At 53.5% G+C, this 461,373-nt stretch carries 441 protein-coding genes, 5 tRNA genes, 1 other RNA gene, 2 pseudogenes, 2 riboswitches and 1 other annotated feature (2 of these 452 only partly in view); of the genes and pseudogenes, 212 read left to right on the top strand and 237 right to left on the bottom strand.

The features are described from left to right. The 8 genes from rsxB to gstA form a co-directional block, all read left to right on the top strand. Positions 1-257: the final stretch of an electron transport complex subunit RsxB gene (rsxB, locus tag SOM82_RS09195; protein ID WP_154125271.1), read on the top strand. It extends 322 nt beyond the left edge of the window; the window shows 257 of its 579 coding nt (coding positions 323-579); its start codon lies off the left edge, out of view; it ends in the stop codon at positions 255-257. After that, positions 250-2,619, top strand: a complete 2,370-nt coding sequence (gene rsxC, locus SOM82_RS09190; RefSeq protein ID WP_320459355.1) for an electron transport complex subunit RsxC — start codon at positions 250-252, stop codon at positions 2,617-2,619. The genes rsxB and rsxC overlap by 8 nt, the downstream gene beginning before the upstream one ends. Beyond that, on the top strand, positions 2,620-3,672 hold the full coding sequence (rsxD, locus tag SOM82_RS09185; RefSeq protein ID WP_320459354.1) for an electron transport complex subunit RsxD: 1,053 nt from the start codon (positions 2,620-2,622) through the stop codon (positions 3,670-3,672). A gap of 10 nt (positions 3,673-3,682) precedes the next feature. Next, positions 3,683-4,303, top strand: coding sequence for an electron transport complex subunit RsxG (rsxG, locus tag SOM82_RS09180; RefSeq protein WP_320459353.1), 621 nt, complete (start codon positions 3,683-3,685; stop codon positions 4,301-4,303). Between the two features lie 2 nt (positions 4,304-4,305). Next, on the top strand, positions 4,306-4,992 hold the full coding sequence (locus tag SOM82_RS09175) for an electron transport complex subunit E (RefSeq protein ID WP_154125267.1): 687 nt from the start codon (positions 4,306-4,308) through the stop codon (positions 4,990-4,992). After that, a complete protein-coding gene (gene nth / locus SOM82_RS09170; RefSeq protein ID WP_320459352.1) occupies positions 4,989-5,624 on the top strand; it encodes an endonuclease III in 636 nt (211 codons plus the stop codon). Before SOM82_RS09175 ends, nth begins: the two co-directional genes overlap by 4 nt. A 613-nt stretch (positions 5,625-6,237) precedes the next feature. Next, positions 6,238-7,746, top strand: a complete 1,509-nt coding sequence (gene dtpA / locus SOM82_RS09165) for a dipeptide/tripeptide permease DtpA (protein ID WP_320459351.1) — start codon at positions 6,238-6,240, stop codon at positions 7,744-7,746. Between the two features lie 109 nt (positions 7,747-7,855). Continuing rightward, the gene (gene gstA, locus SOM82_RS09160; protein ID WP_154125265.1) at positions 7,856-8,461 is read left to right on the top strand and encodes a glutathione transferase GstA; all 606 of its coding nucleotides are present in this window, start codon (positions 7,856-7,858) and stop codon (positions 8,459-8,461) included. Positions 8,462-8,513: 52 nt separating this feature from the next. Here the strand turns inward: gstA and pdxY are convergent, their stop codons facing one another. From pdxY to anmK, 5 genes are all read right to left on the bottom strand, one after another. Next, positions 8,514-9,374, bottom strand: a complete 861-nt coding sequence (gene pdxY, locus SOM82_RS09155) for a pyridoxal kinase PdxY (RefSeq protein ID WP_320459350.1) — start codon at positions 9,372-9,374, stop codon at positions 8,514-8,516. A 64-nt stretch (positions 9,375-9,438) separates the two neighbouring features. Next, on the bottom strand, positions 9,439-10,713 hold the full coding sequence (gene tyrS, locus SOM82_RS09150; protein ID WP_154125263.1) for a tyrosine--tRNA ligase: 1,275 nt from the start codon (positions 10,711-10,713) through the stop codon (positions 9,439-9,441). Between the two features lie 125 nt (positions 10,714-10,838). After that, positions 10,839-11,495 carry a pyridoxamine 5'-phosphate oxidase gene (gene pdxH / locus SOM82_RS09145; RefSeq protein ID WP_154125262.1) on the bottom strand — a complete coding sequence of 219 codons (657 nt, stop codon included), beginning with the start codon at positions 11,493-11,495 and terminating at the stop codon, positions 10,839-10,841. A 57-nt stretch (positions 11,496-11,552) separates the two neighbouring features. Beyond that, on the bottom strand, positions 11,553-11,876 hold the full coding sequence (gene mliC, locus SOM82_RS09140) for a C-type lysozyme inhibitor (RefSeq protein WP_154125261.1): 324 nt from the start codon (positions 11,874-11,876) through the stop codon (positions 11,553-11,555). Between the two features lie 96 nt (positions 11,877-11,972). Then, complete coding sequence (gene anmK, locus SOM82_RS09135; RefSeq protein ID WP_320459349.1) at positions 11,973-13,097, bottom strand: anhydro-N-acetylmuramic acid kinase; 1,125 nt, start codon at positions 13,095-13,097, stop codon at positions 11,973-11,975. A gap of 254 nt (positions 13,098-13,351) precedes the next feature. Between anmK and slyB the strand changes: the two genes are divergently transcribed. Next, a complete protein-coding gene (gene slyB, locus SOM82_RS09130; protein ID WP_154125259.1) occupies positions 13,352-13,819 on the top strand; it encodes an outer membrane lipoprotein SlyB in 468 nt (155 codons plus the stop codon). A 319-nt stretch (positions 13,820-14,138) separates the two neighbouring features. Here slyB and slyA read toward each other — a convergent pair whose 3' ends face one another. Continuing rightward, complete coding sequence (slyA, locus tag SOM82_RS09125) at positions 14,139-14,579, bottom strand: transcriptional regulator SlyA (RefSeq protein ID WP_154125257.1); 441 nt, start codon at positions 14,577-14,579, stop codon at positions 14,139-14,141. Between the two features lie 186 nt (positions 14,580-14,765). Between slyA and SOM82_RS09120 the strand changes: the two genes are divergently transcribed. The 3 genes from SOM82_RS09120 to SOM82_RS09110 are packed head-to-tail and all read left to right on the top strand — an operon-like array spanning position 14,766 to position 17,895. Further along, positions 14,766-15,002 carry a DUF1656 domain-containing protein gene (locus SOM82_RS09120; RefSeq protein WP_320459348.1) on the top strand — a complete coding sequence of 79 codons (237 nt, stop codon included), beginning with the start codon at positions 14,766-14,768 and terminating at the stop codon, positions 15,000-15,002. A gap of 35 nt (positions 15,003-15,037) precedes the next feature. Next, entirely contained in the window at positions 15,038-15,862 is an 825-nt protein-coding gene (locus SOM82_RS09115; protein WP_320459607.1) for an efflux RND transporter periplasmic adaptor subunit, read from the top strand. After that, positions 15,862-17,895 (top strand): FUSC family protein, encoded by a 2,034-nt coding sequence (locus SOM82_RS09110; protein ID WP_320459347.1) that lies wholly within the window; start codon positions 15,862-15,864, stop codon positions 17,893-17,895. The genes SOM82_RS09115 and SOM82_RS09110 overlap by 1 nt, the downstream gene beginning before the upstream one ends. Here SOM82_RS09110 and sodC read toward each other — a convergent pair. The 3 genes from sodC to SOM82_RS09095 all read right to left on the bottom strand — a co-directional run bounded on the left by sodC (position 17,874) and on the right by SOM82_RS09095 (position 19,658). Next, positions 17,874-18,392: a superoxide dismutase [Cu-Zn] SodC gene (gene sodC / locus SOM82_RS09105; RefSeq protein WP_320459346.1), complete on the bottom strand. Its 519-nt coding sequence runs from the start codon at positions 18,390-18,392 to the stop codon at positions 17,874-17,876. The two genes, SOM82_RS09110 and sodC, sit on opposite strands and share 22 nt — an antisense overlap. A gap of 81 nt (positions 18,393-18,473) precedes the next feature. Continuing rightward, complete coding sequence (locus SOM82_RS09100) at positions 18,474-19,370, bottom strand: aldo/keto reductase (protein WP_501083560.1); 897 nt, start codon at positions 19,368-19,370, stop codon at positions 18,474-18,476. Between the two features lie 48 nt (positions 19,371-19,418). Further along, positions 19,419-19,658, bottom strand: a complete 240-nt coding sequence (locus SOM82_RS09095; RefSeq protein WP_320459344.1) for a DUF1289 domain-containing protein — start codon at positions 19,656-19,658, stop codon at positions 19,419-19,421. A 146-nt stretch (positions 19,659-19,804) separates the two neighbouring features. Between SOM82_RS09095 and eptA the strand changes: the two genes are divergently transcribed. The 5 genes from eptA (at position 19,805) to rnt (ending at position 24,476) form a co-directional block, all read left to right on the top strand. After that, on the top strand, positions 19,805-21,433 hold the full coding sequence (gene eptA, locus SOM82_RS09090) for a phosphoethanolamine transferase EptA (protein ID WP_320459606.1): 1,629 nt from the start codon (positions 19,805-19,807) through the stop codon (positions 21,431-21,433). 38 nt (positions 21,434-21,471) lie between these two features. Further along, positions 21,472-22,071 (top strand): TetR/AcrR family transcriptional regulator, encoded by a 600-nt coding sequence (locus tag SOM82_RS09085; protein WP_320459343.1) that lies wholly within the window; start codon positions 21,472-21,474, stop codon positions 22,069-22,071. 53 nt (positions 22,072-22,124) lie between these two features. Next, positions 22,125-23,222 (top strand): alkene reductase, encoded by a 1,098-nt coding sequence (locus tag SOM82_RS09080; protein WP_320459342.1) that lies wholly within the window; start codon positions 22,125-22,127, stop codon positions 23,220-23,222. Between the two features lie 99 nt (positions 23,223-23,321). Beyond that, positions 23,322-23,729 (top strand): lactoylglutathione lyase, encoded by a 408-nt coding sequence (gene gloA, locus SOM82_RS09075; protein ID WP_320459341.1) that lies wholly within the window; start codon positions 23,322-23,324, stop codon positions 23,727-23,729. Between the two features lie 96 nt (positions 23,730-23,825). After that, a complete protein-coding gene (rnt, locus tag SOM82_RS09070; protein WP_154125248.1) occupies positions 23,826-24,476 on the top strand; it encodes a ribonuclease T in 651 nt (216 codons plus the stop codon). Positions 24,477-24,521: 45 nt separating this feature from the next. Here rnt and grxD read toward each other — a convergent pair whose 3' ends face one another. Next, positions 24,522-24,869, bottom strand: coding sequence for a monothiol glutaredoxin 4 (grxD, locus tag SOM82_RS09065; RefSeq protein WP_154125247.1), 348 nt, complete (start codon positions 24,867-24,869; stop codon positions 24,522-24,524). 338 nt (positions 24,870-25,207) lie between these two features. On the opposite strand from grxD, the gene SOM82_RS09060 reads away from it, so the two are divergent. Together SOM82_RS09060 and sodB are read left to right on the top strand one after the other, a co-directional pair. After that, a complete protein-coding gene (locus SOM82_RS09060) occupies positions 25,208-25,969 on the top strand; it encodes a C40 family peptidase (RefSeq protein WP_320459340.1) in 762 nt (253 codons plus the stop codon). A 121-nt stretch (positions 25,970-26,090) separates the two neighbouring features. Next, positions 26,091-26,672: a superoxide dismutase [Fe] gene (gene sodB, locus SOM82_RS09055; protein WP_320459339.1), complete on the top strand. Its 582-nt coding sequence runs from the start codon at positions 26,091-26,093 to the stop codon at positions 26,670-26,672. Between the two features lie 35 nt (positions 26,673-26,707). Here the strand turns inward: sodB and SOM82_RS09050 are convergent, their stop codons facing one another. Then, the gene (locus SOM82_RS09050; RefSeq protein ID WP_320459338.1) at positions 26,708-27,877 is read right to left on the bottom strand and encodes an MFS transporter; all 1,170 of its coding nucleotides are present in this window, start codon (positions 27,875-27,877) and stop codon (positions 26,708-26,710) included. A 162-nt stretch (positions 27,878-28,039) separates the two neighbouring features. Then, on the bottom strand, positions 28,040-28,129 hold the full coding sequence (gene cydH, locus SOM82_RS09045) for a cytochrome bd-I oxidase subunit CydH (protein ID WP_100780411.1): 90 nt from the start codon (positions 28,127-28,129) through the stop codon (positions 28,040-28,042). Between the two features lie 296 nt (positions 28,130-28,425). Here cydH and purR point away from each other — a divergent pair, with 296 nt between their 5' ends. Beyond that, positions 28,426-29,451: an HTH-type transcriptional repressor PurR gene (gene purR / locus SOM82_RS09040; RefSeq protein WP_095281798.1), complete on the top strand. Its 1,026-nt coding sequence runs from the start codon at positions 28,426-28,428 to the stop codon at positions 29,449-29,451. A gap of 15 nt (positions 29,452-29,466) precedes the next feature. Here purR and punR read toward each other — a convergent pair whose 3' ends face one another. Then, the gene (gene punR, locus SOM82_RS09035; protein WP_154125243.1) at positions 29,467-30,378 is read right to left on the bottom strand and encodes a DNA-binding transcriptional activator PunR; all 912 of its coding nucleotides are present in this window, start codon (positions 30,376-30,378) and stop codon (positions 29,467-29,469) included. A 114-nt stretch (positions 30,379-30,492) separates the two neighbouring features. On the opposite strand from punR, the gene punC reads away from it, so the two are divergent. Together punC and cfa are read left to right on the top strand one after the other, a co-directional pair. After that, positions 30,493-31,692, top strand: a complete 1,200-nt coding sequence (gene punC / locus SOM82_RS09030) for a purine nucleoside transporter PunC (RefSeq protein ID WP_320459337.1) — start codon at positions 30,493-30,495, stop codon at positions 31,690-31,692. A gap of 297 nt (positions 31,693-31,989) precedes the next feature. Further along, a complete protein-coding gene (cfa, locus tag SOM82_RS09025; protein WP_320459336.1) occupies positions 31,990-33,138 on the top strand; it encodes a cyclopropane fatty acyl phospholipid synthase in 1,149 nt (382 codons plus the stop codon). A 28-nt stretch (positions 33,139-33,166) separates the two neighbouring features. Here cfa and SOM82_RS09020 read toward each other — a convergent pair whose 3' ends face one another. Continuing rightward, the gene (locus SOM82_RS09020; RefSeq protein WP_320459335.1) at positions 33,167-33,808 is read right to left on the bottom strand and encodes a riboflavin synthase subunit alpha; all 642 of its coding nucleotides are present in this window, start codon (positions 33,806-33,808) and stop codon (positions 33,167-33,169) included. A 229-nt stretch (positions 33,809-34,037) separates the two neighbouring features. Between SOM82_RS09020 and mdtK the strand changes: the two genes are divergently transcribed. The 3 genes from mdtK to SOM82_RS09005 all read left to right on the top strand — a co-directional run bounded on the left by mdtK (position 34,038) and on the right by SOM82_RS09005 (position 35,737). Continuing rightward, positions 34,038-35,411 carry an MdtK family multidrug efflux MATE transporter gene (mdtK, locus tag SOM82_RS09015; protein ID WP_320459334.1) on the top strand — a complete coding sequence of 458 codons (1,374 nt, stop codon included), beginning with the start codon at positions 34,038-34,040 and terminating at the stop codon, positions 35,409-35,411. Positions 35,412-35,564: 153 nt separating this feature from the next. Beyond that, a tRNA-Val gene (locus tag SOM82_RS09010) sits at positions 35,565-35,641 on the top strand. Between the two features lie 19 nt (positions 35,642-35,660). Next, positions 35,661-35,737: transfer RNA gene (locus SOM82_RS09005), tRNA-Val, on the top strand. A gap of 89 nt (positions 35,738-35,826) precedes the next feature. Here SOM82_RS09005 and SOM82_RS09000 read toward each other — a convergent pair. Then, positions 35,827-37,173 (bottom strand): VasL domain-containing protein, encoded by a 1,347-nt coding sequence (locus tag SOM82_RS09000; RefSeq protein ID WP_320459333.1) that lies wholly within the window; start codon positions 37,171-37,173, stop codon positions 35,827-35,829. A 538-nt stretch (positions 37,174-37,711) separates the two neighbouring features. On the opposite strand from SOM82_RS09000, the gene SOM82_RS08995 reads away from it, so the two are divergent. Further along, positions 37,712-39,322, top strand: a complete 1,611-nt coding sequence (locus SOM82_RS08995) for an FAD-NAD(P)-binding protein (RefSeq protein ID WP_320459332.1) — start codon at positions 37,712-37,714, stop codon at positions 39,320-39,322. A 45-nt stretch (positions 39,323-39,367) separates the two neighbouring features. Here the strand turns inward: SOM82_RS08995 and SOM82_RS08990 are convergent, their stop codons facing one another. Next, positions 39,368-40,003: a carbonic anhydrase gene (locus tag SOM82_RS08990; protein ID WP_320459331.1), complete on the bottom strand. Its 636-nt coding sequence runs from the start codon at positions 40,001-40,003 to the stop codon at positions 39,368-39,370. 72 nt (positions 40,004-40,075) lie between these two features. Continuing rightward, positions 40,076-40,867, bottom strand: a complete 792-nt coding sequence (locus tag SOM82_RS08985; protein WP_320459330.1) for an MBL fold metallo-hydrolase — start codon at positions 40,865-40,867, stop codon at positions 40,076-40,078. Positions 40,868-40,993: 126 nt separating this feature from the next. Here SOM82_RS08985 and SOM82_RS08980 point away from each other — a divergent pair, with 126 nt between their 5' ends. Beyond that, positions 40,994-41,134 carry a hypothetical protein gene (locus SOM82_RS08980; protein ID WP_154125894.1) on the top strand — a complete coding sequence of 47 codons (141 nt, stop codon included), beginning with the start codon at positions 40,994-40,996 and terminating at the stop codon, positions 41,132-41,134. A gap of 54 nt (positions 41,135-41,188) precedes the next feature. Here SOM82_RS08980 and SOM82_RS08975 read toward each other — a convergent pair whose 3' ends face one another. The 4 genes from SOM82_RS08975 to SOM82_RS08960 all read right to left on the bottom strand — a co-directional run bounded on the left by SOM82_RS08975 (position 41,189) and on the right by SOM82_RS08960 (position 43,982). After that, positions 41,189-41,668 (bottom strand): GlcG/HbpS family heme-binding protein, encoded by a 480-nt coding sequence (locus tag SOM82_RS08975; protein WP_320459329.1) that lies wholly within the window; start codon positions 41,666-41,668, stop codon positions 41,189-41,191. A gap of 87 nt (positions 41,669-41,755) precedes the next feature. Beyond that, positions 41,756-42,367, bottom strand: a complete 612-nt coding sequence (locus tag SOM82_RS08970; RefSeq protein WP_320459328.1) for a response regulator transcription factor — start codon at positions 42,365-42,367, stop codon at positions 41,756-41,758. Further along, on the bottom strand, positions 42,360-43,688 hold the full coding sequence (locus tag SOM82_RS08965) for a sensor histidine kinase (protein ID WP_320459327.1): 1,329 nt from the start codon (positions 43,686-43,688) through the stop codon (positions 42,360-42,362). Before SOM82_RS08965 ends, SOM82_RS08970 begins: the two co-directional genes overlap by 8 nt. A 129-nt stretch (positions 43,689-43,817) precedes the next feature. Next, the gene (locus SOM82_RS08960) at positions 43,818-43,982 is read right to left on the bottom strand and encodes a hypothetical protein (protein WP_320459326.1); all 165 of its coding nucleotides are present in this window, start codon (positions 43,980-43,982) and stop codon (positions 43,818-43,820) included. Between the two features lie 245 nt (positions 43,983-44,227). Here SOM82_RS08960 and SOM82_RS08955 point away from each other — a divergent pair, with 245 nt between their 5' ends. Genes SOM82_RS08955 through SOM82_RS08940 form a run of 4 tightly spaced genes read left to right on the top strand, consistent with a single transcriptional unit; the run spans position 44,228 to position 47,334 of the window. Further along, the gene (locus SOM82_RS08955) at positions 44,228-45,058 is read left to right on the top strand and encodes an ABC transporter substrate-binding protein (RefSeq protein WP_320459325.1); all 831 of its coding nucleotides are present in this window, start codon (positions 44,228-44,230) and stop codon (positions 45,056-45,058) included. Between the two features lies 1 nt (position 45,059). Then, positions 45,060-45,875, top strand: coding sequence for an amino acid ABC transporter ATP-binding protein (locus SOM82_RS08950; RefSeq protein ID WP_320459324.1), 816 nt, complete (start codon positions 45,060-45,062; stop codon positions 45,873-45,875). Beyond that, positions 45,875-46,651 carry an amino acid ABC transporter permease gene (locus SOM82_RS08945; RefSeq protein WP_320459323.1) on the top strand — a complete coding sequence of 259 codons (777 nt, stop codon included), beginning with the start codon at positions 45,875-45,877 and terminating at the stop codon, positions 46,649-46,651. Before SOM82_RS08950 ends, SOM82_RS08945 begins: the two co-directional genes overlap by 1 nt. Next, positions 46,648-47,334: an amino acid ABC transporter permease gene (locus SOM82_RS08940; RefSeq protein ID WP_320459322.1), complete on the top strand. Its 687-nt coding sequence runs from the start codon at positions 46,648-46,650 to the stop codon at positions 47,332-47,334. The genes SOM82_RS08945 and SOM82_RS08940 overlap by 4 nt, the downstream gene beginning before the upstream one ends. Here SOM82_RS08940 and fumD read toward each other — a convergent pair. The 4 genes from fumD to SOM82_RS08920 form a co-directional block, all read right to left on the bottom strand. Next, positions 47,315-47,524 carry a fumarate hydratase FumD gene (gene fumD / locus SOM82_RS08935; protein WP_008500615.1) on the bottom strand — a complete coding sequence of 70 codons (210 nt, stop codon included), beginning with the start codon at positions 47,522-47,524 and terminating at the stop codon, positions 47,315-47,317. The genes SOM82_RS08940 and fumD overlap by 20 nt on opposite strands. Positions 47,525-47,630: 106 nt before the next feature. Continuing rightward, positions 47,631-48,443 (bottom strand): MetQ/NlpA family ABC transporter substrate-binding protein, encoded by an 813-nt coding sequence (locus tag SOM82_RS08930; protein WP_154125227.1) that lies wholly within the window; start codon positions 48,441-48,443, stop codon positions 47,631-47,633. A gap of 20 nt (positions 48,444-48,463) precedes the next feature. Further along, entirely contained in the window at positions 48,464-49,132 is a 669-nt protein-coding gene (locus SOM82_RS08925; protein WP_320459321.1) for a methionine ABC transporter permease, read from the bottom strand. Beyond that, positions 49,125-50,147, bottom strand: a complete 1,023-nt coding sequence (locus SOM82_RS08920; RefSeq protein WP_320459320.1) for a methionine ABC transporter ATP-binding protein — start codon at positions 50,145-50,147, stop codon at positions 49,125-49,127. The genes SOM82_RS08925 and SOM82_RS08920 overlap by 8 nt, the downstream gene beginning before the upstream one ends. Before the next feature lie 400 nt (positions 50,148-50,547). Here SOM82_RS08920 and SOM82_RS08915 point away from each other — a divergent pair, with 400 nt between their 5' ends. The 5 genes from SOM82_RS08915 to lpp all read left to right on the top strand — a co-directional run bounded on the left by SOM82_RS08915 (position 50,548) and on the right by lpp (position 55,420). Beyond that, on the top strand, positions 50,548-51,918 hold the full coding sequence (locus SOM82_RS08915) for a pyridoxal-phosphate dependent enzyme (RefSeq protein ID WP_320459319.1): 1,371 nt from the start codon (positions 50,548-50,550) through the stop codon (positions 51,916-51,918). Positions 51,919-51,928: 10 nt separating this feature from the next. Continuing rightward, a complete protein-coding gene (locus SOM82_RS08910; RefSeq protein ID WP_154125893.1) occupies positions 51,929-53,074 on the top strand; it encodes a trans-sulfuration enzyme family protein in 1,146 nt (381 codons plus the stop codon). A gap of 176 nt (positions 53,075-53,250) precedes the next feature. Further along, entirely contained in the window at positions 53,251-53,457 is a 207-nt protein-coding gene (ynhH, locus tag SOM82_RS08905; RefSeq protein ID WP_422655526.1) for a protein YnhH, read from the top strand. After that, positions 53,454-54,875, top strand: a complete 1,422-nt coding sequence (pykF, locus tag SOM82_RS08900) for a pyruvate kinase PykF (RefSeq protein WP_320459318.1) — start codon at positions 53,454-53,456, stop codon at positions 54,873-54,875. The genes ynhH and pykF overlap by 4 nt, the downstream gene beginning before the upstream one ends. Before the next feature lie 308 nt (positions 54,876-55,183). Beyond that, a complete protein-coding gene (gene lpp / locus SOM82_RS08895) occupies positions 55,184-55,420 on the top strand; it encodes a murein lipoprotein Lpp (protein WP_010430241.1) in 237 nt (78 codons plus the stop codon). 69 nt (positions 55,421-55,489) lie between these two features. Here the strand turns inward: lpp and ldtE are convergent, their stop codons facing one another. The 7 genes from ldtE to sufA all read right to left on the bottom strand — a co-directional run bounded on the left by ldtE (position 55,490) and on the right by sufA (position 62,120). Beyond that, a complete protein-coding gene (gene ldtE / locus SOM82_RS08890) occupies positions 55,490-56,509 on the bottom strand; it encodes a L,D-transpeptidase LdtE (protein WP_320459317.1) in 1,020 nt (339 codons plus the stop codon). Positions 56,510-56,605: 96 nt separating this feature from the next. Beyond that, positions 56,606-57,022, bottom strand: coding sequence for a cysteine desulfuration protein SufE (gene sufE, locus SOM82_RS08885; RefSeq protein WP_154125221.1), 417 nt, complete (start codon positions 57,020-57,022; stop codon positions 56,606-56,608). A 14-nt stretch (positions 57,023-57,036) separates the two neighbouring features. Beyond that, a complete protein-coding gene (sufS, locus tag SOM82_RS08880) occupies positions 57,037-58,257 on the bottom strand; it encodes a cysteine desulfurase SufS (RefSeq protein WP_320459316.1) in 1,221 nt (406 codons plus the stop codon). Next, positions 58,254-59,525 carry a Fe-S cluster assembly protein SufD gene (gene sufD, locus SOM82_RS08875; protein WP_320459315.1) on the bottom strand — a complete coding sequence of 424 codons (1,272 nt, stop codon included), beginning with the start codon at positions 59,523-59,525 and terminating at the stop codon, positions 58,254-58,256. The genes sufS and sufD overlap by 4 nt, the downstream gene beginning before the upstream one ends. Continuing rightward, positions 59,500-60,246, bottom strand: coding sequence for a Fe-S cluster assembly ATPase SufC (sufC, locus tag SOM82_RS08870; RefSeq protein WP_320459314.1), 747 nt, complete (start codon positions 60,244-60,246; stop codon positions 59,500-59,502). Before sufC ends, sufD begins: the two co-directional genes overlap by 26 nt. Before the next feature lie 9 nt (positions 60,247-60,255). Further along, positions 60,256-61,743: a Fe-S cluster assembly protein SufB gene (gene sufB / locus SOM82_RS08865; protein ID WP_154125217.1), complete on the bottom strand. Its 1,488-nt coding sequence runs from the start codon at positions 61,741-61,743 to the stop codon at positions 60,256-60,258. Between the two features lie 8 nt (positions 61,744-61,751). Further along, positions 61,752-62,120, bottom strand: a complete 369-nt coding sequence (gene sufA, locus SOM82_RS08860; RefSeq protein WP_154125216.1) for a Fe-S cluster assembly scaffold SufA — start codon at positions 62,118-62,120, stop codon at positions 61,752-61,754. A 429-nt stretch (positions 62,121-62,549) separates the two neighbouring features. Here sufA and SOM82_RS08855 point away from each other — a divergent pair, with 429 nt between their 5' ends. After that, the gene (locus tag SOM82_RS08855; protein WP_154125215.1) at positions 62,550-62,822 is read left to right on the top strand and encodes an ElaB/YgaM/YqjD family protein; all 273 of its coding nucleotides are present in this window, start codon (positions 62,550-62,552) and stop codon (positions 62,820-62,822) included. 46 nt (positions 62,823-62,868) lie between these two features. Here SOM82_RS08855 and SOM82_RS08850 read toward each other — a convergent pair whose 3' ends face one another. Together SOM82_RS08850 and SOM82_RS08845 are read right to left on the bottom strand one after the other, a co-directional pair. Continuing rightward, positions 62,869-63,600 (bottom strand): MerR family transcriptional regulator, encoded by a 732-nt coding sequence (locus SOM82_RS08850; protein ID WP_320459313.1) that lies wholly within the window; start codon positions 63,598-63,600, stop codon positions 62,869-62,871. A 189-nt stretch (positions 63,601-63,789) separates the two neighbouring features. Next, positions 63,790-65,010, bottom strand: coding sequence for a diguanylate phosphodiesterase (locus tag SOM82_RS08845; RefSeq protein WP_320459312.1), 1,221 nt, complete (start codon positions 65,008-65,010; stop codon positions 63,790-63,792). Positions 65,011-65,357: 347 nt separating this feature from the next. Here SOM82_RS08845 and ycgZ point away from each other — a divergent pair, with 347 nt between their 5' ends. The 4 genes from ycgZ (at position 65,358) to fdhF (ending at position 68,825) form a co-directional block, all read left to right on the top strand. Further along, a complete protein-coding gene (gene ycgZ / locus SOM82_RS08840) occupies positions 65,358-65,597 on the top strand; it encodes a regulatory protein YcgZ (protein ID WP_320459311.1) in 240 nt (79 codons plus the stop codon). A gap of 170 nt (positions 65,598-65,767) precedes the next feature. Continuing rightward, the gene (locus SOM82_RS08835) at positions 65,768-66,085 is read left to right on the top strand and encodes a hypothetical protein (protein ID WP_320459310.1); all 318 of its coding nucleotides are present in this window, start codon (positions 65,768-65,770) and stop codon (positions 66,083-66,085) included. Positions 66,086-66,133: 48 nt separating this feature from the next. Further along, a complete protein-coding gene (locus SOM82_RS08830; protein ID WP_320459605.1) occupies positions 66,134-66,400 on the top strand; it encodes a biofilm development regulator YmgB/AriR family protein in 267 nt (88 codons plus the stop codon). A gap of 274 nt (positions 66,401-66,674) precedes the next feature. Then, positions 66,675-68,825: a formate dehydrogenase subunit alpha gene (gene fdhF / locus SOM82_RS08825; protein WP_320459309.1), complete on the top strand. Its 2,151-nt coding sequence runs from the start codon at positions 66,675-66,677 to the stop codon at positions 68,823-68,825. Positions 68,826-68,875: 50 nt separating this feature from the next. Here the strand turns inward: fdhF and SOM82_RS08820 are convergent, their stop codons facing one another. The 3 genes from SOM82_RS08820 to ydiJ form a co-directional block, all read right to left on the bottom strand. Next, complete coding sequence (locus SOM82_RS08820; protein WP_320459308.1) at positions 68,876-69,070, bottom strand: YdiH family protein; 195 nt, start codon at positions 69,068-69,070, stop codon at positions 68,876-68,878. Positions 69,071-69,165: 95 nt separating this feature from the next. Further along, on the bottom strand, positions 69,166-69,576 hold the full coding sequence (menI, locus tag SOM82_RS08815) for a 1,4-dihydroxy-2-naphthoyl-CoA hydrolase (RefSeq protein WP_320459307.1): 411 nt from the start codon (positions 69,574-69,576) through the stop codon (positions 69,166-69,168). Beyond that, complete coding sequence (gene ydiJ, locus SOM82_RS08810) at positions 69,573-72,629, bottom strand: D-2-hydroxyglutarate dehydrogenase YdiJ (RefSeq protein WP_320459306.1); 3,057 nt, start codon at positions 72,627-72,629, stop codon at positions 69,573-69,575. Before ydiJ ends, menI begins: the two co-directional genes overlap by 4 nt. A gap of 267 nt (positions 72,630-72,896) precedes the next feature. On the opposite strand from ydiJ, the gene ydiK reads away from it, so the two are divergent. Beyond that, positions 72,897-74,012, top strand: a complete 1,116-nt coding sequence (gene ydiK / locus SOM82_RS08805; protein WP_320459305.1) for an AI-2E family transporter YdiK — start codon at positions 72,897-72,899, stop codon at positions 74,010-74,012. Positions 74,013-74,197: 185 nt separating this feature from the next. Further along, positions 74,198-74,305: antisense sRNA RprA (rprA, locus tag SOM82_RS08800), an RNA gene on the top strand. A gap of 207 nt (positions 74,306-74,512) precedes the next feature. On the opposite strand, the gene ppsA is transcribed toward rprA, so the two are convergent. Next, positions 74,513-76,891 (bottom strand): phosphoenolpyruvate synthase, encoded by a 2,379-nt coding sequence (gene ppsA, locus SOM82_RS08795; RefSeq protein WP_320459304.1) that lies wholly within the window; start codon positions 76,889-76,891, stop codon positions 74,513-74,515. 335 nt (positions 76,892-77,226) lie between these two features. On the opposite strand from ppsA, the gene ppsR reads away from it, so the two are divergent. The 8 genes from ppsR to SOM82_RS08755 all read left to right on the top strand — a co-directional run bounded on the left by ppsR (position 77,227) and on the right by SOM82_RS08755 (position 85,339). Further along, positions 77,227-78,060, top strand: a complete 834-nt coding sequence (gene ppsR / locus SOM82_RS08790; RefSeq protein WP_154125202.1) for a posphoenolpyruvate synthetase regulatory kinase/phosphorylase PpsR — start codon at positions 77,227-77,229, stop codon at positions 78,058-78,060. Positions 78,061-78,210: 150 nt separating this feature from the next. Further along, positions 78,211-79,257 carry a 3-deoxy-7-phosphoheptulonate synthase AroH gene (aroH, locus tag SOM82_RS08785; protein WP_320459303.1) on the top strand — a complete coding sequence of 349 codons (1,047 nt, stop codon included), beginning with the start codon at positions 78,211-78,213 and terminating at the stop codon, positions 79,255-79,257. Between the two features lie 170 nt (positions 79,258-79,427). Continuing rightward, positions 79,428-79,616, top strand: coding sequence for a hemin uptake protein HemP (hemP, locus tag SOM82_RS08780; RefSeq protein WP_154125200.1), 189 nt, complete (start codon positions 79,428-79,430; stop codon positions 79,614-79,616). Positions 79,617-79,695: 79 nt separating this feature from the next. Then, positions 79,696-81,681: a TonB-dependent hemoglobin/transferrin/lactoferrin family receptor gene (locus tag SOM82_RS08775; protein WP_154125199.1), complete on the top strand. Its 1,986-nt coding sequence runs from the start codon at positions 79,696-79,698 to the stop codon at positions 81,679-81,681. 47 nt (positions 81,682-81,728) lie between these two features. Beyond that, complete coding sequence (gene chuS, locus SOM82_RS08770) at positions 81,729-82,757, top strand: hematinate-forming heme oxygenase ChuS (protein ID WP_320459302.1); 1,029 nt, start codon at positions 81,729-81,731, stop codon at positions 82,755-82,757. Continuing rightward, the gene (locus SOM82_RS08765; RefSeq protein WP_320459301.1) at positions 82,754-83,575 is read left to right on the top strand and encodes a heme/hemin ABC transporter substrate-binding protein; all 822 of its coding nucleotides are present in this window, start codon (positions 82,754-82,756) and stop codon (positions 83,573-83,575) included. The genes chuS and SOM82_RS08765 overlap by 4 nt, the downstream gene beginning before the upstream one ends. Beyond that, complete coding sequence (locus SOM82_RS08760; RefSeq protein ID WP_320459300.1) at positions 83,575-84,567, top strand: FecCD family ABC transporter permease; 993 nt, start codon at positions 83,575-83,577, stop codon at positions 84,565-84,567. The genes SOM82_RS08765 and SOM82_RS08760 overlap by 1 nt, the downstream gene beginning before the upstream one ends. Beyond that, positions 84,560-85,339 carry a heme ABC transporter ATP-binding protein gene (locus SOM82_RS08755; protein WP_320459299.1) on the top strand — a complete coding sequence of 260 codons (780 nt, stop codon included), beginning with the start codon at positions 84,560-84,562 and terminating at the stop codon, positions 85,337-85,339. The genes SOM82_RS08760 and SOM82_RS08755 overlap by 8 nt, the downstream gene beginning before the upstream one ends. Here the strand turns inward: SOM82_RS08755 and selO are convergent. The 14 genes from selO to thrS form a co-directional block, all read right to left on the bottom strand. Next, the gene (gene selO / locus SOM82_RS08750) at positions 85,336-86,778 is read right to left on the bottom strand and encodes a protein adenylyltransferase SelO (protein WP_320459298.1); all 1,443 of its coding nucleotides are present in this window, start codon (positions 86,776-86,778) and stop codon (positions 85,336-85,338) included. The two genes, SOM82_RS08755 and selO, sit on opposite strands and share 4 nt — an antisense overlap. A 61-nt stretch (positions 86,779-86,839) precedes the next feature. After that, complete coding sequence (locus SOM82_RS08745) at positions 86,840-87,553, bottom strand: EAL domain-containing protein (protein WP_320459604.1); 714 nt, start codon at positions 87,551-87,553, stop codon at positions 86,840-86,842. Between the two features lie 288 nt (positions 87,554-87,841). Continuing rightward, positions 87,842-88,306, bottom strand: a complete 465-nt coding sequence (locus SOM82_RS08740) for a C40 family peptidase (RefSeq protein WP_154125193.1) — start codon at positions 88,304-88,306, stop codon at positions 87,842-87,844. A gap of 73 nt (positions 88,307-88,379) precedes the next feature. Further along, complete coding sequence (btuD, locus tag SOM82_RS08735; protein WP_320459297.1) at positions 88,380-89,135, bottom strand: vitamin B12 ABC transporter ATP-binding protein BtuD; 756 nt, start codon at positions 89,133-89,135, stop codon at positions 88,380-88,382. Continuing rightward, positions 89,135-89,686, bottom strand: a complete 552-nt coding sequence (locus SOM82_RS08730; RefSeq protein WP_154125191.1) for a glutathione peroxidase — start codon at positions 89,684-89,686, stop codon at positions 89,135-89,137. The genes btuD and SOM82_RS08730 overlap by 1 nt, the downstream gene beginning before the upstream one ends. Positions 89,687-89,722: 36 nt before the next feature. Further along, the gene (gene btuC / locus SOM82_RS08725) at positions 89,723-90,703 is read right to left on the bottom strand and encodes a vitamin B12 ABC transporter permease BtuC (RefSeq protein ID WP_320459296.1); all 981 of its coding nucleotides are present in this window, start codon (positions 90,701-90,703) and stop codon (positions 89,723-89,725) included. 100 nt (positions 90,704-90,803) lie between these two features. Then, a complete protein-coding gene (gene ihfA / locus SOM82_RS08720) occupies positions 90,804-91,103 on the bottom strand; it encodes an integration host factor subunit alpha (RefSeq protein ID WP_154125189.1) in 300 nt (99 codons plus the stop codon). A 4-nt stretch (positions 91,104-91,107) separates the two neighbouring features. Next, positions 91,108-93,495, bottom strand: a complete 2,388-nt coding sequence (pheT, locus tag SOM82_RS08715) for a phenylalanine--tRNA ligase subunit beta (RefSeq protein ID WP_320459295.1) — start codon at positions 93,493-93,495, stop codon at positions 91,108-91,110. A gap of 15 nt (positions 93,496-93,510) precedes the next feature. Continuing rightward, the gene (gene pheS, locus SOM82_RS08710; RefSeq protein ID WP_320459294.1) at positions 93,511-94,494 is read right to left on the bottom strand and encodes a phenylalanine--tRNA ligase subunit alpha; all 984 of its coding nucleotides are present in this window, start codon (positions 94,492-94,494) and stop codon (positions 93,511-93,513) included. Between the two features lie 40 nt (positions 94,495-94,534). Then, positions 94,535-94,658: a sequence feature (Phe leader region), on the bottom strand. Then, positions 94,609-94,653, bottom strand: a complete 45-nt coding sequence (gene pheM, locus SOM82_RS08705) for a pheST operon leader peptide PheM (protein WP_001386830.1) — start codon at positions 94,651-94,653, stop codon at positions 94,609-94,611. It overlaps the preceding feature by 45 nt. Positions 94,659-94,860: 202 nt before the next feature. Next, complete coding sequence (gene rplT / locus SOM82_RS08700; protein ID WP_012017122.1) at positions 94,861-95,217, bottom strand: 50S ribosomal protein L20; 357 nt, start codon at positions 95,215-95,217, stop codon at positions 94,861-94,863. A gap of 54 nt (positions 95,218-95,271) precedes the next feature. Continuing rightward, positions 95,272-95,469 (bottom strand): 50S ribosomal protein L35, encoded by a 198-nt coding sequence (gene rpmI / locus SOM82_RS08695; protein ID WP_001124225.1) that lies wholly within the window; start codon positions 95,467-95,469, stop codon positions 95,272-95,274. Between the two features lie 96 nt (positions 95,470-95,565). Further along, on the bottom strand, positions 95,566-96,108 hold the full coding sequence (gene infC / locus SOM82_RS08690; protein ID WP_320459603.1) for a translation initiation factor IF-3: 543 nt from the start codon (positions 96,106-96,108) through the stop codon (positions 95,566-95,568). A gap of 3 nt (positions 96,109-96,111) precedes the next feature. Continuing rightward, positions 96,112-98,040: a threonine--tRNA ligase gene (thrS, locus tag SOM82_RS08685; protein WP_320459293.1), complete on the bottom strand. Its 1,929-nt coding sequence runs from the start codon at positions 98,038-98,040 to the stop codon at positions 96,112-96,114. A gap of 322 nt (positions 98,041-98,362) precedes the next feature. Between thrS and yncL the strand changes: the two genes are divergently transcribed. Together yncL and yniD are read left to right on the top strand one after the other, a co-directional pair. Continuing rightward, positions 98,363-98,455 carry a stress response membrane protein YncL gene (gene yncL / locus SOM82_RS08680; RefSeq protein ID WP_154125185.1) on the top strand — a complete coding sequence of 31 codons (93 nt, stop codon included), beginning with the start codon at positions 98,363-98,365 and terminating at the stop codon, positions 98,453-98,455. A gap of 69 nt (positions 98,456-98,524) precedes the next feature. Next, a complete protein-coding gene (gene yniD / locus SOM82_RS08675) occupies positions 98,525-98,632 on the top strand; it encodes a small membrane protein YniD (RefSeq protein ID WP_154125184.1) in 108 nt (35 codons plus the stop codon). A gap of 209 nt (positions 98,633-98,841) precedes the next feature. On the opposite strand, the gene SOM82_RS08670 is transcribed toward yniD, so the two are convergent. Together SOM82_RS08670 and SOM82_RS08665 are read right to left on the bottom strand one after the other, a co-directional pair. Further along, on the bottom strand, positions 98,842-99,072 hold the full coding sequence (locus tag SOM82_RS08670; RefSeq protein ID WP_320459292.1) for a hypothetical protein: 231 nt from the start codon (positions 99,070-99,072) through the stop codon (positions 98,842-98,844). 264 nt (positions 99,073-99,336) lie between these two features. Continuing rightward, on the bottom strand, positions 99,337-100,095 hold the full coding sequence (locus SOM82_RS08665; protein WP_154125182.1) for a DUF481 domain-containing protein: 759 nt from the start codon (positions 100,093-100,095) through the stop codon (positions 99,337-99,339). A gap of 293 nt (positions 100,096-100,388) precedes the next feature. On the opposite strand from SOM82_RS08665, the gene pfkB reads away from it, so the two are divergent. The 3 genes from pfkB to SOM82_RS08650 all read left to right on the top strand — a co-directional run bounded on the left by pfkB (position 100,389) and on the right by SOM82_RS08650 (position 102,675). Further along, positions 100,389-101,321, top strand: a complete 933-nt coding sequence (gene pfkB / locus SOM82_RS08660; protein WP_320459291.1) for a 6-phosphofructokinase II — start codon at positions 100,389-100,391, stop codon at positions 101,319-101,321. A 98-nt stretch (positions 101,322-101,419) separates the two neighbouring features. Next, positions 101,420-101,710, top strand: a complete 291-nt coding sequence (gene ghoS / locus SOM82_RS08655; RefSeq protein ID WP_154125180.1) for a type V toxin-antitoxin system endoribonuclease antitoxin GhoS — start codon at positions 101,420-101,422, stop codon at positions 101,708-101,710. 104 nt (positions 101,711-101,814) lie between these two features. Beyond that, on the top strand, positions 101,815-102,675 hold the full coding sequence (locus SOM82_RS08650) for a fructosamine kinase family protein (protein ID WP_320459290.1): 861 nt from the start codon (positions 101,815-101,817) through the stop codon (positions 102,673-102,675). A gap of 49 nt (positions 102,676-102,724) precedes the next feature. Here SOM82_RS08650 and SOM82_RS08645 read toward each other — a convergent pair whose 3' ends face one another. Next, positions 102,725-103,261, bottom strand: coding sequence for a YniB family protein (locus SOM82_RS08645; protein WP_154125178.1), 537 nt, complete (start codon positions 103,259-103,261; stop codon positions 102,725-102,727). 146 nt (positions 103,262-103,407) lie between these two features. Here SOM82_RS08645 and hxpB point away from each other — a divergent pair, with 146 nt between their 5' ends. The 4 genes from hxpB (at position 103,408) to SOM82_RS08625 (ending at position 107,191) form a co-directional block, all read left to right on the top strand. Then, a complete protein-coding gene (gene hxpB, locus SOM82_RS08640) occupies positions 103,408-104,079 on the top strand; it encodes a hexitol phosphatase HxpB (RefSeq protein WP_320459289.1) in 672 nt (223 codons plus the stop codon). A 146-nt stretch (positions 104,080-104,225) separates the two neighbouring features. Then, positions 104,226-104,987, top strand: coding sequence for a 2-dehydro-3-deoxy-D-gluconate 5-dehydrogenase KduD (gene kduD, locus SOM82_RS08635; RefSeq protein WP_154125176.1), 762 nt, complete (start codon positions 104,226-104,228; stop codon positions 104,985-104,987). Positions 104,988-105,081: 94 nt separating this feature from the next. Then, the gene (locus SOM82_RS08630) at positions 105,082-105,672 is read left to right on the top strand and encodes a metal-dependent hydrolase (protein ID WP_154125175.1); all 591 of its coding nucleotides are present in this window, start codon (positions 105,082-105,084) and stop codon (positions 105,670-105,672) included. Positions 105,673-105,799: 127 nt separating this feature from the next. Further along, complete coding sequence (locus tag SOM82_RS08625; RefSeq protein ID WP_154125174.1) at positions 105,800-107,191, top strand: L-cystine transporter; 1,392 nt, start codon at positions 105,800-105,802, stop codon at positions 107,189-107,191. 57 nt (positions 107,192-107,248) lie between these two features. Here SOM82_RS08625 and SOM82_RS08620 read toward each other — a convergent pair whose 3' ends face one another. From SOM82_RS08620 to cedA, 6 genes are all read right to left on the bottom strand, one after another. Beyond that, a complete protein-coding gene (locus SOM82_RS08620) occupies positions 107,249-108,232 on the bottom strand; it encodes a fimbrial protein (RefSeq protein WP_320459288.1) in 984 nt (327 codons plus the stop codon). 1 nt (position 108,233) lies between these two features. Then, entirely contained in the window at positions 108,234-110,678 is a 2,445-nt protein-coding gene (locus SOM82_RS08615) for a fimbria/pilus outer membrane usher protein (protein WP_320459602.1), read from the bottom strand. Between the two features lie 76 nt (positions 110,679-110,754). Continuing rightward, complete coding sequence (locus tag SOM82_RS08610) at positions 110,755-111,474, bottom strand: fimbrial biogenesis chaperone (RefSeq protein ID WP_320459287.1); 720 nt, start codon at positions 111,472-111,474, stop codon at positions 110,755-110,757. Between the two features lie 62 nt (positions 111,475-111,536). Then, positions 111,537-112,106 carry a fimbrial protein gene (locus tag SOM82_RS08605; RefSeq protein ID WP_320459286.1) on the bottom strand — a complete coding sequence of 190 codons (570 nt, stop codon included), beginning with the start codon at positions 112,104-112,106 and terminating at the stop codon, positions 111,537-111,539. 39 nt (positions 112,107-112,145) lie between these two features. Next, a complete protein-coding gene (locus SOM82_RS08600; protein ID WP_320459285.1) occupies positions 112,146-112,700 on the bottom strand; it encodes a fimbrial protein in 555 nt (184 codons plus the stop codon). Positions 112,701-113,522: 822 nt separating this feature from the next. Beyond that, positions 113,523-113,762: a cell division activator CedA gene (cedA, locus tag SOM82_RS08595; protein ID WP_501083559.1), complete on the bottom strand. Its 240-nt coding sequence runs from the start codon at positions 113,760-113,762 to the stop codon at positions 113,523-113,525. Between the two features lie 219 nt (positions 113,763-113,981). On the opposite strand from cedA, the gene katE reads away from it, so the two are divergent. Then, positions 113,982-116,243, top strand: coding sequence for a catalase HPII (katE, locus tag SOM82_RS08590; protein WP_320459283.1), 2,262 nt, complete (start codon positions 113,982-113,984; stop codon positions 116,241-116,243). 38 nt (positions 116,244-116,281) lie between these two features. Here katE and chbG read toward each other — a convergent pair whose 3' ends face one another. The 7 genes from chbG to osmE form a co-directional block, all read right to left on the bottom strand. Continuing rightward, positions 116,282-117,040: a chitin disaccharide deacetylase gene (gene chbG / locus SOM82_RS08585; protein WP_320459282.1), complete on the bottom strand. Its 759-nt coding sequence runs from the start codon at positions 117,038-117,040 to the stop codon at positions 116,282-116,284. Positions 117,041-117,051: 11 nt separating this feature from the next. Then, the gene (locus SOM82_RS08580) at positions 117,052-118,407 is read right to left on the bottom strand and encodes a 6-phospho-beta-glucosidase (RefSeq protein ID WP_154125167.1); all 1,356 of its coding nucleotides are present in this window, start codon (positions 118,405-118,407) and stop codon (positions 117,052-117,054) included. A gap of 115 nt (positions 118,408-118,522) precedes the next feature. Beyond that, positions 118,523-119,344: a transcriptional regulator ChbR gene (gene chbR, locus SOM82_RS08575; protein ID WP_320459281.1), complete on the bottom strand. Its 822-nt coding sequence runs from the start codon at positions 119,342-119,344 to the stop codon at positions 118,523-118,525. Between the two features lie 24 nt (positions 119,345-119,368). Next, positions 119,369-119,716, bottom strand: coding sequence for a PTS N,N'-diacetylchitobiose transporter subunit IIA (gene chbA / locus SOM82_RS08570; protein ID WP_154125165.1), 348 nt, complete (start codon positions 119,714-119,716; stop codon positions 119,369-119,371). 46 nt (positions 119,717-119,762) lie between these two features. Beyond that, positions 119,763-121,121 (bottom strand): PTS N,N'-diacetylchitobiose transporter subunit IIC, encoded by a 1,359-nt coding sequence (chbC, locus tag SOM82_RS08565; RefSeq protein WP_154125164.1) that lies wholly within the window; start codon positions 121,119-121,121, stop codon positions 119,763-119,765. Positions 121,122-121,202: 81 nt separating this feature from the next. Beyond that, positions 121,203-121,523 (bottom strand): PTS N,N'-diacetylchitobiose transporter subunit IIB, encoded by a 321-nt coding sequence (gene chbB / locus SOM82_RS08560; RefSeq protein ID WP_154125163.1) that lies wholly within the window; start codon positions 121,521-121,523, stop codon positions 121,203-121,205. 260 nt (positions 121,524-121,783) lie between these two features. Continuing rightward, positions 121,784-122,128 (bottom strand): osmotically-inducible lipoprotein OsmE, encoded by a 345-nt coding sequence (gene osmE, locus SOM82_RS08555; RefSeq protein ID WP_154125162.1) that lies wholly within the window; start codon positions 122,126-122,128, stop codon positions 121,784-121,786. 231 nt (positions 122,129-122,359) lie between these two features. Here osmE and nadE point away from each other — a divergent pair, with 231 nt between their 5' ends. Both nadE and cho read left to right on the top strand, forming a co-directional pair. Next, complete coding sequence (gene nadE, locus SOM82_RS08550) at positions 122,360-123,187, top strand: NAD(+) synthase (protein WP_320459280.1); 828 nt, start codon at positions 122,360-122,362, stop codon at positions 123,185-123,187. Between the two features lie 84 nt (positions 123,188-123,271). Continuing rightward, complete coding sequence (gene cho / locus SOM82_RS08545; protein WP_320459279.1) at positions 123,272-124,150, top strand: excinuclease Cho; 879 nt, start codon at positions 123,272-123,274, stop codon at positions 124,148-124,150. Here the strand turns inward: cho and ves are convergent. The 3 genes from ves to SOM82_RS08530 all read right to left on the bottom strand — a co-directional run bounded on the left by ves (position 124,128) and on the right by SOM82_RS08530 (position 126,965). After that, positions 124,128-124,685, bottom strand: a complete 558-nt coding sequence (ves, locus tag SOM82_RS08540; RefSeq protein WP_154125159.1) for an environmental stress-induced protein Ves — start codon at positions 124,683-124,685, stop codon at positions 124,128-124,130. The genes cho and ves overlap by 23 nt on opposite strands. Positions 124,686-124,984: 299 nt before the next feature. After that, positions 124,985-125,476 carry an ATP-independent periplasmic protein-refolding chaperone Spy gene (gene spy, locus SOM82_RS08535; RefSeq protein WP_154125158.1) on the bottom strand — a complete coding sequence of 164 codons (492 nt, stop codon included), beginning with the start codon at positions 125,474-125,476 and terminating at the stop codon, positions 124,985-124,987. 553 nt (positions 125,477-126,029) lie between these two features. Beyond that, entirely contained in the window at positions 126,030-126,965 is a 936-nt protein-coding gene (locus SOM82_RS08530) for a LysR family transcriptional regulator (protein ID WP_320459278.1), read from the bottom strand. 490 nt (positions 126,966-127,455) lie between these two features. Between SOM82_RS08530 and SOM82_RS08525 the strand changes: the two genes are divergently transcribed. Beyond that, entirely contained in the window at positions 127,456-127,830 is a 375-nt protein-coding gene (locus tag SOM82_RS08525; protein WP_154125156.1) for a putative holin, read from the top strand. Between the two features lie 186 nt (positions 127,831-128,016). After that, the gene (locus SOM82_RS08520) at positions 128,017-129,573 is read left to right on the top strand and encodes a fibronectin type III domain-containing protein (protein WP_320459277.1); all 1,557 of its coding nucleotides are present in this window, start codon (positions 128,017-128,019) and stop codon (positions 129,571-129,573) included. Between the two features lie 102 nt (positions 129,574-129,675). Here SOM82_RS08520 and astE read toward each other — a convergent pair whose 3' ends face one another. From astE to astC, 5 genes are read right to left on the bottom strand one after another with little or no spacing between them, the layout of a single operon-like run. Beyond that, positions 129,676-130,644 (bottom strand): succinylglutamate desuccinylase, encoded by a 969-nt coding sequence (gene astE / locus SOM82_RS08515; RefSeq protein WP_320459276.1) that lies wholly within the window; start codon positions 130,642-130,644, stop codon positions 129,676-129,678. A 9-nt stretch (positions 130,645-130,653) separates the two neighbouring features. Beyond that, positions 130,654-131,979: an N-succinylarginine dihydrolase gene (astB, locus tag SOM82_RS08510; RefSeq protein WP_320459275.1), complete on the bottom strand. Its 1,326-nt coding sequence runs from the start codon at positions 131,977-131,979 to the stop codon at positions 130,654-130,656. Next, positions 131,966-133,453 (bottom strand): succinylglutamate-semialdehyde dehydrogenase, encoded by a 1,488-nt coding sequence (gene astD / locus SOM82_RS08505; protein WP_320459274.1) that lies wholly within the window; start codon positions 133,451-133,453, stop codon positions 131,966-131,968. Before astD ends, astB begins: the two co-directional genes overlap by 14 nt. Then, a complete protein-coding gene (gene astA, locus SOM82_RS08500; RefSeq protein ID WP_154125151.1) occupies positions 133,450-134,484 on the bottom strand; it encodes an arginine N-succinyltransferase in 1,035 nt (344 codons plus the stop codon). Before astA ends, astD begins: the two co-directional genes overlap by 4 nt. Further along, positions 134,481-135,701, bottom strand: a complete 1,221-nt coding sequence (gene astC / locus SOM82_RS08495; RefSeq protein WP_320459273.1) for a succinylornithine/acetylornithine transaminase — start codon at positions 135,699-135,701, stop codon at positions 134,481-134,483. The genes astA and astC overlap by 4 nt, the downstream gene beginning before the upstream one ends. Before the next feature lie 433 nt (positions 135,702-136,134). On the opposite strand from astC, the gene xthA reads away from it, so the two are divergent. The 6 genes from xthA (at position 136,135) to SOM82_RS08465 (ending at position 142,325) form a co-directional block, all read left to right on the top strand. Next, entirely contained in the window at positions 136,135-136,941 is an 807-nt protein-coding gene (gene xthA / locus SOM82_RS08490; RefSeq protein WP_320459601.1) for an exodeoxyribonuclease III, read from the top strand. A gap of 5 nt (positions 136,942-136,946) precedes the next feature. Further along, positions 136,947-137,627: a TVP38/TMEM64 family protein gene (locus SOM82_RS08485; RefSeq protein WP_320459272.1), complete on the top strand. Its 681-nt coding sequence runs from the start codon at positions 136,947-136,949 to the stop codon at positions 137,625-137,627. A gap of 21 nt (positions 137,628-137,648) precedes the next feature. Next, positions 137,649-138,812, top strand: coding sequence for an ABC transporter substrate-binding protein (locus tag SOM82_RS08480; protein WP_414672104.1), 1,164 nt, complete (start codon positions 137,649-137,651; stop codon positions 138,810-138,812). Beyond that, a complete protein-coding gene (locus tag SOM82_RS08475) occupies positions 138,785-140,320 on the top strand; it encodes an ABC transporter permease family protein (RefSeq protein ID WP_320459271.1) in 1,536 nt (511 codons plus the stop codon). The genes SOM82_RS08480 and SOM82_RS08475 overlap by 28 nt, the downstream gene beginning before the upstream one ends. Continuing rightward, a complete protein-coding gene (locus SOM82_RS08470) occupies positions 140,320-140,940 on the top strand; it encodes an ATP-binding cassette domain-containing protein (protein WP_320459270.1) in 621 nt (206 codons plus the stop codon). The genes SOM82_RS08475 and SOM82_RS08470 overlap by 1 nt, the downstream gene beginning before the upstream one ends. Before the next feature lie 77 nt (positions 140,941-141,017). Continuing rightward, a complete protein-coding gene (locus SOM82_RS08465; protein ID WP_320459269.1) occupies positions 141,018-142,325 on the top strand; it encodes a sulfurtransferase in 1,308 nt (435 codons plus the stop codon). Here the strand turns inward: SOM82_RS08465 and SOM82_RS08460 are convergent. Further along, positions 142,322-142,939, bottom strand: a complete 618-nt coding sequence (locus SOM82_RS08460; protein ID WP_320459268.1) for a CDP-alcohol phosphatidyltransferase family protein — start codon at positions 142,937-142,939, stop codon at positions 142,322-142,324. The two genes, SOM82_RS08465 and SOM82_RS08460, sit on opposite strands and share 4 nt — an antisense overlap. Further along, positions 142,932-143,501: a carboxymuconolactone decarboxylase family protein gene (locus SOM82_RS08455; RefSeq protein WP_320459267.1), complete on the bottom strand. Its 570-nt coding sequence runs from the start codon at positions 143,499-143,501 to the stop codon at positions 142,932-142,934. Before SOM82_RS08455 ends, SOM82_RS08460 begins: the two co-directional genes overlap by 8 nt. A gap of 75 nt (positions 143,502-143,576) precedes the next feature. On the opposite strand from SOM82_RS08455, the gene SOM82_RS08450 reads away from it, so the two are divergent. Continuing rightward, entirely contained in the window at positions 143,577-143,987 is a 411-nt protein-coding gene (locus SOM82_RS08450; RefSeq protein ID WP_320459266.1) for a pyrimidine (deoxy)nucleoside triphosphate diphosphatase, read from the top strand. On the opposite strand, the gene SOM82_RS08445 is transcribed toward SOM82_RS08450, so the two are convergent. Then, complete coding sequence (locus tag SOM82_RS08445; RefSeq protein WP_154125142.1) at positions 143,953-144,225, bottom strand: YnjH family protein; 273 nt, start codon at positions 144,223-144,225, stop codon at positions 143,953-143,955. The genes SOM82_RS08450 and SOM82_RS08445 overlap by 35 nt on opposite strands. 279 nt (positions 144,226-144,504) lie before the next feature. Between SOM82_RS08445 and gdhA the strand changes: the two genes are divergently transcribed. Beyond that, positions 144,505-145,848, top strand: a complete 1,344-nt coding sequence (gdhA, locus tag SOM82_RS08440) for an NADP-specific glutamate dehydrogenase (RefSeq protein ID WP_154125141.1) — start codon at positions 144,505-144,507, stop codon at positions 145,846-145,848. A 681-nt stretch (positions 145,849-146,529) separates the two neighbouring features. Further along, positions 146,530-146,724: a hypothetical protein gene (locus SOM82_RS08435; RefSeq protein ID WP_320459265.1), complete on the top strand. Its 195-nt coding sequence runs from the start codon at positions 146,530-146,532 to the stop codon at positions 146,722-146,724. A gap of 269 nt (positions 146,725-146,993) precedes the next feature. Here the strand turns inward: SOM82_RS08435 and SOM82_RS08430 are convergent, their stop codons facing one another. The 6 genes from SOM82_RS08430 to SOM82_RS08405 form a co-directional block, all read right to left on the bottom strand. Beyond that, on the bottom strand, positions 146,994-147,767 hold the full coding sequence (locus SOM82_RS08430; protein WP_320459264.1) for a hypothetical protein: 774 nt from the start codon (positions 147,765-147,767) through the stop codon (positions 146,994-146,996). Next, entirely contained in the window at positions 147,751-148,032 is a 282-nt protein-coding gene (locus SOM82_RS08425; protein ID WP_320459263.1) for a hypothetical protein, read from the bottom strand. Before SOM82_RS08425 ends, SOM82_RS08430 begins: the two co-directional genes overlap by 17 nt. Next, entirely contained in the window at positions 147,963-149,819 is a 1,857-nt protein-coding gene (locus SOM82_RS08420) for a lipase family protein (protein WP_320459262.1), read from the bottom strand. The genes SOM82_RS08425 and SOM82_RS08420 overlap by 70 nt, the downstream gene beginning before the upstream one ends. Before the next feature lie 522 nt (positions 149,820-150,341). Continuing rightward, positions 150,342-152,249 (bottom strand): DNA topoisomerase III, encoded by a 1,908-nt coding sequence (locus SOM82_RS08415; protein WP_320459261.1) that lies wholly within the window; start codon positions 152,247-152,249, stop codon positions 150,342-150,344. Between the two features lie 4 nt (positions 152,250-152,253). Continuing rightward, entirely contained in the window at positions 152,254-153,297 is a 1,044-nt protein-coding gene (selD, locus tag SOM82_RS08410) for a selenide, water dikinase SelD (protein WP_154125136.1), read from the bottom strand. 117 nt (positions 153,298-153,414) lie between these two features. After that, positions 153,415-153,966: an NAD(P)H nitroreductase gene (locus SOM82_RS08405; RefSeq protein ID WP_154125135.1), complete on the bottom strand. Its 552-nt coding sequence runs from the start codon at positions 153,964-153,966 to the stop codon at positions 153,415-153,417. A gap of 167 nt (positions 153,967-154,133) precedes the next feature. Between SOM82_RS08405 and sppA the strand changes: the two genes are divergently transcribed. The 5 genes from sppA (at position 154,134) to chiD (ending at position 159,551) form a co-directional block, all read left to right on the top strand. Further along, a complete protein-coding gene (gene sppA / locus SOM82_RS08400) occupies positions 154,134-155,987 on the top strand; it encodes a signal peptide peptidase SppA (protein ID WP_154125134.1) in 1,854 nt (617 codons plus the stop codon). Positions 155,988-156,047: 60 nt separating this feature from the next. After that, positions 156,048-157,064: an asparaginase gene (gene ansA, locus SOM82_RS08395; RefSeq protein WP_154125133.1), complete on the top strand. Its 1,017-nt coding sequence runs from the start codon at positions 156,048-156,050 to the stop codon at positions 157,062-157,064. Positions 157,065-157,074: 10 nt separating this feature from the next. Further along, complete coding sequence (gene pncA, locus SOM82_RS08390) at positions 157,075-157,716, top strand: bifunctional nicotinamidase/pyrazinamidase (protein WP_320459260.1); 642 nt, start codon at positions 157,075-157,077, stop codon at positions 157,714-157,716. Positions 157,717-157,780: 64 nt separating this feature from the next. Beyond that, positions 157,781-158,125, top strand: coding sequence for an HNH nuclease YajD (gene yajD, locus SOM82_RS08385; RefSeq protein ID WP_154125131.1), 345 nt, complete (start codon positions 157,781-157,783; stop codon positions 158,123-158,125). A 169-nt stretch (positions 158,126-158,294) separates the two neighbouring features. Continuing rightward, positions 158,295-159,551, top strand: coding sequence for a chitinase ChiD (chiD, locus tag SOM82_RS08380; RefSeq protein ID WP_154125130.1), 1,257 nt, complete (start codon positions 158,295-158,297; stop codon positions 159,549-159,551). Positions 159,552-159,681: 130 nt separating this feature from the next. On the opposite strand, the gene SOM82_RS08375 is transcribed toward chiD, so the two are convergent. Both SOM82_RS08375 and msrB read right to left on the bottom strand, forming a co-directional pair. Then, entirely contained in the window at positions 159,682-159,960 is a 279-nt protein-coding gene (locus tag SOM82_RS08375) for a YeaC family protein (RefSeq protein WP_154125129.1), read from the bottom strand. Between the two features lie 41 nt (positions 159,961-160,001). After that, positions 160,002-160,415, bottom strand: a complete 414-nt coding sequence (msrB, locus tag SOM82_RS08370; RefSeq protein WP_154125128.1) for a peptide-methionine (R)-S-oxide reductase MsrB — start codon at positions 160,413-160,415, stop codon at positions 160,002-160,004. Between the two features lie 340 nt (positions 160,416-160,755). Between msrB and gapA the strand changes: the two genes are divergently transcribed. Both gapA and SOM82_RS08360 read left to right on the top strand, forming a co-directional pair. Further along, a complete protein-coding gene (gene gapA / locus SOM82_RS08365) occupies positions 160,756-161,751 on the top strand; it encodes a glyceraldehyde-3-phosphate dehydrogenase (RefSeq protein ID WP_154125127.1) in 996 nt (331 codons plus the stop codon). 194 nt (positions 161,752-161,945) lie between these two features. Next, the gene (locus SOM82_RS08360; protein WP_154125126.1) at positions 161,946-162,830 is read left to right on the top strand and encodes a D-hexose-6-phosphate mutarotase; all 885 of its coding nucleotides are present in this window, start codon (positions 161,946-161,948) and stop codon (positions 162,828-162,830) included. 42 nt (positions 162,831-162,872) lie between these two features. Here SOM82_RS08360 and SOM82_RS08355 read toward each other — a convergent pair whose 3' ends face one another. Together SOM82_RS08355 and SOM82_RS08350 are read right to left on the bottom strand one after the other, a co-directional pair. Then, entirely contained in the window at positions 162,873-163,727 is an 855-nt protein-coding gene (locus tag SOM82_RS08355; protein ID WP_320459259.1) for an aldo/keto reductase, read from the bottom strand. Positions 163,728-163,817: 90 nt separating this feature from the next. Further along, positions 163,818-164,564, bottom strand: a complete 747-nt coding sequence (locus tag SOM82_RS08350; protein WP_320459258.1) for a MipA/OmpV family protein — start codon at positions 164,562-164,564, stop codon at positions 163,818-163,820. A gap of 433 nt (positions 164,565-164,997) precedes the next feature. Between SOM82_RS08350 and yeaG the strand changes: the two genes are divergently transcribed. The 3 genes from yeaG (at position 164,998) to SOM82_RS08335 (ending at position 168,931) form a co-directional block, all read left to right on the top strand. Further along, a complete protein-coding gene (gene yeaG, locus SOM82_RS08345; RefSeq protein ID WP_154125124.1) occupies positions 164,998-166,932 on the top strand; it encodes a protein kinase YeaG in 1,935 nt (644 codons plus the stop codon). Positions 166,933-167,003: 71 nt separating this feature from the next. Beyond that, positions 167,004-168,284 (top strand): YeaH/YhbH family protein, encoded by a 1,281-nt coding sequence (locus tag SOM82_RS08340; protein ID WP_154125123.1) that lies wholly within the window; start codon positions 167,004-167,006, stop codon positions 168,282-168,284. A gap of 146 nt (positions 168,285-168,430) precedes the next feature. Continuing rightward, a complete protein-coding gene (locus tag SOM82_RS08335) occupies positions 168,431-168,931 on the top strand; it encodes a YbaK/prolyl-tRNA synthetase associated domain-containing protein (RefSeq protein WP_320459257.1) in 501 nt (166 codons plus the stop codon). A gap of 21 nt (positions 168,932-168,952) precedes the next feature. Here the strand turns inward: SOM82_RS08335 and yoaI are convergent, their stop codons facing one another. Continuing rightward, positions 168,953-169,057 (bottom strand): small membrane protein YoaI, encoded by a 105-nt coding sequence (gene yoaI, locus SOM82_RS08330; protein WP_320459256.1) that lies wholly within the window; start codon positions 169,055-169,057, stop codon positions 168,953-168,955. Between the two features lie 291 nt (positions 169,058-169,348). On the opposite strand from yoaI, the gene SOM82_RS08325 reads away from it, so the two are divergent. The 3 genes from SOM82_RS08325 to SOM82_RS08315 all read left to right on the top strand — a co-directional run bounded on the left by SOM82_RS08325 (position 169,349) and on the right by SOM82_RS08315 (position 173,288). Further along, positions 169,349-170,683 carry a glycoside-pentoside-hexuronide (GPH):cation symporter gene (locus SOM82_RS08325; RefSeq protein WP_154125121.1) on the top strand — a complete coding sequence of 445 codons (1,335 nt, stop codon included), beginning with the start codon at positions 169,349-169,351 and terminating at the stop codon, positions 170,681-170,683. A gap of 15 nt (positions 170,684-170,698) precedes the next feature. After that, positions 170,699-172,735, top strand: a complete 2,037-nt coding sequence (locus SOM82_RS08320; protein ID WP_320459255.1) for a glycoside hydrolase family 31 protein — start codon at positions 170,699-170,701, stop codon at positions 172,733-172,735. 106 nt (positions 172,736-172,841) lie between these two features. Further along, positions 172,842-173,288 (top strand): DUF441 domain-containing protein, encoded by a 447-nt coding sequence (locus SOM82_RS08315; RefSeq protein ID WP_014169633.1) that lies wholly within the window; start codon positions 172,842-172,844, stop codon positions 173,286-173,288. Here SOM82_RS08315 and SOM82_RS08310 read toward each other — a convergent pair. After that, entirely contained in the window at positions 173,272-174,063 is a 792-nt protein-coding gene (locus tag SOM82_RS08310; protein ID WP_320459254.1) for an AraC family transcriptional regulator, read from the bottom strand. The two genes, SOM82_RS08315 and SOM82_RS08310, sit on opposite strands and share 17 nt — an antisense overlap. A gap of 99 nt (positions 174,064-174,162) precedes the next feature. Here SOM82_RS08310 and SOM82_RS08305 point away from each other — a divergent pair, with 99 nt between their 5' ends. Then, positions 174,163-175,350 (top strand): CynX/NimT family MFS transporter, encoded by a 1,188-nt coding sequence (locus tag SOM82_RS08305; protein WP_320459253.1) that lies wholly within the window; start codon positions 174,163-174,165, stop codon positions 175,348-175,350. A gap of 30 nt (positions 175,351-175,380) precedes the next feature. On the opposite strand, the gene SOM82_RS08300 is transcribed toward SOM82_RS08305, so the two are convergent. Beyond that, positions 175,381-176,088: a CTP synthase C-terminal region-related (seleno)protein gene (locus SOM82_RS08300; RefSeq protein ID WP_154125117.1), complete on the bottom strand. Its 708-nt coding sequence runs from the start codon at positions 176,086-176,088 to the stop codon at positions 175,381-175,383. 156 nt (positions 176,089-176,244) lie between these two features. Between SOM82_RS08300 and SOM82_RS08295 the strand changes: the two genes are divergently transcribed. Continuing rightward, positions 176,245-176,736: a 2-thiouracil desulfurase family protein gene (locus SOM82_RS08295; protein WP_154125116.1), complete on the top strand. Its 492-nt coding sequence runs from the start codon at positions 176,245-176,247 to the stop codon at positions 176,734-176,736. Then, on the top strand, positions 176,733-177,086 hold the full coding sequence (locus tag SOM82_RS08290; RefSeq protein ID WP_320459252.1) for a DUF488 domain-containing protein: 354 nt from the start codon (positions 176,733-176,735) through the stop codon (positions 177,084-177,086). Before SOM82_RS08295 ends, SOM82_RS08290 begins: the two co-directional genes overlap by 4 nt. Here the strand turns inward: SOM82_RS08290 and SOM82_RS08285 are convergent. Together SOM82_RS08285 and SOM82_RS08280 are read right to left on the bottom strand one after the other, a co-directional pair. Beyond that, on the bottom strand, positions 177,072-177,377 hold the full coding sequence (locus SOM82_RS08285) for a hypothetical protein (RefSeq protein WP_320459251.1): 306 nt from the start codon (positions 177,375-177,377) through the stop codon (positions 177,072-177,074). The two genes, SOM82_RS08290 and SOM82_RS08285, sit on opposite strands and share 15 nt — an antisense overlap. Before the next feature lie 78 nt (positions 177,378-177,455). Then, positions 177,456-177,704, bottom strand: a complete 249-nt coding sequence (locus SOM82_RS08280; RefSeq protein ID WP_320459250.1) for a putative hemolysin — start codon at positions 177,702-177,704, stop codon at positions 177,456-177,458. A 296-nt stretch (positions 177,705-178,000) separates the two neighbouring features. Here SOM82_RS08280 and SOM82_RS08275 point away from each other — a divergent pair, with 296 nt between their 5' ends. Both SOM82_RS08275 and SOM82_RS08270 read left to right on the top strand, forming a co-directional pair. Continuing rightward, complete coding sequence (locus SOM82_RS08275) at positions 178,001-179,029, top strand: sensor domain-containing diguanylate cyclase (RefSeq protein ID WP_320459599.1); 1,029 nt, start codon at positions 178,001-178,003, stop codon at positions 179,027-179,029. Positions 179,030-179,071: 42 nt separating this feature from the next. Continuing rightward, positions 179,072-179,170, top strand: a complete 99-nt coding sequence (locus tag SOM82_RS08270) for a YoaK family small membrane protein (protein ID WP_041689378.1) — start codon at positions 179,072-179,074, stop codon at positions 179,168-179,170. 128 nt (positions 179,171-179,298) lie between these two features. Here the strand turns inward: SOM82_RS08270 and SOM82_RS08265 are convergent, their stop codons facing one another. Beyond that, a complete protein-coding gene (locus SOM82_RS08265; protein WP_154125112.1) occupies positions 179,299-179,547 on the bottom strand; it encodes a GlsB/YeaQ/YmgE family stress response membrane protein in 249 nt (82 codons plus the stop codon). Between the two features lie 512 nt (positions 179,548-180,059). Between SOM82_RS08265 and SOM82_RS08260 the strand changes: the two genes are divergently transcribed. Next, a complete protein-coding gene (locus SOM82_RS08260) occupies positions 180,060-181,628 on the top strand; it encodes a methyl-accepting chemotaxis protein (RefSeq protein WP_320459249.1) in 1,569 nt (522 codons plus the stop codon). A gap of 502 nt (positions 181,629-182,130) precedes the next feature. Here SOM82_RS08260 and icd read toward each other — a convergent pair. Continuing rightward, entirely contained in the window at positions 182,131-183,381 is a 1,251-nt protein-coding gene (gene icd, locus SOM82_RS08255) for an NADP-dependent isocitrate dehydrogenase (protein ID WP_154125110.1), read from the bottom strand. Positions 183,382-183,498: 117 nt separating this feature from the next. On the opposite strand from icd, the gene rluE reads away from it, so the two are divergent. From rluE to SOM82_RS08215, 8 genes are all read left to right on the top strand, one after another. Beyond that, the gene (rluE, locus tag SOM82_RS08250; RefSeq protein ID WP_154125109.1) at positions 183,499-184,152 is read left to right on the top strand and encodes a 23S rRNA pseudouridine(2457) synthase RluE; all 654 of its coding nucleotides are present in this window, start codon (positions 183,499-183,501) and stop codon (positions 184,150-184,152) included. Positions 184,153-184,162: 10 nt separating this feature from the next. Then, entirely contained in the window at positions 184,163-184,636 is a 474-nt protein-coding gene (locus SOM82_RS08245; RefSeq protein WP_320459247.1) for an NUDIX domain-containing protein, read from the top strand. 40 nt (positions 184,637-184,676) lie between these two features. Beyond that, entirely contained in the window at positions 184,677-185,789 is a 1,113-nt protein-coding gene (gene mnmA / locus SOM82_RS08240) for a tRNA 2-thiouridine(34) synthase MnmA (RefSeq protein ID WP_154125107.1), read from the top strand. Between the two features lie 27 nt (positions 185,790-185,816). Beyond that, positions 185,817-186,446 (top strand): high frequency lysogenization protein HflD, encoded by a 630-nt coding sequence (gene hflD, locus SOM82_RS08235; protein WP_320459246.1) that lies wholly within the window; start codon positions 185,817-185,819, stop codon positions 186,444-186,446. A gap of 19 nt (positions 186,447-186,465) precedes the next feature. Next, positions 186,466-187,836, top strand: a complete 1,371-nt coding sequence (gene purB / locus SOM82_RS08230; RefSeq protein WP_320459245.1) for an adenylosuccinate lyase — start codon at positions 186,466-186,468, stop codon at positions 187,834-187,836. 125 nt (positions 187,837-187,961) lie between these two features. After that, positions 187,962-188,633 carry a two-component system response regulator PhoP gene (phoP, locus tag SOM82_RS08225; protein WP_154125883.1) on the top strand — a complete coding sequence of 224 codons (672 nt, stop codon included), beginning with the start codon at positions 187,962-187,964 and terminating at the stop codon, positions 188,631-188,633. Next, positions 188,634-190,097 (top strand): two-component system sensor histidine kinase PhoQ, encoded by a 1,464-nt coding sequence (gene phoQ / locus SOM82_RS08220; RefSeq protein ID WP_320459244.1) that lies wholly within the window; start codon positions 188,634-188,636, stop codon positions 190,095-190,097. A 90-nt stretch (positions 190,098-190,187) separates the two neighbouring features. Continuing rightward, on the top strand, positions 190,188-191,309 hold the full coding sequence (locus tag SOM82_RS08215) for a ribosomal protein uL16 3-hydroxylase (protein ID WP_320459243.1): 1,122 nt from the start codon (positions 190,188-190,190) through the stop codon (positions 191,307-191,309). A 100-nt stretch (positions 191,310-191,409) separates the two neighbouring features. On the opposite strand, the gene SOM82_RS08210 is transcribed toward SOM82_RS08215, so the two are convergent. Together SOM82_RS08210 and pepT are read right to left on the bottom strand one after the other, a co-directional pair. Further along, positions 191,410-192,615: an ISL3 family transposase gene (locus SOM82_RS08210; protein ID WP_320461766.1), complete on the bottom strand. Its 1,206-nt coding sequence runs from the start codon at positions 192,613-192,615 to the stop codon at positions 191,410-191,412. 105 nt (positions 192,616-192,720) lie between these two features. Then, on the bottom strand, positions 192,721-193,944 hold the full coding sequence (gene pepT / locus SOM82_RS08205; RefSeq protein ID WP_320461210.1) for a peptidase T: 1,224 nt from the start codon (positions 193,942-193,944) through the stop codon (positions 192,721-192,723). Between the two features lie 268 nt (positions 193,945-194,212). Here pepT and potA point away from each other — a divergent pair, with 268 nt between their 5' ends. From potA to potD, 4 genes are read left to right on the top strand one after another with little or no spacing between them, the layout of a single operon-like run. Next, positions 194,213-195,331: a spermidine/putrescine ABC transporter ATP-binding protein PotA gene (potA, locus tag SOM82_RS08200; protein WP_320461209.1), complete on the top strand. Its 1,119-nt coding sequence runs from the start codon at positions 194,213-194,215 to the stop codon at positions 195,329-195,331. Next, positions 195,315-196,172 (top strand): spermidine/putrescine ABC transporter permease PotB, encoded by an 858-nt coding sequence (potB, locus tag SOM82_RS08195; RefSeq protein WP_154125101.1) that lies wholly within the window; start codon positions 195,315-195,317, stop codon positions 196,170-196,172. Before potA ends, potB begins: the two co-directional genes overlap by 17 nt. Continuing rightward, on the top strand, positions 196,169-196,948 hold the full coding sequence (gene potC / locus SOM82_RS08190; RefSeq protein ID WP_320461208.1) for a spermidine/putrescine ABC transporter permease PotC: 780 nt from the start codon (positions 196,169-196,171) through the stop codon (positions 196,946-196,948). The genes potB and potC overlap by 4 nt, the downstream gene beginning before the upstream one ends. Positions 196,949-196,972: 24 nt before the next feature. After that, a complete protein-coding gene (gene potD, locus SOM82_RS08185; RefSeq protein ID WP_320461207.1) occupies positions 196,973-198,019 on the top strand; it encodes a spermidine/putrescine ABC transporter substrate-binding protein PotD in 1,047 nt (348 codons plus the stop codon). A gap of 528 nt (positions 198,020-198,547) precedes the next feature. On the opposite strand, the gene cobB is transcribed toward potD, so the two are convergent. Genes cobB through lolC form a run of 5 tightly spaced genes read right to left on the bottom strand, consistent with a single transcriptional unit; the run spans position 198,548 to position 203,486 of the window. Further along, positions 198,548-199,369: a Sir2 family NAD+-dependent deacetylase gene (gene cobB / locus SOM82_RS08180; RefSeq protein ID WP_320461206.1), complete on the bottom strand. Its 822-nt coding sequence runs from the start codon at positions 199,367-199,369 to the stop codon at positions 198,548-198,550. A gap of 15 nt (positions 199,370-199,384) precedes the next feature. Continuing rightward, positions 199,385-200,296, bottom strand: coding sequence for an N-acetylglucosamine kinase (gene nagK / locus SOM82_RS08175; protein WP_320461205.1), 912 nt, complete (start codon positions 200,294-200,296; stop codon positions 199,385-199,387). 52 nt (positions 200,297-200,348) lie between these two features. Next, positions 200,349-201,593 carry a lipoprotein-releasing ABC transporter permease subunit LolE gene (lolE, locus tag SOM82_RS08170; protein ID WP_320461204.1) on the bottom strand — a complete coding sequence of 415 codons (1,245 nt, stop codon included), beginning with the start codon at positions 201,591-201,593 and terminating at the stop codon, positions 200,349-200,351. After that, the gene (gene lolD / locus SOM82_RS08165) at positions 201,593-202,294 is read right to left on the bottom strand and encodes a lipoprotein-releasing ABC transporter ATP-binding protein LolD (RefSeq protein ID WP_154125095.1); all 702 of its coding nucleotides are present in this window, start codon (positions 202,292-202,294) and stop codon (positions 201,593-201,595) included. Before lolD ends, lolE begins: the two co-directional genes overlap by 1 nt. Then, positions 202,287-203,486: a lipoprotein-releasing ABC transporter permease subunit LolC gene (lolC, locus tag SOM82_RS08160; RefSeq protein ID WP_154125094.1), complete on the bottom strand. Its 1,200-nt coding sequence runs from the start codon at positions 203,484-203,486 to the stop codon at positions 202,287-202,289. The genes lolD and lolC overlap by 8 nt, the downstream gene beginning before the upstream one ends. A gap of 269 nt (positions 203,487-203,755) precedes the next feature. Between lolC and SOM82_RS08155 the strand changes: the two genes are divergently transcribed. From SOM82_RS08155 to ldtC, 3 genes are all read left to right on the top strand, one after another. Beyond that, positions 203,756-204,829 carry an acyltransferase family protein gene (locus tag SOM82_RS08155; protein ID WP_320461203.1) on the top strand — a complete coding sequence of 358 codons (1,074 nt, stop codon included), beginning with the start codon at positions 203,756-203,758 and terminating at the stop codon, positions 204,827-204,829. 155 nt (positions 204,830-204,984) lie between these two features. After that, positions 204,985-208,431: a transcription-repair coupling factor gene (mfd, locus tag SOM82_RS08150; RefSeq protein WP_320461202.1), complete on the top strand. Its 3,447-nt coding sequence runs from the start codon at positions 204,985-204,987 to the stop codon at positions 208,429-208,431. 153 nt (positions 208,432-208,584) lie between these two features. After that, positions 208,585-209,544, top strand: a complete 960-nt coding sequence (gene ldtC, locus SOM82_RS08145; protein ID WP_154125091.1) for a L,D-transpeptidase LdtC — start codon at positions 208,585-208,587, stop codon at positions 209,542-209,544. 79 nt (positions 209,545-209,623) lie between these two features. Here ldtC and bhsA read toward each other — a convergent pair whose 3' ends face one another. Next, positions 209,624-209,881: a multiple stress resistance protein BhsA gene (gene bhsA, locus SOM82_RS08140; protein WP_154125090.1), complete on the bottom strand. Its 258-nt coding sequence runs from the start codon at positions 209,879-209,881 to the stop codon at positions 209,624-209,626. A gap of 244 nt (positions 209,882-210,125) precedes the next feature. On the opposite strand from bhsA, the gene comR reads away from it, so the two are divergent. Both comR and SOM82_RS08130 read left to right on the top strand, forming a co-directional pair. After that, positions 210,126-210,761, top strand: a complete 636-nt coding sequence (gene comR, locus SOM82_RS08135) for a TetR family copper-responsive transcriptional repressor ComR (RefSeq protein WP_320461201.1) — start codon at positions 210,126-210,128, stop codon at positions 210,759-210,761. Between the two features lie 77 nt (positions 210,762-210,838). Next, positions 210,839-210,913 (top strand): annotated as a pseudogene (locus SOM82_RS08130) (hypothetical protein); the annotation flags it as partial. A gap of 521 nt (positions 210,914-211,434) precedes the next feature. Here the strand turns inward: SOM82_RS08130 and SOM82_RS08125 are convergent. The 8 genes from SOM82_RS08125 to hinT all read right to left on the bottom strand — a co-directional run bounded on the left by SOM82_RS08125 (position 211,435) and on the right by hinT (position 217,508). Beyond that, positions 211,435-211,974, bottom strand: coding sequence for a glycine zipper 2TM domain-containing protein (locus tag SOM82_RS08125; RefSeq protein ID WP_320461199.1), 540 nt, complete (start codon positions 211,972-211,974; stop codon positions 211,435-211,437). 177 nt (positions 211,975-212,151) lie between these two features. Next, positions 212,152-213,456 (bottom strand): NAD(P)/FAD-dependent oxidoreductase, encoded by a 1,305-nt coding sequence (locus tag SOM82_RS08120; protein ID WP_154125088.1) that lies wholly within the window; start codon positions 213,454-213,456, stop codon positions 212,152-212,154. A 236-nt stretch (positions 213,457-213,692) separates the two neighbouring features. Then, positions 213,693-214,235: an alpha/beta hydrolase YcfP gene (ycfP, locus tag SOM82_RS08115; protein ID WP_320461198.1), complete on the bottom strand. Its 543-nt coding sequence runs from the start codon at positions 214,233-214,235 to the stop codon at positions 213,693-213,695. 34 nt (positions 214,236-214,269) lie between these two features. After that, positions 214,270-215,295: a beta-N-acetylhexosaminidase gene (nagZ, locus tag SOM82_RS08110; protein ID WP_320461197.1), complete on the bottom strand. Its 1,026-nt coding sequence runs from the start codon at positions 215,293-215,295 to the stop codon at positions 214,270-214,272. 11 nt (positions 215,296-215,306) lie between these two features. After that, a complete protein-coding gene (gene thiK, locus SOM82_RS08105) occupies positions 215,307-216,131 on the bottom strand; it encodes a thiamine kinase (protein ID WP_320461215.1) in 825 nt (274 codons plus the stop codon). After that, a complete protein-coding gene (gene lpoB / locus SOM82_RS08100) occupies positions 216,112-216,759 on the bottom strand; it encodes a penicillin-binding protein activator LpoB (RefSeq protein WP_320461214.1) in 648 nt (215 codons plus the stop codon). The genes thiK and lpoB overlap by 20 nt, the downstream gene beginning before the upstream one ends. Before the next feature lie 13 nt (positions 216,760-216,772). Further along, positions 216,773-217,147 (bottom strand): YcfL family putative periplasmic lipoprotein, encoded by a 375-nt coding sequence (locus SOM82_RS08095; protein WP_154125084.1) that lies wholly within the window; start codon positions 217,145-217,147, stop codon positions 216,773-216,775. A gap of 1 nt (position 217,148) precedes the next feature. Continuing rightward, the gene (gene hinT, locus SOM82_RS08090) at positions 217,149-217,508 is read right to left on the bottom strand and encodes a purine nucleoside phosphoramidase (protein WP_006809243.1); all 360 of its coding nucleotides are present in this window, start codon (positions 217,506-217,508) and stop codon (positions 217,149-217,151) included. A 356-nt stretch (positions 217,509-217,864) separates the two neighbouring features. Between hinT and fhuE the strand changes: the two genes are divergently transcribed. Then, a complete protein-coding gene (gene fhuE / locus SOM82_RS08085; protein WP_320461196.1) occupies positions 217,865-220,078 on the top strand; it encodes a ferric-rhodotorulic acid/ferric-coprogen receptor FhuE in 2,214 nt (737 codons plus the stop codon). 149 nt (positions 220,079-220,227) lie between these two features. Here the strand turns inward: fhuE and ptsG are convergent, their stop codons facing one another. The 14 genes from ptsG to yceD form a co-directional block, all read right to left on the bottom strand. Further along, positions 220,228-221,661, bottom strand: a complete 1,434-nt coding sequence (ptsG, locus tag SOM82_RS08080) for a PTS glucose transporter subunit IIBC (protein ID WP_154125082.1) — start codon at positions 221,659-221,661, stop codon at positions 220,228-220,230. A gap of 297 nt (positions 221,662-221,958) precedes the next feature. After that, positions 221,959-222,753 carry a metal-dependent hydrolase gene (locus SOM82_RS08075; protein ID WP_154125081.1) on the bottom strand — a complete coding sequence of 265 codons (795 nt, stop codon included), beginning with the start codon at positions 222,751-222,753 and terminating at the stop codon, positions 221,959-221,961. Between the two features lie 10 nt (positions 222,754-222,763). After that, positions 222,764-223,768 (bottom strand): DNA polymerase III subunit delta', encoded by a 1,005-nt coding sequence (gene holB, locus SOM82_RS08070; protein ID WP_320461195.1) that lies wholly within the window; start codon positions 223,766-223,768, stop codon positions 222,764-222,766. After that, positions 223,765-224,406 carry a dTMP kinase gene (gene tmk, locus SOM82_RS08065; RefSeq protein WP_320461194.1) on the bottom strand — a complete coding sequence of 214 codons (642 nt, stop codon included), beginning with the start codon at positions 224,404-224,406 and terminating at the stop codon, positions 223,765-223,767. The genes holB and tmk overlap by 4 nt, the downstream gene beginning before the upstream one ends. After that, positions 224,396-225,418 (bottom strand): cell division protein YceG, encoded by a 1,023-nt coding sequence (yceG, locus tag SOM82_RS08060; RefSeq protein ID WP_320461193.1) that lies wholly within the window; start codon positions 225,416-225,418, stop codon positions 224,396-224,398. The genes tmk and yceG overlap by 11 nt, the downstream gene beginning before the upstream one ends. A 2-nt stretch (positions 225,419-225,420) precedes the next feature. Beyond that, entirely contained in the window at positions 225,421-226,230 is an 810-nt protein-coding gene (gene pabC, locus SOM82_RS08055) for an aminodeoxychorismate lyase (protein WP_320461192.1), read from the bottom strand. A 123-nt stretch (positions 226,231-226,353) separates the two neighbouring features. Further along, positions 226,354-227,595 (bottom strand): beta-ketoacyl-ACP synthase II, encoded by a 1,242-nt coding sequence (fabF, locus tag SOM82_RS08050; RefSeq protein WP_320461191.1) that lies wholly within the window; start codon positions 227,593-227,595, stop codon positions 226,354-226,356. A gap of 92 nt (positions 227,596-227,687) precedes the next feature. Then, positions 227,688-227,924: an acyl carrier protein gene (gene acpP / locus SOM82_RS08045; RefSeq protein ID WP_003857954.1), complete on the bottom strand. Its 237-nt coding sequence runs from the start codon at positions 227,922-227,924 to the stop codon at positions 227,688-227,690. A gap of 154 nt (positions 227,925-228,078) precedes the next feature. Next, positions 228,079-228,813, bottom strand: a complete 735-nt coding sequence (fabG, locus tag SOM82_RS08040) for a 3-oxoacyl-ACP reductase FabG (RefSeq protein ID WP_154125076.1) — start codon at positions 228,811-228,813, stop codon at positions 228,079-228,081. 12 nt (positions 228,814-228,825) lie between these two features. Next, entirely contained in the window at positions 228,826-229,755 is a 930-nt protein-coding gene (fabD, locus tag SOM82_RS08035; protein WP_320461190.1) for an ACP S-malonyltransferase, read from the bottom strand. A 13-nt stretch (positions 229,756-229,768) separates the two neighbouring features. Next, positions 229,769-230,722 (bottom strand): beta-ketoacyl-ACP synthase III, encoded by a 954-nt coding sequence (locus SOM82_RS08030; RefSeq protein WP_154125074.1) that lies wholly within the window; start codon positions 230,720-230,722, stop codon positions 229,769-229,771. 6 nt (positions 230,723-230,728) lie between these two features. Beyond that, a complete protein-coding gene (gene plsX / locus SOM82_RS08025; RefSeq protein WP_154125073.1) occupies positions 230,729-231,763 on the bottom strand; it encodes a phosphate acyltransferase PlsX in 1,035 nt (344 codons plus the stop codon). Between the two features lie 132 nt (positions 231,764-231,895). Continuing rightward, complete coding sequence (gene rpmF / locus SOM82_RS08020; protein ID WP_071844907.1) at positions 231,896-232,069, bottom strand: 50S ribosomal protein L32; 174 nt, start codon at positions 232,067-232,069, stop codon at positions 231,896-231,898. A gap of 16 nt (positions 232,070-232,085) precedes the next feature. Then, positions 232,086-232,607: a 23S rRNA accumulation protein YceD gene (gene yceD, locus SOM82_RS08015; RefSeq protein ID WP_154125072.1), complete on the bottom strand. Its 522-nt coding sequence runs from the start codon at positions 232,605-232,607 to the stop codon at positions 232,086-232,088. Positions 232,608-232,747: 140 nt separating this feature from the next. Here yceD and SOM82_RS08010 point away from each other — a divergent pair, with 140 nt between their 5' ends. Continuing rightward, positions 232,748-233,332, top strand: coding sequence for a Maf family protein (locus SOM82_RS08010; RefSeq protein ID WP_154125071.1), 585 nt, complete (start codon positions 232,748-232,750; stop codon positions 233,330-233,332). A 31-nt stretch (positions 233,333-233,363) separates the two neighbouring features. Here SOM82_RS08010 and rluC read toward each other — a convergent pair whose 3' ends face one another. Beyond that, on the bottom strand, positions 233,364-234,317 hold the full coding sequence (gene rluC, locus SOM82_RS08005) for a 23S rRNA pseudouridine(955/2504/2580) synthase RluC (protein WP_320461189.1): 954 nt from the start codon (positions 234,315-234,317) through the stop codon (positions 233,364-233,366). 570 nt (positions 234,318-234,887) lie between these two features. Between rluC and rne the strand changes: the two genes are divergently transcribed. After that, positions 234,888-238,019 carry a ribonuclease E gene (rne, locus tag SOM82_RS08000; protein ID WP_320461188.1) on the top strand — a complete coding sequence of 1,044 codons (3,132 nt, stop codon included), beginning with the start codon at positions 234,888-234,890 and terminating at the stop codon, positions 238,017-238,019. Positions 238,020-238,074: 55 nt separating this feature from the next. Here rne and SOM82_RS07995 read toward each other — a convergent pair whose 3' ends face one another. Then, positions 238,075-239,007: a LysR family transcriptional regulator gene (locus SOM82_RS07995; protein ID WP_154125068.1), complete on the bottom strand. Its 933-nt coding sequence runs from the start codon at positions 239,005-239,007 to the stop codon at positions 238,075-238,077. A gap of 109 nt (positions 239,008-239,116) precedes the next feature. On the opposite strand from SOM82_RS07995, the gene SOM82_RS07990 reads away from it, so the two are divergent. After that, positions 239,117-240,331, top strand: a complete 1,215-nt coding sequence (locus tag SOM82_RS07990) for an MFS transporter (RefSeq protein WP_320461187.1) — start codon at positions 239,117-239,119, stop codon at positions 240,329-240,331. Positions 240,332-240,410: 79 nt separating this feature from the next. On the opposite strand, the gene flgL is transcribed toward SOM82_RS07990, so the two are convergent. The 11 genes from flgL to flgB form a co-directional block, all read right to left on the bottom strand. Next, entirely contained in the window at positions 240,411-241,364 is a 954-nt protein-coding gene (flgL, locus tag SOM82_RS07985; protein ID WP_320461186.1) for a flagellar hook-associated protein FlgL, read from the bottom strand. A 14-nt stretch (positions 241,365-241,378) separates the two neighbouring features. Continuing rightward, complete coding sequence (flgK, locus tag SOM82_RS07980; protein ID WP_154125065.1) at positions 241,379-243,022, bottom strand: flagellar hook-associated protein FlgK; 1,644 nt, start codon at positions 243,020-243,022, stop codon at positions 241,379-241,381. A gap of 73 nt (positions 243,023-243,095) precedes the next feature. Beyond that, positions 243,096-244,049, bottom strand: a complete 954-nt coding sequence (gene flgJ / locus SOM82_RS07975; RefSeq protein WP_154125064.1) for a flagellar assembly peptidoglycan hydrolase FlgJ — start codon at positions 244,047-244,049, stop codon at positions 243,096-243,098. Continuing rightward, on the bottom strand, positions 244,049-245,146 hold the full coding sequence (locus tag SOM82_RS07970) for a flagellar basal body P-ring protein FlgI (RefSeq protein WP_320461185.1): 1,098 nt from the start codon (positions 245,144-245,146) through the stop codon (positions 244,049-244,051). Before SOM82_RS07970 ends, flgJ begins: the two co-directional genes overlap by 1 nt. Positions 245,147-245,158: 12 nt before the next feature. Further along, complete coding sequence (gene flgH, locus SOM82_RS07965) at positions 245,159-245,857, bottom strand: flagellar basal body L-ring protein FlgH (RefSeq protein WP_154125062.1); 699 nt, start codon at positions 245,855-245,857, stop codon at positions 245,159-245,161. A gap of 57 nt (positions 245,858-245,914) precedes the next feature. Beyond that, positions 245,915-246,697: a flagellar basal-body rod protein FlgG gene (flgG, locus tag SOM82_RS07960; RefSeq protein ID WP_064325681.1), complete on the bottom strand. Its 783-nt coding sequence runs from the start codon at positions 246,695-246,697 to the stop codon at positions 245,915-245,917. 11 nt (positions 246,698-246,708) lie between these two features. Further along, on the bottom strand, positions 246,709-247,464 hold the full coding sequence (locus SOM82_RS07955) for a flagellar basal body rod protein FlgF (RefSeq protein ID WP_154125061.1): 756 nt from the start codon (positions 247,462-247,464) through the stop codon (positions 246,709-246,711). Positions 247,465-247,484: 20 nt separating this feature from the next. Then, on the bottom strand, positions 247,485-248,693 hold the full coding sequence (gene flgE / locus SOM82_RS07950) for a flagellar hook protein FlgE (protein ID WP_154125060.1): 1,209 nt from the start codon (positions 248,691-248,693) through the stop codon (positions 247,485-247,487). 26 nt (positions 248,694-248,719) lie between these two features. After that, entirely contained in the window at positions 248,720-249,430 is a 711-nt protein-coding gene (gene flgD / locus SOM82_RS07945) for a flagellar hook assembly protein FlgD (protein ID WP_154125059.1), read from the bottom strand. An 11-nt stretch (positions 249,431-249,441) separates the two neighbouring features. Next, positions 249,442-249,846 carry a flagellar basal body rod protein FlgC gene (gene flgC, locus SOM82_RS07940; protein ID WP_042319667.1) on the bottom strand — a complete coding sequence of 135 codons (405 nt, stop codon included), beginning with the start codon at positions 249,844-249,846 and terminating at the stop codon, positions 249,442-249,444. Positions 249,847-249,849: 3 nt separating this feature from the next. After that, complete coding sequence (gene flgB / locus SOM82_RS07935; protein WP_154125058.1) at positions 249,850-250,266, bottom strand: flagellar basal body rod protein FlgB; 417 nt, start codon at positions 250,264-250,266, stop codon at positions 249,850-249,852. A gap of 158 nt (positions 250,267-250,424) precedes the next feature. Between flgB and flgA the strand changes: the two genes are divergently transcribed. From flgA to flgN, 3 genes are all read left to right on the top strand, one after another. Then, positions 250,425-251,084, top strand: a complete 660-nt coding sequence (gene flgA, locus SOM82_RS07930; RefSeq protein WP_320461184.1) for a flagellar basal body P-ring formation chaperone FlgA — start codon at positions 250,425-250,427, stop codon at positions 251,082-251,084. A gap of 92 nt (positions 251,085-251,176) precedes the next feature. After that, positions 251,177-251,470 carry a flagellar biosynthesis anti-sigma factor FlgM gene (gene flgM, locus SOM82_RS07925; protein ID WP_154125056.1) on the top strand — a complete coding sequence of 98 codons (294 nt, stop codon included), beginning with the start codon at positions 251,177-251,179 and terminating at the stop codon, positions 251,468-251,470. Between the two features lie 4 nt (positions 251,471-251,474). Continuing rightward, complete coding sequence (flgN, locus tag SOM82_RS07920) at positions 251,475-251,897, top strand: flagella biosynthesis chaperone FlgN (RefSeq protein ID WP_154125055.1); 423 nt, start codon at positions 251,475-251,477, stop codon at positions 251,895-251,897. Between the two features lie 59 nt (positions 251,898-251,956). Here flgN and murJ read toward each other — a convergent pair whose 3' ends face one another. From murJ to rimJ, 4 genes are all read right to left on the bottom strand, one after another. Beyond that, on the bottom strand, positions 251,957-253,492 hold the full coding sequence (murJ, locus tag SOM82_RS07915; RefSeq protein ID WP_320461183.1) for a murein biosynthesis integral membrane protein MurJ: 1,536 nt from the start codon (positions 253,490-253,492) through the stop codon (positions 251,957-251,959). A gap of 120 nt (positions 253,493-253,612) precedes the next feature. Beyond that, complete coding sequence (locus SOM82_RS07910; RefSeq protein WP_320461182.1) at positions 253,613-254,536, bottom strand: Gfo/Idh/MocA family protein; 924 nt, start codon at positions 254,534-254,536, stop codon at positions 253,613-253,615. Between the two features lie 2 nt (positions 254,537-254,538). Beyond that, positions 254,539-255,189, bottom strand: coding sequence for a YceH family protein (locus SOM82_RS07905; protein ID WP_320461181.1), 651 nt, complete (start codon positions 255,187-255,189; stop codon positions 254,539-254,541). 9 nt (positions 255,190-255,198) lie between these two features. Next, positions 255,199-255,783, bottom strand: coding sequence for a ribosomal protein S5-alanine N-acetyltransferase (gene rimJ / locus SOM82_RS07900; RefSeq protein ID WP_154125052.1), 585 nt, complete (start codon positions 255,781-255,783; stop codon positions 255,199-255,201). A 359-nt stretch (positions 255,784-256,142) separates the two neighbouring features. Between rimJ and mdtH the strand changes: the two genes are divergently transcribed. The 10 genes from mdtH to SOM82_RS07850 all read left to right on the top strand — a co-directional run bounded on the left by mdtH (position 256,143) and on the right by SOM82_RS07850 (position 263,595). Beyond that, positions 256,143-257,351 carry a multidrug efflux MFS transporter MdtH gene (mdtH, locus tag SOM82_RS07895; RefSeq protein ID WP_154125051.1) on the top strand — a complete coding sequence of 403 codons (1,209 nt, stop codon included), beginning with the start codon at positions 256,143-256,145 and terminating at the stop codon, positions 257,349-257,351. 62 nt (positions 257,352-257,413) lie between these two features. Continuing rightward, complete coding sequence (gene grxB / locus SOM82_RS07890) at positions 257,414-258,061, top strand: glutaredoxin 2 (RefSeq protein WP_320461180.1); 648 nt, start codon at positions 257,414-257,416, stop codon at positions 258,059-258,061. Positions 258,062-258,185: 124 nt separating this feature from the next. Then, positions 258,186-258,746: a lipoprotein gene (locus SOM82_RS07885; protein WP_320461179.1), complete on the top strand. Its 561-nt coding sequence runs from the start codon at positions 258,186-258,188 to the stop codon at positions 258,744-258,746. 142 nt (positions 258,747-258,888) lie between these two features. Further along, entirely contained in the window at positions 258,889-259,935 is a 1,047-nt protein-coding gene (gene pyrC, locus SOM82_RS07880; protein ID WP_320461178.1) for a dihydroorotase, read from the top strand. Between the two features lie 73 nt (positions 259,936-260,008). Further along, a complete protein-coding gene (gene dinI / locus SOM82_RS07875; RefSeq protein WP_154125047.1) occupies positions 260,009-260,254 on the top strand; it encodes a DNA damage-inducible protein I in 246 nt (81 codons plus the stop codon). 270 nt (positions 260,255-260,524) lie between these two features. Further along, on the top strand, positions 260,525-260,779 hold the full coding sequence (gene bssS, locus SOM82_RS07870; RefSeq protein ID WP_095281565.1) for a biofilm formation regulator BssS: 255 nt from the start codon (positions 260,525-260,527) through the stop codon (positions 260,777-260,779). A gap of 117 nt (positions 260,780-260,896) precedes the next feature. Continuing rightward, positions 260,897-262,015 carry an N-methyl-L-tryptophan oxidase gene (gene solA, locus SOM82_RS07865; RefSeq protein WP_320461177.1) on the top strand — a complete coding sequence of 373 codons (1,119 nt, stop codon included), beginning with the start codon at positions 260,897-260,899 and terminating at the stop codon, positions 262,013-262,015. Positions 262,016-262,072: 57 nt separating this feature from the next. After that, positions 262,073-262,186, top strand: coding sequence for a YceO family protein (locus SOM82_RS07860; protein WP_320461176.1), 114 nt, complete (start codon positions 262,073-262,075; stop codon positions 262,184-262,186). A gap of 262 nt (positions 262,187-262,448) precedes the next feature. Next, positions 262,449-263,015 (top strand): cytochrome b, encoded by a 567-nt coding sequence (locus tag SOM82_RS07855; RefSeq protein ID WP_320461175.1) that lies wholly within the window; start codon positions 262,449-262,451, stop codon positions 263,013-263,015. A 1-nt stretch (position 263,016) separates the two neighbouring features. Continuing rightward, positions 263,017-263,595 carry a YceI family protein gene (locus tag SOM82_RS07850; RefSeq protein WP_320461174.1) on the top strand — a complete coding sequence of 193 codons (579 nt, stop codon included), beginning with the start codon at positions 263,017-263,019 and terminating at the stop codon, positions 263,593-263,595. A gap of 42 nt (positions 263,596-263,637) precedes the next feature. Here SOM82_RS07850 and trhO read toward each other — a convergent pair whose 3' ends face one another. Then, positions 263,638-264,687, bottom strand: a complete 1,050-nt coding sequence (gene trhO / locus SOM82_RS07845; protein ID WP_320461173.1) for an oxygen-dependent tRNA uridine(34) hydroxylase TrhO — start codon at positions 264,685-264,687, stop codon at positions 263,638-263,640. A gap of 219 nt (positions 264,688-264,906) precedes the next feature. On the opposite strand from trhO, the gene SOM82_RS07840 reads away from it, so the two are divergent. From SOM82_RS07840 to SOM82_RS07820, 5 genes are all read left to right on the top strand, one after another. After that, positions 264,907-265,833: a Kdo(2)-lipid IV(A) acyltransferase gene (locus tag SOM82_RS07840; protein WP_154125041.1), complete on the top strand. Its 927-nt coding sequence runs from the start codon at positions 264,907-264,909 to the stop codon at positions 265,831-265,833. A gap of 128 nt (positions 265,834-265,961) precedes the next feature. After that, positions 265,962-267,212: a multidrug efflux MFS transporter MdtG gene (mdtG, locus tag SOM82_RS07835; protein ID WP_320461172.1), complete on the top strand. Its 1,251-nt coding sequence runs from the start codon at positions 265,962-265,964 to the stop codon at positions 267,210-267,212. Between the two features lie 99 nt (positions 267,213-267,311). Then, positions 267,312-267,686 carry a MysB family protein gene (locus SOM82_RS07830; RefSeq protein ID WP_154125039.1) on the top strand — a complete coding sequence of 125 codons (375 nt, stop codon included), beginning with the start codon at positions 267,312-267,314 and terminating at the stop codon, positions 267,684-267,686. A gap of 396 nt (positions 267,687-268,082) precedes the next feature. Further along, positions 268,083-268,634: a fimbrial protein gene (locus SOM82_RS07825; RefSeq protein WP_320461171.1), complete on the top strand. Its 552-nt coding sequence runs from the start codon at positions 268,083-268,085 to the stop codon at positions 268,632-268,634. Positions 268,635-268,703: 69 nt separating this feature from the next. Further along, on the top strand, positions 268,704-269,252 hold the full coding sequence (locus SOM82_RS07820; protein WP_320461170.1) for a fimbrial protein: 549 nt from the start codon (positions 268,704-268,706) through the stop codon (positions 269,250-269,252). A gap of 91 nt (positions 269,253-269,343) precedes the next feature. On the opposite strand, the gene SOM82_RS07815 is transcribed toward SOM82_RS07820, so the two are convergent. From SOM82_RS07815 to mdoG, 3 genes are all read right to left on the bottom strand, one after another. Beyond that, complete coding sequence (locus SOM82_RS07815; RefSeq protein ID WP_320461213.1) at positions 269,344-269,562, bottom strand: YceK/YidQ family lipoprotein; 219 nt, start codon at positions 269,560-269,562, stop codon at positions 269,344-269,346. Positions 269,563-269,662: 100 nt separating this feature from the next. After that, positions 269,663-272,191 (bottom strand): glucans biosynthesis glucosyltransferase MdoH, encoded by a 2,529-nt coding sequence (mdoH, locus tag SOM82_RS07810; protein WP_154125033.1) that lies wholly within the window; start codon positions 272,189-272,191, stop codon positions 269,663-269,665. Then, complete coding sequence (mdoG, locus tag SOM82_RS07805) at positions 272,184-273,719, bottom strand: glucans biosynthesis protein MdoG (protein WP_154125032.1); 1,536 nt, start codon at positions 273,717-273,719, stop codon at positions 272,184-272,186. Before mdoG ends, mdoH begins: the two co-directional genes overlap by 8 nt. A 273-nt stretch (positions 273,720-273,992) precedes the next feature. Here mdoG and mdoC point away from each other — a divergent pair, with 273 nt between their 5' ends. Further along, a complete protein-coding gene (mdoC, locus tag SOM82_RS07800; protein ID WP_320461169.1) occupies positions 273,993-275,147 on the top strand; it encodes a glucans biosynthesis protein MdoC in 1,155 nt (384 codons plus the stop codon). 29 nt (positions 275,148-275,176) lie between these two features. Here the strand turns inward: mdoC and SOM82_RS07795 are convergent, their stop codons facing one another. From SOM82_RS07795 to csgB, 6 genes are all read right to left on the bottom strand, one after another. Then, positions 275,177-276,661 (bottom strand): phospholipase D family protein, encoded by a 1,485-nt coding sequence (locus tag SOM82_RS07795; RefSeq protein WP_320461212.1) that lies wholly within the window; start codon positions 276,659-276,661, stop codon positions 275,177-275,179. Continuing rightward, complete coding sequence (gene ymdB / locus SOM82_RS07790; protein ID WP_154125029.1) at positions 276,597-277,139, bottom strand: O-acetyl-ADP-ribose deacetylase; 543 nt, start codon at positions 277,137-277,139, stop codon at positions 276,597-276,599. The genes SOM82_RS07795 and ymdB overlap by 65 nt, the downstream gene beginning before the upstream one ends. 107 nt (positions 277,140-277,246) lie before the next feature. Further along, positions 277,247-277,567, bottom strand: coding sequence for a YmdA family protein (locus SOM82_RS07785; RefSeq protein WP_320461168.1), 321 nt, complete (start codon positions 277,565-277,567; stop codon positions 277,247-277,249). Between the two features lie 116 nt (positions 277,568-277,683). Further along, positions 277,684-278,007 (bottom strand): curli assembly chaperone CsgC, encoded by a 324-nt coding sequence (gene csgC / locus SOM82_RS07780; protein ID WP_320461167.1) that lies wholly within the window; start codon positions 278,005-278,007, stop codon positions 277,684-277,686. Between the two features lie 61 nt (positions 278,008-278,068). Further along, complete coding sequence (gene csgA, locus SOM82_RS07775) at positions 278,069-278,527, bottom strand: curli major subunit CsgA (RefSeq protein WP_320461166.1); 459 nt, start codon at positions 278,525-278,527, stop codon at positions 278,069-278,071. 40 nt (positions 278,528-278,567) lie between these two features. After that, positions 278,568-279,023, bottom strand: a complete 456-nt coding sequence (gene csgB / locus SOM82_RS07770) for a curli minor subunit CsgB (RefSeq protein ID WP_154125025.1) — start codon at positions 279,021-279,023, stop codon at positions 278,568-278,570. A 746-nt stretch (positions 279,024-279,769) separates the two neighbouring features. Between csgB and csgD the strand changes: the two genes are divergently transcribed. From csgD to csgG, 4 genes are read left to right on the top strand one after another with little or no spacing between them, the layout of a single operon-like run. Then, complete coding sequence (csgD, locus tag SOM82_RS07765; RefSeq protein WP_154129099.1) at positions 279,770-280,420, top strand: biofilm master transcriptional regulator CsgD; 651 nt, start codon at positions 279,770-279,772, stop codon at positions 280,418-280,420. A 4-nt stretch (positions 280,421-280,424) separates the two neighbouring features. After that, positions 280,425-280,814 (top strand): curli production assembly/transport protein CsgE, encoded by a 390-nt coding sequence (gene csgE / locus SOM82_RS07760; RefSeq protein WP_154129098.1) that lies wholly within the window; start codon positions 280,425-280,427, stop codon positions 280,812-280,814. A gap of 25 nt (positions 280,815-280,839) precedes the next feature. Next, a complete protein-coding gene (gene csgF, locus SOM82_RS07755) occupies positions 280,840-281,256 on the top strand; it encodes a curli production assembly/transport protein CsgF (protein ID WP_154129097.1) in 417 nt (138 codons plus the stop codon). Between the two features lie 26 nt (positions 281,257-281,282). Continuing rightward, positions 281,283-282,116: a curli production assembly/transport protein CsgG gene (csgG, locus tag SOM82_RS07750; RefSeq protein WP_154129096.1), complete on the top strand. Its 834-nt coding sequence runs from the start codon at positions 281,283-281,285 to the stop codon at positions 282,114-282,116. A gap of 43 nt (positions 282,117-282,159) precedes the next feature. On the opposite strand, the gene SOM82_RS07745 is transcribed toward csgG, so the two are convergent. The 4 genes from SOM82_RS07745 to ghrA all read right to left on the bottom strand — a co-directional run bounded on the left by SOM82_RS07745 (position 282,160) and on the right by ghrA (position 285,083). Beyond that, the gene (locus SOM82_RS07745) at positions 282,160-282,642 is read right to left on the bottom strand and encodes a DUF1097 domain-containing protein (protein WP_320461165.1); all 483 of its coding nucleotides are present in this window, start codon (positions 282,640-282,642) and stop codon (positions 282,160-282,162) included. Positions 282,643-282,738: 96 nt separating this feature from the next. Then, complete coding sequence (locus SOM82_RS07740; RefSeq protein WP_154129095.1) at positions 282,739-283,293, bottom strand: TorD/DmsD family molecular chaperone; 555 nt, start codon at positions 283,291-283,293, stop codon at positions 282,739-282,741. 20 nt (positions 283,294-283,313) lie between these two features. Next, positions 283,314-284,051 carry a phosphatase gene (locus SOM82_RS07735; RefSeq protein WP_320461164.1) on the bottom strand — a complete coding sequence of 246 codons (738 nt, stop codon included), beginning with the start codon at positions 284,049-284,051 and terminating at the stop codon, positions 283,314-283,316. 93 nt (positions 284,052-284,144) lie between these two features. Then, the gene (ghrA, locus tag SOM82_RS07730; protein WP_154129093.1) at positions 284,145-285,083 is read right to left on the bottom strand and encodes a glyoxylate/hydroxypyruvate reductase GhrA; all 939 of its coding nucleotides are present in this window, start codon (positions 285,081-285,083) and stop codon (positions 284,145-284,147) included. A 232-nt stretch (positions 285,084-285,315) separates the two neighbouring features. On the opposite strand from ghrA, the gene SOM82_RS07725 reads away from it, so the two are divergent. From SOM82_RS07725 to SOM82_RS07715, 3 genes are all read left to right on the top strand, one after another. Then, positions 285,316-285,403 (top strand) — tRNA-Ser (locus SOM82_RS07725). A gap of 19 nt (positions 285,404-285,422) precedes the next feature. Further along, positions 285,423-285,623, top strand: a complete 201-nt coding sequence (locus SOM82_RS07720; protein WP_320461163.1) for a hypothetical protein — start codon at positions 285,423-285,425, stop codon at positions 285,621-285,623. Between the two features lie 101 nt (positions 285,624-285,724). After that, a tRNA-Ser gene (locus SOM82_RS07715) sits at positions 285,725-285,812 on the top strand. A 104-nt stretch (positions 285,813-285,916) separates the two neighbouring features. On the opposite strand, the gene phoH is transcribed toward SOM82_RS07715, so the two are convergent. The 4 genes from phoH to efeU all read right to left on the bottom strand — a co-directional run bounded on the left by phoH (position 285,917) and on the right by efeU (position 290,499). Further along, on the bottom strand, positions 285,917-286,705 hold the full coding sequence (gene phoH / locus SOM82_RS07710) for a phosphate starvation-inducible protein PhoH (protein ID WP_320461162.1): 789 nt from the start codon (positions 286,703-286,705) through the stop codon (positions 285,917-285,919). Positions 286,706-287,204: 499 nt separating this feature from the next. Continuing rightward, entirely contained in the window at positions 287,205-288,488 is a 1,284-nt protein-coding gene (gene efeB / locus SOM82_RS07705) for an iron uptake transporter deferrochelatase/peroxidase subunit (RefSeq protein WP_320461161.1), read from the bottom strand. Between the two features lie 5 nt (positions 288,489-288,493). After that, positions 288,494-289,621: an iron uptake system protein EfeO gene (gene efeO, locus SOM82_RS07700; RefSeq protein ID WP_320461160.1), complete on the bottom strand. Its 1,128-nt coding sequence runs from the start codon at positions 289,619-289,621 to the stop codon at positions 288,494-288,496. A 44-nt stretch (positions 289,622-289,665) separates the two neighbouring features. Beyond that, the gene (gene efeU / locus SOM82_RS07695) at positions 289,666-290,499 is read right to left on the bottom strand and encodes an iron uptake transporter permease EfeU (RefSeq protein WP_320461159.1); all 834 of its coding nucleotides are present in this window, start codon (positions 290,497-290,499) and stop codon (positions 289,666-289,668) included. 251 nt (positions 290,500-290,750) lie between these two features. On the opposite strand from efeU, the gene SOM82_RS07690 reads away from it, so the two are divergent. Together SOM82_RS07690 and SOM82_RS07685 are read left to right on the top strand one after the other, a co-directional pair. Then, positions 290,751-291,935 (top strand): NupC/NupG family nucleoside CNT transporter, encoded by a 1,185-nt coding sequence (locus tag SOM82_RS07690; protein WP_154129088.1) that lies wholly within the window; start codon positions 290,751-290,753, stop codon positions 291,933-291,935. Between the two features lie 91 nt (positions 291,936-292,026). Then, positions 292,027-292,446, top strand: a complete 420-nt coding sequence (locus SOM82_RS07685; RefSeq protein ID WP_320461158.1) for a DUF3574 domain-containing protein — start codon at positions 292,027-292,029, stop codon at positions 292,444-292,446. A gap of 57 nt (positions 292,447-292,503) precedes the next feature. Here SOM82_RS07685 and putP read toward each other — a convergent pair whose 3' ends face one another. Further along, positions 292,504-294,012 (bottom strand): sodium/proline symporter PutP, encoded by a 1,509-nt coding sequence (putP, locus tag SOM82_RS07680; RefSeq protein ID WP_154129086.1) that lies wholly within the window; start codon positions 294,010-294,012, stop codon positions 292,504-292,506. A 487-nt stretch (positions 294,013-294,499) separates the two neighbouring features. On the opposite strand from putP, the gene putA reads away from it, so the two are divergent. Both putA and SOM82_RS07670 read left to right on the top strand, forming a co-directional pair. Further along, complete coding sequence (putA, locus tag SOM82_RS07675) at positions 294,500-298,462, top strand: trifunctional transcriptional regulator/proline dehydrogenase/L-glutamate gamma-semialdehyde dehydrogenase (RefSeq protein WP_320461157.1); 3,963 nt, start codon at positions 294,500-294,502, stop codon at positions 298,460-298,462. Positions 298,463-298,513: 51 nt separating this feature from the next. Further along, positions 298,514-298,909, top strand: a complete 396-nt coding sequence (locus SOM82_RS07670; RefSeq protein ID WP_154129084.1) for a lysozyme inhibitor LprI family protein — start codon at positions 298,514-298,516, stop codon at positions 298,907-298,909. On the opposite strand, the gene rutR is transcribed toward SOM82_RS07670, so the two are convergent. After that, the gene (gene rutR / locus SOM82_RS07665) at positions 298,906-299,544 is read right to left on the bottom strand and encodes an HTH-type transcriptional regulator RutR (RefSeq protein ID WP_154129083.1); all 639 of its coding nucleotides are present in this window, start codon (positions 299,542-299,544) and stop codon (positions 298,906-298,908) included. The two genes, SOM82_RS07670 and rutR, sit on opposite strands and share 4 nt — an antisense overlap. 290 nt (positions 299,545-299,834) lie before the next feature. On the opposite strand from rutR, the gene rutA reads away from it, so the two are divergent. Genes rutA through rutG form a run of 7 tightly spaced genes read left to right on the top strand, consistent with a single transcriptional unit; the run spans position 299,835 to position 305,277 of the window. Further along, complete coding sequence (gene rutA / locus SOM82_RS07660; RefSeq protein WP_320461156.1) at positions 299,835-300,926, top strand: pyrimidine utilization protein A; 1,092 nt, start codon at positions 299,835-299,837, stop codon at positions 300,924-300,926. After that, on the top strand, positions 300,926-301,618 hold the full coding sequence (gene rutB / locus SOM82_RS07655) for a pyrimidine utilization protein B (protein ID WP_320461155.1): 693 nt from the start codon (positions 300,926-300,928) through the stop codon (positions 301,616-301,618). The genes rutA and rutB overlap by 1 nt, the downstream gene beginning before the upstream one ends. A 10-nt stretch (positions 301,619-301,628) precedes the next feature. After that, positions 301,629-302,015, top strand: coding sequence for a pyrimidine utilization protein C (gene rutC, locus SOM82_RS07650; protein WP_154129080.1), 387 nt, complete (start codon positions 301,629-301,631; stop codon positions 302,013-302,015). Between the two features lie 7 nt (positions 302,016-302,022). Further along, positions 302,023-302,823 (top strand): pyrimidine utilization protein D, encoded by an 801-nt coding sequence (gene rutD / locus SOM82_RS07645; protein WP_320461154.1) that lies wholly within the window; start codon positions 302,023-302,025, stop codon positions 302,821-302,823. 9 nt (positions 302,824-302,832) lie between these two features. Next, positions 302,833-303,423: a malonic semialdehyde reductase gene (locus SOM82_RS07640; protein ID WP_320461153.1), complete on the top strand. Its 591-nt coding sequence runs from the start codon at positions 302,833-302,835 to the stop codon at positions 303,421-303,423. A 9-nt stretch (positions 303,424-303,432) separates the two neighbouring features. Continuing rightward, the gene (rutF, locus tag SOM82_RS07635) at positions 303,433-303,927 is read left to right on the top strand and encodes an NADH-dependent FMN reductase RutF (protein ID WP_320461211.1); all 495 of its coding nucleotides are present in this window, start codon (positions 303,433-303,435) and stop codon (positions 303,925-303,927) included. Positions 303,928-303,948: 21 nt separating this feature from the next. Then, positions 303,949-305,277 carry a pyrimidine utilization transport protein G gene (gene rutG / locus SOM82_RS07630; RefSeq protein WP_320461152.1) on the top strand — a complete coding sequence of 443 codons (1,329 nt, stop codon included), beginning with the start codon at positions 303,949-303,951 and terminating at the stop codon, positions 305,275-305,277. A gap of 93 nt (positions 305,278-305,370) precedes the next feature. Here rutG and SOM82_RS07625 read toward each other — a convergent pair whose 3' ends face one another. Beyond that, complete coding sequence (locus SOM82_RS07625; RefSeq protein ID WP_320461151.1) at positions 305,371-306,276, bottom strand: DMT family transporter; 906 nt, start codon at positions 306,274-306,276, stop codon at positions 305,371-305,373. A 144-nt stretch (positions 306,277-306,420) separates the two neighbouring features. Further along, entirely contained in the window at positions 306,421-306,594 is a 174-nt protein-coding gene (locus tag SOM82_RS07620) for a con-10 family general stress protein (RefSeq protein ID WP_154129074.1), read from the bottom strand. A gap of 392 nt (positions 306,595-306,986) precedes the next feature. On the opposite strand from SOM82_RS07620, the gene wrbA reads away from it, so the two are divergent. Together wrbA and SOM82_RS07610 are read left to right on the top strand one after the other, a co-directional pair. Further along, on the top strand, positions 306,987-307,583 hold the full coding sequence (wrbA, locus tag SOM82_RS07615; protein ID WP_320461150.1) for an NAD(P)H:quinone oxidoreductase: 597 nt from the start codon (positions 306,987-306,989) through the stop codon (positions 307,581-307,583). A 19-nt stretch (positions 307,584-307,602) separates the two neighbouring features. Further along, the gene (locus tag SOM82_RS07610) at positions 307,603-307,830 is read left to right on the top strand and encodes a YccJ family protein (protein WP_320461149.1); all 228 of its coding nucleotides are present in this window, start codon (positions 307,603-307,605) and stop codon (positions 307,828-307,830) included. Between the two features lie 33 nt (positions 307,831-307,863). Here the strand turns inward: SOM82_RS07610 and agp are convergent, their stop codons facing one another. Further along, complete coding sequence (agp, locus tag SOM82_RS07605; protein WP_320461148.1) at positions 307,864-309,105, bottom strand: bifunctional glucose-1-phosphatase/inositol phosphatase; 1,242 nt, start codon at positions 309,103-309,105, stop codon at positions 307,864-307,866. Between the two features lie 152 nt (positions 309,106-309,257). Here agp and SOM82_RS07600 point away from each other — a divergent pair, with 152 nt between their 5' ends. Then, the gene (locus tag SOM82_RS07600) at positions 309,258-309,698 is read left to right on the top strand and encodes a winged helix-turn-helix transcriptional regulator (RefSeq protein ID WP_320461147.1); all 441 of its coding nucleotides are present in this window, start codon (positions 309,258-309,260) and stop codon (positions 309,696-309,698) included. Between the two features lie 160 nt (positions 309,699-309,858). Then, positions 309,859-310,653, top strand: a complete 795-nt coding sequence (locus tag SOM82_RS07595; RefSeq protein WP_320461146.1) for an SDR family NAD(P)-dependent oxidoreductase — start codon at positions 309,859-309,861, stop codon at positions 310,651-310,653. Between the two features lie 29 nt (positions 310,654-310,682). Here SOM82_RS07595 and SOM82_RS07590 read toward each other — a convergent pair whose 3' ends face one another. Continuing rightward, positions 310,683-311,186, bottom strand: coding sequence for a DedA family protein (locus SOM82_RS07590; protein ID WP_320461145.1), 504 nt, complete (start codon positions 311,184-311,186; stop codon positions 310,683-310,685). Between the two features lie 158 nt (positions 311,187-311,344). Next, a riboswitch (M-box (ykoK) riboswitch) is annotated at positions 311,345-311,514 on the top strand. 60 nt (positions 311,515-311,574) lie between these two features. Here SOM82_RS07590 and SOM82_RS07585 point away from each other — a divergent pair. The 4 genes from SOM82_RS07585 to SOM82_RS07570 all read left to right on the top strand — a co-directional run bounded on the left by SOM82_RS07585 (position 311,575) and on the right by SOM82_RS07570 (position 317,643). Further along, a complete protein-coding gene (locus SOM82_RS07585; protein ID WP_320461144.1) occupies positions 311,575-312,576 on the top strand; it encodes a magnesium transporter in 1,002 nt (333 codons plus the stop codon). Positions 312,577-313,796: 1,220 nt separating this feature from the next. After that, on the top strand, positions 313,797-315,107 hold the full coding sequence (locus SOM82_RS07580; protein ID WP_320461143.1) for a condensation domain-containing protein: 1,311 nt from the start codon (positions 313,797-313,799) through the stop codon (positions 315,105-315,107). Positions 315,108-315,174: 67 nt separating this feature from the next. Next, on the top strand, positions 315,175-315,915 hold the full coding sequence (locus tag SOM82_RS07575) for an SDR family oxidoreductase (RefSeq protein WP_154127898.1): 741 nt from the start codon (positions 315,175-315,177) through the stop codon (positions 315,913-315,915). A 36-nt stretch (positions 315,916-315,951) separates the two neighbouring features. Continuing rightward, positions 315,952-317,643, top strand: coding sequence for a thiamine pyrophosphate-binding protein (locus SOM82_RS07570; protein WP_320461142.1), 1,692 nt, complete (start codon positions 315,952-315,954; stop codon positions 317,641-317,643). Positions 317,644-317,931: 288 nt separating this feature from the next. On the opposite strand, the gene atzF is transcribed toward SOM82_RS07570, so the two are convergent. The 7 genes from atzF to SOM82_RS07535 all read right to left on the bottom strand — a co-directional run bounded on the left by atzF (position 317,932) and on the right by SOM82_RS07535 (position 327,510). Beyond that, positions 317,932-319,731 (bottom strand): allophanate hydrolase, encoded by a 1,800-nt coding sequence (gene atzF, locus SOM82_RS07565; RefSeq protein ID WP_320461141.1) that lies wholly within the window; start codon positions 319,729-319,731, stop codon positions 317,932-317,934. Then, positions 319,728-323,330, bottom strand: coding sequence for an urea carboxylase (uca, locus tag SOM82_RS07560; RefSeq protein ID WP_320461140.1), 3,603 nt, complete (start codon positions 323,328-323,330; stop codon positions 319,728-319,730). Before uca ends, atzF begins: the two co-directional genes overlap by 4 nt. 151 nt (positions 323,331-323,481) lie before the next feature. Beyond that, positions 323,482-324,114: an urea amidolyase associated protein UAAP2 gene (locus tag SOM82_RS07555; RefSeq protein WP_320461139.1), complete on the bottom strand. Its 633-nt coding sequence runs from the start codon at positions 324,112-324,114 to the stop codon at positions 323,482-323,484. A 10-nt stretch (positions 324,115-324,124) separates the two neighbouring features. Beyond that, the gene (locus SOM82_RS07550; protein WP_320461138.1) at positions 324,125-324,841 is read right to left on the bottom strand and encodes an urea amidolyase associated protein UAAP1; all 717 of its coding nucleotides are present in this window, start codon (positions 324,839-324,841) and stop codon (positions 324,125-324,127) included. Between the two features lie 4 nt (positions 324,842-324,845). Further along, positions 324,846-325,622 carry an ABC transporter ATP-binding protein gene (locus SOM82_RS07545; protein WP_320461137.1) on the bottom strand — a complete coding sequence of 259 codons (777 nt, stop codon included), beginning with the start codon at positions 325,620-325,622 and terminating at the stop codon, positions 324,846-324,848. Further along, positions 325,619-326,434, bottom strand: coding sequence for an ABC transporter permease (locus tag SOM82_RS07540; protein ID WP_320461136.1), 816 nt, complete (start codon positions 326,432-326,434; stop codon positions 325,619-325,621). Before SOM82_RS07540 ends, SOM82_RS07545 begins: the two co-directional genes overlap by 4 nt. A 17-nt stretch (positions 326,435-326,451) precedes the next feature. Further along, positions 326,452-327,510, bottom strand: a complete 1,059-nt coding sequence (locus tag SOM82_RS07535; RefSeq protein WP_320461135.1) for a putative urea ABC transporter substrate-binding protein — start codon at positions 327,508-327,510, stop codon at positions 326,452-326,454. 57 nt (positions 327,511-327,567) lie between these two features. Next, positions 327,568-327,666, bottom strand: a riboswitch (guanidine-I (ykkC/yxkD leader). Positions 327,667-327,845: 179 nt separating this feature from the next. On the opposite strand from SOM82_RS07535, the pseudogene SOM82_RS07530 reads away from it, so the two are divergent. Then, positions 327,846-328,100 (top strand): annotated as a pseudogene (locus SOM82_RS07530) (integrase core domain-containing protein); the annotation flags it as partial. Between the two features lie 175 nt (positions 328,101-328,275). On the opposite strand, the gene SOM82_RS07525 reads toward SOM82_RS07530, so the two are convergent. Continuing rightward, positions 328,276-328,363: transfer RNA gene (locus SOM82_RS07525), tRNA-Ser, on the bottom strand. A gap of 145 nt (positions 328,364-328,508) precedes the next feature. Next, positions 328,509-330,137 carry an ABC transporter substrate-binding protein gene (locus tag SOM82_RS07520; RefSeq protein WP_320461134.1) on the bottom strand — a complete coding sequence of 543 codons (1,629 nt, stop codon included), beginning with the start codon at positions 330,135-330,137 and terminating at the stop codon, positions 328,509-328,511. A gap of 268 nt (positions 330,138-330,405) precedes the next feature. On the opposite strand from SOM82_RS07520, the gene yccA reads away from it, so the two are divergent. Both yccA and tusE read left to right on the top strand, forming a co-directional pair. After that, positions 330,406-331,065: an FtsH protease modulator YccA gene (yccA, locus tag SOM82_RS07515; protein WP_154127877.1), complete on the top strand. Its 660-nt coding sequence runs from the start codon at positions 330,406-330,408 to the stop codon at positions 331,063-331,065. Positions 331,066-331,153: 88 nt separating this feature from the next. Continuing rightward, positions 331,154-331,483 (top strand): sulfurtransferase TusE, encoded by a 330-nt coding sequence (gene tusE / locus SOM82_RS07510; RefSeq protein WP_154127876.1) that lies wholly within the window; start codon positions 331,154-331,156, stop codon positions 331,481-331,483. Here the strand turns inward: tusE and yccX are convergent. Beyond that, positions 331,480-331,761 (bottom strand): acylphosphatase, encoded by a 282-nt coding sequence (gene yccX, locus SOM82_RS07505; RefSeq protein WP_154127875.1) that lies wholly within the window; start codon positions 331,759-331,761, stop codon positions 331,480-331,482. The two genes, tusE and yccX, sit on opposite strands and share 4 nt — an antisense overlap. A 389-nt stretch (positions 331,762-332,150) precedes the next feature. Here yccX and SOM82_RS07500 point away from each other — a divergent pair, with 389 nt between their 5' ends. The 4 genes from SOM82_RS07500 (at position 332,151) to SOM82_RS07485 (ending at position 334,504) form a co-directional block, all read left to right on the top strand. Then, a complete protein-coding gene (locus SOM82_RS07500) occupies positions 332,151-332,912 on the top strand; it encodes a lysozyme inhibitor LprI family protein (protein ID WP_320461133.1) in 762 nt (253 codons plus the stop codon). Further along, entirely contained in the window at positions 332,902-333,270 is a 369-nt protein-coding gene (locus SOM82_RS07495) for a hypothetical protein (RefSeq protein ID WP_320461132.1), read from the top strand. Before SOM82_RS07500 ends, SOM82_RS07495 begins: the two co-directional genes overlap by 11 nt. Further along, positions 333,254-333,838 carry a hypothetical protein gene (locus SOM82_RS07490; RefSeq protein ID WP_320461131.1) on the top strand — a complete coding sequence of 195 codons (585 nt, stop codon included), beginning with the start codon at positions 333,254-333,256 and terminating at the stop codon, positions 333,836-333,838. Before SOM82_RS07495 ends, SOM82_RS07490 begins: the two co-directional genes overlap by 17 nt. A 351-nt stretch (positions 333,839-334,189) precedes the next feature. Next, on the top strand, positions 334,190-334,504 hold the full coding sequence (locus SOM82_RS07485; RefSeq protein WP_320461130.1) for a hypothetical protein: 315 nt from the start codon (positions 334,190-334,192) through the stop codon (positions 334,502-334,504). Here the strand turns inward: SOM82_RS07485 and SOM82_RS07480 are convergent. The 3 genes from SOM82_RS07480 to SOM82_RS07470 all read right to left on the bottom strand — a co-directional run bounded on the left by SOM82_RS07480 (position 334,501) and on the right by SOM82_RS07470 (position 338,340). After that, on the bottom strand, positions 334,501-335,295 hold the full coding sequence (locus SOM82_RS07480; RefSeq protein WP_320461129.1) for a DUF4225 domain-containing protein: 795 nt from the start codon (positions 335,293-335,295) through the stop codon (positions 334,501-334,503). The two genes, SOM82_RS07485 and SOM82_RS07480, sit on opposite strands and share 4 nt — an antisense overlap. A 254-nt stretch (positions 335,296-335,549) precedes the next feature. Continuing rightward, positions 335,550-336,661, bottom strand: a protein-coding gene (locus tag SOM82_RS07475) for an IS3 family transposase (RefSeq protein WP_320460062.1) whose coding sequence is annotated in 2 segments (ribosomal slippage) — positions 335,550-336,400 and positions 336,400-336,661 — 1,113 coding nt in all. Because the reading frame shifts where the segments join, the coding sequence is not laid out codon by codon here. Positions 336,662-336,735: 74 nt separating this feature from the next. Then, the gene (locus SOM82_RS07470; protein WP_320460061.1) at positions 336,736-338,340 is read right to left on the bottom strand and encodes a recombinase family protein; all 1,605 of its coding nucleotides are present in this window, start codon (positions 338,338-338,340) and stop codon (positions 336,736-336,738) included. 11 nt (positions 338,341-338,351) lie between these two features. Between SOM82_RS07470 and rlmI the strand changes: the two genes are divergently transcribed. Then, positions 338,352-339,581, top strand: coding sequence for a 23S rRNA (cytosine(1962)-C(5))-methyltransferase RlmI (gene rlmI / locus SOM82_RS07465; protein WP_320460060.1), 1,230 nt, complete (start codon positions 338,352-338,354; stop codon positions 339,579-339,581). 60 nt (positions 339,582-339,641) lie between these two features. Next, positions 339,642-339,959 (top strand): heat shock protein HspQ, encoded by a 318-nt coding sequence (gene hspQ, locus SOM82_RS07460; protein WP_154127873.1) that lies wholly within the window; start codon positions 339,642-339,644, stop codon positions 339,957-339,959. Positions 339,960-339,990: 31 nt separating this feature from the next. Here hspQ and SOM82_RS07455 read toward each other — a convergent pair whose 3' ends face one another. Beyond that, positions 339,991-340,404 carry a CoA-binding protein gene (locus SOM82_RS07455; protein ID WP_320460059.1) on the bottom strand — a complete coding sequence of 138 codons (414 nt, stop codon included), beginning with the start codon at positions 340,402-340,404 and terminating at the stop codon, positions 339,991-339,993. A gap of 173 nt (positions 340,405-340,577) precedes the next feature. Here SOM82_RS07455 and csgI point away from each other — a divergent pair, with 173 nt between their 5' ends. Together csgI and mgsA are read left to right on the top strand one after the other, a co-directional pair. Continuing rightward, entirely contained in the window at positions 340,578-341,240 is a 663-nt protein-coding gene (gene csgI, locus SOM82_RS07450) for a curli synthesis inhibitor (RefSeq protein ID WP_154127871.1), read from the top strand. An 80-nt stretch (positions 341,241-341,320) separates the two neighbouring features. After that, entirely contained in the window at positions 341,321-341,779 is a 459-nt protein-coding gene (gene mgsA, locus SOM82_RS07445) for a methylglyoxal synthase (protein ID WP_320460076.1), read from the top strand. 35 nt (positions 341,780-341,814) lie between these two features. Here mgsA and helD read toward each other — a convergent pair whose 3' ends face one another. Then, positions 341,815-343,869: a DNA helicase IV gene (gene helD, locus SOM82_RS07440; RefSeq protein WP_320460058.1), complete on the bottom strand. Its 2,055-nt coding sequence runs from the start codon at positions 343,867-343,869 to the stop codon at positions 341,815-341,817. A gap of 123 nt (positions 343,870-343,992) precedes the next feature. On the opposite strand from helD, the gene SOM82_RS07435 reads away from it, so the two are divergent. Beyond that, the gene (locus tag SOM82_RS07435) at positions 343,993-344,439 is read left to right on the top strand and encodes a YccF domain-containing protein (protein ID WP_320460057.1); all 447 of its coding nucleotides are present in this window, start codon (positions 343,993-343,995) and stop codon (positions 344,437-344,439) included. Positions 344,440-344,458: 19 nt separating this feature from the next. After that, positions 344,459-346,621 carry a YccS family putative transporter gene (yccS, locus tag SOM82_RS07430; protein ID WP_320460056.1) on the top strand — a complete coding sequence of 721 codons (2,163 nt, stop codon included), beginning with the start codon at positions 344,459-344,461 and terminating at the stop codon, positions 346,619-346,621. Here yccS and SOM82_RS07425 read toward each other — a convergent pair. Beyond that, the gene (locus SOM82_RS07425) at positions 346,575-347,204 is read right to left on the bottom strand and encodes a TfoX/Sxy family DNA transformation protein (protein ID WP_320460075.1); all 630 of its coding nucleotides are present in this window, start codon (positions 347,202-347,204) and stop codon (positions 346,575-346,577) included. The genes yccS and SOM82_RS07425 overlap by 47 nt on opposite strands. Positions 347,205-347,422: 218 nt before the next feature. On the opposite strand from SOM82_RS07425, the gene sulA reads away from it, so the two are divergent. Both sulA and ompA read left to right on the top strand, forming a co-directional pair. Continuing rightward, a complete protein-coding gene (sulA, locus tag SOM82_RS07420; RefSeq protein ID WP_320460055.1) occupies positions 347,423-347,932 on the top strand; it encodes an SOS-induced cell division inhibitor SulA in 510 nt (169 codons plus the stop codon). A gap of 357 nt (positions 347,933-348,289) precedes the next feature. Continuing rightward, positions 348,290-349,345, top strand: coding sequence for a porin OmpA (gene ompA / locus SOM82_RS07415; RefSeq protein WP_154127864.1), 1,056 nt, complete (start codon positions 348,290-348,292; stop codon positions 349,343-349,345). 62 nt (positions 349,346-349,407) lie between these two features. On the opposite strand, the gene matP is transcribed toward ompA, so the two are convergent. Then, a complete protein-coding gene (gene matP, locus SOM82_RS07410) occupies positions 349,408-349,860 on the bottom strand; it encodes a macrodomain Ter protein MatP (RefSeq protein ID WP_154127863.1) in 453 nt (150 codons plus the stop codon). 186 nt (positions 349,861-350,046) lie between these two features. On the opposite strand from matP, the gene SOM82_RS07405 reads away from it, so the two are divergent. Together SOM82_RS07405 and fabA are read left to right on the top strand one after the other, a co-directional pair. Then, a complete protein-coding gene (locus SOM82_RS07405) occupies positions 350,047-351,807 on the top strand; it encodes an AAA family ATPase (protein ID WP_320460054.1) in 1,761 nt (586 codons plus the stop codon). Between the two features lie 68 nt (positions 351,808-351,875). Next, a complete protein-coding gene (gene fabA, locus SOM82_RS07400; RefSeq protein WP_095281476.1) occupies positions 351,876-352,394 on the top strand; it encodes a bifunctional 3-hydroxydecanoyl-ACP dehydratase/trans-2-decenoyl-ACP isomerase in 519 nt (172 codons plus the stop codon). 70 nt (positions 352,395-352,464) lie between these two features. On the opposite strand, the gene rmf is transcribed toward fabA, so the two are convergent. The 6 genes from rmf to rlmKL form a co-directional block, all read right to left on the bottom strand. Beyond that, complete coding sequence (gene rmf, locus SOM82_RS07395; protein WP_100780687.1) at positions 352,465-352,632, bottom strand: ribosome modulation factor; 168 nt, start codon at positions 352,630-352,632, stop codon at positions 352,465-352,467. Between the two features lie 254 nt (positions 352,633-352,886). Continuing rightward, positions 352,887-353,453: a membrane integrity-associated transporter subunit PqiC gene (gene pqiC, locus SOM82_RS07390; protein WP_320460053.1), complete on the bottom strand. Its 567-nt coding sequence runs from the start codon at positions 353,451-353,453 to the stop codon at positions 352,887-352,889. After that, entirely contained in the window at positions 353,453-355,090 is a 1,638-nt protein-coding gene (gene pqiB, locus SOM82_RS07385; RefSeq protein ID WP_320460052.1) for an intermembrane transport protein PqiB, read from the bottom strand. The genes pqiC and pqiB overlap by 1 nt, the downstream gene beginning before the upstream one ends. A 4-nt stretch (positions 355,091-355,094) precedes the next feature. Continuing rightward, the gene (gene pqiA / locus SOM82_RS07380; protein ID WP_320460051.1) at positions 355,095-356,348 is read right to left on the bottom strand and encodes a membrane integrity-associated transporter subunit PqiA; all 1,254 of its coding nucleotides are present in this window, start codon (positions 356,346-356,348) and stop codon (positions 355,095-355,097) included. Between the two features lie 13 nt (positions 356,349-356,361). Beyond that, positions 356,362-358,269, bottom strand: coding sequence for an ABC transporter ATP-binding protein (locus SOM82_RS07375; RefSeq protein ID WP_320460050.1), 1,908 nt, complete (start codon positions 358,267-358,269; stop codon positions 356,362-356,364). A 12-nt stretch (positions 358,270-358,281) separates the two neighbouring features. Continuing rightward, positions 358,282-360,390 (bottom strand): bifunctional 23S rRNA (guanine(2069)-N(7))-methyltransferase RlmK/23S rRNA (guanine(2445)-N(2))-methyltransferase RlmL, encoded by a 2,109-nt coding sequence (gene rlmKL, locus SOM82_RS07370; protein ID WP_154127857.1) that lies wholly within the window; start codon positions 360,388-360,390, stop codon positions 358,282-358,284. 252 nt (positions 360,391-360,642) lie between these two features. Between rlmKL and SOM82_RS07365 the strand changes: the two genes are divergently transcribed. Continuing rightward, positions 360,643-361,752 carry a YcbX family protein gene (locus SOM82_RS07365; RefSeq protein WP_320460049.1) on the top strand — a complete coding sequence of 370 codons (1,110 nt, stop codon included), beginning with the start codon at positions 360,643-360,645 and terminating at the stop codon, positions 361,750-361,752. Here SOM82_RS07365 and zapC read toward each other — a convergent pair. Both zapC and pyrD read right to left on the bottom strand, forming a co-directional pair. After that, positions 361,749-362,291 (bottom strand): cell division protein ZapC, encoded by a 543-nt coding sequence (gene zapC / locus SOM82_RS07360; protein WP_154127856.1) that lies wholly within the window; start codon positions 362,289-362,291, stop codon positions 361,749-361,751. The two genes, SOM82_RS07365 and zapC, sit on opposite strands and share 4 nt — an antisense overlap. 165 nt (positions 362,292-362,456) lie before the next feature. Continuing rightward, positions 362,457-363,467: a quinone-dependent dihydroorotate dehydrogenase gene (gene pyrD / locus SOM82_RS07355; RefSeq protein WP_320460048.1), complete on the bottom strand. Its 1,011-nt coding sequence runs from the start codon at positions 363,465-363,467 to the stop codon at positions 362,457-362,459. 247 nt (positions 363,468-363,714) lie between these two features. On the opposite strand from pyrD, the gene ssuE reads away from it, so the two are divergent. The 5 genes from ssuE to ssuB are packed head-to-tail and all read left to right on the top strand — an operon-like array spanning position 363,715 to position 367,941. Further along, positions 363,715-364,290, top strand: a complete 576-nt coding sequence (gene ssuE / locus SOM82_RS07350) for an NADPH-dependent FMN reductase (protein ID WP_154127854.1) — start codon at positions 363,715-363,717, stop codon at positions 364,288-364,290. Next, a complete protein-coding gene (locus SOM82_RS07345; RefSeq protein ID WP_414672111.1) occupies positions 364,283-365,233 on the top strand; it encodes a sulfonate ABC transporter substrate-binding protein in 951 nt (316 codons plus the stop codon). Before ssuE ends, SOM82_RS07345 begins: the two co-directional genes overlap by 8 nt. Further along, positions 365,230-366,375 carry an FMNH2-dependent alkanesulfonate monooxygenase gene (gene ssuD / locus SOM82_RS07340; RefSeq protein ID WP_320460047.1) on the top strand — a complete coding sequence of 382 codons (1,146 nt, stop codon included), beginning with the start codon at positions 365,230-365,232 and terminating at the stop codon, positions 366,373-366,375. Before SOM82_RS07345 ends, ssuD begins: the two co-directional genes overlap by 4 nt. Positions 366,376-366,385: 10 nt before the next feature. Continuing rightward, the gene (ssuC, locus tag SOM82_RS07335; protein ID WP_320460046.1) at positions 366,386-367,177 is read left to right on the top strand and encodes an aliphatic sulfonate ABC transporter permease SsuC; all 792 of its coding nucleotides are present in this window, start codon (positions 366,386-366,388) and stop codon (positions 367,175-367,177) included. Beyond that, positions 367,174-367,941, top strand: a complete 768-nt coding sequence (gene ssuB / locus SOM82_RS07330; RefSeq protein WP_320460045.1) for an aliphatic sulfonates ABC transporter ATP-binding protein — start codon at positions 367,174-367,176, stop codon at positions 367,939-367,941. Before ssuC ends, ssuB begins: the two co-directional genes overlap by 4 nt. A 105-nt stretch (positions 367,942-368,046) precedes the next feature. Here the strand turns inward: ssuB and pepN are convergent, their stop codons facing one another. Continuing rightward, positions 368,047-370,659, bottom strand: coding sequence for an aminopeptidase N (gene pepN / locus SOM82_RS07325; RefSeq protein WP_320460044.1), 2,613 nt, complete (start codon positions 370,657-370,659; stop codon positions 368,047-368,049). A gap of 265 nt (positions 370,660-370,924) precedes the next feature. Here pepN and pncB point away from each other — a divergent pair, with 265 nt between their 5' ends. From pncB to aspC, 4 genes are all read left to right on the top strand, one after another. Continuing rightward, positions 370,925-372,127 carry a nicotinate phosphoribosyltransferase gene (pncB, locus tag SOM82_RS07320; RefSeq protein WP_154127848.1) on the top strand — a complete coding sequence of 401 codons (1,203 nt, stop codon included), beginning with the start codon at positions 370,925-370,927 and terminating at the stop codon, positions 372,125-372,127. Positions 372,128-372,293: 166 nt separating this feature from the next. Further along, positions 372,294-373,694 carry an asparagine--tRNA ligase gene (gene asnS / locus SOM82_RS07315; protein ID WP_154127847.1) on the top strand — a complete coding sequence of 467 codons (1,401 nt, stop codon included), beginning with the start codon at positions 372,294-372,296 and terminating at the stop codon, positions 373,692-373,694. Positions 373,695-374,299: 605 nt separating this feature from the next. Continuing rightward, entirely contained in the window at positions 374,300-375,379 is a 1,080-nt protein-coding gene (locus SOM82_RS07310) for a porin (RefSeq protein ID WP_320460043.1), read from the top strand. A gap of 189 nt (positions 375,380-375,568) precedes the next feature. After that, positions 375,569-376,759: an aspartate transaminase gene (aspC, locus tag SOM82_RS07305; protein WP_320460042.1), complete on the top strand. Its 1,191-nt coding sequence runs from the start codon at positions 375,569-375,571 to the stop codon at positions 376,757-376,759. Between the two features lie 59 nt (positions 376,760-376,818). On the opposite strand, the gene SOM82_RS07300 is transcribed toward aspC, so the two are convergent. From SOM82_RS07300 to cmoM, 7 genes are all read right to left on the bottom strand, one after another. Next, the gene (locus tag SOM82_RS07300) at positions 376,819-377,466 is read right to left on the bottom strand and encodes an MBL fold metallo-hydrolase (protein WP_320460041.1); all 648 of its coding nucleotides are present in this window, start codon (positions 377,464-377,466) and stop codon (positions 376,819-376,821) included. Between the two features lie 15 nt (positions 377,467-377,481). Next, positions 377,482-378,033 carry a peptidoglycan L,D-endopeptidase MepK gene (mepK, locus tag SOM82_RS07295; protein ID WP_320460040.1) on the bottom strand — a complete coding sequence of 184 codons (552 nt, stop codon included), beginning with the start codon at positions 378,031-378,033 and terminating at the stop codon, positions 377,482-377,484. 175 nt (positions 378,034-378,208) lie between these two features. Next, a complete protein-coding gene (gene ldtD, locus SOM82_RS07290) occupies positions 378,209-380,032 on the bottom strand; it encodes a L,D-transpeptidase (protein WP_320460039.1) in 1,824 nt (607 codons plus the stop codon). A 181-nt stretch (positions 380,033-380,213) separates the two neighbouring features. Beyond that, the gene (gene mukB, locus SOM82_RS07285) at positions 380,214-384,662 is read right to left on the bottom strand and encodes a chromosome partition protein MukB (protein WP_320460038.1); all 4,449 of its coding nucleotides are present in this window, start codon (positions 384,660-384,662) and stop codon (positions 380,214-380,216) included. Next, positions 384,662-385,366 (bottom strand): chromosome partition protein MukE, encoded by a 705-nt coding sequence (mukE, locus tag SOM82_RS07280; RefSeq protein WP_154127840.1) that lies wholly within the window; start codon positions 385,364-385,366, stop codon positions 384,662-384,664. Before mukE ends, mukB begins: the two co-directional genes overlap by 1 nt. Next, positions 385,347-386,669 carry a chromosome partition protein MukF gene (gene mukF, locus SOM82_RS07275; RefSeq protein WP_154127839.1) on the bottom strand — a complete coding sequence of 441 codons (1,323 nt, stop codon included), beginning with the start codon at positions 386,667-386,669 and terminating at the stop codon, positions 385,347-385,349. Before mukF ends, mukE begins: the two co-directional genes overlap by 20 nt. 3 nt (positions 386,670-386,672) lie before the next feature. Then, a complete protein-coding gene (gene cmoM / locus SOM82_RS07270; RefSeq protein ID WP_154127838.1) occupies positions 386,673-387,452 on the bottom strand; it encodes a tRNA uridine 5-oxyacetic acid(34) methyltransferase CmoM in 780 nt (259 codons plus the stop codon). 124 nt (positions 387,453-387,576) lie between these two features. On the opposite strand from cmoM, the gene elyC reads away from it, so the two are divergent. Then, positions 387,577-388,356 (top strand): envelope biogenesis factor ElyC, encoded by a 780-nt coding sequence (elyC, locus tag SOM82_RS07265; RefSeq protein WP_320460037.1) that lies wholly within the window; start codon positions 387,577-387,579, stop codon positions 388,354-388,356. Here elyC and SOM82_RS07260 read toward each other — a convergent pair. The 13 genes from SOM82_RS07260 to SOM82_RS07200 form a co-directional block, all read right to left on the bottom strand. Further along, positions 388,333-389,226 (bottom strand): YcbJ family phosphotransferase, encoded by an 894-nt coding sequence (locus SOM82_RS07260; protein ID WP_154127836.1) that lies wholly within the window; start codon positions 389,224-389,226, stop codon positions 388,333-388,335. The two genes, elyC and SOM82_RS07260, sit on opposite strands and share 24 nt — an antisense overlap. 144 nt (positions 389,227-389,370) lie before the next feature. Further along, on the bottom strand, positions 389,371-390,117 hold the full coding sequence (gene kdsB / locus SOM82_RS07255) for a 3-deoxy-manno-octulosonate cytidylyltransferase (protein ID WP_320460036.1): 747 nt from the start codon (positions 390,115-390,117) through the stop codon (positions 389,371-389,373). Beyond that, a complete protein-coding gene (gene ycaR, locus SOM82_RS07250) occupies positions 390,114-390,296 on the bottom strand; it encodes a protein YcaR (protein WP_154127834.1) in 183 nt (60 codons plus the stop codon). The genes kdsB and ycaR overlap by 4 nt, the downstream gene beginning before the upstream one ends. Before the next feature lie 45 nt (positions 390,297-390,341). Beyond that, a complete protein-coding gene (locus tag SOM82_RS07245; RefSeq protein WP_320460035.1) occupies positions 390,342-391,571 on the bottom strand; it encodes a winged helix-turn-helix domain-containing protein in 1,230 nt (409 codons plus the stop codon). Between the two features lie 43 nt (positions 391,572-391,614). Next, positions 391,615-392,592 (bottom strand): tetraacyldisaccharide 4'-kinase, encoded by a 978-nt coding sequence (gene lpxK / locus SOM82_RS07240; protein WP_320460034.1) that lies wholly within the window; start codon positions 392,590-392,592, stop codon positions 391,615-391,617. Next, complete coding sequence (gene msbA / locus SOM82_RS07235) at positions 392,589-394,337, bottom strand: lipid A ABC transporter ATP-binding protein/permease MsbA (RefSeq protein WP_154127831.1); 1,749 nt, start codon at positions 394,335-394,337, stop codon at positions 392,589-392,591. Before msbA ends, lpxK begins: the two co-directional genes overlap by 4 nt. 36 nt (positions 394,338-394,373) lie before the next feature. Further along, entirely contained in the window at positions 394,374-396,506 is a 2,133-nt protein-coding gene (locus SOM82_RS07230) for a ComEC family protein (RefSeq protein WP_501083558.1), read from the bottom strand. A gap of 346 nt (positions 396,507-396,852) precedes the next feature. Continuing rightward, positions 396,853-397,140 (bottom strand): integration host factor subunit beta, encoded by a 288-nt coding sequence (gene ihfB / locus SOM82_RS07225; RefSeq protein WP_012016828.1) that lies wholly within the window; start codon positions 397,138-397,140, stop codon positions 396,853-396,855. 237 nt (positions 397,141-397,377) lie between these two features. Next, the gene (rpsA, locus tag SOM82_RS07220) at positions 397,378-399,051 is read right to left on the bottom strand and encodes a 30S ribosomal protein S1 (RefSeq protein WP_100776997.1); all 1,674 of its coding nucleotides are present in this window, start codon (positions 399,049-399,051) and stop codon (positions 397,378-397,380) included. A 108-nt stretch (positions 399,052-399,159) separates the two neighbouring features. Beyond that, positions 399,160-399,843, bottom strand: coding sequence for a (d)CMP kinase (gene cmk / locus SOM82_RS07215; protein WP_154127829.1), 684 nt, complete (start codon positions 399,841-399,843; stop codon positions 399,160-399,162). A 184-nt stretch (positions 399,844-400,027) separates the two neighbouring features. Beyond that, a complete protein-coding gene (aroA, locus tag SOM82_RS07210) occupies positions 400,028-401,311 on the bottom strand; it encodes a 3-phosphoshikimate 1-carboxyvinyltransferase (RefSeq protein ID WP_320460033.1) in 1,284 nt (427 codons plus the stop codon). Between the two features lie 69 nt (positions 401,312-401,380). Next, positions 401,381-402,469, bottom strand: coding sequence for a 3-phosphoserine/phosphohydroxythreonine transaminase (gene serC, locus SOM82_RS07205; RefSeq protein ID WP_320460032.1), 1,089 nt, complete (start codon positions 402,467-402,469; stop codon positions 401,381-401,383). Positions 402,470-402,631: 162 nt separating this feature from the next. Further along, positions 402,632-403,324: a DUF421 domain-containing protein gene (locus tag SOM82_RS07200; RefSeq protein ID WP_154127826.1), complete on the bottom strand. Its 693-nt coding sequence runs from the start codon at positions 403,322-403,324 to the stop codon at positions 402,632-402,634. A 138-nt stretch (positions 403,325-403,462) separates the two neighbouring features. Here SOM82_RS07200 and ycaO point away from each other — a divergent pair, with 138 nt between their 5' ends. The 4 genes from ycaO to pflA all read left to right on the top strand — a co-directional run bounded on the left by ycaO (position 403,463) and on the right by pflA (position 409,763). Continuing rightward, a complete protein-coding gene (gene ycaO / locus SOM82_RS07195; protein WP_320460031.1) occupies positions 403,463-405,223 on the top strand; it encodes a 30S ribosomal protein S12 methylthiotransferase accessory factor YcaO in 1,761 nt (586 codons plus the stop codon). A gap of 406 nt (positions 405,224-405,629) precedes the next feature. Continuing rightward, on the top strand, positions 405,630-406,487 hold the full coding sequence (gene focA / locus SOM82_RS07190) for a formate transporter FocA (protein ID WP_320460030.1): 858 nt from the start codon (positions 405,630-405,632) through the stop codon (positions 406,485-406,487). Positions 406,488-406,537: 50 nt separating this feature from the next. Further along, entirely contained in the window at positions 406,538-408,820 is a 2,283-nt protein-coding gene (gene pflB, locus SOM82_RS07185) for a formate C-acetyltransferase (RefSeq protein WP_320460029.1), read from the top strand. 202 nt (positions 408,821-409,022) lie between these two features. Further along, a complete protein-coding gene (pflA, locus tag SOM82_RS07180) occupies positions 409,023-409,763 on the top strand; it encodes a pyruvate formate lyase 1-activating protein (RefSeq protein WP_154127822.1) in 741 nt (246 codons plus the stop codon). Positions 409,764-409,804: 41 nt separating this feature from the next. On the opposite strand, the gene SOM82_RS07175 is transcribed toward pflA, so the two are convergent. From SOM82_RS07175 to lrp, 9 genes are all read right to left on the bottom strand, one after another. After that, the gene (locus SOM82_RS07175; protein WP_320460028.1) at positions 409,805-410,953 is read right to left on the bottom strand and encodes an MFS transporter; all 1,149 of its coding nucleotides are present in this window, start codon (positions 410,951-410,953) and stop codon (positions 409,805-409,807) included. A gap of 274 nt (positions 410,954-411,227) precedes the next feature. Next, positions 411,228-412,091, bottom strand: coding sequence for a dimethyl sulfoxide reductase anchor subunit family protein (locus tag SOM82_RS07170; RefSeq protein ID WP_320460027.1), 864 nt, complete (start codon positions 412,089-412,091; stop codon positions 411,228-411,230). 1 nt (position 412,092) lies between these two features. Next, positions 412,093-412,710 carry a DMSO/selenate family reductase complex B subunit gene (locus SOM82_RS07165; RefSeq protein ID WP_154127819.1) on the bottom strand — a complete coding sequence of 206 codons (618 nt, stop codon included), beginning with the start codon at positions 412,708-412,710 and terminating at the stop codon, positions 412,093-412,095. A 10-nt stretch (positions 412,711-412,720) separates the two neighbouring features. After that, entirely contained in the window at positions 412,721-415,165 is a 2,445-nt protein-coding gene (dmsA, locus tag SOM82_RS07160) for a dimethylsulfoxide reductase subunit A (RefSeq protein ID WP_154127818.1), read from the bottom strand. A 206-nt stretch (positions 415,166-415,371) separates the two neighbouring features. Next, positions 415,372-416,664, bottom strand: a complete 1,293-nt coding sequence (gene serS / locus SOM82_RS07155; protein WP_320460026.1) for a serine--tRNA ligase — start codon at positions 416,662-416,664, stop codon at positions 415,372-415,374. 90 nt (positions 416,665-416,754) lie between these two features. After that, positions 416,755-418,098 carry a replication-associated recombination protein A gene (locus SOM82_RS07150; RefSeq protein WP_320460025.1) on the bottom strand — a complete coding sequence of 448 codons (1,344 nt, stop codon included), beginning with the start codon at positions 418,096-418,098 and terminating at the stop codon, positions 416,755-416,757. Positions 418,099-418,107: 9 nt separating this feature from the next. Further along, positions 418,108-418,722, bottom strand: a complete 615-nt coding sequence (gene lolA / locus SOM82_RS07145) for an outer membrane lipoprotein periplasmic chaperone LolA (RefSeq protein ID WP_154127815.1) — start codon at positions 418,720-418,722, stop codon at positions 418,108-418,110. Between the two features lie 129 nt (positions 418,723-418,851). Continuing rightward, the gene (gene ftsK / locus SOM82_RS07140; protein WP_320460024.1) at positions 418,852-422,658 is read right to left on the bottom strand and encodes a DNA translocase FtsK; all 3,807 of its coding nucleotides are present in this window, start codon (positions 422,656-422,658) and stop codon (positions 418,852-418,854) included. 134 nt (positions 422,659-422,792) lie between these two features. Beyond that, positions 422,793-423,287, bottom strand: a complete 495-nt coding sequence (gene lrp / locus SOM82_RS07135) for a leucine-responsive transcriptional regulator Lrp (RefSeq protein WP_000228473.1) — start codon at positions 423,285-423,287, stop codon at positions 422,793-422,795. Positions 423,288-423,837: 550 nt separating this feature from the next. Here lrp and trxB point away from each other — a divergent pair. The 5 genes from trxB (at position 423,838) to infA (ending at position 429,665) form a co-directional block, all read left to right on the top strand. Then, positions 423,838-424,806, top strand: coding sequence for a thioredoxin-disulfide reductase (gene trxB, locus SOM82_RS07130; protein WP_320460023.1), 969 nt, complete (start codon positions 423,838-423,840; stop codon positions 424,804-424,806). Positions 424,807-424,919: 113 nt separating this feature from the next. Continuing rightward, positions 424,920-426,686 (top strand): heme ABC transporter permease/ATP-binding protein CydD, encoded by a 1,767-nt coding sequence (gene cydD / locus SOM82_RS07125; RefSeq protein WP_320460022.1) that lies wholly within the window; start codon positions 424,920-424,922, stop codon positions 426,684-426,686. After that, positions 426,686-428,407 (top strand): heme ABC transporter ATP-binding protein/permease CydC, encoded by a 1,722-nt coding sequence (gene cydC / locus SOM82_RS07120; RefSeq protein ID WP_320460021.1) that lies wholly within the window; start codon positions 426,686-426,688, stop codon positions 428,405-428,407. Before cydD ends, cydC begins: the two co-directional genes overlap by 1 nt. A gap of 46 nt (positions 428,408-428,453) precedes the next feature. Continuing rightward, positions 428,454-429,158, top strand: coding sequence for a leucyl/phenylalanyl-tRNA--protein transferase (gene aat, locus SOM82_RS07115; RefSeq protein ID WP_320460020.1), 705 nt, complete (start codon positions 428,454-428,456; stop codon positions 429,156-429,158). Positions 429,159-429,446: 288 nt separating this feature from the next. Then, positions 429,447-429,665, top strand: coding sequence for a translation initiation factor IF-1 (infA, locus tag SOM82_RS07110; RefSeq protein ID WP_002211347.1), 219 nt, complete (start codon positions 429,447-429,449; stop codon positions 429,663-429,665). A 74-nt stretch (positions 429,666-429,739) separates the two neighbouring features. Here the strand turns inward: infA and SOM82_RS07105 are convergent, their stop codons facing one another. The 3 genes from SOM82_RS07105 to clpS all read right to left on the bottom strand — a co-directional run bounded on the left by SOM82_RS07105 (position 429,740) and on the right by clpS (position 433,019). Then, the gene (locus SOM82_RS07105) at positions 429,740-430,192 is read right to left on the bottom strand and encodes a hypothetical protein (RefSeq protein WP_320460019.1); all 453 of its coding nucleotides are present in this window, start codon (positions 430,190-430,192) and stop codon (positions 429,740-429,742) included. Between the two features lie 199 nt (positions 430,193-430,391). Next, on the bottom strand, positions 430,392-432,671 hold the full coding sequence (clpA, locus tag SOM82_RS07100) for an ATP-dependent Clp protease ATP-binding subunit ClpA (RefSeq protein ID WP_154127808.1): 2,280 nt from the start codon (positions 432,669-432,671) through the stop codon (positions 430,392-430,394). A gap of 27 nt (positions 432,672-432,698) precedes the next feature. Then, positions 432,699-433,019, bottom strand: coding sequence for an ATP-dependent Clp protease adapter ClpS (gene clpS / locus SOM82_RS07095; RefSeq protein WP_154127807.1), 321 nt, complete (start codon positions 433,017-433,019; stop codon positions 432,699-432,701). Between the two features lie 316 nt (positions 433,020-433,335). On the opposite strand from clpS, the gene cspD reads away from it, so the two are divergent. Continuing rightward, the gene (gene cspD, locus SOM82_RS07090; protein WP_100777020.1) at positions 433,336-433,557 is read left to right on the top strand and encodes a cold shock-like protein CspD; all 222 of its coding nucleotides are present in this window, start codon (positions 433,336-433,338) and stop codon (positions 433,555-433,557) included. A gap of 68 nt (positions 433,558-433,625) precedes the next feature. On the opposite strand, the gene macB is transcribed toward cspD, so the two are convergent. Next, entirely contained in the window at positions 433,626-435,566 is a 1,941-nt protein-coding gene (macB, locus tag SOM82_RS07085) for a macrolide ABC transporter ATP-binding protein/permease MacB (RefSeq protein ID WP_320460018.1), read from the bottom strand. Further along, positions 435,563-436,678: a macrolide transporter subunit MacA gene (gene macA / locus SOM82_RS07080; RefSeq protein WP_320460017.1), complete on the bottom strand. Its 1,116-nt coding sequence runs from the start codon at positions 436,676-436,678 to the stop codon at positions 435,563-435,565. Before macA ends, macB begins: the two co-directional genes overlap by 4 nt. Before the next feature lie 159 nt (positions 436,679-436,837). Between macA and SOM82_RS07075 the strand changes: the two genes are divergently transcribed. After that, entirely contained in the window at positions 436,838-437,794 is a 957-nt protein-coding gene (locus SOM82_RS07075) for a VirK/YbjX family protein (protein WP_320460016.1), read from the top strand. On the opposite strand, the gene SOM82_RS07070 is transcribed toward SOM82_RS07075, so the two are convergent. Beyond that, positions 437,791-439,449 (bottom strand): ATP-dependent endonuclease, encoded by a 1,659-nt coding sequence (locus SOM82_RS07070; protein WP_320460015.1) that lies wholly within the window; start codon positions 439,447-439,449, stop codon positions 437,791-437,793. The two genes, SOM82_RS07075 and SOM82_RS07070, sit on opposite strands and share 4 nt — an antisense overlap. A gap of 372 nt (positions 439,450-439,821) precedes the next feature. Between SOM82_RS07070 and aqpZ the strand changes: the two genes are divergently transcribed. The 4 genes from aqpZ to hcr all read left to right on the top strand — a co-directional run bounded on the left by aqpZ (position 439,822) and on the right by hcr (position 444,364). Continuing rightward, entirely contained in the window at positions 439,822-440,517 is a 696-nt protein-coding gene (gene aqpZ / locus SOM82_RS07065; RefSeq protein ID WP_501083557.1) for an aquaporin Z, read from the top strand. A 172-nt stretch (positions 440,518-440,689) separates the two neighbouring features. Continuing rightward, positions 440,690-441,589 (top strand): LysO family transporter, encoded by a 900-nt coding sequence (locus SOM82_RS07060; RefSeq protein WP_320460013.1) that lies wholly within the window; start codon positions 440,690-440,692, stop codon positions 441,587-441,589. Between the two features lie 143 nt (positions 441,590-441,732). Next, the gene (gene hcp, locus SOM82_RS07055; RefSeq protein WP_320460012.1) at positions 441,733-443,385 is read left to right on the top strand and encodes a hydroxylamine reductase; all 1,653 of its coding nucleotides are present in this window, start codon (positions 441,733-441,735) and stop codon (positions 443,383-443,385) included. Between the two features lie 10 nt (positions 443,386-443,395). Beyond that, entirely contained in the window at positions 443,396-444,364 is a 969-nt protein-coding gene (hcr, locus tag SOM82_RS07050) for an NADH oxidoreductase (RefSeq protein ID WP_320460011.1), read from the top strand. 34 nt (positions 444,365-444,398) lie between these two features. Here hcr and SOM82_RS07045 read toward each other — a convergent pair whose 3' ends face one another. After that, positions 444,399-444,833 carry a DoxX family protein gene (locus SOM82_RS07045; RefSeq protein WP_154127798.1) on the bottom strand — a complete coding sequence of 145 codons (435 nt, stop codon included), beginning with the start codon at positions 444,831-444,833 and terminating at the stop codon, positions 444,399-444,401. A gap of 152 nt (positions 444,834-444,985) precedes the next feature. Here SOM82_RS07045 and poxB point away from each other — a divergent pair, with 152 nt between their 5' ends. From poxB to SOM82_RS07025, 4 genes are all read left to right on the top strand, one after another. Further along, positions 444,986-446,704 (top strand): ubiquinone-dependent pyruvate dehydrogenase, encoded by a 1,719-nt coding sequence (poxB, locus tag SOM82_RS07040; protein WP_320460010.1) that lies wholly within the window; start codon positions 444,986-444,988, stop codon positions 446,702-446,704. A 38-nt stretch (positions 446,705-446,742) separates the two neighbouring features. Continuing rightward, on the top strand, positions 446,743-447,744 hold the full coding sequence (gene ltaE / locus SOM82_RS07035; RefSeq protein WP_320460009.1) for a low-specificity L-threonine aldolase: 1,002 nt from the start codon (positions 446,743-446,745) through the stop codon (positions 447,742-447,744). Between the two features lie 10 nt (positions 447,745-447,754). After that, positions 447,755-449,203 (top strand): SDR family oxidoreductase, encoded by a 1,449-nt coding sequence (locus tag SOM82_RS07030; RefSeq protein ID WP_320460008.1) that lies wholly within the window; start codon positions 447,755-447,757, stop codon positions 449,201-449,203. Positions 449,204-449,283: 80 nt separating this feature from the next. Further along, on the top strand, positions 449,284-450,297 hold the full coding sequence (locus SOM82_RS07025; RefSeq protein ID WP_154127795.1) for a 3-beta-hydroxysteroid dehydrogenase: 1,014 nt from the start codon (positions 449,284-449,286) through the stop codon (positions 450,295-450,297). Between the two features lie 20 nt (positions 450,298-450,317). On the opposite strand, the gene SOM82_RS07020 is transcribed toward SOM82_RS07025, so the two are convergent. Both SOM82_RS07020 and SOM82_RS07015 read right to left on the bottom strand, forming a co-directional pair. Continuing rightward, on the bottom strand, positions 450,318-451,148 hold the full coding sequence (locus SOM82_RS07020) for an N-acetylmuramoyl-L-alanine amidase (RefSeq protein ID WP_320460007.1): 831 nt from the start codon (positions 451,146-451,148) through the stop codon (positions 450,318-450,320). Further along, on the bottom strand, positions 451,145-451,468 hold the full coding sequence (locus SOM82_RS07015) for a heavy metal-binding domain-containing protein (RefSeq protein WP_012016782.1): 324 nt from the start codon (positions 451,466-451,468) through the stop codon (positions 451,145-451,147). The genes SOM82_RS07020 and SOM82_RS07015 overlap by 4 nt, the downstream gene beginning before the upstream one ends. A 96-nt stretch (positions 451,469-451,564) precedes the next feature. Between SOM82_RS07015 and SOM82_RS07010 the strand changes: the two genes are divergently transcribed. The 6 genes from SOM82_RS07010 to artJ all read left to right on the top strand — a co-directional run bounded on the left by SOM82_RS07010 (position 451,565) and on the right by artJ (position 456,084). Continuing rightward, positions 451,565-452,083, top strand: a complete 519-nt coding sequence (locus SOM82_RS07010; protein ID WP_320460006.1) for a lipoprotein — start codon at positions 451,565-451,567, stop codon at positions 452,081-452,083. 217 nt (positions 452,084-452,300) lie between these two features. Beyond that, complete coding sequence (artP, locus tag SOM82_RS07005) at positions 452,301-453,029, top strand: arginine ABC transporter ATP-binding protein ArtP (RefSeq protein WP_320460005.1); 729 nt, start codon at positions 452,301-452,303, stop codon at positions 453,027-453,029. 19 nt (positions 453,030-453,048) lie between these two features. Further along, the gene (artI, locus tag SOM82_RS07000; RefSeq protein ID WP_154127791.1) at positions 453,049-453,780 is read left to right on the top strand and encodes an arginine ABC transporter substrate-binding protein ArtI; all 732 of its coding nucleotides are present in this window, start codon (positions 453,049-453,051) and stop codon (positions 453,778-453,780) included. A gap of 6 nt (positions 453,781-453,786) precedes the next feature. After that, entirely contained in the window at positions 453,787-454,503 is a 717-nt protein-coding gene (artQ, locus tag SOM82_RS06995) for an arginine ABC transporter permease ArtQ (protein ID WP_154127790.1), read from the top strand. Further along, positions 454,503-455,171, top strand: coding sequence for an arginine ABC transporter permease ArtM (artM, locus tag SOM82_RS06990; protein WP_320460004.1), 669 nt, complete (start codon positions 454,503-454,505; stop codon positions 455,169-455,171). The genes artQ and artM overlap by 1 nt, the downstream gene beginning before the upstream one ends. Before the next feature lie 181 nt (positions 455,172-455,352). After that, complete coding sequence (gene artJ, locus SOM82_RS06985) at positions 455,353-456,084, top strand: arginine ABC transporter substrate-binding protein ArtJ (protein ID WP_320460003.1); 732 nt, start codon at positions 455,353-455,355, stop codon at positions 456,082-456,084. 100 nt (positions 456,085-456,184) lie between these two features. On the opposite strand, the gene SOM82_RS06980 is transcribed toward artJ, so the two are convergent. The 6 genes from SOM82_RS06980 to potH all read right to left on the bottom strand — a co-directional run. Then, entirely contained in the window at positions 456,185-457,657 is a 1,473-nt protein-coding gene (locus SOM82_RS06980; RefSeq protein ID WP_154127787.1) for a sensor histidine kinase, read from the bottom strand. Beyond that, the gene (locus SOM82_RS06975; protein WP_320460002.1) at positions 457,641-458,348 is read right to left on the bottom strand and encodes a response regulator transcription factor; all 708 of its coding nucleotides are present in this window, start codon (positions 458,346-458,348) and stop codon (positions 457,641-457,643) included. The genes SOM82_RS06980 and SOM82_RS06975 overlap by 17 nt, the downstream gene beginning before the upstream one ends. Before the next feature lie 104 nt (positions 458,349-458,452). Next, the gene (rlmC, locus tag SOM82_RS06970; RefSeq protein WP_320460001.1) at positions 458,453-459,580 is read right to left on the bottom strand and encodes a 23S rRNA (uracil(747)-C(5))-methyltransferase RlmC; all 1,128 of its coding nucleotides are present in this window, start codon (positions 459,578-459,580) and stop codon (positions 458,453-458,455) included. Between the two features lie 107 nt (positions 459,581-459,687). Beyond that, positions 459,688-460,161, bottom strand: coding sequence for a YbjO family protein (locus tag SOM82_RS06965; RefSeq protein ID WP_154127784.1), 474 nt, complete (start codon positions 460,159-460,161; stop codon positions 459,688-459,690). A 65-nt stretch (positions 460,162-460,226) separates the two neighbouring features. Then, a complete protein-coding gene (potI, locus tag SOM82_RS06960; protein ID WP_154127783.1) occupies positions 460,227-461,072 on the bottom strand; it encodes a putrescine ABC transporter permease PotI in 846 nt (281 codons plus the stop codon). Next, a protein-coding gene (potH, locus tag SOM82_RS06955) for a putrescine ABC transporter permease PotH (protein WP_320460000.1) crosses the window boundary here: on the bottom strand, positions 461,069-461,373 show its final stretch. Its footprint extends 649 nt past the window's final position; only the last 305 of its 954 coding nucleotides appear in the window; the start codon falls outside the window, past its right edge; it ends in the stop codon at positions 461,069-461,071. Before potH ends, potI begins: the two co-directional genes overlap by 4 nt.

The raw sequence follows: 461,373 nt of genomic DNA, 5'->3' as shown, positions 1-461,373 counted from the left end.
TCCTGGCGGTGATTGATGAGGCAAACTGTATCGGCTGCACAAAATGCATTCAGGCGTGTCCGGTTGACGCCATCGTCGGCGCGACCCGAGCGATGCATACCGTCATGGCGGATTTGTGTACGGGCTGCAATCTCTGTGTGGCCCCCTGCCCGACGCAATGTATCGAACTGCGTCCGGTTGAAACGACTCCCGATAGCTGGAAGTGGGATCTTCAAACCATTCCAGTTCGCATAATTCCTGTGGAACACCATGCTTAAGTTATTTTCTGCTTTCAGAAAAGAGAAGATTTGGGATTTCGATGGCGGTATTCATCCGCCAGAGATGAAAACCCAGTCCAGCGGTACGCCGCTGCGCCAGATCCCGCTGGCAAATCGTTTTGTCATTCCGCTGAAACAGCACATTGGCGCTGAGGGCGAGCTGTGCGTGAAAGAGGGTGACTCTGTTCTGCGTGGTCAGCCGCTGACCTTCGGGCGCGGGCGTATGCTGCCGGTGCATGCCCCCACCTCCGGAAAAGTCGTGGCGATTGCTCCTCATACGGTTGCCCACCCTTCTGCACTGGCCGAACTGAGCGTGATTATCGAACCTGACGGCGAAGACCGCTGGTGCGATCGTGAAGGCTGGAGTGATTATCGTGCCCAGAGCCACGAAGCACTTATTGAGCGCATCCATCAGTTTGGCGTCGCGGGCCTCGGTGGCGCGGGTTTTCCGACCGGGACGAAACTGCGCGGCGGCGGCGATAAGATCCAGACGCTGATCATCAATGCCGCGGAATGTGAACCCTATATCACCGCCGATGACCGCCTGATGCAGGATTGCGCCGCACAAGTTGTGGAAGGCATCCGCATTCTTGCGCATATTTTACAGCCGCGCGAAGTGCTGATCGGGATCGAAGATAATAAACCTCAGGCTATTTCAATGCTGCGCGCAGTACTGGCAGGCAGCCACGACATTAGCCTGCGCGTGATCCCCACGAAATATCCGTCTGGCGGTGCGAAACAGCTCACCCAGATTTTGACCGGCAAGCAGGTTCCCCACGGTGGCCGCTCCTCTGACATCGGCGTGCTGATGCAAAACGTCGGTACGGCGTATGCGGTGAAGCGTGCGATTATCGACGGCGAACCCCTGACCGAGCGCGTGGTGACGCTGACCGGGGAATCGGTCTCTCAGCCTGGCAACGTGTGGGCGCGTCTCGGAACGCCTGTACGCCACCTGCTGGAACACGCCGGATTTTGTCCGGGCAGCGAGCAAATGGTGATTATGGGCGGCCCGCTGATGGGCTTTACCTTGCCATGGCTTGATGTACCGGTCGTTAAAATCACCAACTGCCTGCTGGCACCGTCGGCCAGTGAAATGGGTGAAGAGCAGGAAGAAAAAGGCTGCATCCGCTGCAGCGCCTGCGCCGATGCCTGTCCGGCCGATCTGTTGCCTCAACAACTTTACTGGTTCAGCAAAGGTCAGCTCCACGATAAAGCGACAGCCCATAATCTGGCAGACTGTATTGAGTGCGGTGCCTGCGCCTGGGTTTGCCCAAGCAGCATTCCGCTGGTGCAATACTTCCGTCAGGAAAAGGCCGAAATTTACGCCATTTCTCTTGAGGATAAACGCGCGGCGGAGGCCAAAGCCCGCTTTGAAGCGCGTCAGGCTCGTCTCGAGCGTGAGAAAATGGCGCGCCAGGAGCGTCACAAACAAGCCGCGGTGCAACCTGCTGAGAAAGATCAGGATGCCATTAACGCTGCCCTGGCTCGGGTTCGTGAGAAAAAAGCATCTGCGGCACAGCCGGTGGTGATTCCTGCCGGTGAGACGCCTGACAACAGCGAAGCGATTGCCGCGCGCGAAGCGCGTAAAGCGCAGGCGCGCGCACGTCAGGCTGAAAAAGCGCAAAACGCAGCGTCGGGTGAATCACCGGCATCTGATGCCCCTGTCGATCCGCGCAAAGCAGCGGTCGAAGCCGCCATTGCCCGCGCCAAAGCGCGCAAGGCCGGACAGCAGGAAGAGCCTTCTGCCCCGCAAACGCCTGTCGATCCGCGCAAAGCAGCGGTCGAAGCTGCCATTGCCCGCGCCAAAGCGCGCAAAGCCGGACAGCAGGAAGAGCCTTCTGCTCCGCAAACACCTGTCGATCCGCGCAAAGCAGCGGTCGAAGCCGCCATTGCCCGTGCCAAGGCGCGCAAAGCTGAACAACAGGAAGAGCCTTCTGCTCCGCAAGCGCGTAAGGCCGGACAGCAGGAAGAGCCTTCTGCCCCGCAAACGCCTGTCGATCCGCGTAAAGCAGCAGTTGAAGCCGCCATTGCCCGCGCTAAAGCGCGCAAGGCCGGACAGCAGGAAGAGCCTTCTGCTCCGCAAGCGCCTGTCGATCCGCGCAAAGCGGCGGTTGAAGCCGCCATTGCTCGCGCTAAAGCGCGTAAGGCCGGACAGCAGGAAGAGCCTTCTGCCCCGCAAACACCTGTCGATCCGCGTAAAGCAGCGGTTGAAGCCGCCATTGCCCGCGCCAAAGCGCGTAAGGCTGAACAACAGGAAGCCGAGCCCGCGGCAAACGATGACCCACGCAAAGCCGCAGTCGCCGCCGCGATTGCGCGCGTTCAGGCTAAGAAATCCGCACAGCAGGTAGTAAACGAGGAATAAATGGTTTTCAGAATCGCAAGCTCTCCCTACACCCATAACCAGCGCCAGACATCGCGCATTATGATGCTGGTTTGTCTGGCGGCTCTGCCCGGTATTGCCGTGCAGTTCTGGTTTTTTGGCTGGGGAACACTCTTTCAGATAATCCTCGGCTGTGCGAGCGCTCTGGGTGCCGAAGCGCTGGTGCTGAAGCTGCGCAAGATGCCCGTCTCACGCATTCTTGCTGATAACTCCGCCCTGCTGACGGGGCTGCTGCTGGCGATCAGTATTCCGCCCTTTGCCCCGTGGTGGATGGTCGTGCTGGGTACGGTTTTCGCCGTGATTATTGCCAAGCAACTGTACGGTGGCCTTGGGCATAATCCGTTCAACCCGGCGATGATTGGCTACGTGGTTTTACTGATCTCCTTCCCGGTGCAGATGACCAGCTGGCTCCCACCGCAGGAGATTGCGGCAACCGTACCGGGCTTTATGGATGCGTTGCAGGTGATTTTCACCGGCCATACGACCACGGGTGGCGATATGACGACCCTGCGTATGGGCATCGACGGCATCAGCCAGGCAACGCCGCTCGATACGTTTAAAACGTCTCTGCATGCAGGCCATAGCGTGGAACAGATCATGAAGTCACCGATTTATAGCGGTGTGCTTGCCGGGGCGGGCTGGCAGTGGGTGAATCTTGCCTATCTGGCTGGCGGCGTATTCCTGCTGTGGAAGAAAGCCATTCGCTGGCATATTCCGGTCAGCTTCCTGGTCACGCTGGCGCTGTGTTCCGCGCTGGGTTGGGTATTTTCATCGCAACCGCTGCCGAGCCCGCAGCTACATTTACTCTCCGGTGCAACCATGCTGGGCGCATTCTTTATTCTGACCGACCCGGTCACCGCCTCGACTACCAACCGTGGACGGCTGATTTTCGGCGCACTGGCGGGCCTGCTGGTGTGGCTGATTCGCAGTTTTGGCGGCTATCCGGACGGCGTGGCATTTGCTGTTCTGCTGGCAAACATCACGGTACCACTCATTGACTACTACACGCGCCCTCGCGTGTACGGCCATCGCTAAGGGACACACCATGCTGAAAACCATGCAAAAACACGGTGTGACGCTGGCGATTTTCGCCGCAGCGCTGACAGGGCTGACCGCACTGGTTAACGAACTGACCAAAACGACCATTGATGAACAAGCCGTAAAACAGCAGAAGGCATTGTTCGACCAGGTGATCCCTTCTGATTTTTACGATAACAATTTACAGAACAGCTGCTTTATTGTTCAGGCTCCACAGTTAGGCAAAGGCAGTCACCGCATTTTTATTGCCCATAAAGGCGATAATGCAGTGGGTGCGGTGATGGAAGCGACCGCACCTGATGGCTACTCTGGCGCGATCCAACTGCTGGTGGGAACAGATTTTTCAGGTACGGTGCTAGGCACGCGAGTCACTGAACATCACGAAACGCCAGGACTGGGAGATAAAATCGAAGTTCGCTTAAGCGACTGGATCCTCCATTTTGCCGGAAAAGTGATTCACGGCGAAAATGATACCGCCTTTGCGGTGAAGAAGGATGGCGGTGAATTCGACCAGTTTACCGGCGCCACCATTACTCCCCGCGCGATCGTTAATGCGGTAAAACGCGCCGGGCTCTATGCTGAAACGCTACCCGCCCAGCTTAACAATCTTCCCGCGTGTGAGGAGTAATCATGAGTCAGGTTAAAGAGGTTATCGTTCAGGGACTGTGGAAAAACAACTCCGCGCTGGTGCAGCTGCTGGGGATGTGTCCGCTGCTGGCGGTCACATCGACCGCGACTAATGCCCTGGGCCTTGGGCTGGCGACCACGCTGGTGCTGACCCTCACCAACTTATCCATTTCTGCTCTGCGTCGCTGGACGCCTTCAGAAATCCGCATCCCGATTTACGTGATGATTATCGCTTCTGTGGTCAGTATCGTGCAGATGTTGATCAACGCCTATGCCTTTGGCCTGTATCAGTCTCTGGGGATCTTTATCCCGCTGATCGTGACCAACTGTATTGTGGTGGGCCGCGCTGAAGCCTTTGCGGTGAAAAACGATCCGCTGATCTCAGCGCTGGATGGTTTTTCAATAGGTATGGGTGCAACTTGCGCCATGTTTGTACTGGGATCGATGCGTGAAATCCTGGGTAACGGCACGCTGTTTGATGGCGCTGATGCCCTGCTGGGCGGTTGGGCAAAGGCGCTACGCATCGAGGTGTTCCATACCGATACGCCATTCCTGCTGGCGATGCTGCCACCGGGTGCTTTTATTGGCCTGGGCATGATGCTGGCGGTTAAATATCTGATTGATGAGAAACGTAAACGCCGTGCCGCCGAGCGCAGCGTTCAGGAAGGGATCCCCGAGAAGAGTGTATGAACAAAGAGAAACGCCTCGCGATTTTGACCCGCCTGCGTGATAACAATCCTCACCCAACGACGGAGCTGAACTTCAGCACCCCTTTTGAGCTGCTGATCGCGGTGCTGCTCTCAGCTCAGGCGACGGACGTCAGCGTTAACAAAGCGACAGCAAAACTCTACCCCGTCGCTAATACGCCGCAATCAATGCTGGAGCTCGGCGTTGATGGCGTGAAGAGCTATATCAAGACTATTGGTCTGTTCAACAGCAAAGCCGAGAATGTCATTAAGACCTGCCGCATCCTGCTCGACCAGCACGGCGGCGAAGTGCCGGAAGACAGAGCCGCGCTGGAGGCTCTGCCTGGCGTGGGGCGTAAAACGGCGAACGTAGTGCTCAATACGGCGTTTGGTTGGCCGACCATTGCGGTCGACACGCATATTTTTCGCGTTTGCAACCGCACGAATTTTGCGCCGGGCAAAAATGTCGAACAGGTAGAAGAAAAACTGCTCAAGGTCGTTCCAGCCGAGTTCAAAGTAGACTGCCATCATTGGCTCATTTTGCACGGGCGCTATACCTGCATCGCGCGCAAACCGCGCTGCGGCTCCTGCCTTATTGAAGATTTGTGCGAATTTAAAGAAAAAGTGTATCCCTGAAGTCTTTCTGCATAACACCCGCACAAATCAATCCCTTACAAAGAAAGGTGATACTGCCATCACTTTCTTTGTCCATTTATTATCCGCTTTTCACACTTATCAGCGTGGTGAATGTTCGGTTCATTAACACTTCAACAGGTTAATTGTTTTTTCGTCAGCGAAATTTTCTATATATCTGTGATCGAGATCACTCTGATAACGTGATGTTGTTTTTTTGTTGATAAAAACCAGATAAGCCTTTGCGCAGACACGCCATCACCCTCTCATATCGACAGATTAAACCAGTCATTTTTCAGATTATGGACCATATGACTGCAATGTTGACAATTTAGCAGAACATATCGCCATAAGCGCCCATTTGCCGCCCTTATGCAGTCAAAAAAACCACTATTTCACAGGCTGAAAGATTTAACGCTAAATAACATTTATATGATCCGAGTATTATACCACCTCGGTTATATGTAACAGAGTATTACAAACGTATTGCCAGATGGGTCAGGATAGTGAACATTACCCGCCGTTTCCCCTCCCAATATAACTATAAGGCGAATGGACTTCGGTCATTACGCTATGAACACCCCCGTTAATATGGGATGTAAAAAAAGAGGTATATGTGTCTACTGCAAACAAAAAACCAACAGATGAAAGCGTGAGTTTAAACGCCTTCAAACAGCCAAAAGCGTTTTATCTCATTTTCTCCATCGAGTTGTGGGAACGTTTTGGTTATTACGGCCTGCAAGGGATTATGGCTGTATACCTGGTGAAACAACTGGGTATGTCGGAAGCGGATTCCATCACGCTGTTCTCTTCTTTTAGTGCCCTGGTCTACGGTCTGGTTGCTGTCGGTGGCTGGCTGGGTGATAAGGTACTGGGTACCAAACGCGTTATCATGCTGGGTGCCATCGTTCTGGCCATTGGTTACGGTCTGGTGGCATGGTCCGGCCACGATGCTGCGGTTGTCTATATGGGTATGGCGACCATTGCGGTAGGTAACGGTCTGTTCAAGGCAAACCCCTCCTCTCTGCTTTCTACCTGTTATAACAAAGACGATCCGCGTCTGGACGGTGCATTTACCATGTACTATATGTCCATCAACATCGGTTCGTTCTTCTCTATGCTGGCAACGCCGTGGCTTGCCGCGAAATTCGGCTGGAGCGTGGCGTTTGCACTGAGCTTCGTCGGGATGCTGATCACCGTTGTGAACTTCCTGTTCTGCCGCAGCTGGGTGAAAGACTACGGTTCTAAACCTGACTTTGCGCCGGTTCACATGGGTAAACTGCTGGCCACTATCGCAGGCGTTATCGTTCTTGTTGCCGTGGCGACATGGCTGCTGCACAACCAGGGCATTGCCCGTATGACGCTGGGCGTGGTTGCTCTGGGGATCGTGTTTATCTTCGGTAAAGAAGCGTTCGCGATGCAGGGCGCAGCCCGTCGTAAGATGATCGTGGCTTTCATCCTGATGGTCGAAGCGATTGTGTTCTTCGTCCTGTACAGCCAGATGCCGACCTCGCTGAACTTCTTCGCGATTCGTAACGTTGAGCACTCTATTCTGGGTATCGCGTTCGAGCCGGAACAGTATCAGGCCCTGAACCCGTTCTGGATCATGATTGGTAGCCCGATTCTCGCCGCTATCTATAACAAGATGGGCGACCGTCTGCCGATGCCGCATAAGTTCGCTATCGGGATGGTGCTGTGTTCAGGTGCGTTCCTCGTGCTGCCGCTGGGGACCAAATTTGCCACTGATGCCGGTATCGTTTCTGTAAACTGGCTGATCCTGAGCTACGCGCTGCAGTCTATCGGTGAACTGATGATCTCCGGTCTGGGCCTGGCGATGGTGGCACAGCTGGTGCCGCAGCGTCTGATGGGCTTCATCATGGGTAGCTGGTTCCTGACAACCGCTGGCGCAGCGCTGATTGCAGGTAAGATTGCTAACCTGATGGCGGTCCCGGAAAACGTGACTGATCCTCTGGTTTCACTGGAAGTTTACGGTCGCGTCTTTATGCAAATCGGTATTGCCACTGCGGTTATCGCCGTGCTGATGCTGCTGACTGCACCAAAACTGAACCGTATGACTCAGGACGACGACAAAACGGCTAAGGAAGCGGACACCGCTACCGCCTGAATGTCATCGGGAAACGACTGAAGAGAAGCCGCTAACTGTGCGTTAGCGGCTTTTTTTTTATCCTCGCTGGCACTAACATAATCACAACCTCAGCAAAAAGGAGTTACCGATGAAACTGTTCTATAAACCAGGCGCCTGCTCTCTTGCCTCCCACATTATCCTGCGTGAGAGCGGCAAAGACTTTACGCTGGACAGCGTAGACCTGATGAAAAAGCGTCTGGAGAATGGCGAAGACTTTCTCGCAATCAATCCAAAAGGACAGGTTCCGGCTCTGCTATTAGACGATGGCACATTGCTCACCGAAGGGGTGGCGATTATGCAGTTCCTGGCGGATACCGTGCCCGATCGCCAGCTGCTGGCACCCACCGGGGGAATAGCTCGTTATAAGACGCTGGAATGGCTGAACTACATCGGCACCGAGTTGCACAAAGGGTTTACGCCGCTGTTTCGCCCGGATACTCCTGAAGAGTACAAACCCACCGTTCGCGCTCTACTGGAGAAAAAACTGCAGTACATTAATGAGTCGCTGAAAGACGGCCAATGGATTAGCGGCCAACGCTTTACCATTGCTGATGCCTATCTGTTTACGGTCTTACGCTGGGCGCGCGCCGTGAAGCTGAACCTGGAAGGGTTAAACCACATTGATGCTTATATGGATCGCGTGGCTGCACGCCCGGCCGTTGCGGCAGCGCTGAAAGCTGAAGGGTTGAATTGATTTAAACGAAGTGTGCCGGGTAGTGGCTATCCCCTGCCCGGCTTTAACGACTCTACAACTGCGTGGCGCTAAAGTAGTGCTCGGGTTGTGCAATACGATCCTGCGCGGCGACCACCTGCAATTCGTACTCGTACAGCTTTTTAGTCGCGATCATTATCTCATATACCGCCGCAGTGACATGCTCCAGCGCGTCGCGCAGAGTGGCCCCCTGCAGGAGTTTCACCAGCAGCAGCCCGCTGGTCACATCCCCAACGCCCACCGGCTGACGCATACCAAAGTCCACCAGCGGACGGCTGATATGCCACGCCTCGTCCTGAGTGACCAGTAGCATCTCAAAACGGTCCTGACTCAATCCTGCGCGCGCCAGATGTTTAACCAATACAATCTCTGGCCCTTGTGCGATCAGCTCGCGTGAAGCGCTTACCGCCTCCGCAACGCTGTTTACCGGATGCTGGCAGAGAATTTCCAGTTCGATCAAATTAGGGGCGATGATATCGCTGGCAGGCATCGCATGGCGCACGTGAAACTCCGCCACGCCCGGCGCCACAATGCATCCTTTTTCGGGGTGTCCCATCACGGGATCGCAAAAATATTTCGCCGACGGATTGGCTGCTTTAACCTGTCGAACGATGCCGAGTATGTGTTCACCCTGTTCAGCCGAACCCAAATAACCGCTCAACACGGCATCACAGCGCTTCAACTGATCTATCTCCGCAATCCCCTGTACAATCTCCGTTAAATGGGCTGGCGGCATCACACAGCCGGTCCATTTACCGTATTGCGTATGGTTAGAGAACTGGACGGTATTAAGTGGCCAGACGTTGGCCCCGAGACGGCGCATCGGGAACTCCGCAGCGCTATTGCCAGCATGTCCAAAAACAACGTGGGACTGAATGGCGAGGATGTTATTCATGTTCTTACCACAACCCTGAAAAAGTAAAAGGGCGTGGTTTCCCACGCCCCTTATATGCTGATGATTACTTCCAGCAAACCAGACAGTAGTTCTTTTTACCGCGACGCAGCAGCGTGTATCGGCCAAACAGGCGATCGCTGTCTACGAAGGTATATTCCGGATCGGCCTGCTTTTCACCGTTAATGGTGATCGCGTTGGAGGCGATGGTCTTACGCGCCTGACCGCGTGACGGCTGCAGCTCAGAATCCACCAGCGCTTGCATCAGATCGGCACCCTTTTCCATCTCAACCATCGGGACGCCATCCTGTGCCAGCTGTTCGAAATCTGCTTCGCTCAGATCGCTCAGGGTTCCGTTGAACAGACTCGCGGTGATACGTTTTGCCGCCGCCAGCCCCTCTTCACCATGCACCAGGCTGGTAACCTGATCGGCCAGCACATACTGGGCACGTGGCGCTTTACCGCTGTTCTTATCTTCTTCTTCCAGAGCGTTGATCTCTGCAATATCCATAAAGGTGAAGAATTTCAGGAAGCGATAAACGTCAGCATCCGCGGTATTGATCCAGAACTGGTAGAATTTGTACGGACTGGTTTTCTTCGGATCCAACCAGACTGCACCGCCTTCGGTTTTACCAAACTTCGTCCCGTCAGCTTTGGTGATCAGTGGAACGGTTAGACCGAACACCTGATTCTGATGCAGACGACGGGTCAGGTCGATACCAGAGGTAATGTTGCCCCACTGGTCGGAACCGCCAATCTGCAGCGCAACACCGTGCAGCTTGTTCAGGCAGGCAAAGTCATAGCCCTGCAGCAGGTTGTAGGAGAATTCGGTAAAGGAGATGCCCTGATCGTCACGGTTCAGACGCTGCTTCACCGCTTCTTTGTTGATCATCTGATTTACGGAGAAGTGCTTGCCGATATCACGCAGGAAGGTCAGCACGTTCATGCCACCAAACCAGTCGTAGTTATTCGCAGCAATGGCAGAATTTTCGCCACAGTCGAAGTCGAGGAACGGCGCAACCTGGTTGCGAATTTTGTCCACCCACTCCTGCACGGTATCTTCCGTATTCAGCTTACGCTCGGCGGCTTTAAAGCTCGGGTCACCAATCAGACCGGTAGCACCACCCACCAGCGCAACGGGCTTATGCCCCATCTGCTGGAAGCGTTTCAGGCATAACAAAGGAACAAGATGCCCCAAATGCAAGCTGTCAGCGGTGGGATCGAAGCCGCAATAGAGCGCGATCGGGCCTTGCGCCAGTCGCTCTGCTAACGCTTCTTCGTCCGTCACCTGGGCCACCAGGCCCCGCTCTTGCAATTGTTTAATCAAGTTACTGCTTGCCATCAAATTCTCCATGTATAAACGACTGCACCTCTGTCGGTACACGACTATCCGCCTAACGCGAAAGGTACATAGAATAAAGCGCTAGCCCATCCAGCGCTAGCGCTTAACACAACAAATTTCGGGGATTAAGGAGCCAGCCTGTCGATTTTCCATGCGTCCTGTTCGCGCTGGTATAAAAACCGGTCATGCAGGCGATGTTCACCGCCCTGCCAGAACTCCATCGACTCGATGTTAATGCGGTAGCCGCCCCAGAAACTGGGCAGTGGCACCTCGCCCTGCTGGAATTTTTGCTTCAGCTCGAGGAATTTACTCTCCAGAACGCCGCGCGCAGAGATACGGCTTGACTGTTTGGACACCCAGGCACCAATTTGACTGTCGCGCGGACGGCTGTGGAAATATTTGACGACTTCCAGCGTTGAAAGACGTTCTGCTTTCCCGGTCACCATCACCTGACGCTCCAGCATATGCCAGGGAAACAGCAGGCTGATACGAGGGTTATTCTCGAGGTGATGCGCTTTACGGCTGCCGAGATTGGTATAAAACACCAGCCCTTTTTCGTCGTAGTGTTTCAGCAACACAATACGCTGATAGGGTTGGCCGTTTTCATCGACGGTCGCCACGACCATTGCCGTGGGGTCGGCAAGTTTGGCTTCGCAGGCTTGCTTTAACCAGCGCTCAAACAGCGCCAGAGGTTCAGCAGGAAGATCCTGGCGACGAAGGCCGCCTTTGGTGTACTCACGGCGCAGATGCGCAATTTGCTGCAATTCATCGTTATCTGACATGGCGTTAGCTGAGATTAAGAGTGGGTGGCGCTATTGTGCGCCGCCCCTGGGAAAATCTCAACGCTTCGGATTTTGCAGCTCGCAGTTATTCAGCACCACGCGGTCGCGCTTGTAGACGGTCGCGCTATCGCCTTTTGACCAAAAGACATAAATACCATCCGTATAACGCGCACCCGACGCAGACAACCCTTGCTTAAGGGTTTGTAACTGATTGTCATAGACAAAGCTGGCTTCCTGACGCGGGTTGTTAATGTTGACGGTTAACGGTTTTTCGTCGCAGCGATATTCCAGCGTATCCGTGTGCATACGTTCAACAAACTGGTTGTAATAGCTACAACCCGCCAGTAAGAGAGGGGCAAAAGCAAGAAGACATTTTTTCATAAGCCTGTTCCGAAGACGATCCTGGTCATGGAGGGTAAAATTACCCTCCTGTATTGCTTTGGATTCTAACGGCTACGGGCGTTGCTGAGAATTCAGTTAACTCTGATTATGACGTGGGTTGGCGGGAAAAATGGCCCCTAATACGCTGGCTTCACGCGCGCCGGTGACCGACGGCAGATTACCCGGTAATCCCGCAACCGTACGCCAGGCAAGCCAGGCGAAAGCCAGCGCTTCCATATCATCGCCGCTGATCCCCGCCGCATCCGTGGTTGTCACCTCAGTTCCCGGCAGCAGTCCGGCGAGACGCGCCATCACCAGCGGGTTTCGGCTTCCGCCACCGCACACCAGCAGTCGCTCACAGCCGCCACTCAACAGCACCTGTTCAGAGACAGAGATCGCCGTTAATTCCACCAGCGTCGCCTGCACATCCTGAGGAGCCAGTCCCGGGAAATGTGCCAGATGCCGTTCAAGCCAGCCATAGTTGAAATATTCCCTGCCGGTGCTTTTGGGGGCCGGTGCGGCAAAATAGGGGTCGCTTAACAGCGCTTGCAGTAACGGAAGAATGACTTTCCCTTCGCAAGCCCATTGCGCATCTTTATCGTAAGCTTTGCCGCGTTGACGCCAGATCCAGGCATCCATTAGCATATTACCTGGCCCGGTATCGTAACCCCGCACAGGTTTGCCCGGGATCAACAACGACAGATTCGCGATCCCTCCGATGTTCAACACCATCCGGCGCTCTACCGGGTGCGCGAGCAGAGCCTCATGAAAAGCCGGAACCAGCGGTGCGCCCTGCCCACCGAGCGCCATATCGCGACGGCGGAAATCGCCAACGACGGTGACGCCCGTTTTTGCCACTATCTGATTATTGTCGCCGATTTGCATGGTATGCGGCGCATCACCTACGGGTTCGTGCCAGACGGTTTGTCCGTGACAGCCAATGGCGACAATATCCTGCGGATGCAGATTCTCCTGATGCATAAGCGCCAGCACCGCATCGGCAAACAGCGAACCCAGCCTGACATCCAGTTGACCAAGCTGCGACAGCGTCAGCTGTTGTCCCTGGCAGATGCTCAAAATCGCTTCCTTGAGTTCAACCGGAATCGGCCAGCTCAGGCTTGCCTGCTGCGCCACCATGTTTTCATCAATGGCGGCAAGAACAACATCCACTCCGTCAAGACTGGTGCCAGACATCACACCGATATAGCGACCCGATTTCATGCGCTTTCCTTAGGTTGCGAGGGCTTAGGGCCACACTCCACCATAAACGCGGGGGCATTGCTATGACGGGGTAATAATTTTTACCAATGTCAGACCTGAAACAAAGTGTCTCCCTTTGTTTATGTCTCGTTAAGTCAAATTCAAGTACAATTTTCCTATTGTTAGTGCAAACATATGATCTATGGCTCCCGATGCCATATAATTTAGGCATACGGATGCTCAGACCGAGCGTTAAGTGTGAACAGGAGATTCAAATGATTTTACGTGTACTGGGCGTTTCGCTGATTGGTTTCACTTTGGCAGGCTGCGTGAATAACGACTCCCTTTCTGGCGACGTTTACACCGCTTCCGAAGCTAAACAAGTTCAAAACGTGACTTACGGTACTGTTGTTAACGTACGCCCGGTTCAGATTCAGGGTGGCGATGACAACAACGTGATTGGCGCAATCGGCGGTGCTGTGCTGGGCGGATTCCTCGGGAATACCGTAGGCGGTGGTACCGGTCGTTCTCTGGCAACAGCGGCAGGTGCGGTTGCCGGTGGCGTCGCAGGCCAGGGCGTTCAGGGTTCAATGAACAAAACCCAGGGTGTTGAACTGGAGATCCGTAAAGACGACGGCAACACCATCATGGTCGTTCAGAAACAAGGCAAAACTCAGTTTGCCAGTGGTCAACGCGTTGTGCTGGCAAGCAACGGTAGCCAGGTCACTGTTTCACCGCGTTAATGTTTCATGACGTGGCTCGCACGAGCCACGTTTTTTTGATGCCAGGACGCAGCAATTCATTAATTTTTTTTGTGCGATCTCTTCAGTTTGTATTGCCAGTCAGACGTTTACTATCCCCCGTCTTTTCAAAATGTTATTCGGTCTACACCTCGCCTTCGCAAAATCTTTTACGGTTGTCATCAGTGATTTGGTTTGCTATATGCGCATCAATTAAAGCGATGTATCAGGCGAAAGAGACGGGACGAAACCGGGTGGTGGTCTATCTGTAGAGCGAAGGGGATCGGAAAATAAAGCCTTGCGATGCAAGGCTTTTTCGTGGTTAGTCGCGGGATTGCAACTCATGGATGTTTTGCTCAAGGCGAGCGATCAAATCAATGAGCTGTTCCAGCTCCGCTGGTGAAATACCCGAAAGGATCTCACCTCGCGTTTTACTGATCACGGTTTCCATCTCAGTGATGATAGGCGCCGCTTTTTCAGTGAGTTTAATACGTTTGGCACGGCGATCGCTGGCGCAGGTTTGCCGGGATATCAGCCCCTTGTCCTCCAGTTGATCGAGTGTGCGCACCAGAGACGGCTGCTCAATGCCGATCGCTTTGGCCAGTTGAATTTGCGACTGCTCGGGCGGTAGCTGATGAATGTTATGCAGCGTAACCCAATGCGTCTGTGTCAATTCCAGAGGTTTCAGGCGATGGTCAATCAGAGCACGCCAGATGCGTACCAACCTGGCCAGATCAGAACCTAATGGCGATTCCAATTTCATCTCCTTATAATTAGCTTGCTAAGTTATTATACTGATTTTAGAATAGTGTGCAGCATTTATATTGCCAAAACAAATGCAATACTTCATTCATCCGTTTTAGACATTTGTTTTACACTTACTCAAAGCACGCGTTCGTGCTAACCCAGGCCGCTGAGGCTCATTCTCCACTGCAAAGGATCTCTGCTCGTGAAGTTCTCATTTAGCTCCGCGGGGTTACCCCTTCAGGACCTGATCGTCGGTGCGTCTGTCTATTTTCCTCCGTTGTTCAAAGCGGTGATGCTGGGTTTTTTGATCTGGCTTATCGCGCATCGACTGCTTCGTGACTGGATGTATTCCGGCGAAATCTGGCATCCCATGCTGATGGATCTTTCGCTGTTTGCCCTCTCTGTTTGTCTTGGCCTTACTTTGCTGATTGCGTGGTGAATACGTTGAAAACGCTTAAATACTTTTCCACTCTGATGGTGTTGGCCCTGGCGCTGATTGCCGGATGGTGGCTGTGGAATTTTTATATGCAATCGCCGTGGACCCGGGATGGCAAGGTCCGCGCCGAGCAGGTCAGCATTACCCCGCAGGTCTCAGGCAGTATCACTACCCTGTTAATTAAGGATAATCAGTTTGTTAAAGAGGGAGAGGTTTTATTCCGCATTGATGAGACGCCGTTTCATATCGCGATGCTAAACGCGCAGGCTCAGCTGGCAAAAGCGCAGTCCGATCTGGCTAAAGCTAACAACGAAGCCAATCGCCGCCGCCATCTGTCGCAAAACTACATCTCCGCAGAGGATCTGGACACCGCCAATATCAACGTTAAAGCGATGCAGGCCAGCGTCGACGTGGCTGAAGCCACGCTTAAACAGGCTCAGTGGCAGCTGACGCAAACCGTCGTCAAAGCACCGGTTGACGGGTGGGTGACCAATCTTTCAACCCGGGTGGGCGACTACGCCACGCAGGGGCAACCGGTTTTTGCGCTGGTGGATAGCCACTCATTCTATGTCGTCGGTTATTTTGAAGAGACCAAACTTCGCCATATCCAGCAGGGCGCACCGGCGCAAATCACATTGTACAGTGGCTCGAAAACGTTACAGGGTCACGTAGCCAGTATTGGTCGGGCGATCTACGATCAAAGTGTGGAGACCGATTCAGGGCTGGTTCCCGATATCAAACCCAATGTGCCGTGGGTGCGTCTGGCTCAGCGCGTTCCGGTTCGCGTGGAGTTCGACAACGTGCCTGAAGGGATCACCCTGGTCTCCGGGACAACCTGTACCGTGTCCATCGGAACACATTGATGGACCTCTCTTCTTATTCATGGCGAAAGATGCCGTGGTTCAAAGCCACTGCGCCTCAGTGGCGTTACGCTTTGCGCAACGGTATCGCCATGTGCCTGGCCCTCACCGTCGCCTATTATCTGAATCTGGATGAACCCTACTGGGCGATGACCTCTGCGGCGGTGGTGAGTTTTCCCACCGTTGGCGGGGTGATCAGTAAAAGTCTCGGGCGCGTCGCCGGCAGTCTGCTGGGAGCAACGGCGGCGCTGATCATTGCCGGGCATACGCTCAACGATCCGTGGCTCTTTTTATTCAGCATGGCGGCATGGCTGGGCTTTTGTACCTGGGCCTGCGCCCATTTTACCAACAACGTGGCCTACGCCTTCCAGCTGGCGGGATACACCGCCGCGATCATTGCGTTTCCGGTGGTGAATGTTCTCGATACCACGGAACTGTGGGATATCGCTCAGGCCCGCGTGTGTGAAGTGATCATCGGTATTCTCTGCGGCGGGGTCATGATGATGATCCTGCCAAGCACTTCCGACGGGACAACGCTGATTTCGGCATTAAAAACCATGCATACGCGTCTGCTGGAACATGCCAGTTTACTCTGGCAACCTGACACCAACGATGCGATGCGTCTTGCCCATGAAAAGGTGATTGGCCAGATCCTGACCATGAACCTGCTGCGCATCCAGGCTTTCTGGAGCCATTACCGCTTTCGTCGGCAAAATACGCTGCTGAATTATCTGCTTCATCAGCAGCTCAGAATGACCAGCGCGATCTCCAGCCTGCGCAGAATGCTGCTCAACTGGCCTGATCCGCCGGCAAATACCCGTGAAATTATTGAAAAGATGCTGGCCGCGCTGGCTCACCCGCAGGCTGATTTCTATCAGATAGCACGGATCATTGCCCCGCTCGCCCCCACCGACGACAACGATTATCGCCACCGCGCCTTCTGGCAACGATTGCAGTATTTCTGTCGCTTATATCTGCGCAGCAGCCGCTGGATTCAGGCGATCGAAAACGCTACGCCGATCACTGAGTTCGCCGTTCCGGGCAGCCCCGCGCTGGCAAGGCACACCGACAATATGGAAGCGGCATGGAGCGGTTTTCGTACCTTTTGCGCCCTGACGCTGGTGGGTGCCTGGAGTATTACCACCCAGTGGGAATCGGGCAGCGCCGCGTTGACGCTGGCGGCAATCAGCTGCGTGCTCTATTCCGTTGTCGCCTCGCCGTTTAACTCGCTCACGCTGCTGCTGCGCACGCTGGTGCTGTTGTCGCTGTTCAGTTTTGCGGTGAAATTTGGTCTGATGGTGCAGATAACCGATCTGTGGCAATTCCTGCTGTTCCTGTTCCCTTTGCTCACCACGATGCAACTTCTCAAATTGCAAATGCCAAAGCTCGCCGGGCTCTGGGGGCAACTGATTGTTTTTATGGGTTCGTTTATCTCGGTCACCAATCCGCCGGTTTATGATTACGCCGATTTTCTGAATGATAATCTGGCGAAAATTTTAGGTGTGGGGCTGGCATGGCTGGCGTTTGCGGTACTCAGACCCGGCTCAGATGCCCGCAAAAGCCGTCGCCACATTCGCGAGTTACGTCGCGGATTTGTCGATCAGCTTAGCCGCAGGCCTCAGCTTCGGGAAAGTGAATACGAGTCGCTGGTTTACCATCACGTCAGCCAGTTGAATAACAGTCAGGATGAGTTGTCGCGCCGATGGTTGTTGCGCTGGGGCGTAGTGCTACTTAACTGCTCGCATGTGGTGTGGCAACTGCGCGGCTGGGAAACTCGCTCCGACCCGCTTTCTCAGGTGCGTGATGTCTGTATTTCCCTGCTGCGGGATGTGATGAGCGACCGCGGGGTTCAACAACGCTCGCTTGCGTTAACTCTTGTGGAGTTACAGCGGATTTGCGATACCCTCGCGCACCACCATCTTCCGGCAGCGCGCGATTTGGCCTCTCTGATCTGGCGCTTGCACTGCTCACTTTCTCAGCTTGAACAAGCGCCACCGCCCGGCACGATCAGCGATCAAATCACCCCGCAGGCGTAACGTGCCCCGCCGCCACCCAGCGGTTTAGGCTGATCGGACATGTTATCGCCACCCACATGGACCATCAGCGCTTTACCCTTAATCTCATCCAGTTTTTTCAGCCCCGGAGCGATAACCGACTCCGTGGCTTTGCCGTCATTGTTCACGACCAGAACCGGGAGATCGCCTGTATGCCCCATCCCGTCGGGCCCTTCATGTTTCCCGGTCTGATGAGGATCAAAATGGCCTCCAGCCGCCTCTGCAGCGGAGGCTTTGCCTTCTTTCATCGCGGGTTGGCAACTGCCTTTAGCATGAACATGGAAGCCATGTTCACCAGGCGGGAGAGCTTTGAGGCTGGGGGAAAACTCCAGGCCCTTGTCAGTTTCAGTAATTTTTACTGTCCCAATCGACTGGCCGATCCCCTGAGGGGTGACAAGGTTCATTTCAACTTCATCGCTGGCTGCCTGCGCACCTGCGCAAACCGCCAGCGCGATCATTGCCAGAGCAAAACGCTTCATATGACCTCCACGGGTTATCATTTGCCCCTTAAGCTTATACCAGGGGCCATGATTTAACCGGAAAGTCGTCTGAATACGCGATTATGGCACGTCGTAACCCAGCGCAGCTTTACGAATACGGAACCATTGCTGGCGCGTCATTTGTAACTCTTCGGCGGCAATCGCCGAACGCACGCGCTCAATTTTACCGGAGCCGATAATCGGCAGCGGTTGCGACGGTAAACGCAGGATCCAGGCGTAAACCACCTGTTCAATGCTCTCTGCATTCAGTTCGCGAGCGACAGTCTCAAGCTCGTTGCGCAGCGGCTGGAAAGCCTCATCGTTGAACAGACGTCCGCCGCCCAGGCAAGACCAGGCCATCGGACGGATACGCAGCTGCTGCAGTTGGTCGAGCGTCCCGTCCAGCAACAGCGGCTGATGCACCGGAGAGATTTCAACCTGATTGGTTGCCAGCGTGAACGGCAGGCGAGACTGCAGAAGCGCAAACTGGGCCGGGGTAAAGTTTGATACCCCAAAGTGGCGCACCTTACCGCTCTGATGCAGATTCAGAAACGCTTCTGCAACGTCGTCTGCATTCATCAGGGGATCGGGACGATGGATCAGCAGCAAATCCAGGCGATCAGTGGCCAGATTGACCAGCGACTGCTCGGCGCTTTTAATAATATGATCGCTGTCGGTAATGTAGTGACCCAGGACATTTTCTTCGCGCGCGGTGGTGGCGATACCGCATTTGGTGACAATCTCCAGGCGATCGCGCAGCGCTGGCGCGAGTTTCATCGCCTCGCCAAAGGCGGCTTCGCACAGGTAACCGCCGTAGATATCGGCATGGTCAACGGTGGTGATACCGAGATCAAGGTGTTCTTCAATGAAACTGACCAACTGGCGGGGGAACATATTCCAGTCCATCAGACGCCAGTAACCCATCACAAAACGCGAAAACTCAGGGCCCTGTGGTGCAAGGGCAATACGCTGAACCATAACAATTTCCTCAAGGAAGTAATGTCATGAGTATACGCAGTTACGCCGCTAAAAAAGTGAAGGTTGCTGGGGTTCTTCGTTTTCAGAGGGTTTGTTTGCGCGTAATTTGCGCAATAAACGCTGCCGGCACAGGCGTATAACGTCCTGCTTTTGCACATCACTCATTTTTTGCCAGTTAAAACGCTCATCGCGACTGCGCATACAGCCCCGGCAAAACCCGCGTTCATCTGACTGACAAATTCCCCGGCACGGGCTCTGGATGGGGAAAAACTCCAGTTGCTCTGCCACACGCACCTCCTGAAACCGATTATCACCTACAGTGAAGACGCTAAACGTGCCGTCTGCAAGGGCTTTCAAGCAGAAATATCGCATTAAGGTTTCACTAATCTTCCCTCCCTATACTCGCCTCATTACAAAACGAATGGTTTTTTATGATGTGGCCTGTGAAAAAGTTACAATGTAACGATATTAAATTTACTCTTGGATGCGCGTTGTTCTTCACCGCCCTCAACGCGCTTTTTATCCGTCGTAGCTGGGAGATTATCTCCCCAGAACATCTGCACGACTTGCTGTTCGCCGCCTCCATTCCGCTGGTGCTGTTTTGTGGCTGGGTGATTGTTTTCAGCCTGCTCAATATTCCTTTAATTCGTAAACCCCTGCTGATCCTGTTAACGCTGGGATGTGCCGCGGCAACCTACTTTATGTTTACCTACGGCGCTGTCATCGACCAGAACATGATGGAGAATGTCTTTGAGACTAACTCTCAGGAAGCCACCGCGCTGGTCACGCCGCAGATGCTGCTGTGGATCGGGATTGCTGGCCTGATCCCGTCTATTGTTCTGCTGTTTATTCATGTGCGTTCAGGAAAATGGTGGTACACCCTGCTGATGCGCGTAGCGGCCATTCTTGGTGCGCTGGTGGTGATTATTCTGGTGGCGTCCCTGTTCTATAAAGATTATGCCTCGCTGTTTCGCAACAATAAAACCATCGTCAAAATGGTCACGCCCGCCAACTACATCAGTGCCGTAGTGAAATACAGCAAGAATCGCTGGTTTGCCGGCGATCAAACGCTGGTACGTCTTGGTGAGGATGCGCATAAAGGCCCGGTGATCCTCGCTCAGCAGAAAAAGACCGTGCTGGTTCTGGTGATTGGCGAAGCATCCCGGGCGCAGAATTATTCCCTGAATGGATACGGGCGCGACACCAATCCGCAACTGAAAAAAGAAGACATGATTAACTTCCCGCAGGCTTCTTCCTGCGGCACCGAAACGGCTGTTTCCGTACCGTGCATGTTCTCCGGTATGCCGCGCAAAAAATACGATGCCGATTTAGCCCGTCACCAGGAGGGTCTGCTCGATGTGCTGGCGCATGCGGGTGTTAATCTGCTGTGGCGCGAAAACGACGGCGGCTGTAAAGGGGCGTGCAATCGCATACCTCATACCGATATGACGCAGTGGAAACTGGATCAGTTCTGCAAGGATAAATCCTGTATAGACGATGTGAATCTTAACCGCCTGGATAACGTACTGGACGGCCTGAAGCAGGATTCCGTGCTGGTGATTCATCTGATGGGGAGCCACGGTCCGGCCTACTACCAACGCTACCCGCAGGCCTTCCGGAAATTTACACCAACCTGCGATACCAATCAGATCCAGGACTGCGACCATCAGGCCTTGATGAACACGTATGACAACACCATCCTCTATACGGACAGCGTGGTCAGTCGGACTATTGATGCCCTGAAAACCCGTCAGGCGACGATGAACACCGCGCTGATTTACCTTTCCGATCACGGGGAGTCCCTGGGGGAAAACGGGCTGTATCTTCATGGGACCCCGTATCTGCTGGCGCCTGAACAGCAGACCCATATTCCGTTTATGTTCTGGTTATCGCCCGATTACGTTAAAAACTACCGCATCAATGAGCCTTGTTTGCGTAAGCAAGCATCCGACACGGCGGTTTCGCAGGACAATTTATTCTCCACGGTGCTGGGCATGATGAACGTCAAATCATCGGTTTATCAGCCGCAGATGGACATTTTGACCTCCTGTCGCACAACCTGACGCTTGCACTAGACCGAATGGTCTAGTACAGTGCGCGGATGAACAGAAATACTGAACACGATACCCGCGAACATTTACTGGCAACCGGCGAGCGTCTTTGTATGCATCGCGGTTTCACCGGCATGGGCCTCAGCGAGTTGCTTAAAACCGCTGAGGTTCCCAAAGGTTCGTTTTATCACTACTTTCGCTCCAAAGAAGCGTTTGGCGTTGCGATGCTGGAAAGGCACTATGCCAGTTATCACGAGCGGCTTGCCATTCACTTCGCCAGTGGCGAAGGAAGCTATCGGGACCGTGTTCTTAACTACTATCAGCAAACGCTGACGCAGTTTTGCCAGCAGGGCATTATCAGCGGTTGCCTGACGGTAAAATTGTCTGCCGAAGTGTGCGATCTCTCTGAAGATATGCGCACGGCAATGGATAAAGGTGCCAGTGGTGTGATTGCGTTACTGGCCCAGGCGCTGGAAAAGGGTCGCGAGGAAAAATCGCTGAACTTTGCCGGGCATCCATTGACCCAGGCTCAGGTACTTTACGCGCTGTGGTTAGGCGCCAACCTGCAGGCCAAGATCTCCCGCAGTGCCGTCCCGCTTGAAAGCGCTCTGGCCCATGTGGAAAACAGCATCACAACGCCTGGCGTTTAACAGGCGTTTTTATTTATCTAAACACTAGACGACCGGTCTACTCAGGAGCCACTATGTCAGCAGAAAAATTATTTACCCCTTTGAAAGTGGGTGCGGTCACTGCGCCAAATCGCGTGTTGATGGCCCCCCTCACCCGCCTGCGCAGCATTGAGCCGGGTGATATCCCTACACCTCTGATGGGTGAATATTACCGCCAGCGTGCAAGCTCCGGTCTGATCATTTCTGAAGCCACCCAGATTTCTGCCCAGGCCAAAGGCTATGCCGGCGCACCCGGCTTGCACAGCCCGGAGCAGATCGCCGCATGGAAAAAGATCACCGCAGGCGTTCACGCTGAAGATGGCCGCATTGCGGTGCAACTGTGGCACACCGGCCGTATCTCCCACAACAGCATTCAGCCTGGTGGTCAGGCACCGGTTTCTGCTTCTGCGCTGAGTGCCGGAACCCGTACCTCTCTTCGTGATGAGAACGGCCATCCTGTCCGCGTGGATACTTCCATGCCACGCGCGCTGGAACTCAGTGAAATCCCCGGGATCGTCAATGATTTCCGCCAGGCGGTAGCCAATGCCCGTGAAGCTGGCTTCGATCTGGTTGAACTGCACTCCGCACACGGTTATCTGTTGCACCAGTTCCTCTCCCCGTCTTCCAACCATCGTACCGATCAGTACGGCGGCAGCGTTGAGAATCGCGCGCGTCTGGTGCTGGAAGTGGTTGACGCCGTTTGCCAGGAGTGGAGCCCGGATCGTATCGGTATCCGTGTCTCTCCGGTGGGAACATTCCAGAACGTAGACAACGGGCCAAACGAAGAAGCCGATGCGCTGTATCTGATTGAAGAGCTGGCGAAACGCGGTATCGCGTATCTGCACATGTCCGAGCCGGACTGGGCGGGCGGCGAGCCGTATTCCGATGCCTTCCGTGAAAAAGTTCGTGCGCGTTTCCATGGCGTCATCATTGGTGCTGGCGCGTATACGCCAGAAAAAGCGGAAGATCTGATTAACAAAGGTCTGATCGACGCAGTTGCATTTGGTCGTGACTACATTGCAAACCCGGATCTGGTGGCTCGTCTTGAACGTAAAGCAGAGCTGAACCCGCAGCGTCCAGAGAGCTTCTACGGCGGCGGCGCTGAAGGCTACACCGACTACCCTTCTCTGTAATCCCTCTATTGTCCATTGATAGCGGCGACAATTCGCCGCTATACTAAAACATCGTTTCTGTTCAAAAAGATAAGCCATTGAGTTGGTTAAGAGGAAATTATGCGCCTACTTCACACCATGCTGCGCGTTGGCGACCTGCAACGTTCTATCGCGTTCTACACTAACGTCCTGGGCATGCAACTGCTGCGCACCAGTGAAAACCCTGAGTACAAATATTCACTGGCATTCGTGGGCTATGGTCCGGAAAGTGATGAAGCGGTCATTGAATTGACCTACAACTGGGATGTCGATAGCTATGAGCTGGGCACCGCGTACGGTCATATCGCGCTGGAAGTGGATAACGCAGCCGAAGCATGCGAGCGTATTCGTCGCAATGGCGGTAACGTGACGCGCGAAGCGGGTCCGGTTAAAGGTGGTAGCACGGTCATTGCCTTTGTTGAAGATCCAGACGGCTACAAAATCGAACTGATTGAAGCCAAAGACGCCGGTCGCGGTCTGGGTAACTGATCCCTCCGGGCGCATTATGCGCCCGTTGTTTTACTGCATCCCCTCACAAAATTTGCCATAATACGCACTGCTTTTTTCCCCTTGTAAGAGACCCTGATGTCCGATAATGCTCAACTTACCGGTCTGTGCGACCGTTTTCGTGGTTTTTATCCTGTTGTCATTGACGTTGAAACAGCCGGATTTAACGCTAAAACCGATGCGCTGCTTGAGATTGCAGCCATCACGCTGAAAATGGATGAACAGGGCTGGCTTACACCGGACACCACGCTGCATTTCCATGTTGAACCCTTTGAAGGCGCAAACCTTCAGCCCGAAGCGTTGGCCTTTAATGGCATCGACCCGACCAACCCGCTGCGCGGTGCGGTCAGTGAATATGATGCCTTGCACGCCATTTTCAAAATGGTGCGCAAAGGGATGAAAGACAGCAACTGCAATCGCGCCATTATGGTGGCCCACAATGCCACCTTCGATCACAGCTTTATGATGGCCGCAGCAGAGCGTGGATCGCTCAAACGCAACCCGTTCCACCCGTTTGTGACTTTCGATACCGCAGCGCTGAGCGGACTGGCGCTGGGTCAAACCGTGTTGTCTAAAGCCTGCATCACTGCGGGGATTGATTTCGACGGCACGCAGGCGCACTCGGCGCTGTACGACACCGAACGCACTGCTGAATTATTCTGCGAGATCGTAAACCGCTGGAAACGACTGGGCGGCTGGCCGCTGCCCACGGGCGACAGCGAGGAATAAAAAAAGCGACCGGTTGGTCGCTTTTTTATGGCCGGTCGCAGCGAATTACTCTGCGTCTGGCTCTTCAGTTTTATACTTAGCAGCCGTCTCTTTAATCAGCTGCTGCAGTTCGCCACGCTGGTACATTTCGATCAGAATGTCGCAACCGCCAACCAGTTCGCCATCCACCCACAGCTGCGGGAAAGTCGGCCAGTTAGCGTATTTCGGCAGTTCCGCACGGATGTCTGCGTTTTGCAGAATATCAACGTAAGCAAAACGCTCACCACAGGCAGAAAGGGCCTGAACAGCCTGCGCAGAGAAACCACAGCTTGGCAGCTTCGGCGAACCTTTCATGTACAGCAGAATCGGGTTTTCAGCAATCTGGTGCTGAATTTTTTCAATAGTCGTGCTCATGTTTTGCTTCCTTTAACTTCTGTTACGGCAATCGCCTGTCATTGTAGCGGGTCTGACTGATATCGGAAAATAACATTTTCGTCACGTATATATATCTTAACGGTTGTCTGCTGAAGTTGCATCTGGAATGTCGTTTAACCACTCTCGTCTGTGGTCTTGCTCAGAGTGTGAACAAAAGCATTTCAGGATGATGAAAATATTTGCACTCGTTAACGAAACACAATTTTAGATTCAAAAAGTCTATTAACTTTTTATGTTTTTTTAGATTAGAATCGACAGGCTTTGTAAATCATACGCGGGTATTATTGATGGCCTGCACAATTTCAGGGGACTGCTCAGTGGCGCGGATAACAAAAATTTCGATCACGCTCTGTGCTTTACTGTTTACAACACTTGCTTTTATGCCAGCGGCTAACGCCTCCGAGCAGGCGCGGCACTCTGCTGTGCAAAAATCGCATCTGGCAAAAACCACAGAACGTAAGAAAAAAACCACCAGTAAAAACGAAAAGAAAAAAACAACGACTCACAAGAAACAACTCACCGCCAGCAAAACCACTCCGAAATCATCCCGCAAAGTCAGCCGCACTGCCTCCACTCTGGTGACTCAAAAATGCACTGCGCGTAAAGGATATAAAAAGAGCTGCGTGAATGTGAGCAAAACCGCGAAGCTGTCTGAGGTGCATAAAGTTCGCGTTCAGAAAGCGCAGAAAACCGCGATGAATAAATTGATGGGCCAGATTGGCAAACCCTATCACTGGGGCGGCACTTCGCCACGCACCGGTTTCGATTGCAGCGGTCTGGTCTATTACGCCTATAAAGACCTGGTGAAATTCCGCATTCCTCGTACCGCAAATGAAATGTACCACCTGCGCGATGCAGCTTCTGTTGAACGCGGAGCGCTGGAAAGCGGCGATCTGGTCTTCTTCCGTACGCAAGGTCGTGGAACCGCCGATCACGTGGGCGTTTATGTGGGTAACGGGAAGTTTATTCAGTCCCCACGTAGCGGCCAGGATATCCAGATCACCTCCCTCAGCGAAGACTATTGGGTTCGCCACTACGTCGGCGCTCGCCGCGTTATGACGCCGAAAACCATCCGTTAATCCCTGCCCTGTCAGATAACTGGCAGGGTAAGCGCCTCTTTTGTCTACCCTTTCGATCTGCTACTCTATCCCTGCATTTAATATGGTTATTAATGCGTAAAATATAATAAGGAGAGAAGCAATGTCGTTCGAATTACCTGCACTACCGTATGCAAAAGACGCCCTGGCGCCGCACATTTCTGCGGAAACCCTGGAATACCATTACGGCAAACATCACCAGACCTACGTCACCAACCTGAACAATCTGGTGAAAGGCACCGCTTTCGAAGGCCAATCCCTCGAAGAGATCGTGCGTAGCTCTGAGGGTGGCGTTTTCAACAATGCCGCTCAGGTATGGAACCACACGTTTTACTGGCACTGCCTGGCACCAAATGCAGGCGGAGAACCAAAGGGTGAGCTGGCATCAGCAATCACTGCCGCTTTCGGTAGCTTTGCAGATTTTAAAGCGAAGTTTACTGACGCCGCGATCAAGAACTTTGGTTCTGGCTGGACCTGGCTGGTGAAAGAGGCCGACGGCAAACTGGCTATCGTCTCTACCTCAAACGCGGGCACACCACTGACCACCAGCGCCACGCCGCTGATGACCGTCGATGTGTGGGAACATGCCTACTACATTGATTACCGTAACGCGCGCCCGAACTACCTTGAGCATTTCTGGGCGCTGGTTAACTGGCAATTTGTTGCGAAGAACTTCGCATCATAAGAGACACGCAGAAGGGGCTCCCCTTCTGCGTTTTTTCATGACTCTGTCGCGCTTACCGGTTCCGGCTGTTTACGGCCCGACACCAGCACCAGTAGCAGACCCAGCGCCGCAATGATCGCCCCCATCACCGGAACAAAGCTGTATCCCAGGCCGCCGGAGATCACCGCACCGCCCGCTGCCGCCCCCAGCGCATTACCCAGATTAAACGCCCCGATATTGACGGATGACGAAAGCCCCGGTGCTTCGTGGGCAACGCGCATCACACGCATCTGCAGCGGCGGAACAACCGCAAAAGTTGCCGCGCCCCACACCACCATAGCAATAGCCGCCCCAAACTCGTTGCGCGCCAACCAGGGAATCGCCACCATGATAACGATCAGCAGCGTTAAAAAGCCTTTCAGCGTACCGCTGACCGAACGATCCGCCAGCTTGCCGCCCAGATAGTTGCCAATGGAGAAACCTACGCCAATCAGCACCAGCATGGCCGTCACAAAGATCGGAGTGGCGTGCGTAATATCATGCAGAACCGGGGAAATATAGGTATAGAGCGTGAACATTGCGCCTGCGCCTAATACCGTCGTGAGCAGAGCCGACAGCACCTGCGGACGAACCAGCACCGACAACTCTTTACGGACATCAGGCCGCTCGCCCGCTTCTCCTTTTGGCAGCGAGAAGAACAATGCCACCATCGCAACGACACCTAACAGCGCCGTAGCGAGGAACGACATCCGCCAGCCAATGACCTCGCCCAGCCAGGTCGCCGCCGGAACACCGCCAATATTGGCAATGGTCAGCCCCATAAACATGGTGGCAACCGCGCTGGCCTGTTTGTGTTTTGGCACCACGCTTGCAGCCACCACCGAGCCGAGGCCAAAGAACGCGCCGTGGTTCAGGCTGGTCAGAATGCGTGACAGCAGCAGCGTGGTGTAATCAGGAGCCATCGCCGAGAGCACGTTGCCCAGCGTAAAAATCGCCATCAGGAAAATAAGGGCATTGCGGCGTGCGCGATGAGACAGCAGCAGCGTCATCAGAGGCGCACCAATCATCACGCCAATGGCGTAGGCGCTGATCAGCATACCCGCCGCCGGAATAGAGACGTCTACCCCTCTGGCAATAACCGGCAACAGCCCCATTGGGGAAAACTCGGTGGTGCCAATCCCAAAAGCGCCAATCGCCAGGGCCAGCAGAGGAAAATTGATTTTCATTGTTCAACTCCGGATGCCGTGTCATTACGCGACACAGAACTAAGAAGTCAAAAGCATGACATCAATCACAAAAAATGAGAAGTTAACAAATCAGCAAAAGATTTTTGCAATAAGGGTAACAATCAGAGAGGAGAACGAGGGAGAGTCTCTCCCCCGTTTAAATCAGTGCAGTGCAGCGGTCAGACCCGCAGCGACAATCAGAGCCAGAACAATAATAGTTGTCGTCAGCGAAAACTTAAGATCGGTACTCATCAATTTTTCTCCTTTTAATCTCCCCACGAATAGTGAGCTTGCTCATTTTTACACAGTTTACCCCAAAAATCTTCCTGGATTTAGGCTGATAACCGTTTTTGCTCTTCCCCTTTTCATCAAGATGAGACAAAATTCCACGCTAAATTTATAAGCGTACCGGCCACTGACCCCCTCCTGACGTTCTGAGTCGTTTTCCCGGCGTATCGCAATTTACATTGCGAGATAAGGGTGAGAGAAGGCAAACGTTTACCTTTAAGTATTTCAGGAGTTTAAGATATGGTCTGGAGTGACATGTAATGGCAACAATCAAAGATGTGGCGAAACGCGCAAACGTTTCCACTACAACCGTATCACATGTAATTAACAAAACCCGTTTCGTTGCGGAAGAAACGCGCAACGCGGTGTGGGCGGCGATCAAGGAACTGCACTACTCCCCCAGTGCCGTTGCGCGTAGCCTGAAAGTCAACCACACCAAATCTATCGGCCTGCTGGCCACCAGTAGCGAAGCGGCCTATTTTGCCGAGATCATCGAAGCGGTCGAGAAAAACTGTTTCCAGAAAGGCTATACCCTGATTCTGGGCAATGCCTGGAACAGCCAGGAAAAACAACGCGCGTATCTGTCGATGATGGCGCAGAAACGCGTCGACGGCCTGCTGGTGATGTGTTCTGAATACCCGGAGTCAGTACTTTCCATGCTGGAGGAGTACCGCCACATTCCGATGGTGGTGATGGACTGGGGTGATACCCGCGCTGATTTTACTGATTCCGTCAACGACAACGCCTTTGAAGGCGGCTACATGGCGGGCCGCTATCTGATTGAGCGCGGTCATCGTGAAATCGGCGTGATCCCGGGTCCGCTTGAGCGCAATACCGGCGCTGGGCGTCTTGCTGGTTTTATGAAAGCGATGGAAGAAGCGCTGATCACCGTGCCAGAAAACTGGATTGTACAGGGCGACTTCGAGCCGGAATCCGGCTATCGCGCGATGCAGCAGATCGTCTCCCAGTCGCACCGTCCAACCGCGGTCTTTATCGGTGGTGATATTATGGCGATGGGGGCTCTTTGCGCAGCCGATGAGCTCGGTTTGCGCGTGCCGCAGGACATTTCCGTGATCGGGTACGATAACGTGCGCAACGCCCGCTACTTCACCCCGGCGCTGACAACCATTCACCAGCCGAAAGACTCGCTGGGTGAAACAGCCTTTAATATGCTGATGGACCGCATCGTCAGCAAACGTGAAGAATCACAGTCGATTGAAGTACACCCGCGTCTGATCGAACGCCGTTCAGTTGCAGATGGTCCGTTCCGCGACTATCGCCGTTAATCTGAGGGGAGCCGGTTACTCCGGCTCCTTCAGCCACTCTTTGTTCAGCGTTTCACTGTCCCCCAGATAATCCAGCAGCCACGCCAGCGCAGGCGACATATCGTTTTGTTGCCAGGTCAGACAGCATGCCGCATCCGGGAAGGGATTTTCCAGCGTCAACGCCACCCACTCGCCGCGATCGATGCGAGGGCGAGCGAAGTGAACCGGCACCATCCCCACGCACAGCCCGGCGGAGAGACAAGTTGCCGAGGACTCCCAGTCTGGCGCAACCACGCGTCGCTGGTTATCCAGTAGCCAGGTAATGCGTTTAGGCAGCGAGCGGGAGGTATCCTCCAGCACCAGTGAAGGCCAGTTGCGCAACGTATCATCGCTCAGCGGGCCGTCCATTGCCGCCAGCGGATGATGGCGGGCGACAACGCAGGTCCAGCTCAATGAGCCCATATCCCGAAACGCATAGCGCCCACCCACCGGGATCGCCTGCGTCGCCCCGATCGCCATCTCTACCCTGCCATCCGACAGCGCATCCCACACGCCATTAAATACCTCCTGCGAGACGCGAAGTTCTACGTCCGAGAAATGGCGATAGAAGTCGACGATCATCTGCCGGGTGCGTTCGGGTTTAACGATATTATCAACCGCAATAGACAGATGCCCGCGCCAGCCATTGGCAATCTGCTGGCACTGTTCTCGCGTGATCATCATTTTTTTGATAACAGAGCGCCCTTCTTTCAAAAACCACGCGCCTGCTGGCGTTAGAACCACGTCGCGGTGACGACGCTCAAACAGCGGAACCGCCAGCCACTCTTCCAGCTGACGCACCGTATAGCTGATAGCAGAAGGAACGCGATGCAGCTCTTGCGCCGCACCGCTAAAGCTGCCATTGCGAGCGACCGCATCTACCACTTCCAGGGAATATTCAGACCACATTTTTTGCCTGCAAAATTTTTGAATGCAACCGCCAAATATTAGCGTTTCACAAGGCAGATTGCACTCCCTACACTTTGCGCCAGTGTGTACCTGCCTTCTTAGGAAAATATAACAATGCAACCCAACAAAGGATTTTTGGTCTGGCTCGGCGGCTTAAGCGTGCTGGGCTTTTTGGCCACCGATATGTATCTGCCCGCGTTCGCCGCGATGCAGGCCGATCTCCAGACGCCTGCTGCAGCCATCAGCGCCAGCCTGAGCGTGTTTCTGGCCGGCTTTGCCTTCGCCCAGCTGCTCTGGGGACCACTTTCTGACCGCTATGGCCGCAAGCCTGTGTTACTGATCGGCCTGGCTATTTTCGCGGCCGGTTGCCTCGGGATGCTGTGGGTGCGCGATGCCACCTGGCTGCTGGTCCTGCGTTTTGTTCAGGCCTTTGGCGTGTGTGCCGCCGCCGTCACCTGGCAGGCGCTGGTCACGGATTATTATCCGGCCTCACGGGTAAACCGTATTTTTGCCACCATTATGCCGCTGGTGGGTCTTTCTCCGGCGCTGGCACCGCTGCTCGGCAGCTGGATCCTGGTGCATTTTGACTGGCAGGCCATCTTTGCTACGTTGTTCATCATTACGCTGGCCTTAATGTTGCCGGCCTTGACGCTGAAACCTGCGCCGGCCAAAACCGCTGAGAATAATGAAAGCCGGGTAACCTTCCTGTCGCTTCTGCGTTCGCGCGCTTATCGCGGCAATGTGCTGATTTACGCCGCCTGTTCTGCCAGTTTTTTTGCCTGGCTCACCGGGTCGCCATTCATTCTGCATGAGATGGGTTACAGCCCGGCAGTGATTGGTCTGAGCTACGTCCCACAGACGATTGCTTTCCTGGTGGGCGGGTATGGTTGCCGCGCGGCGCTGCAAAAATGGCAGGGTCACCAGATGCTCCCCTGGCTTCTGGTTCTGTATGCCGCCAGCGTGATCGGCACATGGGCTGTCGGGTTTATACCCGGCGCGTCGTTGGTCGAAATCCTGATCCCGTTCTGTGTGATGGCCGTGGCTAACGGTGCTATCTACCCTATCGTGGTGGCCCAGGCTCTGCGCCCGTTCCCACAGGCAACCGGCCGCGCCGCAGCACTGCAAAACACTCTGCAATTGGGTCTGTGCTTCCTGGCGAGCCTGATTGTCTCTGCGCTGATTGCCACACCGCTGATGACCACCACCAGCGTGATGCTGGTTACCGTGGCGCTTGCCCTGCTGGGGTATCGCATGCAGGCGTCAGCGAAAGCGCTGACGGACGACAGCTCAAAGGCTGAATCGAGCCGGGCATAGTCGCGCATTGAATTATATTAAATTCATGTGATTAGGTTGCTAACAATTTTCTGTTGAATCACCTAATTATGCCGCCTATACTGAAACTGGCTTAGATAATTACGATAATTATTATGTGTTAACGGGAGCCGGAGTGCTCCCGTTTTACCATGGAAGGCTTTTCGGCAAGGGTTATCTCCCTTCCTCTGTTCTACGTCGGATATTAGCCTCACGGACACTCCGTGAGATTTCTCACAAACCCAAAAAAACAGCTACGCTGTTTGAAGGTTCTGATCACATACAGGTGATGGAGAAGCTATGAGTTCATCGTGTATAGAAGAAGTCACCGTACGGGACGATGACTGGTTCCGGATCGTTAATGAATTATTGAGCCGGGCAGGTATCACTATTAACGGACCTGCCTCCTCTGATATTCAGGTCAAACATCCCGATTTTTTTAAACGCGTTTTACAGGAAGGGTCCCTGGGGCTGGGCGAAAGCTTTATGGATGGCTGGTGGGAATGCGAGCGACTGGACCTTTTTTTCAACAGCGTTCTCCGCGCCGGACTGGAAAATCAGCTCCCCCGCCACCTGAAAGATACGCTTCGCATCGCCTCTGCTCGCCTGTTTAATCTGCAAAGTAAAAAACGGGCATGGATCGTCGGCAAAGAGCACTACGACCTGGGCAACGATCTGTTTAGCCGTATGCTCGATCCGCTGATGCAATATTCTTGCGCCTACTGGAAAGAGGCGACGACGCTCGAAGAGGCCCAGCAGGCAAAACTGCGATTGATCTGCGATAAGCTGCAGCTGCAGCCCGGAATGCGCGTGCTGGATATTGGCTGTGGCTGGGGCGGTCTTGCCTGGTTCATGGCAAAAAACTACGGCGTGAGCGTGGTGGGCGTGACGATTTCTGCCGAGCAACAAAAAATGGCGCAGGAACGCTGCGAAGGGTTAGATGTCACTATTTTGCTCCAGGACTATCGCGATTTAAACGATCAGTTCGACCGGATCGTGTCTGTCGGCATGTTCGAGCATGTGGGGCCTAAAAACTACGATACCTATTTCAGCGTGGCTGACCGCAACCTGAAACCAGACGGTATTTTCCTGCTACACACCATTGGTTCCAAAAAAACAGATCATTGTGTGGATCCCTGGATAAACAAATACATCTTTCCGAATGGCTGTTTACCCTCCGTTCGCCAGATTGCGACGGCCAGCGAGCCGCATTTTATTGTGGAAGACTGGCATAATTTTGGCGCGGATTACGATACCACCCTCATGGCGTGGCACTCCCGCTTCCTGGCCAGCTGGCCGGAAATCGCTGACAACTATTCTGAACGATTCAAACGAATGTTTAGCTATTATCTAAACGCCTGCGCAGGGGCTTTTCGCGCGCGTGATATTCAACTGTGGCAGGTCGTTTTCAGCCGCGGAGTGGAACACGGGCTGCGCGTCGCTCGCTAAAAAAATCCCCGGCTTGCCGGGGTATTTTTTATTCTTCTTCAGAGGCGAATTTCGCCGCCGATTCTTTTGCCGCCAGCACGCGCTCGACGGTATCCACAACTGCCTGGGTTTGCGGGTCGATTTCAATATTAATGCGATGCCCCAGTTTTTTACTGCCCAGCGTCGTGCGCTGTAAGGTTTCCGGAATTAAATGCACGCAGAAACGGGTTGGGGTCACTTCACCCACCGTCAGGCTAATTCCATCCACGCCGATAAATCCTTTATAAAGGATGTATTTCATTAATGTCGGATCCTGCACCTTAAACCAGATTTGACGGTTATTTTCTGAGGTCAGGATTTTAGAAATTTCCGCGGTTGTCATGATGTGGCCTGACATTAAATGCCCGCCAATTTCATCGCTGAACTTTGCCGCCCGCTCAACGTTAACCGTATCACCGACGACCAGTTCGCCCAGATTGGTAATACGCAGGGTCTCTTTCATCAGGTCGAAGCTAATACGGTTACCGTTAATTTCGGTTACCGTCAGACAGCAGCCGTTATGCGCAACCGATGCACCGGTTTCCAGCCCATCGAGCATATATTCCGGCAGCTCCACAACATGGGTTCGGAAGTTAGGTTTTTCATCAATGGACACCAGCTTGGCCGTGCCCTGCACAATACCCGTAAACATACTTACCACTCCTGTTTTATCCGAACGGCGATAACACCGTTTTAATCGCATCACAATAACAGCTGGAAAAAGAGGTTGCCAGTGAAGCGCCCGTTCTGGCGATTTTTTCACTAGATTAATAGGTAAAGCCCGCTACAATAGCTGGCATTCCCCCTGCATTTTCTTCTTACTGCCAGTGATGGCGGGTTTATTATTCTCTCAAATAACAACAAAACAAAAAGGTGTTCACGTGCAGAAGTACATGAATGAAGCGCGTCAGTTATTAGCCCTGGCTATACCGGTGATCATCGCGCAGGTCGCCCAAACCTCGATGGGCTTCGTCGATACGGTCATGGCCGGTGGCTATAGCGCGACGGACATGGCAGCCGTCGCCATCGGCACATCGATCTGGCTGCCGGCCATACTTTTCGGCCACGGCCTGCTGCTGGCGTTAACTCCCGTTATTGCGCAACTGAATGGCTCAGGCCGACGCGAACGTATCGCTCATCAGGTTCGCCAGGGATTCTGGCTGGCGGGATTTGTCTCCATATTCATCATGATTGTGCTGTGGAATGCCGGCCACATTATTCGTTCTATGCACAATATCGATCCCGCTCTGGCGGATAAAGCCGTCGGTTATCTGCGCGCCTTACTCTGGGGCGCGCCCGGCTATCTTTTCTTCCAGGTGGCGCGTAACCAATGTGAGGGGCTGGCAAAAACCAAGCCCGGGATGGTGATTGGCTTTATCGGTCTCCTGATCAATATCCCGATCAACTACATCTTTATCTATGGTCACTTTGGCATGCCGGAGCTTGGCGGCGTAGGCTGTGGGGTCGCAACGGCTTCCGTGTATTGGGTGATGTTTGCCAGCATGGTGTCTTATATCAAACGCGCGCGCTCTATGCGGGACATCCGCAATGACAGCCGTTTTGCTGCACCCGATATGACGGTTATGAAACGTCTGGTACAGCTGGGACTGCCCATTGCGCTGGCCCTGTTTTTCGAAGTCACTCTTTTTGCAGTCGTCGCTCTGCTGGTGTCGCCGCTGGGGATCGTTGACGTTGCGGGTCACCAGATTGCCCTGAACTTTAGCTCGCTGATGTTCGTTCTGCCGATGTCGCTGGCGGCAGCGGTGACCATTCGCGTTGGTTTTCGTCTGGGACAAGGCTCAACGCTGGATGCCCAAACCGCTGCCCGCACAGGATTGGGCGTGGGCGTCTGTATGGCCGCCTGTACGGCGATTTTCACCGTCGCCTTACGCGAGCAGATCGCGCTGCTCTATAACGACAACCCAGAAGTCATCACTCTGGCATCGCAGCTGATGTTGCTGGCCGCAATTTACCAGATTTCCGATTCGATTCAGGTCATCGGCAGCGGGATCCTGCGAGGCTATAAAGATACCCGCTCGATCTTCTTTATCACCTTTACCGCCTACTGGGTGCTGGGTTTGCCGACGGGTTATGTTCTGGCACTGACGGATCTGGTGGTCGATCGCATGGGCCCGGCAGGATTCTGGATGGGCTTTATTATCGGTTTGACCTCTGCCGCCATTCTGATGATGCTGCGTATGCGTTTTCTGCAACGTCAGCCATCCTCGGTTATTTTGCAACGCGCTGCGCGTTAATTATCCGCTAGCCGTCTCCGGGCGGCTACTTTCTCCGCACTTTGCACGCGAATGAAGCAATCGCGTGAAATACGGAAGAAAATTGCATTTTCCCTCTTGCCTCATCCCGTCACTGTCGCTAATATTCGACCCCGTTGTCACAGACAACATGATGCGTCCGTAGCTCAGTTGGTTAGAGCACCACCTTGACATGGTGGGGGTCGGTGGTTCGAGTCCACTCGGACGCACCATCAAAAAAATCTGCACAGTGCGTCCGTAGCTCAGTTGGTTAGAGCACCACCTTGACATGGTGGGGGTCGGTGGTTCGAGTCCACTCGGACGCACCATTTCAGTGTTTCACCTCTTTTTCTCCCTGATTTATTATTCTCGCTTAGCCCCCCCTCTTTGTTCGTTACACCTGCATCGTTATGACTTATCAGTTGTTCTCTTTGTGACTCTCCTGTTTCAGCAGGGCATATCGACAGAGCAGCGCATTGAGCGATATCTCCAGCTGACGTTGCTGCGCGCTGTTCAGCGGCTTGTCCTGGACAGACTCCACCAGCTGGCGCAACTGCTCTTCTGCCGGCACCGCGCTGTTAAATGAACGCGCGATCGTAAAGACCATCGTTTTGAGCTCGCTGCCGGTCATATAACTGCCGCGTCGTTCATCCAGCGCGTTGAGCCTGTCGGTGAGCTGCTGGAGCTGCGCCATGCCCTGATGCCAGCCATTCAGGCTCTCTGGCGGGAGCGCTGCCGAGTGCAGTTGATTGAGCCACTGCTGCGAAAGCGGGGCCGCCTGCTGAGGCCACAGCGCCTGCGCCTGTTGCACCAGCTGATTGCCATAGTCTAACGTCCAGTCCGGCGGCAAATTGCCGAGCCGTGACAGCTGTTCCTGGATCCGCCGTAGCCCTTCTTCCGGCTGAAGCGAAGTGGCTTTTGCCGCCTGTATCTGCGCCGCAGAGAGCGGCTCCGGCAATGTCAGGGAATCGTCCAGCTTCTGCGCCAAAAGCTCGGGCTGGTGCCAGTGCTGCCAGCCCCACAGCGACGCAGCGCCGACGGCCAACATCGTCACCATTCCGGCAACAAACGGCTTCCAGGGTTTTACCGTCTTCACCGCAGCAAGCTCGCTCTGCGGCTCGGACCGGGGAACATAGACCCATTGCTGGCTCTGCGCCGCCGCGCTGATTGCGATCTCGCTTTCACCGACGGACAGCGGCCTGGCGGTTGGTGCCATCACGGGCCCCTCTCCGCTCTCTCCTGCGCTGTTTTCCAGCCGTACGGCGTTGCTGTGTAACTGTTTACGCAGCGTATCAAGCTGACTCAGGTGTTTCAGTTCCAGACGTTGTAACACCTCACCCAACCCGCTGAGATGTTTTTCAGCCTGATAAAGCTGACCGAGATCGGCATAGCGAAACGTCAGGGTGCGCAATACCTGCTGCAAGCGATGGCTGAGCGTGCTGAGAATGTCCATTCGGGCATGCACGGGTTGGGGCCAGAGGTTTCCCCACTGATGCGTAATGAGCGCCTCCAGCACGGCCAACCCTTCATTCAGACCCTGCAATCCCGCGAGGCGTACCCGTGTCAGGGTGTACCAGGCCGCAGTCTGCAACTCCACGCCGTTTTGTTCGAACAGTGACTGACACAGCTTTTCTGCATATTCCCAGCGCACATCCGGGCGGGCCGGGTGGGTCAGTTTTGCCAGTTCATCACGAAGACTGGCGTAATCCGCCAGCGTACGCGGGTCTCCGCCCGTCTTAAGATGGTGTGTAAGAGTGTCGTTCATTTTTTGTATCCTTACATGAACCTACACGGCGACCCGTGGATTGAGGTCGTGCTGTTGATATTAAAGGGGCAATGGCAGCCGGCATGGAGGTATACATCCCGGACCAAATCTTTTAAGCGAGTGAAAACAATCTGTTATTTCACACATGCTACGCCCCTCATCAGGCTGAACAATAAGGCAGGCTCAACAGGATGTTAGAATTTATTTCCAGAAAAGCGGGGTTATCCCTCTTCACCTGATGACTCGTTAACGCCTCTTTACTCGCAGGCCGCGTGACTGTGGCGATTGCCAATGAAATATCGTCATCAGGAGAAAGCCCCTCTGGCGCAAAACATTTCCGCGCAGTAACAATTTTCAACGCGGTCTGATGCAATCCGCCGCTGAAACTACTTTTCTTTTTTCATCAATAAGTTATCCCGCGAATATGAACGCCATAAATATCATTGATATTGTTTGCTCATTACCTGTTTTCGACCACAATTATTCTTGCATGGCCCCTTTTCCATGGAGTCGGTAAAACAACAACGGGTGAACACGAATGAAAAAAATTGCAATTGTGGGTGCCGGGCCAACGGGTATTTACACCCTTTTTTCTCTTCTGAAGAAGAAAACTCCCCATTCGGTGACAGTCTACGAGCAAGCCAATGAAGCCGGGGTCGGGATGCCTTACAGCGATGAAGAAAACTCGCGCATGATGCTGGCAAATATTGCCAGTATCGAAATTCCGCCGCTGTTTTTGACCTACATCGACTGGCTGCGTAACCAAAGCACCGCGCATCTGGCCCGCTACGGCGTGCAAAAGAGCGAACTGCACGTCCGCCAGTTTCTGCCGCGTATCCTGCTGGGGGAGTACTTTCGCGATCAGTTTCTGACGTTAGTCCGCCAGGCCAGAGACTGCGGTTTTGAGGTGAATGTCCGCGAGTCATGTCAGGTGACCGATCTTGAGGCAACATCGGCCGGTATCCAGGTATGGGCAGAAAAGAGCCCTGGCCCGGAGCAGTATGATTTCGCGGTGATCGCCACCGGACACGTCTGGCCAGACGATGAAGACGCCACGCGATCTTTCTTTCCCAGCCCCTGGTCGGGTCTGATGGAAGCCAAAATTCCTGCCTGCCGGGTGGGCATTATGGGAACCTCGCTCAGCGGTCTCGACGCCGCCATGGCGGTGGTCATTCAGCACGGGGAATTCGTGGAGGCAGAAAATGATCGGATCGCGTTCAGACTCGATGAGGCAAGCGAAGCGCTTAAAATAGTGCTGATGTCTCGTTCGGGCATTCTGCCGGAGGCGGATTTTTACTGCCCTATTCCCTATGAGCCGTTAACCACGGTGACGGAAAAGGCGGTTAACGCCGAAATCGACGCCGGCTCAGACGGGCTGCTCGATCGCATTTTCAGATTAATGGTGCAGGAGCTGACGCAGGCCGACCCGCAGTGGAGCCACACCATCGGGCTTGCGTCATTAAATGTCGACAGTTTCCACGATGCTTATTTTGCCGCGCGTCACCAGCACGACCCGTTTAGCTGGGCCGAATCTAACCTTGATGAAGTGGAACGTAATAAACGCGATAAACGAACGGTCCCGTGGCGCTATACCATCCTGCGGATGCATGAAGTCGTGGAGGAGATCGTGCCATTCCTGCACGAACAGGACAGAGCGCGATTCAACGCCGGTCTCGCCCGCGTGTTTATTGATAATTACGCGGCGATCCCGTCGCAGTCTGTTCGTCGTCTTCTGGCGCTGCGTCAGGCCGGAATAATCAGCATTCTGGCGTTAGGCGCCGAGTATGAAATGGACGTACAGGATAATCTCACCGTGATCTCTGCGCAGGATCACCGCAACGAGTTTGACGTGTTTATTGATGCCCGAGGGCAAAAGCCGCTGAAGATAAAAGATCTGCCGTTTCCGACGTTGCGCCATCAGCTGGAGACGACCGGGGATGAGATCCCGGACGTCGGCGACGATTACACCTTGCTTGAGCCTGAGTGCGTACGCGGAAGGATCGCCTTCGGTGCGCTGCCCTGGCTGATGCACGATCAGCCTTTTGTTCAGGGGCTGACCGTTTGCGCAGATATCGCAGAGGCCATCGCCAGCGCCATCGAACAACCGGCGTCACGTTCCCGCCGTAAGCTGCCGTTTATTGAGCTTTGAATCAGGCCGTCCAGGGCGGATAAAATCCGCCCTGGAGCGGGAATGTTACTCGAAGTAAACCTGGGGATTCTCGGAGAGCGAGACGAAGTGGTGAGTGTCTTTATCCAGCGCACGGATCACGCCGCTTTCGATATCGTAAACCCAGCCGTGCAGGCGAATCGAATTATTACGCAGACCCACCGCCACCGACGGATGGGTTTTAATATTGTTTAACTGAGCAATCACGTTCTCCTCCACCATCGCGTTCACCTTGTCCGTTTCATTGTCCCAGGTTTTCTTTTCCACCACCGCTTTTGCGGCATCGGAATAGCGCAACCAGTGAGAAACAGCCGGCATCGGTTCCAGGTTCTGGTTAGCGGCAATCGCTTTCATTGCCCCACAGTTGGAGTGACCGCAAATCACAATATCCGTAACACCCAGCGCCACAACGGCGTATTCGATCGTCGCGGAGACGCCACCCGGCTCGGGGCCGAAGGACGGGACGATATTACCCGCATTACGAATGACAAAAAGCTGTCCAGGTTCCTGTTGGGTCACCAGTTCGGGGACCAGACGGCTGTCTGAGCAGGAAATGAAAAGCGCTTTGGGATTCTGGCTGGACGCTAAACTGCGGAAGAGTTCTTTACGTTGCGGGAAAATCTCTTTTTGAAAGCTGAGAAAACCTTCAATGATATGTTGCATAGCAATGTCTCTTTTATCTGTTTTAGTTTAGGCATGATCGCGATCACACTCTTAAAGTTTATCTGCCACTCTTCACTTCAGACAAGCAATATATTTTTGCCCTGATTGAATCACGATCTCATGGGCATTGGTCGTGATATCTTGCCCTTCGAATGCGCCGTACAGCCGGGTGAAAGCCACGTTATTCAGACGCTCGGTGATCGCCTGCACCACCTTTCCCGCCAGAGGCAGCATATTCGGGTAACTCCACATAAAAGAGACGCGGTCGGCGCCGGGAGTCACCTGCAAAATATCGCCAGCGAGCAACGCGCCGTCGCCGTTATCCCAGTGCAACACCGTACCGCCAGCAAAGTGACCTCCCAGGCGTAGCAATCGAACGCCGGGCAGAATATCCAGCGCGTCCCCTTCCCAGAAATGGAGAGCCGGGCTCTCGCGCATGACCCACTCGCGGTCGCTGGCATGAAGATAGACAGGCGCGTCGAATGCTGCCGCCCAGTCCTGCATGGTGGTGTAATAATGCGGATGCGAAATCGCAATGGCCTGAATGCCCCCAAGTGCGTTGATCAGCGCCCGGGTCGCCTGATCCAGATTGGCAATGCAATCCCATAACACATTGCCCTGCGGGGTGGTCAGCAGGAACGCGCGTTGGTTGATGGCAAATTTGGGCACCGTTTTGATACTGAAAAGACCCGGTTCATGCTGCTGCCACTTGTTGCTGTGGTGGTTCACCACGCTGGTGAGCGCCACCCACTGCTGCCCCTCGATGGGAACATACTGGCGCTCATCTTCGCAAATCGCGCACCGCTCAACGGCGCTTGATGCGGTGTCATACGATGTGCCGCAGGTTTTACAGAGTGTAATCATTCGCCCTCCCGTGCTGTTATCAGCAATGAGTATGGCAGGGATTGGCGTTACGTGCGGTGGTGTACTTCCGCCGACATTTTTGTCCTATAATCTGCCCACAGCAAAACTGAACTAAGCAGGTATATGATGGAAATCGATCTCGACAATCTGGTGTTTAACGGGCTGGAAGAAGCCGAAGAGCGCAATGCTGAACGTCTGGAAGACGCAGATAAAAAAGCTCAGGCGGTGGTTGCCGATGATGACTGCGGCGACGCCTGCAAGATTTGATCGCTCAAAAACGTTAAAAAAAGCACCGGATTTTCGGTGCTTTTTTTATGGGGTTTATTTGTTCACGCTGTCCAGCGCCTGCTGAGCACAGGCTTCATCAAGATGGCCGCCGGGCGCGCCGCCGATGCCAATCGCGCCAATCACCTCATCGCCCTCTTTTACCGGCAGTCCACCCGCCAGCAGCAGGAAACCGGGCACATCGCGCATATTCTGTGCGCCTGCGTTGCTTTGCGCGGCTTCCATTACTTTACCGGAGGCATTTTTGGTGCTGAGCGCCGTGTAGGCTTTCATTTCGCTGGCTTTCACCGTATGCGGGCCTGCGTTATCGGTTCGCTGCACCGCCTTCACCACGCCTGCGCGATCCACTACCGTTACGCTCACCTGATAATTTTTAGCGCTGCAGGCCTGAATGGCCGCGTTTGCCAGCGCATTGGCCTGTGCCAGGGAGATATTTTTCTGCGTCAGGGTTTCTGCCTGTGCGGATGCGCCGATCATTCCTGCCACCAGCGCGGCTACCGTCATTAACGTTTTCATCGCAATTCCTTGAATAGGGGGACAATGCGATCCTAACGGGACGGAGGAGGAAACGTAATTCGGTTGAATACGCAACCGACCTGGTAGTTATACGGATTGTAATTTGTCGTATTCGCGGATGGCCTGCACCAGGCTGCTCACGCCAAGTTTGGCGAACACCGCGGCGCGGTGCGCTTCCACCGTTCGCGGAGAGAGGTTCATTCGCGCCGCCACTTCTTTATTGCTGCGCCCTTCCATCAGCTCGGTCAGCACCTCATGCTCGCGGGCGGTGAGCTGTTCAAACAGCGCTTTAACCCGCGCGGTCTCCTGCCAGCAGAACGCCCGGCGCTGACTCTCTTCAAAGGCCCGGGCCAGTGTTTCAATAAGCTTATCGGCATCCAGCGGTTTGGTGAAAAACTCAAAAACACCGTTATGAAATGCCCGTCGACAGGCATCGACCGTCCCGTGGCCGGTCATAATCATCACCGGCAGCAACGGCCACGGCCACGCGCCCTCTTCCAGCCACGTCAACCCACCTTTGCCCGGCATGCGCATATCCAGCAGCAGGCAGCCTGCAAGCGCTGGCGAGTTGTTATAGCGGGCGGTAAAAGCCGCAATACTGGCAAATGCATTGACCTCCCAGTTCATCCCCGACAGGAGAAACGCCATTGATTCTCTGATGGAGGCATCGTCATCAATTAAATACACCACGTTAGCCATCTGTCGTTTCCTTGTCGTTTGCCAGCTGCAAAACGATTTGCGCCCCGCCCTGCGGCCTGTTGCCGAGCGTAATGCTGCCATTCATGCGAATCATCAGCGATTCCGTTAACGTCATTCCGAGACCAATCCCCTCTTTCCTGCCGCTGTAAAACGGCATAAACGCATTTTGTAATGCCTCAGGGCTGAATCCGGGCCCGCCATCAGCGACGGTGATGGCCGTCATATCGCCCTTGCGCTCACTGGAGATGTGCACCCAGCCGCGGGGATGGTCCTGCTGCGCCTGAATCGCATTGCTGAGAAGATTATGCAACACCTGCTCAAGCCACAGTCGGTCTGCCAACACCTTCGAAGCATCCGGGGCAAAGGCATGGCTCAGAGTTATGTGTTCCGCTCTGCGCTCATGTTCCAGCAACTCACCCACCTGTTGCCAGCACTGCGCCAAATCGGTTGCCCTTAGCGTCACCTTTTCCTGAATCACATGCTCACGAAAGCGCGTTAATAGCTCACTAATGCGCTGAGTCTGGATCAAGGCGGCATCGAGTGCCCGCGAGGCGGTCTGCGCATTATCCTGCGCCAGCTGCCGTTGCGCGCCCTGGATCCAGGTTTGTACCGCCGTCAGCGGCTGATTGATCTCATGCACAATACCCGCGGTGATTTCGCCCAGCGTGTTGAGGCGGGCGTGCTGATAGTATCGGGCACGCCGATCGGCATTTTGCCGCTGCAGACGCTGCCAGACCAAACCGCTCCCCGTCCCGATGACTACTGCCCATCCGAGGAACAGCAGCGGGAACGGGATCCAGGAGACCTGCAGCCAGTGCGGTTCCGCCTCTGCGGATAGCGTGAAGGGCTGCGTGGGTTGCGAAAAGGTGCGCTGCCAGTGCCAGAACGCCGCCGGTGAAGGCTCCGGGCCTATAGCCGACAGGCTCATTTGCAGATGGGAAAAGGAGTGGGCCGTTTTTAGCACCGGGCCGGCATCAACAAGCACCCGAATTTGCCGCCAGGGGTTGTACAGCCAGTAGCGACTGGCGTTGACGGGTTCAACGCGGGCAGCGTCAAGCGCACGGCCGTCGGTTTTTTCCAGGGCGAGGATTTGCGGGAATTTTTTACGCAGTGCGGGAAGATCTTCATCGCCGTTCAGCAGAGGCAAAACGGACTCATTCTGGGTCAGTAAGGCGCTCAGTGTGGAAAACAGCGCGCTGAACTCTCTGTCTCGCTCCCAGAACTGACGACGAATTTGTTCAGCGTACAGCAGAACGCTACTGAGCAGGCAGAGGATTATCCACAGTACCAGCGTGCGCCGGATCAATTTTTGGCTGTTCATTCGGTCTTCGGGCGGAGTGATCTTTGCCTTTGACCTTAGCAGGTTGCCCGTTTAAGAACAAAAAATGCCGATACGTTCAGGTATCGGCAGCACAGTTCGTTCCAGTATGTGAGGCGCGTACGGCGCAGTTCAGCGTGATGTTTTGTCATTGAACCACTCCGGATCGATGTTCGCCACATCTACGCCATACAGACTGGCAATAGGCAGGACCGATTCGATAACACGTTGCGCACTGTTCTCCGTCTCTGTTTTGGCGACAAAAAACCGCCGTAACGTATTCACCCAGTTTTGCATGGCTCCGACTCCTCGCTGTTGCGTCTGACCTAAGTTAAACACGCAAATTCGAGGCGATGGAAATATCAATATCGGCAGACGATGTGCAGAAACTGCAAATGTGTGGCTTTCCATCACTTATCTGTAACACCCTGTTCACTAATGCCTTTTTGCATATAGCAAAGAACGATTTCTTATTTGGCGATACAGAATGCTTATGGGAGCGTATCAGGACAAAACAAAAACAATGGATATCTGAGGGAACTATGGCTACACACAAAACGCGTTATCATCAACTCGCAATGGCAGTCGGTTTATTGACCGCAGGCGGCCTTCTGTCCGCTCAGGCTCAGGCTGACCAACTGGCCGACATTAAAGCCGCTGGCGTGGTAAAGGTCGCCACCTTCGATGCTAACCCGCCGTTTGGCTCTGTCGATGCCAAAACGCACGACATCGTCGGTTATGACGTTGATTTCGCCAAAGCGCTGGCAAAAACTCTGGGCGTTAAGCTGGAGCTGGTGGCCACCAACCCGGCCAACCGCATTCCGCTTCTGCAATCCGGTAAAGCCGATCTGATCGTCGCGGATATCACCATCACACCGGAACGTGCGCAGGTTATCGACTTCTCTACCCCCTATTTCGTCACCGGTCAGCAGTTCCTGGTCCCGGCGAGATCGGCGGATAAGCTGGATGATTACAGCAAAGCGCGTATCGGCGCGGTAAAAGGCACCACCGGCGAGCAGGCACTGCATCAGCGCTTCCCGCAATCCCGCGTCCTCTCCTATGACGATATCCCGCTGGCGTTAACCGCGCTTCGCAACGGTAACGTTCAGGCCATTACCCAGGACAGCACGATTCTGGCGGGTTTACTGGCTCAGGCTCCGGATAAAGCCAACTTCAAAATTTTGCCGGATCTGCTGAGTAAAGAAGAGATCGGCGTTGGGGTGAAAAAAGGGGAAACCGCGTTGCTCAAAGTGGTCAACGATGAGCTGGTGAACCTTGAGAAAAACGGACAAGCCGCCAAAATCTATGATGTCTGGTTCGGCCCGCAAACCGCGTCCCCTCAGCCTCGCGCCTTTAAAATAGAAGCCCAGTAACATGCTCTCAGGTCTATTTTCACGCTCCGCGGCCAGTGCCGCGGATTTTTCACATCTGGAACAGGCCAGCGTCGAATTTCGCGATGTGGTCAAACAGTACGGCGATCAGCCGGTTCTCGACGGGATCAACCTCAGCATCGCCGCGGGCGAAGTGGTGGCGATTCTGGGGCCGTCCGGTTCCGGTAAATCCACCTTAATTCGGCTGATCAATCAGCTGGAATCGCTGAACGGCGGCGAGATCCTGATTGATAATAAACCCACCCGTTTATTGACCGGCACAGCGCTTCGCCAGCTCCGCAGCCGCGTGGGCTTCGTGTTCCAGCAATTTAATCTGTACGCTCATCTCACTGCCAGCCAGAACATTAGCCTGGCGCTGGAGCATGTCCACGGCTGGACGCCGCCGCAGGCGCAGGAGCGCGCCCTGACGCTACTGGAAAAAGTCGGCATGGTGGAGAAAGCCAGCCACTATCCGGCCGAGCTTTCCGGTGGACAGCAGCAGCGCGTAGCGATTGCCCGTGCGCTGGCGTCGTCGCCACAAATTATCCTCTTTGATGAGCCAACCTCGGCCCTTGATCCCGAGATGATTGGCGAGGTGCTCCAGGTGATGAAAGCCCTCGCCCACAGCGGCATCACCATGATTGTGGTGACGCATGAAATGCAGTTTGCCCGCGAGATTGCCGACAGAGTGGTGTTTATTGACGGAGGACAGATTCTGGAAACCGCGCCACCGGAACAGTTTTTCCGCCATCCTGAACATCCGCGCGCCCGGCGTTTCCTGCAAAAGGTTCTGGATCCCCTTCATCAGGAGTCGGTGTAATGCCCGCGCTCGACTGGCAAGGCGTGCTGACCGGACAGCCCTTGCAGTGGATCTTATCCGGCTTTCTCACCACCCTGTGGGTGACCATCGCCGGGATGATCATCGCCAGCGCCTTCGCCCTGCTGTTTTTACTGTTGCGCCTGGCCGGAGGAAAAACTGGCCGCAGGATCGTCTCCGTCTGGGTCTCTCTGTTTCGCAACACACCGTTGCTGGTGCAGCTTTTGTTCTGGTACTTCGCCGCCTGGAACTGGCTTCCGCTCGTGGTGCGCGATGCGATCAACGCCGATCACAGCTGGTCCATCCTGCCGGGAAATGTCTGGTGGTTTACCCCTGAATTCTTATGCTCCGCCTGGGGTCTTGGCGTGTTTACCTCTGCGTTTCTGATTGAAGAGATTGAGTCCGGTTTGCAGGCTGTCTCCGGCGGACAACGGCAGGCCGTACTGGCGCAGGGGTTTTCCTCGTGGACGCTGTTTCGTCACATTTTGCTGCCTCAGGGACTGGCTAACGCCTGGCAGCCCGTCGTCGGCCAGTATCTGAATCTGATGAAACTCTCCTCACTTGCCAGCGGCATCGGTTTTGCCGAACTGACGTATCAGGTGCGACAAATCGAGAGCTACAACGCGCATGCGCTCGAAGCCTTTACCGTCGGTACGGTGCTCTATCTGCTGACCGGCGTGCTGCTGGGTTTGGTGCTGGTTAAACTTGGGCCATCCACAACCCGGCGTTCTCAACGCTCGGCTCAGATGCCCGTCGCGTCAGGGAGTGAAAACGCATGATCGCCGGATTCACCATTATTACCGATAATCTTGATTATCTGCTCTGGGGCCGTCTGTCCGCCGGACAGCCCGGCGGGGTGTTGCTGACGCTGCTGATGGCGCTGGGTGCGGCCGCTCTGGCGTTACCGGCGGGGATTGTGCTGGCCGGTCTGGCATGGCGTTTCCCTGGGATCGTGCGCAGGATGTTGTTTTTATGGGCCGAGGTGATTCGCGGGATCCCGCTTATCTTTGTGATTTTCTGGATGTGGTATCTGTTGCCGCTGATCACCGGTGGCGATCTGCCTGGCGCGCTGACCGTAACGCTGGCGCTGGCCTGGTTCACCGCTGCCGCCGTGATGCACTCTGTGCTGGCTGGTTTGCGGGCCTTGCCCCATGGTCAGTACGAAGCAGCGCTGACGCAGGGTTTTGGTACGCAGCAGACGCTGTGGCTGATTCTGCTGCCGCAGGTACTGCGTACGATTTTGCCGTCTCTGCTGGGCATCTTTATTAGTCTGCTGAAAGACACCTCGCTGGCCTTTATTGTCAACGTCCCGGAGCTGACCACCGTGGCCGGGCAAGTGAATAACCGGGTGCAAATCTACCCGGCGGCGATCTTTATCTTTACGGGCGTTGTCTACTACCTTCTTTGCTGTTCCCTTGAGCAAATAGCCAAACGCTGGCGGATTAACCAGCCAGCGCTTTAACCACCGTCTCCATGGCTTCTGTTGTCAGTTCGCTGCGTTTCACGCGCTGGTTCGCCAGTGCGGTGCGCAGCACTCCTGCAATCACAATATGCTTTGGCTCCTGCCCTAAATCACGCATTTCAAGCACCACTTTCCCCACCACCCGGCACATCTCCTGGTAAAGCGCTTCGTCTTTGGTCACATTGCCCATTGCCATCACTCCATTGCCTTAAAGGAGCAGCTTAAATGATTAACAGAACGTATACAAAAAAAGCCCGGCGAGTCACTCGCCGGGCTTTCACTACGCCGTCAAATAATTAGTTGTTTACCGGAATAACCGCGCCTTTATATTTGGTGCGGATCCAGTCCTGAATCTCTTTTGAATGCAGGACACTCACCAGCGCTACGATATCTTTTTTCTTCTCGTCACCACGATGCACGGTGATGATGTTGGCATACGGGTTGTTCTCACCGCTTTCAACGGCAATCGGATCGTGAACCGGGTCCAGACCCGCGTCGATAGCGTAGTTGGCGTTAATCACGACCGCTGCGCCTTCGTCATTGTTATACATCTGCGGCAGCAGAGAGGCTTCTACGTTTGGCGTAAACTGCAGTTTTTTCGGGTTTTCAACGATGTCGCTGATGCGCGCCGTCACTTTGTCGATGCCTGGCTTCAGTTTAATCACGCCCTCTTTTTCGAAGATAGAGAGAATACGCCCCTCTTCGGAAACCGCATCACGCATGATGATTTTGCCGCCTTCCGGCAGATCTTTCAGCGACTTGTATTTTTTAGAGTAAATACCAATTGGCTCGATGTGGATCGCGCCGGCACTGACAAAATCGTAATCTTTGTCGCCAGCATGATCTTTCAGCACGCTGTTCAGATACGGAATGTGCTGGAAGTAGTTGGCATCAATGTCACGGCCAGCCAGCGCGGTGTTTGGCAGGATATAATCCTGGAACGGTTTGATCTCCAGATCGATACCCTGTTTCGCCAGGATGGGCTTCGCCTGCTCCAGAATTTCGGCGTGCGGGGTGTTAGATGCGCCCACGGTCAGCGTATCCGCCCACGAGGCAAAGCTCAGGGCGCTCAGGGTTGCGGCGGCAATCAGTGTCAGTGTTTTTTTCATGATGTGTTTTCCTGTGTGTTTTATCGTTTATCTAACAGTGAAGTAATGACGTCGCCGCAGAACTGGATAATGAAAACGATGATCAAAATCGTCACCGTTGCCACCAGCGTGACATCACCGTGGTTGCGCTGGAATCCTTCCAGATAAGCCAGATTTCCCAAACCTCCTGCGCCAATCACCCCCGCCATTGCGCTGTAGCTGACCAGTGCAATGAGCGTCACCGTAATACCTGATACCAGTGCGGGTGATGATTCCGGCAGTAATACCCGAAAAATTAACGTGCTCAGCCGAGCGCCCATTGAGCGCGTCGCTTCAATGACCCCTTTGTCCACCTCACGCAGGGCAATTTCCACCAGGCGAGCGTAGAACGGTGCGGCGCCGACAATCAGCGCAGGCAGCGCCGCATTGGCGCCCAAAATGGTGCCCACGATGGTTTTGGTGAACGGGATCAGCAAAACAATCAGAATGATGAATGGAATCGAGCGGAAAACGTTCACCACAATCGAGATTGCGCTGTAGACGGTGCGGTTATGGAACAGTCCGCCTCTGGCCGTTAAAAACAGCGCCAGACCCAGCACGATCCCCAGGGCGAAGGTTGCCACGCCGGAAATCGCCGTCATATAGAGCGTTTCCAGGGTTGCGGCCCACAGTTGATCCCATTTCAGATGCGGAAAAAGATTCTCAGCCATGTTTAATTACCTCGCCTTCAATATCGCTTTGCTTCAGGTCGGCGAGGATATTGTTCAGTTGTTCTTCCGAGGCCACGACGTGCAGCCATAATTGTCCAAATACACCGTGCGCGGTCTGGGTCATCTTGCCGTGCAAAATGTTAAACGGCAGGCCGTAGCGCAGGGTGAGCTCGCCCACGATCGGTTTGTGGGTGCTGTGGCCGGTAAAGGTCAGCTTGATGACCGTGCCCTCAAGGCCATTTGCCAGCTCCGGATTAAAGGCCTCCTCCTCCGTATACTGACTGACCTGACGCACAAACTGCTGCGTAATAGGCTGCTGCGGATGGGTAAAGACGCTCAGGACGTCGCCCTCCTCCACGACTTTGCCGTTTTCCATCACCGCCACGCGGTCACAGATTTTGCGCACCACGTGCATTTCGTGGGTAATCAGCACGATGGTCAGCCGGAAACGACGGTTGATGTCGAGCAGCAGATCGAGGATCTGATCGGTGGTCTGCGGGTCGAGCGCGGAGGTCGCTTCATCGCACAGCAAAACGTCCGGGTTGTTGGCCAGCGCACGGGCAATGCCCACACGCTGTTTTTGTCCGCCACTCAGTTGTGACGGATACGCATTTTCACGGCCGGTCAGCCCTACCAGCTCCACCAGCTCAGCGACCCGGGCTTTGATTGTGTTCTTTGGAACGCCCGCAATCTGCATCGAGAAGGCGATGTTTTCATTAACCGTGCGCGACCACAGCAGGTTAAAGTGCTGAAAAACCATGCTGATTTTCAAACGCGCCTGGCGAAGGTCTTCACCCTTTGCCGCGGAGATATCCTGACCGCTAATGGTCACGCTGCCCGCGGTGGGTTTCTCCAGCCCGTTAAGCAGGCGAATGAGCGTACTTTTTCCGGCGCCGCTGTAGCCGATAATGCCGTAAATCTGCCCCTGCTCAACCGTCAAATTGACGTTATCAACGGCGGTCAACTTCACTTTTCCGTTGTCAAAAACCTTCGAAATATTCCTGAGAACAATCATTCTTTTTCTTTATCCGTTACGCATATAGCGGTTTAGCAGTATGGATGTCCAAACGATAGTAAACAGACGTTATCATGTTTTAAACGAACAAAATAGAATTTCTTATAACCCGCAGAAATATATCGCGCCGCAACAGGCCTCAGGACGATTAGCTTATTTTCGGCAATGATTATCTGTCGGCTGCATATATGACGACGTCATAGCGTTAAAAATGGTCATTTTTACAGCATTTTGTCCTTATATAGCCATCCTCACATCCAGAGCACTTTACGGCTTGCAGTCCTTACCGCTGAATCAGGCAGATATATTACTTTCCGTTCTAAAAGGCAGTTAAACGTTCTTTATTGAGAAATTTTCATGGTCCTATCATCCAGCCATGTCCCTTTTGCAGGAAAAAACCATGACTATTTATCATTCGGTAACAGAGCTGATTGGCCGCACGCCGCTGATTCAGCTGCACAAGCTCGATACCGGCCCGTGCTCACTGTTTTTAAAACTCGAAAACCAAAATCCGGGCGGCTCCATTAAAGACCGCGTGGCGCTGTCGATGATTAACGAAGCCGAACGCAAAGGACTGCTCGCCCCGGGCGGAACCATCATTGAAGCCACTGCGGGCAATACCGGGCTGGGGCTGGCACTCATTGCAGCCCAAAAGGGTTACACCCTGGTGCTGGTCGTGCCGGATAAAATGAGCCGCGAGAAGATTTTCCATCTACGTGCGCTGGGCGCGCAGGTGGTGCTCACCCGCTCCGACGTGAATAAAGGTCATCCGGCCTATTACCAGGATTATGCTCAGCGGCTGGCTCAGGAGATTGAAGGCAGCTTTTATATTGACCAGTTCAATAACGAAGCGAACCCGCTGGCCCACAGCACCTCTACCGCCCCCGAACTGTTTGAACAGCTGGACGGGAAAATTGACGCCATTGTCGTCGGTGTGGGTTCAGGCGGCACGCTGGGCGGCCTGCAGGCGTGGTTTGCGCAACATTCGCCTCATACCGAGTTTGTTCTGGCTGACCCGGCTGGCTCGGTACTGGCCGATCAGGTGGAATCCGGTCGTCATCATGATGCGGGATCGTGGCTGGTTGAAGGGATTGGCGAAGATTTCATCCCCCCGCTGGCCCATATTGAAGGCGTACAGCAGGCGTACCGGATCACCGACCGCGAAGCCTTTACCACCGCACGCGATTTACTGAAAACCGAAGGCATTCTGGCAGGCTCATCAAGCGGTACGCTGCTGGCGGCGGCGCTGCGCTATTGTCAGGCGCAGACCACGCCGAAACGGGTGGTGACCTTTGCCTGCGACAGCGGAAACAAATACCTGTCGAAAATGTTCAACGATGACTGGATGCGCCAGCAGGGTCTGATTGCCCGTCCGCAGACCGGTGACCTCTCTGATTATATCGCGCTTCGCCACGACGAAGGCGCCACCGTTACCGCCGCCCCGGATGACACGCTGGCAACCGTGCTGGCGCGTATGCGTCTGTATGACATCTCACAGTTACCGGTGCTGGAGAACGGCCAGGTGGTGGGCATCGTCGATGAGTGGGATTTGGTCAGCCATATCGCCGGGGACGGTGAACGCTTCGCCCTGCCAGTGACGCACGCCATGACCCGTAACGTCGAAGTGCTCGACAAACACGCCTGCGAGAGTGCGCTGAAACCGATTTTTGATCGCGGTCGGGTGGCGGTTATAAATGACAACGACCGCTTTCTTGGCCTGATTACGCGCAGCGATGTCCTCACCGCCTGGCGCAACCGTCTACAACAATAAGGAGAAGGTGATGAAAACTCTCGCCACATTAAGCGTTCACAGCGGTGAATTTCACGATCAGCACGGCGCGGTGATGCCGCCCATTTACGCCACCTCGACGTTTGCGCAACCATCGCCCGGCGAACATACCGGCTACGAATATTCACGCAGCGGCAATCCTACCCGGCACGCGCTGGAAACGGCAATTGCCGAACTGGAGAGCGGCACGCGCGGGTATGCGTTCGCCTCCGGTCTGGCGGCGATCTCTACCGTACTGGAGCTGCTGGATAAAGACAGCCATATCGTCGCCATCGACGATGTGTACGGCGGCACGTATCGCCTGATTGAAAACGTGCGCAAACGTAGCACGGGGTTGCAGGTGAGCTGGGTGAAGCCGGGCGATCTGGCCGCGCTGGAAGGGGCTATTCGTCCGGACACACGGATGATCTGGGTTGAGACCCCCACCAATCCCCTGCTGAAACTGGCCGATCTCGCCGCCATTGCCGACATTGCGCGCCGACACAACGTGATTAGCGTGGCGGACAATACTTTCGCTTCGCCAGTCATCCACCGCCCGCTGGAGTTTGGCTTCGATATAGTGGTGCATTCTGCGACCAAATATCTCAACGGCCATTCCGATGTGGTTGCCGGGCTGGCGGTGGTGGGCAGCAACAGCGAGCTCGCGGATAAGCTGGGTTATCTGCAAAATGCCGTGGGCGGCGTGCTGGATCCGTTTAGCAGTTTTTTGACCTTACGCGGTATTCGCACCCTCGCCCTGCGCGTTGAAAAGCATAGCGCGAATGCGCTGGCGATTGCGCAATGGCTGGAAAATCATTCGCAAGTGGAGAAAGTCTGGTTCCCGTGGCTGGAGTCTCATCCACATTATCAGCTGGCGCGTTCACAGATGGCCCTTCCCGGCGGCATGATCTCGGTGGTGGTCAAAGGCGATGCGCAACGGGCGACAGCGATTATCCGTCAGCTGAAGCTTTTTACGCTGGCCGAAAGCCTGGGCGGCGTCGAGAGTCTGGTCAGCCAGCCTTACAGCATGACCCACGCCTCAATTCCGCTGGAACAGCGATTGGCCAACGGCATTGTCCCGCAGCTGATCCGCCTGTCGGTCGGGATAGAGGACGCCGATGACCTGATTGCGGATCTTGAGCAAGCGCTGAAAATTTAAGCGATTTGCGGCAGGCGAGGTGTCTGCCGCAACAAGATGCCATTTCACCTTAACGCCTTGATAACAATCTTATGTGAATCTGCACAGAATGTTTTTGAAACGCCGTTTCCATTTTCCTTTTATCTGAAAATCAGCGTATAATACGCGCCTAATCCCTGGGTGAATGGTTTCAGCGCTTGGAATACAAAAAACAACGTACAACTTCTTCTCTCCTTCGTTGGGCTGATCCTCAGGCACACTTTCTTCTGCACGCTCATTTGATGTCACCTATCCTTAGTGCGTGTCATTTAAAATTTCGCAACACAGGTTTGACTCCGCGGCAGTGCGCCCCCGGAGCGAGATTCCCATATCCTTCCCAACTTAAAAGACTAAGACTGTCATGAAAAAGACGAAAATTGTTTGCACCATCGGCCCGAAAACCGAATCTGAAGAGATGCTGAGCAAAATGTTAGACGCCGGCATGAACGTTATGCGTCTGAACTTCTCCCACGGTGACTATGCTGAACACGGCCAGCGCATCCAGAACTTGCGCAACGTGATGAGCAAAACCGGTAAAAAAGCCGCTATCCTGCTGGATACCAAAGGCCCTGAAATCCGTACTATCAAACTGGAAGGCGGCAACGACGTCTCCCTGAAAGCGGGTCAGACCTTTACCTTCACCACTGATAAGACTGTTGTCGGTAACAGCGACATCGTTGCTGTGACTTACGAAGGTTTCACCGCCGACCTGTCCGTTGGCAACACCGTTCTGGTGGATGACGGCCTGATCGGCATGGAAGTGACGGCAATTGAAGGCAAAAACGTTGTTTGTAAAGTGCTGAACAACGGCGACCTAGGTGAAAACAAAGGCGTTAACCTGCCAGGCGTTTCCATCGCTCTGCCAGCACTGGCTGAAAAAGACAAACAGGACCTGATCTTCGGTTGCGAACAAGGCGTTGATTTTGTTGCTGCTTCCTTTATCCGTAAGCGTTCTGACGTGACTGAAATCCGTGAGCACCTGAAAGCGCACGGCGGCGAGAAGATCCAGATCATCTCCAAAATCGAAAACCAGGAAGGCCTGAACAACTTCGACGAAATCCTCGAAGCGTCTGACGGCATCATGGTTGCCCGTGGCGATCTGGGCGTTGAAATCCCGGTTGAAGAAGTGATCTTCGCGCAGAAGATGATGATCGAGAAATGTGTGCGTGCGCGTAAAGTGGTTATCACCGCAACGCAGATGCTCGACTCCATGATCAAAAACCCACGCCCTACCCGCGCTGAAGCCGGTGACGTAGCGAACGCCATCCTGGATGGTACAGATGCCGTTATGCTGTCTGGCGAATCCGCAAAAGGGAAATACCCGCTAGAAGCCGTAACCATCATGGCGACCATCTGCGAACGTACCGACCGCGTGATGACCAGCCGTCTGGATAACAGCAACGACAGCCGTAAACTGCGTATCACCGAAGCCGTGTGCCGTGGTGCGGTAGAAACCGCTGAGAAACTGGATGCTCCACTGATCGTTGTCGCGACTCAAGGTGGTAAATCCGCTAAAGCCGTACGTAAATACTTCCCGAACGCGACCATTCTGGCGCTGACCACCAACGAAACCACTGCTCGTCAGCTGGTTCTGAGCAAAGGTGTGATTCCACACCTGGTGAAAGAGATCGCCTCTACGGATGATTTCTACCGTCTGGGTAAAGAAGTGGCGCTGCAGCTGGTTGATTGCGGTCTGGCACGTAAAGGCGACGTTGTGGTCATGGTTTCTGGTGCGCTGGTACCAAGCGGAACGACCAATACGGCATCTGTTCACGTGCTGTAATCATTCTCAAACGAATTAATTTCGTAAAAAAGCGCCCTCGCGGCGCTTTTTTTATTTATGGCATTGACCCTATTTATTCAAAATGCAAATCGAGTTTTTCTATTTAAGCGTGATTTATGTAAGAGGAATCCGATGAAAAATGTCTTTTTTAACATAGCTTTTTTAAAAAGCGGTCAAATTCGATGCTTCTTTGAGCGAACGATCAAAAATAGGCGCATTCCCATCAAAAAAATATTCTCAACCTAAAAAACTTTGTGTAATACTTGTAACGCTACATGGAGATTAACTCAATCTAGAGGGTATTAATAATGAATCGTACTAAACTGGTACTGGGCGCGGTAATCCTGGGTTCTACTCTGCTGGCAGGTTGCTCCAGCAACGCTAAAATCGATCAGCTGTCTTCTGACGTTCAGACTCTGAACGCTAAAGTTGACCAGCTGAGCAACGACGTGAACGCAATCCGTTCCGACGTTCAGGCTGCTAAAGACGACGCAGCTCGCGCTAACCAGCGTCTGGACAACCAGGCTACTAAATACCGTAAGTAATAGTACCTGTTAATAAAATGGCGCACATTGTGCGCCATTTTTTTTGCCTGTTTTTCCTTCCCGCCGCGCTCACTGCGTCAGTACCGCTTTCTCACCTTCAGAAACCGCTGTCACAGCAGAACTATTCTGCACCGACAATACCGGGTGAGTTTCCGATACCGACATCCCCTTTCCCGCAGAGACCGCAACCGGAATGCCCGCACGGCGCGACAACGCCTTTTCAATCAGCACTTTGTCATTCCCGTCCAGCGAAACAAACGAGGCAAATCCCGCATTATGCATAATGGGGGTGATTTGCGGATCCTCGCCTTCAACCTGTGCCAGCGGTCGATGAACCTCGACATAGCGCTTGCCGTCCGGCTCAACGGAGAACTTCACCGGCTCATTAATGATTTGTACCCGCGTTCCCACGCGCGCCTGCTCGAATAACGCTTTGATATCGGGCGCATTCATCCGCATGCAGCCGGAACTGACGCGTAAGCCGACGCTATCCGGCGCGCTGGTGCCATGAATAAGGTATTCGCCATTCCCTATCCCCAGACGCAGCGCAAAGCGCCCCAGCGGGTTATTAGGCCCTGCCGGGACCACAGGCGGCAATTTGATACCTTGTGCCAGAGAACGCGCCCTGATGCCCGGTGTCGGCGTCCAGGTTGGATTGGGGATTTTCTGGCTGACGCGCGTGGTGCTGACCGGCGTTTCCAGCCCCAGTTGACCAATACCGAGTGGATAAACCTGGACGATATTTTCACCCGGCGGGAAATAATAGAGCCGCAGCTCAGCCAGATTCACCACAATGCCTTCGCGAGGGGTATCCGGAAGCAACATTTGCGACGGAATAGTAATCACCGTGCCCGGCGCAGGATAAACCGGCGCAATCGTATTATTGGTTTCGAGGATCAGCTGCGCCGCCGTATTAAATCGGCGGGCAATGGCCTGCAAATTTTTGTCCCCTTCCTGGATAGCGTAAGTTTGATTTTGACCGATAAGGCGACTGCCTTCTGGCGGCAATGGGTAATCCATCGCGTGGGCAGAATGAAGGCCACCGATCCAACTGATGAGTAAGAGTGTAATGACAGACGCGCGCTTCATGCTGAGATTCCTTATTCACTGACAGGACGTCAGAAAGCTGAAAAACAGCGAGGCGGGAACCACCTCGCGAAACAGGATGAATGCTGTCTTGATAGTTTAGCTAATGTTGGACGCTTTGGTGCGGATTGCGCGGATCATCGCTTCCAGCCCCTGGGAGCGTGAAGGGGTTAAGTGTTGAGCGAGCGACATCTGTTCAAACCACGGGCGCACGTCAAGGGCGACGATATCCTGGGCAGACATCTGGTGATAAAGAATGAACACCACGGCGACAAGCCCTTTGACGATCGCCGCATCGCTGTCGCCCTGCAGCTCAATCATTCCCTCCTCATTCTGACGCATCACAATCCACACCTGGCTCTGGCAGCCCTGAATGGTGTTTTCCGGGCTGTGCGCCTCTTCGCTGAGATCGGGCAGACGCTGCCCCAGCTCAATGATGTACAGGTATTTCTCTTCCCAGTTGGCGCACCGGTTAAAGTTACGCAACAGTTTATCTCTGTCCGGCAATGCGGCCATCTCTTGTCTCTCTCTTAGCCCAGCAGGTGGTGGATCCGTTTCAGTCCGGTCACCAGCCTGTCAATCTCTTCCGTTGTGTTATACATCACCAGCGACGCGCGGCACATGGCCGGGACCTGGTAAAACGCCATCAGCGGCATCGCGCAATGGTGTCCGGTACGCACGGCGACGCCGTAGTTATCGAGAAAACTGCCCACGTCATAGGCGTGATGTTTTCCCAGATTAAAGGCGATAACCCCTTTGCGATCCTCTGGCCCGTACAGCGTAAGATCCGGAACGCTGGCGAGCTCTGCCAGCGCATAGCGCATCAGCATCCCTTCATACTCAGCGATCGCATCCAGCCCGACAGACGTCACGTATTCCACTGCCGCACCCAGCCCAATAATCCCGCCGGTATTCGGCGTGCCGGCTTCAAAGCGCCACGGCGCTTTGGCATAGGTCGTGCCTTGCGTCAGGCTGACGGTGGCGATCATCGAGCCGCCCCCTTCCCACGGCGGCATCGCCTGCAAAATATCCTCTTTAACATACAGCACGCCAATCCCGGTCGGCCCGTAGAGTTTATGCCCCGAGAAGACGTAAAAATCACAGTCCAGCGCCTGCACGTCAATGGTGTGATGCATCACGGCCTGTGCGCCATCCACCAGCACTTTCGCACCGGACCGATGGGCTTTAGAAATGATCTCTTCCAGCGGATTTTCGCTGCCGAGCACGTTGGAAATCTGGGTAATAGCCACCAGCCGCGTGCGTTCGTCGAGCAGCGAGTCCAGCGTCTCCAGCTGCAACGTCCCCGTCTCATTCAGGGGAATCACGCGCAGCTGTGCGCCCACGCGCTCGCAAAGCATTTGCCACGGCACAATATTGGCGTGATGCTCCATCTGAGTGATGACGATGTTATCGCCCGCGTGAACCTGCGCATTCCCCCAGCTGTTTGCCACCAGGTTAATACCCTCGGTCGTGCCGCGCACAAACACCAGCTCTTCGGGAGAGCGGGCATTCAGGAACGCGGCAATCCGGGTGCGTACGTTTTCCATACGCTCCGTCGCCTCTGCGCTGAGCGTATGAATCCCACGGTGCACGGCAGCATAACCATGGCGATAGAACTCCGCCTCGGCGTCAATCACCTGATTGGGCTTCTGCGCGCTGGCCGCGCTGTCGAGATAGGCAAGCGGCAGACCATTCACTTCACGGGTCAGGATCGGAAAATCCGCCCGCACGTTCTCCACCGGAAAACTCATGCTTCGCCTCCAGGCAAACGCTGACCAATGCGTGCCAGCACCTGCTGTTTCAATGTGTCATCGCTGATGGCTTCCGTCAGTTCGGCCGCAAAAGCGTAGATAATCATTTTTTGCGCGGCCTGCTTATCAATGCCGCGCGAGCGCAGATAGAACATCTGTTCATCGTCAATACGACCGACCGTCGCCCCGTGACTGCACTTCACATCATCGGCATAAATTTCGAGCTGCGGTTTGGTATCGACCTCAGCCAGACGCCCCAGCAGCAGATTATTGTTGGTCATCTGCCCGTCGGTTTTAATCGCGTGTTGCGCAACGTTAATCAGCCCGTTAAATACGGCGCGGCCTTTATCGTTGGCGATCACTTTGTGCATTTGACGGCTGTTGCAATACCCTTTGTTGTGCGCAAGCCAGGTCCGCGTATCGCATACTTCTGACTTCACCGGCATCGCCAGGCTGTTGATACGCAGCGTGGTATTTTCTCCGTTCAGCTCAGTGCTGGTGTTATGGCGCAGCACCGCAGATCCGAGCAGGAAACTGTGGCTGTAGGCCGCGGCATCGGCCGCCAGCACAATATCGTTATGCGCAAAGTGATGGCTGGCCGGGTTTTCAAACGCCAGCTTGATGTGATGCAGTTGCGCATTCGCCGCCACGTTCATTGTCAGGCGCGCACCGGTAAAATGTTTCGCCTCATTGAGACTGACATAATGTTCGATGATCGTCACCTCTGCGCCTTCTTCCAGCTCAAGATGGTGACGATAGTGCGCGGTGTTGACCTCTTCGCCATCCAGCCCCTGGGTAATATGCAACAGCAACAACGGTCTTGCGGGACGCTGGTTACGCTTCACGCGAATGTGCGTCACGCCCGACGCCAGGCTTTCGGTCAGATGCAGGAACACTTCCGGCTGCGCAGGGGCTGGCAGTGACTGGCGTTGGTCATTGATTGCAATCTCAAACCCGCTCTGTTCACTGCTTTCACTGAGTTCTGGCCGATATTGCCCGTCCACGAAAACCAGCCGCACCGCGTCAACGTTGAGCGCTAACGCATCGCGCTGCGTCGGCGTAACTTCCGCCCTGTGCGTGACAAACTGGCTATTGAGCAAACCGTCCAGCGGAGTGTACTTCCAGTTCTCGTGTTTGCGCGTCGGCAAGCCCAGGCGCAGCATCTGTTGCAGATGGTGTTGCGCCTGTTCAGAGCGGGTTTCACCCTGCGCCTCAAACAGACGATGCCATTGTTGCAGCGCGTTACTGCTGTTCGGTAAGCCAGCCATAGCCCTGCTCCTCCAGTTGTTTGACCAGAGTAAAATCACCGGACTTCACAATGCGCCCCTGATACAGCACATGCACGTAATCCGGTTTGATATAGTCGAGAATGCGCTGGTAGTGGGTCACGATAATGAACGAACGCTGACCGTCGCGCAGCGAGTTAACCCCTTCAGCGACAATCTTCAGCGCATCAATATCCAGACCGGAGTCGGTTTCATCAAGAATACACAGCTCTGGCTCCAGCACCGCCATTTGCAGGATATCGTTACGTTTCTTCTCGCCGCCGGAGAAACCCACGTTAACCGAACGGGTCAGCAAATCTTCGGGCATTTTGAGCAGCTTGATTTTCTCTTCCATCAGATCCTGAAAATCAAAACGATCCAGCTCCTCTTCACCGCGGTATTTACGCACCGCATTGAGCGAGGTTTGCAAAAAGAACTGGTTACTGACGCCAGGGATTTCTACCGGATACTGGAAGGCCATAAAAATGCCTTCGCCCGCGCGGTCTTCCGGCGACAGTTCCAGCAGGTCTTTCCCTTTAAACTCCACCGTTCCGCCGGTCACTTCATAATCTTCACGGCCTGCGAGGGTCGCCGAAAGCGTGCTTTTCCCGGAACCGTTCGGCCCCATGATGGCGTGCACTTCACCCGGACGGACGTCAATATTCAGCCCGCGCAGGATCGCTTTATCTTCCACACTGACCTGTAAATCTTTAATGCTTAACATGTTTTTTCCTTAACCGACGCTGTGCTCAAGGCTAATCGCCAACAGTTTTTGTGCTTCTACGGCAAATTCCAGCGGCAGTTCAGAGAACACGTCCTTGCAGAAGCCGTTCACAATCATTGAAATCGCATCTTCTTCGCTGATACCCCGTTGCAGGCAGTAGAACAGCTGGTCTTCGCCAATCCGCGAAGTGGTGGCTTCGTGTTCAAGCTGAGCGCTGTTATTACGGCATTCCACGTACGGGAAGGTGTGCGCGCCGCAGTCGGTGCCGATCAGCATCGAATCACACTGGGTGAAGTTACGGGCGTTGGTCGCGGTTGGCATGATTTTCACCAGACCACGATAGCTGTTCTGGCTGTGCCCGGCGGAGATCCCTTTCGAGATAATCGTGGATTTGGTGTTTTTGCCGATATGGATCATTTTGGTGCCGGTATCGGCCTGCTGATGGCCGCTGGTCAGCGCCACGGAGTAGAACTCACCGATGGAGTTATCGCCGCGCAAAATGCAGCTTGGGTATTTCCAGGTGATGGCCGATCCCGTCTCCGACTGGGTCCAGGACATTTTGCTGTTTTCACCTTCGCACAGCGCGCGCTTGGTCACGAAGTTCAGAATGCCGCCGGTATTGCCGTCGCCCGGGAACCAGTTCTGCACCGTCGAGTATTTCACTTCGGCGTCTTTGTGGATAATAACTTCCACTACCGCCGCGTGCAGCTGATAGCTATCACGGACAGGCGCGGAGCAGCCTTCGATGTAGCTCACGTAGCTGCCTTCATCGGCCACCAGAATCGTGCGTTCGAACTGACCGGTTTTTTCCGCGTTGATGCGGAAATAGGTGGACAATTCCATCGGACAACGCACGCCTTTTGGCACGTAGATAAAGGTCCCGTCCGAGGCCACCGCCGCGTTCAGCGCCGCAAAAAAGTTGTCATTACTCGGTACGACGGTGCCGATGTATTTCTTTACCAGCTCCGGATGGTCGTGAATGGCTTCACCAAACGAACAGAAGATGATCCCCTGCTCGGCCAGTTTTCCACGATAGGTGGTTGCCACGGAAACGGAGTCAAAAATCGCATCGACGGCCACTTCACGCCCCTCGCGCACGGGCACACCCAGCTGCTCGAAGGCCTCTTCAACCTCTTTGCTCAGGAAAGCGTTTTCTCCTGTCTGCTGTACTGCGCCAGGCTGCGAGGCGCAGGTATCATCACAGCTGCCGCAGGAGGGTGCGGAATAGTAGCTGTAATCCTGATAGTTCAGCTTTTCGTAATGCGCCTTCAGCCAGTGCGGCTCTTCCATCTCCAGCCACGCGCGGAACGCATTCAGACGAAATTCCAGCATCCACTCCGGTTCGTTACGTTTTGCGGAGATCGCCCGGACGACATCTTCATTGATGCCTTTCGCCAGTTCGTCAGTGCTTAACTGGGTGAAGAACCCCTCTTTATAATTGAGGTGTCCACCGCCCCAGGTTTTTACATCGTCAGTTGCTTCAGTATTACGAGACATAGTACCGCCTATACCCCAAAGCTTTCGCCGCAGCCACATTCGTTCTGAGCTTTCGGGTTATTAAATTTGAATAACTGGTTTAAACCTTCGCGCACGTAGTCGACTTCCGTCCCGTCGATAAACGGCATCGCCTGCAGCGCGACGTACAGCTTCGCTCCGTCGGTTTCAAACACCAGATCATCGTTTTCGGGTGCAGTGACCGTATCCAGCACATAGCCAAAACCGGCGCAACCCGTCTGTTTAACGCCTAAACGCAAGCCCACAATTTCCGGTTTTTTTGCCACCAGTTCATGGATATGAGCCGCCGCCGCAGGCGTCAGCGTCAAACCACGCCAGCTAAAATCTGCCGGATTAAAGGTTTCTGAATGCAATTCCATAGGTCCACCTCATCAATTGAGCCACCAGGGGCATTACACCATGTTAGTGATAACGATTATCACTTCAACCCCCTGACAGCAGGGGCTTTCACCTAAACCGCCCTTTTTGGCTACTTTTATTAAGCATAGACCCTGCCACGCAGGTTATTAGGCTAAGTAGAAATAGTTTAATACATTGATGCATAACGTATTTCGTCGCACAAACAGGCGCTAATGGCTAAAAGGGAAAATATGCATCGGATATACCTATTTATTTAATCGGTTTTAGATAATCTACGGAATCAATCAATTACCCTGATAACAGTGGCTTATGATTTTTTGCGCAGACGACTGTCCAGGATAAGACTGAAACAGGCCGCTAAACGTGCATTGATGCGAGCAAGGTGGCGATCAGGGACTAAACTTGGAGGGACACTAAAGGAGAAAACTATGTCATCACACGATCCAGAAAATGAAGCCGATCGCCTGGCGAAAAAAGTCTTTAACAAAGCGGATGAGTTCGCGGGCGAAGCGCAATCCCAGTTTGGCGATGCGGTCGATTCACCTAAACATCAGATTAAAGGTGCGGCAAGAAAATACGCAGCTCAGGCTTCGGACGTCGCTTCTGAGGTATCAGACAGAGTCCGCGATAACCCGCTGACCGGGTTGATGGCGGCAGGTGCGATTGGGCTTATCATCGGTTTGCTGGTAGGCAGAAAATAGAAAATAAGAGAGGCCCGAAAGGGCCTTCATTTCATCGGCAGTTCAGTCAGCCTTCAATGAAAGAGAGTGAAAATCCTTGTTCGCGCCAGTGATCAAGCTGTTCCTGTTGACGTCTTGAGGGCACATGCCCCGTCCAGACAAACACTTTTTGACCGGGGAACAGTTCTGGCTTAGGCGAGTCAATCGGCTCCGCCAGCACATCAATATGCCATCCATGTTGCGCCAGTCGCCCGGCTTCCAGCCATAAACGGGTGCGATCGTCCGTATCCCAGCCAATCAGTAACGCTTCTTTGCCCGGTTTCTTACGCGCGTCCGCCAGAATCAAAACCGAAAAATCAATGAGAACACCGTCCAGTAAGCTGGACATATGGCGGGCCGTGTTGTGATCCAGGCTTAAACGCTGGCGAACGGGAATAAAAATATGGTCGATAATGGCTTCGATGACGTGGTCGCGGCGGAATTCAGCGATTTTAAGCCGGAGCTTAGCGGGGCTGGCGAAACGCAACACCGTCATCATCTCTTCCTGGAGAGAGACCCAGTTGCTGTCAACCACCCGGTTGCCGACTTCCAGCAACGCTTTCACCTTTCCAACCGAAATACCGGTTTTCATCAGGCGTTTTATCTCTTCGATGCGCTGGATATCTTCTTCGTCGAACTGACGATGCCCCCCTTCACTGCGCTGCGGCTTTAACAATCCATAGCGCCGCTGCCAGGCGCGCAGTGTGACGGGGTTGATTCCACATCGTTCGGCAACTTCGCCGATACTATATAAGGCCATTAACTCCCTCATGCTCAAACGCAATACTTCCATACTAAACCCGACCAACCTTACCAGATTGTACAAACTTATTGTATAACTAAGAAAGCATTCGGGTACAAGCCGATTTTGTACAAGATTTTTTCAGCCCGGCTTATCTTGTACAATACGGTTGAGCATTTTCGCGGTGTATGGAAGCGTCAGGCTGGCTTAAATTCCCGCTTTTTTCTCCGGCCAGGCGATGGCAGGTATGCCACTAAAACAAGGCGCTGCAAACAGCTGCCCCTGGAACTGAGAAATACCGGCTGATTCCAGCCACATCCACTCTTCTGCTTTCTCGACACCCACGGCACACACCTGGATTTCCAGCGAAGAACAGCATTTTATGATGGCATGAACGATCGCCTGGCGAGGCCCGCTGCGGTGGATATCCGCAATGAGGTCGCGGTTAATCTTGATTCTGTCCGGCTGAAACTGCGCCAACAGCTGCAGGCCAGCAAAACCCGCACCAAAGTGATCGATTGCCACACTGATCCCGGCGCTTTTCAGCTGCCTGACGGCGTCTTTAAACTCATCAAAGCGCGAGATCACTTCGCTCTCGGTGAACTCAACAATAATTTGTTCCGGTATCAGTCCGTTTGCCGCGATCTCCGTTAAGAGGAAACTCACCGCACCGGGAACATTGACCAGCGTCATGGGCCATAGATTGATGGATAACGTGTGTTCCTCAAGCCCTAGCGCACCCGCCATCGCAAAGGCGACTTTCTTGCTTCTGAGATCGGCCTCGTAGAGGTCATTGCCCGAAAACCCGCTAAACCAGGCATTTGGAGAGTCTCCTTTTACGGTGCGAATCAGGGCCTCACAGGAGACCACTTCCTGAGCAAGCGGGTCGACAATCGGCTGAAACGCAAAGCCACAGTCCGCCGTTTCGTCCAGCGCAATGACCCGGCTTTGTGTCGCATTATCATCCGCAATAAAGTCCCAGCTATCCCCCGGCGGGATTTCGTAGTAATTCTCTTTTTCCGTGGCCTCAACAAACGTGCGGAAGAACTGCAGCGCACGATCGTTATAGGTCAGCTGATATTTGGTGGTGCCTTTATCCAGAACCTGCTGGAGCACTTCGCTGCGTTCAAACGTTCTTAAATCAAACAGCTCCATCCCTGCCTTGCCAAACCGTCTTGCCGGCGCGTAATCCCACAGCAGTTCAACCAGATTGTAATGGCGTTTATCTGCACAAATGTCGGCGTAAATTCGCGTCACGCTCTCCAGAGGGCCTTCAAGAAGCTGAAAAAAATGCGTCCCATTAAACAGCAGGATCCCGGTGACGTCGGATTCTCTGTTTTTGATATTGGCTGTCGCTACCATCTCTTCCAGTGCTTTCACTGGAACGTTTTCGCACAGATGACTTCGGTAAATGATGGTCGTGAGCATAGTGTTTCCGGTAGTCGAAACAGAGTGGCCACCCTTGCAGAGCAAGGTGGGAAGGTCATTGTTATAGCACACTAAGTGATTAACAAATAATTTACATCACAAGGCGTTAGCTGAATGTTAGCCGACTGAATCTCCCGGCGCTGGAAACAGAGCGATAAAAACATGTTGTACAATATATCGGGATTCCCTGCCCTTCCGTAAGCTCCGCAAGACACTGAAAGTAAACAAATAGCATTTAATGTTAAAAAATAATCTCAAATATTGTACATTTGAAATGTACAGCTTTTTAAAAAACGTATAACTTAAATCATAACTTAGCTGACTACTTAAATTTACAGGAGTGAAACATGCGTCAGAACAGCTACCTTCCGGATAGCGCCAATGCAATTGTCCAGTACTTCGACAAAGCCGCGCTTCCAACCCAGCAAGAAACGCTTGGACAAATTGTGGTGGAGATCCTGAGTGACGGACGCACGTTAAATCGCAAAACCCTGTGCACCAAACTTCTGAGCCGTCTTGATACCGCATCCGGTCCGGAAGAAGAGAGTCACTACCACACCCTGATTGGTTTGCTATTTGATCGCTGAGATCCAATAGCAAACCCATTTAACCGATACCTGGGTTTTAAGTCCATTCTGACGAAGGAACGTTTCAGGCTACAGCAAGACCTGGCAATCTTCAGCAGATCCCCTTGCGAGGGGTTCTGACTTAATGCCGCATTTCGTTGCGTAACAAAGCGGCAATCAGAGATGCAGTTATGAGAAGTGAAAACGAGCAATTAGCAGATGAGTTAATCGGAGAGGCCGTTTTATCTCTCCTGAAAGAACATGGCCCGCTCAGTAAGCAATCCCTGTTGCGCAGATTGCGGGACATGGAGGCGAGTGAAAAGGATGACCGGCGTCGCGCGGTGATTGCAGAGATCATTGCCGAAGTCAGTGCAAGGAGCACGCCTTTTGCGCAACGTAAGAAAGCGCGTCAGCAGAGGGATTTGGACGGATTAAAAAGTGAGCAGAACGATAACGTTTTCCCGCTGTTTGGTCGTGGCAAACCCGGCGGGAATAAGAACATACATTAACAGCAATCGATCTTTAACCTCTTACGGTGAGAATAAATGAGACAAAATATTCACGTTCAACCCGATGTGTATGCCGGTTTTCACGATACTGCGCTGTCCGAATATTTCCGTAATGCAGGCGATAAACTGGCGGAAGAGTCTGCCATTTTTGCTGCTGCGGTCAGCTGTATCATGGCCTCTGAAGGGCATCTGACGAACAAAGCGATTATTTTATGGCTGATTAATGCGCTCGAAACCACCGATGATGTCGTGACAAGTGACATTATCCGCAAGACGCTGGAAATCGTGGTTGGCTACACCATGGACGATATTTAAAAAAGACGTTTACCGCGATAAGGCCGTCAGGATCAGGAGCCTTTCCTGATGACTTCCCTCACGGCCTTCTCTTTTGTCGACACTTTTGTCGAATGTCATGTCGAGCCAGGCGCTCAAAAATCACTAAACCCTGTTAAATCAAAGAAATGAAATTCTGGCACAGAATCTGCTTTAACGCTGTGTCAGATGACGCTCATTCAACATCTTGAATCGTATGATGGCGTTCCGGCATGGCCGAATGGCATCAGTTCATTTCTTAACAGGTCTGTTATTGATGAAAAAAATCGCAAGCGTCTGCCCGTACTGTGGAGCAGGCTGTAAATTAAATCTCGTGGTTGAGAATAATCGTATCATCCGCGCCGAAGCCGCCGAAGGTGTCACCAACCAGGGCACGCTATGCCTGAAAGGCTTCTACGGCTGGGACTTCCTTAACGATACCCGTCTGCTTACCCCTCGCCTCACCCAACCGATGATCCGCTACAACAAAGGAGACGCCTTCACGCCCGTCACCTGGGAAGAGGCTATCCGCTACACCGCCAGCAAGCTAAAAGCCATTAAAGATCAACACGGGCCGCGTTCCATCATGACGACCGGATCGTCACGCGGAACGGGTAATGAAACCAACTACGTGATGCAAAAATTTGCCCGGGCGGTGCTTCACACCAACAACGTGGATTGCTGCGCCCGCGTCTGCCACGGCCCTTCTGTCGCCGGGCTGCAGGAGACGCTGGGTAACGGGGCGATGAGTAACGCCATTAACGATATCGAGAACTCAAAATGCCTGCTGGTATTTGGTTATAACTGCGCCGATTCGCATCCGATTGTGGCAAGACGGGTGCTAAAAGCCCGGCAGAACGGCGCGAAGATCATCGTGTGCGATCCGCGCCGCATCGAAACCGCCCGCATTGCCGATCAACATTTACAGCTGAATAACGGCAGCAATATGGCGCTGGTCAATGCGTTCGGTTACGTGCTGCTGGAAGAGGAGTTGTACGATAAAAACTACGTGGCGCGCTTCACCAATGGGCTCGAAACCTATCGTCAGATCGTCAAAGATTACGCACCCGAGAAGGTCGAACATCTGACCGGTATCCCGGCACGCGACGTTCGCCAGGCGATGCGTACTTTCGCCGCCGCCCCCTCTGCCACCGTGATGTGGGGTATGGGTGTCACCCAGTTTGGACAGGCGGTAGACGTGGTGAAAGGCCTGTCGAGCCTGGCATTACTTACCGGGAATCTGGGGCGTCCTGCCGTCGGCGTCGGCCCGGTACGCGGACAAAATAACGTACAGGGCGCGTGCGATATGGGCGTGCTGCCGAACATGTTCCCTGGCTATCAGGACGTGACCGACCCACAGGTCCGTCAGAAATTCGCCAGTGCCTGGGGAATTGACGTCAGCACCATGGACGACCAGGTTGGCACACGCATCACCGAAGTGCCGCACCTGGCGCTGGAAGGTAAGATCAAAGCGTATTACATCATGGGCGAAGATCCCCTCCAGACCGAAGCCGATCTCGGCCTCGTACGCAGAGGTTTTGATGCCCTCGACTTCGTGGTGGTACAGGATATCTTCATGACCAAAACCGCCGAAGTGGCCGACGTTCTGCTGCCCGCCACCTCCTGGGGCGAACACGGCGGGGTCTTTACCTGTGCCGATCGCGGATTCCAGCGCTTCGGCAAAGCTATCGAAGCCAGCGGCAACGTGAAGCGCGACTGGGAGATTATCAGCCTGCTCTCGAGTGCGATGGGTTATCCGATGCACTATGATTCCAACCAGCAAATCTGGGATGAGATGCGCGAACTGTGCCCGCTCTTTTATGGCGTAACCTACGAAAAAATGGGCGAGATGGGCCATATTCAGTGGCCATGCCCGACGCTGGATCACCCCGGTACGCCTTACCTGTACAAAGATAATCAGTTCGACACGCCAGACGGTAAAGGCCAGCTGTTTGCCGCGCCGTGGCGGGCCCCCGCCGAAGTGCCGGATGCTGACTATCCTCTGGTTCTCTGTACGGTGCGCGAGGTCGGGCATTACTCCTGCCGTTCGATGACCGGCAACTGCGCTGCGCTGCAAAGCCTGGCCGATGAACCGGGTCGTGTGCAGATCAATCCGGCGGATGCGCAGGCATCAGGCATCAGCGATGGGCAGCTGGTGTGGGTACGTTCTCGTCGCGGAAAAGTGATCACTCGCGCCAGTATCAGCGAACGCATTAACATCGGCGCGGTGTATATGACCTATCAGTGGTGGATTGGCGCCTGCAACGAACTGACACAGGATAACCTCGACCCGACGTCCAAAACGCCGGAAACCAAATATTGTGCGGTTCAACTGGAGGCCATTACCGATCAGCGCTGGGCAGAAGATTATGCCGCTTCAGCCTATCAGTCGATGAAAACCCGGTTAATCAATGCGGTGAACGTGTAACAGTTAAAAAGGCCGCACAGGCGGCCTTTTATCGTCTTCAGAAAAGAAAATCAGTGGATGTGAACGCCTAAGCGCCAGGCAAAATAGATCTCTTCTTTGAGCTCCATTGAAGAGAGCGCGAGCAGATCGGTAAACTCCAGTTCAAGCTGTTTAAGCTTCTTGAGGTACTGCGCCGGAGACAGGTTGCTCTTATCGCGACGTAAAAATTCTATTGCCAGTTGGGCGGGGTTCAACTCGGTATCCATAATATCCTCTCTTGTGTACAAAACCTGACCAGTATAACACTTTTTGCTGGTCAGGTTTTGACCAAAAACAATTCCTGCAGGATGTTTACTCTGATTTAAACCACAGCGGTAGTCAGTCGCGAAGAGCAGCAAAGCCGATCCTGTTGGTCATAAAGGTCGATTTGCCACACCTGATGGCGCACACCGGCGTGGAGCGCACGACAAACGCCGCGCACGCGCCCGCTGCGCACCGAGCGGATGTGGTTGGCATTGACCTCCAGCCCCACCACCTTCTGTTCGCCTTCGGTACAGAGATATCCCGCCACGGAGCCCAGCGTTTCGGCAAGCACCACCGATGCCCCACCGTGCAATAAACCAAACGGTTGATGAGTGCGGCTGTCGACTGGCATGGTGGCTTCCAGGTCGTTTTCGCCAATGCGCGTAAACTGAATATCCAGCAAGCCCACCATGTTGCCTTCGCCCATGGCATTCAACGCCTGTAGCGTCACGGTACGTTTCCAGATCATCCCATTATCTCCAGCAGAGCCTGCAATGGATGGCGAACGCCGTTGCCTTCAACGCGTTTAACCTGACTGCGGCAGGAGTATCCTGTCGCGAGGCAACGGTTACGCGGCAGTCGCTGCATCGCCTGATGCCACGACAATTCGTAAATGCCAAGGGAATTAGCATGATTTTTCACCTCATGCCCGTAGGTCCCCGCCATACCGCAGCACCCGACGCTGACGTTCTCAAGCCTGGCGCCGAAGCGGGCAAAAATAGACGCCCATTGCGCGGGCGCACCCGGCAGCGCGGTGACTTCCGTACAGTGCCCAAACAGATACCACGATTCACCGCTAACGTCTTTCACCGCCGCGCTTTCCAGCGCCGCCGGAAGCCATTCGTGCACCAGCAGCACACTGAAATCACCCCGTTTGTCGCCCAGCGTTTGCTTATATTCATCGCGATAACACAGCACCAGGGCCGGATCGACACCCACCATCGGCATACCGAGCTGCGCCACACGGTTCAAAAAATCAGACGTTTTCTGCGCGGTTTTTGCAAAGCGGCTCAGGAAGCCTTTAATATGCTGCGCCTTGCCGTTCGGCGAGAACGGCAGCACGACGGGCTGATAGCCCACTTTTTCCACCAGACGCACGAAATCAGCGACCACCTGCGCATCGTAATAACTGGTGAACGGATCCTGAACCACCAGCACCGTTTTAGCTTTTTGCCCGGCGCTCAGAGCTTCCAGCTGTTCAAGCGTCATATTTGCCGAACGGTGGCCAACCAGCTGGCGCTGCAGAGAAGGCGTGGAAAGCAGCGGCAGATCGACCATGCCGATATGTTTTTCGGAAAGTTTGCGCACCAGCGGCTGATTGATGAAAAAGTTGAACGTTTTCGGCGCGCGCGCCATCAGCGGCGCGTAGCTTTCCACGGTAGCCACCAGGTGATCGCGCACGGGCCGCAGATACCGGGAATGATAGAGTTGCAAAAAGCGCGAACGAAATTCCGGCACGTCGATTTTAATCGGGCACTGGGTCGAGCAGGCTTTACAGGCCAGACAGCCGGACATCGCCTCTTTCACCTCATGTGAAAAATCGTACTCGCCTTTGCGGGCGTGCCAGCTGTTGCGAGAGCGCTCAATGAGCGTGCGCAGGCTGGCGCGTTTTTCCGGGAGATGGTTTTCAAGCGCAATCGGATCGACGCCGCGATCGGCCAGCAGACGCAGCCACTCACGCACCAGCGTCGCTCGCCCTTTTGGCGAATGAATGCGGTTGCTGGTGATTTTCATCGACGGGCACATCGGGCTTTTCACATCAAAGTTAAAGCACAGACCGTTGCCGTTACACTCCATCGCCCCGCGCCACGACGAACGCACCGCAATCGGGATTTGTCGATCGAACGTGCCGCGCTTGACGGCGTCCACCTGCATCATCGGCTCATCCACACCGGCCGGCGGGCAAATTTTCCCCGGATTGAGACGGTTGTGCGGATCAAATGCCGCCTTCACTTTGCGCAGTTCGCCGTACAGTTGCTCACCAAAAAACGCCGGGCTGTATTCCGCGCGGAAGCCTTTCCCGTGCTCGCCCCACAGCAGGCCGCCGTATTTCGCCGTCAGCGCTACCACCTCATCGGAGATCTGTTTCATCAGGATCTCCTGCTGCGGATCGCACATATCCAGCGCCGGGCGCACATGCAGCACCCCGGCATCCACATGGCCAAACATGCCGTAGCTCAGACCGTGGCTATCCAGCAGTGCGCGGAACTCGACGATGTAATCGGCCAGATGCTCCGGCGGCACGCAGGTATCTTCGGCAAACGGAATCGGTTTGGCCGCGCCTTTGGCATTCCCGAGCAACCCCACCGCTTTTTTACGCATCGCGTAGATACGTTCAATGCCTGAAAGATCGTTGCACAACTGCCAGCCAATGACGCCGCCTTCGCCCTGCGCGATCAGCTCATCCAGGCGCTGACACAGGTTTTGCACCTGCCCCTCGATCAGCTCCGCATCGTCACCGGCAAATTCGACAATATTTAAGCCCAACATCTCTTTATCAGGCACATCGGTAATCAGCTCGCTGACTGAATGCCAGACGATATCTTCGCGCGCGAGGTTGAGCACTTTCGAGTCAACGGTTTCCACCGACAGCGCGCGCGCCTCCACCATAAATGGCGCATTGCGCAGCGCGGAATCAAAGGAGTGGTATTTGACGTTGACCAGCCGACGCACTTTGGGCAGCCGGGTGATATCCAGGCGGGCTTCGGTGATAAATGCCAGCGTGCCTTCCGAACCGGTCAGAATGCGGGTTAAATCAAATTCGCTGAGATCGTCATTAAAGACATGTCGCAGATCGTAGCCGGTCAGGAAGCGATTGAGCTTCGGGAATTTATCCACGATCAGCTGGCGATTATCGCGGCAGCTGTCGAGCACGCTGCGATAGATTCTCCCGACTGCCGTGCTGTCTTTGCCCAGCGTTTCCGCAAGGGCTACCGGCATCGCCTGCGTATCCAGAATATCGCCGCCTAACAGCACAGCGCGAACGCCGAGCACGTGGTCGGAGGTTTTGCCGTAGACCAGAGATCCCTGCCCGGAGGCATCGGTATTAATCATACCGCCAATGGTGGCACGGTTGCTGGTGGATAATTCCGGCGCAAAGAAATAGCCGTAAGGTTTCAGGAACTGATTAAGCTGATCTTTGATCACGCCGGCCTCTACCCGCACCCAACCCTCTTCAGGATTGATCTCAATGATGCGGTTCATATAGCGCGACATATCAATGATGATGCCCTGATTCAGCGCCTGACCGTTGGTTCCGGTCCCGCCACCGCGCGGGGTGAAAACCAGAGAAGCAAAACGCTCCTGCGCCGCCAGACGAGAAATAAGCGCCACATCAGCGGTAGAACGAGGAAAAACAACGGCATCGGGAAGTAACTGATAGATACTGTTATCGGTCGCCATGGTCAGCCTGTCGGCATAATGAGTGGCGGTATCACCTGTAAAACCCTGTTGCTCCAGTGCTTGCAAATAATTGAGCACCAGCTGAACGACGCCAGGTGCCTGAGAAATCAATGGGATCATTACGGAAGACCCTAAATAGTGTTGTTGCCCTCTCAATCATTTGGCTTGCAGGAAGGCTCGCAGCCCACGCACCTGCAGCGTAAATTATGACGAGGGATATCGTTTGCGTTGTGTTTGAATTGTTGTATCACATTTTTTTCTTATGCGCCCGGCAGATTTACGGGCAGAATTTAGCTGTCAAAAATGGCAGAAATCACTAATGATTAAGTTACGCAATTTTCTGTTCCTGCCAGCGCGGCTGGTATTCAATTAAGGTGAATTTCATTTATGGTCAATCTTCGTCAGCCCAGGGACGTTGCGCAAATTTTGCTGTCGGTGCTGTTCTTAGCCATCATGATCATCGCGTGTTTATGGATTGTGCGCCCATTCGTTCTCGGATTTGCGTGGGCAGGTACGGTCGTTGTCGCCACCTGGCCTCTGTTATTACGTCTGCAAAAGCTGCTGTTCGGCCGGCGTTCTCTGGCCGTTCTGGTCATGACCCTGTTTCTTTTCCTGGTCTTTATCATTCCCATTGCGCTGCTGGTTAACAGCCTGGTGGACACCAGTGGACCGGTTATTCGCTCAATCACCAGCGGAGAGATGACGGCCCCCGATCTTGCCTGGCTGAACAGCATTCCGATCGTGGGCGCAAAGCTCTATAGCGGCTGGCACAGTCTGCTGGAGATGGGGGGCAGCGCGATTATGACCAAAGTGCGACCGTATGTCGGGACAACCACAACCTGGTTTATCGGGCAGGCGGCACACCTCGGGCGCTTTATGATGCACTGTACTTTGATGCTGCTCTTCAGCGCCCTGCTGTACTGGCGCGGCGAACAGGTGGCATTGGGCGTTCGTCATTTTGCGACCCGTCTTGCCGGATCGCGCGGCGACGCGGCGGTCCTGCTGGCTGCGCAAGCCGTTCGCGCGGTTGCGCTGGGCGTGGTCGTGACCGCGCTGGTGCAGGCGGTGCTGGGCGGGATTGGGCTGGCGATCTCCGGCGTGCCGTATGCCACTATTTTAACCGTCATCATGATCCTCACCTGCCTGGTGCAGCTTGGGCCGTTGCTGGTGCTGGTCCCTAGTATTATCTGGCTTTACTGGAGCGGTGATACGACCTGGGGCACGGTGCTGCTGGTGTGGAGCTGCGTCGTCGGCACGATGGATAACGTCATTCGTCCGGTGCTGATTCGCATGGGCGCCGACCTGCCGTTGATTTTAATTCTGTCCGGCGTTATCGGCGGTTTGATTGCCTTTGGGATGATCGGTCTCTTTATCGGGCCGGTGCTGCTGGCCGTCACCTGGCGCCTGTTCTCCGCCTGGGTTCATGAGATCCCACCACCGGGAACGGACCCCGAGGTGATCCTCCACGACCTTGAGGAACTGGAAGGTAAAAACAAGCCGTAATGCATCTGCAGGCGGGGTCACCCGCCTGATACTTAAGTCCGACTAATCATTTTTATCATCTCTTACTGGTCCGACCCGCTATTCCGCACTCTGGCACTTCATCCAACGCGCAAAATCTTCATAGTTTTTAAACTATTGAGACGAATCTGATCGACGCTAAATCTTCACATGCCTACTATTAGGACACGGTTATAAATCAACACCTTGATTTATAAGCATGGAAATCCCCTGAGTGAAACAACGAATTGCTGTGTGTAGTCTTTGCCCATCTCCCACGATGGGCTTTTTTTTAGGTTTTTTTCGGCGAACTGTGGGGGGTAAGCAGCGCAGATAATCCGTGGTTTTCCAGGACGGGTTTGAGGAACATAAAGAATTTAGGGGGGAAACCGTAAACGTTTTTACCTGCACATCCCTCTCTGCGGGAGAGTCATGCCTGTCACGTTACTCATATACGTGATAAATAATACGCCCGGCAAGCGTCGCGCCGCCGGGCAAATTATTTACTTTTTCAGCTCAGCCAGGCTCAGCCAGGTTTGCACGACGGTATCCGGGTTCAGAGACAAACTATCGATCCCCTCTTCCATCAGCCACGCGGCAAAGTCTTCATGGTCGGATGGACCCTGACCACAAATCCCGACATATTTGCCCTGTTTCTTCGCGGCGCGGATAGACATCGACAGCAGCGCTTTCACCGCTTCGTTGCGTTCATCAAACAGCTCAGAGACCACGCCGGAGTCACGGTCCAGACCCAGCGCCAGCTGCGTCATGTCGTTAGAACCGATAGAGAAGCCATCAAAGTGTTCCAGGAACTGTTCCGCCAGCAGCGCGTTGGACGGAATCTCACACATCATAATGATCTTCAGCCCGTTTTCACCGCGCTTCAGCCCCTGACGCGCCAGCTCATCTACCACCGCTTTCGCTTGATCGACGGTTCGAACAAACGGGACCATAATTTCCACGTTCGTCAGGCCCATCTCGTTGCGCACGCGTTTAACCGCATCGCATTCGAGCGCAAAGCAGTCGCGGAAGCTGTCAGACACATAACGACCGGCCCCGCGGAAGCCCAGCATCGGGTTCTCTTCTTCGGGTTCGTAACGCTCGCCGCCCACCAGGTTGGCGTATTCGTTGGACTTGAAGTCCGACAGACGCACGATCACGCGTTTCGGATAAAACGCCGCACCCAGGGTGGCAATCCCTTCGGTCAGACGCCCGACATAGAACTCTTTTGGTGAGTCGTAGCCTTTCATCATCTCGCGGATCTCGTTTTGCAGCGCAGGCTCCTGGTCGTCAAACTCCAGCAGCGCGCGCGGATGCACACCGATCATGCGGTTGATGATAAATTCCAGACGCGCCAGACCCACACCCTCATTAGGCAGACAGGCAAAGTCAAAGGCGCGGTCCGGGTTGCCAACGTTCATCATGATCTTCAGCGGCAGATCCGGCATGGTATCCACGCTGGAACTCTTCACGCTGAAGTCGAGAATATCGGCGTAAACATAACCGGTATCCCCTTCGGCGCAGGAGACCGTCACTTTTTCGTCGTCTTTCATGCGTTCGGTCGCATGACCACAGCCGACCACCGCCGGAATGCCCAGCTCGCGGGCGATGATCGCCGCGTGGCAAGTGCGGCCACCGCGGTTAGTGACAATCGCCGCCGCTTTTTTCATGATCGGTTCCCAGTCCGGGTCGGTCATGTCGGTCACCAGTACATCGCCTGGCTGAATGCGGTTCATCTCGCTAATATCGTGGATCACTTTAACCGGACCCGCGCCAATGCGATGGCCGATGGCACGCCCTTCCGCAACAATTTTACCCTGCGCATGCAGCGTGTAGCGCTCCATGACCTGACCGCGGGAGCGAACGGTCTCCGGACGCGCCTGCACGATAAACAGTTTGCCGGTGTTGCCATCTTTCGCCCATTCGATATCCATCGGGTGACCGTAATGTTTTTCAATCTGTACGGCCTGTTTTGCCAGCTCCTGCACGTCCTCATCCGTGAGCGAGAAACGATCGCGCTGCTCCTGCGGGACGTCTTCAATCTCAACCTGCTTGCCATGCTCCTGATTGGGAGCGTAGATCATGCGGATTTTTTTTGAACCCATCGTGCGACGCACGATAGAAGGACGGTTGGCTGCCAGCGTCGGTTTGTGAACGTAGAATTCGTCAGGGTTAACGGCCCCCTGCACCACCATTTCACCCAGACCCCAGGCGGAAGTGATAAACACAACCTGATCGAAACCGGATTCCGTATCAATGGAGAACATCACGCCGGACGCGCCGATATCAGAGCGCACCATCCGCTGCACGCCCGCGGAGAGCGCGACGCCGCGGTGGTCGTAGCCCTGATGCACGCGATAAGAGATGGCCCGGTCGTTGAACAGCGAAGCAAAGACGTGTTTCACCGCCACCAGCACCGCGTCATACCCTTGCACGTTGAGGAAGGTTTCCTGCTGACCGGCAAAAGAGGCATCCGGCATATCTTCTGCCGTGGCAGACGAGCGCACGGCGAATGACGCCTGAGCATCGTCAGCGGAGAGCTGGTTATAAGCTTCATGAATGGCTTTTTCCAGCTCCGGCTGAAAAGGTGTGTCGATAATCCACTGGCGGATCTGCTTACCGGCTTTCGCAAGCTCAGTCACATCATCAATATCCGTTTTGTCCAGCAGGTCGTAAATGCGCTGGTTTACACCGCTCTGGTCTAAAAACAGGTTAAACGCGTCGGCGGTTGTGGCAAACCCGTTCGGGACGGAAACACCCATACCCGACAGATTTGTAATCATTTCACCCAGGGAGGCATTTTTGCCTCCAACTCTGTCTACATCATTCATGCCGAGTTGGTTATACCAAAGCACCAGCGGTGACGAGCCATTGTTGGACATCGAAACAATCCTTTTATGATATTTGAACGGAGTAAGTAACACCTGACTTCGTATTTATACTGGCATATTTATTCCCCGCAAAAAAACGGTGAATCGTGTAAGCACTTTTATTTTTCAACTTTTCGGATACTTTCCCACCACCGCCTAAGCCGATGATTCCTAAAGATTCATGCTAAAACCATGTGAATAAAGCGTCTATTTGAAAAATGAAATCCACTTTTCAGTAAAATTAAAAACACCATTTCATTTTTAATTCAGACAAGTTCTTTGCTGTGTAATTTACTTTTTTAATTTATGCTTTCAGACAATTACGTACGATATTCAGGGTGGATAAAATGGATAATGCTGTCGATCGCCACGTTTTTTATATTTCTGATGGTACGGCGATCACCGCCGAAGTGTTGGGCCATGCGGTGATGTCGCAATTTCCGGTGGCGATTAACAGCATCACGCTGCCGTTTGTCGAAAACGAAAGCCGCGCCAAGGCGGTAAAAGAGCAAATTGACGCGATTTATCAGCAAACCGGCATTCGTCCTCTTGTCTTCTATTCCATCGTAATCCCCGAAATTCGCACCATTATTCTGCAAAGTGAAGGCTTTTGTCAGGATATTGTCCAGGCGCTGGTCGCTCCGTTGCAGAGCGAGTTAAAGCTCGAACCCACTCCCGTTGCTCACCGTACTCATGGCCTGAATCCTGGCAATCTGGTGAAGTATGACGCGCGTATCGCCGCCATTGATTACACGCTCGCCCATGACGATGGCATCTCGATGCGTAATCTCGACCAGGCGCAGGTCATTTTGTTGGGCGTCTCGCGCTGCGGCAAAACACCGACCAGTCTCTATCTCGCGCTTCAGTTTGGTATTCGCGCGGCAAACTACCCTTTCATTGCCGATGATATGGATAACCTGGTGCTGCCTGCGGCGCTGAAACCGCTGCAACATAAACTGTTTGGATTGACCATCAACCCTGAACGGCTTGCCGCTATTCGCGAAGAGCGTCGCGAGAACAGCCGCTATGCCTCAATGCGCCAGTGCCGAATGGAAGTGTCCGAAGTGGAAGCGCTGTACCGGAAAAACCAAATTCCATGGCTCAACAGCACCAACTATTCGGTTGAAGAGATTGCCACTAAAATTCTCGACATCATGGGACTGAATCGCCGTATGTACTAATATGCTAGTACGGTATTCGTATTTCAGTTATCATTGCTTCACTTTCGGGGCGGCGTTGCCCCGAACTTGAAATCAGCAAGAATTGGTTTAAGGTGATGCCCATCACTTCCCGGTAGTCTGCCGATGAAGCAAAAAATTCTGAGACATTCCATGAATAAAACCGACGAACTCCGCACTGCGCGTATCGAAAGTCTGGTGACGCCCGCAGAGCTGGCCCAGCGGCACCCCGTTTCCGCCACCGTGGCAGAACATGTGACCGCCTCGCGCCGACGTATTGAAAAGATCCTCAACGGTGAAGATCGCCGTTTACTGGTTATTATTGGCCCGTGCTCCATTCACGATCTGGATGCTGCGATGGACTATGCGCAGCGGCTTACCGTCCTGCGCGAAAAGCACCAGCATCGGCTTGAAATCGTGATGCGCACCTATTTTGAAAAACCGCGCACCGTTGTGGGATGGAAAGGACTCATTTCCGACCCCGATCTGAACGGCAGCTATCGTGTGAATCACGGTATAGAGCTGGCGCGCAAACTGCTTTTGCAGGTCAATGAGCTGGGCGTGCCGACTGCCACCGAATTCCTCGATATGGTGACCGGCCAGTTTATCGCCGACCTGATCAGCTGGGGGGCCATTGGCGCACGCACCACGGAAAGCCAGATCCACCGTGAAATGGCCTCGGCGCTCTCCTGCCCGGTGGGCTTTAAAAACGGCACGGACGGTAATACGCGTATTGCGGTCGATGCTATCCGCGCATCGCGCGCCAGCCATATGTTCCTCTCGCCAGATAAAAATGGCCAGATGACCATTTACCAGACCAGCGGTAATCCGTACGGCCATATCATTATGCGTGGTGGTAAAAAACCGAACTACCACGCTGAAGATCTCGCTGCGGCGTGCGATACGTTGCAGGAGTTTGATCTGCCGGAGCATCTGGTGGTGGACTTCAGCCATGGCAACTGCCAGAAGCAGCATCGCCGTCAGCTGGAAGTGTGTGATGATATCTGCCAGCAAATTCGCAGCGGCTCAACCGCTGTCGCCGGGATAATGGCCGAAAGCTTCCTGAAAGAAGGTACGCAAAAAGTCGTCTCCGGACAGCAAATGACCTACGGCCAGTCTATTACCGACCCTTGCCTGGGCTGGGAAGACACCGAACTGTTGCTCGAAAAGCTCGCCTCTGCGGTGGATACCCGTTTCTGATCCTTCCCCCCGCCGCTCTGGCGGGGGTCTTGTTTTATCAGCCGCTACTTTTACCCGCCCTGGTACAAAAATTGATTCCGTCACAACTTTTTCACAAAAATGCTTGCTGTGAAATTTCACTTTGTTGATAATGATTATCATTGTTACATTGATTGTTATTTTTAAACACTATGTCACGTACCGATAACACAGCGGCAACGCTCGTAAAAGAACACACACAGCCAACCCCTCCCTCTGCGGAACGCCGGATCGACAGCAAAAGCCTGCTGGGCGACGAAGGCCGGGTGATTATCGAGCATGATGGCCAGCACTATCTTCTGCGCCAGACCCATGCCGGAAAACTGATTCTGACGAAATAAACAATACCGATACTATTCGCCAGCCACCCAGGTGACCCCCAGGCAGCCAGCGCTTTCGATTTTCTAATGGAGAGTTGCTATGCCATACCTGCATTCCGCGTCTTTGCGCCCGTCGCTGCTGGCGCTGTCAGTTGTCAGTGCCCTGTCGGGCAGCGCGTTTGCTGCCACAGAAGAGATGACGGTCACCGCCACGGGTAACGCCCGTAGCGCCTTTGAAGCCCCAATGATGGTCAGCGTGATCGACGCGACGTCCCCTGAAAAACAGACGGCCAGCTCCGCGGCCGATCTGCTGCGTGCGGTACCGGGGATCACGCTGGACGGCACCGGCCGTACCAACGGTCAGGACGTTAATTTACGCGGTTACGATCGCCGCGGCGTGCTGGTGCTCGTGGACGGCGTGCGTCAGGGGACGGACACCGGTCACCTGAACAGCACTTTCCTCGATCCCGCGCTGATTAAACGTATCGAAGTGGTGCGTGGCCCGTCTGCCCTGCTGTACGGCAGCGGGGCAATGGGTGGTGTGATTTCCTATGACACCGTCGACGCCAAAGATCTGCTTGATACGGGTAAAAATAGCGGCTTTCGCGTGTTCGGGACGGGAGCCACCGGCGATCACAGCATTGGCATGGGCGCCAGCGCCTTCGGTCGTACCGATACGCTGGATGGCCTGGTAGCCTGGTCCAGCCGCGATCGCGGTGATTTACGTCAAAGCAACGGCACCACTGCGCCAAACGATGAATCCATCAATAATATGCTGGCGAAAGGCAGCTGGAAAATCGACAGCGCGCAAACGCTGGGCGGCTCACTGCGCTATTACAACAATGCCGCGCAGGAGCCCAAAAACCCGCAATCCACCGATGCGGATGACAGCAGCAACCCCATGACCGACCGCTCTACCATTCAGCGTGACGCTCAGCTGACTTATCACATTGCTCCCGCGGGCAACGACTGGCTGAATGCCAGTACAAAACTCTACTGGTCCGAGGCGCGAATCAATGCGCAAAACGTGGACAGCACCGCCGAGTTCCGCAAGCAAACCACCAAAGGCGGAAAAGTTGAGAACCGTACCCGTCTGTTCAGCGACTCCTTCGCCTCTCATCTGCTGACCTACGGCGGTGAGTATTATCGTCAGGAGCAAAAGCCGGGAGGCTCCACCACCGGCTTCCCGGAAGCGAAGATCGATTTCAGCTCCGGCTGGCTGCAGGATGAGATCACCCTGCGCGATCTGCCGGTGACCCTGTTAGGGGGAACCCGCTATGACAACTATCGTGGCAGCAGCGATGGCTACGACGATGTGGATGCGGATAAGTGGTCTTCCCGCGCGGGATTGACCGTTAACCCAACCGACTGGTTGATGCTGTTCGGCTCTTACGCCCAGGCGTTCCGTGCGCCGACGATGGGCGAGATGTACAACGATTCGAAGCACTTCTCCATCAGCAATTTCTACACTAACTATTGGACACCGAATCCGAATCTGCGTCCGGAAACCAATGAGACGCAGGAATATGGCTTTGGCCTGCGCTTTGACGATATGTGGCTTGCCAACGATGAGCTGGAGTTTAAAGCCAGCTACTTTGACACCAAAGCGAAGGACTACATCTCCACGACCGTCGACTTTGCGGCTGCCACTACCATGTCCTATAACGTACCCAACGCCAAAATCTGGGGCTGGGACGTGATGGCGAAATACTCGGCGGACCTTTTCAGCCTGGATATGGCGTACAACCGCACCCGCGGCAAAGATACCGATACCGGCGAATACATCTCCAGCATTAACCCGGACACCGTCACCAGTAAACTGAATGTGCCGGTGGCGCAAAGCGGCTTCTCCGTGGGCTGGATCGGCACCTTTGTCGATCGCTCAACCCATATCAGCAGCGAATACAGCAAGCAGCCGGGCTACGCGGTCAATGATTTCTACGTCAGCTATCAGGGCCAGGAACAGCTGAAAGGCGTCACCACCACGCTGGTGCTGGGCAACGCCTTTGACAAAGAGTACTGGTCACCGCAGGGCATCCCGCAGGATGGACGCAACGGCAAGATTTTCGTCAGTTATCAGTGGTAATCACCTTGCCCCGGTTCGCCGGGGCGCTTATCTGGAAGGAACAGTCAATGAATCACTACACACGCTGGATTGAGCTAAAAGAACAGAACCCTGGCAGCTATGCGCGTGACATCGCGGGTTTGATGGGCATCCGTGAAGCCGAACTGACCTTTGCCCGCGTGGGGCATGAGGCGTGGCGATTGCACGGTGAGATCCGCGAAATCCTCGGCGCGCTCGAAGCGGTAGGCGAAACCAAATGCATTTGCCGCAACGAATACGCGGTCCATGAGCAGGTCGGCAGCTTTACCAATCAGCATCTTAACGGGCACGCCGGGCTGGTGCTGAATCCGCGCGCGCTCGACCTGCGCCTGTTCCTCAACCAGTGGGCCAGCGCGTTCCACATCAGCGAAGCCACCGCCCGCGGCGAGCGTCAGAGCATTCAGTTCTTTGATCATCAGGGAGATGCACTGCTGAAGGTCTACACCACCGACAATACCGATCTTTCAGCGTGGGGGGATGTTTTGACCCGCTTTATCTTTGCCGATAACCCGCCGCTGGAACTGAAAGCCGCGGAAGCTGTGGTGAACGCCGCGGAGGTTGATGCCCGGACGGTAGATAAAGAGTGGCGCTCGATGACCGACGTCCATCAGTTCTTTAGCCTGCTGAAGCGCCACAATCTGAGCCGTCAACAGGCCTTCCGTCTGGTGGGTGACGATCTGGCCTGCAAAGTGGACAACCGCGCGCTGACGCAACTGCTGGAGACAGCATGTCAGGACGGCAACGAAATCATGATATTTGTGGGCAACCGCGGCTGCGTGCAAATCTTTACCGGCGTGGTGGAGAAACAGGTGCCGATGAAAGGCTGGCTGAACATCTTTAACCCGACCTTTACTCTGCATCTGCTGGAAGAGACCATCGCGGAGACCTGGGTCACGCGTAAACCGACCGCGGACGGGCACGTCACCAGCCTGGAGCTGTTTGCCGCTGACGGCACGCAAATCGCCCAGCTTTACGGCCAGCGTAGCGAAGGCCAGCCGGAACAAACCCAGTGGCGCGCACAGATCGACGCCCTGACGCCAAAAGGGCTGGCCGCATGAAAAAACTGCTGGTCCTGATGGCCGCGCTGCCGCTGACCGCATTCGCGGCCGTACAGGAGAAAATTGTCGCCCTGGGCGGTGATGTCACCGAGATTGTCTACGCCCTGGGCGCTGACGCTTCGCTTGTCGCGCGTGACAGCACCAGCCAGTGGCCACTGCACGCCACCACGCTGCCGGACGTGGGCTATCTGCGACAGCTGAACGCCGAAGGGATTCTGGCGATGCGTCCAACGCTGGTGCTGGCCAGCGCGCAGGCACAGCCGTCGCTGGCGCTTAAACAGGTCGAGCAGAGCCACGTTCGAGTTGTCACCGTGCCGGGCAGTAACGATCTCAGCGTCATTGACGAAAAGGTGCGGGTGATTGCTGAAGCGACACATCGCGTTGCGCAAGGCGAAGCGCTGCGCAAAAACTTGCGTCAGGCGCTGGCGGCTCTGCCGTCGACACCGCTCAACAAACGGGTGCTGTTTATTCTCAACCACGGCGGGATGACCGCTATGGCTGCCGGACAGCAAACCGCGGCCGATGCGGCGATCCGCGCTGCCGGGTTACAAAACGCGATGCAGGGATTTACCCGCTATCAGCCGCTTTCGCAGGAGGGCGTGATGGCCAGCCAGCCGGATCTGGTGGTGATCTCGCAAGAGGGTGTCAAAGCGATGGGCGGCCCAGAAAATCTGTGGCAGTTGCCAGGTCTGGCGCAAACCCCGGCGGGCAAAAATAAGCAGGCGTTGCTGATTGACGATATGGCGCTGCTTGGTTTTAGCGTGCGCACGCCGCAGGCGATTCAGGAATTACGCCATAAAGCGGAGCAACTGCCCTGATGCCCCGGCGTATCGCGGTGTCGCTGTGGATGCTGGCGTTACTGCTGGCGCTGATGACCTTTATAGCCACCGGTTTTGGCGCGTTGCGCCTGCCGGTAAATCTGCTGTGGAATGATTCCGACAACGCGCTGCGGCAAATCTGGCTCACTATCCGCCTGCCGCGGGTTCTGCTGGCGCTGGTGATTGGCGGCTCGCTGGCGCTGGCCGGTTGCGTGATGCAAGGGCTGTTTCGCAATCCGCTCGCCGACCCCGGTTTACTGGGGATCAGCAGCGGCGCGGCCTGTGCCGTGGCGCTGTGGGTGGTTTTGCCGTTCTCCCTGCCTGCGCTTCTTATGCTCTACGCGCCGATGCTGGCAGCATTTGTGGGTGCACTGGCCGCCACGCTGGTGATTTTTCTGCTTAGTCAGCAGCGCGACAGCTCTTTGTCACGTCTGCTGCTGGTGGGAATTGCTATCAACGCCCTGTGCGGCTCGGCGGTGGGCGTGATGTCGTGGATCAGCAATGATGCGCAGTTACGCCAGCTGTCGCTGTGGGGGATGGGCAGTCTGGGGGCCGCTCAGTGGTCAACGCTGCTGGCGGTGAGCTCGCTGATGCTGCCCACGGTGTTGATCATCTGGCGTCTGGCTGGCGCACTGAATCTGCTGCAGCTGGGCGATGAAGAGGCGCACTATCTCGGGGTGGATGTCCGCGTGGTCCAGCGTATCTTGCTGCTGTGCAGCGCGTTGCTGGTGGCCTCTGCGGTGGCCGTCAGCGGCGTGATTGGTTTTATTGGCCTGGTAGTTCCGCATCTGATTCGCATGTGGCTTGGCCCGGACCATCGGGCGGTGATCCCGGGCTCAGTGCTGGTGGGAGCATTGCTGCTGCTGATGGCCGATACCCTCGCCCGGACCGCCGTTGCGCCAGCGGAAATGCCGGTGGGCCTGCTGACCAGTCTTCTGGGTGCGCCGTGGTTTCTGTGGCTGATTTTCCATCGTGGAGGAGACCATGGCTGAACAATACCGGGCGGACGCACTGACGTTTCGCAACGCAAATAAAACCGTGATACGCGATGTGTCGCTCACACTGGAACCGGGCGAGCTGGTGGCGCTGATCGGCCCTAACGGCGCGGGGAAATCGACGCTGTTGCGTCTGCTGACCGGTTTTTTGCAACCGGCTGCGGGGCAGTGTCATCTCGGGGGAATACCGCTGGATGACTGGAGCACTCAGGCGCTCTCCCGCCGTCGTGCGGTGATGCGCCAGCAGACGCAGCTTGGTTTTGACTGGCCGGTTGAATCGGTTATCGGGATGGGTCGCGCCCCCTGGACGTCGCACCCGGAAGCCCAGGTCATTCATCAGGTGATGCAGGTGACGGGGTGTCTGCCGCTGGCGGGAAGGCACTATGCTGCGCTCTCTGGCGGGGAACAGCAGCGAGTCCAGTTGGCCCGCGCGCTGGCGCAGCTATGGTGCGATGGCGCTCCTCGCGGCTGGCTGTTTCTTGACGAGCCGACATCGGCGCTGGATCTCTATCATCAGCAGCATCTCCTGCGGCTGATGAAAAGCTTAACGCTGCAGGGAAATCTGCACGTCTGCGTCGTATTGCACGACCTTAACCTGGCGGCCCTGTGGGCGGATCGGATCGTATTGCTGCACGAAGGCGAAATCGTCTCGCAAGGTTCGCCTGAAGCCGTTCTACAGGCTGACGACCTGGCGCGCTGGTATGGCGCCCAGGTCCACGTTGGCCTGCATCCGGAAAACGCCACTCCGCAGGTATTTCTGGCGCCTTAGCTTGAGCAGCTCACCTCAAGCTTTTTACCCCACTCCGGCGGGCGGCTGACATAGTCATCATCCCTGTCCGCAAACGGTGTACTCAACGCATCATGCAGGCGATGCAGTTCGCTGTAATCTCCGGTGTCGGCGGCGCTGATTGCGCGCTGCGCCAGCCAGTTGCGCAACACCATTGCCGGGTTAACGGCTTTCATCTGCGCCTGACGGATATCGTCTTCTGTCCCTTCGCGTTGCAGACGCGCCCGGTAAAGCGCATACCAGCTGTCAAACGCCTGACGATCAATAAACTCATCGCGCAGCGCCGAAGCAGAGCTGTGCTGTTCCGTCTGGCTCAGCATGCGGAACGTCCGGGTGTAGTCGCTGCCTTCACGGGCCATCAGCGCGAACAGGGCGTTCAGAATATCGTTGTCGCCCTTCTCTTGCGTCATCAGTCCCAGCTTGCGACGCATCAGCTTTCCGTAATGCTGCAACAGGATTTCCTGATAGCTATCCAGCGCGTCATTGAGGGCATCTACGGCAATAAAGGGCGATAATGCCTGCGCCAGACGCTGTAAATTCCACAGACCCACCGCAGGCTGATTTTCGAAACGGTAGCGCCCCTGATAATCCGAATGATTGCAGATGAACTCTGGCTGGTAGTCATCGAGAAAACCGTACGGACCGTAATCCATCGTCAGGCCCAGAATCGACATGTTATCGGTATTCATGACCCCATGCGCGAATCCCACCGTTTGCCAGCAGGCCATCAGCGACGCGGTGCGGCTCACCACATCCCGGAACCACAAAATGTACTTGTCAGCCTCGTCTTCCCACTGCGGCCAGTGATGGTGAATAACAAAATCCGCCAGTTGACGCACTTTTTCCGGCTCTCGCCGATAGTAGAAATGTTCAAAGTGGCCAAACCGAACGTGGCTTTGCGCGATACGCATCAGCATCGCCCCCTGCTCTACCGTTTCACGGGCGACCGGGGTGTCGCTGGTCACTATGGATAGCGCTCGTGTGGTCGGGATCCCCAGCGCGTGCATCGCCTCTGAGGCAAGACTTTCGCGCAGCGTGGAGCGCAGAACGGCACGTCCGTCGCCCATGCGCGAATACGGCGTTAGCCCTGCACCTTTCAGATGCCAGTCCATCGTCTGACCGTTGGCGAGTTGTTGTTCGCCAAGCAGGATGCCGCGACCATCGCCAAGCTGACCGGCCCAGACGCCAAACTGATGGCCACTGTAGACCTGCGCCAGGGGCTGCATGCCGGGCAGCAGCGTTTCGCCGCCCCAGACGCCTGCCCCGCTGGTAGGCTGGAATAGCGACGGCGGAACGCCTAAGTCGTTTGCCAGGCTCTCGTTATGCCAAATCAGGCGAGCGTTGTTCAGCGGTGTCGGTTTCAGTGCGGTATAAAAACCTGGCAGTTCATCGTGCCAGTGAGCAGTAAAAGACAGGGTCATAAGTCCTCCTGCTCTTAGTGTAGAGGGTTTACCGGCGGTTAAACACGGGTGAAGAGAAGGGTTATCGCTGAACGAGCGAAGTGACCTGTTCGGCCGCAACGGCCGCCCACAGATTGCCGGACATAGCGCCAAAACGGAAAGGCAGAACGCGACGCAACACCTCTTCGTCATCCACTCCCGCCACCATCACCGACTGAGTGTAAGGTGAGATCTGCGCGAGAATGGCGCGCATAAAGGGCTCAAAAGAGAACTCGACTACGCGCTGCTGGATAAACCCTTTATCCAGGATAACCCGGGTAAACAGGCCGTCAAAAACGGCTTTATTGGATGCCGCACCTGCCCCATAGTCGGCCAGAACCATCGGGAAATGGATCGCCATTCTCGCCAGCAGGGGATCGTCTTTTCCATTGTTAATACCGGGAAATGTCTCATTAACAGTGAACTCAAGAAAGGGATAACGTTCCAGTATTGAAAAAGCATGACTGTCTGTTAAAAGGAAATCAACAATGGCAGGCGTAATATTTATCCATGCAATGAGATGATGCTGAACAAAAAAAAGTTTGCAGGTATCCAGCAATTCCAGTTTTTCTTTAAACAGGATTAACTCTTCTTCTGCGCTAAGGTGTGGCGTGACAAGTTCCGTGGGGATACGAACGTGGGTTCCCACTTCAACAAAGTTAGCGAGAATGTCTAAACCGATTAACTCCCCGGCGTCGTTTCTGGCAGGCAGTAATAACAGTTCAGATTGATACGGATTATTAAGGGTGACAATCATCACGCCGGCCCCGCTTTTAAGATGATAAGTTGCATCCTGGAGCATTGGCTAAAACAATTCAACTTTATTGATTTTAATAAGATTAATTCCATTGGTCCCTTTTTTATTTTAAAGATTTATCCGTCAATCTAAAATAATCTTATCCTGGATAACCCACAATATCCAGTTTTTAGCTAAAACAGGTACTTAGCGAAATAATTAATGAGATGTTGATTAAACACTATCGGCTAACTTGAACGTCGCGCGGTTTTCTGAGGACCGCGCGATAAGGGGAACAGACAAGGAAATCTAAATACGTCTGGCCTGCCAGAAGTTTTTGCGCCAGTAAACATTATCCAGAGAAGAGCGCATCACCCCGCGACTGGTCGAGGCGTGAATAAACTGGTTGTCCGTGTCGTAAATGCCCACGTGAAGACCGCTTTCACCCGAGCCCGTTTTAAAGAATACCAGGTCTCCCGGCAGTAAATCGTCTTTATCTATTTCAGTGCCAATTTTCGCCTGCGTGCGGGTATCACGCGGGAGTTGCAGATCAAACTTATCGCGAAATGTCATCAGTACAAAACCAGAGCAATCGACACCTGTGCGGCTCATCCCACCATAGCGATAAGGTGTTCCGCGCCAGTTTCGTAACTGCTCGTTAAGATTGGCAATAACGGTTATTGAATCCGATAACCGCGGATTGGGTGGTGGCGCACGATGACTGCTGCATCCTGCAAGTAATAACATGCCCACAATCAGAAACCAGAATCGCATTTCCAGACGAATCCTCTGTTTTTTAGTTCTTTCCGTAATTTAGCCTGTGATTACGCCACCTTGCAAGAAACGCTTATTCCTGCGCGGTAGAAATCAGCATCCTGTGGCCTTCGATATCCAGCCGCCGGAATGGCATACCGTAAACGCTGGCCAGATTAGGCGGCGTCAGCACGCTGTCACGCGTACCGCTGGCCACCAGTTTCCCTTTTGAAAGGAGCCATACGCGATGCGCGTGTCGCAGCGTGTGATTTAAATCATGGCTGCTCATCACCACCGCAATACCTTTCGCACTGAGCTGGCTTAAGAGTTTGTCCACCGCAGCCTGCTGGGCGACATCAAGACTGCTCATCGGTTCGTCCAGCAATAACAGACTCCCGTGAGGGTTTGTCGCAGGATGTATTTGCAGGATTGCTGCGGCAAGTCGCACCCTTTGCCACTCACCGCCGGAGAGCCGGCTGGCCTGGCGGGAGAGCTTATCCACCAGACCCAGCGCCCCGGCCACCTCTTCCAGCAGCGTAGACTGCGTTTTATCATGCTGATGCAGCATCAGATAGTGCCAGACGGGCATGGCAAACGGCGGCACTTGCTGCTGCACAAGATAGCTGCGCCGGTGCGCGAGCGAAACGGGTGACCACGAGCGAAGAGAGTGCCCCTGCAGCGCGATCTCCCCTTCCCCCAACGTCAACCCCGCCATACGGGACAGCAGCGTGCTTTTGCCGGCCCCGTTTGGCCCGACGAGATGCACGATCTCGCCGCCGTTAATCGCTGCGGTTATCGGTTCCAGCCTGCCCTTTTCGGCAACCCCCGAAAGCTGCATCAGTTGATTCATTACTTCGCCAGCGCCAGCTTAATAGATTCCATGACGATAGGGTCTTCTGGTGTCATGTCCGGCGAAAAACGCTGCACAACCTGTCCGTCACGCCCAATCAGGAATTTTTCAAAGTTCCACAAAATATCGTCAGGATAAAGCGGTGCGCGCCCTTTGCTTGCCATACGCTCAAAGAATCCGCTGCCTTCCGGTGCGACGGCCGTCGGCGCAGCGGTGACCAGTTTTTCATACAGCGGATGACGATTTTCGCCATTAACATCTATTTTGCTGAACAGCGGGAACGTTACGCCATAGGTTGTACTGCAAAAGGTTTTGATCTCATCTTCACTGCCGGGTTCCTGCCCGAGGAACTGATTGCACGGGAATCCGAGTACCACCAGCCCGTCTTTTTCCCAGGCCTTCTGGATATTCTCCAGCTGTTCATACTGCGGCGTCAGGCCACATTTCGATGCCACGTTAACAATCAACAAGACCTTGCCTTTATAGCCTTCCAGCGTGGTGTTTTCGCCATCAATGGTGGTGACGTTGGTATTCAGAATATCGTTCGGCATAGCTTCCCCTTAGATTGTCTTACGGATGAGCGGATCTTAACGTCCGGCCTTTAATAGTAGCCAGATAAACACAGGTGCGCCCAGCGTTGCCGTTACGACCCCGATGGGTAATTCAGCAGCACTCAGCGCCAGGCGGGCAATAATATCGGCGATCAGTAGCGTCATGGCGCCAGCGATGGCCGAGGCGGGCAGTAACGTTCGGTGGTCAGTGATACCGGCCAGGCGCAGCATATGAGGAATAACCAGACCGATAAAACCTATCGCTCCCGCTAATGCGACGCTGACGCCCACCATCCATCCGACGGCCAGTACCAGCAGATTGCGCCAAAAGCCAATCGGCAATCCCAGCTGTCGGGCAGAGGTTTCCCCTAGTGCCAGCATATTCAGGGGATTCGATTGACATGAGGCCCACAGAATGACCGGAATCAGCAGTACCATCAGCCAGCCCTGGCGCCAGTCTACACCGCCAAAACCCCCCATCATCCAGTACATCAGCTGACGGAGATCGAACGACGTGGAGAAATAGACCGCCCAGGTCATCAGAGCGCTGCAGATAATGCCAAGCGCCACCCCGGCCAGCAGCAAACGGCTGGTGGATAAGTGACGCCTTGCAAAGCGCAGCAGGATCAGGGTGATCACCAACGCTCCTGCGATAGCGCTGAGACTAATCCCCAGCCCAGAGAGCGAGCCTCCGCCGAACATGACTGCAGCGATAAGCCCCACGCCTGCACCATTCGATACGCCAAGCAAACCCGGCTCCGCCAGGGGGTTTTCAAACAGTGCCTGCATGATCGTGCCACACAGCGCCAGCGATGCGCCCACCAGTACGACCGCCACGGTACGCGGCAGGCGAATTTGCCAGACGAAGAGCTGACCTTGCTCGCTCAACCAGTTATCCGGACTAATCCACCGATCTCCCGCGCATAAACTCACCGCCACAGCAGCAGAGAGCAACATCAAGAGCACCAGTAACCAGCGCAGATCGGAGCGGTGTTGACGACGGGCAAAATCAAGCATGGGTTCTGTTTTCGAATGAGTGAGGTGATTGATTTTACGGTGGGTATGCATGAGAGCAAAGAAAAAAGGCCGCGAATGCGGCCTTTTTAGTTAGTTCATATTACTCTGCTTTGGGCGTTGCGTTTTCGACACGGCTTTTTAACTTCTGGCCGGGTCTGAAGGTCACCACGCGGCGGGCTGTAATGGGAATATCTTCCCCCGTCTTCGGGTTACGGCCCGGACGTTGGTTTTTGTCTCGCAAATCAAAATTGCCAAAACCGGAGAGTTTTACCTGCTCACCGTTTTCCAGAGCACGACGAATCTCTTCGAAAAACAGCTCTACCAGTTCTTTGGCATCCCGTTTGCTAAGCCCAAGCTTCTCAAACAGATATTCTGACATTTCAGCTTTTGTAAGCGCCATAGGTTCAATCCCTCAATGAGGCCTGGAATCGCTCTTTTAATGCCTCTACACATCTGGCAACGGTAGCGGCAATCTCCTCTTCTTCGAGTGTACGGCTGGTATCCTGAAGGATAAGGCTAATAGCAAGACTCTTAGAACCTTCTGCTACGCCCTTGCCGCGGTACACGTCAAATAAGTTTACGCCAACTACCTGATTTACGCCAACTTTCTTACATTCGGCCAAAATATCTGCTGCGGGGACATTTTCAGCGACCACAACGGCGATATCGCGGCGGTTCGCCGGGAAGCGCGAAACGTCCTGAGCCTGAGGAACCACGCGGTCTGCGACCTTGTTCCACTCCAGCTCAAACACCATGGTACGGCCATTCAAGTCCAGTTTGCGTTCCAGCTCAGGATGAACAACACCAACGAAACCAACGCGTTCACCGTGTAAATAAATGGCCGCACACTGGCCCGGATGCAGGGCTGGAATGGCTTCTGCGCGGAATTCAATTTCAGATAATTTACCGCTCAGATCGAGAACAGACTCCAGATCGCCCTTCACATCGTAGAAATCAACGCTGTTTTTCGTCAGATCCCAGTGCTCTTCGTAGCGGTTGCCACAAATCGCGCCAGCCAACATCACATCCTGACGAATGCCCAGATTTGCCTGGGTATCCGGCACAAAGCGCAGACCGGTTTCAAAGATGCGCACGCGGCTCTGCTGACGGTTCTGATTATAGACGACAGTCCCGAGCAGGCCCGTCAACAGGGACAAGCGCATCGCGGACATTTCGCTGGAGATCGGGCTTGGCAGGATTAACGCTTCCTGACCCGGATGGATCAACTGCTGCAGTTTCGGATCAACGAAGCTGTAGGTGATCACTTCCTGGTAGCCTTTATCATTGAGCATGGTTTTCACACGCTTCAAGGACAAATCGGCTTCGCGATGGGAGCCCATCACCAGGCCAGCCTGTACCGGCTCGTCAGGAATATTGTTGTAGCCGTAGACACGAGCAACTTCTTCCACCAGGTCTTCTTCGATTTCCATATCGAAACGCCAGCCTGGCGCAACGGCCTGCCACTGGTCCTGACCTTCCGTCACTTCGCAGCCCAGACGACGCAGAATGTCGCTCACCTGCGCATCGGCAATGTGATGGCCAATCAGGCGATCCAGTTTACTGCGACGCAGGGTGATAGTGGCGCGTTTTGGCAGCGTCGCTTCGTTGGTGATATCAATAACCGGACCCGCTTCGCCACCGCAGATGTCGATCAGCAAACGCGTAGCGCGCTCCATCGCTTTGTACTGCAGGGCGGGATCAACACCACGTTCATAGCGGTGCGATGCATCCGTGTGCAGACCATGACGACGCGCACGACCGGTGATAGACAGCGGGCTGAAGAAGGCACATTCCAGCAGTACGTTTTGCGTTTCGTCGTTGACGCCAGAGTGCTCACCACCAAAGATGCCGGCCATGGCCAGCGCTTTCGTATGATCGGCAATCACCAGCGTATCGGTGCTCAGTTTTGCTTCGCTACCGTCCAGCAGCACCAGGGTTTCGCCCTCTTTCGCCATACGAACAACGATGCCGCCTTCGATACGATCTTTATCAAATGCATGCATCGGTTGACCCAGTTCCAGCAGAACGTAGTTGGTCACATCCACAACAGCATCAATAGAGCGAATACCGCAACGACGCAGTTTCTCTTTCATCCACAGCGGCGTAGGCGCTTTTACGTTGATGCCTTTGACCACACGACCAAGGTAGCGCGGGCAGGCATCAGCAGCGTCAACCTGAATCGGCAGCGTGTCGGCGATCGTTGCCGCAACGGCTGCGATTTCCGGCTCGTTCAGTTCGGTCTGGTTCAGCACCGCAACGTCGCGCGCCACGCCGATAATACCTAAGCAATCGGCGCGGTTTGGCGTCACGCTGATTTCGATGGTGTTGTCATCCAGATTCAGATACTGGCGGATATCGGTGCCGACAGGAGCATCAGCAGGCAGTTCGATAATGCCGTCATGATCGTCGGAAATACCCAGCTCGGAGAAAGAGCAGAGCATGCCTTCTGATGGTTCGCCGCGCAGTTTTGCTGCTTTGATTTTGAAATCACCCGGTAATACCGCACCCACCGTCGCCACTGCGACACGAAGGCCCTGACGGCAGTTTGGCGCACCGCAGACGATATCCAGCAGACGCTCGCCGCCAACGTTCACTTTTGTCACGCGCAGTTTGTCTGCATTAGGGTGCTGGCCGCACTCGACCACTTCACCAACAACAACACCGTTAAAGCGGCCTGCAACAGGCTCTACGCCGTCAACTTCCAGACCCGCCATTGTGATTTGGTTAGAGAGCGCTTCGCTGTCGAGAGACGTATTCACCCACTCGCGTAACCACAGTTCACTGAATTTCATTGTTCTGTCCTGCCCTTATTTAAACTGTTTGAGGAAACGCAGATCGTTTTCGAAGAACGCGCGCAAATCGGTAACGCCATAACGCAGCATCGTCAGACGCTCCATGCCCATTCCGAAGGCGAAGCCGGAGTAGACTTCCGGATCGATGCCAACGTTACGCAGAACATTCGGATGCACCATGCCGCAGCCAAGCACTTCCAGCCACTTGCCGTTTTTACCCATAACATCGACTTCCGCTGAAGGCTCAGTGAACGGGAAATAGGACGGACGGAAACGAATCTGCAGATCTTCTTCAAAGAAGTTACGCAGGAAGTCGTGCAGAGTCCCCTTCAGGTTTGTGAAGCTGACGTTCTTATCGACAATCAGGCCTTCCATCTGATGGAACATCGGGGTGTGAGTCTGATCGTAGTCGTTACGATATACACGGCCCGGCGCAATGATGCGGATTGGCGGCTCTTGCTCTTTCATGGTACGGATCTGCACACCAGAAGTCTGAGTACGCAGCAGACGGGTAGCATCGAACCAGAAAGTGTCGTGGTCAGCGCGCGCCGGATGATGGCCAGGAATGTTCAGGGCGTCGAAGTTATGGTAATCATCTTCGATTTCCGGGCCAGTCGCCACGGTAAAGCCGAGCTCACCGAAGAAACTTTCAATGCGGTCAATCGTGCGCGTCACTGGGTGTAATCCACCGTTCTCAATGCGGCGACCCGGCAGGGAAACATCAATCGTCTCTTCCGCCAGGCGGGCGTTCAGCGCAGCGCTTTCCAGATCGGATTTACGCGCGTTCAGAGCTTGCTGAACCTGCTCTTTGGCCTCATTGATGACTGCACCCGCTGCCGGACGCTCTTCTGGCGGCAGTTCACGCAAGGTGGTCATTTGGAGGGTCAAATGCCCTTTCTTGCCCAGATATTCGACGCGGACATTGTCTAACGCGGCAACATCTGACGCCTGGTTAATGGCAGCCGTTGCACTGGCAACCAGCTCTGCGAGATGTGACATGATTTTCCTCATTATGTGGCGATATTCATAAGCGGTAGAAACAAAAAAAGCCTCCATCAGGAGGCTTCTAGGCGCTGTTTTTCGTTTCGTCTTTCACGCGCTAGCCTCCCGGAATCAGGTGCTAAAGTAAAAGAAGAAGCGGAAAATAGCAGCATTCATGCTTGCGTTACCTTGTGTGGTCGATACCGTCAGACCTTATTGAAAAGGCTCACAGCGAAAAAGTCAATGTTTTGACTGAGTTATGCCCTAATCATTTGATCTTCAGGAAAGCGCTGAGAGCGTGAAGTAACACAGCCAAACCCGATGCAACCTGAATGATGAAGGGTATAAAGGAAAGAGGGAGCAAAGCTCCCTCTCTCAACTGGCTTATGCCAGTGCTGCTTTCGCTTTTTCGACCAGAGCGGTGAACGCTAATTTGTCGAATACTGCGATGTCAGCCAGGATCTTACGGTCGATTTCAACAGAGGCTTTTTTCAGGCCGTTGATGAATTTGCTGTAAGAAATACCGTTCTGACGTGCTGCTGCGTTGATACGCGCAATCCACAGTTGACGGAACTGACGCTTACGTTGACGACGGTCACGGTAAGCATACTGACCAGCTTTGATAACAGCCTGGAAGGCAACGCGGTATACGCGTGAACGCGCACCGTAGTAGCCTTTAGCTTGTTTCAAAATTTTCTTGTGACGTGCACGGGCAACTACACCACGTTTTACGCGAGCCATATGTGCTCTCCTGTATCTATTCTAATTAAAAAAAGTTAAAAAAACGTTAACGACTTATGCGTACGGCAGGCACGCGATGACCAGACCCAGATCGCCTTTGGAAACCATGGCTTTCGGACGCAGGTGACGTTTACGCTTGGTAGCTTTTTTAGTCAGAATGTGACGCAGGTTAGCGTGCTTGTGCTTAAAACCACCTTTACCGGTTTTTTTGAAGCGCTTAGCAGCACCGCGTACGGTCTTAATTTTTGGCATTTTAATAACTTCCACTTCGCATTGTTAATAAACGAAACGTAGGCGAACAAAACCTGCGAAGCCCTGAGGCTCCACAGGAATTGCTACTTGAAGGCCTTACTGTTTCTTCTTAGGAGCGAGCACCATGATCATCTGGCGGCCTTCGATCTTCGATGGGAAGGATTCGACCACTGCCAGTTCACTCAGATCGTCACGGACGCGATTAAGCACTTCCATACCGATCTGCTGGTGAGCCATCTCACGACCGCGGAAACGCAGTGTGATCTTAGCTTTATCACCCTCTTCCAGAAAGCGTACCAGGCTGCGGAGTTTTACCTGGTAATCGCCATCGTCGGTGCCAGGTCGGAATTTAATTTCCTTAACCTGAATAACTTTTTGCTTTTTCTTCTGTTCCTTAGAAGACTTGCTTTTTTCATAGAGGAACTTGCCGTAATCCATGATACGACAAACTGGCGGCTCGGCGTTAGGGCTGATTTCGACCAAGTCTACTCCGGATTCTTCAGCTTTTTCCAGAGCTTCTCTCAGACTCACAATACCAAGCTGCTCGCCTTCCAGACCTGTTAAGCGAACTTCTTGCGCGCGAATTTCGCCATTAATACGATTCGGGCGCGCCGTTTGAACTCGTTTTCCGCCTTTAATACCTTATTCCTCCAGTTGTTGAAGACTGCGGCTGCGAATCTCTTGTCGCAGCTTCTCAATCACTTCACTTACGTCCAGGCTCCCCAGGTCTTTACCACGGCGGGTGCGAACGGCAACTTTGCCTGCTTCCACCTCTTTATCACCACAGACCAACATATACGGGACACGACGTAAAGTGTGCTCGCGGATTTTAAAGCCAATCTTCTCATTTCTCAAGTCCGCTTTTACGCGAATGCCCGCATTTTGTAGTTTCTGCGTCAATTCTTTAACGTAATCAGCCTGAGAATCGGTAATGTTCATCACCACTACCTGCACCGGCGCAAGCCAGGTTGGGAAGAAGCCTGCAAATTCTTCGGTCAGAATGCCGATAAAGCGTTCGATTGACCCAAGAATTGCACGGTGAATCATCACCGGTACCTGACGCTCGTTGTCTTCGCCCACATAAGAGGCGCTTAAACGTTGCGGCAGAGAGAAGTCCAGCTGTACTGTTCCGCACTGCCATGCGCGATCGAGGCAGTCATACAGAGTAAATTCAATCTTCGGACCGTAGAATGCGCCTTCACCCAGCTGATACTCAAACGGGATGTTGTTTTCTTCCAGCGCAACTGCCAGATCCGCCTCAGCACGATCCCAGGTCTCGTCACTGCCGATACGTTTTTCCGGACGAGTTGAGAGTTTGACGACGATCTTCTCGAAGCCAAAGGTGCTATACATATCGTAGACCATACGAATACAGGCGTTCACTTCATCACGCACCTGATCTTCTGTACAGAAAATGTGTGCGTCATCCTGAGTGAAGCCACGAACGCGCATCAGGCCGTGCAGTGCGCCTGACGGTTCATTACGATGGCAGCTACCAAACTCAGCCATACGCAGCGGCAGGTCACGGTAAGATTTCAGACCCTGGTTAAAGATCTGTACGTGTCCTGGGCAGTTCATCGGCTTGATGCAATATTCACGGTTCTCAGAAGAGGTGGTGAACATCGCGTCTTTGTAGTTGTCCCAGTGGCCTGTTTTTTCCCACAGGACACGGTCCATCATGAACGGGCCCTTCACTTCCTGATACTGGTATTCTTTCAGCTTGGAGCGCACGAAAGTTTCCAGTTCACGGAAGATGGTCCAACCGTCGTTATGCCAGAATACCATACCTGGCGCTTCTTCCTGCATGTGGTACAGGTCGAGTTGCTTACCGATTTTACGGTGGTCGCGTTTCGCGGCCTCTTCCAGACGCTGCAGGTAAGCACCCAGGGCTTTTTTATCGGCCCATGCGGTACCATAAATACGCTGCAACATTTTGTTGTTGCTGTCGCCGCGCCAGTAGGCGCCTGCGATCTTCATCAGTTTAAAGTGATGACAGAAACGCATATTCGGCACGTGCGGTCCACGGCACATGTCGACGTATTCTTCGTGATGATACAAGCCGGGCTTGTCATCATGCGCGATGTTTTCATCAAGGATAGAGACTTTGTAGCTCTCGCCACGCTTCACGAAGGTTTCACGCGCTTCGTGCCAGCTGACTTTTTTCTTGATGACATCGTAGTTAGTCTCGGCGAGCTCGTGCATACGTTTTTCGAGCGCGTCGATATCTTCCTGGGTCAGGGTGTGGTCAAGGTCAACGTCGTAATAGAAGCCGTTGTCGATAACCGGGCCGATCGCCATTTTGGTATTAGGCCACAGCTGTTTGATGGCATGGCCTAACAGGTGCGCACAAGAGTGACGAATGATCTCAAGACCTTCTTCATTCTTCGCGGTGATGATGGACAGCTGTGCGTCGTTTTCAATCAGATCAGAAGCATCAACCAGTTCACCATTTACACGGCCAGCGATGGTGGCTTTTGCAAGGCCAGGACCAATGTCCAGAGCCACATCCATCGGGCTTACGGCGCGGTCATAATGGCGTTGGCTGCCATCAGGAAGAGTAATTACAGGCATTTTATATCCTTATTTGCAGTGATGCCCCACACATAAGAGCATATACAAAGAAAATAATCGTGTTTTGACAATAGATTGCAACACCATCTGACCAACAATCGTCAAATTGGCATGCCATCTGGTACTCAACCGAATCAGACAAATGCTGATTTACGATCGGTCCTGTGATGGTAACACTAACAAAAGGGTGAATGCACCCTCTGCGACCAGATAGATGTATCTACTACTTTTGCATGAACTTGATAGCGTTTCACATGTGTGCTCGCAATCCCGTTTTGGTGAGCTACGCTTGAAAGGGTCCTTATAGCCGAAGGGGCGTACTATGAATGTTTCCAGCAGAACCGTCGTGATCCTGAATCTTGTTTCAGCAGCTGCGTTGGTGATGATTCTTGCCGAAAAGTTTCACTGGTTCTAATACCGTTAGGGTTACACCGGATAACTGCTTTTGGTAGACTCATTCTATCAACATGCGAGGGAACGGTTTATGCCATCAAAACGCTTTACACAAAAACACTGGAAGATGGTGGTGGTGTTATTAGCCATCTGTGGCGCAATGCTTTTATTACGCTGGGCAGCCATGATATGGGGCTAAGCGTTTGTTAAATTTTAACGCGCTAATATCTAATGTGTTTGTAAACTCTGGACTCAAATCTATTTTTTTATTCCGATCTACAGAAATACGCGAATCCTGAAATAACTTTACAGCATTATATAAATGCAAAAAACCGGCACTTCAGAATCCGGTTTTTTTACACACGACGCGTGTCGTCGCTATTGACATCAGACTAGTCTGCAGTGCGATCAGGACCATTCACCTGCAACCAATTTATGCACATCAAAAGCGTCATTCATGGACTGCCCGGTAGACTGTGAGCCTGGGGCAATATTAGAACCCGCTTCAACATCAGAAGCGTGGGTAATACCGATTTGCGTGGTATCACTGGCAGGTTGATTAACTTGATCGGCAGCAAATGCACCAAATGAAAGTGCAGAAAGCACCAATGCTGCTGCAGTAGTTTTGATTTTATTCATAATCTTTCTTCTCTATCTGAATTAATGCAGAACAACTTAAGGCAAATATCTGCCTGTACTGATAGTGTAGATCTGGATCACACTTTTGCATAGTCAATTTATTTATCAAAAAGTGTCAAATAAATTGATTATTAATAACTGAAGGGAATTATGAAGAAATTATGGAGAAATCGGCTACATGATTAAATTAAAACGCTGTTCGATATTTAATAGCACTGTTTGCTAAAAATAAAAACGGGCCGATAATATTTCGGCCCGAGGATATTACATTTTGTAGCCTAAAGAAACCGTGGTTCTGCGGTCGGTATGTTCCGGAGCGGATGCCGGTGGTTCCGAGTTCCAGGTCACGTTATAAGCGACTTTCAGACCAAAGTGTTCATTGATGGCCACGTTCAACGCCGTCTCGGAGTTCAGTGTCGTATCATCAGCACCAAATACGGAGACGCCCTGAGTGAATTTTGCGTTGTCGGTGAATTGCCAGGCGTAAGTGCCGGACGCATAACCTAACGGTTGAGTTTTGGTCTCATCATTAGTGTACTCGTCATAACGCACACCAGGACCGAATTCAAAACGTAAGCTGTGGACTGGCCCGTTCAGGAACTGACGACCATAACCTGCTGTAAACACGTCACGCTGACGATAGCCGTTGTAGCGGTCAGTTAACCAGCTTGCCTGGCCAAAGATGTAATCAAAATCCGTCATGTTGTAACGGCTACGTCCACCCACTGCATACTTCTCAGAAGATCGCTCGTCGTTAGATGACGTGTTGCTGGCATTACCCCACAGCGACCAGGCAGTGGTATTACCGTACCAGGTCATGGTGGTATCAGCAGTCAGAGAGGAACTTTTGGTATTACCTGATTGCGCCAGATAGCCCGCGTTAAGGTTACCTTCAAAGGGTTTCTGCGCAGTGGAAGGGTCATCCATGACAGTAAAAACGGTATCGTCAGCGGCTGCATACATCGAGGCAAACACGCCACCCGCCAGCATCATTGCAGCGGGTACTGTCTTCAAGAGCTTCATTTATAAAGGAGTCCGTACAACAAAAAAAGAGACCATCACGGTCTCGGAAACTTTCTTGAGGATCAATGACAAGGCATCCATAGAAAGGTAACAAATTATAAAAAGCCTCATATAACATAGCAATGATTTCTTATTTCAATTTTTGAATAAGAACGATCTTAATTCATTATTTCATGCATAATAAAAAAATACGCACCACATAAACAATTATATTTAAAATCATACTGTTATTTACTTTCCCTTCTGGTCTTTTGTGCCATGCTTAGCAGAGTCCATACTAAAAGGAGGTCATAATGGTACAGATTTATACGTTAACGCTCTCCCCTTCCCTCGACAGCGCCACGCTTACCCCTCAGATCTATCCCGAAGGTAAACTGCGTTGCAGCGCTCCGGTTTTTGAACCCGGCGGCGGTGGCATTAACGTCGCGCGCGCCATTACCCATCTTGGCGGTAAAGCCACCGCGATATTCCCGGCGGGAGGCGCGACGGGTGAACATTTAATCGCCCTGCTGGCTGATGAACGCGTGGCGGTTGATACGGTGAAGGCGAAAGACTGGACGCGCCAGAATCTGCACGTCCATGTCGAGTCCAGTGGTGAGCAGTACCGCTTCGTGATGCCTGGCGCCATGCTGGATGATGATGAGTTTCGCCAGCTGGAAGAAAAAGTCTTATCGGTTGAAAGCGGCTCACTGCTGGTCATTAGCGGTAGCCTGCCCCCGGGCGTGAAAACCGAAAAGCTCACGCAATTAATCCGTGCCGCTCAGGATAAGGGCCTGCGTTGTATTGTGGACAGCTCTGGTGAGGCGCTGACAGCGGCCCTTTCCTCCGGCGATCTGGAGCTCATCAAGCCGAACCAAAAAGAGTTAAGTGCGCTGGTCAATCGCCCCCTGACACAACCGGATGATGTTCGTACTGCGGCGCAAGAGTTGGTCCACAGCGGGAAAACACGTCGCGTTGTCGTTTCGCTTGGTCCGCAAGGTGCGCTGGCCGTTGATGAATCCGGTTTCGTTCAGGTGGTTCCTCCGCCAATGAAAAGCCAAAGCACCGTGGGCGCGGGTGACAGTATGGTCGGAGCGATGACCTTAAAACTGGCGCAAGGCGCCTCGCTTTTAGAAATGACGCAACATGGTGTTGCCGCCGGTAGCGCTGCCACCATCAATCAGGGCACGCGGTTGTGCTCGCTCGAAGATACGCAGAAAATCGTCAATTATCTCACCCAGCGCTAATTTGCCCCTTCCCCTGTCGGGGGAAGGACTTTCAAAGTCGCCAAACTGGCGCAATCGACTATGCTAAAAAAACTTTTATGATAACAACGAGGTGAAATATGAGCAGTGGTGACATCACTCGCTACGTGACAACCATCAAGATCCACGAAGATTCGCTGACCGAACTCAACGAGATCACTAATCATCTCACTCGCGGCGGATTCTTACTGACGCTTACCGACGATGAAGGCAACGTTCACGATCTGGGTACTAACACTTTTGGCTTGATCAGCGCCCTTAGCGTTGAGGAGGTCAAAGCGCTCGCCAGCGGCCTGGTTGAAAGCGCGACGGGCAAAAAAGCAGAGATAAATGTGAGTACCTGGGAAGAGTGGCAAAAAAGAGAACAATAAGTGCCCTGTATGAATCCAGACGACTCAGTTGTGCGGTAGCGCGTTTTTTTAACGACGGTAATGCGCTAACGTTATGATCTGGCGGACAACATGGGAGAGTCATCATGTGGCAGGCTATCAGTCATCTTTTGAACGAGCAACTGGGCGACGGTGAAATAGAACTGCGTAATGAGCTGCCGGGCGGAGAGATCCACGCCGCATGGCATGTGCGCTTCGCAGGACGTGATTTTTTCGTGAAATGTGATGAGCGAGAGCTGCTCCCTATTTTCACCGCCGAAGCCGATCAGCTGGAATTATTATCGCGCAGCAAAACCGTCTCGGTGCCGCAGGTATGGGCGCTAGGCAGCGATCGTGACTACAGCTTCCTGGTGATGGATTACCTCCCTGCCCGCCCGCTGGACGCGCACAACGCCTTTTTATTAGGCCAGCAAATTGCGCGTCTGCATCAGTGGAGCGATCAACCTCAGTTTGGTCTTGATTTTGATAACGATCTCTCCACTACGCCTCAACCTAACGCCTGGCAGCGACGCTGGTCAACCTTCTTTGCGGAGCAGCGCATCGGCTGGCAGCTGGAGCTTGCCGCGGAGAAAGGGCTGGCGTTTGGTAATATCGACGCCATCGTAGAGCACGTCCAGCAGCGCCTGTCCTCTCACCAGCCGCAGCCATCCTTGCTGCATGGCGATTTGTGGTCAGATAACTGTGCGTTGGGCCCGAACGGTCCTTACATTTTTGATCCCGCCTGCTACTGGGGTGACAGAGAGTGTGACCTGGCCATGCTCCCGCTGCATCCTGAACAACCGCCGCAAATCTATGACGGATATCAGTCCGTTTCGCCCCTGCCATCAGACTTCCTTGAACGGCAACCTGTTTACCAGCTTTATACATTGTTGAACCGGGCAATTTTGTTCGGAGGCGAGCATCTGGTTAATGCGCAACGGGCACTGGAGCGGTTATTAGCCGTATAGTCGTGGCAACAGATAGAACAGACGGGTGGCCTGAGCCACCCGTTTTGCATTACAGGAAGCCGAGTAATGAGAAGAAGAAGTACCCACACACAATCACAATGACCGGCAGGACATACAGCGGGAAAATTTGCAGGAAAATGGTGTGATGAGGCACGACAATGCGTGATTCAATCTGTTCGCGGGTGAGCCCTTCCGCCCCCTTCGCTTTCTCCAGAATAAGCTGGTCTTCAACTCCTTCTCGCAGGAAGCGGGTTTGACGGCTCATGCGCGCACCCGAAGCCTGCAGGGCTAACGCGATAAAGATCAGCGCAAAGATAATCCAGAACGCGATGTTCAGGCTTTGGTGAAAATCGGGCGTTGGCGAGTTGTACCAGAAGAAGTTCAGGAATGGCGTATTAAAGCGCATCATCTCGATCATGACATGAGCAAAATCCAGCATCACGGCGTTGATACCGGCCTGTTTTTCGCTGCGCTCATACATGAACTTCAGTACAGAAATCAGAGTAGAAATGATCGCAGGAATAAAAATTACCCATCCGGCAATACGTTTTAGCACTGCTATGCGTCCAGCTTGTTGATACGTCATCAGTTCCCCTTCCAAAAGACGCGTTCTTTGATTCTGAGTTTACCTTCTGGGCGTGAATTTCGCCCGATCTTTAAAGGTGATATGGTAAATTGCACCTTACACTTAGCCTCACCTTCTGCTGTATCACTGTAAAAGGAGATGTCGTCATGTCGACCCCGCGCCAAATTGTTGCTGCTATTTTCGATATGGATGGATTACTGATCGATTCCGAACCGCTCTGGGATCGTGCTGAACTGGATGTCATGGCAAGCCTGGGGGTGGATATCAGCCGTCGTGACGAACTTCCCGATACGCTTGGGTTGCGCATTGATATGGTTGTCGAACTGTGGTTCGCCCACCAGCCGTGGAACGGCCCGAGCCGTGAAGAAGTGACTGACCGGATTATCAGCCGGGCCATTAGCCTCGTTGAAGAGACACGTCCACTGCTGCCGGGTGCGCGCGAGGCGATTGCGTTGTGCAAAGCTCAGGGTCTCAAAGTAGGTCTGGCATCCGCTTCGCCGCTACACATGCTGGAGAAAGTGCTGGAGATGTTTGAACTGCGCGACAGCTTCGACGCTCTTGCTTCTGCAGAAAAACTGCCGTACAGCAAGCCACATCCGCAGGTTTATATGGATTGTGCTGCCCGTCTTGGCGTTGACCCACTGGCCTGTGTCGCGCTGGAAGATTCGGTCAATGGCATGATCGCATCGAAAGCTGCCCGCATGCGCTCAATCGTCGTCCCAGCCGAAGAAGGTCAACACGATCCGCGCTTTGCGCTGGCCAACGCCAAACTCGCGTCGCTTACAGAGCTGACCCCATCCTATCTGTTTGGCGAATAGTGTCGCACTTCGGGCAACGTTCTGTTGCCCGAAAACATGACCGTTGTAATATTTTTAAAACATCATTTCATTTTTATTTGTATTTCCCTCAGACCCCTTCTATCCTTACCTTCAGAACGACAATAACCCTACACTCTGAGGTATATATGATACTGGACGCCTTCAAACTTTCGGGAAAAGTGGCCATCGTGACCGGCTGTGATACGGGTCTGGGCCAGGGGATGACGCTGGGACTGGCACAGGCGGGATGCGATATCGTAGGCGTTAACCGAAAAATCCCGGAAGAGACGGCTGCCAGGGTCAACGCACTGGGCAGACGTTTTATCGCTATTCAGGCCGATCTCAGCAAACAAGACGCCATTGAGAGCATTGTGACAAAAGCCGTCACGGAAATGGGACGCGTGGATATTCTGGTGAATAACGCCGGGACGATCCGTCGGGAAGATGCTCTGTCATTCAGTGAGAAAAACTGGGATGACGTAATGAATCTGAACCTGAAGTCGGTCTTTTTCCTCTCTCAGGCCGTGGCGCGTCAGTTTGTCGCGCAAGGAAGCGGCGGCAAAATTATCAATATTGCCTCCATGCTCTCTTTCCAGGGCGGGATCCGCGTACCGTCATATACCGCGTCTAAAAGCGGAGTGCTGGGGATCACTCGCCTGCTGGCAAATGAGTGGGCCACTCATGGAATTAACGTCAACGCGATTGCACCCGGGTATATGGCAACAGACAATACGCAGGAGCTTCGCGATGACGAGCAGCGCAGCAAAGAGATCCTCGATCGTATCCCTGCGGCGCGCTGGGGTCGGCCAGAGGATCTGCAGGGTCCGGTCGTTTTCCTGGCCTCATCCGCGTCTGATTACATCAATGGTTATACGCTGGCCGTCGATGGGGGCTGGCTGGCGCGTTAACGCCAGTTTGTGACAAAGAGTTACACCGTAACCTCTTCCGCCTACTGTATAAAAACCCTATACTGTATGAATTGACAGTTTGACGGGTTTTATCATGACGGCGGAAGGCCATCTCCTTTTTTCTATTGCCTGCGCAGTGTTTGCCAAAAACGCTGAGTTAACCCCTGTACTGGCGCAGGGTGACTGGTGGCATATTATTCCTTCGGCTGTCCTTACCTGTCTGTTACCGGATATCGACCATCCCAGGTCGTTTCTTGGTCAACGCCTGAAGTGGATCGCCAAACCCATCGCCCGTGCCTTTGGTCACCGCGGATTTACCCACAGCTTTCTCGCCGTTTTTATTCTGCTCACCTTCTTTTATCTTAAGATCCCGGAGAGCTGGATTGTGCCCGCAGATGCCATTCAGGGGATGGTGCTGGGTTATTTAAGCCACATTCTGGCGGATATGCTGACACCCGCAGGCGTTCCATTGCTGTGGCCCTGTCGCTGGCGATTCCGTTTCCCGATTCTGGCCCCCCAAAAAGGCAACCAGCTGGAGCGCGTGCTATGCATGGCCCTCTTCGCTTATGCCGTCTGGATGCCACAAACGTTGCCCGAAAATGGTGCAGTTCGCTGGTCATCACAGATGATCAATTCGCTGCAATTTCAGTTCAATCGGTTTATTCATCACCAGATTGAACAATAAACAAACGGAATAATGACATTTGTCATAATCCATTCCATTTGGATATAAGCGCGACATCACACTTCTGCTAACCTTGCGCCAACAGGATCGGAATATACCGGTCAGATAATAAATCAGGAGAACGGGGATGAATTTTCCACTAATTGCGAACATCGTGGTGTTCGTTGTTTTGCTATTGCTGCTGGCGCAGACGCGTCATAAGCAGTGGAGTCTGGCGAAGAAGGTTCTCGTCGGCTTAGGTATGGGTGTGGTATTTGGTCTGGCGCTGCAGGCTATTTACGGCTCTGATAACCCGGTGTTAAAAGAATCCATTCAGTGGTTTAACGTGGTCGGTAACGGCTACGTGCAACTGCTGCAAATGATTGTAATGCCGCTGGTCTTCGCTTCCATTCTGAGCGCAGTGGCACGTCTGCACAACGCTTCCCAGTTGGGTAAAATCAGCTTCCTGACCATCGGCACTTTGCTGTTTACCACGCTGATTTCCGCGCTGGTCGGTGTGCTGGTCACTAATCTGTTTGGCCTGACCGCCGAAGGTCTGGTACAAGGGACTGCCGAAACGGCACGCCTGACCGCGATTGAGACCAACTACGCAGGTAAAGTGGCCGATTTAAGCGTGCCTCAGCTACTGCTCTCCTTCGTTCCCAAGAACCCGTTCGCTGACCTGACGGGCGCGAGCCCTACCTCCATCATCAGCGTGGTTATCTTTGCCGCTTTCCTGGGTGTTGCTGCCCTGAAACTGCTGAAAGACGATGCGCCAAAAGGCCAGCGCGTATTGACCGCTATCGACACGCTGCAAAGCTGGGTGATGAAGCTGGTGCGTCTGGTTATGCAGCTGACGCCTTACGGCGTTCTGGCTCTGATGACCAAAGTGGTGGCAGGCTCTAATCTGCAGGACATCATCAAGCTCGGAAGCTTTGTTATCGCTTCCTACCTGGGCCTCGGCATCATGTTTGTCGTTCACGGCATTCTGTTGGGTGTGAACGGCATCAGCCCGCTGAAATACTTCCGTAAAGTCTGGCCGGTACTGACGTTCGCGTTCACCAGCCGTTCCAGCGCCGCGTCTATTCCGCTGAATGTGGAAGCGCAAACTCGCCGTCTGGGCGTACCGGAATCCATCGCCAGTTTCTCAGCCTCTTTCGGCGCGACCATCGGTCAGAACGGTTGTGCGGGTCTGTACCCGGCGATGCTGGCAGTGATGGTTGCACCTACGGTCGGTATTAACCCGCTGGACCCGGTCTGGATTGCCACCCTGGTCGGTATCGTCACCGTGAGCTCCGCAGGCGTTGCGGGTGTGGGCGGCGGCGCAACCTTCGCGGCGCTGATTGTTCTGCCGGCGATGGGACTGCCCGTCACGCTGGTGGCCCTGCTTATCTCGGTTGAACCGTTGATCGACATGGGTCGTACTGCGCTGAATGTAAGTGGTTCCATGACGGCGGGTACATTGACCAGCCAGTGGTTGAAGCAGACTGACAAAGAAATTCTTGATAGCGAAGAGAACGCCGAACTCGCGCATCGTTAATCAAGCGAAAATAAAAAAGCCCTCAGAGTCATTCTGAGGGCTTTTGCTTATCCGGGGTTACAGAAAATTCAGTTTGATCGTCGCCAGAGTATCCACTTTACCGGATGTCACCTGCGGCGCTGTCGGAAAATAACGCGCCGACAGTGGGATCTCTCCCTGATTATTAATCAGCGGGAGTCCATCGAGTGAAATCGGCGAGCCGAATACAACAGGGTTATTTTGATAAAGCAGTTGAACGCCCACGCCGGTCGCCTGATCCACACCGTCTTTATTGCGCAGTACTCCATTCCCCGCTTTATCCATCGCACCATACAGCGTCATTTCGATGTGCGTCGCCGAACCCATGCAAGCAAAGGTGATGGGCATTGGTGTCGCTGGCATCTGAGATGCCGATTTCACTGCACTGCTACTGACCGTCGCCAGGGTAAATGCCGCATTCGTTGTGGTGAAATGGCAATACCCCGCGGGAGGTGTGACAGCGAGCGTATAATCAACATTCACTACCTGCTGAGTGATGGAGTGGGTGAATGAGAATAACGAAGGGTTTTGATAGCTGATGCGACCCGACGTAGAGATCGCCCCTGTTTTGACCAGCTCAGTTTTGATAAATACGTTATCACTCGTCAGTTCTGATATTTCTTTTAAGCCGTATTGCTGGGTAAATGGCAACGACATCAGCGAGGTATGATTGCCTTTTTTACCTATCACGACAGAAAGGCGGATCCCGATTCCCGGAACCGTGGTGGGATAGACATGATCGCCCGTCATACTGCCCGTCATATTGCCTTTAATAACAAGCTGATCCTGCGACTGCACTGGCGTACAGACAATATCTTGTTTCCGGTGCGCCAGTTTTGTCAGCGAGGAGCGTTTGACATAAAGGGTGTCACCGACATTGGCTTGCAGAGGATCTTTCTGCAACGAGCCGTCCAGCGAGATGGATAGCGTTGACTGATTTTGCAAATCACATGCTGAGACCCACGACGGAATCGCTACGCAAGCAGTTGCAAAGAAAAGCGTTACCGTAGAAAAAATACGCATCTTATTCATCCCCACATGATAATGTCATCATGGTAATAGGCAACTTACCTTCAATTTTTGGTAATTTATAACGAGCCTTACATTGATGACTGTCACTGATATCCACCAGTATTTCACCTTCATCAGCGGCCCCGGAAATAAATAGCTCACCGCGATCGCCGATAAAGAACATCCTGTCGCTACCGACTAAGTATGCCTGAGTACCAAACGGAATGACGTCGCCCTTATAATTAAGAGTGAACAGTACTTTTCGTCCAATATTGACAGGGAATTTAGCTAATACAACAGCATCTTTGGTTGGAATAACCTCCGCCGAAATATTCTCGAATGACATATTCGGCCCCACACTGTCAGGGTCAATCTGAACGGTATTGGTGTTGTAAGGCGTTACATCCGGAACGATCGTATATCCACGCCAGTCGGTATAAACACCAAGGTTATTACTGATCCCAACATGACTCGCACCCGGTGCGCTGACTAATGCGATAGCACCGTCGGAATATTGCCCCGCCGTTAAACCATGCCGATGGAGAATTAATTGTCCGGTCATTCCATAAGTGAATTGTTTTTGCTGATCGTCCTGGTTATAGCCCAACTGTGCTTCACCGTACTGTCCTTTATATGTCGCCCCCGCACTCGCATTTTTGGTGTCATCTTCATGCTTTTGAACATTGTAACCCATTTGCGTGTTGTACGTGAACGCGGGCGAATGCATGATATTCCCGCTAAAGCCCACGGTCTGGTTACTATTACCTTTTAAATCATTGGTGATCATCATTGTCGCATTTGTGGTCGAGGTATGATCAAATACCGACAGCGGCAGGGAGAAATTGAAGAGCAACTGCTTATCACGCGTCACCTTACCTTCTTCATCCTGGTTCTGATTCAAACCGAAAGTAACGGAGGCATTCAACATCCATAGCGGACTGTTTATTCCCACCTGATACATTTTCGAACTGGCACTGTTTTGATAGTCCGTTTTATTCAGCGACACGAAAATGCTTTGCGTATCCGTAATGGCCTGATTCAGCGATAATGATAACTGCTGTTTTTTAACCTGCTGATTATCGTCTGCCTTAGCGTAGTTATCCGCGAAGGAAGTATAGTTTTTGCTGTATTTATCAAGACTAATATTAATGTCACTATTGGTCTTATCCAGATGGTTTTGATATTTAAGATGAGTGACGGTCCCTTCACGCTTTTCTGCGTTCATCGCAAGCGTTGACTTTTCTTTTGCCATATCCAGCGACATTGCGCCCAGGAAGCCTAAATCCAGACCCAGCCCCAGATCGTAGCTTTGGTAAGCATTGCTCTTCTGCAATCCGCTGAGTAGCGTCAGGTTGTAGGGCAGACCGTAAGCGATAACCGCCTGTAGCACTTCAGGCTCACTGTCATCCAGGTCTGCTTCAGAGTATTTCCCGACTGAGAGAGCGTATTTTAACGCCCCCTTACGCTGCAGTATCGGCATCGAGGCAAAAGACTGGCTGAAGTGCGTCTCGCTGCCATCCGCCTCTTTCACCGTGATATCTAATATCCCGCCGTTTGAAACGGGGGCTAAATCGTTAATGGCAAATGGACCAGGCGCCACGTTGGTTTGATAAATAATATTGTTATTTTGGCGGATGATTACCGTAGCATTACTCTTTGCAATCCCGCGAACTACAGGGGCGAACCCGTTAATACTGCCAGGGATCATATCGGTATCAGAGCTAATCTGAACCCCTCGCAGACGAATACTGTCGAACAGATCCCCGGTGGTATAGGCATCCCCCATCACCAGTTCACCTTTAATCGCCGGAATAGCGCGTTCAACATAGGTGCTGGTGTTGTCCCACTCAGTGCCGGTATCGCTACTTTGCGTGAATGTGGACAAATTACGTAAACGCCACGCGCCGAGATTTATGCCATTTTTCAAATTCACATAGTTATCAGAACTACCAGAACTCTCATCCTGACTCTGCAGGGTCTGAGATCCTGACGCCTGATAACCAACCAGCAGCGCAGGGATGCCGTCATCCCAAAGTGCTACGGGTATTTCATCTTTTAAAAGGGCATGCAACGTCGTTTGCGGGAAAGAAAGGGATAATTTCTTGGTTAAGAAATCAAAAGAAGACTGCGCAACAGGCACTGCTTCAGTCAACAGTACGCAACTGCGCTCGTCTTTTTCCGGATTAATATGGACATCAGCAGCTGAAGGATCGATACCAATTTTGGCATACATCGCCATTGGCAGGCACGGTACCAGCGCGTCATCCTTCAAACTAAATTGAATATCCTCTGTACTAAATTTTTTGCCGTTCACATCAACATAGACGTGATATGTCCCCTCTTTTTTCTCATTCGCTATAACGGATTTGAGATCGCCAATTTCAGGCGCGCCGTCCACGGGCTGCAAGAGCCCGGGGTCAAAGTACGCTTCCCCGTAAGCCGACGAAATAGAAAGCATCACACACAGTGAAATTGCACTACGTACAAAGCGCGGGGAATTCCTTTTCCGAGAGTGGGCAATTGGCATAAACGAATTACAACGTAACGGTCTTCTCAGCTGACGTCACTGAGAATTCATTAACGCCACTCCAGCTCACTTTGACACCAGATTTTGCGGATTTAACAGGATAGGTTTTGCTGCCATGAGGCGCGACAACGGTGTTATTATCCTCAACGGATACTTTTACTTGCTCATCATTAATTTTTATTTTGTTCAGCACAACGTAGTAAGCCGAATCATTTTTGACAGTAACCGTATTATTAGCATCTTTCTGCCATTTTAATTCCGCAATCGCATCCGTGGCATTGCCAGGGAGATTTTCAGGGCGATAGAAAAGTTTAATACGTGTCAGTACCGCAACCATCACTTTGGTTTTGATTTTCTTCTCACCGTCGGTCATTGCCGGAATAGCTTTAACGTCCAGCCATACCAGGCTTTCGCGATCGGTTGGCAAACCCTGTCCGGCATACATCACTTGCACGACAGCTTCGCTCTTATTGGCCATATGGAAAAGCGGCGGCGAAACGATAAAAGGCAGTTTTGCGGTATGCTCTAATTCAGGATTACCCACCGCATCCACCCACGACTGGACAAGATATTCTCTGTCTTCACTATTTTTAACAGTAATATTAACGTCCTGATTTTTGGCACTGTAATACAGGCGGTTGGCAGAAAGCTGTACTGTCGCCTGGGAGGCAAAGCTCATCGCAACCATTGAAAAAATAGTAGCGGAAATGAATCGATTTAATTTCATTGATCTATCTCGAAGAAAAAATGGCTGGCTTTATAGCCAGCCATTTTGTATTTAAACAATAATTACAGGAAGTTCACTTTAATGCTGGTAGAAGTCGTGATCGCACCCGCCACAATTGGGGTGGCATCGCTAATTTTTACTGGACCGATAGTTAATGGAATGCGTACGGAACCATCACTATCTACGTCATGTGACATTGAAGCATGGCCACTGCCGTTCGGGGCAAGCACGAATTTCTCATCAGTAAGAAGAACGACGTCCCAAATCGCAACACCCACACCCTGCGCGCTGCCTGCGCCTGCATCAATGGCCAGCAGCTGGTCGTTGCCTGCTGCTGGTGTTCCCAGCACGGTCAGAGAGACGGTCTGGTCCGCAGGACATTCGGTTAATTTAACATCATAGATCGTAACAGCATTATTTTTGAGCGTATATTGGTTCTCGAGAGTACCAATTTCACGCATTTCGACGTTATCGAAGCTGACTGATGAAGGTGCATCCACCACACAAGAGAGCTCGTTCACAACCTGAGCGGTAATGGTCACATCTTGAGGTGCTGGTTGCTCGGCATAGCTCATGCCGACAACACCGGAGAATGCCATAGCCATAGACATAGCCAGAATTTTCTTATTCATATTTAATCCCTTAATTTTTAATCTGAGCGAAAGCGGTTGTTAGAGGAAAGTCACTTTGATCTGTGCGGTGGTGCTGACATTGCCTGGTGTCACAGCGGCTGCGGAATCCGCTTTCGCTAATCCGAAGTCTAATTTAGCCATCGAACCTGAGAATTTCACGGCATCGCCGTTCACCGCAACCTGCGCGCCGTCATCGTTGTTCCACACTGCCACACCCACGTTGCCAGCCGGGCTTTCCGATGCGGTGTTAGCGAGAATAGTGGAATCGCCCGCGGCGCCCACGCCCAATACATTAACTTCAGCGTTTGGAACCGTGCATTCACCACTACCATCACTAGCAATGACAATCTGCAAAGTACGAACACCGGTTGACCACGGAGCCTGATCGGACGTTTTGATATCGGAAACCAGAAGTGTGCCCAGATCCAATGTGTTTCTATTTAACATAACCTGGCATGCATCAGCGGTAATATTGCCGCTAATGGTCAGTGGCTTCAGATTGGGGTTATCATCAGCGTTAGCCATAGAAGAAGCCATTGCACTTGCTGCCACTAAAGATGCAAGCGCCATTTTTTTAAAAAACATTTTGCTCATTTTATATCCCTTTTTGTTAGAATAAATCTCAAACCCTATCAACACCATGTTAATAGAATTTGAGATTTATATGTCCTTGGTGATAACTGCATATGCTAAGTATGCTACTTTAAGCAAGGGAATGAATGAGACCTCCCTTTTCTTATTAGTAGAATATCGCGGTTGACAACCTTACACAGCATCGCGATCGTCTCATTTTAGACCGCATGTCGGGAGCACAATAAATTCACGCTCTGTCATGTATTAAAAAGTAGAATATCAATCCAAAACAATTGGTTAAAAAAATGTTTTCCAATAAAAAACATCTTCGAGAAACATTCACCCTCCAAATAAAACACAATAAATTAACGCTTACGAAAACGTAAATGATTGCAATTCATATTATTTATTTTAACAGAGGTATTTTAGCGACTACAGGCACAGGTATCATCAGCAGCAATGACACAGAGGGGTAATAAACATAAATTACTGGCGTTTAAATATACGCGTTTTATTTTACAGATTAATAATAGCAAACGTTATCCCTGTATTTTTGGAAAACGGTGATCATGTAAATGATAAGAAGAGTAAATGATTCACGACCACAATATCCGCTCACGCAAATTTGAAAAGGCATAATCGTTGTGCGCAGAGAAACCCACTGCAATCACCTCTCTACGGTGTAAAACAGCAACTGCATCGGGTAGTGTTAATAGATGCAGCATAAATGGCCATCATCACATCACCTTAGTGAATGCGTTACGCAAACAGGCACAGAAATAATGCTAATGACGCCATTCGCGCCTTACGGCCTGACCTCTCCCCGTGCCTGTCTTGATTGCATTAATCCTGAATATCTTCATCCTGTCGGATTTGCGCCGCCCAGCGCTGAGCGGATTCCGGAACACTAAAAACCGGAGAGCGGCGGAAATGTTCTCCTATCAAAACAAACGCCACGTATTTTCCACGTAACTGCCAGACATCGCGAAAGCCGTCCACTTTCAGGGCGTGGTCGGGCGGCGCGGGTTCCACGCGAGGCACGTAGCTAATGACAGGACGGTTTTGTTGACGAAATGGTTTCATAAGCGACTGGTTCACTAAGGCAAATTCTGGAAACAGGAAATTCCTATGATAGCCGATCCCTGCCCCACGCGTCGCGCTCAGGATGCGATAAACCCCGGCCCTTTCGTCGACAGACCGAAAACTCTCAGTTTTCAGCCACAAAATGACAATGTTCTATAGTTAATGGGGCTTTTAACCCTAACCATCCTGTTCTGGCAATGAAAACTGGAGACGCGTGCAATGTCGCATCAAAAAGATAAACCCGACAACCACCATCAGTCGCCGATTCATGGCGACGAAGAATCAAAACCTGGTATGGATTCACTGGCCCCCGAAGACGGCTCTCATCGTCCTGCGGCTGCCCCGTCGGCCCCCGGCGAGCAACCGACCGCGCCTGGCAGTCTTAAATCGCCCGATACCGGAAATGAAAAGCTGAAGTCGCTGGACGCTTTTCGCAAGGGCAGCGAAGATTTTGCGCTCACCACTAATCAAGGGGTGCGCATCGCCGATGACCAGAATTCGCTTCGCGCAGGTAACCGCGGCCCGACGCTGCTGGAAGATTTCATTCTGCGAGAAAAGATCACCCACTTTGATCACGAGCGTATCCCTGAGCGCATCGTTCACGCCCGAGGCTCAGCAGCCCATGGCTATTTTCAGCCGTACAAAAGTTTAAGCGACATCACGAAGGCTGATTTTCTTTCCGATCCCGATAAGATCACGCCAGTATTTGTGCGCTTCTCTACCGTTCAGGGTGGCGCGGGTTCGGCCGACACGGTGCGCGATATTCGTGGTTTTGCGACCAAATTTTACACCGAGGAAGGCATTTTTGATCTCGTCGGCAATAACACGCCGGTGTTCTTTATTCAGGACGCGCATAAGTTTCCTGACTTTGTCCATGCGGTCAAACCGGAACCGCACTGGGCTATTCCGCAGGGGCAAAGCGCCCACGATACCTTCTGGGACTATGTCTCGCTGCAGCCCGAAACGCTGCATAACGTGATATGGGCCATGTCCGACCGCGGAATACCGCGCAGTCTGCGCACGATGGAGGGGTTCGGCATTCATACCTTCCGCCTGATCAACGCCGACGGAAAAGCGACATTTGTGCGCTTCCACTGGAAGCCGGTCGCAGGGAAAGCGTCAATGGTATGGGATGAAGCGCAAAAACTGACTGGTCGCGACCCCGACTTCCACCGTCGCGAACTGTGGGAATCCATTGAGGCGGGTGATTTCCCGGAATATGAGCTGGGGCTACAGCTGATCCCGGAAGAGGACGAATTCAAATTTGACTTCGACCTGCTGGACCCGACCAAACTCATCCCTGAAGAGCTGGTTCCGGTGCAACTGGTTGGCAAAATGGTGCTCAACCGTAATCCGGATAACTTCTTTGCCGAAAATGAACAGGTGGCGTTCCATCCCGGCCATATCGTACCCGGGCTGGATTTCACCAATGATCCGCTGCTGCAGGGACGGCTGTTCTCTTATACCGATACGCAAATCAGTCGCCTCGGCGGTCCCAACTTCCACGAAATTCCGATTAATCGCCCGACCTGCCCGTACCATAATTTCCAGCGCGACGGGATGCATCGCCAGGATATCGACACCAATCCGGCCAATTATGAGCCGAATTCGATCAACGATAACTGGCCGCGCGAAACCCCGCCAGGGCCAAAGCGTGGCGGATTTGAGTCTTATCAGGAGCGTGTGGAAGGGACCAAAATCCGCGAGCGCAGCCCATCATTTGGTGAATATTATGCGCATCCACGTCTGTTCTGGCTGAGCCAAACGCCAGTCGAGCAGCAGCATATTATTGGCGCTTTCAGCTTTGAGTTGAGCAAAGTCGTGAGAACCTATATTCGTGAACGGGTTGTCGATCAGCTGGCACATATTGATATCCAGCTGGCCCAAAGCGTTGCGGATAATTTGGGTATCACCCTGACTGACGAGCAGCGCAATATCGCACCGCCGAAAGAGGTCAATGGACTGAAAAAAGACGCTTCACTCAGCCTGTATGCCGTGCCCGGCGGGTCGATTAAAGGGCGTGTGGTGGCGGTGCTTCTGAACGATAACACCCGCTCCAGCGATGTGCTGGCGATCCTGAAAGCGCTGAAAGCGAAAGGGGTTCACGCAAAACTGCTTTACTCCCGGATGGGGGAAGTCACGACGGATGACGGCTCCACGCTGCCGGTTGCGGGGACGTTTGCCGGGGCTCCGTCTCTGACCGTAGACGCGGTGATTGTGCCCTGCGGTGACATCAAGAGTCTGCTGGGGAATGGCGATGCCGCCTATTACCTGCTTGAGGCCTACAAGCATCTGAAACCTGTCGCATTAGCAGGAGACGCCCGCCAGTTCAAATCGCTGCTGAAAGTGGCCGATAAAGGCGAAGAAGGGATTGTGGAAGGCGATGCGGCTAACAGTAAGTTTATGAATCAGCTGTTCGATCTGCTTGCTGCCCACCGGGTGTGGTCAAGAAGCAGTAAAATCGCCAGTATTCCGGCGTAAAACGATCGCCGGGAAATCCTTCCCGGCGATCTTTCACATCACAAATCGTTGAACCTTCCCAACCGATAACCGCGCTCGGCAATCGCATATTTGAGCGAGGGAGACGTCAGTACATCCAGCTCTGCCAGCCGCGGCCAACAATACGCGCTTTTACGTACCGTGTTGTCGACGAATGCCGGGTGAGCCATCACTTCCAGCGAACGCTCTCCGCGCTGCGCCGACTCATCGAGCACCTGTAAAAACAGCGCTTCGCTGATCTCGTCTCCATAGAATTCACTACTGAATCCCTGCGTTGTCGGGGCAGAACTCAGGGTCAGTTCGTGTGCGGCTTGCACCTGTCGGTCCACGCGCATCCCTGCCCCTTTACGTGCCGCAAACTCGGCCACCAGCAGGAAAATCGCCGGGATCATATGGACGTGATGATGGCTGTCAAGGTGCGTCGGTTCGCGTCCAAAAATGTCGACAAAACGGTTAAACTGACAGTCCAGCTCGCGCGCAATCTCTTCAAGCGGCAGCGCATCCTGCTCCGCCATCTGCCAGATCCACTTACCCAGTTGCCCGTCTCGCGTCAGCCCTGGCATAGGAGAGAGCGGCATTCCGAGGGTTAACACAAAGTGCATTCCCACGCCGAGCTCTGGCAGGTCGCGGCTTAAAGCGGCGGCATGCTCCACCGCATCCCCATTAACCAGCGCGGTTGTCGATGTCACCACGCCACGACGGCAGGCTTCCACAATGCCGTAATTTTGCCCTTTCGACAGGCCAAAATCATCGGCATTCACGATCAGCAGTTTTTCCATTTCTGTCCCTCTCAGCGATGCTCGCGTTTGAGTTTCTCAGCCGTCGCCGCAAAATGAGGCAACCATTTTTCATGAGCCAGGATCATCTCTTTCGCCAGCACTTCGGCGTCGCGATCGGAATGCACCAGCGGGCTAAGGTTGAGTGCCAACAGCACGTCGTTCAACTCACCGCTCAGCGCCGCCTGGCTTGCCGCCACTTCAAATCCTTTAATGGTATGGATAAGCCCCATCACTTTCTCATCGAAATGAGTGATACGCGGGTGGGGTTGCGCACCGTCACGCCCGAGAATACAGGTCATTTCAACCGCCCAGTCTGCCGGGATGTTATCGATGTGACCATGATGCGGCACATTCACATAATGCTCAGCTTGTTTGTCATTGTAGATAGCGTTGATCACCTCACATGCAGCATCGGAATAGTATGCCCCGCCGCGCTGCTCAAGCTCTTTCGGCTTAACGTTAAGGTTCGGATCTTTATACAAATCAAAGAGCTGTTTTTCAACTTTTTGCACTACTTGCGCACGGGCGCCGCCTTTGTAGTACTCACCCATTTCAATAGCCAGCATCTCTTTCTGCTTGAAGTAGTAAAGCAAATAAGAACATGGCAGAAGATTCAGGGAACGAATCAGCCCTTCGCTGAACGGCAGATCGAAGATGTTTTTCACCGATGCGGCGGTCAGACGACCGGAGGCCACGCCATCCAGCAGTTCCGCAAAACGTGATTCGCCATTGACCAGCACATCTTTGATAAAGACCATGTGGTTCAGGCCAAACAGGTCGATAGAGAGATCGTCGCTGTCGGACAATGCCAGCACATCGCGGATAAACATTTTCATGCCAATTGGAATATTACAAACCCCAATAAAGCGCTTGAATCCGGTATGACGATAAACGGCCTCTGTCACCATGCCGGCCGGGTTGGTGAAGTTAATCACCCAGGCCTGCGGGCAGATCTCCTCAACATCTTTGATGATGTCAAAAATCACCGGAATGGTACGCAACCCCTTGAACAATCCGCCAGCGCCATTGGTCTCCTGACCCAGATAGCCGTGGCTTAGCGGGATGCGCTCATCCAGTTCACGCGCTTTAAGTTGCCCGACGCGCAGCTGAGTAGTGACAAAATCGGCATCTTTCAGCGCCTGACGGCGATCCAGCGTTTTATGTACGGTTAACGGCACACCCGCTTTTTTCACCATCCGCTGACACAGCTCGAAAATAATATCGAGTTTCTCCTGCCCTTCTTCCACATCCACCAGCCATAATTCGCTGACCGGCAGTTCATGATAACGTTTCAGAAAACCTTCGAGCAATTCCGGGGTATAGCTGCTGCCGCCGCCAATCGTTACGACTTTTAATTTCTTTTGCATAATATCTCCCTTAGCGTATCAGGTTAACCGCCTGCAAAGTATAGCGTGGCATTCCCGCTATTATGGGCAAGCGTTTAAGTCAATATTTCTGGCGAGTTAACTCGCCGCGAATCAATTAATTATTCATTACCGTCAAATTCTTACGGTAGCTATTTGGCGTAAATGAAGTGAATTTTTTAAATGTTTTAATAAACAGGCTTGGACTACTGTATCCCGACTCGTAGGCAATATCGGTGACCGAATAGTTAGTGATTTCCAGCTGTTTTTTAGCGAAATTAATGCGGATACCGTTAATGATTTGCACCGGTGTTTTTTGATAATAACGCTGAGTGGCTCGGGTAAGATATTCCTGCGATTTCCCCGACAGCGCGATCATATTTTCCAGCGCATTATCGCCAAACTGATGTTTATCATGCATTAATTCCACGGTCGTACGCAGCCATTGCGGAATATCATCCATCACCTGCTGCTCATCGCGATGATGGCGCAGGCGGTTCATCACATAAAAGGTGACCGTTTCAATAAACTCATCAAACTCGCTGTCGCGAAAATTGAGTGAGGCAATAACCGTTTCGATCCAGGTCAGGAACTCATTCTTGATGCGATACACCTGCGACGCCACAAAGCAAAAGGGCACCAGCGGTAAGTAGTGCTTTTCGAAGAAACGCCTGCTCACGCCGACGTTGAGAATGCGCGTGGCACCAAATTCATAAAAGCTCTGGTGGTACGATCCCATGGGCAGAAAGACAAAGTCGCCGCGTTCCAGCAACACTCTTTTCCCGTTGATCTCCTGATAGTAGCGACCGGTCAGAACAATCGTGAACTCGTAGTAATCATGCTGGTGCAAGCCGCTCACGCTTTCCGTTTTGTTGTAGATAACCACGTGAAAATTCTTGCCGTTAAACAGTTGCTGCTCAAGTGCGGTTTTAATTTCCATCGTGTTTACCTCCTGCGGCCTGACTTAGTGCATTTTCTCGTGAAGCTCGATAAGCTCTGCGACCAACTCGCGCGCCAGCATCGACGTCATCAAATGATCCTGGGCGTGGACCAATACCAGGCTGACTTTCATCTTACCTTCACCCTGGTCGCCTTCGATAAGCTTAGTTTGTACCAGGTGTGCCTCATTCAGCGCCGTGCGCGATTGATCCATCATGCGTTTTGCAGCAGCAAAATCGCCCTGCTTGGCCTGTTTAAGAGCGGCGTACGCCAGACTACGCGCTTGTCCGGAGTTAATGATAAGCCCCATCACCACTTCTTCCAGATCGTTTTCGAGCGCTTCTTCTGCCACGATGGTATCCAAATCAAACATCTTACGTCTCCTTTTACAGGCGCGGGTTTCCCCGCGCCAGCTTATCTTAGAATTTCAGTGCAAGGGCGATCTCTTCTTCGCTCTCTTCTTCATCAATGGTGGTCTGTGCCTTGTTCGCGATAGCCACGAACGGCATATACAGCAGGGTTGCAATACCTAAGTTGAATATCGCCAGCAGGAAGGCTGCCACGCTACCGTTGGTGTTGAAGAAGGCTCCCAGACCGGCCGGCATCGTCCACGGCGCGATATTAGTGATCGGCGGGATAATCCCTAAGTAATACGCCGTCAGGGTAATCGCGGCCAGCAGCGGCTGAATCACAATGAACGGGATAAACAGTACCGGGTTCATGATGATCGGCAGACCAAACAGAATCGGCTCGTTAATCTGGAAAATACCTGACGGCAGCGCCAGCTTGGCAACCTGACGATGGTCAGCACGGCGAGAGGTAATAAAGATGGCAATGATCAGACCCAGCGTCGCCCCGGTACCGCCCAGGAAGATGTACGAGTCGAGCATCGGCTTCGCCCACACGTGGAAGGTTTTACCTGCCGCCAGCGCCGCATCAACCGAACCATACTGCTGATACAGCTGGACGTTTTCCAGCGCCCATGGCGTCATAATACCGCTGTCCAGCGCGGCCAGCGCCAGCGAACCGTGAACACCGAAGAACCACAGCAGCGAGGTGAAAATCACATACGCCCAACCTACCACGCCACCCATCGACGCCAGCGGCGTAGAAATAGTGTCCATAATGATCTGATGGAAGTTAGTGCCCCAGTGTGACAGTGCCCAGGCGATAATCCCCATAATGGAAAGGATAATAAATCCAGGGATTAACGCAGAAAACGAACGCGACACCGACTCCGGCACGCTATCCGGTAAACGGATAACCCAGTTACGACGAACAATAAAGGTGAACAATTCCGCAACGACCAGTCCGATAACAATACCGGAAATAATATTTGCGCCACCCAGCCAGTTCGCTCCTACTGCGTAAGCTTCGCCCACGCTATAAGGTGTCACCGTCATAAAAGCGGCAACCGATAATAGACCGGCGGCCAGGGGATCAACTTTTCGCTCTTCAGCCAGTGCCATTCCGATAAAGAAAGGCGCCATCAGCGACATAATACCCAACGTACCGTTGTATACGTTGCCGCCGATGGCTTTAAAGCCATTGAGGGTTTCAATGGTAGAAGCGTCTAAGCGAATACCCAATGAATAGAAAAATGAACCATCACCGAAACTCAGAAAAACGTTGTTGATTAAAACGAACATTGCCCCAGCCAGTGTCAACGGCATTAATTTAATAAAACCGTTTTTAATGGCATTAACATGCGGCTGTTTTCCTATTTTAACAGCAAAAGGAAGGAGTACCTTTTCAAGTGAATTGATGACTCTACTCATAGGAAATGACCCTTAAATGCCGCAACGAAATATTGCGGCGTAAGTGTGTGAAATAACTCTTTGACGGGAAAAATAAATATTTTAATTAGCGGCAGCTTTTTTAATTGAAGCGACTGCTGCTTTAAGGACACCCAAACCATCAATTTTGCCGTACAGCGCAGAATCGATCACTTCTACAGGTTTATTCGGCAGTAAACGCTGAATCTCTGGCAGCATGTACGCGATTTGTGGACCCAGTAACACGACATCCGCAGCCGGGCCTTTCTCGCCTGCCAGCGTTTCAGGAAACGCTTCAATAACCACAGGGACTTCGTACTTTTCAGCCTGCGCACGCATTTTGGAAACCAGTAACGACGTTGACATGCCCGCAGAGCAGAACAGATAGATATGTTTCTTTTCCATAGCAACTTCCCTCATGTATGACCACCCGCTATCGCCCTTCAGTCTGTTAGTGGGTGTGGCTATTGTTTGTCATTGAATGGAGTATACGGCATGGCTCCGGGAGGGGATAATTCGCGAGGTATCACAATTGTCTCTCCTTGACCTGTCGTTTTGACTGCCTTCACATTTTAGGCAAATAATTCGCGCAAATAAATAAGATAATCACAGGCACAAAAAAACCGGCGCATTGGCCGGTTTGGTCACTTGCTCAGGCGAGCAGCTTATTTTGCTTTCGGTGCCTGTGGGTCGGTATCGTACTCAGCACAGGTCTGGTAACCGGAATTAATCACGTGTCCGGTATCGTCAAGAGCGACAAAGTAGGTTTCTGCTTTACCATCCCGTTGACCCAGAATGTAGGTCTGACAGGTCCCACGCGCATGAATCATGGTCACCTCAGAAGAAGGTTTCCCTGCTACCTGCGCAACTTGCGCACGGCTCATGCCTTTTTTCACATCTTTAACGACCGGCTGTGTAAATTGATCTGTTGTACGATCGTAAGCTGTACATCCCGCCAGCATAGTCAGTACCGCCGCTGCGCTTAGAATTCCCGCTACATTCTTGTTCATATTCCGTCCTCTTGTTTATCAGCGTGTTATCTAAGCATGGAATAAAAAGTCATATTCTTCAACTTTGGATACGAAGCGGGATGTTTTTAGGAAAATTCCAATAAAACAACGATAACCTACTAAATTGCAGCAAATTGCCTCACTCGAAACTGTGATCCTTGTCGTTTTACGCCCAAAGAGTTAGTTTTAACAGATAACTCAATCAGCTTCCTTTTGCTAATGGAGGGCGTAATGGCTCTGCAACAAGAGATTATTCAGGCACTCGGCGTGGCGCCTGCAGTCGATGCCCACAAAGAGATTCGCCGCAGCGTCGATTTTTTAAAATCCTATCTACACACTCACCCGTTTCTGAAGTCTTTGGTGTTAGGCATCAGCGGGGGCCAGGACTCCACGCTGGCCGGTAAATTGTGCCAGCAAGCCATCGCTGAACTGCGCCAGGAAACCGGTGACGAGACGCTGCAATTTATCGCGGTTCGCCTTCCTTATGGCGTACAGGCGGATGAACAGGATTGTCAGGATGCTATCGCCTTTATTCAGCCGGATCGCGTGCTGACGGTGAACATCAAAGGCGCCGTATTGGCCAGCGAGCAGGCGTTGCGCGAGGCAGGCATTGAGTTGAGCGATTTCGTGCGCGGGAATGAAAAAGCGCGCGAGCGGATGAAAGCCCAGTACAGTATCGCCGGAATGACCAAAGGCGTGGTGGTCGGTACCGACCACGCGGCAGAAGCCGTCACCGGGTTCTTCACCAAATATGGCGATGGCGGCACGGATATCAATCCGCTTTTCCGTCTGAATAAGCGCCAGGGTAAACAGCTGCTTGCGGCGCTAGGCTGTCCGGAGCATCTGTATAAGAAAGCGCCAACAGCCGATCTGGAAGACGATCGCCCTTCACTGCCGGATGAAGCCGCTCTGGGCGTCACTTACGAGAATATTGATGATTACCTTGAAGGGAAAACGCTGGATGACAGCATCTCGCGCATCATTGAAGGCTGGTATCTGAAAACAGAACATAAACGTCGCCCGCCGATCACCGTGTTCGACGACTTCTGGAAACGTTAATCTGTACGAGGCGGCAAGGCCGCCTCTTTTTTAACCATAATCAACCTGCTACACTGTATAGCTGAACAGTATACGGAGTCTTTTGTGAGCAGGCGTCAATCTGCCCCGCGTCTTGAATTTGAAGCGGCGGCCATCTACGAATATCCCGAACATCTTCGCCCGTGGCTTGAAGCCTTACCTAAGCAGCCAGGCGTCTATTTCTTTCATGGCGAGAGCGAAGCGATGCCGCTCTACATTGGCAAAAGCGTCAATATTCGCAGCCGGGTGTTATCCCATTTGCGCACGCCGGATGAAGCCGCCATGCTGCGCCAGTCGCGCCGTATCACCTGGACGCAAACCGCCGGGGAGCTGGGCGCGCTGCTGCTGGAAGCCCGGCTGATAAAAGAGCAGCAGCCCCTTTTCAATAAGCGTTTGCGACGTAATCGTCAGCTGTGCTCGCTGCAACTTACCGCAGGCAAGCCACAGGTGGTTTACGCCCGCGAGGTCGATTTCTCGCATACGCCGAATTTATACGGCTTGTTTGCTCATCGCCGCGCGGCGTTACAGACTCTGCAGACCATCGCCGATGAACAGCGGCTTTGTTATGGTGTGTTAGGACTGGAGCCTGTCAGCCGCGGGCGCGCCTGTTTCCGCTCCGCGCTAAAGCGCTGTGCCGGAGCCTGCTGCGGTAAAGAGAGTCTGGAAGATCATGAGGTAAGATTAAAGCAGGCGCTGGCCGCATTGAGTGTTACCTGCTGGCCCTGGGAAGGTGCCGTGGCGTTGAAAGAGACCAGCACTGAACTGACGCATTATCACATCATTAATAACTGGCTGTGGCTCGGCGCCGTTGAAAGCTTAACCGATGCGGCAGCGCTGCTGCGAACGCCCGCCGGTTTCGATCAAGACGGCTACAAAATCCTGTGCAAACTGCTGTTGAGTGGCGATTACGAAATCATCGCGCTTAATGGCCAGGCAACCACATGATCTCGCTGAACAACAGCGCGCCTTCCGCTTCCAGCAAACGCAGGGTGTGCGTCCCATCCTGCCAGCTTGCGCCCTGATCGGCGGTCAGCAATTTGTCGCCAAACTGCCAGGCGCCGCTTAAGACAAACGCCACCCCACCGCGTGATGCAAAGGTCGTAAAGGTACGATCGGCGACACGTACTTTGGCCTGACAATATTCGCGCTTTGTCATGATATTAAAATCCATCGACATCTGCCCTTCGTTGAGCCTGGCTTTTACAGGGTGCTCGCCTGCAAAACTGAATGGCTGATGGCGCATCAGGGTATGGCAAAACATTTGGCCGGCATCCAGCGTCACTTCACTGCCTTCCAGCAGTGTAATCACCCGATCCACGCCCGGGAAAAGCGAGAATTCGCCGTTACCGGCAATAGAAGCAATACTTGCACGCCAGTGAAAATCGCGCGTCGCAGAAGGAAAACAGCAAATCTCGCGCGTCTCGCCAGCGCCATTTCGCCAGAGATTGACCGGCATTTTGCGGATATCAAAGAACTCCATCACCACTCCTGAAAGGCACAACAAGCGCCTGGCGACCCGTTGAGGATTGTCGCTGTCTTGATTGTTATCGTTGGGTAATCACAGACGTATTATCGGCAGCAATGCGAGGGGGCCTTAGTATGGCGATGAAAAAAACAGTAACGCCCTGACTCTTTTGAACATTCGCAGAACCGACTACAGGAGAATACCGTGCCCGGAGCGGGAGACAAGAGGGTATGAAAGAAAAAACCGCCGGACCTGTCCACAGCGATTGCGCTTATGTGAACAGGCTTCCGGCGGTCTTATATCAGGTATGCTAATTATTCAGCAGAGGGGGCCATTTTACCTTCTGGCGCCGGACGTTCTGTCAGACGCTTCTCAAAATTAGCATTAAACTGTTTTTTCTGTTCCGGAGTCAGAATGTTGTAGATCTTATTCTGAGTCTCCATGCGTGCCAGCATACCCGCTTTGTGCTGCTCGGCCATTTTGTCGATCTGTGCTTCGGCTTTCGCCTTATCGAAACTGTCGCTGGCGATAATGTCATGCATCGCGCGGCGTTCTTCTACCGGCGGACGTTTCATCTGGTCGCGCTGGCTTTTCATGATCTCGCGAACCTGCTGTTTCTGCGCATCGGTCAGATTCAGATCTTTAAACATCATGTCATGATGCGGACCCGGCTTACCTTTATGATGCATCATCATTTTGCCATCAGCAGGCGCGGCAGTCGTGGTCGCGGTATCGGCGGCGAACGCCATGCTGGTAGCGCCCAGAGCCAGGGTAGAAGCAACAAACAGTGCAGTTAATTTACGCATAATATTTTGTCCTTACTTTCAGTTATTCTTCGGCGCTATGCCGTGTTGACGAGATTAACTTTACGGGGTTTAACGTCAATTAGTCAGAGCAACAGTAAAACAATGAAAGTGTAAAAAACAATTTATCGCCAAATGTGGAGAAATTAAGGATAAAGCATGGAGAGTTGAAACTAAAATATACAACGACATGATTTAAAGAGGATTTTTAAGAAGTATAACAAAGTGCAGACTAATAATAAAGCAGTTAGCCAGGAATAGTCTGTAAAAAACACGTATCATCATACCTCTCCCAATCCCCGTTCGAAGATACCCTGAGCTTTCATTACCTCCCGGGTCTTTTTTATGTGCTGAATTACCCCTTCTCAAAGCAGATACCATTTTTGGCTCTCTTCTATAGAGGACGTATGGACCTGCACCTGAACCTGGCGATGGAAACTAAAAGGCGTTGGCGTGTCGTGACCAGCAGATCCATAAACGATTTTATCCGCTGCGTCTTAGACCAGAGAAAAGGCGCGGTGGTTATTCATCACAAGCGCAGCCACGTCAGTGAACTTCATATAAACTCCCCCAGCAGTTCCTTAAAACGCTTTATCGAACTCAAAAGCCTGGCATCTGCATTATGATAAATAAAACAGCGGATATAAGATGTCTCAACTTGCTCAATATCTATTCCTTCAAGACGGAATAGCCTTGCCATTTTCTCTGAGGAAATACAGACACCTTTTCCCGCACGAATAAACGATAACAACGTGAACAGATTATGGTTATGCTCAATAAATTCAGGCTCGCCCTCCCTGGGACCCAGGATATTTTTAATTCTTGTTTTATAGCGTTGCGTATGCTGATCTTTCCAGACAAAAAATTTGTTATTCTTGCTGCTATGTTCGGCAGTACTGCTACGAAGGATAACGTGATGGCAACCATGCCAGGAATCACACTGGAATGACAATTCAGGATCCATGGATCTGAATGCCAGCACGATGCTGTTACTCTGGTATTTTAGTGCATAAAACTCTTCGTTTGTAAGGTGCGTTCTTTTTATGCCGAACTTGAGATTTTCAGACTGAAAAACACTTTGCAGGTGCTGAGCAAGTAATGGCGGTACTGAAATATCAACATAAATGTTCATTTGAGTATCATGGGTGTTTTTTCTCAAACTCTCCTCAAATGCCAAAAGATTTTGATAGGCCGGCAAGCAGCTATTGTAACAGTCCCATGCAAGCTGGGTGGGTTCCAGGTCATTATGCCTTCTGCTAAATAACTTTCCGCCTAGCGACATCTCCAGCTCGGTTAACGCCTTACTGAGGGGTGACCTCGTGATACACAACTCCTCCGCAGCCTTGCCAAAATTCTTGTTTCTCATGATAACCATGAAGTAACGCATCTTCTTCGACAAAAATATCCCCATAGCAAACCTCGTGAAAAGCTTGTTAATTTTATACGCAACGATTTTGTTGCCGCCGACAGTAATAACTACAGCACCACTCAATAAAAATGTTTATCAATAAGGGAAATAATTCTTTCAAATCAGGAAAGACACAAGCTTTTCGATAACAAGTTTATACATTTACAATCAAACCCTGATGACGTTATTTTCACTGTCTTCTGATTCATATTAGTTATGGTAACTTAATTTCACAGGCATGCAATCGGCCACCAGAAAGAAACGCCCTCCCTCTGCTTATTATTAAATAATAGTAATGAATATGAAAATAATTTCCTTGAAAATTATTTATTCAACCCCTTGATTAAACTCATTTTTGAATAAAAGAAACACAACTAGTTTAATGCTGGCAAACAGCATGAGAAATCCATTGTTACACACTTGCAACAATAACCACATAATTTATACAGATTAAATATTATTTTAAGGCACTCACTAAACCGCATAGCCGAAAAAGAATGGTTTCATGCTTGTTTTGATGAGTCGCCACCATCAATAGATTGTTTATTGATGATGACTGAACAGGAGAGTTGATATGGAGACTTCACAAATGAAAATAATGATGCGATGTGTGTCATTATTGACAACATCACCGTTAAACCCATGGGTATTCATTGCAGCATTCGCCGGAAGCATCATTTTTAGCGTTACCGATAAGAAGCATTCCCACTGGAGTGCTGTCGCGCTTTTTGTGTCATCAATGATTATTGGCATTACCTCTTCAGACTTTGCGGCAGCCGTTTTATCTCACTTCATCTCACAGTATACCGGCCTTAAAATAACCGTCCCGCAACCCGTTGGGGCGACGGTATCAGCGGTTATCTCAGTACGTCTTTTGACGTATTTAAACCGTCGACACCGTAAAGAAAAATCATTTCTGGCACGCTTAACTAAAAATCTGAAGAAGTAATGATTTCTTCATCGCCAGACTCACCCGATTGTTTTGAGCCAAAAAGAGAAACAAATTTTTCTTGAAATAATAAAACCGGATAAAAAACACCCGTAATCTGAATACACCCCAGCGAGAAATGATTAACTCAGCGGGGAGAAGCCACAGCTAAATAACAACCGTCCGATAATAAATAAGGAACCTACTATGAAAGATACCACCCAAAGTGTGATTGCCTATGCTAAATGGGAATCAGGTACCACCCCGGAACCCTATTATGATAACTGTATTATTACACTTTATAATATGACGACTGAAGATATTGTCGACCCTGAGATTACGTTTATCCTGGCAGAGGGTCAAACGCCCAGCGAGAATATGAATTTTGAATTTCACGTCACCGGTAACACGGTTACGGGTAAATTGACCGACACTAAAACTATCCCGGCTAACCAGGGCTCGGTCAGCTTTGCGATCGGAATTAATGGTGGCAGCGTGATAGGCCCATTGCCGTCCGGATTTAGTGTCAACGGCACATCAGCCGATGCACCAGCAGACTCTGAAGCGCCGTCCGTCCCTCAGGATGTGGTGGTCAGCGCTGCAGGGGCAAAAACCGCATCGCTTAACTGGCAACCATCGACCGACAATCTTATTGTTGTCAGCTATTGCGTTGAATACTCTGATGGCGCTTCTGTTTATCAGCTCTCCGTGGATACTAATAGCGCAAATATTACCGGATTAAATGAAAAGACACCTTATACGGTAACGATCAGCGCAGTGGATATCGCCGGAAATACATCCGCCAAAAGCGCCCCGGTCTCCTTCGAGACGAAAACGCCCGTTCCCGATCCCGGTGAATATAATTTCTCTGTTGCCCCCTATATCGATTACATGGCATATCCTCAGCTGACTGCCGGTATCTGTTATGAGGCCTCTGGCATCAAGAATTATACCCTGGCATTTATTGTCACTGGCACGAACAGTCTGGATGGTTCGCTGATGCCGTCATGGGGTGGCCAGAGCGATGTAGCCTATGATGCTCGTACCGGCAGCCTGGCTAAAGATGATATTGCGGCGTTGCGGGACGCCGGAGGGGATATCGCCATCTCGTTTGGCGGTTCAGCCGGTATGCCACTCGAAGAAGCGGTGAAAGACACGAATACGCTGATCGACTGGTATCAGCAGATTATTAATAACTATGCGCTGAAATATATTGATTTCGACTTTGAAGGCGAAGTACTGGCGAAAAAAGATGTGATGACTCGTCACGCGATAGTTATTGAAGCTGTGATGCGCGCCAACCCAACTCTCCAGGTCTCCTACACGCTGCCGGTTGATGGTCAAAATAATCCAGCCAGTCAGGGGCTGAGTTCCTACGGTGTCGATTTCATTACGATGCTGGCTAATGCCGCTATTCGGCCTTCCATGATTAATGGCATGACGATGGACTTTGGCTATGATTCACCCGCAGATATGTTTACGTGTGTGAAATATGCGCTTGATGCTCTGAATAATCAGATCGTTACCGCCTGGCCAGAATTCACGCCTGAGCAGGCATGGCGCCGTATGGGGGCGACGCCTATGTTCGGTGATAATGATGTTCAGGGTCAGACCTTCACCACGCAAAACCAGTCACAACTTCTGGATTACGCGAAGCAGGTCAATCTGGGGATGTTGTCAGGCTGGAGTGAAAACCGCGACTACACGATGTTCGACTGGGCTTATAGTGTCATTATTGCGGAGTATCAGCACAGTCATTCATAACGCTTTACTGTGATCTGCCCATTTAGGGTGATACATGGCCGCAACAGGCAAATTGCGGCCATTTTTGTCCTTATCAGCACGTCTGAAACAAGACGGTCCTTTTTAGCTGGTTATTTTCTCAAGCATCAGTCCGGCCCGCAGTCCCAATGCGACGGACGGATTCGGAAATAACACATACTCGGTTTTTTTCTGCACCTCATAGCGTTCTTCACCATCTTCCGCCAACAACACGCCCTGGCGAAAAGGGGTAAAGTTAAGCGTATGCCCCGCCATATGCAGTAAGAATGCGTCGCTGCGACGGGTGATTTGTTGCACAACGCGATAGCGCTCAACGGGCTCAGAACGGTGTACGGGGGGCGTTGCGGCCAGCAATGCCCGCAGCGCTTTCTGCGTTGTGGCAAAACGAGTCAGGTCGTTTTGGCCAAACGGCAGGGCTTTGCCCAGCTCCAGAGTGCAGGCCAGCGCACCAAAATGCTCGCAGGTAAAATGCGTAAACGTGCCGCCCGGCGACTGATGAAACACCAGCGCCTCCAGTCCGGCATCGCCGAGCCACGACAGAAAGCGCTCATCCCAGGGCTCGCTACGCTGCGGCATAACGCCAAAGCGAACGTGGTACGACGCCCGAATAGCGGTGTGTAGATCCAGATGCCAGCGCTCCTCTCCCGCCGCGGCAAAAAACGCGCTCACCACCTTTTCCAGCTCCTGCGCACGTTTGGTCTCTGCGCTCGGTGGAAACTGAGACCTGCGCCCGCCAAACATCCGGTTAATATCACTCACCAGATAACGTTTGTTTTCCGCCAGCGCCGCGGGATTGCCCAGCACCACCAGTAGACGACAGCGCAGCGGGATATCTTCGCGAAACAACGCGCCAAGCAGCTGATCCACCATCTCCACCGGCGCAGTTTCGTTGCCGTGCAGGCCTGCGGAGAGCAGCAGTGAACGCTCGACCTTGTCGAAGGGGGTGAGCGCAAGCAGCCCCCGCCCCAGCCACTCCCAGTGAAACGTTTTTCCCGCGCCTTCTCTTTTCGCAGGCATTTCATCCGCCAGCGTGAGCGCCAGTAAATTCTCCATCCCCTCTCCTTAGCGCTGGAACGGATAAACCGAACCCAGCTGCAGGATTGTCGTCAGTGCATCCAGCGCCTCGCGCCCTTCGCGCAGCAGCTGCGGGTCAACCAGATCGGCCTGGGTCAGACGGTCGCGATAGTAGCGCTCAACCCAGTCATTCAGGGTCGTAAAGAGCGTATCATTCATCATCACCGCCGGGTTCACCGCCTGCATCTCTTGCGGGGTGAGTACCACCCGCAGGCGCAAACACGCCGGTCCGCCACCGTTCGCCATGCTTTCGCGCAGATCAAACACGCGCAGTTCACTGATGGGATTATCGCCCGCCACCAGCTCGTTCAGATAACGCCATACGCCCGGGTGATTACGCGACTCCTGCGGCAGAACCAGCAGCATGCTGCCATCGTCACGACTAAGTAACTGGCTGTTAAACAGATAGGTTTCGACCGCATCCTGCACGCTGACGGCGTCGGTCGGCACCTGCACCGGCGTAAACCCCGGTACACGTTCATGAAGCGTGGCGAGCAGCGCGTCCTGTCTGGCAAAAGCCTGCTCATGGCAGAACAGCACCTGGCGATTCGATACCGCAATCACGTCGTTATGAAACACACCCTGATCGATGACGTGCGGATTTTGCTGGGCAAAGATCGCCTGCCCCGGATTAACCTGATTCAGACGGGCCACCGCCTGGCTGGCCGCCAGCGTTTGACGCGCCGGATAGCGCGCCGGGGCGGCATGGCCACCTTCATCGCGGCCATAAATAAAGAGTTGCGTGGCGGGGTCTCCGTAATCGCCCCCCAGACGGTTATGGTTGGCTGCGCCTTCATCGCCAAACATCGCGACCTGCGGCAGCGCCTCATGCACGCTAAACCGTTCTGCATCACTAAAAATGGCGCGCAGGACGCGCTCGGTAGTCACCGCCTCCGTCGCGCGATGAAATTTATTATTCAGATTCGCCACGGTCAGGTGGACTTTGCCGTCCAGCGTATCGGCCGATGGCGCAACGGTGGCCGCATTGGCGACCCACATCGAAGAGGCAGAACTTGCCGCCGAGAGCAAATGCGGGACCTGAGTCCCGGCCTTTTCCACCACCTGCTCATCGCTGCCGCTAAAACCCAGCTGGCGCAATACCGCCACGTTTGGACGCTCCTGCGGCGGGATAACCGCCTGCGGAAAACCGGCATCCGCCAGCGCCTTCATCTTTTTCAGCCCCTGCTGCGCCGCAAGCTTAGGATTTGACACCTGGAAACGGTGCTTAGTCGACGCCTCATTGCCAAACGACAGCCCGGCATAGTGGTGAGTCAGCCCCACCAGCCCGTCAAAGTTCACTTCACGCGCTTTCATGGCGACTCCCCTGCGTAAAATCCAGGCCTGGATTCAGCGTTTCCGGCAGCGTCAGCGCGGGTGTTTCCAGACTTGCCATTGGCCATGCGCAGTAATCCGCCGCGTACCACGCGCTGGCGCGGTGGTTGCCGGAGGCGCCCACACCGCCAAACGGCGCGGTACTTGCCGCTCCGGTCAGGGGTTTATTCCAGTTAACAATACCGGCACGCGCTTCAATCAATAACTGTTCGAACTTTTCGCGATCCGCAGAGATCAGCCCGCTCGACAGCCCGTATCGGGTGTTGTTCGCCATGGTAATCGCGCTGTCAAAATCATCGTAACGCCAGACACACAGCAGCGGCCCGAAGGTCTCTTCATCCGGCGTGTCGCTGGCCCCGCTCATGTCGATAATTCCCGGCGACAGCAGTGACGTCCCCGGCTGCAGCAGTTTCGGCTCCAGCAGCGTGGTTGCACCGCGCGCAAGATGCTCGCGCCAGGCGTTAATCACGTTTTGAGCGGCCTGTTCCGAGATCAAGCCGCCGATAAACGGCTGCGGGTCCGCGTCCCACGCCCCGGGAACCAGACGCGCGCTGACTTCAATCAGCCGGGCCAAAAAGGCATCGCCCTGCGCGCCGCGTTTAACCAGCAGACGACGCGCGCAGGTGCAGCGTTGCCCGGCGGTCACGAACGCCGACTGAATCGCCAGATGCACTGCCGCGTCGATATCATCAGGATCTTCCACAATCAGCGGGTTATTACCGCCCATCTCAAGGGCAAGAATTTTTTCCGGATGACCGGCCAGCTGACGATGCAGCTGATAGCCCGTGCCCGCGCTGCCGGTAAACAGCAGACCGTCGAGATCGCTTAAGGCGCTCAGAGCCTGACCGGTTTCCCGACCGCCCTGCACCATATTCAGCACGCCAGGCGGTAAACCGGCCTGCTCCCACAGCTTAACCACCGCTTCACCGCTCCACGGCGTCAGCTCGCTGGGTTTGAAAATCACGGTATTGCCCGCCAGCAGCGCCGGTACAATGTGGCCGTTCGGCAAATGGCCGGGGAAGTTGTACGGACCAAATACCGCCAGCACGCCGTGTGGACGATGGCGCAGGGTCGCCGAGCCATCCGCCATGTCGGTATGCTGTTCGCCCGTGCGGGTGTGATACGCTTTCACCGAAATCGCGACTTTGTTGATCATCGCCGTAATTTCTGTCGTTGCCTCCCAGCGCGGCTTGCCGGTTTCGCGGGCAATTATCGTGGTCAACTCCGTTTTGTTGGCTTCAAGTAATGCCGCAAATTTTTCGACTATCGCCTGACGCACCGTAAAAGGCTGCTTCGCCCAGGCCGGAAAGGCGTTTCGCGCGGCTTTGCCTGCCTGCTCAACCTGCAGCGAGCTGGCATCATGCCCCTGCCACAGCGCCTCTTTTCCTACCGGATTGGTCTTCACGCGTCGTTCGCCTTCGCCCGTTACCCAGTCGCCATTGATCCATAAAGTCATGCTGTTTTCTCCTCGGGGCAGAGTCGCACCAGACGCACCGTGTCGCCTGCATTACATTTCAGGGCATCCAGTTGTGCTGCCGTCAGCACCAGACGCTCACATTTCGGGTTCGCGCGAATCAGCGTGGCGCGAAAGTGGTCATATTGTTCGTTGGCGACCAGACAGGCCGGCCATTCACCTGGCGCTGGTTGGCCTTCAACCACCGTCACCAGACGGCTTTTACGGATCGCCCGCACGCGATCGACATCGCACTCCAGCGTCGGGCCGCCGTCAAAAATATCGACATAGTTACGGTAGCGGAATCCCTCTTTTTCCAGCACCGCGCGGGCCGGTGCGGTCTGCGGGTGAACTTCACCTATCACCGCCTGCGCTTCAGGGCTGAGAAAATGGGTATAAATGGGGTGTTTTGGCATTAGCTCGGCGATAAAGGCTTTCTGCCCTGTACCGCACAAATAGTCTGCGCGGCTAAACTCCATTGAGAAAAAGCGCTCGCCGAGGCTTTCCCAGAACGGGGAGTAGCCCGTCTCATCAATGACGCCGCGCATTTCCGCCACCACTTTTTCATTAAAGCGATCGCGGAACGCGGCCATAAACAGGAAACGTGATTTGGAAAGCAGATACCCGTTGCCCTCTTTACGCCAGTCAGGATCGAGGAACAGCGTGCAAAGCTCGCTGCTGCCGGTGTGATCGTTACTGAGCGAGAGCGTCGGCAGCGCGTTATAGATGTTCAGCTCTTTCGAGGCGTGAACCAGCGTCCCCACGCGATAGTTGTACCAGGGTTCATTGAGGCCGACGGCGACTTCGATAGCGCAGATCCCGGCGACGGTTCCTGTGTCAGTCTCTTCCAGAACAAAGACATATCCCTGTTCGCTTTCCGGCACCGTCCCTTGCCAGGTTTGCAGGGCACGCTCAATACGCGCCGACAGCGTTTTTTCATCGGCGGGAAGCGAGGTCAGCCCGCCTCCCGTCTTACCGGCAAGCTGCATGAGCCCGGCGAGATCGCCGCGCTCAACGGGACGGATGACCATCATGATGACACCCCTGACTTCACGCGTTCACAGGCTAACGCGAAGCGGTCTAAGCCGGTGGTGATCTCCTCTTCGCTGACGATCAGCGCCGGGGCAAATCGCACCACATTGGCACCGGCAATCAGCACCATCACGCCCGCTTTGGCCGCTTCCTGTGAAATAAGTTTAGCTTTTCCGGCAAATTCAGCCGTGAGTTCGCAGCCAATTAACAGCCCCAGACCGCGAATTTCTTTGAACATGCCCACTTTGCTGTTAATCGCACTCAGGCGCTCAACAAACCAGTCGTGACGCTGCTTCACACCGTTCAGCACGTCCGGTGTATTAATGATGTCCAGCACCTGCCCGGCCACGGCCGATGCCAGCGGGTTGCCGCCGTAGGTGGTGCCGTGCGTCCCCACGACCATCACGCTGGCGCATTCATTTGTGGTGAGGATCGCCCCCACCGGGAACCCGCCGCCCAACGCTTTTGCCGTCGACAACACATCTGGCGTCACGCCGTAGTGCATATAGGCGTAAAGCTCGCCGGTGCGGCCCACTCCGGTCTGCACTTCATCAAAAATCAGCAGCGCATGGTGTTGATCGCACAGCTCACGTAATCCTTGCAGGAAAGCTTTATCTGCCGGCACGACACCGCCCTCGCCCTGCATCGGTTCCACAATCACCGCGCAGGTGGTGTCATTGATCAGTTCGCGCGCCGAATCGAGGTCGTTATAGACCGCATGACGAATCTCCGGCGGTAACGGCGCAAAATCTTGTGAATAGGCCGGTTGGCCGCCAGCACTGACGGTAAACAGCGTGCGGCCATGAAATGCATTTTTAAACGCCACGATCCCGCTCTTTTGCGCGCCGAAACGATCGTGGGCATATTTACGCGCCAGCTTCAGCGCCGCTTCGTTGGCCTCGGCCCCCGAGTTACAGAAGAAGACTTTCTCGGCAAAGGTCGCATCAATCAGCTTTTTAGCCAGTCGCAGCGCGGGCTCGTTGGTATAGCCGTTGCCGGTATGCCAGAACTTCGCCGCCTGATCGTTCAGTGCCTGACGCAGCGCCGGATGGGCATGCCCCAGCGCATTCACCGCGATACCGCCGGCAAAATCAACGTACTCTTTTCCCTGCTGATCCCACAGGCGCGAACCTTCTCCCCGTACCGGAATAAAAGCCGCCGGCGCGTAAACCGGCATCATCCATTCATCAAAATTTTCACGCGTAATTGACAGAGACATAGCGACCTCATCCGGTAAATAAAAAGTTGTTTATATGTTAAATAATTGAGTGTTTGCACTGTGAATGTAGATTGCAGAGTTCGTGCCAGCCAGCGATAAAAATGCATAAACGGGATGAGGTGACAGAATATCAACAAGTTACAATATGGAGATATTCACTGTTAGTGCATAAAAAGTGAATATTTTTACGATAAGCGGCGGTTTGCGGGACGAAACTAAGAAATATTATTCACAAGCAAAATATAATTCTGGAATTGTGATCGCTCGCGAAATTTACCGGCCGTTTACGCGCTGTAAGAGGGCAGAGCGCGTCAAAATGGTGCAAATATTGCACCGTCAGAAATATCTGTCGCAGTTATTGGTCGATCCCGCTAACAGGCGGCGCAAATTCTGCTACCATCCATGCATTATTCACCTGGCACTGGCAGCGACTATGAAATTTGTCTCTTTTAATATCAACGGCCTGCGCGCCCGACCTCATCAGCTGGAAGCGATTGTTGAGCAACACCAGCCAGACGTGATCGGCCTGCAGGAGACAAAAGTCCACGATGATATGTTCCCCCTCGAAGAGGTGGCTAAACTGGGCTATAACGTCTTTTATCACGGGCAAAAAGGCCATTACGGCGTTGCGCTGCTGACCAAAGAGACTCCCGTTTCCGTTCGCCGCGGCTTCCCGGGCGATGACGGCGAAGCACAGCGCCGCATTATCATGGCGGAAATCCCCTCCCCGCTTGGCAATATCACCGTTATTAACGGTTACTTCCCCCAGGGCGAAAGCCGCGACCACCCGACAAAATTCCCGGCGAAAGCGAAATTCTACCAGGATTTGCAGGATTATCTGGCCACAGAGTTGAACAAAGAAAATCCGGTGCTCATCATGGGCGATGTGAATATCAGCCCGACTGACCTGGATATCGGCATCGGGGAAGATAACCGCAAGCGCTGGCTGCGCACCGGCAAATGCTCCTTCCTGCCGGAAGAGCGTGAGTGGATGGATCGTCTGATGAGCTGGGGGTTGGTCGACACCTTCCGCGCTGCGAACCCGGAGACTCAGGATCGCTTCTCGTGGTTTGATTACCGTTCAAAAGGCTTTGATGATAATCGCGGCCTGCGTATTGACCTGCTGCTGGCCAGTGCGCCACTGGCAGAGCGCTGTGTGGAAACCGGGATCGACTACGATATCCGCAGCATGGAGAAGCCGTCCGACCACGCGCCAGTCTGGGCGAAGTTCAAACTGTAATTTCGGTGAAATATCCAAAAATTCTTTTCCTGTGCGCCCTGACGGGCGCATTTTTGCTGATTTTTGCGCTGCTTCCACCTGATTCTCTGTCACTCGAAACGCTCAAATCACAACATCTGCTGCTGAAAACCCAGGTCGGACACGCCCCTGTGCAAAGCGCGGCGCTCTATTTCGCGCTCTACGTGGTCGTTTCTGCGTTCTCCCTTCCCGGCGCGGCGCTGTTAACACTTCTTGGCGGCGCGTTGTTCAGTTTTACAGAAGGGATTTTACTGGTCTCTTTTGCCTCGACCCTGGGTGCGACGCTGGCGATGCTTGCCAGCCGATATCTGTTGCGCGACTGGGTGCAACGCCGCTTCAGCGCGCAAATGAAAACCGTCAATGAAGGGGTACAACGTGATGGCGCATTCTATCTTTTCGCCTTACGTTTGATGCCGTTGTTCCCGTTCTTTTTAGTCAATTTGCTGGCCGGTCTGACCTCCCTTGGCGTACGCCAGTACTGGTGGGTCAGCCAGATAGCGATGCTGCCTGCAACGGTGATTTTCCTCAACGCCGGGCGAGAAATGGGCAAACTGACCTCCCTGCGCGATATTCTGTCGCCGGGAATGCTGTTCGCCTTTACACTGTTAGGGTTATTGCCGCTGATCGCCCGCTGGCTGTTATCTCGTTATCACCCTTCTTCTCATTAACAGGGAGGCATTATGCGCCGTGTGCGTTTTTGCATGTTGCTGACCGGGCTGCTGCTGGCAATCCCCGCGTTCGCCGATTCCGACTGGAAAACCATTCAACACGAAGCGAAAGATCAAACGGTCTGGTTTAACGCCTGGGGAGGCGATCAGGCCGTCAACCGCTATCTCGACTGGGTGAGCGGCGAGATGAAAACTCATTACGCCATTACCCTGAAAATTGTTCACCTGGCGGATGCCGCCGATGCGGTTAAACGTATTCAGACCGAATACCGCGCCGGACGAAGATCCGGCGGGTCGGTCGATCTTCTGTGGGTGAACGGCGAGAATTTCCGCACCCTGAAAGAGGCCGGCCTGTTGCAAACCGGCTGGGCACAAACGCTCCCTGACTGGCGCTATGTGGACAAGGCGAAACCCGTGACAGAGGATTTTGCGATCGCCACCGAGGGCGCCGAATCACCGTGGGGCGCGGCTCAACTCACCTTTATTGGCCGCCAGGCGAATTTTGCTGCGCCGTTGCGCGATCCCGAAGCCTTGCTGGCGTATGCGCAGCAGCACCCGGGTAAAATCAGCTATCCGCGCCCGCCGGATTTTACCGGCACCGCGTTTCTGGAACAGCTGTTACTGACCCTGACGACGACACCCGATGCGCTGAAAACCGCGCCTGATCCGCATACATTTAACGCTGTAACTGCCCCCCTGTGGCGCTATCTCGACCAGCTTCATCCCCTGCTGTGGCGCGAAGGGAAAGATTTTCCGCCGAGCCCCGCCCGGATGGATGCCCTGCTTGCCAGCGGGAATCTGGATCTGTCGCTGACCTTTAATCCGGCTCACGCGCGCCAGAAAGTGAACAGCGGCGAACTGCCCGCAGACAGCCTCAGTTTTGGCTTTAGCGACGGCATGATCGGCAACGTTCACTTCGTCGCCATTCCCGTCAATGCCAGTGCCAGTGCCGGAGCCAGGGTCGTGGCGAATTTCCTGCTGTCGCCGCAGGCGCAGATCCGCAAAGCAGATCCCACCGTATGGGGCGATCCCAGCGTTCTCGATGTGCAAAAACTGCCGCCCACGGAAGCAGCGGCGCTGCGTAAGTTCATCCCGGCAGATTTGCCAAAAATGTTGCCTGAGCCGCACGCTGCCTGGGTTAATGCGCTGGAGCAGGAATGGTTGCGTCGCTACGGCACCCGCTAGGCTGGCTGCTCTGGATGGTGATAGCCGCCCTCTATTTACCGCTGTTTCCGGCGGCGGCCATGCTGATCGCCCCGGCCTTTTCGGCTGACGGCTGGCGTGACCTGTTTGGCGATACGCAGCTTCTGCAGGCGACGATTGCCACGCTGGTCTCGACGGTTATCGCCACCGTGGGTTCGCTGCTCATTGCGCTGACGATTGTTGCGGCACTGTGGCCCGGCAAACGCTGGCAGCGGATGAGCTCACGCCTGCCGTGGATGCTGGCCGTGCCGCACGTCGCTTTCGCCACCAGCGTATTGCTGCTGTTTGCTGAAGGGGGAGCGTTCTATCAGTTTTGCAGCGCCTGTTCTCCCTTGATCGATCGCTACGGTATCGGGCTGGGTTTGACGCTTGCCGTGAAAGAGAGCGCTTTTGTCCTGTGGGCCATTTATGCCGCGCTACCGGACGGGAGGCTGGCGCAAAAAATGAGGGTGCTGCAAACGCTCGGCTATTCGCGCCTTCAGGGGGTGTACTGGTTAGTGCTGCCCGCCATCGCTCCGGCACTCGGCGCGGTGATGCTCGCCGTGATTGCCTGGTCGCTGTCGGTGGTCGACGTGGCGATGATCATCGGGCCGGGTAATCCGCCCACTCTGGCTGTGCTGGCATGGGAGTGGCTGAGCCAGGGCGATGCCCGGCAACAGACCAAAGGCCTGCTGCTGTGTCTGATTCTGCTGATGCTGCTGGCCCTTTTTGCCACCGCAGGGATAGCCCTGTGGCGTGGCTTGCGACGTTCAATGCCTTCCACCGACGGCGTGCGATACCCTGAACGCTCCCCCGTCGTCGGGGTGGCGCTTGGCTGGATCCTCCCGCTTGCGGGCGTGCTGTGCGCTGCGGTGCTGATGCTGTTGGCCCAGAAGCGCAGCGTGGATTGGGCGGCTTTCACCACCAGCCTGTCGCTGGCCCTGTTCTCTGGCCTGCTGGCGCTGGCGATCATTTTACCGTGGCTGGAGTGGGGGCCGCCGCGTGGTGCGCTGTGGATGTGGCTCCCGCTGGCTCTTCCGGCCCTGCCGCTGGTCGCCGGGCAATACCGGCTGGCACTGCAGCTGGGATTTGACGGTGGCTATTTTGCGGTTCTGTGGGGGCATATGCTGTGGGTTCTGCCCTGGATGCTGCTGGTGCTGCAACCCGCGTGGCGCAGGCTGGATCCCCGCCAGATCCTTATCGCACAAACGCTGGGCATGCAGCGCTCTACCCTGTTCTGGCGGATAAAGTGTCCCCTTTTAATCCGTCCGATCCTCATCGCCTTTGCGACCGGTTTTTCAGTTAGCATGGCGCAATATATGCCGACGCTGTGGCTCGGTGCAGGCCGATTCTCCACGCTGACGACCGAGGCCGTGGCGCTCAGTAGCGGCGGTAGCACCGCCATACTGGCTGGCCATGCGCTAGGGTTACTGGCGTTAACTGCCGCAGCGTTTGGCCTCGCGGCAGGTTTATCCCATCTCGCAGGCCGTTACCGACAAGGGTTACGCTGATGCTGACAGTCAAAAATCTCACCATTGAACCGCTGCTGCAAAAGGTCAATTTCAGCGTGCAGCCAGGCGAAATCGTCACCCTGATGGGTCCCTCCGGCAGCGGCAAATCGACCCTGTTCGCATGGATGGTGGGCGCTCTCTCCGACGATTTTCGCGCGCACGGCGAGCTGTGGCTTAACGATCGACAATGCGAAAAACTGCCGGTCGCCAGACGGGGAATCGGGATCCTCTTTCAGGATGCCCTGCTGTTTGAGCACTTCAGCGTGGGGCAAAATCTGCTGTTGGCGCTGCCTGCGCACATCAAAGGTTCAGCGCGTGCCGAAGCCGTTCATCGCGCACTGGACAGCGCCGGGCTGGGCGGATTCTTTCGCAGCGACCCCGCCACGCTCTCGGGCGGTGAACGCGCGCGGGTCAGCCTGCTGCGCGCATTATTGGCTCAACCCCAGGCGCTGCTGCTGGATGAGCCCTTCAGTCGCCTCGATAAAGCGCTGCGCATCTCGTTCAGGGCGTGGGTGTTCGCGCAGGTGCGCGCGCTGAAGATCCCGGTGGTGCTGGTCACGCATGATGAAGACGATATTCCGCCTGCCGGGCGGGTGATTCAGCTGTCCGACTGGCAATAATTCATGTGCTAACGCAAGGAATTCTGCTTAGGGGGAGACGAAAATGATGCACCTTTTACAGCACTACAGGCTTTTCGATGAAACGTGTTTCTCAACTGTCCGCACTCGCCATGATCCTGGGTCTCGCCAGTTTTTCCTCCTTTGCCGCTGATATGGCACAACCACTGACTTTGGCGCAGCTGCAACAGCAGCACGGCACGGTGATTGATACCCGTGCCAGCGCTTTTTATAACGGCTGGCCGCAAACCCTGTCCGGCCCTTCCGGGCATGAACCCGCCGCGCTGAATCTTTCTGCGGGCTGGCTGAATGTGATGAGCGATGACCAGCTCAGCGGTTGGGCAAAACAACATAATCTGACTGCGGACGCTGTAATTGCCCTGTATGGCAGTGACGCGGATAACCAGGCCGTCAAAGCGCGACTCAGTCAGGCTGGCTATCGGCAGATTACGCTGCTGGGCGATGCGCTGCAAAAGGCCGACCGCCTGCAACGTCTCCCCCACTTCGAGCAGCTGGTCTATCCTCAGTGGCTTCACCAGCTGATGCAAGGCAAACCGGTCGCGGCGGCCCCGACAGGCGACTATAAAATTATCGAAGCGGCCTGGGGCGCACCGAAATTCTATCTGTTGAACCATATTCCTGGCGCGGGATACATTGATACCAACGAAGTCGAAAGCGAGCCGCTGTGGAATAAAGTCTCCGACGACAAACTGAAAGCACTGCTGGCCAAACAGGGTATTCGCCACGACACCACCGTGATTCTGTATGGCCGCGATGTGTACGCCGCCGCACGCGTGGCGCAAATTATGCTGTATGCAGGCGTGAAAGATGTCCGACTGCTGGACGGTGGATGGAAGACGTGGTCCGACGCCGGGCTGCCGGTTGAGCGTGGAATGCCGGCGAACGTCGCGCCAGCCAATGATTTTGGCGCGACCATCCCTGGCCAGCCGCAGCTGATGGTCGATATGGAACAGGCGCGCAGCATGCTTCACCGTCGGGATGCGTCATTAGTGAGCATTCGTTCCTGGCCGGAGTTTATCGGTGAAACCAGCGGCTATAGCTATATCAAGCCAAAAGGTGAAATCGCCGGGGCTCGCTGGGGTCATGCGGGCAGTGATGCGACTCATATGGAAGACTTCCATAACCCGGACGGAACCATGCGCAGCGCCGATGATATCGCCGCGATGTGGAAACAGTGGAATATCCTGCCGGATCAGCGCGTCGCATTCTATTGCGGCACCGGCTGGCGCGCGTCAGAAACCTTTATGTACGCCCGCGCGATGGGCTGGAATAACGTCGCCGTTTACGACGGGGGCTGGTACGAATGGAGCAGCCATCCGCAAAACCCGGTGACCACCGGTCCCATCACGCCAGACAGCACCCTCTAACGCGTCAGCGATTTCAGGGTCTGGTATCCGCTCCAGATGCGCGTTGTGGTGGTGAGCCAGCACAGCGCGCCAAAAATCCATGCGAACAGCGTAAAGTGCATCGGGAACAGGCAGCACAGCACAAATAACGCTATCGTTTCGGCCCCTTCCGTCAGCCCACCGATATAGTAAAAAGACTTGTGCGCATAGCCGGGATTATCGATCTCATGTCTGGCGGCAAGCGCCGCAAACGCCAGAAAACTGCTCCCCGTGCCGATAAACGCAAACAGCAGCCAGGCGGCCGCCAGCGCATTTTCTGCCGGTGCAGCCAATGCAAAACCAAACGGCACCAGGGCATAAAACAGGAAATCGAGGGCGATATCGAGAAATCCCCCCGCATCGGTTAATCCTCTGCGGCGCGCCAGTGCGCCATCCAGCCCGTCTGCGACCCGGTTTAGCACAATCACCGCCAACGCGGCGAAATACCAGCCAAGCGCCAGAAAAGGCAGCGCCAACACACCCACAGCAAACCCCGCCAGCGTTAAGCCGTCGGGTGTAATGCCCGGTTTATCGAGCGCAGCAGCCAGACGGTTCAGCGCCGGTTTCACGCGCGGATGAAGATGACGATCAAACATGGGGCTTCCCTTTGAAGGTGTCACAGAGTCCCTGCGAGGGAATATCCAGGGCGGCGTTAAACCGGGCAGAGAGATTCTGGAAGGCAATGAGCGCCGTCATTTCGGTGATGGCCGCATCGTTGAAGTGGCGCTTCAGCTCGATTTTGATCGCCTCATCAACCCGTGGCGGCGTGGCAGTGGTGGCTTCTGCATAGGCTAAAGCGGCCCGTTCGTCATCGCTGAACAGCGGCGATGGCTGCCACTCACTGACGGCCTGGACCTTATCGAGTGCGCCACTGCGCTCGGCGAGACGCAGGCTGTTGGCGTCGATACAAAATGCGCAGTGGCACATCTGTGAAACGCGGGTCATCAGCAGCGCGCGCAGCACCGGGTTTAGCCGCGCATGACGGCGTTCAAGAAAACCCACGAACAGCGCCACCAGCCAGAACAGCCGCGGCATTCGCCCCCACCAGCGAGTGGGATTGAGCACCACGCCAAAATGCTTTTTCTGCATGGCGGCAATGGGTTTTAGGCTGACGGGCAAGGATGTGAGGGGTTTTACCCAGGCGGTTTTTTTAGTCACCTGACGCTCCTGATGGCTGGACTCTTTGAAAGGCGACGATAATATGTCGTTTTTCCCTATCAATTATTGACGACCATGCTGAAAACCATTGATGTTGTTGCTGCCATTGTTGAACAGGATGGCAAAATTTTGCTGGCACAACGCCCTGACCATGCCGATCAGCCCGGGAAGTGGGAATTTGCCGGCGGCAAAGTCGAAGCCGGTGAAACTCAGCCTGAGGCATTGATTCGCGAACTGCGCGAAGAGCTGGGAATTGAAACACAGCCTGGCCGCTACGTGGCCAGCCATCAGCGTGAAGTGTCGCAGCGGCTGATTCATCTGCACGCCTGGCACGTTCCCGCCTTTCGCGGAGAGCTGACCGCGCACTACCATCGGGCGCTAGTGTGGTGTACGCCGCAGCAGGCGCTGGCCTATGATTTAGCGCCTGCGGATATCCCGCTGCTTGAAGCCTTTATCCTTTCACGCGACGCCAGACCAGCGGATTAGTGCTGATGGTGCGTTCATCGCGCTGGCACTGCAACAGTACGCCATCGGCTTTGACCACCGCCCCTTCCGAATAGTTTTGATCCTGATAGATGCAGCACTGATTGCACGGCTGGGCGCGTTGGCCGCCGGAGCTAAAGACCTCCGCTGGCACGTTGACGTCCACGTCCGGGCGAAAACGATCGGCCTGAGCCCCTGCGGATAACAGAGCAAACAGTGCGGTGAACAGGTAGCGGTTCATAAAGATTCCTTTTATAGACTGATGATGACTATACACAAAAAATTCACGTTGCATCAGGACGGCAAGGCTGAGGTATATATAACGGTTGTTCGCCGCAGAACCTTTAATTTCGCTCGTCATCGTTTTTAGTTATGACACAAACCCGCTGATTAATTTCGCTTTCATCGCAAATTTTCGCTTGCCTCGCAAAGCGGTGCGGGTGGTATAGTCGAAAACGACCAGAAATCCCCCACACAACACACAAAATATAAAAAATCAGCATAAGAGGTTCTTATATCTATGGATCAGGCACGCTCTCTGGAATCGTTTCTTACCCACGTTCAACAGCGCGACCCGCATCAGAGCGAGTTTGCTCAGGCGGTTCGCGAAGTCATGACCACGCTGTGGCCATTCCTTGAAGAAAACCCTCGCTATCGTCAGATGTCGCTGCTTGAGCGCCTGGTTGAGCCTGAGCGTGTGATTCAGTTCCGCGTTGTCTGGGTTGATGACAAAAATCAGGTGCAGGTGAATCGCGCGTGGCGCGTGCAGTTCAGCTCCGCCATCGGCCCGTTTAAAGGCGGAATGCGTTTCCACCCGTCGGTCAACTTATCCATTCTGAAATTCCTCGGCTTCGAGCAAACCTTCAAAAACGCGCTGACCACCCTGCCGATGGGCGGGGGTAAAGGCGGCAGCGACTTTGATCCGAAAGGCAAAAGCGAAGGCGAAGTGATGCGTTTCTGCCAGGCGCTGATGACCGAACTGTATCGTCATCTGGGGCCGGACACCGACGTACCTGCGGGTGACATCGGCGTAGGCGGGCGCGAAGTGGGCTTTATGGCCGGGATGATGAAAAAACTCTCCAACAACAGCGCCTGTGTCTTTACCGGTAAAGGACTCTCTTTTGGCGGCAGTTTGATTCGCCCGGAAGCCACCGGTTATGGACTGATCTACTTTACCGAAGCGATGCTGAAGCGCCACGGTCTCGGTTTTGAAGGGACGCGCGTGGCGGTGTCGGGTTCCGGTAACGTGGCGCAATACGCGATTGAAAAAGCGATGCAGTTGGGCGCGCGCGTCGTCACGGCCTCTGATTCCAGCGGGACGGTCGTGGACGAAGCGGGCTTTACGCCTGAAAAACTGGCGCGCCTGTGCGAAATCAAATCCAGCCGCGATGGTCGCGTAGCCGATTACGCACGCGAGTTTGGCCTGACTTATCTGGAAGGCAAACAGCCGTGGTCAGTGCCGGTGGATATCGCTCTGCCCTGTGCGACGCAAAACGAACTGGATGTGGAAGGCGCCCGTCTGCTTATCGCCAATGGCGTGAAAGCGGTCGCGGAAGGAGCCAATATGCCGACGACTATTGAAGCGACCGATCTGTTCCTGGAAGCTGGCGTGCTGTTTGCGCCGGGTAAAGCGGCAAACGCAGGTGGCGTGGCCACCTCCGGGCTGGAGATGGCGCAGAACGCCGCGCGTCTGGGCTGGAAAGCAGAGAAAGTCGATGCGCGTTTGCATCACATCATGCTGGATATTCACCACGCCTGCGTGGAATACGGCGGTGAAGGCAAACAAACCCACTACGTGCGCGGCGCGAATATCGCAGGCTTTGTGAAAGTGGCCGATGCAATGATTGGGCAAGGTGTGATCTAGCGGGTTAATCCGTGCGGTCGAGAGGCCCTCTCCCACGGGGGGCCAACCTGGCGGAAAAAACACATCCAGCGCTATACGCCAGGTGTGGTGCCAAACGTGGCCCATCGTTTCTTCACTCATATTATGGGGGCCTGTGGTAGTTGTTACCTGGAACGTCGTGAAGGGCAATTTATTATCGGTGAACCAGGCAATCAATTCTTCAACATTTACGTACGTGAATGCACCGCATTCCTTATCGATAATCTTTCTTCCGAAGTACCGCAGGGATATGCACTACATGGGATGGTTCGCGCATGAAAAATACCGGGTATGCAAGAGTCAGAAACCACAGCCCCTCCAGAAGTAGCGGAAATCAGCATTATCAGCCGATAACCGCTCAGCCTGGCGAACAGCCTCAAGATAATCCGCCATAAAAAAACAACCACCTGTTATCACGTCAGAACAGGCGAAACCATCAGGCCGCCTGGAGCGGGGTTAGTCCGGCAGACCGGGCAAAGGGGCAAAGATACGCCGCGCCCTGTTGGAAATGAGTGCCCCCACGCTGAAGGCCATTCTGGCAGGCATTGAGAAAGGTGTCCCGGCCTGTCTGAAACTGTGGGCCGAATGCTGCAAAGTTGACTGAAGTAGATGAACTGCGCCGCGAGGTGGACGCCTTGCAATGGCTGGTGGAGGACCTGCACCATGACGCTACGTAAAACACTCAAAGAATTGCGCGGTAAACGGGAAGAAATATGCGACGACGCACAGGACGACCTGACAGAAATTGTGGTGAACATTGTCGATGCGTCAGCAACGGATGATTACCGAACGCCGGTGATTTTGCAGAAGACGGCCTGCACCGGGTGCCAGTGGAGCATCAGTAAAATAAGAACATGATTTAGCTCCAGATTTGCGGGTTGTTACGGGTGGATGATTCTGACACCGGATCATAGCGAGATAGCTAACGTGCACGTAAAATCAGCATAAGACTGAACACGGAGACTGTTAATCCCCGCACCATAAACTGGCCTGAGGATTTGCTCGATTCAAGTGAATAGCCTTCATTCAAATTACCCTGTAAGGCGGTTTTTCGTTCACAAGGTAAAAGCTCTCGTGCAGGTAAAAAGGATCTTCTTGAGATCCTTTTTAGATCGTCGAATAAATCATCATTTCATTGAAAGCAGCTTTTCATAATCAGGGGAAATATGCAGAGCTTTACCACTACTACCATCCGGATAAGTAACGATTAAAGATCCTGGCTTTGTAGCTGGAGGTGTAATCGTAACAACTTTATCAAAATGGATTATTGGTTGTATGGCTATATTTTGGGTTCCTTGAAGCCGATACCGGCGGCTCCATTTCTCATAGCTGCTATCTCCCCCAAAAAGCTTAATGCTGGCAGTCTTATCTATATGGTTACTGACCATAGGGAAAAAATCCACCTTTAAGTCCAGGTCGCCACTACCCTCTTTTGCCCTGCCTGTCCCGTAGCCGTCACTGAGGCCATAGCTCCCAAAATCAAATATATAGCTAGTATCTATAATCTTTTTTCCTTTCGCTAAAGGATTATCAGCAGACAATCTGAAGCTAACCCGAAGTGAACGAAGAGACCACTGGCATGCCCCCCCTCCCTCGATGGCAACCCGACTTTGCCATATATCGCTGCCCCTCTGCTGCTGATACTTCTGCTCAAAATCGTTATAGCCCGGTATCTCATGCGACTCATTGCTGGAGTTATAACGAACGGCCTTGCACTTTTCAGAGCGGTACAGCACCCCCAAAGGCAACAGCGTCACACCGTCAGGAACCCTGAAACTCACATCCACCCACTTAGCATCCGGGGGCGGACTCAGCGTGCGATCGGTGGTGTCACCGCATCCATAAAGCAGTGCCAGCACTGGAAGAGTGACGATAAGTTTTGCTTTATTTAGAGAATTCAACGTCTTCCTCCGTACTTGCAGCAAAGCGGGAAAGTGCATTTTTTCCGGTTTCTTCGGCCTGCGTCCGTTGCAGGGCAACCGGCAGCATGTCCTGAAGGGCCAGAAATTCACGATTTCGCTTAACCTCATCCTGATTCGCATGACCTGAAGCCTTATCCAGCTCTTCTTTGAACTTTTCCCGCATCTCCTTCCGGGTCATGGAAAGTTCCGGGTTTGCCAGTTCAAGCACCTGATTATGGATATAAGGCAGATAGCGATGGGCCATAGAATGGCTGCGGGGATCAGTGGCAAGACCATCCAAGGCGGGATTGGTATTCTTTGGAAAGGCTTTTCAAGGCTGGCTCGATTCAGACACTGAATAAAAGCAGCCTGATGCTCTCCGGTGGATTTCAGGCATTCATCATTCAGGGATGGCACCAGAAAGAGCTTCACTGCTACATAATGCGGGGCATATATCTGACCATCGGTCAGGCTTTTCTGATTTGGCCCTGTAAGCTTCATCGAGCACTGCTGTGCCTGGAAGAAAACAACCGTATTGCCATGGTGCCAGTACGGATCTTTTTTCAGCTGAATCCCCAGCTGTAGTTCCATATCTTTCTGCCAGAGGGAGGCCGGTAAACCGGCAACCGATACCGCCAGCCAGTTAAAACCCAGTTTGGACCCCAGCGGCCCCAGTTTCTGATAGAAAAGATTATCCATATCAGCGTCTATTGGCACCTGTGGCACGGTATCATTGTCATTGACATGACGGTAGTGGGAAATGTTATCCAGCGATGGCATCGCTGCGCGGGTGAACGTGCGCGGCATTCCGTAAGTGTACAGAATGGGCATATAAGCTTTCATTTCGGCAGCATAAAGTAGAGCCAGCGAGCCCCCCAGACTATGGCCGCAGATAAACAATTTTTTTCCTTGTCCTAAAGCAGTCTCAACATCGTCAAGATTATCTCTAAACTTTTGCTTCGCCAGCTCATAGGCTTCAAGAAAACCGCCATGAATATTCCCCGCTCCGGCCAGTTCTGGTAGGCAACGTTTTGGTCCAAAGGAGGCATCAGTCAGGGCATTCAGCAAACTGGCTGTTCCACACCAGGCAACCAGGACGTGAGTCCCGCATTCCACCATAAACATGCGGGTATCCCCTTCCGGGTTATCACCCTGCCCGGTGTTCAGGTAAACGGGAGGCCGGTAACGTTCACTGAACGGCACATCCACCGCCAGCGTATGGAAGTAAGACGGAAACTCCGCAAATTGGGGGATACAGGATAAATCCTGGCATTGCTGCCGGAAGAAATAATCAATGGTGCCGTTCTCAGCTTCTGCGCAATAGACCAAATCGGCCATAATGCCGAGGTTATAACCATTGGCGAGGTCATAGTCTTTCGTTTCATTCAGCGCCAGCACCCACGCCCGGAACGGGCAAATTTCGATAACGTGCCGCTTATCCAGAGTCTCCCGCGAAACTTCCGTTCCTTTCAGGGAACGACCGGGGGGGAAATGAAACTTTGGCGGCTCTTTATCCGTCCAGCCCTCAATTTCCGGCATCCTGTCGCACAGTTCGCCGATGGTGACATAGTGATGCACATGCCCGGCGGCCTCGGTCTTTTCCTGCACATCGGTCTGCCATGTAGGATCGCGTGTTTCCGGTTTAAAGTAGTTATTGCTCACCGGCTGGGAATTCGGGTTCCGCCGCAATCCCAACGGCCGCAGCGCCATCTCGTCAGCCAGCTGCTGTCCGTCAACTTTCACGTCAACCGTAACCCAGTACAGATTCTCAAACCGGACAATCCCCTGACTGTCGGTCACACCGGCGGGCGGATTGGACGGCGGCGTGGGGTTGTAGTCGTAGCCGCGACTGTGCGCAATCGCCACTTCCTCCGCAGAGGCCAGAGGGTGGTACTCCAGCCGCACATTCAACCCGGAGACAGCGTTATTATTTTCATCGACAAATTGCAGTTCCAGCCAGTATTTGTGCGGTTCGCCGCGACAGTAAACGACTTTCCCTTTGGGCCTTAAACAGGTGACGGTCGTATTGTCACCGATGATTTCCATAGGCATGCCATTATCCTTGCACTTTAAGCGGTTAAACAACGCCCATCATACACCGGTCGGAACTTAACCAAAATTTCTGCGCAAGTATATTATGGTACTGAAAACAACATGTTTTGTTACTTGCCATTTTCAATGGAAAATTCTTATATAGCTCGACAGCCCTGACTGACGAGGATTGAACTTCTATTATGCTAATGACCAAAGCCGCCCATTCCCGGCACACAGGTGTAAGTCGTCAGACCGTCTACGACCGGATTAAAAAAGGTGAGCTGGTGCTGGTGGGCCGTAAAATCGATGTGAGGACCAGCAGCCAGAATGTAAACAAGCGTTACACATTCAGAGGGATAAATTACGCATTCGGGGGCTATTGTGGGTCTAAAAATAACGACAAAAAACCCTACAAATCAATGTTGATATAGCTTTTGGATTATTCCCCACGGGGGAAGAGAACACTAAAAAGGCAACCTTGCGGTTGCCTTTTGCATTTAACTTCACAGGTCCGGTAAGCGCAGTGCCACCGGGCATTTTTCAGGCCGCACTTTTCTTCTTAAACTTTCTCTTCTTATCACCCGCGCCTGGCGCAACCATGCCTCTGAATTGCTTCACCGGGGTGTTCCGTGCCTGATTTATTAAATCAAATAACGTGCCCACCAGCGGCTGCATAAAGTCCTGGTAGCGGCACTGTTTCTCGCTGATTTGCGTGAGCACCGATTCCCAGTGCGCGGTCATATCCGGTCGCGCGGCCATCTCCGGCAGGGAGTGAATCAGCGCCTTTCCCGGATCCGTCGAGTGGATATAGCGCCCCTGTTTGATCAGGAATCCGCGCTTGAACAGCAGTTCGATGATCCCCGCGCGCGTGGCCTCTGTGCCCAGACCATCCGTAGCGCGAAGGATCTTCTTCAGATCTTTATCCTGCACAAAACGAGCGATACCGGTCATGGCCGAGAGCAGCGTCGCATCCGTGAAGTGGCGCGGCGGTTGAGTTTGCCGCTCGATCACTTCGCCTTTCTCGCACAGCAGTTCGTCATCTTTCGCCACCACCGGCAGCGGCGTGCCGTCGTTTTCTTCGTCGCGCTCTTTGTTGCCCAGCAGCGTACGCCAGCCCGCTTCGGCCAGAAAACGCGCTTTGGCGACAAATTTGCCTTTGGCGATCTCAAGCTCAATGACACACTTGCGGAAGACGGCATCCGGGCAGAACTGCATCAAATACTGGCGAGCGACAAGCTGATAAACCTTAGACTCATTTTCGCTCAGATTGACGCTGCTGGCGCGCGCCGTGGGGATGATGGCGTGGTGCGCGTCCACCTTTTTGTCGTCCCAGCAGCGGTTGCGGGTTTCCGGGTTGACGGCAGACTGCGGCAGCAGATCCGGCGCGTGAACGCCAATCGCATTCAGCACCGCATGACGGCCCGCGAAATGTTCTTCCGGCAGGTAACGGCTATCCGAACGCGGATAGGTGATAAGCTTGTGGGTTTCGTACAGTTTCTGGCAGATATCCAGCACATTTTGCGCGCTCATACCAAAGCGTTTTGCAGCTTCGATCTGCAGGGCCGACAGGGAGAAGGGCAGCGGCGCGGGTTCTGATTCCCGTTTATCGTTATAGCTGGTGACCATCGCCGGCTGACCGCTGATACGGTTGACCACATGATCCGCCAGCGGGCGATGTAACAGTCGCCCCTCTTCATCCTGATACGACTCACAGGCGTCGCTTGGCTGCCAGGTGGCCGTAAAACGTTCTTCCTTCGGGGTGACGATATGCGCCTTCACTTCGAAGAAATCTTTCGCCACGAAGTTCTCGATCTCTTCGTCACGACGCACCACCAGACCGAGCACCGGCGTTTGCACACGTCCAACGGAGAGCACGCCCTGATAACCGGCGTTGCGTCCGAGAATGGTGTAGGCACGGGTCATATTGATCCCGTACAGCCAGTCGGCACGCGCTCGCGCCAGCGCAGAGACGCACAGCGGGATGAACTCGCTGTTGGCGCGCAGACGGGAAATCGCGCGTTCGACGGCCTGCGGGTTCAGATCGTTTATCAGACAGCGCTGCACCTGCTGCCGTTTTTCCGCTGCCAGCTCAAGGTAGTCGAGCACCTCATCCACCAGCAGTTGCCCTTCCCTGTCCGGGTCACCGGCGTGAACCACTTCTTCGGCGTCATGCAGAAAACGTTTGATAACGTTGAGCTGTTTGGTGACCGAAGGACGTGGCTGCAATTTCCACTTTTCCGGCACGATCGGCAGATCGTTGAGATTCCAGCGGGCGTAGCGGCTGTCGTAAACATCCGGCTGCGCCTGTTCAAGCAGGTGACCGATACACCAGGTGACCACCTGCCCGTTGCCGCATTCGATAAAACCGTCGCCCTTGCGATGCGGCTTGGGCAACACATCGGCAATCGCACGCGCCAGGCTTGGCTTTTCCGCAATAAACAACCGCATCGAATTAACGGATCTCAATCATCGGGCGACCACCGCGGGCGGTCACCAGCTCGCCAATGGCGGTCAGGGTGATACCGTATTCAGCCGCGGTGGCTTTCACTTCGGCTTCGGATTCAGGCGTCACCGCCAGCAGCAGGCCGCCGGAGGTTTGCGGATCGCACAGCAGATCGCGCCACTCCGCTGGCATGTCGCCCATCAGATGACCGTAGCTGGCAAAGTTACGCTGCGTGCCGCCCGGCACCGCGCCCTGCGCGATATACGCTTCCACGCCCGGCAGTTTTGGAATGTCCTGATACCAGACCTGCGCCTGCACGCCCGCCCCCTGACACACTTCGCTCAGGTGGCCGAGCAGACCAAAGCCGGTGACGTCGGTCATGGCTTTTACGCCGTCGATATTCGCGAACGCCGCGCCCGCCAGGTTCATCTGGCACATCACTTCTGTCGCCAGACCAACATGCTCTGGTTTGAGCAGCGATTTTTTCTCGGCGGTGGTCAGCACGCCAATACCCAGTGGTTTGGTGAGGAACAGTTTGCACCCCGGCTGGGCTGTGCTGTTGCGCTTCACGCGATCGGTAGGCACCACGCCGGTCACAGCCAGGCCGAAGATCGGCTCAGGCGCATCAATGGAGTGCCCCCCGGCCAGTGCAATACCCGCCTGCTGGCAGGCAAAACGGCCACCTTCGATCACGTCGCGGGCGATTTCAGGAGGAATGGTGTTAACTGGCCAGCCCAGAATGGCGATCGCCATGATCGGTTTACCGCCCATCGCGAAGATATCGCTGATGGCGTTCGTCGCCGCAATGCGGCCAAAATCAAACGGGTTATCGACAATCGGCATAAAGAAGTCGGTAGTGCTGATAATGCTGGTGCCGTTTCCTAAATCATAAACCGCTGCATCGTCACGCGTTTCGTTACCGACAAGCAGGTTCGGGTCGACAAACTTCGCCTGTTCACTGTGGAGGATGGTTTCCAGCACTTTTGGCGAAATTTTACAACCGCAACCCGCTCCGTGGCTGTATTGCGTTAAACGAATGGTTTGCTCGCTCATGGGGACATCTCCTGTCATTGCTCTCGCGCTATGGTAGCGCTCATTCCGTGATGAGGTAAGTCTGACTGTCTGAATTATGCGATGCTTGCTCATAATCCAGACAGTTTAGTGTGATTATCAGAAACGTGTAACGAAAGGCGCGGTATCCGGCACAGAGACGGTGGTAGACGCTTTGAGCTGCGGCGTGCCGAGATAGAGGAAACCGACGATTTTATCGTGCTCGCCACAGGATAATCCGGTGCGAACCGCCGGGCTGTCGGTGAGCGGGCCGGTGCGCCAGATGCCGTTAAAGCCCTGGGCGACGGCCGCCATTTGCATTGCCATCACCGCGCAACCGGCTGACATCTCTTGCTCCCAGACCGGCACTTTATGCTCTGGCTGGCATTTTGCCACCACGGCAATGATCAGTGGCGCGCGGAAAGGCGCATTGCGCGCTTTATCAATGCCCTTTTCATCTTGTCCGGCCTCTTTCGCCCCCTTTTCCAGCACGGCGCTAAAACGATCGCGTCCTTCCCCTTCAATAATAAAGAAATGCCACGGCTGAAGCGTGCCGTGATCCGGGGCGCGCATTCCGGCATGCAGAATGCTTTCCAGTTGCTCACCGGCAGGGGCGGGTTCGGCCAGGCGTGAAGCGCTACGGCGGTTAACAAGCAGTTCAAGTGCGTCCATTGATTAACTCCTGTCTTCAAATTTGCTCACAAAATTAACACGGGAGCAGATTTTGTTACAGCGCGGTGGGCGATTCCTGCTGACAAGAGGCGGTTGGGTCATTACGATAACCCCCACATTGCCGTCACGTCGCGACGGAACAGTACTTATCTGGTTTGGGAGAACACATGCGAACCCTTTGGCGAATTTTTGCCGGTTTCTTTAAATGGACGTGGCGCTTACTCAATTTCGTCCGCGAACTGGTGATGAATCTGTTTTTCATCTTCCTGCTGCTGGTTTGCGTGGGCATCTGGATGCACATCAGCACCAGTCAGACCCAGCATAGCGAGCGCGGGGCGCTGCTGCTGGATATCACCGGCGTGATTGTCGATAAACCTTCCACCAGCAATCGGCTGGGGGTGATTGGCCGCCAGCTGCTTGGCTCCACCTCCGATCGCATGCAGGAAAACTCGCTGTTTGATATCGTCGAAGCGATTCGCCAGGCGAAAGAGGATCGCAACATTACCGGGATTGTTCTCGATCTGAAGAACTTTGCCGGTGGCGATCAGCCGTCTATGCAGTATATCGGCAAAGCGTTGCGCGAATTCCGTGACAGCGGTAAACCGGTTATTGCCGTTGGCGATAGCTATACCCAGGGTCAGTATTACCTGGCCAGTTTTGCCAATAAGATTTGGCTCTCCCCGCAGGGAACGGTCGATCTGCACGGCTTTGCCACCAACGGCCTGTACTACAAATCGCTGCTGGATAAGCTGAAAGTCACGACCCACGTCTTCCGTGTTGGTACTTATAAATCGGCCGTTGAGCCGTTTATTCGCGATGATATGTCGCCTGCTGCCCGTGAGGCAGACAGCCGCTGGATTGGTGAACTGTGGCAAAACTATCTGGGTACGGTTGCCGCTAACCGTCAGATCACCGCGGATCAGGTTTTCCCTGGCGCGCAGGCGATGCTGGACGAGCTGCAAAAACGGGGTGGCGACACGGCAAAATATGCGCTCGACAACAAACTCGTCGATACGCTGGGTACCAGCGCGGATATCGAAAAAGCGCTGACCAAACAGTTTGGCTGGAGCAAAGAAGACAAGAATTACAGCGCGATCAGTCTTTACGATTATACGCCGAAGAAACCGAGCGAAACGGGTGACAGCGTGGCCGTAGTCTTCGCCAATGGGGCGATCATGGACGGTGAAGAAACACCGGGCAATGTGGGCGGCGATACCACGGCGTCGCAGATACGCGATGCGCGTCTGGATCCGAAAGTGAAAGCCATTGTTCTGCGGGTTAACAGCCCGGGCGGCAGCGTCAGCGCTTCTGAAGTGATCCGCGCGGAACTGGCTGCAGCGCGCGCCGCTGGCAAACCGGTGGTGGTGTCGATGGGCGGAATGGCGGCATCCGGTGGCTACTGGATCTCGACGCCAGCCAACTACATCGTCGCCAACCCGAGCACGCTGACCGGCTCTATCGGCATCTTCGGGGTGATTAACACTGTCGAAAACAGCCTGGATTATCTGGGTGTTCATACCGATGGCGTGGCCACCTCGCCGCTGGCGGATGTGGCGGTCACTAAATCGCTGCCGCCGGAAGTCTCTCAGATGATGCAGTTGAGCATTGAGAACGGCTATAAACGCTTTATTACGCTGGTCGCTGAATCACGTAAATCCACGCCTGAGCAGGTTGATAAAATTGCGCAGGGCCACGTCTGGACTGGCCAGGATGCGAAAAACAACGGTCTGGTCGATAGCCTGGGTGATTTCGACGACGCGGTGGCAAAAGCGGCTGAACTGGCAAAACTAAAGCAGTGGCATGTCGAATATTACCAGGATGAACCGACGTTCATTGATATGGTCATGGACAGCATGTCGGGTTCGGTACGCGCCATGCTGCCAGCCGCCATTCAGGCCTGGCTGCCTGCGCCAGTGGCCTCCGCTGCCAGCGTGGTGAAAGCGGAAAGCGATAAACTCGCCGCCTTTAACGATCCGCAAAACCGTTACGCGTTCTGCCTCACCTGCGGCTCCGTACGCTAAAAACTGTCCCCTCTTCCCGCTAAGAGGGGATTTTTCTTTGAAGCACAAGAACAGATCATCATGCAGAAGAAATCGATTTATGTAGCGTATACCGGCGGGACTATCGGTATGCAGCGCTCTGAAAATGGCTATATCCCGGTGTCTGGTCACCTGCAGCGTCAGCTCGCGCTGATGCCTGAGTTTCATCGCCAGGAGATGCCCGACTTCACTATCCACGAATATGACCCGCTGATGGACTCATCGGATATGACGCCAGAAGACTGGCAACATATCGCCGACGATATCAAAGCCCATTACGATGAGTACGATGGTTTTGTGATCCTCCACGGCACCGATACCATGGCGTTTACCGCCTCTGCGCTCTCCTTCATGCTGGAGAACCTCGGCAAGCCGGTGATCGTGACCGGGTCGCAGATCCCGCTGGCGGAACTGCGCTCCGACGGGCAGATCAATCTGCTGAATTCGCTGTATGTGGCGGCCAATTACCCGATCAACGAAGTGTCGCTGTTCTTCAATAATCGACTTTATCGCGGGAATCGCACCACCAAAGCGCACGCCGACGGCTTTGATGCTTTTGCCTCGCCCAATCTGCAGCCGCTGCTGGAGGCAGGTATTCATATTCGCCGCCTGGGAACGCCGCCTGCGCCGCATACGTCTGGCGAGTTGATTGTTCACCCGATCACCCCGCAGCCGATTGGCGTGGTGACAATTTATCCGGGCATTTCCGCCGATGTGGTGCGTAATTTCCTGCGCCAGCCGGTCAAAGCACTGATCCTGCGCTCTTATGGCGTCGGCAATGCGCCGCAAAACGGCGAGTTCTTAAAAGAGCTCCAGGAAGCCAGCGCGCGCGGCATTGTGGTGATAAACCTGACCCAGTGCATGTCCGGGAAAGTGAACATGGGCGGTTACGCCACCGGCAACGCGCTGGCGCATGCGGGTGTGATCAGCGGTTTTGATATGACGGTGGAAGCCACCCTGACTAAACTTCATTACTTACTGAGCCAGGATCTCGACGTACAGTCTATTCGCAATGCGATGATGCAAAACCTGCGCGGCGAGCTGACGCCAGACGAATAAGGAGTGTGATATGACACAACGAGCCCTGCTACTGGTCGATCTGCAAAATGATTTTTGCGCGGGCGGTGCGCTGGCTGTTGCCGGTGGCGATGCCACCGTTGATACGGCCAATACGCTTATTGCGTGGTGTAAAACCCGCGGTGAAGCCGTTGTTGCAAGCCAGGACTGGCACCCGGCGAATCACGGCAGTTTTGCCAGCCAGCATCAGGTGGAACCCTTCACCCAGGGTGAACTCGACGGTCTGGCGCAAACCTTTTGGCCCGATCACTGTATTCAGCAAAGCGAAGGCGCAGAGTTGCATCCGCTTCTGAATCAAAAGGCGATCGATGCGGTGTTCCATAAAGGGGAAAACCCGCGTATCGACAGCTACAGCGCGTTTTTCGATAACGGTCATCGTCAGAAAACCGCCCTGGACGCGTGGCTCCGCCATCACGAAATCAGCGAACTGATCGTGATGGGACTGGCCACTGATTATTGCGTGAAGTACACCGTTCTCGATGCCCTGAAACTGGGCTATCGCGTTAGCGTGATCACTGATGGCTGTCGGGGTGTTAATATTACGCCCCAGGACAGCGCCCTGGCCTTTATGGAGATGTCCACCGCCGGTGCGACACTGTATACGCTGGCAGACTGGGAAGAGACGCAGGCGTGAATATTCATTCAGCGATATCAGAGGCTGATATCGCTGGTTTTCTTATGCAAGAGGCGTAAATCTGATGGCTTTTATCCCCAAAAATTACGCGCGGCTTGAGGTCGGTTACCGGGAAAAGGCGCTTAAACTTTTTCCCTGGGTGTGCGGACGTTGTAGTCGCGAGTTTGTCTATTCCAATCTTCGCGAGTTGACCGTGCATCACATCGACCACGATCATTCGAATAACCCGGAAGATGGCAGTAACTGGGAGATGTTGTGCCTGTTCTGTCACGATCATGAGCACTCCAAATACACCGAAGCCGACCAGTATGGCTCGACGGTAGTCGCTGGAGAAGATGCGCAGAAGAGCGTCGGGGAAGCGACCTACAATCCGTTTGCGAATCTCAAATCAATGATTAATAAAAAGTAACCTCAGACTGTTGGCCGGGTAAAGCCACAACGCTACCCGGCAACCCCCCCGTTTTCACATAAAGTGAACTCCCTCGCAACACCAACGAAGCGGCACTGCTATTCTCATTTGGCTGTTTTTTGTCACACCCCTGGTGCGACGTACTTTTTTGAGTCAAAGAGGATCCGTTATGAAACTATTGCCTGTTCTGGCAGCCTTACCCCTGCTCTGCGCGCCGTACATTTTTGCCGCTGACATGATGTCCGTGGGCTATTTCAATGGCGGCGGTGACGTCACTGCCGGCCCCGGTGGCGATATCGACAAACTGGACGTTCGTCAGATTACCCACCTCAATTACTCGTTTGGTCTTATCTATAACAACGAGGCGGGGGAAACCAATGCTGCGCTGAAGGACGCCAGCAAATTACATCAAATCTGGCTGTCACCAAAAGTGATCGCCGATCTGCGCAAAATACCTGAGCTGCGTAAGCAGAACCCGCATCTGAAAGTCCTGCTTTCAGTCGGGGGCTGGGGAGCCAGAGGGTTTTCCGGTGCTGCGGATAATAAAGAGAGCCGCGCCGTGTTTATCCGCTCTGTGCAAGAGATCGTCAAAACCTATGGTCTGGATGGCATTGATCTCGACTGGGAATATCCGGTAAACGGCGCATGGGGGCTGGTCGATAAACAGCCGGCCGATAAAGATAATTTCACCGCCCTGCTGAAAGAGATCCGTGAAGCGTTACCAAAAGAGAAATTAGTGACCGTTGCCCTGGGCGCGAATGCGGAAAGTCCGAAAAGCTGGGTGGACGTGAAAGCCATCGCGCCGTATCTGAACTACATCAATCTGATGACTTACGATATGGCCTATGGCACGCAGTATTTTAACTCGAATCTGTATGACTCAACGCAATGGCCGACGGTGGCGGCAGCCGATAAATACAGCGCTGATTTTGTGGTCAATAACTATCTTGCCGCCGGATTAAAACCCGAGCAGATGAATCTGGGGATCGGTTTTTATGGCCGGGTACCGAAACGAAGCGTTGAGCCAGGCATCGACTGGACAAAAGCGGACGCCGAAAAAAATCCGGTGACGCAGCCGTACTTTGGCGCGCAGGAGATCGGGATGTTCAAGGCGCTGGGCTATGATCTCACTAAAGACACCTACGTGAAGTACAACGATATTGTCAGCAAGCTGATTAACGATCCGCAGAAACGTTTTACTGAGCACTGGGACGATCAGGCGAAGGTGCCGTGGCTGTCGATAACATCGGCGCAGGGAAAGGAGTTGTTTGCTCTGTCGTATGAAAACCCGCGTTCCGTTGACCTGAAAGCGCAGTACATCAAAGAGAAAGGTCTGGGCGGTGCAATGTTCTGGGAGTATGGCGCGGACGACCAGAACCAGCTGGCGAAGCAGTTGGCGACATCTCTGGGCATTAAACAAAGGTAAACGCAAAACGGCAACATCGGGTTGCCGTTTCGGTATTTGCGCCCTCTTCTACGGGGAGAGGGTGTGACGGAGAAGTTCAGGCCGCTCTGGCGTTTCCGCCGGGCGGCGATAGCGCCTGCCCGGCCTGGCGTTACTGCATCTTCAGCGTCGCAATCGGTTTGGGCGTAATACCAAAATCTTCCTTCAGTTCTCGCTTACTTTTCATCACCATCTGCCCTTTCGTGTCGATAGTCATGTGCTGCGCGTCGGTGTTGTTACGCGCCTGCCAGAGCATGACCAGCTGCAGACTGTTCTCTTTTTGCTCGGCGGTCAGCGCCACCCCATCAGGCCATTTACCCAGCTCCACTGCCGTGACCAGACGCTGATACACTTCCGGCGTCATACCGTTAATCATGTCATCAATATTCATGGAAAACCCGCTCTGAAGGAATAATTTGCTGAATCGTTTCTTCAACCTTTCGTCTGCTCGCCGTTTTCATCGTCTGAGAAGCTCATTGAGGCGGAATTGACGCAGAAACGCTCGCCCGTTGGCTGAGGGCCATCCGGGAAGACGTGACCAAGGTGGGCATCGCAGTTACCGCAACGAATTTCGGTACGCTGCATACCGTGCGTGGAGTCCTGCAGGTAACGTATTGCGTCATCGCTCACCGGCTCATAGAAGCTCGGCCAGCCGCAGCCGGAATCGTATTTTGTTTGCGAATTAAACAGAGGGGCGTCGCAGACCAGGCAGTGGTAAACACCCTCACGCTTATTGTGCAGCAAACGCCCGGTAAATGGGGGCTCTGTGCCATGGTTCTGCGTCACATAGAACTGCATTTCTGTCAGATTTTTTTTCAGTTCGTCAGGATTACGTTGATTCGACATATGCTCACATCTCGCTGTATAAACAGACACCTTTATCCGCGAATTCTAACAAAACATTAACACTGAAGTGTGAACTTTTGTTCTAAACTTATGCGTTGCGGTATAGCAGACGGGCAATTGTGATCTTGTTCACATTTTTATCCTGTTGGCCCTTTAAAATTCCGGGCGCAGCCCCCATGTGGTTGCTAGCTCAAAGGGAAAGTGAGGCGGTCAGTCGCACAAAGGTTATGCGCAGGATTGATTTGTCGCAATGATTGACACGATTCCGCTTGACGCTGCGTAAGGTTTTTGTAATTTTACAGGCAACCTTTTATTCACTAACAAATAGCTGGTGGAATATATGACTATCAAAGTAGGTATCAACGGTTTTGGCCGTATCGGCCGTATTGTTTTCCGTGCTGCTCAGGAACGTTCTGACATCGAAATCGTTGGTATCAACGATCTGTTGGACGCTGAATACATGGCGTACATGCTGAAGTACGACTCAACTCACGGTCGTTTCAACGGCACCGTTGAAGTGAAAGACGGCCACCTGGTTGTTAACGGCAAAACCATCCGTGTTACTGCTGAAAAAGACCCAGCTAACCTGAAATGGAACGAAATCGGTGTTGACGTTGTTGCTGAAGCTACCGGTATCTTCCTGACCGACGAAACTGCTCGTAAGCACATCACCGCTGGCGCGAAGAAAGTTGTTCTGACTGGTCCTTCCAAAGACAACACTCCGATGTTCGTTAAAGGTGCTAACTTCGAAAAATATGCTGGCCAGGACATCGTTTCTAACGCTTCCTGCACCACCAACTGCCTGGCACCACTGGCTAAAGTTATCAACGACAACTTCGGTATCGTTGAAGGCCTGATGACCACTGTTCACGCAACTACCGCTACTCAGAAAACTGTTGATGGCCCGTCTCACAAAGACTGGCGCGGCGGCCGTGGCGCAGCTCAGAACATCATCCCTTCTTCTACCGGCGCTGCTAAAGCGGTAGGCGTTGTGCTGCCAGAGCTGAACGGTAAACTGACTGGTATGGCGTTCCGCGTTCCTACTCCGAACGTATCCGTTGTTGACCTGACTGTTCGTCTGGAAAAAGCTGCTTCTTATGAAGAAATTAAGAAAGCAATCAAAGCTGCTTCCGAAGGCCCAATGAAAGGCGTTCTGGGTTACACCGAAGACGACGTTGTCTCTACCGATTTCAACGGCGAAGTGTGCACTTCCGTGTTCGATGCTAAAGCGGGTATCGCACTGAACGACAACTTCGTGAAACTGGTTTCCTGGTACGACAACGAAACCGGCTACTCTAACAAAGTACTGGACCTGATCGCTCACATCTCCAAATAAGTTGAGATGAGACACTGATCCAAAAAGGCGACCTCGGTCGCCTTTTTTATATACATATCATCCTGAAAGCTGCCTCTGCGTTGGCTTCACCATCGGAATTCGGTCACATAGTTATCTATGCCCCGACACTCCTCAGGCTTGCCGCCTTGATGCAACGTCCATGATTTAGTGTATTACTCACGAAGGATTGCGTAATGATTGATAAAATTTTTGCACTTCCGGTAGTCGAACAACTTACCCCTGTACTCTCCCGCCGCCAGATTGACGAAGCCGACATTATTGTCGTCGATCATCCGCGTGTTAAAGCCTCGGTTGCACTCAACGGCGCACACCTGCTCTCCTGGAAACCAGAAGGCGAAGAGGAAGGTTTGTGGCTGAGCGCCGCCACATCATTCAAAAAAGGTGCGGCGATTCGTGGTGGTGTTCCGATCTGCTGGCCGTGGTTTGGCCCGGCTGCGCAGCAGGGCTTGCCTGCCCACGGCTTTGCCCGTAACCAACAGTGGACGCTGAAAACCCATCAGGAAGATGATAACGGCGTAAAACTGACTTTTGAGCTGCAAAGCAATGATGAAACCCGCCAGCTCTGGCCGCACGACTTCACGCTGTATGCCCACTTTACACTGGGTAAAACCTGCGATATCGAGCTGGAAGCCCACGGCGAGTTCGAAACCTACTCCGCGCTCCACACCTATTTCAACGTTGGCGATATTGCCGAGGTCAACGTCAGTGGGCTGGGTGAGCGCTTTATCGACAAAGTGGATAACGCCAAAGAAGGCAAACTGAGCGATGGCGTGCAGACCTTCCCGGATCGTACCGATCGCGTTTATCTGAATCCGGAAAACAGCAGTGTTATCCATGACGCAGCGCTTCAGCGTGACATTGAAGTGGGCCATCACCATCACAGCAACGTGGTGGGCTGGAACCCGGGTCCGGCGCTCTCCGTGAGCATGGCGGACGTGCCGGATGACGGCTACAAGACGTTTGTTTGCGTCGAGACCGCTTGCGTGACCGCTGCGCAGAAAACGACCGCGAACACGCCATCCCGTCTGGGACAAACCATCAGGATCGTTAAACGCTGATGCCATCCCCACCCTCTCCTTCGCAGGAGAGGGTGCAAAATCTTACACCACATCCAGCCGTGTTTTACCGCCCGGCGCCGGGAAAGCAGAATCCAGCGCGGCTAAGGCTTCGCCGCTCAGCGTTATCTCCAGTGCGTCCGCATTTTCTTTTACATGTTCGACTGAAGACGCTTTCGGGATCGCGATGACGCCCTGATGGCTTATCACCCACGCGAGCAGGATTTGCGCCGCGCTGGCGCGATGCTGACGCGCAATCTCATTCACTACTGGGTGATTCATCAAGCCAGAACGTAACCGTCCGGCCTGCGCCAGCGGACAGTACGCCATAACCGGGATCCGTTGTTTCTGACACCACGGCAGCAGATCGTATTCAATACCGCGTGAGGCCAGATGATAGAGCACCTGATTGGTGGCACAGGCGGAACCCCCATCGACTCCCCATAACGCCTGCATATCCTCATGATCCAGATTCGAGACGCCCCAGCGGCCAATTTTGCCCTGCTGCTGTAACTTTTCCATCAGAGCGACTGTCTCTTCGAGAGGGATGTTCCCACGCCAGTGCAAGAGGTAAAGATCGATATGATCGGTTCCCAGGCGACGCAGACTGGCGTCACAGGCCGCAATACCCTTTTCCCCACCGGCATTCCACGGATAGACTTTGGACACCAGAAAAACTTTTTCGCGCAGCCCTTTTATCGCTTCGCCAACCACCTCTTCTGCGCCGCCTTCCGCGTACATCTCAGCGGTATCAATCAGCGTAAGGCCACGTTCGATGCCCGCTCGCAGTGCAGCCACTTCGGTTTGCCGCTGACCGGCGTTCTCTCCCATGTACCAGGTTCCCTGCCCAATCGCAGGCACGGTGATATGTTCAGCAAAGGTTACGGTTTTTTCGCTCATTCGTCTCTCCTGTTGAGTCGCACCACACTAAAGCAAACGGGGCGCAAGCGCCCCGTTGCGATGCACAGAATGCACTATGAAAGTGCACAATCAGAAACTGTACGTTACACCTGTGGAGAAGAGACCGGCCCAGGACTTATCGACCATAGGACTGTCTTTCACTTCATCGCTCAGGCGCGAGTAGCGGGTGGTGGCATACACGTTCCAGTCGCTGGCAAACTTGTAGCTTGCTGTCAGCTCCAGGTACGGGCTCCAGTCGTCATCAGCATCATAGCTGTTCAGACCGCTTCGCTTTGACTCTTTATGGGACACGCCATAATAGTAGTCGTTGTAGTTTTCACTGCTGTACTCCACCCCGATACCCGGCGTCAGCGTCAGGCCACCGTTGGTATAACGATAAAGCCAGGCCAGATCCCAGATAAAGCCGTTGCTGTTATCGAGGGTATCTCCGGCAAGCGTAGTGCGCAGGAAACCATACTGGGTGTTGTGAACGTAGGAAAGACCCGCCATCAGGGTACTTTTACGTTTGTCGAGTTGACGCAGCGCGCGGCTGTCGCTGTCGCCTGGTTTGAAGTGCATCGGCGAGTAATACGCCATGACAGAGAGTTTATCCGCCTCGTCATTCCACAGATAGTAACCGCCACCCAGACCGCGGAACCAGAAATTATCCCCTTCATAGGTGATAACCGGAACCGGATAGACGTCACGGTCATACTGTTTATACGGGCTGTTAAGCACGCCGACGCCCGCGCCAACGGACCACTGGTCGGCAGCCTGTGCCGTGCTAACAGACGTGGCGACAAGTACGCCCAATGCCAGAAGTTTGAGTTTGGTCACAATCCATTCTTTCCTGTAGTCAAATAATCAGCGTCTGAAGTGTAACCGCCATTCCGTAACATCCCAAAATTTTTTGCCTGCTATTGAGTTTAATTAACCGATTATTTTCATCATTTAAGATGACTGAACGCTTTCATTTATGTGACGACCGCGTGAAAGCCGGGCTTTTATCCGGATTCGACCCACGGTTTTTTTGGATGAGTTATTGATATGTCATTGAAATTACATTTTGGTGGCATGCAAGTTTTGCAAATGCCATCTACGCTTAATTTTAAGAAGATGAATTCCTGCAAACCCTGCGATTTCGAGCCTAAAACCTGGCACACGGGTTGCTGCTCTGGTAGTGAGGTGTGACGGTTTCTCTTCCAGGAGCCTCCATTATTCATACGAACGGCTCTTTTCCTGTGCTAAAAAAACGAAAGGACGGCATGCCATGAATATATTCGATCACTATCGCCAGCGCTATGAAGCTGCCAAGGACGAAGAGTTCACACTGCAGGAGTTTCTTACCATCTGTCGGCAAGATCGCAGTGCCTATGCCAATGCGGCAGAACGGCTATTAATGGCTATTGGTGAGCCTAACATGGTCGATACTGCCCTCGAACCACGGCTCTCCCGTCTCTTTTCGAATCGTGTGGTTGCACGATACCCTGCTTTTGAAGAATTTTACGGCATGGAAGATGCCATCGAGCAGATTGTCTCTTACCTGAAACATGCTGCTCAGGGCCTGGAAGAGAAGAAACAGATCCTCTACTTACTGGGACCGGTGGGCGGCGGTAAATCTTCTTTAGCCGAGCGTTTAAAAGCGCTGATGCAGCGCGTGCCGATCTACGTTCTCAGCGCCAACGGTGAACGCAGTCCGGTTAACGATCATCCGCTGTGCCTGTTTAATCCGCAGGAAGATGCGCAAATTCTGGATAAAGAATTTGGTATCCCGCATCGCTATCTCGGCACCATTATGTCGCCGTGGGCGGCAAAACGTCTGCACGAATTTGGCGGCGACATCACTAAATTCCGCGTGGTGAAAGTCTGGCCTTCCATTCTGGAACAGATTGCGATTGCCAAAACGGAGCCAGGTGATGAAAACAACCAGGACATTTCAGCCCTGGTCGGGAAAGTCGATATCCGTAAACTGGAACATCACGCGCAAAACGATCCCGATGCTTACGGTTACTCCGGCGCACTGTGCCGGGCAAACCAGGGTGTGATGGAGTTCGTTGAGATGTTTAAAGCGCCTATTAAGGTGCTGCATCCGCTGCTGACCGCCACTCAGGAGGGGAACTATAACGGGACGGAAGGTATCTCCGCCCTGCCGTTCAACGGGATTATACTGGCCCACTCAAACGAATCCGAATGGGTGACGTTCCGTAACAACAAGAATAACGAAGCGTTCCTTGACCGTGTTTACATCGTCAAAGTGCCTTACTGCCTGCGGATCTCCGAAGAGATCAAGATTTACGAAAAACTGCTTAACCACAGTGAGCTGGTGCATGCGCCTTGCGCCCCTGGCACTCTGGAAACGCTGTCGCGCTTCTCAATTCTGTCGCGTCTGAAAGAGCCAGAAAACTCCAGCATCTACTCGAAAATGCGCGTCTATGACGGTGAAAGCCTGAAAGATACCGATCCGAAAGCGAAGTCGTACCAGGAGTATCGCGATTACGCCGGTGTCGACGAGGGGATGAACGGCTTGTCCACGCGTTTCGCGTTTAAAATCCTCTCCCGCGTGTTCAACTTCGATCACGCCGAAGTGGCGGCCAACCCGGTGCATCTGTTCTACGTGCTGGAGCAGCAGATCGAACGCGAGCAGTTCCCGCAAGAGCAGGCGGAACGCTATCTTGAGTTCCTCAAAGGCTACCTGATCCCGAAATATGCCGAGTTCATTGGCAAAGAGATCCAGACCGCCTATCTGGAATCCTATTCCGAATACGGGCAGAACATTTTCGACCGTTATGTCACGTATGCGGACTTCTGGATCCAGGATCAGGAGTATCGCGACCCGGATACCGGCCAGTTGTTTGACCGTGAATCCCTGAACGCCGAACTCGAAAAAATTGAGAAGCCTGCCGGGATCAGTAATCCGAAAGACTTCCGTAACGAGATCGTTAACTTCGTACTGCGCGCCAGAGCGCATAACAGTGGACGTAATCCTAACTGGACCAGTTACGAAAAACTGCGCACGGTTATTGAGAAAAAAATGTTCTCCAATACCGAAGAGCTGTTACCGGTCATTTCGTTCAATGCCAAAACCTCAACCGATGAGCAGAAAAAGCACGATGATTTTGTCGATCGCATGATGGAGAAAGGCTATACCCGCAAACAGGTTCGTCTGCTGTGCGAATGGTATTTGCGCGTGCGTAAATCGTCATAAAACAAACGGCCCGGTAGCCTGTCGCTACCGGGCTTACAGAGTCTGCGAATAGTTGGCAGTACGGGGGGCATATGACCTGGTTTATTGACCGGCGTCTTAACGGCAAAAACAAGAGCACGGTGAATCGCCAGCGCTTCTTGCGTCGTTATAAAGCGCAAATTAAACAGTCGATCTCCGAGGCCATCAACAAACGTTCGGTGACCGATGTTGATAGCGGTGAGTCCGTCTCCATTCCGACGGATGATATTAGCGAACCGATGTTCCATCAGGGTCGTGGTGGCTTACGCCATCGCGTACACCCGGGTAATGACCATTTCGTCCAGAACGATCGCATTGAACGCCCACAGGGCGGTGGCGGGGGTTCCGGTAGTGGTCAGGGACAAGCGAGTCAGGACGGCGAAGGCCAGGATGAGTTCGTCTTCCAGATATCCAAAGATGAATATCTCGATCTGTTGTTTGAAGATTTGGCGCTGCCGAATCTGAAAAAGAATCAGCACCGTCAGTTAAATGAGTACAAAACCCACCGCGCCGGATATACCGCCAATGGTGTTCCGGCGAACATCAGCGTGGTGCGGTCGTTGCAAAACTCCCTTGCCCGTCGCACAGCGATGACGGCGGGTAAACGCCGCGAACTGCGCGAGCTGGAAGTCAGCCTGAAAACGGTGGAAAACAGCGAGCCCGCGCAGCTGCTGGAGGAGGAGCGCCTGCGCAAAGAGATTGCGGAACTACGGGCGAAGATCGAACGCGTACCGTTTATTGACACCTTTGACCTGCGTTATAAGAACTACGAGAAACGCCCGGAGCCTTCCAGCCAGGCGGTCATGTTCTGTCTGATGGATGTCTCCGGCTCAATGGATCAGGCCACCAAAGATATGGCGAAGCGTTTTTATATTCTGCTCTATTTGTTCCTGAGCCGAACCTATAAGAACGTGGATGTGGTTTATATCCGCCACCACACGCAGGCAAAAGAAGTCGACGAGCATGAGTTCTTTTACTCGCAGGAAACGGGGGGAACTATCGTCTCCAGCGCCCTCAAGCTGATGGATGAAGTGGTGAAAGAGCGCTATGACCCGGCACAGTGGAACATCTACGCTGCGCAGGCCTCCGATGGTGATAACTGGGCGGACGATTCTCCGCTCTGTCACGAACTGCTGGCGAAGAAAATTTTGCCGGTGGTGCGTTACTACAGCTACATCGAAATCACCCGCCGCGCACATCAAACGCTGTGGCGTGAATACGAACACCTGCAGGCGATGTTCGATAACTTTGCCATGCAGCATATCCGCGATCAGGATGATATCTATCCGGTCTTCAGGGAGCTTTTCCATACCCAATCGACCAGCAACGCCTGACCCAACAGCCAGCTTCTCCGCTGGCTGTTTTTCTTTCTCCAGTCGCCAGAATCCCCTCTTCGCTGTACCTCTAAGCACGCCGCCACCCGGAATGAAGATGTGATAATGTAGAGCCTGCGTTTCAACAGATTACAGGGAAATATGCTATGTCAGAGGCAGTAAAAGGCAGCGCCACCCACCAGCAGCTCATTGCATTATTAACGCAACAGGGGGCGCGCTATCGTGTCATGGAGCATGAGGCTGTGGGCAAATGCGAAGCGGTCAGTGAGATCCGGGGAACCGAACTCGGTCAGGGTGCGAAAGCGCTGGTGTGCAAAGTGAAGGGAAATGGAGTGAAAAAACACGTCCTGGCCATTCTCGCCGCCGATCAGCAGGCCGATTTGGGCCAACTGGCCAGCCATTTTGGTGGCAGTAAAGCCTCCCTGGCAAGCCCTGCCGAGGTGGACACATTAACCGCCTGCGTGTTTGGTGCAATCCCTCCGTTTAGCTTTCATCCCGATCTGACGCTGGTCGCCGATCCGCTCCTGTTTGAGCGTTTTGATGAGATTGCCTTTAACGCCGGATTGCTGGAGAAATCGGTCATTATGAGCACCGCTGATTACCTGCGCATCGCCCGACCGGAGCTGGTGGCGTTTCGCCGCTCGTGAACATCACGGTTGGCAGCGATGTCAGCCGTGTTTTTCCAGCAATAGCACCGATATCACCAGAATCATCGCCACAGTCAAAAACGAAGACGAGATAATCAGTGTTTCAACAAACATATGATCGTTCATGTTGATTCCCCCTTTTACTGCGTTTCCTCTTTTTTACCCCCTGCTGATGACAGATTCATGACATTTTCACGGCATCTCCGTGAATAAACACATCGCTGAAACGATTCTTGTCAAAAAATAAACCGACATGAATAAACACAACCTGCATCACAATAAATTGTTACCGGTATCACGAAAAAGAGTTTCCATAAGTCCGATGCCAGATCTCGTAATTGTTAATACCCACCTGCTGATTAAATATGCTTATCAGAACATCCTCAAAATAAACCTTACACTGGCAAGGTGAATATCATGACCGATAAGATTACCCGTAAAGAAAAAATCAGTTATGGGTTAGGTGATATGGCCAGCCATATTGGGCTGGATAACGTCATTATCTTTCTGACCTTTTATTATACCGATGTCGTGGGTTTACCCGCGGCCTTTGTTGGCACCATGTTTCTGCTGGCAAGAACCGCGGACGCTATTATCGATCCGGCAATGGGCTATCTTGCCGACCGCACGCGGACTCGCTGGGGCAAATTCCGCCCGTGGATGCTGTGGCTTGCCCTGCCATTCGGCGCCAGCTGTCTGCTGACTTACGCCGTACCGGAGTCACTGGATCTGCACGGCAAAATGATCTTCGCCACAATCAGCTATACCGTCATGATGCTGATGTATACCGCGATTAATATTCCCTATTGTTCAATGGGCGCGGTCATTACACCGGATAACGAAGCGCGTATTTCCCTGCAATCGTATCGCTTTTTCCTCGCTACGCTTGGCGGTGCATTATCGACATTCTTTATGATGCCGTTGGCAGAATTTTTAGGCGGTGACGATAAATTGCTGGGCTATCGCTGGGCGATGGCAATAATGGCGACTATCGCCGTTATTATGTTCTGGATCTGTTTCGCCAATACCCGTGAGCGAATTAACGCTCCCGCAACGCATAATAATTACCTGGCGGAATTACGTGATTTATTACGCAACGATCAGTGGCGCGTCGTAGCCGTTCTGGTATTAACCAACATTGGCTTTGGGGTTATTCGCCTCGGCGCCATGATGTATTTCGTCACTTATTATCTGGGGAGCGCCAGCTATTTTATGTGGATGCTCGGCGCTCATATTCTGGGTAAAGCCGCGGGCAGCGCACTGGCAAAACGCCTGACGCGCAACTACAGCAAAGTACAAATGTTTGGCTATTGCGCGGTGCTCGCTGGGGTACTGAGTATCGCCCTGTTCTTTGCGCCAAAACTCGTTGTGGTGCTGGTGCCGCTCACCTTCATTATCTCCACCCTCTATCAGTCCACCACCACGTTAATGTGGGTGATGATGGCGGACGTCGCCGATTACGGCGAATGGAAACAGGGTAAACGCATGGACGGCGTGATTTTCTCCACCTTCCTCGCGGTACTTAAATTAGGGATGGCGATCAGCGGTGCGATTGTCGGCTGGACGCTGGGCTTCAGCGGCTATGTCGCTAACGCCCCGGAGCAAACCTCCACCGCCATGTACTGCATCATCGCCCTCTTCACCGTGGTGCCGGGCATTCTGTCACTGTGCGCCTTTGCCACCCTGCGCTGGTACAAACTCGACGACAGCACCATGAAATCCATCAATCTGGCCAAACACAGTCTTTCGTAAAAGGACGCATTAACCATGAGTGAACTTATTCAACATCCCGCCAGCATCGAGTGGCGTTTTGAACGCCAGATCCTGCGCATCGAACCCTGGGGCAAAAACAGTCTCCGCGTCAGAGCGACGTGTCTGCCGGAATTCAGCGATGATTTGCAGGCACTGCTGCCAGCGGCTTCCTGCACCCCGGAGATCGCCGCGCAGGCAGAGAGCCTGACGCTGCGTAATGGCAACATCACGGCCACCCTCAATCTCAAAGGCCAGCTGGCCTTTTACAACCAGCGCGGCGAGCTGCTGCTGGAGGAGATGTGGCGCCAGCGCTCAACGGTCGGTATTGGAGCCAGCGAAAAGAGTCAGGATAAATACGTGAGCGCCCTGAAGCTTGACGGACGTGAATTCAAACCGCTGGCGGGAGGCAAATATCAGCTCACCGTGCGATTTGAATCGCGCCCGGACGAGCGGATCTACGGGATGGGCCAGTACCAACAGCCGTGGCTGGATCTCAAAGGCTGCACGCTCGAACTGGCGCAGCGTAACTCTCAGGCCAGCGTGCCCTTTATGCAGTCGAGTCTGGGCTATGGCGTACTGTGGAATAACCCCGCCATCGGGGAAGTGAGCTTTGCCAAAAATCAGACCGAATGGCGCGCCCGCGTGACGGGCGAGATGGACTACTGGATCACCGCGGCCGACAGCATTCCAGAGATCACCCGCCAGTATGTGAATGCCACCGGCACGCCACCGCGCGCACCGGCGTTTATCAGCGGATTGTGGCAGTGCAAATTGCGCTATCGCACCCAGCAGGAGGTGCTGGACGTGGCGCGTGAGTATCGCCGTCGTCATCTTCCCCTCTCGGTGATGGTGATTGATTTTTTCCACTGGCCAAATCAGGGCACCTGGTGTTTCGACCCGGTTGACTGGCCCGATCCGCGGGCCATGGTCGAAGAGCTGAAGTCACTGGGAATCGAACTGATGGTCTCCGTCTGGCCGACGGTCGAAGCCCGTAGCCCGCTTTTCCCACAGATGAAGGCCAAAGGCTGGCTGGTGAGCAGCGAGCGCGGCGTCCAGGTGAATCTCGATTTTATGGGCAACACGACCTTCTTTGACGCCACCCATCCGCAGGCGCGTGAGTTTGTCTGGGAGACGGTGAAGAAAAACTACTATGATCTGGGGATCAAACTGTTCTGGCTGGATGAAGCAGAGCCAGAGTATCGCGCCTATGACTTTGATAACTATCGCTATCATGCAGGTCCGGTGCTGGAAGTGGGCAACCGCTATCCGCGCGATTTTGCGCAAGGCTTTTACGATGGCCTGCAGGCCAATGGCGAGAGCGATATCGTCAATCTGGTGCGCTGCTCCTGGGCCGGAAGCCAGCGCTACGGTGTGCTGGCGTGGTCCGGGGATGTGCATTCGTCCTTCCACGCGTTCCGCAATCAGCTGGCTGCCGGTCTGAATATGGGGCTGGCAGGGATCCCGTGGTGGACAACCGACATCGGTGGTTTCCAGGGCGGCAACGTGAACGATCCCGCCTTCCACGAATTACTGATCCGCTGGTTCCAGTGGGCGGTGTTCTGCCCGGTGCTGCGTATGCATGGCTATCGTGAGCCGCAAATTCAGCCGCCGGAACGCTATCGTGATGGGATCCCACAGTGTAACAGCGGCTCGCCTAACGAACTGTGGAGCTACGGCGAGACGAACTTTGCCATCATGCAGCACTGGCTGACGGTGCGCGAAAAATTGCGCCCTTATATTGATGAGCTGTATGAGCATGCCCATCAGCACGGCGATCCGCTGATGCGCCCGCTGTTCTGGCACTACCCTCAGGAGAAACAGAGCTGGGAAATCGAGGATCAGTATCTGTTCGGAGATGACCTGCTGATTGCACCGGTGATGCATGCCGGACAGCGCGAGCGTGAAGTGTGGTTGCCCGCAGGCGATAACTGGGTCGCACTCAACGGTGAGCGCTATCGCGGCGGCGAGCGCATCACGGTTGAGGCCGCGCTGGAAAGTATTCCGGTCTTTATCCGCGACGGCAGTGCGTTGGTTGAGGTGTTAGTGAGCTAGCCTCGGGCAGCTGCCCAAAAATGGGAGATTTGTCGATAAAAGCCTGTTTACACACGCCTTTACGGGTAAAGTAAGCAGGCTTACTTTTTCTGGCAAGGATACCCTCATGTTTGACCCTACCCTGCTCATTCTGCTCGCGCTGGCTGCGCTGGGCTTTGTCAGCCACAACACCACGGTGGCGATCTCGATTCTGGTGCTCATCATCGTGCGCGTGACGCCGCTTAACACCTTCTTTCCGTGGATAGAAAAACAGGGCCTGACGATCGGGATTATTATTCTGACCATCGGTGTGATGGCCCCTATCGCCAGCGGTACGTTGCCCGCATCCACGCTGCTTCACTCTTTTGTCAACTGGAAATCGCTAATTGCCATTGCCGTTGGGGTGTTTGTTTCATGGCTCGGCGGACGCGGTGTGACGCTGATGAGTTCCCAGCCGTCGCTGGTCGCGGGACTGTTGGTCGGCACCGTGCTGGGCGTAGCCCTGTTCCGCGGCGTGCCGGTCGGCCCTTTGATTGCCGCCGGACTGGTATCACTCTTTATCGGGAAGTCGTAGACAGGCTCGCCACATAGCGCGCGGGCGTTTGACCCAGCCCCTTTTTGAACATAGTGATAAACGCCGTCGTGGAGTCATATCCCAGCGCCTGCGCCGCCTGTTGTACCGACTTGCCGCCAATCATCAGCTGCAGGGCAACAATCAGCTGCAGCTGGTGACGCCAGCGACGAAAACTCAAGCCCGTCTCTTTCACCACCAGCCGCGCCAGATTGCGCTCGCTCATCGCAAAATGGCTGGCCCACTGGGCCAGCGTCTGCCATTCGGCGGGTTCGGTCGCCATTGTCTCGCTCATCATCCTTATTTTGGGATGTGAAGAGACGGGTAACTGCAGCTGTTCCTGCGGCTGTTGCGGCACTTCATCAAACAGCACATCCACCAGCCTTGACGTGGCGGCAAGCTGAAGCTGCGCGGGCGTTTTAGTCGCCAGCGTCAGGATCAACTCTCGCACCAGCGGAGAGATTTTTAGCGTACAGCAGCGATCGGGCATCAGCACCGCACCCGGCTCAATAAACAGAAAGCAGAGCTGCGCCCCGGGCGTCGCTTTATTGCTGTGCGGGATTTGTCCGGGGATCCACACCGCATAGTGCGGCGGTACCATCCACATCGCATTTTCCACTTCACAGGTGATCGCTCCACGCAGCGCGAGGATCAATTGCCCTTTGCGATGCTGATGCGACGGAATATGTTGCTCGTCCTCCACCACCCGAACGCGAAACGCCACTGCCGCATCATGCTGGCTATCCGGATCGTAGCCGTCGAGTCCCAGACCAATCATAAAGTTGTCCGATATTAGCGATAAACTGTCATTTTAGCTTGATTCAAACACCGCTGAAAACGGGTATTGTGTGCCCTCGTTAAGATGTAAGAGAAAATAATGACCACTGCCACCTCCTCCTCCGGCAAAGATCGCCTGCTGCTAATCGCCGGTATTCTGATGATTGCCACTACGCTGCGCGTCACCTTCACGGGCGCGGCCCCGCTGTTGGATACCATTCGCCACGACTACGGGCTGACGACCGCGCAAACCGGTCTGTTGACCACGCTGCCCCTGCTGGCATTCGCCCTGATTTCACCGCTGGCCGCCGGGGTCGCCCGTCGCATCGGCATGGAGCGCAGTCTGTTTATTGCCCTGCTGCTGATCTGCGCCGGCATTGGCATTCGTTCGCTGCCCTCGTCCACGCTGTTGTTCGCGGGTACTGCGGTGATCGGCTGCGGAATTGCGCTCGGTAACGTGCTTTTACCGGGGCTTATCAAACGCGATTTTCCCGGCCAGGTGGCAAAGCTGACCGGCGCCTATTCCCTGACGATGGGTGCGGCGGCGGCGCTCGGCTCGGCCATGGTGGTACCTCTGGCGCTCAGCGGCGCGGGCTGGCATGGCTCACTGCTGATGCTGATGGTCTTTCCGCTTCTGGCCCTGCTGCTGTGGCTGCCACAGTGGCGACAGAAACAGACTGGCTCATTAAGCGGCGCGCAGGCACTGCACAACCGCGGGATCTTGCGCTCGCCGCTGGCCTGGCAGGTGACGTTATTCTTAGGGATTAACTCGCTGATTTACTATGTGGTTATCGGCTGGCTTCCGGCCATTTTACTCAGCCACGGTTACAGTGAAACGCAGGCCGGTTCAATGCATGGCCTGCTACAGCTGGCGACAGCGGCCCCGGGCCTTGCCGTACCGCTGCTTTTACACCGGCTTAAAGATCAGCGCGGTATCGCCGGATGCGTGGCTCTGATGTGTGCCGTCAGTGCAGCAGGATTCTGGTTTGTTCCGGATCAGGCGGTGCTGTGGACGCTCATTTTCGGATTCGGCTCCGGCGCGACGATGATCCTGGGGCTAACCTTTATCGGTCTGCGCGCCAGCTCCGCACACCAGGCCGCGGCCCTTTCCGGTATGGCGCAGTCGGTGGGGTATCTTCTGGCTGCCTGTGGGCCGCCGCTGATGGGCAAAATTCACGATACGACCGGAGACTGGCGGATCCCGCTTTTCGCCTGCGCTCTGGCGGCAGTGGTAATGGCGGTTTGCGGAGTGCTGGCCGGGCGCGACCGTGAGATCACGCCCAACTGAACACGACGGCAGGCCGAGAGGTCTGCCGGTTTATCCGCGTGCGACGCGAAGCAGCGCCTGCACTAACGGAACCGGACGTCCGGCCAGCGCGCCGCGTTCATGCTGGAACAGGGTTCCGACAAAGAAAGGATGGGTGACCAGTTCCACCGCGCGGATTTCACCCTGTTCATCCCAGCCCGTTACGCGCAGGTCGCCGCTTTCCAGTTCTTGCGCGAATGCAGGCGAAACACCATAGTTGCAGTGATAGCCTTCCTCGATCTCTTCTCTGCCATAAGCCTTGGCAATCAGCGTGTTGGCGCGAAGCTCAATCGTGTCGGTTGTTTCGACCAGCGAGCAGGTCAATGGCGCGATCACCATTCGGCCCTCGGTATCCGTTTCCGCATGTGCCGCATCGCTCCAGCCCAGTACGTTACGCGCATACTCAATTAACGCATGCTGGAATCCACCGCAGGTTCCCAGAAAAGGAATACTGTTTTCCCGTGCAAAACGCGTTGCGATAAAGGCGCCTTCCACATTTTTATAAGGACTTGCCGGAACCAGCCAAATCGCATCGTAGCCCACCAGATCTTCAGGGCTGGTCAGTTCAGGAGTGGCGATCCAGTCGTAATCTGCCGTCAATTCCAGCACGGCAGCGGCATCGTCAATGGCTAACGGGATAGCCTGGTGAGCAATAACGTCAGGGTTGTAGTCGCCAACAAGCGCAATGCGGAGCGTTTCTTTTACCGGGGAGAGTTCCATGAGAGGTTCCATATGCCAGAGAATTATCAGATAACATAAGGAACCTCAGCCTACCGATCTTTTGCAAGTATCACAATCCCTTAAATTAGAGGGGCAAGGATCCGTTACTATAGTGTGTTAGCGTATTTTCCCTTTCATCCGGACCGGTTAAACATCATGAAAACGAAAATTCTGGTCAGCGCCTGTCTGATGGGCCACAAGGTTCGTTACAACGGCAGCGAAAAAACGCCTGTTTCTGACATCTTAACGCGCTGGCAGCAGGAAGAGCGGCTGGTGATCCACTGTCCGGAGCTGGCGGCAGGGCTGGCCATCCCTCGTTTACCCGCGGAGATTGTGGGTGACGGTGGTCAAGCGGTGATGGCGGAGCGCGCCCGTATTCTGGAAAGCGACGGCACTGACGTGACAGCGCATTATCAGCTCGCGGCATGGCTGGCGTTACGCACCGCACAAGAGACGAATTGCAGTGCCGCCCTACTGACCGACGGCAGCCCGACCTGCGGGAGCGCGTTCATCTACGATGGCAGCTTTAGCGGACACAAAAAAACGGGTATGGGCGTTGCCGCCGCGTTATTACGCGAGCATGGCATTCAGGTATTTTCTGATAACCAGATCGCGGAGCTTATCGCCTGGATTGAGGAGAGAGAATGATTCGCTGTAAACGCCTCTATGACGCGGCAAGTCCCGAGGACGGCTATCGGATACTGGTAGACAGACTCTGGCCACGCGGGGTGAAGAAAACCGATTTGGCATATGACGAATGGTGCAAAACACTGACGCCCTCAAACGCCTTACGCAAAGCCTTCCACAGCGAAACGATCGATTTCGCCGCCTTTAGCGAAGCGTATCGCGAGGAGCTTGAACCGCATCAGGATGAAGGCAAACGTATCGCCGCACTCGGCAAACAACAGACGGTGACGCTGCTCTACGGCGCGAAAAACAACCATCAGAATCACGCGATGGTGCTGGCCGACTGGCTACGCCAGCTAGCTGAAGGTTAACTCATCGACTGCAAGCGGTGTTTCGTCAGGGGTCAAAGGCATCAGATGTTCCGGGCGAACAAACACGAAACCTGGCTGGTTGTCGAATGCGTGGACATCTCCTGTCACCAGCCACAGCGCGCGGTCCGCGCCAGCTGGCAGTTCCGTCATCACGCCATTGACCGGATTCAAAAAACGCAGACCGGGCTGGCAAAGTGCAAAAAGCTCAACAGACTTGCCGATATTGCGACGCCCGGCAGGGGTGCGGGCGTCAATGATCATGGCCAGGCTGCCCGGTTTTAGCTGAAACATACTTCTCTCGCGGTGTAATAAGCCATCACGGCTAAGATAATTCCTAAAGAGAAGTGTATCGCACTCTTTCCCCGGCTGTCACCTGGCGGGTGTAGGGTGATCCCGACGGTAGAGATCCCACTCATCAATGACTTCACCACCCGGCAGCTTACACTCTGTGCGCACGCCCTGGGGGCTTTGTACCGGAACCCTTTCCCCACCCTTTTTCACGCAGTAAACCGCCGCGGGATTTGCCATACCAATCTGTGGCGGTTTTGGCGCATCCGGTGGGGTTGATGTTGAACAGGCAGTTAGTGGCAGAGCCATCGCCAGCAGCAGATATCGCATGATCTTACCCTTTTGAATTTTCGACGGTTAAGAGTACCGGGTCATGTCCGTTTTCTCCATGATTTCTCCATTAAACCTGCACTTTTCAGACCTATAGTGAACCTGTTCTCACTGACCAGAGAATAAAGATCTCTTTCCCCGGGCTCGCTCCGGGGCTTTTTCCCCCTACCAGCGTTGGCAGGTGTCTCAACAATATATAAAATTTTATACATTCATGTTCTACTATGCTCCACAGCCGAAAATTTCAGCACAACATGCAGATACTGGCGTCTTCTGCATGGGAGTCTACCCACGTCATGTCGGATATTATTCTTGCCCGTGTTTCAGAAACCCTCGCGACCGAACAATCCCTTGAAAGCCTGGTGCGTCAGCTACTGGAGATGCTTGAGATTGTCACCGATATGGAATCGACCTATCTGACGAAAGTCGATATCAATGCCCGTTTGCAGCATATCCTGTATGCCCGTAACAGCAAACAGATGCAGATCCCCGAAGGGCTGAGCGTGCCCTGGGGCGATACCCTGTGTAAACGCGCCATCGACAGCAGCTGTTTTTTCAGTAGCGAGGTCGCAGAACTGTGGGCCGATTGTGATGCGGCAAAAGCACTGGGGATTACCACTTACATGAGTATTCCCATTCATCTGGCTGATGGTTCGCTGTACGGAACACTCTGCGCCACCAGCACCAGTAAAAAGACACTGAGCGAGCGCGGCGAGCAAGTGCTGCAACTCTTTGCCGGGCTGATTGCGCAGTACATCCAGAAAGAGTCGCTGCTTAACCAGCTTCGTGAAGCAAATTCCGCACTGATTGCGCACTCCTATACCGATGCCCTGACCGGTTTACCGAATCGTCGCGCCATTTTTGAAAATCTCACGACCCTCTTCTCGCTGGCTCGCCATCTCAAGCGCCATGCCCTTATCGCCTTTATCGATCTGGATGATTTCAAGCTGATTAACGATCGCTTTGGTCATGAGACCGGCGATCAATTTTTAGTGGAAGTGGGCAAACGGCTGACCGATGCGCACACCGAGGACGATATTGTTGGCCGACTGGGTGGCGATGAATTTTTGGTGGCTTGCCTGTGTAAAGAGGATAGCGCGGGGGACAACACGCAGGTGACGGTCCTCAAAAAACAGATTAGCGCCTCTATCGCCGGGGAGTACTGGCTTGGCAACGTTCATCTTGTCTATCCTGGCGCCAGCTTAGGCGTGGTGGCGGTCGATCCCGCCACTACCGATGCCGACAGTGCCTTACGTGCCGCCGACACCGCAATGTATCAGGATAAAAAACGTAAAAGCAAAACACGCTTTCTCACGATGGATTAACCCCGTAAACTCTGCAGGTAAGGTAACGCATAAGGTGATGTTATGAGGATCGGTATTGTATTCCCGGTCGTTATTTTTATAACGGCAGTGGTTTTTTTAACATGGTTTTTCGTTGGCGGTTACGCCGCTCCGGGGGCATAAGTGCGCAAAACGACCATCATTATGTTAATTGTGGCGATTGTCGCCGTGGCAGGCGTCCAGCTTGGCTGGTGGTGATCCCTGCACACTAAAAAGGCTGCCACTGGCAGCCTTTTTGGATGCTTTCGTTCTTAGCTTTTGATTTTTCTGTAGATAAACAGAACGACCAGCGCACCAATGACCGCAACGGCAAAACTGCCGAAGTTAAAGCCATCGACTTTACCAAAGCCGAACAGGGTGCTGATCCAGCCGCCGACCACAGCGCCCACGACACCCAGTATGACTGTAACGAAGAACCCACCGCCATCTTTGCCTGGCATGATCCACTTCGCCAGAATCCCCGCAATAAGCCCAAAGATAATCCAGGATAAAATTCCCATAGCTTTCCTCTCTGTATGGTTTTTTGTCATTAAATCAACGACACAGAAAAGCATAGCACAGGATTTCCAAAATGAAATTTGTGACAGGCATCACAAAGCCCGACTGTGTATTTTCCATACAGAAAAAAATAACGAGCCACACAAAAGATGGGGTTGCATCTTTTGTTGAGAAAGATTATCTTTCTCAACACTGAATAGTTGAGCAAAACACTCGGGTATTCAGTACGACATTGCTCACATTGCTTCCAGTATTTCTTGCCCACCTTCGAGTGGGCTTTTTTTTGCTCGTATTGTCAGAGTGGGACCGTCACGCTGCGCTCTCCCCCGTTCGCCTGCATACGCATCAGGATCATCAAGTTTAAATCTCGCGAAATAAGCCAATAAAAATATATCGCGTTATTTTTTCACTTTTGGTTCTTTTAAACGTTTTAGCGAATCAAGCCCCTCTTCCCCCTGCCGATAACCCTGTCAAGAATGATGTTATACAGACACAGGTTATTGAGGGCGTTATCTTGAAAAATATTAAAATTAGCATCGGACTACTGATCGTTCTGGCATCTTTTACTCTCATGCTTATTATCTCCAGCGGGCTTGGTCTGAATTTTCTTTATCGCAGTAATAGCGATATTCGGACCCTGAGCTATAACGCCGGGGAGCAAAAGGCACTGAACTCCGTCCGGGATGCCATAATAAATGCGCGTATTATTATTGACACAGCTACCCAGGCAAAAATTCACGGTGACGATATTGATGAGCCCGCTGTGCAGGAAAGCGTTCGTAAAGAGATGTCGATTGCGGATGAGCACTATCAGCAGTTTATGAAAATCCCCGGACTGTCCACTATCGAACCCGATGTAGGGGCAAGAATGAAAGAGCGATACGATCAGCAAATCGCCGTAATTAATCGTAATGCCAGCCAGGTGACCACCATCGACGATGTGCAGGAACTGAAGGCGGAGTATGAGAACAGTCACCCTTCAACGTTGCAGGCCCGTCAGGCGTGGGACAATGAGTATCAATCTTATATGGCCTCAACCCAGCGTAATCTTAATAAGGTGATTCAATTCAGCAATCAGTCCTATCATTTCGCGCTGATTGTGATGCTGAGTGTACTGATTCTGTCCGCCATTTTATTTTTGATCGTCAACATCTGGATGCGAAATATATTAGTCCGCCCACTCAAGAATGTGACTCAGCATTTTGAGTCCATCGGAAAAGGCGATCTCACGGGTGAAATTCATGTTGCGAACAATAATGAAATTGGCCAGCTGTTTGCTTCTCTCCAGATAATGCAAGCAGAATTGAATTCGACGGTGGTATCTATCCGTCAGGGTGTCGAATCTATCAATATTGGCACCCAGGAAATAGCCGCCGGGAATAGCGATCTTTCTCGCCGGACTGAAGAACAGGCAGCCGCAGTCGTGGAGACCGCCGCCAGCATGGAGCAAATCTCCTCAACGGTGAAAATGAACACCGATAACGCGCTACAGGCTTCGCAGATGGTGCAGAATGCGGCCGGTATTGCTACCGAAGGCGAGCAACAGATGCGGCATATGATGGAAAAAATGGATGCCATCAGCCAGAGTGCGCAAAAGATGTTCGAGATCATCAGCGTCATCGACAGCATTGCCTTCCAGACCAATATTCTGGCGCTGAATGCGGCAGTAGAAGCTGCGCGGGCGGGTCAGTCTGGCCGTGGATTCGCCGTCGTTGCAGAGGAAGTCAGAAATCTGGCTCGTCGCTGCACCGACTCAGCCAAAGAGATCACCACGCTGATTAACCAATCGACGCTTTATATCCAGGAAGGCGCCGAGCTGGCGACGAAAACCAGCCAGACCATTCTTGATATCAGCACTGCCGTGAGTAAGGTCAATGTGGTGATGGAGAATATTGCGATGGCCTCGGAAGAGCAAAGCCGTGGCGTGGAGCAAATCCGCGTGGCGATCACTCAAATGGACCATGTGACGCAGCAAAATGCGGCGCTGGTTGAAGAAGTTGCCACCACCGCATCCGGCGTGAACGACCAGGCCCATCTTCTGTCGCAGTCCGTATCCCTTTTCAAAGTCAAGCAGACGCTCTAATCGCTCAGGAATCATGGGGCCGATAAAATGAATTCGGGAGCCATTGGACTCCCGAATTTAACACGGTGCTGTCAGTATGGATGAAAACCGCCCGAGGGCGGCAAGCAGAAGGATTGACGTCAATGCTGGTGATTCTCGCCAGCACTGTGTCTAGGACCTATTCGTCCCGCTTCTATCAGGATTTCCTCTATCAACTCTTCCAGGCACTCCCGTCCGTGATGATCGCAGACCAGGTGTACCTGTCGGGAAATCTCATCAGTTTTCATCCCATCGCATAATGCCGATTTAAGCATTACCGATGCCCACCGTTTGGCTTCAGAATGAGTCAACATAACCCCTCCCGATATAGGTTACCTTTCTAAGCGTAGCTGTCTGGATATGAATCACCAGGATTTTACGCCAGCAAAGTGCAACACCTTTTTACAAAGCCAACCGCGAACCCATCGCGCCAAAAAAAACGGGAACCTGACGGCTCCCGTTCTGATATAACTCAATGAAGGAATTACATATTTGCGATAATCGCGTCGCCAAACTCTGAACATTTCAGCAGTTTAGCGCCTTCCATCAGACGTTCGAAATCGTAAGTCACGGTTTTGGCGTTAATCGCGCCTTCCATGCCCTTAACAATCAGGTCTGCGGCTTCGAACCATTCCATATGACGCAACATCATCTCAGCGGAGAGGATGATTGAACCCGGGTTCACTTTGTCCTGGCCTGCGTACTTCGGTGCAGTACCGTGGGTCGCTTCGAACAGCGCGCATTCGTCACCGATGTTTGCGCCAGGAGCGATACCGATACCCCCCACCTGTGCAGCCAGTGCGTCAGAGATATAGTCACCGTTCAGGTTCATACAGGCGATCACGTCGTATTCAGCCGGACGCAGCAGGATTTGCTGTAAGAACGCATCGGCGATCACATCTTTAATGATGATCTCTTTGCCGGTGTTCGGGTTCTTAATTTTCTGCCACGGACCGCCGTCAATCAGCTCGCCGCCGAACTCTTCAGTCGCCAACTGGTAGCCCCAGTCTTTGAATGCGCCTTCGGTGAACTTCATGATGTTGCCTTTGTGAACCAGCGTCACAGAGTCACGATCGTTGGTGATAGCGTATTCGATGGCTGCGCGCACCAGACGTTTAGTACCGTCTTCAGAGCATGGCTTGATACCGATGCCGCAATGTTCAGGGAAGCGAATTTTCTTCACGCCCATCTCTTCGCGCAGGAATTTAATCACTTTTTCTGCGTCTGCAGAGTCCGCTTTCCACTCAATGCCAGCGTAGATGTCTTCAGAGTTTTCACGGAAGATCACCATATCGGTCAGTTCAGGGTGTTTTACCGGGCTTGGTGTACCCTGGTAGTAACGCACCGGACGCAGACACACGTACAGATCGAGTTCCTGACGCAGAGCAACGTTCAGGGAACGAATACCGCCACCCACTGGTGTGGTCAGTGGGCCTTTAATGGCAACACGGTAGTCGCGAATCAGGTCCAGCGTTTCTGCCGGCAGCCAAACGTCCTGGCCGTAAACTTGGGTCGATTTTTCACCGGTGTAAATTTCCATCCAGGAAATTTTACGCTCGCCTTTGTAGGCTTTCTCAACAGCGGCATCAACCACTTTCAGCATTGCAGGAGTAACGTCTACACCGATTCCATCACCTTCGATGAACGGAATAACCGGATTGTGTGGAACGTTAATTTTGCCGTTTTGCAGGGTGATCTTTTTACCTTCCGCCGGAACAACTACTTTGCTTTCCATTAACCTCTCCTTCGAGCGCTTCTGGTTGTTACTGATCTTATGTTAATAATTTGTAATGAGCCTTTCGATAGTACCTGAATGTCTGCCGCCATGAAAGGCATTCGTTATTAGGCTATAATGCGGCAATTGACAGGGTCTGAAAATACCATGAAGAAAACTTCTTTTAGAAATCACCGGGTTGAGCGATTCAGCTCACGACAAGCCACCAGAAGAACGCAAGACAGCCAGCCAAAACGGGTCATTTTGTTCAATAAACCCTACGATGTTTTGCCGCAGTTCACCGACGAAGCGGGACGCAGCACCTTAAAAGATTTTATTCCTGTGCAAGGGGTTTACGCTGCGGGGCGTCTGGATCGTGACAGTGAAGGCCTGCTGGTCCTGACCAACGACGGGGCGCTCCAGGCAAGCCTCACCCAGCCGGGCAAGCGCACCGGAAAAATCTATTACGTCCAGGTCGAAGGTGAGCCAACGGAAGCGGCTCTTGCTGCGCTGCGCGATGGCGTGACGCTAAACGACGGCCCGACGCTGCCTGCGGGAGTCGAGCTCGTCGGCGAACCCGAATGGCTGTGGCCGCGCCAGCCGCCTATTCGTGAGCGAAAATCGATCCCCACGGCCTGGCTCAAAATAACCCTTTATGAGGGCCGTAACCGTCAGGTTCGTCGGATGACGGCCCACGTCGGCCTCCCGACGCTGCGACTGATCCGCTATGCCATGGGCAATTACACGCTGGACTCGCTGGCAAATGGTGCGTGGCGGGACGCTACAGAATAAGGAAAATATCATGTTTAAACCTCATGTTACGGTCGCCACGCTGGTTCACGCACAGGATAAATTTCTGGTCGTCGAAGAGACGATTAACGGCAAAGCGTTGTGGAATCAGCCCGCCGGACATCTCGAAGCCGACGAGACGCTGGTTCAGGCCGCAAAACGCGAGCTGTGGGAAGAGACCGGGATCCATGCCGGGCCCCAGCACTTTATTCGCCTGCATCAGTGGATAGCCCCCGATCGCACCCCTTTTCTGCGCTTTTTATTCGTGGTCGAACTTAACGAAATGTGCGCCACTGAACCGCACGACGACGACATCGATCGCTGCCTGTGGGTCACTGCTGAGGAGATCCTTAACGCGCCAAACCTGCGCTCGCCGCTGGTTGCCGAAAGTATTCGCTGCTATCAGTCTGGCGGTCGCTTGCCGCTTGAGATCGTGAGTGAATTTAACTGGCCGTTTACAGAGGATGCCAATGGTGGGGTCGCGTGATAGAATACGCCGCCTTTAAGTTCAATGTCGTGAGTATTCCATGTCAGATAACAGCCAGAAAAAAGTAATCGTCGGCATGTCCGGCGGTGTCGACTCTTCCGTCTCCGCGTGGCTCTTGCAACAGCAAGGTTACAAGGTCGAGGGCCTGTTCATGAAGAACTGGGAGGAAGATGATGGCGAGGAATACTGTACGGCTGCTGCGGATCTCGCCGATGCGCAGGCCGTCTGCGATAAACTCGGCATTGAGCTGCACACCGTTAACTTTGCGGCAGAGTACTGGGACAATGTATTCGAGCTATTCCTGGCCGAATACAAAGCGGGCCGTACCCCGAACCCGGACATCCTCTGTAATAAAGAGATCAAATTTAAAGCCTTCCTTGAATTTGCAGCCGAAGATCTGGGCGCTGATTATATCGCGACCGGCCACTACGTGCGTCGCGCAGATGTCGATGGCAAAAGCCAGCTGCTGCGCGGTCTCGACGGCAATAAAGATCAGAGTTATTTCCTCTATACGCTGGGCCATGAGCAGATTGCGCAAAGCCTGTTCCCGGTCGGTGAACTGGAAAAACCTGAAGTGCGTAAAATCGCCGAAGAGCTCGATCTCATCACCGCGAAGAAAAAAGATTCCACCGGTATCTGTTTTATCGGCGAGCGTAAATTCCGCGAGTTTTTGGGCCGCTATTTGCCGGCACAGCCGGGCAAAATCATCACCGTTGACGGCGATGACGTCGGTGAGCATCAGGGCCTGATGTATCACACCCTCGGACAGCGTAAAGGTCTGGGTATCGGCGGCACCAAAGAAGGCAGCGAAGAGCCGTGGTACGTCGTCGATAAAGATGTCGAAAACAATATTCTGATTGTTGCGCAGGGGCACGAACATCCGCGTCTGATGTCTGTGGGTCTTATCGCGCAGCAATTACACTGGGTCGATCGCGAGCCGTTCGCAGGTCCTCTGCGCTGCACGGTCAAAACCCGTTATCGCCAGACCGATATTCCCTGCACCGTCACCGCGCTGGATAATGACCGCATTGAGGTTCGCTTCGATGAACCGGTTTCCGCCGTCACCCCGGGTCAGTCTGCCGTGTTTTATCAGGGCGAAATCTGTCTGGGCGGCGGGATTATTGAACAGCGTCTTCCGCTGGCAGCGGTTTAAACTGATTACACACCAAAAGGAGCACGTGTGGCGAAGAATTACTATGACATCACCCTGGCGCTGGCAGGCATTTGCCAGTCTGCCCGTCTGGTGCAACAGCTGGCACATCAGGGTCATTGCGACGCTGATGCGCTGCACGTTTCGCTTAACAGCGTCATCGATCTTAACCCAGGCTCAACGCTTGGCGTGTTCGGTGGTAGCGAAACCAATCTTCGCCTCGGTCTCGAAACCCTGCTCGGCGTGTTGAACGCCAGCAGCCGTCAGGGTTTAAACGCAGAACTCACCCGTTACACCCTCAGCCTGATGGTGCTGGAGCGTAAACTGAACAACGCGAAAGGTGCGATGGATACGCTGGGCAACCGCATTGCCGGGCTTCAGCGCCAGCTTGATCACTTTGACCTCCAGTCTGAAACGCTGTTGAGCGCAATGGCCGCCATTTACGTTGATGTCATCAGCCCGCTTGGGCCGCGCATTCAGGTCACCGGCTCCCCTGCCGTGCTGCAAAGCCCGCAGGTGCAGGCGAAAGTTCGCGCCTCACTGCTGGCCGGCATTCGTGCTGCCGTGCTGTGGCATCAGGTTGGCGGCGGCCGACTGCAGTTAATGTTTTCTCGTCATCGCCTGACGACTCAGGCAAAACAAATTCTTGCTCATTGTTAACCTCCCGGAGTTGCGAATTATGGAATTATCCTCACTGACCGCCGTTTCCCCCGTCGATGGACGTTACGGCGATAAAGTCAGCGCGCTGCGCGAGATCTTCAGCGAATATGGTCTGCTGAAGTTCCGCGTGCAGGTTGAAGTGCGTTGGCTGCAAAAGTTAGCTGCCCAGGCAGCAATCAAGGAAGTTCCTGCTTTTGACGCCCAGGCAAACGATTACCTTGATAAAATCGTGGCTGACTTCAACGAAGAAGACGCCGCGCGCATTAAAACCATCGAACGCACAACCAATCACGACGTGAAAGCCGTTGAGTATTTCCTGAAAGAAAAAGTGGAGAGCGTCCCTGCGTTGCACGCGGTGTCTGAGTTCATCCACTTCGCCTGTACTTCAGAAGATATCAACAACCTGTCTCACGCGCTGATGCTGTCGACTGCCCGCCAGGAAGTGGTTTTACCTTACTGGCGCAAAATTATCGACGCGGTAAAAGACCTGGCGCTGCAATACCGTGACATTCCTTTGCTCTCCCGCACCCACGGCCAGCCGGCGACCCCATCGACAATGGGTAAAGAGATGGCGAACGTGGCGTACCGCATGGAGCGCCAGTATCGTCAGCTGGAACAGGTTGAGATCCTCGGTAAAATCAACGGCGCGGTGGGTAACTACAACGCCCACATCGCCGCGTACCCGGAAGTAGACTGGCATCAGTTCAGTGAAGAGTTCGTCACCTCGCTGGGCATCCAGTGGAACCCGTACACCACCCAGATCGAGCCGCATGACTACATCGCCGAGCTGTTTGACTGCATCGCCCGTTTCAACACCATTCTGATCGATTTCGATCGTGACGTATGGGGTTACGTGGCGCTGAACCACTTCAAGCAGAAAACCATTGCCGGTGAAATAGGCTCTTCCACCATGCCGCACAAAGTGAACCCTATTGACTTCGAAAACTCCGAAGGCAACCTGGGTCTGGCGAACGCTCTGCTGCAGCACATGGCCAGCAAACTGCCGGTTTCCCGCTGGCAGCGCGACCTGACGGACTCCACCGTTCTGCGTAACCTGGGCGTGGGAATTGGTTACTCGCTGATTGCTTATCAGTCGACGCTGAAAGGCGTGAGCAAACTGGAAGTGAACCGCGATCGTCTGCTGGACGAGCTGGATCATAACTGGGAAGTGCTGGCGGAGCCGATTCAGACGGTGATGCGTCGTTACGGGATTGAAAAACCATACGAAAAACTGAAAGAGCTGACCCGCGGCAAACGCGTCGATGCAGAAGGGATGAAGCAGTTTATCGACGGACTGGCGCTGCCGGAAGAAGAGAAAACGCGCCTCAAGGCGATGACGCCGGCAAATTATATTGGTCGTGCCATTACCATGGTAGATGAACTGAAATAATGCCCCTCCCCCTCTTTCCCGCCGGAAAGAGGGTTCCTTCCTCTGCGGTTTACTCAATGTTTATCCCCATAACAACATAATCAGCGTTAAACTATTCATACCATTAATTTTAGGGAGAAGAGATGATGCGCGTATTGGTTGTTGAGGATAATGCATTGCTACGTCATCACCTGAAAGTTCAGCTTCAGGATCTGGGGCACCAGGTGGATGACGCAGAAGACGCTAAAGAAGCGGATTACTATCTCAATGAGCATGTACCGGATATAGCCATCGTCGATTTGGGGTTGCCCGATGAAGACGGTCTGTCGCTGATCCGCCGCTGGCGAAGCCATGACGTCTCCCTTCCGGTACTGGTTTTAACCGCCCGCGAAGGCTGGCAGGATAAGGTCGAAGTGCTCAGCGCTGGCGCAGATGACTACGTGACCAAGCCCTTCCATATTGAAGAAGTTGCTGCGCGCATGCAGGCGCTGATGCGCCGTAACAGCGGGCTGGCTTCTCAGGTTATTTCTCTTCCTCCGTTCCAGGTCGATCTCTCTCGCCGCGAGTTTTCCATCAATGACGAGGTTATTAAGCTGACAGCCTTTGAATACACCATTATGGAAACGCTTATTCGCAACAGCGGTAAAGTGGTGAGCAAAGATTCGTTAATGCTCCAGCTTTATCCTGATGCCGAACTGCGTGAAAGCCATACCATTGATGTGTTGATGGGCCGCTTGCGTAAAAAAATTCAGGCACAGTACCCGCAGGACGTCATCACGACGGTGAGGGGCCAGGGGTATCTGTTTGAACTACGCTAAATGAAAAAGATCCTTCGCCATCTCTTGCCGCTTTCGCTGCGGGTTCGCTTCTTACTGGCAACCGCAGCGGTGGTGCTGATCTTGTCACTCTCCTACGGGATGGTGGCGCTGGTGGGATACAGCGTCAGCTTTGATAAAACCACCTTCCGCCTGCTGCGCGGAGAGAGCAATCTCTTTTACACGCTGGCGAAATGGGAAAATAACCGCATCAGCGTGGAAATGCCGGAAAATCTGGACCGGCAAAGTCCGACGATGGCGCTGATTTATGACGAAAAAGGCCAGCTTCTGTGGGCGCAACGGCATGTTCCGTGGCTGGAAAAAAGCATTCGCCCGGAATGGCTCAGAACCAACGGGTTCCACGAACTGGAAACCGATCTCAATGCCACCAGCGCGCTGCTGGGCAACGATACCTCAATGCAGCGTGAGCTTGCCGAAATCCGGGAAGATGACGATGACACCGAGATGACCCACTCGGTCGCGATTAATCTTTATCCTGCAACCGTTGATATGCCGCAGCTGACTATTGTGGTCATTGATACCATTCCGGTTGAGCTTAAACGTTCATACAGGGTCTGGAGCTGGTTCATCTATGTTCTGGCAGCTAACTTTTTGCTGGTGATCCCGCTGCTGTGGGTGGCAGCATGGTGGAGCCTTCGCCCCATTGAATCGCTGGCAAAAGAGGTGCGTGAGCTGGAAGAGCACCACCGCGAGAAACTTAACCCACAAACGACACGCGAACTGACAAGCCTGGTGCGCAATCTTAATCGCCTGCTCAAAAGCGAACGCGAACGTTACGACAAATACCGTACCACCCTCACCGATCTCACGCACAGCCTGAAAACCCCTCTCGCCGTCATGCAAAGTACCCTGCGGTCAATGCGCAGTTCTAAACTGAGCGTGGATGATGCAGAGCCGGTGATGCTGGAGCAAATCAGCCGTATCTCTCAGCAAATTGGCTACTATCTGCACCGCGCCAGTATGCGCTCCGGTAGCGCACTGTTAAGCCGGGAGCTGCATCCGGTCGCACCGCTGCTGGATAGCCTGACCTCCGCGCTCAATAAAGTCTATCAGCGCAAAGGGGTGAATATCAGCCTCGATATTTCGCCAGAAATCAGCTTTGTCGGCGAAAAAAATGACTTTATGGAAGTGATGGGAAACCTGCTGGATAACGCCTGCAAATATTGTCTGGAATTTGTTGAGGTCTCCGCTCTGCAGACGGAAGAAGAGCTGCATATCATCGTTGAAGATGATGGTCCGGGTATCCCGCAAAACAAACGCGATGTGGTCTTTGATCGCGGGCAACGCGCTGACACGCTGCGTCCTGGTCAGGGCGTCGGTTTATCGGTTGCTCAGGAGATCGTGGATCAATACAACGGGCGTATCGAAACCAGCGACAGTCTGCTGGGCGGCGCGCGAATGGTCGCCGTTTTTGGCCGTCAGCATCCCTCCTCTGACGATAGTTAGGCCGGAATGTGAAAAAAGCGAGATTCTCACGCGCAGGGTGATGAGCTTCCGTTATAATCCGACTCAGTAAGAGCCTGCGGAAATATAAATATGGATTATCAATTAACACTTAACTGGCCCGACTTTATCGAACGCTACTGGCAAAAACGCCCGGTCGTTTTGAAACGCGGTATCAGCAATTTTGTCGATCCCATCTCGCCGGATGAGCTGGCGGGACTGGCGATGGAAAACGAAGTCGACAGCCGACTGGTGAGTCATCAGGACGGTAAATGGCAGGTGAGCCACGGTCCGTTCGAGAGCTATGATCATCTGGGTGAGAACAACTGGTCGCTGCTGGTCCAGGCCGTTAACCACTGGCATGAACCGACCGCAGCCCTGATGCACCCGTTCCGTGCCCTGCCCGACTGGCGCATGGACGATCTTATGATCTCCTTCTCCGTTCCCGGCGGTGGCGTTGGCCCGCACCTCGATCAGTACGATGTGTTTATCATTCAGGGAACTGGCCGTCGTCGCTGGCGTGTCGGTGAAAAAGTACCGATGAAACAGCACTGCCCGCATCCGGATCTGCTTCAGGTGGATCCCTTTGAAGGCATCATCGACGAAGAGCTGGAGCCAGGCGATATTCTCTATATTCCGCCGGGCTTCCCGCACGAAGGCTACTCCCTTGAGAACTCACTGAACTATTCCGTGGGCTTCCGGGCGCCAAGCGGGCGCGAGATGATCAGTGGATTTGCGGATTATGTGCTGCAACGCGAGCTGGGCAGCCACCGGTATAGCGATCCGGACGTTCCGGCGCGCGAACATCCAGCCGATATTCTGCCGCAAGAGTTAGATAAACTGCGCGAGATGATGATGGGCCTGATCAATCAGCCGGAACATTTCAGACAGTGGTTTGGTGAGTTTATCAGCCAGTCTCGTCATGAACTGGACGTCGCGCCTGCCGAACCGCCTTACCAGCCGGATGAGATTTATGATGCGCTGCAACAGGGTGATTCGCTGGTTCGTTTAGGGGGATTACGCGTGCTGCGCATTGGCGATGAGATTTTCGTTAACGGCGAAAAGCTCGACTCCCCGCACCGCCCGGCCCTGGAAGCACTGGCCAGCCATATGGTGCTGAACGCCGAAACGTTCGGTGACGCGCTGGAAGATCCTTCATTCCTGGCGATGCTCGCCGCACTGGTGAACAGCGGATACTGGTTCTTCGAGGACTAAGCTGTTTGTATCGCCGGGTGATGGCGCTGCGCCTGACCCGGCATATATAACAATGCATAAATCAGCCCGGCAGCCACTGCGCCCCGGGCTTTTTTTAGGTTCATCGCGCCTTACCGGGGAACGCTGCTTTTATCTTCATAAAAAAGTAGTCGTTATCCCGGTATCCGTATGCCATTCGTTTTATCACTTTGATCTTGTTGTTCATTCCCTCAAGTACGCTGGTATTCAGACGATGCGTGGCACTCGCGATTATGCCGCTCACGTAACCCTTCAGCTTATCAGCGAACTGCTGCAACGCCCTGATGCCACTTTCCTGTGCCTGCCTGTACCACTCATTCCAGCGACGCTTCGCAACGTCTTTATCCGGGGCATACCACAGCTCTTTCAGGGCTGTTTTCATCACATACACCGTATTTAACGGCTGGTTCGCCGCCAGCAACTCTGCCAGTTTCACCTCATGCCCGGCCGGCAGGTTCTCTGGATTACGCAACAGCAACCAGCGGCTGCGTTTGATAACCTTCCGCGCCTTGCTGTTGTCACGCAACTGATTCGCCTGATCGACCCTCACTCTGTCGATGACTTCCCGGCCGAACTTCGCCACAACATGGAACAGGTCATACACCACTTCCGCCTGCGGGCACTGCGCTCTCACTTCCAGGTCCAGCGCCGTATTCATATCCATCGCGACAGATTCGATGGCGGCACATCCTTCCGGGCCCAGCCAGGTGAAGAACGGACGGAAGGCTACCCGGCTGCGCCCTTCACCGACCCACAGCACCCGTTGTGTATCTGCATCCACCACAACCGTGGCATAGCGATGCCCTTTGAACAGCGCGAACTCATCCATTATCAGGCGGCGCAGCGTGTGCCGTTCAGGCTCCCGGAGTTCCCGCCGCAGGCGTCGGCAGTCGATATTTTTAATGGTGTGCCAGTGCAGACCGGTCAACTGTGCCACATGCTTAACCGGCAATAACCGGGTAAGAGATTCCACCCAGGTCGCTAACGAGGACGTGTAACGTTGCCGTTCAGGCACCCATGAGATGCGCTCGGTGACAATCCCGCAGCGGGAACAGCGCAGACGGCGAACGGGAAGCTGAAGTGTGACGCGCCAGTGAAGTAAATCGCGCTCACGAACCCGTCGCACAGAGACATCATGGACAGCACAGTCTCTACAGCCACATCGACGGCAGGACGGCGCAAAACCGGGGTCAGGCCGGAGCGTAATAAGCAGAGCATCCGGTGCAGGATGAGTGAAGGAATCAACAGTGAAACCTTCCCAGAAGAGGGAAGAAAGATTAGCATTCATGGCAGACGGCGGTTGAGTGGCTGGTTAGTGTTTTGGCGAATACAAAACTAACCACTTTTACCGCCGTTTTCTATTGGTTCACGCTTAACCGCGATGAACCTTTTTTTATGGCTTCGCCGTCAGCTCCGCGATCCGTACAATCACCCGCACCGCTTTCTCCATCCCTTCCAGCGTCACAAACTCATGTTTGCCGTGGTAGTTATACCCGCCAGTGAACAGGTTTGGACATGGCAGCCCCATAAAAGAGAGCTGCGAGCCGTCGGTTCCTCCGCGAATCGGTTTAAGCTGCGGTTCGATATCGCAGTCGCGCATCGCCTGCTGGGCGATATCCAGAATATGCGGATGCTCCATGACTTTCTCGCGCATATTGTAATAACTGTCCTCAATGATCAGCTCAATGTAGCAATCCGGGTGCAGCCCTTTGCCCACTTTTTTGGCGATCTCCATCATCTTGCGCTTACGCGCTTCAAAGGCTTTGCGGTCGAAATCGCGAACGATGTAATGCATCTGCGCGCTGTCTACCGTGCCCTTGATACTGGTGAGGTGGTAAAAACCCTCATAGCCGTCGGTGTGTTCCGGGCTCTCTTCCGCCGGCACTTCAGCGTGAATACGCGAGGCTAAAGAGAGGGCGTTAACCATCACGCCTTTGGCTGAGCCAGGATGGACATTATTACCGACAATTTTGATCGTGATGGACGCCGCGTTAAAGTTTTCGAACTCTAACTCACCCACTCCGCCGCCATCGACGGTGTAGGCCCACTGCGCGTTGAAGGCTTCCACGTCAAAATGCTTCGCCCCTTTGCCCACCTCTTCGTCCGGCGTGAAGGCCACACGGATATCGCCGTGGGGGATATTGTTGCCTTTCAGCACCGCCAGCGCGGTCATGATCTCCGCCACACCCGCTTTGTCATCCGCACCCAACAACGTTTTACCGTCGGTGGTGATAAGCGTCTGACCGAGCAGTTGATGCAGCACCGGGAACATCACCGGGGAGAGAACTTCATCGCCGATACCCAGCGCGATATCGCCGCCACGATAGTTTTCGACAATCTGCGGATTGACGTTTTTACCGCTGAAATCAGGTGACGTATCAACATGGGATATAAATCCAATGGCCGGGATCGTACCTTTGACATTGGCCGGCAGCGTCCCCATCACAGTGCCCTTCTCGCTTAAGGTCACATTGACCAGGCCAAGCTCTTCAAGTTGCTCTTTTAGCAGATTTAACAGCTTCCATTGGCCTTCGGTGCTCGGCACCTGTCGGACACCCGGTTTAGATTGGGTATCCAGCGAAACGTACTGTAAAAAACGCTCAAGTAATTTATCCATGCAGTCACCCTCACTTTTCGTGACAACATTATCAATAAGCATCCAAACCTAAATATTGCGTCAGGTCACTTTTATCCCGTAAACGAGAATATTTTCGTTTATGTTGTTATTCGTTAATAAATGTAGCTTATCAATCAGTGACAAGGATTGGTGATTTCAGTCGTTTGCCGTAGAATGGCCGCCCTCATTAAGAGTCACCAAGGTGGTTACACACAAACCCCGCTGTCGGTAAGTCCACCGACGCGTTTATAAGGGACCGCGCCGAAAATTGAATACACAACCTGGAACACTGTCACCGCTGGTTCTTCTGTCGGGGATCAGCAAAAGTTTCGATGGTAAAACCGTCATTGACGATCTTAACCTGACTATCAATAACGGTGAATTTCTCACGCTGCTTGGCCCCTCTGGCTGCGGCAAAACAACCGTTCTGCGCCTGATTGCCGGACTGGAAAACGTCGACAACGGCCACATTCATCTTGAAAATCAGGACATCACCGATGTTCCCGCCGAACATCGTCACGTTAACACCGTCTTTCAGAGCTACGCGCTTTTCCCGCATATGACCGTGTTTGAAAACGTGGCATTTGGCCTGCGGATGCAAAAAACGCCTGACGATGAAATAGCGCCTCGCGTCAACGACGCGCTGCGGATGGTTCAGCTCGATGAGTTTGCTCAGCGAAAGCCACATCAGCTCTCCGGTGGCCAGCAACAGCGTGTGGCTATTGCCCGCGCCGTGGTCAACAAACCCCGTCTTTTGCTCCTGGATGAGTCGCTCTCCGCGCTGGATTACAAGCTGCGCAAACAGATGCAAAACGAGCTAAAAGCGCTGCAGCGTAAGCTCGGCATTACCTTTGTGTTCGTTACTCACGATCAGGAAGAAGCGCTGACCATGTCCGACCGCATCGTGGTGATGCGTGATGGCAAAATTGAGCAGGACGGCACGCCGCGCGAAATCTACGAAGAGCCGAAAAACCTGTTTGTAGCCAGCTTCATTGGCGAGATCAATATTTTTGACGCCACGGTTATTGAACGCCTGGACGAACAGCGCGTGCGCGCAAGCGTTGAAGGACGTGAGTGCAATATCACCGTCAATTTTGCGGTCGAGAAAGGTCAAAAACTCAACGTCATGCTGCGCCCGGAAGATCTTCGCGTCGATGAGATCCACGACAGTGCCGACGTCGAAGGACTTATCGGCTACATCCGCGAGCGAAACTATAAAGGCATGACCCTGGAGTCCGTCGTCGAGCTGGAAAACGGCAAAATGGTGCTGGTGAGTGAGTTCTTCAACGAGGACGATCCGGACTTTGACCATCCGCTCGATCAGAAAATGGTGGTTAACTGGGTAGAGAGCTGGGAGGTTGTGCTGGCCGATGAAGAACACAAGTAAATTCCAGAATGTGGTGATTGCCACGATCGTGGGTTGGCTGGTGTTGTTTGTTTTTCTGCCCAACCTGATGATCATTGCTACCAGCTTTTTGACCCGCGACGACGCTAATTTCGTCAAGCTGGTCTTTACGCTGGATAATTACGCGCGCCTGCTGGACCCGCTCTACTTTGACGTGTTGCTCCACTCGCTCAATATGGCGGTGATAGCCACGCTCGCCTGCCTGATTCTGGGCTATCCCTTTGCCTGGTTCCTGGCGCGTCTGCCGCAAAAAATCCGACCGTTGCTGCTGTTTTTGCTGATTGTGCCTTTCTGGACCAACTCGCTCATTCGCATCTACGGTCTGAAAATTTTTCTCAGCACTAAAGGGTATCTGAATGAGTTTCTGCTGTGGCTGGGGGTGATTGATACGCCGATTCGGATCATGTTTACCCCGGGCGCGGTGATTATCGGTCTGGTCTACATTCTGCTGCCATTCATGGTGATGCCACTCTATTCCAGCATCGAGAAACTGGATAAACCGTTGCTTGAAGCGGCGCGCGATTTGGGCGCGAGTAAACTGCAAACTTTTCTGCGTATCATTATTCCGTTGACCATGCCGGGCATTATCGCCGGCTGTCTGCTGGTGATGTTACCGGCGATGGGACTGTTTTACGTCTCCGATCTGATGGGCGGCGCCAAAAATCTGCTGATCGGTAACGTCATTAAGAGCCAGTTCCTGAACATTCGCGACTGGCCGTTCGGCTCTGCCACCAGCATTACGCTGACGGTGGTGATGGGCCTGATGCTGCTGGTTTACTGGCGTGCCTCTCGCCTGCTGAATAAAAAGGTGGAACTCGAATGATCGGTCGACTGCTTCGCGGCGGTTTTATGACCGCCATTTACGCATACCTTTACATCCCGATTATCATTCTGATCGTGAACTCGTTTAACAGCTCGCGCTTCGGGATCAACTGGCAAGGCTTTACCACCCACTGGTATAGCCTGCTGATGAATAACGACAGCCTGTTGCAGGCGGCGCAGCACTCACTGACGATGGCAATCGTCTCCGCGACGTTTGCGACGCTTATCGGATCACTGACTGCCGTGGCGCTGTATCGTTACCGTTTCCGCGGCAAGCCGTTCGTCAGCGGGATGCTGTTTGTGGTGATGATGTCGCCCGACATCGTGATGGCGATTTCGCTGCTGGTGCTCTTTATGCTGCTGGGCGTTCAGCTTGGTTTCTGGTCGCTGCTCTTTTCTCACATCACATTCTGTTTGCCCTTCGTGGTGGTGACGGTCTATTCCCGTCTGAAAGGATTTGATGTGCGGATGCTGGAAGCCGCAAAAGATCTCGGTGCGAGCGAGCTCACTATCCTGCGTAAAATTATTCTGCCGCTGGCCATGCCTGCGGTGGCGGCAGGATGGCTGTTAAGCTTTACCCTGTCGATGGACGACGTGGTGGTCTCCTCCTTCGTCACCGGCCCGGGTTACGAAATTCTGCCATTGAAGATCTATTCGATGGTGAAAGTCGGCGTATCACCCGAGGTGAACGCGCTGGCAACCATACTGTTGGTGTTATCGCTGGTTATGGTGATCGCCAGTCAGGTTATTGCTCGTGATAAAACAAAGGGCCGCTAAGGCCCGTAACACAGGGGACGTTAAATGATGAAATGGTCACGCCACCTGCTCGCGGCAGGTGCTCTCGCAATCGGCATGAGCGCCGCGCACGCGGACGACAGCAAAACACTCTACTTCTACAACTGGACCGAGTATGTGCCGCCAGGCCTGCTTGAACAGTTCACCAAAGAGACGGGGATCAAGGTTATCTATTCGACTTACGAGTCGAATGAAACCATGTACGCCAAGCTTAAAACCTATAAAGACGGCGCGTACGATCTGGTGGTTCCTTCGACCTACTTCGTCGACAAAATGCGTAAAGAAGGCATGATCCAGAAGATCGACAAAACGAAGTTGACCCACTTCGCTAATCTCGATCCGGAAATGCTCAATAAACCGTTCGATCCAAATAATGATTACTCGATCCCCTATATCTGGGGTGCGACCGCCATCGGCGTCAACAGCGACGAGATTGACCCAAAAACGGTGACCAGCTGGGCCGATTTGTGGAAACCAGAGTATAAAGGCAGCCTGCTGCTGACCGATGACGCGCGCGAAGTGTTCCAGATGGCGCTGCGCAAGCTGGGCTATTCCGGTAACACCACTAATCCAAAAGAGATTGAAGCGGCCTACAACGAGCTGAAAAAACTGATGCCTAACGTGGCGGCGTTTAACTCCGATAACCCGGCTAACCCGTATATGGAAGGCGAAGTGAATCTGGGAATGGTGTGGAACGGTTCGGCCTACGTGGCGCGTCAGGCGGGAACGCCGCTGGAAGTCGTCTGGCCGAAAGAAGGCGGCATTTTCTGGATGGACAGCCTGTCGATTCCGACAAATGCCAAAAATGTCGACGGTGCCATGAAGCTGATTAACTTCCTGCTACGCCCGGAAGTGGCTAAACAGGTGGCGGAAACTATTGGTTATCCGACGCCCAACCTGGCGGCACGCAAATTGCTCAGCCCGGAAGTGGTGAACGATAAATCACTGTACCCGGATGCGGAAACCGTGAAGAAAGGCGAATGGCAAAATGATGTGGGCGACGCCAGCCGGATCTATGAAGACTACTATCAGAAGTTAAAAGCGGGTCGGTAATTTCGTGCGGTTTGGCCCCCTCACCCCGTCCCTCTCCCCAAAGGGGCGAGGGGGAAAAGAAAGCATCGAGCGGTTCCCTCTTCCCTTTGGGGCAAGGGGGAAAAGACAGCACCGAGCGGTTCCCTCTCCTCTTTGTGGCAAGGGGGAAAAGACAGCACCGAGCGGTTCCCTCTCTCCTTTGGGGCAAGGGGGTAAAGACGGCATCGAGCGATCCCCTCTCCCCTTTGGGCGAGGGGTAAAGACAGCTCCGAGCGGTACCCACTCCCCTTTGGGCCAGGGGGTAAAGACAGCATCGAGCGATTCCCTCTCCCCTTTGGAGCGCGGGGGAAAAGACAGCTCCGAGCGGTACCCACTCCCCTTTGGGCCAGGGGGTAAAGACAGCATCGAGCGATTCCCTCTCCCCTTTGGAGCGCGGGGGAAAAGACAGCACCGAGCGGTTCCCTCTCCCCTTTGGGGCGCGGGCATAAAGACAGCATCAAGCGGTTCCCTCTCCCCTTTGGGGAGAGGGTTAGGGTGAGGGGAAAATACTTACAATCCTTTCAACAACTTCTCGACAAAATCCGGCACCACTGCGCTTGCCAGTCCATAGTGTTTCTCTTCAAATTCGCTCCCTACCTGGCTTGGCTCCAGATTGAGTTCAACCGTATGCGCTCCGTGCAGTCGGGCCTCATGAACGAAACCGGCTGCCGGATAGACGTGCCCGGATGTTCCAATCGCGATAAAAACATCGGCCATCGCCAGCGCGCTGTAGATATCATCCATACCGAGCGGCATTTCGCCAAACCACACTACATGCGGGCGCAGCGGAGACGGGAACTGGCAGCAATGGCATTTATCATCAGCGGTGATATCGCCGGTCCAGTCGAGAACCTGGCCGCTCCAGGCACAGCGCACTTTTAACAGCTCGCCGTGCATGTGGATGATGTTGTGATTCCCGGCGCGTTCATGCAGGTTGTCGATGTTCTGCGTCACCAGCAAAAAGCGGTCTCCCAGCGCTTCTTCCAGCCTGGCCAGCGCCAGATGCGCCGCATTGGGCGCAATCTCCGGCAACTGCAGCTGCCGGCGGCGCTCGTTATAGAACCTTTGCACCAGCTCAGGATCACGGGCGAAACCTTCTGGTGTCGCCACGTCTTCGACGCGGTGCTCTTCCCACAGTCCGTCCGCGGCGCGGAAGGTACGAATACCCGATTCCGCCGAGATCCCCGCCCCGGTCAACACCACAACTCTTGGCTTTTCCATTCCTTCTGGCATCACCCTGTCTCTGAAAAATATCCGCTGGCGCAAGCGCTCACGCAGGCGGCGTTTGGTTTTACGAAAACGGCTCAGTCGATGTAACCGACGCGACAGCATAGTAACCTCGTTTAACTAACGGGTGAGATGAAGGAACGCCGCACCGCGCATTCCTCCCGCATCCCCATGACGCGCGCGTTCAATACGCGGTACGCGTGCGACCGGCAGCAAATGACGGGGCAATCGCCCGGACAGCTGTTCCGTGATCGCCGAAAAGTTTGATAACCCGCCCCCGATCACCAGCAGATCGGGATCGACAATGGTCAAAATATTGCCCAGACACACCGCCAGCAGATCCAGATAGCGTTCAACGTGTTCACGCGCCTGTTCATCCCCCTGTTCCCACAAGGTGATGATTTCCGGAGCCTTGCGTTTCTGATGATAGAAGTGTTCGTAAAGCCACGCAAACCCGCCGCCCGACAGATAATTCTCAATACAGCCATGCTGCCCGCAGCCGCAACGCGTCAGGGGAAAATCACGCCCGACGACCTCCAGCGCATCCACCGGCAGGCGGATGTGGCCAAACTCGCCGGTAATGTAGCTGCGTCCGGTGATCGGTTTCCCGTTGAGGATAAGACCGCCGCCGACGCCCGTTCCCAGAATCAGCCCCATCACCAGCGGATACTGGCGAAAGTCATCGTCCCAGGCTTCGGAAAGCGCAAAGCAGTTGGCATCGTTATCAAGACGAACATCGCGTTCAAGGAGAGCAGAGAGATCGGCGCGCAGCGATTTGCCGCTGGCGGCAGGCACGTTGGCGGCATACAGCGTACCGTCATCGGTTTCCGGCATCCCCGGAATACCGATGCCCACGGAGCCTTTGACGCCAAAACGGGTATCGGCTTCGGCCACCAGCGCAGCAATGGCCGTTAAAAAGTGATCATAACTTTCGCGCGGCGTGGGAACGCGGGTTTCCCACTGTAAGCGCAGATTTTCATCAAAGACGCCAAGCGCAATTTTCGTGCCGCCAATATCAAATCCATAATACATAACGCATTCCTCTTTTTGATTTGGCGGCTTGAGCCGTCAAACCATGACGTAATTACTGGCCACTTAATACCCTCGCCGGATCAATACGGCTTGCGCGACGCGCCGGGTACCAGCTTGCCAGCAGACTCAGCAAAAGTGCTGTCACCAGCACATAAACGACGTCCAGCCAGTGCAATTCTGACGGCAGGAAGTCAATAAAATAGATGTCACCAGACAAAAGCTGATGACCAATAATTTTTTCAATGGCATTGATAATGGGGGTCAGCTGCAGGGAAACCACCACACCAATCACCACGCCGCACAGGCTGCCAAACAGACCTGCCAGCAGACCATACCAGACGAAAATGGCGCGAATAAGACCGTCTTTGGCCCCCAGCGTACGCAATACGGCGATGTCGCTGCTCTTGTCTTTTACCGCCATCACCAGCGTGGAGACAATATTGAAGCAGGCCACGCCAATCACCAGTACCATCGCCAGATACATAATGGCGCGGATCATCTGGATATCGCGATACATATAGCCGTAGGTGCCAATCCAGCTTTTGATGTAGACATAGCTGTTGGTCACGCTGCCGGCATCACGCACCAGCTTATTGGCATTAAAGACATCGTTCACCTTAATGGCGATGCCCGTTACGCTGTCGCCCATATCCAGGTACTGGCGCGCATCGTCCAGCGGCACCATCGCGAAGCTGTGATCCAGCTGACCGCTCAGGGCTAAAATGCCCGTCACGTGCAGACGCACGCGCTTCGGTTGCTGAAGCTTGTGATCGGCGCTGGCATTGGGGATCATGATCGACACCCAGTCGCCCTGCTTCACCTTCAGCGCGTCGGCCACGCCTTTGCCGATAATGATCTGCTGTTCACCCGCTTTAAAGTTCGCCCATGCGCCGTTTTGCACAAACTGCGGCAAGGCGCTTAAACGCGCCTCCTGCTGAGGATTGACGCCTTTCACCTGAATGGCGCGCAGATTCGCCCCGCTTTCGACCAGCCCGGTAAAGTTGATGTACGGCGCGGCGGCGGCGATACCCGGCACTTTCTCGACTTTGCTGAGCGCCTCGCTCCAGTTGTTCCACGGCTGATTGACAGGTTCAATTTCGCCGTGCGGCACGACCGCCAGAATTCGGTTATTCAGCTCACGTTCAAAGCCGTTCATCGCGCTTAAGCCGACGATCAGCACCGCCACGCCGAGGGCGATACCGACGGTCGAGATGACGGAGATCAGCGATACCATGCCGCCGCGGCGGCGACCACGGCTAAAGCGCAAACCGATAAGAAGGGATAACGATGACGCCATTACTCGGCTCCCATCAGGGTCAGTTCCGCGGTCAGACGGCCATCGCGCATCTCAAGCTGACGGCTCATACGACGCGCCAGTTGCAGATCGTGCGTTACCACCAGAAACGCCGTCCCCTGGGAGGCGTTCAGCTCGCCGAGGAGCTGGAAAATGCTGTCCGCGTTGCGCGCATCCAGGTTACCGGTGGGTTCATCGGCCAGCACCAGGCGCGGATTATTCACCAGCGCACGGGCAATCGCCACACGCTGGCGCTCGCCGCCTGAAAGTTCGGAAGGACGGTGGCTACCACGATGGGCCAGACCGACCGCTTTCAACATATCGCTGGCGCGAGCGTTGATTTCTGCCGGTTTCTTTTTGCCAATCAGCAACGGCATCGCCACGTTCTCCAGCGCGCTGAAATCGGGCAGCAGGTGGTGGAACTGATAGATAAACCCGAGCGAATGGTTACGCAAATCCGCTTTCGCGGTAGACGACATTTTGCTCATCGGCTGACCGGAGAAAATCACATCGCCGGAAGTGGGCGTATCCAGCCCGCCCAGCAGATGCAGAAGCGTACTTTTGCCCGAGCCGGAGCTGCCAACAATCGCCATCATCTCGCCTTCGCCTACGCTGAAACTGACCTCATGCAGCACATCGGTCTGCACGTTGCCTTCCTGATAGCGTTTGGACAGGTTGTCGCATTGCAACAGGATCTTATTCATAACGTAAAGCCTCAGCGGGTTGAGTGGCGGCAGCGCGCCATGAAGGATAAAGCGTAGAAAGCAGCGCAACAGCCATGGCGACCAGCGCGATGCCCACCACCTGCAGCGGCTCAATAGCGACCGGTAGCGCGGCACCGTCAAGCAAGATACCGATAACCGGCATTAAATTATTCAGCTGGCTGGCCAGCAGCGCGCCCAGAGCGGCGCCCAGTAGCGCACCGATGATCCCGGCGCTCGCGCCCTGAACCATAAACACCGCCATAATCTGGCGCGGGGTCAGCCCCTGGGTTTGTAAAATAGCGACCTCGCCCTGCTTCTCCATCACCATCAAGCCAAGCGAGGTGATGATGTTAAACGCGGCCACCGCGACAATCAGGCTCAACAGCAGTCCCATCATGTTTTTTTCCATGCGCACGGCCTGGAACAGCTCGCCTTTACGCTCGCGCCAGTCCTGCCACTGCGTACCTTCCGGTAATGTTTGTTGGCTCAGAACATCCACTTTCAGTGGTTCGTTGAGCCACAGACGCCAGCCGGTAATATTGCCCAGCGGATAACGCATCAAACGGGATGCATCCTGGATGTTAACCAGCATCTGATAGCCGTCGACTTCACTGTTGGCCGCAAATGTGCCGATAACATTGAACAATCGTTGGCTTGGCAAGCGTCCCATCGGAGTGAACTGGCTGGCCGATGGCACCATCACGCGCAGCTGATCGCCACGATTGACGCCCAGTTGCCCGGCAAGCTGTTCGCCCAGAATCACGTTGTATTTTCCGGGTGCAAGATCGGTCTGTTTGACGTTGACCAGATACGGCGTAAGCGGATCTTTTTGCGCCGGATCGATGCCCAGCATCACCCCGACCGAGACGCTACGCGCGCTCTGTAAGACCACGTCTCCGGTGGTCAACGGCGCAACGCGATTCACCCCCTGCAATTTCACCGCGCTTTCGGGCAGCTGTTGCGGGTTGACTGAGCCATGAGAAGATGAAAGAACCGCCTGCGGCATCAGCCCCAGAATGTTGTTTTGCAGCTCGCGTTCAAAGCCATTCATCACGGAGAGAACCGTCACCAGCGCCATCACGCCAAGCGTAATGCCAATAGTGGAAAGCCAGGAGACAAAGCGACCGAAGCGGTCCGCGGCGCGGCCACGCATATAACGTAAGCCTATAAAGAGTGCGACAGGTTGGTACATGAAATCCGTCTGGTTGCTGATAGCAGACCCACGAGTATATAAGCGAATCCGTTAAGCGTAAATGACTGAAACCGTAAGCTTTGGTAATCATTTTCACGAAAAAACAAGAAAAATCAGCGCGCTACCCTCTTATCTCCCCATCGTTGCCCCTTAGCGTTCCCTCCACCTTTTCTGAAAATCTTCCGGATACAGACTCTTACCCGTTACAACGCCAGCCTGTTCGCCCAGCATTAACGGCACGTTTATGGCAAAACAGGTATCGGTTACCGATGAAACAAAAAGCATTATGGATTAATCAGATAAAAGGTCTGTGCATCTGCCTGGTGGTGATTTACCACTCGGTGATTACCTTTTATCCTCACCTTGACGGGCTGCAACACCCGTTATCGGGTCTGCTCGCCAAATGCTGGGTCTATTTCAATCTCTATCTTGCACCGTTTCGTATGCCGGTGTTTTTCTTTATCTCGGGCTACTTAATTCGTCGCTACATTGATGAAGTCGGCTGGCGCGCCAGTCTGGATAAACGGATCTGGAGTATTGTCTGGGTACTGGCGCTATGGGGTGTTCTGCAGTGGCAAGCCCTGAGCCATCTGAATGCGTGGCTGGCACCGGATCGCGACCTGGTGACCTCTTCCAACGCCGCTTACGCCGATTCGTTAACCGGTTTTATACGCGGCATGCTTACCGCCAGCACCAGTCTTTGGTATCTGTACGCCCTGATTGTCTATTTCACACTGTGCAAATTGTTAAGCCGCTGGAGGCTGCCTGTACTCGGCTTGCTGGCGCTGGTGAGCGTGGCGATTAACTTCCTGCCCTTGCCGTGGTGGGGAATGAACAGCGTCGTGCGCAATATGATCTATTACAGTCTCGGGGCCTGGTATGGCGCAGAGTTGATGGCGTGGATGAAAGGTATGGCGTTACGACGCTACTGGCTGCCGATCGTCGCCTTTGGCGCAGTATCCGTCGTGCTGTGGTTTGCGAACGTCCCGCTGTTGCTTTCGCTGCTCTCAATTCTGCTGATCATGAAGCTGTTCTACAGCATTGAGCAGCGCTACAGTGTGCAGTCGAATAACCTGCTGAATGTGGTTGGCTCCAACACCATTGCGATTTACACCACCCATCGGATCTTAATTGAGGGATTCAGTCTCTTCCTGATTAGCCAACTCAATGCGGGTGACTGGCCCGTATGGGCAGAACTCACTCTTATCCTGATCTATCCGTTTATCAGCCTGGTAGTGTGTACTCTGTTTGGCCTTGGCGCACGCAAAGTGTCCAGCGCGCTGTTTGGCGATGTGTTCTTCACCCCGCCTGCGCGCCTCGCTCCCGTAGAGGCCACCCGCTAATCCCCTTCTTCGCCCTCTTCGGAGGGCGAATGTCGCCTCTGTGCAGTTCCGGTTTGCTAATGTAAAACGATCAAGGATAATAATGACATTGCGTATCAGTGATATGCCCCAATACTGTTTTTGGGTATATATCCATAAGAGACTCTGACATAGCCATGCCTGAACAATATCGTTACTCCCTGCCCGGCAAAGCGGGCGACCAGCGTCAGTTAGGTGAACTGACGGGTGCAGCCTGTGCCACGCTCGTTGCAGAGATCGCAGAACGTCACGCCGGACCGGTGGTGCTGGTTGCCCCCGATATGCAAAATGCACTCCGCCTGCATGATGAAATCCGCCAGTTCACCGACAGCCTGGTCTTTAGTCTGGCCGACTGGGAAACACTGCCTTATGACAGTTTTTCCCCGCACCAGGAGATTATCTCCTCGCGACTTTCCACCCTCTATCAGCTGCCTTCCATGCAGCGTGGCGTGTTGATTGTCCCGGTGAATACGCTGATGCAGCGTGTCTGCCCGCACAGTTACCTGCACGGTCATGCGCTGGTGATGAAAAAAGGCGAGTGTTTATCGCGGGATGCGCTGCGGGCGCAGCTCGACAGCGCAGGCTATCGCCACGTCGATCAGGTGATGGAGCACGGCGAATACGCGACCCGCGGCGCGCTATTGGATCTCTATCCAATGGGCAGCGATCAACCGTATCGGCTCGATTTCTTCGATGACGAAATTGACAGTCTGCGCGTGTTTGACGCCGACACCCAGCGAACGCTGGAAGAGGTCGAGGCCATTAATTTACTCCCCGCGCACGAATTTCCGACGGACAAAACCGCCATCGAGCTGTTCCGTAGCCAGTGGCGCGATAAATTTGATGTGAAGCGCGACGCTGAACACATTTATCAGCAGGTGAGCAAAGGCACGCTGCCGGCAGGGATTGAGTACTGGCAACCGCTGTTCTTTAGCGAACCCCTTCCTGCGCTGTTCAGCTATTTCCCGGCAAAAACGTTGATCGTCAACACCGGCGATCTCGAAGCCAGTGCCACCCGTTTTGAGGGGGAAACCCGCGCCCGCTTTGAAAATCGGGGCGTGGACCCGATGCGCCCTCTGCTGCCTCCTGAGCAGCTGTGGCTGCGCACCGATGAACTGTTTTCAGAGCTGAAAAAATGGCCGCGCGTCCAGCTCAAAACGGAAAGTCTGCCGGACAAAGCCGCCAACACCAACCTGGCATTCCACACGTTGCCGGATCTTTCCGTTCAGGCGCAGCAAAAATCGCCGCTGGATAATTTACGAAAATTTCTCGAATCCTTCACCGGCCCGGTGATTTTCTCGGTAGAGAGTGAAGGCCGTCGCGAAGCGCTGGGCGAACTGCTGGCCCGCATCAAAGTGTCGCCGAAACGTATTCTCCGTCTTGACGAGGCGAGCGATAGCGGACGCTATCTGATGATTGGCTCTGCCGAACATGGCTTTATTGACACGCTGAATAACCGGGCGCTGATTTGTGAAAGCGATCTGCTGGGTGAACGGGTGGCGCGTCGTCGTCAGGACAGCCGTCGCACGATTAACCCGGACACGCTGATTCGCAACCTGGCCGAGCTGCACGTCGGCCAGCCGATTGTGCATCTGGAACACGGCGTGGGACGCTACGCGGGAATGACCACTCTCGAAGCCGGTGGGATCACCGCCGAATATCTGATGCTGACCTATCTCGGTGATGCGAAACTGTACGTTCCGGTCTCCTCTCTGCATCTGATCAGCCGCTACGCCGGTGGCGCAGAAGACAGCGCACCGCTGCATAAGCTCGGCAGTGATGCCTGGACACGCGCACGCCAGAAAGCCGCTGAAAAAGTGCGCGATGTGGCGGCAGAACTGCTGGATATCTACGCCCAGCGAGCGGCAAAATCGGGCTATGCCTTTAAGCACGATAAAGAACAATATCAACTTTTCTGCGACAGTTTCCCGTTTGAAACCACACCGGACCAGGCCCAGGCCATTAACGCCGTGTTAAGCGATATGTGCCAGCCGCTGGCCATGGATCGTCTGGTCTGTGGCGACGTTGGCTTCGGTAAAACCGAAGTGGCGATGCGTGCGACCTTCCTGGCCGTAGAGAACAATAAACAAGTTGCCGTTCTGGTTCCCACCACCCTGCTCGCACAGCAGCATTTTGACAACTTCCGCGACCGCTTCGCCAACTGGCCCGTGCGGATCGAAATGCTGTCGCGTTTTCGCAGTGCAAAAGAGCAGACGCAAATTCTGGAGCAAGCCAGTGAAGGTAAGATCGATATTCTGATCGGTACCCATAAACTGCTGCAAAGCGACGTAAAGTGGAAAGATTTAGGCCTGCTGATTGTCGATGAAGAACATCGCTTTGGCGTGCGTCACAAAGAGCGTATTAAAGCGATGCGTTCTGATGTCGATATCCTGACCCTGACCGCCACCCCTATTCCGCGTACGCTGAATATGGCGATGAGCGGAATGCGCGACCTGTCGATCATTGCCACCCCACCGGCCCGTCGTCTGGCGGTGAAAACCTTCGTGCGCGAGTACGATAGCCTGGTGGTGCGCGAGGCGATTCTGCGTGAAGTGCTGCGCGGCGGCCAGGTTTACTATCTTTATAACGACGTTGAAAACATTCAGAAAGCGGCAGATAAGTTGGCTGAACTGGTGCCGGAAGCGCGCGTCGCGATTGGTCACGGGCAGATGCGTGAGCGCGAGCTTGAACGGGTGATGAACGATTTCCACCACCAGCGTTTTAATGTTCTGGTCTGTACCACCATTATCGAAACCGGTATCGACATTCCGACGGCGAATACCATCATTATTGAACGCGCTGACCACTTCGGTCTGGCGCAGCTTCACCAGCTGCGCGGACGCGTCGGGCGTTCTCACCATCAGGCCTACGCCTGGCTGCTGACGCCGCATCCAAAATCCATGAGCACCGACGCACAAAAGCGTCTTGAAGCGATTGCCTCCCTGGAAGATCTCGGCGCAGGTTTTGCGCTGGCGACACACGATCTGGAGATCCGCGGCGCTGGCGAACTGCTCGGCGAAGACCAAAGCGGCTCCATGGAAACCATTGGTTTCTCGCTGTATATGGAAATGCTGGAAAATGCCGTCGATGCGCTCAAAGCCGGACGTGAACCGTCGCTGGAAGATCTCACCAGCCAGCAAACGGAAGTGGAATTGCGCATGCCTTCGCTGCTGCCGGATGATTTTATCCCCGATGTGAACACGCGTTTGTCGTTCTATAAACGGATCGCCAGCGCCAAAAAAGAGTCCGAGCTTGAGGAGATTAAAGTCGAGCTGATTGACCGCTTTGGCCTGCTGCCGGATGCCGCGCGTAACCTTCTTGATATTGCCCGTCTGCGCCAGCAGGCCCAGAAGCTGGGGATCCGTAAACTGGAAGGGAACGAAAAAGGCGGCGTGATTGAGTTTGCTGAGAAAAATCATGTCGATCCCGTGTGGCTCATCGGCCTGCTGCAAAAGCAACCACAGCATTATCGCCTGGACGGCCCGACGCGTCTGAAGTTCACCCAGGAGCTGGCTGAACGCAAAACACGCATGGAGTGGGTACGCAACTTTATGCGCCAGCTCGAAGAAAACGCCGTAGCCTGATCCGGTCATTTCACCCCGGCGGCGTACCGTCTGCCGGGGTGATTAATTTACAAACTCTTTGCAATCGACCTGCACATCCCGACACATCCCTTCGCCATAATGTTCAATCACCCTTAGATACCTATAACCTTATTATTACTATGGATTTTGGTGATGATGATGACTGTGCGTTTGACTCGCTGGATTGCTCTTTTTGCCCTTGCGGCAACGGTAGCGATCGCCCTTCCTGCCCGCGCCAATACCTGGCCGCTCCCGCCTGCCGGTAGCCGTCTGGTGGGGGAAAATCGCTTTCATATGGTTGAAAACGACGGCGGCTCCCTGGAGGCGATTGCCAAAAAATACAATGTGGGTTTTCTGGCGCTGTTGCAGGCAAATCCCGGCGTGGATCCGTATGTGCCGCGCCCGGGGAGCGTGCTGACTATCCCACTGCAAACGCTGCTCCCTGACGCGCCGCGTGAAGGTCTGGTGATTAATCTTGCCGAACTGCGTCTCTACTATTACCCACCGGGTAAAAATGAGGTGACCGTTTACCCGATCGGTATTGGCCAGCTAGGCGGCGACACGCTGACACCTACCATGGTCACAACCGTCTCGGATAAACGCGCCAATCCGACGTGGACCCCTACGGCCAATATCCGTGCGCGATACAAAGCTCAGGGCATTGAATTACCGGCGGTGGTTCCGGCAGGCCCGGATAACCCGATGGGGCATCACGCCATTCGTCTGGCGGCCTATGGCGGCGTCTATTTGCTGCATGGCACCAATGCGGATTTTGGCATCGGGATGCGCGTCAGCTCGGGTTGTATACGCCTGCGCGACGGGGATATCGAGACCCTGTTCCGCGTCATTACGCCGGGGACAAAGGTCAATATTATCAACACACCGATAAAAGTGTCTGAAGAGCCGGACGGCAGACGACTGGTGGAAATTCACCAGCCGCTGTCAAAAAACATTGGCGACGATCCGCAAACGCTGCCGATTACGCTGAATGCGGCCATGCAAGCGTTCAAAGCCCGCGCAAACAGCGCGGTAATGGAAAAAGCAATGGACGTGCGCTCGGGCATGCCGGTGGATGTCACGCCGCATACCGAGGTGACTCAGCAAACGATGTAAGATCGTCTGCAACAAAAAGGCCCTGCTTTTCAGCAGGGCCTTTTTTATTGCAGTGGCATTAATGAGGGTTAAGCCAGGCTTATTTGTAGATCACCGCAGTACCGTGCAGCGTATTCGGACCGGTGACTGAAGTGATGCGGAATGATTTTGCGCCCATCTGTTCTGCTTTCTGCGCTAACTGGTCTTCCAGAGAACTCAGGTTAGTCCCTGCGTTGGCAGAAATGGTGCCGACTTTATGTTGGTCAGCCGGAGTGGATTGCACTTCAACAGCTGCGAAGCTGGCGAATGAAAGTGAGCTTAGTACAGCAGCAGCGATGAGGGTTTTTACGTTTTTCATGATTATTAGCCTTAAACAGATGATTTGGAAAGTCGTTAGTTATTTACTTAACGATCGATAGGTAAATGATAGATGTGATCCGGGTCACACGTCAACACTATTTTATAACGACCATTAATTAATTTTTAATTTTCTTATTTTTCATAAAGATATGATTAATTTATTTTTATGAAATCAGTGCTGGTCGCCACTGACTATTATTTTTATAATGGTCATTCAACAATCCAACTGAGGTACAACGGCAATGACAACCGACATCACGAGTTGCGTAAAAAAAAGCCGTGGCCGACCAAAAGTGTTCGACAGGGATGCGGCGCTCGATAAGGCCATGACACTCTTCTGGCAGCATGGTTATGAAGCGACTTCGCTCTCCGACCTGGTAGAAGCGACAGGCGCTAAGGCGCCGACGCTGTATGCAGAATTCACGAATAAAGAAGGCCTGTTCCGGGCGGTACTGGATCGCTATATCACGCGTTTCGCCGCGAAGCATGAAGCGCAGCTGTTTTGTGAAGAGAAGACGGTTGAACAGGCATTGCAGGATTACTTCGCGGCTGTCGCGGCCTGCTTTACCAGTAAAGATACGCCAGCTGGCTGTTTTATGATTAACACCTCGGCCACGCTCGCCGCCTCTTCAAAAGAGATCGCGAATACCGTGAAATCTCGCCACGCCATGCAGGAAGAGACGTTGGGTGAGTTTCTTCGCCAGCGTCAGAGTCGCGGTGAGATCCCGGCGCAGTGCAATACCGTCGAGTTAACACAGTTTCTGTGCTGTGTGCTTCAGGGGATGTCTATCAGCGCACGCGAGGGGGCAAGCCTTGAAAAGCTGCAAAGTGTTACCCGCACCACCCTGCGCTTATGGCCTGAGCTGCTAAAAGGTTAATTTCGGGGGCGGGTCACCGCCCTTTCATTTCGCACTCCTCCCCTTATCAATTCCTTATGCTGTTAATCCGCTTCAACGGGATGAACAGGCGTGGACGCGCCATTGTGGTACTGAGTGATGGCGTGCGCCTTCACTCTTCGCGTACAAGGTCGTGGCCGCCGCGTTGGTCTGAATGACGCGCGGCCCTTTTAATCGCTGAAACTGCGTTTGGCCTGTTTAACAATAGGCTAAACCTTTTTCAAAATGCGTCTCGTTTGCTATGCTTAAGGTGTGATTATTGTGCTGCTAATGATTAGCAGCCGCTAAACAGGAGACCCGTCAACGTCATGAAGACGCCGAAAACCGCAGTGATTAACTTTTCCCCCACCGATGCGGCGGTTGCAATGAGTTATCTGTTAAGAATAAGAACGCTTTCTGACTGTACACATGCGTAAGGAAAATAAAGATGATTTTGCTATTACCATTATTCAAAGTGTTAATAGTAATTACATTGTTATTTGGTCTTTGGGTTTTATGTGGTGGTTCGGTACTGTTCGCGTTTATTTCAATACTGATCACGGGATTTCTGCTCCTGCGCCAGCACGATACCTTTGACCTTTAACCCTGTTTTTACAGCAAAAAAAGGCTCCTCAGCCTGAGCGTTTGAGGAGCCGAATGTAAAAAAACACCTTTTTTACACCTTGTTATTCAGAACCAGTTGGCCATTGCCATCCAGTGGGATCTGGGTGCCGGGATCTTTATCCATGCGGATTTTACCCTGCTGATCGCCAATCTTGTAGGTCACATCATAGCCGAGCATTTTTTCTGATTTGTCATAAACCGTTTTGCAGCGCTGCTGCGTAGTGGTGTAGGTGTCACCCTCCTGCATCGCACCCTGGACCTGGTTGCCTGCATAGCCTCCGCCCAGCGCACCGACAACGGTGGCAACGTCTTTACCGCGCCCCCCGCCAAACTGATGACCAATCACCCCACCCGCTACCGCACCGAGAACAGAACCGGCAATACGGTTTTCATCCTGTACCGGACGACGGTGAGTCACCGCCACATTTCGGCACTCCTGACGAGGCGTTTTCACCGACTCTTTAATCGGTGTAGCGGAAACAACCTGAGCATACTGCGGGCCACGTTCGAACACGTTCAGACTGGCTACTGCCGCCACGCCCAGCGCCGCAGCTACGCCAATCCCTATACCCGCCAACATTGATTTATTCACGGGACTTCCTCCTTTGTTGCTATTAGTAACAATTCTGCAGTCAAAGAGAGGACTCGCCAATCAGAATAAGGCGCAAAAAAAGAGAATTGCCGGGTTTCAGAGAACTCCTAAGCCCTCTGGTCAGGATTGACAGCAGGATATGCTAAAAGTCCCTCCGTGACCGGAGGGACGACAGGATTAGTGCAGTTTGAGACGTGGGCGGATCACACGGTTGATACTGCCTACCAGCATCATTAAGCCCGTTTTGAAGTAACCGTGCAGCGCCACCTGGTGCATACGATAAAGCGAAATATACACAAAGCGCGCAATGCGGCCTTCAACCATCATCGAGCCGCGCATCAGGTTACCCATCAGACTGCCCACGGTGGAGAAGTTAGACAGGGAGACCAGCGAGCCGTGGTCTTTATAGACGTATGACTTCATGGCTTTACCCCTGGTCTGCGCCAGAATGTTATGCAGCGCAAGGCTTGCCATCTGATGCGCAGCCTGAGCGCGAGGCGGAACGAATCCACCTTCCGGGCGAGCACAAGAAGCGCAGTCGCCGATGGCGTAAATGTCCGGATCGCGGGTGGTTTGCAGCGTGGGTTCAACCACCAGCTGGTTAATGCGGTTCGTTTCCAGGCCGCCAATCTCTTTCATAAAGTCAGGGGCTTTGATCCCCGCCGCCCAGACCATCAGATCGGCTTTAAGATATTCACCGTCTTTGGTATGCAGGCCGCCCGCGTCCGCGCTGGTCACCATGGTTTGCGTCAGAACACGCACGCCCATTTTGGTCAGCTCGTTATGCGCCGCGCCTGAAATACGCGGTGGCAGCGCAGGCAGAATGCGTTCGCCGGCTTCGACCAGCGTGACGTTTAGCGCGTCGTTCGTCAGCCCTTTATAGCCGTAGCTGTGCAGCTGTTTCACCGCATTATGCAGTTCGGCAGAGAGCTCTACGCCGGTTGCGCCGCCGCCGACAATAGCGATATTCACTTTGCCGTTCGCGCCGAGATTATTGGAATATTTCAGGAACAGGTTGAGCATTTCCTGATGGAAGCGACGCGCCTGATGCGGGTTATCCAGGAAGATACAGTGATCTTTAACGCCAGGCGTGTTGAAATCGTTAGAGGTGCTGCCCAGGGCCATCACCAGCGTGTCATACGGCAGTTTACGCTCCGGAACCAGCAGCTCGCCTTTCTCATCACGCAATTCTGCCAGCGTAATGGTTTTGCTCTCGCGGTTGATATCCATGACCGAACCCAGCTGGAACTGGAAATCATGATTACGCGCGTGCGCCAGATAGCTCAGGGCATCGACACCTTCATCCAGTGAACCGGTCGCCACTTCATGCAGTAACGGTTTCCACAGATGGCTGTGGTTGCGATCAACCAGTGTAATTTTGGCTTTTTTGCCACGGCCCAGTTTTTTACCGAGTTGCGTAGCCAGCTCCAGCCCACCTGCGCCGCCGCCTACAATCACTATCTTTTTCAATGGCGTAGTCAATGTGACCCCCTCAAATTATTAACCAATTGTTAATTAAAAGTTATTAAAATAACCCTTAATTAACAACAGGTTACCGCACTGAAACCATTCAGGTGCATTGAGAATAACACGCAAGGCGCATTGGTCATACCAAAATTGATATGAATCAAGTTTTGATGATTTAAATTTGTACAATTGTAGCAAAGACAAAGCCCGGCAAGCTTTCGCCGCCGGGCTTGAGAGACAGACTGGAGGGCTTAACCGAGCGTTTTAAACGCTTTGATACGCTGCAAATGTACAGAGATGTTTTTGAATTTGTGGGTCTGCTCTTCATCCCACACAATTTCATAGTAATGATGCAGCAACTCAGCGGAGCGTTGGCTGTCCAGCGCTTCATCCTCACGAGAGAGGATCACCATGCAACGGTCGCGATTCTTCTCGCGGAAATTACTGACGCATTTTGTGGCGATATCGACATACTCTTCCGGGCGATCGATTTTGCCTTCCATGTTCTCGTTAGGGAACAAATTAGGATTGAACACCACCTGGCGCATATCGCAAAGAAAGCCAATGCGCTCCGCCCAGTAGCCGCCCAGGCCCACGCCACAAATCAGCGGGCGATCGTCAACATTCAGTTGCAGCATCTTGTCCACTTCTTTGAGCAGATGCTGCATGTCATGTTTCGGATGGCGCGTACTGTAGCTAATCAGACGCACGTCCGGATCGATAAACTGCAGCTGCAGCACTTTCTCATGATTACCAGGACTATTCGAATCAAAACCGTGCAAATAAATGATCATCGTTTCCTCGCCACACTACGCCTTCCGAGAGGGGTTATTGGCCCGCTTTGCGTGCCTGCCAGCGTTCATTGAGCGCCTCAAGCTGTGCATTTACCGTTTTCCAGCGTTCGGTGCTCATCAGCTCCTGACGGCTAAATGAACCTTTATGATACAATTGTGTAACACGCTCAGCATTGATCGGCGACAGGTTATCTAACACGCTCACCGCACCTTTACGATTATTGCAGACCAGGATCATATCGCAACCTGCATCCAGCGACGCTTGCCCGCGCTCAGCGTAACTCCCCATAATCGCCGCCCCTTCCATCGACAAATCATCAGAGAAAATGACGCCGTTAAAACCAAGCTCCTGGCGCAGCACCTTTTTCAGCCAGTGGGGAGAGCCGCTGGCCGGGCGGGGATCGACATCGCTGTAAATCACGTGCGCAGGCATGATAGCGTCGAGTTTGTTGTCGGTAATGAGTGAGCGGAATACGGACATATCTTTGCCGCGAATGTCCGCTTCCGGGCGTGGATCGCGCGGCGTCTCTTTATGAGAATCTGCCGTGACCGCCCCATGTCCCGGGAAGTGTTTACCGGTGGTTTTCATCCCGGCGTCATGCATACCGTCGATGAAACACGTCGCCATCGCCAGCGCGATGTGCGGATCTTCATGGTAAGAGCGCTCCCCAATGGCAGCGCTGATATGCCCGACGTCCAGAACTGGCGCGAAGCTAATGTCGATGTCCATCGCAATCATTTCGCTCGCCATCAGCCAGCCCGCCTCCTGCGCCAGCCCGCCGCCCTTCTCTGTACCGAGCAAAGCAGCAAAAGATTGCGCGGCCGGGAGACGGGTGAAACCGTCGCGAAAACGCTGCACGCGTCCGCCTTCCTGATCCACGGCCACCACCAGTCGGTTGCGGGATGCTTCGCGGATTTGACGAACCAGCTCGCGCAGTTGCTCAGGATCGTGATAGTTGCGGGTAAACAGAATCAGTCCCCCCACCAGCGGATGCGCCAGAATCTCGCGCTCCTCCGCATCAAGTTCATACCCTTCGACATCCAACATGACTGGACCCACACGAACCTCTCTTATCCTTTAGTTTGTAACCTGCGCCAGACGTCATCTGCCAGCGCGATAAATTGTTTGTCGCCCGATTGTCGCAAGCGTAACTCATACCAGCCTGCCATCATCATCAGCACCCAGGGCTGCCACTCGTTAACCTGATGCCAGAGCGGCCCGGGATCCATCTGGGCCTTTTGCGCATACTCCTGAACCAGCGCCTGCCGGGACGTTTCCGTTGGCATCCAGACGGCGGCAAGCTCAAGCGCCACGTCCCCATCCCCGGCATATTCCCAGTCGATGAGCCGCTCGCCCGTTGGGGTATGAACGATATTTCCGGCATGAACATCCATATGCAGAGGCACTAACCGCAGCGGCTGCGGCTCGCCCCGTTGACGGAGACGCTTTAGCGTTGCCAGCCAGAATGGCGTTCGTCGGGAGGGAAGCGCCCGCTGCCAGTAATCGTTAAGCAGCGGCAACAGCGTAATACGCCAGCCCAGCCGGGATTGACGATGCAGATGATACAACATGCCCGCGAGGGTTTGCGTATCCGGAAGCACGCTTTCGATTTCGCCCGCCAGATACTCCACGGCCATCCAGCCGTGACTGAAGAAGTGCGGTTTGGGCACGAGATCGGCAGGAAGACGCCTCAGCGCACGACACTGACGACGAAAACAGAAGGCAGGCGCAGTCAAATCGTGGTGCTGGCGTAAAATCAGCCGATGTTCACCCTGTTCGATAATGCAACTCGCGCCGCTAAACCCGGCATGGGTTTGCGGCGCGACGATGCGGTACTGCGGAAAATAGCGCGAGATGAGGTCCTCGCGCGAGACGTTATTGCTGTGTAACGGCACCTTTACCTGACCAGATAATTTCACCTGTCTGGACCAGCATGAGCTGCATTTGCAGTGCTGGTGTGTTCACGTTACCGGTCGCGCTGGAATAGAGGACGTACTGCGCGCCCACGTTACGCGCGATACCGATCGCTTTACTGCGCGATCCCAGGCTGTCCTGTGGGGACAGACCCAGCTGCTGCTTCGCGACCGCCAATTGCTGCGCCGAGACCAGCGTAAATTTGCCGTTATTGGCCAGCGCGTTACGCAGCACTTCCGTGGCTTCGCCGGCGTTCAGCGTACCGTTAGTGCGGTTGTTAACACTGTCTACCAGCAATACGCTTCCGGCCGTGACGCCCTGAGCCTGCAACATTTTGCCGACCATCGGCTGCATCGCACCATTCCAGTCATAGTGACGAACGCGCGGCGCAGGCTGAGACGTTTGATCAGGATGCTCAATCGGGCCCGGCTGTGCAGGGATCGTGGGGACGGAAGGCACCGTAGGGACGGGTTGCGTCGGCTGAACCGGCTGTTCAGTGCCCGGTTTAACCTCTTCGACTGGTGCGGGCGGCTGTTCCGAGCGGTTAATACATCCCGACAGGAAAAGCGCAAATGCAGTCACGAGCGCGTAACGGCTCAAATTCTTAATCAAGGTTCACCCCTTACAAATAAAGATACAGTCTGACCTTATGCGCACCCAGATAATTCGCGCTGCCATAAAGTGTAACCGACGAATTAGCCGGGATAGTGACACTGCGTGGCGCTTCAAGCGGGTGCATTTCGAGGCCTCTTACGTCGTACCAGAAAAAGCGATAGTGGACGGTGACAGGCTCATGTCTTTCGTTATAGAGCGTAGAAGACGCAGACGGCTGGATTTCACTTATCGTCAGCGACGGCGCTTGTGCAGAGATCCCCGCCGCCAGTACCGATGACTCCATGACCAACGTCTGTTCATCACTGACCGGGATCGCAGGACGCGAGCTGCAGCCCGCCATCATTATCGCCAACATCAGAACCGCAATACGCCCTCTTTGCATATCAAAGACCTTTATGCGCCAGCATTGGCCCCAGCGGACGTCCGCCCAGCAAATGCATATGAATGTGATAAACTTCCTGCCCACCATGACGATTACAGTTCATGATCAGACGATATCCGTCTTCGGCAATCCCTTCCTGTTCAGCAATTTTCGCTGCTACCGTCAGCATACGGCCTAAAGCCACTTCATGCTCAGTTTTCACGTCATTTACGGTCGGAATCAGAATATTGGGAATAATAAGAATGTGTGTCGGAGCCTGAGGCGAAATGTCGCGAAAAGCCGTGACCAGTTCATCCTGATACACGATATCCGATGGGATCTCACGACGGATAATTTTACTGAAAATGGTTTCTTCAGCCATGACGTTTTCCTTTTATGTTTAATCTGGCGTAGCAGGTCCGGCACTGACATACCTGTTGCGGACTGCCTTGTGACACAACACATGAGTATGAGCGAGTTTCTCCTGTCCTTTCAACCTTATCCCTCGATTTCTTTCCTTATCGTGCAAATGCTGGTCACAGAGTGACCGGCGCTACCCGCTGAATTTACTGAAACATTATTTCAGATGATATGGTTACATCTGTTTACATGATGAATCCTAATGCGTATATTTCGCATTTGCATTTTCATGCGCGTTTTATACCCAGAAAACGACCCCAGACTGTACTTACGGAACTGGGGCATAACATTCACATTTCACTCAGAAAGGGTTTGATAATGTCTTTCATTAATCACACCAGGGATGGGCAACGCCAGCCTGTCACAGCACCTTCGTTGCTGGCAGCCTGCATTGCAATGGCATTGATGCCAACCATGAGTTTCGCTGAAACCCATTCAGAAGATACTGTCGTCGTTGACGGCAGTGCTGATAACGCGCAGGACCAGAATAGCGCGCAGGATCAGGATTACAGCGTAAAAACCACTACCACGGGCACTAAATTATTATTGGTTCCACGCGATATTCCGCAGTCAGTCAGCGTGATCAGCCAGCAACGTATGCAGGACCAGGAACTCAACACCATCGGCTCAGTGCTGGATAATACCGTTGGGGTGAGTGCCTCCCGCATTGATACCAGTCGAACCAACTTCTACTCCCGTGGTTTCTTCATCAGCAATTTTGCCTACGAAGATATGCCAACGTTCCTCGACAACCGCTGGAACTTTGGTGATACCGCGGGTGATACCGCTATTTTCGACAAAATCGAAGTCGTCCGCGGTGCCGCCGGGCTGATGAGCGGAACCGGCAACCCTTCCGCTTACGTCAACATGGTGCGTAAACACGCCGACAGCAAAGAGTTCAAAGGAAACGTATCCGCCACCTACGGCAGCTGGGACAAACAGCGTTACGTGATGGATCTGCAGGCACCGCTGACGGAATCCGGCAATGTGCGCGGCCGCGTGATTGCCGGTTATGAGGACAGAGATTCCTGGGTTGAGCGTAACCACTACCGCAAGAAATTCGTCTCCGGCATCCTTGATGCGGATATCACTGACTCCACCACCCTCTCTCTGGGCTACGACTACCAGGAAAGCGAAGAAGACAGCCCGACCTGGGGCGGCTTCCCTTCTATGTTTAGCGATGGCAGCAAGACTGATTTCCGCCGTGGATTCAACACCGCAGCCGACTGGACTTACTCCAATAACGACTCCACAAAGGTCTTTGCTAACCTGACGCAGCGCTTTGATAACGGCTGGGAAGCCAAAGTTAACGCGATGCACGCCGAAACCAACTTTGACAGCAAACTGATGTACATTGATGGTTATCCGGATAAAGCCACCGGCCTGTATGATGCCGCCAGTTTCCAGGGTGCCTGGGGCGGCTGGAACAAAGGCGAGCGCAAACAGGATTCCGTCGATGCGTTCGTACGCGGTGGCTATGACCTTCTTGGCCGTCAGCACGAAGTGATGTTTGGCGGAAGCTACAGCCGTCAGCGCAATAACTATGACAACTCCTATCCGGTTAACGATAACTATGGCCTGATGGATGTTGGCAGCATTTACGATTACAACGGAAAACTGGCAGATCCAACCTGGTCCGGTTTCTCACTGTATCAGCGCGATGTGATCCGTCAGAAATCAGTCTACGCCGCGACCCGCCTCTCTCTGGCCGATCCGCTGCACCTGATCCTCGGCGCGCGTTACACCGAGTGGAGCGCCAAGTACAACCTGGAGCGTAAACCGGATGAAATCCGCAACGCTAAATTCGATGACGTCACGCCGTACGCCGGTCTGGTTTATGACATCGACGATACCTGGTCCGTTTATGGTAGCTACACCTCTATCTTCCAGCCGTCGGGCCAGCGCGATATCAACAGCAAGTTTATCGATCCGACCACCGGCAAGAGCTATGAGGCCGGCGTGAAAGGTGACTGGTTCAACACGCGTCTCACCGCGACAGTCGCAGTCTTCCGCATTGAGCAGGACAACGTGGCAGTCAGTACCGGATCAACGATTCCAGGTTCTGGCGGTCAGACGGCATACAAATCCGTTGATGGTACGGTCAGTAAAGGGATTGAATTTGAGCTGAACGGTGCGTTAACCGATAACTGGCAGTTAACCTTCGGTGGCAGTCGTTACATTGCAGATGATGAAAATGGCACGGCGGTTAACCCAAGCCAGCCACGTACCTCTCTGAAACTGTTTACCCGTTACCAGCTGCCAATGCTGCCTGAGCTGACCGTTGGCGGCGGCGCGCGCTGGCAGAACAAAACCTGGCAGGATATTGATAACGGCCCGAACGGCGTTAAGCAGATCACTCAGGATGGTTACACCGTGGTGGATCTCTTCACCCGCTACCAGGTGACTAAAAACTTCTCGGTTCAGGGCAACCTGAACAACGTGTTCGACGAAGAGTATTACGATTACCTGGGTACCTACGGCGTCTACGGTGCACCGCGTAACTTCTCTGTTAGCGGAAGCTACAGTTTCTAAATACACCGTCATGACAAAGGGAGCCGAATGGCTCCCTTTTTTATACGCGCTGTTTGCCTGGTGGCGGCTGCGCCTTACACAGCATTTCACAAACCACAGGTAATAAAAAAGGCAGCCATTCGGCTGCCTTAGTCTCCCCAGATCACGACTTAGTTGCTGCGGATGTATTCATCCATTTCGGTTTTCAGGTTATCGGATTTAGTTCCGAAAATAGCCTGAACACCCGAACCTGCAACAACTACGCCCGCCGCGCCCAATTTTTTCAGGCCAGGCTGATCCACTTTGGCAATGTCAGCAACACTCACACGCAGACGGGTAATACACGCGTCCAGGTTGGTAATGTTTTCTTTGCCGCCGAATGCAGCAACGAGAGCCGGAGCCATTTCGCTGGTCGCAGTCGCTTTGCTGTCTTCAGTTGCATCTTCACGGCCTGGTGTTTTCAGGTCCAGTGCTTTGATCAGCACGCGGAAGATGGTGTAGTACGCTACGGCGTAGCACGCACCGACGATTGGGAACAGCCACAGTTTGCTGCTGTTACCAGACAGTACGATGAAGTCAATCAGACCGTGCGAGAAGGAAGTACCGTCACGCATACCCAGAAGGATACAGATCGGGAACGCCAGGCCAGCCAGAACCGCGTGAATCACGTACAGGATCGGCGCAACGAACATGAAGGAGAACTCGATCGGCTCGGTGATACCGGTCAGGAACGAGGTCAACGCTGCGGAGATCATGATGCCGCCCACTTTTGCACGGTTCTCTGGTTTAGCAGAGTGCCAGATTGCAATCGCAGCAGCCGGCAGGCCGTACATTTTGAACAGGAAGCCGCCAGACAGTTTACCTGCAGTCGGGTCACCCGCCATGTAGCGAGGGATATCACCGTGGAATACCTGACCTGCGGCGTTGGTGTATTCACCAATCTGCATCTGGAATGGAACGTTCCAGATGTGGTGCAGACCAAATGGCACCAGGCAGCGCTCAACGAAGCCGTAGATACCGAACGCCACAACCGGGTTCTGGTAAGCAGCCCACTGAGAGAAGGTCTGGATAGCCGTACCAATTGGAGGCCAGATGAAGGACAGTACGACGCCCATGAAGATCGCAGCCAGACCAGAGATGATCGGTACGAAACGCTTGCCCGCGAAGAAGCCCAGGTACTCAGGCAGCTTGATGCGATAGAAGCGGTTAAACATGTAGGCTGCAATCGCACCGGAGATAATACCGCCGAGAACACCGGTATCAGCCAGGTGTTTGGAGGTGATTTCTTCAGCAGGTAAATGCAGGACCAGTGGCGCAACAACCGCCATGGTTTTCACCATGATTCCGTAGGCAACAACAGCGGCCAGAGCAGATACACCATCGTTATTGGTGAAGCCCAGCGCAACACCGATAGCGAAGATCAGCGGCATGTTAGCAAAAACAGAACCGCCTGCTTCGGCCATCACGTGCGAAACTACGGCTGGCAGCCAGCTGAAGTTAGCAGAACCGACGCCCAGCAGGATACCTGCGATAGGCAGTACGGATACTGGCAGCATCAGCGATTTACCGACCTTTTGCAGGTTAGCAAATGCATTCTTAAACATAATTGAGAGTGCTCCTGAGTATTTGTGCTTTTTTTACGCTTTCACGCATGGGCACGGGGGGAGAACCGCGCCGTGGACAGGACATCTAAGCGCCCTTTATTTATTACACAGAGTAAAATAAATCCCTGTGACTTTGTTTGACGGCTATCACGTTTCAGCTTCAGACGTTCGAAAAACTTTCAGTTATTTACAAAAATCATTTCCGGATATGTCTAAAAACACCGTCACCGCCCTTAATAAGGCGGTGAACTTTACTCGCTTTGATTATTAATTACGAGCCTAAAAAAAACAGGTGTTTCAGACAGTTTGCAGGCGGGCGGGGTCGATGTGGAACAGACTGGCGAAGTTGTCCGTGGTGATACGCGCCAGCTCGTCGATGCTGACGCCCTTCAGAACGGCCATGTACTCAGCCACATCTCTCGTCATGGCTGGTTGATTTTCTTTGCCGCGGTGCGGTACCGGAGCCAGATAAGGAGAGTCTGTTTCCACCAGAATCCGGTCGAGAGGCACATAACGCGCGGCATCACGGAGTTGCTCAGCATTACGGAACGTCACGATCCCGGAAAATGAGATATAAAACCCTAAATCAAGCAGCTTACCCGCCGTTTCTCTGTCTTCTGTGAAACAGTGTAGTACGCCACCGCAATCCGTCACTTTTTCTTCTGCGAGGATAGCGAGCGTGTCGGCCCGGGCATCACGGGTATGAACGATGACCGGCTTGTTCAGCTCACGTCCGATGCGAATATGGTTGCGGAAAGACTCCTGCTGGCGGGGTTTAGTTTCCGGCGTGTAAAAATAATCCAGCCCGGTCTCCCCCATCGCCACAACGCCCTCTTCCGCCGCCATACGACGTAAATCCTCAACGTTGTACTCTTCATCCTGGTTAAGCGGATGTACGCCGCAGGAAAAAACGACGTTGTCGCGCTCGCCGACCAGCTCACGCATCGAACGGTAACCCGGTAGCGTGGTGGCAACGGCCAGACAGAATTTCACATCGCGGGCGGCCGCTTTTGCCAGCACATCGTCCACGTCTTTATGCAGCGATTGGTAATCAAGGCCATCAAGATGGCAGTGTGAGTCGACTAAAAACATAATGTCTCTCTCAGAGATGGGAAACAGGCAGCAGTGCGCCTGGTTGCAGGTAATGTTCAGTACGCAGTAACAGGTCTGTCAGTAAGAGCTCGCGGTTAAGACCGGTTACCGTTAAAAGTTGTTCCCGGCAGACGCAGACGTCGTGGAGAATAGTGCGAAGCGTCGCACCTGAAAGATGATTTGCCAGCGTGTTCACCAGCGGCCAGACATCCGCGTTGCTCAGAAGCTGCGTGCTTTGCTGAAGCTTAAGAGCATCCAGTAACAGGGACGCCAGCCAGTGGAGACGCACGGGGGCGTGCTCATGGTTAAGCGAACTGAGCAGCCCCATCCAGTCCCGGCTTTCAAGCGCATCGCTCAGGGCCTGGCATAGCTGCATTCGCTGCGCCCAGGTCTCTTGTTGCAATAACTCCAGCGCGGCGGCAGGTGCGCCACTGCTTAAGCGCAGGGCAGTGAGCGCGGCCTCTTGTGACACCGTCACCTCTCGCTCAAGCCAGGCCAGCGCCCAGGATTCCTGGGGTGCCGCAAGGTGATGAAGCCGGCACCGACTGCGCAACGTCGCCAGTAGTCTGCCCGGCTCGCGACAGGACATAAAGAACCAGGTTTTAACCGGTGGTTCCTCCAGCGTTTTTAACAGCGCGTTCGCTGCGGCCTCTGTCAGCAGTGCGGCATCTTTCAGCCAGACCACCTTCGCGCCACCCAGACGCGCATGTTCGTACAGCTTTTCACTGACTTCACGCACCGCATCGACACCGAGCGAACTCTTGCCCTTTTCCGGCTCCAGCGTGTAGTAGTCAGGATGCGTCCCCGCCTGCATCAGCTGGCAGCCGCGGCATTGACCACAGCTCTTGTGTCCTTGCGGTTGCTGACACATCAGAAAACGGGTAATAGCGTAGATCAACGCATCATCGCCCATTCCGGGTAACGCCTGAACCAGTAGCGCATGATGCCCCCGACCAGCCTGATAGCTGCTAATCAGCTGATCAAAATGCGGACGCAACCATGGATACCATTTCATGCCTGCTGCTCCTGAAGCCACGCAGTGACCGTTTTGCGAATAGATTGTGTGACGTCTTCAAGGGATTGCGTCGCGTCAATGGTGCGAATCGAGCAGTCCTGAGCCGCCAGCTCCAGATATCGCGCGCGCGTGCGGTTGAAGAAATCCAGTGATTCTTGCTCGATACGGTCCAGTTCGCCGCGAGCGCGGGCCCGCTTCAGGCCTACCTCAGGGGTGACATCGAGATAGAGCGTCAGGTTGGGACGGAAATCGCCAAGGACCGCATCACGCAGCGTCGCAAGCATGGTCTGATCGATCCCGCGGCCTCCGCCCTGATAGGCCTGAGTCGATAAATCATGACGATCGCCAATCACCCAACAGCCTTTTGCCAGAGCAGGTTTAATCACCGTTTCAACCAGCTGTACACGCGCAGCGTAAAACATCAGCACTTCGGCTTTATCATTGATCGCTTCGTCGCCGACGGATTTGATATCCAGCACCAGGCTTCTGAGCTTCTCAGCGAGCTGCGTGCCGCCCGGTTCACGGGTGAAGACCATCTCTTCGATGCCCAGCTCTTTGAGCGTATCGACCACGACGTTACGGGCCGTGGTTTTCCCGGCGCCTTCCAGCCCTTCTATGACGATGTAATTACTGCGCATTTTTTTCCTTAAGTGCCTTCAGATAGTCCTGAACCGAGCGATTATGGCTGGCGAGATTGGTATTAAAGGTATGGCCACCTTTTCCATCAGCCACAAAATAGAGATACGGTGTTTTTGCCGGATGTGCGGCCGCATCCAGTGAAGCCTGACCTGGCGTGGCGATGGGTCCCGGCGGCAAACCGCTAATCACGTAGGTATTATACGCAGTTGGCGTCTCCAGGTCCTTACGGCTTATCTTTCCGGCGTAGCTCTCACCCATTCCGTAAATCACCGTCGGGTCGGTTTGCAGCCGCATGCCAATGCGCAGACGGTTGATAAAGACTGACGCCACCTGATCGCGTTCACTCGCGACTGCCGTCTCTTTTTCGATGATAGAGGCCATTGTGACAAACTGGTTCTGATCTTTGTACGGCAATCCGTCCGCACGCCCTTCCCAGGCTTTCTCGACCGCGGCGACCATTTTCTTGTGCGCCCGCTTCAGAATCGCGACATCAGTGGTCCCGGCGGTGTACATCCAGGTGTCCGGCCAGAACCAGCCCTCCACCCATTCCGGGTGTTCAAACTTCAGGACCTCGGCAACCGTGGCATAGCTGTCATCTTTCAGCGTGTGGCTGATATAAGGCGCATCGCGCAGCTGTTTCAGGTAATCGCTCAGGCGCATCCCTTCCACAAAGCGCAGCGGAAATTGCGCCTCTTTACCACTTTCGAGCAACTCAAGCATCTCTCTGACTGTCATACCCGGCGTAAAGCGATACGTCCCGGCTTTAAAATGCGATAGCTCGGGTTCAACGCGCAGCAGCCACTGGAATACTCGTGGGCGGTTAATGACTTTATCGCTGTACAGCTGATCGCCCAGCGCCAGGCGCCCGGTCCCTGCTTTCAGCGTAAATACCGTATCTTCTTTAATCAGGATTTGACTGTCCGCCAGCTGACGAACTTTCCACATTCCCACGCCGCCCGCGATACCCAGCACGACGATAAGGAGGAGGACAAAGCGCAACATTTTTTTCATGACTATTTGGTTTGCTCACACAGTGGGGCTAAAAACGAGTACAACTCACGCGATGACCAGTTGTGTTTACCGTAAGCACGGACCGGCACAACGGGCATTAATGCATTGCAAATGACTATCTCATCGGCATCCTGCAGTGCCTCTTCGCCTGCGTTTATTTCGACAACGCGAAAGCCAGAGTGTGCCAGTTGCTGCATACAAAACTGCCGCATGATGCCATTCACGCCGGCCTGATCGACTTTAGGCGTGAACACGTCGTTACCCTGTCGCCACAATAAATTGGCCGCACAGCATTCCGTAATGAACCCTTCGCTGTCAAGAACCAGCGCCTCATCGGCGTCTGACTGTTCAAGATGAGTGCGAATCAAGACCTGCTCAAGACGGTTGAGATGTTTAATGCCACCAAGCAGCGGATTACGCCCCAGACGCACAGGGCTTAGCGCCAGTGTGATGCCTTCTTTGCGCCACACCGCATAATGCGCGGGATAGGCTGATACCGAGAGTATTCTCGTGGGCTGCTGACAATTTGCACCACTGTATCCACGCCCACCGCTTCCGCGGCTGATAATCACTTTTAGTACGCCGCAGGGTTTATCCGCTGCGATGCTTTGCATTTCGCGTTCGAGTTCTGCCCATTGGGCAAAGGGGATCAGGAGTCTTTCACAGGCCTGCTGTAAACGAAGAATATGTGCCGCAAGAAAGCAAACGTCCCCATCGACAATGCGCGCCGTGGTAAAACACCCGTCGCCAAACTGGGTCGCCCTGTCGCTTGCGGGAAGACATTCCTGCTCATGGCCATTAATTAAGAACATGGTGGCTCCTTTTGCATGGCCGAATAGTTTGGCAGGATGAATAATGCAGAACAAGGGTAGAAAACTGAATAAAAAAAGGTCCGACAAGCGGACCTTTGATTTAGCGCTTTCTGACAGCCGGACTCAGACCTTTTTAAAGATCAGAGAACCGTTAGTCCCACCGAAGCCGAAGGAGTTACACAGCGTGTACTCCAGACCGCTAACCTGGCGCGCTTCGTGCGGAACGAAGTCCAGATCGCAACCATCATCCGGGTTATCCAGGTTAATGGTCGGTGGAACAGCCTGATCGCGCAGAGCCAGAATCGAGTAGATTGACTCGACAGCGCCAGCCGCACCCAGCAGGTGACCGGTCATGGATTTGGTGGAGCTGACCATAATGCGGCTCGCTGCATCACCAAATACCGACTTAACGGCCTGGGCTTCTGCTTTATCACCCGCAGGCGTCGAGGTGCCGTGAGCGTTAACATAGCCAATCTGGCCCGGTTCGATACCCGCATCACGGATAGCATTAACCATTGCCAGTGCCGCACCCGCACCATCTTCTGGCGGTGACGTCATGTGATAAGCGTCGCTACTCATGCCAAAACCAACGATTTCTGCATAAATTTTCGCGCCACGTTTCTTCGCGTGTTCGTACTCTTCCAGTACGATCATACCGGCACCATCACCCAGAACGAATCCATCGCGGTCTTTATCCCACGGACGGCTTGCAGCCTGAGGATTATCGTTACGGGTAGACAGCGCACGCGCCGCGCCGAAACCGCCAACACCCAGCGGAGTACTGGCTTTTTCAGCACCACCGGCGACCATTGCGTCAGCATCGCCATAAGCGATGATACGTGCAGCCTGACCGATGTTATGCACACCAGACGTACAGGCAGTTGCGATAGAAATGCTAGGGCCACGCAGGCCAAACATAATGGTCAGGTGACCTGCCACCATGTTAACAATCGTGGACGGAACGAAGAACGGGCTGATCTTACGTGGGCCACCATTGACCAAAGAGGTATGGTTTTCCTCGATCAAGCCAAGACCGCCAATCCCGGAGCCAATTGCGGCGCCAATACGGGTTGCGTTCTCTTCCGTAATCTCAAGGCCAGAATCCTGCATGGCCTGAACGCCAGCGACAATTCCATATTGAATGAAGGCATCCATCTTGCGCTGTTCTTTGCGCGAGATGATCTCTTCACAGTTAAAATCCTTTACTAAGCCAGCAAATTTCGTTGCATAGGCGCTAGTATCGAAATGGTCGATTAGGCTGATGCCGCTCTGACCGGCAAGGAGAGCTTTCCAGGTGGACTCTACGGTATTGCCGACAGGAGACAACATGCCAAGTCCGGTCACAACTACACGACGCTTAGACACGTTTGTCCTCCAGGGAGGGATATAAAAAAGAGGTTTGTGGGACTAAAAAAGATAAAACTCAGGCGGTCGAATGACCGCCTGGAGATGTTCACTTACGCCTGGTGACCGTTGATGTAATCAATGGCAGCCTGAACGGTGGTGATTTTCTCAGCTTCTTCGTCCGGAATCTCAGTATCAAACTCTTCTTCCAGAGCCATTACCAGCTCAACGGTGTCAAGAGAATCTGCGCCCAGGTCTTCAACGAAGGATGCGGAGTTCACAACTTCTTCCTGCTTAACGCCCAGCTGCTCGCCGATAATTTTCTTAACGCGTTCTTCGATAGTGCTCATACTCTTAAATTTCCTATCAAAACTCGCTTTCGCGATGGTTTTCGTAGTGTATAAAATGTTGAAAAATTTGCAACTAAATCCCGGCAGGTCATACCACGATTTTACGTTATTTTGAGGCCATATGCCCTAATAACGCAAATATTTTCGATCGTGATTAAACCATGTACATTCCGCCGTTGACGTGGAGGGTTTCACCAGTGATGTAACCCGCTTCGTCAGAGGCTAAAAATGCAACCGCACTGGCGATTTCCTGAGCGCCACCAAGGCGGCCCGCAGGAACCTGCGCCAGAATACCCGCACGCTGTTCATCAGAAAGCGCACGCGTCATGTCCGTTTCAATAAAGCCCGGAGCAACAACGTTAACAGTAATGCCGCGAGACGCAATTTCACGTGCCAACGATTTACTGAAACCAATCAGACCTGCTTTCGCCGCAGCGTAGTTAGCCTGACCAGCATTTCCCATGGTACCGACCACAGAACCAATAGTGATAATACGACCGTGACGCTTTTTCATCATAGCTCGCATTACCGCTTTTGACAGACGGAATACAGATGACAGGTTGGTTTCGATAATATCGTCCCACTCGTCGTCTTTCATTCGCATCAGCAGGTTGTCACGAGTGATACCGGCATTATTTACCAGAATATCGACTTCGCCAAACTCTGCGCGAATATTTTCCAGAACAGATTCGATAGATGCAGCATCGGTCACATTCAACACCAGACCTTTACCGTTGGCACCTAAGTAATCGCTGATAGCCTGAGCGCCGTTTTCACTGGTCGCTGTACCAATCACTTTCGCGCCGCGCGCAACCAGTGTTTCAGCAATTGCACGTCCGATACCGCGGCTTGCGCCCGTTACCAGCGCGATTTTTCCTTCAAAACTCATGGTTTTCCTCTTTTATTGCGAGAGTGCCACTGACAAGGCTTCCGGCTCATTAATCGCCGATGCAGTCAGGGTATCAACAATACGTTTTGTCAGACCGGTAAGCACTTTCCCCGGACCTGCTTCATAAAGGTGCTCAACGCCCTGCGCGGCCATAAACTCAACGGTTTTGGTCCATTGCACTGGGCTATAAAGCTGACGAACCAGCGCATCGCGAATCGCTTCCGGCGCTGTTTCGCATTTCACATCAACGTTATTCACAACCGGAACCGCTGGTGCGCTAAAAGTCATCTTCTGCAGCTCTGCCGCTAATTTTTCGGCAGCCGGTTTCATCAAGGCACAGTGAGAAGGAACACTCACTGGCAGAGGCAGCGCACGCTTGGCGCCAGCGGCTTTACAGGCTGCGCCCGCACGCTCAACGGCTTCTTTATTCCCCGCAATGACCACCTGGCCTGGCGAGTTAAAGTTTACCGGAGAAACCACCTGACCTTCTGCCGATTCTTCACATGCTTTTGCGATCGATGCATCATCAAGTCCAATGATAGCGGACATCGCGCCGGTACCTTCTGGTACCGCTTCCTGCATGAATTTGCCACGCATTTCAACCAGACGCACGGCGTCGGCAAATGCGATAACATCAGCACAAACCAGCGCTGAGTATTCGCCCAGGCTGTGGCCAGCCATCAGAGCCGGGGTTTTGCCGCCCTGCTGCTGCCATACGCGCCACAGCGCGACAGACGCGGTCAGCAGTGCAGGCTGAGTTTGCCAGGTTTTATTCAGTTCTTCAGCCGGACCCTGCTGAGTCAACGCCCAAAGATCATAGCCCAGCGCGTCAGAAGCTTCACGGAAAGTGGCTTCGATAATCGGGTACTGTGCCGCTAATTCAGACAACATCCCAACCGACTGAGAACCCTGACCCGGGAACACAAAAGCAAATTGCGTCATTTTTAATCCTTAATTAGAAACGAACCAGCGCGGAGCCCCAGGTGAAACCACCACCAAAGGCTTCAAGCAAGACCAGTTGGCCTCGTTTAATTCGTCCATCGCGTACCGCTTCGTCAAATGCGCATGGTACCGATGCCGCAGAAGTATTGCCATGGCGATCGAGCGTCACGACAACGTTATCCATCGACATGCCCAGCTTTTTCGCCGTGGCGCTGATAATACGCAGGTTCGCCTGATGCGGCACCAGCCAGTCGAGCGCGGAGCGATCCAGGTTGTTTGCTTCCAGCGTCTCATCGACGATATGAGCCAGTTCCGTTACCGCGACCTTGAACACTTCATTGCCTGCCATCGTCAGGAAAATGGAGTTGTCAGGGTTAACGCGATCCGCGTTAGGCAAGGTCAACAGCTCGCCATAGCTGCCATCCGCATGTAAATGTGTAGAAATAATGCCTGATTCTTCAGACTGCCCCAGAAGAACAGCACCGGCCCCATCACCAAAAATGATGATCGTTCCGCGATCTTCCGGGTTGCAGGTGCGCGCCAGCACATCTGCGCCAATCACCAGCGCATATTTTACCGCACCTGACTTCACATACTGATCGGCAATGCTAAGTGCGTAGGTGAAACCCGCGCACGCGGCAGCAACGTCAAACGCCGGACATCCTTTGATGCCCAACATGCCCTGAATCTGGCACGCCGCGCTTGGGAAAGCATGCGTCGATGAAGTGGTGGCGACAATAATGAGGCCGATCTCTTCTTTATCGACACCGGCCATTTCCAGCGCACGAATGCCTGCCTGGTAGCCCATTGTGGCAACAGTTTCATCTGGCGCGGCGATACGACGTTCACGGATACCTGTGCGCGTGACAATCCACTCGTCAGACGTATCTACCATTTTTTCCAGATCGGCGTTGGTTCGCACTTGTTCAGGCAGATAACTGCCGGTACCTAAAATCTTCGTATACATGTACGCTCAGTCACTTTTTGCTAATACAGATTCCAGGCGAGCGGCAATCCGCTGTGGGACTTGTCGCTGCACCGCCTGCACTGCCTGTTCAATCGCGACGGTAAAGGCTCGCTGATTGGCCGCACCATGACTCTTAATCACCGTGCCGCGCAATCCTAACAGACAGGCGCCATTATACTGGTCGGGGTTGAGGTGACTGAATCGCCGCGTCAGGCTTTTTTGTAACCAACGCTTTAAAATAATGAGCCACCAGGACCGTTTCTTTCCTTCTCCCTGCGATTTCAGCAGTGAAAGGAACATCCGAACAACCCCTTCCATCGTTTTTAACGTGACGTTGCCGGTAAACCCGTCACACACCAGAACATCGGTTTTGCCGGTCAACAATTCGTTAGCTTCAAGATAGCCAATATAGTTGATTGACGGCGCGGATTTTAGCAATTCTGCGGCTTCGCGAATGCTGTCGAGACCTTTCGTCTCTTCTTCTCCGATATTCAGCAACGCCACTCGGGGATTGATAATCCCGACCACTTCTTCAGCCAGCACCGATCCCATGACGGCAAACTGCGCCAGCATCGTACTATCACAATCAACATTGGCACCCAGGTCGAGCACCACTGTTTTGCCCTTCTGCTGATGCGGTAAAACCGTCACCAGCGCAGGACGCTCAATCCCCTCAATGGGTTTGAGCAGTAATTTCGACAGCCCCATCAGCGCACCGGTATTTCCGGCGCTGACGCAGGCCTCAGCCCGCCCTTCTTTTACCAGTTCCAGCGCAATTCGCATTGAGCTTCCGCGACTGTTGCGGATCGCATGCGACGGCCGGGCATCACTGGCAATAACTGACTGCGCAGGGATAATCTGCAGACGTGAACGTTGTTCAAAGTCAGCTTTTGCAAGTAATGGCGTGATGGCGTCGGGATCACCGACTAAAAGAAGTGTGAGTTGCGAATTAGAATTCAGTGCCTGCAATGCTGCAGGCACTGTCACGGAAGGCCCGAAATCTCCTCCCATGACATCTAACGCCAGGGTTAGACGTGTCAAGGTATCTTCGCTGCCCGGTTCGGTGTATCCCCCGCTTTCACGGGGAATACCTCACTAAGCTTCATCACGTTTACTCTTCGTCTTTCACGATGCAGGCGTCCCGCACGGTAAAATTCGTTGAGTAGCGCGTGATTACTTAGTGATTACCTTGCGGCCACGGTAGAAACCGTCGGCAGTCATGTGGTGACGCAGGTGTTTCTCACCAGAAGTCTTGTCTACAGACAGGCTGGTAACTGCAGTCAGCGCGTCATGGGAACGACGCATGCCACGTTTGGAACGGGTTGGTTTATTCTGTTGTACGGCCATGGACCTTACTCCTTAATTACTTACGCTTTAAGCTGGCTAATACGGCAAATGGATTCGGTTTTTGCGCTTCATCAGGCAATTCACCAAAGACCATGTCCGCGTCGGACACTTCACAGTGTTCAGAATCATGCACCGGAACTACCGGCAAGGCGAGGATGACTTCATCTTCAACCAAGGCCAGCAGATCGATTTCACCGAATTCGTTAACCTCAATCGGCTCATACGCTTCCGGGAGTGCTTCAGCCTGTTCGTCTGAACGGACCGGACTGAAACAATACGTTGTGTGAACATGACGTGTGAACGGTTTCCCGCAACGCTGGCACTCGAGCGTTACCGTGACTTTTGCATCACCGTTCAAAACGGCAAGGCGCTGGTTATCGATAGCGAACGACATGGAGCATTCCACATCAGTGTCCACACTGACCACAAATTCGGCGATACGCTCGGCCTGATCGGACGTATAAATACCATCGTAATCGAGGCGTTTTTGAGCCGTACGAACCGGATCAAGAGTCAGGGGTAATTTTACCTTTTGCATAGGGCGCGCATATTAACTTTGTAACGTCATAGAGTCAAAGAAAAAGGCAACCAGGGCTGCCTTTTGCCAATTATTCGCACACATTGCGGCCTGTAGTTTAAAATGGCTGGCATCGATACGCTATATCTGGTGATAAAAATATGCCAAATCTCGTACTTGCTTCCACTTCTCCCTACCGCCGCGCATTGCTGGAAAAGCTGGGAATGCCTTTCGAATGCGCTTCCCCCATTGCCGATGAAACGCCGCAGCCCGCAGAATCCCCTCGCCATCTGGTTTTAAGACTGGCGCAGGAAAAGGCGCAAAGTCTGGCCGAACGCTATCCCAATCATCTGATTATAGGGTCCGATCAGGTTTGCGTCCTGGATGGCGAAATTACCGGAAAACCGCACAGCGAAGAAAATGCGCGCCAGCAACTCATGAAAGCCCGCGGTTCTATCGTGACATTTTACACCGGGCTGGCGCTGTATAACTCTGCTACGGGACATCTACAGACGGAGTGTGAGCCCTTTGATGTGCATTTCCGCCATCTCAGCGAACAGGAGATTGAGGATTATGTCCGTAAAGAGCGCCCGCTCAATTGTGCGGGGAGCTTTAAAAGTGAAGGTCTGGGCATTGCACTCTTTGACAAACTGGATGGCCGCGATCCCAACACGCTGGTCGGCCTGCCGCTGATTGCTCTTTGTCAGATGCTTCGCCGCGAGCACTACAATCCGTTGATGGCATAAAAAAACCGGCGATAGTTCGCCGGTTTGATATTCAGGATGCGTTTCTCAGCACCTTGAGACAGCGTTTTAGCCCATCATCCAGCGGCGCTTCAACGCGCATCACCTCACCGGTTCCAGGATGGGTAAATTTCAGCGCCGCAGCATGGAGAAACAGGCGCGATAAGCCCGTCCCGCCCAGCTGTTTATCAAATTCGCGATCGCCGTAGCGATCGTCGAATGCGATGGGATGTCCGGCATGCTGGGTATGCACACGAATCTGGTGGGTACGCCCGGTAACAGGGCTACAGCGTACCAGCGTGGCAAATTCGTAACGCTCTTCAACCTTAAAGCGCGTCTCAGACGGTTTACCTTCGCTGTTAACGCGAACAATACGCTCACCGCTTTGCAGGATATTTTTAAGCAAAGGCGCCTGCACCACTTTGACGTGGGACTGCCATTGGCCGCGCACCAGTGCCAGATAATCTTTTTGCATCCCTTTTTCACGCAACTGCTCATGCAGAGCGCGCAAGGCAGAACGTTTTTTCGCCACCAGCAACACGCCTGAGGTGTCACGATCCAGACGGTGTACCAGCTCCAGGAACCGCGCTTCCGGCCGCAGTGCGCGCAGACCTTCGATCACGCCAAAGCTTAAACCGCTTCCGCCGTGCACCGCCGTGCCAGAAGGTTTGTTCAACACCAGGATATGATCGTCTTCATACAAAATGGCGTCGGTCAGCGCGGCCACTTTTTGCAGATGTGGTGACACGGCCTCTTCTTCGCGCTCGGCAACCCGCACCGGCGGGATACGCACTTCGTCGCCCGCTTCCAGTTTGTATTCTGGCTTCACGCGCTTTTTGTTCACCCGCACCTCGCCCTTACGCAAGATGCGATAAATCATACTTTTTGGCACACCTTTCAGTTGGGTGCGTAGAAAGTTGTCGATTCGTTGCCCCGCATCGTCATCTGCGATAGCAACCATTTTTACGGATGGAGTCTCTGTTTTCATGATTGGCGATTCTAAATATCGTCACGCATTAGCGCCACTCATTTTTCTATGCTTATATTTACTTTCATCCGGCCCGCGTTCTTCACACGCAATCGATTTGGTGGTTATTAAACCAATCATCTCATCGAAGTGAAGAAACTGTGAGTAACCGGGTGATAATTGGTAAAAGTCAACTTGCTATAACCGGGTTAGCAATGGAATAATGAATCTGTTTTCCGCGTTAAATCCGGTTTTGTAAGGATATCGACGGAATGACCCATTTTGTCTGACCGATCATCCACGCAGCAATGGCGTAAGACGTATTGATCTTTCAGACAGTTAGCGGGCTGCGGGTTGCAGTACTTACCGGTAAATGGAATCTTCTCTGGAGAGTTTTCCCAGGCTGTTCCCCTGATAATTGCGCTGTTTTTCCGTATGAAATACAGGCAACCGACACTTTGCGCCTCTTAAACGAGCGACAACCGTGAGGTTGGCGACGTGAATAGTCACGAGGCCATCGGTTCATACCCCGGAAAGGCATTACCTTGCCCGCAGCTTAGTCGTCAATGTAAGAATAATGAGTAAGTTACGATGAAAAGAATGTTAATCAACGCAACTCAGCAAGAAGAGTTGCGTGTCGCCCTTGTGGATGGGCAGCGCCTGTACGATCTGGATATCGAAAGTCCTGGACACGAACAGAAAAAAGCGAACATTTACAAAGGCAAAATCACCCGCATTGAACCGAGTCTTGAGGCCGCTTTCGTCGATTACGGTGCTGAGCGTCACGGTTTCCTTCCTCTTAAAGAAATTGCCCGCGAATATTTCCCCGCCAATTACAACTCCCATGGTCGTCCAAACATCAAAGATGTGCTGCGCGAAGGCCAGGAAGTCATTGTTCAGATTGATAAAGAAGAACGCGGCAACAAAGGTGCAGCGCTGACAACCTTTATCAGCCTGGCGGGTAGCTATCTGGTACTGATGCCAAACAACCCGCGTGCGGGTGGCATCTCTCGCCGTATCGAAGGCGACGACCGTACCGAGCTGAAAGAAGCGCTGGCCAGCCTCGAACTGCCAGATGGCATGGGCCTTATCGTTCGTACCGCAGGCGTAGGCAAATCTGCCGAAGCCCTGCAGTGGGACTTAGGGTTCCGTCTGAAGCACTGGGAAGCTATCCAGAAAGCAGCAGAAAACCGCCCTGCTCCGTTCCTGATTCACCAGGAAAGTAACGTTATTGTCCGTGCTTTCCGCGACTACCTGCGTCAGGACATTGGCGAAATTCTGATTGATAACCCGAAAGTGCTCGAGCTGGCTCGCCAGCATATCGCAGCCCTGGGTCGTCCGGATTTCACCAGTAAAATCAAACTGTACACCGGCGAAATCCCGCTGTTCAGTCATTATCAAATTGAATCCCAGATTGAATCTGCCTTCCAGCGTGAAGTGCGTCTTCCATCCGGTGGCTCCATCGTTATCGACTCTACCGAAGCGCTGACCGCGATCGACATCAACTCCGCACGTGCGACGCGCGGCGGCGATATCGAAGAAACCGCTTTCAACACCAACCTCGAAGCAGCCGATGAAATTGCCCGTCAACTTCGTCTGCGCGACCTGGGTGGTCTGATCGTTATCGACTTTATCGACATGACCCCGGTTCGTCATCAGCGCGCCGTAGAAAACCGTCTGCGTGAAGCTGTTCGTCAGGATCGTGCGCGCATCCAGATCAGCCACATTTCTCGCTTCGGTCTGCTGGAAATGTCTCGTCAGCGTCTCAGTCCTTCTTTGGGCGAGTCGAGCCACCACGTCTGCCCGCGTTGTAGCGGTACCGGCACCGTGCGCGACAACGAGTCCCTGTCCCTCTCTATTCTGCGTCTGATTGAAGAAGAAGCGCTGAAAGAGAACACCAAAGAAGTTCACGCGATTGTACCGGTTCCTATCGCCTCCTACCTGCTGAACGAAAAACGTGAAGCGGTAAGCGCCGTGGAAACGCGTCAGGGCGGTGTGCGTTGCATTATCGTCCCTAACGATCAGATGCAAACTCCGCACTACTCTGTACTGCGTGTACGCAAAGGTGAAGAGACCTCTACCCTGAGCTATCTGTTGCCGAAACTGCATGAAGAAGAGATGGCCATGCCGTCCGATGCAGAACCTGCTGAGCGTAAGTTGCCTGAACAACCGGCACTGGCGACCTTCATCATGCCTGAAGCGCCACCGGCTCCAGCCCAGGAAAAAGCCCCGGCTAAAGCCGCAGCGCAGAAACCTGCCGTTGAAACCAGCCCTAACGCTGCACAACCCGGCCTGCTGGGTCGCTTCTTCAGCGCGCTGAAGAAAATGTTTGCGGGCGAAGAACCTCAGCCGGAGCAGCCAACAGTTGCACCGAAGGAAGAGAAACAAGAGCGTCCTCAGGATCGTCGTAAGCGTCAGAACAATCGCCGCGATCGCAATGACCGTGACCGTCGCGACAATCGTGATAACCGCGATAATCGTGATAATCGTGATAACCGTTCAGACAACAACGAAGGTCGTGAACCGCGCGAAGATAATCGTCGCAACCGTCGCGAAAAACCGCAGCAAAATGTGGAAGATCGTGAAATTCGCCAGCAGGCAGGCGATGAGTCTGAAAAAACCAGACAGCGTGACGATCAGCAGCAGCCACGCCGCGAACGCAACCGCCGTCGCAATGATGATAAACGTCAGGCACAGCAGGAAGCGAAGGTCGTTAATACCGCCAGCGAAGCTCCGACTGAACAGGAAACTGAGCAGGAAGAACGCGTTCAGGTGATGCCACGCCGTAAGCAGCGCCAGCTGTCGCAGAAAGTTCGCTTCGAATCTGAACAAGCTGAAGTCACTACGGTAGCCGCTGAGCCGGTTGTTGAAGCCACTCAGAATACGCAACTTGCTAAACTCGATCTGCCAGCAGTCGTTGAAGCGGTAGCAGAGCATGACGAATCGGGCGATGCACGTGATAACAACGGTATGCCACGTCGCTCACGTCGTTCACCACGCCACCTGCGCGTAAGTGGACAGCGTCGTCGTCGTTACCGTGACGAGCGTTACCCAACCCAGTCTCCAATGCCGCTGACCGTAGCCTGCGCGTCACCAGAGATGGCATCCGGTAAAGTCTGGATCCGCTACCCTGTCGCCCGTGTGCAGGAACAGCAGTTCGAAGAGCAAAATGTCGCTGTTGAAGAAACCGTTGAGCCAATCGTGGCTGCCCCAGTTGAAGTAACCGAAGCCGCTGCCGTCGTAGTGGAAGAAGTGCAAAATGGGGTTGCAGAGCCACAGGTTGTTGAAACCGCCGAAGTCGACACCACGCATCCGGAAGTGATTGCAGCCCCGGTAGATGCTCAACCTCAGGTTATCGCTCAGGAAGATACCGTGGTTGCAGAACAGATTGCTGAAGAAGCTGAACCCGCAGCATCCGTTGAAGCAGCGGTGGCAGAAGAAGCCGTGGTTGACGAAGTGGAAGTGGAGCAGCCTGCGCCAGTGGTAGTTGAACAACCCGCAGCGCAAGTGAAACCTCAGCCTGTCGTCGTCACCGTCGCGGAAAACCACCACGCTACCGCCCCGATGACGCGTGCGCCTGCGCCGGAATACGTGCCAGAAGCGCCACGTCAAAGCGAGTGGGTGCGCCCTGCGTTCGGTTTCGAAGGTAAAGGTTCTGCAGGTGGTCACAGCGCCACGCATCAGGCAACGGCACCAGCAACTCGCCCGCATCCTGTTGAGTAAGCAAAAGCCATAACAAAAAGCCGACCTGATGGTCGGCTTTTTTATTACGATGCAGTTATGAAATGTGTTTTCGCATTCCCGCCATCTGTGGCATCACCTCACGCATCAGTTCGAGAAAGTACCTCAAACGCGCCGGTTGATAGCGCGACCAGGGATAAACCAGATGCACCGGGAGCGCTAACGGTTGCCATTCAGGCAAAAGATGAACCAGTCTGCCCTGACGGATATCCTCTTCGACCGCCCAACTCGACACCACCGCCACACCGAGCCCGCTCACCGCAGTATTACGTGCCACATACAGACTGTCCGTGCTGAGACGCGGTGAAATAGCCACCCGAACCGGCTGAGGCGATCCCCCGTCATACAGTTCAATATGCTGGCGATAGAAAGAGCTGAGCGCAATCCACGGCATCGCCCCAAGATCCTCTGGTTTTACAGGCAGCGGATATCGCGCCAGCAGTGCCGGAGAAGCCACAACACTTCGCGGAACTTCGGCCAACAGCACCGAAACAGTGGCTGGGTCTATCTCTGCGCCCACTCGGATCGCGCAGTCAATGTTATCACTGAGGAAATCGGCCGATCTGTCGTTTAGCATCCACTCAACGCTGACCTGCGGATAGCGCTGCAAAAATTGGGTCAACGGTGTAAGAAGCTGCTCCTGACCAAAAGCATGCGGTGCGCGTACCCGCAGGATACCAACCGGTTCGTCTTCAGCCTGCCCCACCTCATCCTCAAGTGCCAGCCAGCTGTCAATGACGCGCCGGGCGTGCTGATAACAGCGCTCCCCATCGTCAGTTAATTTCGTGGCATGCGTGGTGCGAAGCAGAAGCTTAACGCCAAGCAGCGTTTCCAGAGACTGGAGCCGACGGCTGACGGTCGCCTGAGTGGTCCCCAGCTGTCTGGCCGCCGCAGAGAGCGAGCCTGAATCAACGATACGCACAAATGTCCGCATCAGCTCCACTCTGTCTATACGCTCATTTCGCTTCATTTTCGCCCTTGCTATACGTTATGCGTATAGCTGTTTTACCACCCGGCTGACTACCACCTCAAGAGCGAAAAGGGAAAAATGCGCTTACTCCATAAATGAGGTCTCTCTGATGAACACACCAATCGCAACCCCGACCGTTAGCCGCTGGGTCATTTTCATCCTGGCTATTGGCGCAGGTCTTAGCGTCGCATCAATCTACTATGCACAGCCGCTCTTACCGTTAATGGGCACCAACCTCCATCTGAGCATCGAAGGAATGGGCCTGGTTCCCACGCTGACTCAGGCGGGATATGCGCTGGGGATCCTGTTCCTGCTCCCGCTGGGCGATCGCTACGACCGCCGGTTATTGATACTCGTTAAAAGCGCGGCTCTGTCTCTCTTTTTGCTGATGTGTAGCCTGACCGCTGGACTGCACTCGCTGCTGCTGGCGAGTCTGCTGATCGGCATGGCGGCCACCATGGCGCAAGATATCGTTCCGGCCGCCGCTATCCTGGCGCCGCAAGGCCAGCAGGGGAAAACGGTTGGAACGGTGATGACCGGACTGCTGTTGGGGATCCTGCTCTCTCGTACCGTTAGCGGTGTCGTGGGCGACGCTTTCGGCTGGCGGGTGATGTATCAACTCGCCGCCGCCAGTATCGCGTTTATCGGCGTGGTGATGTGGGCCGTATTACCGCGCTTTGCGATTCCGTCCACCCTGAGCTATCCAGCCCTGATGCGTTCGATGGCACATCTGTGGATCCGCTATCCGGCTCTGCGCCGCGCCGCGCTGGCACAAGGCTTTCTTTCGATTTCGTTTAGCGCGTTCTGGTCCACGCTGGCCGTGATGTTGTTTGAGCGCTATCACCTCGGCAGCGCCGTGGCGGGCGGATTCGGTATCGCGGGAGCCGCAGGCGCACTGGCGGCGCCTCTGGCGGGTGGATTAGCCGATAAGCTCGGCGCAGGTAAAGTGACACAGCTGGGTGCGGCCCTGGTAACGGCTTCGTTCGCGCTGATGTTTCTCATGCCTGCGCTGGGCACACACGGACAGTTAATCCTGATTGCACTCTCGGCGGTAGGTTTTGATCTCGGCCTCCAGTCCAGCCTGGTCGCGCATCAAAACCTGGTGTATAGCCTTGAGCCTCAGGCTCGCGGTCGCCTCAATGCATTACTGTTTACCGTGATCTTTGTGGGTATGGCGCTTGGCTCTGCGATCGGCAGCAAAGTGTATGCACTGACAGGCTGGAGCGGCGTGGTGGCGCTGGCGACAGTATGCGGAGGGATCGCTCTGCTGATTAGAGTGTTCGACCGTGCAGGAATAACGTCCACACAGGCTCAAAACGGCTAAAAAAAAAGCCCAATCCGGAGCCCCGGGTTGGGCAGACAAAACATATCCAGTTTCAAGACATGTTCTAAGAGGTCAAATGTTATCTGTTAAGCTGGAACAGAGACATGCCCTGCATATCGCTGAACGCTTTGTAAGACGCCTGAAGCGCTGCCTGCTGCATGGTGTAAGACGAAATGGCCGCGTTCCAGTCAACATCTACCAGGTTGCTCATCTGGCTGGTTTGGCCCAGCGCACGATCGTCGCCAAGCGCATCGAGCTTATCGAGTTCGTTTAATTTGGTACCGACATCGGCCAGGACGGTCAAAACGTTATTCTGTGTATTCTTAATGCCCACGTTAGACGCCGCAATCGCCTGATTCTGGACTTCAGCCGCAGCAGAATCATTGTCAACAGGCACCTTCAGCGCTGCAATCACGTTATCCAGAATTTTGAACATATTGGTATCACCATAACCTCCGCCCGGTAACTCTTGCGCGTTGCTGGTAATACTTTCAAAAATCTGCTTACCGGTATGACTGACATTCATGTTTCGGGCGGAGTCAACCTGCTGCGAGATGGGATCATCACCGCCGGAATAAACACCGGTAACCGAGTCAAACGGCGCTGATTCGGTTTTATAACCCGCAAAAATAAACCGCCCATTGCCGTCGGTAGAGTTCGCCAGGTTCATCAGCTGATCGCGAATCCCCTGTAAATCAGTCGACAAAGAGAGACGATCGTCATCGCTTAGCGTGCCGTTAGCGGCGTAGACCAGTTTTTCCTGCGCACTGGTAATCGCGGTATTGACCTGGTTTAAAACGTTATCTTCCAGGGCCACTTTCTGCGTGGCAAAAGTACGCGCCAGGGCAAACTGGCTGTTCTGTGACTGGGCCTGGGACAGCACGACCGCCTGTGACGCTGCAATCGGGTCGTCAGACGGGCGATTCACCCGCTTGCCAGTGGACATTTGTTCGCCATAAGCCAGCCATTTGCTTTGGGAATCGGTGATCCCGCGCATGTTCTGCTGGTACATCATTTGGGTGCTAATACGCATCGTTCACCTCAGCCTTAGCGAATATTAATTAACGCATCGAAAAGCGTGCTGGCGGTTTGCAGCACCTGCGCGTTAGCGAGGTAATATTGCTGGAAACGTTGCAGATTACCGTACTCTTCATCGAGGTTAACGCCGGAGATAGACTGCTGCTGATTGCTCAGCTGCGTGACCACGTTATCTTTCGTCGCTACGCTGGTTTTCAGCGAAGCCGTGCTGCTACCCACGGTACTGACCAGCGCGGCATAGGAATCGTTGAAGGTCTTATTGCCCCCCACCACTTTGCTGTTTTGCAAAGCCACCATCGCCTTACCGTTGACGTTATCGCTTTCCCCCCCCGTCGCCGAACCGGCCATTGCCAGTTTGGATTCGTCGCTGATCAGCAGATCCATATTGACGATGGCGTCAACGACCGGCTTCACGGTGAATTTGTCTTTAGGCACCGCAGTACCGCTCACATTGACGGTTAAACCATCAAAGGTCATGTTGCCGCTGGCGTCAGGCGTCGCTGTAAATGAGGTTTTGTCGGAGGTACGGGTGATAGTCCAGTCAGTGCCGTTAAATTCAAAGTTATAGTCGGTCGCCTGTACCTTTGAACTATCGGTTACCGTTGCCGTCATTGTGGCACCGGGAACGCTGTTTTTACCATTCCCCGTCACCGCAGGCGTGCCGATATCAAACAGCTTACCGCCCGCGTCACCGTTAGCATCAAACCCTTTCGCGTGCTGTTGGTTCATCGCATCAGCAAAAGAGAGTGCAAGCTGGTTGAGCGTGTTGCGAGCTTTGTCCAGATCCTCGGCACGGAAAGTCAGCAAGCCGCCTAATGAACCGGTATTCAGCAGTTTCTCAGGAATTTCAACCTTGCCGGCGATCCCATCGACATACGCGACCGTCGTGCGTGAAGGATCCGCGCTTGACGGTACGGCTGCTAATTGATTGGCGTTGCTGCCCTGAACCAGGCTATAGCCATTACCAAACGACACGTTGTACGTGCCACTATCCTGAACAGCGACTTCCACACCGACGATCTGATTCAGTTCGCTCACCAGCTGATCGCGCTGGTCAAGCAGATTGTTAGGGGAAGAGCCCGCACCAACGCCGGTCAGACGAGAGATCTGATCGTTAAGGTTCGCAATTTGCTTCGCATAGTTGTTGATCTGATCAACGCTTGTGGCGATAGCGGTATTCACCTGCTTATCCTGATCGCGAAGGTACTGATCGGTGGTCTTAAACTGGTTAACCAGTCCGTCCGCCTTGCCAAGCACGGTCTGACGCGCAGCCGGATCTTCGGCATTACTCACCAGGGTTTGCAGGCTGGTGAAGAAACCCTGCAAAGTGGTGGAAAGGGAGTTGGTGGTATCAGACAACACATCGTCAATCTTAGACATTTGCTGATAGCGTGTGGTCAGCCCACTGCTCTGGTTCTGCGCGGCACGCAGCTGGTTAGTGATAAACGCATCATACTCACGCTGCACACCTGAGACATACACACCATTGCCGACCCAACCGCCACCTGTCAACGTACTGTTCGATGCACCCAGCACCGTGGTCTGGCGGGTGTAACCGGCCACGTTATAACTGGAAATGTTGTTACTGACGGTATTCAGTGCTGCCTGAGCCGCACCGAGGCCACTCATGGCGCTGTTAATCAAACTGGACATTGAGGTTCCTTTTAAACTTTCAGACACGAGTCCTGATGAAGATTATCGACACCGCCCGCACAAACTTGAGGCTTTAGAACAGATTTTCGAGATCGGTGCTGTAGGCTTTACTCACTTTCTCGCCCATCGCTTTCAGTTGCTGGATCATGCTGGTCAGTTTGCGGGCATATTGCGGGTCGGTAGCGTAGCCGGCGTTCTGCAATGCCTGTGCACCCTGCTCTGCCGTGGCCGCCTGTGTCACCGCCGTATAGCGCGGATTTCGACTCAGCAGCCCAACGTAATCGGAAAGCGCTTCCAGATAAGAGCTGTAAACACGGAATTTGGCTTTAACCTTCACAGCCGCGCCGTTTTCATACTCTGTGGTGGTGATTTCGGTGGTTGGCCCTTTCCAGCCTGATGAGGCCTTAACGCCAAAAATGTTAAAGCTCGGCTCGCCGTTTTCACGACGAATCTGGCGCTGCCCCCACCCTGACTCCAGCGCCGCCTGGGCCAGAATAAGATGATGGGGAACGCCGCTTTGCTCACTGGCCAGACGCGCCGGGAGCGACAGTTGCGCGAGGAAGTCTTTGCTGTCGCCGGATAACGGCTCGGCGCTGCTTTCCGCGGGCTTCGGCATCGCTTTACGCACCATCTGCGTCAGCGCCTGATTCTGATAACTGGTCACCGTTTCAAGGTCAAACTTCATCGGCACCTGTTGCGGTTGCTCGTCAGGCGATATGCCCTGCGCCGCCTGCATCTGTTTGACGATCATATCCGCAAGGCCAAGCCCTTTACCGGAGGTCATCTGCTGGGCAATCTGCTGGTCATACATGCTGGTGTAGAGTCGCGTCGAATCGCTGCTGAACATACCGTCTTTCGGCAGCGCCTCTCGCATGCTTTTCAGCATCATCTGCACAAACATCCCTTCGACCTGGCGGGCGACCGGGCGCAGGTTTGCCGCCGGATCTTGCCCCGCTTTGGTTTTCAGTTCGTTGAGCGACTGGGCATCCCAGGCCGCTCCCGCCATCAGTTTGCTATCACCCAGCATTAGATGATTTCCAGTTTGGCGCGCAGACAGCCCGCACTTTGCATGGATTGCAGAATCGACATCAGATCCATCGGCGTCGCGCCCAACGCATTCAGCGCACGCACCACGTTGTTCAGATTGGCGCTGGAGCGCACGCTTTGCAGCGAGCCCCCGCTCTGGCGAAGATCAATCTGCGTTTGCGGCGTCACAACCGTCTGACCGCCACCAAATGGCGTATCCGGCTGGCTGACGTTCGCCGAGCGATTCACGCTGATGGAAAGGTTGCCCTGCGCCACCGCGCAGCTATCCAGCGTCACTTCGCGGTTCATCACCACTGACCCCGTACGGGAGTTGATAATGACTTTGGCGTCCTGAAGCGGAACGTTGACTTCCATATTCTGGATATCCGCCAGCATGCGCACCTGGTTGCTACTGCCGGTGGATGTTCTGATCTGTACCGTGCGAGCATCCAGCGCCGTTGCGCTACCAAACCCACGGCTGCGGTTGATGGTATCGGCAATCTGCTGCGCCATCGTGAAGTCATCATTATTCAGCTGCAGATTGATGGTGTTCCCGGCACCGAACTGCGTCGGCAGTTCACGTTCGATGATCGCGCCATTGGTGATACGCCCACCGTTCAGCTGGTTCACCTGCACGCTGCTTCCGCCCGCCGATGCGCCAGCACCACCAACCAGAATGTTACCCTGCGCCAGCGCATATACCTGGCTGTCCACCCCTTTTAACGGAGTCATCAGCAGCGTCCCGCCGCGCAGACTTTTGGCGTTACCCATAGAGGAAACCACCACGTCGATGGTCTGCCCCTGACGGGCAAAGGCCGGGTACGACGCGGTAATCATGACCGCCGCCACGTTTTTCAGCTGCATGTTAGTGCCCGTCGGTACGGTAATACCGAGCTGGGACAGCATGTTGTTCAAACTCTGCGTGGTAAACGGCGTCTGGGTGGTCTGGTCGCCCGTCCCGTCCAGACCGACCACGAGGCCATAGCCAATCAATGAGTTTTCACGTACGCCCTGTACACTGGTGAGATCGCGAATGCGGTCAGCCTGGGCATATGTCGCCACCAGGACCAACACCATTGCGAAGAGGGATTTAAACATAGGTCACCTCGCTTACATCGGCGATAAATTAAGGAAGAAGCGTTGCAGCCAGCCCATATTCTGCGCTTCGTTGATGTAGCCGTTACCGACGTACTCAATGCGCGCATCCGCCACCTGGGTGGACGGTACGGTGTTGGTGCCACTGATGGTGCGCGGGTTAACCACACCTGAGAAGCGAATGAATTCAGTGCCCTGGTTAATGGCGATCTGTTTTTCACCCACCACATGTAAATTGCCGTTCACCAGAACCTGGTCAACTGTTACCGTCAGCGTACCGCTGAAGGTGTTGCTGGCATTGGCGCCGCCTTTGCCATTAAAGCTGTTGCCGCCAGAGGCATCCACATCAGCACGGGCATTGCCGAACAGGCCCTGCAGATAGCGCGGAACCGTATCGAAGCCAAAGTTAGTTTTGCCGTCGCGGCTGGCGTTCGCCGAGGAACTTTTGCTCGCACTGACGTTTTCCTGCAGCGCGATGGTCAGGGTATCGCCGACATTACGCGGTCGACGGTCTTCGAACAGCGGCTGATAACCGTAATTAATCGGCTGCGCGCTCTGGAAAATGGAGCCGTTCACCACCGGCGTGGGGCCGGGAACGGGTTGGGCGGAAGTCGCACCCTGAACCAAAGGTTTTGACGGAATCAAGGCACAACCGCTGAGGGTCACGGCCAGAACAGTCAGAATTGGATAACGAAACGCCGCGTTTTTTTGCATTGCCTTCATCTTCGAAAACAGGGAGCCGGTGCGACGCTTGCCGCACCGGACTACACCTTAGAGTTGCGTCAGTTTTTGCAGCATCTGGTCGGTCGTCGACACTGCTTTGCTGTTAATTTCATACGCGCGCTGGACCTGGATCATGTTCACCAGTTCTTCCGCCACGTTGACGTTAGACGTTTCTACATAACCCTGGTACAGCAAACCGGAGCCGTTCAGGCCAGGCGTGCTCTCATTCGGCGCACCGGAGGACTGCGTTTCGGTGTAAAGATTCTCACCGATACTTTCCAGCCCGGTATCGTTCATGAACGTCGTCAGGTTAAGCTGCCCTACCTGAACAGGCGCGGCCTGCCCCTGCTGGGTCACACTCACCACGCCGTCACGTCCGATCGTAATGCTCAGGGCATTCGCCGGAATAGTGATGGCAGGCTGAACCTGGAAACCACCGGCGGTCACCAGCTGACCGTTCTGATCCACCTGGAAAGAACCATCGCGGGTATAGGCCGAGGTCCCGTCAGGCAGCTGCACCTGGAAGAAACCCTGGCCTTTGATTGCCACGTCTTTGCTGTTGTTGGTCTGTGACAGGTTGCCCTGGCTGTGCAGACGTTCAGTCGCAACCGGACGCACGCCCGTACCAATCTGCAGGCCTGACGGCAACGTGGTCTGCTCGGACGACTGCGCGCCCGGCTGACGAATGGTTTGATAAAGCAAATCTTCGAACACGGCACGCTGACGTTTGAAACCATTGGTGCTGACGTTCGCCAGGTTGTTGGCGATGACATCCATATTGGTTTGCTGTGCGTCAAGACCCGTTTTCGCGATCCATAAAGAGCTGATCATAAGAAATCCTGTTAAGTCATAGACAGCAGTTGGTTAGCACGTCCGGCGTTTTCATCAACGCTGGTGATAACCTTCATTTGCATTTCGAAACGTCGCGCGCTGGCAATCATATCGGTCATCGCTTCAACCGGTTTGACGTTACTGCCTTCCAGCACGCCGGACATCACGCGAATGCTCGGGTCGGCCTGTAAGGTCGGGCCACGTGTCGCCAGTGCTGCCTGGTTCAGACGGAATAAACCGTCATCACCGCGCGTCACTTCATTGCCTTCGGCTTTGACCAGCTTCAGTCTTCCGACGGGGGCGATGGTGTTCGCCGGGTCACCCGGGTTCAGGGCCGAAATCGTCCCGTCTGCCGCGATAGTGATTTCCGAACCTTCCGGTACCGTAATCGGACCCGCTTCGCCAATCACCGGATGTCCCTGAATGGTCATCTGGCCCGTTGAATCGACCTGAATGTTACCGTTGCGGGTATAGCCTTCCGAGCCATTCGCCGTTTGTACGGCCAGCCAACCATCCTGCTGAAGCGCAACGTCCAGCGGACGGGAGGTGTAATCCATCTGACCCGGCGTCATGTCGGCACCCGGCGTCGACGCGATGACCAGCGTACGCGTAGGCAACGACTGCCCTTCCACCGGTACGGCACGCAGCGCATTCAGCTGCGCGCGAAAACCCGGCGTCGAGGCATTCGCCAGGTTACTGGCGGTAACGGCCTGCTGATTCATCGTCTGGCTGGCTGCGCCCATCGCCGTATATATTGCGTGATCCATGACATCATCCCGTTAGACGATTAACGCAGGTTGACCAGCGTATTAAGGATCTGATCCTGGGTTTTGATGGTCTGCGCATTCGACTGATAGTTACGTTGCGCGACAATCATGTTCACCAGCTCTTTACTCAGATCGACGTTGGAGGCTTCAAGTGCGCCGTTGGTCAGCGTACCGAAGTTACCTGAGCCCGCCGTTCCCAGCAGCGCCACGCCAGAAGATTGCGTTGCCGTCCAGACGTTATCGCCTTCAGATTTCAGACCTTCGTTGTTAGCAAAGTTTGCCAGCACGATCTGACCCAGAACCTGAGTTTGTTCGTTGGAGTAGTTACCTACAACGGTGCCGTCATCGTTGATCTGGTAGCTCACCAGGTCGCCCGGCTTGTAGCCGTTCTGGTTAGTCGCCACGATGTTGTTAGCACCAGTGTTCTGCTGCATCGAGTTGGCAAAACTCATCGCGAAGGTGGCTGGTGTCGCGCCCGGCATGGTCGCGGTGGTGATATCAACTTCGCCGCCACCGGTCAGAACGCCGCTGGCGTTAAAGGTCAGCGTCGTCGCCAGAGAGGCTGTGCTACCTGCAACGCTCGCGTCCTGGGCATAGACTTTCCAGCTGTTCGCTGGCGTCGCATCTTTGACGTAGTACAGGTTCATGTTGTGCGCATTACCCTGGCTGTCAAAGACGGTGACGGTCCCTTTTTTGTTGTAGGTGTCTGAATTAGTTGCATCAAACGCCGTCGTTGGTGCGGTATCCGTTGAGTTCAGGTTGATCTGCTGAGTCGCCGTGGTGGTGGACTTTGCTCCCATCAACGTGTTCGGAATAGAGATCGCCTGAGGGTTCGCACCGGTCTGAACGGTTGGAGGAGAACCCGCAACCGGGTAGCCGGTCAGTTGCAGACCCTGCATGTTGACCAGGTTACGGTTTTCGTCGAGCTTAAACTGACCGTTACGGCTGTAAAATACAGAGCCGTTTTCATCAACCATACGGAAGAACCCGTTCTGGCTAATGGCCACATCCAGGCCACGACCGGTATTGGTGGTGGTCCCGTCGGTGAAATCCTGGGTGATACCCGCAACTTTCACGCCCAGACCCACTTTAGAACCGGCAAACATATCGGCAAAAGAAGCGGTACCGGATTTAAAACCGTAGGTCGCGGAGTTGGCGATGTTGTTGCCAATGACATCCAGGTTGGTGGCCGCAGCATTCAGGCCGCTGACCGCTTGAGAAAAGGCCATGACTTACTCCTGATAAGTGTTAAGGCTTAGATAATCTGCCGAACTTCGTCGAGCGTGGTGGTACCGGAAGTACCCAAATCCAGCGTGTTACCGCCAGCACCGCGAATAACGCCCTGAACGAGAGCGAATTGCAGCGGCTGCGCCACCAGCTGAGTCGTCCCATTGCTGGCGGAAATCGCGACTTTATAAGAACCGTTAGGCGCCGTAGTGCCATCAGTCAGGCTGCCATCCCAGGTAAAGGTATGCACACCCGCTTTCAGCTCACCAATGTCGATAGTGCGCACGACGACGCCATCTTTGTTGGTGATAGTGGCGGTGACTTTATCCGCCGGTTGCTGCAACTCAACGCCAAAAGGCGTGGTCGTGGTGGTGCTGGAACCTTCGGTGGTGCTGGTTCCCGCCAGGATGGTAGTGCCTGGGATCATGACGCCATGACCGATCAAATTGGCAGCCTGCAAAGACTGACTGTTGTCGATTTGGCCAGAGACTGAACCCAGCGTGGTATTGAGCTTTTCAATGCCGCTAACGGTACTGATCTGCGCAAGCTGCGTGGTCAGTTCGTTGTTTTGCATCGGGTTGGTCGGGTCCTGGTTTTTGAGCTGCGCCACCAACAACGTCAAAAAGCTGCCCTGTAAATCGGCAGCGCTGTTACCTGTCAGTGAGCTGGAACTTTTGACGCTACCGGCGCTACTGACGCCGGAGTTAGTCGGGTCATTCACATTGACGGCAATGGACATTCGTGTCTCCTTTACTGGCCGAGAGTGAGCGTTTTGAGCATCATGCTCTTAACGGTATTGAGCACTTCAACGTTCGCCTGGTAGCTACGGGAAGCGGACATGGTGTTGACCATTTCGCCAACCACGTCGACGTTCGGCATTTTGACGTAGCCATTGGCATCTGCCAGCGGATTGCCGGGTTCATACACCAGTTTGTCCGGCGCCTGGCTCTCGATGACATCGGAGACTTTCACGCCGCCGGTTGCCGCGCCAGGCGCAGCATCGACCTGGAAGACCACCTGCTTTGCACGATAGGGCTGGCCGTCGGGCCCGGTCACGCTATCGGCGTTCGCCAGGTTACTGGCTGCCACGTTCAGACGCTTGGACTGTGCGGTCAGTGCTGAACCGGCGATATCAAAAATGTTCAGTAAGGCCATAAATTAGTTGCCCCCCTGCAGGACGTTCTTCATGCCATTAATCTGTCCACCGAGAACGGTTAAGCCCATCTGATATTTCAGGCTGTTATCGGCAAACTGGGTGCGCTCCCGGTCCATATCGACGGTGTTACCGTCCAGGGATGGCTGATCGGGAATGCGGTAAAGTAAATCGGTAGACGGCGCAGTCATCGCCTGGGCGGGAATATGGCGTGCAGACGTCAGCGCAAGGGCGACACCCGTCCCTTCAGCCCGGCCACGTTCCATCACTTTTTTAAGCTCACTGGAAAAATCTATATCGCGCGCCTGAAACCCTGGGGTATCCGCGTTCGCGATGTTAGCGGCCAGAATCTCCTGCCGCTGGGCGCGCAGATTGAGCGCTTCCTGCTGAAAACGTAACGCGGCATCGAGTTTATCGAGCATGTCTCCTCCGCTGATGGCGAAATTTCAGCATGTAGCTTAAATCTCAACCCGTCTGCCTTATCGACGGAATAAGCACAAAATGCGTCGCTATTTGTTGCGTTGATGAGAAACCCTGAAGGGTAGAATCCTGTTAACTCCAGGAACCGTGGGAATTTGCGATGCTGACGTTCAAAAGTGGCCTTGCCGCAACCATACTGCTGATTAGCTCCCTTGCGCAGGCACAGGATCTTGAGGCGCAACTGACGGCGTTTTTTGCCCAGCGACTGGCCGGCTTTAGCGATGAAGTCTCGGTCACTATCCGCACGCAGCCCAATCTCCTTCCCTCCTGTGAGCAGCCCTCGTTCAGCGTCAGCGGCAGTAGCAAACTGTGGGGCAACGTGAACGTGCTGGCCCGCTGCAATAACGAGAAACGATTTTTACAGGTTGCCGTACAGGCGACCGGTAACTACGTTGTCGCCGCCATGCCGGTGGCGCGCGGCAGCGTTTTACAGCCCGGGAGTGTGGCGCTAAAACGCGGTCGTCTGGACCAACTTCCGCCACGCACGATGCTGGATATCAACCAGGCGCAGGACTCGGTCAGCCTGCGCGATCTGGCACCAGGACAAGCAATCCAACTGTCGATGTTGCGTCAGGCATGGCGCATTAAAGCCGGGCAGCGCGTGATGGTCATCGCGAACGGAGACGGGTTTAGCGTCAATGGCGAAGGCCAGGCGCTGAACAATGCTGCCGTCGCGCAAAACGCCCGGGTGAGAATGTCCTCAGGTCAGGTGGTTAGCGGAACCGTCGGTTCTGATGGGAATATTCTGATTAACCTATAATCTTTTTAAAGATTTCACGGCGGCTGCCGATAATTCATTAACAAATGATGATGTCAGGCGCCAACGCCGCGAACCTCTATGAGGACAACACAATGAGCATTGATCGTACATCGCCCCTTAAGCCGGTTAGCACTGTACAACCTCGCGAAACGAACGACGCGCCAGCGCTTAAAGCGCGTCTGGAAAAATCGTCCACGGCCAACAGCACCAGCGTCACGTTGAGTGATGCGCAGTCTAAGCTGATGCAGCCGGGTACTAACGATATCAATATGGAACGCGTCGAAGCGATGAAAACCGCGATTCGTAACGGCGAGCTGAAAATGGACACCAGCAAAATTGCTGATGCGCTGATTCAGGAAACACAGAACTTCCTTCAGAGTAAATAACCGTATGAGTCGACTGTCAGAAATACTGGATCAGATGACGGTTGTCCTGAACGACCTGAAGACGGTGATGGATGCCGAACAGCAGCAGCTATCCGCGGGCTATGTCAGCGGCAGCGCGTTACAGCGTATTACTGAAGAAAAAAGCTCGCTACTGGCTACCCTGGATTATCTGGAACAGCAGCGTCGTGCGGAGCAAGACCCGCGACCCAGCGCTAATGACGATATTGTTGAGCGCTGGCAGACCATTACTGAAAAAACGCGGCACCTTCGCGATCTCAACCAGCACAACGGCTGGCTGTTAGAAGGACAGATTGAACGCAACCAACAGGCGCTTGAGGTATTGAAACCTCATCAGGAGCCTGGGCTGTATGGCGCAAATGGCCAGACATCCAGTTCGCGCGGCGGCGGGAAGAAGATTTCGATTTAGTCGCGATAGCGATTAAATGCACGACGGGGAGCACCATCAGGTGACTCCCCTTTTGGCGTTTACGCCGTGCGGCGGGCAAACTCTTTGACTTTAAAGCCCAGTACAGCCAGGGTGGCAAAGTAGGCTACAATTCCAACGCCGACGACCGCCATCAGGCGCAGCAGACGATAAGGCATCGTGCCGAGCGACCACTCCGGCATCACGTACATCATCCCGACCAGCGCGGCCGCCATCACCAGAACCGCAATCACCAGTCGAATCAGGAAGCGCATCCAGCCCGGCTGCGGCGTGAAAATATCCTGCTTACGCAGCTGCCAGTAAAGCAGACCGGCATTCAGACACGCCCCTAAACCAATCGACAGAGACAAACCAGCATGCTTCAGCGGGCCGATAAAGGCCAGGTTCATTAACTGCGTCATGACCAGCGTAACGATAGCAATTTTGACCGGCGTTTTGATGTCCTGGCGGGAATAGAACCCCGGCGCCAGCACCTTAACCACGATCAACCCCATCAAACCCACCGAATAGGCCACCAGCGCGCGCTGCGTCATCAACGCATCGAAAGCACTGAATTTACCGTACTGGAATAACGAAACGGTCAATGGCTTTGCCAGAATCCCCAGCGCAACCGCACTCGGCAGCGCCAGCAGGAAGCAGAGGCGAAGACCCCAGTCCATCAGACGGCAATACTCGTCGTGGTTACCGCTGGCAAAACTTCTGGAAAGCGACGGGAGCAAAATCGTCCCCAGCGCCACGCCCAGAACACCGGACGGAAATTCCATCAGACGATCGGCGTAATACATCCACGAGACCGAGCCCGAAACCAGGAACGAGGCGAAGATAGTATTGATAATCAGCGAGATCTGGCTGACGGAGACACCAAGAATAGCCGGTCCCATCTGCTTGATGACCCGCATCGCCCCGGCATCACGGAAATTAATGCGCGGCAGCACCAGCATGCCGATCTTTTTCAGGTGCGGCAGCTGATAAGCCAGCTGTAATACGCCTCCGACGGTAACCGCCCAGGCCAGCGCCAGCACCGGCGGATGGAAATGCGGAGCCGCGAACAGGGCAAAGCCGATCATGCTGACGTTGAGGAAAGTCGGTGCAAATGCCGGGACCGAAAAACGGTTCCAGGTATTGAGGATCGCCCCCACCAGCGAAGCCAGTGAAATCAACAGAATATAGGGGAAGGTAATGCGCAGAAGTTGCGTGGTGAGGGTGAATTTATCCGCCGTATCGGCAAAACCCGGGGCCGTCACCATAATGACCCACGGCGCTGCCAGCATCCCGATCACCGTCACAATGGCCAGCGCCAGGGTCAGCAGCCCGGAAACATACGAGACAAATACCCGGGTCGCATCTTCGCCCTGCTTGCTTTTGTATTCCGCCAGAATCGGCACAAACGCCTGGGAAAACGCCCCTTCCGCAAAAATGCGGCGCAACAGGTTGGGCAGCTTAAACGCCACGAAGAAGGCGTCTGTTGCCATACCCGCGCCAAACACTCTTGCCACGATCGCATCGCGCGCAAATCCCAACACGCGAGAAAACATGGTCATCGAGCTGACTGCCGCCAGCGATTTTAATAAGTTCATTAACGTGAATTTCCACAACCACACGGCAAAACGCCTGCAATGCAGGCGTTAAAAGAAGCGCTTAGTCTACCCATATTTAAGCGAATTACTATCCGCAGATGTGACAGGTTTAAACTGTCTTCATTCGCTCATCGCCTCTCGCCACAGCTTTTCAACGATACGCTGCGCCAGAATCGCATGCTCGCCCGCGGTTTCAGGAACCGTCTGATTTTGCACACACGCAATGAAATGACGCGCGCACCCGGCAAAGCCGCGCTGCTCCAGCGTGCTCTGCCAGCCTGGGATCGGACGAGTGACCACGCCGCTTCCTTTCTCCTCGCGCCATTCGCGCATATCGGTCACATCAAAGAGTGCGCCGTCGGTCACGGCCTGGACCGATTCGCGCTGGCTTCCGGCGCGACGATGCATGCTGGTCGTCACCTGCAGATGATCAATCGCAAAGTGGTGCTCCGCGTAGACCATTTCGCCCCGCTCGTTGGTTTGCAGCACCCCACTCTTCAGCTGCGCGGACCCACTGGTGAGCCACAGCGCAGTGTCAACCACGTGCAGATAGTCATCCAGCAGCGTAAAACGTAAATCGTTTGGTCCGATACTGTCGCTGCGATGTTTATCCATACGCAGCGACGCCGCACCGCCCAGTTGCGCTTTCAAATCCTGATACAGCGGGGCAAAGCGGCGGTTAAAACCGACCATCAGCGTCAGATTTTTACGCGCCGCCAGGTCAATCAGACGCTCAGCATCCTGCACGTTTTCTGCCAGCGGTTTATCGACGCAGACGTGAACACCGGCGTTGAGTAATTCACTCACCACCTGATAGTGCGTCGCGGTGGAGGTGTGGACAAACACTGCATCACATTCACTGGCTAAATCCCTCAGCGATGCGGCATACGGGATACGCCAGGTTTCGCAGATGCACTGGGCTTTTTCGCGGGTCGGCGACCAGGCGCCTTGCAGCGTCCAGTCGGTTGCCGCCCCGAGTACCGGTAGCCAGGCTTTTTGCGCAATCCCGCCCAGTCCGACCACGCCAATACGTAATTTCGTCACCGTTAGTCTCCCAGATGCGCCAGCAGAGAATCCAGACGCTGTTTAAGTTCGGCCACTTCGTTTTCCAGGGCTTCAACCCGAGCGGTCAGCGTGTCGTCCGCCGCCGGAGCGACAGTTTCCATCGCCACAGGCGGTGTTTCAACGTCACCGCTGAACAGATGCATATAGCGGCTTTCGCGTTTGCCCGGCTCGCGCGCCAGGCGCAGGACAAACGGGCCATCTTCACGGGCCGCGAGGCGTTCCAGGGTCTGCTCCACCTCCTGCATATCGCTGAATTCATGCATCCGTGAAGCGCGTGATCGCAACTCGCCCGGCGTCTGCGGCCCTCGCAGCAGTAGCGTGGTGATCAGCGCCACTTCCGCCGGGCTGAGTTTCAAATCGCCAAATTCGGAGTTACAGAAACGCTGCTCATACTTGGTGACGCGATTGCCAAATCCGCTGACGGTGCGCAGATAGTGGCGTTTAACCAGCGCGTCGAGTTGTTCCTGAACCTCATGCTCGCTGAGATTGAGCACCGGCTCGCGGTTGGTCTTTTGGTTACAGGCCATCGTCACCGCATTGACTGAAAGCGGATACTGTTCCGGGGTGGTCACCTGCTTTTCCAGCAGACAACCGATCACGCGCGCTTCAGGGGCGGTTAACTGATATTTCATTTTTTCTCCTTAACGACCTGCGGTCCATTCTTTCGTGGTTAACGCCGTTAGCACGTGGTCGCGCCACTCGCCGTCGATCAGTAAATAATCTTTGGCGTAACCCTCTTTCTCAAAACCAAGACGCGCCAGCAGATCGCCGCTACGCTGATTGTGCGGCATATAGTTGGCCATAATGCGGTGGATGTGCTGAGTACGCTGCATATAACGAATCGCGCTGGTCAGCGCTTCAAACATCAGCCCTTGCCCCTGCCATTTCTGGCCGATGGAGTAGCCGAGATAGCAGGCATGAAACGACCCGCGAACGACGTTGGAGAAGTTGGCAATGCCGATAATTTCTTTCTCATCAGGATCCAGCAGCGCGAAATAAAAGGCGCTGCCTTGCTTATGAAACTCAGCGATCATACTTAAGCGAGCCTGCCAGCCAGAAGGATAACAGTGGCTTTCATCCCGTACGGGTTCCCAGGGCTTTAAAAACTGGCGATTTTCGGCGTAATAATCTGCCAGACGCCAGGCATCACGCTCATGCACCAGACGAACGACCAGTCTGTCTGTTGTCAGGCGCACTTTTGGCACGTTACTGCGATAGCCAAACATCTCTTCTACTCCTTCCCGTTACTTCCGCTCTACCCGTTAGCTTTACTATACCTGTGCCTGTGCTTTCTGTGAAAACAGGGACATACCATTTTTCGTTGATTTCACATAATTCGATTAAAAACCTGAATCAAAGCGTCCTTTTGATAAAAAAATATTGTCGCTGGCAGTGTGGGAAAAAAGACCACGACACCGCAGAATATTAGCGTGCTCATCTTTCATTACACAAAATCATTCAGGTTGCATCCAGGCGGCAGTTCCGGCGATCTCCGGCAACAACGATAAACGTTGTTAAACGGGATTCGGGACACAGCCGACGCGGAGCCAGCCTGCAGGATGGCGCGTATTTCCCTGGAGTAAAAATGTCCCGCGTATCACAGGCAAGGAACCTGGGTAAATATTTCCTTCTCGTCGATAATATGCTGGTGGTACTTGGCTTTTTTGTCGTGTTCCCGCTGATCTCCATTCGCTTTGTGGATCAAATGGGCTGGGCGGCATTAATGGTGGGTATTGCGCTGGGCTTGCGTCAGTTTGTGCAGCAAGGACTGGGCGTTTTTGGCGGCGCCATCGCCGATCGCTTTGGGGCAAAACCGATGATTGTCACCGGCATGCTGCTGCGCGCGGCGGGATTTGCCACGATGGGGATCGCGCATGATCCCTGGCTGCTGTGGTTCTCCTGTTTCCTCTCCGGGATTGGCGGCACGCTGTTTGATCCCCCGCGCACCGCGCTGGTGGTGAAATTGATTCGCCCGCAACATCGCGGTCGCTTTTTCTCCTTACTAATGATGCAGGACAGCGCCGGAGCGGTGATTGGTGCGCTGCTGGGAAGCTGGCTGCTGCAATACGATTTCCGTCTGGTCTGCGCGACCGGCGCGATTCTGTTTATCCTCTGCGCGGCGTTTAACGCCTGGCTGCTGCCCGCATGGAAGCTCTCGACGGTGAAAGCGCCCGTGCGTGAAGGGCTGGGTCGGGTCCTGGCTGATAAACGCTTTGTGACTTACGTGCTCACCCTGACGGGTTATTACATGCTGGCGGTGCAGGTCATGCTCATGCTCCCGATCATGGTCAACGATATTGCCGGTTCTCCGGCGGCGGTCAAATGGATGTATGCCATTGAAGCCAGCCTGTCGCTCACGCTGCTCTACCCTATTGCTCGCTGGAGCGAGAAACGTTTTCGCCTGGAACATCGCCTGATGGCGGGTCTGCTCCTCATGACCCTCAGCATGATGCCAATTGGTCTGGTGAGCACTCTGCAGCAGCTGTTTATCCTGATTTGCACCTTCTACATTGGCTCAATCATCGCTGAACCGGCTCGCGAAACGCTGAGCGCCGGGCTTGCCGATCCTCGGGCTCGTGGCAGCTATATGGGCTTTAGCCGTTTGGGTCTGGCCTTTGGCGGTGCGCTCGGATACGCAGGCGGCGGCTGGCTGTTTGATGCAGGAAAAGCGCTCAATCAGCCGGAGTTACCCTGGATGATGCTGGGTGTGGTGGGCTTTATGACGCTGCTGGCGTTGTGGTGGCAATTTAGCCAGAAACGGATCACCCGCGGTATGCTTGAACCAGGCGCTTGATTTGAATGATGCTTTTTTCTCCTCCATACTGAAGACTGACGATCAACAAATGGAGGAGAAACGTGAAGCTTTATATCTACGATCACTGCCCGTTCTGCCTGAAAGCCCGGATGATCTTTGGGCTGAAGAATCTCCCGGTTGAGTTAGTCACGCTGCTCAACGATGACGAAGCGACCCCCACCCGCATGATCGGCAAGAAAATGGCCCCGATTCTGCAAAAAGACGACAGTCGCTATCTCCCTGAAAGCATGGATATCGTTCACTACGTTGATAAGCTTGATGGCGCGCCGCTGCTCACCGGTCAACAAAACCGGGCCATTGAAGAGTGGCTGCGTAAGGTCAATGGCTACGTTAACCGCCTGCTTATCCCGCGTTTTGCCAAAGGCGCTTTTGATGAATTTGCCACACCGCAGGCGCGGGCGTATTTCGTCGAGAAAAAAGAGGCCGCCATTGGCAATTTTGCCGAGCACCTCTCCCACTCGGCGGGCCTGGTAAAAAATATCAGTGACGATCTGCGCGCGCTGGACAAACTGATCGTTAAGCCCAATGCGGTGAATGGCGAGCTGTCCGACGATGACATTCATCTCTTCCCGCTTCTGCGCAACCTGACTCTGGTGGCCGGAATTCAATGGCCAACGCGGGTGGCTGACTATCGCGACAATATGGCGAAGCAAACGCAAATCAATCTGCTTTCCTCTCAGGCTATTTAGTGCCGTTCATGGCGGGAGCTGCCTCCCGCCTCTTCACTATCAGCTTTTTCTGCTGGTCTCAGGATTCACCGCCTGACATACTTGTGCCTCAGGACAGAGCGCCGGGATCATGTTGAGGAAGCCCATGAATAAAATCATTATTGCTGCTGCATTACTTATCAGCGGCCTGCTGGTGGGTTGTAACCAGCTTACACAGTACACCGTCAGTGAACAGGAAATTAATCAGGCGCTGGAAAAACATAATAACTTTTCAAAAGATATTGGCGTGCCGGGTGTGGCCGATGCCCATATCGTATTGAGCCAGCTGGTCAGCCAGATTGGCCGCGAAGAGCCAAACAAAGTGGTGTTGTCCGGTGATGCAAAGCTGGATATGAACTCTCTGTTTGGCAGCCAGAAAGCCAACATCAAGCTCAAGCTTAAAGCGCTGCCGGTCTTCAATAAGGAGAAAGGGGCGATTTATCTGCAGGAGATGGAGATCACCGACGCCCAAGTCACGCCGGAAAAAATGAAACCGGTGTTGCAAACGCTGATGCCCTATCTGAACCAGTCGCTGCGTAACTATTTCAATCAGCAACCTGCGTATGTCCTGAGCGAAGACAAGAGCAAGGGTGAAGCCTTAGCGAAGAAATATGCCAAAGGTATTGAAGTGAAGCCGGGTGAAATTATTATCCCGTTCACAGACTAACGTTAAGGGCGCCGCTGGCGTCCTTTTTATTGCACGATAGTTTTACGGAAATGTGTGCAAACGAAAACGTTTACGCTTATGATTTGTGTCCGGCAAAAACAGCCATCCTTATGACTGATTCCTGATAAGCCGGAGCATATCAATGACTGCACAACCCCAGGTTCTGAAAATCCGCCGCCCTGACGACTGGCATATCCATCTGCGCGATGGCGATATGCTTAACACCGTTGTCCCTTACACCAGTGAAATCTATGGCCGCGCGATTGTTATGCCTAACCTGGTCCCGCCAGTCACCACCGTTGAAGCCGCTGTAGCCTATCGCCAGCGCATTCTTGATGCCATCCCGGCAGGCCATGATTTCACCCCGTTGATGACCTGCTACCTGACCGATTCACTCGATCCGAACGAGGTCGAACGCGGCTTTAACGAAGGCGTCTTCACCGCCGCAAAACTCTATCCGGCCAACGCCACCACCAACTCCAGTCATGGCGTGACCAGCATTGATGCCATCATGCCGGTTCTTGAGCGCATGGAAAAACTGGGGATGCCGCTTTTGGTGCACGGCGAAGTGACCCATGCTGAGATTGATATTTTTGACCGCGAAGCCCGATTTATCGACACGGTGATGGAGCCACTGCGCCAGCGTTTACCGGGTCTGAAGGTGGTCTTTGAACACATTACGACTAAAGATGCCGCCGAGTATGTGCGCGACGGTAACGAGCGGCTCGCAGCCACTATCACCCCGCAGCATCTGATGTTTAACCGTAACCATATGCTGGTGGGCGGCGTTCGTCCGCACCTCTACTGCCTGCCGATCCTGAAACGTAATACCCATCAGCAGGCGCTGCGTGAGCTGGTCGCCAGCGGGTTTACGCGTGCTTTCCTGGGGACTGACTCAGCGCCGCATGCGCGTCATCGTAAAGAAGCCAGCTGCGGATGCGCCGGTTGTTTCAATGCGCCAACGGCGCTTGCCAGTTACGCAACCGTCTTTGAAGAGATGGGCGCGCTGGAGCACTTCGAGGCTTTCTGCTCACTCAATGGCCCGCGTTTCTACGGTCTGCCCGTGAATGAAACCTTCATCGAACTGGAACGTAAAGAGAGCCAGATAGCAGAATCTATCGCCCTGGCGGATGATACATTGATCCCGTTCCTGGCCGGTGAAACCGTACACTGGACGGTAAAACGCTAATTTTTTGTTCCCCCTGTTGTAAGTTGCATAATATAACTGTATAAATAAACAGTATATTACACAGGGGGCAATTATGCGTATTGAAGTGACTATCGCCAAAACCACTGTCTTGCCTGCTGGCGCACTGGATGCGCTTGCGGGTGAGTTATCCCGTCGTATTAATAACAGTTTTCCCGATCGTGGCGGTGCCGTCACCGTGCGTTACGCGGCCGCTAACAATCTCTCCGTCCTCGGCGCGGCGAAAGACGACAAAGACCGCATAAGCGAAATCCTCCAGGAGACCTGGGAGAGTGCCGACGACTGGTTTATCACCGATTAATTATTGCTCCCTCATTGTCATTTTTTGCCGGGTCGCCCCGGCTTTTTTATCCCTTTCCGTTAAGTTCAAAATAATTGTCTGTCTTCTTAAAAAAACGTGAATAAGATGACGCTTTATTGTTCAAACAATCCTAAAAAGCAGAAAAATGTGTTGCAGCCTGTTTATTTTCCCCTGCATAACCCTTATTTATTGATATACTGAAGTTGCTTCAGAAAAACACGCATTGAACCTCACAGTCGTTGTCTTCTCACACGTATTACGGGGGTTATGATGGAAAAGAATAATGAAGTCATCCAGACCCATCCTCTTGTTGGATGGGATATCAGTACCGTAGACAGCTACGACGCACTGATGCTGCGTTTGCACTACCAGACCCCGAATCAGCCAAGCCGTGAAGAAGCGGAAGTTGGACAGACACTGTGGTTAACCACTGATGTCGCGCGTCAATTTATTTCTATTTTAGAGGCAGGTATTGCCAAAATAGAATCTGGCGACTACCAGGAAAATGAGTATCGTCGGCATTAATTTTATGCCCTACATTCACTCAACAGGCACCCTTGCGGTGCCTCATTTATTTCCCGCTTGTATCAACTCTGCAACTTAATTACTCTGCAAACTAAAGTCCCGATTTAAGAGATCCTCATGAAATACGACTTAATTATTTTAGGAAGCGGCTCCGTGGGTTCTGCAGCAGGTTATTACGCCACGCAGGCAGGCCTCAAAGTCCTGATGATCGATGCGCATCATCCCCCTCATGCAGAAGGCAGTCATCACGGCGACACTCGTCTTATTCGTCACGCTTATGGCGAAGGTGAGCGCTATGTCCCGCTGGTGTTAAGAGCACAAGAATTATGGGATGAACTGGCCGCCCTCAGTGAGGAACGGATTTTTGAGCGCACCGGCGTAGTCAATCTTGGCCCAGCCGACTCCGAATTTCTGGCAAACGTAGAACATAGCGCGCAGCAGTTCGCTCTTAACGTTGAGCGACTGGATGCCAGCGCGGTCATGCAACGCTGGCCTGAGATTGTGGTACCCGATAATTACATTGGTCTCTTTGAAGCAAATTCTGGCGTGTTGCATTGCGAAACCGCGATAAAAACATGGATTTCACTTGCTGAACACGCGGGCTGCGCGCAGCTCTTCAATTGCCCCGTCACCGCCATTCATCACGAGGAAGATGGCGTCACGGTGGATACGGCGGAGGGTCAGTTCACCGCGTCTCGCCTGCTGGTCAGTGCCGGAACGTGGGTAACAAAACTCATGCCTGACCTGCCGGTTCAGCCGGTGCGCAAAGTCTTTTCATGGTTCCAGGCGGATGGACGTTTCAGTACGCAGAATAAATTCCCGGCGTTCACCGGCGAGTTACCCAACGGTGACCAGTTTTACAGTTTCCCGTCAGAAAAAGACGCGCTTAAGATTGGTAAGCACAACGGTGGACAAATTATCTCCTCGCCAGATGACCGTAAACCGTTTGGCGCAAACCCCGGCGATGGGGCAGAAGCCTTTCACTTTTTACGTCAGATTCTGCCGGGTATTGGTGGCCTGCTGCACGGGGCGGCCTGCACTTACGACAATACTCCTGACGAAGATTTCATCATTGATACGCTTCCCGGTCATGCCAACACGTTGCTCATTACCGGCCTGAGCGGACACGGCTTTAAGTTTGCTTCGGTGCTGGGTGAAATCGCCGCACAGTTTGCGCAGGGAAAGACGCCGCCGTTTGATCTTACCCCCTTCTCGCTCTCCCGTTTTAACGGATAATCGCCCTTTCTGGCTCCGGACGCGCGGAGCCTTTATCCTGCCTTACCGGACATAATAATGCGCAGAGTCTTCAACTATCTCATTAACAATATACGTGAGCATCTGATGCTCTATATTTTACTGTGGTCCTTGCTGGCGATTATTGATGTTATTTATATTGTATTTTTCTGACAAGAAAAACTGACGATAATTGACAATACTTTAGATTTATTTGATTTATCAGCAAATATTTTGAATCATAAAAAATGCCAATAAATAGTAACAACGCTAAGTAAAACCGTAAAAACCTCGAATACACTGAAACAAAACACCGAATCACAATCAAAAAAATTGAAATAGAAAAATGAATAATCCTTATTCTTAAATATCAGTTGCAATAATGTTTTTCACAGGCCATTTTTACCTCTCAATTTAATTGGGAATGGTCATCTTTATGCAACTGCGTAATTCTTCTGCACGCTATGGATTAATATCCATGCTGCTGCACTGGTTAATTGCTCTCGCGGTGTATGCTATGTTCGGCCTGGGTCTGTGGATGGTCACACTGAGCTATTACGATGGCTGGTATCATCAGGCACCTGAACTGCATAAAAGCATCGGCATCCTGCTGATGATGGCGCTGGTTGTCCGCATCGTCTGGCGACATATTTCTCCGCCGCCCCCGGCTCCTGAAAGCCATAGCGCGCTGACGCGTGTAAGTGCCGTCAGCGCTCATATCGCACTTTATACGATCCTTTTCGCCATTCTGATCAGCGGCTATTTGATTTCAACCGCAGACGGCAAACCCATCAGCGTGTTTGGCCTCTTTGAGGTTCCCGCCACGTTGGCGGATGCGGGTTCACAGGCTGATCTGGCCGGTCAGATACATCTGTGGCTGGCGTGGGGCGTCGTTATTTTATCTGTCCTTCATGGCCTCGCGGCCCTTAAACATCATTTCATCGATAAGGATGATACGCTCAAGCGCATGCTGGGCCGATCGTCCATTGACTCTGGAGCATAAAATGAAAAAACACCTGCTGGGTATTGCATTAGGTTCGCTGTTATTCACCACCGGATCTGCCGTCGCTGCGGATTATAAAATTGATAAAGAAGGTCAGCATGCCTTCGTTAATTTCCGCATTCAGCATCTGGGATACAGCTGGCTGTACGGCACATTTAAAGATTTCGACGGCACGTTTAGTTTTGATGAAAAAAATCCCGCTGCGGATAAAGTGAATGTCACCATTAATACCAACAGCCTGGATACTAACCACGCAGAGCGTGATAAACATCTGCGCAGCGCCGAGTTCCTGAACGTGGCGAAATTCCCGCAGGCGACGTTCACATCGACAGAAGTCAAAAAAGAGGGCGAGGCGCTGGATATTACCGGCAACCTGACGCTGAACGGTGTGACCAAACCCGTTAAGCTTGAAGCAAAATTAATCGGTCAGGGCGATGACCCCTGGGGCGGCAAACGCGCCGGCTTTGAGGCGGAAGGCAAAATTCGTCTGAAGGACTTTAATATCACCACCGATTTAGGACCGGCATCGCAGGAAGTGGACTTGATTATTTCTGTGGAAGGCGTTCAGCAGAAGTCATAATAAGAAAATCCCGGCCATATGACGTGGCCGGGATTTTTCGGATTATTCCGGGTCCGGGATCCCCAGTTTGGTATTCAGTCGCCCACGAGACTTATTGAAGATTTTATTGCCGTTTTCACGGCCAGCCCGCAGGCGCCGCTGCTCTTCTTCTGGCAGCACACTCTCTTCGCTACACACTTCGCTGCAACAGCCTCTGAACTTCTCGGCACAGGCCGGACACTGAATGAACAGCAGATGGCATCCGTCATTTTTGCAGTTGGTGTGGGTATCACAGGGCGCACCACACTGATGGCAATTCGCGATCACATCTTCCGAAATGCGCTCGCCCATACGCTCATCGAACACAAAGTTCTTGCCGATAAAGCGAACCGGCAGCCCTTGCTCACGCGCACGGCGGGCGTATTCAATAATCCCCCCTTCAATATGCCAGACCTTATTGAAACCACTGTGTTTCATCCAGGCACTGGCTTTTTCGCAGCGGATCCCCCCGGTACAGTACATAACGATTTTTTTATCTTTATGTTCCTGCATCATTTCAACCGCTTTAGGAAGCTGTTCACGGAAGGTATCTGCCGGGATTTCCAGGGCATTTTCAAAGTGCCCGACCTCATATTCATAATGATTGCGCATATCAATGAATACGGCATCCGGATCGTCCAGCATGGCGTTCACTTCTGCCGCTTTCAGATACTCACCCACATCGCCCGGGTTAAATGACGGGTCGTCAATACCGTCAGCGACGATACGTTCGCGCACTTTCATGCGCAGCACCCAGAAGGATTTGCCGTCATCATCCAGCGCGATATTGAGACGCAGATTGTTCAGCGCCGGGTCAAAGCCATAAAGAAAATCGCGCAGCGCATTCACTTTGCTTTCTGGCACGCTAATTTGCGCATTGATCCCTTCATGCGCCAGATACACGCGTCCGAACACATTCAGTGTTTCAAACGCTTTATAGAGGGCATCACGGGTGACCTGAGGTTCGGCAATATGAAAATACTTGTAGAATGAGATCGTTACACGCGGTTCGGTTTCCGCCAGCATGCGTGCTTTTAACGTCTCATTCGAAATGCGGTTGTGTAACACTGGCATGGTGTACGGTTCCTGCAATCGTTAAGAGAATGAAAATCCGCGGCATCATATAGCATACAATGAGAATTTACATCCCCACATTTTGCGCTACATTTCTCTCATCCAAATTATAAAGTAGCAACATCCGCTGCAAAAACGCCCATATATCGGCTAATCATTTTGGTTATGAATTTAAAAAATGCGAGAATGATGACATAAGGACGTTAAAACAGGAAAGACATGACCCATTTACCTAAATTTACTACGGAGCTGCTCCACCCTCGTCATTGGCCAACCTGGTTCGGCATTGGTCTTTTATGGCTGCTGGTACAGCTCCCCTATCCGCTGATTTATCGTATAGGATGCGGCCTCGGCCATCTGGCGCAACGCTTTATGAAGCGTCGCGTTAAAATCGCCACGCGTAATCTGGAACTCTGCTTTCCGGAGATGGGCGAGCCAGAGCGCCAGCGGATGATCAGGAAAAACTTCGAATCTGTGGGCATGGGTCTGATGGAAACGGGAATGGCATGGTTCTGGTCAGATAAGCGTATGTCACGCTGGTTTGAGGTGACGGGTACCGGTATGGAACCGGTGCATACTTTGCAGGCGCAAAAAACAGGCGTTTTGCTGATTGGTATTCATTTTCTTACGCTTGAGATTGGGGCACGAATGTTTGGGATGCAGGCGCCTGGAATCGGCGTCTATCGTCCTAATGATAATCCGGTTATCGATCTGCTGCAGACCTGGGGGCGTATGCGCTCCAACAAAAGCATGATCGATCGTAAAGATCTCAAGGGCATGATTAGAGCGCTGAAAAACGGGGAAGTGATCTGGTACGCCCCGGACCACGACTACGGGAAACAATCCAGCGTCTTTGTTCCCTTTTTTGCCGTACAGCACGCGGCGACGACCAGCGGGACCTGGATGCTGGCGCGAATGTCCAAAGCGGCGCTGGTTCCCTTTGTCCCGCGTCGTAAACCCGATGGTCGTGGCTATGAGCTGATGATGCTGGAGCCAGAGTGCGCCCCTCCGCTCGACGACGCCGAGACGACCGCCCGATGGATGAACGGCGTGGTGGAAAAATGCATCATGCTCGCGCCAGAACAGTACATGTGGCTGCATCGACGCTTTAAAACCCGACCGGAAGGCGTGCCATCGCGCTATTAATTCTCCTGCGGCTCTCCCGAGGGCCGCATCCTCCTTTAGCTTTAAAAGCCTTACCGCATTGCAGCAATCATAACGCAGGCGCATAATTAGCAGGCTTACTACCTCTTTTTATCGTTTTTCGGATGGTTATGTCACCCACAGATGCCCCCATAAACTGGAAACGTAACCTCGCGGTTGCCTGGATCGGCTGCTTTCTGACGGGCGCCGGTTTCAGCCTGGTCATGCCTTTTCTTCCGCTGTATGTCGAACATCTCGGCGTCACCGGACATAGCGCGCTGAATATGTGGTCGGGTCTGGTCTTCAGCATCACCTTTCTTTTCTCAGCCATTGCTTCGCCCTTCTGGGGTGGCCTTGCCGATCGCAAAGGCCGTAAGATCATGCTGCTGCGCTCCGCGCTGGGGATGTCGATTATTATGGTGCTGATGGGACTGGCGCAAAATATCTGGCAATTCATGATTTTGCGCGCCCTGCTGGGGTTATTAGGTGGTTTTGTGCCTAACGCCAACGCGCTTATCGCGACCCAAATTCCGCGACAGAAAAGTGGCTGGGCGCTCGGGACATTGTCAACCGGTGCGGTCAGTGGCGCACTGTTAGGGCCGCTGGCGGGTGGACTGATGGCCGACAGCTACGGATTGCGTCCCGTTTTCTTCATCACCGCCAGCGTGCTCTTTGCCTGTTTTCTGGTCACCTGGTTCTGCATCCGTGAAAAATTCACCCCGGTTCCCAAAAAAGAGATGCTGCACGCTCGCGAGGTCATTAGCTCTCTGAAGTCTCCCAGGCTGGTCCTGAGTCTCTTCGTGACGACCATGATTATTCAGGTTGCCACAGGCTCGATTGCCCCTATTCTCACGCTCTATGTACGCGATCTGGCGGGGAACGTCAGTAACATCGCATTTATCAGCGGAATGATCGCCTCCGTGCCTGGCGTCGCAGCGCTGTTAAGCGCACCGCGTCTGGGAAAACTGGGGGATCGTATTGGTCCGGAGAAAATTCTTATCGCCGCGCTGGTGATCTCTGTGCTTCTGCTCGTTCCGATGTCATTCGTACAGACCCCGTGGCAACTGGGTATATTGCGATTTTTACTCGGTGCGGCGGATGGCGCTCTGCTCCCCGCCGTGCAGACGCTTCTGGTTTACAACTCCACCAACCAAATCGCCGGACGAATATTCAGCTATAACCAGTCGTTTCGTGATATCGGCAACGTCACGGGCCCGCTGGTCGGTGCCGGGATCTCTGCCAGCTTTGGTTTTCGCGCCGTGTTCCTGGTGACGGCAAGCATTGTGATGTTTAACGCTATTTACTCATGGTGGAGCATGACCCGCGCCGCACGCCCCGCTCGTAGTGCCTCGCGCGATCCACGGTTAACATTGCGTAAATAATGCTCCCGGGAAAGAACTTATTAGCGCATTCATACTTGCAAAATCAGAGAATCAGCTATTCTTTCCCTGAACACCACTGCAAATCACAGGGAGACACCGATGACTATGTATGCCACGCTGGAAGAAGCTATTGATGCCGCTCGTGAAGAGTTTCTCGCCGACAACGCTGGCGTTGAGCAAGACGATGCGGATATTCAGCAGCTAAATATCCAAAAGTATGTCCTGCAGGACGGCGATATTATGTGGCAGGCCGAATTCTTCGCCGATGAGGGCGAAGCCGGGGAATGTCTGCCAATACTCAGTGGCGAAGGCGCTCAGGCTGTTTTCGACGGTGACTACGATGAAATCGAACTGCGCCAGGAATGGCTTGAGGAGAACACTCTGCACGAATGGGATGAAGGTGAATTTCAGCTTGAACCCCCGCTGGATACTGAAGAGGGACAAACCGCAGCGGATGAGTGGGATGAGCGTTAACACGCAGAAAACGTTCGGCAATTTGCATCACACTTAATCCTCCCGTCAGGACGATTTATGCCGTAACACCTGGATATAAATCGTCCCTGTTTAATTTCCCATTCAGCAATATTTTTTCTCTTTATTTATATTTTCGTATTTAAAATGCCAATATCTATTCTCTGCATGAATACTCCCTCCTGCTTTTCCTGTCATTAATTTAACAATCACTTGTAGTGTCATTTTGGACAACCATAACCTCCTGTTACGATGTGAATAGACATTTAGCTACGTTAAACTGAATTTGACTTTATGGTTGAAAAAAGAATGGGAGTTGGTACTTGTGGAATAAATATCAAATCCTATTCGTCATCCGGCGGATAAGGTTTGATATTTACACACTCAAAGGAACAGAGTATGAAAAAATTTAATAAGTCTATTTTGTTAGCATCACTGGCGGCAAGTATATTACTGCCTGGAGTCTCGAACGCAGCAACAGACAACATTGTGCCACTGACCATTTCCGGTGCCATCGTCAACAGTACAAACTGTAGCGTCTCGGTCAAGCCTTCTATTGATCTTGAAAATGTCGTCGATTCTCAGATCAAAACCAGCGATCAAACCCCTACGGTTTTTACCGGCGAAACGCACATCGTATTTGAAAACTGTGGTTCCGAAAAAACAACTTTTGCCCTCAGCCTTCAGGGTACGCCTGACGCCACTGATTCCACCCTGCTGGCTAATAATGCTCAAACGGGTTCTGCATCCAATGTGGGTATAGGCGTCTGGACTTATCCTTATTACAATCAGTTAACTGTTGGTGGTGCATCTCAGACTTTTGTTAAAGACACTGACATTCCTGATATGAATGTAGGACTGGTGGTTGCTATGGCTAAAGCAGATGGTTCGAAAGAAATTGAACCTGGCCAGGTTTCTTCTACGGCACAATTCAAGATCGACTACCTGTAATATATTCAACTAATAGTGGACAGAGGATTGACATCTATTCACTTTATAAAAATTCTCAGGGCTTTAACTATGAAAAAAAACTTTTTCTTTTTTGCAATGACTGCTGCCGCTATCGGATTCACAGGGATGGTCAATGCAGGCGACACGCTGGGTACCTACGAAATGCAAGTCACCGGTAATGTTATACCGTTGAGCGCATGTGTGGTTACCGCACCCAGCAGTTTATCTTTTGATAATATTTCTCCAGAGGATATCTCTCTGGTGGAAAATGGCCCCAAACATGATAACCTCTATCTGATTGAAATTTCAGGTTGTCATAAAGATCTCAAGGTTTCCGCTACAGTGCTGGGAGTTGCCGACTCCATAAATAATGAGCTGCTGAGTACTCAAATGGTACCAGGTGCAGCGGAGAACGTTGCTGTTGCGTTTTATGAGCAGGTAGGCAACGCGCATCCCGTTGTAGCCATTAACACCGGCCATACCTCATCCAGTACCATTAACGAATTTGGTACGGCACAAATTATCATGCAGGCTGATGTGGTTCTGGCAGATTACACTAAACGCGCGACACCAGGTACGATTGCCGCGAATGCAAATGTGCAGATAAACTTCCTGTAACGCGTTTAAGACTCCAATAATTAACCCGAAGGAATCTACTTCCTTCGGTTTTTTTCATAAAAGGGAGCCGCGTTTACGGCATGACAGTTTATTATTCGTAAGGCCCGTGGCTGGCGTCGAGTGGCAGCAACAGCGTGTCAAAGACCAGAGAAAAAGGCAAATCCAGAACCGTGATGTAACGCCATGCGCTGTCGCGTACATCCCACTGTACGCCGGGATAATACTGGTTTCCGTGCCCTTGTCCCGGCACCGCCCGGCTAATAATGCTTCCACAGCCGCTAAGCGCGCAGGCTGCCAATACAACAACAATGGCTTTAAACAAATTTATCTCCTGTTCTGGTCCGGCTGAGTATAACTGACAGGGCAAAAAAAATGCCGACCATAAGGCCGGCATTTTGATCTATAGCCTGTTATCTGGCCGGACGAGCCGCCGGATTCAGCTTCAGTTTACTGTAGTTTTCCACCCACGAAGAGTAACGCTCCGGGTTAGACCACACGCGATAGTGCAGACGAGACATCGTCACCGGATCGCTAAGCAAGACCAGACGGCGGTCGCGGTTAAGCTTATCCGGGGTTTCGTTAAGCGCTTGCTCAACGTGACGATCACGGGCAATTTCCAGCACCTGACTGGCACGGTGACGCGCCGTTGCCATCGCTGTTGCCAGGGCATTAAACGACGGGTTGAACACCGCGTGCATAAAGCCATCTTCCAGCGTACGGCTGCGATTGAGCTTCAGGTAATTGTCGGTATCCACCAGCACCTGCGGAGGTGAATACTCTTCCGGGATCAGGAATAATTTCCACCGTTTCGTACGCAGTCCCATCGTGGCACGGCTGGAAATGACGGAAACAAATGGCGACAGGATCAGCGAGAACACAATCGGTGCCAGCCAGAACAGGAAGCGTAAATCCAGCCACGCCATACCCGCAGCCCACACCAGACCCAGCAACATTTGTGAACCATGACGCATAAACGCTTCGCTCCACGGGGTGGAGTCATCGTCACGCTGCGGTGAATTCCAGACCACTTCCCAGCCCAGGAACGCGCTCACCACAAATACGGTGTGGAACAGCATACGTACCGGCGCCAGCAGCACTGAGAACAGCACTTCGAGCAGCAGCGAAAGCGTCACGCGGCAGAAACCGCCGAACTCCTTCGAGCCTTTGCACCAGATCAAAATGATGCTGAGCAGCTTTGGCAGGAACAGCAGAACCATGGTCGAGGCAAACAGCGCTATCGCCAGTTCAGGACGCCACTGCGGCCACACCGGGAACAGCTGGCGAGGTTGCAGGAAGTACTGCGGTTCCGTCAGGGCATGAACCACCTGCAGAGCCGTGGACAACGCCAGGAACATAAACCAGAGCGGCGCAGACAGATAAGACATCACGCCCGTCAGGAACACCGCGCGGTGAACCGGATGCATCCCTTTTACCAGGAACAGACGGAAGTTCATCAGGTTACCGTGGCACCAGCGGCGGTCACGTTTCAACTCATCCAGCAGGTTTGGCGGTAGCTCTTCATAAGAACCCGGCAGATCGTAAGCGATCCACACCCCCCATCCGGCACGACGCATCAGGGCCGCTTCAACAAAGTCATGCGACAAAATAGAACCCGCAAACGAGCCTTCGCCCGGCAGCGGTGCCAGCGCACAGTGTTCGATAAACGGCTGCACACGGATAATGGCGTTATGACCCCAGTAGTGGGATTCCCCTAATTGCCAGAAGTGAAGCCCTGCGGTAAACAGCGGACCATACACGCGGGTAGCAAACTGTTGGCAACGCGCATACAGCGTGTCCATGCCCGAGGCTTTTGGCGATGACTGAATGATCCCGGCGTTCGGGTTCGCTTCCATCAGACGCACGAGGCCGGTCAGACACTCACCCGTCATTACCGAGTCCGCATCCAGCACCACCATGTAGCTGTACTGATTACCCCAGCGGCGGCAGAAGTCGTCGATGTTACCGCTTTTACGCTTCACACGACGGCGACGGCGACGATAGAAAATCTGCCCTTCGCCCTGCACTTCTGCAATCAGTTCCATCCAGGCTTTTTGCTCGGCAACACAGATATCCGGGTTGTAGCTGTCACTCAGGATATAAACGTCGAAATGCGCGGCATTGCCGGTCGCCTTCACAGATTCCCAGGTCGCACGAAGCCCTGCAAAAACGCGATCCACATCTTCGTTGCAGATAGGCATGATCAGCGCGGTACGGTGTTCGGGATTTAACGCCTCATCCCCCACCGTCGAAGCTGAAATGCTGTATTTATCCCGTCCCATCAGCAACTGCAGGAAGCCCATCAGGGCAGTCCAGAAACCGGCCGAGACCCAGCAGAACAACACAGCAAAGAGCAGGAGGATCCCGCTCTGCAGAATGTACGGCAGCAGCTGCATGAACGACACCCACAGATCTTGTCCCACCATATCGGCAGGATTGATCAACGCCCAGCCCTGATAAGGCAGGATAGTCTTCATATACCAGGTGGCGACAATGGTCTGCGCCAGCGTCAGCAGCAGCAAGGTGTAACGACGGATGGTACCGACGGTACGCCATTTCTGCTCAGACGCTTGCTGTTCTTTTGTCAGACGCGACAGATAGCGCGGCGCAACTTCGCGACCGCGCAGGCGATCCCAGAAGCGCCCCACAGGGTTAGTGCGCCACGGATCCGGGAACATCGAAGAACGCGTGGCCTTTGGCATTGCCTCAAGCTGAGTACGCCCTTCGTCATCCTTGATAAGTTGCCCGTCTGCCAGCGAATCCGGCCACGCCTGCTCCAGACGCGCTTTTACCGATCCTAACGGCGAATCGTCTTCACGCGTAAACTGATGATGTTCAGCATCCAGCGCGGCGTGAACCGCGCGGATGTCGCTCTTTGGCAGTGCCGCTTTCTCAACATCTGTCAGCGGCATGGCATCGATATATTCAGTTATATTATTCATTAGCAGGTAGCTGATAGCTCCAGGTTTCACTCAGTGGCTGATCGGCATTGACCAGCGCAGCACGCATTTCAGTGGTCTGTTTTGGATCTTTCACTTTCACGCGCAGGGTCAAGCGCCACCCTTTCGTCACCGGGTTGTAACGCACGGTGCTTTCGACAATTTCACCATTATCGCCAATGCTGGTTTGCGCGGTCACTGGTGTGTCCGGGGTCAGTTTTTTCATCTCCTGACCGGCGAAATCCACCACAAATGCAACGGTGCCATCAGGTTGACGGATAAGATTTGACTGCTTCACATCACCCGTCGAGCGACGAGTCTGCACGACATAGGCATTGTCTGGTGCGTGCAGTTTGTCTTCATCACGGCTGAAATTGATGGTGTATTTGAAGTTCATCTCTTTACCGGCTTCCGGAAGCTGATCCGGAGTCCAGTAAGCCACGATGTTGTCGTTGGTTTCATCGTTGGTCGGAATTTCAACCAGTTCAATTTTGCCTTTACCCCAGTCCCCTTTCGGTGTGACCCAGGCGCTTGGGCGCAGATCGTAACGATCGTCAAGATCTTCGAAACGGGAGAACTGACGGCCACGCTGCAGCAGACCAAAACCTTGTGGGTTTTCCATGGCAAAACTGCTCACGGCCAGATGTTTCGGGTTGTTCAGCGGACGCCAAATCCACTCACCATTACCGGCGAGAATGGAAAGACCATTGGAATCATGGAGCTCAGGACGGAAATTGGTTGCCGGAGAAGGCTGGTTCGGCCCAAACAGGAACATACTGGTTAATGGTGCCACACCGAGTTTGCCCACCTTGTCGCGCAGATAGACTTTCGACTGCACGTCAATAACTGAGTCACGGCCTGGAATAATGACAAAACGGTATGCCCCAGTGGCACGCGGAGAGTCCAGCAGCGCATAAATCGTCAGGCGTTTGTCGGTCGGTTTTGGACGCTCAATCCAGAACTCGCGGAAACGAGGGAACTCTTCGCCAGATGGCAGGGCCGTGTCAATGGCCAGCCCGCGCGCAGAAAGCCCATAGACCTGGCCGGAACCGATCACACGGAAATAACTGGCCCCCAGCATGCTGACAATTTCGTCGTTTTTATCTTTGCTGTTGATGGGGTAAAGGACTTTAAAGCCCGCAAAACCCAGATCTTTGACGGTATCTTTATCGTGCTTAACATCGCCAAAATTAAAATAGTCCGGACTGTATTTAATTTTGCGTACCGCGGTAGCCGTGACTTCATTGATGGCAACCGGGGTATCGAAGTACATACCCTGATGATAGAACTCAAGCTTGAATGGGGTCTTAACGTTGTTCCAGTACGCTTTATCGTGGTTAAACTGGATCTGCTGATAGTCCGCATATTTCATGTCGCGGAAAACGGAGGGCAGGTTACTTTTTGGCGCCTCATAGCTTTTGCCAGCCATCGATTTTGCCTGTTTTGCGACATCATCGATGGAAAAAGACCATGCAGAGGAGGTATACAGGGACAGCAAAACAGCTGCACCCAACCAACGCATTTTCATCATTTGTGGTTTATGTTTCATAATAAGTAAGCACTTCCCCCTTTGTGTGCTTAATTCGATCCGATCCATTTTACTGGAAATTCAGGCAATCCGACAACATTATCACTGCTTTGTTCAGCGCGCTGGCTCATGGATTAAGCAAGTGCAAGAACCCTCTTTTCACTTTGCGTGCTTATCCTGGAGACAGGGTATCGGTCTTGGTGTAGGGTTGGCTTCGAATGTAACCACTATTAGTCTTATGGATAAGACGAAAAGTCTGAGAATGCACAAAGTTATATGACCACTGCACCCGTACAACGTGAATACTTCCTCGACTCGATCCGGGCATGGCTGATGCTGTTGGGGATCCCTTTTCACATCTCATTGATTTACTCCAGCCATACCTGGCATGTAAACAGTATAGAGCCATCGTGGTGGCTGACACTGTTTAACGACTTTATACACTCTTTCCGGATGCAGGTATTCTTTGTCATCTCCGGTTATTTCTCTTATATGCTGTTTTTGCGCTATCCGATCAAACGCTGGTGGAAAGTGCGCGTCGAACGGGTCGGCATCCCGATGTTGACCGCGATTCCACTGCTGACGCTGCCGCAGTTCATTATGTTGCAGTACGTAAAAGGCAAAGCGGATAACTGGCAAAACCTGACAGGGTACGAGAAATACAACACCCTGGTCTGGGAACTGGTCTCGCATCTGTGGTTCCTGCTGGTGCTGGTGGTGATGACTACCATTAGTCTGTGGATTTTCAGCAAGTTACGCCGCCAGCTTAGCCGTCATCACGAATCACATTTTCCCCATATCACCTATGGCAAGCTCACTGTGATTTTCCTGATGCTCGGTATCGCTTATGGCGCGATTCGCCGCATTCTGTTTATGGTTTATCCCCCGGTTCTGAGCGACGGACTGTTTAACTTCGTCGTGATGCAAACCCTGTTCTACATCCCCTTCTTTATGCTGGGTGCGCTGGCTTTCATCTCGCCGAAACTTAAAGCGCTGTTCACTACGCCATCACCGTGGTGCGCCGTCGGTGCGGCCCTGGCGTTTGCGGCCTATCTGCTCAATCAGCGTTTTGGGAGTGGCGATGCGTGGATGTACGAAACAGAAAGCGTGATTACGATGCTGCTGGGGCTGTGGATGGTGAACGTGGTGTTTGCACTGGGGCATCGCCTGTTGAACTTTAAATCCGCGCGGGTGACCTATTTCGTCAACGCGTCGCTGTTTATCTACCTGGTTCACCACCCGCTGACGCTCTTTTTTGGTGCATATATCACCCCGCACATTCGTTCTAACGCATTAGGCTTTTTCACCGGGCTGCTATTTGTGGTGGGGATCGCCATCCTGCTGTACGAAATTCATCTGCGAATTCCGCTGCTGCGTTTCCTGTTTTCGGGTAAACCGCAAAACAAAGCCGAGAGCACCAAAGCCGCTTAACCCACTTTCGCGCCGGGCTTCCGGCGCGTTTACAGCAACCACTCCACCGGCAACCACCAGGCCAGACGGACCAGAACACGCTGCCAGAAGCGCGTTTTCGGCTCTTTCTTCAGGACAATCTCACGGCCATCTTTGTGCTCAATCCAGTTTAAGCGCCCGAGCTTATCCAGCCTGATTTGCCATGCTTCATGACGACGACTTTTCAAAAAACGGCGGTGAATCAAACGTGCCAGTGTTTCGCTTTCGATGACAAACCCCATTTCCGTATTGAGCATCGTTGAACGTGGGTCGAAATTTAACGAACCAATAAACACTTTCTGGCCATCAATGCTGAACGTTTTGGCATGCAAACTGGAGCCAGAGTTCCCTGTCAGCCCCCTGTCCCGTATTCCCGGTACAAATTCCTGCGTGGGTTTAAGCTCATACAGCTCGATACCATGACGCAGCAATTTTTTACGCCAGCGCGCGTAACCCGCATGAACGACGGCAACGTCGTTTGCTGCCAGTGAATTTGTGAGGATGGCAATTTTGACGCCTTTACGCACCAGTTGCAGCAGCAGCGCGACGCCGGCGCGGGTGGGGACAAAATAGGACGAAATAATATCGATTTGTTCAACCGGAGAGCCCATGACATCGAGCAGTCGCTGGGGCAGCAGCGAATGGCGTCTTGCCCGCCCCAACCCTTTTCGGGGATCATCGCTAAGCAGTCGCGTCTTGGCCCAGATCAGCGGCAAATTCCTGGCTTCAAGCTGGGCGATAAACGGGCTGGTTTCCAGTTTATCGAGATAACGCCTGGCAATATCATTCTGATACCACTCTTTTGGCGGCTGCAAACGCGCTTCGATTTCCGCCTCCGATAAGGAGAGAACCTGCTTTAGCGTTGAAACACAGGCGCTGTTCCAGTATCGCTCAAAGTCCTCCGCCACCTCCGCCACCACAGGCCCGACCGCCATCACATCCAGATCGGAAAAGAGCGGCTCTTCACCGGCGCCAAAATAGGCATCCCCGACATTTCTGCCGCCCACGATGGTCACTTCACCATCAACGGTAAAACTCTTGTTGTGCATGCGGCGGTTAAGTCGCGCGAAATCGGTCAAATATCCGAGCGATCGCAGCATCCTGAAGGAGAAGGGATTGAACAGGCGAACATCAATGCCGGGGTGCGAGTCCAGAAGCCGCAGAATAGCATCCAGCCCTTGCGTATTATTGTCATCCAGCAGAAGTCGGACACGGACGCCGCGCGTAGCGGCAGCCAGTAAAACGGAGAACAGCAGTCTCCCGGACATATCGTCCTCCCAGATGTAGTACTGCACATCCAGGGTTTTCTCGGCCATTTCAGCAAGGCGATAGCGGCAGGCAAACGCGTCAAGGCTGTTATCAAGAGGGAGCAGACCACATAATTCAGGATGTTCTGCACTGACAGGCGCAATCGCGCGCCCGAGCCGCGTGTCAGGCGTCGGGGTCTTGACCTCGTTGGGTAAGGAGTCGCTGGTAAAGTCGGGCATTTTCTTCATCATAGCAGACAAAGTATACCCGTTCCGGCAGTGGCTTGCGGGTGAGATAGTCTGAAACCGTCGCAACGGCGATTTCAGCGGCAGCGGCTTTCGGAAAACCGTACACCCCTGTGCTAATGGCAGGAAACGCAATCGTTTGATAGCCATTCGCCGCAGCCAGACGCAGGCTGTTGAGATAAGCATCCTCCAGCGTTCTGGCCTCATGATGCTCCCCGCCCTGCCACACCGGGCCAACGGTATGAATGACCGCTTTGGCGGGCAAATCGCCGGCAATGGTGATCACCGCCTGTCCGGGGGCACATTCGCCCTGCTGATGGCGCACAATTTTACAGGCATCCAGTAATTGTGGACCGGCCGCCCGGTGGATAGCTCCATCAACACCCCCTCCCCCCAACAGCGAAGGATTGGCAGCATTGACAATGACATCCACGTGCTGCGTGGTGATATCTCCCAGAACAACTTCAATTTGCGGCTTCATACCCAACCCTCTACTACCCGTCTTTTTATTAAGTGTATAGCAGGGGGGAGTTGTGAAAAAGAATTGATTAGAAAAGCCCTCACGTCTTTCGACAGGAGGGCTTTCGTTTAGCGGTAGTCGATTTGCACAATGGCCAGGGACTTTTGAGGATTGATATATTCCATACTGACCGTGGCGACACTGGGATAAGGGTTACGTCCATTCAGAGCATCACGGTAGCTGATCTGGGTGGTGTGCATTTTTCCTTGACGCAGACAAGACATCGTAAATTTCTGCTTTTGAGGCGAGATGACACACGGGTCTTCGACAATCATGCCACGAAAATGAATCACACCACCATTTACAACAGTTGAAGAGAACGCGGAATTTATCGTCGTGACAAAGATAAATGCGGCACCCAAAATAGATTTAACGTTAATCACTGACATTGTCTGGCTCCTCAATGAAAAATCATCCTTGAGGCTGGCGGGCATTCCTTAATTACAGAGTAGAAACATTCACTGGGAACCGCAAAATTATCCAATATATTGATTTCATGAATATATCATTCAGAATTCGGCCATTGCTGCGATAAATGAAGCGATTTCCCATCAGAGACGACGACAACAATTTTTATCGTATCTTCAGGGCCAATATTTAAACTGAGTCGGGACAAATCAATCGCCTGATTAGCGGGTATTGAGAGCGTATTTCGTTGTTGTGACGTGCTTTCGCCTCCCTGCCCTTGTCGCGAGGAGAGGATCTGAACCTGACACACACAAGGCTCGGTCAAAATAACCTGAGGAATAATAGTGGTCATATTCCCGTCATGGGTCGTTTTAAAGGTGATTTGACTGGAGAGCGCAGCGAGGAGTAATAAGGTATGCATGATAAACTCCCGAAAAAAAACAGGGCAGTTGCCCTGTTTTTTCGTAGCACAGATTCGATATTTAATACTGATGCGCAGTCGCGTTGTTGCCGAAGCCAACCTGATGCACAGTTACAGTGGATCCGGACGCTGTCTGGTCCACTGCCGCGCCGTTGCCGCCGCCGAACTGTTTGACATTGATTGTGGAGTCTTTGCTATTCCACTGATCGAGGGTTGCGCTGTTACCAAAGCCTTTCTGCAGCAGGTCAATGGTACTGTCATCAGAGCCTTGTCCAACATCAGCACCGTTACCGCCACCGTGCTGAGTAATGGTCAGGTCAGAATTTTTAGCGTCAGTTTGCAAGGCAACAGCGGAGTTGCCGCCACCGTACTGGTAAATGCTCAGAGTTGAGTTCGGGCCGCTGTTACCGCCACCCCAACCACCACCGCCGCCGCCGCCGCCGTATTGTGGAACCGCACCAGCCAGAGCACTGCCAGAAACTACGATTGCTGCAATTGCTGCCACTTTGAAAAGTTTCATGGTAAACCCCCATCGGATTGATTTAAGTCGTCGTAAATAGTTAGCGTTGGATGACGCGAATAGCCATTTGCGACTGTCTCTGTACTACAACTGCTGTTTTTTGCGTACCATACTGCGTAATATTCGCTCTGTTACCCGAACCTTTCTGGATAATCATCGCGGTATTACCAAAAGCCCCTTGTTTAATACTCGCATCATTGCCGTTACCGGCCTGATCAATATAAGCAAGGTTATAAGTCCCTGATTGATCAATCTTCGCTCTATTGCTTCCGCCATCCTGAGAAACAACGGACAGTAATTTGGAACCGCCCTGACGAACATCGGCGCTATTACCTACGCCGTTTTGACCAATAATGGCTGCCTGATTATATGAAGACTTACTTAATTCATTAACCGCGAAGTTGTATTCCGAAATTGCCAAATCCGGACCTGCCGCGATTGCTAACCCAGGCGCACCCAGTAATGTAAACATCATAAATAACGTTTTGTTTTTCATGTTGTCACCTGGACCTGGAGAAATAAAAACTTCGGTGTTAACGCGATTCGTTTTTTGTTAACGCTGCGTTACGATGAAGAGTATGTCTATTGAAACAATTTAAATATCTCACCCGCGAGTGTTATTTTTATTTATCGGGTCACCTCAAAGTATTAATTATCGCTAAAATTCGCTGACCCCAGCGTGAGTTAGTTTTTTATAAAATAAATTCAAAATGTCATTTGCATAGCGTTGCATGGCGCTCACTGCCCCCGTCACGTCTGCATTCAGTGAGTCGCCAGAGTTCCACGAGATGACAACGCTGTCACGAGAGAGCTGTTTTCTTAAGAACAATGACTCATGCGTAAAGGTCTTAGAGATTTCGACAATCTCATACCATAAATGATGTGGGTAAAAATAATAAATACATATATATATCAACAATCTATAATAATTTGTATGATTTTTAAAATGTGTGCAACGTTATTACCGTGTACAACTTTTTTATCAATTTTGAACATTTACCACCTCCTGTTTTCACAATTTAATATTGATTTTTACATTTTGTTACACCATTAACACTTGATTTAAAAATCGTAATAGCTAGATTGAAATCAGCAGTACGCATTATTTTTTATATTTACCTCCCTGCGGAGGTTATGGTCTGATTCTACACACAGCAGTGCAACATCTGTCAGTACTTCTGGTGTCCCCTTGTCTATATCGGGGGACAGCTGCCAGGTGTTATAAAAAAGTGGGGTTTCATCATGTTTAATGAAGTCCATAGTTTACATGGTCATACATTACTGTTGATCACAAAGCCTTCCTTACAAGCGACAGCATTATTACAGCATTTGAAGCAGTCTCTGTCATTGAACGGGAAATTGCATAATATTCAACGTTCTTTTGATGATATTGCACCTGGCAGCATCATTCTTTTCGATATGATGGAAGCGGATAAAAAGCTCATCCATTACTGGCAAGATAACTTAAGCAGGAAAAACAATAATATCCGCGCGCTGTTATTGAACACGCCTGATGAGTATCCCTTCCGGGATATTGAAAGCTGGCCGCATATCAACGGCGTCTTTTACGTCACTGAAGACGAGACACGCGTGGTGGAAGGGCTGCAAGGTATTTTACGTGGAGAATGTTATTTTTCACAGAAACTTGCCAGCTATCTCATCACTCACTCCGGAAATTATCGCTATAACAGTTCAGAATCTGCGCTGCTCACGCATCGTGAAAAAGAGATTTTGAATAAATTACGTATTGGCTCTTCAAACATTGAAATCGCCCGGTCGTTATTTATCAGCGAAAATACGGTTAAGACTCATCTCTATAATCTTTTCAAAAAGATAGCTGTTAAAAACAGGACTCAGGCAGTTTCATGGGCAAACGATAACCTCAGGCGTTAACAACATGAAACGCACATTGAGTTGGGTAGCGGCAGCGGGCTTTCTGCTTGCTGCCGGGAATCTTCATGCTGTTGAAGTGGAAGTTCCCGGATTGTTAACTGACCACACTGTCTCCTCTATCGGCCACGACTTTTATCGGGCGTTTAGCGACAAATGGGAAAGTGATTATCCAGGCAACTTAACGATCAATGAGCGTCCCAGTGCTCGATGGGGAAGCTGGATCACAATAACGGTTAATCAGGACGTTATTTACCAGACATTTTTATTCCCAACCAAACGAGACTTCGACAAAAACGTCAGTTTCGCACTGGAACAAACCGAAGATGCGATCAATCGTCTGCAAATCGACAAGGCTCTATTGGGCACTGGCGATTTAGCAAAAGATGAATTCTAGCTACGTATAAGATCCGGAGGCTGTAATGCGTCTCGCACACACAGTTATTTCATTAATGTTGATTGCTCCATTAAGTTGGGCCGGAAATATGACCTTCCAGTTCCGTAATCCTAACTTCGGCGGTAATCCCAATAATGGGGCCTTCATGCTGAATGAAGCCCAGGCTCAAAACTCGTATAAAGACCCCAGCTATGACGACGACTTTGGTATCGAAACCCCGTCAGCACTGGACAACTTCACACAAGCCATTCAGTCGCAAATATTAGGTGGCTTATTAACGAATATTAATACCGGCAAACCAGGTCGAATGGTGACCAACGAATTTATTGTCGATATTGCAAATAAAGACGGGCAACTGCAGTTGAATGTCACAGACCGGAAAACGGGTAAAACATCCACGATCCAGGTTTCAGGTCTCGCCTCTAATTCAACTGACTTTTAAACAACAACGAAATAAGGACAATCATCATGCAGCGCTTTTTAATACTTGTTGCAGTGTGCTTATTGAGCGGTTGTTTAACTGCTCCACCTAATGAAGCCGCTAAACCCACGCTGATGCCTCGGGCGCAAAGCTATCGCGATCTGACTCATCTGCCTTCACCGACGGGTAAAATATTTGTCTCGGTCTATAACATTCAGGATGAAACCGGTCAGTTTAAACCTTATCCGGCGAGTAACTTCTCTACGGCAGTACCGCAAAGTGCGACCGCCATGCTTGTTACTGCGCTCAAGGATTCACGCTGGTTTATTCCTCTGGAACGTCAGGGGCTGCAAAACCTGCTGAACGAACGCAAAATAATTCGTGCAGCTCAGGAAAACGGCACCGTTGGGGTGAATAACCGCGTACCGCTGCAATCATTAGTGGCAGCCAACGTGATGGTCGAAGGGTCAATTATCGGCTATGAAAGTAACGTGAAATCGGGTGGTGTCGGGGCGCGTTATTTCGGTATCGGTGCTGACACGCAATATCAGCTCGATCAGATCGCCGTCAACCTGCGCGTGGTCAATGTCAGTACGGGTGAAGTTTTATCATCCGTGACCACCAGCAAAACAATCCTCTCGTACGAAGTTCAGGCCGGGGTATTCCGCTTTATTGATTACCAGCGCCTGCTGGAAGGTGAAATTGGCTACACCTCTAACGAACCGGTGATGATGTGTCTGATGTCAGCGATTGAAACAGGGGTTATCTTCCTGATTAACGATGGCATCGATCGCGGCTTGTGGGACCTGCAGAATAAAAATGACGTGAAAAATGAGGTGCTGGTGAAATACCGCGAAATGTCGGTACCTCCGGAATCCTGATTTAACGCGCAAATAAAAAAGCGAGCCCATCTGGCTCGCTTTTTTATTTGCTGAGAATCGATACGTTCTGCGCTCTTTCTCGTCGCGCTGCCAGCCAAAGCCCGCTGTTTTTCATTGCGTAGCCGAACACCAGCCCCAGAAGCAGAGAAGGAACAATGAGCTTCCAGTCCCCCTGCCCTGCAAACGTCGCGCAGGCGCCAATAAAGGTGCCAGGCACAAATGACAGCAGCAGATGTTTCGCCTGGATGCACATCAGAAACGCCACCACACCCGTCATCATGTAACCCACAATCTCAAGATGGGGCGCCAGCGCGCTACCGTGCATAATAATCAATGCCCAAACAACGCCGCTAATCATCGTGCAACCGGAAATAAACAGCCCCTTCACTCCGCCCTGCGGGCAGGCGAAATAAGCCGTACAGCCAAGGAAACCCGCCCAGCTGAGTAATCCCAGAGACACGGCCACCCATCCCCAAAGACCGGAGAGAATGCCTGTCGTGATTGCGATAGAAAGGAGTATGTTCATGGCGCGCATCTTATCAGAAACGCGCCAGGGAAATGAGATCATGAGCACATTATATGCAAAGTGAAATGTATCGTTGCATTACAAATGTGACTCAGATCACTCTTCGTTCTCTTCCTGTAATTCGTCCCACATCGCCGAAATAGCTTCGCGGGTCAAAGGTGCCATTGTCCGCCAGAATGGCGAAGCGGCGTGGGCTTCAATTTTGCCGAGGAAGGTTCCGCACCAGGGCAGCAGATAATCAGCAAACAACGTCTCAAGCGCTTCGCTCTCATCCTCTCCGGCATGGTCTTCAATCCACGATGCCGCCAGCAGCAGCGTACCAATATGATCGGCAGGTGCATCCGTCAGCGGCATCCCGCGTTCTGATAAAAACGCGCGGACTTCAGATTCCGTCGCTCCCTCTACCCATGCTGAACGATACGGCGAGACGCGGCCCTCTTCGCCCACGAACAGGGCGTTGTAATCGGCGGCAATCTGCTGCATGTCGCAGCTGTTTTGCAGGCGCTGCAGCAGCTCGTCTTGTTCGAGCGGCCAGTTATCCGCGAGCTTACCTTCACGAATCAGCGTAAAAAGCGGCACCAGCAGCGGATCTTGCGGTTGGCGATAGTACAAGGTGCCCAATACGCGGCAAAGGATCGAAAACTCGTTCATTTCATTTTTCCGTAACAATATTAAAGGTCAGCAAATTCAGTGACAGGAGCCATGCCGCGCGACGCCAGAAAATCGAGCATGCGGCGCGGGGTAACGTTCAGTATGCGCTCTTCCGGGAAACCGACCTCATCGAGAACTTTCCGGCACTCACCAAATTCCCCCAGCGTAAAGGCGGTGTGGGAATCAGAGCCCAGCGCCACCATCCCCCCCGCGTCACGCACCGCCGCCGCCACTGCGCGACAGTTGGCTTCGCTACCCATACGCGAGTGAGTAAAGGAGGAGTTATTGATTTCCAGCTCCACGCGATGTTTGGCCGCGGCCTGCGCCACCGCCTGAATGTCGATGGGGTACTTAGGATTTCCAGGATGGCTGATGATGTGCACGTTACCGCTGGCAATCGTCGCAATCATGGCCTGCGTATTGGTGTCTTTATCCTGAGGAGCAAAAACGGGCTCATGAAAACCGGCAATAATCAGATCGAGCGAGGTAAGCATCGGGCCAGTACAGTCGATCTCACCGTCCGTATTTTTAATGTTCGCCTCGATTCCGCGCAGTATCCCGACGCCATCCACCAGACGAGGCCAAATGCGCATATTCACAAAGTGCCAGTAATGCGGCGCATCAGCCATATCCGGACCATGATCGGTGATGGCAAAGAGTTTAATGCCCTTCAGCTTTGCTTGCGCGATATAGTCGTGGAGGGTGCTGTAGGCGTGGGTACTGGCGACGGTATGCATATGCAGGTCTACGGGATACATCTCTCTCTCCTCTGATGTTTTCCCAAAGGATAGCAGGTCTGGTCGGTGAATATTAGCAAAAACCCGGCCAGCGCCGGGTTCGCCTTATCAGCCTTAATAACCGCGCTGTCTGTCGACCTGCCCGGTTGCGGCTTTGCCCTGCTCAAGCAGGTTGATGGTGCGGGCAATATAGGCCACGGCTTCGGCTGGACGAGTCACCGCCGCCACGTGCGGGGTCATCGCCACGCGTGGGTGCGCCCAAAGCGGACTCTCTACGGGCAACGGCTCACTGCTATAGACATCGAGCATCGCGCCTTTCAGCTTACCCTTATCAAGAAGCTGAAGCAGATCGGGCTCCACCAGATGAACGCCACGCGCCAGGTTCATCACATAACTCTCATCCGCCAGCTGGCTAAGCAGATCCTTATTGATAATGCCCACCGTTTCGGCGGTGTTAGGCAACAAATTAATGAGCACACGGGTGCCGTTTAAAAATGCGGGCAGCTCTTCCTTGCCAGCAAAGCTTTCCACACCGGGGTAATCCTTGCGATTACGGCTCCAGCAGCGCAGCGGGAAGCCCCACGGCGCCAGCGCCTCGGCGACTTTTGAGCCCAGCACACCGGCGCCCAGAATACCGATGGTAAAATCTTCACGATGATAATCGGGTAGCGGCTCCCAGCAAGCGCGTTGCTTGAGCGCCTGGTAATCATCGAAGCGGCGGAACCAGTGCAACACCTGGCTGACGGCATACTCCTGCATTTGCTGACCCATACCGGTATCTTCCAGCCGGAACAGGGGAATATGCTCTGGCAACATTTCCGGATGGGCTTTTAGCTTGCTCAGTATCGAGTCCACGCCGGCTCCCAGCGCAAAAACAGCCTTCAGGTCACGCCCTTCCAGCATCTCGACCGGCGGGTGCCAGACCAGCGCATAATCTGCATGCTCATTATCGCCCCGCTTCCATTCGCGCACGCGCGCATCAGGCAATGCTGCTGACAGCGTCTTAATCCAGTAAGAAGTATCAAACGTCGGGTGATAAAAGATGATATCCATAGTGACTCCTGCCTTTTATTGCGATGTTTTATATGTCTTTTTAAGAGGATTATCAGAATAACAAATTAATGCGCAAAGTTCGTTGTTGATAAAAAAAGCGCTTTCAGCACATTTACGAATCAGGTTGCTTGAAGTTTGTTTAATCGCGCCAGATAAGTGAAAAAGTTGATTGACGACACTGCGGCTTTTCCTTACATTAGCGCCCGTCCCGACAGTAACGGGATGACAATACGGTGAGGTGTCCGAGTGGCTGAAGGAGCACGCCTGGAAAGTGTGTATACGGCAACGTATCGAGGGTTCGAACCCCTCTCTCACCGCCATATTTTAAGAAGAGCCCGCATGAAAATGCGGGCTTTTTTTTATGCCTGTTTTCTGGCTCTGCGGGTGGCGCGCTTACAACAAGATCATCGGGCGGAAGATGCCCGCGACGACGTTAAACGCGACGATGGCTACAGTGGCCGGACTGTCGCGTTATCCTCGATTTACCGCGTTTATCTCCTCCGATGCGACCCAAAAATCGTCGGGGTGATTATTGCTTAAGCGAACAGGCACTAAAGCTTAAAATAAGCTTGACCGTTTTCGTGCAACTCCCTATAGTAGCGCCCCGTTGCCCCCCAAGTGGTCAGGCAGCAAAACAATACGGTGAGGTGTCCGAGTGGCTGAAGGAGCACGCCTGGAAAGTGTGTATACGGCAACGTATCGAGGGTTCGAACCCCTCTCTCACCGCCATATTTAAGAAGAGCTCGCATGAAAATGCGGGCTTTTTTTTCGTCTGTCGTTTTTGACTGTAATAAAACAAAGCCCGGTTTCCCGGGCCTTGAGAGCAGCAAAACTCAGTAGTAGGCGTTCAGCGTGCGTTGACACAACGCCGAACGCACGCAATCGTCTTTGGTGAACCGCACCACGCCCACCATATCGTCTTCAACAAAACGCGCCATTGCGTCGCTCAGGCCAGATTTCACACCCGATGGCAGGTCGCACTGCGTGATATCGCCGTTGACGATAACGGTGACGTTTTCCCCGAGGCGCGTTAAAAACATTTTCATCTGCGCAGCGGTCACGTTCTGAGCCTCGTCGAGAATGACGACCGCATTTTCAAATGTACGTCCGCGCATATAGGCGAACGGCGCGATTTCCACCTTACCAATCTCTGGTCGCAGGCAGTACTGCATAAAGGATGCACCGAGTCTTTTCACCAGCACGTCATAGACGGGGCGGAAATACGGGGCAAACTTCTCTGAAATATCGCCGGGCAAGAAGCCGAGATCTTCATCGGCCTGCAATACCGGACGGGTGACGATTATTCTGTCCACATCCTTATGGATCAGAGCCTCCGCCGCCTTGGCAGCACTTATCCACGTTTTCCCACATCCGGCTTCACCGGTTGCGAAGATCAGCTGTTTACTCTCGATAGCATTCAGGTAGTGCGCCTGAGCTTCATTACGCGGGGCAATTGGAGAATTATCACGGCTGTCCCGCGCCATGCCAATTGCTTCTACGCCACTCATCTGCACAAGCGAGGTGACCGATTCTTCTTCACGCTGTTTATGGCTCCGTGAATCCCGTCTCAGCACACGTTTTGCTTCGCGACGAGCTTTGATCACTGCTTTTTGTCTTCCCATGGATAGCACCTTGAGTTGTTGGTATTCATCACACGCGCCGCTGGCGGCACGATTATGCGCACGAACATCTGAGGTTTGGCTTCCTTGTAAGCCATTGCTTGCCTTTTTAAATGACGATGCACAACGGCTACGCACACCGCTCTGCACGTCGGATACGTTATGTTGATTCAGTGAGGAGGGAAATTTTGTGGTGAAGAAATCGCTGCCGGAGTCTGAGCCTCCGCGCCGAATACTGCGGTTGTTATGTTTAACTTGTCCAGTACAGGACCCAACCATTCGCGATCTCCATAGTGATTCAATATCACTGCCGGGAACTACCGCTGACTTATAGTAAGTACATCAGGAATTATCATAAATGCAACATTTATTTTACCTGAGCGCAACTTACATACCCGGTCCGGCAGCGGGATTCAGTCTCTTACAGGAATATTACAGAAATATAACAGTGGGATAGTCATACAAAAAAATAATATCCCCGCTAAGCTTCGCGGGGATAATTTCAGGCTTCGATCAGCCCTTGCGCGAGATACGCGGTGTTATCGCGCACGCCCGGCAGAGCAAAGAAATAGCCGCCGCCGATGGGCTTTATGTACTCTTCCAGCGCCTCGCCGTTTAGCCGCTTCTGCACGGCCAGGAAGCCCTTCTCCAGATCGTGCTGGTAACAGACAAACAGCAGTCCCATATCCAGCTGCCCGGAGTTGGTCACCCCCAGCGAATAGCTGTAGCCACGGCGCATCATCAGGCTGGACTCGGTTTCCGGCGTTCGCGGATTGGCCAGACGAATATGGCTGTCCAGCGCGATCAGATTGCCCTCAGGATCGCTGGCGTAGTCCGGTACGTCGTGTTCATTTTTCATACCCAGCGGCGCACCGCTTTGCTTATCACGACCAAAAATCGTCTGCTGCTCTTTCAGCGGCGTCCGATCCCAGAACTCCACGTGGAACTGGATAATCCGTATCGCCTGATAGCTGCCGCCGACGGTCCAGGCGGGTTCTCCTTGATCCGCCGTCGTCCAGACCACGTTTTGCATTAACGCCGCATCACGGCTGTCCGGATTGGCCGTACCGTCTTTAAAACCGAGCAGATTAACCGGCGTCTCTTTCCCCTGACTGCGCGCGGCGTGATCGGAGATAAACCCCTCGCGTTTCCAGCGCACGCTCAGAAGATCCGGCGTGTGCTTAATAATATCGCGCAACGCGTGGATCACCGTGTCCTGGGTATTCGCGCAGATCTGGAGCAGCAGATCGCCATGACACAGCGCCGCATCCAGTGAGTCATTGGGAAAACGCGTCATCTTTTGCAGCGTCTTCGGTTTATGCTTCTCAAGCCCATAGCGGGCATCAAAAAGCGACTCACCGACGGAGACGGTCATGGTCAGATTATCCGGTGCAATGAACGCCCCCAGGATCCCCGAGTCCATCGGCGGCATGCGAGGGTTCGGCGTCTGTGGTGCAGGGCCTCCCGCCGTCAGAAACGCAATACGCTTCGTCAGCAGACGGAACAGACGCTCCAGATCCGCTTTGTCACTTGCCAGCGAATCAAACGCTACCACCATCATTGACGCCTGCTGCGGCGTCAAAATTCCGGCCTGATGCTCGCCGTAGAACGGCTGCGTTTCCATTCTTGCGTTGGGAGAGAGCGTGCCTGGCGCGCTTTGCGGTTTTGCCGCATGCGCCATCGGGCAGCCCCCAGCCAGAGCGAGCGCGCCACCAAGCGCCCCCACCCCTTTTAACAACCGACGCCGTGAAGGTTCAGCAACGTCGATCTCTTCATGCTTCTTCATAGGGCTTAGTCCAGACCGAGAACGCCACGCAGCTGAGCCAGGTCTTCCGCCAGCGTAGTAATCGGGCCTTTCAGCGCATTACGATCCGCATCGGTCAACTTATCATAGGTTTCATACCCGTCTTTGGTACGGTATTTCGCCAGAATGGTGTTCACTTTCTTGAAGTTGGCATCCACTTTGGCCAGCAGTTCGCTGTTATCTTTCTGCAGCTGCGGGCGCAGCAGATCGACAATTTTCTGCGCGCCTTCCACGTTTGCCTGGAAGTCCCACAGATCGGTATGGCTATAACGATCTTCTTCACCGCTGATTTTGCTGGCCGCCACTTCTTCAATCAGGCCTGCCGCGCCACCCACCACTTTTGACGGCGGGAAAGCCAGCTCGCTGATGCGTTTTTGCAGCTCCAGCACATCGCTGTTCAGTTGCTCGGCGTACTTCTCCATCCCTTGAGTGGCGTTGTCGCCAAACAGCGCTTTTTCCAGACGATGGAAACCGGTGAATTTCGGATCGGCGGCTTTCTGTTCATAGTCATCTTCACGGGCATCAATGCTTCCGTCGAGATCGGAGAACAGCTCGGCAATCGGCTCGATACGCTCGTAGTGCTGACGCGTCGGCGCATACAGAGATTTCGCTTTCTCGATATCGCCCGCGTTCACCGCGTCGGTAAACGCTTTGGTACCGGCAACCAGATCGGCGGTCTCTTTGGTCACGTAGGCTTTATAGGCGGTAATCGCCTCGCCAAGACTGAGCAACGCTTCACCTTTCGCCGCATCCGCGGTGGCTTCGCCTTTGACGATCAGCTTGCCTTTCGGATTGGTCAGCAGGCCGCAGGTCATGTCGTATTCGCCCGGCTGCAGGTTAGCGGTCATTTTCTGAGTAAAACCGGGCGCGATGTTCTCGCGCTCTTCAACCACCATCACGCCTTTGAGGATCTCCCACTCCAGCGCCTTCTGGCTGTGGTTCTGAATGATAAACTGCGTTTTGCCGCTGTTAACCGTGATCGTCATCGGTTCACACTGTTTATCGTTCACGGTGACTTTCACCTGAGGAATATCAGCCGCCTGGGCGGAAAAGGCATACGCAAACAGCGCTGCCACACCGGCCTGTAACGCACTACGACGAAATTGAATTGCCATGACCCTTCCCTTTCTAAAAGTATGTTGAAACAACACTCAGCGCATCAGGGCGCAGTACGCGACGGCTGAACGCCCGGGCGTGATGGCATAAAGAACAGCACCAGCGCCGGAATGAGATAGATGAAATACATCGCCACTTCGCTGACGCTCGGCGCTTCCTGATAGCCAAAAATACCTTCCAGCAGGGTTCCGGTCAGAGAGTGGGTAGAGAGGACGTTACTAAGATCGAATGCGACGTCCTGGAGATGGTTCCACAGGCCCGCCTCATGGAAAGCGCGAATCGCGCCTGCCGCCAGCCCTGCAGCCACCAGCAGAATGAACAGGCTGGTCCACTTGAAGAAAGCGCCGAGATTCAGACGGATGCCGCCCCAGTAAAGCATAAAGCCCAGCACCACGGCGGTGGCGAGACCCAGCACCGCCCCGAGCGGCGGCCAGATCCCCACATCCTGCTGAAATGCCGCCAGCAGGAAAAAGACCGACTCCAGCCCTTCGCGGGCCACCGCGAAAAAGACCATCCCAATCAGCGCCCAGCCGTGATGGTTGCCCTTTTGCAGCGCGGTATCCACGGCCTGCTCAAGCTGAACTTTGACGTTGCGTGAAACCTTGCGCATCCAGAACACCATCCAGGTGAGGATCACCACCGCAATAACCGCGACAATTCCTTCGAACAGCTCTTGTTCTTTTTGCGGGAACTCACCGGTGGTTTCATTGATCAGAATGCCAAGACCCAGGCACAGCGCGGCGGCGAGGAAAACGCCGATCCACATCACGCCTATCCAGCGCCCGCGTTGCGTTCGCTTCAGATAACTGGCGATCAGGCTGACAATTAAGGCCGCTTCAAGCCCTTCACGTAACATAATGAGAAATGGAACAAACATGCCGACACCTTAAATGTTAATCGCGGTCAACTGATGCAAAGAAAGGTAAATAACTGTGATAGTGATTATCATTACGACAAGAAGAAAAACAAGCGAAATGTGACGGGTTTTGATGACCAGTTGTAAATTGCTCGCCTGTTAATAGTTACGATGGTTATCGTTATGTCTATAACTTATAACGTAAATGCCCATTTACGGTTAACACGGCCTATGGCTAAATAAGCGCTTCGTTTACCTGCTGAAATTTTAATATGTATAACTTCGTTCATTTCCTGCTGGCGCTGGTCATTATTCTTGCGCTCGCCTGGCTGGTGAGTTTCGACCGCCGGAAAATTCGTATTCGCTACGTTTTACAGCTTATTGTCATTGAAATTGCGCTGGCGTTCTTTTTTCTGCACGCCGAAAGCGGTCTCTTCGTCATTAAATATGTCTCCGGTTTCTTCGAGTCTCTGCTGAAATTCGCCGCTGAAGGCACAAATTTTGTCTTTGGCGGAATGGCTGAAAAAGGGCTGGCGTTCATTTTCCTTGGCGTACTCTGTCCGATTATTTTTATTTCCGCGCTGATCGGCATTCTCCAGCACTGGCGAATTCTGCCGATTTTTATTCGCGTCATCGGGACATTGCTGTCAAAACTGAATGGCATGGGCAAGCTGGAATCGTTTAACGCCGTAAGTTCTTTAATTCTCGGTCAGTCAGAGAACTTTATTGCTTACAAAGGGGTGCTCGGCGATCTCTCTTCACGTCGCCTGTTCACCATGGCCGCCACGGCGATGTCCACGGTATCGTTGTCGATTGTTGGTGCCTATATGACGATGCTTGATGCCAAATATGTGGTCGCCGCGCTGATCCTTAATATGTTCAGCACCTTTATTATTTTGTCGGTCATCAACCCGGCGCGCCCGGAAGCAGAACCCGATATCAAACTGGAAAAGCTGCACGAATCGCAAAGCTTCTTTGAAATGCTCGGCGAGTATATTCTGGCCGGTTTCAAAGTCGCGATGATTATTCTGGCCATGCTGATTGGCTTTATTGCCATTATCAGCGCCGTTAACGCATTATTCTCCAGCGTATTTGGCATGAGCTTCCAGCAGATTCTGGGCTATGTGTTTTATCCGCTGGCGTGGCTGGTTGGCATTCCGCTGAGCGATGCCTTAAATGCGGGCAGCATTATGGCCACCAAGCTGGTCGCCAATGAATTTGTGGCGATGATTGAGCTGCAAAAAATTGCCGGACAAATGACCCCGCGTGGGCTGGGCATTCTCTCCATCTTCCTGGTCTCGTTTGCTAACTTTGCCTCTATCGGCATCGTTGCTGGCGCCATTAAGGGCCTGAACGAACAGCAAGGGAATGTGGTCTCTCGCTTCGGTCTGCGTCTGGTGTACGGCGCGACGCTGGTGAGCTTGCTGTCGGCAAGTTTTGCGGGGCTGGTGCTTTAATCCCGTTTGTCGAACAGGTGATTTGTAGGCCGGGTCAGCGTTAGCGCCACCCGGCTTTTTCTTGCAACAATAACAATGAGGATAGCGAACAATGACCATCAAAACAGGGCTTATGGTTGCCGCACTTTTCATGCTGGCAGGCTGCAACGCCCCCTCGCATACGGCTTCTGACGCCACCTGCAAAGTGGATAACCAGATGCAGCAAACCACGCTCTATTTCGGTCTGAATCGTCCGGCTGGTGCGGCCATTACCGGTCAGGAGTGGCAGCAGTTTGTCGATCAGGACGTCACGCCGCGTTTTCGCGATGGCTTAACGGTATTTGATGCGCGCGGACAGTGGCTGGGCAATGACGGGAAAGTGGCGCGTGAGCCAAGCAAAGCGTTGATGCTGATCCACGGGAAAGATGCCCAGAGCGAGAGCAATATCGAAGCGTTACGCGGGATCTATAAATCACGTTTTGCGCAGGAGTCGGTGATGCGCGTTGATCAGCCGGTGTGCGTGCAGTTCTGACAGAAAAAAAGCCGGGCGGCGACGTCGCCTTACCCGGCTTTGAAAACCGATTAACGCTTAGTCAGGCTGCAGCTTTGATGGCGGTGCCGTATGGTAATGCGCATCTGCTTCGGCAAAACGCTGCGTCATTGAGGCAGACGGCGCTTTGCCCAGCAGGCTAAAGACCACGATCCCGATGCTGGCGAAGATAAAGCCCGGAATGATTTCGTACAGATCCAGCCACGCGAAATGTTTCCAGACGATGACCGTCACCGCACCAATCAACATCCCCGCCAGTGCGCCGTTACGCGTCATGCGCGACCAGAGTACCGAGAACAGCACAACCGGGCCAAACGCCGCACCAAAACCGGCCCAGGCGTAACTGACCAGGCCCAGCACGCGGTTCTCCGGGTTCGCCGCCAGCGCAATGGCGATCAGCGCCACCAGCAGCACCATAAAACGCCCCACCCAGACCAGCTCTTTCTGGCTCGCGCCTTTACGCAGAAACGCTTTGTACAAATCTTCGGTAATCGCGCTTGAGCACACCAGCAACTGACAGCTAAGGGTGGACATCACCGCCGCCAGAATCGCCGACAACAGGATCCCGGCAATCCACGGGTTAAACAGAATTTGCGCCAGTTCGATAAACACCCGCTCGGCGTTCTGGTTCACCGCGCCCGCCTGCCCCGGGTTATTGGTAAAGTAGGCGATACCAAAGAACCCCACCGCCACGGCACCGGCCAGGCAGAGGATCATCCACGTCATACTGATCCGGCGCGCATGAACGATGGTGTGGTGAGAATCTGCCGCCATGAAACGCGCCAGGATATGAGGCTGACCGAAATAGCCCAGGCCCCAGCCCATCAGCGAAATGATGGCAACAAAGTTCAGCCCTTTCAGCATATCGACGTTTTCGATACTTTTTTGCTTAATCACTTCCAGCGAATCGCCAAAGCCGCCAACGGTGAAAATCACAATCACCGGCGTCAGGATAAGGGCAAAAATCATCAGACTTGCCTGCACGGTATCAGTCCAGCTCACCGCCAGGAAACCGCCGACGAAGGTATAGAGAATGGTTGCAGCGGCCCCGGCCCACAGCGCGGTTTCGTAGCTCATGCCAAAAGTGCTCTCAAACAGACGCGCGCCTGCCACGATGCCTGACGCACAATAGATGGTAAAGAACACCAGAATCACCACTGCGGAGATAATGCGCAGAACGCGGCTCTTATCCTCAAAACGACCGGTGAAGTAGTCCGGCAGCGTCAGCGCATTGTTATTCACTTCAGTATGAACACGCAGACGCCCCGCCACCAGCTTCCAGTTGATCCACGCTCCGACAGTCAGGCCGATTGCAATCCAGCTTTCCGAAATACCGGAGATGAAAATCGCGCCCGGCAGCCCCATCAGCAGCCAGCCGCTCATATCGGATGCGCCCGCAGAAAGCGCCGTCACCATCGGGCCTAAACTGCGTCCACCCAGAATATAATCATCAAAACTATTGGTTGATCGCCATGCCAAAAACCCTATCAGGATCATGCCAAAAATATAAACGAGAAATGTCACCAGCATCGGTGTGCTAATTGCCATTCGAAATCTCCAAAATGATAAAGCGACAGCCTTCCCGGCTGCCTTGTTATTCGGTCACCGGAACGGGGTGACAATGTTTAAGCGCCATCTTTCACGCCACTTTTGCCTTGCCAGCATCGTCAGCAACATGAAGGATTTTGCGTATCTGTTTTATCGGGCGGGCGTATCCTGCCGTATACGCTTACCTTGCACAAATGATTTAACACTGCATTTACATCAAATTCATCCCTGGTTTTATAGGTCTTTCGTATAGGTTGCACTCGCTCACGCTTTTATCGGTTGCACCTTTAAAAAGTGTTAAGTGCCGCATATAAACAGGCCGCAAAGGCAGAATCCAGCTATTTTTTCCAGCTAACTTCCGGTTAACAATCCATTCATTTTTCAGCTTGCAAACCAAGTCACATTTAACACGGTTGCACAAAGTTGCAACATGGTGGATATTTCACGCTAACCACGAACATCACGACAGATCAACAGGAGCTTTGGCATGGGCATGACCACCATGGGGGTTAAGCTGGATGACGCGACCCGCGAACGGATTAAGAGCGCCGCAACCCGCATTGACCGCACACCGCACTGGTTAATTAAGCAGGCCATTTTTAATTATCTGGAACGCCTGGAAAATGAAGAGGCCTTACCGGAACTGCCTGCGCTACTGGCCGGTGCAGCGAACGAAAGTGAAGATGTCACCGCCGCCGCCGAAGAGAACCACCAGCCGTTCCTCGACTTTGCCGAGCAGATCCTGCCGCAATCGGTGAGCCGCGCGGCCATCACCGCCGCGTATCGCCGTGCCGAAACCGACGCCGTGCCGATGCTGCTGGAGCAGGCTCGTCTGCCTGAACCGGTTGCCTCGCAGGCGCACAGCCTGGCGTATCAGCTCGCCGATAAACTGCGTCACCAGAAGTCAGCCAGCGGTCGGGCCGGTATGGTTCAGGGGCTATTGCAGGAGTTTTCCCTCTCCTCGCTGGAAGGCGTGGCGCTGATGTGTCTGGCCGAAGCGCTGCTGCGTATTCCGGATAAAGCTACTCGCGATGCGCTAATCCGCGACAAAATCAGCAACGGCAACTGGCACTCTCATATTGGCCGTAGCCCGTCGCTGTTCGTCAACGCCGCGACCTGGGGCCTGCTGTTTACCGGCAAACTGGTCTCCACCCATAACGAAGCCAATCTCTCTCGCTCCCTGAACCGCATTATCGGTAAAAGCGGCGAGCCGCTGATCCGCAAAGGCGTGGACATGGCGATGCGTCTGATGGGCGAGCAGTTCGTCACCGGTGAAACCATCTCTGAAGCGCTGGCCAATGCCCGCAAGCTGGAAGATAAAGGGTTCCGCTACTCCTACGACATGCTGGGCGAAGCCGCGCTGACCGCCGCCGACGCGCAGGCTTATATGGTCTCCTATCAGCAGGCCATTCATGCCATTGGTAAGGCCTCGAACGGGCGCGGTATTTATGAAGGTCCGGGCATCTCAATTAAGCTCTCCGCCCTGCATCCGCGCTACAGCCGCGCGCAATATGACCGCGTGATGGACGAGCTGTACCCGCGTCTGAAATCGCTCACGCTGCTGGCACGCCAGTATGACATTGGGATTAACATCGACGCCGAAGAGGCCGACCGTCTGGAGATCTCCCTCGATCTGCTGGAAAAACTGTGCTTTGAGCCGGAGCTGGCAGGCTGGAACGGGATCGGCTTTGTCATTCAGGCCTATCAGAAACGCTGCCCGTTTGTGATTGATTATCTGATTGACCTGGCTTCACGCAGCCGCCGTCGCCTGATGATCCGTCTGGTGAAAGGCGCGTACTGGGACAGCGAAATCAAACGTGCGCAAATGGACGGTCTGGAGGGGTATCCGGTCTACACCCGCAAGGTTTACACCGACGTCTCTTATCTTGCCTGCGCGAAAAAACTGCTCGGCGTGCCGAACCTGATTTATCCGCAGTTCGCCACCCACAACGCCCACACGCTGGCGGCGATCTACAGCCTGGCCGGGCAAAACTACTACCCGGGCCAGTACGAATTCCAGTGCCTGCACGGCATGGGCGAACCGCTGTATGAGCAAGTCACCGGTAAAGTCGCTGACGGCAAACTGAATCGACCGTGCCGTATTTATGCCCCGGTCGGCACCCATGAAACGCTGCTGGCCTATCTGGTGCGTCGTCTGCTGGAAAACGGCGCGAACACCTCCTTCGTGAACCGGATTGCCGATACCACCCTGCCGATCGATGAACTGGTTGCCGATCCGGTGCAGGAGGTCGAAAAAATGGCCGCGCAGGAAGGCCAGATCGGCCTGCCGCATCCGAAGATCGCCCTGCCGCGCGAACTCTATGGTCACGATCGCATCAACTCTGCGGGGCTGGATCTGGCAAACGAGCATCGTCTGGCGTCGCTCTCTTCGGCTCTGCTTAACAGCGCCCTGCAAAAATGGCAGGCCAAACCGATTCTTGAGCAGCCCGTCGAAGCAGGCGATATGCAGCCGGTGATTAACCCGGCAGAACCGAAAGATATTGTCGGTTTTGCTCGTGAGGCCACCGCACAGGAGGTCGAACTGGCGCTGGAAAATGCCGTGAACAACGCGCCAATCTGGTTTGCCACCCCGCCGCAGGAGCGCGCCGCGATCCTCGAACGTGCGGCCATTCTGATGGAAGATCAGATGCAGCAGCTGCTTGGCATTCTGGTACGCGAAGCGGGGAAAACCTTCAGCAACGCTATCGCCGAAGTGCGTGAAGCGGTCGATTTCCTGCACTACTACGCCGGTCAGGTACGCAACGACTTTGCCAATGAAACCCACCGTCCGCTGGGGCCGGTGGTCTGTATCAGCCCGTGGAACTTCCCGCTGGCCATCTTTACCGGCCAGATTGCTGCCGCGCTGGCCGCCGGTAACAGCGTGCTGGCGAAACCCGCTGAACAGACGCCGCTGATTGCCGCTCAGGGCATCCAGATCTTGCTCGAAGCCGGTGTGCCGGCAGGCGTGGTGCAGCTCCTGCCGGGACGCGGTGAAACCGTCGGCGCGGCGCTGACCTCCGACAACCGCGTGCGCGGCGTGATGTTTACCGGCTCAACCGAAGTCGCCACCCTGCTGCAACGCAACATCGCCACCCGTCTTGATCCGCAGGGGCGTCCGACGCCGCTGATCGCCGAAACGGGCGGGATGAACGCGATGATCGTTGACTCCTCTGCGCTCACCGAACAGGTGGTGGTGGATGTGCTGGCCTCGGCCTTCGACAGTGCCGGACAGCGCTGCTCCGCCCTGCGCGTGCTCTGCCTGCAGGAAGATATCGCCGACCATACCCTGAAAATGCTGCGCGGCGCGATGGCGGAATGTCGCATGGGCAACCCGGGGCGTCTGACGACCGATATCGGGCCAGTGATTGACGCCGAAGCGAAAGCCAACATCGAACAGCACATTCAGGCGATGCGCGCCAAAGGCCGTCCGGTCTTCCAGGCCGTACGCGAGAACAGTGAAGACGCCCGCGAATGGAACAGCGGTACGTTTATTGCGCCGACCCTGATTGAACTCACCAGCTTTGATGAGCTGAAAAAAGAGGTCTTTGGTCCGGTGCTGCACGTGGTGCGCTACAGCCGCAACAATCTTGAGGCGCTGGTCGAACAGATTAACGCCTCCGGTTATGGATTAACGCTTGGCGTGCATACCCGTATCGACGAAACCATTGCTCAGGTGACGGGCAGCGCAAAAGTGGGCAACCTGTACGTGAACCGGAATATGGTTGGCGCGGTGGTCGGCGTGCAGCCGTTCGGCGGCGAGGGATTATCAGGAACCGGTCCGAAGGCCGGTGGTCCTCTCTATCTGTATCGCCTGCTGGCGAACCGCCCGGAAAATGCCCTCAGCATGACCCTGGCGCGTCAGGATGCAGACTATCCGGTGGATGCGCAGTTGAAAACCGTACTGACCCAACCGCTTGAGGCGCTGGCGAAGTGGGCAGAAAAACGCCCAGAATTGCACGCTCTTTGCCAGCAGTATGGTGAACAGGCGCAGGCAGGTACGCAGCGTCTGCTGCCGGGTCCTACCGGCGAGCGCAACACCTGGACGCTGATGCCGCGCGAGCGCGTATTGTGCGTAGCGGATAACGAACAGGATGCGCTGATCCAGCTGGCAGCGGCAACAGCCACCGGTTGCGAAGTGCTGTGGCCGGAAGATGGTCTGCATCGCGATCTGGCCAAACAGCTGCCGAAAGAGGTCGCGGCACGCATCCACTTTGCGAAACCGGATGTGATCACCGCGCAGACCTTTGACGCCGTGATTTACCACGGCGATTCCGATCAGCTGCGTGAGCTGTGCGAGCAGGTTGCCGCTCGCAACGGGGCGATCGTTTCGGTGCAAGGTTTTGCCCGCGGCGAAACTAACCTGCTGCTGGAGAGGCTGTACGTTGAGCACTCTCTCAGCGTCAACACTGCCGCCGCTGGCGGAAACGCCAGTCTGATGACAATCGGCTAACGCTGTGATAATAAGGCTCCGGAGACGGAGCCTTATTGATATGGTGAGACAATGAAAAAAGTATTTATAGCGGGAGCGGCTTTGCTGCTCAGTGCCAGCGCACTGGCGGATGAATGCGCCAGTGCGACAACCCAGACCGATCTGAACACCTGCACCGCGCAGCAATATCAGGCGGCAGATAAAAAACTGAATCAGACTTACCAGGCCGCCATGAAGCGCGCTGCCGCGCCCCAGCGTGATTTGCTGAAAAAGGCCCAGCAGGCGTGGATAGCGTTGCGTGATGCCGACTGCGCCTTTGCCGGATCCGGCACCGAAGGCGGCAGCATACAGCCAATGATCATTAATCAGTGCATGACGGAAAAAACCGCCGAACGCGAAGCCTTCCTCGCCTCGCTGATGCAGTGTGAAGAGGGCGATTTAAGCTGCCCCCTTCCCCCGGCGAATTAACGCAGACGTATCCCTTCGATAATCATCCGTTGCACGTTATCGACCGCACTCTGGAAAAACGCCTCGTCCTGAAGCGTTTTTCCGGTTACCGCCTCAACCTGACTGGCAAAGTCGGCATAGTGTTGGGTTGAAGCCCAGATCATAAAAATCAGGTGATGCGGGTCTACCGGTGCCAGTTTGCCGCTTGCGACCCAGCCGGCAATAATCGCCGACTTCTCATCAATCAGCAGCTTGAGATCCCCCGTCAATTCTGCCTGCAACAGCGGCGCACCCTGCAGCATCTCCAGACAGAACAGCTTTGAGGCCTGCGGATAGTCGCGGGAGACTTCCAGCTTGAGACGAATGTACTCTTTTATCGCCAGAAGCGGCGTCAGCTCTTCGCGAAACGCCTTTAAGGGCGCCAGCCAGATATCCAGAATTTGCTGCAATACTGCAACATAGAGCGCTTCTTTGGACGGGTAGTAATAGAGCAAATTGGTTTTCGATACGCCGGACAGCTCCGCCACCTGCTCCAGGCGCGTGCCGTGAATGCCGAACTGCGAAAACGTCTCCAGTGCGGCTTGCAAAATGGCCTGCTTTTTGGCGCTCACCGCCCGCGACCGTTTACCTGGTGTTTGCACTGCACCTTGTGTCATGCGCGCTCTCCTTGTTGATGTGCCATCAGCATAGCAAAACCCCTCGCTTCTCACGACCTTCTGCACCTCAATCGCGCATAACTGCCTGCTTTCTGTGCATTGCTTTTGACCGTTTAGTCCACTTTTGCATGCCATTTTCAACAACCATTAATTAACACATTAATAACAATAGAGTTTTCAAAACTGGCATCACCTTTGCAAAACCGACTTCACGAGGCTGAACAGGAAATGCAGGATGCAGCGCCACGTCTGACTTTCACCCCACACATTGTGATGAAGAGAGGTTCGTGATGAAAATTGGCGTATTTGTCCCCATCGGTAACAACGGCTGGCTTATCTCTACCCATGCCCCGCAATACATGCCGACCTTTGAACTGAACAAAGCCATTGTGCAAAAGGCCGAGCACTACCATTTCGACTTTGCGCTCTCAATGATCAAGCTGCGCGGGTTTGGCGGTAAAACCGAGTTCTGGGATCACAACCTGGAATCCTTCACCCTGATGGCTGGCCTGGCTGCGGTCACCTCACGTATCCAGATCTACGCTACCGCCGCCACCCTCACCTTGCCCCCGGCGATTGTTGCGCGAATGGCATCGACCATTGACTCCATCTCCGGCGGCCGGTTTGGCGTCAATCTGGTGACCGGCTGGCAGAAACCGGAATACGAGCAGATGGGGCTGTGGCCCGGCGACGACTATTTTTCACGCCGCTATGACTATCTCACCGAGTATGTCCAGGTGCTGCGCGATCTGTGGGGCACCGGTAAGAGCGATTTTAAAGGTGACTATTTCACCATGAACGACTGTCGCGTCAGTCCGCAGCCCTCAACACCGATGAAGGTGATTTGCGCCGGGCAGAGCGATGCGGGGATGGCGTTCTCCGCGCAGCATGCAGATTTCAACTTCTGCTTCGGCAAAGGGGTGAATACCCCTTCAGCCTTCGCGCCGACGGCGGCCCGCATGAAACAGGCGGCGGAACAGACCGGCCGGGATGTCGGCTCCTACGTGCTGTTTATGATTATCGCTGACGAAACCGACGAAGCGGCCCGCGCGAAGTGGGAGCACTATAAAGCCGGAGCCGATGATGAGGCCCTGAGCTGGCTGACCGAACAGAGCCAGAAGGACACCCGTTCCGGGTCGGACACCAACGTGCGCCAGATGGCAGATCCTACATCGGCGGTAAATATCAACATGGGTACGCTGGTCGGCTCTTACGCCAGCGTGGCGCGAATGCTCGACGAAGTCGCCAGCGTGCCAGGAGCCGAAGGCGTATTACTGACCTTTGACGATTTCCTTGCCGGTGTCGAAGCATTTGGCGAACGCATTCAGCCGCTGATGCAATGCCGGGCCCATCTCCCGGCGCTCACCCGGGAGGTGGCGTAATGACCCGTTTACCCGCCCGTCCGGAAGCGATCTCCTTTGTGCCGCAGCAGAGCGCACTGATTGTGGTCGATATGCAAAACGCCTACGCAAGCCAGGGCGGCTATCTTGATTTGGCCGGTTTCGACGTCTCCACCACCCGCCCGGTGATTGAAAATATCCGCACCGCCGTGGCGGCCGCCCGCGCGGCTGGGATGCTGATTATCTGGTTCCAGAACGGCTGGGACGATCAATACGTGGAGGCCGGTGGCCCCGGCTCGCCTAACTTCCATAAATCCAACGCCCTGAAAACCATGCGTAAACAGCCCGAGCTACAGGGAAAACTGCTGGCAAAAGGCGGCTGGGATTATCAGCTGGTCGATGAGCTGGTCCCGCAGCCAGAGGATATCGTGCTGCCCAAACCGCGCTATAGCGGCTTTTTCAATACTCCCCTCGACAGCCTGTTGCGCAGCCGTGGTATTCGCCATCTGGTCTTTACCGGCATCGCCACCAACGTCTGCGTCGAATCGACTCTGCGTGACGGCTTTTTCCTCGAGTATTTCGGCGTAGTGCTGGAAGACGCTACCCATCAGGCTGGCCCGGCGTTCGCGCAGAAAGCCGCGCTTTTTAATATCGAAACCTTTTTTGGCTGGGTCAGCAATGTGAATGATTTTTGCGAAGCCCTTTCACCGTCCTCTGTAGCCCGAATCGCGTAGGAGAAACTGCATGCCGAAATCCGTGATCATTCCCGCTGGCACCAGCACGCCGATTGCCCCTTTTGTGCCCGGCACGCTTGCCGATGGCGTGGTGTATGTCTCCGGCACGCTGCCATTCGATAAACACAATAACGTGGTCTACCCCGATGACCCAAAGGCGCAAACCCGCCATGTTCTCGAAACCATCAGGAGCGTTATCGAAACGGCGGGTGGCACGATGGAGGACGTGACCTTCAACAGCATCTTTATCACCGACTGGAAAAACTACGCCGCGATTAACGAGATCTACGCGGAGTTTTTCCCCGGCGATAAACCCGCGCGTTTTTGTATTCAGTGCGGGCTGGTGAAGCCAGAAGCTCTGGTTGAGATCGCCACCGTCGCACATATCGCGAAGTGAGGTTGCCATGAAAATATCGGTTTCACCGCCACCCTTCCCGCATGCGCCGGTTGTGGTACTGATCGCCGGACTGGGCGGAAGCGGCAGCTACTGGCTGCCACAGATTGCCGTCCTGGAGCAGGAGTACCAGGTCGTCTGCTATGACCAGCGCGGCACCGGGAATAACCCTGCCGACCTGCCGGAGGGCTACTCTCTGGCGCAGATGGCCGACGAACTGTTTCTGGCGCTGGCCGAAGCGGGAATCGACCGTTTCGCCGTGGTCGGCCATGCGCTGGGAGCGCTGGTGGGGCTGCAACTGGCGGTTGATCGCCCGCAAGCGGTGACCGCGCTGGTGTGCGTTAACGGCTGGCTGAAGCTGAATGCGCATACCCGCCGCTGCTTTCAAATCCGCGAACGTTTGCTGCACGCAGGCGGCGCGCAGGCCTGGGTGGAAGCGCAACCGTTGTTCCTCTATCCCGCTGACTGGATGGCGGCCCGGGCCCCGAGAATGGAGGCCGAAGAGGCGCTGGCTATTGCCCATTTCCAGGGAAAACACAATCTGCTGCGCAGGCTGACGGCCCTGAAGCAGGCTGATTTCAGCCGTCAGGTCGCGCGGATTCGCTGTCCGGTACAGGTTGTCTGCTCCGCCGACGATCTGCTGGTTCCCGCCGTCTGTTCGACCGAGCTTCATGCGGTACTGCCCGTGAGCCAAAAAGTGGTGATACGCCAGGGTGGACACGCCTGCAACGTCACCGATCCTGACACCTTCAATCCGCTGCTGCTCAACGGGCTTGCCAGCCTGCTGCATAGCCGCGAAACCGTTTTATAAGGGGCGTTGATGAACGAAGCGATTACTCCCGGTGCGATAAAAACGCTGTTTACCGAAGCGCGGACCCACAACGGCTGGCTAGAGACACCGGTCAGCGACGAGACGCTGCGCGAGATTTATGACCTGATGAAATGGGGACCGACATCTGCCAACTGTTCGCCCGCGAGAATAGTGTTCGTGCGCACTCGCGAAGGCAAAGAGAAACTTCGCCCGGCACTCTCCGGCGGTAATCTGGAAAAGACGCTGGCGGCTCCCGTCACGGCGATTATCGCCTGGGACAGCGAATTTTATGAACGCTTGCCGGAACTGTTTCCTCACGGCGACGCGCGGAGCTGGTTCACCTCCAGCCCAGAGCTTGCGCAGGAGACCGCTTTTCGCAACAGCTCGCTGCAGGCCGGATATCTGATCTTTGCCTGTCGCGCGCTGGGGCTGGATACCGGACCGATGTCGGGCTTTGACCGACAACGCGTGGACGACGCTTTTTTCACCGGCAGTAGCCTGAAGAGCAATCTGCTGATCAATATTGGCTATGGCGATGCCAGCAAACTCTACGGGCGACTGCCGCGTCTGAGCTTTGAAGACGCCTGCGGACTGGCATAAGGAGCGATGATGAGCCACCCGGATAAACAACTTTTTCGTGACGCCATGGCCTGCGTGGGCGCGGCGGTCAATATTATCACCACCGATGGCCCTGCCGGACAGGCGGGTTTTACCGCCAGCGCGGTGTGTAGCGTGACCGACTCTCCCCCCACGCTGCTGGTGTGCCTCAATCGCGGGGCCTCCGTCTGGCCCACGTTTAGCGAGAACCGCACTCTGTGCGTTAACACTCTCAGCGCAGGTCAGGAACCCTTGTCCAATCTCTTCGGCGGCAAAACGCCGATGGCTGAACGTTTTGCCGCGGCCAGCTGGCAGCCAGGTGCGACGGGCTGTCCACGCCTTGAAGACGCGCTGGCCTCGTTCGACTGCCGCATCAGCCAGGTGGTGAGCGTGGGGACACACGATATTCTGTTTTGCGAGATTGTTTCGATTACCCGCCACCCCGCGCCGCAGGGACTGGTGTGGTTTGACCGCGGCTATCACGCACTCCTGCGACCCGCCTGTTAACCCTCCTTAAGGAGACAGCTCATGGCCATGTTCGGTTTTCCCCACTGGCAGTTGAAATCGACCTCTACTGAAGACGGCGTGGTCGCGCCGGATGAGAGACTTCCGTTAGCCCAAACGGTGGTGATGGGCGTTCAGCACGCGGTCGCCATGTTTGGCGCAACGGTGCTGATGCCCATTTTAATGGGGCTGGATCCCAATCTGTCGATCCTGATGTCGGGGATCGGGACGCTGCTGTTCTTTATTATCACTGGCGGACGAGTGCCGAGTTATCTGGGTTCGAGCGCGGCCTTCGTCGGCGTGGTGATTGCTGCCACGGGCTTTAGCGGCCAGGGGATCAACCCCAATATGAGCGTAGCGCTGGGGGGGATTATCGTCTGCGGGTTGGTCTATACCCTGATCGGGTTTGCGGTCATGAAAATTGGCACCCGCTGGATCGAACGGCTGATGCCGCCGGTCGTCACCGGCGCGGTGGTGATGGCGATTGGCCTTAACCTCGCGCCCATCGCGGTCAAAGGCGTCTCTGGTTCCTCTTTTGACAGCTGGATGGCGGTGATGACGGTGCTGTGCATTGGGCTGGTGGCCGTTTTCACCCGGGGGATGATGCAACGGCTGCTGATTCTGGTCGGGCTGATTGCGGCATGTCTGCTGTATGCCCTGATAACCAGCGTCTTTGGGCTGGGCAAGCCGGTGGATTTTACGCTGGTGCAGAGCGCTGCCTGGTTTGGTCTGCCCCACTTCACCTCTCCGACGTTTAGCGGACAAGCCATCATGCTGATTGCACCGGTCGCCGTGATTCTGGTTGCGGAGAACTTAGGCCATCTGAAAGCCGTCGCCGGAATGACCGGGCGCAATATGGATCCCTATATGGGCCGTGCCTTTGTCGGTGACGGGCTGGCGACGATGCTTTCAGGCTCGGTGGGCGGTAGCGGCGTCACCACCTATGCCGAAAATATCGGCGTGATGGCCGTCACCAAAGTGTATTCCACACTGGTGTTTGTCGCCGCAGCGGTGATTGCCCTGCTGCTGGGCTTTTCGCCAAAATTCGGCGCGCTTATCCACACCATCCCGGCTCCGGTGATCGGCGGCGCGTCAATTGTGGTATTTGGACTGATTGCGGTGGCAGGCGCACGCATCTGGGTGCAGAACCGTGTGGATCTCAGCCAGAACGGCAATCTGATTATGGTCGCTGTCACGCTGGTGCTCGGGGCGGGTGATTTTGCGCTGAGGATCGGTGGCTTTACGCTCGGAGGGATCGGCACAGCGACCTTTGGCGCAATTTTGCTGAATGCGCTGCTGAGCCGGCGCACGGCTGAGGTTACTCAGGCTGAAGTGGTGCGTCAGGATTCCTGACAGAAGGTTTGTGCCGGGTAATGGCGCGTCGCCTTACCCGGCACAGGATAGCGCTGGCAGAGTGAATGGCCGCGCTTCAGATGCAATACCGCGTTATTCGAGGGTCAGATCGGCCGCTTCACGACGTCTCTTTTTTAGCTTTAACTCACTGACCAGCACACCCAGCACGATAAACGCCGCACCTAACAGGGCCAGCAGCGGTAAGCGCTCTCCGGCCAGACGGCCAAAAATGCCCGCCCAGACGGGCTCTCCGGTGTAGATGACCGTGGCGCGCGTCGGTGAAACGCTGCGCTGCGCCCAGTTCATCGTCACCTGAATAATGGCGCTAAAAATACCCAGACCCAGCGCCACCACCACCAGCCCCGTGGACATCGGCGGGACAGATTCTCCCGCAGGAACCATCGCCGCAAATGCCACCAGCGATGCTGTCGCCAGCTGGACCACGGTCACGCGCTTGACGTCGACTTTTCCGGCCCAGGCGCTGATTAAAATAATCTCTGCTGCAATCGCCACCGCACCGATAAGCGTGATGATCTCTCCAGGCCCCATGGCCAGAAGATTGTCACCCGGACCGGCAAGCAGGATCAGACCGATAAAGGCCAGCACGATACCGACGCAGGACATCAGCCCCGGCATTCTGCCCAAACACAGCCATTGCAACAGCGGAACCAGCGGCACATACATCGCGGTGATAAACGCCGATTTGCTGCTGGGGATGGTCTGTAATCCCCAGGTTTGCAGGCTATAGCCCATCGCAATCGACACGCCGATCGCCATTCCGGCGAGCAGCTCTTTACGCGTGAGTCCAGGCAACGTTTTCAGGGAAATCAGCGCTACCGCCACAGCCGCAGTGGCAAAGCGCAGCCCAACGAAGAAAAACGGATCGCTTAAAGTGACCGCGTACTGGACAGCGAGAAACGTCCCGCCCCAAAACATGGTGATTAAAATCAGGATCGCTTCCTGAGGTTTTATCGAAAAGGCATAGCGAGAGAGAGACATGGGATACCAACAACCAGAGACAATCCGCTAGTGTGCGATGCCTTTGATGGCAGTTCAACGTTGGCGCAATAAAAAACCGCCGGGAGACCCGGCGGCAGGGGGATATTTCAGGGATATAACACTGAAATGGGGGGAAGTGACACGCTAATTCTTGTTACTCCCGTGACTGTTTTTGCCCCCTTTTTTGCCAGCTTCAGATGCGCGCTGCGGGTCATTCTTGAAGTTACCCCCGCTCTGCTGGCCACCTTTACGACCTGCTTCTGATGCTCTGTCACGGTCTTCAGCGAAATTACCTGACCCACCACGATGGTTTGCCATCTCTAACCTCCAGAGTGTGAAACATTAGACATCATATTGCATTCAGTAAAAGAGGATTCTTTCACCTGACGGTGCAAGGCCAGAGCCTTTAACTGCGCCGCGTGAAAGTAAGCTTAGTGGAATGAGTCCAGTCAGCCAGTAAACGGTAATATTCTGCAACATGAAATCAGCCAAACGTGTGAGATCGTTAAAACGAAACCAATAAGCTGCTCTTATCATTCAAAAAAGCCGTTTCCTTAAATATGTTTCATATTGCTACAAAGAAATCGCCTGAACATTTTGTTATAAATCAAAGAAATGGCTTTCAGATTTGCAGTCTGGCCATCAGGTCATATCTTTAAATGAACGCAGCGATTCGCTGGCGGGAATCCAAAATCGAGGAGTGATACAAGATGGCAAAAGTTCTGGTGCTCTATTATTCCATGTATGGACACATTGAAACCATGGCGCATGCCGTGGCGGAAGGCGCGAATAAAGTTGATGGTGTTGAGGTGGTGGTTAAACGCGTACCGGAAACCATGAACGCCGAGGCGTTTCTCAAAGCTGGCGGTAAAACACAGAATGCCCCGCAGGCAACCCCGCAAGAGCTGGCCGACTATGACGCCATCATCTTTGGTACACCGACCCGCTTCGGCAATATGTCAGGCCAGATGCGGACCTTCCTTGACCAGACCGGCGGACTTTGGGCATCGGGTGCCTTATTCGGCAAGCTCGCCAGCGTCTTCAGTTCAACCGGGACGGGCGGCGGTCAGGAACAGACGATCACCTCCACATGGACGACTCTTGCCCATCATGGAATGGTGATTGTCCCTATCGGATACGGCGCACAGGAGTTGTTTGACGTTTCGCAGGTGCGTGGCGGAACCCCTTACGGCGCGACCACCATTGCAGGCGGCGACGGCTCTCGTCAACCCAGCCAGGAAGAGCTGGCAATCGCCCGTTTCCAGGGTGAACATGTCGCCGGTCTCGCCAAAAAACTGAACAGCTAACCTCAACAGGAGGACAAGCATGCCAACTCAAGAATCGAAAGCTCATCACGTCGGTGAGTGGGCCAGTTTACGTAATACCTCTCCGGAAATTGCCGAAGCCATCTTCGAAGTCGCGAAATATGACGAAAAACTGGCGGAGAAAATTTGGGAAGAAGGAAATGATGAAGTGCTGATCCGGGCCTTCGACAAAACAGACAAAGACTCGCTTTTTTGGGGCGAGCAAACCATCGAACGCAAAAACGTCTGACCGTTCCCCCCGCCTGCGCGGGGGGTTTACCCTTTATTTTGCGGCGTCATTCATCAGCGTATTGAATTTATCAATCGGGCAGAACCCGTTCGCATCAATTGGACAGCCTTTCAGCTCCAGCGTAACGCGCTGGGCCGGCGCTTTCAGTGACAGCACATCGGCATTACGCAGCTGCTCCGCGCTTTGGTAGACGTACTCAATTTTCATCAGTTCACGATTCGCACTCTTATCATGCCAGCGCTGGAAGACAATTTTGCCGCCAATCGGCGTGCGTTCGTGCTGGTCATGCAGCTGATACGGCTTAAAGTCCAGCGCAGTGAGCAGCGAGGCGATATTCGAATCATGTCCCACCAGCACCGTGATTTTTGGGGCTTTGGCCTGATCGGTGACCAGCGCGTTATCAATATACTTCACCAGCGGTTTGGCAACGTTGCGCGCCACGTCGGTGGAGGTGAAGAGAGAGTCCTGATAACCATTTTTCAGCTGCGACAGCACGCGCCACTGCTGATCGGTTTTGATCTGTCCCCAGGCCACCTGATCGAGCGGGAATCCTTCGTAGTACTGCAGAGTAAAGGCGTCCACCAAAGAGTTGCCCACTTTTAACGGACCGGAAACGCCCGGCTCTTTTTCATATTCGGCGGTGAAGGTGTCTTTAGCCTCCGTCAGAGAACAGACTTTTTTCTCCTTACAGGCAGGCGAGTTCGCGTAGTCGGTCATTTGCTCCAGTAGCTTGTAGCTCTCATCAAGCTTCATTTTCTGGCGCTCTGTTTCCATCGCTTTGACGGCCTGCTCGCGGAAAGCGGGCGAGTTATCGGTGATGACCGGATTAAAGGTCGGGTCCATAGTCCCCATTTTTTCCCGATGGTGTACCGGGATATCGCAGCCGGGGAAAGCGCCAGTGATGAAGAATTGTGCCGTGGCGACGGTGCGCTGCAGGCTATTGGCATAGGTATAGACCGCGTCAGCCGGTGGGCATTCGCCGGTGGTGACCATCCCCTGCTCTGCCAGCCATTCACGAATGTAATGGCCCATGTACACCTCAAGGACACCGCCTTTGGTGGTGAGCTGTCCGCCAGGCACTTCCCATTCTGGCCATTGATGAGGAGTGGACTGCTGCAGAACGCTGCCGTTGTTACCCAGCGGCGCGCGCAGGTTATGGCGGCTCATGATCAACACCTGTTGCAGCTGATAGCCTTCCGGAGCAGGTTGTGCCTGCACGCCGGAGGTCATCATTACGGTCCCAGCCACCGCAATTGCGAGTAGTGCTTTTTTCATCCCTTATACCTCTCGTCTTGTTATGGTCGATGTGAGTGTGACAGATTCATGACAGATTTCCGGGAACCATTTCTCAAACTTATAGATATCTCTTTTTACTTACACGAACGAAAATTGGTTTTATAATAAAACTATCAATCTGAGGAGCCATTGTGAAACGAACCCGTCTTGAAGAAAGCACCTGCCCTGTTGCCCGCTCGCTCGATATTATAGGCGACTGGTGGTCATTGCTGATTGTGCGCGACGCCCTGCGCGGTCTTAAGCGTTTCGGCGAATTCCAGAAAAGCCTCGGGATCGCTAAAAATATGCTCGCCACGCGCCTGAAACAGCTGGTTGAGGAAGGCATTCTGGTTTTGCGACCCGCATCTGACGGCAGCGCCTGGCAGGAGTATGTTCTCACTGAAAAGGGTCGCGCTCTGCAAACGGTACTGGTGGCGTTATCGCAGTGGGGCAACAATTATTTGTTCGCGGAGAACGAATTCGGCAGCGTACTGGTTGACGCGCAGCACCGTAAGCCACTCCAGAGGCTGGCTTTGATCGCTGATGATGGCCGCGAGCTGGCACCGGAAGACGTTATTCCTGAACGCCCTTAATTCAGCAATATCAGCTAATTAGCACTCGCCCCGCAGCAGACCGCCTCGCAGAATAAAAAAATCCTCGTCGTAATGGTTGCATTATAAAACCAAATAACACACAGTTAATTAAGTTTCATATTGAAACCATTTAATTCACTTTACTATGAGGTTATTCACCATGACTCACCCACTCTCTACCGCGTTGATTACAGGGGCTTCATCCGGGATTGGCGCCGTGTATGCCGATCGTCTGGCGGCACGCGGATTTAACCTGGTACTGGTTGCGCGTCGCGAAGCGCGTTTGAACGCGTTGGCCGATCAACTGCGTGAACGTCATGGTGTGACGGTCTCGATTCTGGTCGCCGACCTGACGCAAGAAACCGGGATCCGCGCCGTGGAAGAGGTTTTACAGCGTGATACGGCAATCGACACGCTGGTCAATAACGCGGGGACGGCACAAATGGCGCCTTTCCTGGCCGGTGATGTGGCCGGGCATCAGGCGATCAACACGCTGAATACCACCGCGCTGATGCGTCTGACCTACGCTATTTTGCCGCGTCTTGCGCAAAATAATCGCGGTACGCTGATCAATATCGCCTCGGTACTGTCATTCCACGCCCGCGCAGGCAGTGCGCTGTACAGCGCCACCAAAGCATGGGTGCTGAATTTTACCCGCGGTTTGCAGGAAGAGTTTGCCGAAAGCGGCGTGCGTATCCAGGCCGTATTACCGGCGGCAACCGCCACCGAAATTTGGGAAATCTCGGGCGTACCGATGGATGCTCTGCCCGCTGGCTCAGTGATGACCACAGACAATTTGGTTGACGCGGCGCTGGCCGGGCTCGATCAGGGCGAGCTGATTACGATCCCGCCGATGCATGACGTCCAGCTATGGGATCGCTATGAGGAGGCGCGCCTGGCGCTGTTTGGCAGTGCCCGCACCGGTGAACCGGCCCCGCGCTACTTAACACGCTAATTTAGCGCTCCAGCTGGTCGCCGTACTATTCACAAGGCGCTGATGCCGGCCACCGCGCCGACATACAGCGCCGCCCAGACGGCGGCAGAGATCAGACTCACCGCGTAAACCTTGCCGGCATTCACTCTGAGCATCCCCGCCGCCAGCGGTACGATGTAGCGCAGCACCGCCAGAAAACGGGCCGTGAACAATACCGCCACGCTGTTTTTCGCTAACTGATGCTGGATGCCTAAAAAGCGATCCGCATGTTTCGCACTCAGGCGCATCATCAGCCGCGTATTGCCCATCAGCTGCCCGAGATGGTAGTTCAACACTGAGCCGCACGTCGCGCCCGTCACCACGGCAAGCCAGGCCAGCGCAGGCGAAAGCGTTGTCTGACTCACGGAGATCCCGCCCAGCAACATCAGCGAGGCGGGCGGAAGAATGGAGGAGACAAAAACCGTTGATTTGCAGAACGCCATTACCGCCAGCAAGGCGAACAGCTGCGCCGGATAGTGTGCAAAATGATTAAGCAAATTATTGAGCCATTCCATTGCTACGCCTCTCTGGAAAGGTGAATCTGCTATTTAAAATGAAATGAATTAAATAAAACCTCAACGCTGATTAACTATATTTAATCTAAACCGCTCATCAACATGACAGATATTTCCAAGCAGCATTTAAAAACTGGCGTATTATTCCTTCCGCTTTACTACGATCTCGTTATGGCGAGGCTCCTGTACAAATACACGTTATCGCTCTGGTGGTTTCGAGAGAAACAACATAGGGTAAAACAGGCACTGTCGAATCAAGGCTTTGTCAGTATAACTTCCCTTCGGGGATACGGTGTACAGTGCTGAACCCAGGACGTGGGGATCTCCTCTTCGACATGCCCTGTCTTGCTCGCCCCTGAGAGATATTTATATTCAAAGGGAATTCACTATGTCTTACACCATCCATAATTCACTTCCGGCATTTAATGACAGCGCTATCGCGCAATATATGAATACGGATTTTATTGTCCTCGACGCGTCATTATGTGTCGCGCTGGCGCGTGAACAATTCTTCGCACAATTAAAAGATGACAATATTCCCACGCATATTTTTATTGAAGATAATGGCCGGCTGGCCGGAATGATTTCGGTCAGAACGTTATTACAGGAAGCCAATACCGTCCAGGCCGTTAGCGCGCTGATGGTTTCTCAGTTTTTGCAGGTTAAACCCGACGATGAGCGCGCAGACGTGGCCGCCCTGCTGAGCCATGCGGGTGTTGACGTGGTACCGGTTGTCACCCATGGGAAACTGGTGGGTTGTCTCACCGAACGTGAAATTGCGCATTTGCTGGAAGACGACGTGACGGAAGATGCGCAGCGCCAGGGGGCAACGCTGCCTCTGGAACGGCCTTATCTCGAAACCAGCGCTGTGCAGCTGTGGAAAAAACGTGCCGTCTGGCTGCTGCTGCTGTTCGTCGCAGAGGCCTACACCAGCACCGTGCTTCAGCATTTTGAAGAGGCTCTCGAATCCGCTATCGCACTGGCGTTCTTTATTCCGTTGCTGATCGGCACCGGCGGCAACAGCGGCACGCAGATTACCTCAACGCTGGTCCGGGCGATGGCGCTGGGCGAAGTGGGGCTGAAAGATCTGGGGCGCGTGCTGCGTAAAGAGATGACCACCTCGGTGATGATTGCCGTTACGCTCGGGCTGGCAGGCTGTGTACGGGCATGGATGATGGGAATTGGAATGGACATTACGCTTATCGTCAGCATGACGCTGGTGTGCATTACACTCTGGAGCGCCATTGTCTCGTCAGTGATCCCGATGGTGCTTAAACGCTGCGGCATCGATCCTGCCGTCGTTTCCGCGCCGTTTATCGCCACCTTTATCGACGGAACGGGCCTGATTATCTATTTCAAAATTGCACAGTACACGCTGGGTCTGGAGTGACAGGCTCGTAGCCTGAACAAAAAGCGTGGCGAGAGTCGGGAATGCGCCCCCGGCTCTCGCAAAATCCTTCGCCGTTTTTAGCCAGCCATTGTTGGTCCGGTTGCTTATTGACAAACGCCTGGAGCAAGCGCACGGAGATTCACTCGTGGCGAAACTGAAATCGCCTCAGGCAGACACAGCCTATCTTTGCCAGACAATTCCAAAAGACAATCAATGTAATTATCTCCATTGGCTGCAATCTATCTTCGCAATCTTATCTGCTCACTCCCTTTACATAATTTCAAGATATTTCTCCTTCTCTGTTTAACAGGCAAAAAAGCCTGGAGAAATGATAAAAAAATAAGCGATAACGATTATTTTTCTTTCAGCATTGACAACGCCATACAGAAAATAATTCTCGTGGTGTCTTATATGAAAGACATATTCGCTTTGATCATTTTTTTATATGGTATCACTCAGTCCAGGCGACTTGTTCGGGCACAACCGGAGAAATGACGTTCAATATCAGCACAATAGCTGTCAGAGCTAATTCAGCTAACACCACGGGCACACTTTATGGAGATGCTCCGACAAACACATTTACCGCTATATCGAAAGATATGCCATTAAACCGTGCAAATCTTTCACTGTGGCAGGGCATGTTTTTAACCCTGTTTCAGGTACCAGCAACCTGGCAAAGTTGCCAGCTCGCAATTTTGTTCAACCACTGAATGTGACTACCCATAGCAAACAACAGCAGCGATTGAAGTCGTCGCCGTTTCCATTTATGGCGGTCATTCTCCCGTCGTTGCGGACAATATTAATCAACGCATCTCAGCCGTATTCATTCCTGACGAGTTCCGCGACAGGTTTTCTCGCTCCCGCTGCCGAACACGATTTTTGTTGCAGCACGACAAGCGTGTCATTCTGTATCTACCTATAAGGTGTCAGTTTTAGTTATTCCTGACAATACAATATTTCAATATAAGAAAAACATATTACCTTGCCAATTGTTGTTCTAATGCCGGTTAACTATTTTTAGTTGCATACAATGACATTTCGTGTATTGTCATTTCACATCACCATTTCAGTCATGCATGTGTCTGCTGCTATCTAAATAATAACATTAAATTATTTATAATATGTCATTTCAATGACAGAGAAGACGCACAGAATATATTTTATAAGGATGACATTTATATCGGATACTTTCTATAGTAATCATATACTTGTGAGGACTTATGAATACAGATACTCAAAGCGGATCCTTTCTTCGGGCGCTTGGCCCACTGGAAAGCTATGCATGGCTAATCGATCCCATTAGCCCAAAACATTTCACAATAACCGCTGAGGTCACAGGCTCGACTTCTGTAGATGCCTGGGCCGCAGCACTTCATGCTGTACAATCGCGCCCCCCTTTAATTAACGCACGCGTGAATACTGACAGCAGCCAGCCTCTGCATTTTGTCTATGACTCCTCAGCTAAAATTCCACTGCGTGTTGTCAGGCTGGATAAATTAACCGATATTGAACAAGAGATTAAACGAGAATTCTCCGCCCCATTCGGTACCGGTGATATTCCTTTGCTCAGGGCGGCACTGCTTTACAGCGACACCCGCTGCGTCATTATCATGACTTCCCACCATTCAATTGCTGATGGTCTTTCACTCACCCATTTTATTCGTGACGTGCTGGATTCGCTGGCAGGTAAGGTGCTGGTTACCCTGCCCTTGCAGCCTACTGTTGAGGATATTTGCATTAAGGCTGACACGCCTGTAGCCAGTATTAATATTCCAACCGGGACTTCGACACCTGTACCCTATACCGAGCGCAGTCTGGCAAAACTCAACATCTTCAGACGCAGGCTCTCACCGGAGCTTTCTTCCGGCATTCGTCTGCGGGAAAAAAAAGAGAACACAACGGTACATGGCGCCCTGGCTGCCGCCTTCGCCCTTGCCTTCACCCGTACCTCAACCTCAACCTCAACCTCAACCTCAACCTCAACCTCAACCTCAACCTCAACCTCAACCTCAATCAATTCAAACACCCCCGTCCGTATCTGTACACCGATTGATGCACGCAAGTTTTTCGCTCTGGATTACGGGCTGAGCTTTTCTGTACTTTTCCCCACCTACGGCTACGACGCCCGCCTGACCACGAAATTCTGGGATCTGGCTCGCGCGGTGACGGATGATCTTCAGCCTGTTCGCACTCAGCAAGGCATGGCGACAGTGATTAATCAATTCCAGGATTTTATGAATAATCCTGAACTAAATAGACTCATTAACTTTGATAAACAAAGCTGTGCCCCGGATATTTTAATATCAAACCTGGGTGTTTTACCTTTTTCTTCTCAATTCGGCGAATTAACATTAGAATCGGTTTGGGGACCGAATGTATTAATAGGTACAGAAGGGGAGCAAACCATCGGTGTCGTCACATTGCATGATACTATTCATTTAATTCACACCAGCTATAAACCTTTACCTGAATTTTTAAATACCGCCGAAGAAATTTTAACTTCAGTCTTAGACGAAAAATTACCTGCCTAAAAAACAGTACAGTATGTTAATTCAGACGCTAACAACCTGATTTATTTAATTTATCAGAGGTGTATTTATGAGTCATCTAAACGAACGCGTTATTATTGTTACCGGAGCAAGCAGCGGAATTGGTGAGGCGATTGCTCTTTTTCTAGCTGAAAAAGGTGCAACGCTGGTCCTTGTTGCCCGGCGCCTGGAGCGTATTAATTCTCTTGTCGACCACATTACTCAAACCGGTGGAAAAGCGATAGCCATCAAAGCTGACGTCACAAAACTCAGCGAAGTTAACGTTGTCGTGAGCACCGCCGTTTCAAAATTTGAACGTGTGGATGTGCTTATTAACAACGCGGGCTACATGGCCATTGCTCCCTTAACCGCACTGAAAACAGATGAGTGGGAGCAAATGATTGATACCAATATCAAAGGCGTGCTTAACGGTATCGCTGCGGCGCTGCCGGTTTTTGAAAGCCAGAAAGCGGGCCATTTCATCAACGTCGCCTCGGTCGCGGGGATCAAGGTGCTAAGCCCCGGTGGCGCGGTTTATAGTGCGACAAAATTTGCCGTCAGAGCCCTTAGCGAAGGTTTGCGATATGAAGCAGGCAGCCATATCCGCACCACGCTGATATCCCCTGGTGCGGTTGAAAGCGACCTGCAGCACGGCAGTTCAGATCCCGAAAGCAAAGCGTTTCTGAATGAATTCTATAAGCAGGCGATCCCGGCTCAGGCTATTGCTAAAGCGGTCGCTTACGCTATAGAACAGCCTGAAGATGTTGATGTAAATGAGATAGTCATTCGCCCCACTCGTGAAGAATTCTGACGCCGTATCACGTTCCTATGAATAAGGTAACTGGCCATGAAAGCTATCAATACGTTGACGGATTTCGCGCTGCGTTCGGGTGCGGATATTCTGCTCGAAGTCCTTGAAAGTGAAGGTGTGGAGTATATTTTTGGTAATCCGGGAACCACTGAATTACCGCTTATTGATGCCCTGCTTCGCCACGACGATATTCATTATGTCCTGGCTTTACAGGAGAGCAGCGCGGTAGCCATTGCTGATGGGTATGCAAAAGCATCGGGCAAAACAGGTTTTCTGAATTTGCATACCGCCAGCGGGTTAGGTCACGGCATGGGTAACCTGATCAACTCAAGAATTATGAAAACCCCGCTTGTTGTGACGGTCGGACAGCAGGACACCCGGCACTACGTCCGCGAGCCGCTGCTCTATGATGACGTGGTGTCTATTGCCTCCCCGGTCGTGAAGTGGACAAAAGAAGTGACCAGCGCCGCGCAGCTTCCGGTCCTGGTCAGGCGGGCTTTTCACGATGCCAGCTATCCTCCGGCGGGTCCGGTCCTGTTGTCTCTGCCTATGGACGTGATGGAAGAGATGCACGATGCCAGCATTCTTGCCTCTTCGCGGGTGAATTATCACACCGTAGCCAGCTTGCTGGATGAACTGGCGATCGAGTTAAGTAACGTGCAGCCCGGTAAGCTGATGATGATTGCAGGCGACGAAATCCACAGTAGCCGGTCCACAGAAGAAACCGTTCTGGTGGCTGAAATGCTGGGGGCGCATGTCTATGGTTCGTCATGGCCGTTAAACCTGCCCTTCCCGCCTCATCATCCGCTCTGGCGAGGAAATATGCCGACCACGTCGCGGGATATTGCAAAAATCATTATGAACTACGACGCCGTCTTTATTCTGGGCGGCAAAAGTTTAATCACCATCCTCTACAGCGAAACCGAATCCATTCCGCAGGACTGTGTTGTCTATCAGCTCTCGTCGGATATGAACGAACTGGGCAGAACCTATCCCACCAGGCTGTCGCTGATGGGTGATATCAAAATTTCGCTTGAGCAACTATTACCTAAACTTGAACGCATCACCTCTCGCAAGAAAGAGATTTATCTGAAGCACCTTAACAAAGCGAAAAGTGAGCGTGAAAAAAATCAGCAGCAGCTTGAAGCTTACTTCGCCTCTGAATTTGCACACCCGGTTATTTCACCGCTGGTCGCCGCTCATGAAGTCCTTCGCGCTATCCCACCGGGCGTCACCATTGTTGATGAGGCTATTGCGACGACAAACCACATCAGAAAATTCATTTCAGATCAGCAGTACCAGCGCTATTACTTTATGCGCGGCGGTGGTCTGGGATGGGGAATGCCTGCTGCGGTGGGGCATTCTCTGGGGCTGGGGCGCGAGCCGGTGGTCTGTCTGGTGGGGGATGGCGCAGCCATGTATTCGCCGCAGGCGCTGTGGACCGCCGCGCATGAGGATCTCCCGGTGACCTTTATCGTCATGAATAATTTTGAGTACAACGTGTTAAAAAACTTTATGAAAAATCAGCCGTCTTACAGCTCCGTCGCCCTGGGAACCTTCATTGGAATGGATCTGGTGAATCCTTGCATTGATTTTCAGTCGCTGGCGGCGTCGATGGGGGTCCGGGCCTGCCGTGTAACCCAGGCGGCGGATGTCGCAGCGGCGGTCAGAACCGGCATAGCGAGCGGGAAGACGAATCTGATTGAGGTGGTCATCTCAGCGGGCTAGATGACTACGACGCCATTTACGGGAAGACCACGTACACAACCTAAAGCAACAAAGGGCCACCTTTCGGTAACCCTTTGTTTAAGACCACTGGCTACCTCTCAAACCCGAAGGAGGGGTGAGAGGGGAAGTGAATGGCATGAACACCCGCGATGCCGAATGTGACTGGCTTCTTGCCGTCTTCCCGAAAACGTCGGGCCCCGTCCTCCCACGCACTGGGCAAACTGGCAATCCAGGCTGCTCACGGCTGTTGCTGACAAGACGCGCTACCTTTAAGCGGGTTCTGCTTGCTCACTGTTGTTGAGCAAGCCAGGCTCGCCACCCGCCGTACTCTGTTATTTCGCGCGCGCCTTGCAAACCCACGCCTTCACAGATGAAGCCCGTTAACCAGCGCCCATCCTGCAGCTCCACCTTCCCCAGACCAAGCGGGGCCGAAATGCCCGCCAGAAACGATCCCACTTCAGCATGCGGCATCTCCCACACTTCAACTGCAATCGCGGCCCCCTGTTCAGCGTCGCGCACCAGCCCTGGCCGTTTACCGTCTGCCAGGGCATAGAGTCGATAATGCGGCGCGCTGAACGTGGATTGAATACGCGTTGCCCCACGCTGGCGTAGCTGAAAACTTAGCGCCAGGCCGTCCAGATGTGCACCACAGACAATCAACTGCAGACGGTCGTTCGTCGCCGTCCCGGTAGGCGCATCCTCCTGCATCGTGCGCTCTCCGGGCAGAGGTATAGCGCTCTGACGCTGTAACGCATCGGCAAGGCTCAGCAGATATTGGTCAGTAAATGCGCGCCCGAACAGCGTGACGCCGGAAGGCAATCCATTCACCATGAACCCTGCAGGCACCGCCACGGCGGCGTAGTCGAGCAGATTCATAAAGTTGGTATAGACGCCCAGTTCAGCATTACTTTTGACCGGTTCATCCGCCAGCTCAGCCAGACTTACGGGGCGCGGGTAGGTTGGCGTTAACACGCACGCCAGCTTATCCAAAATTGCGTCGCACTCTGTCTTAAAGCGCTGAAGCGAGTACTGAGCTTCGAAGGCCACGACTGCCGTTGCGGATGACGCATGTTGCAGTACATCACGAATTACCGGCAGCACCGCCTCCGGCTGCTGTTCAATCAGCGCGCCCGCCACATGATAACGCTCTGCCACCCACGGGCCGTCGTACAGCAATTTTGCCGCCGCCAGAAACGGCGAAAAGTCGATGGTCAATGGCACCCCCCCGAGCGCAATTAGCCGCGCCTTCGCGGTGTGATAGAGCATTTCACTCTCTGCGCATCCCAAAAATTCCAGTCTGTCCGGCACGCCAAAGCAAAACCCTGCGGCGGGTACACCAAAGGCCTGCGGCCCGTTCCACAGCGGATTGGATCGACTGTATTCGTCGCGCGGGTCTTTCACCGCCGTTAGCGCCAGCAGACGGCTGGCTTCTGCCGCCGTGGTGGTGAAAAATGTTACGCAGTCGAGCGTGCGGCAGGCAGGCACCACGCCCGCCGTCGAGATCAGCCCTTTGGTCGCTTTCAGCCCGATCAGATTATTGAGCGAGGCCGGAACACGCCCGCTTCCGGCGGTATCGGTGCCGAGGGCAAAGCTTGCCAGCCCGAGCGCCACCGCCAGCGATGACCCGGAGCTAGAACCGCCGGACGGATAATCCGCATGCACGCTGTTACGACACGGGCCATAAGGTGAGCGAGTGCCGTTCAGGCCCGTGGCAAACTGGTCAAGATTTGTTTTACCCATCGGAACCGCCCCCAGCGCTATCAGCTGGGCAACAATGGTCGCATCCTGCTCAGCCCGACAGGCAAATGCCGGGCAGGCGGCAGTGGTGTCGATGCCTGCCAGGTCAATATTGTCTTTGATGGCGAACGGCACACCGTAAAGCGGCAGCGATGTAGGTTGCACGTTTTCCAGCGCCGCCAGATACGGCTCCTGCTCCTCCGGCGTAAGGATATGAATAAATGCATTGAACTCAGGGTTCAGCGCCAGCGCGCGCTCGCGCAGTGTTGCGATTACCTCTCGCGGCGTGAGTTGGCCGTCGCGATAAGCCTGCGTCAGCACGTCAATTCTTAAATCATAAGGATGCTTCATGCTGTTTTCTCCAGAACCACGACACACTGACCCGCGCGTACCGACGAGCCCGGCTGAACGCGCACCTGGCTGACCACGCCGTCGTGCGGGGCCACCAGCGGGATCTCCATTTTCATTGACTCCAGCACGACCAGCACATCCCCTTCGCGCACGGCGTTACCGACCCCGACGTTCACCTGCCACAGATTGCCCGACACCGGGCTGTCAACGCCCTCTTGTCCGGGTTGTAGCGGCACATCGTCACCTTCGTCTACCAGCACGTCGCTGCTGTCAAAGTGCGCCTGTCCGTTGGCTATCCAGCGCTCACGCTCCGCGTCAAAGGCCACCTTCTGATGTGCGCGAAAGGCCTCAATCTCCGGTGCTTCGTCGGCGAGGAACCGCTGGTAGTCGGCCAGTTTTAGCGTGGTGTGCTCAATACGCAGCGGATAAAGTCCCAGCGGGAAATCTCGACGGATCGTCAGCAACTCGTCGGCAGAAACCGGATAGAAGCGAATCTGGTCGAAAAAACGCAGCAGCCACGGTTTGTCCCCAAAATCGTCAACCGCGTGATAGCGATTCCACATCTGCAGCGTGCGCCCGACGAACTGATATCCCCCTGGCCCCTCCATGCCGTAAACACACAGATACGCTCCGCCAATGCCCACCGAGTTTTCTGCCGTCCATGTGCGCGCCGGGTTATACTTCGTCGTCACCAGACGATGACGCGGATCGAGCGGCGTGGCGACCGGTGCGCCGAGATACACATCCCCCAGCCCCATCACCAGATAGCGGGCGTCGAAGACCGTTTTATAGACTTCATCAATATTCGCCAGATCGTTGATGCGGCGAATAAACTCCAGATTGCTCGGGCACCACGGCGCATCGCGGCGCACGGTAGTCATGTATTTGTCGATGGCCTTCTGACACGCCGGATCATCCCAGGAGAGCGGCAACCAGACAACGCGCGACGGCACTTCCAGCGCATCCTGTTCGCAAACGCCCCGCCACAGCCCGGCCACCACTTCCAGCAGTGTCGCCAGACTCAGCGCTTCCGGCTGGTAGTGAATTTGCAGCGAGCGGATCCCCGGAGTGAGGTCAATAATCCCGCAAAGCGCTTTCGCTTCCAGTGCCTGCATCAGCGCGTGACCGCGAAAACGCAGCACCAGATCCAGCTCCGGCTCACCTATCTCCAGCAGCAAATAGGTATCGCCAGAGAGCCGTGCCACCAGGCGTTTGTCAGCACTCCCCTGCTCCAGCACCACAGGCGAGGCCAGCCCAGCGGGCTGCCAGGAAACCGCTTGCGGATGCAGGTTGGCAATCTCTGCCTCCCGCGCCTGTGCGAGACGCCGCGCGGTGGCGATATCAACGGGCACAAAGCGAATTTTGTCCCCGGCTTTTACCTGCCCGACCGCAGGCAAATCCGCTTCGATGATAGTGACTGGGCAGACAAATCCGCCCAGACTCGGGCCATCCGGGCCGAGGATCACCGGCATATCGCCGGTAAAATCCACCGCGCCGATGGCATACGGGTTGTCGTGAATGTTTGACGGATGCAGACCCGCTTCTCCACCGCTCTCTCGCACCCACTCTGGCTTCGGCCCAATCAGGCGCACGCCCGTCCGGCTGGAGTTAAAATGCACCTCCCAGTCAGTGGCAAAAAACGTCGTCATATAGCCCGGCGTGAAATACTCCGGCGCGCCGTGAGGACCGTAGATCACCCGCAGCTCGCGCACTGCGCCGAGCGTAGCGTGCAGCGCCTGCGGCAGTTCATGCTCTGCGACCGGGGCCGTTAGCGGTTCGAGATGCAGCACGTCCCCCGTACGTAGCGCCCGCCCGGCATGGCCGCCAAACTGCCCCAGCGTGAAGGTGCTTTTGCTGCCGAGATAATCCGGCACGTTAATTCCGCCGCGCAGGCACAGGTAGCTACGCACGCCCTGTCCGGCGATTTCCCCCATGCGTAGCGTCATGCCTGCACGTACGTTAAAAACGCGATTATTCGCCAGCGGTTCGCCATTGAGCGTCAGGGCAATATCCGCACCGGTGACCACCAGCTGTGCATCGCAGTTAAATTTGAGCGTCGGGCCGCTGAGGGTAATTTCCAGCGCGGCGGCGCTGTCGTCATTGCCCAGCAGGCGATTACCGAGACGCAGTGCGTTGCTATCCATCGGGCCAGATGGCGGAACACCCACCGCCCAGTAACCGGTACGTCCGGGATAATCCTGCACTGTGGTTTGCGTGCCCGCGCTGAGCACTTCAAACGTGAAGGCCTGATAGCTCAGGCCGTCCAGGCACCGCGTCCATGGCTTGCCGCTCGCAAACGGCGTAAAGGTTAAAATCTGCTGCAGATAGCTGCGGTTGGTTTCCACGCCGTAAAGACGCGTCTTGTCCAGCGCGGTATATAAGGTGCGGATTGCAGCATCACGCGTCGGCTGCCAGGCGATGATTTTCGCCAGCATCGGGTCAAAAAACGGCGGTACGTCGCAGCCAGACTCGACCCAACTGTCGATGCGCAGCGTACGGCGATCGTTCACCGGGAAAACGACCTCGGTGAGCAGCCCCGGTGACGGCTGGAACTGACGCCCCGGATCTTCGGCATAAACGCGCGCCTGAATAGCGTGGCCGTTGGGCTTCAGATCTTCACATAATTCCGCCAGTGGTGGCAGCGTGCCTGCCGCAAGCTCGATCATCCAGCGTACCAGATCGACGCCCCACACCTGCTCGGTGACGCCGTGCTCCACCTGCAGGCGGGTATTCACCTCAAGGAAATAGAATTGCGCCGCATCGCTGTCGTAGACAAACTCCACCGTCCCCGCGCTGCGGTAGTTAACCGCTTTGCCAAGCTTTATCGCCGCTTCGCACAGCGCCTGTTCCATACCCGCAGGCAGGTTGGGCGCGGGGGTTTCTTCCAGCACCTTCTGGTTACGGCGCTGTACGGAGCAGTCCCGCACGCCGAGGGCTATCACCTCGCCCAGGCCGTCGCCAAACAGCTGCACCTCAAGATGGCGCGCCCGCTCGATGTACTTCTCGATAAATACGCCTGCGTCGCTGAAGTTATTTTTCCCCAGACGCACCACGGCATCGAACGCGTCGTGGAGTTCTTCTGCGTTATAGCAAACGCGCATACCGATGCCGCCCCCGCCCGCCGTGCTTTTCAGCATCACCGGATAGCCGACGCGTTCAGCGGCGTGCAGCGCGTCATGCACATCGACCAGCAGTTCAGTACCTTTCAGCATCGGCACGCCGTGGGCTTTCGCCAGCGCACGCGCGGTGTGCTTCAGGCCAAACAGGCGAAGCTGCTCCGGCGTGGGGCCTACAAACGCAATGCCTGCGGCGTCACAAGCTTCGGCAAAGGCGGCATTTTCCGAGAGAAATCCATAGCCCGGATGAATGGCCTGCGCACCGGAGGCTTTCGCAGCGGCAATGATTTTTTCAGTGGCCAGGTAAGTGTTTGCCGCCGGGCCGTCGCCGAGGCTGATGGCGTCATCGGCTTCGCGGATATGCAGGCTGCTGATATCCACGTTGGAATAGACCGCCACGCCGCGCAGGCTCATGGCGCGCAGGGTGCGCAGAATGCGGCAGGCAATCGCCCCGCGGTTCGCAATCAGAAGTGTCGTCAACATAGGTCAGACTCAATCGTGGCGGGTCGTCCCGCCGAAAATCGGCTCACCCATGGTCGTCCATGGGGGAAAAGTGTTTACGGCAGGATTCGTCCAGCACGAACGACAAACAGGCGATAAATCATCTGGCGCAGGCGCTGCCAGCGAGTGGGCGTCAGTTCCATACCAACACCTCCGCTGGCGTCGGATTCCAGCCGTTGCAGGGGTTATTCAGCTGAGGGCAGTTGGAGATCAATACAATGACGTTGCACTCTGCGCGCAGCTCGACGTATTTCCCCGGCGCGGAGATGCCGTCCTCAAAGGTCAGGCCGCCCTGCGACGTCACCGGTACGTTCATAAAGAAGTTGATGTTGGCGCCAATATCGCGCTTTTGCAGACGGCCATCATGCAGGCAGGCGCAGAGAAAGTTATCCCGGCAGCTGTGCATATGGCGCTTGTCGAGGGCATAGCGCACGGTATTACTCTCCTGCGCGCAGGCTCCGCCGAGCGTGTCGTGACGCCCGCAGGTATCCGCCACAATGGTCAGCAGCGGGTTGCCGAGGTTTGAATACAGCACACTGCCGCGGGTGAGATAGGCGTTGTTCTGGCGGCGCAGGGTTCGCTGTGCATCGTAGCGCTCGCGCGTGTTATCGGCGTTATAGAACAGTGTATCCACCGCCTGATTGCCTTCCAGATCGAGCAGACGCAGGGTCTGCCCTTTTTTTACTTCAAACAGGTAGGGTTCACCCGCCGGGATCACGTGGCGAAATCTGGCGTTCTCGGGTTTTTTCTCGCTGGCTACGGTCATCTGCGGCTCCTTAAAGGGCAAAAAGGTGAGTGTTGGCGATAGCGCGTTCGTTTTCCGGCCGCGTGCACAGGGCGTTGATTGCGCTCTCTTCATCCTCCGCCTGTCGCCAGCTCAGCTGCACCGGGCGCGGGGCATACTCTCGGGACGGATCCATCGGGTGCTGCAGCGCGGTCATCACGATAAGCGTGTCCATCGGTGCAAACAGCTCGACGTAGCTGCCCGGCAGCGAATGATTGCTGTGGAAGCGGAACTGCCCGCTGTCATCCACCGTGACCTTGCTGAAGAAGTTGACCACCATTAGCAGGTCCTCAAAATTGAGATCCCACTTGCCCATCTCCACTAGCAGGTTGTCGGTTCCGTTGCGATAGTAAACGTTACGCAATTCCTGATAGCGTCCCTGGCCGTATTTTTCCGCAACTTCCTGCGCATTCAACACGCCTCCAAACGGATCGTGCCAACCGCTGGTGTCGGCGGTAATGCCCGCCAGCACGCAGCCCATGTCGGAGTAAAAGCAGTGCCCGGTGGTCAGCCGCGCGGTGTGCTGACCTTTCAGCGTATCGGGCAGGTTAAGTCGCTCGCTTTTGTGGTGCGAGTTAAGCATCAGCAGACTGACGTTCGCCCCGCCGTCCGTGTCCGTCATGCGCAGGATCTGCCCGCGCTTGAGCACGAACGAGAGGTGTCCGCCGCCGGGCAGGATCTCTTCGCGCAACAGTGTTTTCGTATTCATTGGATTAACCTCTTAAGGCATAAACGTTATTGTGAGCTGCGCCGCTCAGCGCGGAAAGCCGCGTCTCGTTGAGCGGGATGTCGTAGGTAATGCGCGCACCAAAAGCATTCGGTGCCTGCGGGTCGATGCGCACTTTGTCGAACACCAACAGGCGAGTGCCGAGGTTGAAGCCCTCAGACAGATCGTGCGTGACCATAAAGACGGTCATCCGGGTTTCGCCCCACAGTTGCAGCAGCAGCGCGTGCATGTCTTTACGGATGCCAGGATCCAGCGCACCAAAAGGCTCATCAAGCAGCAGCACGCGCGGCTGCATAATGAACGCCTGGGCGATGGCTAAGCGCTGCTGCATACCGCCGGAGAGCTGCGCCGGGTATTTATCCATCGCGTGCCCGAGGCCGACTGTTTCCAGCATCTCCGCAGCCCGCTCGCGCGCGGCGCGTTTTTTGGCGCCAAACAGCCGCCCGAATAGCGGTGATTGCGGCAGTTCGAGGCCGATGGTGACGTTATCCAGCGCGCTGAGGTGTGGGAAAACAGAGTACCGCTGAAACACCACGCCGCGGCTGCTGTCCGGTTCGGGGCGCAACGGCTTGCCGTCCAGCGTAATTGACCCGCGGCTCGGCGCTTCCTGGCCGAGCAGCAGACGCAGAAACGTCGATTTCCCGCAGCCAGACGCGCCAACCATCGAGCAGAACTCACCCTCTTTCACTTGCAGACTCAAGCGCTCCAGCACCACATGGTCGCCGTACTCTTGCCAGATATTGTTGATGGTAATAAAGCTCATGCCTTCCCTCCTTCCGACCAGGGAAAACAGGTTTTATGTAGCTTGCGCAGCGACAGATCCATTAGCCAGGCCAGCAACGTGATCCACAGGACATACGGAATAATCACGTCCATGGCCATATAGCGACGCACGAGGAAAATGCGGTAGCCCAGCCCGGCCGTTGAGGATATCGCCTCCGCCGAGATCAGGAACAACCACGCGGATCCCAGCAGCAGACGCAGCGAGGTGAGCAGGCGTGACAACAGCTGTGGCAGCACCACCCGCAGCACCAGCGTCCAGCTGTTCGCACCCAGCGTCTGGGCTTTAATCAGTATTTCCGATGGGATTTCGCAGGCACGATGCTCCAGATCACGCGCCAGCATCGGCGTGATGCCGATAACGATCAGCATCACCTTCGACAGCTCATCCAGCCCGAAAACGATAAACAGTACCGGTAAAATCGCCAGCGGCGGGATCATCGACAACACCGTCATCAGCGGCGACAGCGACGCACGCCACAGAGGTAAGACACCGGAGCTGATGCCGATGCAGAGGCCGATGAGCGACGCAATCGCGAGCCCCACCAGCAGGCGCGCCAGGCTCATCAGGGTATCAACCCAGAAAAGGTACTCACCGCTGCGCTTATCCGGGGTAAACGCCATCCGGGAGAGCGCGTCCAGCATCTGCTGCAGGCCGGGCAGCAGCTTGTCGTGCGGGTTGGCCTCTAGCCGCACCGCAGAGCCAAAGAAGTACGTGGCAAGCAGCAGAACGAATGGCAGCATCACCAGTATCATCCGCATGCCTGAAGTAGGATGGCGATTAATCTGTCGCATGGAGACTCCGCCGCTCATCACAGCTGGCCCGCGGCAGCCATTTTCACGAAGCTGTCGTCAAATCGCAGCTTGACGTTGTCGGCATCGCCCTGCGTGACATTTCCAGGTAAACTCATGCCGATAAAGTCCGCGCTTTGCGCTCCGTCGCCCAGCAGCCCTTTATCAAAAGAGAACGAAGCCACGCGCTGCATGGTTTTCGCCAGCTCTGGCGAGGTGATAAAGGCCAGGTTGTCCTGGGGGGTATAGAACAGGTGGGTAGTTTTCAGCTGCGCCTGATACCCGGCCAGATCGGTACCAGAGGCGGCGGCCATTGCGTTTAATGCGTTAGCGTCGTGGGCTTTCATCAGGCCCATCATTTCGTACCATGCCCCGGTCAACGCTTTGCCGAGCGCCGGGTTGTCTTTCAGGGTTTCGCTGTTAACCACCATCATGTCGATAAGCTCGCCCGGCACCTGCGAGGAGCTGAAAACTTCGGTGGTTTTAGGCGTACTTTTTATGACGGCGAGCTGCGGGTTCCAGGCTACGGTGGCCTGCACGCCAGAGGTGCCGAACGCCGAAACGATATCCGCGTCTGAGGTATTAACCACAGTGACGTCTTTCTCCGCTAGCCCGGCTTTTTCCAGGCCACGCACCAGCAGATAGTGAGAGACGGAGAGTTCGGGCAAGTAGATCTTCATCCCTTTCAGGTCGTTAAGGGTTTTGCCCTCGCCTTTCATGACGACACCATCGTTACCTTCCGAGTAGCTGCCGAGGATCAACGCGGTGGTGTCTACTCCACCCGCCGCCGGAATGGTGAGCGCATCCATATTGGTCATGGTGCAGCCGTCGAACTGGCCCGCGGTGTACTGATTGATGGATTCGATGTAGTCGTTGAGCTGAACGACGTTGATTTTGATACCGTACTTGTCAGCCCATTTATCGATGATTTTGTTGCTGCTAATGGTGCCCCAGGGCATCCACCCTGCGTAGAGGGTCCAGCAGATGTTGAACTCTTTTTTCACCGCCGCAACGGTAGGGAGACTGACAAGCATCGCCAGCGACAGTACGAGAGTGCGGAGTAAGGACGTTTTCTTCATGCTTGACCTCTGAGTGGCACAAAATTAGGGGGCAGCGCGACACCAATTGGTGCTGCTGTCTCCCGGGCTTTTGTCCCGCCGTGTAACCTCGCAGAGGTCGCCAGCTCTTGGACCAGCCATTCACCGCAGTGAACCGGAACCCTAGCCAGCTATTGATCAAATTGTGTGGTGCTGCCCTTTCAGGTTTAATTAAGCAAGGTGTATGCCAGAATTTTATTTGTTGAATATTAATGAGTTGAGAGTTCGTGGGGGTTGGGTTTCACTGTTTTAGGGAGAGAGACTGGGACGAGTGCACTGTATTGGGGCGCTGGAGCGAAGAAAGTGTTTGGGGAGTCAGCATTGCGCTGTTTCGCGGCTATCGGGCTACGATACGATAGGACCGATCAGGGCCGGAGTTTACCTGCAGAGCACATGACCAGTTGGCTTATGAGCATGACGTGGAGCTGCGGCTTATCCAGTCCGGCAAGCCGACACAGAACGTATGTATTGAACGTTTTAACGGACGCTTTCGCGATGAATGCCTGAATGAACACGGGTTCAGCGACGTCAGTCATGCCAGGAAGACCATCAGCGAATGGCGTCAGGATTATAAGTGGCTGGAAAAGCAGGGGCTGATATTATTACGCGGGTAAAGCTGAAAAAAATGACGAACGCGGAAATTAATTTGCTGCTTTCGCAACACGGATCCATCGGGAATATACCAACAGAATATTCCAACACCCCAAAAGCACAAGGGCTTACATTTCTGTAAGCCCTTGTTATGTTTGGCGGAAGCGTAGAGATTCGAACTCTAGAACCCTTTCGGGTCGCCGGTTTTCAAGACCGGTGCCTTCAACCGCTCGGCCACGCTTCCGGTATGGGGCGCACTATAAACACCTCGGTTCTTCGTGTAAAGCATCAATGTGTTCGTTTGCTTTAAAAATAGCCAAAACGCTATCAATCGGTTGAAATAACAACGGAATGGCCATTTTATCAGCACAAAATCTTAGATTAACGGCTCAGTGCTTTTTGATGTACATGTCTTTCGTGAAGTAATAACCCAGTTTATCCGGCGTGAATCCCCCCACCCACGGTTTAACCAGGTGTGTGCGAACGTAGTGATAAACCGGAATAGCGGGTACATCCTGGCCCAGCAGATCTTCTGCCTGCTGATACAACTGCCCGCGCGCCTCGGTTGTTTTGGCTTTTGCGGCATCGGCAAGCGCTTTGTCATACGCCGGGTTGCTGTACTGGCTGGTATTTTCGCTGTCCCCAGTGCGGAAGTTATTCAGGAACGTAGCGGCATCGTCATAATCGGCAATCCAGGCATAACGCACGGCGTCAAAATTATGCGTGTGCATGGTATCCAGCATGGTTTTCCATTCCTGATTTTGCAGTTTTGCTTCCACGCCGAGGTTTTTCTTCCACATCGAACTGGCCGCAATGGCGATGCGCTGATGCGATTCTGAAGTGTTATAGAGCAGATTAAAGCTCAAAGGATGGCTGTCGTTGAATCCTGCCTCATTGAGCAGCTTTTTGGCTTCGGCGATGCGCTTATCAATCGGCCAGCTGGCATATTCAGGTCCGTGCAATTTGACGCCGCCAATATCAGGCTGGCTGATGACCCATGCCGGACGTTGACCCTGCCCGAGAACTTTCCCGGCGATGATGTCCTTATCCAGCGCCATATTCAGCGCCTTGCGCACGCGCACATCATTAAATGGCGGTCGGGTTGTATTGAATTCGTAATAATAGGTAGCCAGCTGCGGTGAAACATCCAGTTCATCGCCCAGGGTTTTCTTTAACTGGGCAAACTGGTTGATCGGCACGGTATACGCAATGTCGATCTCGCCCGCCTTGTAACGGTTCACGTCCGAGGCTTCAGAGGTAATGGGCAGATAAGTCACTTTATTGATGACGGTATGGGCATTATCCCAGTAGCGTGGATTACGTTCCGCCACTATGCGTTCGTTCACGACCCACTGCGTGAGTTTGTACGCGCCGCTGCTGACAAAATGCTCCGGCTTGGTCCATTTCTCACCGAAGCGACCAATCAGCACTTTATCTACCGGAACCAGCGAGGGGTGCGCCAGCATCGCCAGAAACGCCGCGTTAGGCTGGGTCAACGTCACTTCGAGGGTGGTATCGTTTATGGCTTTAACTCCCATGGTGGCGGGTGCTTTTTTGCCCTGTGCGATATCAGCGGCATTCATAATGTGCATGTTACCGGGGTAACTGGCGTAGGGTGACGCCGTTTTGGGATCGACCAGACGCTGCCAGCTCCAGACCACATCCTGAGCCGTAATGGCAGTACCATCACTCCAGGTGATGCCCGGACGTAAATGGAAGGTCCAGATGGTGTTGTCTTTATTCTCCCATTTTTCCGCCAGTCGAGGCTGGATCTCACCTTGAGGAGAGACGCTCACCAGTCCTTCGAACATATCACTGATAATATTGAATTCGACGTCGCTTTCGACTTTGTGCGGATCAAGCGATGCCGGTTCACTACCATTATTTCTGACCAGCTCCTGCTTCTCTGCCAGCTGTGTTCCTGCTGGCACGCTGGCAGCCAGAGCCGTTGTGCTTGCACACAAGATGCCCGCTGTCAGTAAAGAGAGCGTAAAGTGAGTTCGTGAGGGTAATTTCATTTTATACGCCTTATTGTTTGTTTTCTGACGATACGCACTCACTCTTAGCGCTCTAATTTTAATAAGGCAATATTTTTCAGTAACCTATAAGATGTCGATCTGAATAATTTTGCGATACCAACATTCATACTGTTGAAAAGGATTTCTTTGAAAGAAAGCACCAGCGTCTGCGCTAACGCTTTGAGTAAAGATGGGTAAAACCACTTTGTAACCGGCGCGACCTTTTCTATTCTTGCCGTTAATTACATCTGTCATAAGAGAGTGACTCATGGATCGTATTATTAGTTCTTCACGCGACCGCACATCGCTACTCAGCACCCATAAAGTGTTAAGAAACACCTATTTCATGTTGAGCCTGACGCTGGCATTCTCCGCGATCACCGCGACAGCCAGTACCGTACTGATGCTGCCTTCTCCGGGTCTAATTCTGACCCTGGTCGGCATGTATGGTCTGATGTTCCTGACCTACAAAACGGCGGATAAGCCAGTTGGCATTTTGTCTGCATTCGCCTTTACCGGTTTCCTGGGCTATATCCTGGGGCCAATCCTCAATGCCTATCTGTCTGCGGGCATGGGGGATGTTATCGGTATGGCGCTGGGCGGTACTGCGCTGGTGTTCTTCTGCTGCTCGGCTTATGTCCTTACCACGCGTAAAGACATGTCTTTCCTGGGCGGCATGCTGATGGCCGGTATCGTGATTGTTCTGGTTGGGATGGTGGCGAACATCTTCCTGCAGTTGCCAGCGCTGCATCTGGCGATTAGCGCAGTGTTCATCCTGATCTCTTCAGGTGCCATTCTGTATGAAACCAGCAACATCATTCACGGCGGCGAAACGAACTACATCCGTGCTACCGTGAGCCTGTATGTCTCGCTGTACAATATCTTTGTCAGCCTGCTGAGCATTCTTGGCTTCGCAAGCCGCGATTAACACGGCATCGCCTGAATCAAGCCCCGCTTTATGCGGGGCTTTGTTTTTTGCTACACTGCGCGGGTTATTGATTGACGTGTGAATTATTATGTTGAGCTTTGAAGGTAAAGAGATAGCGACCGATAACGACGGCTATCTGAAAGAGAGCAGCCAGTGGAGTGAAGGGCTGGCGGAAGCGATCGCGGAACAAGAATCCATCACCCTGACGCCAGAGCACTGGGAAGTGGTGCGTTTTGTGCGGGACTTTTATCTGGAGTTCAACACCTCGCCCGCAATTCGCATGCTGGTTAAAGCGATGGCCAATAAGTTTGGCGAAGAGAAAGGGAACAGTCGTTATCTGTATCGTCTTTTCCCGAAAGGTCCGGCAAAGCAGGCGACTAAAATCGCAGGTTTGCCCAAACCGGTGAAATGCATTTAATAACGAATCCCGAAGTCGGCGTATTCCTGACCGGGTTGATGCGGTTCTGTTAAGACCTTTTCAACCCGCGCACTGCGCGGTCCACCCGCTTTCAGCCAGGCGATCAATTTCTCCACCTTTTCGGCTTCGCCGCAGGCAACAACCTCTACGCTGCCATCATCCATGTTCTTCGCATATCCCCTAAGCCCGAGCTGTAAGGCTTCTCGCTGCGTACTGTAGCGAAACCCGACGCCCTGAACCGTGCCGTAAACCCATGCGATTGTGCAGACTTTTGACATCATATTCCCCTTATCGCTCTGGCGCGTTGCATTTCCTCACTGAACTCGGGAAAATGGCGGCCAATTTATTGAATCGACAGAATAGCAAATTATGAGTGTACGTTTAGTGTTAGCGAAATACTAAAACCTGATAAAAATTACCTCCAGTTGTTTTTTCTTGCTTCTCTTGATCTGTACAGATTGTTGAACACTTCGATAGCTTCCCCATAAAAGCAGTCTGCGAACTCTTCACAGCCCAATTGATCGTTTTTATAGATCAATTTTGTGATATTGATAGATTTTATAGATCAATGTAAGATCATGATTCTTCGAGTAGTGTTTCTCGCAAGCAAGATTCACGGGATGGTGATCTGCCCCCGATGGAGTGCAATAAAAAGAAGGTATCCAGAATGACTATCCTTATAAAAACGTTAAAAATCATAGCCTCAGGCGTTGTTCTCATTTCAGGTATAACCGCCGCCTCCAGTACCGTCTATTTCTTGCCAGAGGCAAAATCAGCAGGTGTCGCAAGCAGCGACAAAAACGCCCTGATGTTTCTCGGGATGGACAAGGATGTAAATATGAAGGGGATATGCTTTGCGATGACAAAGCAATCATCATCAATCGTTCCGCTGGTAGATATCACTGCTACAACTAATAACGGCAGATTCACTATGCACGGGTTACGCCCTAATGTCAGTGATACTAAAGAAATCGCTTGTTCGTTCGGGTCCGAAGCTGGTGATTTCTTGACTGGCATTTCGAAATCAACCGTCGTCAATGTGAAGATGGATTTCAATGGCGAGATTCGTAGTTACAGGTTCGACACTACAGAGTTCGGAACAATATTGACTGCCAATGGACAAGATGTGTGGGAAAAAGCAGCTAAAGACTACGCTCAGGGAGTACGAGCACCCGTTTTCTATAATAACAGTCGCGAAGCCCCCAAAAACAATTCTGTAACCTCAAAGGTCGATACACACAGTTACAAAGCAAGCGATGAGAAACTTAATTCGGTCTGGAAAGACCTTAGCCCTGAAACTCGAAAACGATTACTCCCTTCCCAAAGAGAATGGATAAAGAAAAAGTCTGACTGCAATAATGAACAGAAATGTCTTATCGACATGACCAATAAGCGTATTACTGAACTGGAGTCTAAACGTGGAAAATAATACGCTAGCTTTGGTTTTAAAAAACGATTGGGTAACTTCGTTTTCTGGTAATGCCTATACCGGAAAATACAGGGTTGGACTATTTCACCTGACAGATGCGTTCATCGTTGAGTATATGAAGATGATACATGGAATAGAAACACCTGATTCATGGGTCAGTAATAGCTTCACTAACATATCAGATACCGACACCCGCAAGGTTATGTATATGGAAGGCTGCGATATGTTATCAAACGATGGAATGAACGAAATCCGTAAAGCAGTTAAATCTCCGCCTGACAACGTAAAAATATATCGTAATGACGTGCACATTGTTAAGGCAGAAATTATGGAGAAGAAAAATGACCTCACGTTTTAAAAAGTCAACTACAGCTGTTGCCATCTTCTTCGTGATTTATATATTGAACGGAATGGCAATAATACCATGCAAAGCCAGAGCAACTGAATCAATACAGTTATCGAACGGAGGTTCAGCATCTTCACAACAAAACGAGCAATCAACAAAATCATCGATAATCGATATACTTCCCAGGCTGTATACAACCAAGGAAGTTTATGCTCGATTTCAGGAACATGAGTTCAGAGCAACAAACGACTTCAAAAAATGCCGATTGATGGTTGCAGGAAAAATAACAAAAATTAGCACAGCCACTTTCAGTAAAAATCCGGTAGTAACATTACATATCCCTGATTCAAGTGAAGGCCTGAAGTTCTTTTTCGAAAATACGGATTATGATAACAATACTGTAGCAGCATTAAACGTGGGCGATATAGTGATTATTGCTGGATGGAATGCACGACCAGGAACATTTGGAGGCATTTTCTTAGATGATTCGCAAATCATGACTAAAATGGTCTCGAAGAAGAAAAGGCAAATGCTGGCTGTCAATGGTGGAGTTTATGATCGAGAAATTTGCCATAAGTAACATTTCACACGATCTTCAAATGCAGGGGTGAATCCACCCCGTATCACTTGCCAAGTAGTTCACTCTATCAGTCATGCCCTGCGATTTAGGGTTCGATAAAAAAACACCCGACCGATAGGAAGGCTGCGTTCAACCATAAGTCAAGCATCTGCGGCATTAGCCATGTATGTATAGTGTATTCTATCCCATCAGATATCCTGTACCTGACTTCATAGTCAGTCCAGCATGATGCTGGCATATCTAGGGGACTAGAAATTTTCGGAATCGGGGAAAGGACTAAAGCTGGAACGCTTTAAATTTCATCAGTATAATCAGTGATAAATGCACTTTATGACCAAAGGGAATGACAGAATGGGTATTACAGAAGATTCATTGTTGCAATCGGGATTCACTCGTAAAGAAATACAGATTTTAAAAAATAACATTGAAAGTTTTGGCGGAGATTTTGATGAGGTAATCCACGACCTAGGAAGAAGATTTAACATACTGATTTTTATATTGTTTTTTTTCTTACTATCAGTGGTTTTTTTAGCTATCTTCTCCAATACTGGCAAGTTAATATCAGGAAGTATCGGCTTGTTAATAACATCAATGATCTTAATCTTTATACAACCGCCAGTGATTTCATATAAATCTTGGCGGTTTTGTAGGAAAAACAAGGGTTAATCTGTGCTGATAAGATCGAAAATCACCTTAGCTTTGATTCCGTAACCCAAGATTTTCATAGTTAGCTTTGGTTTGCTCATCACTGTAACCTTTCTATAGTAATCTTTTGGAATATAACGAAAGAGCCTCCAGGCTTCTGCTTTCCTCGACAAGCCAAAAATAGTGTAAACACTTGCACTCAGGGAAATCGCTTTGTAAGCTGCGAGTCCAGCTTCAGGTTTGAAGCCCATAAAACTCGCAGTTTCCATTACACCATCAGCAAAGATACCTTCCGACTTTGATTGTTGACCATAAAGTAGTTGATCAACTTCTTTTGTTATGCCATTTGCACCATCAACAACAAGTATAGCTCCTGCCAATACTCCTATTGGTGTTCCTGTCGCAATCATTATTGCCCCACTAATAGCCGCCATTCCTGATATAACAATATTTACAGCTGAGATAACATAACCGACTATTTTATTGTTTTCCCTAATGAATTCGACTTTCGCATAAAGCTGCGCGGCTTTAGTTCTTAGCAGACGATCTTGTTCTCGCAGATTATCCGCTTCAGCACGAAGGTTCTTAATGCATATCATGCACTCTTCGTCTGTTCTGGCCTTGCGTGCTGCTGCAAATTCTTTTTCTACAACCTGTTTTATCTCCTCGACAAACTTGATACGCGTCAGACCATCATGCAGATAAAAACCTGACAACCTATTTGCTGTTTCGACGAGTTTTCTGGCCTCCAGATTGACCATTGTATCTGACCATGTTCTGTTCCAGTCCCTGTTAAGCAGCGCGATATCCATAAAACCTCCAGCCCAAGAATGTCTGATTATTTTACGTGCAATATGTTCAGGGGCAACAAGAAACTCTTTCCCAAAATCTGATTTTACCTGACTGGGTTTATGAACTGACTCAGATGGTGAAATAACCCCCCTCCCAAATTTTCATCGATATATATCAACACTTTTGTTATATCGCTGGTACTTCAACTTAGTTTTATAAATGTCTCAGACATCTATCATCTCGTTTGGGTATACCTGATGTAAGCATACCTGTTTTAGCTCCACACACTTTTTGAGAGTTCCGGTTTTTCAGCCATCAGCCGGTATTCTTCCGGCGTCAGATTATTCAGGGATTCATGAGGTCGCTCGCTGTTATATTCGGCCAGCCAGCGCTCCGTGATTTCCCGTGCTTCATTCAGTGTCCTGAACAAATAAAAATCCAGGATTTCTGTCCGGTACGTCCGGTTAAAGCGCTCGATAAACGCGTTCTGTGTCGGCTTACCTGGCTTGATGAATTCCTGCACTACCCCATGTTCTTCGGCCCACTGCGCCAGCGCCACTGAGATAAGTTCCGGGCCATTATCCATCCGCATCCTCAGCGGATAGCCCCGGTTTGCTGCGATCCTGTCCAGCACTCTCACAACGCGTTGGGCCGGGATATTCAGGTCAATTTCTATCGCCAGCGCTTCGCGGTTAAAGTCATCCACCACATTGAAGGTTCTGAAGCGTCTGCCACAGACCAGAGCATCATGCATAAAATCGATGGACCAGCTCTGGTTTAGCGCTTCCGGCGTGGCCAGTGGCGCGGGGTTGCGTACTGGCAGACGCTGCTTTCCCCTGCGACGAAAATTCAGTTTCAGCAGACAGTAAATCCGGTGCACGCGTTTGTGGTTCCAGGTGTTGCCTTGCCTGCGCAGTAGCTGGAACAGCTTCTTAAAACCGTATCGTGGATAGCGCTCCGCCAGCTCAGTCAACGCGTGGATCACCGGTTCATCACGCCGGGTATCGGGCTGGTAAAAGTACACCGTCCTGCTCAGCGATAACGTCCTGCATGCCTGGCGAGTGCTCATCATAAATTGCGAGGTCAGATAACCGACGAGTTCCCGCTTTATCGCTGGTTTTAAAGCTTTTTTTCAATGACGTCTTTCAGCGCCCGGCATTCCAGACTGAGATCGGCAAACATCTGTTTGAGTCGGCGGTTTTCGTCCTCAAGATCTTTCATCTTTTTGATATCAGAGGCTTCCATACCGCCGTACTTTGCTTTCCAGTTGTAATACGAGGCCTCCGATATTCCCGCTTCGCGGCAAACATCTTTGACGGTGCGTCCGGCTTCGACAGACTTCAGAACGGTGATGATCTGGTGCTCGGTGAATCGGGCTTTGCGCATGACGATCTCCTCAGGGGACATAAACAGTATGTCGGAAGATCTCTAAAAGTGAATGGTTCGTTTTACAGGGATACTTACAGATCCACCAGATAATCAAAGTGATCATGTAGTATTATCCCTTCACTTTGCATAATCTCTGCGTTGTTAATGCTATGAACATCAACATGTACACGTCTTTTATCACTAAAAAATCGAATGACATCACCATCATTAAATTTGATTTCGAAAAGATGGCCCTTTGTTTTAATCGTTGTACAGATAATAGATAACGTACTTGCTTGTATTTTTTGTTTAATTTCTAACCGTTCCGTATTGAATACATCTCTATAATTTTTAGGCACAGCCCCCCAGCTCACAGAAGAATTAACCCCAGCTTCGCTAACTAACTCATCATTCATTTTTTTTTGCAATTCTTCTATCTGTTTCTCGAGCTCGATTAACTTGATATTCAAACCCTGTGGAGCAGTATCTTCAAGAAGCATATCCATACCACGGTTATACTTTCTTTTCGCTTCAACAAGCATTGCCTGTATCGGCCCAACATTCGAAGTATGACTTTTCACATCCTTGAAAATCTTGTCGGCACATATCTGAACGATTGCATTCTCAATTGAAGCACCATTAAAGGACTTTGCACCGCAATGCATGCGCTTATCTAATGACTTCATACCATCGCAGCGGTATCTGATTTTGTCGTACTGAAAGAACGCAACCATTGCTGCTCCGCATCCACATTTAAAGCGTCTGATCCCGGTTAACAAAGGAATATAGTTATTAGGTTCGTTAGCGAGTTTACGGTTGATAACGTTTTGTAAACTGTAAAATTCATTTTCGCTGATGACCTGAGGATAATACCCCTTCAGAATATGTTCAACTCCATCAACGCGAATTGATTTTTCACCCATTAGCGTTCTTGATTGCAGAAAGTTACAAATGAGTTTTGGAGACCAAAGGTCTTTGAAATGCTTTCGCTTAGCAGTTCCTTTCGGAGGGGTATAATTTTCATTGAGATGCTTTGCTATTCTCATATATCCCCATCCTTTCAATCGAAGTGAAACAATCAATTTTGCTATCGGAAAGTAATATTCATGCGGTCGAACAGTTCCGTCTGATACATCAGACCAAAAAACGTTCGCACCAGAGTTGCGTATTGCATGCGGATAACCATTATCTGCTCGAACACTAGCATTGAATTTGTTGATTTTAAGTTGCGTTGCCGATTTTTGACGCTGCGACTTCACCATGCTTTCCTGATTGGCTCGCGAAAAGGTCATGATGGAAAGCATCAATTCCATTGGATTATCCGTTACACTTGATTTGGTGTAGATGCGGTTATCCATCCCGGTGTAGATGGTTATCCCCAATTCAAGCAACTCCATGAACAACCCTTGAGCTTTCAGTATTGCATCACGACTTATTCGATCTAAACTTTCGACGGTAAGCCACGAATCGCTAGCAATTTGACCTACCTTCACAGCTTCTATGAATGCACCTAAACTGCCTTTCTCAAGGTGTTTCGATCTAAACGCAGATAATCCAGCATCAATGATTTCAACAAGCTCTAAATCGTTTTCATGTGCTACCCTACGCGCCGTTTCCAATTGACGCTGTAGTGATGAACCTTTTGCCTGTTTATCACTCGACCATCGTATATAACTGTATAGCTTACGTTTTTCCATGGGAGTACCTAATGAACATAGCAGAACAAAACCAAAAAACAGATTTTACAAGGTTTTCCCGTTTAGTGTTAGCCAAAGGGCGCGAGAAGTCATTACTGCGCCGTCATCCCTGGGTATTTTCCGGTGCCGTTGCACGCATGGAAGGTAAAGCCAGCCTCGGTGAAACCATCGATATCGTTGACCATCAGGGGAAATGGTTGGCACGCGGCGCATACTCGCCGGCATCACAGATCCGCGCACGCGTCTGGTCTTTCGAAAAAGATGAAACCATCGACATCGCCTTTTTCACTCGCCGTTTGCTGCAGGCTCAGCAGTGGCGTGACTGGCTGGCAAAACGTGACGGGCTGGACAGCTATCGTCTGATTGCAGGTGAATCCGACGGTCTGCCGGGTGTGACGATCGATCGCTTCGGCAACTTTCTTGTGCTGCAGCTGTTAAGCGCAGGCGCTGAATATCAGCGTGCGGCGTTAATCAGCGCCCTGCAAACGCTCTATCCGGAATGTGCTATCTACGATCGCAGCGATGTGGCAGTGCGTAAGAAAGAGGGAATGGAGCTCACGCAAGGAACAGTGACTGGCGAACTGCCCCCTGCCCTTCTGCCGATTGAAGAACACGGTATGAAGCTGTACGTCGATATTCAGGGTGGCCATAAAACGGGTTACTACCTCGATCAGCGCGACAGCCGCCTGGCCACGCGTCAGTACGTTGCCAATAAACGCGTACTGAACTGTTTCTCCTACACCGGTGGTTTTGCGGTTTCGGCATTGATGGGGGGGTGCAGCCAGGTTGTCAGCGTGGATACCTCTCAGGAGGCACTGGACATCGCTAAACAAAACGTCGAGCTGAACAAACTGGATCTGAGCAAAGCGGAATTTGTGCGCGATGACGTGTTTAAGCTGTTGCGTAAATACCGCGACCAGGGCGAAAAATTCGACGTCATCGTGATGGATCCGCCAAAGTTTGTGGAAAACAAAAGCCAGCTGATGGGCGCCTGCCGCGGTTATAAAGATATTAATATGCTCGCCATCCAGCTGCTCAACCCTGGCGGGATTTTACTGACCTTCTCCTGCTCTGGCCTGATGACCACCGATTTATTTCAGAAACTGATCGCCGATGCTGCTGTAGATGCTGGTCGTGATGTACAATTTATAGAGCAGTTCCGTCAGGCAGCCGATCATCCTGTGATCGCTACCTATCCGGAAGGGTTGTATCTGAAAGGGTTTGCCTGTCGCGTCATGTAACTTGAAAAGTGGAATATTGCCCGCACTTAAGGTGTAAGTAATGTTTCCCGGGAGGTGACTATGATTGCCAGCAAATACGGAATCGGCCAGCAGGTTCGCCACTCCCTGTTAGGTTATCTGGGTGTGGTGGTGGATATTGATCCGGAATACTCCCTTGAAGAACCGTCCGCCGATGAGCTGGCGGTTAACGCAGAACTGCGTGCCACGCCCTGGTATCATGTGGTGATGGAAGATGATGACGGTCAGCCTGTTCATACCTATCTCGCCGAGGCACAGCTGAGCAGCGAGCCGCAGGACGAACACCCGGAACAGCCGTCGATGGATGAGCTTGCCCAAACCATACGTAAACAGCTCCAGGCTCCGCGCCTGCGGAACTGATCAAAAAAGCCCGAAATGTTCGGGCTTTTTCTTACTTCGCCAAACCTAAACGCGGAATATCAATCGCCGGACAGCGATCCATCACTACGTTCAGCCCCGCTTCGCGCGCCAGCACGGCCGCCTGTTCGTTTATCACCCCAAGCTGCATCCAGAGCGTTTTAGCACCAATAGCGATAGCCTCTTGCGCCACGCCCCAGGCCGCTTCCGAATTGCGAAACACATCAACCATATCGACTTTTTCCGGAACATCCGCAAGGGTGGCATAACCCTGTTGCCCCAGCAGCGTTTTCCCCGCCACTTTTGGCGAAACGGGAATAACGTGATAGCCCTGATCCAGAAGATATTTCATTACCCGATAACTTGGACGATCCGGTTTATCACTTGCCCCCACCAGCGCGATGGTATGCGTTGAGGTCAGAATGCCAATAATATCGTTCTCTTTCATCGTGTTTCTCCTGGCTTTTTTTAAAGTGTACGCCAAAGAATATCAGGCAACCATTCATCCCATACATCTGTATGAGTGCAAAACGTCGGAATATGTCTATATGTTAGTAAACGTGTTTATCGAAAAATTTAGATACATTATTGCGGCGAAAGTATTTTCGACAGGAGCCTCCTATGAGAACCGGCATTGTCTCTGCTGTAATTGCGTTAGTGATGCCGGTTTGCGTATTTGCCACCACGCTACGGCTATCCACGGACATTGACCTGCTGGTTCTGGATGGCAAAAAAGTGTCCAGTTCTTTGTTGCGTGGAGCAGACAGCATTGAGCTGGATAACGGGCCGCATCAAATCGTGTTTCGCATCGAAAAAAATATTCGTCTGTCAAACCACGAACAGCGACTCTATATCTCTCCGCCGCTGGTCGTGAGCTTTAATACGCAAAAAATCAATCTTGTTAATTTTAGTCTGCCCAGGCTAGAAACGGAAAAAGAGTCCGAAGCGTTTGACGACTCGCCGCGAATGGAGTTACTGGATGGCGATGCCATGCCGATTCCGGTGAAGCTGGATATTCTGGCGTTGACCAAAACCCCGAAAGGGCTGGACTATGAAGCGGATACCGAGCGTTACAACAAAGCGGGTAAAAGCGCATCGGTTCCCCGTTTCGCCACCATGATGGCCGACGACAGTACGCTTCTCTCCGGCGTTTCTGAACTGGATGTGATCCCCCCGCAGTCCCAGACGCTCACTGAACAGCGCCTCAAATTCTGGTTCCAGCAGGCTGACCCCGACACTCGCACGCGATTTTTACAGTGGGCTAAGCAACAACCTTCGTCGTAAGCCGCATTTTTTTGCCCTTTCTCTTGCAGCATCAGGCGCTTCCCGTCATCTTGTAACGAGTTAACTTGACGGAAAAGATGATGGAACTGACGACACGTACACTACCTGAGCGCAAGCACATTGCCCTTGTCGCACACGATCACTGCAAAAAAATGTTGCTGAACTGGGTTCAGCGCCACCAGTCCTTGCTGGAAAAACACACCCTTTCGGCAACGGGCACGACCGGCAACCTCATTCATCGTGAAACAGGGCTGGAAGTGAATGCCATGCTGAGCGGCCCGATGGGTGGCGACCAGCAGGTGGGCGCGCAAATTTCAGAAGGAAAAATTGATGTGCTGATTTTCTTCTGGGATCCGCTCAATGCGGTTCCGCACGATCCGGATGTGAAAGCCCTGCTGCGCCTGGCAACCGTCTGGAATATTCCGGTTGCCACTAATCTCTCGACTGCAGACTTTATTATCGAATCGCCCCATTTCAACACGCCGGTTGAGATCCTGATCCCAGATTACCCGCGCTATCTGGCTGAGCGTTTGAAGTAACCAGGACGCCGGGCATAGATATTCGCCCGGCAAAATCACGGTTTTTTAGCTGTTGGAACATCCATATTTTTCAGTATTTCCACAAAGCGCGACGGCTGTTCTTTACTGAACAGTAGCCAGACCCGATGACGCGCCCGGGTCATCGCGACATAAAGCAGCCGACGCTCTTCGGCATCCGGGAAGTCTTCCGCCCCCGGAAGCAGCGCCTGCTCCATCACTGACTCACGCGCCGGGGCCGGGAAGCCATCGCTGCCGTCCTGCAATCCGACCACAATGACATAGTCTGCCTGTTGTCCTTTACTGGCGTGAATCGTCATAAAATCGAGTTGTAGCTTAGGCCAGCGCGTGGTCGCTTTATCAAGCATAGCGGGTTTGAGGTGGTGATAACGCGCCAGTACCAGGATGCGTTCCTCTGCTTTTACAAAGCCGCTGAGCTTATCAAGTAACGCCTCCAGCTGATCGTCTGGCAACATTGTGACTGCTTTTTTATCGCCAGCGGTCAGGCTGTTTAACGGTTTTGCCAGTTGATGCGGGTTCTGTTGAATAAACCGGTTCGCTATCTCACCAATGCGGGAATTAAAGCGATATGTGGTATCAAGATCGCTGCGATCTCCCTCACCAAAGTAGTGGTGAAAAGCCGTTGTCAGCGACAGCTGCGCGCCACTAAAACGATAGATCGCCTGCCAGTCATCGCCCACGGCAAAGAGTGAAGTGTGTTTATTTTGCGCGCGTAAGGCTGCCAGTAACGCAGCGCGTTGCGGAGAGATATCCTGGAACTCATCCACCAGAATATGCTTCCACGGACTGACAAAACGCCCTTTCTCCAGAAGGATAATCGCCTGATGAATCAAGCCGGAAAAATCGACCGCATTCTCTTCTTTTAACGCTGTTTTCCAGGCTTTCAGTAGCGGCGCCATCAGTTTGACGCGTTTCGAGAACAGCGCGCGCACGTCTTCTGGCGCACTCTCGATCATCTCGGCCTGCGAACCACCGTGCATTCTTATCAGACTGACCCATCGATCCAGGCGTGGGCCCAGCCGACGCGCCAGTTTCTCGTCCTGCCAGAAACTGCCTTCCGGAACCGTCCACTCCAGCTCCTCTTCCAGCCACTGACGCCAGCCCTTCGCCTGAGCCTTTTTCTCACTACACTGCTGCTGCCATGTCTTAATAAACAGAGACAGTCGGGCTCCGGTATCATTTTCCAGCTTACTGATTACCGGGGCTTTTTTACTACCCTGCTGGATAATATGCAGTGCGAGGGCATGAAACGTTCTGGCAGAAATGTCGTTGGTATGAAGCCGCGACTGGATTCGCTCATCCATTTCCTGCGCAGCCTTTCGGCCAAATGCCAGCAATAAAATTTGCTCAGGTGTGGCTTCACCTCTGGCCAATAGCCAACCAGCACGCGCCACCAGCACCGAGGTCTTGCCGCTGCCCGCCCCGGCAAGCACCAAAAGCGAATGCTCACCATTCACCACCGCACGCGCCTGAGCCGGATTTAAGGGTGAAGATTCGATATGGCTAAAGAAATCCGCATGTTGAGTCAGCATCTCATCGGTCCAGGCCTGATTATGCTCCAGCCTGCTGCGCTCAATATCAGTCAACCATGCTTTGCACTGACGCCATGCGTCGCGACAATTTTCAAACTCGTCAAGTCGTGAAACAGGCAAGGGCAGCGCAGTCAATGCCTGCTGAATACGCTGTTGCATCCCGGCGGTCTGCGCACGAGTGAGCCATTTCTTTTGTTCATGACTTTGGGCGATATCGTCTAAGACCTGGCGGAGAACCTGCTCAGCGACCTTGCTCATCTCGTCGCTCCATTGCTGCCAGAGCATATTCAGATGATGATGGAAGCGCTGCGTTTCAGCCCACTCAGTCCCGTGCAGGCGAACCACTTTCTCTGCCGGAAGAACGAATTCCAGCTCGCCCCATACCAAACCGCGCTTGCAATGAATGGCCAACAACTGATTGAAAGGAATAAGATATTCGTGGCGAACGCCTGAGACTTTCACGCCGGCGTTAAGCAGCACAACCTTATCGTACGGATGTTGCGCCAGGCGCTTGCCTAATGATGTTGCTTTTAGTTCCATGTCCAGCCTGATCCACGAAGTGATATTTTGTTCATTAGTTTAACCGCCAGTTTTCAGGTGCTCCAGCCTAAAAAAACGTTACAATCATCAGGCGTTAATCATATCGAAAGGAAGTGAAAGTATATGCGTACCGTTCTGAATATTTTGAATTTTGTCCTTGGCGGTTTTGCCACCACGCTTTCCTGGCTTTTCGCCACGCTGGTGAGCGTCGTTCTGATCTTTACGCTTCCGCTAACGCGCTCATGCTGGGAAATTACCAAACTTTCTTTTGTCCCATACGGTAACGAAGCCGTTCATGTTGATGAACTCAACCCCGGCAATAAAAACGCCCTGATGAATACCGGTGGTACATTACTGAACATTTTATGGCTGATTTTCTTTGGCTGGTGGTTATGCCTGATGCACATCGCGGTGGGTATTACACAATGTATTTCGATTATTGGTATTCCGGTGGGCATTGCTAACTTCAAGATTGCGGCTATTGCGCTGTGGCCCGTCGGTCGCCGGGTGGTCGCTGTGGAAGTCGCCCAGGCAGCACGCGAAGCCAGTGCTCGCGCTCGTTTTCAGTAAATAAGGATAAGCGGCTCTCATGCTAAGCCCATTGCTTCGCAGATACACATGGAACAGTGCCTGGCTCTATAACGTCAGGATTTTCATTGCGCTTTGCGGCGCAGCAGCCCTTCCCTGGTGGCTCGGCGAGGTGAAGCTAACCATTCCGCTCACGCTTGGAGTGGTGGCGGGCGCGCTTGCCGATCTTGACGACCGGCTGGCCGGGCGTCTGCGCAATCTGGTGATTACACTGGTTTGTTTTTTCATCGCTTCCGCCTCGGTGGAACTGCTCTTCCCCTGGCCGTGGCTGTTTGCCCTGGGGTTGATGATTTCTACCAGCGGTTTCATCCTGCTGGGTGGGCTTGGACAGCGCTACGCCACCATCGCCTTTGGCGCCCTTCTGATTGCGATTTATACCATGCTGGGGGTCTCACTTTACGACCAGTGGTATCAACAACCGCTACTGCTCTTGCTGGGGGCTATCTGGTATAACCTGCTCACTTTAACCGGACATCTTCTTTTTCCAATTCGCCCTCTGCAGGACAACCTCGCCAGAAGTTACGAACAGCTGGCGCATTATCTTGAACTAAAATCCCGACTGTTCGATCCCGACATTGAAGAAGAGAGTCAGGCACCGCTTTACGATTTGGCGCTGGCAAACGGGCAACTGGTCACGACGTTAAATCAGACTAAAGCGTCACTGCTCACGCGCCTGCGCGGCGATCGTGGTCAGCGTGGAACACGACAAACTTTGCATTACTACTTTGTTGCTCAGGATATTCATGAACGCGCCAGCTCTTCGCATATCCAGTACGCTGCGCTGCGCGAGAAATTTCGCTATAGCGACGTGATGTTCCGTTTTCAGCGATTGCTGTCGATGCAGTCCCAGGCGTGCCAGCAACTGGCCCGCTCTATTTTGCTCCGAACACCTTACCAGCACGATCCCCGCTTTGAGCGCGCGTTTACTCATCTTGATGCGGCGCTGGATCGCGTTCAGGCCAGCGGAACATCACCAGAACAAATGAAAGCGCTGGGGTTCTTACTGAATAACTTACGAGCGATAGATGCGCAGCTTGCCACTATCGAGTCTGAACATGCGTTAGTGATTTCAGGTAACGATGCCGAAAACCAGCTTGCCGATGATAGTCCGCATAGCGCGTCGGATATGTGGCTGCGTCTCAGCCGAAACTTCACCCCGGAGTCGGCGCTGTTTCGCCACGCCGTGCGGATGTCTGCGGTGCTATGCGTAGGTTACGCTTTTATCCAGATTACTGGTTTGCACCACGGCTACTGGATTTTGCTCACCAGTCTGTTTGTCTGTCAGCCAAACTATAACGCAACCCGCCACAGGCTGGCGCTACGCGTTATCGGCACACTGGTGGGCGTTGCTATCGGTCTTCCCGTACTCTTCTTTGTTCCCTCTGTTGAAGGGCAACTGATCCTGATCGTCATTACCGGCGTGCTATTCTTCGCATTCCGTAACGTTCAGTATGCTCATGCCACCATGTTTATCACGCTGCTGGTTTTACTGTGCTTCAATCTTTTAGGCGAAGGATTCGAGGTCGCTCTACCGCGCGTTTTCGACACGCTGATTGGCTGCGGGATTGCCTGGGCGGCGGTGAGTTTTATCTGGCCGGACTGGCGTTTTCGCAATTTGCCGCGCGCGCTGGAACTCGCTATCAATGCCAACTGTCGGTATCTGGATGCGATCCTTGAGCAATATCACCAGGGCCGCGACAATCGTCTGGCCTATCGCATTGCCAGACGTGACGCGCATAACCGCGATGCGGAACTGGCGTCGGTGGTTTCAAACATGTCAACGGAGCCGCGAGCGACCGCAGAAATTCGTGAAGTCGCGTTTCGCCTGCTCTGTTTGAACCATACCTTCACCAGTTATATTTCTACATTAGGGGCTCATCGTGAGCAACTAAGCCATCCTGGCATCCTCGCGCTGCTGGATGACGCCGTATGCTACGTCGATGATGCCCTTCATCATCGTCCTGTCGATGAGTCACGCGTCCGAAAGGCAATTGATGAGCTGAGTCAACGTATTGCTCATTTCGATCCCGGAACAGACAACAAAGCGCCGCTTGTGCTGCAGCAAATAGGTTTGCTCATCGCACTGTTGCCTGAAATCTGTCGATTACAGCAGCAGATTACTGGCTACCGGAATGACTATCAGTCGGAACAGGAAGCGCATTAAACCACTCAGTTAACTCCCGACGTCTGCCTGTCGGGAGGGCTGCCTGATGCAACCCTTCAATCGCCCCCTCCAGTGCAAACAACATCTTGATACTGAGATGTTTATTATTGGCTCTGAGTTTCAACCAGCTCTCCTCGGCACCCAGCGTGCGGAGGATGGCTTCGCTGGTAATCCCTGCCTCGCAAAGAAGGACTTCAATCTGAAAGGTCAAATTAGGCAGATCTTTAAGACGAAGCCGCTGATGACGCTGGTAGCGGTCCTCTCGGGCAGCCTCCAGAGCGAAACTTGAGAGTTGCAGTAGTTGCGAACGGTCTTGCCATAAACCGTCATCAACACGGTAATAGTTCAGCAGTATTGGCCGACCACGTTTTACCAACGTTAAATAGGAAGAGGCATGTTTCACACAGTACGGGGCACTTTGTTCACAGGCTCGCAGATAGAGCTCCCCATTGGCCACCATCGCGAAGACGGCCTCATCAATAGCCAATGTATATCCCCCAAAAAGGGCACGATGATGTATTTCCCCTAATGGGGAGAGGTATTCCTGGGATGCATAGATCCGTTCATAAGATATCTTTTTCATGATATTCACCATATAAATCATAGAGTAACAACCATTTTTTCTTACTACCGGATCCGTTAGCAGGAAAATAGGCAACTTATCGTCATACGGCAAGATGATTTTTCGTGATAGGCCGATCTAAAACGAAATTTGCGAGACGCTTTCAGAAAATGAGGTTGATCTTTAGTCGGACAGGGGTTACTGTATATCCATACAGTAACTACAGGGCTGGAATGATTATGCACACTTCAGGCTATGCAAATCGCTCAACATCTTTTTCTTCTTCCACTGGCAATGGCACGCAAAATACTTCCGGGCGTGTTTCTACCGGGTTGATTAGTGAGGTGGTATATCGTGAAGACCAGCCCATGATGACACAATTGCTACTTTTGCCGCTTTTACAGCAGCTTGGACAGCAATCTCGCTGGCAGCTCTGGTTGACTCCGCAGCAAAAATTGAGTCGCGAATGGGTCCAGTCAGCGGGTTTGCCGCTCACAAAGGTAATGCAAATCAGCCAAATTGCGCCCTGCCATACCGTCGACTCCATGGTTCGCGCATTGCGCACAGGGAATTACAGCGTAGTGATCGGCTGGCTGTCAGATGAATTGACGGAAGAGGAACATTTTCGCCTGGCAGAAGCGGCTGAAGAAGGTGACGCGATCGGTTTCATTATGCGTCCGGTTCGTCCTGGTTCTTTCGGCAGAGGACAGCTGTCCGGTCTAAAAATTCACTCTAATTTGTATCATTGAGCAAATTTAAGAGTATTCCTGGAATTTTTTTTCGACATCCAGACACACAATTGGTTCCATAACTGAAAACATCGACAAAGCTTGTGTGGCGCGGTTCCCGTTAATTTTACTGCATAAAATCTGCCCTCGAAATGTTAAATATTATGTATACGGAAATTTTTTTTTCATATGCCTGACGGAGTTCACACTTGTAAGTTTTCAAGTACGTTGTAGACTTTACATCGCCAGGGGTGCTCGGTCTAAGCCGAAGATATCGGTAGAGTTACTAGTTTGAGCTCGCCCCCCGGTGAAGGATTTAACCGTGATTTCTCGACGAGATCTTCATGGCGATTTTTGGATGATAACGAGGCGCAAAAAATGAAAAAGACAGCTATCGCGATTGCAGTGGCACTGGCTGGCTTCGCTACCGTAGCGCAGGCCGCTCCGAAAGATAATACCTGGTATGCAGGTGGCAAACTGGGCTGGTCTCAGTTCCACGACACTGGCTGGTACAACAGCCAGCTGAACAACGATGGTCCAACTCACGAAAGCCAGCTCGGTGCAGGTGCGTTTGGTGGCTATCAGGTTAACCCGTATGTTGGTTTTGAAATGGGTTACGACTGGTTAGGTCGTATGCCATACAAAGGCGACAACGTTAACGGCGCATTCAAAGCTCAAGGCGTACAGCTGACCGCTAAACTGGGTTACCCAGTTGCTGACGATCTGGACGTATACACCCGTCTGGGCGGCATGGTATGGCGCGCTGACTCCAGCAACAGCATTGCTGGCGACGACCACGACACTGGCGTATCTCCAGTATTCGCTGGCGGCGTAGAGTGGGCTATGACCCGTGACATCGCTACCCGTCTGGAATACCAGTGGGTTAACAACATCGGCGACGGTAACACCGTTGGCGTTCGTCCTGACAATGGCATGCTGAGCGTGGGTGTTTCCTACCGCTTTGGCCAGCAGGAAGAAGCAGCTCCGATCGTTGCTCCTGCTCCAGCCCCAGCTCCAGAAGTACAGACCAAGCACTTCACTCTGAAGTCTGACGTTCTGTTCAACTTCAACAAAGCGACTCTGAAACCAGAAGGTCAGCAGGCACTGGATCAGCTGTACACCCAGCTGAGCAACCTTGACCCGAAAGACGGTTCAGTAGTGGTTCTGGGCTTCACCGACCGTATCGGTTCTGACGCTTACAACCAGGGTCTGTCCGAGAAACGTGCTCAGTCTGTAGTAGATTACCTGGTATCTAAAGGTATCCCTGCTAACAAGATCTCTCCACGTGGTATGGGCGAATCCAACCCAGTGACTGGCAATACCTGTGACAACGTGAAACCTCGCGCTGCACTGATCGACTGCCTGGCACCAGATCGTCGCGTAGAGATCGAAGTTAAAGGTATCAAAGACGTTGTAACTCAGCCTGCGGCATAAGTTATCGTCTAAAAAAAACCCCGCAATGCGGGGTTTTTTATTGCCTGAAGAAAAGTGAGAGACTATTTTTTGCCTAACATAGCCTGAAGATCGTTCTTCAACGTGGACATCTGACTGGCATACTTCTCTTTGTGTTCCGCATCTTCAATCAGCTGTACGATAGTTTCCGAAAGCGTTTTTCCTCGTCGCTGAGCCAACCCGGCCAATCGCTGCCAAACCATAAATTCAAGATCGATAGACTTCTTACGCGTATGCTGATGCTCCGCATTAAAGTGCCGTTTACGGCGAGCGCGGATAGTCTGTTTCATGCGGTTCATCAGGGCCGGATTGATATGTTTTTCTATCCAGCTATTAACCTGAATGGGTTCATTCTCGAGCGTCAGCAATAAATCTACCGCTTCTTTTGCAGCACTGGCTTCGATGTAGCAGGTGATCAGCTCCCCTTCCCGGTGCTTTTTGACCAGATACTTCCATTTCCAGCCGCTTTCGAGATTTTCCAGTTGTTGATATTTCATTGCGATCTCAGTGTTACCTCGTAACTCAGTTCAGAATATCAGTTTTTTCGCAATCTGCTGAAAAGAAATCATATCCAGTACGCTGCTGCGTCGCATTCCGCGCCTGAAATACCCAATACTGCATGGGAATGGGTCAAGGCTTGCGGTATAATCCACCGTTTTACATCTAACTAAAAAACATCCACTTTGACCATTACGAAACTAGCATGGCGTGACCTGGTTCCAGATACGGAAAGCTATCAGGAACTATTTGTACGACCAGACCTCGCAAAAGAACACGACTCCATCCTTAGCGATACACAACCGCGTTTGCATTACGCGCTTGAGCAGACGTTAAGTCCATGGACAACCTCCCCCTTCATGCTCCTGAAGGCGCCAGAAGAAGCTGAATATTTAGCTTTAATGGCCGATGCCGTGCGTCAATTGCAGCCAGAAGAGAACACGCTTTTTGGCGGCCAATATCGTATCGTGGGAAGTGATGTCACTTTCGAACCCGCTAAAACGGCTGATGATAATTTCGCCGCTACCGGTGAAGTTATTACTGCGGAGTGGGCTGAAGCTGAGCAGCTCTTTGGTTGTCTTCGCCACTTTAATGGCCAACTAAGCTTACAACCAGGCCTTGTGCATAAAGCCAACGGTGGAGTGTTGATTATCTCTCTGCGCACTCTTCTCGCACAACCGCTGCTGTGGATGCGCCTGAAGACGATTGTCACTCACCAGCGTTTTGACTGGGTGGGTTGGGATGAATCACGCCCGCTGCCTGTCGCAATTCCGCCGATGCCTGTCTCGCTAAAAGTGATATTGACTGGCGATCGCGAGTCGCTGGCTGATTTCCAGGAAATGGAGCCAGAGCTTTCCGGACAGGCGGTTTATACAGAATTTGAAGAAAACATTCAGATTGCTGATGCGGATGACATGGCTCAATGGTGCCAGTGGGTGGTGGATATCGCCGGGCGTGACGAGCTACCGATCCCTGCTGCTGATGCGTGGACCGGGTTGATCCGCGAAGCAACACGCTACACAGGCGATCAGGAAACGCTGCCACTGTGCCCACTATGGATAAGCAAACAGCTGCGCGAAGTCGGCGTGATTAGCGGTCAGGGATCGTTTACTGGTGAGCAACTGACGCAGATGCTGGCGCAGCGTGAATGGCGCGAAGGTTATCTGGCCGATCGGATGCAGGATGAGATCCTGCTTGAACAGATTCTGGTCGAAACTGAAGGCGAACGCGTTGGACAAATTAACGCGCTGTCGGTCATTGAGTTTCCCGGCCACCCACGCGCATTTGGCGAGCCTTCTCGCATCTCTTGTGTTGTGCACATTGGCGATGGGGAATTTACGGACATTGAGCGTAAGGCTGAACTTGGCGGGAATATCCACGCCAAGGGTATGATGATTATGCAGGCCTTCCTGATGTCGCAGCTTCAGCTGGAGCAGCAGATCCCCTTCTCTGCCTCGCTGACGTTTGAGCAGTCTTACAGTGAAGTGGACGGTGACAGTGCTTCTATGGCCGAACTTTGTGCGCTAATTAGTGCACTTGCAGATGTTCCGGTCAATCAGAGCATTGCGATTACCGGTTCTGTCGATCAATTCGGGCGCGCTCAACCCGTAGGCGGACTGAATGAAAAGATCGAAGGATTCTTCTCCATATGCCAGCAGCGTGGTTTTAGTGGCAAGCAAGGTGTCATTATTCCTGCGCCAAATGCACGCCATCTGAGCCTGAGTCAGGACGTGCTCGATGCTGTTGAAGCTGAGCAATTTTCTATCTGGGCAATCGAAGATATTACAGATGCGCTACCCTTACTGACAAATCAGGTCTGGGATGGCGAAGTGCAAACGACGCTGATGCAAACTATCCAGGAACGCATCGCTCAGGCTATGCAACAGGATGCTCGTCATCGTTACCCGTGGCCGTTGCGCTGGCTGAGCTGGTTTAACCCGAACTGATCGGACTTGTTCAGCGTACACGTGTTAGCTATCCTGCGTGCTTCAATAAAATAAGGCTTACTGAGAACATGGTAGATAAACGCGAATCCTATACAAAAGAAGACCTTCTTGCCTCTGGTCGTGGTGAACTGTTTGGCGCTAAAGGCCCGCAGTTACCCGCTCCAAGCATGCTGATGATGGACCGTGTCGTGAAAATGACCGAAACCGGCGGCAACTTTGACAAGGGTTATGTAGAAGCGGAACTCGATATCAACCCGGACCTGTGGTTCTTCGGTTGTCACTTTATCGGCGATCCGGTAATGCCTGGCTGTTTAGGTCTGGATGCGATGTGGCAGCTGGTTGGCTTCTATCTGGGCTGGCTGGGCGGTGAAGGCAAAGGCCGCGCGCTGGGCGTGGGTGAAGTGAAATTCACCGGTCAGGTTCTGCCTTCCGCGAAGAAAGTCACCTATCGTATTCACTTCAAACGTATTGTTAACCGTCGCCTGGTAATGGGTCTGGCGGATGGCGAAGTTCTGGTAGATGGCCGCGTAATCTACACCGCAAACGACCTGAAAGTCGGTCTGTTCCAGGACACGTCTGCTTTCTGATTTTGCTTTCATTGAGGCAAAAAGGCGAAACCTCCGCGATGCGGAGGTTTCTGTTTCTAAAGAGACGTTATCAAGCAAGAAGTACCCTGTCTCCGATGGCTTCTCGCCAGCCTCCCAGCCATTGTGACCTTTGATTTATCGTCTGATAAGGACACATTTCTTTTGAGCGTCCAGCGATGCCAGCCTGATAACCACGTTGATGAGCCCTTTCCAGGCGATCTCGTTTCTGTCTCTTCATGCCTCGTTTCCCTCATTCTTTGGTCTGGTGGAAAGAAAACAGTGAATGCAAAATGTGCAAACACAGATAACGAATAACCCGAATCACTCCTACCGTCAATGCGCAAAATTCACGCCAATGTCATATTTGTGAACTACACAGAAGTTCATTTGTACAAAATATGTGAACTGGCACAAGTAACAACCTGAAGTCAAAACGAAAAAAAGGCCGCAATCAGCAATATACTGATTGCGGCCTGAAGTGATGAATTTTACTTATGGCAGGCGGGAAATCTCTTGCGCAATGCTCGCCGATTCCTGAGCCCAGGCTTGAGCCAATACTTTCACCATCTCGTCGTAGCCGTCCTGCTGCTGTTTCAACTCAAGATGGAACGGACGCTTGATAAGCTGCCCCTGATGGTTCAGCAGCCATTCACCACTGACCACGACCTTTCCATCATAACGGCCATGAAACCCGGTGACGTTTACGTTCAGCGTATCCTGATCGCTACCCAGCGGCTGAGAAGCGACAACCCAACCCGGCAGCTGGCTGCTCAGATTGGCCACCAGCGTGTTGCGCAATTGCTGATCCAGTGGGCTTGCCCACAGATTGTTGTTCGCAATCACATACTGCACTTCGCTGGTCTGATACACCACGCCGTTTCCGGCGAGGGAATCAGGTATCGTTACCTGCTCAACCCAAAGCAGACGGTTCCCCTGGCTGGCAGAACTTTGCCCTGCCGCCTGGGTTACCAACGGCAGCTGGTAGTAACTCTTGTTATCGCTTCCTGAACTACAGGCCGTTAAAACCACTGCTCCGGCGATCAATAGCCATTTTTTCATTATTTTGCCCTCTTCGGCTCAGGATCTTTCTTGTCCTTCGCTTCAAATACCAGCGCGTTACTCTTCTCATTCAGCGTTTTCAACACGGGCTGCAATTCACGCAAGACCTGATCCAGACGCTGCATATCCGCCACCATCTTGTTATATGCGGCTGACCCCGGCTGGAAGCCCTGCATACTCCGGTTCAGTTCACGCAACGTTTTCTGCATATCCTGCGGAAGTTGCTGCATTGACTGATTAGCCGTAATTTTGTTGATATTATCCAGCGTTGTTTGCAGACGACGCATCGTTGCCTGGCTTTCAGTCAGACTGTTTGTCGCTTGCTCAAGCATTGGGTTCAACGGCAGATTATTAATTTTATCCAGCGTTTCCATCAGACGCTGTTGGATCTGCGCCAGGCCACTGCTAACCGTTGGGATAATTTTATAACCACCAAACTCGCGAGCGCCGGTCACCACAGGTGCTTTCGGATAGAAGTCCATATCAACATACAGCGCCCCTGTGACCAGATTCCCGGTTTTAAGCGATCCACGCAATCCACGGTTCATCAGTTCAGAAATATGCGCACCGATATCCTGATTCTGGCCAATCTGGTTGATTAAGCGCTCAGGCTCAATTCGAATCAGGACCGGAATTCGATAATCATCATCGAGTACCTGATGAAGACCCGGAACAAAGTACGGTACCTGACCGACGGTCCCCAGACGAATGCCACGGAACTCAACCGGCGCACCAGGCTGCAGGCCGCGAACCGAATCTTTAAAGAACATCAGGTAATCAATATGGTCGGTATAGAGCGCATCCTGAATGCTTTTCTGATCGTCAAACAGCCTGAAGGCTGTTTTTGCCGCAACGGGCTGACCAAGCTCCATCCCTTCCGGTACGTCAAAACTCACCCCGCCGCCAAACAGCGTGGTTAAGGATCCCATTTCAACGCGCATCCCCGCTGAAGTCAGATCGACCGCAATGCCGCTGTCTTTCCAGAAACGCACATTGCTGGTCACCAGACGATCGTTGGGAGCATTGATAAAGAGCTGATAGCTGATCGTCCGTTTTTGCGCATCAAAGTTGCTGGTCTCAACTGAACCAACACGATATCCGCGGAACAGCACCGGATCGCCGGGGCTGAGTTGTCCTGCTTTCTTACTGTCGAGCGTGACCCGGATCCCTTTTGCATCTGGTGGTGCAAGTGGCGGTGCATCGAGCAGTTGATAACGCCCTGGCTGGCTACCTTTAGAGCCAGGCTGCAATTCGATGTAAGCGCCCGAAAGCAGGGTTCCAAGCCCACTGATCCCTTCGCGGCCAACCTGCGGTTTAACCACCCAGAATACGGAATCGTTATGGAGCAGTTTCTCCATACCTGAATTCAGCCGAGCTTTAATCTCCACGTGCGTCAAATCGTCGGTCAGAGTTGCACTCTCTACGACGCCCACGTCTACGCTACGGCTCTTGATAGTGGTTTTACCCCCTTCAATACCTTCAGCGTTAGTGGTAATTAGCGTCACTTCAGGTCCCTGATGACTGTAGTGATAAAACAGGATCCATGCACCGATCAACGCCGTCACGATGGGGAAGATCCACACCGGCGACCAGTTTTTGACCTTCTGCACTTTCGCCTCTCCAATCTTATTTTCCATGCTCTCACTCTTCCTCATGGCTTGACTCTGGCTCACGATCCCACGATAAACGAGGGTCGAAGGTCATGGCCGCAAACATCGTCATCACAACGACTAACGCAAACATTAATGCACCCATTGCGGGGTAAATACTCATCAGCCCCCCCATGCGAACCAGCGCAGAGAGAACGGCAATCACAAACACGTCAATCATTGACCATCGCCCGACGAATTCGACAACTTCATAAATCAGATGCATACGTTCGCTGTCGCGATGGCCATGCCCTTTTGCATCCCAGCAAAGCCAGGCAATCGCGATCATCTTCAGGGTGGGGACCATAATACTGGCGATAAAAATCACCATCGCGACCGGATAAGAACCTTCTCCCCATAACAGAACCACACCGGCGAGGATCGTCGAGGGCATTTTGTCGCCAAGCAGATCGGTTATCATGATCGGCAAAATGTTGGCAGGTAGATACAGCATGATCGACGTGACCAGTAACGCCATTGTCCACTGAAGACTGTTTTTGCGCCGCACATGCCCTCTGGTTTCACAACGCGGACACGCCTCAAGATCGGCAGGTAAAATCGCGGTACAGCATGAACAGGAGCGTAACCCCTGACGAATACCCGGCACGCCAGCTTTCACCGGCTCTTTTAGCACGGGCGCAGGTGCAATGTCGTCCCAGGTCCAGCGGCGATCTACACACTGGAAGGCACGAAGCTGCAGCATGCAGTAAAGACACCAGGGGATAAAACTGCTACCTACGCCTACGTCTCCATAAGCCATCAACTTCACAAAGCTGACCAGGATACCCGCAAGAAAAATCTCCGCCATTCCCCAGCTTTTCAGCTGGAAGAAGATTCTGGCAAGCAGGATTTTAAGCCTGAGGGGCATCCGCACGCGGTTAACCAGCAGCAAAATCACGATCAGGCAAAACGCCGGAACAATTTGTACGAAGAGCAGGAAAAACGAGCCGAGGCTGGCGTAATCTTCGGAGAACATGACGGCAGGTATTTCCAGCAACTTCACTTCGCTGGTCATCCCGCCGACTTTCATATAGATAAAAGGAAAGAGATTTGAGAGCAACAGCATAAACAGTGCTGCAAGTGCATAAGCAGTGGGACGCTGCCTTGGCGCGTCCCACTCCGTTGTCAGCGTTGCCCCACAGCGGGGGCATGCGGCCTTATGTCCGTGACCCAGCTCTGGTAGCGTCACGAGCATATCGCATTGCGAGCATAATATATACCGGTCGGCATGGTGCTGATCACACATGTTGTATCCCTGTTTATGCGCCGTTTTTGAGCCCCTCAAGGTACTCCCAGCGCTCAAATGCCTCTTCCAGCGCCTTTTCGGCCTGGGAAAGCTCTGCCAATATTTTTTGAGTATAGTCGTGCGACTGGCTAAAGAAGGACGTATCAGCAACCTGAGCCTGTAGCGCTCCCAGATTTGCTTCCAGTTCTTCAAGACGCTGCGGAAGCCCTTCCAGTTCGCGCTGCAGGTTATAGCTCATTTTGACCGTTGATTTTTTTACAGTTTCAGCTTTAGTGACAGCGGTAGCTGATCCAATTTTGGATTTAGTCTGTTTTTGCGCCAGAGATTGCGCTTGCTGCCCGCGAGCATCCTGATAACCGCCGACATACTGACCAATGCGGCCTTCGCCTTCAAAAATCCAGCACTCAGTCACCGTATTATCAACGAACTGACGGTCGTGGCTGACCAGCATTACCGTGCCCTGATAGCCGTCGATCAGCTCTTCCAGCAACTCCAGTGTTTCGACATCCAGATCGTTGGTCGGTTCATCGAGAATCAACAGATTGCTGGGTTTCAGGAACAGACGTGCCAGCAGCAGTCGGTTACGCTCCCCGCCTGACAGCGCTCGTACAGGGGTCATGGCGCGTTTAGGGTGGAACAGGAAGTCCTGCAGATAACCCAGCACGTGGCGCGGTTTCCCGTTCACCATGACTTCTTGCTTGCCTTCGGCCAGGTTGTCCATCACTGTTCTTTCTGGATCAAGCTCAGTACGGTGCTGATCGAAATAGGCCACTTCCAGTTTGGTCCCGCAGTGAACGCGGCCGCTGTCAGCCTGTAACTGGCCCAGCATCAGTTTCAGCAGCGTGGATTTACCGCAGCCGTTCGGACCGATCAGCGCAATTTTATCGCCGCGCTGAACCTGCGCGGAGAAATCGGTCACCAGCACTTTGCCATCAACCTGGTAATTGACGTTTTCCATTTCGAAGACAATTTTGCCGGAGCGGGAGGCCTCTTCGACCTGCATCTTCGCGCTGCCCATCACTTCACGACGCTCGCTGCGTTCGTTACGCATGGCTTTCAGGGCACGCACGCGGCCTTCGTTACGGGTACGGCGCGCTTTGATGCCCTGACGGATCCACACCTCTTCCTGCGCCAGTTTGCGGTCAAACTCGGCATTTTGCAGCTCTTCAACGCGCAAGTTCTCTTCTTTTTCCAGAAGATAGGTATCGTAATCACCCGGATAGGTGACCAGCTTGCCGCGATCGAGATCGACAATGCGCGTAGCCATATTGCGGATGAATGAACGGTCGTGCGAGATAAAGATAATCGTGCCGTTGAAGGTTTTCAGGAACCCTTCCAGCCAGTCGATGGTTTCGATATCCAGGTGGTTCGTCGGTTCATCGAGCAGCAACACTTTTGGTCCGCTGACCAGCGCGCGTCCGAGTGCCGCTTTACGCAGCCAGCCACCCGACAGCGAAGCCAGCGCCATATCAGCCTCAAGACCGAGTTGCTCCAGCACTTCGTTGATACGGTCTTCCAGCTGCCACAGGCCGTGGTGATCCAGCAAATCCTGCAGGCGCGCCATCTCGTTGAGATTTTTTTCGCTCGGATCGGTCATCACCAGATGCGAAATATCGTGATACCCCTTCAGGTATTCGGCCTGCTCGGAGATCCCTTCGGCGACGAAATCATACACACTGCCCGCGACATTGCGCGGCGGATCTTGCTGCAAACGCGAAACAATCAGATCCTGCTCGTAAACGATACGGCCATCGTCCAGCCCCTGCTCACGATTAAGGATCTTCATCAGCGTTGATTTGCCTGCGCCATTGCGGCCAACCAGACAAACGCGTTCGTTATCTTCGATGTGCAGTTCGGTATCATCGAGAAGAGGCGCATCGCTGAATGACAGCCAGGCGCCGTGCATGCTAATTAATGACATATCTATTTCCTGTCAGACTGCGGTGATTAACCAGCAGTTGTGAATTTGGCGGTTACGGGCAAAGTCCTGGGACAATGTTTTTTGGCTGATTTCTTGTGCTTTTAATCCCAGTTTTTCCAGCCCTTCATTGTCCATGCGGAACCCGCGTTTGTTGTTCGAGAACATGATGGTGCCGCCTTTACGCAGCAGACGCTTCAAATCAGTCATCAGACGCAGATGGTCGCGTTGTACATCAAAGCTCTCTTCCATACGCTTGGAGTTAGAGAACGTCGGCGGGTCGATAAAGATCAGGTCAAACTGCTCGTCGGTATCGCGCAGCCAGCCCAGAACATCCGCCTGCAGCAGACGATGCTGTCGCCCGGTCAGACCGTTAAGGCGCAGGTTACGCTCCGCCCACTCCAGATACGTACGCGACATATCCACTGTGGTGGTGCTACGCGCCCCACCGAGGCCCGCATGAACGCTGGCGCTGCCGGTGTAAGCGAACAAGTTCAGGAAGTCTTTCCCTTTACTCATCTGGCCCAGCATCCGACGCGCAATACGGTGATCGAGGAACAGACCGGTATCGAGGTAATCCGTCAGGTTCACCCACAGGCGAGCGTTATATTCGCCCACTTCGATAAAGTCACCCTTATCGCCCATCTTCTGATACTGGTTGGTCCCTTTCTGACGTTCACGGGTTTTCAGCACCAGCTTATTAGGTGCAATTCCCATGACACCAATGGTGGCGGCGATGATATCCAGCAGGCGTTGACGCGCCTTTTGGGCATCAACGGTTTTTGGCGGCGCATATTCCTGTACCACCACCCAGTCGGCGTAGCGGTCAACTGCGACGTTGTATTCCGGCAGATCGGCATCGTAAATGCGATAACATTCAATGCCTTCCTGCTTCGCCCATTTTTCGAATTTCTTCAGATTCTTACGCAGACGGTTGGCATAGTCTTCCGCCACGGTGGACGGTTTACTGTCGCCGTCTTTTTCCGTCAGATGATAGTTTTTCTGTACGCAGTCCAGCGGGCCGTTTTTGGCTTTAAACTGACGCTCGGCGCGCAATTGCAGGCAGCTCAGCAGCTCCGGCGATCCGCTAAACAACGACAGATTCCAGCCGCCGAAATAATCTTTCATGGTGCGGCCCAGCAGGCTGTGCAACGCAATCAGCGCCGGTTCGCTATCCAGGCGTTCGCCGTACGGCGGGTTACTGATAACGGTGCCATACGGGCCTTTCGGCAGCGGATTAGTTAAGTTTGAGACGTCTTTCACCTCGAAGGAGATGAGATCGCCAATACCAGCGCGACGGGCGTTACTGCGCGCCCGTTCAATTACGCGGGCATCGCTGTCGGAGCCATAGAAACGGGAGGTGTAATCAGCCAGGCCTTTACGCGCACGAACCTGTGCTTCAGCTTTAACCTCTTTCCAGATGGCGTCGTCATGCTGTGCCCAACCGCTAAAGCCCCATTGGCCACGATGCAGACCTGGCGCACGATCGGTCGCCAGCATGGCTGCTTCGATAAGCAACGTGCCAGAACCACACATCGGATCCAGCAGCGGCGTACCCGGCAGCCAGCCAGAACGTAACACAATCGCCGCAGCCAGGTTTTCTTTGATGGGCGCAATACCGGCGCGATCGCGATAGCCGCGCTGATGCAAGCCTTCGCCGCAAAGGTCGAGCGAAATGTTCGCGGTCTCTTTATTGAGCCAAACGTTGATCCGCAGATCAGGGTTTTCGCGATCGACGTTCGGGCGCTCAAGATTTTTACGCGTGAAGCTATCCACAATCGCGTCTTTCACTTTCAGCGCGCCGTACTGGCTGTTACGAATCTCATCGTTCAGCCCGCTGAAATGCACGGCAAAGGTCGCGCCTGGTGCAAAAATCTCTGTCCAGTCAATCGCCTGCACGCCAAGGTACAGGTCAAGGTCGCTGTAGACCTTACAGGCACCCAATGGCAGCATGATGCGCGACGCCAGGCGACTCCACATCAGGCTCTGGTAAATAAGCCGCGTGTCGCCCTCAAAGTGGACACCACCCTGAACCACCTGACACTCACTCGCGCCAAGGCTTTCCAGTTCAGTTTTTAACAGCTCTTCCAGCCCACGGGCCGTACTGGCAAACAGAGAATTCATATCGTCACTTATTACTCTAAGAAAATTGCTGCGCATTATACACAATATCAGCCGGATTGCCTCGCGGTGGCGAGCGTGTAAAGCGCCTGCGGCTGACATCTTTTGCTTAATCTTTTGGGAACAGACTGCACGCAATGGAGAATGGGCTGACGCCCCGGCGCAGACGCAGGCTGAATGACGAACTGGATATAGCCAATATGAGTGATATGTCATACAGTTGAGGGCTATTTCTTTCGTTCGAGGGTATGAACAGTGGCGACGTTATCCAGGCTTTTTATTCATCCGGTCAAATCAATGCGAGGGATTGGCCTGACGCATGCGCTGGCAGACGTCAGCGGTTTTGCCTTCGATCGCATTTTTATGATCACCGAGCCAGACGGAACGTTTATCACTGCCCGTCAGTTTCCGCAGATGGTGCGTTTTATTCCCGCCCCGCTGCATGACGGTTTGCATCTCACCGCACCGGATGGCTCCAGCAGCATTGCCCGCTTTAGCGACTTTGCGCCGGTTGATGCCCCCACTGAAGTCTGGGGCAATCACTTTACGGCGCGTATCGCTCCGGAAGAGATTAACATCTGGCTGAGCAGCTTCTTTTCACGCCCGGTACAGCTGCGCTGGGTAGGGCCAGAGCCGACACGCCGCGTTAAGCGTTTTGAAGCGGTTCCGCTCTCGTTTGCCGATGGTTTTCCCTTCCTGCTCACTAACGACGCTTCGCTGCGCGATCTCCAGAACCGCTGTTCCGCCAGTGTGCAGATGGAACAATTTCGCCCCAATCTTGTCGTCACGGGCGCTCAGGCCTGGGAAGAGGACACCTGGAAAGTCATTCGCATTGGCAACGTCATCTTTGATGTGGTGAAACCCTGTAGCCGCTGCATTTTCACCACCATCAGTCCGGAAAAAGGGCAAAAGCATCCCGCCGGTGAGCCACTCAAAACCCTGCAATCTTTCCGTACCGCCCAGGATAATGGCGATGTCGACTTTGGGCAAAACCTGATTCCGCGCTCAAGCGGCGTGATTCGCGTGGGTGACGAAGTCGAAATCCTCTCGACCGGACCAGGCCGGGTCTATGGCCCTGGTGCTGAAGAAGAAGAGGCGGAAGTGGAAACGCAGCCGGCAACCGCAGTCACCATTCAATGGCAGGGAAAAACGCTGGCCGGAAATAATCAGCAGGTATTGCTGGAACAGCTGGAACAGGCGGGGATCCGTGTGCCCTATTCATGCCGTGCGGGGATTTGTGGATGCTGTCGAATTAAGCTGGTCGATGGCGAGGTGACGGCGCTGAAGAAATCAGCGGTGGGCGATGACGGAACGATTCTGTGCTGTAGCTGTATTCCTAAAACATCTGTACAGCTAGAACTTTAAACCGCCTGTTCGAGACTGAAGGAATCCATCCGCAGCTGCGGTTTCAGTCGATCGTTCATCACTTTAATCGCATCGCCAAGCTGCATTGTGCGCCCGGCAATCACTACGCCGGGTTGCGCCAGCAAACAGAGCGCGGCGTTGTCACCCGGTTCAACCACCAGCAGGCTCACTTCTTCTGAGGTATCGCTCAAATTCACACAGGCTGCATCGCCGGTGATCGGTGTCCACGCCTGACCGTGAGCCAGGAAATGCCAGCTTTTCGGCATTTGCGGTTTCAGAAAACGAATCGCCACCAGCGCGTTGAGCACCAGCTCGGCACGCTGTTCTTTTGACAGCATAAAATCGCGACACTTCTCTTCAAAAGAGAAATAGAGGGCCGCATCGTCAACGCAAAAGCCCGACGGCGCAAAGGCATCCGGAGTCAGCATTCGGCGCGCGAAACGTGAACGAAATAACATGCCATTGGCGAGATCGAGCATCATACGATCGTGCTCTTCGCAAAAATACCAGCGCCAGTTATCGTCGGGTTTTATTCGCATTTTCCTCTCCTTTCCCTCAACATCCTGTTCTAAAAATGTCCGAATTATCGCTTCGCTTATAACATCAATAATAAAAGACTATAATGTCTAAATAAGCAACAAAGACGGAATATAAAACAACCAGGGCCGGAAATAAAGCCCTGGTTGTCTGTAAAAGAGAAAAGATTAGATATGATTAACGATTTCTTTAATCAATTGTGGGCCTTTAAAAATAAAGCCGGAATAGATTTGCACCAGCGATGCGCCTGCCGCCATCTTCTCGCGTGCAGCGATAACAGAGTCGATGCCACCCACGCCAATGATGGGTAAGCGACCCTTTAATTCCGCCGACAGTGCACGAATAATTTCGGTGCTTTTTAATTGTACCGGACGACCACTTAACCCACCCATTTCGTCACAGTTTTTCATTCCCTGAACCAGGGATCGATCGAGAGTGGTATTGGTGGCAATAACACCATCAATATTATGGCGAACCAAACTGTCGGCTACCTGGATCAATTCTTCCACAGAAAGATCGGGCGCGATCTTTACCGCTACCGGAACATATTTATGGTGAGTGGTCTGCAGCTCATTCTGTTTATTTTTAATCGCGCTTAACAGATCATCGAGCGCTTCGCCATATTGCAGCGTACGCAAACCAGGGGTATTGGGTGAAGAGATATTCACCGCAATATAGCCCGCATAGGCGTAGACTTTTTCCATACAAATCAGATAGTCATCTTTACCCTGCTCAACCGGCGTAGCTTTATTTTTGCCAATATTAATGCCCAGCACACCGTTAAAGTGTGCTTTTTTGACATTCTCAATCAGATTGTCGACACCGTGGTTATTGAACCCCATACGGTTGATCAAACCTTCGGCTTCAACCAGACGGAATAAACGGGGCTTATCGTTACCATCCTGTGGACGAGGCGTCACCGTGCCGACCTCGATGGATCCAAATCCCATCGCGCCCAATGCATCGATGCATTCGCCGTTCTTGTCCAGACCGGCTGCCAGCCCCAGAGGATTTTTAAAGGTCAGGCCCATGCATTGCACAGGTTTTTCCTGCACTTTTTGGCGCACCAGCGCTTCAAAAGGCGTACCTGTAATGCGGCGTAATTGCTGAAATGTCAATTCATGAGCACGCTCTGGATCGAGCTGAAAAAGGGCTTTACGAACGAAGGGGTAGTACATGAACTCTCCTGGATTCCGGTGTGCAAACCGGAAACGGATTATCGGCGATCGCGTCAGGAAAGGGAATTGACCTGTGGCAAAAAAACCTCGTTAAGCGCAATCGTTTTCCTTTCCGCTTCTTTCTTATGCAATTTCCGACTTTTTAATTTCAGATAAATCATTTAGTGGAATAACCAGGCAATGTCACACTCGTGAAAATTGTTATTAATGTTAGATAAAAGAAAACAAATGGTTATAAGGAGCAAACATGCGCGTCATCACATTGGCTGGCAGTCCGCGTTTTCCTTCACGTTCCAGCGCCCTGCTCGAGTATGCCCGCGAGCAGTTGAATTCGCTGGATATCGAAGTGTGCCACTGGAATCTTCACAATTTTGAGCCAGAAGATCTTCTCTATGCCCGCTTTGACAGCCCGGCTCTGAAGGCGCTGATCGAGCAACTTAACGGGGCCGACGGTCTGATCGTGGCGACCCCCATTTATAAAGCCTCTTTTTCCGGTGCACTGAAAACCCTGCTCGATCTGCTGCCTGAACGCGCGCTGGAGGGCAAAGTGGTTCTCCCGCTGGCCACCGGCGGCACGGTTGCACACATGCTGGCGGTCGATTATGCCCTGAAGCCCGTTCTGAATGCGCTGAAAGCACAGGAGATCCTGCACGGTGTGTTTGCCGACGACTCGCAGGTGATCGATTACCAGCATAAGCCGCAGTTCACCCCTAATTTGCATTTACGTCTCGATGGCGCACTGGAAACATTCTGGCACGCACTGCATCGACGGGACGTTCAGGCTCCCGCCTTTGGCCGTCTGAAAGGAGTCGCCCATGTTTAAATACATTTTTGCCGGATTTATCGCCTTTTCAGCGCTGGCGCATGCCGCCTCCCCTGCCCCGGAGAGTCTGCGTATTGGCTATCAAAAAGGGAGCGTCAGTATGGTGCTGGCAAAGAGCCATCAGCTGCTGGAGAAGCGTTATCCGCAAACCCAATTCTCATGGATTGAGTTCCCTGCCGGGCCGCAAATGCTGGAAGCCCTGAACGTGGGTAGCATTGATATCGGCAGTACTGGCGACATTCCCCCTATTTTTGCACAAGCCGCCGGGGCTGACCTGGTTTATGTAGGCGTTGAGCCGCCGAAACCTAAAGCCGAAGTCATACTGGTTCCACAAAACAGTCCGATCAAAACCGTGGCGGAGCTGAAAGGCCGGAAAGTCGCGTTCCAGAAAGGTTCCAGCTCGCACAATTTATTGCTGCGTGCGCTCCAGCAGGCCGGTCTGACGTTTAACGATATTCAGCCCGTCTATTTAAGTCCCGCTGATGCACGCGCGGCCTTCCAGCAAAATAACGTCGACGCCTGGGCCATCTGGGATCCCTATTACTCAGCAGCTTTATTGCAGGGCGGTGTGCGCGTTCTCAAAGATGGCGAAACGCTAAAACAGACCGGTTCATTCTATCTGGCCGCCCGTCCCTATGCTGAAAAGAACGGTGAGTTTGTCCAGGGCGTGTTGAATACCTTCAGCGAAGCAGACGCCCTGACCCAGAGTCAACGTCAGGAAAGCATCGCCCTGCTGGCCAAAACGATGGGCCTGCCGGAGCCGGTGATTGCCAGCTATCTGGACCATCGTCCGACAACCGTTATCAAACCGGTTGACGCTAAAACCGCGGTTCTGCAGCAACAGACAGCGGATCTGTTTTACGAAAATCGCCTCGTACCAAAGAAAATTGATATTCGCGATCGCATCTGGCAACCCGCTAACAAAGAAGGATCGAAATCATGAGTCTGAATCTTTTCTGGTTTTTACCCACCCATGGTGACGGCCACTATCTTGGCACCGAAGAGGGTGCTCGCCCGGTTGACTATGGCTATCTGCAGCAAATCGCTCAGGCTGCCGACCGAATCGGATTTACTGGCGTATTGATCCCAACCGGGCGCTCCTGCGAGGACGCCTGGCTGGTGGCGGCATCCATGATCCCCGTCACCCAGCGTCTGAAGTTTTTGGTCGCCCTGCGCCCGAGTGTGATCTCGCCTACCGTTGCCGCTCGTCAGGCTGCTACCCTCGACAGGCTCTCAAACGGACGGGCATTATTTAACCTGGTAACAGGTAGCGACCCGCAAGAGCTGGCCGGAGATGGCGTGTTCCTCGACCACACGGAACGCTACGAGGCTTCCGCAGAATTCACCCGCGTCTGGCGTCGTCTGCTGGAAGGTGAAACCGTCACCTATGAAGGCGAACATATTCGCGTGCGTGATGCGAAACTGCTGTTTGCCCCGGTCCAGCAACCCCGGCCACCGCTCTACTTTGGCGGATCATCAGACGTTGCGCAGGATCTGGCCGCCGAACAGGTTGATCTGTATCTCACCTGGGGCGAACCGCCGGAGCTGGTAAAAGAGAAAATTGAGCAGGTACGCGCCAAAGCGGCTGCGCATGGCCGCAGCGTCCGTTTCGGCATTCGTCTGCATGTGATCGTCCGTGAAACCAACGAAGAGGCCTGGCAGGCCGCCGATCGTCTGATCGCCCACCTGGATGATGAGACCATCGCTAAAGCGCAGGCTGCCTTCGCCAAAACCGATTCGGTGGGCCAACACCGAATGGCCTCGCTGCATAAAGGAAACAAGGACAACCTCGAAATCAGTCCGAATCTGTGGGCAGGTGTCGGACTGGTTCGCGGCGGCGCGGGTACGGCGCTGGTGGGTGATGGCCCTACGGTCGCGGCGCGGATCAACGAGTATGCCGATCTGGGTATCGACAGCTTTATCTTGTCTGGCTATCCGCATCTGGAAGAAGCATACAAAGTCGGCGAGCTGCTGTTCCCGCATCTGGATGTAGCAATCCCGGAAATCCCGCAGCCGCGCACGCTCCAGCTTCAGGGCGAAGCCATAGCAAACGAATTTATACCGCGAAAAGTCGCACAGAGCTGAAGAGGCACGTATGGCAAATCCGTCTCAAAAATGGCTGATGCGACTGGCCCCCTGGTTTCTGCCGGTCGGCATTGTGGTTGTCTGGCAAATTGCGTCCTCGGCGGGGTGGCTGTCGAGCCGAATTCTGCCCTCTCCGGAAGGCGTGGTGGAGGCGTTCTGGTCGCTTAGTTCGAGCGGCGAGCTGTGGCAGCATCTGGCGATCAGCTCCTGGCGCGCAGTGATTGGCTTTTCCATCGGCGGGTCAATTGGCCTGACGCTGGGCCTGATTAGCGGCCTTTCCCGCTGGGGCGAGCGGTTACTGGATACGTCGATTCAGATGCTGCGCAACGTGCCGCATTTAGCCCTGATCCCGCTGGTCATTTTGTGGTTCGGCATCGACGAGAGCGCCAAGATTTTCCTGGTCGCTCTCGGCACGCTGTTCCCCATTTATATCAACACCTGGCACGGCATTCGTAACATTGACCGCGGGCTGGTCGAAATGGCCCGCAGCTATGGCCTGTCCGGCTTTGCCCTGTTTCTTCATGTGATTCTACCCGGCGCGTTGCCGTCGATTATGGTGGGGGTTCGTTTTGCGCTTGGCCTGATGTGGTTGACGTTGATCGTGGCGGAAACCATCTCCGCCAACTCTGGCATCGGCTATCTGGCCATGAACGCGCGTGAATTTTTGCAAACCGACGTGGTGGTGGTCGCCATTATTCTCTACGCCCTGCTGGGTAAACTCGCCGATATCAGCGCCCAATGGCTGGAACGTAGCTGGTTACGCTGGAATCCAGCCTATTCCACGAAGGAGGCAAATGCATGAACACGGCTCGCTTAACCCAGGGCACACCGTTACTGCTTAACGGCGTGACCAAACGCTACGGCGATAACACCATTCTCAACGCACTCGATCTGCATATTCCCGCCGGACAGTTTGTTGCCATCGTCGGGCGTAGCGGTGGCGGAAAAAGCACGCTACTACGCCTGCTCGCAGGTTTAGAAGCCCCCAACGGCGGAGAACTGTTGGCCGGCAACACGCCGCTGGCCGACATTCAGGAAGATACGCGGATGATGTTCCAGGATGCCCGCCTGCTGCCGTGGAAATCGGTTATCGACAATGTGGGGCTGGGATTAAAAGGCAACTGGCGGGATAACGCTCGTCAGGCCCTGGCGGCGGTTGGTCTGGAAAATCGATCGGGCGAGTGGCCTGCAGCGCTTTCCGGCGGGCAAAAACAGCGGGTGGCGCTGGCGCGCGCGCTGATCCATCGTCCTGGACTGCTGCTGCTGGACGAACCACTCGGGGCGCTCGACGCGCTGACGCGCATTGAAATGCAGGATCTGATTGAGTCGCTCTGGCAGGAGCATGGCTTTACCGTTCTGCTGGTGACACACGATGTGAGCGAAGCGGTCGCAATGGCTGACCGGGTGCTGTTAATTGAGGATGGCAAAATCGGGCTGGATCTGGCGGTTGATATTCCTCGTCCGCGCCGGGTGGGAACCGTAAGGCTGGCAGAACTGGAAGCCGAAGTGTTGAATCGCGTGATGAAACGCGGGACAAACGAAGAGCCGATCCGTCGTCACGGATAACACCGCCAGGCGGCAAAGACATTCCTTCACGGCGCTATAAGCATAAAAAAACGGCAATTTAGATTGCCGTTTTACGTTGAGTTTATGCGCCCGTGGGCATGAGGATCAGGCCAGCGCTTTGGCGATCTTCTCGAACAGATCGCCCGACAGATTCTCCAGCCCTTTCAACTGCTCAAGCGCCGCGCGCATTTTCTCCTGGCGCTTTGCATCGTAACGTTTCAGGCGAATCAGCGGCTCAATCAGACGCGATGCCACCTGCGGGTTACGGCTGTTTAGCTCGGTCAGCATTTCTACCATAAACTGATAGCCGCTACCGTCTTCTGCATGGAAGGCTGCCGGGTTGCTGCCGGCAAACGCGCCAATCAGCGAACGCACGCGGTTAGGGTTGCTCATGGTAAAGGAACGGTGCTTAAGCAGACTGCGCACGGTAGTCAGTACATCGGCAGACGGGCTGGTGGCTTGCAGAATAAACCACTTATCCATCACCAGACCGTTCTCATGCCACTTGTCATCATACTCCTGCATCAGCGCATCACGGCACGGCAGTTCAGCCGCCACGCTTGCCGCCAGAGCCGCCAGCGCATCGGTCATGTTATCAGCTTCGTGATACTGCTTGCTGACCAACGTATTCGCCAGCTCCGTTTCGCCGAACGCCAGGTAACGCAAACAGGTGTTACGCAGCGAACGTTTACCGATATCGGCATGTTCCACGCGGTACTCATCCAGTTTATTGGCGTTGTAAATTGCCAGGAACTCGTCGGCGAGTTCGGTAGCCAGCGTGCGGGTCAGCGCTTCACGTACCGCGGTAATCGCAATAGGATCGATGATATCGAACAGCTCGGCGATTTCGTTAGCTGACGGCAGCGACAGAATCTCTGCGGCCAGCGCCGGATCGATTTTTTCATCCAGCAGAATGGCGCGGAACGCATCGGCGACGTGCACAGGCAGGGACAGCGGCTGTCCTTGCTGATGGCGGTTAACGTTCAGCTTGATGTAGGTCGCCAGCAGACTCTGCGCCGCATCCCAGCGGGAGAAATCGTTGCGCGCGTGACGCATCAGGAAGGTCAGCTGCTGATCGCTCCATTTGTATTCCAGTTTGACCGGCGCGGAAAATTCGCACAGTAGCGCAGGAACCGGCTGGAAGTAGACGTTATCAAAGATGAATGTCTGTTCCGCCTGGGTCACGTTCAGCACGTGGTGCACCGGATGACCGCCCTTTTGCAGCGGGATCACGTTTCCTTCGTTATCGTACAGCTCGATATCAAACGGAATATGCAGCGGATGCTTCTCTTCCTGCTCGGCAGTCGGCGGCGTGCGCTGGCTGATGGTCAGGGTGTATTGCTCCGTTTCCGGATTGTAATCATCTTTCACGCTGACAATCGGGGTGCCGGCCTGGCTGTACCAGAGACGGAAATGCGACAGGTCAACGTTTGAAGCGTCTTCCATCGCCTGCACGAAGTCATCGCAGGTGGCTGCGCTGCCGTCGTGACGCTCGAAATAGAGCTGCATCCCTTTCTGGAAATTCTCTTCGCCGAGCAGCGTATGGATCATACGGATAATTTCTGAACCCTTCTCATACACCGTCAGGGTGTAGAAGTTGTTCATTTCAATCACTTTGTCCGGACGAATTGGATGCGCCATTGGGCTGGCATCTTCAGCAAACTGCAGGCCACGCATGGTGCGAACATTATTGATGCGGTTAACGGCGCGGGAACCCAGATCGGAGCTGAACTCCTGATCGCGGAAGACGGTCAGGCCCTCTTTCAGACTCAACTGGAACCAGTCGCGGCAGGTGACGCGGTTGCCGGTCCAGTTGTGGAAATATTCATGACCAATCACGCGCTCGATATCGAGGTAATCTTTGTCGGTCGCGGTATCGGTACGGGCCAGCACATATTTGGAGTTAAAGACGTTCAGGCCTTTGTTCTCCATCGCGCCCATATTGAAGAAGTCGACAGCGACGATCATATAGATGTCGAGATCGTATTCCAGGCCAAAGCGCTCTTCATCCCACTTCATGGAATTAATCAGTGAGGTCATCGCCCACGGAGCGCGATCAAGATTGCCGCGATCGACAAATAGCTCCAGCGCAACATCGCGGCCAGAACGCGTTTTAAACGTATCGCGCAGCACGTCGAAGTCGCCCGCCACCAGCGCAAACAGGTAGCACGGTTTTGGGAACGGATCTTGCCACTGGACCCAGTGACGGCCATTTTCCAGATCGCCCTGCCCTACGCGGTTACCGTTGGAGAGCAGATACGGATAACGCTTTTTATCGGCAATGATTTTGGTGGTGAAACGCGCCAGGACATCAGGGCGGTCCAGATACCAGGTAATATGGCGGAAACCTTCCGCTTCGCATTGGGTACAAAGCGCAACGCCAGACAGGTAGAGCCCTTCCAGCGCGGTGTTAGCCGCCGGGCTGATTTCGGTAACGATGCGCAGCGAGAAACGTTCTGGCAGGTTGTTAATGACCAGCTGACTTCCTTCTTCTTTATAGTCAGACCACGCTTCATCATTAATATGTACAGATACCAGCGTCAGGTCTTCGCCATCGAGACGCAGCGGGACAGCCGTCGCACTTTGGCGTGTGACCTGGCTTAAGGCCGTGACAACGGTTTTGGTGGCATCCAGGTCAAAAGTCAGATCGATATCGCTAATCAGGTATTCCGGCGCACGATAGTCGTGGCGGTATTTGGCTTGTGGCTGTTGTGTCATAGAAAACCTTATGCATCGTTTGTCGAATAACGAATCCAGTCTATTCCTGTTGCGCAAAACTCGCTACGCAGAATCTTCATCTTTTCAGGTACAAACCCCATTTTTGCTACATTTGTATAACACGAGGCACAAAATGCTCTCGACCCTAACGGCAGCTTATGTTGTGATCGGGGTTCAATAAATCGCTAAACAAGGTATACTCCAGCGGTTTCAATAGTTGTTTATTGTACTAAACGCTCCCGTGAGAGGATGCTACTGCGCACCTATGACTCGATTCGCTTCTCCTGTTCTGCATACGTTGCTGGATACCGATGCGTATAAGCTACACATGCAGCAAGCCGTTTTTCACCATTACTACGACGTACAGGTAGCGGCGGAGTTCCGTTGCCGTGGTGATGACTTGCTCGGTATTTACGCTGACACCATTCGTGAACAGGTCGATGCTATGCAGCATCTGACGCTGCAGGACGACGAATACCAGTGGCTCTCTGGCCTGCCTTTCTTTAAAGCTGACTATTTAAACTGGCTTCGCGATTTCCGCTTTAATCCCGAACAAGTCACCATCACCAATGACAACGGCAAGCTGAATATTCGTCTCGCCGGGCCGTGGCGTGAAGTGATTATGTGGGAAGTGCCGCTGCTGGCGGTGATTAGCGAGATTGTGCACCGCTACCGTTCTCCCGATACCGGCGTTGAACAGGCGCTGGCCACGCTTGAAAGCAAACTGATTGATTTCGCTCAGATGACCGAATCCGTGGATATGTCACGCTTCCGGCTGATGGATTTCGGGACTCGCCGTCGTTTCTCGCGCGAAGTGCAGCAGGCAATCGTTCAACGTCTGCAACAAGAACCGTGGTTTGTCGGCACCAGTAATTATGATTTAGCGCGCCGCCAAAACCTCACGCCAATGGGAACACAAGCCCACGAGTGGTTCCAGGCGCATCAGCAAATCAGCCCCGTACTGGCAAACAGCCAGCGTGCGGCGCTGGCAGCATGGCTGGATGAGTATCCCGACCAACTGGGCATTGCGCTCACCGATTGCATCACTATGGATGCTTTTTTGCGTGATTTCGGCCCCGAATTTGCCACCCGCTATCAGGGCCTGCGCCATGACTCCGGTGACCCGGTTGAATGGGGTGAAAAAGCCATCGCTCATTATGAGAAGCTCGGAATCGATCCAATGACGAAAGTGTTGGTCTTCTCGGATAATCTCGATTTGTCGAAAGCTGTCGACCTGTATCGCCAGTTTTCGTCGCGGGTGAACCTGGGCTTCGGGATTGGCACCCGTTTAACCTGTGACATACCGCAGGTGAAACCGCTGAATATTGTTATCAAACTGGTGGAATGTAACGGCAAGCCGGTGGCAAAACTGTCCGACAGCCCAGGCAAAACCATCTGTCATGACAAAGCATTCGTGCGCGCACTGCGCAAAGCCTTCGATTTACCGCAAATCAAAAAAGCCAGTTAAGGGTATTCGGGAGCCTTCCTGGCTCCCTTCTCACTCTTTTTTTCCACTTTCTTCTCTTTTCTCTGCGAAATCTGCTTGTCTGATGGCGGATGCCAGGTAACATAGATATCCCCCGATAAGGGCGGACAAGTGTCTATTTTTTCCGACTAATAACAGAGAGAATATTATGAGCGTTGTGCCTGTAGCCGACGTACTCCATGGCCGTGTTGCCGTTGACCAGGAAGTCACCGTGCGCGGATGGGTACGTACCCGCCGAGATTCTAAAGCTGGCATCTCCTTCCTTGCCGTCTATGACGGTTCCTGCTTTGATCCTGTACAGGCCGTTATTAATAATTCTCTGCCCAATTACAATGACGAGGTTCTGCACCTGACCACTGGCTGCTCCGTGATCGTGACGGGTGTGGTCGTCGCGTCTCCGGGTCAGGGCCAGAGCTTCGAACTGCAGGCAACCTCCGTAGAAGTCACTGGCTGGGTTGAAGATCCTGATACCTATCCAATGGCGGCGAAACGCCACAGTATTGAATATCTGCGCGAAGTGGCCCACCTGCGCCCGCGCACCAATATGATCGGTGCAGTCGCGCGCGTGCGTCACACGCTGGCGCAAGCGCTGCATCGCTTCTTTAATGAGCAGGGTTATTTCTGGGTTTCAACCCCATTAATTACCGCATCTGATACCGAAGGTGCCGGTGAAATGTTCCGCGTATCAACGCTGGATCTGGAAAACTTACCGCGTACGCCAGAAGGTAAAGTCGATTTTGACAAAGATTTCTTTGGCAAAGAGGCCTTCCTGACCGTATCAGGCCAGCTTAACGGCGAAACTTACGCGTGTGCGCTTTCTAAAATTTATACTTTCGGCCCGACTTTCCGTGCTGAAAACTCGAACACCAGCCGTCACCTCGCGGAATTCTGGATGCTGGAGCCGGAAGTGGCTTTCGCCGATCTGAACGATGTTGCGGGTCTGGCTGAAGCCATGCTGAAATACGTCTTCAAAGCGGTTCTGGAAGAGCGCGCTGACGACATGAAATTCTTCGCTGAACGCGTAGACAGTGATGCGGTTGCTCGTCTTGAGCGTTTCGTCTCAGCAGACTTCGCTCAGGTGGATTACACCGACGCAGTGGCGATTCTGGAGAAATGCGGTGAGAAATTCGAGAACCCGGTTTACTGGGGTGTGGATCTCTCTTCCGAACATGAGCGCTATCTGGCCGAGAAACACTTCAAAGCGCCAGTGGTGGTTAAAAACTATCCGAAAGATATTAAGGCCTTCTACATGCGCCTTAACGAAGACGGTAAGACCGTTGCGGCGATGGACGTGCTGGCTCCAGGTATCGGCGAAATCATCGGCGGCTCTCAGCGTGAAGAGCGTCTGGACGTGCTGGACGCCCGTATGGAAGAGATGGGTCTGAATCCGGCCGACTACAGCTGGTATCGCGATTTGCGTCGCTACGGCACCGTGCCGCACTCCGGTTTTGGTCTGGGCTTCGAACGTTTGATCGCCTACGTCACCGGCGTTCAGAACGTGCGAGATGTTATTCCGTTCCCACGCACACCGCGTAACGCAAGCTTCTAATCTTCACGTTCGTCATGGCCAGCATCTGCTGGCCATTATTTTATTCTGCTCTGTCAATTTACGTCAGCAGAAAGTCAGCATCCTCAATATGCAACCCCGCCAAATATTCCAGCTGTTACGTTTTATTTCCATGAAACATCTACGAACAAAAAATAAACCGCAGTCTTATTGCGTATATTACAAAGTGACGGCTTTAGCACAAAATTCAATCATAAACACAGCCATCCAGACGGCTAATGTTTACAATAAGAAAAAGCAAGCTGTTTAGCTTCTGTTGATATGAAATGCCTTTATCAAAATTAAACATAAGCAATTCATATATATAGTAATGGATATGTCTTTTTATTCAGCAATCAGTTCTGAAATTTGAGGTGGTTCACAAAGTTCCCAATAATACACATTTAGTTACACATTATTTCTTTTTGTTACTCAATCTTTAAGTTTGTAGCACTTTCAGGCTAGCGAAACGATTATATGAATGGAAAGATGCCTGTCAGATACATAAAGACACCAAACTCTCATCAATAGTTCCGGAAATATTTATTGACAGAATTTATTGTGGGCAGTGGCGAGTGTCATAAAAAAACCAATGAGGGTAATAAATAATGATGAAGCGCAATATCCTGGCAGTGGTTATCCCTGCCCTGCTGGTAGCCGGTGCAGCAAACGCTGCAGAAATCTATAACAAAAACGGCAACAAACTGGACTTCTACGGCAAAGTTGTTGGTGAACATGGTTTCACCACTTCCGGTGAACACAAAAACGCTGACTCCTCTTACGGCCAGATCGGCTTCAAAGGCGAAACTCAGGTTAACGATCAGGTGACCGGTTACGGTCAGTGGGAATACCGTGCTAAGGCTGGCGCTGCTGAAGGCGATCAAACCAACGTTACCCGTCTGGCTTTCGCAGGTATCAAAGTTGCTGACGCTGGCTCCCTGGATTACGGCCGTAACTACGGTATCGTATACGATGTAGAAGCACTGACCGACATGGCTCCGTCCTTCTCCGGCGAAACCTGGGGCGGCGCTTACACCGATAACTACATGACCAGCCGTTCTACCGGCCTGCTGACCTATCGTAACAGCAACTTCTTCGGTCTGGTTGATGGCCTGAGCTTCGGCGTTCAGTACCAGGGTAAAAACGATCGTTCCGATCTGCGTAAAGCCAATGGCGACGGCGTAGGCTTGTCTCTGGGCTACGAGTTCGGCGAAGGCTTCGGTCTGGTCGGCGCGTACAGCACCGCTAACCGTACCCTCGATCAGAAAGAAGACGGTAAAGGCGATCAGGCTGAATCCTGGGCTGTTGGCGCGAAATATGACGCGAACAACATCTACCTCGCAACCGTGTATGCTGAAACCCGTAACATGAGCATCCTGGGTGACAGCACCGCGACCGTATATGACGTTGCGAACAAAACTCAGAACTTCGAAGTTATCGCACAGTACCAGTTCGACTTCGGTCTGCGTCCGTCCATCTCTTACGTTCAGTCCAAAGGTAAAGACCTGAACGGAATCGGCGACCGTGACCTGGCGAAATACATCACCACTGGCGCGACTTACTACTTTAACAAAAACTTCAACGTGTACGGTGACTACCGCTTCAACCTGCTGGATGACGAAGACGCATCCACCAGCTGGGTTGGTTCGGACAACCAGGCAACTGTTGGTGTAACTTACCAGTTCTAATAAGCAAGCAGCCCTCTCTGCTAAATGCCTAGAAAACAGGACTTCGGTCCTGTTTTTTTTATGTCTGAAAGCAAAAAATGGCGACTTTTGAAAAGGCGCACGCTTTTTGTCGCAAACGGTTGGCATTTTGTAGATCAACCGTTAACCTGATAGCGGATTTCACTTCTGTAATCACAATGGAACCTCGTCATGTTTGAGAACATTACCGCCGCTCCTGCCGACCCTATTCTGGGCCTGGCCGATCTGTTTCGTGCCGATGACCGCCCTGGAAAAATCAACCTGGGTATTGGTGTATATAAAGATGAAACCGGCAAAACTCCGGTGCTGACCAGCGTAAAAAAAGCTGAGCAGTATCTGCTGGAAAATGAAAACACCAAAAACTACCTCGGTATTGATGGTATTCCGGAATTTGGCCGTTGCACTCAGGAACTGCTGTTTGGAAAAGGCAGCACGATCATTAGCGACAAACGTGCACGCACAGCCCAAACGCCAGGCGGTACAGGCGCATTGCGCGTGGCGGCGGATTTCCTCGCGAAAAACACCTCCGTGAAACGCGTCTGGGTGAGCAACCCAAGCTGGCCGAACCATAAGAGCGTGTTTAACTCTGCGGGCCTGGAAGTGCGGGAATATGCTTATTATGACGCGGCGAATCACACTCTGGATTTTGACGGCCTGCTGACCAGCCTGAACGAAGCACAGGCGGGCGATGTGGTTCTGTTCCACGGCTGCTGCCATAACCCAACCGGTATCGACCCAACGCTTGAGCAATGGGAACAGCTGGCAAAACTCTCCGTAGAAAAAGGCTGGCTGCCGCTGTTCGACTTCGCCTACCAGGGCTTTGCTCGTGGTCTGGAAGAAGATGCTGAGGGCCTGCGCGCCTTTGCCGCTGAGCATCAGGAACTGATCGTTGCCAGCTCATATTCTAAAAACTTTGGCCTGTACAACGAGCGTGTTGGCGCCTGTACGCTGGTTGCAGCCGACGAACAAACCGTTGACCGCGCATTCAGCCAGATGAAATCGGTTATTCGCGCTAACTACTCAAACCCACCTGCGCACGGTGCATCCGTGGTGGCGACGATTCTCAGTAACGATGCGCTGCGCGCAATCTGGGAACAAGAGCTGAACGATATGCGTCAGCGCATCCAGCGCATGCGTCTGCTGTTCGTGAATACCCTGGCTGAGAAAGGCGCGGATCGCGATTTTAGCTTTATCATCAAGCAGAACGGAATGTTCTCGTTCAGCGGCCTGACGAAAGAGCAAGTTCTGCGTCTGCGTGAAGAGTTTGGCGTTTACGCAGTAGCTTCTGGTCGCGTTAACGTGGCGGGAATGACGCCTGACAACATGGCACCACTGTGTGAAGCGATTGTCGCCGTGCTGTAAATTCAGTTTTTAACAGACTGACAAAAAAGCCTGCTTTAAGCAGGCTTTTTTTATGGCGTTTACCAGACAGGCATTTCATCCTGCAGGAATGGGTTGTGCAAACGCTCATATCCTAGCGTCGACATCGGGCCATGCCCCGCAATAAAGGTCACGTCATCACCCAGCGGTAAGAGCTTTTGCTTAATCGACTGGATCAGCTGACCGTGGTCGCCACGCGGGAAATCACTGCGTCCCACGCCTCCTTTAAAAATCACATCACCCGAGACGAGCAAACGCGATTTGTCATCAAAGAAGACGATATGCCCCGGCGTATGCCCGGGACAATGCAGCACCTGCAGCGTCACGTTTCCGACGTTAACGCTCTCCCCTTCATTCAGCCAGCGATCGGGAGTCAGAGGCTGACACTCATCAAGGCCAAACATACGGCTTTGCGCAGGCAACCCTTGCAGCCAGAACTCATCTTCTTTTTCCGGACCAATGACCGGCACACCGTAGTGTTGTGCCAGCTCTGCCGCAGCCCCCACATGGTCAAGATGGCCATGGGTCAGCAAAATCTGCATCAGCGTCACACCAGACGCATCGACTTCCTGCTTGATCTTCTCAGCGTCTCCGCCGGGATCGACAAGCGCGGCCAGTTTGGTTTGTTCACACCAGATAAGCGAACAGTTCTGGGCGAACGCAGTGACCGGAATAATACGATAGTTCATACTGCTCCTTCATTATTACCAGTGCCTTGTTGGCCCGGTATCAATATGCACAAAGTTGCTACGTGGGTAATATCCTACACCACCTGCGCGCATAGATAACGCAGCTTTGCGAATATTGGCTAATGAAACGCCTTCGATGTGGAAATCCATCGCCTGTCCTTTAGTGTGATAGCTTTTTTTGGCTACCCCACGGCTATGGGCGCGCAGTTCATTATTGGTATCAACAGAGCGATAACCGGAAACGAGCTGAACAGGCCTGCGGGTTCCCAGCAGGCCCTGAAGACGGAAAAGCTGATCAAACAATCCAGGGTCGATGGCTTTAATTTTATTCGCGCGGTAATCACGGAAGAAATGGTTGAGTCTTGCTAATTCATCCTGAATATAGCCTCTGCCATCGAAAAACTCCGCCTTCAACGTCTCACCAGTGTGAAGGTTATTGAGCGTTAAAATACGCGGACGAGGTGTCGAGAGGGTGGCAAATGCTGGCGTCGGCAAGATGGCCGCTGCGCCGAGCGCAACACCACCTAACGCCAGCAGCTTGCGGCGATTAGCGTCAAATTTGTCCATGATAATCAGGTCTACAGGTCAATGTTATCGTAAATATGCTTAGCGCACGAAGGGCACATTAACTGGCTAGCTAGCCTGCGTCAAGACGCCCAACCCCAGCAAATACGGGGCTTGTAGCGATACCGCCCCCTATTCACCATAACTTACGACAATCAATTTTCCCGAACTACTTCATTTACCTGATTAATTGTTCAGCTTTTGACAAAATTTGTGCACCGGATCGCGCCGTGAGATCGTAATTGTAAATATCTGTACGATATTGGGTACGCCCGTCATCGCCAACAAACGCGGTCAGGTAGTAAAGATTAACCGGAATATTTTGCCGGATATTCACGTAGCGGGTATTCCCTTCTTTCAGCGCATCAGAGATCCGCGTATCGTTCCACCCCGCATCACCCAGCAGCATATTCGCCAGCTCCGATGCTTTATTTACGCGAACGCAGCCTGAACTCAGCGCTCTGGCATCTTTCTGGAACAGGTTATGGTTTGGTGTATCGTGCAAATAGATGGCATCCGAACTCGGCATATTAAACTTATAGCGTCCCAACGAGTTATGTACACCCGGCGCCTGCTGGAAGCGGAAAGGCAAATTAGATGGCGTAATCGTCGACCAGTCGACCTGATACGGATCGATGGTCTGGTTACTGTTCCAGCCCCGCATTACGGTATAGCCGTGTCGTTCCAGATAACCGGGGTCGTTCCAGACCTTCGGCAAAATATCTTTGCGCGCCAGCGTCGGCGGGACATTCCACGGTGGATTAACCACCACGTTGTTCAGCGCACTGCTCATCATCGGCGTTTTTCTGTCCGGCCGCCCAACAATCACCCGCGATGCCAGCACTTCACTCCCGTTTTGGTAATAGACCAGCGAATAGGCCGGAATGTTAACCATAATGCCTGTTGATAATGTCCCGGGGAGCAGACGCAAACGCTGAATATTCAGCGCCAGCACACCCGCTCGCTGCGCCGGCGAGACATTCAGCCAGTCGCGGGTTGACGCGCCAATCACACCATCGGCGCCTAACCCCTGCGCAGCCTGGAAGGCTTTCACCGCCGCCACCAGCTCGCGATCGTAAGCCGCGGGCTTATCGGCAGCGATAGCTGTTTTTTTCTTTAACGGCGGAGCAGAAGGGCTGACAACCACGCTTTGCGGATCATCGCCTGGAAGCGCGATTTTCGGTTCTTTATCGGAAACGCCGGAACGCCGGAGGATTTCGCGCAAGGCGGGAACATCACTGCTCCACTGACCCGGACGAAGCGTTGTGGTACTTCTGAGCTGTGGCCACGGTCGGGTATCGGCCACCAGCGTCAGCAGCGACTGATGCATCGTGGCATATTGCGGATGCGCTGGTGCAAGGCTGGCGATAAAACGCGGTAGCGTTCCCTGATCCAATGCGACTTGCCACTGATTAATCACAGAGAGTGCCGGTGTCGCCAGTTTGTACGGTTTTTCACTGTACAACCAGCGATTGCCATAGACCGGAATACCCGCGACAAAATGCAGATAACCCATCATGGCATCCGAGAGGACCACGTCTCTCGCCGTACCTGTCACGGTGGGATCGGTCAACAGCTCAACCCATGCCGTAAACTGCGGCTGGAAACCGGCGATAGCCACTTCAGCCAGCTGCTGCTGGAATGCCCGCACGGCATCACGGTTATCCCACATCGGTTTCATGTCGCGTGCCGCGTACAGGAGAGTCAACTGGTTGAGATAGACAGGTGAATAGCCAGACGGCAGCCCGGATTGCAGCTGCTGGCGCAGCGTTTCGGTATTCACATCAGCGGGCAACGGTTGTATGCCGGCCATGATGGCGGTAGCGGAGGACTGTTCTAAGGGTTGCGACAGCGACGTCGGCTGTGCCCCCATCGTAGCGGAACTGTCAACCGGCACCACTTCAGGCTCATCGGCCTGAGCAGTAAACAGCGGAGCAAATATTAACGCCAGACACACGCTCACTGCGGATAGCTGACGACCACGAATTTTCTTTAGCAACATCCCTTGCCCCCTGTTTGGTTTACGACCTGCCCACAACACCGGGGCTTTTCTTCAGTATAGAAAGGCCTACACGTAACTGCCTGACCTTATGTAAAGAAGTTTAAAGATAACGCAGCCACACCCACAAGTTAAGCAAATAAAAAGGGCAGCACCCTTGTGCCGCCCTTTTCATCAAAACGCGTTAAGAAGCGTCAGCCGTTCCCGGCAATGACTCAGGCGGTTGCGGAGCAAAACCGCGCAGCCCAACCACATGAACGTGTTCGGTATTCTGGAAGACTTTACGCACAAGTTTGTACGTCGTCCCTTTCTCAGGACTGATGTTCTCCGGTGCGGCAATAATCAACTGCATATCCAGGCGATCGCAAAGCTCAAACAACGTTGCGATAGAGCGGGCATCCAGACGTGCGGCTTCATCGAGGAATAGCAGACGGCACGGCGAGATATCCTTGCCACGCAAACGACGCGCTTCATCTTCCCAGCTCTGCACGACCATCACCAGAATTGACATACCGGTACCAATCGCTTCACCGGTCGACAATGCACCGGATTCCGCTCGCAGCCAGCCGTCAGAGCCACGGTTAACCTCAACTTCCATTTCCAGATAGTTACGGTAATCGAGTAGCTCTTCGCCGATGGTTTGCGGCGTACGTTGTCCCATGTCAATCTGCGGATTGAGGCGCTGATACAGCTTCGCCAGCGCTTCGGAGAAGGACAGACGATTGCTGTTGAACAGATCCTGATGCTGCTCGTGCTGTTCAGAAAGGACATCCAGTAATGTGGCGTGCGCTTCGCGAACGTTGACGTTCAGACGCACGCTGTTCACCTGGCCGAACGAAACACTTTGCAGGCCCTGGTTTAGCATGCGGATGCGGTTCTGCTCGCGCTGGATCGTTTTGCGAATAATGTTCGCCACGCTGCGGGAGCTGATCGCCAGCTTCTGCTCACGAGACGTCAACTCTTCTGTCAGGCGTCCCAGTTCAATCTCCATCTGTTCGATCGCTTCAACCGGATCGTCAGTACGGATAATGTCCTGGCGGATACGTTCACGCAGGTGCTGATAAACCGCCACGAAGAACTGAATTTTACGCTCCGGACGTTTTGGATCTTCAGACATACGCAGTACATCGCGCAGATGTTCATTATCCGCCACCGCGAGACGCAACGCACCCAACGCCTTATCCGACATAGAGCGCAGTTCATCACCGGAAAGATAGGCCAGCTCGCGGCGATGCAGACGACGCTCGACGCCGTTGTCTTTCACCATGCGCATTACGGCACACCAGCCCGCTTTCGCGCTGACAACCTGTTCGCGCATCTCATGATAATCACGCTCCAGCTTGCGCAGACGACGGGTCAGGTTATCCATCTCCGCCTCGCACAGCGTCAGGGCTTTTTCCAGCTGATGACGACGCGCGCGGTTATTGCTCAACTGGCTATGGAGTTCGTCGCGACGAATACGTGCACGCTCTTCCGCCCCGCTGTCCGCGCGAACGCCGATATCCTGCAACTCTTTATGCAGATCGGTTAAGAGCTCTTTCTTGGTATCAAATGAGCTTTTCAGCGACGCCAGAACCTGATTGTACTGGCCCAACTGTGCCGCGTGGCTGCGCAGAGCTTCACGGGTACGGCTACGTTCCGCTTCCGCTTGCTCCAGACGCTGGCGCAGTTTTTCGTTCAGATCGCTATTACCGCTCAGCATTTCTGCCGAATCGCTGTAGCCAAAGTGAGCGCGACGCTGGACCACTTCCGTCAGCGCAAACGCCTGCTGACGCGCATCACGCTGCATCTGCTGCGAGTACGCATAATCTTCTTTCAGCTGCTCATACTGTTCTGGATCGCTTTGCAGAACCGACAGCACCGGCTCCAGCTTCGCCAGTTGATTCCCGTGCTGCTGCACAAAGCGGGCCGCTTCCTGCGCTTCATCCAGGCGTTCCTGGATTTCATCCACGCGATCGGCCAGCGTTTCGTCACCCAGCAGATTCAGACGCGGCAGGATACGGTTCAGGGCTGCAACGCCCTCTTTCGCCTGTTCAAACTGCACGCGGCTCTGCTGATTATCATTTTCATGATTGCTCAGGGCGCGCTCAAGTTCACCACGACGGGTGTTGAGCTTGCGAATCTCGGCTTCGGGATCGGCCTCAAACGCCACCGCAACGTGGCTGCCGATAAAGCGACTAAACGCCTGGTGTAAACGCTGCGTTTTTTGCACGTCAAATGACAGCGTCGCAAAACGCTCTGACAAGGTTTCACGTTCGGCGTGCAGGCTTTCGATACGGTTTTCACGCGCTGCGCGCCCAAACAGCGGCAGCGTTGGGAAGCGCGAGTAACGCCACTGGCGATCGGCAACTTTGACGACCACCGCTTTCTCCAGCTCATCCACGGTGAAGACACTATCGTCAAAGGACTGCGGATCCCCTTCGATCAGATAGAGATCTTCCGGGCAATCTTCGAGACCTTCCAGTTGTTCGGCAATCAGCGAGAGATCCGGAACCACGATCGCATGACGCGACGGGCCATACAGCGCTGAGAAGTAAGGGGCATCTTCAAGACTAACGTCGTCGTAGATCTCAGAAAGCAGCACGCCGCCGAACCGTTCCGCCAGCGCATTAAGACGGGCATCTTCAGCGCCGCCTGGCTGGCTTAAACGTTCAATTTCCTCGTCAACGATACGTTTACGCGTGCCCACTTCGTCGCGTTCCACGATGGCTTCGCGCTCGCGCTCGAGTAATTGTTGCAGATATTCAGTGACATCCTGGCTGGATTCAAACTCTTCACCGCACTGCTCGCTGAGCTGATTCAGACTGCTTTGCGCGGCTAACCAGACTGGGGCACGTTGCAGCAAGGTTTGAGTGCGGGACTGAAGCTGCTCCAGTTCCTGCCGCAGCGTCATCCGCTGCTCGCTGGCGCTGGAGACACTGTCAGAGAGCGAAGCGATACGCGCTTCCAGCTCCTGATGCAGCGTTTCCAGATCGTCGATGTCGACATTCTTCCCATGACGTTTGCAGAACTCAGCCAGCAGACGCTCAGCCTCCTGCTGCTCACGCAGACGCTGTTCCAGCTCGTTCAGGCGCATACGCAGCGGCTGAACCTGTTCCGCCAGATGGCGCTGATTCACGCCGTCACGCAGCAACTCGCGCGCCACTTCCCAGGCATCGCTTCGCGCCAGAGGGCCGTTGATCGCCGCGACCAACTGGTACGCCTGTTCAAACTGACTGTGCGCGGCCTGCGCCACACTCATTTTCTGATCGAGGGAGAGCAATTTCTCCGTCGCTTCTTGTTCTTTTGCCTGGAAGGTTTCCAGCCACTCGTCGGCGCTTTCCGGGGTCAAATCCGGAAGGTGACACAGCTCTTTGGCACGCTGTAAGGCCTGCAGGGCCTGGGTATACTGAATCGCCCGCGTCTGCTGGACATCCAGCGCCTGCTGGTAATCGGCAAGCTGGTTTTTCAGCTCATCCACTTCCAGCTCTGCGGCGTCGGCACGAGCTTCGTTCTCTTCCTGTTTATCGACGGCTTCGGCCACGACTTCGTTTTGTTCTTCAAGACGAATTTGCAGCTCATCGAGATCCGCTTCGTAGCGCTCGATTTTTTCCTGCTGACGCAGTGCGGTCTGAACCAGGTTCAGATGATCGCTGGCCGCCTGATAATCAGCTTCCAGATCGCCTTCTGCACCGTTGTGTTCGCCCAGTTCACGCGCCATCTCAACGTGTTTGTACTGCTCGGCCACCAGCTGTTTGCGCGAGGTGAAAAGTTCGCGGCGATACTCCAGCGCCTTATCCAGATGGATACGACGCTCGTTGGCGTGTCGCATATAGTCTGCGGCCACGTAGTTGGTGGCTTCGCTGATCAAATGCTTAAACAGGTCGCGGTCAGACTGGGTGACACGAATCGCTTCCAGCGTCATCCGGTTTTCGCGCAGAGCCGCTTCCATGTCCTGGAAGGCTTTGCGCACGCCGCTGTTTTCCGGCAACAGATAATCACGAAGTGAGCGGGTGATTGCGCTGGAAATACCGCCATACAGCGAGGCTTCAATCAGGCGATAGTATTTGCTACGGTCAGACGCAGTGCGCAGGCGGCGCGCCACAACGCCCAGATCGAACATCAGCGAGTGGTAATCGGTGATCGAGTTGAACTGTTTAAACTGAACGCCTTCAATCTCTTCGAGTTTGTCTTTTAGCTCCTGAAGCGTCAGCACGCGAGCCTGACGCTCGTTGAGCGTTTCCGTCAACAGCGCGGTTGGCTGAACGGAGGTTGGCAGCCCCTGGATAGCGAACGGTTTGATGTCGACTTTACGGTCGCGGCCTGCCACTTGTTGCAGACGCACACCAACCACCACGCGCTGGTGACGCGAGTTAATCACGTCCAGAACCGAATAACAGACGCCCGCTTTCAGCTTACCGTGCAGACCTTTATCACGGGAACCGCTTGTTGCGCCCGCTTCAGTGGTGTTACGGAAATGCAGCAGGGTTAAATCGGGGATCAGCGCCGTCACGAACGCCGCCATGGTCGTCGATTTACCCGCCCCGTTACCGCCGGAGAGCGTGGTGACCAGCTCATCCAGATCGAAGGTTCGGGCAAAGAAGCCGTTCCAGTTAATCAGCGTTAGTGAGCGAAATTTACCGCGTTCAATCATTACTCTTCCTCCCCGCTATCCGGCTGATTGTCTTCATGCTCATCATTGAGCTGCAAATGGTTTTCTACCGGCATAGCTTCACCGTCGCGAATCATGCGCAGCTGCGCTTCACGCGGATCGTCACCCGTACGCACATCCGCACCGAAGCGGAACACGGATTCGGTGATGCGGAATTTGCTGCTGTCATGACCCATAAACCAGACCATGCCCAGACGACGCAGACGGTTCAGGGAAGAGCGCACTTTTTCCTGGAGCTTCTGGCGATCCAGATCCGAACCGGTAGAACGGTTGTTCACCAGCTTCAGCAACTTGCCTTCATCCGCCAGGCTCAACAGCTCATCGTAAAGCTCTTGCTGCGTGAAGATACCTTCGTTGGCCAGACGCTCCGGGCTCAGATAGAGATAGCAAAGAATTTTGCCGACCATCATGTCCAGTTCAGATAAAACGGAACGCGGGATTAACGTGGTAGAACGCGGACGCAGGTAGAAGAACCCTTCTGGTGCGCGAATCAGCTCGACGTTATAGCGGGCGTAAAACTCTTCCAGATATTCCTGGAAGTCCATCAGAAAAGCGTGGTTGTCCAGCTCGTCAAGACCAATGTGACGACCGGCACGCAGCTGGCTGTCCAGCGCCGGAAATAACGGATTTGCCAGCGCCTGGGCCAGTTTGGCTGGCATCACTTGTTCAATATTTGTCAATGACATGCGCCTGTACCTTGGCTCCGTAATCGTTAATCGGCTGCCACTTCGGCGGCAGTCCGGTGAAATCTGCTTGCGCGACGCCCAGACGCACGGCCTGGTCGACGACGATGCGGGCAATATCGAAATGGCGCGCACGTGGATATTGCGCCAGATAGTCTCGCACCACGAGTCCGAGATCCAGCGGCACTTGTCTGGTTTTATAGACCGCCAGCTGTTCTTCGATCATGGCCGCAAGTTGTTCACGAATTTCGTTGAATTCTTCAAACTCCAGATCCGGTGGCAGTTCACCGGTCACCTCTTCATCACGCAACGTCATCTCTTCGTCGCGCATATCCAGCAGACGATCGGCGTTGGCGTAGGTCAGCGCCCACGGCGCATCAAAATAAGTTTGTACCGACTGACGCAGACGCTGGGCGAACACCCGGTTTTTATCCATATCAATGGCGGTACGGATAAATTTATGCACGTGGCGGTCATAACCAATCCACAGATCGATCGATTGCTGGCCCCAACTGATAATACGGTCAAGCTTGCTTTGCAGATCAAACACCAGACGATCGACAAAATGCAGATCGTCGTGCGCCAGCGTCGCATCCTGAATGCGCAGCAGGTTTGCCTGAAGTTTATCGCCCGCCGCTTCCAGCGTGTCCTGCAGTTCTCGCAGCGTACCGGAGGTTTCGGACAACAGCAGTTCACAGCTGGAGATAGCGGCACGCCAGTCTTTATTCAGCAGTTGCGCAATATCGTCTTTTACCTGCTGCTGCTGCTCGTCCATCAGACGCTGGGTGAGATCGATACTGTCGAAAATTTCTGCGACTGAATATTTCAGCGGCGCATAGACGTTGCGATGCCAGTGAAATTCATCGCCATTCTCGTCCGCCGCATCCGCCGCGCGCTTCAGCTCGCCTGCGACAATCGACAGCTGCATGGAAAGGCGCAGCGTGGAGAATTCGCGCTGGCGAATGTAATAGTCGGTGATACCGATGCCCAGTGGCGTCAGACGATAAATGGCGTTTCCTTCTGCCTGCTCGCTGGTAAAGCGGTTCAGCAGACGTTGACGCACCATATCGTTGATCGCGTTGTTGGCACGCACGTTAATGGTTTCGCTGGTTTGCTCAAACGCATCACTGACGTGGCGGAACGCGTCCACCAGTTCACCCTCGCTCATCTCTCCATCCAGACGCTCGCCGTTCAGCGTAGCGACCGCCAGCAGAAATGAAAGTCTGTCGACCGGCAGCGAGATGGAGAAATCGTTTTTCCTGGCCCAGCCAACCAGTTCGGGGACTGTCTGGGAAAATTCACTCATAGGTTATCCTTGCATCTGCGGCTTGCGCGCGGTGACATGAATATAGCGGCCAAGGCTGACAAACGGCTCCTGGCGACAATACCGCGTTTCTATTTCTGTTAAGGCGTCAAAACAGTCGTGCTGCTTTTGTTTATCGCGCAGATAATCATGAAACACCCTTACGCCCGTTTTGCCGGTGATCTCCCAGCCAATGGCCTCCAGCCAGCCATAGACAAGCTGGGGATCGCGGGGAAAATCCGGTGAAAGCGTGCGTCGTTTCTTTTTATACATTCCCTGCTGCACATAGCCAAAATTGCCCACCAGCACGTTGCGCATCAACAGGCCGTTTGCATTGTAGAACATCAGCGACAATGCGCCGCCGGGGCAGAGCACCGACCACAGCGTTTTTAACATGTCCTGAGGCTCGGCAACCCATTCCAGCACAGCATGAAACAATATCAGATCAACCTGAGTTTCCAAATGCTGCGCAATGTCCTGAGCGGCGCAATGTATAAAATGCATGTTCTCGCTCACACCTTTCTCTTCAGCTGCGCGTTTTGCTCGCGCAACCATCTCCGCAGAAAGATCGCAAAGCGTGACGTGATGGCCGCGCTGCGCCATCAAAATGGCCGTCTGACCTTCACCGCCGCCTGCATCCAGAACCCGCAACTTTCGGTCACCCAGGTCGGCAAGTAAGTTATCGAGATCCTGCCAGAGGATCGTCTGACGTAACTGCCCCTTGGTTGTACCGTAAATGTTCCGCGAAAACTTTTCCGCGATGTCATCAAAATTGCGATCCCGCATTGGGAGAGTTCCATCCGCTAGCAGCAAAACCGCTATTTTGTCACACCCGCGCGGAGAATGAACCTCTCTGGTGTAATATCGCGTGTAATCACCTGCTGTATGGTTAAAAAAGGAACCAAAAAGGATGCTTTTTACCCTAAAAAAATATATCGGAGGCATGATGCTTCCCCTTCCTCTCCTGCTGCTGCTCATTGGATTGGGGCTGCTGTTGGTGTGGTTCACCCGCTTTCAGAAAAGTGGAAAACTGGTCGTCACGACGGGATGGCTGATTCTGCTGCTGTTAAGTCTGCAGCCCGTTGCTGACGGACTGTTGCGCCCGATTGAAGATAAGTACCCGACATGGCAGGGAAATCAAAAAGCGGCATACATCGTGGTGCTTGGCGGCGGCTATACCTGGGATGCCTCATGGGCCCCCAGTTCAAACTTGATCAATAACAGTCTTCCGCGCCTCAACGAGGGCATTCGTCTGTGGCTGGCGAATCCAGGATCAACGATGATTTTTACGGGCGCAGCGGCAAAAACTAATCCGGTGAGCACGGCTGAAGCGGGGGCGCGCGTGGCGGAATCGCTCGGCGTTCCGCGATCGGCGATTATCACGCTCGACAGCCCAAAAGATACGGAAGAAGAAGCTGCGGCCGTGAAACAGGCCATCGGCGACGCCCCTTTCCTGCTGGTGACATCCGCTTCACATTTACCGCGAGCAATGATTTTCTTTGAACAGGCCGGGTTGCATCCGTTACCTGCGCCAGCTAACCAGCTGGCGATAGATGCCCCGCTAAATCCGTGGGAACGCGCGATCCCGTCACCAGTATGGCTGATGCACAGCGATCGCGTAGGCTATGAAACACTTGGGCGACTCTGGCAGTGGCTTAAAGGTGAGTCAGGCGAGCCAGGGCAAAAGTGATTTTGAAGCCATATCAAAGTTGGCGCGGTTAAACCGCCCGGTATTTACTAACTGCGCCACCTCATCCCATAAGAGATACAGCCAGCGTCGCCAGAGGAAAGATTCCGAGACTGGCGCACGCTGCAGATAATGCCAGAGTAAACTTTCCGCCAGACCACTCTCGCTTAAACGGAATAATTCATACTCGCGAGGCGCCCACAGCATGATACCCGGCCCAACCATCGCCAGCAGCTGATCGCTGCGAGCATCTTTCAGCATGCTACGCAGCGTAAAATTGCCATGCACCAGCACGCAGTTATCGTTAAAGCCCTCAAACATCACAGGCAGACATTCCCGGGTACGGAACAGAATACGTTTATCCTGCATACTCAGACCGGTGTTATTGAACTGATTTAGCGTACCCCACAGCACTTCAACCCGCTGACGATACCAGAGCGGCCAGAGATTTTCCTGGGTGCTGTCTACGGGACCCACCAGCCCGTGGCTGTCCTGTCGGTGCCAGGCCAGCAGCGCTTCGACGATCTGATCTTTCAGCTGTTCCCATCGATCCGGGGTGCGGGCAGGTGCTTCCACCGGAACGCCACGCAAGCGCTCAATCAACAGCACATCAGGCCCTGGATGCTCTTCGTGGGTCATGATCCCATACACCGTGGGCATGCGGACCGTACCGCTTTTCGCCAGCATGGACATCTTCCACGCCAGCTGCCTGGCCACGCCCGGGGAGGTAAAACTTCTCGCCATTAAAGGCATCGGGTTGCCGTGACTGTCATACAGCGACCATAACGACGTGTCCGCCTTCTCGTTTACGCACTCCACCCGGCTGAGTTTTTCCCCAAGCAGATGGCTAAGCTCGGCACGCAACTGTTCCATATGAGATTACCCCCATCAAGACTACTGATTTTATAATGAGCGCGTCGTGAGGGGATGTCACCCTGATAAGATCAATTTGAGGGAAGAAAAATGGGAAAGGAGACATAAAAAAAACATCCTCCCGAATGAGAGGATGTTGGGCAATTAACGCAATTCCGCTCTCACGCGTTCGAGATCTTCCGGGGTATCCACGCCAGTACCGGGAACTTGTTGAGCAACCGCGACATGGATCTTTTCGCCGTACCAGAGCACACGCAGCTGTTCGAGCATTTCGATCTGCTCCAGCGGGCTTGGTGCCCAGGTAACGTAGCGGCGAATAAAACCGGCACGATAGCCGTAAATTCCCAGATGTCGCAGGAAATTATCGCCAATCGCTTCTTTAGATTCAGCAAAACGGTCGCGATCCCATGGAATCGTCGCCCGGGAAAAATAGAGTGCATAACCTTCAGCATCCATCACCACTTTGACAGCGTTAGGGTTAAACGCCTCTTCCGCATGGTGGATAGGCACAGCGAGAGTTGCCATTCCTACCTGACGCTGTGCCAGATTTTCGGCGACCTGACGAATGATGACCGCCGGGATCATCGGCTCATCGCCCTGCACATTCACAATCACCGTATCATCGCTAAAACCGCATTTTTCGACGACTTCAGCCAGCCTTTCGGTACCCGACTGATGATCGGCGCGCGTCATACACACCTCGCCACCCGCGGCTTCGACCGCACGAGCGACCTCTTCATGGTCCGTGGCAACAATCACACGCTCGGCACCTGATTCGCGCGCTCTGTCCAGGACATGAACAATCATCGGTTTGCCGTTAATATCGACCAGAGGCTTACCCGGTAACCGGGTTGATGCATAGCGCGCAGGAATAATGACAACGAAACTCATGGCCTGCTCTCTTCTGCCGCAAGCGTCCGGGCTTCGGTTTCCAGCAGGACAGGAATACCCTCGCGCAGCGGAAATGCCAGGTTATCCAGTTTGCAAATCAGCTCTTGCTTATCCTGGCTGTAATAGAGTTTGCCGTTGCACACCGGGCAGGCAATGATTTCAAGTAAACGGTGATCCATAGTTCCTCCGTATCAGTAATCGCTAAAGCTTATCACATTCCTTTTTCAGGCTATGTCTATTTCCCAACCACTCCGACATCCGGCAAAAAGTCCGTCCGGCAATCGCGCTAACGTGACCCGACGGGCCCCCTGCCAGACAGCAAATTCATTGAGTGCCTGGGTGAGTCCTTTTTCCAGCGTCGCGCTGGCTTTGACCCCCTCTTCCAGCCAGAGCGAAATCACTTCCAGCACGCCTGTCTTACGGTGCATTTTGGCATCCATACGCCCAACCAGCCGGCCTTTATGCAGCAAAGGGAGGACAAAATATCCGTACTGGCGTTTCGCTGCGGGGGTATAGCACTCCAGACGATAGGTGAAATCAAACAACTGTTCTGCGCGCTTGCGATCCCAGACAAGGGGATCAAACGGCGATAACACGGCGCTGTGCGACGCAGTAAGCTTGCCTGCCAGAGCCTGAGGCAGCAGCGGGAACAGGTCCTCATGCAGCCACATCTCACCTTGCCCCTCGACCTCAACGCGCAACACCTGATGGTTATCCTGCCAATGTTTAAGCACCGGTTTCAGATCTGGCTGGCGCAAACGGTAATAGTCTGCCAGCCACTGCGTGCGGAAAATGCCCAGGCTTCGTGCGCTGTTCTCCAGCATGATGGCTTCTGCGGCCGCCTGACTGAGCAGATCGTTATTATCGTCCCAGTGAGGCATCACGCGATGGGTGAGATCATAGACGCGCTGGAAATTACGACGCTCCACCACCATGACTTTTCCTGAGGTAAAAAGGCCTTCCAGATGACGTTTTTGCGGTTTCCACTCCCACCAGCCGCTCGCGCCTTTGCGGGGATGTTCAAAATCGGCGGACCTGACCGGCCCCTTGTCCTGGATATGTGCAATGAGTTGCTCGATTTCGTCTGCGTTTTCCTGCATCCACGCCTGACGGTATTTCCAGCCCATTTTCTCCGGCGCGAGCATCCGATGGCGCACCAGGCCAAAATCACTGCGCGGTAGAAAACACGCCTCGTGCGCCCAGTACTCCATGAGCTCACCGCGACGGAGCGCATCATCAAGCCACTGGGATGGGTAATTACCCAGGCGGCTAAAAAGCACCAGATAGGGACTACGGGCAACGATATTGATCGTATCGATTTGCAACAGCGACATGCGCTGAATGGTTGAGAGAATATCGGCGGGTTGTGCACGTCGGCGAGGCTTTTTCAAAAGCCCCTGCGCGGCAAGATGAAGATGTCGTGCAGCAGAAAGTGAAAGTTGCGGTATGGGCATGCGTTTTCCTGTTCTTTATCGCGCTACCGGAACCGCACTGTCTTTAGCGCACCAGCGCGAGCAGTTCCTGGAGCAAATGTTCTGGCCGCTCACCGCTCAGTTCTGCATCGACCGGCAGATACCACCAGTTGTCTCTGGCAAATGCGCGGCATTTGACCGCATCTTTTTCGGTCATGATCAGGTTTTGATGCAAAGCTGCAAGGGGCTCAACCCTTTCAGGACTTAATGCCTGATGATCGGCCAGCGGGAATCTGCTTTCCAGACGGGCACCACATTGTTCCAGGGTTGCAAAAAAGCGAGGCGGATGACCAATACCCGCCATTGCAACAAGCGCAGGCAGCTGAGCCACATCCCGACGCTCGCCAGTCAGAAGGTTTACCGCCTGACCCGGGCTTAAACGCATCGGTATTTCACCCGCTCGGGCAACGCCGCCATTCACAATCACGGCATCGACTGAGCGCAGGCGGGACGCGCGTTCACGCATTGGCCCGGCAGGCAGCCACCAGCCATTGCCGAAACGGCGCTCACCGTCGATAACCACAATTTCTTTGTCCCGTGCGAGCGCATAATGCTGTAAGCCATCGTCAGTGATAATGAGCTGTACAGGATGGGCAGCCAACAGGGATTGCACGGCTTCGCTACGGTTCGGAGATACCGCAACAGGCGCGCCGGTTCGCTGAAAAATGAGGACCGGCTCATCTCCGGCTTCTGCGGTAGAGGTTTGAGACGTCAGCAGAAGCGGATAGTGCTCCGCTCTACCGCCGTAGCCCCGTGAAACCACACCGACACGGATACCGCGGGCGGTCAGTTGTTCCACCAGCCAGATAACGACCGGGGTTTTACCATTGCCCCCCGCGGTGAGGTTCCCCACCACCACGACCGGCACGGGCGCACGCCATGAGCGCTTGATCCCCAGACGATAGCTCAGGCGAATGATGCCGCTCACCAGGCCATACAGCCAGGAAAGCGGCAGCAGCAACAGCCACAGAGGCGATTCTCCGGACCAGATGCGTGCAATCATGCGCCAAACTGCATTTTATGGAGCTGGGCGTAGACGCCACGATGGGCAATCAGATCCGCATGGCTGCCACGCTCAACGATTACACCATCTTCCACAACAACGATTTCGTCGGCCTGTTCGATAGTCGACAGTCGGTGAGCAATAACAAGCGAGGTGCGGTTTTTCTGCAGCTCATCCAGCGCCGACTGAATGGCTCGTTCGGACTCGGTATCGAGTGCGGAGGTGGCTTCATCCAGAATTAAAATCGGGCTATCGCGCAGTAACGCACGGGCAATGGCAATACGTTGACGCTGGCCACCAGAAAGCAGCACACCGTTTTCACCAATGATAGTATCAAGACCGTTATCCATCTTATTGATGAAATCCATCGCGTAGGCCATACGCGCAGCGTTCTCAATCGCCTCGCGGCTGTACTCTTCCGTACGCGCGTAAGCGATGTTGTTCGCCACCGTATCGTTAAACAGATGGACGTTCTGGGAGACCAGCGCCACCTGATTACGCAGCGACTGAAGGGTATATTCCCTCAGGTCATGGCCGTCTAACAGGATTTCACCTTCATCAATGTCGTAGAAACGGGTCATCAGACTGGCGATGGTGGATTTACCCGACCCCGAACGCCCGACCAGTGCCACCGTTTTACCCGCCGGAATATTCAGGCTGATATTACGCAGAGCTGGCGCTTCGCGTCCCGGATAGGTGAAGGTCACATTGCGGAATTCAACATTGCCCTCTGCACGTTCAATGACACGTTTGCCTTCGTCTTTTTCCTGTTCAGAATCCAGGATACTGAACAGCGTCTGACACGCTGCCATACCGCGCTGGAACTGAGCGTTAACGTTGGTCAGCGATTTAAGCGGGCGCATTAACGCAATCATCGACGAGAAGACAACGGTGATAGTACCTGCGGTCAATGTTTCCATCACGCTTGGGAAGCTTGCGGCATAAAGCACGAATGCCAGGGCCAAAGATGCAATCAGCTGAATGATTGGATCGGAGATAGATGAGGCCGACACCAGCTTCATCCCCTGCAAACGCATTTTGTTGCTGACTTTATCAAAGCGCTTGGTTTCAATCTCCTGACCGCCAAAAATGAGCACTTCTTTATGCCCTTTCAGCATCTGCTCCGCGCTGGTGGTCACCTGCCCCATCGTATTCTGCATATTCTTACTGATGCTACGAAAACGCTTTGAGACCACGCGAATGGCAATCGAGACAATCGGAGCCAGCACGATAAGAATGATAGACAGCTGCCAGCTGTAGTAGAACATCAAAACAAACAGGCCGATGATAGATGCGCCTTCACGCACCACCGTAATCAACGCGCTGGAAGATGACGAGGCGACTTGCTCGGAATCGTAGGTGATACGAGACAGCAGTGTGCCAGTGGACTGTTTGTCAAAGAACGCGACAGGCATTCCCATCATGTGGCTGAAGAGACGACGACGCATGGTCATCACCACTTTGCCGGATACCCAGGAGATACAGTAGCTGGAGATATAGCTGGTGACGCCACGTAAGATCATCAGTCCGATAACCACCAGAGGCATCCATAGCAACACTGAGCGATCCGTTTTAGCAAAACCGTCGTCCAGTAACGGTTTAAGGAGCGATAGCATAAATGTATCGCTGGCTGCGTTGAGGATTAATGCGACAGCCGCCACCATCAGACCTGCTTTAAAGGGTGCAATCATCGGCCAGAGTCGGCGGAAGGTCTGCCACGTGGAGAGATCTTTGTCGTTATGCATTCAAAAAACCAGCATTTGTTGAAATAGCCGCATATTCTACCCGTTATCTACGGGCGCGCCAAACCACTGATGATACCAACGAGGTAAAATTTGATCTCGTAAGCGACGGATTTGCCAGCCATGCGAGGAAAAACTTACCGATATCTGCCCATATCGCGGTGTATCGAACCAAGAATAGCCCTCCTTTCGATAACGTTTGACCACTTTCGCTGACGGAAACCGCCATGCGTTATATCGTGCTGCTGAAGCCAGTGCGATTTTCCCCTCCACACGCTGTATTAGCGCCAATGATGAAGAGGTATTACTCCCATGATGCGGCACCTGGATAAGTGTAGACGTTAGAAATTGCCAGTGATGACTTAACATTGCCTGCTCGGCCTTCGCTTCAATGTCTCCAGTTAACAAGACGCTGTGTTGGCCGTCATCAACTTTTACAACACACGAGCGGTTATTCCCCTGCGCCTGATATTCCCTTGGTGGCCAGTGAGCCGTGAAGGTCAAGCCTTGCCATTGCCAGCGCTGACCTCGAAAACAGGGTTGATGTCCTGCCCAGCCTAACGGGCTGCGGATCCACATAGAGGGCCATGCCTCCTGTAGCGAATGTAAACCGCCAATATGGTCGCTATGTTCATGGCTAATAATCACCCCTTCCGGGGTCAGATGATGCCAACGTAGCCAGGGAATAATTTGTAACTTTGCGCTGTCGCCGCCCGGCCAGGCTAGCCCTGTATCGTACATAATCGCCCTTCCGTGACGCTCAATAACAATTGCCAGACCCTGGCCAATGTCCAGCATATGGAGCGTCCAGCCTTCTGTTTTCTCGCTCCTCCATAGTGGGAAAGTCAGCAGAAGACTCCCTGCCAGGCAGGATGCAGGAACTACCCGCCAGGCGAGTAAACGCCAGCTAATAATCACCAGCCATGAAACTAAGGTGACAAATATCCAGCGCTCATCAATATCAATCCATCCGTCCGGTAATGCTTTTAATCCCCGAAACAGCACTGCCAATGATTGATCCGCTAAAAACCACACCTTTGCCTCGACCAGAGCCAATGGAAAAAGATGCAGCAACATGGCAGTCAGGATCAGCGGAACAGAGATAAACGTGACAAGCGGTACGGCGAACAGATTGGCAATCACCGATGAGAGACTAAACCCGTGAAAAATAATGATCTGTAGCGGCAGTAGTAGGATCAGCATGCCCAGCTGCAAATGCAGTAGATTAACCAGCGGTTTTAGCCATCGGGATAACATGATCGCGGGCAAAGGTAGCCACTGATACCAGAAGATGAGTGCCGCAACGGCAAACGCCGATAATGCCAGGCTTTGTGAGAGAACAGCCAGGGGATCAACAAACAGTATCGCTGCCACGCAACATACCCAAACCTGCCACGGTGACCACTGCCTGCCGCTGAGGCGCAGCATGGCAAGGACAGCAAGTGATACAACAGTACGCAACGCTGGCGGCTGCATTCCTGTTAGCCATGCATAAAATGCAGCAAAGCACATTCCGGCAAGCAGCGGGAAGCGCCAGCCAATCCAGTGCGCCGGGAGAAAAAACTGGATACCGCGCGCAATAAACCAGATCATTGATGCGACGAGCGCGATATGTAATCCCGAAATTGCCATCAGGTGCAGCGTGCCGGTTTCCCGCATTAGCGTTTTTATCTCCTGCGTAACCGCGACCCGCTCTCCCATGCCCAATCCGAGCATCACTGAGCCCCATGCGTAAGAAGCGAGTGTTGAGGTGAGCGATGAGAGATAACGCGCCCGCATACTGCAGGTTGCATCTATGATTTGCGCATGCGTAAACCGCCCGTTCAGCGGCTGGTGAGTGGCAAGAGCATTTCTCTGCGAGTCAAAACCGCCGTCGTTTAGCTCACCATGTACGGCGCGAAGGCGTAGCGTCATCGCCCAACGCTGCCCTGCGCAAGGCGCTTGTGGCAGATAGTTTCCGTAAAGAGTTATCCCCGTTGTTGAACGCCAGGGTTTGCCATTCAGGCGAATGATCCTGCCCTGATGGGTTGTCGCCCCATCGGTTGTCGTGATGACCACTTCAGCACGCTGCGGACCGGCCGTCAGATGCTGCATGGGCCAGACGGACTCCAGCGCTGCCAACACACCCCAGGCGAAGAAAATCATCCACATGCCGATGTAGCGCAGGTACATTACTCGCTGTAATGCCAACAAAAAACCGGCAGTGATACAAAGTCAGGTCACCGCCAAACCAGGTAACGACGGTAGCCATAGCAGCGGCAATATGGCCGCAATCAGACACACACCCAGTGATGGAATCCCCATGAACATCTCCCTGTTTTGCGCAAGTGTGCAGTGGCACAGTCAGAGAGTCAGCCGGGAATTAATGAGTTTACGAGCAAGGCTCAAGAGATGATGGCTGTTTGCAGCAACAGCAAACTAAAAATACGGCGTAGATTCAGAACTCATAAAATGGCAATAAAAAAAGCACCCGTAGGTGCTTTTCATGAGATAACCCAGTTTCGCCCGCAGGCGGCACTCAGTTTCCGTAAATATTGGCGCGATCGCGCAGCTCTTTACCCGGCTTAAAGTGCGGAACGTATTTACCTTCCAGGTCGACTTTATCGCCAGTCTTCGGGTTACGCCCGGTTCGTGGTGCACGATAGTGCAGAGAGAAACTACCGAAACCGCGGATTTCAATGCGCTCGCCCTGTGCAAGAGTCGAGGCCATATGCTCCAGCATCTCTTTCACTGCATCTTCCACTGCTTTTGCAGGGATGTGCGATTGCTGGCTGGCAAGTCTTTCAATCAATTCTGACTTGGTCATGATTCCTCCGGTTCCTTCAAACCATTTAGCTTAACAGCTTATTAAACAAGGGCGGCCATAGCCGCCCTTTGTTATTGATTACAGAACGAATCCTGCAATCTGTCAAGTCTGCTCGTTATCCTTCAAGCGGCCACTACGTTAACTTCGTCTGTTAACCCCAGTCACCTACTTGAGTAAGTTCCTGGGATTCTCAGGCTCGTTGCCTCGTTACCGCTCAAATGACTTAGCGTACTTGAATTACTCGCCTTTAGCTGCTTTGAAAGCTTCAGCCATTGCGTTGTTAGAGAAACCTGCATCTTCCTGTTTGTTAACAGTTGCGATTGCATCTTTCTCATCAGCTTCGTCTTTAGCACGAACAGACAGGCTGATTGCACGGTTCTTACGGTCAACACCGGTGAATTTAGCTTCAACGTCGTCACCAACGCTCAGAACCAGAGTTGCATCTTCAACGCGGTCACGTGAAGCTTCAGAAGCGCGCAGGTAGCCTTCAACGCCGTCAGCCAGTTCTACGGTTGCGCCTTTAGCGTCAACTGCAGTCACTTTACCGTTTACGATTGCGCCTTTCTTGTTCAGTGCAACCCAGTTGTTGAACGGATCTTCTGCGAGCTGTTTAACGCCCAGGGAGATACGCTCACGCTCTGCGTCAACTTGCAGAACAACTGCTGCGATTTCGTCGCCTTTTTTGTATTCACGAACTGCTTCTTCGCCTGCAACGTTCCAGGAGATGTCAGACAGGTGAACCAGGCCATCGATGCCGCCATCCAGGCCGATGAAGATACCGAAGTCAGTGATAGACTTGATTTTACCTTCAACACGGTCGCCCTTGTTGTGGGTTTCCGCGAACTGCTGCCATGGGTTGTTTTTGCACTGCTTCAGGCCCAGGGAGATACGACGACGTTCTTCGTCGATATCCAGAACCATAACTTCCACTACATCACCAACGTTAACAACTTTGGATGGGTGGATGTTTTTGTTGGTCCAGTCCATTTCGGAAACGTGAACCAGGCCTTCAACGCCTTCTTCGATTTCAACGAAGCAGCCGTAGTCGGTCAGGTTGGTAACGCGACCAGTCAGTTTAGTACCTTCTGGGTAACGTTTAGCGATAGCGACCCATGGATCTTCGCCCAGCTGTTTCAGGCCCAGAGATACACGAGTACGCTCGCGGTCGAACTTCAGCACTTTAACAGTGATTTCGTCGCCAACGTTTACGATTTCGCTTGGATGCTTAACGCGTTTCCACGCCATGTCGGTGATGTGCAGCAGGCCATCAACGCCACCCAGATCAACGAATGCACCGTAGTCAGTGAGGTTCTTAACGATACCTTTAACTTCCATGCCTTCCTGCAGGTTTTCCAGCAGTTGATCGCGTTCTGCGCTGTTCTCGGACTCGATAACGGCACGACGAGAAACAACAACGTTGTTGCGTTTCTGGTCCAGCTTGATGACTTTGAACTCAAGCTCTTTGCCTTCCAGGTGCAGAGTGTCGCGAACCGGACGAACGTCTACCAGAGAACCTGGCAGGAACGCGCGAATACCGTTCAGCTCAACAGTGAAGCCACCTTTAACTTTGCCGTTGATAACACCGACCACAGTTTCAGCTTCTTCGTAAGCTTTTTCCAGCGTGATCCAAGCTTCGTGACGTTTAGCTTTCTCACGGGACAGCAGAGTTTCACCGAAGCCGTCTTCTACTGCATCCAGTGCAACGTCAACTTCGTCACCAACCTGGATTTCCAGCTCGCCCTGGGCGTTTTTGAACTGCTCTGCCGGAATGGCAGACTCAGATTTCAGACCGGCGTCAACCAGTACGATATCTTTGTCGATAGCAACAACAACACCACGAACGATGGAACCCGGACGGGTTTCGATTGTTTTTAAGGATTCTTCAAATAGTTGAGCAAAAGATTCAGTCATGTTTAATCTTCAGGTTAATATAACGTCCACCTGGCTCCGTGCCGGATGGGGTTGTTTCACATACCCACCGTCAATCCGTTGCAGCGGGGTACTTCAAATCTGTCGCGATTATGCGATTGCCAGTTTTTGGCGCGCATATTGTAACGCTTTTTCAATCACTTGCTCAATAGTTAAACGAGTCGAATCGAGTACTAAGGCATCTTCTGCCGGAACAAGTGGCGCTACAGCACGATTACGATCGCGGTCGTCGCGCTCTTTTATCTCGGATAAAAGGCGATCAAAGTTAACACTAAACCCCTTTTCCTGCAACTGAAGCATGCGGCGTTGCGCGCGTTCTTCCGATGAGGCATCAAGGAAAATTTTAACCGGGGCGTCAGGGAAGACCACTGTGCCCATGTCGCGTCCATCGGCAATCAAACCGGGTGCTTCACGGAATGCTCGCTGACGACGTAAAAGCGCTTCGCGAACGCGCGGAAACGCAGCCACCTGAGAGGCAGCATTGGCAACTTCCTGGGTGCGGATTTCACCGCTCACGTCTTCCCCTTCGAGGATAACTTCCAGATTGCCGTTGGTTGAAACAAAGCGTACGTCAAGATGTGCAGCCAGAGGCACCAGCGCTTCTTCTGAGGCGACATCCACATGATGATGCAATGCTGCTAAAGCCAGTACGCGATAGATAGCTCCCGAGTCTAAAAGATGCCACTGCAATGCTTCCGCCATCGCCTTACACAGAGTACCCTTCCCTGCGCCACTTGGCCCATCAATGGTGATTACCGGGGCAGCTGCCGTCATCTTTTTCTCCTTCATTAAGGCATACCGTTAACATGAACGCCGCGCATTATACGCGCCAAAGTGCGCAACTGTTATCTTTGCGTGCAAATTACGGAATTAATGAAGCAGAGTGTAGAAGAAATGGGCGGGAACAACGTCAGGAAGCGTAAGCAAATGCCGCATCCGTTGATGCGGCATGATTTTATCAGGCAAGCGTGCTGATACGCGCCAGCTGTTCGAAATAATCCGGGAAGGTTTTCGCGGTGCATTTCGGGTCAAGAATGGTCACCGGGGTATCCGATAACGCCACCAGCGAGAAACACATCGCCATACGGTGATCGTTATAGGTGCCAATCTCAGCCTCCTGCAGTTTTGCAGGCGGAGTGATGCGAATAAAGTCCTCACCCTCTTCCACTTCAGCACCCACTTTACGCAGTTCAGTCGCCATCGCGAACAGGCGATCGGTCTCTTTCACGCGCCAGTTATAGATGTTGCGAAGCGTGGTTGTACCTCTGGCAAACAGCGCCGCCGTGGCAATAGTCATCGCCGCATCAGGGATATGGTTCATATCCATATCCACCGCATTCAGTTCACCGTGGGTACAGGCGATAAAATCATCGCCCCAGGTGATGACTGCGCCCATTTTTTCCAGCACGTCGGCAAAGCGAATGTCGCCCTGAACGCTGTTACGCCCGATTCCGGTGACTTTCACCGTACCGCCTTTAATCGCACCGGCGGCGAGGAAATAGGACGCAGAGGATGCATCGCCTTCAACCAGATAATTTCCCGGTGATTGATACTGCTGAGCGCCGCGAACCACAAAGCGCTGATACGCCTGATTTTCAACCTCAACACCAAACGTTTTCATCAAATGCAACGTGATATCAATGTAAGGCTTAGAGACCAGATCGCCTTTAATGGTGATGACCGTATCCTGCGGTGCCAGCGGCGCAGTCATCAGTAGCGCGGTCAGGAATTGACTGGAAACGCTGCCGTCGACCTCCACTTCACCGCCGGTAAAGCCGCCGTTCAAACGAATTGGCGGATAGTTTTCCTGCTCGAGATAGTCAATCTTTGCGCCGCCCTGGCGCAGAGCATCAACCAGATGGCCAATCGGACGCTCTTTCATCCGCGGCTCACCGGTCAGCACAATAGAGTTACTGCCTAAGCAGAGTGCAGCGGCCAGCGGGCGCATCGCGGTACCCGCGTTGCCAAGAAACAGCTCCAGTTCACCGGCTGCCTGCAACGCCCCGCCATTCCCCGTCACTTCGCAGCGAGTACGATCGGCGGACAGCTGATAGTGAACTCCCAACGCTTTTAGCGCATTGAGCATATGGCGAACGTCATCGCTATCCAGCAAATTGGTGAGGACAGTGGTGCCGTTTGCCAGAGCTGCCAGCAGCAGAGCGCGGTTCGAGACACTTTTTGAACCAGGCAGATTAATGGTGCCATCTACCCGCGCGATCGGTTTTAACGTCAGGGATTCCATGAAACTTAACTCTCAAATCAACATAATAAAAACCCCGCAGCAGTGCTACGGGGGTGAAAAAACGCACAATCAACCGTGGCGACGTTCGAAATCGACCATAAAATCAGTCAGCGCGGTCACGCCTTCCAGCGGCATCGCGTTATAGATAGAGGCGCGCATCCCACCGACGACCCGGTGGCCTTTCAGCGCATGCAGTCCCGCGGCAAAGGACTCTTCGAGGAAAAGTTTGTCGAGATTGCTGTCGGCAAGCTGGAACGGCACGTTCATGCGAGAACGGTTGGCTTTAGCCACGTCGTTACGGTAGAAATCACTGCCATCAATAACGCTGTACAGAAGGTCAGATTTTTGCTGATTGATTTTGTCCATCTGCGCCACACCGCCATTTTTCTTCAGCCATTTAAAGACCAGGCCGGAGAGATACCAGGCGAACGTAGGCGGCGTGTTGAACATGGAGTCATTCTCGTTCAGCACGGTGTAATCCAGAATAGATGGGCAAGCGACATGCGCTTTCCCCAGCAGATCTTCACGCACGATCACCAGCGTCAGTCCTGCCGGACCGATGTTTTTCTGGGCACCCGCATAAATGACCCCGTAACGGCTGACATCCAGCGGGCCAGAAAGAATGGTGGATGAAAGATCGGCAGTCACAATCACGTTGTCGCCAAAATTCGGGGTATCGTGAATGGCGATCCCGTCGATTGTTTCGTTCGGACAGTAGTGAAGATAAGCTGCGTTATCAGAAAGTTGCCATTCGCTCATCGGTTTCACACCGCGCAGACCATCCACGGTGATTTTGGCGTCGATCACATTGGGATCGCAGTATTTTTTGGCTTCTTTCACCGCACTGGCAGCCCAGTAACCGGCATCCACGTAATCCGCCGTGGTTTTGTCGCCCAGCAGGTTCAGCGGAATACCCGCAAACTGGCCGCGTCCGCCGCCGTGACAGAACAATACTTTATAGTTAGAGGGGATATTCAGCAGATCGCGAAAATCCTTTTCTGCCTCTTCCGCCACCTGGATAAACTCTTTTCCACGATGGCTAATTTCCATCACCGATGTACCAAGACCTTGCCAGTCGCAAAGCTCTTGCTGAGCCTGTTTAAGCACATCCGTCGGCAGCATTGCCGGACCTGAACTGAAATTGAAGACCTGAGCCATTTACCCTCACCACGCTAAAAGCAATAAGTTATAACTGTGGATATCGGTTTTATCATTCAGTGACACGCGCCGCAATGTCTAAAACTTATGGCCGGAGAAATGTGCCCCCTGTCACACAATACATTCTGCCAGCTCGCTGTCACAAAACCGACAAAATAGCTGTCAGGCGATCCTTTTTGCTCTGCTGACCTTCGTCCATTCTGGATTTGTACATCGCGGACATAATTGATGCTCTCCTGCCTGCATGGCAACAACATGGCTGCAACGAATACAGGCGTACTCTTCAGATTCCGGAACCCGGGTAAAGCGCTTTACGCATTCATCAGGCAGGATACATAGCCCCGGTTTTACATCCTCATCGTCATAATAATAAATGCTGATCTGCCCGTTAGTTTCCATAATGGCCAACCGCACTTGTCCAAGTTGCTCGACGCTGTTAAGCCGAAGCTCCATAAAAAACTCGAACTCGGTCATATTGGCACTACGCACCTTTTCCCAGGCCAGTTGCCCCTCTTCCACAATCACCACCGGCTTGCCTTCCAGCAGATCTTCGAGTTTTTCACTTTTCGACATCAGCCACATCACCAGACGATAAAGGCACGCCAGGGTGATAAAGACGATTAATACCGGAATCATCGGCACGTCATCATAAAAAGCCACGTCGCCCGCCGCAGAGCCCAGAGTAAGGATGATCAGAACCTCAAACAGCGACATCTGACGCACACCGCGCCGTCCGGTTATTTTGAGAAACAGAAAGACCAAAATAAAGGTGTAGAGACTGCGCAACGCCACTTCCCCTAAAAATTCGAGAGGAACTTTATCAAGCGCCATCCGATGGAGATCGAATGCTTTCATTTTTATATGCCTTAACAGTAGGTTAGTGCTCATAAGCATAGCTGAGTCTTTTATTTTCGCTGCAGCCCTCGCGAAGATAGCGCCTGTCACGCAAAACCCGTATCATTGCGCGCTTTACGTACGATAAAAGTGACCGCCATGACTCAAACGTTTATCCCCGGCAAAGACGCCGCTCTGGAAGATTCCATCGCTCGCTTCCAGCAAAAACTGACCGACCTGGGCTTTAATATCGAAGAAGCCTCCTGGCTCAACCCGGTACCCCACGTCTGGTCTGTCCATATTCGTGATACCGACTGCGCGCTGTGCTTTACCAACGGTAAAGGCGCGACTAAAAAAGCGGCTCTGGCTTCTGCGCTGGGCGAGTATTTCGAACGTCTGTCGACTAACTATTTCTTCGCCGATTTTTGGCTGGGCGATACGATTGCAAATGGTCCATTCGTTCACTACCCGAACGAAAAATGGTTCCCGCTGACTGAAGATGATGAATTGCCAGAGGGCATTCTCGATGAGCGCCTGCGCGCGTTCTACGATCCTGATAACGAACTGACCGCGGGCATGCTGGTTGATTTGCAGTCGGGCAACGACGAACGCGGTATTTGCGCTCTGCCATTTACCCGCCAGTCTGACGAAAAAACCGTTTACATCCCGATGAACATTGTCGGTAACTTGTACGTTTCCAACGGTATGTCTGCCGGTAACACCCGCAACGAAGCCCGGGTTCAGGGTCTTTCCGAGGTGTTTGAGCGTCATATTAAAAATCGCATCATTGCGGAATCGATCAGCCTGCCAGAAATTCCGGCCGACGTGCTGGCGCGCTACCCGGGCGTGGTCGAGTCCATCGCCAAACTGGAAGCTGAAGGCTTCCCGATCTTCGCTTATGACGGCTCTCTGGGCGGCAAATACCCGGTTATCTGTGTGGTGCTGTTCAATCCAGCTAACGGTACCTGCTTCGCTTCGTTTGGCGCCCACCCGGACTTTGGCGTGGCGCTGGAGCGTACCGTAACCGAACTGCTGCAAGGCCGTAGCCTGAAAGACCTTGACGTCTTTACTCCGCCAACCTTCGATGACGAAGAAGTGGGTGAGCACACTAATCTGGAAACACACTTTATCGACTCCAGCGGTTTGATCTCATGGGATATGTTCAAACAGGACGCTGATTACCCGTTTGTTGACTGGAACTTCTCTGGCACGACGGAAGAAGAGTTCGCGACGTTGATGGCGATCTTCAAAGCTGAAGATAAAGAAGTTTACATCGCCGATTACGAGCATCTGAGCGTCTACGCTTGCCGTATTATCGTCCCAGGCATGTCTGATATTTACCCTGCAGAAGATCTGTGGCTGGCAAACAACAGTATGGGTAGCCATCTGCGCGAGACGCTGCTGGCGTTGCCAGGTAGTGAGTGGGAAAAAGATGATTATCTGAACCTCATCGCCCAACTGGATGATGAAGGCCATGACGATCTTACCCGCGTGCGTGAGCTGCTGGGTCTGGCGACCGGTAAAGATAATGGCTGGTACACCCTGCGTATCGGCGAACTGAAATCCATGCTGGCGCTGGCGGGTGGCGACCTGGATCAGGCTCTGGCCTGGACGGAATGGACAATCGAATATAATCAGTCAGTCTTCAGCGCAGAGCGGGCGAATTACTATCGCTGCCTGCAAACTCTGCTGCTGCTGTCTCAGGAAGAAGATCGTCAGCCGCTGCAATATCTGAACGCTTTCGTACGGATGTATGGCGCAGAGGCAGTTGAAGCGGCAAGTGCCGCTCTGAGTGGAGAAGCGCCGTTCTATGGTCTTCAGGCTGTGGACAGCGATCTGAAAGCCTTCCCGGCGCATCAGTCACTGCTCAAGGCCTACGAAAAACTGCAGCGCGCTAAAACGGCTCACTGGTCAAAATAAGCGCACATAGCATTACAGATAGTAGGCGTACTTACGCGTCTGGGCTATATTACGGGGCAATTTCATTGCCCCGTTTTATTATTTCGCTGGCAATAAATATTGAATGTAATAATAAAGTTAAATACAGGTAAATATAATTATGTTTACCTGGGCTTTACTGTTACTTTTTAGGGTAATTACTCCATTTTAATTAACTGCTACTGGTGAGGTCCCAGGAAATAATTCAACTCTTTTCACAACTTTTAAAATTTATTTTTATACGGATAATCAAAAACTTACGCCGCAATTGCTGTAAAACCATGCGCTTTGCGGGCCTATAAGCCAGGCGAGATATGATCTATATCAATTTCTCTTCTATAATGCTTTGTTAGTATCTCGTCGCCGACTTAATAAAGAGAGAGTTAGTGTGAAAGCTGACAACCCTTTTGATCTAATACTCCCAGCTGCGATGGCCAAAGTTGCCGAAGAGGCGGGTGTCTATAAAGCAACGAAACACCCGATGACGACGTTCTATCTGGCGATTACCGCTGGTGTGTTCATCTCCATCGCTTTTGTGTTCTACATCACTGCGACTACCGGTACTGCTGCGATGCCTTTTGGTATTGCGAAACTCATTGGTGGTATCTGCTTCTCACTGGGTTTGATTCTGTGCGTCATTTGCGGCGCCGACCTCTTTACCTCGACGGTGCTGATCGTGGTAGCGAAAGCGAGCGGAAGAATCACCTGGGGCCAGCTGGCGCGCAACTGGATTAATGTCTACGTTGGCAACCTGATTGGCTGTTTGCTCTTTGTTCTGCTTATGTGGTTGTCGGGCGAGTATATGACCGCCAACGGTGGCTGGGGCCTGAACGTCCTGCAAACCGCTGACCACAAAATGCATCACACCTTTATCGAAGCTGTTGCTCTTGGCATCCTCGCAAACCTGATGGTCTGCCTGGCGGTCTGGATGAGCTACTCCGGACGCAGCCTGATGGACAAAGCCATGATTATGGTTCTGCCAGTAGCAATGTTCGTCGCCAGCGGCTTTGAGCACAGTATCGCAAACATGTTTATGATCCCAATGGGTATTGTAATCCGCAACTTTGCGAGCCCGGAGTTCTGGACTGCTATCGGTTCAACCCCGGAAAGTTTTTCTCATCTGACCATTATGAATTTCATCACAGATAACCTGATCCCTGTCACCATTGGGAACATTATCGGTGGGGGTCTGCTGGTTGGGTTGACATACTGGGTCATTTACCTGCGTGGCGACAATCATCATTGATGGTTTCTCAGGCAGTAAATAAAAAATCCACTTAAGAAGGTAGGTATCACATGTCCGAGCTTAATGAAAAGTTAGCCACAGCCTGGGAAGGTTTCGCGAAAGGTGACTGGCAGAAAGAAGTCAACGTACGTGACTTCATTCAGAAAAACTATACCCCGTATGAAGGTGACGAATCCTTCCTGGCTGGTGCAACTGACGCAACCACCAAGCTGTGGGACAACGTAATGGAAGGCGTTAAACTGGAAAACCGCACTCATGCGCCAGTTGATTTCGACACTTCCGTTGCTTCTACCATCACTTCTCACGACGCTGGCTACATCAACAAAGCCCTTGAGAAAATCGTTGGTCTGCAGACTGAAAAACCACTGAAACGTGCGATTATTCCGTTCGGTGGCATCAAAATGGTTGAAGGTTCATGCAAAGCGTATGATCGCGAACTGGACCCAATGCTGAAAAAAATCTTCAGCGAATACCGCAAAACTCACAACCAGGGCGTGTTTGACGTTTATACCAAAGACATCCTGAACTGCCGTAAATCTGGTGTACTGACTGGTCTGCCAGATGCCTACGGTCGTGGTCGTATCATCGGTGACTACCGTCGCGTTGCGCTGTACGGTATCGACTTCCTGATGAAAGACAAATACGCTCAGTTCGTCTCTCTGCAGTCCGATCTGGAAAACGGCGTAAACCTGGAAGCGACTATCCGTCTGCGTGAAGAGATCTCTGAACAGTACCGTGCACTGGGTCAGATCAAAGAGATGGCGGCTAAATACGGCTGCGATATCTCTGGTCCTGCTACCAATGCTCAGGAAGCTATTCAGTGGACTTACTTCGGCTACCTGGCTGCTGTTAAGTCTCAGAACGGTGCAGCAATGTCCTTCGGTCGCGTATCCACCTTCCTGGATGCTTACATCGAACGCGACATCAAAGCGGGCAAAATCACCGAGCAAGACGCACAGGAAATGATTGACCACCTGGTCATGAAACTGCGTATGGTTCGCTTCCTGCGTACCCCAGAATATGATGAGCTGTTCTCTGGTGACCCAATCTGGGCAACTGAATCTATCGGTGGTATGGGCGTTGATGGCCGTACTCTGGTAACCAAAAACAGCTTCCGTTTCCTGAACACCCTGTACACCATGGGCCCGTCTCCGGAACCAAACATCACCGTTCTGTGGTCAGAAAAACTGCCTCTGAACTTCAAGAAATTCGCTGCTAAAGTGTCCATCGATACCTCTTCTCTGCAATACGAGAACGATGATCTGATGCGTCCTGACTTCAACAACGATGACTACGCTATCGCTTGCTGCGTAAGCCCAATGGTTGTTGGTAAGCAAATGCAGTTCTTCGGTGCGCGTGCTAACCTCGCGAAAACCATGCTTTACGCTATCAATGGCGGCGTGGACGAAAAACTGAAAATCCAGGTTGGTCCTAAATCTGAACCAATCAAAGGCGATGTTCTGAACTTCGACGAAGTGATGGATCGTATGGATCACTTCATGGACTGGCTGGCTAAGCAGTATGTCACCGCTCTGAACATCATCCATTACATGCATGACAAGTACAGCTACGAAGCCTCTCTGATGGCTCTGCATGACCGTGACGTGGTTCGCACCATGGCATGTGGTATCGCAGGTCTGTCCGTTGCGGCTGACTCCCTGTCTGCAATCAAATATGCGAAAGTTAAACCAATTCGTGACGAAGATGGTCTGGCGACCGACTTCGAAATCGAAGGCGAATACCCGCAGTTTGGTAACAACGACTCTCGTGTAGATGACATGGCCGTTGACCTGGTTGAACGTTTCATGAAGAAAATTCAGAAACTGACCACTTACCGCAACGCGATCCCAACTCAGTCTGTTCTGACCATCACCTCTAACGTTGTGTATGGTAAGAAAACAGGTAACACCCCAGATGGTCGTCGTGCTGGCGCGCCATTCGGTCCAGGTGCCAACCCAATGCACGGCCGTGACCAGAAAGGTGCTGTTGCCTCTCTGACCTCCGTTGCTAAACTGCCGTTCGCTTACGCTAAAGATGGTATCTCTTATACCTTCTCCATCGTTCCGAATGCGCTGGGTAAAGACGACGAAGTGCGTAAAACCAACCTGGCTGGCCTGATGGACGGGTACTTCCATCACGAATCATCCATCGAAGGTGGTCAACACCTGAACGTGAACGTGATGAACCGTGAAATGCTGCTCGACGCAATGGAAAACCCGGAAAAATATCCGCAGCTGACCATTCGTGTATCTGGCTACGCAGTACGTTTTAACTCCCTGACTAAAGAACAGCAGCAGGACGTTATCACCCGTACCTTCACTCAATCCATGTAACTGGAATTGACTGAAATCACGCCGTAAAAAGCGTACAATAAAGGCTCCACGTCAGTGGGGCCTTTTTAACACCCTCTCCGATGCAGTCTCTTTTGTCAGATATCTATACTTAATGGATAGCCGCCAAAACAGACTCGACATAGCCGATGAGCTATGCACATAAACAGGTCCTGGACGGGCCGAATCTGGAGATATCACCGCAATGTCAATTATTGGTCGTATTCACTCCTTTGAATCCTGTGGCACTGTCGATGGCCCGGGTATCCGCTTTATCACTTTCTTCCAGGGCTGCCTGATGCGCTGCCTTTACTGCCATAACCGTGATACGTGGGATACACACGGCGGCAAAGAAATTACTGTCGAAGAACTGATGAAAGAAGTGGTCACTTATCGCCACTTTATGAATGCGTCGGGCGGTGGTGTCACGGCGTCGGGTGGCGAAGCGATCCTTCAGGCTGAATTTGTCCGCGACTGGTTTCGCGCCTGCCGCAAAGAAGGCATTCATACTTGCCTGGATACTAACGGCTTTGTCCGTCGCTACGATCCGGTAATTGATGAACTACTGGAAGTGACCGATCTGGTGATGCTCGATCTGAAGCAAATGAACGATGAGATCCACCAGAATCTGGTGGGTGTCTCGAACCACCGCACGCTGGAATTTGCCAAATATATTGCCGACAAAGGGATCAAAACCTGGATTCGCTATGTGGTTGTGCCGGGCTGGTCAGATGACGATGACTCTGCGCATCGTCTTGGTGAGTTTACCCGTGACATGGGCAACGTCGAGAAGATTGAGCTGCTGCCTTATCACGAGCTCGGCAAGCACAAATGGGTAGCGATGGGTGAAGAATACAAGCTCGATGGTGTTAAACCACCTAAAAAAGAGACCATGGAGCGCGTGAAAGGCATTCTCGAACAGTACGGTCACAAGGTCATGTACTAAAGTGACAAAAAGCCCGGGCATTTGCACCGGGCTTTTTTATGTCAGGCATGTGCCACCGGAGTGGGATGCTCCCCTGCTTTACGCAGAAGCATCAACAGATAAATAAACGACACGCTGGCAATCATGATGAACAGGAGATTATCGGAATAATTCTGCATCAGCATCGCCGTAAAGGTTGGTCCGAGCAGGCTGCCGATAGTGTAACTGAGCAGCAGCGCCTGATTCATCGCCACGAGCTGGTGATGCTCAACTTTCTCACAGGCCCATGCCATCGCGACAGGATAGAGGGTAAAGCCCGCTGCACCAAGAATAAAGAGCGCAGGAGCCATCGCGGCGTTACCCAACATTGCCAGACAGCCCATAATAACCACGAATACCTGAACACGCAGCACCAGCAGGCGGCCAAAACGATCGGCCAGCTTTCCAATGGGCCATTGACCCACAATACCCGCGCTCACCATCACCGCCATCCAGAATCCAATTCCTGAATCACTGACACCCCGATGGTTCAGATAAAGTGGCATCAGGCCGTACAGCGACCCCAGAACGATACCGGAAATAATACAGCCGTTAATCCCCAGGCGAGCCTGACGCAGTCTGAGCATTGGCCATACCTGCGTTGCCTCGTGGTGCTCGCTGCTTTGATTTATAATGCGCGTAAACAACAATGGCAGAATAGCGGCCAGTACCATACCGGTTACCCATGGCAAAACGCTCATCAGGTCGGTTGGCAGCTTGCTGACCATCAGCTGGCCCAGTACGGTTCCCACGTAGTAAACCATCATGTAGGCGGCCAGCAGGCGGCCTCGATTGCGGGATGTTCCGCTACACATCAGCGCACTTTCCACCACAACCCAAATCATTGCGCAGCCGACGCCCGCAATAAATCGCCATGTCATCCAGCTCCAGAAACCGACCATCAGCCCCAGTCCCACACAGCCGGCGGCAAAAATCATCGAAGCCAAATAATAACTGCGATTAAAACCGAAACGCTTGATTAATTTACCGGTCAGCAGTGTTCCCAGCAGATTGCCGGTAAAATAGGACGAACTGACCATCCCTACTTGCCAGGTTGGCAGGTTCTCATGGGCGAGCCAAAGCGGGACGAGGGTATTTAATACCGCTATCGCCAGCGTCAACAAAAGCAGGCCACAGAGCAATAACAGCACTGGCCGGGTATAGGTGGTCATGGATTAAAAACCGTGAGGAATTAAAGATTTCGAGCGCATCATGCCACCAGTAAAAACAAAGTCAATCCACTGATTTCTGCCGCTCGCACGATTTGTCCATCGTCGATTTAAAAAGCTAATCTTCAACAATTCGCTTAACAGAGAAACAGATATTATGTCCCTGTTTTTATTTATTTATGCTCTGAATGATCCAGAAATGACGGTTGAAAAATTTCATCATTAAAAAAGAAAAGCCGGGCACACAGTCCCGGCTTGATATAACTAAAAAAATTATTTAACCCGCGACAGCCATTCCAACTGTCATATGTAAACCGTAGAACACTCCACGCCCAATCAACTCCCCTGCCAGGACCATAACGAACGCCAGCGAGAGCAAAGGCAGCGCGGGCGGGTATCCTCTCCGTTGCGGTAATATCCAGAGGATCAGTCCAGCCACCAGCAACCCGATACGCCAGGACATCAACGCGCCATAATCCGGTACCAGCGCAGAAGCCTGCTGGACAGAACTATGAATACCAGCCAGCTCTGCTCCCTGTAACAGAGCAACCATCGCACTCACGACCAGCGCCAGGAGAGAAACCGCAGGCAGCAAGCGCATCCCCCAGCCATCAACGCCCGCCACGCGCAGGAGCAAACAACCCAATAGCGGTCCGCCTATAAACATCGTGAGGAAGAAGCTCGCGGGTGTCCAGACGGTATGCCAGGTTGGAACGGTATCAATGGTGTTGTAAACACGAACCATCATCCACACGAAGACCACGCCAAGCACCATGGTCAGAATCAACCAGATGCTCCGGATGCCCGCCGGTAATTTTTTTACCACCGCCAGTAGCCACCCCAGTCCGCCAATAGCGAAGAAGATTGCCCCACTGGCGATTTCATTACTGAGTGAAGATTCCCCTACACGGTTCAGCGAATTGAATGCGCGTAATGGCGATCCCAGATGAAGCGTCGAGGCGATAAAACCTATCCCCATCAACACCCATAAACCGAACATACTTGCAATCAGTCGCTGCTGCTGGACAGCGCGTAAATTCCCTTGCAGCAGAGCCAGGGCGAGAACGATAAACCCGCCCACCACGCACTGTCCGAAGACGGTGAAGATCATCAGCGGCCATTCATGCCATCCACTACCCATTTCACACCTCCTTCGGATTGGCCAGATAGCCGGTGGTGTCACCCGTCGGTCGGCTGTTGGCATTCGGTTTAATGACGATACTCGGTTTGGTAAAGTGCGCAGACGGCAGTGGAGCCACCGCGGCAAGCTGACCGTGCTTCTGGCGCAGCTCTTCAATCGGACCAAAATCCAGCGCTCTTAACGGACAAGACTCCACGCAAACCGGCTTTTTACCGTCCGCCACGCGGGAGTGGCAGCCGTCGCATTTGGTCATATGGCCTTTTGCGGCGTTGTACTGCGGCGCCCCGTACGGGCAAGCCATATGGCAGTAGCGACAGCCAATGCAGACATCTTCATCCACCACCACAAAACCGTCGTCACGCTTGTGCATCGCTCCGCTGGGGCACACTTTGGTACAGGCCGGATCTTCGCAATGGTTACAGGCAATCGACAGATAGTAAGCAAACACATTTTGATGCCAGACGCCGTTGTCCTCCTGCCAGTCACCGCCAGCGTATTCGTAGATACGGCGGAAACTGACGTCCGGGGTTAAGTCTTTATAATCTTTGCAGGCCAGTTCGCAGGTTTTGCAACCGGTGCAACGACTGGAATCAATGAAAAATCCATACTGGGTTGTCATCGGTTACTCCTTATACCTTTTCAACCTGAACAAGGTTCGTGTGGGACGGGTTGCCTTTCGCCAGAGGCGACGGGCGCTGGGTAGTGAGCACGTTAATGCTGCCTGCCTGGTCGATGCGATTGGCATCCGGGTTATACCAGGCCCCTTCCCCCAGCGCGACCACACCAGGCATCATGCGCGGCGTCACTTTCGCCTCGATATGCACCTCACCGCGATCGTTGAAGATACGAATGCGATCGCCGTTGGCAATACCACGTTTCTGCGCATCCATCGGGTTAATCCACATCTCCTGGCGGCACGAGGCTTTCAGCACATCGACGTTGCCGTAGGTGGAGTGAACGCGGGCTTTATAGTGAAAACCGGTCAGCTGTAGCGGGTATTTTGCCGTCAGCGGATCGTTATAGTTTTCGAAACCTGGCGTGTAGACAGGTAATGGATCGATGACGTCTCCCTCAGGCAGTTCCCAACTTGAGGCGATCTTCGCCAGCTCTTCAGAATAGATCTCGATTTTGCCAGATGGCGTAGTCAGTGGATTCGCCTGCGGATCTTCGCGGAACGCTTTATAGGCCACATGATGCCCTTGCGGATCGCGCTGTTTGAACATCCCTTGCTGACGGAAGGTGTCAAAATCAGGCAGTTCAGGCATCGCCTTGCGGGAGAGTTCATACAGATGACGCATCCACCCTTCCTGAGTACGGCCTTCCGTGAACTGCTGCTCAACACCGAGACGTTTAGCCAGTTCCGTCGTCATCTCGTAAATGGTTTTGCATTCAAAGCGCGGTTTGATTGCCTGATCGGCAAAGATGACGTACGACATGTTGCCGCAGGAAGCATCCAGCGCGAAGTCCATTTGCTCAGAGGCCGTGCAGTCCGGCAGCAGGATATCGGCATATTTTGCTGACGAGGTCATGTGGCAATCGATCACCACAATCATTTCGCACTTCTTATCATCCTGAAGAATCTCATGGGTACGGTTGATATCAGAGTGCTGGTTGATAATGCAGTTACCGGCATAGTTCCAGATCATCTTGATCGGGACATCCAGCTTATCTTTTCCACGAACACCGTCACGCAGGGCCGTCATTTCCGGTCCCCGCTCGATTGCATCAGTCCACATAAACATGGAGATACTGGTTTGCACCGGATTTTCGAGGGTCGGCATGCGTTCGAAAGGGAGTGAATACGAGCCTTCGCGCGCGCCACTATTGCCTCCGTGGATCCCCACATTTCCCGTCAGGATGGAGAGCATCGAAATAGCGCGAGTCGCAATCTCACCATTGGCATGACGCTGTGGCCCCCAGCCCTGGCTGATATAAGCGGGTTTAGCCGAGCCAATTTCTCGTGCCAGTTGCACAATTCGCTCTGCGGGTATTCCCGTAATCGTGGAGGCCCATTGCGGGGTTTTCGCGATGCCATCACTGCCCTGCCCAAGGATATAAGCCTTGTAGTGACCGTTAGCCGGTGCACTGGCAGGCAGCGTCTTCTCGTCATAGCCCACGCAATATTTATCCAGGAAGGGCTGATCAACCAGATTTTCATCGATCATTACCCACGCCAGCGCGTTGATCAACGCCGCATCGGTTCCTGGACGAATAGGGATCCACTCATCTTCACGTCCCGCGCCAGTATCTGTGTAGCGAGGATCCACAATAATCATCCGGGCGTTTGATTTTGCACGGGCCTGTTCAAGGTAGTAAGTTACCCCGCCGCCGCTCATACGCGTTTCGCCTGGGTTATTACCAAACAGCACGACCAGTTTGCTGTTTTCAATATCCGACGGGCTATTACCGTCGGCCCAGCCGCCATAGGTATAATTTAGCCCCGCGGCGATTTGCGCGGAGGAGTAGTCGCCGTAGTGATTGAGGTAACCGCCGCAGCAGTTCATGAGGCGGGCGATCAGCGTTTTCCCTGGCGGCCATGAACGGGTCATGGTGCCCCCAAGCGTACCGGTGCCGTAATTCAGATAAATGGATTCGTTACCGTGCTGCTGGATCAGTCGCTGCATATTCGCCGCGATGGTATCGAAAGCTTCTTCCCAGCTAATGCGCTCGAACTTCCCCTCGCCGCGTTTCCCAACGCGTTTCATTGGATACTTAAGACGATCCGGATTGTAAACGCGACGACGCATCGAACGTCCACGCAAACAGGCACGAACCTGATGTAACCCTTCATAGTTATCATCGCCTGTGTTGTCGGTTTCGACGTATTTGATCTCACCATCAACCACATGCATGCGCAGCGGACAGCGGCTGCCGCAGTTTACGGTACAGGCGCTCCAGACGACTTTTTCCGGGGAGTTGGCTGGCGCGATAGCTTCTGCTGCCGATGCCATACGTGAAAAGGGTAATGAGAACGCGCTGCTGGCAACTGCCAGGCCGCCAATCGCGGTGGATTTAACCAGTCCGCGACGACTCACCTCGGCAGCCAGTAAAGCATCGGGCGCTTTGATTTTCATAGAAACTCACTCTGTTTGCTCACAAAAAAAAGAGGCGGTACAAACCGTTATATAGTTATTTATATAGGGAAATGCATTGTCAGCCATTTTTTATGCTGACTTTCATTCGGAGGAGTATTACTACTTTAGGGGCAGGCGATATTGCTTCGAGTCAAAACACAGGCATAAAAAAAGCGCCAACAGGCGCTTTTTTGTTTAAAGACAAATTAACCGATGTACTCTTGCCCTTTCATATAAGGACGCAGCACTTCAGGAATCTCAATACGACCGTCAGCCTGCTGGTAGTTTTCCAGCACGGCAACCAGCGTACGGCCTACAGCCAGACCAGAACCATTCAGGGTATGAACCAGACGGGTTTTCTTGTCAGACTTGCTGCGGCAACGCGCCTGCATGCGACGTGCCTGGAAATCCCAGACGTTCGAGCAGGAAGAGATCTCGCGGTAGGTATTCTGCGCCGGGACCCAAACTTCGAGATCGAAGGTTTTACATGCGCCAAAGCCCATGTCACCGGTACACAGTGCCATACGACGATATGGCAGACCCAGCAGCTCCAGCACTTTCTCAGCATGGCCGGTCATCTCTTCCAGCGCATGCATCGATTCTTCCGGACGAACAATCTGTACCATCTCGACTTTGTCGAACTGGTGCATACGGATCAAACCTCGAGTATCACGGCCGTAAGAACCCGCTTCAGAGCGGAAACACGGCGAGTGCGCAGTCAGTTTGATAGGCAGGTCGTCTTCGTCAATGATCTCGTCACGGACCAGGTTAGTCAGCGGAACTTCTGCGGTTGGGATCAGCGCATAGTTGCTGCTGTCAGCTTCTTCATCCAGTGGACGCGTATGGAACAGATCGCCCGCAAATTTAGGCAACTGGCCCGTACCGTACAGCGTATCGTGGTTAACAAGATACGGAACGTAGGTCTCACTGTAACCATGTTGTTCTGTGTGCAGATCCAGCATGAACTGCGCCAGAGCACGGTGAAGATGGGCAATTTGCCCTTTCATCACAACAAAGCGAGAGCCGGTCAGTTTAACCGCCGCCGCAAAATCCAGACCGGCGTGCATCTCGCCCAGGGTCACATGATCGCGAACCTCGAAGTTAAATTCGCGCGGGGTACCCCAGCGTTTCACTTCGACGTTGTCGTTTTCGTCTTTACCGACAGGAACGCTATCGTCAGGAATGTTCGGGATCGCCAGAGCGATATCACGAATTTCGGCCTGAAGAACATCAAGTTCCGCTTTCGCTTGATCCAGCTCTTCACCCAGTTTGTTCACTTCCAGACGCAATGGCTCAATGTCTTCCCCGCGTGCTTTCGCCTGGCCGATGGATTTCGATCGAGAGTTACGCTCAGCCTGCAGATTTTCAGTTTGTACCTGCAGAACTTTACGACGCTCTTCAAGAGCGCGGAGCTTATCTACATCCAGCTTAAAGCCTCGGCGTGCCAGTTTTTCAGCGACTGCGTCTGGCTCGTTACGCAGCAGATTGGGATCGAGCATGCTTATCCTGTGCTTATCGAATTAAAATAGGAAAGTGACCACAGCCTGCGGTCACAGGGATACAGTGCCAACATTACCGCAACGATCGCACTAACGGTAGCGTTTTATAGGGCTATTTTGATCCTGCCCGGTAAGCCAGGCGAGCTTTTCGCCGATCTTTCCTTCAAGACCTCTGTTAGTCGGGCGATAATAGCGCGTTTGTGCCATTTCTTGCGGGAAATATTCCTCACCTGCGGCGTAGGCATTAGGCTCATCGTGCGCATAACGATATTGCTGGCCGTAACCCATTTCTTTCATGAGTTTGGTTGGCGCATTACGCAAATGAACCGGCACGTCATAGTCCGGACGTTCTCGCGCATCAGCCATCGCTGCTTTAAACGCCGTATAGACGGCATTACTTTTCGGTGCGCAAGCCAGATAGACAATCGCCTGCGCGATCGCACGTTCCCCTTCTGCCGGTCCCACGCGGGTAAAACAATCCCAGGCAGAAAGAGCGACTTGCATTGCCCGCGGATCGGCGTTGCCTACATCTTCAGACGCTATCGCCAGGCAGCGACGCGCCACGTAGAGAGGATCGCCACCAGCGGTAATGATGCGGGCATACCAGTAAAGCGCAGCGTCCGGCGCGCTGCCACGCACCGATTTATGGAACGCAGAAATCAGGTCGTAAAAGCGGTCGCCTTTATTATCAAAACGCGCACTACGCTCCCCGGCAATCTCCCTAAGCAGATCGGGTCTCAGCACGCGCTTTCCGGCATCATCCAGCTCGGCCATATCGGCCATCATTTCCAGCGTGTTTAATGCCCGGCGCGCATCACCATTGACCAGCTCGGCAATGGCTCGTCGCGTCTCGTCAGGAAGAACGATCTCCTGGCCGCCATAACCGCGCGCGCTATCGTTCATCGCCTGGGTGAGCACCCGCTCAATATCTTCCGTCGTGAGCGATTTCAGCAGGTACACGCGTGCGCGCGACAGCAGCGCCGAGTTGAGTTCAAAGGAGGGGTTTTCGGTCGTTGCACCGATAAAGAAAATGGTGCCATCTTCAATATGTGGCAGAAACGCGTCCTGCTGACTCTTATTGAAACGATGGACTTCATCAACAAACAGTATGGTTCGGCGACCAGCATTGCGGTTCTGGCGAGCACGCTCAATGGCTTCACGGATCTCTTTGACACCAGAAGTCACGGCGGAGAGTCGTTCGACGTCTGCACTGGCATAGCGAGCGATCACTTCTGCCAGAGTGGTCTTGCCGGTACCTGGCGGCCCCCACAGGATCATGGAGTGCAAATGCCCGGCTTCAATCGCCCGGGGCAACGGTTTACCGGCGGCCAGCAGGTGCTGCTGGCCAATATACTGCGCTAAATTTTCTGGCCGCATACGCGCGGCCAGAGGTTGAAACGCATTATCAGAAAAATCGAGCGACAGGTTGCCCACTCATGCCTCTTACTTATTGCGTTGATCGTCCACCGTTACGCCCTGCGGCGGGGTAAAGGTGAATTTCGATGCGTCAATAGCGCCATTTTGTTGGGACTTGAGCTGGTAGCTACTGCGCTGCTCATCCTGCTCAACGGCGCTAAACTGATTGATCGTTCCGTTGCTGCTCACGTTAATGGTGAACTGCTTCAGATTGCCATTGCTGCCCTTCGGGGTCAGCACAAAATCATCGCCATTCTGTTTGATATTGTACTGCTGCCAGTCGCTGGTCTGGTTACGCGCAATGAGCATAAACGGGGTATTGCTTGTGGCATCTTTCAGCAACGTGGCGGTCGCTTGCTCAACAAACGGGTTATAGAACCACAGTGTTTTACCGTCAGAAACCAGAATACTTTCGTCCGGCTGAGTCATATGCCAGTTGAACAGATTTGGACGCTTCACCCATAAATCGCCCTGACCTTCCTGCACCGCATTTCCACTGCCGTCAGTCACTTTTTGGGTGAAACTGGCATGGAAGCTGCTGACTTTATCCAGGCGGCTTTTAAGGTCGCTGGCGGCATCGGCCCAGACGCTGCTGGCAACAAAGCTGGTCAGTAATGCTCCGACGATTGCGATTTTTTTCATTATCAATCCTTAAAATTCGTCATCCCGAAATGGGGGTTCTGGCGTTTATTCTGAACCTGCCCGAAGGCAGGCAACAGAAGAAAATACTTAAATTTTGCTGATTTACCCATCTTTGCAATCGGCGGCAAATTATTCAAACGGAGGTGGCGCGAGCACTTCGCGATTACCATTATGTCCCTGCTCGCTCACAATCCCCTGCGCTTCCATTTGTTCAATGATACGCGCGGCACGGTTGTAGCCGATGCGGAACTGACGCTGAACACCAGAAATAGAAGCTTTGCGTTTTTCGGTCACAAAATTCACTGCCTGATCAAACAGAGGATCCAGCTCTTCTGCACCATCAAACCCACCTGCGCCGCCTTCGCTTTCACTCTCAGAAGTGATGCCGTCAACGTACTGCGGACGACCACGCGCTTTCCAGTCCTGGACGACCGCATGGACTTCCTGATCGCGAACAAACGCACCGTGAACACGCACTGGCGTGGTGGAGTTCGGGCCCGAATAGAGCATATCACCCATGCCGAGCAGCGATTCCGCACCACCCTGATCGAGGATAGTACGTGAGTCAATTTTACTTGAAACGGTGAAAGCAATACGCGTTGGAATGTTCGCTTTGATAAGACCTGTAATCACATCGACAGACGGACGCTGCGTCGCCAGCACCAGGTGGATACCTGCGGCTCGCGCTTTCTGCGCCAGTCGGGCGATTAACTCCTCGACTTTTTTACCTACCGTCATCATCAGATCGGCGAATTCATCCACCAGTACGACGATATAAGGCAGCTTTTCCAGTACCGGATGCTGGGCATCCATGCTATCACCAGGCTTCCAGTACGGATCCGGGATAGGACGGCCCATCCTTGCCGCTTCGGCAATTTTTTCGTTATAGCCTGCGAGGTTACGCACACCCAGCGCCGACATCAGCTTGTAGCGGCGCTCCATCTCATTGACGCTCCAGCGCAATGCGTTGGCGGCGTCTTTCATGTCGGTGACCACTTCTGTCAGCAGATGAGGAATGCCTTCGTAGACCGACAGTTCCAGCATTTTCGGGTCGATCATGATGAAGCGCACATCTTCAGGCTGAGCTTTATAAAGCATGCTCAGGATCATGGCGTTCACACCCACGGACTTACCTGAACCGGTTGTACCAGCCACCAGCAGGTGGGGCATTTTGGCCAAATCAGCCACTACCGGTTCACCCGCGATGTCTTTACCCAGTACCACCGTCAGCGGCGATGGATTGTCGCGGAACTTCGCGTTATCCAGCACTTCACGCAGATAGACGGTGTGGCGTTTTTTGTTCGGCAGTTCCAGTCCCACATACGGTTTACCAGGAATCACTTCAACCACGCGCACGGCGACTGTCGACAGAGAACGCGCTAAATCGCGGGACAGATTCGAAATACGTGCGGCTTTTACGCCCGGCGCAAGGTTAAGCTCAAAGCGAGTGATCACAGGGCCTGGAGAATAGTTCACGACGTCCGCTTTGATACGGAAATCAGCCAGACGGGTTTCAACCAGGCGCGCCATTTGCTCAAGAGCAAAGGTGTCCACCGGTTCAACTTCCGTCGGAGGTGACGTTAAGAGATCCAGTGACGGCAGCGGCGTGGTAGGTCGTTGCACAGGGCGACTATCGCCATTGCGCATCAGCAGCGGATGGATCAGGCTATCTTTCGGCTGCTGTGGCTGAGCGTATTGCGGCTGAGCAACAGGCGGATGCTGCGGCTGAGCGTATTGCGGCGGAGCAACAGGCGGCTGCTGTGGCTGAGCGTATTGCGGCGGAGCAGCAGGCGGTTGCTGTGGCTGAGCGTATTGCTCCGGCTGCGAATAGGGCTGCGGAGCGATACTCTGCGGCGCCTGTTGCGCTTGCGGCGGAGCAAATTGCTGACGCGGTGGTTCCGGTTCAGGCATTACGCCCGGAGTAAAGAGTGGCTCGCTCGGCGTATCATCAACCAAATCTTTCATCGGTGAGAATTCAAAATCTGACAGCGAGAAAGGATTCGCCCCCGAAGGTTGATCGCCAGCGTAACGCTGCTGCTGAGAGGCAGCAAACTGACGAGCGAGTTCGGCCTGTGCCGCTTCGTCTTCATCGTCCTGGACGCCCGGCGCACCATAAGCAGGCGTGTCATCCTGATACTCATCACCATAGCGCTGATGCTGCTGCGCAGCAAACTGACGAGCCAGCTCATCCTGATGCATTTCTTCCGCATCATCGCTGTCGTCAACCCCACGCGCTCTTTCTTCAGCCATACGCTGAGAAGGGAGTTTGATACCGTAGGAAGCCAGCTCACGACGCGTCGGGACGCGCACACGATTTGGACGGGGTAGCTGCGGCCCAATGCCTTCTTTGACCTGCGGGCGAGGCGCACCACCTGCTGCCAGGCTGAATACCGGCGCTGTCGCCGCAGCAGCGGCCGCCGCTGATACTGTGGCTTGTTTCACACTGGCTGCAACAGGAGCAACGGAAGAAATTGGATCAAGATCCGGTGCAGTAAAGGACGCAGGGGTTACAGGCTGAACAGCTGCAGGCTCTTGCACTGGTTCCGGAACGGGCTGATACCAGGCCGCAAGCTGCTCACGCTCACGCGCGCGTCTTTCCTCAACTTCTTCAAAATAGTACATCGGAGGACGAGCCGGTTTCACTTCTTCAACTTCAACTTGCGGCTCAGGCACTGGTTCCGGAGTGTATTCCTGATACGGTTGGGCGACAGGCTCTTCGTGCTGCGGATACGCTGGCTGTTCGTAGAATGGCTCTGGCTGATGTGGCGGCTGCCATTGCTCCTGCTGCACGGGCACATAGCTTGCAGGTTCAGGGGCAATAATCGGTTCAGGCGTATGAACGCCAGGGGCAGTCTGCCAGTCAACCACCGGCTGCTGCATAGCCGGCTCTGGAGCGTAAACGGGGGCTGCAGGCATAACTGCTTCGGCAGGCGCAGCATATGCTTGCGCTGCCGTCGTGGCCACTGCCGCTGCCGCAACGGGAGCCGTTACAGAATGACCATTTAATAACGGATCGTACTCATCGTAATCGCCTGGCGCCGCGCGGTTCCCTGAGAACAAAACATCATCGGGATCGGCGGGCACGCCGCCTGCGCTGTATGCGATTTGCTCATCGTCATCCATGCGTTTGCCAGAGAAAAGCGCGGCGTCCGTTTTGCGGCCAAGAGGATTGGCGAATTTTTCAGCGACGCGTTTACGACGCGCCAGCGCGCCACGCATAATGCGGGTACGGCGGGATTCAGTCCGATTGGCAGATGCCGTTTCATCTTCGTAGTCGTCATCTTCATACTCGTCTTCATCGACCCAGGTGTCATCACGGCGGGTGCGATTACTCGCGAAGGTCAAAAGATTGAGGATAAAGCTGCCCAGTTTCTCGGCAATGCTAACCCAGGACCATCCGGTGAATAATGTCAGACCCGCGGCCCAGATACAGAGAAGCGTGATCGTCCCACCGCTGCTGTGCAGCATGGGTTTAAGCGCGGTGCTTAACAGGCTACCAATCACGCCACCGGAGGCAAAATACCAGATATCATCGGCGTTGATCGCTGCCAGACCGCATGACGTCAGGATCAACGCTAAAGCGCCAATCAGACGCAGCGAAACGGCAAAATAATCGATGTACTCTTCGTTCTGACGATGACGCCAGGCAAACCAACATCCGCCGACAATAATGACCGGGATCGTGTAGGCCATTACGCCAAAGACGAAAAAGAGCGTATCCGCCAGCCATGCACCAGGAACGCCACCCAAATTATGGATAGGTTCATGCCATGCCGTTTGCGACCAGCTGGGGTCAGAAGGATTGAAACTGAGTAAGGCTGCCATCAACCAGACGGCAAAAAGGGCAACAAGGATCAGCAACGCCTCAAGGAGTCGGCGCCCGCTGCTTAACTTCGTTAAAGTGACTTCTTTGTCTTCAGTATATTCCTGGCTCAAAAAAGGCTCTCCAGGTACCAGGCATTTCCTGCCTGTTTGCTAAAACGGACAACAGCGCCGGGATACCCGGCACTGTTGCTGTATGGATTAACAGGAGTGTAATCAAATTACACTGATTTTGCACCTGTTCCGTATTAGCGCGTCTTAATAACCAGACGATTGCTCTGTTTGACCTCTTCCATGACCACGTAGGTACGGGTGTCATTCACGCCAGGCAGTCGCAACAGGGTTTCACCCAGCAATTTACGATAGGCTGACATATCTGGCACGCGGGTTTTCAACAGGTAGTCGAAATCGCCAGAAACCAGATGACACTCTTGAATTTCTTCAAGTTTTTGTACCGCGGTATTGAATTGTTCAAACACATCCGGCGCGCCACGATTCAGAGTAATCTCAACAAAAACCAGAAGTGAGGCATCCAGATAATGCGGATTTAACAGAGCCGTATAGCCCTGAATAAAACCCTGTCTTTCCAGTCGACGCACACGCTCAAGGCACGGCGTCGGTGAAAGTCCCACACGTTTTGAAAGCTCGACGTTGGAAATACGCCCATCCTTTTGCAATTCATTCAGAATGTTACGATCGATACGGTCGAGATCTTTGCCAGGGCGCTTCTTGCTATCTACCATTATTATTGTCTCTCTGTATTCCTTCCCTACTCCTGCCTGGACCCTGTGCACATCACTGTTCAGAGCCTGTACCCGTTATTCATCACATCGCTTTTATAATATGTGCGCGATGAGAATTCGGGTTCTACGGTAAGAAGACCGTTGCCCAAAGGCTGTCACCAACATCACGCATGGCATCTGTCCACACCATGCGTAGATTTCGCTGACCCGGTAAAAATGGCGTTTAGCTGCATGCTTATGCGGCACACAGCTAGCGCGGATTTTTTTCTTCCTTCAATGTTTTCGCAAAAGCGCAGGGGATTGTCAAAGCAAAACATCGTTTTTTAGTACAACGTGCCAGTTATTCATTACGACCGGGGATTAATCCTCATTTTGTCGGTGTATAAACGACCGTTTTTCATCGTAAACCGTTATGTTATTACGCATTAACCTCCGGCTTCATCGCTGACGGCTATGACACAAATCGTTTACAACATTGCTGTGCTCTTTTTTTACGGCAACAAATTCCCTACAATCCGAGCAAATGTCTGCCAACAACAATGGGGATCTCATGGGCACGGCCAAACACAGTAAGCTGCTAATCCTTGGTTCTGGACCTGCGGGATACACCGCAGCGGTCTATGCTGCACGCGCTAACCTGCAACCGGTATTAATCACCGGCATGGAAAAAGGCGGTCAGTTGACCACCACCACTGAAGTAGAAAACTGGCCAGGCGACCCGAATGACCTGACCGGGCCGCTGCTGATGGAGCGCATGCATGAACATGCGACCAAATTCGATACCGAAATTCTGTTTGACCACATCAACAAAGTTGATCTGCAAAATCGCCCGTTCCGTCTGATTGGTGATAACGGCGAATACACCTGCGATGCGCTAATTATTGCGACCGGTGCCTCCGCGCGTTATCTCGGGTTACCGTCTGAAGAAGCGTTTAAAGGCCGCGGCGTCTCCGCATGCGCAACCTGCGATGGCTTCTTCTATCGCAACCAGAAAGTAGCGGTTATCGGTGGCGGCAACACGGCCGTTGAAGAAGCACTCTATCTGGCCAATATCGCCTCAGAAGTGCACCTTATTCACCGTCGCGATACCTTCCGCGCTGAGAAAATTCTGATCAAACGTCTGATGGATAAAGTGGCCAGTGGCAACATTGTGCTGCATACCCACCGCACGCTGGAAGAAGTGACGGGCGATCAGATGGGCGTATCGGGCCTGCGTCTGCGCGATACCCAGAATGCGGATAACATTGAGTCGCTGGAAGTAGCTGGCCTGTTTGTTGCCATCGGTCACAGCCCTAATACCGGCATTTTTGATGGTCAACTGGAGCTGGAAAACGGCTACATCAAAGTGCAGTCTGGGATCCACGGCAATGCGACCCAGACCAGCATCCCTGGTGTGTTTGCTGCGGGCGATGTCATGGACCATATTTATCGTCAGGCAATCACCTCTGCGGGTACAGGCTGTATGGCCGCGCTGGATGCAGAGCGTTACCTTGATGGACTGGCTGAACTCGGTAAATAATCTTTACAAGTCAGTAACAAACGTAAATAAAGGCGACGACAGGTCGCCTTTATTTTGCCTGGCATGTACCATTGCGGTGCCGAATTTCTAATAACTCACCTGCAAAGCAAGCAATGGAAAAAACCCGTCAACAAGAGTTAACTCGCTGGCTGAAACAGCAAAGCGTTCTTTCGCGCCGCTGGCTGAATATTTCCCGTCTGTTGGGATTTATCAGCGGTTTGTTGATTGTTGCCCAGGCATGGCTGCTGGCCCGCATTCTTAACCATATGATTATGGAGAACATCCCGCGCGAGGCGTTGATTATGCCGTTTATCGTGCTGGCGTTGGTCTTCATCCTTCGCGCATGGGTTGTCTGGCTCCGTGAACGCGTAGGTTTTCACGCCGGGCAGCATATACGCTATGAAATCCGCCGTCAGGTACTGGACAGGCTTCAGGAAGCCGGGCCGGCCTGGATTCAGGGAAAACCCGCCGGAAGCTGGGCAACGCTTATCCTTGAACAAATCGACGACATGCATGATTACTATGCCCGTTATCTGCCTCAGATGGCGCTGGCGGTCTTCGTTCCGCTGCTCATTGTGCTCGCGATTTTCCCGTCCAACTGGGTGGCAGCCCTGATTTTATTGGGAACCGCGCCACTGATTCCAATGTTTATGGCGATGGTGGGAATGGGAGCGGCGGATGCCAACCGTCGTAACTTCCTTGCGCTTGGACGTCTGAGTGGACACTTTCTTGACCGTCTTCGTGGAATGGAAACGTTGCGTGTCTTTGGGCGTGGCGAAGCCGAAATCGAAAACATTCGTCAGGCGTCTCAGGATTTTCGTCAGCGGACCATGGAAGTGTTGCGCCTGGCGTTTCTCTCATCTGGCGTGCTGGAATTCTTTACCTCGCTATCCATCGCCCTTGTCGCCGTTTACTTTGGTTTCTCATATCTCGGCGCACTCGATTTTGGTCACTATGGCACGGCGGTCACGCTGTCAGCTGGTTTTCTGGCGCTGATTCTCGCACCGGAATTTTTCCAGCCGCTACGTGATTTGGGCACGTTTTATCACGCAAAAGCTCAGGCCGTTGGCGCAGCCGATAGCCTGAAAACGTTCCTGGAAACGCCGCTGGCCCACCCTGAACGTGGTGAGGTGACACTCAACAGCAAAGAGCCGGTTACGATTGTAGCAAAAGACTTTTCGATTCTATCGCCAGAAGGCAAAGTGCTGGCCGGACCGCTCAACTTCACGCTTTCTGCAGGCCAGCGAGTGGTATTGGTCGGCACCAGCGGTTCGGGAAAAAGTTCCCTGCTGAACGCGCTGTCCGGGTTTATGGCCTACACCGGCTCCTTAGAAATTAACCGAACGGAATTGCGTTTACTGGAGCCCGACGCCTGGCGCAAACAGCTAAGTTGGGTGGGGCAAAACCCGCAGCTTCCAGCCTCGACGCTGCGTGAAAACGTATTGTTGGCGCGTCCGGATGCGCATGAATCCGAACTGCAATCGGTGCTCGATCGCGCCTGGGTTAGCGAATTCCTGCCGCTGCTACCGAATGGTGTGGACACGGTGGTGGGCGATCAGGGCGCGGGGCTTTCCGTTGGGCAAGCACAGCGCATCGCCGTCGCGCGAGCCTTGCTTAATCCGAGTCAACTGATGTTACTGGACGAACCCGCTGCCAGCCTTGACGCGCATAGTGAACAGCGCGTGATGCAGGCCCTGAATGATGCCTCGCGGCAGCAGACCACCCTGATGGTGACTCATCAGCTGGAAGGGATCGCCGACTGGGATCAGATCTGGGTAATGGACAACGGGCGTATTGTTGAGCAAGGCGATTACGCGACGCTCGCCGCCGCGCAGGGGGCGTTTGCCGCTCTGCTGGCAAATCGTCAGGAGGATATTTAATGCGTGCCTTACTGCCGTATCTGGCGCTTTATAAACGCCACAAATGGATGCTGACCCTGGGCATTGTGCTGGCGATTGTCACCCTTCTGGCGAGCATTGGCCTGCTGACACTTTCCGGCTGGTTCCTGTCAGCTTCTGCGGTGGCAGGTTTTGCCGGGCTCTATAGTTTTAACTACATGCTGCCCGCCGCCGGCGTTCGTGGCACCGCGATTACACGTACAGCCGGTCGGTATTTTGAGCGACTGGTCAGTCACGACGCCACTTTCCGTGTATTGCAACATCTGCGAATTTTCACGTTCAGCAAGCTGCTACCGCTCTCCCCTGCCGGGCTGGCACGTTTTCGTCAGGGCGAGTTGCTAAACCGCGTGGTGGCTGACGTCGATACGCTGGATCACCTGTATCTGCGCGTTATTTCTCCCCTGGTGGGGGCGTTCGTCGTGATCGCCACTGTCACGCTGGGGCTTTGCGTCCTCGATGTGCCGATTGCTCTCACGCTCGGCGGTATTATGCTGTGCACCCTTCTCTTCTTGCCACCGCTGTTCTATCGCGCCGGTAAATCAACCGGCGAGAATCTGACCCGATTACGCGGTGAGTATCGTCAGCAATTAACCTCCTGGTTACAGGGCCAGGCGGAGCTGACTATTTATGGCGCCAGCCAACGCTACCGCACCCGGATGGAAAGCACTGAATTCAGCTGGCACGAGGCGCAGCGCAGACAGTCCGAACTGACGGCGTTATCTCAAGCCCTGATGATGCTCATTGGCGGGATCGCGGTCATCGTCATGCTGTGGATGGCTTCCGGCGGTGTCGGAGGCCATACCCAACCTGGTGCGCTGATTGCCCTGTTTGTCTTTTGCGCACTGGCTGCATTCGAAGCGCTTGCCCCGGTGACAGGAGCATTTCAACATTTAGGTCAGGTGATTGCCTCTGCCGTGCGCATTACGCAGATCACCGAGCAACAACCTGAAGTGCAGTTTACGGCGCAGGAACAGGTCTCACCTGCGAATATTGCCCTGCAACTGCACGACGTGACGTTTGCCTATGACGGGCAAGCACAGAATGCCCTGGACGGCCTCAACTTGACGATTCCGGCAGGTGCGCGTGTCGCTATTCTGGGGAAAACCGGCTGCGGTAAGTCTACGCTGTTGCAATTACTTACCCGTGCCTGGGACCCTCGGGCGGGTCAGATCCTGTTCAACGACACCCCTCTCACCGATTTTAGCGAGCAGGCGCTACGCCAGTCGGTGAGCGTCGTACCACAGCGCGTGCATCTGTTTAGCGACACCCTGCGCGATAACCTGCTGCTGGCATCGCCTGGTGCCGCGGACGAACATTTGCGCGCCGTGCTGGAGCAGGTTGGGCTGCACAAACTGCTTGAAGATGACGGATTAAATGGCTGGCTGGGTGAAGGTGGCCGTCAACTGTCGGGCGGAGAGTTACGTCGCCTGGCCGTGGCTCGTGCGTTGCTGCATGATGCGCCGCTGATGTTACTCGATGAACCTACCGAAGGGCTGGATGCAACAACGGAGAGTCAAATCCTTGATTTACTGGCCGATGTCATGAAAAACAAAACCGTGCTGATGGTGACTCATCGCCTGCGCGGACTGGCGAATTTTGACCAAATAATTGTGATGGACAACGGGCAGATTATTGAGCAAGGTAGTCACGCAGAGCTGTTAGCGAAACAGGGTCGTTATTACCAGTTTAAACAACGTCTGTAGACTATATTTGAACCGATCCCTACTCGCGTATTGGAGTTTTGCAGTCATGCGCCTGGTCCAGCTTTCTCGTCATAATATTGCGTTCCCTTCGCCAGAGGGAGCGCTGCGTGAACCCAATGGGCTGCTGGCGCTTGGCGGTGATTTAAGCCCGGCACGACTGCTGATGGCGTATCAACGCGGAATTTTCCCGTGGTTTTCGCCCGGAGACCCAATCCTGTGGTGGTCGCCCGACCCGCGCGCGGTCCTTCTACCCACGCAGTTTCATCTCAGCCGGAGCATGAAGCGCTTTCACGCCAAATCCCCTTATCGCGTCACACTCAATCATGCTTTTGGCCAGGTGATCGACGGCTGCGCCAGCGATCGTCATGAGGGCACCTGGATCACGCACAATATTATCGACGCATACCATCGCTTACATGAACTGGGCCATGCGCACTCCATCGAGGTATGGGAAAAAGACGAACTGGTGGGCGGAATGTATGGCGTGGCGCAAGGGACGTTATTTTGCGGTGAGTCGATGTTCAGCCGCGCGATTAACGCATCCAAAACGGCGTTGCTGGTATTTTGCCAGGAGTTTGCCCTTCGCGGTGGCCAACTGCTGGATTGCCAGGTGCTCAACGAGCACACCGCATCGCTGGGAGCCGTAGAGATCTCACGTCGCCATTATCTCGAAGAGCTGGATACACTCCGTTTACAGAAGCTCCCTCAGAACTTTTGGGTCCCCAGGACACTCTTTATGTCCCAGGCATAAATGTTTTCCGCCCATTTTGGATCAGGAGTGTTATAATTGGTGCCGCAGAGTAGGTTCTGCCTGTTGCCCCGCCGCCGTTTGGGAATCCTTCGCATCAGATAACGTCCTTGCGTTTATCCTGTCGCCACCCCTTTACGAATGCGCTTCTCGTACGGTTATACCGTGACGACTGGGCAATACGCCGAAACTGTTTTGTTGCGTTTTAAACGCACAATTCTTTACTTAATTGATGAATTTCGGCATTATCTTGCCGGTTCAAAACTTGGTAGTGATACCCCAGAGGATTAGATGGCCAAAGAAGACAATATTGAAATGCAGGGTACCGTACTTGATACGTTGCCTAACACCATGTTCCGCGTAGAACTGGAAAACGGTCACGTGGTAACCGCGCACATCTCCGGCAAAATGCGCAAAAACTACATCCGTATCCTGACGGGCGACAAAGTGACTGTTGAGCTGACCCCGTACGACCTGAGCAAAGGCCGCATTGTCTTCCGTAGTCGCTAATTGTATTCGCCTCTAATGGCATAGAGATATATAAAAAGGTCGGGAAAATCCCCGGCCTTTTTTATTTCCCACGATTAATTGGGATGAGCCGGTAAATGTATTACAACCTGCTGTGGCGGAGGTACAACTAAATCGCCCGCCATGTCATGGGTTATATCGTGAAGCAGGCCCGTAAGATACGGGAGCATTTCGCGATCAAAGTGGGAAACCAGCAAAACGTGGCTTAACGCGCGGCAGTAATCGCATTTTGTTTCCGTCTCTTTCAGCAACCCTTCTCTTTTTTTCGGTTTTTCCTGCTCTTCATCCAGTTCAACGACGTAAAAATCGCTCATCGACTCAACCAGCGCTTGTTTTACAACATCAAGATAGGCGTCAAGACAGCGGCAAACAGGCTGAATTTGTGGCAGGGAATTGCAGTCGACAAGGATTTCGGTCAGCAGATTGCAGCGTTTAGCAAGCACAGGAAGATCGAGAGTATCATGGCTCAATTCGCTATAGCGTTGAGCGACGTTGTTTTCAGTATTCATAGGGTAATTCCTTCACACATTGCAGGACGCCAATCCTGACATCTGATTTTGGATACACCTCAATCTTATAACTGTATTTATATACAGTATTTTATTTTTCTCAATTCTGGATAACGCCTCGCAAAATATCAGCAAGAGGGATAAACGAAGGGATAAAAAAACCGGGCTTTCGCCCGGTTTCCATTAACAAATATCAATCTTAGTGTGCCGCTTCGGGCTTATGCTTCTGAGCACTCTGGAAATCATACGTCAGCTCGCCCTTAGCCTGATCCAGCGCGACGGTCACCTGGCCGCCATCCACCAGCGAACCAAACAGAAGCTCGTTGGCCAGCGGTTTTTTCAGATTGTCCTGAATGGCTCGCGCCATCGGACGCGCGCCCATCGCACGGTCGTAGCCTTTCTCAGCCAGCCAGTTGCGGGCCTCCTGGCTCACTTCCAGCGACACGCCTTTCTGATCCAACTGAACCTGCAATTCGACGATAAACTTATCCACCACCTGATGAATCACCTCGGTAGACAAGTGATCGAACCAGATAATGTTGTCCAGACGGTTACGGAATTCAGGGGTAAAGATCTTTTTGATCTCTTCCATCGCATCGGTGCTGTTATCCTGATGGATCAGGCCGATCGATTTACGTTCCGTCTCACGAACCCCGGCGTTAGTGGTCATCACCAGCACCACGTTGCGGAAATCTGCTTTGCGCCCGTTGTTATCTGTCAGCGTCCCGTTGTCCATCACCTGAAGCAGGATATTGAAGACGTCCGGATGCGCTTTCTCAATCTCATCGAGCAGCAATACCGCGTGAGGATGCTTGATCACCGCATCGGTGAGCAAACCACCCTGGTCAAAGCCCACATATCCCGGAGGCGCACCAATCAAACGACTGACGGTGTGACGTTCCATATACTCGGACATATCGAAACGCAGCAGTTCAATACCCAGCGCTTTGGAAAGCTGAACAGTGACCTCGGTTTTCCCCACGCCGGTCGGGCCAGCGAACAGGAAAGAACCCACCGGTTTATGATCATGCCCCAGTCCGGCACGGGCCATCTTGATGGCTTCGGTTAATGCCTCAATGGCTTTATCCTGGCCAAATACCAGCATTTTCAGGCGGTCGCCAAGGTTTTTCAGCGTGTCGCGGTCGCTCTGAGAGACGCTCTTCTCAGGGATACGCGCGATGCGAGCCACCACGGATTCAATATCCGCCACGTTAACGGTTTTCTTGCGCTTGCTGACCGGCATCAAACGCGCACGCGCGCCCGCTTCGTCGATCACATCAATTGCTTTATCCGGCAGGTGACGGTCGTTGATGTATTTCACCGCCAGCTCCACCGCAGCACGCACCGCTTTCGCGGTGTAACGCACATCGTGGTGCGCTTCGTACTTCGGTTTCAGACCGTTGATGATCTGCACTGTTTCCTCGACGGACGGCTCAGTAATATCAATTTTCTGGAAGCGACGCGCTAACGCACGGTCTTTCTCGAAAATGTTACTGAACTCCTGATAGGTGGTAGAGCCCATCACCCGGATTTTACCACTGGAAAGCAATGGCTTAATCAGATTAGCCGCATCCACCTGGCCACCAGACGCGGCCCCTGCACCAATGATGGTATGAATTTCATCAATGAACAGGATGCTGCTGGTGTCTTGCTCCAGCTGTTTCAGTAACGCTTTAAAGCGTTTTTCGAAATCACCGCGGTATTTGGTGCCTGCCAGCAGAGAACCAATGTCCAGCGAATAGATGGTGCAATCGGCCATCACTTCCGGGACGTCGCCCTGCACAATGCGCCAGGCCAGCCCTTCAGCGATCGCGGTTTTACCCACGCCAGACTCACCCACCAGCAGCGGGTTGTTTTTGCGACGACGACACAGCACCTGAATCGCGCGTTCCAGCTCTTTATCGCGACCAATCAGCGGGTCGATACCGCCAACGCGAGCAAGCTGGTTAAGATTGGTGGTGAAGTTTTCCATACGATCCTCCCCGCCTGCTTGCTCTTCATTATTATTCGCCTGATTGCTGGAATCCGAGGCCTGGTTAGGCTCGTCTTTTCGCGTTCCGTGAGAGATAAAGTTGACCACGTCGAGTCGGCTGACTTCATGTTTGCGCAGCAGGTACGCCGCTTGCGATTCCTGCTCGCTAAAGATGGCAACCAGCACGTTTGCACCGGTCACTTCGCTACGGCCAGAGGACTGGACGTGGAACACCGCACGCTGCAGCACGCGCTGGAAGCTGAGCGTCGGCTGAGTGTCGCGCTCCTCTTCACTGACAGGCAGCACCGGTGTGGTTTGTTCGATGAAGGCTTCGAGTTCCTGACGCAGCGCCACCAGATCCACAGAACACGCTTCCAGCGCTTCGCGGGCAGATGGGTTGCTGAGCAGTGCGAGTAGCAGGTGCTCGACGGTCATAAACTCATGTCGGTGCTCACGCGCTCTGGCGAAAGCCATATTTAAACTGAGTTCCAGTTCTTGATTGAGCATAGGCACCTCCCCCAATTTTATGCCTTATCAGGCTTTTTCCAGCGTACACAGCAACGGATGCTCATTCTCCCTGGCATATTCGTTCACCATTGCGACTTTCGTCTCGGCAACCTCTGCAGTAAAAACCCCGCAGATGGCTTTGCCATGATAGTGAACGGCGAGCATCAGTTGCGTTGCACGTTCTACATCATAAGAAAAGAACTTTTGTAGCACGTCAATAACAAATTCCATCGGCGTGTAATCATCGTTCATTAACATAACTTTATACATAGATGGCGGTTTTAGCGCGTCGCGCACTTTGTCTTCCGCCAGCTGGTCAAAATCCAGCCAGTCGTTCGTCTTACCCATTGTCAGTCATCATCGGTTACGGTTTCCGGCAGAACATTCCCGCTGACAGGAGGCTGTCTCTCTTCTGAATCTACCTCAGATATCAGATAACAAACATCTATTACTGCCATTCGCGATGTCTGTCACATTCCCGTCAATAGCGTTAACTGCTTCAAATTTTGGTTGATTCTTGTCCCAACTCCAGCGCCTGACACTTGACGATAGGGTTGGTTTATCTAAATTGTACAAGCGTGAGTTGGCGAGGTTTTGAACAGCCCCCACTCCACCACCGGTTCATTCCATCTTACTTAATAAAAGATACGAAGGATGTCGAAGCATGGAAATGGGTACTGTTAAGTGGTTCAACAACGCCAAAGGGTTCGGGTTCATCTGCCCTGAAGGCGGCGGCGAAGATATCTTCGCTCACTATTCCACCATTCAAATGGATGGATACAGAACACTAAAAGCCGGGCAGTCGGTCCGCTTTGATGTTCACCAGGGGCCAAAAGGCAATCATGCCAGTGTCATTGTGCCCATCGAAGCAGAAGCTGTTGCATAGCCCTCTGATTCATTGTGTACATCCCTCAGACAAAATGCCAGCCCGATCGGCTGGCATTTTTATTTTCCTTACTCGCGCGCCAGCGCATCCACCGGGTCCAGCCGCGCCGCATTGCGTGCCGGAAGCCAGCCGAACAAAACGCCAGTCGCGGTCGAACATAAAAAAGCCGTCAGCAGTGCGAAGGGTGAAAAACCGATCTCCCAGCCGGGTAAAAAAAGCTGCAAAGTGAAGGCGATAAGCATCGACAACGCAATACCCAACGCCCCGCCCACCAGACAGACCAGCACCGCTTCGATCAAAAACTGCTGAAGCACATCGCTGGCTCGCGCCCCAACCGCCATGCGAATGCCAATCTCACGCGTACGCTCCGTGACAGAAACCAGCATGATATTCATGACACCAATCCCCCCGACAACGAGAGAGATAACCGCCACCAGCGTAAGAAACAGCTGAAGAGTACGTGTGGTCTTTTCAGCGGTTTTCAAGAGGCCGTCCATGTTCCAGGTAAAGAAATCTTTCTTGCCGTGACGCAGCGTAAGCAAGCGCTCAATCTGCTTTTCAGCCTGTGCGCTGTCGTAGCCTTCTTTCACCCGCACGGTAATGGAGTTGAGCCATGACTGCCCCATAATGCGCCCGGAGATGGTGGTATAGGGCAACCACACGCGCAGAATTTTACTGCTGCCAAACATCGACTGCTTCTCTTCTGCCACGCCAATGACCGTCGCCGGCATGTTGCCCACCAGAATCACTTCGCCCACCACGGTGGGTTTATTGGGAAACAGCTGGCGACGCGAGTTGGCGTCCAGCACGACCACCTGCGCCCTGCCAGCCAGCTGTTCGGCGTTAAAGGTGGCGCCTTCGCTGAAGGTCATTCCGTATACGTTAAAATAGTCACCGCTTACGCCGTTCGCGCTGGCAGCGACATCAATGTTGCCGTAGCGCAGGCGGAGGTTTTGCGACACCGCAGGCGTCGCTGAGTCGACCCAGGGCTGCTTTTGAATTGCCGCCAAATCGTCATACTTTAGCGCCTGTTGATATTGCGGCTCATCGTCACCAAAATCTTTCCCCGGATAGACATCAATAGTGTTGGTGCCGATAGCGCGGATGTCCGCCAACACCAGCTGTTTGGCCGCGTCACCCACCACCACAATTGACACCACCGAAGCGATACCGATGATAATGCCGAGCATGGTCAGCAGCGTGCGCATTTTATTGGCCGCCATCGCCAGCCAGGCCATCATGAGCGCCTCACGGAACCCGCTGGCAAACTGTCCCCATCCCGTCGGCGGAGGCAGGATCGTTTTCTGAACGCCGGTATGATTTTTCCGCGCCGGGGGATTACTGACTAACTCACCGTCGTGGATCTCCACGATCCTTTCAGCCTGCTTCGCCACCTGCGGATCGTGGGTAACAATGATCACCGTATGACCCTGGTCGCGAAGCTGATGCAAAATGGCCATCACCTCTTCACCGGAATGGCTGTCCAGCGCCCCGGTCGGTTCATCGGCGAGGATCACCTGGCCGCCGTTCATCAATGCGCGGGCAATACTCACACGCTGCTGTTGACCGCCAGAAAGCTGCGACGGCTGGTAATCCACACGCTCTGCCAGCCCTAGCCGTGTCAAAAGGGCCTGCGCGCGCTCAAGACGTTTTTTACGCTCGACACCCGCATACACCGCCGGAACTTCGACGTTTTGCGCCGCCGTCAAATGCGACAGCAAATGGTACCGCTGGAAGATAAAACCAAAATGTTCACGACGCAGTTTAGCCAGCGCATCGCTGTCGAGAGTGGCAATATCCGTTCCCGCCACGCGATAGGTTCCGCTGGTGGGTTTATCCAGACAGCCAAGAATGTTCATCAGCGTGGATTTCCCGGAACCGGAGGCCCCGACAATAGCGACCATCTCCCCGGCTTCAACCTGCAGGGTAATGCCCTTCAGCACCTCCACTGCGCCATCCCCGGAAGGATAGCTACGGCGAATATCATTCAGCTCCAGCAACGCGGTCATTTAGCCGCCCCTGGCTGGCTTTCGCCGATGACGACTTCATCGCCCTCTTCCAGCCCTTTCACGATGACGATATCCGTATCGTTGCGCTCACCAATCTCCACTTCACGCTCGCGGGTTTCACCGTTACGCAGCACTTTCACTTTATAACGGTTAACCCCCGCCGGATCGCCCAGCGCCGCCAGCGGCACGGTCAAAACATCTTTTACCCCGGTAAGCTGAATATGAACCTGCGCGGTCATATCCAGTCGCAGGACGCCTTTCGGGTTCGGCACTTCAAAGCGCGCGTAGTAGAAAATAGCGTCGTTCACTTTCTCCGGCGTTGGCAGAATATCTTTCAGGACGCCTTCATAACGCGTGAGCGGATCGCCCAGCACCGTAAACCAGGCTTTTTGGCCGGGTTTAAGATGGATAACGTCGGCCTCGGAAACCTGCGCTTTGACCAGCATCGTGCCCATGTCCGCCAGCGTCAGAATATTCGGAGCCTGCTGTGCGGCAATCACTGTCTGTCCTTGCAGCGTGGTGATTTGCGTCACTTCGCCTGCCATCGGTGCCACAATTCGGGTGTAATCGAGGTTGGTTTTCGCGGTATCGAGCGACGCCTGATTACGCTTAATTTGCGCGTCAATCGTACCAATCTGCGCCTGTTTAACCGCCAGTTCGGTCGTTGCCGTATCCAGATCCTGACGAGAAACGGCCTGTGTTTTGGCCAGCGCCTGCTGACGTCCAAGCGTGACCTGAGCGAGCTGGCGTTCCGCCTGGGCCTGGCTGCGCTGGGCGCGTAATTCCATGAGTGTCGCTTCGACTTCGCGAATCTGGTTTTCCGCTTGCTCGGAATCGATCACCCCCAGCAGCTGACCTTTTTTCACTTTGTCGCCAATCTCAACCGACAGTGTTTTAAGCTGACCACTCACCTGCGCACCGACGTCAACTTTACGCAGCGCATCCAGCTTGCCTGTTGCCAGAACGCTTTGTTGCAGCTCGCCCGGTCGCACTATCAGCGTCTGGTATTGCGGTACCGGTGCATTCAGCACCTGCCACAGCCAGAATCCGCCCACCAGCACGATGACGGCTAACAGCAAAAACAGCTTCCTGCGTTTTCCCTTGAGATTCATAAATATTCCAAATAAATGTTCTGGCAATGATAAACGTTAATTCTATCTAAACTGTTCCTCAACGAAACCCCCGTTTTTAGGATCACCGCGCGGTTGTTGAGGTGATGTTGATTAAACCCCTGCTGAAATAACGCTCTTATCAAAAAGCCGGGACTGCTCATGTCTTCCATCATTGATACACCCTCTTCTCAAACGCTACAGCCCAGGTCTGGATGGCAGCTTTTTCAGCGCCTTGCCTCAGGTGAATTTACCCCGGGGCTTGCCTGGCAGAATCCTGCCTACCGCCGTAAATTCATGCTGCGTTCGCTTGCCGCGCCGTTCAGCACCGCGCGCCTGCTTGCAAGCCTGGCAAAACAGCCACGGCTGATCCAGATGTTGCAGGTGCAGCCGGGATTACCGTGCCGTTTGCATCGCCCGTGGTTGTCTGTGGATATGAATCGTCAGCAAGCGCTGAACGCACTGGGCTACCACTACCAGACCATGAATGCGGTGCTCCCGGCAACGTTAATGAACGGATATCTTTCCAAAAAAGGGGTGACGTTACTGACACTGAGCGGAAAAGATGAGCAGCAGTTCACGATCCGACTGTGCGCCGATGCGTTTCTCGATAAAGAGGGCGAGGCGACGCTGGCCTTTTGCGATCATCAAAACACCGTGCTGGCAGAGATGACCTTCACGCTGTGTCAGTATGAGTCAAAAACCACGCTGTTTATTGGCGGCCTGCAGGGGGCAAAATCCTTTGTTCCGCATGAATTGATCCAGGGCGCGACCAAAGCCTGTCACGGACTGTTCCCGAAACGTCTGCTGGTGGAAGCAGCCATGACGCTGGGCGCGGCATTCCCGGTAGAACAGATAGTGGCGGTCAGTAACGCGACCCATATTTATCGCAGCTGGCGCTACCGCAAGAAGAAAGAGGGGAAATTGCTGGCCGATTACGACAGTTTCTGGCGCTCAATGGGTGGAGAACAGGAGGCGAAAGGTCACTTCCTGCTGCCGCTGGTTATGCCGCGCAAGCCAATGGAAGATATTGCCAGCAAAAAACGCTCCGAATATCGCCGCCGCTATGAACTGCTCGATAGCCTGATCGAGCAGGTAAATCACGCCGCGCGTCGTTAATCAGCCTTCCCGCGTGCCAGCCATAGCACGCGGGAAAACATTTTTCGCAGTAACACCGGTACCGACTCGACGCCCCTTCTTCCCGCCTCGGCCGCGACTTCGATCGCCAGATCGGGCTTAGAGGAGCGATGAATGGCTTTAGCAATGACCCGCCGCATGTTCATCGGGATACCCGGCGGGATCATCGCGACGCGATGGAAGACATCGTCAAAACCCTGGCGATACATAAAGTGTTCCATATCCATCGCCGGGAGTTCAGTCAGGTGCTCACGCTCCTCTTCACGATTGTTGTTCAGCAGACCGCGCACGGTACTGGCGTACTTTTTCCCCGCTTCGTCGCCATCCACCAGCACGTGCCATTCGATACCCATCCGGCGCGCGAACTTAATCAGCGGTTTTAATCCCGACTGCGCAAACTCGATAACCTTGATCCCTTCGGCATCGAAATGATGGCCGCACTGGCGCGCCAGCTCGTTAATCACCCAGGTTTCTGTCTCTCCCTCCACCAGCAACCAGCAGCGGGCAAACAGCGATGACGCACGGTTAAAGCGGATATGAAAGGCAATACGGCGGGCATCTTCGGCGCTTAGGCCGCCAGGCCCGAGACGAAACGCCGACACGCGGGACGACTCTCTGACCAGGCGGCAGACATATTCGACCGGCGTGAGAGACAACAGCTCGCCAGAATTGGTGGTCGTGATCCGCTGCAAAGGCAGCAGATTTAACAGATTCCACGCCACCGAAAGCATAATCGGATGCAGACGTGTTTCAGGATCTTCCACCAGCAGCAATGGACGCGCATCGGGGTCCAGACGAACAGAACCTTTCGCCTTAAGCAGCGTGGAGAACAGCCCCAGCAAGATGACCCGATGGGCGCGCCCGCCGGGTTTATCGATCATGCGGTTGATAATATCCAGATAGCGCCAGCTGCGCTGTTCATCGTGAGAGCGACGGCGCATCAGCCGGTGGCGAGTCTGGGAGCCACCCTGCTCGGAGAAGTAGTGCTCCAGCAATTGCACCATCGCTGACAAGCCCTGACGAATCTGCCCGTCAGTCAGATTTTGCGGACGCGCCACCAGCTCGCGCGCCAGAACATCCAGCTCTCGGGCGGTGACTTCAATATCGGGCAGATTGGGGACCGCGCCGTTGCGGATCCGCCGTATAAAACGCGCATCCCGCAGGCGAAGCACCGGCATCAGGCGCACCAGATGGCTGGCAAAGGTGTCGATATCATCAAGCGGAATAGGATGCCCGGTAGCATCAATAAATCCGCGCAGAGTCATGACCGTCTCATCCTCCGCCAGCTCGCCCTCCAGACGGTAAAAAATCCGCTGATACCCGTCATCACAGGGCGTCCAGCAGGGCGAAAGCGGTCGATAGCGGCGAACGCGATGGCGTCCGGGTTCAAGCTCGCGGAAGGTCAGAATGATATGCAGGTGGTGCTCGCGCCCCAGAACATCTCCCGGTGGAAACCAGAAATCATCCCGTACAAAGCTGTAAAGGTCTGCTTCAGGCGACAGCAACAGCGTCAGGGCATCCAGCAGACTGGATTTACCCCACGCATTCTCGCCAATCAGGACATTATTCTGCTCCAGCATTAGCGATAAACGGTTAATGCCACGAAATCCGACGATCTCCACACGTTCGAGAAACATAAATCCTCCCGCAAAATACTCACGCTTTCCTGCATATTATCAGCAGTATAGCGTCAGGGATCGTCACAGGACACATTTCCGCTGTTTGAACAGGCGAACACAGGCCATAAAAATCAGAATTTACTCCACGACTTTTGTTTGAAAGACAGCCAACAGAGGAAGATACTACGCCACCTGAATTGGTCTATGCTTTAATTCCATCCAGTTCGAACAAGGATTGACATCGCATTGCCTTAAATCAAATTTACCCAATTTATTTAAGTAGCGAAGCGATGTTGTTGCTTTTTAAAATAATGGCTCTTTGCGTCGTCATCCTTTTCGACGACAAATAGCCCGTGTGCAGGAAAGTCCGCGGAAATTAACGAGGTGGTTATGTTTAGAAAATTAGCAGCAGAGTGCTTTGGCACATTCTGGCTGGTGTTTGGTGGTTGCGGTAGCGCCGTTCTTGCAGCAGCATTCCCGGAATTAGGTATTGGTTTTGTGGGTGTGGCATTAGCGTTTGGTTTAACCGTATTAACCATGGCTTATGCCGTGGGCCATATTTCCGGCGGTCATTTTAACCCTGCTGTGACATTGGGTCTTTGGGCGGGCGGTCGTTTCCCGGCAAAAGATATCATTGGCTATATTATTGCACAGGTGGTTGGCGGGATTATTGCCGCTGCGGTTCTGTACGTTGTCGCCAGCGGTAAAGCTGGGTTTGACGCGGCGGCGAGCGGTTTTGCCTCTAACGGTTTTGGCGAACACTCTCCGGGTGGTTTCTCCATGCTGTCCGCTATTGTGATTGAAATCGTACTGACCGCAGGCTTCCTGCTGGTGATTCACGGTGCAACCGATAAACATGCGCCAGCGGGCTTTGCCCCTGTCGCTATCGGCCTGGCGTTAACCCTGATTCACCTGATCAGCATTCCGGTGACCAACACCTCTGTTAACCCGGCGCGTAGCACCGCGGTGGCGATCTTCCAGGGTGGCTGGGCGCTTCAGCAGCTGTGGCTGTTCTGGGTGATGCCGGTTATCGGCGGTATTCTCGGCGGTCTGTTGTATCGTACCCTGCTTGAAAAACGCGATTAATTAATCGCACGACGGCAACCTCTGGTTGCCGTTTTTCGTTTATGCCCACTCTTTACGGGCGGCACACAATATAAAGCATCAACGCATATTTGATTGCTTCTTTGACTGTACAGCGGGAATTGGGTAGTGTCAGTGGCGCTATTCAGACATTCAAAAAAGGACCCGGCTGTTCATGTTTTCAGGACTCTTAATCATTCTGCTGCCGTTGGTAGTGGGCTATCTTATTCCCCTTCGTCATGAGTCGGCATTAAAGCTCATTAATCGCTTTCTCAGCTGGATTGTCTACGTCATCCTGTTTTTCATGGGAATAAGCCTCGCGTTCCTGGATAACCTGGCCGCCAATTTACTCTCTATTCTTCATTATTCTGTGGTCACCATTGTCGTTATTCTGCTGTGTAATATCGCCGCGCTGTTTTGGCTCGAACGCAGCCTGCCGTGGAAAAATCAGCACCAGCAGGAAAAACTCCCGTCGCGCATCGCCATGGCGCTGGAATCATTAAAGCTCTGCGGTGTGGTTGTTCTCGGATTTTTGCTTGGCCTGACGGGCCTGGATTTTCTGCAACACGCGACAGAAGCCAGCGAATACACCTTAATCTTCCTGCTGTTCCTGATCGGCATTCAGTTACGCAATAACGGCATGACGCTGAAACAAATCGTGCTGAATCGCCGGGGAATGATTGTCGCGGTGGTGGTGGTATTCAGCTCGCTGGTGGGCGGCGTGATTAATGCCTTTATTCTCGATCTGCCACTGAAAACCGGTCTGGCGATGGCATCGGGTTTTGGCTGGTACTCCCTGTCAGGCATTCTGCTGACGGAGTCTTTTGGTCCGGTCATCGGCAGCGCGGCGTTCTTCAATGATTTGGGGCGTGAGCTTATCGCAATTATGCTCATTCCCGGCCTGGTACGTCAGAGTCGCTCCACGGCGCTCGGCCTGTGTGGCGCCACGTCGATGGACTTTACCCTGCCCGTGTTGCAACGTTCAGGCGGCCTTGAACTGGTTCCTGCCGCTATCGTTCATGGCTTCATTTTAAGCCTGCTGGTCCCGATTTTGATGGCATTTTTCTCCGCCTGATACCTCTCTGGCGGTAGACCTCTACCGCCAAAATTGCGTTAAATCAATAACCCTCTATTTTGTGGCAAAAAGCGCTTTTCTCTCCCCATCCACAGGCATAATCTTAAACATGTATATCAAATATAACTTTAACAGGTGTGATTATGTTTTGTGTGCAATGTGAACAAACCATCCGTACCCCTGCCGGGAACGGCTGCTCTTACGCACAGGGTATGTGCGGTAAAACCGCAGAAACGTCTGACCTGCAAGACCTCCTGATTGCGGCCCTGCAAGGTTTATCCGCCTGGGCGGCAAAAGCACGCGAATACGGCATTGTTGACCACTACGTGGATAATTTTGCCCCGCGCGCATTTTTCTCGACCCTGACCAACGTTAACTTCGATTCCCCGCGTATTGTGGGCTACGCCCGCGAAGCTATCGCCCTGCGCGAAGCGCTGAAAGCGCAAAGTCTGAGCCAGGATCCTCACGCCGCTGTGGATAATCCGATGGCCAGTCTACAGCTGGTGAGTGACGATCTGGGCGAATTGCAGCGTCAGGCGGCAGAATTTACCCCGAACAAAGATAAAGCAGCGATTGGCGAAAACATTCTTGGCCTGCGCCTTCTGTGTCTGTACGGCCTGAAAGGGGCGGCGGCCTATATGGAACACGCCCACGTACTCGGTCAATACGACAACGATATTTACGCGCAGTACCACAAAATCATGGCGTGGCTGGGCACCTGGCCTTCCGATATGGACGCGCTGCTGGCGTGTTCGATGGAAATCGGCCAGATGAACTTCAAGGTGATGAGCATTCTGGATGCCGGTGAAACCAGCACCTACGGCCATCCGACGCCAACTCAGGTCAACGTTAAAGCCACCGCAGGCAAATGTATTCTGATCTCCGGTCATGACCTGAAAGATCTCTACAACCTGCTGCAGCAAACTGAAGGCACTGGCGTCAACGTCTATACCCACGGCGAAATGCTGCCCGCTCACGGCTACCCGGAGCTGCGTAAATTTAAGCATCTGATCGGCAACTACGGCAGCGGCTGGCAGAACCAACAGGTCGAATTCGCGCGCTTCCCGGGCCCGATTGTTATGACCTCTAACTGCATCATCGACCCGACCGTGGGTTCGTATGACGATCGTATCTGGACGCGCAGCATCGTCGGCTGGCCGGGCGTGAGCCATCTTGAAGGCGATGATTTTGGTCCGGTTATCACTCAGGCCCAACAGATGGCAGGCTTCCCGTTCAGCGAAATCGAACATCTGATCACCGTGGGCTTTGGCCGCGAAACGCTGCTGGGTGCGGCGGACTCCCTGATCGATCTCGTCAGCCGTGAAAAACTGCGTCACATCTTCCTGATTGGCGGTTGCGATGGCGCGCGCGGGGAACGTAATTACTTCACCGACTTCGCCACCCGTGTTCCGCAGGACTGCCTGATCCTGACTCTGGCGTGCGGTAAATATCGCTTCAACAAGCTGGACTTCGGCGATATCGAAGGCCTGCCGCGTCTGGTCGATGCCGGCCAGTGTAATGATGCCTACTCCGCCATTATTCTCGCCGTCACTCTGGCAGAAAAACTGGGCTGTGGCGTGAACGACCTGCCGCTGTCGCTGGTGCTCTCCTGGTTCGAGCAAAAAGCGATTGTGATCCTGTTGACGCTGCTGTCCCTGGGCGTGACCAACATCGTCACCGGCCCGACGGCGCCAGGTTTCCTGACACCGGATCTGCTGGCCGTCCTGAACGAGAAATTTGGCCTGCGTTCTGTGACTACCGTAGAAGAAGACATGCAGCAACTGCTGAGCGCGTAAGGAGCCACTGATGACGATGCCAACCTCACAATGTCCGTGGCGGATGCAGGTTCACCACATCCATCAGGAGACGCCTGATGTGTGGACGCTGTCGCTGCTATGCCATGATTACTATCCGTACCGCGCCGGCCAGTATGCGCTGGTGAGCATCCGCAACTCGGCGGAGACCCTGCGCGCCTACACGCTGTCATCGACGCCGGGCGTGAGCGAGTACATTACGCTCACCATTCGCCGCATTGATGACGGTGCTGGCTCCCAGTGGCTAACACGCGAGGTGAAACGGGGTGACTATATCTGGCTGTCCGACGCGCAGGGTGATTTCGTCTGCGATGACAAAGCAGATGATAAATTTCTGCTGCTGGCGGCCGGGTGTGGCGTCACGCCGGTGATGTCTATGCGGCGCTGGCTGGCGAAGAATCGTCCGCAGGCGGACGTGCAGGTGATTTTCAGCGTCCGTTCGCCAGAGGATGTGATCTTTGCTGACGAATGGCGTGATTATCCGGTGACCCTGGTGGCGGAAAACAATGCCACCGCTGGTTTTGTCGCCGGTCGCCTGAGCCGCGAGCTGCTGCAAAGCGTGCCGGATATCGCCTCACGTACCGTGATGACCTGCGGCCCTGCGCCGTATATGGAGATCGTGGAAAAAGAGGTACGAGCGCTTGGCGTCACCCGCTTCTTTAAAGAGCAGTTCTTTACGCCTGTAGCCGAAGCCGCCACCAGCGGGGTGAAATTCACCAAACTGCAGCCTGCGCAGACCTTCTTCGGACGCGTCGGTACGACGCTGCTGGAAGCGCTGGAAAGCAATAAGGTTCCGGTCGTCGCGGCTTGTCGCGCGGGCGTGTGCGGTTGCTGTAAAACGAAAGTGGTTTCCGGCGAATACACCGTCAGCAGCACCATGACGCTGACGGAAGCCGAAATTGCCGACGGTTATGTGCTGGCGTGTTCCTGTCATCCGCAGGGTGACCTGGTACTGGCCTGATGAAAAGCCCGGTGATGTTTCACCGGGCTTTATTTTATTTCCACGCCGGATCGTTGGCGAGCGCATACCGCCCTGCGCCGATAAACGCCACGGCCAGCGCACCGATGAAGAAGTAAACCAGGCTTTCGATTGCCCATGCCCCCACCGCATCCAGCGCGAAGGTTTTACCCGTCCCCACCATCAGCCACGCCACCACCATGGTAAATGCCAGCACCAGCGCCGCCGGACGTGTGAGGATCCCCAGCACAATCAGCACTGGCGCAACCACTTCGCCGATCAGCACGCCGTAAGCGATAAATCCCGGCAAACCTTTTGCCACCAGCATCCCGCTGATAAAACCAACGCCTCCAAACAACTTATGCAAGCCATGAAAAAGCATCAGCCCGCCGACAGCCAGTCGTAATAACAGCTTGCCAAAATCTTCGTGCATTAGCGTTTTATTAACAGTGATTAACAATGATTTAACCATTTGAAATAATTCCTGTTTTTACCCGAGGTTTTGTCAGGATATGACGAATAGTTACACAATGAAACTCCCTGGTAATCAGGGGAAATTAACGGGCATAACGGCCAGTTTCTTCTAAGCTTGTAAGCGTTATCACAAAACGGAGATGGACAACCATGAAACAGACTGTGGCCGCTTATGTTGCAAAAACGCTGGAACAAGCCGGGGTAAAACGCATTTGGGGAGTGACCGGCGACTCGCTGAACGGCTTAAGCGACAGCCTCAACCGGATGGGCACCATTGAATGGATGCCCACACGCCATGAAGAAGTGGCAGCATTTGCCGCAGGCGCAGAGGCACAGCTGACGGGCGAGCTGGCCGTGTGCGCCGGTTCATGTGGGCCGGGCAACCTGCACCTGATTAACGGTCTGTTCGACTGTCACCGCAACCATGTTCCGGTACTGGCGATTGCGGCGCATATTCCCTCAAGCGAAATCGGCAGCGGCTATTTTCAGGAGACGCACCCGCAGGAGCTGTTCCGTGAATGTAGCCACTACTGTGAGCTGGTTTCCAGCCCAGAGCAAATCCCACAGGTGCTGGCGATTGCGATGCGTAAAGCGATTCTTAATCGCGGCGTGTCGGTGGTGGTGCTGCCCGGTGACGTGGCGTTGAAAGCGGCCCCGGAGGGCGCAAGCACCCACTGGTATCACGCGCCGCAGGCCGTGGTGACGCCGGCAGAAGAGGAGCTGAAAAAGCTGGCGCAACTGCTGCGCTACTCCAGCAATATCGCCCTGATGTGCGGCAGCGGTTGTGCGGGCGCGCACAAAGAGCTGGTAGAGTTTGCCGCTAAGCTGAAAGCCCCGATTGTTCACGCCCTGCGCGGCAAAGAGCATGTGGAATACGATAACCCTTACGATGTCGGGATGACCGGACTGATTGGCTTCTCGTCCGGATTCCACACCATGATGAATGCCGACACGCTGGTGTTGCTCGGCACTCAGTTCCCTTATCGCGCCTTCTACCCGAGCGACGCGAAAATTATTCAGATCGATATCAACCCCGGCAGTATCGGCGCGCACAGCAAAGTGGATATGGCGCTGATCGGCGATATCAAATCCACCCTTACCGCGCTGCTCCCGCATCTGGAAGAGAAAACCGATCGCAAGTTCCTCGACAAAGCGCTGAGCGATTACCGCGATGCGCGCAAAGGGCTGGACGATCTGGCAAAACCGAGCGAAAAAGCCATTCACCCGCAATATCTGGCGCAGCAGATCAGCCATTTCGCCAGCGACGATGCCATTTTTACCTGCGACGTGGGTACTCCAACCGTCTGGGCGGCCCGCTATCTGAAAATGAACGGGAAACGCCGCCTGCTCGGCTCGTTCAACCACGGCTCGATGGCTAACGCCATGCCGCAGGCGCTGGGCGCACAAGCCACCGCGCCGGAACGCCAGGTGGTGGCCATGTGTGGCGACGGCGGGTTCAGCATGCTGATGGGCGATTTCCTCTCCGTGGTGCAGATGAAGCTGCCGCTAAAAATTGTGGTGTTCAACAACAGCGTGCTGGGCTTTGTAGCGATGGAGATGAAAGCCGGAGGCTATCTGACCGACGGCACGGAGCTGCACGACACCAACTTCGCCCGCATCGCCGAGGCCTGCGGTATTACCGGCATTCGCGTGGAAAAAGCCTCAGAAGTGGACGAAGCGCTTCAGCGTGCGTTCTCGATCGACGGTCCGGTGCTGGTGGATGTGGTGGTCGCTAAAGAAGAGCTGGCGATCCCGCCGCAGATCAAGCTTGAGCAGGCCAAAGGTTTCAGCCTCTATATGCTGCGCGCGATTATCAGCGGTCGGGGTGACGAAGTGATGGAACTGGCAAAAACCAACTGGCTCAGGTAAAACATCTCACATCGCCTTTCAAACTATAGGGATGTGAAATGATAGACCTGCGCAGTGATACTGTAACCCGCCCGAGCCGCGCCATGCTTGAAGAGATGATGGCCGCCCCGGTCGGGGACGATGTATACGGTGATGATCCTACCGTGAATGAACTTCAGCGCTATGCCGCCGAATTAGGCGGCAAACAAGCGGCGCTGTTCCTGCCAACCGGTACCCAGGCGAACCTGGTGGCGTTGCTCAGCCACTGCGAGCGCGGCGAAGAGTATATCGTCGGCCAGGGCGCGCATAACTATCTGTATGAAGCCGGAGGCGCGGCGGTGCTGGGCAGTATTCAGCCCCAGCCTATCGACGCAGCCTCCGACGGAACGCTGCCGCTGGATAAAGTCGCGGCGAAAATCAAAGTGGATGATATTCACTTTGCCCGCACCAGATTGCTCAGTCTGGAAAACACCCACAACGGCAAAGTGCTGCCACGCGAATACCTGAAAGCGGCATGGGAATTTACCCGCGAACGTAAACTGGGGCTGCACGTCGACGGCGCGCGTATTTTTAACGCCGTGGTGGAATATGGCTGCGAGCTGAAAGAGATCGCCCGGTATTGCGACTCGTTCACCATTTGTCTCTCCAAAGGGCTGGGCACGCCGGTCGGCTCTCTGCTGGTTGGCGACACCGATTACATTAAGCGCGCCAACCGCTGGCGTAAAATGACCGGCGGCGGCATGCGCCAGGCGGGCATTCTGGCGGCGGCGGGTCTGTACGCGCTAAAAAATAACGTTGCCCGTCTTAAAGACGATCACGATAACGCGGCATGGATGGCCACGCAGCTGCGCGAGATCGGTGCCGATGTCATGCGTCATGACACCAATATGCTGTTTGTGCGCGTCGGTGAGCAAAATGCTGTCGCACTGGGTGAGCATATGAAGTCCCACGGGGTGTTGATCAACGCCTCCCCGGTGGTCCGCCTGGTGATGCATCTCGATGTGAACCGCGATCAGCTCGCTGAAGTGGTAAAACACTGGCAGGCCTTTTTACAGCGCTAAGGAGCACACCGTGCCGCAACGTATTCTGATGTTGGGCGCCAGCGGTTATATCGGTCAACATCTGACAACGGCATTAAGCCAGCACGGACATCAGGTGCTGGCGGCGGCACGTAATACCGAACGGCTAGAGAAGCTGAATCTGCCTAACGTCACCTGTCATACGATTGATCTCAACTGGCCAAAAGAGCTGTCAGCGCTGCTGGAAGGCGTGGATACGCTCTATTATCTGGTGCATAGCATGGGCGAAGGCGGTGATTTTATCGCTCATGAGCGCCAGGTGGCGATGAACGTCCGCGATGCGCTGCTCGAAACGCCGGTCAAACAGGTGATTTTCTTAAGCTCATTACAGGCTCCAGAACACGAACAGTCCGACCACCTGCGCGCGCGTCAGCTCACGGCTGAAACGCTGCGAAGCGCCAATATTCCGCTCACCGAACTGCGCGCGGGGATCATCGTCGGCGCCGGTTCCGCTGCCTTCGAAGTGATGCGCGATATGGTTTATAACCTGCCGGTGCTGACGCCGCCGCGCTGGGTCCGGTCGCGCACCACGCCGATTGCACTGCAGAATCTGCTGCACTATCTGGTCGAACTGCTGAATCATCCGGCTGACAACCATCGCGTGCTGGAAGCCGCTGGGCCGGAAGTGTTGAGCTACCAGGAACAATTTGAACATTTTATGACGGTCAGCGGTCGCCGACGGTGGCTGATACCCATCCCCTTCCCGACCCGTTGGATCTCGGTGTGGTTTTTAAACGTCATCACCTCGGTTCCCCCGACGACGGCAAAAGCATTGATCCAGGGGCTGAAGCACGATCTGCTGGCAGATGACCGCGAGCTACGCGCGCTGATACCGCAGACGCTGATGCGTTTTGACGACGCCGTGCGCCTCACGCTAAAAGAAGAAGAGAAGCTGATGCACTCCAGCGACTGGGGTTACGACGCACAGGCCTTTGCCCGCTGGCGGCCGGAATACGGGTTTTACCCCAAACAGGCTGGCTACACCGTCAAAACGGACGCCAGCCTGCAGGCGCTGTGGCAGGTGATCAACCAGATTGGCGGCAAAGAACGTTATTTCTTCGGCAATCTTCTCTGGCAAACGCGCGGCATGCTCGATCTGCTGGTGGGGCATAAACTGGCAAAAGGTCGCCCGGCGCATCCGTGGCTGCAAACCGGCGACACCGTTGATAGCTGGAAAGTCATCATCGTCGAGCCGGAAAAACAGCTGGCTCTGCTGTTTGGTATGAAAGCGCCCGGCCTGGGCCGACTGTGCTTTACTCTTAAAGACAAAGGCGATCACCGTGAACTGGACGTCCGCGCCTGGTGGCATCCTCACGGAATGCCAGGGCTGTTTTACTGGCTGCTGATGATCCCGGCACATCTGTTTATCTTTCGCGGTATGGCAAAACGGATTGCGCAGCTTGCGGAACACATCACAGAAAAAATCTCATTTAAACGCTGATTCTTACTCCTTTCCCATTGCATCGTGGCGTAATTCACGGAAGAATGCGCACGAAATTCTTTTCAACACAGTGGATTGATATGAAGGTACTGGTTACCGGCGCCACCAGCGGCTTAGGCCGAAATGCGGTCGAGTTTCTGCGCAACAAAGGCATCAGCGTCAGAGCGACCGGTCGCAACGAAGCGATGGGCAAGCTCCTGCAAAAAATGGGTGCTGAATTTATCCACGCCGACCTGACGGAACTGGTTTCATCACAGGCCAAAGTGATGCTCGCCGGAATTGACACGCTGTGGCACTGCTCCAGTTTTACCTCTCCCTGGGGCACCCAGGAAGCGTTTGACCTCGCCAACGTCCGCGCCACCCGCCGTCTCGGCGAATGGGCCGTCGCATGGGGCGTAAGAAATTTCGTTCATATCTCCTCCCCGTCGCTCTATTTTGACTATCACCATCATCGTGATATCCAGGAAGATTTCCGCCCGGCGCGTTTCGCCTGCGAGTTTGCTCGCAGCAAAGCCGCCAGCGAAGAGGTGATCGATCTGCTGGCCCAGTCGAATCCGCATACCCGCTTTACGATTCTGCGCCCGCAAAGCCTGTTTGGCCCGCACGATAAAGTCTTTATTCCGCGACTGGCGCAGATGATGCACCATTACGGCAGCGTGCTGTTGCCGCGCGGTGGCGATGCGCTGGTGGATATGACTTACTACGAGAACGCCGTGCATGCCATGTGGCTGGCGAGCCAGCCGCACTGCGACCATCTGGCGTCTGGCCGCGCATATAACATCACCAACGGCGAGCCGCAAATGCTGCGCAATATTGTGCAGCGGCTGATTGATGAGCTGAATATTCACTGTCGGATCCGCTCGGTGCCGTACCCGATGCTGGACATGATTGCCCGCAGCATGGAGCGCTTTGGCAATAAATCGGCCAAAGAACCGGCATTGACGCACTACGGGGTATCGAAGCTTAATTTTGATTTTACGCTGGATACCACGCGCGCTGAAAATGAGCTGGGCTACAAACCGATCGTCACGCTGGAAGACGGAATTGTGCGCACCGCCGCGTGGCTACGGGATCACGGCAAACTGCATCGTTAACCCCACCGTTCTGCCCGCCCTCACCCCTGCCCGTATTTCTCCAACAGGGCCTGGGCGATCGCCATCGTTTCCGCATCAGCGATACCGTTCCAGACCCGGGGACGGTAATGCATCTGGAATGCCATGATGACGCGTTTTTGTTGCGCTGCCGTACTGTTTTCCGGCACGTCGTAACCGTAGCGCGCCAGCACATCCAGCAATGCCGCTGTCTCTACGCTTTGATAAGCGAACTGCCCGTTAAGATAAAACGCCACCCGCGCGGGATCCGGCCATGCGCCTATCCCCTGCTCGGCCAGCGCCTGCCACGGAAACAGCGGACCGGGATCGTCTTTGCGCTGCGGCGCAATATCGGCATGGGCCACGACGTTCTGCGGCTTAATGTCATAGCGAGCAATAATGTCTTTGGCGAGGGGGATCAGCGCGGCAATCTGCGCCGGTTCAAAGGGAACAAACTGCTTCACGCCAGCCGTTTTCTGCCAGCCCCGGTTCTCCAGTTCTATGCCTATCGAGGTGTCGTTGATACGCGTCGCTCCGCGCCAGTAGCTGATGCCCGCATGCCAGGCTAAATCTTTTTCCGGCACCAGCTGCCAGATCCGCGGTTTGCCGTCGGATGCAGGAGGTTTGGCCGGGATCAGGTAGTGCGAGCTGACGTTTTTATCGGTCAGCGTCGCCAGCGAGCTGTCAAAATCGTCAGCGGTATAGTGAATCACCAGCACTTTGATACGCGGATAGGCCGCCTGCGCCTGATGCCGGGTATCCAGCTCATAGGCGCCTTTATCGACAATGCCCTTTTCGGTGGCACACCCCGCCAGCAGCATCGCCAGCAGGGCGGTGGACAACAGCCGCTTCATCGACGCGTTTTCACCGCTGTACCGCTGACGCTCACCATCAGCATGCTGGCATCTTTCCCTACCGTTTCGTAATCAATATCAATACCTACGACGGCATCTGCACCCAGCGCCTTGGCTTGTTCGCCCAGCTCTTTAAACGCGATTTCACGCGCCTTACGCAGCTCTTTTTCGTACGCGCCGGAACGTCCGCCGACGATATCGCGGATCCCGGCAAAAAAGTCGCGGAAGATGTTCGCACCCAGGATCGCCTCACCGGTCACGACGCCGCAATACTCAACAATCGGCTGGCCTTCCAGGGTTGGGGTGGTAGAAAATTGCATCTTTTATCTCCTGCTTTAGCGTTCAATGCCTTAGCACAGCATTATCGGTTCGTTACGCTATTATTGAAAGGATAGTTAATCATTAAGGAAATCAACATGCGCTATTCTGCTTTGGCACTTTTCGTGCCGTGCGCGCTGCTGCTCAGCGCCTGCACCACGACGGTCACACCGGCATTTAAAGATATCGGGACTCGCAGCGGCCCTTGCATAGCAGGCGGCCCGGACGCCGTGGCTCAACAATTTTATGATTACCGCATTTCGCACCGCAACGGCGATATCACCGCGCTGCGCCCTTATCTCAGCGATAATCTGGCGAAAAGGCTCAACGATGCGGCCCGCGAACCACAGCACAATGCCCTGCTTAAATCCGATCCGTTCTCCAGTCGTACCACGCCGGCTGACCGCGCAGAAGTCAGCAGCGCATCAACCATCCCGAATACCGACGCGCGCAACATTCCGCTACGGGTGAAACTGACCCAGGGCAGCCAGTCCTGGCAGGATGAAGTGCTGATGATTCGTGAAGGCCAGTGCTGGGCGATCGATGACGTGCGTTACCTCGGCGGCAACGTGCATGCGCCTGCTGGCACGCTGCGCCAGTCGATAGAAAATCGCTAGGCCAAAGTCGTAACCCCCGTAAAATGTCCGGCATTTCTTGAGGAATGCCGACATTTATTCTCGTCCCCATTGCCCTTCGCTATTTTGTGCTATGTTTAAACATGAATACGGTTTATATTTAACTTTTAACGCATAAATATTGCATAACTATTCTGTCAACGGTACTATCTGCGGCCTCAATTGCTATAGATTGCCTGGATGAGTAAAGACTGCCCCGATGAGTATTCAACTAAACGGCATTAACTGCTTCTACGGCGCACACCAGGCGCTGTTCGACATCACGCTGAACTGCCCACAGGGCGAAACGCTGGTTTTGCTTGGCCCAAGCGGCGCAGGTAAAAGCTCACTGTTGCGCGTCCTCAATCTGCTTGAAATGCCGCGCTCCGGTACGCTGGATATCGCCGGAAATCATTTTGATTTCGCGAAAGCCCCGTCCGATAAAGCGATTCGCGATCTGCGCCAAAATGTCGGCATGGTCTTTCAGCAATATAATCTCTGGCCGCACCTCACCGTGCAGCAAAACCTGATTGAAGCCCCCTGCCGTGTGCTGGGATTAAGCAAAGATCAAGCGCTGGCGCGTGCCGAAAAACTCCTGGAACGCCTGCGCTTAAAACCTTACAGCGATCGTTATCCGCTGCACCTTTCCGGTGGTCAACAGCAGCGCGTTGCCATTGCCCGCGCGCTGATGATGGAACCGCAGATTCTGCTGTTCGATGAGCCGACCGCTGCGCTGGATCCGGAAATCACCGCGCAGATCGTCAGCATTATTCGCGAGCTGGCTGAAACCAATATCACTCAGGTGATCGTGACTCACGAAGTGGAAGTGGCACGTAAAACCGCCAGTCGCGTGGTGTATATGGAAAATGGCCATATCGTCGAGCAAGGGGATGCCAGTTGCTTTAACGCCCCGCAAACCGATGCGTTTAAAAACTATTTATCTCACTGATGTGTTAGGGAAAATGACAATGAAAAAAGTACTGATAGCCGCGCTGCTTGCCAGCGTCAGCCTTTCCGCTACCGCAGCACAGACGATTCGTTTTGCTACTGAAGCCTCTTATCCTCCGTTTGAATCCATTGATGCCAATAATAAAATTGTGGGCTTCGATGTGGATCTGGCCAATGCGCTGTGCAAAGAGATCGACGCGACCTGCACCTTTGCAAATCAGTCTTTTGACAGCCTGATCCCAAGCCTGAAATTCCGTCGTATCGACGCGGTAATGGCCGGTATGGACATCACCCCTGAGCGTGAAAAACAGGTGCTGTTCTCCACGCCTTACTATGACAACTCCGCGCTGTTCATCGGGCAGAAAGGTAAATTCGCTTCTGTTGATCTGCTGAAAGGCAAGAAAGTCGGCGTACAGAACGGCACCACACACCAGAAATTCATCATGGATAAACATCCGGAAATCACCACCGTTCCTTACGACAGCTATCAAAATGCGAAGCTGGATCTGCAGAACGGTCGTATCGACGCGGTCTTTGGCGATACCGCTGTGGTCACTGAATGGCTGAAAGCCAACGATAAACTGGCTGCCGTGGGCGATAAAGTGACGGATAAAGATTACTTTGGTACTGGCCTTGGGATTGCTGTTCGTCAGGGCAACACTGACCTGCAACAGAAATTCAATGCCGCTCTGGAAAAAGTGAAAAAAGACGGCACCTACGAAACCATCTACGCCAAATGGTTCCAGAAGTAAGATCTGATGAACGAAATTTTTCCTTTAGCAAGCGCCGCCGGGATGACCGTCGGCCTTGCCGTTTGTGCGCTCATTATCGGCCTGGTGCTGGCAATGATCTTTGCGGTGTGGGAATCAGCTAAGTGGCGCCCTGTCGCGTGGATCGGCTCGGCTCTGGTGACCGTATTGCGAGGGCTACCGGAAATCCTGGTGGTCCTGTTTATCTATTTCGGTTCCTCGCAGCTGCTGTTAACGCTGTCTGATGGCTTCACCATCAATCTGGGTTTTGCGCAGATTCCGGTGCAGATGCAGATCGAAAACTTTGATGTCAGCCCGTTCCTGTGCGGCGTGATTGCCCTTTCTCTGCTCTACTCCGCCTATGCATCGCAGACTTTGCGCGGCGCGCTAAAAGCCGTGCCCGTTGGGCAGTGGGAATCCGGCCAGGCGCTGGGTCTGTCGAAAACAGCGATCTTCTTCCGACTGGTGATGCCGCAGATGTGGCGTCATGCCCTGCCGGGACTGGGTAATCAGTGGCTGGTGCTGCTGAAAGACACCGCGCTGGTAAGCCTGATCAGCGTGAACGACTTAATGCTGCAAACCAAAAGCATCGCCACCCGCACCCAGGAGCCCTTCACCTGGTATATCGTCGCGGCGGCTATCTACCTGGTGATCACGTTGCTGAGTCAGTACATTCTCAAGCGTATTGACCTGCGTGCAACGCGTTTTGAACGGAGACCCGGCTGATGCTTGAATATTTACCCGAGCTGATGAAAGGGCTGCATACCAGCCTCACGCTGACGGTCGCGTCGATCATTGTGGCGCTGATCCTGGCGCTCATTTTCACCATTGTTCTGACGCTGAAAACGCCGGTGGTGGTGTGGTTCGTTCGCGCTTACATTACGCTGTTTACCGGTACGCCGCTGCTGGTGCAGATCTTCCTGATTTACTACGGACCAGGCCAGTTTCCGTCGCTGCAGGAATATCCGCTTATCTGGCATCTGCTCTCTGAACCGTGGCTGTGCGCCCTGATTGCCCTCTCTCTGAACAGTGCCGCGTACACCACGCAGCTGTTCTACGGTGCGATCCGCGCCATTCCGGAAGGCCAGTGGCAATCCTGCGGCGCGCTGGGCATGAGCAAGAAAGACACGCTGGCGATCCTGCTGCCGTATGCCTTTAAGCGCGCGCTCTCGTCGTATTCCAACGAAGTGGTACTGGTGTTCAAGAGTACGTCTCTGGCCTACACCATTACCCTGATGGAAGTCATGGGTCACGGCCAGTTGCTGTACGGACGTACCTACGATGTGATGGTCTTTGGCGCAGCCGGTCTGGTTTACCTGGTGGTGAACGGTCTGCTGACGCTGCTGATGCGCCTTATCGAAAGCAAAGCGCTGGCCTTCGAGCGCAGAAACTAACCGCTGGTTTTGCATAGAATCTGAATCAACAAGACGGGCAAGTCTAACAACTGCCCGTCTTTTTTTATCTCATAAAAGATACTTAATCATAATTATTGAATATAAATTCAATAAATGGCATTGTACTTCCATGCCGGAGACACGGCGCATAATGACAAGATTGACAGACGGGAGCATTACAATGAAAAAGTTAGTTCTGGCTGCATTACTGGCAACTTTCGCCGCTGGCGCATCAGCGGCAGATAAAATCAGCTTCGGTGTTTCTGCCACTTATCCGCCGTTCGAATCGCTGGATGCCAGCAACCAGATCGTGGGTTTTGATATCGACCTGGCAAAAGCCCTGTGCAAACAGATGCAGGCCGATTGCACCTTCACCAACCACGCCTTCGACAGCCTGATCCCGTCGCTGAAATTCAAAAAATATGATGCCGTGATTTCCGGTATGGACATCACGCCAGAGCGTAGCAAGCAGGTCTCTTTCACCGATCCGTACTATGCCAACTCGGCGGTGGTGATTGCGAAAAAAGACGCCTATAAATCCTTTAGCGAGCTGAACGGCAAACGCATCGGGATGGAAAACGGCACCACCCATCAAAAATATCTGCAGGACAAACATCCTGAAGTGAAAACCGTGGCTTACGATAGCTACCAGAATGCGATCATCGACCTGAAAAATGGCCGCATTGACGGCGTCTTTGGCGACACGGCGGTGGTCAACGAGTGGCTGAAAACCAACCCACAGCTGGGTACCGCCACCGAAAAAGTGACCGATCCGCAATACTTCGGTACCGGTCTGGGCATTGCGGTTCGCCCGGATAACAAAGCCCTTCTGGAAAAACTGAACGGCGCGCTGAAAGCGATCAAAGCCGACGGCACATACCAGAAAATCAGCGATCAGTGGTTCCCGCAGTAATCGGTTCTGCCTGCTGATAAGAGAAACGCAAAACGGTAACCTTAGGGTTACCGTTTTTCATATTATTCAGCCAGAAAGCCCGTACTGAGCCAGGCATAGCTTACAGCGGCACATAAAAGCGGAAACGCGCCCCACCTGCCGCCTCCATCAGCCGGATGCCACCGCCGTGCAGCTCGAGCATTCTTTTGACAATCAACAATCCCAGGCCGCCGCGATTTTCCCGCGATGCTTGCTGACTCAACGCCGAAGGCCGCTGGAACAGCTCATCACGCAATGACGCCTCAATGCCCGGTCCGCTGTCGGATACTTCCACCTGTAATTGCTGATTCTCCTGCCACACCGTCAGACGAATATCGCCTCCCGATGGCGTATGTCGAACGGCGTTATCCAGAAGATTGGTGACAACCCGCTCGATCATCGAGACGTCAGCAAACACCTGCGGCAGCGGCCCCGGCACGTCGATATGCAGCCGAAGCTGGCGCGTCTGAGCGGTCAGCTCGAACTTCTGCGCCACGTCAGAGATCAGCTCCCCCATCGCAAAGCGTTCACGCTGCGGCTTGATCCCACCGTGTTCAAGACGCGCCAGCTCGAAAAGCTGCTGGGAGAGATGGCGAACCTTCTGCCCCTGTCGCAGGGCGGTGGCCAGGTACTGCTGATTTTGCTCGGCCGTCAGAGTGGAGGATTTCATCGACAGCGTTTCCAGATATCCCAGCAACGACGTCAGCGGCGTGCGCAAATCATGGGAGATATTGGCGATAAATTCGCGGCGCTGACGGTCGCTGTCGGCGAGCTGATCCCACTGAGAGATGATCTGCCGCGCCAGCTCGATAAAGGTATTACGCAACTGCGTAACCTCATCCCCCGTGACAGGGTCGGGCGTTTGCGCCGCTAACTGTTTGATGGCACTGATACTGTCCGGTCCCAGTCCGGAGACTTCCGCCGTCAGACGTTTCACCGGCCTCGTCACCCAGTACCAGACCAGCAACCCCGCCAGCAGCGCGAAAGTCGCCACCAGCAACAGCGACCACATCGCCGTGCTCCAAAGCGCCTTATGCCACGCCATTTCAGCCAGCGCGTTAAACTCTTCGCCTTGCAGAATAATGTATAAATAACCGCGCAGTTCGCCGCCCTGTCTCAGCGGAGTGACGCTAAACACTTTCTGTTTATCCAGACTGCGCGGATCGTCGCCATACACCGGCCATGTTTCGCCGCTCAGGAACGTTTGTAGCGGCGCAATCGCAATTTTCTGCCGCAGAATATGGCCCGGCGGTGCGGCATCGGCCAGCAGTTCGCCATCGGGTGAAACCACATACAGTTCGACGCTGGGGTTAAAGGTCATGAGCCGATCAAACAGCGGTTTAAGGCGCTGGCGATCGACCCGCCCGTCCGCGTCCAGTACAGGTTCGCGCTGCACAATCTGCTGTGCCAGGCCGTTTGAAAGACGCTGTACCATCGCATTGCCGTATTGCATGCTGGTGTAGAGTTGCACCACGCAGGCGACGGTGGCACAAATCATCAGCAGGAAAATAAACAGCAGCGTCAGGCGCTGGCCCAGGCTAAACCGGCGCATCATGATCCGGCTCCGCAAATTTGTAGCCCTTTCCCCAGACGGTACGAATAATCTCCGGCTCTGCGGCGTCTTTTTCTATCTTGATCCGCAGGCGGTTGATGTGAGTATTTACCGTATGCTCGTAACCCTCATGCTGATAACCCCAGACTCGCTCCAGCAACGCCAGCCGCGAGAAAACCTCGCCGGGATGACGGGCAAAGAACCACAGCAGCTCGAATTCACGCGGAGTGAGATCCACCTCTTTGCCGTGCAGGCGTACGCTGCGCGACATCGGGTCGAGCGTCAGGCCATGCGCGTCAATCTCTCCGCTGATCTGCGCCTGCCCCATCGCCTGCTGACGGCGAAACAGGGCCTTGATGCGCGCTATCAGCTCCTGTACGGAAAAGGGTTTTGCCAGATAATCATCGGCACCCGTCTCCAGGCCGGTGATACGGTCGGTTTCACTGCTGCGGGCACTGATGATAATGATGGGCAGATAGCGCGTGAGCTGACGGATACGGCGACAAATTTCCAGGCCGTCAATGTTGGGCAGCATCAGATCGAGGATCACGGCATCCCAGTGGGATTGTTCAAGCAACTGCAACGCCTGCGCGCCGTCTGCTTCATGGGTAATCGCGTAGCCTTCATCTTCGAGATTCAGACGCAGGAGCGACGCGATATCGCTGTCATCTTCCACCAGCAGGATCTGCTTCATCAGTTAACCTTCTTTAACCTTCAATCGCTAAAGCTTACCCGATTTTCTGCCGCGGAAGAGTTCACATTTTGTTTAAGATTCGCGGGATACCTTCTCCGGCGTTTTCAGCTCTTCACCAGCAGCGTCAGCACTTCATAATGGGAGGTGTGCGGGAACATATCAAAAAGCTGGACCCGACGAATGCGATAGCCGGGCAGATCGTCGAAATCTTTCGCCATCGTCCGGGCGTTGCAGCTGGAATAGATAATATACTCCGGCGCCATCTGGCTAAGGTAATCGCACAGCGCTTTGCCAATTCCGCGACGCGGCGGGTTTACCAGCACCAGCTCCGGCACGTTACCCTGTCCGGTGGCAAACTGCGTGGAGTCGAGCGCCTGGAAATGCAGATCGGTCAAGCCTAATTCGGCGGCAGACTGCTTCGCGCAGGCGATCGCCTCGGCGGAGATCTCAATGCCGGTCAGCTTCATCTGCGGCGTAGCGCAGTGCAGACCAAAACCGCCCACCCCGCAAAACAGATCCCACATATGATTGACCTGCAAGGCGCGCACCCAGTCACGGGCGGTGGCGTACAGGCCACTGGCCACGCTCGGGTTGGTCTGGAAGAAGCTTTTGGGGCGGATCCACAGCGGCACATTATTAAAGGTTTCCGCCAGTGCCTGCCGATCGGTGAAAAAGATCTCTTTCTCCCCTTCCATTATCGCCATATGCACCGGCTGAATATTTGCCGTAATGACCTTCAGCTGCGGCAGCTGCTGCCTGAGCCACGGCAGCGCGGCGCGTAATTGCTCAAGTTTCTCTTCGGAGCGCAGCACAAATCGCAGCATCATGCCGCCATCGCGCTGACTCTCGGTTAACAGCAGGTATTTCAGCTCCCCGCGCTTGCGGGCAACGTTATAAGGGGTCAGACCGGCACGGGCGATAAACGGTTTCAGCGCCGCGAAGACCGGCTCAAAAGAGGCCGGATAAAGCGGGCAATCGGTCAAATCTTCCGGCGTACCATCGCGGTGCAACATGCCCAGCAACGGTTTCTCAACGCTGCCGCTCACCACCATTTTGGCTTTATTGCGAAAGCCCTGCTCTGGCCCACTGACAGGTGCGCACCACTCGGTTACCGCATGCCCGCTAAGCAGTTGCTGCAAATCGGCCATTTTAGCGGCAAGTTGTTGGGAGACCGGCTGTTCAATCCACTGACAGGAGCGGCAGCGACCCGCGTCATAGAGTGCGCACTGCATAGAGAAACCTCAGGAATAGCGAGGGCTGCGATTATACACAAAATCATTCAGGTTGCATCAAGGCGGCATGTCCGGGAGACGCCACCAGCAGCACGACCTGGATACCATTATTGCAGACGGAAAAAGCGTCGGCTGGACGCGGGGATGTACAGCAGGAACAGCACCAGCAGATCCGGGAGCTTCTGCATCACCAGCGAATGGAATATCTCCCGCTTCGACTCACCCGCAATACTGAACAACTCAGGATACCCATAGCCAATCGACGCGGCCCACAGATAGCCCGTGGCAATCAGCTGGGTGAGCAGATACAGCCAGCGCGCCCAGCCGCGCCCTTTGGCCAGCGAGAACGCGCAGTAGATTTCGACGAACACCAGTATCAGGCTCGCCAGAAACACCAGCGTCAGGTTCCATGTCTGCACGCTGCGATGAATAAATTCTCCCATTCCCCGCATACCGAGCATGTTAAATAGCATCACCAAATCGAGACAGCGGATCAGAATAATGGCGAGCGCCGCCACCTGCACAAAGGCAGGAACGTTTAGCCGCGCATGCGAATGGTGTGATTTCTTAAAGAATCCCAATGTTTTACTTCCCTGAAAAACAGTGCCGCGACAGGCGCGGCACTTCACTGAGAATTTTAAATGCTTCAGCCGCGTCTTGCACGCTGGATATCACGCACACGCTGTTTTTCCGCCCGGGCCATCAGATACCAGGCGATAAAACCGACAACGCCAACCACGCCCAGAATGATTGATGCCAGGGCGTTAATCTCAGGATTGACCCCCATCCGCACGCTGGAGAAGACCAGCATCGGCAGCGTGGTGGCTCCCGGCCCGGAAACGAAGCTGGCGATCACCAGATCGTCCAGCGACAGGGTAAAGGCCAGCAGCCAGCCGGAGATCACCGCCGGCATAATCATCGGCAACGTAATGATGAAAAACACCTTCAGCGGCGTCGCACCGAGATCCATCGCCGCCTCTTCGATGGAGTGATCCAGCTCGCGCAAACGCGACGAAATCACCACTGCCACATACGCGGTACAGAAAGTCACATGCGCCAGCCAGATGGTCAGCATTCCGCGATCCGCGGGCCAGCCAATGGCATGCGCCAGCGCGACAAACAGCAGCAGCAGCGACAAACCGGTGATCACATCCGGCATCACCAGCGGCGCGGTGATCATAAAGGCAAAGCCGTTTGCCCCACGGAAACGGCCAAAACGCACCATCACCATCGCCGCAATGGTCCCCAGAACAGAAGCCATCGTGGCGGCGCAGGCTGCAATCGTCAGACTCAGGCCGACCGCACTCATCATCGCGTCATCACGGAACAACTCACCATACCAGCGCGTAGACCAGCCCGCCCATACCGTCACCAGCTTCGAGCTGTTGAACGAATAGATCACCAGCATCAGCATGGGTGCGTAGAGGAAGGTAAACCCAAGCACCAGAATCAGGATTCGCCACGGGGAGCGCACTACCGGTAAATTGTTCATCCGTGATCTCCCATCTGTTTTTGCTGATGTTTATGGAACCACATGATCGGCACGATCAGCAGCAACAACATCACAATCGCCACCGCCGAGGCCACCGGCCAGTCGCGGTTATTGAAGAATTCCTGCCACAGTACGCGGCCAATCATGATGCTGTCCGGCCCCCCGAGCAGTTCCGGGATCACGAACTCCCCCACCGCCGGAATAAACACCAGCATCGAACCGGCAATAATTCCGCCTTTGGTCAGGGGAACAATCACGCTAAAGAACGTTTTCAGCGGGCGTGCTCCGAGATCCAGCGACG

The sequence above is a fragment of the Lelliottia sp. CFBP8978 genome, from assembly GCF_034046055.2.
Classification (GTDB): domain Bacteria; phylum Pseudomonadota; class Gammaproteobacteria; order Enterobacterales; family Enterobacteriaceae; genus Enterobacter.
The sequence above is the reverse complement of the archived record's forward strand: the minus strand, read 5'-3'. Positions and strand labels throughout refer to the sequence as shown.

Coding starts and splice junctions, on each gene's coding strand:
- mdoC (WP_320461169.1), top strand. CDS start 273,993: ATGACCACTGCACCCGTACAACGTGAATACTTCCTCGACTCGATCCGG.
- SOM82_RS08300 (WP_154125117.1), bottom strand. CDS start 176,088: ATGGAACTCTCCCCGGTAAAAGAAACGCTCCGCATTGCGCTTGTTGGC.
- yeaG (WP_154125124.1), top strand. CDS start 164,998: ATGAATATATTCGATCACTATCGCCAGCGCTATGAAGCTGCCAAGGAC.
- yajD (WP_154125131.1), top strand. CDS start 157,781: ATGGCTTTTATCCCCAAAAATTACGCGCGGCTTGAGGTCGGTTACCGG.
- SOM82_RS08775 (WP_154125199.1), top strand. CDS start 79,696: ATGCCATACCTGCATTCCGCGTCTTTGCGCCCGTCGCTGCTGGCGCTG.
- SOM82_RS09000 (WP_320459333.1), bottom strand. CDS start 37,173: ATGAACGACACTCTTACACACCATCTTAAGACGGGCGGAGACCCGCGT.
- flgK (WP_154125065.1), bottom strand. CDS start 243,022: ATGTCCAGTTTGATTAACAGCGCCATGAGTGGCCTCGGTGCGGCTCAG.
- ycaO (WP_320460031.1), top strand. CDS start 403,463: ATGACTCAAACGTTTATCCCCGGCAAAGACGCCGCTCTGGAAGATTCC.
- agp (WP_320461148.1), bottom strand. CDS start 309,105: ATGAAAAAAGCACTACTCGCAATTGCGGTGGCTGGGACCGTAATGATG.
- SOM82_RS07540 (WP_320461136.1), bottom strand. CDS start 326,434: ATGCGACAGATTAATCGCCATCCTACTTCAGGCATGCGGATGATACTG.
- SOM82_RS07720 (WP_320461163.1), top strand. CDS start 285,423: ATGAAAATGCGGGCTTTTTTTTATGCCTGTTTTCTGGCTCTGCGGGTG.
- SOM82_RS08610 (WP_320459287.1), bottom strand. CDS start 111,474: ATGAAATTAAATCGATTCATTTCCGCTACTATTTTTTCAATGGTTGCG.
- hinT (WP_006809243.1), bottom strand. CDS start 217,508: ATGGCTGAAGAAACCATTTTCAGTAAAATTATCCGTCGTGAGATCCCA.
- cydD (WP_320460022.1), top strand. CDS start 424,920: ATGGAAAAAACCCGTCAACAAGAGTTAACTCGCTGGCTGAAACAGCAA.
- pyrC (WP_320461178.1), top strand. CDS start 258,889: ATGACTGCACAACCCCAGGTTCTGAAAATCCGCCGCCCTGACGACTGG.
- trhO (WP_320461173.1), bottom strand. CDS start 264,687: ATGCCAGTGTTACACAACCGCATTTCGAATGAGACGTTAAAAGCACGC.
- SOM82_RS08850 (WP_320459313.1), bottom strand. CDS start 63,600: ATGGCCTTATATAGTATCGGCGAAGTTGCCGAACGATGTGGAATCAAC.
- SOM82_RS08985 (WP_320459330.1), bottom strand. CDS start 40,867: ATGATTACACTCTGTAAAACCTGCGGCACATCGTATGACACCGCATCA.
- rutR (WP_154129083.1), bottom strand. CDS start 299,544: ATGACACAAGGTGCAGTGCAAACACCAGGTAAACGGTCGCGGGCGGTG.
- SOM82_RS07610 (WP_320461149.1), top strand. CDS start 307,603: ATGCCAACTCAAGAATCGAAAGCTCATCACGTCGGTGAGTGGGCCAGT.
- msbA (WP_154127831.1), bottom strand. CDS start 394,337: ATGCATAACGACAAAGATCTCTCCACGTGGCAGACCTTCCGCCGACTC.
- SOM82_RS07025 (WP_154127795.1), top strand. CDS start 449,284: ATGAAGGTACTGGTTACCGGCGCCACCAGCGGCTTAGGCCGAAATGCG.
- ihfB (WP_012016828.1), bottom strand. CDS start 397,140: ATGACCAAGTCAGAATTGATTGAAAGACTTGCCAGCCAGCAATCGCAC.
- rnt (WP_154125248.1), top strand. CDS start 23,826: ATGTCCGATAATGCTCAACTTACCGGTCTGTGCGACCGTTTTCGTGGT.
- rpmF (WP_071844907.1), bottom strand. CDS start 232,069: ATGGCCGTACAACAGAATAAACCAACCCGTTCCAAACGTGGCATGCGT.
- SOM82_RS09020 (WP_320459335.1), bottom strand. CDS start 33,808: ATGTTTACGGGTATTGTGCAGGGCACGGCCAAGCTGGTGTCCATTGAT.
- wrbA (WP_320461150.1), top strand. CDS start 306,987: ATGGCAAAAGTTCTGGTGCTCTATTATTCCATGTATGGACACATTGAA.
- lpxK (WP_320460034.1), bottom strand. CDS start 392,592: ATGATTGCACGCATCTGGTCCGGAGAATCGCCTCTGTGGCTGTTGCTG.
- pqiC (WP_320460053.1), bottom strand. CDS start 353,453: ATGAAAAAATGGCTATTGATCGCCGGAGCAGTGGTTTTAACGGCCTGT.
- cydC (WP_320460021.1), top strand. CDS start 426,686: ATGCGTGCCTTACTGCCGTATCTGGCGCTTTATAAACGCCACAAATGG.
- SOM82_RS07470 (WP_320460061.1), bottom strand. CDS start 338,340: ATGGAAAAACGTAAGCTATACAGTTATATACGATGGTCGAGTGATAAA.
- ycaR (WP_154127834.1), bottom strand. CDS start 390,296: ATGGATCACCGTTTACTTGAAATCATTGCCTGCCCGGTGTGCAACGGC.
- rsxD (WP_320459354.1), top strand. CDS start 2,620: ATGGTTTTCAGAATCGCAAGCTCTCCCTACACCCATAACCAGCGCCAG.
- lolC (WP_154125094.1), bottom strand. CDS start 203,486: ATGTACCAACCTGTCGCACTCTTTATAGGCTTACGTTATATGCGTGGC.
- rmf (WP_100780687.1), bottom strand. CDS start 352,632: ATGAAGAGACAGAAACGAGATCGCCTGGAAAGGGCTCATCAACGTGGT.
- pheS (WP_320459294.1), bottom strand. CDS start 94,494: ATGTCACATCTCGCAGAGCTGGTTGCCAGTGCAACGGCTGCCATTAAC.
- chbR (WP_320459281.1), bottom strand. CDS start 119,344: ATGGAAATTAAAACCGCACTTGAGCAGCAACTGTTTAACGGCAAGAAT.
- lolA (WP_154127815.1), bottom strand. CDS start 418,722: ATGAAAAAAATCGCAATCGTCGGAGCATTACTGACCAGCTTTGTTGCC.
- mnmA (WP_154125107.1), top strand. CDS start 184,677: ATGTCAGATAACAGCCAGAAAAAAGTAATCGTCGGCATGTCCGGCGGT.
- sufD (WP_320459315.1), bottom strand. CDS start 59,525: ATGGCTGGCTTACCGAACAGCAGTAACGCGCTGCAACAATGGCATCGT.
- efeO (WP_320461160.1), bottom strand. CDS start 289,621: ATGGCAATTCAATTTCGTCGTAGTGCGTTACAGGCCGGTGTGGCAGCG.
- sufE (WP_154125221.1), bottom strand. CDS start 57,022: ATGGCCGCATTGCCGGACAGAGATAAACTGTTGCGTAACTTTAACCGG.
- yccX (WP_154127875.1), bottom strand. CDS start 331,761: ATGTCAAAAGTCTGCACAATCGCATGGGTTTACGGCACGGTTCAGGGC.
- ssuB (WP_320460045.1), top strand. CDS start 367,174: ATGAACACGGCTCGCTTAACCCAGGGCACACCGTTACTGCTTAACGGC.
- SOM82_RS07175 (WP_320460028.1), bottom strand. CDS start 410,953: ATGACCACCTATACCCGGCCAGTGCTGTTATTGCTCTGTGGCCTGCTT.
- SOM82_RS08980 (WP_154125894.1), top strand. CDS start 40,994: ATGGAAATCGATCTCGACAATCTGGTGTTTAACGGGCTGGAAGAAGCC.
- SOM82_RS07310 (WP_320460043.1), top strand. CDS start 374,300: ATGATGAAGCGCAATATCCTGGCAGTGGTTATCCCTGCCCTGCTGGTA.
- SOM82_RS07740 (WP_154129095.1), bottom strand. CDS start 283,293: ATGAACGAGTTTTCGATCCTTTGCCGCGTATTGGGCACCTTGTACTAT.
- sulA (WP_320460055.1), top strand. CDS start 347,423: ATGCACACTTCAGGCTATGCAAATCGCTCAACATCTTTTTCTTCTTCC.
- rplT (WP_012017122.1), bottom strand. CDS start 95,217: ATGGCTCGCGTAAAACGTGGTGTAGTTGCCCGTGCACGTCACAAGAAA.
- infA (WP_002211347.1), top strand. CDS start 429,447: ATGGCCAAAGAAGACAATATTGAAATGCAGGGTACCGTACTTGATACG.
- sodC (WP_320459346.1), bottom strand. CDS start 18,392: ATGAAGCGTTTTGCTCTGGCAATGATCGCGCTGGCGGTTTGCGCAGGT.
- SOM82_RS07375 (WP_320460050.1), bottom strand. CDS start 358,269: ATGTCATTAATTAGCATGCACGGCGCCTGGCTGTCATTCAGCGATGCG.
- SOM82_RS07905 (WP_320461181.1), bottom strand. CDS start 255,189: ATGAAATATCAGTTAACCGCCCCTGAAGCGCGCGTGATCGGTTGTCTG.
- SOM82_RS09080 (WP_320459342.1), top strand. CDS start 22,125: ATGTCAGCAGAAAAATTATTTACCCCTTTGAAAGTGGGTGCGGTCACT.
- potB (WP_154125101.1), top strand. CDS start 195,315: ATGAAGAACACAAGTAAATTCCAGAATGTGGTGATTGCCACGATCGTG.
- SOM82_RS07995 (WP_154125068.1), bottom strand. CDS start 239,007: ATGAAGCGAAATGAGCGTATAGACAGAGTGGAGCTGATGCGGACATTT.
- SOM82_RS07060 (WP_320460013.1), top strand. CDS start 440,690: ATGTTTTCAGGACTCTTAATCATTCTGCTGCCGTTGGTAGTGGGCTAT.
- phoQ (WP_320459244.1), top strand. CDS start 188,634: ATGAAAAAGATCCTTCGCCATCTCTTGCCGCTTTCGCTGCGGGTTCGC.
- csgC (WP_320461167.1), bottom strand. CDS start 278,007: ATGCATACCTTATTACTCCTCGCTGCGCTCTCCAGTCAAATCACCTTT.
- flgE (WP_154125060.1), bottom strand. CDS start 248,693: ATGGCCTTTTCTCAAGCGGTCAGCGGCCTGAATGCTGCGGCCACCAAC.
- mfd (WP_320461202.1), top strand. CDS start 204,985: ATGCCTGAACAATATCGTTACTCCCTGCCCGGCAAAGCGGGCGACCAG.
- clpS (WP_154127807.1), bottom strand. CDS start 433,019: ATGGGTAAGACGAACGACTGGCTGGATTTTGACCAGCTGGCGGAAGAC.
- SOM82_RS07575 (WP_154127898.1), top strand. CDS start 315,175: ATGAGTCATCTAAACGAACGCGTTATTATTGTTACCGGAGCAAGCAGC.
- csgI (WP_154127871.1), top strand. CDS start 340,578: ATGAGAACCGGCATTGTCTCTGCTGTAATTGCGTTAGTGATGCCGGTT.
- SOM82_RS08995 (WP_320459332.1), top strand. CDS start 37,712: ATGAAAAAAATTGCAATTGTGGGTGCCGGGCCAACGGGTATTTACACC.
- putA (WP_320461157.1), top strand. CDS start 294,500: ATGGGCATGACCACCATGGGGGTTAAGCTGGATGACGCGACCCGCGAA.
- kdsB (WP_320460036.1), bottom strand. CDS start 390,117: ATGAGTTTCGTTGTCATTATTCCTGCGCGCTATGCATCAACCCGGTTA.
- ansA (WP_154125133.1), top strand. CDS start 156,048: ATGCAGAAGAAATCGATTTATGTAGCGTATACCGGCGGGACTATCGGT.
- SOM82_RS08420 (WP_320459262.1), bottom strand. CDS start 149,819: ATGCCTATGGAAATCATCGGTGACAATACGACCGTCACCTGTTTAAGG.
- SOM82_RS08965 (WP_320459327.1), bottom strand. CDS start 43,688: ATGAACAGCCAAAAATTGATCCGGCGCACGCTGGTACTGTGGATAATC.
- SOM82_RS07855 (WP_320461175.1), top strand. CDS start 262,449: ATGCAACTGCGTAATTCTTCTGCACGCTATGGATTAATATCCATGCTG.
- SOM82_RS08665 (WP_154125182.1), bottom strand. CDS start 100,095: ATGAAGCTCTTGAAGACAGTACCCGCTGCAATGATGCTGGCGGGTGGC.
- rpsA (WP_100776997.1), bottom strand. CDS start 399,051: ATGACTGAATCTTTTGCTCAACTATTTGAAGAATCCTTAAAAACAATC.
- tmk (WP_320461194.1), bottom strand. CDS start 224,406: ATGCGCAGTAATTACATCGTCATAGAAGGGCTGGAAGGCGCCGGGAAA.
- sodB (WP_320459339.1), top strand. CDS start 26,091: ATGTCGTTCGAATTACCTGCACTACCGTATGCAAAAGACGCCCTGGCG.
- SOM82_RS08155 (WP_320461203.1), top strand. CDS start 203,756: ATGAAACAAAAAGCATTATGGATTAATCAGATAAAAGGTCTGTGCATC.
- ppsA (WP_320459304.1), bottom strand. CDS start 76,891: ATGTCCAACAATGGCTCGTCACCGCTGGTGCTTTGGTATAACCAACTC.
- rutC (WP_154129080.1), top strand. CDS start 301,629: ATGCCGAAATCCGTGATCATTCCCGCTGGCACCAGCACGCCGATTGCC.
- SOM82_RS07455 (WP_320460059.1), bottom strand. CDS start 340,404: ATGAAAGAGAACGATATTATTGGCATTCTGACCTCAACGCATACCATC.
- csgD (WP_154129099.1), top strand. CDS start 279,770: ATGTTTAATGAAGTCCATAGTTTACATGGTCATACATTACTGTTGATC.
- punC (WP_320459337.1), top strand. CDS start 30,493: ATGCAACCCAACAAAGGATTTTTGGTCTGGCTCGGCGGCTTAAGCGTG.
- SOM82_RS08855 (WP_154125215.1), top strand. CDS start 62,550: ATGTCATCACACGATCCAGAAAATGAAGCCGATCGCCTGGCGAAAAAA.
- SOM82_RS07020 (WP_320460007.1), bottom strand. CDS start 451,148: ATGAAGCGGCTGTTGTCCACCGCCCTGCTGGCGATGCTGCTGGCGGGG.
- ssuD (WP_320460047.1), top strand. CDS start 365,230: ATGAGTCTGAATCTTTTCTGGTTTTTACCCACCCATGGTGACGGCCAC.
- purR (WP_095281798.1), top strand. CDS start 28,426: ATGGCAACAATCAAAGATGTGGCGAAACGCGCAAACGTTTCCACTACA.
- nth (WP_320459352.1), top strand. CDS start 4,989: ATGAACAAAGAGAAACGCCTCGCGATTTTGACCCGCCTGCGTGATAAC.
- SOM82_RS08950 (WP_320459324.1), top strand. CDS start 45,060: ATGCTCTCAGGTCTATTTTCACGCTCCGCGGCCAGTGCCGCGGATTTT.
- putP (WP_154129086.1), bottom strand. CDS start 294,012: ATGGCAATTAGCACACCGATGCTGGTGACATTTCTCGTTTATATTTTT.
- sufC (WP_320459314.1), bottom strand. CDS start 60,246: ATGTTAAGCATTAAAGATTTACAGGTCAGTGTGGAAGATAAAGCGATC.
- rluC (WP_320461189.1), bottom strand. CDS start 234,317: ATGAAAACAGAGACTCCATCCGTAAAAATGGTTGCTATCGCAGATGAC.
- serC (WP_320460032.1), bottom strand. CDS start 402,469: ATGGCTCAGGTCTTCAATTTCAGTTCAGGTCCGGCAATGCTGCCGACG.
- mliC (WP_154125261.1), bottom strand. CDS start 11,876: ATGAAAAAATGTCTTCTTGCTTTTGCCCCTCTCTTACTGGCGGGTTGT.
- SOM82_RS07620 (WP_154129074.1), bottom strand. CDS start 306,594: ATGGCAAACCATCGTGGTGGGTCAGGTAATTTCGCTGAAGACCGTGAC.
- SOM82_RS07735 (WP_320461164.1), bottom strand. CDS start 284,051: ATGTATCCCGTAGACCTGCATATGCATACCGTCGCCAGTACCCACGCC.
- SOM82_RS08915 (WP_320459319.1), top strand. CDS start 50,548: ATGACTATTTATCATTCGGTAACAGAGCTGATTGGCCGCACGCCGCTG.
- lrp (WP_000228473.1), bottom strand. CDS start 423,287: ATGGTAGATAGCAAGAAGCGCCCTGGCAAAGATCTCGACCGTATCGAT.
- SOM82_RS07590 (WP_320461145.1), bottom strand. CDS start 311,186: ATGGAATGGCTCAATAATTTGCTTAATCATTTTGCACACTATCCGGCG.
- ompA (WP_154127864.1), top strand. CDS start 348,290: ATGAAAAAGACAGCTATCGCGATTGCAGTGGCACTGGCTGGCTTCGCT.
- gapA (WP_154125127.1), top strand. CDS start 160,756: ATGACTATCAAAGTAGGTATCAACGGTTTTGGCCGTATCGGCCGTATT.
- cfa (WP_320459336.1), top strand. CDS start 31,990: ATGAGTTCATCGTGTATAGAAGAAGTCACCGTACGGGACGATGACTGG.
- SOM82_RS07490 (WP_320461131.1), top strand. CDS start 333,254: ATGACCTCACGTTTTAAAAAGTCAACTACAGCTGTTGCCATCTTCTTC.
- SOM82_RS07345 (WP_414672111.1), top strand. CDS start 364,283: ATGTTTAAATACATTTTTGCCGGATTTATCGCCTTTTCAGCGCTGGCG.
- pykF (WP_320459318.1), top strand. CDS start 53,454: ATGAAAAAGACGAAAATTGTTTGCACCATCGGCCCGAAAACCGAATCT.
- artQ (WP_154127790.1), top strand. CDS start 453,787: ATGAACGAAATTTTTCCTTTAGCAAGCGCCGCCGGGATGACCGTCGGC.
- SOM82_RS08625 (WP_154125174.1), top strand. CDS start 105,800: ATGAATTTTCCACTAATTGCGAACATCGTGGTGTTCGTTGTTTTGCTA.
- cedA (WP_501083559.1), bottom strand. CDS start 113,762: ATGAAACCATTTCGTCAACAAAACCGTCCTGTCATTAGCTACGTGCCT.
- lpp (WP_010430241.1), top strand. CDS start 55,184: ATGAATCGTACTAAACTGGTACTGGGCGCGGTAATCCTGGGTTCTACT.
- hemP (WP_154125200.1), top strand. CDS start 79,428: ATGTCACGTACCGATAACACAGCGGCAACGCTCGTAAAAGAACACACA.
- rsxC (WP_320459355.1), top strand. CDS start 250: ATGCTTAAGTTATTTTCTGCTTTCAGAAAAGAGAAGATTTGGGATTTC.
- SOM82_RS07860 (WP_320461176.1), top strand. CDS start 262,073: ATGCGCAGAGTCTTCAACTATCTCATTAACAATATACGTGAGCATCTG.
- SOM82_RS08520 (WP_320459277.1), top strand. CDS start 128,017: ATGAAAGATACCACCCAAAGTGTGATTGCCTATGCTAAATGGGAATCA.
- SOM82_RS08755 (WP_320459299.1), top strand. CDS start 84,560: ATGGCTGAACAATACCGGGCGGACGCACTGACGTTTCGCAACGCAAAT.
- dmsA (WP_154127818.1), bottom strand. CDS start 415,165: ATGAAAATCAAAGCGCCCGATGCTTTACTGGCTGCCGAGGTGAGTCGT.
- SOM82_RS08975 (WP_320459329.1), bottom strand. CDS start 41,668: ATGAAAACGTTAATGACGGTAGCCGCGCTGGTGGCAGGAATGATCGGC.
- SOM82_RS08835 (WP_320459310.1), top strand. CDS start 65,768: ATGAGAAGTGAAAACGAGCAATTAGCAGATGAGTTAATCGGAGAGGCC.
- efeB (WP_320461161.1), bottom strand. CDS start 288,488: ATGAAGAAGCATGAAGAGATCGACGTTGCTGAACCTTCACGGCGTCGG.
- aroH (WP_320459303.1), top strand. CDS start 78,211: ATGAATAAAACCGACGAACTCCGCACTGCGCGTATCGAAAGTCTGGTG.
- SOM82_RS07480 (WP_320461129.1), bottom strand. CDS start 335,295: ATGGATATCGCGCTGCTTAACAGGGACTGGAACAGAACATGGTCAGAT.
- SOM82_RS07585 (WP_320461144.1), top strand. CDS start 311,575: ATGTCTTACACCATCCATAATTCACTTCCGGCATTTAATGACAGCGCT.
- ldtE (WP_320459317.1), bottom strand. CDS start 56,509: ATGAAGCGCGCGTCTGTCATTACACTCTTACTCATCAGTTGGATCGGT.
- SOM82_RS07570 (WP_320461142.1), top strand. CDS start 315,952: ATGAAAGCTATCAATACGTTGACGGATTTCGCGCTGCGTTCGGGTGCG.
- SOM82_RS07885 (WP_320461179.1), top strand. CDS start 258,186: ATGAATAAAATCATTATTGCTGCTGCATTACTTATCAGCGGCCTGCTG.
- chbA (WP_154125165.1), bottom strand. CDS start 119,716: ATGTTTGATTTGGATACCATCGTGGCAGAAGAAGCGCTCGAAAACGAT.
- chbC (WP_154125164.1), bottom strand. CDS start 121,121: ATGAGTAGAGTCATCAATTCACTTGAAAAGGTACTCCTTCCTTTTGCT.
- rutF (WP_320461211.1), top strand. CDS start 303,433: ATGAGCCACCCGGATAAACAACTTTTTCGTGACGCCATGGCCTGCGTG.
- flgD (WP_154125059.1), bottom strand. CDS start 249,430: ATGTCCATTGCCGTCAATGTGAATGACCCGACTAACTCCGGCGTCAGT.
- SOM82_RS07555 (WP_320461139.1), bottom strand. CDS start 324,114: ATGACCGTAGCCAGCGAGAAAAAACCCGAGAACGCCAGATTTCGCCAC.
- SOM82_RS08335 (WP_320459257.1), top strand. CDS start 168,431: ATGTCAGAGGCAGTAAAAGGCAGCGCCACCCACCAGCAGCTCATTGCA.
- SOM82_RS07015 (WP_012016782.1), bottom strand. CDS start 451,468: ATGCAATTTTCTACCACCCCAACCCTGGAAGGCCAGCCGATTGTTGAG.
- SOM82_RS08305 (WP_320459253.1), top strand. CDS start 174,163: ATGACCACTGCCACCTCCTCCTCCGGCAAAGATCGCCTGCTGCTAATC.
- ssuE (WP_154127854.1), top strand. CDS start 363,715: ATGCGCGTCATCACATTGGCTGGCAGTCCGCGTTTTCCTTCACGTTCC.
- astC (WP_320459273.1), bottom strand. CDS start 135,701: ATGTCTCTGTCAATTACGCGTGAAAATTTTGATGAATGGATGATGCCG.
- SOM82_RS07820 (WP_320461170.1), top strand. CDS start 268,704: ATGAAAAAAAACTTTTTCTTTTTTGCAATGACTGCTGCCGCTATCGGA.
- SOM82_RS08270 (WP_041689378.1), top strand. CDS start 179,072: ATGAGGATCGGTATTGTATTCCCGGTCGTTATTTTTATAACGGCAGTG.
- selO (WP_320459298.1), bottom strand. CDS start 86,778: ATGACCCTGTCTTTTACTGCTCACTGGCACGATGAACTGCCAGGTTTT.
- rimJ (WP_154125052.1), bottom strand. CDS start 255,783: ATGTTTGGCTATCGCAGTAACGTGCCAAAAGTGCGCCTGACAACAGAC.
- SOM82_RS08320 (WP_320459255.1), top strand. CDS start 170,699: ATGAGTGAACTTATTCAACATCCCGCCAGCATCGAGTGGCGTTTTGAA.
- macB (WP_320460018.1), bottom strand. CDS start 435,566: ATGACCGCGTTGCTGGAGCTGAATGATATTCGCCGTAGCTATCCTTCC.
- SOM82_RS08955 (WP_320459325.1), top strand. CDS start 44,228: ATGGCTACACACAAAACGCGTTATCATCAACTCGCAATGGCAGTCGGT.
- SOM82_RS08650 (WP_320459290.1), top strand. CDS start 101,815: ATGTGGCAGGCTATCAGTCATCTTTTGAACGAGCAACTGGGCGACGGT.
- SOM82_RS08620 (WP_320459288.1), bottom strand. CDS start 108,232: ATGCGTATTTTTTCTACGGTAACGCTTTTCTTTGCAACTGCTTGCGTA.
- thrS (WP_320459293.1), bottom strand. CDS start 98,040: ATGCCTGTAATTACTCTTCCTGATGGCAGCCAACGCCATTATGACCGC.
- SOM82_RS07990 (WP_320461187.1), top strand. CDS start 239,117: ATGAACACACCAATCGCAACCCCGACCGTTAGCCGCTGGGTCATTTTC.
- bhsA (WP_154125090.1), bottom strand. CDS start 209,881: ATGAAAAACGTAAAAACCCTCATCGCTGCTGCTGTACTAAGCTCACTT.
- SOM82_RS07070 (WP_320460015.1), bottom strand. CDS start 439,449: ATGTTTCTCGAACGTGTGGAGATCGTCGGATTTCGTGGCATTAACCGT.
- atzF (WP_320461141.1), bottom strand. CDS start 319,731: ATGAAGCATCCTTATGATTTAAGAATTGACGTGCTGACGCAGGCTTAT.
- flgB (WP_154125058.1), bottom strand. CDS start 250,266: ATGCTCGATAAACTCGATGCCGCGTTACGTTTTCAGCAGGAAGCGCTC.
- SOM82_RS08945 (WP_320459323.1), top strand. CDS start 45,875: ATGCCCGCGCTCGACTGGCAAGGCGTGCTGACCGGACAGCCCTTGCAG.
- SOM82_RS07485 (WP_320461130.1), top strand. CDS start 334,190: ATGGGTATTACAGAAGATTCATTGTTGCAATCGGGATTCACTCGTAAA.
- SOM82_RS07785 (WP_320461168.1), bottom strand. CDS start 277,567: ATGTCAGTGATTAACGTTAAATCTATTTTGGGTGCCGCATTTATCTTT.
- SOM82_RS07245 (WP_320460035.1), bottom strand. CDS start 391,571: ATGCCCATACCGCAACTTTCACTTTCTGCTGCACGACATCTTCATCTT.
- rluE (WP_154125109.1), top strand. CDS start 183,499: ATGCGGCAATTGACAGGGTCTGAAAATACCATGAAGAAAACTTCTTTT.
- bssS (WP_095281565.1), top strand. CDS start 260,525: ATGGAAAAGAATAATGAAGTCATCCAGACCCATCCTCTTGTTGGATGG.
- ydiJ (WP_320459306.1), bottom strand. CDS start 72,629: ATGATCCCATTGATTTCTCAGGCACCTGGCGTCGTTCAGCTGGTGCTC.
- SOM82_RS08030 (WP_154125074.1), bottom strand. CDS start 230,722: ATGTATACGAAGATTTTAGGTACCGGCAGTTATCTGCCTGAACAAGTG.
- slyB (WP_154125259.1), top strand. CDS start 13,352: ATGATTTTACGTGTACTGGGCGTTTCGCTGATTGGTTTCACTTTGGCA.
- SOM82_RS07045 (WP_154127798.1), bottom strand. CDS start 444,833: ATGGTTAAATCATTGTTAATCACTGTTAATAAAACGCTAATGCACGAA.
- chbB (WP_154125163.1), bottom strand. CDS start 121,523: ATGGAAAAGAAACATATCTATCTGTTCTGCTCTGCGGGCATGTCAACG.
- SOM82_RS08760 (WP_320459300.1), top strand. CDS start 83,575: ATGCCCCGGCGTATCGCGGTGTCGCTGTGGATGCTGGCGTTACTGCTG.
- pdxH (WP_154125262.1), bottom strand. CDS start 11,495: ATGTCAGATAACGATGAATTGCAGCAAATTGCGCATCTGCGCCGTGAG.
- pyrD (WP_320460048.1), bottom strand. CDS start 363,467: ATGTACTACCCCTTCGTTCGTAAAGCCCTTTTTCAGCTCGATCCAGAG.
- yniD (WP_154125184.1), top strand. CDS start 98,525: ATGCCATCAAAACGCTTTACACAAAAACACTGGAAGATGGTGGTGGTG.
- eptA (WP_320459606.1), top strand. CDS start 19,805: ATGTGGCCTGTGAAAAAGTTACAATGTAACGATATTAAATTTACTCTT.
- SOM82_RS07640 (WP_320461153.1), top strand. CDS start 302,833: ATGAACGAAGCGATTACTCCCGGTGCGATAAAAACGCTGTTTACCGAA.
- poxB (WP_320460010.1), top strand. CDS start 444,986: ATGAAACAGACTGTGGCCGCTTATGTTGCAAAAACGCTGGAACAAGCC.
- icd (WP_154125110.1), bottom strand. CDS start 183,381: ATGGAAAGCAAAGTAGTTGTTCCGGCGGAAGGTAAAAAGATCACCCTG.
- SOM82_RS08275 (WP_320459599.1), top strand. CDS start 178,001: ATGTCGGATATTATTCTTGCCCGTGTTTCAGAAACCCTCGCGACCGAA.
- yceG (WP_320461193.1), bottom strand. CDS start 225,418: ATGAAAAAAATGTTGCGCTTTGTCCTCCTCCTTATCGTCGTGCTGGGT.
- csgA (WP_320461166.1), bottom strand. CDS start 278,527: ATGAAACTTTTCAAAGTGGCAGCAATTGCAGCAATCGTAGTTTCTGGC.
- rlmI (WP_320460060.1), top strand. CDS start 338,352: ATGAACATAGCAGAACAAAACCAAAAAACAGATTTTACAAGGTTTTCC.
- csgG (WP_154129096.1), top strand. CDS start 281,283: ATGCAGCGCTTTTTAATACTTGTTGCAGTGTGCTTATTGAGCGGTTGT.
- phoP (WP_154125883.1), top strand. CDS start 187,962: ATGCGCGTATTGGTTGTTGAGGATAATGCATTGCTACGTCATCACCTG.
- SOM82_RS08820 (WP_320459308.1), bottom strand. CDS start 69,070: ATGGATACCGAGTTGAACCCCGCCCAACTGGCAATAGAATTTTTACGT.
- cobB (WP_320461206.1), bottom strand. CDS start 199,369: ATGCTGTCGCGTCGGTTACATCGACTGAGCCGTTTTCGTAAAACCAAA.
- SOM82_RS08280 (WP_320459250.1), bottom strand. CDS start 177,704: ATGCGATATCTGCTGCTGGCGATGGCTCTGCCACTAACTGCCTGTTCA.
- astE (WP_320459276.1), bottom strand. CDS start 130,644: ATGGAGAATTTACTGGCGCTCACGCTGGCGGATGAAATGCCTGCGAAA.
- purB (WP_320459245.1), top strand. CDS start 186,466: ATGGAATTATCCTCACTGACCGCCGTTTCCCCCGTCGATGGACGTTAC.
- chiD (WP_154125130.1), top strand. CDS start 158,295: ATGAAACTATTGCCTGTTCTGGCAGCCTTACCCCTGCTCTGCGCGCCG.
- mepK (WP_320460040.1), bottom strand. CDS start 378,033: ATGGACAAATTTGACGCTAATCGCCGCAAGCTGCTGGCGTTAGGTGGT.
- SOM82_RS08360 (WP_154125126.1), top strand. CDS start 161,946: ATGATTGATAAAATTTTTGCACTTCCGGTAGTCGAACAACTTACCCCT.
- yncL (WP_154125185.1), top strand. CDS start 98,363: ATGAATGTTTCCAGCAGAACCGTCGTGATCCTGAATCTTGTTTCAGCA.
- sufA (WP_154125216.1), bottom strand. CDS start 62,120: ATGGAATTGCATTCAGAAACCTTTAATCCGGCAGATTTTAGCTGGCGT.
- rutB (WP_320461155.1), top strand. CDS start 300,926: ATGACCCGTTTACCCGCCCGTCCGGAAGCGATCTCCTTTGTGCCGCAG.
- SOM82_RS08435 (WP_320459265.1), top strand. CDS start 146,530: ATGACGCTACGTAAAACACTCAAAGAATTGCGCGGTAAACGGGAAGAA.
- SOM82_RS07625 (WP_320461151.1), bottom strand. CDS start 306,276: ATGTCTCTCTCTCGCTATGCCTTTTCGATAAAACCTCAGGAAGCGATC.
- grxD (WP_154125247.1), bottom strand. CDS start 24,869: ATGAGCACGACTATTGAAAAAATTCAGCACCAGATTGCTGAAAACCCG.
- SOM82_RS08925 (WP_320459321.1), bottom strand. CDS start 49,132: ATGGCTGAGAATCTTTTTCCGCATCTGAAATGGGATCAACTGTGGGCC.
- nagK (WP_320461205.1), bottom strand. CDS start 200,296: ATGTATTATGGATTTGATATTGGCGGCACGAAAATTGCGCTTGGCGTC.
- btuC (WP_320459296.1), bottom strand. CDS start 90,703: ATGCTTGATTTTGCCCGTCGTCAACACCGCTCCGATCTGCGCTGGTTA.
- artM (WP_320460004.1), top strand. CDS start 454,503: ATGCTTGAATATTTACCCGAGCTGATGAAAGGGCTGCATACCAGCCTC.
- SOM82_RS08940 (WP_320459322.1), top strand. CDS start 46,648: ATGATCGCCGGATTCACCATTATTACCGATAATCTTGATTATCTGCTC.
- efeU (WP_320461159.1), bottom strand. CDS start 290,499: ATGTTTGTTCCATTTCTCATTATGTTACGTGAAGGGCTTGAAGCGGCC.
- SOM82_RS07260 (WP_154127836.1), bottom strand. CDS start 389,226: ATGGAACAGTTGCGTGCCGAGCTTAGCCATCTGCTTGGGGAAAAACTC.
- SOM82_RS07685 (WP_320461158.1), top strand. CDS start 292,027: ATGACCATCAAAACAGGGCTTATGGTTGCCGCACTTTTCATGCTGGCA.
- SOM82_RS08910 (WP_154125893.1), top strand. CDS start 51,929: ATGAAAACTCTCGCCACATTAAGCGTTCACAGCGGTGAATTTCACGAT.
- comR (WP_320461201.1), top strand. CDS start 210,126: ATGACAACCGACATCACGAGTTGCGTAAAAAAAAGCCGTGGCCGACCA.
- chbG (WP_320459282.1), bottom strand. CDS start 117,040: ATGGAAAAACTGCTGATCGTGAATGCCGATGATTTTGGCCTGTCGAAA.
- SOM82_RS08730 (WP_154125191.1), bottom strand. CDS start 89,686: ATGCCGAACGATATTCTGAATACCAACGTCACCACCATTGATGGCGAA.
- SOM82_RS07520 (WP_320461134.1), bottom strand. CDS start 330,137: ATGAAATTACCCTCACGAACTCACTTTACGCTCTCTTTACTGACAGCG.
- gdhA (WP_154125141.1), top strand. CDS start 144,505: ATGGATCAGGCACGCTCTCTGGAATCGTTTCTTACCCACGTTCAACAG.
- SOM82_RS08645 (WP_154125178.1), bottom strand. CDS start 103,261: ATGACGTATCAACAAGCTGGACGCATAGCAGTGCTAAAACGTATTGCC.
- osmE (WP_154125162.1), bottom strand. CDS start 122,128: ATGAACAAGAATGTAGCGGGAATTCTAAGCGCAGCGGCGGTACTGACT.
- SOM82_RS07830 (WP_154125039.1), top strand. CDS start 267,312: ATGACTATGTATGCCACGCTGGAAGAAGCTATTGATGCCGCTCGTGAA.
- SOM82_RS07955 (WP_154125061.1), bottom strand. CDS start 247,464: ATGGATCACGCAATATATACGGCGATGGGCGCAGCCAGCCAGACGATG.
- SOM82_RS07500 (WP_320461133.1), top strand. CDS start 332,151: ATGACTATCCTTATAAAAACGTTAAAAATCATAGCCTCAGGCGTTGTT.
- pflA (WP_154127822.1), top strand. CDS start 409,023: ATGTCAATTATTGGTCGTATTCACTCCTTTGAATCCTGTGGCACTGTC.
- pheT (WP_320459295.1), bottom strand. CDS start 93,495: ATGAAATTCAGTGAACTGTGGTTACGCGAGTGGGTGAATACGTCTCTC.
- pfkB (WP_320459291.1), top strand. CDS start 100,389: ATGGTACAGATTTATACGTTAACGCTCTCCCCTTCCCTCGACAGCGCC.
- ghoS (WP_154125180.1), top strand. CDS start 101,420: ATGAGCAGTGGTGACATCACTCGCTACGTGACAACCATCAAGATCCAC.
- SOM82_RS08315 (WP_014169633.1), top strand. CDS start 172,842: ATGTTTGACCCTACCCTGCTCATTCTGCTCGCGCTGGCTGCGCTGGGC.
- rlmC (WP_320460001.1), bottom strand. CDS start 459,580: ATGCAGTGCGCACTCTATGACGCGGGTCGCTGCCGCTCCTGTCAGTGG.
- SOM82_RS07075 (WP_320460016.1), top strand. CDS start 436,838: ATGTCTTCCATCATTGATACACCCTCTTCTCAAACGCTACAGCCCAGG.
- katE (WP_320459283.1), top strand. CDS start 113,982: ATGTCGCATCAAAAAGATAAACCCGACAACCACCATCAGTCGCCGATT.
- tusE (WP_154127876.1), top strand. CDS start 331,154: ATGTTGAGCTTTGAAGGTAAAGAGATAGCGACCGATAACGACGGCTAT.
- ycgZ (WP_320459311.1), top strand. CDS start 65,358: ATGCGTCAGAACAGCTACCTTCCGGATAGCGCCAATGCAATTGTCCAG.
- SOM82_RS08295 (WP_154125116.1), top strand. CDS start 176,245: ATGAAAACGAAAATTCTGGTCAGCGCCTGTCTGATGGGCCACAAGGTT.
- SOM82_RS07010 (WP_320460006.1), top strand. CDS start 451,565: ATGCGCTATTCTGCTTTGGCACTTTTCGTGCCGTGCGCGCTGCTGCTC.
- SOM82_RS08010 (WP_154125071.1), top strand. CDS start 232,748: ATGCCAAATCTCGTACTTGCTTCCACTTCTCCCTACCGCCGCGCATTG.
- SOM82_RS08960 (WP_320459326.1), bottom strand. CDS start 43,982: ATGCAAAACTGGGTGAATACGTTACGGCGGTTTTTTGTCGCCAAAACA.
- SOM82_RS08445 (WP_154125142.1), bottom strand. CDS start 144,225: ATGAACCGCTACCTGTTCACCGCACTGTTTGCTCTGTTATCCGCAGGG.
- astB (WP_320459275.1), bottom strand. CDS start 131,979: ATGAAAGCGCGTGAAGTGAACTTTGACGGGCTGGTGGGGCTGACTCAC.
- SOM82_RS08210 (WP_320461766.1), bottom strand. CDS start 192,615: ATGAATGCTAATCTTTCTTCCCTCTTCTGGGAAGGTTTCACTGTTGAT.
- fabG (WP_154125076.1), bottom strand. CDS start 228,813: ATGAGTTTTGAAGGAAAAATCGCGCTGGTAACGGGCGCAAGCCGCGGT.
- lolE (WP_320461204.1), bottom strand. CDS start 201,593: ATGGCGTCATCGTTATCCCTTCTTATCGGTTTGCGCTTTAGCCGTGGT.
- pqiB (WP_320460052.1), bottom strand. CDS start 355,090: ATGGAAAATAAGATTGGAGAGGCGAAAGTGCAGAAGGTCAAAAACTGG.
- hcr (WP_320460011.1), top strand. CDS start 443,396: ATGACGATGCCAACCTCACAATGTCCGTGGCGGATGCAGGTTCACCAC.
- fhuE (WP_320461196.1), top strand. CDS start 217,865: ATGTCTTTCATTAATCACACCAGGGATGGGCAACGCCAGCCTGTCACA.
- SOM82_RS07580 (WP_320461143.1), top strand. CDS start 313,797: ATGAATACAGATACTCAAAGCGGATCCTTTCTTCGGGCGCTTGGCCCA.
- mgsA (WP_320460076.1), top strand. CDS start 341,321: ATGGAACTGACGACACGTACACTACCTGAGCGCAAGCACATTGCCCTT.
- SOM82_RS07300 (WP_320460041.1), bottom strand. CDS start 377,466: ATGAACTATCGTATTATTCCGGTCACTGCGTTCGCCCAGAACTGTTCG.
- mukE (WP_154127840.1), bottom strand. CDS start 385,366: ATGTCATTGACAAATATTGAACAAGTGATGCCAGCCAAACTGGCCCAG.
- artI (WP_154127791.1), top strand. CDS start 453,049: ATGAAAAAAGTACTGATAGCCGCGCTGCTTGCCAGCGTCAGCCTTTCC.
- fdhF (WP_320459309.1), top strand. CDS start 66,675: ATGAAAAAAATCGCAAGCGTCTGCCCGTACTGTGGAGCAGGCTGTAAA.
- hspQ (WP_154127873.1), top strand. CDS start 339,642: ATGATTGCCAGCAAATACGGAATCGGCCAGCAGGTTCGCCACTCCCTG.
- ihfA (WP_154125189.1), bottom strand. CDS start 91,103: ATGGCGCTTACAAAAGCTGAAATGTCAGAATATCTGTTTGAGAAGCTT.
- SOM82_RS07425 (WP_320460075.1), bottom strand. CDS start 347,204: ATGAAAAAGATATCTTATGAACGGATCTATGCATCCCAGGAATACCTC.
- SOM82_RS08355 (WP_320459259.1), bottom strand. CDS start 163,727: ATGAGCGAAAAAACCGTAACCTTTGCTGAACATATCACCGTGCCTGCG.
- SOM82_RS08845 (WP_320459312.1), bottom strand. CDS start 65,010: ATGCTCACGACCATCATTTACCGAAGTCATCTGTGCGAAAACGTTCCA.
- uca (WP_320461140.1), bottom strand. CDS start 323,330: ATGTTGACGACACTTCTGATTGCGAACCGCGGGGCGATTGCCTGCCGC.
- SOM82_RS08670 (WP_320459292.1), bottom strand. CDS start 99,072: ATGAATAAAATCAAAACTACTGCAGCAGCATTGGTGCTTTCTGCACTT.
- menI (WP_320459307.1), bottom strand. CDS start 69,576: ATGATCTGGAAACGTACCGTGACGCTACAGGCGTTGAATGCCATGGGC.
- SOM82_RS08465 (WP_320459269.1), top strand. CDS start 141,018: ATGAAACGTGTTTCTCAACTGTCCGCACTCGCCATGATCCTGGGTCTC.
- pepT (WP_320461210.1), bottom strand. CDS start 193,944: ATGGATAAATTACTTGAGCGTTTTTTACAGTACGTTTCGCTGGATACC.
- SOM82_RS06980 (WP_154127787.1), bottom strand. CDS start 457,657: ATGATGCGCCGGTTTAGCCTGGGCCAGCGCCTGACGCTGCTGTTTATT.
- ldtC (WP_154125091.1), top strand. CDS start 208,585: ATGATGATGACTGTGCGTTTGACTCGCTGGATTGCTCTTTTTGCCCTT.
- rpmI (WP_001124225.1), bottom strand. CDS start 95,469: ATGCCAAAAATTAAGACCGTACGCGGTGCTGCTAAGCGCTTCAAAAAA.
- rutD (WP_320461154.1), top strand. CDS start 302,023: ATGAAAATATCGGTTTCACCGCCACCCTTCCCGCATGCGCCGGTTGTG.
- btuD (WP_320459297.1), bottom strand. CDS start 89,135: ATGAATCAACTGATGCAGCTTTCGGGGGTTGCCGAAAAGGGCAGGCTG.
- flgJ (WP_154125064.1), bottom strand. CDS start 244,049: ATGCTGGGTGATAGCAAACTGATGGCGGGAGCGGCCTGGGATGCCCAG.
- SOM82_RS08470 (WP_320459270.1), top strand. CDS start 140,320: ATGCTGACAGTCAAAAATCTCACCATTGAACCGCTGCTGCAAAAGGTC.
- yccA (WP_154127877.1), top strand. CDS start 330,406: ATGGATCGTATTATTAGTTCTTCACGCGACCGCACATCGCTACTCAGC.
- SOM82_RS08245 (WP_320459247.1), top strand. CDS start 184,163: ATGTTTAAACCTCATGTTACGGTCGCCACGCTGGTTCACGCACAGGAT.
- SOM82_RS08605 (WP_320459286.1), bottom strand. CDS start 112,106: ATGAATAAGAAAATTCTGGCTATGTCTATGGCTATGGCATTCTCCGGT.
- SOM82_RS07230 (WP_501083558.1), bottom strand. CDS start 396,506: ATGTACCTGCGCTACATCGGCATGTGGATGATTTTCTTCGCCTGGGGT.
- pdxY (WP_320459350.1), bottom strand. CDS start 9,374: ATGAATAACATCCTCGCCATTCAGTCCCACGTTGTTTTTGGACATGCT.
- SOM82_RS07825 (WP_320461171.1), top strand. CDS start 268,083: ATGAAAAAATTTAATAAGTCTATTTTGTTAGCATCACTGGCGGCAAGT.
- cmoM (WP_154127838.1), bottom strand. CDS start 387,452: ATGCGGGATCGCAATTTTGATGACATCGCGGAAAAGTTTTCGCGGAAC.
- hcp (WP_320460012.1), top strand. CDS start 441,733: ATGTTTTGTGTGCAATGTGAACAAACCATCCGTACCCCTGCCGGGAAC.
- cspD (WP_100777020.1), top strand. CDS start 433,336: ATGGAAATGGGTACTGTTAAGTGGTTCAACAACGCCAAAGGGTTCGGG.
- potD (WP_320461207.1), top strand. CDS start 196,973: ATGATGAAATGGTCACGCCACCTGCTCGCGGCAGGTGCTCTCGCAATC.
- ptsG (WP_154125082.1), bottom strand. CDS start 221,661: ATGTTTAAGAATGCATTTGCTAACCTGCAAAAGGTCGGTAAATCGCTG.
- SOM82_RS08920 (WP_320459320.1), bottom strand. CDS start 50,147: ATGATTGTTCTCAGGAATATTTCGAAGGTTTTTGACAACGGAAAAGTG.
- fabA (WP_095281476.1), top strand. CDS start 351,876: ATGGTAGATAAACGCGAATCCTATACAAAAGAAGACCTTCTTGCCTCT.
- SOM82_RS08325 (WP_154125121.1), top strand. CDS start 169,349: ATGACCGATAAGATTACCCGTAAAGAAAAAATCAGTTATGGGTTAGGT.
- aroA (WP_320460033.1), bottom strand. CDS start 401,311: ATGGAATCCCTGACGTTAAAACCGATCGCGCGGGTAGATGGCACCATT.
- pncA (WP_320459260.1), top strand. CDS start 157,075: ATGACACAACGAGCCCTGCTACTGGTCGATCTGCAAAATGATTTTTGC.
- aspC (WP_320460042.1), top strand. CDS start 375,569: ATGTTTGAGAACATTACCGCCGCTCCTGCCGACCCTATTCTGGGCCTG.
- SOM82_RS07165 (WP_154127819.1), bottom strand. CDS start 412,710: ATGACAACCCAGTATGGATTTTTCATTGATTCCAGTCGTTGCACCGGT.
- flgA (WP_320461184.1), top strand. CDS start 250,425: ATGCTGACGTTCAAAAGTGGCCTTGCCGCAACCATACTGCTGATTAGC.
- macA (WP_320460017.1), bottom strand. CDS start 436,678: ATGAATCTCAAGGGAAAACGCAGGAAGCTGTTTTTGCTGTTAGCCGTC.
- sufB (WP_154125217.1), bottom strand. CDS start 61,743: ATGTCTCGTAATACTGAAGCAACTGACGATGTAAAAACCTGGGGCGGT.
- SOM82_RS08615 (WP_320459602.1), bottom strand. CDS start 110,678: ATGCTTTCTATTTCGTCGGCTTACGGGGAAGCGTACTTTGACCCCGGG.
- SOM82_RS08745 (WP_320459604.1), bottom strand. CDS start 87,553: ATGATTGTCACCCTTAATAATCCGTATCAATCTGAACTGTTATTACTG.
- mukB (WP_320460038.1), bottom strand. CDS start 384,662: ATGATTGAACGCGGTAAATTTCGCTCACTAACGCTGATTAACTGGAAC.
- gloA (WP_320459341.1), top strand. CDS start 23,322: ATGCGCCTACTTCACACCATGCTGCGCGTTGGCGACCTGCAACGTTCT.
- flgL (WP_320461186.1), bottom strand. CDS start 241,364: ATGCGTATTAGCACCCAAATGATGTACCAGCAGAACATGCGCGGGATC.
- SOM82_RS08415 (WP_320459261.1), bottom strand. CDS start 152,249: ATGCGGTTGTTTATTGCGGAAAAGCCAAGCCTGGCGCGTGCGATTGCC.
- sufS (WP_320459316.1), bottom strand. CDS start 58,257: ATGAGTTTTCCGGTGGAGAACGTGCGGGCGGATTTTCCGATCCTGACC.
- flgM (WP_154125056.1), top strand. CDS start 251,177: ATGAGCATTGATCGTACATCGCCCCTTAAGCCGGTTAGCACTGTACAA.
- gstA (WP_154125265.1), top strand. CDS start 7,856: ATGAAACTGTTCTATAAACCAGGCGCCTGCTCTCTTGCCTCCCACATT.
- murJ (WP_320461183.1), bottom strand. CDS start 253,492: ATGAACTTATTAAAATCGCTGGCGGCAGTCAGCTCGATGACCATGTTT.
- trxB (WP_320460023.1), top strand. CDS start 423,838: ATGGGCACGGCCAAACACAGTAAGCTGCTAATCCTTGGTTCTGGACCT.
- astA (WP_154125151.1), bottom strand. CDS start 134,484: ATGATGGTCATCCGTCCCGTTGAGCGCGGCGATCTCGCCGGGCTCATG.
- dinI (WP_154125047.1), top strand. CDS start 260,009: ATGCGTATTGAAGTGACTATCGCCAAAACCACTGTCTTGCCTGCTGGC.
- SOM82_RS08600 (WP_320459285.1), bottom strand. CDS start 112,700: ATGAGCAAAATGTTTTTTAAAAAAATGGCGCTTGCATCTTTAGTGGCA.
- serS (WP_320460026.1), bottom strand. CDS start 416,664: ATGCTCGATCCCAATCTGCTGCGTAACGAGCCAGACGCAGTCGCTGAA.
- potI (WP_154127783.1), bottom strand. CDS start 461,072: ATGAACAATTTACCGGTAGTGCGCTCCCCGTGGCGAATCCTGATTCTG.
- ltaE (WP_320460009.1), top strand. CDS start 446,743: ATGATAGACCTGCGCAGTGATACTGTAACCCGCCCGAGCCGCGCCATG.
- artJ (WP_320460003.1), top strand. CDS start 455,353: ATGAAAAAGTTAGTTCTGGCTGCATTACTGGCAACTTTCGCCGCTGGC.
- SOM82_RS07670 (WP_154129084.1), top strand. CDS start 298,514: ATGAAAAAAGTATTTATAGCGGGAGCGGCTTTGCTGCTCAGTGCCAGC.
- artP (WP_320460005.1), top strand. CDS start 452,301: ATGAGTATTCAACTAAACGGCATTAACTGCTTCTACGGCGCACACCAG.
- SOM82_RS09085 (WP_320459343.1), top strand. CDS start 21,472: ATGAACAGAAATACTGAACACGATACCCGCGAACATTTACTGGCAACC.
- chuS (WP_320459302.1), top strand. CDS start 81,729: ATGAATCACTACACACGCTGGATTGAGCTAAAAGAACAGAACCCTGGC.
- SOM82_RS07550 (WP_320461138.1), bottom strand. CDS start 324,841: ATGAATACGAAAACACTGTTGCGCGAAGAGATCCTGCCCGGCGGCGGA.
- pqiA (WP_320460051.1), bottom strand. CDS start 356,348: ATGTGTGATCAGCACCATGCCGACCGGTATATATTATGCTCGCAATGC.
- SOM82_RS08340 (WP_154125123.1), top strand. CDS start 167,004: ATGACCTGGTTTATTGACCGGCGTCTTAACGGCAAAAACAAGAGCACG.
- pepN (WP_320460044.1), bottom strand. CDS start 370,659: ATGACACAACAGCCACAAGCCAAATACCGCCACGACTATCGTGCGCCG.
- pabC (WP_320461192.1), bottom strand. CDS start 226,230: ATGTTCTTAATTAATGGCCATGAGCAGGAATGTCTTCCCGCAAGCGAC.
- yccS (WP_320460056.1), top strand. CDS start 344,459: ATGCTAAGCCCATTGCTTCGCAGATACACATGGAACAGTGCCTGGCTC.
- SOM82_RS07795 (WP_320461212.1), bottom strand. CDS start 276,661: ATGAAGAAAATGCCCGACTTTACCAGCGACTCCTTACCCAACGAGGTC.
- slyA (WP_154125257.1), bottom strand. CDS start 14,579: ATGAAATTGGAATCGCCATTAGGTTCTGATCTGGCCAGGTTGGTACGC.
- flgG (WP_064325681.1), bottom strand. CDS start 246,697: ATGATCAGCTCTTTATGGATCGCGAAAACGGGTCTTGACGCACAGCAA.
- holB (WP_320461195.1), bottom strand. CDS start 223,768: ATGAAATGGTATCCATGGTTGCGTCCGCATTTTGATCAGCTGATTAGC.
- helD (WP_320460058.1), bottom strand. CDS start 343,869: ATGGAACTAAAAGCAACATCATTAGGCAAGCGCCTGGCGCAACATCCG.
- flgH (WP_154125062.1), bottom strand. CDS start 245,857: ATGCAAAAAAACGCGGCGTTTCGTTATCCAATTCTGACTGTTCTGGCC.
- lolD (WP_154125095.1), bottom strand. CDS start 202,294: ATGAATAAGATCCTGTTGCAATGCGACAACCTGTCCAAACGCTATCAG.
- SOM82_RS07970 (WP_320461185.1), bottom strand. CDS start 245,146: ATGTTTAAATCCCTCTTCGCAATGGTGTTGGTCCTGGTGGCGACATAT.
- SOM82_RS07105 (WP_320460019.1), bottom strand. CDS start 430,192: ATGAATACTGAAAACAACGTCGCTCAACGCTATAGCGAATTGAGCCAT.
- ymdB (WP_154125029.1), bottom strand. CDS start 277,139: ATGAAGCCGCAAATTGAAGTTGTTCTGGGAGATATCACCACGCAGCAC.
- mdtH (WP_154125051.1), top strand. CDS start 256,143: ATGTCCCGCGTATCACAGGCAAGGAACCTGGGTAAATATTTCCTTCTC.
- fumD (WP_008500615.1), bottom strand. CDS start 47,524: ATGGGCAATGTGACCAAAGACGAAGCGCTTTACCAGGAGATGTGCCGG.
- SOM82_RS08265 (WP_154125112.1), bottom strand. CDS start 179,547: ATGGGAATTTTATCCTGGATTATCTTTGGGCTTATTGCGGGGATTCTG.
- yceD (WP_154125072.1), bottom strand. CDS start 232,607: ATGCAAAAGGTAAAATTACCCCTGACTCTTGATCCGGTTCGTACGGCT.
- SOM82_RS09115 (WP_320459607.1), top strand. CDS start 15,038: ATGGTGTTGGCCCTGGCGCTGATTGCCGGATGGTGGCTGTGGAATTTT.
- SOM82_RS07850 (WP_320461174.1), top strand. CDS start 263,017: ATGAAAAAACACCTGCTGGGTATTGCATTAGGTTCGCTGTTATTCACC.
- csgF (WP_154129097.1), top strand. CDS start 280,840: ATGCGTCTCGCACACACAGTTATTTCATTAATGTTGATTGCTCCATTA.
- pncB (WP_154127848.1), top strand. CDS start 370,925: ATGACTCGATTCGCTTCTCCTGTTCTGCATACGTTGCTGGATACCGAT.
- cmk (WP_154127829.1), bottom strand. CDS start 399,843: ATGACGGCAGCTGCCCCGGTAATCACCATTGATGGGCCAAGTGGCGCA.
- SOM82_RS09050 (WP_320459338.1), bottom strand. CDS start 27,877: ATGAAAATCAATTTTCCTCTGCTGGCCCTGGCGATTGGCGCTTTTGGG.
- SOM82_RS06975 (WP_320460002.1), bottom strand. CDS start 458,348: ATGAAGCAGATCCTGCTGGTGGAAGATGACAGCGATATCGCGTCGCTC.
- anmK (WP_320459349.1), bottom strand. CDS start 13,097: ATGAAATCGGGTCGCTATATCGGTGTGATGTCTGGCACCAGTCTTGAC.
- SOM82_RS08310 (WP_320459254.1), bottom strand. CDS start 174,063: ATGATTGGTCTGGGACTCGACGGCTACGATCCGGATAGCCAGCATGAT.
- rsxG (WP_320459353.1), top strand. CDS start 3,683: ATGCTGAAAACCATGCAAAAACACGGTGTGACGCTGGCGATTTTCGCC.
- SOM82_RS08460 (WP_320459268.1), bottom strand. CDS start 142,939: ATGTTTGATCGTCATCTTCATCCGCGCGTGAAACCGGCGCTGAACCGT.
- SOM82_RS08075 (WP_154125081.1), bottom strand. CDS start 222,753: ATGTTTTTAGTCGACTCACACTGCCATCTTGATGGCCTTGATTACCAA.
- ydiK (WP_320459305.1), top strand. CDS start 72,897: ATGGTCAATCTTCGTCAGCCCAGGGACGTTGCGCAAATTTTGCTGTCG.
- ycfP (WP_320461198.1), bottom strand. CDS start 214,235: ATGATCATTTATTTGCACGGTTTTGATTCGAATAGTCCTGGTAATCAT.
- SOM82_RS08475 (WP_320459271.1), top strand. CDS start 138,785: ATGGTTGCGTCGCTACGGCACCCGCTAGGCTGGCTGCTCTGGATGGTG.
- tyrS (WP_154125263.1), bottom strand. CDS start 10,713: ATGGCAAGCAGTAACTTGATTAAACAATTGCAAGAGCGGGGCCTGGTG.
- aat (WP_320460020.1), top strand. CDS start 428,454: ATGCGCCTGGTCCAGCTTTCTCGTCATAATATTGCGTTCCCTTCGCCA.
- ppsR (WP_154125202.1), top strand. CDS start 77,227: ATGGATAATGCTGTCGATCGCCACGTTTTTTATATTTCTGATGGTACG.
- SOM82_RS09175 (WP_154125267.1), top strand. CDS start 4,306: ATGAGTCAGGTTAAAGAGGTTATCGTTCAGGGACTGTGGAAAAACAAC.
- rlmKL (WP_154127857.1), bottom strand. CDS start 360,390: ATGAATTCTCTGTTTGCCAGTACGGCCCGTGGGCTGGAAGAGCTGTTA.
- SOM82_RS08765 (WP_320459301.1), top strand. CDS start 82,754: ATGAAAAAACTGCTGGTCCTGATGGCCGCGCTGCCGCTGACCGCATTC.
- SOM82_RS07690 (WP_154129088.1), top strand. CDS start 290,751: ATGTATAACTTCGTTCATTTCCTGCTGGCGCTGGTCATTATTCTTGCG.
- SOM82_RS07200 (WP_154127826.1), bottom strand. CDS start 403,324: ATGAAAGCATTCGATCTCCATCGGATGGCGCTTGATAAAGTTCCTCTC.
- flgN (WP_154125055.1), top strand. CDS start 251,475: ATGAGTCGACTGTCAGAAATACTGGATCAGATGACGGTTGTCCTGAAC.
- rne (WP_320461188.1), top strand. CDS start 234,888: ATGAAAAGAATGTTAATCAACGCAACTCAGCAAGAAGAGTTGCGTGTC.
- selD (WP_154125136.1), bottom strand. CDS start 153,297: ATGAGCGAGCAAACCATTCGTTTAACGCAATACAGCCACGGAGCGGGT.
- csgB (WP_154125025.1), bottom strand. CDS start 279,023: ATGAAAAACAAAACGTTATTTATGATGTTTACATTACTGGGTGCGCCT.
- zapC (WP_154127856.1), bottom strand. CDS start 362,291: ATGCGAATAAAACCCGACGATAACTGGCGCTGGTATTTTTGCGAAGAG.
- SOM82_RS07535 (WP_320461135.1), bottom strand. CDS start 327,510: ATGAAGAAAACGTCCTTACTCCGCACTCTCGTACTGTCGCTGGCGATG.
- ves (WP_154125159.1), bottom strand. CDS start 124,685: ATGGAGTTCTTTGATATCCGCAAAATGCCGGTCAATCTCTGGCGAAAT.
- SOM82_RS08425 (WP_320459263.1), bottom strand. CDS start 148,032: ATGGCCCATCGCTATCTGCCTTATATCCATAATCAGGTGCTTGAACTG.
- clpA (WP_154127808.1), bottom strand. CDS start 432,671: ATGCTCAATCAAGAACTGGAACTCAGTTTAAATATGGCTTTCGCCAGA.
- SOM82_RS08450 (WP_320459266.1), top strand. CDS start 143,577: ATGCTGAAAACCATTGATGTTGTTGCTGCCATTGTTGAACAGGATGGC.
- mukF (WP_154127839.1), bottom strand. CDS start 386,669: ATGAGTGAATTTTCCCAGACAGTCCCCGAACTGGTTGGCTGGGCCAGG.
- SOM82_RS08525 (WP_154125156.1), top strand. CDS start 127,456: ATGGAGACTTCACAAATGAAAATAATGATGCGATGTGTGTCATTATTG.
- msrB (WP_154125128.1), bottom strand. CDS start 160,415: ATGTCGAATCAACGTAATCCTGACGAACTGAAAAAAAATCTGACAGAA.
- astD (WP_320459274.1), bottom strand. CDS start 133,453: ATGACTTTATGGATCAATGGCGACTGGGTAACGGGCGAAGGCGAACGA.
- spy (WP_154125158.1), bottom strand. CDS start 125,476: ATGCGTAAATTAACTGCACTGTTTGTTGCTTCTACCCTGGCTCTGGGC.
- SOM82_RS08630 (WP_154125175.1), top strand. CDS start 105,082: ATGACGGCGGAAGGCCATCTCCTTTTTTCTATTGCCTGCGCAGTGTTT.
- csgE (WP_154129098.1), top strand. CDS start 280,425: ATGAAACGCACATTGAGTTGGGTAGCGGCAGCGGGCTTTCTGCTTGCT.
- SOM82_RS07170 (WP_320460027.1), bottom strand. CDS start 412,091: ATGGGTAGTGGATGGCATGAATGGCCGCTGATGATCTTCACCGTCTTC.
- rutA (WP_320461156.1), top strand. CDS start 299,835: ATGAAAATTGGCGTATTTGTCCCCATCGGTAACAACGGCTGGCTTATC.
- SOM82_RS09110 (WP_320459347.1), top strand. CDS start 15,862: ATGGACCTCTCTTCTTATTCATGGCGAAAGATGCCGTGGTTCAAAGCC.
- SOM82_RS08580 (WP_154125167.1), bottom strand. CDS start 118,407: ATGCAAAAGAAATTAAAAGTCGTAACGATTGGCGGCGGCAGCAGCTAT.
- SOM82_RS08970 (WP_320459328.1), bottom strand. CDS start 42,367: ATGGCTAACGTGGTGTATTTAATTGATGACGATGCCTCCATCAGAGAA.
- SOM82_RS08375 (WP_154125129.1), bottom strand. CDS start 159,960: ATGAATATTGATGACATGATTAACGGTATGACGCCGGAAGTGTATCAG.
- SOM82_RS07745 (WP_320461165.1), bottom strand. CDS start 282,642: ATGAACATACTCCTTTCTATCGCAATCACGACAGGCATTCTCTCCGGT.
- SOM82_RS08990 (WP_320459331.1), bottom strand. CDS start 40,003: ATGCAACATATCATTGAAGGTTTTCTCAGCTTTCAAAAAGAGATTTTC.
- SOM82_RS07545 (WP_320461137.1), bottom strand. CDS start 325,622: ATGAGCTTTATTACCATCAACAATATCTGGCAAGAGTACGGCGACCAT.
- yoaI (WP_320459256.1), bottom strand. CDS start 169,057: ATGAACGATCATATGTTTGTTGAAACACTGATTATCTCGTCTTCGTTT.
- nadE (WP_320459280.1), top strand. CDS start 122,360: ATGGCTCTGCAACAAGAGATTATTCAGGCACTCGGCGTGGCGCCTGCA.
- SOM82_RS08290 (WP_320459252.1), top strand. CDS start 176,733: ATGATTCGCTGTAAACGCCTCTATGACGCGGCAAGTCCCGAGGACGGC.
- kduD (WP_154125176.1), top strand. CDS start 104,226: ATGATACTGGACGCCTTCAAACTTTCGGGAAAAGTGGCCATCGTGACC.
- hxpB (WP_320459289.1), top strand. CDS start 103,408: ATGTCGACCCCGCGCCAAATTGTTGCTGCTATTTTCGATATGGATGGA.
- mdoG (WP_154125032.1), bottom strand. CDS start 273,719: ATGATGAAAATGCGTTGGTTGGGTGCAGCTGTTTTGCTGTCCCTGTAT.
- ghrA (WP_154129093.1), bottom strand. CDS start 285,083: ATGGATATCATCTTTTATCACCCGACGTTTGATACTTCTTACTGGATT.
- SOM82_RS08740 (WP_154125193.1), bottom strand. CDS start 88,306: ATGCGATTCTGGTTTCTGATTGTGGGCATGTTATTACTTGCAGGATGC.
- punR (WP_154125243.1), bottom strand. CDS start 30,378: ATGTGGTCTGAATATTCCCTGGAAGTGGTAGATGCGGTCGCTCGCAAT.
- SOM82_RS07595 (WP_320461146.1), top strand. CDS start 309,859: ATGACTCACCCACTCTCTACCGCGTTGATTACAGGGGCTTCATCCGGG.
- cydH (WP_100780411.1), bottom strand. CDS start 28,129: ATGAGTACCGATCTTAAGTTTTCGCTGACGACAACTATTATTGTTCTG.
- mdoH (WP_154125033.1), bottom strand. CDS start 272,191: ATGAATAATATAACTGAATATATCGATGCCATGCCGCTGACAGATGTT.
- SOM82_RS08095 (WP_154125084.1), bottom strand. CDS start 217,147: ATGCAAAGAGGGCGTATTGCGGTTCTGATGTTGGCGATAATGATGGCG.
- SOM82_RS08285 (WP_320459251.1), bottom strand. CDS start 177,377: ATGTTTCAGCTAAAACCGGGCAGCCTGGCCATGATCATTGACGCCCGC.
- ssuC (WP_320460046.1), top strand. CDS start 366,386: ATGGCAAATCCGTCTCAAAAATGGCTGATGCGACTGGCCCCCTGGTTT.
- SOM82_RS08930 (WP_154125227.1), bottom strand. CDS start 48,443: ATGAAAAAAACACTGACACTGATTGCCGCCGCAACCCTGAGCGCCCTG.
- flgC (WP_042319667.1), bottom strand. CDS start 249,846: ATGGCCTTACTGAACATTTTTGATATCGCCGGTTCAGCACTGACCGCA.
- sppA (WP_154125134.1), top strand. CDS start 154,134: ATGCGAACCCTTTGGCGAATTTTTGCCGGTTTCTTTAAATGGACGTGG.
- aqpZ (WP_501083557.1), top strand. CDS start 439,822: ATGTTTAGAAAATTAGCAGCAGAGTGCTTTGGCACATTCTGGCTGGTG.
- asnS (WP_154127847.1), top strand. CDS start 372,294: ATGAGCGTTGTGCCTGTAGCCGACGTACTCCATGGCCGTGTTGCCGTT.
- SOM82_RS09100 (WP_501083560.1), bottom strand. CDS start 19,370: ATGGTTCAGCGTATTGCCCTTGCACCACAGGGCCCTGAGTTTTCGCGT.
- mdtG (WP_320461172.1), top strand. CDS start 265,962: ATGTCACCCACAGATGCCCCCATAAACTGGAAACGTAACCTCGCGGTT.
- SOM82_RS08215 (WP_320459243.1), top strand. CDS start 190,188: ATGGATTATCAATTAACACTTAACTGGCCCGACTTTATCGAACGCTAC.
- potC (WP_320461208.1), top strand. CDS start 196,169: ATGATCGGTCGACTGCTTCGCGGCGGTTTTATGACCGCCATTTACGCA.
- xthA (WP_320459601.1), top strand. CDS start 136,135: ATGAAATTTGTCTCTTTTAATATCAACGGCCTGCGCGCCCGACCTCAT.
- pflB (WP_320460029.1), top strand. CDS start 406,538: ATGTCCGAGCTTAATGAAAAGTTAGCCACAGCCTGGGAAGGTTTCGCG.
- SOM82_RS08405 (WP_154125135.1), bottom strand. CDS start 153,966: ATGGACGCACTTGAACTGCTTGTTAACCGCCGTAGCGCTTCACGCCTG.
- fabD (WP_320461190.1), bottom strand. CDS start 229,755: ATGACGCAATTTGCTTTTGTGTTCCCGGGTCAGGGTTCTCAGTCGGTT.
- SOM82_RS07435 (WP_320460057.1), top strand. CDS start 343,993: ATGCGTACCGTTCTGAATATTTTGAATTTTGTCCTTGGCGGTTTTGCC.
- rutG (WP_320461152.1), top strand. CDS start 303,949: ATGGCCATGTTCGGTTTTCCCCACTGGCAGTTGAAATCGACCTCTACT.
- SOM82_RS07840 (WP_154125041.1), top strand. CDS start 264,907: ATGACCCATTTACCTAAATTTACTACGGAGCTGCTCCACCCTCGTCAT.
- ldtD (WP_320460039.1), bottom strand. CDS start 380,032: ATGTTGCTAAAGAAAATTCGTGGTCGTCAGCTATCCGCAGTGAGCGTG.
- phoH (WP_320461162.1), bottom strand. CDS start 286,705: ATGGGAAGACAAAAAGCAGTGATCAAAGCTCGTCGCGAAGCAAAACGT.
- matP (WP_154127863.1), bottom strand. CDS start 349,860: ATGAAATATCAACAACTGGAAAATCTCGAAAGCGGCTGGAAATGGAAG.
- elyC (WP_320460037.1), top strand. CDS start 387,577: ATGCTTTTTACCCTAAAAAAATATATCGGAGGCATGATGCTTCCCCTT.
- solA (WP_320461177.1), top strand. CDS start 260,897: ATGAAATACGACTTAATTATTTTAGGAAGCGGCTCCGTGGGTTCTGCA.
- acpP (WP_003857954.1), bottom strand. CDS start 227,924: ATGAGCACTATCGAAGAACGCGTTAAGAAAATTATCGGCGAGCAGCTG.